399 protein-coding genes, 2 tRNA genes and 1 pseudogene (1 of these 402 running past the window's edge) are annotated in these 461,373 nt (G+C 48.6%); 163 read left to right on the forward strand and 239 right to left on the reverse strand.

What is annotated here, in order from left to right:
• From ACR9Y8_RS15675 to ACR9Y8_RS15715, 9 genes are all read right to left on the reverse strand, one after another.
• Nucleotides 1-826: the 5' portion of a glycoside hydrolase family 2 TIM barrel-domain containing protein gene (locus ACR9Y8_RS15675; protein WP_481214189.1), read on the reverse strand. 374 nt of this gene lie to the left of the window's left edge; only the first 826 of its 1,200 coding nucleotides appear in the window; the start codon lies at nt 824-826; its stop codon lies beyond the left edge, outside the window.
• A 192-nt stretch (nt 827-1,018) separates the two neighbouring features.
• On the reverse strand, nt 1,019-4,819 hold the full coding sequence (locus ACR9Y8_RS15680) for a glycosyltransferase (protein WP_481214190.1): 3,801 nt from the start codon (nt 4,817-4,819) through the stop codon (nt 1,019-1,021).
• Between the two features lie 55 nt (nt 4,820-4,874).
• Nucleotides 4,875-6,086, reverse strand: coding sequence for a glycoside hydrolase family 2 TIM barrel-domain containing protein (locus tag ACR9Y8_RS15685; protein WP_481214191.1), 1,212 nt, complete (start codon nt 6,084-6,086; stop codon nt 4,875-4,877).
• Nucleotides 6,087-6,308: 222 nt separating this feature from the next.
• On the reverse strand, nt 6,309-8,210 hold the full coding sequence (locus tag ACR9Y8_RS15690; protein WP_481214192.1) for an ABC-F family ATP-binding cassette domain-containing protein: 1,902 nt from the start codon (nt 8,208-8,210) through the stop codon (nt 6,309-6,311).
• A 566-nt stretch (nt 8,211-8,776) separates the two neighbouring features.
• Complete coding sequence (gene fcl / locus ACR9Y8_RS15695) at nt 8,777-9,712, reverse strand: GDP-L-fucose synthase (RefSeq protein WP_481214193.1); 936 nt, start codon at nt 9,710-9,712, stop codon at nt 8,777-8,779.
• Between the two features lie 8 nt (nt 9,713-9,720).
• A complete protein-coding gene (gene gmd, locus ACR9Y8_RS15700) occupies nt 9,721-10,833 on the reverse strand; it encodes a GDP-mannose 4,6-dehydratase (RefSeq protein ID WP_481214194.1) in 1,113 nt (370 codons plus the stop codon).
• A 9-nt stretch (nt 10,834-10,842) separates the two neighbouring features.
• On the reverse strand, nt 10,843-12,408 hold the full coding sequence (locus ACR9Y8_RS15705; RefSeq protein WP_481214195.1) for a hypothetical protein: 1,566 nt from the start codon (nt 12,406-12,408) through the stop codon (nt 10,843-10,845).
• 117 nt (nt 12,409-12,525) lie between these two features.
• The gene (locus ACR9Y8_RS15710; protein WP_481214196.1) at nt 12,526-13,857 is read right to left on the reverse strand and encodes a N,N-dimethylformamidase beta subunit family domain-containing protein; all 1,332 of its coding nucleotides are present in this window, start codon (nt 13,855-13,857) and stop codon (nt 12,526-12,528) included.
• An 88-nt stretch (nt 13,858-13,945) separates the two neighbouring features.
• Complete coding sequence (locus tag ACR9Y8_RS15715) at nt 13,946-15,781, reverse strand: cytochrome c peroxidase (protein ID WP_481214197.1); 1,836 nt, start codon at nt 15,779-15,781, stop codon at nt 13,946-13,948.
• 97 nt (nt 15,782-15,878) lie between these two features.
• On the opposite strand from ACR9Y8_RS15715, the gene ACR9Y8_RS15720 reads away from it, so the two are divergent.
• Nucleotides 15,879-16,715: a glycosyltransferase family 2 protein gene (locus ACR9Y8_RS15720; RefSeq protein WP_481214198.1), complete on the forward strand. Its 837-nt coding sequence runs from the start codon at nt 15,879-15,881 to the stop codon at nt 16,713-16,715.
• A 16-nt stretch (nt 16,716-16,731) separates the two neighbouring features.
• On the opposite strand, the gene ACR9Y8_RS15725 is transcribed toward ACR9Y8_RS15720, so the two are convergent.
• The 17 genes from ACR9Y8_RS15725 to ACR9Y8_RS15805 form a co-directional block, all read right to left on the reverse strand.
• Nucleotides 16,732-18,027 (reverse strand): beta-galactosidase, encoded by a 1,296-nt coding sequence (locus ACR9Y8_RS15725; protein WP_481214199.1) that lies wholly within the window; start codon nt 18,025-18,027, stop codon nt 16,732-16,734.
• Between the two features lie 143 nt (nt 18,028-18,170).
• Entirely contained in the window at nt 18,171-18,773 is a 603-nt protein-coding gene (locus ACR9Y8_RS15730; RefSeq protein WP_481214200.1) for an LbetaH domain-containing protein, read from the reverse strand.
• Between the two features lie 12 nt (nt 18,774-18,785).
• Nucleotides 18,786-19,631, reverse strand: a complete 846-nt coding sequence (locus tag ACR9Y8_RS15735; protein ID WP_481214201.1) for a glycosyltransferase family A protein — start codon at nt 19,629-19,631, stop codon at nt 18,786-18,788.
• Between the two features lie 81 nt (nt 19,632-19,712).
• Nucleotides 19,713-20,627 carry a WaaS/CpsH family glycosyltransferase gene (locus ACR9Y8_RS15740; protein WP_481214202.1) on the reverse strand — a complete coding sequence of 305 codons (915 nt, stop codon included), beginning with the start codon at nt 20,625-20,627 and terminating at the stop codon, nt 19,713-19,715.
• Nucleotides 20,624-21,832 (reverse strand): O-antigen polymerase, encoded by a 1,209-nt coding sequence (locus ACR9Y8_RS15745; RefSeq protein ID WP_481214203.1) that lies wholly within the window; start codon nt 21,830-21,832, stop codon nt 20,624-20,626. The genes ACR9Y8_RS15740 and ACR9Y8_RS15745 overlap by 4 nt, the downstream gene beginning before the upstream one ends.
• Nucleotides 21,829-23,394: a hypothetical protein gene (locus ACR9Y8_RS15750; protein WP_481214204.1), complete on the reverse strand. Its 1,566-nt coding sequence runs from the start codon at nt 23,392-23,394 to the stop codon at nt 21,829-21,831. The genes ACR9Y8_RS15745 and ACR9Y8_RS15750 overlap by 4 nt, the downstream gene beginning before the upstream one ends.
• The gene (locus tag ACR9Y8_RS15755) at nt 23,381-24,586 is read right to left on the reverse strand and encodes a hypothetical protein (RefSeq protein WP_481214205.1); all 1,206 of its coding nucleotides are present in this window, start codon (nt 24,584-24,586) and stop codon (nt 23,381-23,383) included. The genes ACR9Y8_RS15750 and ACR9Y8_RS15755 overlap by 14 nt, the downstream gene beginning before the upstream one ends.
• The gene (locus ACR9Y8_RS15760) at nt 24,579-25,343 is read right to left on the reverse strand and encodes an acylneuraminate cytidylyltransferase family protein (protein ID WP_481214206.1); all 765 of its coding nucleotides are present in this window, start codon (nt 25,341-25,343) and stop codon (nt 24,579-24,581) included. Before ACR9Y8_RS15760 ends, ACR9Y8_RS15755 begins: the two co-directional genes overlap by 8 nt.
• Complete coding sequence (locus ACR9Y8_RS15765) at nt 25,294-26,340, reverse strand: nucleotidyltransferase family protein (RefSeq protein WP_481214207.1); 1,047 nt, start codon at nt 26,338-26,340, stop codon at nt 25,294-25,296. Before ACR9Y8_RS15765 ends, ACR9Y8_RS15760 begins: the two co-directional genes overlap by 50 nt.
• On the reverse strand, nt 26,327-27,451 hold the full coding sequence (gene neuC, locus ACR9Y8_RS15770; protein WP_481214208.1) for a UDP-N-acetylglucosamine 2-epimerase: 1,125 nt from the start codon (nt 27,449-27,451) through the stop codon (nt 26,327-26,329). Before neuC ends, ACR9Y8_RS15765 begins: the two co-directional genes overlap by 14 nt.
• A 5-nt stretch (nt 27,452-27,456) precedes the next feature.
• Nucleotides 27,457-28,479, reverse strand: a complete 1,023-nt coding sequence (gene neuB / locus ACR9Y8_RS15775; RefSeq protein ID WP_481214209.1) for an N-acetylneuraminate synthase — start codon at nt 28,477-28,479, stop codon at nt 27,457-27,459.
• A gap of 1 nt (nt 28,480) precedes the next feature.
• Entirely contained in the window at nt 28,481-29,122 is a 642-nt protein-coding gene (locus ACR9Y8_RS15780; protein WP_481214210.1) for a NeuD/PglB/VioB family sugar acetyltransferase, read from the reverse strand.
• A 6-nt stretch (nt 29,123-29,128) separates the two neighbouring features.
• Nucleotides 29,129-30,280 (reverse strand): LegC family aminotransferase, encoded by a 1,152-nt coding sequence (locus ACR9Y8_RS15785; protein ID WP_481214211.1) that lies wholly within the window; start codon nt 30,278-30,280, stop codon nt 29,129-29,131.
• An 11-nt stretch (nt 30,281-30,291) separates the two neighbouring features.
• Nucleotides 30,292-31,290, reverse strand: a complete 999-nt coding sequence (locus ACR9Y8_RS15790; protein ID WP_481214212.1) for an NAD-dependent 4,6-dehydratase LegB — start codon at nt 31,288-31,290, stop codon at nt 30,292-30,294.
• 12 nt (nt 31,291-31,302) lie between these two features.
• Nucleotides 31,303-32,382: a lipopolysaccharide biosynthesis protein gene (locus ACR9Y8_RS15795; protein WP_481214213.1), complete on the reverse strand. Its 1,080-nt coding sequence runs from the start codon at nt 32,380-32,382 to the stop codon at nt 31,303-31,305.
• A gap of 27 nt (nt 32,383-32,409) precedes the next feature.
• Nucleotides 32,410-33,702: a nucleotide sugar dehydrogenase gene (locus ACR9Y8_RS15800; RefSeq protein WP_481214214.1), complete on the reverse strand. Its 1,293-nt coding sequence runs from the start codon at nt 33,700-33,702 to the stop codon at nt 32,410-32,412.
• A gap of 9 nt (nt 33,703-33,711) precedes the next feature.
• On the reverse strand, nt 33,712-36,126 hold the full coding sequence (locus ACR9Y8_RS15805) for an SLBB domain-containing protein (protein ID WP_481214215.1): 2,415 nt from the start codon (nt 36,124-36,126) through the stop codon (nt 33,712-33,714).
• A gap of 306 nt (nt 36,127-36,432) precedes the next feature.
• On the opposite strand from ACR9Y8_RS15805, the gene ACR9Y8_RS15810 reads away from it, so the two are divergent.
• Both ACR9Y8_RS15810 and ACR9Y8_RS15815 read left to right on the forward strand, forming a co-directional pair.
• The gene (locus tag ACR9Y8_RS15810; RefSeq protein WP_481214216.1) at nt 36,433-36,930 is read left to right on the forward strand and encodes an RNA polymerase sigma factor; all 498 of its coding nucleotides are present in this window, start codon (nt 36,433-36,435) and stop codon (nt 36,928-36,930) included.
• 4 nt (nt 36,931-36,934) lie between these two features.
• The gene (locus tag ACR9Y8_RS15815; protein WP_481214217.1) at nt 36,935-38,059 is read left to right on the forward strand and encodes an acyltransferase family protein; all 1,125 of its coding nucleotides are present in this window, start codon (nt 36,935-36,937) and stop codon (nt 38,057-38,059) included.
• An 89-nt stretch (nt 38,060-38,148) separates the two neighbouring features.
• On the opposite strand, the gene ACR9Y8_RS15820 is transcribed toward ACR9Y8_RS15815, so the two are convergent.
• The 6 genes from ACR9Y8_RS15820 to ACR9Y8_RS15845 form a co-directional block, all read right to left on the reverse strand.
• Nucleotides 38,149-39,348 carry a sterol desaturase family protein gene (locus ACR9Y8_RS15820; RefSeq protein ID WP_481214218.1) on the reverse strand — a complete coding sequence of 400 codons (1,200 nt, stop codon included), beginning with the start codon at nt 39,346-39,348 and terminating at the stop codon, nt 38,149-38,151.
• A gap of 125 nt (nt 39,349-39,473) precedes the next feature.
• Nucleotides 39,474-40,868: an RtcB family protein gene (locus ACR9Y8_RS15825; protein ID WP_481214219.1), complete on the reverse strand. Its 1,395-nt coding sequence runs from the start codon at nt 40,866-40,868 to the stop codon at nt 39,474-39,476.
• 710 nt (nt 40,869-41,578) lie between these two features.
• On the reverse strand, nt 41,579-42,145 hold the full coding sequence (locus ACR9Y8_RS15830; protein WP_481214220.1) for a DinB family protein: 567 nt from the start codon (nt 42,143-42,145) through the stop codon (nt 41,579-41,581).
• 920 nt (nt 42,146-43,065) lie between these two features.
• Nucleotides 43,066-44,151, reverse strand: a complete 1,086-nt coding sequence (locus ACR9Y8_RS15835; protein WP_481214221.1) for a PA0069 family radical SAM protein — start codon at nt 44,149-44,151, stop codon at nt 43,066-43,068.
• 226 nt (nt 44,152-44,377) lie between these two features.
• On the reverse strand, nt 44,378-46,156 hold the full coding sequence (locus tag ACR9Y8_RS15840) for a MutS-related protein (protein WP_481214222.1): 1,779 nt from the start codon (nt 46,154-46,156) through the stop codon (nt 44,378-44,380).
• Nucleotides 46,157-46,225: 69 nt separating this feature from the next.
• The gene (locus ACR9Y8_RS15845) at nt 46,226-47,659 is read right to left on the reverse strand and encodes a glycoside hydrolase family 125 protein (RefSeq protein WP_481214223.1); all 1,434 of its coding nucleotides are present in this window, start codon (nt 47,657-47,659) and stop codon (nt 46,226-46,228) included.
• Nucleotides 47,660-47,746: 87 nt separating this feature from the next.
• Between ACR9Y8_RS15845 and ACR9Y8_RS15850 the strand changes: the two genes are divergently transcribed.
• Nucleotides 47,747-49,438: a serine hydrolase domain-containing protein gene (locus ACR9Y8_RS15850; protein ID WP_481214224.1), complete on the forward strand. Its 1,692-nt coding sequence runs from the start codon at nt 47,747-47,749 to the stop codon at nt 49,436-49,438.
• Between the two features lie 2 nt (nt 49,439-49,440).
• Here ACR9Y8_RS15850 and ACR9Y8_RS15855 read toward each other — a convergent pair whose 3' ends face one another.
• Together ACR9Y8_RS15855 and ligA are read right to left on the reverse strand one after the other, a co-directional pair.
• Nucleotides 49,441-49,878 carry a nucleoside deaminase gene (locus ACR9Y8_RS15855; protein ID WP_481214225.1) on the reverse strand — a complete coding sequence of 146 codons (438 nt, stop codon included), beginning with the start codon at nt 49,876-49,878 and terminating at the stop codon, nt 49,441-49,443.
• A 5-nt stretch (nt 49,879-49,883) separates the two neighbouring features.
• Nucleotides 49,884-52,031, reverse strand: a complete 2,148-nt coding sequence (gene ligA / locus ACR9Y8_RS15860; protein ID WP_481214226.1) for an NAD-dependent DNA ligase LigA — start codon at nt 52,029-52,031, stop codon at nt 49,884-49,886.
• 341 nt (nt 52,032-52,372) lie between these two features.
• Here ligA and ACR9Y8_RS15865 point away from each other — a divergent pair.
• The 4 genes and pseudogenes from ACR9Y8_RS15865 (at nt 52,373) to ACR9Y8_RS15880 (ending at nt 59,773) form a co-directional block, all read left to right on the forward strand.
• Nucleotides 52,373-53,895 (forward strand): annotated as a pseudogene (locus ACR9Y8_RS15865) (amidohydrolase).
• A 140-nt stretch (nt 53,896-54,035) separates the two neighbouring features.
• Nucleotides 54,036-54,734: an NUDIX hydrolase gene (locus ACR9Y8_RS15870; RefSeq protein WP_481214227.1), complete on the forward strand. Its 699-nt coding sequence runs from the start codon at nt 54,036-54,038 to the stop codon at nt 54,732-54,734.
• Between the two features lie 365 nt (nt 54,735-55,099).
• Nucleotides 55,100-58,432, forward strand: coding sequence for a VCBS repeat-containing protein (locus tag ACR9Y8_RS15875; protein ID WP_481214228.1), 3,333 nt, complete (start codon nt 55,100-55,102; stop codon nt 58,430-58,432).
• A 9-nt stretch (nt 58,433-58,441) separates the two neighbouring features.
• Nucleotides 58,442-59,773 (forward strand): vanadium-dependent haloperoxidase, encoded by a 1,332-nt coding sequence (locus tag ACR9Y8_RS15880; RefSeq protein WP_481214229.1) that lies wholly within the window; start codon nt 58,442-58,444, stop codon nt 59,771-59,773.
• 88 nt (nt 59,774-59,861) lie between these two features.
• Here ACR9Y8_RS15880 and ACR9Y8_RS15885 read toward each other — a convergent pair whose 3' ends face one another.
• The 3 genes from ACR9Y8_RS15885 to ACR9Y8_RS15895 form a co-directional block, all read right to left on the reverse strand.
• Nucleotides 59,862-60,395: an ORF6N domain-containing protein gene (locus ACR9Y8_RS15885; protein WP_481214230.1), complete on the reverse strand. Its 534-nt coding sequence runs from the start codon at nt 60,393-60,395 to the stop codon at nt 59,862-59,864.
• Nucleotides 60,396-60,450: 55 nt separating this feature from the next.
• A complete protein-coding gene (locus tag ACR9Y8_RS15890) occupies nt 60,451-63,777 on the reverse strand; it encodes a methylmalonyl-CoA mutase family protein (RefSeq protein WP_481214231.1) in 3,327 nt (1,108 codons plus the stop codon).
• Nucleotides 63,778-63,947: 170 nt separating this feature from the next.
• The gene (locus ACR9Y8_RS15895) at nt 63,948-64,328 is read right to left on the reverse strand and encodes a winged helix-turn-helix transcriptional regulator (protein ID WP_481214232.1); all 381 of its coding nucleotides are present in this window, start codon (nt 64,326-64,328) and stop codon (nt 63,948-63,950) included.
• A 142-nt stretch (nt 64,329-64,470) separates the two neighbouring features.
• On the opposite strand from ACR9Y8_RS15895, the gene ACR9Y8_RS15900 reads away from it, so the two are divergent.
• Entirely contained in the window at nt 64,471-65,433 is a 963-nt protein-coding gene (locus tag ACR9Y8_RS15900) for an NADP-dependent oxidoreductase (protein WP_481214233.1), read from the forward strand.
• Nucleotides 65,434-65,802: 369 nt separating this feature from the next.
• On the opposite strand, the gene ACR9Y8_RS15905 is transcribed toward ACR9Y8_RS15900, so the two are convergent.
• Nucleotides 65,803-66,405 (reverse strand): N-acetyltransferase family protein, encoded by a 603-nt coding sequence (locus ACR9Y8_RS15905; RefSeq protein WP_481214234.1) that lies wholly within the window; start codon nt 66,403-66,405, stop codon nt 65,803-65,805.
• Nucleotides 66,406-66,620: 215 nt separating this feature from the next.
• On the opposite strand from ACR9Y8_RS15905, the gene ACR9Y8_RS15910 reads away from it, so the two are divergent.
• Nucleotides 66,621-67,094, forward strand: coding sequence for a hypothetical protein (locus tag ACR9Y8_RS15910; protein WP_481214235.1), 474 nt, complete (start codon nt 66,621-66,623; stop codon nt 67,092-67,094).
• Between the two features lie 13 nt (nt 67,095-67,107).
• A complete protein-coding gene (locus tag ACR9Y8_RS15915) occupies nt 67,108-67,866 on the forward strand; it encodes an SOS response-associated peptidase (protein ID WP_481214236.1) in 759 nt (252 codons plus the stop codon).
• Here the strand turns inward: ACR9Y8_RS15915 and ACR9Y8_RS15920 are convergent.
• The 3 genes from ACR9Y8_RS15920 to ACR9Y8_RS15930 form a co-directional block, all read right to left on the reverse strand.
• Complete coding sequence (locus ACR9Y8_RS15920; RefSeq protein ID WP_481214237.1) at nt 67,852-69,201, reverse strand: serine hydrolase domain-containing protein; 1,350 nt, start codon at nt 69,199-69,201, stop codon at nt 67,852-67,854. The two genes, ACR9Y8_RS15915 and ACR9Y8_RS15920, sit on opposite strands and share 15 nt — an antisense overlap.
• Before the next feature lie 153 nt (nt 69,202-69,354).
• Nucleotides 69,355-70,290 carry an SPFH domain-containing protein gene (locus tag ACR9Y8_RS15925; protein ID WP_481214238.1) on the reverse strand — a complete coding sequence of 312 codons (936 nt, stop codon included), beginning with the start codon at nt 70,288-70,290 and terminating at the stop codon, nt 69,355-69,357.
• Nucleotides 70,291-70,581: 291 nt separating this feature from the next.
• Nucleotides 70,582-71,289, reverse strand: coding sequence for a LuxR C-terminal-related transcriptional regulator (locus ACR9Y8_RS15930; protein WP_481214239.1), 708 nt, complete (start codon nt 71,287-71,289; stop codon nt 70,582-70,584).
• Between the two features lie 348 nt (nt 71,290-71,637).
• Here ACR9Y8_RS15930 and ACR9Y8_RS15935 point away from each other — a divergent pair, with 348 nt between their 5' ends.
• A complete protein-coding gene (locus ACR9Y8_RS15935; RefSeq protein WP_481214240.1) occupies nt 71,638-72,246 on the forward strand; it encodes a superoxide dismutase in 609 nt (202 codons plus the stop codon).
• A 127-nt stretch (nt 72,247-72,373) separates the two neighbouring features.
• On the opposite strand, the gene ACR9Y8_RS15940 is transcribed toward ACR9Y8_RS15935, so the two are convergent.
• The 26 genes from ACR9Y8_RS15940 to ACR9Y8_RS16065 form a co-directional block, all read right to left on the reverse strand.
• Nucleotides 72,374-73,174 carry a 3-keto-disaccharide hydrolase gene (locus ACR9Y8_RS15940; protein WP_481214241.1) on the reverse strand — a complete coding sequence of 267 codons (801 nt, stop codon included), beginning with the start codon at nt 73,172-73,174 and terminating at the stop codon, nt 72,374-72,376.
• 10 nt (nt 73,175-73,184) lie between these two features.
• Nucleotides 73,185-74,570 carry a Gfo/Idh/MocA family protein gene (locus ACR9Y8_RS15945; RefSeq protein WP_481214242.1) on the reverse strand — a complete coding sequence of 462 codons (1,386 nt, stop codon included), beginning with the start codon at nt 74,568-74,570 and terminating at the stop codon, nt 73,185-73,187.
• 129 nt (nt 74,571-74,699) lie between these two features.
• Nucleotides 74,700-75,503: an endonuclease/exonuclease/phosphatase family protein gene (locus tag ACR9Y8_RS15950; RefSeq protein ID WP_481214243.1), complete on the reverse strand. Its 804-nt coding sequence runs from the start codon at nt 75,501-75,503 to the stop codon at nt 74,700-74,702.
• A gap of 124 nt (nt 75,504-75,627) precedes the next feature.
• Nucleotides 75,628-77,322 carry a RagB/SusD family nutrient uptake outer membrane protein gene (locus tag ACR9Y8_RS15955; protein ID WP_481214244.1) on the reverse strand — a complete coding sequence of 565 codons (1,695 nt, stop codon included), beginning with the start codon at nt 77,320-77,322 and terminating at the stop codon, nt 75,628-75,630.
• A gap of 7 nt (nt 77,323-77,329) precedes the next feature.
• The gene (locus ACR9Y8_RS15960; RefSeq protein ID WP_481214245.1) at nt 77,330-80,833 is read right to left on the reverse strand and encodes a SusC/RagA family TonB-linked outer membrane protein; all 3,504 of its coding nucleotides are present in this window, start codon (nt 80,831-80,833) and stop codon (nt 77,330-77,332) included.
• A 15-nt stretch (nt 80,834-80,848) separates the two neighbouring features.
• A complete protein-coding gene (locus tag ACR9Y8_RS15965; RefSeq protein WP_481214246.1) occupies nt 80,849-81,886 on the reverse strand; it encodes a FecR family protein in 1,038 nt (345 codons plus the stop codon).
• A 91-nt stretch (nt 81,887-81,977) separates the two neighbouring features.
• Entirely contained in the window at nt 81,978-82,640 is a 663-nt protein-coding gene (locus ACR9Y8_RS15970) for an RNA polymerase sigma factor (RefSeq protein ID WP_481214247.1), read from the reverse strand.
• Between the two features lie 231 nt (nt 82,641-82,871).
• On the reverse strand, nt 82,872-84,530 hold the full coding sequence (locus ACR9Y8_RS15975; RefSeq protein ID WP_481214248.1) for a S41 family peptidase: 1,659 nt from the start codon (nt 84,528-84,530) through the stop codon (nt 82,872-82,874).
• A gap of 121 nt (nt 84,531-84,651) precedes the next feature.
• Nucleotides 84,652-84,840 carry a membrane protein insertion efficiency factor YidD gene (yidD, locus tag ACR9Y8_RS15980; protein ID WP_481214249.1) on the reverse strand — a complete coding sequence of 63 codons (189 nt, stop codon included), beginning with the start codon at nt 84,838-84,840 and terminating at the stop codon, nt 84,652-84,654.
• A gap of 44 nt (nt 84,841-84,884) precedes the next feature.
• A complete protein-coding gene (locus ACR9Y8_RS15985; RefSeq protein WP_481216229.1) occupies nt 84,885-85,277 on the reverse strand; it encodes a ribonuclease P protein component in 393 nt (130 codons plus the stop codon).
• Nucleotides 85,278-85,289: 12 nt separating this feature from the next.
• Nucleotides 85,290-85,445, reverse strand: a complete 156-nt coding sequence (gene rpmH, locus ACR9Y8_RS15990) for a 50S ribosomal protein L34 (protein ID WP_012788729.1) — start codon at nt 85,443-85,445, stop codon at nt 85,290-85,292.
• Between the two features lie 210 nt (nt 85,446-85,655).
• A complete protein-coding gene (locus ACR9Y8_RS15995) occupies nt 85,656-86,165 on the reverse strand; it encodes an OmpH/Skp family outer membrane protein (protein ID WP_481214250.1) in 510 nt (169 codons plus the stop codon).
• 51 nt (nt 86,166-86,216) lie between these two features.
• Nucleotides 86,217-86,735, reverse strand: coding sequence for an OmpH/Skp family outer membrane protein (locus ACR9Y8_RS16000; protein WP_298740298.1), 519 nt, complete (start codon nt 86,733-86,735; stop codon nt 86,217-86,219).
• A 74-nt stretch (nt 86,736-86,809) separates the two neighbouring features.
• Nucleotides 86,810-89,548 carry a BamA/OMP85 family outer membrane protein gene (locus ACR9Y8_RS16005; RefSeq protein WP_481214251.1) on the reverse strand — a complete coding sequence of 913 codons (2,739 nt, stop codon included), beginning with the start codon at nt 89,546-89,548 and terminating at the stop codon, nt 86,810-86,812.
• Entirely contained in the window at nt 89,529-90,290 is a 762-nt protein-coding gene (locus ACR9Y8_RS16010) for an isoprenyl transferase (RefSeq protein ID WP_481214252.1), read from the reverse strand. The genes ACR9Y8_RS16005 and ACR9Y8_RS16010 overlap by 20 nt, the downstream gene beginning before the upstream one ends.
• A 267-nt stretch (nt 90,291-90,557) precedes the next feature.
• Nucleotides 90,558-91,427, reverse strand: coding sequence for a DUF6089 family protein (locus ACR9Y8_RS16015; RefSeq protein ID WP_481214253.1), 870 nt, complete (start codon nt 91,425-91,427; stop codon nt 90,558-90,560).
• 166 nt (nt 91,428-91,593) lie between these two features.
• Complete coding sequence (locus ACR9Y8_RS16020; protein WP_481214254.1) at nt 91,594-92,484, reverse strand: NAD kinase; 891 nt, start codon at nt 92,482-92,484, stop codon at nt 91,594-91,596.
• 73 nt (nt 92,485-92,557) lie between these two features.
• A complete protein-coding gene (locus ACR9Y8_RS16025) occupies nt 92,558-93,976 on the reverse strand; it encodes a BamA/TamA family outer membrane protein (protein ID WP_481214255.1) in 1,419 nt (472 codons plus the stop codon).
• Between the two features lie 206 nt (nt 93,977-94,182).
• On the reverse strand, nt 94,183-94,845 hold the full coding sequence (locus ACR9Y8_RS16030; protein ID WP_481214256.1) for a CBS domain-containing protein: 663 nt from the start codon (nt 94,843-94,845) through the stop codon (nt 94,183-94,185).
• Nucleotides 94,846-95,043: 198 nt separating this feature from the next.
• Nucleotides 95,044-95,820 (reverse strand): alpha/beta fold hydrolase, encoded by a 777-nt coding sequence (locus ACR9Y8_RS16035; protein ID WP_481214257.1) that lies wholly within the window; start codon nt 95,818-95,820, stop codon nt 95,044-95,046.
• Between the two features lie 69 nt (nt 95,821-95,889).
• Nucleotides 95,890-96,432: a CvpA family protein gene (locus ACR9Y8_RS16040; RefSeq protein WP_481214258.1), complete on the reverse strand. Its 543-nt coding sequence runs from the start codon at nt 96,430-96,432 to the stop codon at nt 95,890-95,892.
• A 7-nt stretch (nt 96,433-96,439) separates the two neighbouring features.
• The gene (locus tag ACR9Y8_RS16045; RefSeq protein ID WP_481214259.1) at nt 96,440-96,892 is read right to left on the reverse strand and encodes a GatB/YqeY domain-containing protein; all 453 of its coding nucleotides are present in this window, start codon (nt 96,890-96,892) and stop codon (nt 96,440-96,442) included.
• 2 nt (nt 96,893-96,894) lie between these two features.
• Nucleotides 96,895-97,239, reverse strand: a complete 345-nt coding sequence (gene gldC / locus ACR9Y8_RS16050) for a gliding motility protein GldC (protein WP_481214260.1) — start codon at nt 97,237-97,239, stop codon at nt 96,895-96,897.
• A 36-nt stretch (nt 97,240-97,275) separates the two neighbouring features.
• Entirely contained in the window at nt 97,276-98,403 is a 1,128-nt protein-coding gene (locus ACR9Y8_RS16055) for a glycosyltransferase (RefSeq protein ID WP_481214261.1), read from the reverse strand.
• Nucleotides 98,404-99,052: 649 nt separating this feature from the next.
• A complete protein-coding gene (locus ACR9Y8_RS16060; protein WP_481214262.1) occupies nt 99,053-99,487 on the reverse strand; it encodes a hypothetical protein in 435 nt (144 codons plus the stop codon).
• An 82-nt stretch (nt 99,488-99,569) separates the two neighbouring features.
• Nucleotides 99,570-100,721, reverse strand: a complete 1,152-nt coding sequence (locus tag ACR9Y8_RS16065) for an ABC transporter permease (RefSeq protein WP_481214263.1) — start codon at nt 100,719-100,721, stop codon at nt 99,570-99,572.
• 117 nt (nt 100,722-100,838) lie between these two features.
• On the opposite strand from ACR9Y8_RS16065, the gene ACR9Y8_RS16070 reads away from it, so the two are divergent.
• Complete coding sequence (locus ACR9Y8_RS16070) at nt 100,839-102,053, forward strand: glycosyltransferase family 87 protein (RefSeq protein WP_481214264.1); 1,215 nt, start codon at nt 100,839-100,841, stop codon at nt 102,051-102,053.
• A gap of 104 nt (nt 102,054-102,157) precedes the next feature.
• Here ACR9Y8_RS16070 and ACR9Y8_RS16075 read toward each other — a convergent pair whose 3' ends face one another.
• Nucleotides 102,158-103,300 (reverse strand): glycosyltransferase, encoded by a 1,143-nt coding sequence (locus ACR9Y8_RS16075; protein ID WP_481214265.1) that lies wholly within the window; start codon nt 103,298-103,300, stop codon nt 102,158-102,160.
• Nucleotides 103,301-103,507: 207 nt separating this feature from the next.
• The gene (locus tag ACR9Y8_RS16080) at nt 103,508-104,308 is read right to left on the reverse strand and encodes an alpha/beta fold hydrolase (RefSeq protein ID WP_481214266.1); all 801 of its coding nucleotides are present in this window, start codon (nt 104,306-104,308) and stop codon (nt 103,508-103,510) included.
• 94 nt (nt 104,309-104,402) lie between these two features.
• Here ACR9Y8_RS16080 and ACR9Y8_RS16085 point away from each other — a divergent pair, with 94 nt between their 5' ends.
• The 4 genes from ACR9Y8_RS16085 (at nt 104,403) to ACR9Y8_RS16100 (ending at nt 109,807) form a co-directional block, all read left to right on the forward strand.
• A complete protein-coding gene (locus ACR9Y8_RS16085; RefSeq protein ID WP_481214267.1) occupies nt 104,403-106,196 on the forward strand; it encodes an acyl-CoA dehydrogenase family protein in 1,794 nt (597 codons plus the stop codon).
• Nucleotides 106,197-106,340: 144 nt separating this feature from the next.
• Nucleotides 106,341-108,086, forward strand: coding sequence for an N-acetylmuramoyl-L-alanine amidase (locus tag ACR9Y8_RS16090; protein WP_481214268.1), 1,746 nt, complete (start codon nt 106,341-106,343; stop codon nt 108,084-108,086).
• A gap of 226 nt (nt 108,087-108,312) precedes the next feature.
• A complete protein-coding gene (locus ACR9Y8_RS16095) occupies nt 108,313-108,660 on the forward strand; it encodes a carboxymuconolactone decarboxylase family protein (protein WP_481214269.1) in 348 nt (115 codons plus the stop codon).
• Nucleotides 108,661-108,772: 112 nt separating this feature from the next.
• Complete coding sequence (locus tag ACR9Y8_RS16100) at nt 108,773-109,807, forward strand: 2-oxoacid:ferredoxin oxidoreductase subunit beta (protein ID WP_481214270.1); 1,035 nt, start codon at nt 108,773-108,775, stop codon at nt 109,805-109,807.
• A gap of 123 nt (nt 109,808-109,930) precedes the next feature.
• Here the strand turns inward: ACR9Y8_RS16100 and ACR9Y8_RS16105 are convergent, their stop codons facing one another.
• Both ACR9Y8_RS16105 and ACR9Y8_RS16110 read right to left on the reverse strand, forming a co-directional pair.
• Entirely contained in the window at nt 109,931-110,572 is a 642-nt protein-coding gene (locus tag ACR9Y8_RS16105) for a LysE family translocator (protein WP_481214271.1), read from the reverse strand.
• Nucleotides 110,573-110,700: 128 nt separating this feature from the next.
• Complete coding sequence (locus ACR9Y8_RS16110; RefSeq protein ID WP_481214272.1) at nt 110,701-112,239, reverse strand: GH3 family acyl-acid amido synthetase; 1,539 nt, start codon at nt 112,237-112,239, stop codon at nt 110,701-110,703.
• Nucleotides 112,240-112,399: 160 nt separating this feature from the next.
• On the opposite strand from ACR9Y8_RS16110, the gene ACR9Y8_RS16115 reads away from it, so the two are divergent.
• Entirely contained in the window at nt 112,400-113,170 is a 771-nt protein-coding gene (locus ACR9Y8_RS16115) for an inositol monophosphatase family protein (RefSeq protein WP_481214273.1), read from the forward strand.
• Nucleotides 113,171-113,183: 13 nt separating this feature from the next.
• Nucleotides 113,184-114,218: a thiamine-phosphate kinase gene (gene thiL, locus ACR9Y8_RS16120; RefSeq protein ID WP_481214274.1), complete on the forward strand. Its 1,035-nt coding sequence runs from the start codon at nt 113,184-113,186 to the stop codon at nt 114,216-114,218.
• A gap of 44 nt (nt 114,219-114,262) precedes the next feature.
• On the opposite strand, the gene ACR9Y8_RS16125 is transcribed toward thiL, so the two are convergent.
• The 15 genes from ACR9Y8_RS16125 to ACR9Y8_RS16195 all read right to left on the reverse strand — a co-directional run bounded on the left by ACR9Y8_RS16125 (nt 114,263) and on the right by ACR9Y8_RS16195 (nt 129,994).
• Nucleotides 114,263-115,945: an ArnT family glycosyltransferase gene (locus tag ACR9Y8_RS16125; RefSeq protein WP_481214275.1), complete on the reverse strand. Its 1,683-nt coding sequence runs from the start codon at nt 115,943-115,945 to the stop codon at nt 114,263-114,265.
• 63 nt (nt 115,946-116,008) lie between these two features.
• On the reverse strand, nt 116,009-117,121 hold the full coding sequence (gene nagA, locus ACR9Y8_RS16130) for an N-acetylglucosamine-6-phosphate deacetylase (protein ID WP_481214276.1): 1,113 nt from the start codon (nt 117,119-117,121) through the stop codon (nt 116,009-116,011).
• A gap of 10 nt (nt 117,122-117,131) precedes the next feature.
• Entirely contained in the window at nt 117,132-117,515 is a 384-nt protein-coding gene (gloA2, locus tag ACR9Y8_RS16135) for an SMU1112c/YaeR family gloxylase I-like metalloprotein (protein ID WP_481214277.1), read from the reverse strand.
• Nucleotides 117,512-118,306 carry an amidohydrolase gene (locus tag ACR9Y8_RS16140; RefSeq protein ID WP_481214278.1) on the reverse strand — a complete coding sequence of 265 codons (795 nt, stop codon included), beginning with the start codon at nt 118,304-118,306 and terminating at the stop codon, nt 117,512-117,514. The genes gloA2 and ACR9Y8_RS16140 overlap by 4 nt, the downstream gene beginning before the upstream one ends.
• Before the next feature lie 67 nt (nt 118,307-118,373).
• Nucleotides 118,374-118,832 (reverse strand): regulatory protein RecX, encoded by a 459-nt coding sequence (locus tag ACR9Y8_RS16145; RefSeq protein WP_481214279.1) that lies wholly within the window; start codon nt 118,830-118,832, stop codon nt 118,374-118,376.
• A gap of 77 nt (nt 118,833-118,909) precedes the next feature.
• Entirely contained in the window at nt 118,910-121,258 is a 2,349-nt protein-coding gene (locus ACR9Y8_RS16150) for an ATP-dependent helicase (protein WP_481214280.1), read from the reverse strand.
• A 50-nt stretch (nt 121,259-121,308) separates the two neighbouring features.
• On the reverse strand, nt 121,309-121,809 hold the full coding sequence (locus ACR9Y8_RS16155) for an RNA polymerase sigma factor (RefSeq protein ID WP_481214281.1): 501 nt from the start codon (nt 121,807-121,809) through the stop codon (nt 121,309-121,311).
• Nucleotides 121,810-122,271: 462 nt separating this feature from the next.
• Nucleotides 122,272-123,855 carry a M28 family peptidase gene (locus ACR9Y8_RS16160; RefSeq protein WP_481214282.1) on the reverse strand — a complete coding sequence of 528 codons (1,584 nt, stop codon included), beginning with the start codon at nt 123,853-123,855 and terminating at the stop codon, nt 122,272-122,274.
• Nucleotides 123,856-123,993: 138 nt separating this feature from the next.
• The gene (gene rpiB / locus ACR9Y8_RS16165) at nt 123,994-124,452 is read right to left on the reverse strand and encodes a ribose 5-phosphate isomerase B (RefSeq protein WP_481214283.1); all 459 of its coding nucleotides are present in this window, start codon (nt 124,450-124,452) and stop codon (nt 123,994-123,996) included.
• 34 nt (nt 124,453-124,486) lie between these two features.
• The gene (tatC, locus tag ACR9Y8_RS16170; protein ID WP_481214284.1) at nt 124,487-125,350 is read right to left on the reverse strand and encodes a twin-arginine translocase subunit TatC; all 864 of its coding nucleotides are present in this window, start codon (nt 125,348-125,350) and stop codon (nt 124,487-124,489) included.
• A 608-nt stretch (nt 125,351-125,958) separates the two neighbouring features.
• Complete coding sequence (locus ACR9Y8_RS16175) at nt 125,959-127,227, reverse strand: hemolysin family protein (protein WP_481214285.1); 1,269 nt, start codon at nt 127,225-127,227, stop codon at nt 125,959-125,961.
• A gap of 108 nt (nt 127,228-127,335) precedes the next feature.
• Nucleotides 127,336-127,902, reverse strand: a complete 567-nt coding sequence (gene gmk / locus ACR9Y8_RS16180) for a guanylate kinase (protein ID WP_481214286.1) — start codon at nt 127,900-127,902, stop codon at nt 127,336-127,338.
• A 70-nt stretch (nt 127,903-127,972) separates the two neighbouring features.
• Nucleotides 127,973-128,095: a hypothetical protein gene (locus tag ACR9Y8_RS16185; RefSeq protein WP_481216230.1), complete on the reverse strand. Its 123-nt coding sequence runs from the start codon at nt 128,093-128,095 to the stop codon at nt 127,973-127,975.
• Entirely contained in the window at nt 128,037-129,284 is a 1,248-nt protein-coding gene (locus ACR9Y8_RS16190) for a UDP-N-acetylglucosamine 1-carboxyvinyltransferase (protein ID WP_481214287.1), read from the reverse strand. Before ACR9Y8_RS16190 ends, ACR9Y8_RS16185 begins: the two co-directional genes overlap by 59 nt.
• Nucleotides 129,281-129,994: a DUF4290 domain-containing protein gene (locus ACR9Y8_RS16195; protein ID WP_481214288.1), complete on the reverse strand. Its 714-nt coding sequence runs from the start codon at nt 129,992-129,994 to the stop codon at nt 129,281-129,283. Before ACR9Y8_RS16195 ends, ACR9Y8_RS16190 begins: the two co-directional genes overlap by 4 nt.
• A gap of 217 nt (nt 129,995-130,211) precedes the next feature.
• On the opposite strand from ACR9Y8_RS16195, the gene ACR9Y8_RS16200 reads away from it, so the two are divergent.
• The gene (locus ACR9Y8_RS16200) at nt 130,212-130,898 is read left to right on the forward strand and encodes an alpha/beta fold hydrolase (RefSeq protein ID WP_481214289.1); all 687 of its coding nucleotides are present in this window, start codon (nt 130,212-130,214) and stop codon (nt 130,896-130,898) included.
• Nucleotides 130,899-131,029: 131 nt separating this feature from the next.
• Here the strand turns inward: ACR9Y8_RS16200 and ACR9Y8_RS16205 are convergent, their stop codons facing one another.
• Nucleotides 131,030-131,497: an Lrp/AsnC ligand binding domain-containing protein gene (locus tag ACR9Y8_RS16205; protein ID WP_029465139.1), complete on the reverse strand. Its 468-nt coding sequence runs from the start codon at nt 131,495-131,497 to the stop codon at nt 131,030-131,032.
• 520 nt (nt 131,498-132,017) lie between these two features.
• Between ACR9Y8_RS16205 and trmB the strand changes: the two genes are divergently transcribed.
• The 8 genes from trmB (at nt 132,018) to ACR9Y8_RS16245 (ending at nt 137,158) form a co-directional block, all read left to right on the forward strand.
• The gene (gene trmB, locus ACR9Y8_RS16210; RefSeq protein ID WP_481214290.1) at nt 132,018-132,725 is read left to right on the forward strand and encodes a tRNA (guanosine(46)-N7)-methyltransferase TrmB; all 708 of its coding nucleotides are present in this window, start codon (nt 132,018-132,020) and stop codon (nt 132,723-132,725) included.
• Complete coding sequence (locus tag ACR9Y8_RS16215) at nt 132,697-132,909, forward strand: C1orf53 family protein (protein WP_481214291.1); 213 nt, start codon at nt 132,697-132,699, stop codon at nt 132,907-132,909. The genes trmB and ACR9Y8_RS16215 overlap by 29 nt, the downstream gene beginning before the upstream one ends.
• Entirely contained in the window at nt 132,827-133,270 is a 444-nt protein-coding gene (locus tag ACR9Y8_RS16220) for an MGMT family protein (protein ID WP_481214292.1), read from the forward strand. Before ACR9Y8_RS16215 ends, ACR9Y8_RS16220 begins: the two co-directional genes overlap by 83 nt.
• Before the next feature lie 11 nt (nt 133,271-133,281).
• Complete coding sequence (locus ACR9Y8_RS16225) at nt 133,282-133,725, forward strand: IPExxxVDY family protein (protein ID WP_481214293.1); 444 nt, start codon at nt 133,282-133,284, stop codon at nt 133,723-133,725.
• A gap of 86 nt (nt 133,726-133,811) precedes the next feature.
• Nucleotides 133,812-134,042, forward strand: a complete 231-nt coding sequence (locus tag ACR9Y8_RS16230) for a 4a-hydroxytetrahydrobiopterin dehydratase (protein ID WP_029465135.1) — start codon at nt 133,812-133,814, stop codon at nt 134,040-134,042.
• Nucleotides 134,043-134,059: 17 nt separating this feature from the next.
• Nucleotides 134,060-136,141, forward strand: a complete 2,082-nt coding sequence (locus tag ACR9Y8_RS16235) for a histidine kinase (protein ID WP_481214294.1) — start codon at nt 134,060-134,062, stop codon at nt 136,139-136,141.
• Nucleotides 136,142-136,176: 35 nt separating this feature from the next.
• Nucleotides 136,177-136,920 (forward strand): LytR/AlgR family response regulator transcription factor, encoded by a 744-nt coding sequence (locus ACR9Y8_RS16240; protein ID WP_481214295.1) that lies wholly within the window; start codon nt 136,177-136,179, stop codon nt 136,918-136,920.
• 55 nt (nt 136,921-136,975) lie between these two features.
• Nucleotides 136,976-137,158, forward strand: a complete 183-nt coding sequence (locus ACR9Y8_RS16245) for a hypothetical protein (protein ID WP_481214296.1) — start codon at nt 136,976-136,978, stop codon at nt 137,156-137,158.
• Nucleotides 137,159-137,226: 68 nt separating this feature from the next.
• On the opposite strand, the gene rho is transcribed toward ACR9Y8_RS16245, so the two are convergent.
• Nucleotides 137,227-138,936, reverse strand: coding sequence for a transcription termination factor Rho (gene rho / locus ACR9Y8_RS16250; protein WP_481216231.1), 1,710 nt, complete (start codon nt 138,934-138,936; stop codon nt 137,227-137,229).
• A gap of 485 nt (nt 138,937-139,421) precedes the next feature.
• On the opposite strand from rho, the gene asnS reads away from it, so the two are divergent.
• From asnS to chrA, 6 genes are all read left to right on the forward strand, one after another.
• Nucleotides 139,422-140,858 carry an asparagine--tRNA ligase gene (asnS, locus tag ACR9Y8_RS16255; protein WP_481214297.1) on the forward strand — a complete coding sequence of 479 codons (1,437 nt, stop codon included), beginning with the start codon at nt 139,422-139,424 and terminating at the stop codon, nt 140,856-140,858.
• 375 nt (nt 140,859-141,233) lie between these two features.
• Entirely contained in the window at nt 141,234-141,758 is a 525-nt protein-coding gene (locus ACR9Y8_RS16260) for an ExbD/TolR family protein (protein WP_481214298.1), read from the forward strand.
• A 195-nt stretch (nt 141,759-141,953) separates the two neighbouring features.
• Nucleotides 141,954-143,372: an FAD-binding oxidoreductase gene (locus tag ACR9Y8_RS16265; protein WP_481214299.1), complete on the forward strand. Its 1,419-nt coding sequence runs from the start codon at nt 141,954-141,956 to the stop codon at nt 143,370-143,372.
• Nucleotides 143,373-143,464: 92 nt separating this feature from the next.
• Nucleotides 143,465-144,766, forward strand: coding sequence for a phosphatase PAP2 family protein (locus tag ACR9Y8_RS16270; protein WP_481214300.1), 1,302 nt, complete (start codon nt 143,465-143,467; stop codon nt 144,764-144,766).
• A gap of 45 nt (nt 144,767-144,811) precedes the next feature.
• Nucleotides 144,812-145,771 carry an isopenicillin N synthase family dioxygenase gene (locus ACR9Y8_RS16275; protein ID WP_481214301.1) on the forward strand — a complete coding sequence of 320 codons (960 nt, stop codon included), beginning with the start codon at nt 144,812-144,814 and terminating at the stop codon, nt 145,769-145,771.
• 99 nt (nt 145,772-145,870) lie between these two features.
• The gene (gene chrA / locus ACR9Y8_RS16280; protein ID WP_481214302.1) at nt 145,871-147,073 is read left to right on the forward strand and encodes a chromate efflux transporter; all 1,203 of its coding nucleotides are present in this window, start codon (nt 145,871-145,873) and stop codon (nt 147,071-147,073) included.
• Here chrA and ACR9Y8_RS16285 read toward each other — a convergent pair.
• The 5 genes from ACR9Y8_RS16285 to ACR9Y8_RS16305 are packed head-to-tail and all read right to left on the reverse strand — an operon-like array spanning nt 147,070 to nt 153,033.
• Entirely contained in the window at nt 147,070-148,413 is a 1,344-nt protein-coding gene (locus ACR9Y8_RS16285) for a sigma-54-dependent transcriptional regulator (protein ID WP_481214303.1), read from the reverse strand. The two genes, chrA and ACR9Y8_RS16285, sit on opposite strands and share 4 nt — an antisense overlap.
• A 48-nt stretch (nt 148,414-148,461) precedes the next feature.
• Nucleotides 148,462-148,941: a hypothetical protein gene (locus ACR9Y8_RS16290; protein WP_481214304.1), complete on the reverse strand. Its 480-nt coding sequence runs from the start codon at nt 148,939-148,941 to the stop codon at nt 148,462-148,464.
• 42 nt (nt 148,942-148,983) lie between these two features.
• Nucleotides 148,984-151,542, reverse strand: a complete 2,559-nt coding sequence (ligD, locus tag ACR9Y8_RS16295) for a DNA ligase D (protein ID WP_481214305.1) — start codon at nt 151,540-151,542, stop codon at nt 148,984-148,986.
• Nucleotides 151,539-152,336 carry a non-homologous end joining protein Ku gene (gene ku / locus ACR9Y8_RS16300; protein WP_481214306.1) on the reverse strand — a complete coding sequence of 266 codons (798 nt, stop codon included), beginning with the start codon at nt 152,334-152,336 and terminating at the stop codon, nt 151,539-151,541. Before ku ends, ligD begins: the two co-directional genes overlap by 4 nt.
• 22 nt (nt 152,337-152,358) lie before the next feature.
• Nucleotides 152,359-153,033 carry a DUF6766 family protein gene (locus ACR9Y8_RS16305; protein WP_481214307.1) on the reverse strand — a complete coding sequence of 225 codons (675 nt, stop codon included), beginning with the start codon at nt 153,031-153,033 and terminating at the stop codon, nt 152,359-152,361.
• Between the two features lie 90 nt (nt 153,034-153,123).
• On the opposite strand from ACR9Y8_RS16305, the gene ACR9Y8_RS16310 reads away from it, so the two are divergent.
• Nucleotides 153,124-153,471 (forward strand): hypothetical protein, encoded by a 348-nt coding sequence (locus ACR9Y8_RS16310; protein WP_481214308.1) that lies wholly within the window; start codon nt 153,124-153,126, stop codon nt 153,469-153,471.
• Nucleotides 153,472-153,576: 105 nt separating this feature from the next.
• Here the strand turns inward: ACR9Y8_RS16310 and ACR9Y8_RS16315 are convergent, their stop codons facing one another.
• The 3 genes from ACR9Y8_RS16315 to ACR9Y8_RS16325 form a co-directional block, all read right to left on the reverse strand.
• Nucleotides 153,577-154,638 (reverse strand): DNA topoisomerase IB, encoded by a 1,062-nt coding sequence (locus ACR9Y8_RS16315; protein ID WP_481214309.1) that lies wholly within the window; start codon nt 154,636-154,638, stop codon nt 153,577-153,579.
• The gene (locus ACR9Y8_RS16320; RefSeq protein ID WP_481214310.1) at nt 154,625-155,107 is read right to left on the reverse strand and encodes a CinA family protein; all 483 of its coding nucleotides are present in this window, start codon (nt 155,105-155,107) and stop codon (nt 154,625-154,627) included. The genes ACR9Y8_RS16315 and ACR9Y8_RS16320 overlap by 14 nt, the downstream gene beginning before the upstream one ends.
• A gap of 85 nt (nt 155,108-155,192) precedes the next feature.
• Nucleotides 155,193-155,660 carry a YciE/YciF ferroxidase family protein gene (locus tag ACR9Y8_RS16325; protein WP_481214311.1) on the reverse strand — a complete coding sequence of 156 codons (468 nt, stop codon included), beginning with the start codon at nt 155,658-155,660 and terminating at the stop codon, nt 155,193-155,195.
• Between ACR9Y8_RS16325 and ACR9Y8_RS16330 the strand changes: the two genes are divergently transcribed.
• Nucleotides 155,659-155,829 carry a hypothetical protein gene (locus ACR9Y8_RS16330; RefSeq protein WP_481214312.1) on the forward strand — a complete coding sequence of 57 codons (171 nt, stop codon included), beginning with the start codon at nt 155,659-155,661 and terminating at the stop codon, nt 155,827-155,829. The genes ACR9Y8_RS16325 and ACR9Y8_RS16330 overlap by 2 nt on opposite strands.
• A gap of 26 nt (nt 155,830-155,855) precedes the next feature.
• Here ACR9Y8_RS16330 and ACR9Y8_RS16335 read toward each other — a convergent pair whose 3' ends face one another.
• Nucleotides 155,856-156,047, reverse strand: coding sequence for a hypothetical protein (locus ACR9Y8_RS16335; RefSeq protein ID WP_481214313.1), 192 nt, complete (start codon nt 156,045-156,047; stop codon nt 155,856-155,858).
• 280 nt (nt 156,048-156,327) lie between these two features.
• Here ACR9Y8_RS16335 and ACR9Y8_RS16340 point away from each other — a divergent pair, with 280 nt between their 5' ends.
• The 3 genes from ACR9Y8_RS16340 to ACR9Y8_RS16350 are packed head-to-tail and all read left to right on the forward strand — an operon-like array spanning nt 156,328 to nt 159,640.
• Complete coding sequence (locus ACR9Y8_RS16340) at nt 156,328-157,746, forward strand: sensor histidine kinase (RefSeq protein ID WP_481214314.1); 1,419 nt, start codon at nt 156,328-156,330, stop codon at nt 157,744-157,746.
• On the forward strand, nt 157,743-158,210 hold the full coding sequence (locus tag ACR9Y8_RS16345) for a response regulator (protein ID WP_481214315.1): 468 nt from the start codon (nt 157,743-157,745) through the stop codon (nt 158,208-158,210). Before ACR9Y8_RS16340 ends, ACR9Y8_RS16345 begins: the two co-directional genes overlap by 4 nt.
• Complete coding sequence (locus tag ACR9Y8_RS16350) at nt 158,207-159,640, forward strand: two-component system sensor histidine kinase NtrB (protein WP_481214316.1); 1,434 nt, start codon at nt 158,207-158,209, stop codon at nt 159,638-159,640. Before ACR9Y8_RS16345 ends, ACR9Y8_RS16350 begins: the two co-directional genes overlap by 4 nt.
• 2 nt (nt 159,641-159,642) lie before the next feature.
• On the opposite strand, the gene ACR9Y8_RS16355 is transcribed toward ACR9Y8_RS16350, so the two are convergent.
• Genes ACR9Y8_RS16355 through ACR9Y8_RS16370 form a run of 4 tightly spaced genes read right to left on the reverse strand, consistent with a single transcriptional unit; the run spans nt 159,643 to nt 164,304 of the window.
• Nucleotides 159,643-160,149, reverse strand: a complete 507-nt coding sequence (locus ACR9Y8_RS16355) for a low affinity iron permease family protein (RefSeq protein ID WP_481214317.1) — start codon at nt 160,147-160,149, stop codon at nt 159,643-159,645.
• An 11-nt stretch (nt 160,150-160,160) separates the two neighbouring features.
• On the reverse strand, nt 160,161-161,594 hold the full coding sequence (locus tag ACR9Y8_RS16360; RefSeq protein ID WP_481214318.1) for a sigma-54-dependent transcriptional regulator: 1,434 nt from the start codon (nt 161,592-161,594) through the stop codon (nt 160,161-160,163).
• Between the two features lie 60 nt (nt 161,595-161,654).
• On the reverse strand, nt 161,655-162,077 hold the full coding sequence (locus tag ACR9Y8_RS16365; RefSeq protein ID WP_481214319.1) for a response regulator: 423 nt from the start codon (nt 162,075-162,077) through the stop codon (nt 161,655-161,657).
• Complete coding sequence (locus tag ACR9Y8_RS16370) at nt 162,022-164,304, reverse strand: glycosyltransferase (RefSeq protein WP_481214320.1); 2,283 nt, start codon at nt 164,302-164,304, stop codon at nt 162,022-162,024. Before ACR9Y8_RS16370 ends, ACR9Y8_RS16365 begins: the two co-directional genes overlap by 56 nt.
• 338 nt (nt 164,305-164,642) lie before the next feature.
• Here ACR9Y8_RS16370 and ACR9Y8_RS16375 point away from each other — a divergent pair, with 338 nt between their 5' ends.
• On the forward strand, nt 164,643-164,882 hold the full coding sequence (locus ACR9Y8_RS16375; RefSeq protein WP_481214321.1) for a hypothetical protein: 240 nt from the start codon (nt 164,643-164,645) through the stop codon (nt 164,880-164,882).
• 133 nt (nt 164,883-165,015) lie between these two features.
• On the opposite strand, the gene ACR9Y8_RS16380 is transcribed toward ACR9Y8_RS16375, so the two are convergent.
• The 8 genes from ACR9Y8_RS16380 to ACR9Y8_RS16415 form a co-directional block, all read right to left on the reverse strand.
• Nucleotides 165,016-166,041, reverse strand: coding sequence for an NAD(P)H-dependent glycerol-3-phosphate dehydrogenase (locus tag ACR9Y8_RS16380; protein ID WP_481214322.1), 1,026 nt, complete (start codon nt 166,039-166,041; stop codon nt 165,016-165,018).
• A 112-nt stretch (nt 166,042-166,153) separates the two neighbouring features.
• The gene (locus tag ACR9Y8_RS16385) at nt 166,154-167,545 is read right to left on the reverse strand and encodes an efflux RND transporter periplasmic adaptor subunit (protein ID WP_481214323.1); all 1,392 of its coding nucleotides are present in this window, start codon (nt 167,543-167,545) and stop codon (nt 166,154-166,156) included.
• Between the two features lie 28 nt (nt 167,546-167,573).
• A complete protein-coding gene (locus ACR9Y8_RS16390; protein WP_481214324.1) occupies nt 167,574-169,025 on the reverse strand; it encodes a TolC family protein in 1,452 nt (483 codons plus the stop codon).
• A gap of 178 nt (nt 169,026-169,203) precedes the next feature.
• On the reverse strand, nt 169,204-169,866 hold the full coding sequence (locus ACR9Y8_RS16395) for an ABC transporter ATP-binding protein (RefSeq protein ID WP_481214325.1): 663 nt from the start codon (nt 169,864-169,866) through the stop codon (nt 169,204-169,206).
• Between the two features lie 14 nt (nt 169,867-169,880).
• Nucleotides 169,881-172,298 carry an ABC transporter permease gene (locus ACR9Y8_RS16400; RefSeq protein WP_481214326.1) on the reverse strand — a complete coding sequence of 806 codons (2,418 nt, stop codon included), beginning with the start codon at nt 172,296-172,298 and terminating at the stop codon, nt 169,881-169,883.
• 14 nt (nt 172,299-172,312) lie between these two features.
• On the reverse strand, nt 172,313-174,676 hold the full coding sequence (locus ACR9Y8_RS16405; protein ID WP_481214327.1) for an ABC transporter permease: 2,364 nt from the start codon (nt 174,674-174,676) through the stop codon (nt 172,313-172,315).
• Nucleotides 174,677-174,826: 150 nt separating this feature from the next.
• On the reverse strand, nt 174,827-175,516 hold the full coding sequence (locus ACR9Y8_RS16410; protein ID WP_481214328.1) for an ABC transporter ATP-binding protein: 690 nt from the start codon (nt 175,514-175,516) through the stop codon (nt 174,827-174,829).
• A gap of 59 nt (nt 175,517-175,575) precedes the next feature.
• Entirely contained in the window at nt 175,576-176,823 is a 1,248-nt protein-coding gene (locus ACR9Y8_RS16415; protein WP_481214329.1) for an efflux RND transporter periplasmic adaptor subunit, read from the reverse strand.
• A 267-nt stretch (nt 176,824-177,090) separates the two neighbouring features.
• On the opposite strand from ACR9Y8_RS16415, the gene ACR9Y8_RS16420 reads away from it, so the two are divergent.
• Genes ACR9Y8_RS16420 through ACR9Y8_RS16440 form a run of 5 tightly spaced genes read left to right on the forward strand, consistent with a single transcriptional unit; the run spans nt 177,091 to nt 182,973 of the window.
• Nucleotides 177,091-178,434, forward strand: coding sequence for a sigma-54-dependent transcriptional regulator (locus ACR9Y8_RS16420; protein ID WP_481214330.1), 1,344 nt, complete (start codon nt 177,091-177,093; stop codon nt 178,432-178,434).
• Nucleotides 178,431-179,768, forward strand: a complete 1,338-nt coding sequence (locus ACR9Y8_RS16425) for a sensor histidine kinase (protein ID WP_481214331.1) — start codon at nt 178,431-178,433, stop codon at nt 179,766-179,768. The genes ACR9Y8_RS16420 and ACR9Y8_RS16425 overlap by 4 nt, the downstream gene beginning before the upstream one ends.
• A gap of 15 nt (nt 179,769-179,783) precedes the next feature.
• Entirely contained in the window at nt 179,784-180,455 is a 672-nt protein-coding gene (locus ACR9Y8_RS16430) for a lysoplasmalogenase (RefSeq protein ID WP_481214332.1), read from the forward strand.
• Between the two features lie 30 nt (nt 180,456-180,485).
• Nucleotides 180,486-182,081 carry an L-aspartate oxidase gene (gene nadB, locus ACR9Y8_RS16435; protein ID WP_481214333.1) on the forward strand — a complete coding sequence of 532 codons (1,596 nt, stop codon included), beginning with the start codon at nt 180,486-180,488 and terminating at the stop codon, nt 182,079-182,081.
• 34 nt (nt 182,082-182,115) lie between these two features.
• Nucleotides 182,116-182,973 (forward strand): lysophospholipid acyltransferase family protein, encoded by an 858-nt coding sequence (locus ACR9Y8_RS16440; RefSeq protein WP_481214334.1) that lies wholly within the window; start codon nt 182,116-182,118, stop codon nt 182,971-182,973.
• Nucleotides 182,974-183,026: 53 nt separating this feature from the next.
• Here ACR9Y8_RS16440 and ACR9Y8_RS16445 read toward each other — a convergent pair whose 3' ends face one another.
• The 6 genes from ACR9Y8_RS16445 to ACR9Y8_RS16470 form a co-directional block, all read right to left on the reverse strand.
• The gene (locus ACR9Y8_RS16445; protein WP_481214335.1) at nt 183,027-183,410 is read right to left on the reverse strand and encodes a LysM peptidoglycan-binding domain-containing protein; all 384 of its coding nucleotides are present in this window, start codon (nt 183,408-183,410) and stop codon (nt 183,027-183,029) included.
• A gap of 18 nt (nt 183,411-183,428) precedes the next feature.
• Nucleotides 183,429-183,917, reverse strand: coding sequence for a BON domain-containing protein (locus tag ACR9Y8_RS16450; protein ID WP_481214336.1), 489 nt, complete (start codon nt 183,915-183,917; stop codon nt 183,429-183,431).
• A 107-nt stretch (nt 183,918-184,024) separates the two neighbouring features.
• Nucleotides 184,025-185,446: an MBL fold metallo-hydrolase gene (locus ACR9Y8_RS16455; RefSeq protein ID WP_481214337.1), complete on the reverse strand. Its 1,422-nt coding sequence runs from the start codon at nt 185,444-185,446 to the stop codon at nt 184,025-184,027.
• 176 nt (nt 185,447-185,622) lie between these two features.
• Nucleotides 185,623-185,874, reverse strand: coding sequence for an ArsR/SmtB family transcription factor (locus ACR9Y8_RS16460; RefSeq protein WP_198315147.1), 252 nt, complete (start codon nt 185,872-185,874; stop codon nt 185,623-185,625).
• Nucleotides 185,875-186,240: 366 nt separating this feature from the next.
• Nucleotides 186,241-186,936, reverse strand: coding sequence for a tRNA (adenosine(37)-N6)-threonylcarbamoyltransferase complex dimerization subunit type 1 TsaB (gene tsaB / locus ACR9Y8_RS16465; RefSeq protein WP_481214338.1), 696 nt, complete (start codon nt 186,934-186,936; stop codon nt 186,241-186,243).
• Nucleotides 186,927-187,604, reverse strand: coding sequence for a 3-hydroxyacyl-CoA dehydrogenase family protein (locus ACR9Y8_RS16470; RefSeq protein ID WP_481214339.1), 678 nt, complete (start codon nt 187,602-187,604; stop codon nt 186,927-186,929). The genes tsaB and ACR9Y8_RS16470 overlap by 10 nt, the downstream gene beginning before the upstream one ends.
• 37 nt (nt 187,605-187,641) lie before the next feature.
• Here ACR9Y8_RS16470 and ACR9Y8_RS16475 point away from each other — a divergent pair, with 37 nt between their 5' ends.
• On the forward strand, nt 187,642-188,022 hold the full coding sequence (locus ACR9Y8_RS16475) for a RidA family protein (protein WP_481214340.1): 381 nt from the start codon (nt 187,642-187,644) through the stop codon (nt 188,020-188,022).
• A 7-nt stretch (nt 188,023-188,029) separates the two neighbouring features.
• Here ACR9Y8_RS16475 and ACR9Y8_RS16480 read toward each other — a convergent pair whose 3' ends face one another.
• On the reverse strand, nt 188,030-189,664 hold the full coding sequence (locus ACR9Y8_RS16480; RefSeq protein WP_481214341.1) for a L,D-transpeptidase family protein: 1,635 nt from the start codon (nt 189,662-189,664) through the stop codon (nt 188,030-188,032).
• 110 nt (nt 189,665-189,774) lie between these two features.
• Between ACR9Y8_RS16480 and ACR9Y8_RS16485 the strand changes: the two genes are divergently transcribed.
• Nucleotides 189,775-190,095: a cupin domain-containing protein gene (locus tag ACR9Y8_RS16485; RefSeq protein ID WP_481214342.1), complete on the forward strand. Its 321-nt coding sequence runs from the start codon at nt 189,775-189,777 to the stop codon at nt 190,093-190,095.
• 96 nt (nt 190,096-190,191) lie between these two features.
• Here ACR9Y8_RS16485 and ACR9Y8_RS16490 read toward each other — a convergent pair whose 3' ends face one another.
• The 3 genes from ACR9Y8_RS16490 to ACR9Y8_RS16500 form a co-directional block, all read right to left on the reverse strand.
• Nucleotides 190,192-191,742 (reverse strand): Rne/Rng family ribonuclease, encoded by a 1,551-nt coding sequence (locus tag ACR9Y8_RS16490; protein WP_029464488.1) that lies wholly within the window; start codon nt 191,740-191,742, stop codon nt 190,192-190,194.
• Nucleotides 191,743-192,226: 484 nt separating this feature from the next.
• Complete coding sequence (locus ACR9Y8_RS16495) at nt 192,227-193,075, reverse strand: tetratricopeptide repeat protein (protein ID WP_481214343.1); 849 nt, start codon at nt 193,073-193,075, stop codon at nt 192,227-192,229.
• A 24-nt stretch (nt 193,076-193,099) separates the two neighbouring features.
• Nucleotides 193,100-193,387, reverse strand: a complete 288-nt coding sequence (locus tag ACR9Y8_RS16500) for an HU family DNA-binding protein (protein WP_029464490.1) — start codon at nt 193,385-193,387, stop codon at nt 193,100-193,102.
• Nucleotides 193,388-193,753: 366 nt separating this feature from the next.
• Here ACR9Y8_RS16500 and mutY point away from each other — a divergent pair, with 366 nt between their 5' ends.
• The 7 genes from mutY (at nt 193,754) to ACR9Y8_RS16535 (ending at nt 199,846) form a co-directional block, all read left to right on the forward strand.
• Complete coding sequence (gene mutY, locus ACR9Y8_RS16505; RefSeq protein ID WP_481214344.1) at nt 193,754-194,818, forward strand: A/G-specific adenine glycosylase; 1,065 nt, start codon at nt 193,754-193,756, stop codon at nt 194,816-194,818.
• 98 nt (nt 194,819-194,916) lie between these two features.
• Nucleotides 194,917-195,369 carry a single-stranded DNA-binding protein gene (locus ACR9Y8_RS16510; RefSeq protein ID WP_481214345.1) on the forward strand — a complete coding sequence of 151 codons (453 nt, stop codon included), beginning with the start codon at nt 194,917-194,919 and terminating at the stop codon, nt 195,367-195,369.
• Between the two features lie 158 nt (nt 195,370-195,527).
• A complete protein-coding gene (gene gldE, locus ACR9Y8_RS16515; RefSeq protein ID WP_481214346.1) occupies nt 195,528-196,883 on the forward strand; it encodes a gliding motility-associated protein GldE in 1,356 nt (451 codons plus the stop codon).
• A gap of 30 nt (nt 196,884-196,913) precedes the next feature.
• On the forward strand, nt 196,914-197,498 hold the full coding sequence (gene gldD, locus ACR9Y8_RS16520) for a gliding motility lipoprotein GldD (protein WP_481214347.1): 585 nt from the start codon (nt 196,914-196,916) through the stop codon (nt 197,496-197,498).
• A 96-nt stretch (nt 197,499-197,594) separates the two neighbouring features.
• Nucleotides 197,595-198,164, forward strand: coding sequence for a DUF3109 family protein (locus ACR9Y8_RS16525; protein ID WP_481214348.1), 570 nt, complete (start codon nt 197,595-197,597; stop codon nt 198,162-198,164).
• A 94-nt stretch (nt 198,165-198,258) separates the two neighbouring features.
• On the forward strand, nt 198,259-199,638 hold the full coding sequence (locus tag ACR9Y8_RS16530; RefSeq protein WP_481214349.1) for a LutB/LldF family L-lactate oxidation iron-sulfur protein: 1,380 nt from the start codon (nt 198,259-198,261) through the stop codon (nt 199,636-199,638).
• A 10-nt stretch (nt 199,639-199,648) separates the two neighbouring features.
• Nucleotides 199,649-199,846 carry a YqaE/Pmp3 family membrane protein gene (locus ACR9Y8_RS16535; RefSeq protein ID WP_481214350.1) on the forward strand — a complete coding sequence of 66 codons (198 nt, stop codon included), beginning with the start codon at nt 199,649-199,651 and terminating at the stop codon, nt 199,844-199,846.
• A gap of 6 nt (nt 199,847-199,852) precedes the next feature.
• Here ACR9Y8_RS16535 and ACR9Y8_RS16540 read toward each other — a convergent pair whose 3' ends face one another.
• The 4 genes from ACR9Y8_RS16540 to ACR9Y8_RS16555 all read right to left on the reverse strand — a co-directional run bounded on the left by ACR9Y8_RS16540 (nt 199,853) and on the right by ACR9Y8_RS16555 (nt 205,913).
• Nucleotides 199,853-201,523, reverse strand: coding sequence for a GDSL-type esterase/lipase family protein (locus ACR9Y8_RS16540; RefSeq protein ID WP_481214351.1), 1,671 nt, complete (start codon nt 201,521-201,523; stop codon nt 199,853-199,855).
• Nucleotides 201,516-202,094 carry an RNA polymerase sigma factor gene (locus tag ACR9Y8_RS16545; protein WP_481214352.1) on the reverse strand — a complete coding sequence of 193 codons (579 nt, stop codon included), beginning with the start codon at nt 202,092-202,094 and terminating at the stop codon, nt 201,516-201,518. Before ACR9Y8_RS16545 ends, ACR9Y8_RS16540 begins: the two co-directional genes overlap by 8 nt.
• 210 nt (nt 202,095-202,304) lie before the next feature.
• Nucleotides 202,305-203,819, reverse strand: a complete 1,515-nt coding sequence (gene purH, locus ACR9Y8_RS16550; RefSeq protein WP_481214353.1) for a bifunctional phosphoribosylaminoimidazolecarboxamide formyltransferase/IMP cyclohydrolase — start codon at nt 203,817-203,819, stop codon at nt 202,305-202,307.
• Between the two features lie 12 nt (nt 203,820-203,831).
• A complete protein-coding gene (locus ACR9Y8_RS16555; RefSeq protein WP_481214354.1) occupies nt 203,832-205,913 on the reverse strand; it encodes a ComEC/Rec2 family competence protein in 2,082 nt (693 codons plus the stop codon).
• 415 nt (nt 205,914-206,328) lie between these two features.
• Here ACR9Y8_RS16555 and ACR9Y8_RS16560 point away from each other — a divergent pair, with 415 nt between their 5' ends.
• On the forward strand, nt 206,329-209,550 hold the full coding sequence (locus tag ACR9Y8_RS16560; protein WP_481214355.1) for a S41 family peptidase: 3,222 nt from the start codon (nt 206,329-206,331) through the stop codon (nt 209,548-209,550).
• Between the two features lie 77 nt (nt 209,551-209,627).
• Here the strand turns inward: ACR9Y8_RS16560 and carB are convergent, their stop codons facing one another.
• Nucleotides 209,628-212,444, reverse strand: coding sequence for a carbamoyl-phosphate synthase large subunit (gene carB / locus ACR9Y8_RS16565; RefSeq protein WP_481214356.1), 2,817 nt, complete (start codon nt 212,442-212,444; stop codon nt 209,628-209,630).
• A gap of 275 nt (nt 212,445-212,719) precedes the next feature.
• On the opposite strand from carB, the gene ACR9Y8_RS16570 reads away from it, so the two are divergent.
• Complete coding sequence (locus tag ACR9Y8_RS16570; protein ID WP_481214357.1) at nt 212,720-213,757, forward strand: hypothetical protein; 1,038 nt, start codon at nt 212,720-212,722, stop codon at nt 213,755-213,757.
• An 87-nt stretch (nt 213,758-213,844) separates the two neighbouring features.
• Here ACR9Y8_RS16570 and ACR9Y8_RS16575 read toward each other — a convergent pair whose 3' ends face one another.
• Together ACR9Y8_RS16575 and ACR9Y8_RS16580 are read right to left on the reverse strand one after the other, a co-directional pair.
• Complete coding sequence (locus ACR9Y8_RS16575) at nt 213,845-215,074, reverse strand: MFS transporter (protein ID WP_481214358.1); 1,230 nt, start codon at nt 215,072-215,074, stop codon at nt 213,845-213,847.
• Between the two features lie 36 nt (nt 215,075-215,110).
• Nucleotides 215,111-215,857 carry a DeoR/GlpR family DNA-binding transcription regulator gene (locus ACR9Y8_RS16580; RefSeq protein WP_481214359.1) on the reverse strand — a complete coding sequence of 249 codons (747 nt, stop codon included), beginning with the start codon at nt 215,855-215,857 and terminating at the stop codon, nt 215,111-215,113.
• 95 nt (nt 215,858-215,952) lie between these two features.
• On the opposite strand from ACR9Y8_RS16580, the gene ACR9Y8_RS16585 reads away from it, so the two are divergent.
• A complete protein-coding gene (locus tag ACR9Y8_RS16585) occupies nt 215,953-216,471 on the forward strand; it encodes a 5' nucleotidase, NT5C type (protein ID WP_481214360.1) in 519 nt (172 codons plus the stop codon).
• Here the strand turns inward: ACR9Y8_RS16585 and ACR9Y8_RS16590 are convergent, their stop codons facing one another.
• Together ACR9Y8_RS16590 and ACR9Y8_RS16595 are read right to left on the reverse strand one after the other, a co-directional pair.
• Nucleotides 216,472-217,002 (reverse strand): hypothetical protein, encoded by a 531-nt coding sequence (locus ACR9Y8_RS16590; RefSeq protein ID WP_481214361.1) that lies wholly within the window; start codon nt 217,000-217,002, stop codon nt 216,472-216,474.
• Nucleotides 217,003-217,233: 231 nt separating this feature from the next.
• Nucleotides 217,234-217,860 carry a helix-turn-helix domain-containing protein gene (locus ACR9Y8_RS16595; protein ID WP_481214362.1) on the reverse strand — a complete coding sequence of 209 codons (627 nt, stop codon included), beginning with the start codon at nt 217,858-217,860 and terminating at the stop codon, nt 217,234-217,236.
• A gap of 415 nt (nt 217,861-218,275) precedes the next feature.
• On the opposite strand from ACR9Y8_RS16595, the gene ACR9Y8_RS16600 reads away from it, so the two are divergent.
• The 6 genes from ACR9Y8_RS16600 to ACR9Y8_RS16625 all read left to right on the forward strand — a co-directional run bounded on the left by ACR9Y8_RS16600 (nt 218,276) and on the right by ACR9Y8_RS16625 (nt 224,502).
• Complete coding sequence (locus ACR9Y8_RS16600) at nt 218,276-218,569, forward strand: hypothetical protein (protein ID WP_481214363.1); 294 nt, start codon at nt 218,276-218,278, stop codon at nt 218,567-218,569.
• A 93-nt stretch (nt 218,570-218,662) separates the two neighbouring features.
• The gene (locus tag ACR9Y8_RS16605; protein WP_481214364.1) at nt 218,663-219,190 is read left to right on the forward strand and encodes a hypothetical protein; all 528 of its coding nucleotides are present in this window, start codon (nt 218,663-218,665) and stop codon (nt 219,188-219,190) included.
• A gap of 128 nt (nt 219,191-219,318) precedes the next feature.
• A complete protein-coding gene (locus ACR9Y8_RS16610; RefSeq protein WP_481214365.1) occupies nt 219,319-220,476 on the forward strand; it encodes a tetratricopeptide repeat protein in 1,158 nt (385 codons plus the stop codon).
• Nucleotides 220,477-220,513: 37 nt separating this feature from the next.
• Complete coding sequence (gene acs / locus ACR9Y8_RS16615) at nt 220,514-222,427, forward strand: acetate--CoA ligase (RefSeq protein ID WP_481214366.1); 1,914 nt, start codon at nt 220,514-220,516, stop codon at nt 222,425-222,427.
• 104 nt (nt 222,428-222,531) lie between these two features.
• Nucleotides 222,532-223,527, forward strand: a complete 996-nt coding sequence (locus tag ACR9Y8_RS16620) for a hypothetical protein (protein ID WP_481214367.1) — start codon at nt 222,532-222,534, stop codon at nt 223,525-223,527.
• Between the two features lie 27 nt (nt 223,528-223,554).
• Nucleotides 223,555-224,502 (forward strand): alpha/beta hydrolase, encoded by a 948-nt coding sequence (locus ACR9Y8_RS16625; protein ID WP_481214368.1) that lies wholly within the window; start codon nt 223,555-223,557, stop codon nt 224,500-224,502.
• Here ACR9Y8_RS16625 and ACR9Y8_RS16630 read toward each other — a convergent pair whose 3' ends face one another.
• The 5 genes from ACR9Y8_RS16630 to ACR9Y8_RS16650 form a co-directional block, all read right to left on the reverse strand.
• A complete protein-coding gene (locus ACR9Y8_RS16630; RefSeq protein WP_481214369.1) occupies nt 224,503-225,066 on the reverse strand; it encodes a L,D-transpeptidase family protein in 564 nt (187 codons plus the stop codon).
• Nucleotides 225,067-225,211: 145 nt separating this feature from the next.
• Nucleotides 225,212-228,157 (reverse strand): M16 family metallopeptidase, encoded by a 2,946-nt coding sequence (locus ACR9Y8_RS16635; protein ID WP_481214370.1) that lies wholly within the window; start codon nt 228,155-228,157, stop codon nt 225,212-225,214.
• A gap of 523 nt (nt 228,158-228,680) precedes the next feature.
• Nucleotides 228,681-229,616 carry an outer membrane beta-barrel protein gene (locus ACR9Y8_RS16640; protein ID WP_481214371.1) on the reverse strand — a complete coding sequence of 312 codons (936 nt, stop codon included), beginning with the start codon at nt 229,614-229,616 and terminating at the stop codon, nt 228,681-228,683.
• Nucleotides 229,617-229,647: 31 nt separating this feature from the next.
• On the reverse strand, nt 229,648-230,970 hold the full coding sequence (locus ACR9Y8_RS16645; RefSeq protein ID WP_481214372.1) for an anti-sigma factor family protein: 1,323 nt from the start codon (nt 230,968-230,970) through the stop codon (nt 229,648-229,650).
• A gap of 2 nt (nt 230,971-230,972) precedes the next feature.
• The gene (locus ACR9Y8_RS16650) at nt 230,973-231,458 is read right to left on the reverse strand and encodes an RNA polymerase sigma factor (protein ID WP_298739490.1); all 486 of its coding nucleotides are present in this window, start codon (nt 231,456-231,458) and stop codon (nt 230,973-230,975) included.
• 314 nt (nt 231,459-231,772) lie between these two features.
• Here ACR9Y8_RS16650 and kbl point away from each other — a divergent pair, with 314 nt between their 5' ends.
• The 5 genes from kbl to ACR9Y8_RS16675 all read left to right on the forward strand — a co-directional run bounded on the left by kbl (nt 231,773) and on the right by ACR9Y8_RS16675 (nt 236,743).
• Entirely contained in the window at nt 231,773-232,972 is a 1,200-nt protein-coding gene (gene kbl, locus ACR9Y8_RS16655) for a glycine C-acetyltransferase (protein WP_481214373.1), read from the forward strand.
• A 385-nt stretch (nt 232,973-233,357) separates the two neighbouring features.
• Nucleotides 233,358-234,167, forward strand: a complete 810-nt coding sequence (gene blaOXA, locus ACR9Y8_RS16660; RefSeq protein ID WP_481214374.1) for a class D beta-lactamase — start codon at nt 233,358-233,360, stop codon at nt 234,165-234,167.
• A gap of 99 nt (nt 234,168-234,266) precedes the next feature.
• Nucleotides 234,267-235,295 (forward strand): VWA domain-containing protein, encoded by a 1,029-nt coding sequence (locus ACR9Y8_RS16665; RefSeq protein WP_481214375.1) that lies wholly within the window; start codon nt 234,267-234,269, stop codon nt 235,293-235,295.
• A gap of 2 nt (nt 235,296-235,297) precedes the next feature.
• Nucleotides 235,298-236,020, forward strand: a complete 723-nt coding sequence (locus ACR9Y8_RS16670; RefSeq protein ID WP_481214376.1) for a tetratricopeptide repeat protein — start codon at nt 235,298-235,300, stop codon at nt 236,018-236,020.
• Between the two features lie 36 nt (nt 236,021-236,056).
• Nucleotides 236,057-236,743 (forward strand): MgtC/SapB family protein, encoded by a 687-nt coding sequence (locus ACR9Y8_RS16675; RefSeq protein ID WP_481214377.1) that lies wholly within the window; start codon nt 236,057-236,059, stop codon nt 236,741-236,743.
• On the opposite strand, the gene ACR9Y8_RS16680 is transcribed toward ACR9Y8_RS16675, so the two are convergent.
• Nucleotides 236,736-237,536 carry a helix-turn-helix transcriptional regulator gene (locus ACR9Y8_RS16680; protein ID WP_481214378.1) on the reverse strand — a complete coding sequence of 267 codons (801 nt, stop codon included), beginning with the start codon at nt 237,534-237,536 and terminating at the stop codon, nt 236,736-236,738. The genes ACR9Y8_RS16675 and ACR9Y8_RS16680 overlap by 8 nt on opposite strands.
• Before the next feature lie 63 nt (nt 237,537-237,599).
• Here ACR9Y8_RS16680 and def point away from each other — a divergent pair, with 63 nt between their 5' ends.
• Genes def through ACR9Y8_RS16695 form a run of 3 tightly spaced genes read left to right on the forward strand, consistent with a single transcriptional unit; the run spans nt 237,600 to nt 238,766 of the window.
• Complete coding sequence (def, locus tag ACR9Y8_RS16685) at nt 237,600-238,133, forward strand: peptide deformylase (protein WP_481214379.1); 534 nt, start codon at nt 237,600-237,602, stop codon at nt 238,131-238,133.
• Between the two features lie 44 nt (nt 238,134-238,177).
• Entirely contained in the window at nt 238,178-238,420 is a 243-nt protein-coding gene (locus tag ACR9Y8_RS16690) for a DUF433 domain-containing protein (protein WP_481214380.1), read from the forward strand.
• Nucleotides 238,410-238,766 (forward strand): DUF5615 family PIN-like protein, encoded by a 357-nt coding sequence (locus tag ACR9Y8_RS16695; RefSeq protein ID WP_481214381.1) that lies wholly within the window; start codon nt 238,410-238,412, stop codon nt 238,764-238,766. Before ACR9Y8_RS16690 ends, ACR9Y8_RS16695 begins: the two co-directional genes overlap by 11 nt.
• A gap of 76 nt (nt 238,767-238,842) precedes the next feature.
• On the opposite strand, the gene ACR9Y8_RS16700 is transcribed toward ACR9Y8_RS16695, so the two are convergent.
• From ACR9Y8_RS16700 to ACR9Y8_RS16715, 4 genes are all read right to left on the reverse strand, one after another.
• Entirely contained in the window at nt 238,843-239,952 is a 1,110-nt protein-coding gene (locus tag ACR9Y8_RS16700; protein ID WP_481214382.1) for an efflux RND transporter periplasmic adaptor subunit, read from the reverse strand.
• Nucleotides 239,953-239,956: 4 nt separating this feature from the next.
• Entirely contained in the window at nt 239,957-243,181 is a 3,225-nt protein-coding gene (locus ACR9Y8_RS16705) for an efflux RND transporter permease subunit (RefSeq protein ID WP_481214383.1), read from the reverse strand.
• Nucleotides 243,178-244,596 carry a TolC family protein gene (locus ACR9Y8_RS16710; RefSeq protein WP_481214384.1) on the reverse strand — a complete coding sequence of 473 codons (1,419 nt, stop codon included), beginning with the start codon at nt 244,594-244,596 and terminating at the stop codon, nt 243,178-243,180. Before ACR9Y8_RS16710 ends, ACR9Y8_RS16705 begins: the two co-directional genes overlap by 4 nt.
• Nucleotides 244,597-244,794: 198 nt before the next feature.
• Nucleotides 244,795-245,655 (reverse strand): helix-turn-helix domain-containing protein, encoded by an 861-nt coding sequence (locus ACR9Y8_RS16715; protein ID WP_481214385.1) that lies wholly within the window; start codon nt 245,653-245,655, stop codon nt 244,795-244,797.
• A gap of 160 nt (nt 245,656-245,815) precedes the next feature.
• Between ACR9Y8_RS16715 and ispG the strand changes: the two genes are divergently transcribed.
• From ispG to ACR9Y8_RS16730, 3 genes are all read left to right on the forward strand, one after another.
• Nucleotides 245,816-247,771 carry a (E)-4-hydroxy-3-methylbut-2-enyl-diphosphate synthase gene (gene ispG / locus ACR9Y8_RS16720; RefSeq protein WP_481214386.1) on the forward strand — a complete coding sequence of 652 codons (1,956 nt, stop codon included), beginning with the start codon at nt 245,816-245,818 and terminating at the stop codon, nt 247,769-247,771.
• Between the two features lie 257 nt (nt 247,772-248,028).
• Nucleotides 248,029-248,289 carry a hypothetical protein gene (locus tag ACR9Y8_RS16725; RefSeq protein WP_481214387.1) on the forward strand — a complete coding sequence of 87 codons (261 nt, stop codon included), beginning with the start codon at nt 248,029-248,031 and terminating at the stop codon, nt 248,287-248,289.
• An 85-nt stretch (nt 248,290-248,374) separates the two neighbouring features.
• On the forward strand, nt 248,375-249,274 hold the full coding sequence (locus tag ACR9Y8_RS16730) for a LysR substrate-binding domain-containing protein (protein WP_481214388.1): 900 nt from the start codon (nt 248,375-248,377) through the stop codon (nt 249,272-249,274).
• Nucleotides 249,275-249,324: 50 nt separating this feature from the next.
• Here ACR9Y8_RS16730 and ACR9Y8_RS16735 read toward each other — a convergent pair whose 3' ends face one another.
• From ACR9Y8_RS16735 to ACR9Y8_RS16760, 6 genes are all read right to left on the reverse strand, one after another.
• Nucleotides 249,325-249,828: a hypothetical protein gene (locus ACR9Y8_RS16735; RefSeq protein ID WP_481214389.1), complete on the reverse strand. Its 504-nt coding sequence runs from the start codon at nt 249,826-249,828 to the stop codon at nt 249,325-249,327.
• Nucleotides 249,829-249,911: 83 nt separating this feature from the next.
• Nucleotides 249,912-250,397 (reverse strand): hypothetical protein, encoded by a 486-nt coding sequence (locus tag ACR9Y8_RS16740; RefSeq protein WP_481214390.1) that lies wholly within the window; start codon nt 250,395-250,397, stop codon nt 249,912-249,914.
• Nucleotides 250,398-250,477: 80 nt separating this feature from the next.
• A complete protein-coding gene (locus tag ACR9Y8_RS16745; protein ID WP_481214391.1) occupies nt 250,478-251,470 on the reverse strand; it encodes an MvdC/MvdD family ATP grasp protein in 993 nt (330 codons plus the stop codon).
• Nucleotides 251,463-252,437 carry an MvdC/MvdD family ATP grasp protein gene (locus ACR9Y8_RS16750; RefSeq protein WP_481214392.1) on the reverse strand — a complete coding sequence of 325 codons (975 nt, stop codon included), beginning with the start codon at nt 252,435-252,437 and terminating at the stop codon, nt 251,463-251,465. Before ACR9Y8_RS16750 ends, ACR9Y8_RS16745 begins: the two co-directional genes overlap by 8 nt.
• 69 nt (nt 252,438-252,506) lie before the next feature.
• The gene (locus tag ACR9Y8_RS16755) at nt 252,507-252,674 is read right to left on the reverse strand and encodes a microviridin/marinostatin family tricyclic proteinase inhibitor (protein WP_481214393.1); all 168 of its coding nucleotides are present in this window, start codon (nt 252,672-252,674) and stop codon (nt 252,507-252,509) included.
• 73 nt (nt 252,675-252,747) lie between these two features.
• The gene (locus ACR9Y8_RS16760) at nt 252,748-252,915 is read right to left on the reverse strand and encodes a microviridin/marinostatin family tricyclic proteinase inhibitor (RefSeq protein WP_298739456.1); all 168 of its coding nucleotides are present in this window, start codon (nt 252,913-252,915) and stop codon (nt 252,748-252,750) included.
• Nucleotides 252,916-253,249: 334 nt separating this feature from the next.
• Between ACR9Y8_RS16760 and ACR9Y8_RS16765 the strand changes: the two genes are divergently transcribed.
• From ACR9Y8_RS16765 to ACR9Y8_RS16815, 11 genes are all read left to right on the forward strand, one after another.
• Nucleotides 253,250-254,242: a lipid A deacylase LpxR family protein gene (locus tag ACR9Y8_RS16765; RefSeq protein ID WP_481214394.1), complete on the forward strand. Its 993-nt coding sequence runs from the start codon at nt 253,250-253,252 to the stop codon at nt 254,240-254,242.
• 62 nt (nt 254,243-254,304) lie between these two features.
• The gene (locus ACR9Y8_RS16770; RefSeq protein ID WP_481214395.1) at nt 254,305-257,475 is read left to right on the forward strand and encodes an ATP-dependent helicase; all 3,171 of its coding nucleotides are present in this window, start codon (nt 254,305-254,307) and stop codon (nt 257,473-257,475) included.
• A 64-nt stretch (nt 257,476-257,539) separates the two neighbouring features.
• Nucleotides 257,540-258,991 (forward strand): Ig-like domain-containing protein, encoded by a 1,452-nt coding sequence (locus ACR9Y8_RS16775; protein ID WP_481214396.1) that lies wholly within the window; start codon nt 257,540-257,542, stop codon nt 258,989-258,991.
• Nucleotides 258,992-259,008: 17 nt separating this feature from the next.
• Complete coding sequence (gene recR / locus ACR9Y8_RS16780; protein WP_481214397.1) at nt 259,009-259,632, forward strand: recombination mediator RecR; 624 nt, start codon at nt 259,009-259,011, stop codon at nt 259,630-259,632.
• A gap of 149 nt (nt 259,633-259,781) precedes the next feature.
• On the forward strand, nt 259,782-259,910 hold the full coding sequence (locus tag ACR9Y8_RS16785; protein ID WP_481214398.1) for a hypothetical protein: 129 nt from the start codon (nt 259,782-259,784) through the stop codon (nt 259,908-259,910).
• Nucleotides 259,911-260,162: 252 nt separating this feature from the next.
• Nucleotides 260,163-261,179 carry a homocysteine S-methyltransferase family protein gene (locus ACR9Y8_RS16790; RefSeq protein ID WP_481214399.1) on the forward strand — a complete coding sequence of 339 codons (1,017 nt, stop codon included), beginning with the start codon at nt 260,163-260,165 and terminating at the stop codon, nt 261,177-261,179.
• Nucleotides 261,180-261,197: 18 nt separating this feature from the next.
• Nucleotides 261,198-263,936 carry a methionine synthase gene (gene metH / locus ACR9Y8_RS16795; protein WP_481214400.1) on the forward strand — a complete coding sequence of 913 codons (2,739 nt, stop codon included), beginning with the start codon at nt 261,198-261,200 and terminating at the stop codon, nt 263,934-263,936.
• A gap of 100 nt (nt 263,937-264,036) precedes the next feature.
• The gene (locus ACR9Y8_RS16800) at nt 264,037-264,810 is read left to right on the forward strand and encodes an exodeoxyribonuclease III (RefSeq protein ID WP_481214401.1); all 774 of its coding nucleotides are present in this window, start codon (nt 264,037-264,039) and stop codon (nt 264,808-264,810) included.
• A complete protein-coding gene (locus tag ACR9Y8_RS16805) occupies nt 264,807-265,109 on the forward strand; it encodes a DUF4286 family protein (RefSeq protein WP_481214402.1) in 303 nt (100 codons plus the stop codon). The genes ACR9Y8_RS16800 and ACR9Y8_RS16805 overlap by 4 nt, the downstream gene beginning before the upstream one ends.
• Before the next feature lie 306 nt (nt 265,110-265,415).
• Nucleotides 265,416-265,685, forward strand: a complete 270-nt coding sequence (locus ACR9Y8_RS16810) for an HU family DNA-binding protein (RefSeq protein WP_029465307.1) — start codon at nt 265,416-265,418, stop codon at nt 265,683-265,685.
• Between the two features lie 193 nt (nt 265,686-265,878).
• Nucleotides 265,879-265,959, forward strand: a complete 81-nt coding sequence (locus ACR9Y8_RS16815) for a hypothetical protein (protein ID WP_481216232.1) — start codon at nt 265,879-265,881, stop codon at nt 265,957-265,959.
• A gap of 95 nt (nt 265,960-266,054) precedes the next feature.
• Here the strand turns inward: ACR9Y8_RS16815 and pdxH are convergent, their stop codons facing one another.
• Nucleotides 266,055-266,702, reverse strand: a complete 648-nt coding sequence (gene pdxH / locus ACR9Y8_RS16820; RefSeq protein ID WP_481214403.1) for a pyridoxamine 5'-phosphate oxidase — start codon at nt 266,700-266,702, stop codon at nt 266,055-266,057.
• 85 nt (nt 266,703-266,787) lie between these two features.
• Here pdxH and ACR9Y8_RS16825 point away from each other — a divergent pair, with 85 nt between their 5' ends.
• Nucleotides 266,788-267,909 carry a DUF3298 and DUF4163 domain-containing protein gene (locus ACR9Y8_RS16825; RefSeq protein ID WP_481214404.1) on the forward strand — a complete coding sequence of 374 codons (1,122 nt, stop codon included), beginning with the start codon at nt 266,788-266,790 and terminating at the stop codon, nt 267,907-267,909.
• Between the two features lie 71 nt (nt 267,910-267,980).
• Here ACR9Y8_RS16825 and pyrH read toward each other — a convergent pair whose 3' ends face one another.
• The 8 genes from pyrH to ACR9Y8_RS16865 all read right to left on the reverse strand — a co-directional run bounded on the left by pyrH (nt 267,981) and on the right by ACR9Y8_RS16865 (nt 277,603).
• Nucleotides 267,981-268,694: a UMP kinase gene (pyrH, locus tag ACR9Y8_RS16830; RefSeq protein ID WP_481214405.1), complete on the reverse strand. Its 714-nt coding sequence runs from the start codon at nt 268,692-268,694 to the stop codon at nt 267,981-267,983.
• A 111-nt stretch (nt 268,695-268,805) separates the two neighbouring features.
• Entirely contained in the window at nt 268,806-269,630 is an 825-nt protein-coding gene (gene tsf / locus ACR9Y8_RS16835; protein ID WP_481214406.1) for a translation elongation factor Ts, read from the reverse strand.
• A gap of 148 nt (nt 269,631-269,778) precedes the next feature.
• Nucleotides 269,779-270,810, reverse strand: coding sequence for a 30S ribosomal protein S2 (gene rpsB, locus ACR9Y8_RS16840; RefSeq protein ID WP_481214407.1), 1,032 nt, complete (start codon nt 270,808-270,810; stop codon nt 269,779-269,781).
• Between the two features lie 109 nt (nt 270,811-270,919).
• Nucleotides 270,920-271,309, reverse strand: coding sequence for a 30S ribosomal protein S9 (rpsI, locus tag ACR9Y8_RS16845; protein ID WP_481214408.1), 390 nt, complete (start codon nt 271,307-271,309; stop codon nt 270,920-270,922).
• Nucleotides 271,310-271,323: 14 nt separating this feature from the next.
• A complete protein-coding gene (rplM, locus tag ACR9Y8_RS16850; RefSeq protein WP_298739412.1) occupies nt 271,324-271,767 on the reverse strand; it encodes a 50S ribosomal protein L13 in 444 nt (147 codons plus the stop codon).
• Nucleotides 271,768-272,147: 380 nt separating this feature from the next.
• Nucleotides 272,148-273,548, reverse strand: coding sequence for a RagB/SusD family nutrient uptake outer membrane protein (locus tag ACR9Y8_RS16855; protein ID WP_481214409.1), 1,401 nt, complete (start codon nt 273,546-273,548; stop codon nt 272,148-272,150).
• 12 nt (nt 273,549-273,560) lie between these two features.
• Nucleotides 273,561-276,629, reverse strand: coding sequence for a SusC/RagA family TonB-linked outer membrane protein (locus ACR9Y8_RS16860; protein ID WP_481214410.1), 3,069 nt, complete (start codon nt 276,627-276,629; stop codon nt 273,561-273,563).
• Between the two features lie 248 nt (nt 276,630-276,877).
• Nucleotides 276,878-277,603, reverse strand: a complete 726-nt coding sequence (locus ACR9Y8_RS16865; protein WP_481214411.1) for a zinc metallopeptidase — start codon at nt 277,601-277,603, stop codon at nt 276,878-276,880.
• A gap of 589 nt (nt 277,604-278,192) precedes the next feature.
• Here ACR9Y8_RS16865 and radA point away from each other — a divergent pair.
• The 6 genes from radA to ACR9Y8_RS16895 all read left to right on the forward strand — a co-directional run bounded on the left by radA (nt 278,193) and on the right by ACR9Y8_RS16895 (nt 284,338).
• Nucleotides 278,193-279,560, forward strand: a complete 1,368-nt coding sequence (gene radA, locus ACR9Y8_RS16870; RefSeq protein WP_481214412.1) for a DNA repair protein RadA — start codon at nt 278,193-278,195, stop codon at nt 279,558-279,560.
• Nucleotides 279,561-279,602: 42 nt separating this feature from the next.
• The gene (locus ACR9Y8_RS16875; RefSeq protein WP_481214413.1) at nt 279,603-280,298 is read left to right on the forward strand and encodes a ComF family protein; all 696 of its coding nucleotides are present in this window, start codon (nt 279,603-279,605) and stop codon (nt 280,296-280,298) included.
• 87 nt (nt 280,299-280,385) lie between these two features.
• Nucleotides 280,386-280,919 carry a glutathione peroxidase gene (locus ACR9Y8_RS16880; protein ID WP_481214414.1) on the forward strand — a complete coding sequence of 178 codons (534 nt, stop codon included), beginning with the start codon at nt 280,386-280,388 and terminating at the stop codon, nt 280,917-280,919.
• Nucleotides 280,920-281,162: 243 nt separating this feature from the next.
• The gene (locus ACR9Y8_RS16885; protein ID WP_481214415.1) at nt 281,163-281,591 is read left to right on the forward strand and encodes a hypothetical protein; all 429 of its coding nucleotides are present in this window, start codon (nt 281,163-281,165) and stop codon (nt 281,589-281,591) included.
• Between the two features lie 20 nt (nt 281,592-281,611).
• Entirely contained in the window at nt 281,612-282,751 is a 1,140-nt protein-coding gene (locus ACR9Y8_RS16890) for a DNA polymerase III subunit (protein WP_481214416.1), read from the forward strand.
• 150 nt (nt 282,752-282,901) lie between these two features.
• A complete protein-coding gene (locus ACR9Y8_RS16895; RefSeq protein WP_481214417.1) occupies nt 282,902-284,338 on the forward strand; it encodes a PSP1 domain-containing protein in 1,437 nt (478 codons plus the stop codon).
• 81 nt (nt 284,339-284,419) lie between these two features.
• Here the strand turns inward: ACR9Y8_RS16895 and ACR9Y8_RS16900 are convergent, their stop codons facing one another.
• A complete protein-coding gene (locus ACR9Y8_RS16900) occupies nt 284,420-285,472 on the reverse strand; it encodes a nucleoid-associated protein (protein WP_481214418.1) in 1,053 nt (350 codons plus the stop codon).
• Between the two features lie 136 nt (nt 285,473-285,608).
• On the opposite strand from ACR9Y8_RS16900, the gene ACR9Y8_RS16905 reads away from it, so the two are divergent.
• Nucleotides 285,609-286,493 carry an SMP-30/gluconolactonase/LRE family protein gene (locus ACR9Y8_RS16905; protein WP_481214419.1) on the forward strand — a complete coding sequence of 295 codons (885 nt, stop codon included), beginning with the start codon at nt 285,609-285,611 and terminating at the stop codon, nt 286,491-286,493.
• Nucleotides 286,494-286,566: 73 nt separating this feature from the next.
• Here ACR9Y8_RS16905 and fabG read toward each other — a convergent pair whose 3' ends face one another.
• The 3 genes from fabG to lptB all read right to left on the reverse strand — a co-directional run bounded on the left by fabG (nt 286,567) and on the right by lptB (nt 289,701).
• Nucleotides 286,567-287,316, reverse strand: coding sequence for a 3-oxoacyl-[acyl-carrier-protein] reductase (gene fabG, locus ACR9Y8_RS16910; RefSeq protein ID WP_481214420.1), 750 nt, complete (start codon nt 287,314-287,316; stop codon nt 286,567-286,569).
• A gap of 46 nt (nt 287,317-287,362) precedes the next feature.
• On the reverse strand, nt 287,363-288,841 hold the full coding sequence (locus ACR9Y8_RS16915; RefSeq protein WP_481214421.1) for a GH3 auxin-responsive promoter family protein: 1,479 nt from the start codon (nt 288,839-288,841) through the stop codon (nt 287,363-287,365).
• Between the two features lie 95 nt (nt 288,842-288,936).
• On the reverse strand, nt 288,937-289,701 hold the full coding sequence (gene lptB, locus ACR9Y8_RS16920; protein ID WP_481214422.1) for an LPS export ABC transporter ATP-binding protein: 765 nt from the start codon (nt 289,699-289,701) through the stop codon (nt 288,937-288,939).
• A gap of 71 nt (nt 289,702-289,772) precedes the next feature.
• On the opposite strand from lptB, the gene metF reads away from it, so the two are divergent.
• Complete coding sequence (gene metF / locus ACR9Y8_RS16925) at nt 289,773-290,726, forward strand: methylenetetrahydrofolate reductase [NAD(P)H] (RefSeq protein WP_481214423.1); 954 nt, start codon at nt 289,773-289,775, stop codon at nt 290,724-290,726.
• Nucleotides 290,727-290,913: 187 nt separating this feature from the next.
• On the opposite strand, the gene ACR9Y8_RS16930 is transcribed toward metF, so the two are convergent.
• The 5 genes from ACR9Y8_RS16930 to ACR9Y8_RS16950 form a co-directional block, all read right to left on the reverse strand.
• Nucleotides 290,914-291,579 (reverse strand): porin family protein, encoded by a 666-nt coding sequence (locus tag ACR9Y8_RS16930; RefSeq protein WP_481214424.1) that lies wholly within the window; start codon nt 291,577-291,579, stop codon nt 290,914-290,916.
• Between the two features lie 197 nt (nt 291,580-291,776).
• Nucleotides 291,777-292,478, reverse strand: a complete 702-nt coding sequence (locus tag ACR9Y8_RS16935; protein ID WP_481214425.1) for a porin family protein — start codon at nt 292,476-292,478, stop codon at nt 291,777-291,779.
• A 217-nt stretch (nt 292,479-292,695) separates the two neighbouring features.
• On the reverse strand, nt 292,696-293,337 hold the full coding sequence (locus ACR9Y8_RS16940; RefSeq protein WP_481214426.1) for a porin family protein: 642 nt from the start codon (nt 293,335-293,337) through the stop codon (nt 292,696-292,698).
• Between the two features lie 140 nt (nt 293,338-293,477).
• Nucleotides 293,478-294,179 carry a porin family protein gene (locus tag ACR9Y8_RS16945; RefSeq protein WP_481214427.1) on the reverse strand — a complete coding sequence of 234 codons (702 nt, stop codon included), beginning with the start codon at nt 294,177-294,179 and terminating at the stop codon, nt 293,478-293,480.
• Nucleotides 294,180-294,305: 126 nt separating this feature from the next.
• Nucleotides 294,306-295,709, reverse strand: a complete 1,404-nt coding sequence (locus ACR9Y8_RS16950; protein WP_481214428.1) for a DUF5106 domain-containing protein — start codon at nt 295,707-295,709, stop codon at nt 294,306-294,308.
• 158 nt (nt 295,710-295,867) lie between these two features.
• Here ACR9Y8_RS16950 and rlmD point away from each other — a divergent pair, with 158 nt between their 5' ends.
• The 8 genes from rlmD to ACR9Y8_RS16990 all read left to right on the forward strand — a co-directional run bounded on the left by rlmD (nt 295,868) and on the right by ACR9Y8_RS16990 (nt 304,725).
• A complete protein-coding gene (rlmD, locus tag ACR9Y8_RS16955; protein WP_481214429.1) occupies nt 295,868-297,280 on the forward strand; it encodes a 23S rRNA (uracil(1939)-C(5))-methyltransferase RlmD in 1,413 nt (470 codons plus the stop codon).
• Between the two features lie 11 nt (nt 297,281-297,291).
• Complete coding sequence (locus tag ACR9Y8_RS16960) at nt 297,292-298,119, forward strand: rhomboid family intramembrane serine protease (protein ID WP_481214430.1); 828 nt, start codon at nt 297,292-297,294, stop codon at nt 298,117-298,119.
• 27 nt (nt 298,120-298,146) lie between these two features.
• A complete protein-coding gene (locus ACR9Y8_RS16965) occupies nt 298,147-299,082 on the forward strand; it encodes a rhomboid family intramembrane serine protease (RefSeq protein WP_481214431.1) in 936 nt (311 codons plus the stop codon).
• A 106-nt stretch (nt 299,083-299,188) separates the two neighbouring features.
• Nucleotides 299,189-300,319: an endonuclease/exonuclease/phosphatase family protein gene (locus ACR9Y8_RS16970; RefSeq protein ID WP_481214432.1), complete on the forward strand. Its 1,131-nt coding sequence runs from the start codon at nt 299,189-299,191 to the stop codon at nt 300,317-300,319.
• Between the two features lie 55 nt (nt 300,320-300,374).
• A complete protein-coding gene (locus ACR9Y8_RS16975; protein ID WP_481214433.1) occupies nt 300,375-301,493 on the forward strand; it encodes an endonuclease/exonuclease/phosphatase family protein in 1,119 nt (372 codons plus the stop codon).
• 47 nt (nt 301,494-301,540) lie between these two features.
• On the forward strand, nt 301,541-303,037 hold the full coding sequence (gene cysS / locus ACR9Y8_RS16980) for a cysteine--tRNA ligase (protein ID WP_481214434.1): 1,497 nt from the start codon (nt 301,541-301,543) through the stop codon (nt 303,035-303,037).
• A gap of 28 nt (nt 303,038-303,065) precedes the next feature.
• Nucleotides 303,066-304,043 carry a M28 family peptidase gene (locus ACR9Y8_RS16985; RefSeq protein ID WP_481214435.1) on the forward strand — a complete coding sequence of 326 codons (978 nt, stop codon included), beginning with the start codon at nt 303,066-303,068 and terminating at the stop codon, nt 304,041-304,043.
• Between the two features lie 46 nt (nt 304,044-304,089).
• The gene (locus ACR9Y8_RS16990) at nt 304,090-304,725 is read left to right on the forward strand and encodes a DNA-3-methyladenine glycosylase family protein (protein WP_481214436.1); all 636 of its coding nucleotides are present in this window, start codon (nt 304,090-304,092) and stop codon (nt 304,723-304,725) included.
• A gap of 7 nt (nt 304,726-304,732) precedes the next feature.
• Here ACR9Y8_RS16990 and ACR9Y8_RS16995 read toward each other — a convergent pair whose 3' ends face one another.
• The 7 genes from ACR9Y8_RS16995 to ACR9Y8_RS17025 form a co-directional block, all read right to left on the reverse strand.
• Complete coding sequence (locus ACR9Y8_RS16995; RefSeq protein WP_481214437.1) at nt 304,733-305,149, reverse strand: hypothetical protein; 417 nt, start codon at nt 305,147-305,149, stop codon at nt 304,733-304,735.
• 12 nt (nt 305,150-305,161) lie between these two features.
• Entirely contained in the window at nt 305,162-305,977 is an 816-nt protein-coding gene (locus tag ACR9Y8_RS17000) for an endonuclease/exonuclease/phosphatase family protein (protein ID WP_481214438.1), read from the reverse strand.
• Between the two features lie 236 nt (nt 305,978-306,213).
• Nucleotides 306,214-307,218, reverse strand: coding sequence for a recombinase RecA (gene recA / locus ACR9Y8_RS17005; RefSeq protein WP_481214439.1), 1,005 nt, complete (start codon nt 307,216-307,218; stop codon nt 306,214-306,216).
• Nucleotides 307,219-307,447: 229 nt separating this feature from the next.
• Nucleotides 307,448-308,140 carry a phosphatase PAP2 family protein gene (locus ACR9Y8_RS17010; protein ID WP_481214440.1) on the reverse strand — a complete coding sequence of 231 codons (693 nt, stop codon included), beginning with the start codon at nt 308,138-308,140 and terminating at the stop codon, nt 307,448-307,450.
• A 9-nt stretch (nt 308,141-308,149) separates the two neighbouring features.
• On the reverse strand, nt 308,150-309,658 hold the full coding sequence (gene rpoN, locus ACR9Y8_RS17015) for an RNA polymerase factor sigma-54 (RefSeq protein ID WP_481214441.1): 1,509 nt from the start codon (nt 309,656-309,658) through the stop codon (nt 308,150-308,152).
• A gap of 126 nt (nt 309,659-309,784) precedes the next feature.
• Nucleotides 309,785-310,396: a ribonuclease HII gene (locus ACR9Y8_RS17020; protein WP_481214442.1), complete on the reverse strand. Its 612-nt coding sequence runs from the start codon at nt 310,394-310,396 to the stop codon at nt 309,785-309,787.
• Nucleotides 310,397-310,449: 53 nt separating this feature from the next.
• A complete protein-coding gene (locus tag ACR9Y8_RS17025; protein ID WP_481214443.1) occupies nt 310,450-310,881 on the reverse strand; it encodes a hypothetical protein in 432 nt (143 codons plus the stop codon).
• Nucleotides 310,882-311,094: 213 nt separating this feature from the next.
• Between ACR9Y8_RS17025 and ACR9Y8_RS17030 the strand changes: the two genes are divergently transcribed.
• Nucleotides 311,095-313,251, forward strand: a complete 2,157-nt coding sequence (locus tag ACR9Y8_RS17030) for a S46 family peptidase (protein WP_481214444.1) — start codon at nt 311,095-311,097, stop codon at nt 313,249-313,251.
• Between the two features lie 169 nt (nt 313,252-313,420).
• The gene (locus ACR9Y8_RS17035; RefSeq protein WP_481214445.1) at nt 313,421-313,777 is read left to right on the forward strand and encodes an IPT/TIG domain-containing protein; all 357 of its coding nucleotides are present in this window, start codon (nt 313,421-313,423) and stop codon (nt 313,775-313,777) included.
• A 51-nt stretch (nt 313,778-313,828) separates the two neighbouring features.
• On the opposite strand, the gene ACR9Y8_RS17040 is transcribed toward ACR9Y8_RS17035, so the two are convergent.
• From ACR9Y8_RS17040 to typA, 5 genes are all read right to left on the reverse strand, one after another.
• A complete protein-coding gene (locus ACR9Y8_RS17040; protein WP_481214446.1) occupies nt 313,829-314,227 on the reverse strand; it encodes a nuclear transport factor 2 family protein in 399 nt (132 codons plus the stop codon).
• A 10-nt stretch (nt 314,228-314,237) separates the two neighbouring features.
• Entirely contained in the window at nt 314,238-314,741 is a 504-nt protein-coding gene (locus ACR9Y8_RS17045) for an META domain-containing protein (RefSeq protein WP_481214447.1), read from the reverse strand.
• Between the two features lie 45 nt (nt 314,742-314,786).
• Nucleotides 314,787-315,656: an SIR2 family protein gene (locus tag ACR9Y8_RS17050; RefSeq protein WP_481214448.1), complete on the reverse strand. Its 870-nt coding sequence runs from the start codon at nt 315,654-315,656 to the stop codon at nt 314,787-314,789.
• Nucleotides 315,657-315,715: 59 nt separating this feature from the next.
• Nucleotides 315,716-316,336: an alpha-ketoglutarate-dependent dioxygenase AlkB family protein gene (locus ACR9Y8_RS17055; protein ID WP_481214449.1), complete on the reverse strand. Its 621-nt coding sequence runs from the start codon at nt 316,334-316,336 to the stop codon at nt 315,716-315,718.
• Between the two features lie 111 nt (nt 316,337-316,447).
• Nucleotides 316,448-318,259 carry a translational GTPase TypA gene (gene typA, locus ACR9Y8_RS17060; protein WP_481214450.1) on the reverse strand — a complete coding sequence of 604 codons (1,812 nt, stop codon included), beginning with the start codon at nt 318,257-318,259 and terminating at the stop codon, nt 316,448-316,450.
• Between the two features lie 426 nt (nt 318,260-318,685).
• On the opposite strand from typA, the gene ACR9Y8_RS17065 reads away from it, so the two are divergent.
• Complete coding sequence (locus ACR9Y8_RS17065) at nt 318,686-319,702, forward strand: alpha/beta fold hydrolase (RefSeq protein ID WP_481214451.1); 1,017 nt, start codon at nt 318,686-318,688, stop codon at nt 319,700-319,702.
• Here ACR9Y8_RS17065 and ACR9Y8_RS17070 read toward each other — a convergent pair.
• On the reverse strand, nt 319,665-321,932 hold the full coding sequence (locus tag ACR9Y8_RS17070; protein WP_481214452.1) for a patatin-like phospholipase family protein: 2,268 nt from the start codon (nt 321,930-321,932) through the stop codon (nt 319,665-319,667). The two genes, ACR9Y8_RS17065 and ACR9Y8_RS17070, sit on opposite strands and share 38 nt — an antisense overlap.
• Before the next feature lie 79 nt (nt 321,933-322,011).
• A complete protein-coding gene (locus tag ACR9Y8_RS17075; RefSeq protein ID WP_481214453.1) occupies nt 322,012-323,079 on the reverse strand; it encodes a COX15/CtaA family protein in 1,068 nt (355 codons plus the stop codon).
• 105 nt (nt 323,080-323,184) lie between these two features.
• Between ACR9Y8_RS17075 and ACR9Y8_RS17080 the strand changes: the two genes are divergently transcribed.
• Together ACR9Y8_RS17080 and ACR9Y8_RS17085 are read left to right on the forward strand one after the other, a co-directional pair.
• Nucleotides 323,185-325,467 (forward strand): patatin-like phospholipase family protein, encoded by a 2,283-nt coding sequence (locus tag ACR9Y8_RS17080; RefSeq protein WP_481214454.1) that lies wholly within the window; start codon nt 323,185-323,187, stop codon nt 325,465-325,467.
• 157 nt (nt 325,468-325,624) lie between these two features.
• Entirely contained in the window at nt 325,625-326,056 is a 432-nt protein-coding gene (locus ACR9Y8_RS17085; RefSeq protein ID WP_481214455.1) for a hypothetical protein, read from the forward strand.
• A 35-nt stretch (nt 326,057-326,091) separates the two neighbouring features.
• Here ACR9Y8_RS17085 and ACR9Y8_RS17090 read toward each other — a convergent pair whose 3' ends face one another.
• Entirely contained in the window at nt 326,092-329,046 is a 2,955-nt protein-coding gene (locus ACR9Y8_RS17090; protein ID WP_481214456.1) for a serine hydrolase domain-containing protein, read from the reverse strand.
• Between the two features lie 259 nt (nt 329,047-329,305).
• Here ACR9Y8_RS17090 and ACR9Y8_RS17095 point away from each other — a divergent pair, with 259 nt between their 5' ends.
• The 3 genes from ACR9Y8_RS17095 to ACR9Y8_RS17105 all read left to right on the forward strand — a co-directional run bounded on the left by ACR9Y8_RS17095 (nt 329,306) and on the right by ACR9Y8_RS17105 (nt 331,585).
• Nucleotides 329,306-329,893, forward strand: a complete 588-nt coding sequence (locus tag ACR9Y8_RS17095) for an adenylate kinase (protein ID WP_481214457.1) — start codon at nt 329,306-329,308, stop codon at nt 329,891-329,893.
• A 95-nt stretch (nt 329,894-329,988) separates the two neighbouring features.
• Entirely contained in the window at nt 329,989-331,032 is a 1,044-nt protein-coding gene (gene obgE / locus ACR9Y8_RS17100) for a GTPase ObgE (RefSeq protein ID WP_481214458.1), read from the forward strand.
• 127 nt (nt 331,033-331,159) lie between these two features.
• Entirely contained in the window at nt 331,160-331,585 is a 426-nt protein-coding gene (locus ACR9Y8_RS17105) for an acyl-CoA thioesterase (RefSeq protein ID WP_481214459.1), read from the forward strand.
• Here ACR9Y8_RS17105 and ACR9Y8_RS17110 read toward each other — a convergent pair.
• On the reverse strand, nt 331,582-332,835 hold the full coding sequence (locus tag ACR9Y8_RS17110) for a multidrug effflux MFS transporter (protein ID WP_481214460.1): 1,254 nt from the start codon (nt 332,833-332,835) through the stop codon (nt 331,582-331,584). The two genes, ACR9Y8_RS17105 and ACR9Y8_RS17110, sit on opposite strands and share 4 nt — an antisense overlap.
• Before the next feature lie 78 nt (nt 332,836-332,913).
• Nucleotides 332,914-333,789 carry an acyl-CoA desaturase gene (locus ACR9Y8_RS17115; protein ID WP_481214461.1) on the reverse strand — a complete coding sequence of 292 codons (876 nt, stop codon included), beginning with the start codon at nt 333,787-333,789 and terminating at the stop codon, nt 332,914-332,916.
• A 186-nt stretch (nt 333,790-333,975) separates the two neighbouring features.
• On the opposite strand from ACR9Y8_RS17115, the gene ACR9Y8_RS17120 reads away from it, so the two are divergent.
• Both ACR9Y8_RS17120 and ACR9Y8_RS17125 read left to right on the forward strand, forming a co-directional pair.
• Nucleotides 333,976-334,728: a hypothetical protein gene (locus tag ACR9Y8_RS17120; protein WP_481214462.1), complete on the forward strand. Its 753-nt coding sequence runs from the start codon at nt 333,976-333,978 to the stop codon at nt 334,726-334,728.
• 8 nt (nt 334,729-334,736) lie between these two features.
• Nucleotides 334,737-335,411 (forward strand): DUF2306 domain-containing protein, encoded by a 675-nt coding sequence (locus ACR9Y8_RS17125; RefSeq protein ID WP_481216233.1) that lies wholly within the window; start codon nt 334,737-334,739, stop codon nt 335,409-335,411.
• Here the strand turns inward: ACR9Y8_RS17125 and ACR9Y8_RS17130 are convergent.
• The 3 genes from ACR9Y8_RS17130 to ACR9Y8_RS17140 form a co-directional block, all read right to left on the reverse strand.
• Nucleotides 335,351-336,466 carry a tetratricopeptide repeat protein gene (locus ACR9Y8_RS17130; protein ID WP_481214463.1) on the reverse strand — a complete coding sequence of 372 codons (1,116 nt, stop codon included), beginning with the start codon at nt 336,464-336,466 and terminating at the stop codon, nt 335,351-335,353. The genes ACR9Y8_RS17125 and ACR9Y8_RS17130 overlap by 61 nt on opposite strands.
• A gap of 14 nt (nt 336,467-336,480) precedes the next feature.
• Nucleotides 336,481-336,553, reverse strand: a tRNA-Thr gene (locus ACR9Y8_RS17135).
• Between the two features lie 75 nt (nt 336,554-336,628).
• Entirely contained in the window at nt 336,629-337,003 is a 375-nt protein-coding gene (locus tag ACR9Y8_RS17140) for a DUF7674 family protein (RefSeq protein WP_481214464.1), read from the reverse strand.
• 221 nt (nt 337,004-337,224) lie between these two features.
• Between ACR9Y8_RS17140 and ACR9Y8_RS17145 the strand changes: the two genes are divergently transcribed.
• Complete coding sequence (locus ACR9Y8_RS17145) at nt 337,225-337,983, forward strand: DUF72 domain-containing protein (RefSeq protein WP_481214465.1); 759 nt, start codon at nt 337,225-337,227, stop codon at nt 337,981-337,983.
• A 5-nt stretch (nt 337,984-337,988) separates the two neighbouring features.
• On the opposite strand, the gene ACR9Y8_RS17150 is transcribed toward ACR9Y8_RS17145, so the two are convergent.
• Nucleotides 337,989-338,294 (reverse strand): YbaB/EbfC family nucleoid-associated protein, encoded by a 306-nt coding sequence (locus ACR9Y8_RS17150; RefSeq protein ID WP_481214466.1) that lies wholly within the window; start codon nt 338,292-338,294, stop codon nt 337,989-337,991.
• Nucleotides 338,295-338,345: 51 nt separating this feature from the next.
• On the opposite strand from ACR9Y8_RS17150, the gene ACR9Y8_RS17155 reads away from it, so the two are divergent.
• The 3 genes from ACR9Y8_RS17155 to ACR9Y8_RS17165 are packed head-to-tail and all read left to right on the forward strand — an operon-like array spanning nt 338,346 to nt 343,329.
• The gene (locus ACR9Y8_RS17155; protein WP_481214467.1) at nt 338,346-339,626 is read left to right on the forward strand and encodes an NAD(P)/FAD-dependent oxidoreductase; all 1,281 of its coding nucleotides are present in this window, start codon (nt 338,346-338,348) and stop codon (nt 339,624-339,626) included.
• Between the two features lie 48 nt (nt 339,627-339,674).
• Nucleotides 339,675-340,742, forward strand: a complete 1,068-nt coding sequence (locus ACR9Y8_RS17160) for a DUF2891 domain-containing protein (protein ID WP_481214468.1) — start codon at nt 339,675-339,677, stop codon at nt 340,740-340,742.
• A gap of 19 nt (nt 340,743-340,761) precedes the next feature.
• Nucleotides 340,762-343,329, forward strand: coding sequence for a DUF3857 domain-containing protein (locus tag ACR9Y8_RS17165; RefSeq protein WP_481214469.1), 2,568 nt, complete (start codon nt 340,762-340,764; stop codon nt 343,327-343,329).
• 57 nt (nt 343,330-343,386) lie between these two features.
• Here ACR9Y8_RS17165 and ACR9Y8_RS17170 read toward each other — a convergent pair whose 3' ends face one another.
• From ACR9Y8_RS17170 to ACR9Y8_RS17190, 5 genes are all read right to left on the reverse strand, one after another.
• Entirely contained in the window at nt 343,387-343,716 is a 330-nt protein-coding gene (locus tag ACR9Y8_RS17170) for a Dabb family protein (RefSeq protein ID WP_481214470.1), read from the reverse strand.
• Nucleotide 343,717: 1 nt separating this feature from the next.
• On the reverse strand, nt 343,718-345,028 hold the full coding sequence (locus ACR9Y8_RS17175) for a metal-dependent hydrolase family protein (RefSeq protein ID WP_481214471.1): 1,311 nt from the start codon (nt 345,026-345,028) through the stop codon (nt 343,718-343,720).
• 39 nt (nt 345,029-345,067) lie between these two features.
• The gene (locus tag ACR9Y8_RS17180) at nt 345,068-346,264 is read right to left on the reverse strand and encodes an FtsX-like permease family protein (RefSeq protein WP_481214472.1); all 1,197 of its coding nucleotides are present in this window, start codon (nt 346,262-346,264) and stop codon (nt 345,068-345,070) included.
• 16 nt (nt 346,265-346,280) lie between these two features.
• A complete protein-coding gene (locus tag ACR9Y8_RS17185) occupies nt 346,281-346,931 on the reverse strand; it encodes an ATP-binding cassette domain-containing protein (RefSeq protein WP_481214473.1) in 651 nt (216 codons plus the stop codon).
• A 72-nt stretch (nt 346,932-347,003) separates the two neighbouring features.
• A complete protein-coding gene (locus ACR9Y8_RS17190) occupies nt 347,004-348,677 on the reverse strand; it encodes a hypothetical protein (protein ID WP_481214474.1) in 1,674 nt (557 codons plus the stop codon).
• A gap of 282 nt (nt 348,678-348,959) precedes the next feature.
• Here ACR9Y8_RS17190 and ACR9Y8_RS17195 point away from each other — a divergent pair, with 282 nt between their 5' ends.
• From ACR9Y8_RS17195 to ACR9Y8_RS17225, 7 genes are all read left to right on the forward strand, one after another.
• Nucleotides 348,960-349,247 carry a YciI family protein gene (locus ACR9Y8_RS17195; RefSeq protein WP_481214475.1) on the forward strand — a complete coding sequence of 96 codons (288 nt, stop codon included), beginning with the start codon at nt 348,960-348,962 and terminating at the stop codon, nt 349,245-349,247.
• Between the two features lie 399 nt (nt 349,248-349,646).
• Complete coding sequence (locus tag ACR9Y8_RS17200; RefSeq protein WP_481214476.1) at nt 349,647-352,892, forward strand: SusC/RagA family TonB-linked outer membrane protein; 3,246 nt, start codon at nt 349,647-349,649, stop codon at nt 352,890-352,892.
• A 17-nt stretch (nt 352,893-352,909) separates the two neighbouring features.
• Nucleotides 352,910-354,616, forward strand: a complete 1,707-nt coding sequence (locus ACR9Y8_RS17205; protein ID WP_481214477.1) for a RagB/SusD family nutrient uptake outer membrane protein — start codon at nt 352,910-352,912, stop codon at nt 354,614-354,616.
• A 254-nt stretch (nt 354,617-354,870) separates the two neighbouring features.
• Nucleotides 354,871-355,296: an SRPBCC family protein gene (locus ACR9Y8_RS17210; RefSeq protein WP_481214478.1), complete on the forward strand. Its 426-nt coding sequence runs from the start codon at nt 354,871-354,873 to the stop codon at nt 355,294-355,296.
• A 207-nt stretch (nt 355,297-355,503) separates the two neighbouring features.
• Entirely contained in the window at nt 355,504-356,568 is a 1,065-nt protein-coding gene (locus tag ACR9Y8_RS17215; protein ID WP_481214479.1) for an efflux RND transporter periplasmic adaptor subunit, read from the forward strand.
• 36 nt (nt 356,569-356,604) lie between these two features.
• Nucleotides 356,605-359,676, forward strand: coding sequence for an efflux RND transporter permease subunit (locus ACR9Y8_RS17220; RefSeq protein WP_481214480.1), 3,072 nt, complete (start codon nt 356,605-356,607; stop codon nt 359,674-359,676).
• A 2-nt stretch (nt 359,677-359,678) separates the two neighbouring features.
• Nucleotides 359,679-360,977 (forward strand): TolC family protein, encoded by a 1,299-nt coding sequence (locus tag ACR9Y8_RS17225; RefSeq protein ID WP_481214481.1) that lies wholly within the window; start codon nt 359,679-359,681, stop codon nt 360,975-360,977.
• 9 nt (nt 360,978-360,986) lie between these two features.
• On the opposite strand, the gene ACR9Y8_RS17230 is transcribed toward ACR9Y8_RS17225, so the two are convergent.
• From ACR9Y8_RS17230 to msrB, 4 genes are all read right to left on the reverse strand, one after another.
• Nucleotides 360,987-361,523: an SRPBCC family protein gene (locus ACR9Y8_RS17230; RefSeq protein WP_481214482.1), complete on the reverse strand. Its 537-nt coding sequence runs from the start codon at nt 361,521-361,523 to the stop codon at nt 360,987-360,989.
• 22 nt (nt 361,524-361,545) lie between these two features.
• Nucleotides 361,546-362,238: a hypothetical protein gene (locus ACR9Y8_RS17235; protein ID WP_481214483.1), complete on the reverse strand. Its 693-nt coding sequence runs from the start codon at nt 362,236-362,238 to the stop codon at nt 361,546-361,548.
• 94 nt (nt 362,239-362,332) lie between these two features.
• Nucleotides 362,333-363,190: a LytTR family DNA-binding domain-containing protein gene (locus ACR9Y8_RS17240; RefSeq protein ID WP_481214484.1), complete on the reverse strand. Its 858-nt coding sequence runs from the start codon at nt 363,188-363,190 to the stop codon at nt 362,333-362,335.
• A gap of 11 nt (nt 363,191-363,201) precedes the next feature.
• The gene (msrB, locus tag ACR9Y8_RS17245; protein WP_481214485.1) at nt 363,202-363,672 is read right to left on the reverse strand and encodes a peptide-methionine (R)-S-oxide reductase MsrB; all 471 of its coding nucleotides are present in this window, start codon (nt 363,670-363,672) and stop codon (nt 363,202-363,204) included.
• Between the two features lie 272 nt (nt 363,673-363,944).
• Here msrB and mutL point away from each other — a divergent pair, with 272 nt between their 5' ends.
• A complete protein-coding gene (gene mutL / locus ACR9Y8_RS17250) occupies nt 363,945-365,828 on the forward strand; it encodes a DNA mismatch repair endonuclease MutL (RefSeq protein ID WP_481214486.1) in 1,884 nt (627 codons plus the stop codon).
• A gap of 107 nt (nt 365,829-365,935) precedes the next feature.
• Here mutL and ACR9Y8_RS17255 read toward each other — a convergent pair whose 3' ends face one another.
• Entirely contained in the window at nt 365,936-367,405 is a 1,470-nt protein-coding gene (locus tag ACR9Y8_RS17255) for a gluconokinase (RefSeq protein WP_481214487.1), read from the reverse strand.
• A 96-nt stretch (nt 367,406-367,501) separates the two neighbouring features.
• Between ACR9Y8_RS17255 and ACR9Y8_RS17260 the strand changes: the two genes are divergently transcribed.
• The 4 genes from ACR9Y8_RS17260 (at nt 367,502) to ACR9Y8_RS17275 (ending at nt 372,376) form a co-directional block, all read left to right on the forward strand.
• Nucleotides 367,502-369,241: a GMC family oxidoreductase gene (locus tag ACR9Y8_RS17260; RefSeq protein ID WP_481214488.1), complete on the forward strand. Its 1,740-nt coding sequence runs from the start codon at nt 367,502-367,504 to the stop codon at nt 369,239-369,241.
• A gap of 117 nt (nt 369,242-369,358) precedes the next feature.
• Entirely contained in the window at nt 369,359-370,045 is a 687-nt protein-coding gene (locus tag ACR9Y8_RS17265) for a gluconate 2-dehydrogenase subunit 3 family protein (protein WP_481214489.1), read from the forward strand.
• Nucleotides 370,046-370,084: 39 nt separating this feature from the next.
• Nucleotides 370,085-371,539: a Gfo/Idh/MocA family protein gene (locus tag ACR9Y8_RS17270; protein WP_481214490.1), complete on the forward strand. Its 1,455-nt coding sequence runs from the start codon at nt 370,085-370,087 to the stop codon at nt 371,537-371,539.
• A gap of 177 nt (nt 371,540-371,716) precedes the next feature.
• Nucleotides 371,717-372,376 carry a hypothetical protein gene (locus ACR9Y8_RS17275; protein ID WP_481214491.1) on the forward strand — a complete coding sequence of 220 codons (660 nt, stop codon included), beginning with the start codon at nt 371,717-371,719 and terminating at the stop codon, nt 372,374-372,376.
• Nucleotides 372,377-372,383: 7 nt separating this feature from the next.
• Here ACR9Y8_RS17275 and ACR9Y8_RS17280 read toward each other — a convergent pair whose 3' ends face one another.
• From ACR9Y8_RS17280 to ACR9Y8_RS17295, 4 genes are all read right to left on the reverse strand, one after another.
• Nucleotides 372,384-373,343, reverse strand: coding sequence for a D-alanyl-D-alanine carboxypeptidase (locus ACR9Y8_RS17280; RefSeq protein ID WP_481214492.1), 960 nt, complete (start codon nt 373,341-373,343; stop codon nt 372,384-372,386).
• Complete coding sequence (locus ACR9Y8_RS17285; protein WP_481214493.1) at nt 373,318-373,710, reverse strand: D-alanyl-D-alanine carboxypeptidase; 393 nt, start codon at nt 373,708-373,710, stop codon at nt 373,318-373,320. The genes ACR9Y8_RS17280 and ACR9Y8_RS17285 overlap by 26 nt, the downstream gene beginning before the upstream one ends.
• Nucleotides 373,711-373,785: 75 nt before the next feature.
• Nucleotides 373,786-375,129 carry a Gfo/Idh/MocA family protein gene (locus ACR9Y8_RS17290; RefSeq protein ID WP_481214494.1) on the reverse strand — a complete coding sequence of 448 codons (1,344 nt, stop codon included), beginning with the start codon at nt 375,127-375,129 and terminating at the stop codon, nt 373,786-373,788.
• Between the two features lie 133 nt (nt 375,130-375,262).
• Nucleotides 375,263-376,240: a formylglycine-generating enzyme family protein gene (locus ACR9Y8_RS17295; RefSeq protein ID WP_481214495.1), complete on the reverse strand. Its 978-nt coding sequence runs from the start codon at nt 376,238-376,240 to the stop codon at nt 375,263-375,265.
• A 135-nt stretch (nt 376,241-376,375) separates the two neighbouring features.
• Here ACR9Y8_RS17295 and ACR9Y8_RS17300 point away from each other — a divergent pair, with 135 nt between their 5' ends.
• Nucleotides 376,376-377,296, forward strand: coding sequence for a hydroxypyruvate isomerase family protein (locus ACR9Y8_RS17300; protein ID WP_481214496.1), 921 nt, complete (start codon nt 376,376-376,378; stop codon nt 377,294-377,296).
• A gap of 90 nt (nt 377,297-377,386) precedes the next feature.
• Here the strand turns inward: ACR9Y8_RS17300 and ACR9Y8_RS17305 are convergent, their stop codons facing one another.
• On the reverse strand, nt 377,387-377,824 hold the full coding sequence (locus tag ACR9Y8_RS17305) for a hypothetical protein (RefSeq protein WP_481214497.1): 438 nt from the start codon (nt 377,822-377,824) through the stop codon (nt 377,387-377,389).
• A gap of 136 nt (nt 377,825-377,960) precedes the next feature.
• Here ACR9Y8_RS17305 and ACR9Y8_RS17310 point away from each other — a divergent pair, with 136 nt between their 5' ends.
• Both ACR9Y8_RS17310 and ACR9Y8_RS17315 read left to right on the forward strand, forming a co-directional pair.
• Nucleotides 377,961-378,305 (forward strand): phage holin family protein, encoded by a 345-nt coding sequence (locus ACR9Y8_RS17310; RefSeq protein ID WP_481214498.1) that lies wholly within the window; start codon nt 377,961-377,963, stop codon nt 378,303-378,305.
• A 14-nt stretch (nt 378,306-378,319) separates the two neighbouring features.
• Nucleotides 378,320-380,305 carry an alpha-ketoacid dehydrogenase subunit alpha/beta gene (locus ACR9Y8_RS17315; RefSeq protein ID WP_481214499.1) on the forward strand — a complete coding sequence of 662 codons (1,986 nt, stop codon included), beginning with the start codon at nt 378,320-378,322 and terminating at the stop codon, nt 380,303-380,305.
• 276 nt (nt 380,306-380,581) lie between these two features.
• Here the strand turns inward: ACR9Y8_RS17315 and ACR9Y8_RS17320 are convergent, their stop codons facing one another.
• The 3 genes from ACR9Y8_RS17320 to ACR9Y8_RS17330 form a co-directional block, all read right to left on the reverse strand.
• On the reverse strand, nt 380,582-381,118 hold the full coding sequence (locus ACR9Y8_RS17320) for an O-acetyl-ADP-ribose deacetylase (RefSeq protein WP_481214500.1): 537 nt from the start codon (nt 381,116-381,118) through the stop codon (nt 380,582-380,584).
• A 6-nt stretch (nt 381,119-381,124) separates the two neighbouring features.
• On the reverse strand, nt 381,125-381,877 hold the full coding sequence (locus ACR9Y8_RS17325) for an NYN domain-containing protein (protein ID WP_481214501.1): 753 nt from the start codon (nt 381,875-381,877) through the stop codon (nt 381,125-381,127).
• Nucleotides 381,878-381,951: 74 nt separating this feature from the next.
• Nucleotides 381,952-382,425, reverse strand: a complete 474-nt coding sequence (locus tag ACR9Y8_RS17330; RefSeq protein ID WP_481214502.1) for a Dps family protein — start codon at nt 382,423-382,425, stop codon at nt 381,952-381,954.
• Between the two features lie 234 nt (nt 382,426-382,659).
• Here ACR9Y8_RS17330 and ACR9Y8_RS17335 point away from each other — a divergent pair, with 234 nt between their 5' ends.
• On the forward strand, nt 382,660-383,883 hold the full coding sequence (locus ACR9Y8_RS17335; RefSeq protein WP_481214503.1) for an MFS transporter: 1,224 nt from the start codon (nt 382,660-382,662) through the stop codon (nt 383,881-383,883).
• 80 nt (nt 383,884-383,963) lie between these two features.
• Here ACR9Y8_RS17335 and ACR9Y8_RS17340 read toward each other — a convergent pair whose 3' ends face one another.
• Genes ACR9Y8_RS17340 through ACR9Y8_RS17350 form a run of 3 tightly spaced genes read right to left on the reverse strand, consistent with a single transcriptional unit; the run spans nt 383,964 to nt 387,015 of the window.
• Nucleotides 383,964-385,040 (reverse strand): iron-containing alcohol dehydrogenase family protein, encoded by a 1,077-nt coding sequence (locus ACR9Y8_RS17340; RefSeq protein WP_481214504.1) that lies wholly within the window; start codon nt 385,038-385,040, stop codon nt 383,964-383,966.
• Nucleotides 385,041-385,080: 40 nt separating this feature from the next.
• Complete coding sequence (gene kdsB / locus ACR9Y8_RS17345) at nt 385,081-385,806, reverse strand: 3-deoxy-manno-octulosonate cytidylyltransferase (protein ID WP_481214505.1); 726 nt, start codon at nt 385,804-385,806, stop codon at nt 385,081-385,083.
• Nucleotides 385,807-385,824: 18 nt separating this feature from the next.
• Complete coding sequence (locus ACR9Y8_RS17350) at nt 385,825-387,015, reverse strand: DegT/DnrJ/EryC1/StrS family aminotransferase (protein WP_481214506.1); 1,191 nt, start codon at nt 387,013-387,015, stop codon at nt 385,825-385,827.
• A 115-nt stretch (nt 387,016-387,130) separates the two neighbouring features.
• Here ACR9Y8_RS17350 and ACR9Y8_RS17355 point away from each other — a divergent pair, with 115 nt between their 5' ends.
• Nucleotides 387,131-387,568 carry a YybH family protein gene (locus tag ACR9Y8_RS17355; protein ID WP_481214507.1) on the forward strand — a complete coding sequence of 146 codons (438 nt, stop codon included), beginning with the start codon at nt 387,131-387,133 and terminating at the stop codon, nt 387,566-387,568.
• Between the two features lie 155 nt (nt 387,569-387,723).
• Here the strand turns inward: ACR9Y8_RS17355 and ACR9Y8_RS17360 are convergent, their stop codons facing one another.
• A complete protein-coding gene (locus ACR9Y8_RS17360) occupies nt 387,724-387,933 on the reverse strand; it encodes a hypothetical protein (RefSeq protein WP_481214508.1) in 210 nt (69 codons plus the stop codon).
• Nucleotides 387,934-388,223: 290 nt separating this feature from the next.
• On the opposite strand from ACR9Y8_RS17360, the gene ACR9Y8_RS17365 reads away from it, so the two are divergent.
• The 3 genes from ACR9Y8_RS17365 to ACR9Y8_RS17375 all read left to right on the forward strand — a co-directional run bounded on the left by ACR9Y8_RS17365 (nt 388,224) and on the right by ACR9Y8_RS17375 (nt 389,666).
• Nucleotides 388,224-388,433, forward strand: coding sequence for a CsbD family protein (locus ACR9Y8_RS17365; RefSeq protein ID WP_481214509.1), 210 nt, complete (start codon nt 388,224-388,226; stop codon nt 388,431-388,433).
• 27 nt (nt 388,434-388,460) lie between these two features.
• Complete coding sequence (locus ACR9Y8_RS17370) at nt 388,461-388,919, forward strand: PA2169 family four-helix-bundle protein (RefSeq protein WP_481214510.1); 459 nt, start codon at nt 388,461-388,463, stop codon at nt 388,917-388,919.
• 303 nt (nt 388,920-389,222) lie between these two features.
• On the forward strand, nt 389,223-389,666 hold the full coding sequence (locus tag ACR9Y8_RS17375) for a CAP domain-containing protein (RefSeq protein ID WP_481214511.1): 444 nt from the start codon (nt 389,223-389,225) through the stop codon (nt 389,664-389,666).
• Nucleotides 389,667-389,668: 2 nt separating this feature from the next.
• On the opposite strand, the gene ACR9Y8_RS17380 is transcribed toward ACR9Y8_RS17375, so the two are convergent.
• Both ACR9Y8_RS17380 and ACR9Y8_RS17385 read right to left on the reverse strand, forming a co-directional pair.
• The gene (locus tag ACR9Y8_RS17380) at nt 389,669-389,926 is read right to left on the reverse strand and encodes a hypothetical protein (RefSeq protein WP_481214512.1); all 258 of its coding nucleotides are present in this window, start codon (nt 389,924-389,926) and stop codon (nt 389,669-389,671) included.
• Between the two features lie 26 nt (nt 389,927-389,952).
• Complete coding sequence (locus ACR9Y8_RS17385) at nt 389,953-390,711, reverse strand: glycoside hydrolase family 25 protein (RefSeq protein ID WP_481214513.1); 759 nt, start codon at nt 390,709-390,711, stop codon at nt 389,953-389,955.
• Nucleotides 390,712-390,880: 169 nt separating this feature from the next.
• Between ACR9Y8_RS17385 and ACR9Y8_RS17390 the strand changes: the two genes are divergently transcribed.
• Nucleotides 390,881-391,906 carry an SPASM domain-containing protein gene (locus ACR9Y8_RS17390; RefSeq protein ID WP_481214514.1) on the forward strand — a complete coding sequence of 342 codons (1,026 nt, stop codon included), beginning with the start codon at nt 390,881-390,883 and terminating at the stop codon, nt 391,904-391,906.
• Here the strand turns inward: ACR9Y8_RS17390 and ACR9Y8_RS17395 are convergent.
• From ACR9Y8_RS17395 to ACR9Y8_RS17405, 3 genes are read right to left on the reverse strand one after another with little or no spacing between them, the layout of a single operon-like run.
• Nucleotides 391,890-392,309, reverse strand: coding sequence for a hypothetical protein (locus ACR9Y8_RS17395; protein WP_481214515.1), 420 nt, complete (start codon nt 392,307-392,309; stop codon nt 391,890-391,892). The two genes, ACR9Y8_RS17390 and ACR9Y8_RS17395, sit on opposite strands and share 17 nt — an antisense overlap.
• A 46-nt stretch (nt 392,310-392,355) precedes the next feature.
• The gene (locus ACR9Y8_RS17400; protein WP_481214516.1) at nt 392,356-392,760 is read right to left on the reverse strand and encodes a hypothetical protein; all 405 of its coding nucleotides are present in this window, start codon (nt 392,758-392,760) and stop codon (nt 392,356-392,358) included.
• A gap of 25 nt (nt 392,761-392,785) precedes the next feature.
• Nucleotides 392,786-392,980, reverse strand: a complete 195-nt coding sequence (locus tag ACR9Y8_RS17405; protein ID WP_481214517.1) for a YtxH domain-containing protein — start codon at nt 392,978-392,980, stop codon at nt 392,786-392,788.
• 159 nt (nt 392,981-393,139) lie between these two features.
• Here ACR9Y8_RS17405 and ACR9Y8_RS17410 point away from each other — a divergent pair, with 159 nt between their 5' ends.
• Complete coding sequence (locus tag ACR9Y8_RS17410) at nt 393,140-394,189, forward strand: AI-2E family transporter (RefSeq protein WP_481214518.1); 1,050 nt, start codon at nt 393,140-393,142, stop codon at nt 394,187-394,189.
• A 19-nt stretch (nt 394,190-394,208) separates the two neighbouring features.
• On the opposite strand, the gene nadD is transcribed toward ACR9Y8_RS17410, so the two are convergent.
• The 5 genes from nadD to paaA are packed head-to-tail and all read right to left on the reverse strand — an operon-like array spanning nt 394,209 to nt 397,485.
• Nucleotides 394,209-394,778 carry a nicotinate (nicotinamide) nucleotide adenylyltransferase gene (gene nadD / locus ACR9Y8_RS17415; RefSeq protein WP_481214519.1) on the reverse strand — a complete coding sequence of 190 codons (570 nt, stop codon included), beginning with the start codon at nt 394,776-394,778 and terminating at the stop codon, nt 394,209-394,211.
• Nucleotides 394,779-394,834: 56 nt separating this feature from the next.
• The gene (gene paaD, locus ACR9Y8_RS17420) at nt 394,835-395,326 is read right to left on the reverse strand and encodes a 1,2-phenylacetyl-CoA epoxidase subunit PaaD (RefSeq protein ID WP_481214520.1); all 492 of its coding nucleotides are present in this window, start codon (nt 395,324-395,326) and stop codon (nt 394,835-394,837) included.
• Between the two features lie 10 nt (nt 395,327-395,336).
• Nucleotides 395,337-396,095: a 1,2-phenylacetyl-CoA epoxidase subunit PaaC gene (gene paaC / locus ACR9Y8_RS17425; RefSeq protein WP_481214521.1), complete on the reverse strand. Its 759-nt coding sequence runs from the start codon at nt 396,093-396,095 to the stop codon at nt 395,337-395,339.
• Nucleotides 396,092-396,466 (reverse strand): hypothetical protein, encoded by a 375-nt coding sequence (locus ACR9Y8_RS17430; protein ID WP_481214522.1) that lies wholly within the window; start codon nt 396,464-396,466, stop codon nt 396,092-396,094. Before ACR9Y8_RS17430 ends, paaC begins: the two co-directional genes overlap by 4 nt.
• A 20-nt stretch (nt 396,467-396,486) precedes the next feature.
• Nucleotides 396,487-397,485: a 1,2-phenylacetyl-CoA epoxidase subunit PaaA gene (gene paaA / locus ACR9Y8_RS17435; protein ID WP_481214523.1), complete on the reverse strand. Its 999-nt coding sequence runs from the start codon at nt 397,483-397,485 to the stop codon at nt 396,487-396,489.
• A 37-nt stretch (nt 397,486-397,522) separates the two neighbouring features.
• Here paaA and ACR9Y8_RS17440 point away from each other — a divergent pair, with 37 nt between their 5' ends.
• A complete protein-coding gene (locus ACR9Y8_RS17440) occupies nt 397,523-398,191 on the forward strand; it encodes a DUF922 domain-containing protein (protein ID WP_481214524.1) in 669 nt (222 codons plus the stop codon).
• A gap of 139 nt (nt 398,192-398,330) precedes the next feature.
• On the forward strand, nt 398,331-399,806 hold the full coding sequence (locus ACR9Y8_RS17445; RefSeq protein ID WP_481214525.1) for a S41 family peptidase: 1,476 nt from the start codon (nt 398,331-398,333) through the stop codon (nt 399,804-399,806).
• 73 nt (nt 399,807-399,879) lie between these two features.
• Here the strand turns inward: ACR9Y8_RS17445 and ACR9Y8_RS17450 are convergent, their stop codons facing one another.
• The 4 genes from ACR9Y8_RS17450 to ACR9Y8_RS17465 form a co-directional block, all read right to left on the reverse strand.
• Nucleotides 399,880-400,824, reverse strand: a complete 945-nt coding sequence (locus ACR9Y8_RS17450) for a M28 family peptidase (protein ID WP_481214526.1) — start codon at nt 400,822-400,824, stop codon at nt 399,880-399,882.
• Nucleotides 400,825-400,877: 53 nt separating this feature from the next.
• A complete protein-coding gene (gene feoB / locus ACR9Y8_RS17455) occupies nt 400,878-403,013 on the reverse strand; it encodes a ferrous iron transport protein B (RefSeq protein WP_481214527.1) in 2,136 nt (711 codons plus the stop codon).
• Nucleotides 403,014-403,167: 154 nt separating this feature from the next.
• Nucleotides 403,168-404,985: a PspC domain-containing protein gene (locus ACR9Y8_RS17460; protein WP_481214528.1), complete on the reverse strand. Its 1,818-nt coding sequence runs from the start codon at nt 404,983-404,985 to the stop codon at nt 403,168-403,170.
• Nucleotides 404,986-405,039: 54 nt separating this feature from the next.
• Entirely contained in the window at nt 405,040-405,387 is a 348-nt protein-coding gene (locus ACR9Y8_RS17465; RefSeq protein WP_481214529.1) for a PadR family transcriptional regulator, read from the reverse strand.
• Between the two features lie 294 nt (nt 405,388-405,681).
• Between ACR9Y8_RS17465 and ACR9Y8_RS17470 the strand changes: the two genes are divergently transcribed.
• The 3 genes from ACR9Y8_RS17470 to ACR9Y8_RS17480 all read left to right on the forward strand — a co-directional run bounded on the left by ACR9Y8_RS17470 (nt 405,682) and on the right by ACR9Y8_RS17480 (nt 408,540).
• Nucleotides 405,682-405,972, forward strand: coding sequence for a hypothetical protein (locus ACR9Y8_RS17470; RefSeq protein ID WP_481214530.1), 291 nt, complete (start codon nt 405,682-405,684; stop codon nt 405,970-405,972).
• A gap of 187 nt (nt 405,973-406,159) precedes the next feature.
• On the forward strand, nt 406,160-407,812 hold the full coding sequence (locus ACR9Y8_RS17475) for a SulP family inorganic anion transporter (protein WP_481214531.1): 1,653 nt from the start codon (nt 406,160-406,162) through the stop codon (nt 407,810-407,812).
• A gap of 47 nt (nt 407,813-407,859) precedes the next feature.
• Nucleotides 407,860-408,540: a carbonic anhydrase gene (locus tag ACR9Y8_RS17480; protein WP_481214532.1), complete on the forward strand. Its 681-nt coding sequence runs from the start codon at nt 407,860-407,862 to the stop codon at nt 408,538-408,540.
• A gap of 86 nt (nt 408,541-408,626) precedes the next feature.
• On the opposite strand, the gene ACR9Y8_RS17485 is transcribed toward ACR9Y8_RS17480, so the two are convergent.
• From ACR9Y8_RS17485 to ACR9Y8_RS17495, 3 genes are read right to left on the reverse strand one after another with little or no spacing between them, the layout of a single operon-like run.
• Nucleotides 408,627-409,763 (reverse strand): methionine aminotransferase, encoded by a 1,137-nt coding sequence (locus ACR9Y8_RS17485; protein WP_481214533.1) that lies wholly within the window; start codon nt 409,761-409,763, stop codon nt 408,627-408,629.
• Complete coding sequence (locus ACR9Y8_RS17490; RefSeq protein WP_481214534.1) at nt 409,763-410,854, reverse strand: mannose-1-phosphate guanylyltransferase; 1,092 nt, start codon at nt 410,852-410,854, stop codon at nt 409,763-409,765. The genes ACR9Y8_RS17485 and ACR9Y8_RS17490 overlap by 1 nt, the downstream gene beginning before the upstream one ends.
• A 5-nt stretch (nt 410,855-410,859) precedes the next feature.
• On the reverse strand, nt 410,860-411,834 hold the full coding sequence (locus tag ACR9Y8_RS17495; protein WP_481214535.1) for a KpsF/GutQ family sugar-phosphate isomerase: 975 nt from the start codon (nt 411,832-411,834) through the stop codon (nt 410,860-410,862).
• 151 nt (nt 411,835-411,985) lie between these two features.
• Here ACR9Y8_RS17495 and recQ point away from each other — a divergent pair, with 151 nt between their 5' ends.
• The 5 genes from recQ to ACR9Y8_RS17520 all read left to right on the forward strand — a co-directional run bounded on the left by recQ (nt 411,986) and on the right by ACR9Y8_RS17520 (nt 417,571).
• Nucleotides 411,986-414,184 (forward strand): DNA helicase RecQ, encoded by a 2,199-nt coding sequence (gene recQ / locus ACR9Y8_RS17500; protein WP_481214536.1) that lies wholly within the window; start codon nt 411,986-411,988, stop codon nt 414,182-414,184.
• Between the two features lie 85 nt (nt 414,185-414,269).
• Nucleotides 414,270-414,342, forward strand: a tRNA-Phe gene (locus ACR9Y8_RS17505).
• A 73-nt stretch (nt 414,343-414,415) separates the two neighbouring features.
• Entirely contained in the window at nt 414,416-415,216 is an 801-nt protein-coding gene (locus tag ACR9Y8_RS17510; protein ID WP_481214537.1) for a helix-turn-helix domain-containing protein, read from the forward strand.
• Between the two features lie 73 nt (nt 415,217-415,289).
• The gene (locus tag ACR9Y8_RS17515; RefSeq protein ID WP_481214538.1) at nt 415,290-415,781 is read left to right on the forward strand and encodes a GNAT family N-acetyltransferase; all 492 of its coding nucleotides are present in this window, start codon (nt 415,290-415,292) and stop codon (nt 415,779-415,781) included.
• A gap of 5 nt (nt 415,782-415,786) precedes the next feature.
• Entirely contained in the window at nt 415,787-417,571 is a 1,785-nt protein-coding gene (locus ACR9Y8_RS17520) for a DUF885 domain-containing protein (protein ID WP_481214539.1), read from the forward strand.
• Between the two features lie 66 nt (nt 417,572-417,637).
• On the opposite strand, the gene ACR9Y8_RS17525 is transcribed toward ACR9Y8_RS17520, so the two are convergent.
• Nucleotides 417,638-418,168, reverse strand: a complete 531-nt coding sequence (locus tag ACR9Y8_RS17525) for an ORF6N domain-containing protein (protein WP_481214540.1) — start codon at nt 418,166-418,168, stop codon at nt 417,638-417,640.
• Between the two features lie 97 nt (nt 418,169-418,265).
• Here ACR9Y8_RS17525 and ACR9Y8_RS17530 point away from each other — a divergent pair, with 97 nt between their 5' ends.
• Complete coding sequence (locus tag ACR9Y8_RS17530) at nt 418,266-418,940, forward strand: VOC family protein (protein WP_481214541.1); 675 nt, start codon at nt 418,266-418,268, stop codon at nt 418,938-418,940.
• Between the two features lie 4 nt (nt 418,941-418,944).
• On the opposite strand, the gene ACR9Y8_RS17535 is transcribed toward ACR9Y8_RS17530, so the two are convergent.
• Both ACR9Y8_RS17535 and rpiA read right to left on the reverse strand, forming a co-directional pair.
• Entirely contained in the window at nt 418,945-420,981 is a 2,037-nt protein-coding gene (locus ACR9Y8_RS17535) for a hypothetical protein (RefSeq protein WP_481214542.1), read from the reverse strand.
• Nucleotides 420,982-421,184: 203 nt separating this feature from the next.
• Nucleotides 421,185-421,916, reverse strand: a complete 732-nt coding sequence (gene rpiA, locus ACR9Y8_RS17540) for a ribose-5-phosphate isomerase RpiA (RefSeq protein WP_481214543.1) — start codon at nt 421,914-421,916, stop codon at nt 421,185-421,187.
• 61 nt (nt 421,917-421,977) lie between these two features.
• On the opposite strand from rpiA, the gene ACR9Y8_RS17545 reads away from it, so the two are divergent.
• Both ACR9Y8_RS17545 and ACR9Y8_RS17550 read left to right on the forward strand, forming a co-directional pair.
• The gene (locus ACR9Y8_RS17545) at nt 421,978-423,279 is read left to right on the forward strand and encodes an MFS transporter (protein WP_481214544.1); all 1,302 of its coding nucleotides are present in this window, start codon (nt 421,978-421,980) and stop codon (nt 423,277-423,279) included.
• 62 nt (nt 423,280-423,341) lie between these two features.
• Nucleotides 423,342-424,334: a carotenoid biosynthesis protein gene (locus ACR9Y8_RS17550; protein ID WP_481214545.1), complete on the forward strand. Its 993-nt coding sequence runs from the start codon at nt 423,342-423,344 to the stop codon at nt 424,332-424,334.
• On the opposite strand, the gene ACR9Y8_RS17555 is transcribed toward ACR9Y8_RS17550, so the two are convergent.
• The gene (locus ACR9Y8_RS17555; RefSeq protein ID WP_481214546.1) at nt 424,331-425,323 is read right to left on the reverse strand and encodes a PDDEXK nuclease domain-containing protein; all 993 of its coding nucleotides are present in this window, start codon (nt 425,321-425,323) and stop codon (nt 424,331-424,333) included. The two genes, ACR9Y8_RS17550 and ACR9Y8_RS17555, sit on opposite strands and share 4 nt — an antisense overlap.
• 137 nt (nt 425,324-425,460) lie before the next feature.
• On the opposite strand from ACR9Y8_RS17555, the gene cls reads away from it, so the two are divergent.
• Nucleotides 425,461-426,939 carry a cardiolipin synthase gene (gene cls / locus ACR9Y8_RS17560; protein WP_481214547.1) on the forward strand — a complete coding sequence of 493 codons (1,479 nt, stop codon included), beginning with the start codon at nt 425,461-425,463 and terminating at the stop codon, nt 426,937-426,939.
• Here cls and ACR9Y8_RS17565 read toward each other — a convergent pair.
• From ACR9Y8_RS17565 to mnmG, 5 genes are all read right to left on the reverse strand, one after another.
• Nucleotides 426,934-427,323 (reverse strand): hypothetical protein, encoded by a 390-nt coding sequence (locus ACR9Y8_RS17565; protein ID WP_481214548.1) that lies wholly within the window; start codon nt 427,321-427,323, stop codon nt 426,934-426,936. The genes cls and ACR9Y8_RS17565 overlap by 6 nt on opposite strands.
• Before the next feature lie 51 nt (nt 427,324-427,374).
• The gene (locus ACR9Y8_RS17570; protein ID WP_481214549.1) at nt 427,375-428,523 is read right to left on the reverse strand and encodes a lactonase family protein; all 1,149 of its coding nucleotides are present in this window, start codon (nt 428,521-428,523) and stop codon (nt 427,375-427,377) included.
• Between the two features lie 47 nt (nt 428,524-428,570).
• The gene (locus ACR9Y8_RS17575; RefSeq protein ID WP_481214550.1) at nt 428,571-429,821 is read right to left on the reverse strand and encodes an outer membrane beta-barrel protein; all 1,251 of its coding nucleotides are present in this window, start codon (nt 429,819-429,821) and stop codon (nt 428,571-428,573) included.
• Between the two features lie 107 nt (nt 429,822-429,928).
• A complete protein-coding gene (locus ACR9Y8_RS17580; RefSeq protein ID WP_481214551.1) occupies nt 429,929-430,480 on the reverse strand; it encodes an RNA polymerase sigma factor in 552 nt (183 codons plus the stop codon).
• A gap of 393 nt (nt 430,481-430,873) precedes the next feature.
• The gene (gene mnmG, locus ACR9Y8_RS17585) at nt 430,874-432,742 is read right to left on the reverse strand and encodes a tRNA uridine-5-carboxymethylaminomethyl(34) synthesis enzyme MnmG (protein WP_481214552.1); all 1,869 of its coding nucleotides are present in this window, start codon (nt 432,740-432,742) and stop codon (nt 430,874-430,876) included.
• Between the two features lie 2,934 nt (nt 432,743-435,676).
• Between mnmG and ACR9Y8_RS17590 the strand changes: the two genes are divergently transcribed.
• Complete coding sequence (locus tag ACR9Y8_RS17590) at nt 435,677-436,438, forward strand: glycosyltransferase family 2 protein (RefSeq protein ID WP_481214553.1); 762 nt, start codon at nt 435,677-435,679, stop codon at nt 436,436-436,438.
• A 43-nt stretch (nt 436,439-436,481) separates the two neighbouring features.
• A complete protein-coding gene (locus ACR9Y8_RS17595) occupies nt 436,482-437,573 on the forward strand; it encodes a glycosyltransferase family 4 protein (RefSeq protein ID WP_481214554.1) in 1,092 nt (363 codons plus the stop codon).
• Here the strand turns inward: ACR9Y8_RS17595 and ybeY are convergent.
• Nucleotides 437,570-438,001 (reverse strand): rRNA maturation RNase YbeY, encoded by a 432-nt coding sequence (gene ybeY, locus ACR9Y8_RS17600; RefSeq protein ID WP_481214555.1) that lies wholly within the window; start codon nt 437,999-438,001, stop codon nt 437,570-437,572. The genes ACR9Y8_RS17595 and ybeY overlap by 4 nt on opposite strands.
• Nucleotides 438,002-438,146: 145 nt before the next feature.
• Here ybeY and ACR9Y8_RS17605 point away from each other — a divergent pair, with 145 nt between their 5' ends.
• Nucleotides 438,147-438,386 (forward strand): FeoA family protein, encoded by a 240-nt coding sequence (locus ACR9Y8_RS17605; protein ID WP_481214556.1) that lies wholly within the window; start codon nt 438,147-438,149, stop codon nt 438,384-438,386.
• Between the two features lie 597 nt (nt 438,387-438,983).
• Here the strand turns inward: ACR9Y8_RS17605 and nadA are convergent.
• A complete protein-coding gene (nadA, locus tag ACR9Y8_RS17610) occupies nt 438,984-439,991 on the reverse strand; it encodes a quinolinate synthase NadA (RefSeq protein WP_481214557.1) in 1,008 nt (335 codons plus the stop codon).
• Between the two features lie 765 nt (nt 439,992-440,756).
• Here nadA and ACR9Y8_RS17615 point away from each other — a divergent pair.
• The 3 genes from ACR9Y8_RS17615 to ACR9Y8_RS17625 all read left to right on the forward strand — a co-directional run bounded on the left by ACR9Y8_RS17615 (nt 440,757) and on the right by ACR9Y8_RS17625 (nt 444,126).
• On the forward strand, nt 440,757-442,847 hold the full coding sequence (locus tag ACR9Y8_RS17615; protein WP_481214558.1) for a peptidylprolyl isomerase: 2,091 nt from the start codon (nt 440,757-440,759) through the stop codon (nt 442,845-442,847).
• A 113-nt stretch (nt 442,848-442,960) separates the two neighbouring features.
• Nucleotides 442,961-443,464 carry a DUF2480 family protein gene (locus ACR9Y8_RS17620; RefSeq protein ID WP_481214559.1) on the forward strand — a complete coding sequence of 168 codons (504 nt, stop codon included), beginning with the start codon at nt 442,961-442,963 and terminating at the stop codon, nt 443,462-443,464.
• Nucleotides 443,465-443,469: 5 nt separating this feature from the next.
• Entirely contained in the window at nt 443,470-444,126 is a 657-nt protein-coding gene (locus tag ACR9Y8_RS17625; RefSeq protein ID WP_481214560.1) for a hypothetical protein, read from the forward strand.
• Here ACR9Y8_RS17625 and corA read toward each other — a convergent pair.
• Nucleotides 444,123-445,217 carry a magnesium/cobalt transporter CorA gene (gene corA / locus ACR9Y8_RS17630; RefSeq protein ID WP_481214561.1) on the reverse strand — a complete coding sequence of 365 codons (1,095 nt, stop codon included), beginning with the start codon at nt 445,215-445,217 and terminating at the stop codon, nt 444,123-444,125. The two genes, ACR9Y8_RS17625 and corA, sit on opposite strands and share 4 nt — an antisense overlap.
• 138 nt (nt 445,218-445,355) lie before the next feature.
• On the opposite strand from corA, the gene ACR9Y8_RS17635 reads away from it, so the two are divergent.
• The 5 genes from ACR9Y8_RS17635 to ACR9Y8_RS17655 all read left to right on the forward strand — a co-directional run bounded on the left by ACR9Y8_RS17635 (nt 445,356) and on the right by ACR9Y8_RS17655 (nt 451,008).
• Nucleotides 445,356-446,825, forward strand: a complete 1,470-nt coding sequence (locus tag ACR9Y8_RS17635; protein ID WP_481214562.1) for a PhoX family protein — start codon at nt 445,356-445,358, stop codon at nt 446,823-446,825.
• A gap of 22 nt (nt 446,826-446,847) precedes the next feature.
• Nucleotides 446,848-447,756 carry a hypothetical protein gene (locus ACR9Y8_RS17640; RefSeq protein WP_481214563.1) on the forward strand — a complete coding sequence of 303 codons (909 nt, stop codon included), beginning with the start codon at nt 446,848-446,850 and terminating at the stop codon, nt 447,754-447,756.
• Nucleotides 447,757-447,773: 17 nt separating this feature from the next.
• Nucleotides 447,774-448,676 (forward strand): cytochrome-c peroxidase, encoded by a 903-nt coding sequence (locus tag ACR9Y8_RS17645; RefSeq protein ID WP_481216234.1) that lies wholly within the window; start codon nt 447,774-447,776, stop codon nt 448,674-448,676.
• Between the two features lie 124 nt (nt 448,677-448,800).
• Entirely contained in the window at nt 448,801-450,417 is a 1,617-nt protein-coding gene (locus ACR9Y8_RS17650; RefSeq protein ID WP_481214564.1) for an FAD-dependent oxidoreductase, read from the forward strand.
• A 39-nt stretch (nt 450,418-450,456) separates the two neighbouring features.
• Nucleotides 450,457-451,008: a type 1 glutamine amidotransferase domain-containing protein gene (locus ACR9Y8_RS17655; protein ID WP_481214565.1), complete on the forward strand. Its 552-nt coding sequence runs from the start codon at nt 450,457-450,459 to the stop codon at nt 451,006-451,008.
• A gap of 60 nt (nt 451,009-451,068) precedes the next feature.
• Here ACR9Y8_RS17655 and ACR9Y8_RS17660 read toward each other — a convergent pair whose 3' ends face one another.
• From ACR9Y8_RS17660 to ACR9Y8_RS17680, 5 genes are all read right to left on the reverse strand, one after another.
• Nucleotides 451,069-451,443, reverse strand: a complete 375-nt coding sequence (locus tag ACR9Y8_RS17660) for a septal ring lytic transglycosylase RlpA family protein (protein ID WP_481214566.1) — start codon at nt 451,441-451,443, stop codon at nt 451,069-451,071.
• Nucleotides 451,444-451,498: 55 nt separating this feature from the next.
• Nucleotides 451,499-453,910, reverse strand: a complete 2,412-nt coding sequence (tamL, locus tag ACR9Y8_RS17665; RefSeq protein ID WP_481214567.1) for a translocation and assembly module lipoprotein TamL — start codon at nt 453,908-453,910, stop codon at nt 451,499-451,501.
• Between the two features lie 3 nt (nt 453,911-453,913).
• Nucleotides 453,914-458,971, reverse strand: coding sequence for a translocation/assembly module TamB domain-containing protein (locus tag ACR9Y8_RS17670; protein WP_481214568.1), 5,058 nt, complete (start codon nt 458,969-458,971; stop codon nt 453,914-453,916).
• 87 nt (nt 458,972-459,058) lie between these two features.
• The gene (locus ACR9Y8_RS17675; RefSeq protein WP_481214569.1) at nt 459,059-459,697 is read right to left on the reverse strand and encodes a hypothetical protein; all 639 of its coding nucleotides are present in this window, start codon (nt 459,695-459,697) and stop codon (nt 459,059-459,061) included.
• Between the two features lie 183 nt (nt 459,698-459,880).
• Nucleotides 459,881-461,356, reverse strand: coding sequence for a glutamate synthase subunit beta (locus tag ACR9Y8_RS17680; RefSeq protein ID WP_481214570.1), 1,476 nt, complete (start codon nt 461,354-461,356; stop codon nt 459,881-459,883).
• Nucleotides 461,357-461,373 lie beyond the last annotated feature (17 nt).

Genomic DNA, 461,373 nt, shown 5'->3' on the forward strand with positions numbered 1-461,373 from the left:
TGCTAACCGCCTCCGTGCTGGCATTCTCTTCATCAAACATGCTGAACCACGTGGGCGTGGTTTCCTGTTTCTGTCCCCAGTAAAAAACCAGCGCCCCCAGGAACCTGGGATTATCCTGCGGCAATTGTTTGTACAACTGCTGGTAGTGCTCCGCTTTTTTGGTGCTGGTGCTTTCAATGGGCGCTTCCCAATTGGTACGCTCAGATTCCCAGGGACCATAAGCGCCCCATTCGGTAATGAGGAAAGGGCCATTCCAGCACCAGGCATATTTCTTCAATTGATCATCCAGCAATTTTAACTTGCCGAAAGTATTGATAGAAACCAGGTCCAGGTTATGCAGCTTCCATTTGATCATCATTATTTGTACTATGTTGAGGTTGGGCATGGTGGAAGTCACCGGGTGATCAGGATCTGTGGTATGGATCATATCCAGCAGCCGGTTATAGGTTTTGTAAAAAGCACCGTAGCCCGGCTTCCAGGTAAAATTCAGCTCATTGCCCAGGCACCACATTAACAAGGCAGGATGATCTTTGTATCGCCGCACGGTCTTTTCAAATGCCCGGTATTGAGCAGCTACTTTGGCGGTGTCTTTATAGAAATAATCCAGGTAAGCGCTGACGGGCATTGATAACCCGACGATCACCGCCAGGTTGTTGCGCTGCGCTTCATCCAGGATAGCGCCCAGGTGAACGGTATCCCAGGTACGGATGGTATTGCCGCCTATTTCCCGCAGTTTTTCAAGATGTGTGTAGCCGGAGGCGCCTTTTACTTTAAAAGGTTGGCCGTTTCGGTAAAGTGCATATCCCCTCCCCTTCCTTAGTGACATAGACGGTTCCATGTTTAATGGATTTTGAGGGGGTGGTATTACAATTCATCAAAAGGAAGGAAAGTACCCAGTAAAGGTGTTTCCGCAGTATCATGGTTCAATAAATTCGATATGGTTGCATTGTCTCCCTTAAGTTAAAAAACAATCTGTTTTTTAACGGTACTTGTTTTAGCACTTTTCGTGCCGGATTTGTTAATGCGGCCTACCATTTTTATATAAAAGCGGAATATTCAGCCGGGAATAAGCGGTAACTACTTCCGTACCCCTTACTGCTATTAGGTATAACCGGTACTGGGCGGGCTTTTGGGGGATGGTTAGCTGCAACGCAGGTCCGCTCCCCGCCCGTTCCATGGTTATGGGGTTCCCCCATTCATCTGTTTTCACCAGGTACCACTCAAACTGAATATCAGTTTTCGGAACAGCGCTGGCCAGTTTCCACTGCTGCTGACCGATGATCGCCTGATAGGTAAGGCGGCTATCCGCCGAAGTAAGGGCAGCGGGGCGTAGTATTTTCACCGGAGGAAGCGTGTGCTGCGGGCGGCCATGGCCCCAGCGCTTTTCTACCAGCGCCCATGTGGGTTTATGACGGCCCCAGTGGTCTTCCAGGCCATCGAAAGTAAGATAATCCCTGTCGTGTATATCCTGCCAGTTCTTGAGGAAAACACGGTTTGAACGGATGTTCATCGTTGCATAGCTCCCGGGCTCCACCTGGCTGATAAACCAGGGTGCGTTGAGACGGCTTGTTTGTGACAGCCCGGTGGTATCTGCTTCGTTGATGATCAGGCCAAAGGCGCTTATACCTGGCAGTTCCTGCTGCAACCTGGACACCACATCGTTTAGGCAGCTATTTACCCTTACATCCATGGTAATAGGGCGCACGCTGTCCAGCGCACGTATCCGCGCAAGCACTCCCCTTAGCCAGGCGGTATAGGCAGCCTGCTGGTAAATCAGCGTAGGTTTATAAAACCGGTCTCCCAGCTGCTGCCAAAGTGTGTCTGAAATATTCCAGGCAATAATGCTGTTGTCGTTCCTTAATTTCTTTACAGTGGCAACGATCTTATCTGCCGCGCGTGACAATTTAGTCTGTTCAGTCATGAGATCTGTAACATCCGGCGCGGCAAAACTGTAATGGATCTTCATATGCAGCTGGTGCGCTACCATCCGGATATTCCTGTCGTATACACCGGGACCGGTACGCTTAATAGTATTAATGCCCAGCGCTTTCATGTCTGTAAAGTCTTTTACCACCGTCCTCCTGGTAAGCGCATGCAGATTCCTGTACCAATGCTTCCCTTTTTCGTAATTCACCCCACAGATCCCATCCGGAAGCGCTTTCCGGGCTACTGCTGCAAAGGCCTGGGACGGTAGTATAGGCATAGACTGGTAGGGAGTAGAGAGGCCATGCCACTTGCGGGCATGGTACCAGGCCATAGCGGTAAAGAAAGTGCCGGGCGTATCTATCTGCCAGTTCAATACCTCCCGCTGCATACCGGCGGGAAGGTTGTGATCTTCTGCCGTGTTAAACAGCACCAGGGCCTTTATCTCTTTAAATTGATTTTCAATGGCCGACAGGGCATTACCTAACCATGCATCCTGGTTGCCTTCTCCCTTCAGTGAACCTGTTTCAGCTACCATCACTGGTATGTCGGCGTTGAAAAGCGGCAGTTGATGAAAGGGCATATATAATTGCTCAAAGGAATATGCCTTACTGCTATCATTCAGCGTTCCGTAATTCAGCCCTGTAACTGCCAGCCAGTCTACATATTGCTTACCGGGGAAGTAAGCATCCGCATTTTCGGCCTTCCAGGGATTCCATACCCATACAGCATTGTACACCTTCTTTTGCTGAAAGAAACGGTGCACATATTGCCATGCGCTTTTGAATGTTTCAGGGGTGTTTTCTCCCCTGGCAGACCATGGATAGAAAGGATTATCCGGTTCATGCGCAAAACGCAGGTATACAGGCCTGTTCAGGTCTTTCACCTGTGCGGCAAATTTTTCCAGGTACGCATCATAGGCACCGCTGGCAATACGGGCAAGCATTTGTTTTTCGCTGCTGAGGGCAGCATCCTTAAAAAGCGCCGCCCATGGCTCCCAGGTGATCATGGGGTAAGAGCCATTGTTGTATATGGAATCTACCAGTGAACGGGGGATCAGGCAACGATCTTCATCCCCCCAGGAAATATAAAGGGAGATGATATTGAAATGACAGTTATACCGTGCCTGGTCATGCTGTATCTGCTGCATGGAAGTAAGACCGTTGTTCCCTGACGGACTGAATATCCCCGAATAAAAAATATCCCGCTTAAAAGCCGGCTTACCGGTACGTGTGGGCAATTTGGAAGCGGCGGCCATAAGCAAGAGGGTAACGGTGAAGATGCAGATCATCAGCGACAGTGCAAACTTCCTGATAGCAGTATAAAGGTTGTGCCTGAAATGCCAGAACCGTAGCTTCAGCTCTATCGCATAATCCACCACAGTGCTGACGGTTTCATAATTATTTTTGAAACGTATAAGGTGGTGCCTGCGGCTGATGATGATATTGAACAGCATGATCAGGCAGTTCACTCCGGCAATGCCCGCCATTACCCAGGCATAGGGGTTCCAGTCTGTATACAGCCCATATACGATAGCGCCCACTGAAGCCAGTGCAATAATCCCATTAGGAATATTCAGGCGCCAGCTATCCGGCTCGCTGTCATCCTTGGGTGTAGGTATGTACGGGATCTGCTTGCGGATAATGGTATACACCAGGCCTAGTATATAGATCCACCAGGTGCCTATTAACAGCAATCCGCCAACGATATGATTGCCCCGTTCATCCTCCCCCATCACCCAATGCTGTACAAAGTGACGTATGCCGAGTGTAGCCGTTAGGAAAGGAAGCGCTATAAACGAGAAAGACAGGATGTCTACCTTTAATGGTATAATGCCCAGCGCCAGTGAAAGTATCGGCACCAGGAAGTTGATCAGGAAGATGACCCCTGAAAAATAATGGAAAGGAATAGTAAAGTAATGCAGCCGTTGGCGCCAGGTAAAATGTCTATACAGTTTAGGGAAAGTAGTAACCAGGAGTTCAAAGGTGCCCCTGGCCCATTTCAGCTGCTGTTTATAATAAGCGCCTAAAGTAGAGGGCACCAGCCCGTAAGTAAGCACGGCAGGCACATATACAGACTTCCATCCTTTGGCGTGCAGCTGCATGGCGGTATGCATATCTTCAGACAAACCGGCCGCATGCCCGCCAATAGAATCCAGCGCTTTTCTGCGGAAAGTACAATTGGCGCCGATAGCCAGTACAGTACCATAGTGATTCATGGTCATCATCATGGGGCCATAGAACTGGAAGGTTTGCTGCGCCGCGCCCCTGGCTATCAGGCTGTCGCCCTGGTTGGAATAAGCCTGTACCACCTGCACAAAACCGATGCGCTCATCTGAAAAGAAGGGAATGATAGGATCCAGGAACTCTGGCACCGGTACATGATCCGGATCCAGCACCACACAAAGCTCACCGTTTGACTGCTTCAGCGCATTGTTGATGTTACCTGCTTTGGCATCCACTTTTACAGTACGCGTTACATGGTGAACTCCCAGGCGGCGGCATACTTCCTTCAGGTACGGATCGTCTGCCTCATCACACAGGTAGGTAGTATGCGGATATCGAATAGCCTGGATAGCTTCCAGGGTTTGCACGATCATGGGGTAAGGCTCGCCTGCGCAGAAGGTGGTAAAGATATCTACCGTGAATGGCTTTGTAAGCGGTGGTTCAGGCGGCACCGTTATATAGAAGTAATGATACCACTCGTGCAATACCCGCAGGCAGCTAAAAATGATCCCGGCCATGAGCAGCCAGTAAAAAGGTGCATAACCTACCTGCAATGGGTTGAGTAGGTAGAAAAGAAAAAACAACATGGATGCTAAGCCGATGAGGATCATCAGCCTGATAGCTAATAAATCCCTCCGGGAAGGAGGAGGAGCTTTCCTGGGTGCGGCCATTCGGTTCTCTTTTTCCTGCGTGGATGTTATATTGTCTTCTGGTAAAACGTTTGAATCACTGTTCCTGTTCAACCACATAAAAAGGTGTATTAGCGGTGGCGTAGCGCCCTATACTGTCAGATACTTTTACATAGATCCTGTAAGGACCTTCCGACAGTGGTGTTCTAAACGCCAGTTTATTACCGGCATTATTGATCACCGTATCAAATATCTTTAACGGCCGGTTGCGCCGTAGCTCGGAAAACCAGTCTTCCTGCCATACTTCCCAGTGCAGCGAGAAGGGCTGCGAAAGGGAATCCTGCATCAGTAATTCAGCGCTCGCGTTATTATCCGGCCGGAGCATGATATTATCTGCCGCGCCCATGTTGTTCAACAGCATGTACTGCACCCGGGGCGCATTAAGGGCAGGTGCGCGGCCTGTCCACCGGCTCCGTATCACGTCTACAGCTTCCGCCGGTGTGCCTTTCTCGTCAAAAAGGCTGAACCAGGTGGGTGTAACTTCCTGTTTCTGCCCCCAGTAAAAGACCAGGGCGCCCAAAAAACGGGGATTATTGACCGGGAGATAGCCGTACAATTGCCCGTATTGCTCCGCCTTTTTAGTACTTGTATTCTCAATGGGGGCACCCCACGTCGTTCTGTTCACCTCCCAGGGGCCATAAGTGCCCCATTCGCTGACCAGGAATGGCCCTTTCCAGAGCCAGGCATATCTATCCAGTTTATTCGAGAGGCGGTTTAGCTCTCCGAATATATTGAAGGAGATAAGGTCGAGCTGATGAATCTTCCACTTTATGAACAGGGCCTGCCATACGCTGAAATTTACCATGGTGGTAGTAACCGGATGATCCGGGTCTGTATCATGGATCATGTCCAGCAGGTGGTTAAACGTTCTGTTGAAGGGACGGTAGCGCGGTTTAAAGGAAAAATCCGGCTCATTGCCCAGGCACCACATCAGCAGGGCGGGATGGCCTTTATAACGCTGTACCACCTGCCTGAAAGCCCGGTAGGCAGCGCCTGTTTTCAGCGTGTCTTTATAAAAATAGTCCAGTGCATCGCTGGAAGGCAGCGGCAGACCGGCTATCACCGCGAGATGATTACGTTGCGCTTCGTCCAGTATAGCGCCCAGGTTAACGGTATCCCATGTACGAATAGTATTGCCGCCGGCTTCGCTCACTTCAGCTAGGTGCGTATAACCAGCTGCACCTTTCACTACAAAAGCTTGTCCGTTACGGTAAAGCGTATATCGTTTACCATCTTTCTGGATAAACACCTTTCGGTGATGTGTATCTGGCGGGGAAGTATTACAGCGGATAAATAGGCAGAAAGCGATAATTGTTAATATAAGAATAGGCCAGTGTTCCCCGCCGGTTCTCTTCCGTAGTCCCATGCAAAAGCCGTGTATGATGTATGACGAATCTTCTCTTAAGTTAAACTATTTATCACTTCTATCAATAACACGTTTGTATAGGTATTACAGCAGAGTGCGGCGGCATCAGCCTTCCATTTCGCTTAGTTCCAGCCAACGCATTCCTTTTTCGTCCAGGAGCTGCATCACCTCTCCTACCCGGCGGGTAAGGGGTTCCAGCTGTTCATAGGGCAGACTGCCGCTGGAAAGCTGCTGATCGATAGATTGCTTTTCTGCTTCCAGTTTTGCTATTTCCTGCTCCAGCTGTTCCAGCTCACGTTTCTCCTTGTACGATAATTTACGTGGCTTATTGGCTTCAGCAGGAACAGGCGCTGCGCTGGCGCTGTTAGCGGCGGTAGTCACGGGTAGTTCTTTGGAGCTACGGCTTTCTTCTTTTTCCCATTCGCGGTATTGGGTATAGTTCCCGGGAAAGTCGCGTACTACGCCATCGCCTTCAAATACAAAAAGGTGGTCTACCAGTTTATCCATGAAGTAGCGGTCGTGGCTCACGATGATAATGCAGCCCTGATAGTCCTGCAGAAAATCTTCCAGGATGCTGAGAGTCGGCAGATCCAGGTCATTGGTAGGTTCATCCAGCACCAGGAAGTTGGGGTTACGGAACAGGATACTGAGCAGGTGCAGCCTTCTTCTTTCACCACCACTCAGCTTGGACACATACGTGTACTGCTTTTCGGGTGGGAACAGGAAGAGCTGCAGGAACTGGGCAGCGCTTACCTTAGTACCGTCTGCCAGGGGGAAGTATTCCGCAATATTCTTTACAAATTCGATAATGCGCATGTCTTCCTTCAGCACCAGGCCCTGCTGGTTATAATTACCGAATACTACGGTATCGCCTATATTAATTTTGCCGGAGTCTGGCTGTTCCTGTCCCAGCAGGATATTCAGGAAGGTGGATTTACCTACGCCGTTCTTACCGACTACCCCTATACGCTCGCCTTTTTTGAAGGTATAGTCAAATCCTTTGAGGATGGTAAGATTGCCATAGGCCTTATATACCTTTTTCAGCTCAATGATCTTGCCGCCGAGGCGGGTCATCTTCACATTCAGTTCCAGCTGCTGCCTTTCAATGCGCACGCTGGCTTTTTCTTTTACATCGTAAAAGGCGTCGATACGCGACTTGGCTTTGGTGGTACGGGCCTTCGGCTGCTTGCGCATCCATTCCAGCTCTTTGCGGTACTGGTTGCGGGCCTTTTCCACGCTGGCCTTCTCGCTTTCTTCACGGGCGGCCTTTTTCTCCAGGTAGTTCTCGTAATCGCCTTTATAGATAAAAAGCTGCTGCTGGTCAAGCTCTATGATCTCATTGCAAACACTGTCCAGGAAATAGCGGTCGTGGGTTACCAGGAGCAGGGTTACATTCTCCTGGTTCAGGAAGCTTTCCAGCCATTCGATCATGGATACATCCAGGTGGTTGGTGGGCTCATCCATGATCAGCAGGGTATGCTTATGCTCAAACCCGATATCGATCAGCACTTTAGCCAGTGCTACCCTTTTCAGCTGACCGCCGGAAAGCGTACCCATTTCCTGGTCCAGGTGGTGAATATTCAGTTTACCCAATATCTGTTTCACCTTGGCGTCGAAGTGCCAGGCGCCCAGTTCATCCATTTTGGCGATGGCGGCTGCAAGCTGGGCAGTATCCGGCTCGCTGTCTTCATCGGTCAGGCGCTCATATTCCTTAATGGCATTCAGCACGGGATGATCCTGGGCAAAAATATTGGCCAGTATGGATTTGTTCAGGTTAAATGCAGACTGCTGCTCCAGCATTACTACGGTCACCTCTTTATGTACCCATACCTTTCCTTCATCGGGCATCTCCTTGCCGCAGAGAATGCGCAGCAGGGTGGATTTACCGGTACCGTTCAAGGCTACCAACGCAATTTTGTCCCCTTCCTCGATATGAAAAGAAATATCCCTGAACAACGGCTTTTCGCCGTAAGATTTTGTAAGCCCTTCTACCGTTACGTAATGCATGGGGCGAAGATAGTAATTCTAGTTGCTTATAATTGGCATATAGCTTGTGATTAACATGAAACGGTAGGTTTTTATTGTATATTATAAAAAAAATTTGTACATTCAACAAGCACCTACCCATACCGTGAGATAAATCTGTAGCCACAGGTTCTGACTGTAGTATAGTAAAGCTCATTAGGGATGAATGTCCTGCCAGCTGCTATACGGAATCGGCCTTAATCCATTTGTTTATCTCTTACTAGCAAAACTGCATGTACCCTGACCCTGAGGGCGTAAAAAAACCCCCCGTTACGTACGGGGGGCCAAGCGCTTTTTGCCGATAATGCTTTTAATGGTATTTCGCCAATAGGGACATAGGACCGGGTTAAGCGGCTTTGTTCTTCCGGAAAAATTTTCCGGGGACTGCGCTTACAATTGTGTACAACGCAGTAATGCCTAGAATAACAAGCAAATGCAGTAGGATGACAGGCATAGATGTACAGTTTAAATTGATGCAATGTATGCTACTAATTTAAAGTAAATTTTAGCCTGCCTGCACTACCATTTCGTGCTATTATTCTGACGCCCTATTGCAAGAGACCCGCTTTCACTACTCCTTTATACACTTCACGGATGCCCTCTTCGAGCGGGATCTGTGCTTTCCAGCCAAGGCCGTGTAATTTGGAGACGTCCATTAATTTTCTCGGCGTACCGTCTGGTTTGGAAGTGTCAAATACCAGCTTCCCTTCGTAACCTACTATCTGTTGTATCAGCCGCGCCAGGTCTGCAATGCTGATATCGTCTCCAATGCCTATATTGATCAAACCCGGCTCATTATAATGCTGCATCAGGAAGAAACAGGCCGCAGCCATATCGTCTGCATGCAGGAATTCCCTTTTCGGCGTGCCGGTGCCCCAGATCACTACTTCCGGAGCGCCTTTCTCCTTTGCCTCATGGAACTTACGCAGGAGGGCAGGCAGCACGTGTGAGTTCTGCAGATCGTAATTATCATTGGGGCCATACAGGTTAGTAGGCATTACAGAAATGAAATTACAGCCGTACTGATCGCGATAAGCATCACACATTTTGATGCCGGCTATTTTAGCGATAGCGTAAGGTTCATTGGTAGGCTCCAGCAGGCCGGTAAGCAGGTATTCCTCTTTCAGCGGCTGTGGGGCCAGTTTGGGATAGATACAGGAAGAGCCCAGGAACATCAGCTTTTGCACACCGTTCACATACGACTGGTGAATGACGTTGCTCTGGATCATCAGGTTATCGTACAGGAACTCTGCACGATAGGTATTATTGGCTACAATGCCGCCTACCTTTGCAGCCGCCAGGAATACATAGTCTGGCTTTTCTTCGGCAAAGAATGCAGCCACCGCATCCTGGTTACGCAGGTCCAGTGCGGAAGAAGTGCTGGTAACAATGTTATGAAAGCCTTCCTGTTGCAGCCTTCTCATGATAGCTGAACCTACCATACCCCGGTGACCGGCCACATATATTTTCTGATGCTGTTGCATGTTCTTTCCTATTCAAATTGATTCAATACTTTATAACCTGCATCACTGAGCAGCTTCTCACGGCGAAACAGCTCAATATCAGCTGCCACCATTTCCTTTACCAAGGCCGCCAGGTCATATTTAGGCTTCCATCCCAGTTTGCTTTGCGCCTTGGCCGGGTCGCCGATCAGGAGATCCACCTCAGTGGGGCGATAATAACGGGGATCAATGGCTACCACTTCCTGGCCGGTGCTCAGGTTAGGAATACCGGCGTCAAAGCTGCTCACAATGGCTTTCTCATTTTCACCGCTGCCTTTGAACTCGATACCGATGCCTGCTTCGGCAAATGCCATACGGATAAACTCCCTTACTGTAGTGGTGATACCGGTGGCGATTACATAATCCTCCGGCTGCTCCTGCTGTAGTATGAGATACATCGCTTCTACATAGTCTTTTGCATGTCCCCAGTCGCGCTGCGCGTCCAGGTTCCCCATGAACAGTTTGTCCTGCATGCCCAGGGCTATTTTAGCCACGGCACGGGTGATCTTGCGGGTAACGAAAGTTTCTCCGCGCAGGGGGCTCTCATGGTTAAAAAGGATCCCATTGCAGGCATACATATTATATGCTTCGCGATAGTTGACGGTGATCCAGTAGGCATACAGCTTGGCCACCCCATAAGGAGAACGCGGGTAAAAAGGCGTTGTTTCCGACTGCGGTACTTCCTGTACCAGGCCATACAGCTCTGAGGTGGAAGCCTGGTAGATCCTGGTCTTTTCAGTCAGTCCCAGTAATCGTATGGCTTCCAGTATCCTGAGGGTACCAATACCATCGGCATTGGCAGTATACTCGGGCGTTTCAAAACTTACCTTTACGTGGCTCATGGCGCCCAGGTTATAGATCTCATCTGGTTGCACTTCCTGGATAATGCGGATCAGGTTAGTAGAATCCGTAAGATCGCCGTAATGGAGCTTAAAATGTACGTTCTGCTCGTGTGGGTCCTGGTACAGGTGATCGATACGGTCTGTGTTAAAAAGGGAGCTGCGGCGTTTGATGCCGTGCACATGGTAACCCTTGTGCAGCAGGAGATCGGCCAAATAGGCGCCGTCCTGACCAGTGATGCCAGTAATAAGTGCTTTTTTCATGAAAGTGCGTTAAAAATCATAATACAATTGCCTGAACGTACTACGTAAACCTACCTGGAATATCAGCTCGCTGGTCCTGCCCAGGTCATTGCTTTCCCTTCTGGCAATCACGGATGCTTCCAGGCGTAAGTTATTCTTCGGGTTCAGGAGAAAGGCAAGAGTACCCTGCAGGTAGAGCAGGTTGGTAGAAAGGCCGTTGCCGATCTTGTTATCAAAGTCCTGGGTACGGGTGTTATAGGATTTGAAGATGTCCTTTCCGAAATTGGTATTGGCAGTATCCAGTCCGTAATGCGCATACATTACCTCGGCGCGGAGGAACCAGCGCTTGTACCGGTAATCAGCAATGTTCACCCATTCCACGAAGTTGGCGCCAAGCGGGTGGGCCAAAGGCTGATTATAGTGACCATAGTTGTTCAGGGTATTACGCTGCGAATAGGTGAACGGCCTGGCGGCATTTACTTCTGTAAGGCCGTTCAGATTGGGAACATTAAAGAGGTTATTGGAGCGGAAGCCCAGCTGACCGCTGAACTTATTACCCCACCAGCCATTGCCTTTGGTAATTTCACTTATTCTGAATTCGTCCAGCAGGAACTGCCCGTAAATAGCACTGTTGCGGGTTGGGGCATACTTCACATTAAGACCCATGATCGCATTATCTGAAGACCCCACGGAAAACTCAACAGGGCGCAGGAATATAATAGGGTTAATATAGCTCATATCAAAGCCGCGTTTACCTGAGGAATCTGAGTCCTGCCAGATCACGCCGCCGAAAAGGCCTGCAGAGAACTTCTTACTAACGTTCCAGTCAAGATAATTGAACACCCCCCATTTTTTTCTATACCCGTTATTATAGGATGCCTTGGGATAGCGCATATCTATAAACTGCGCCCACATGGTGGTATACTGTATACGGCCAACGTTGGCCACTATCTTAAAGTAGGGATAATTGAAGGGAACATCCGAAAGGAGCATAGAACGATAGCCATCGCCAATAAAGTTCTTGTCGTATCCAAGCTGCAGGTCAAAGTGTTTGCCTGCCTTGTAGTTAACGAGGGCGGAAGCATAGGCAAAATCAAAAGCGTCGCTGTTATAATCTTTCCATTCTCCCTGTCCGGGAACTACGTGGTTAACACGGCCAAAATTATCTATATACTCAGGAAATTTTCCCTGGTTTTCATAGAACTCCGTATAAAAAGTAAGGTTATTGCCTATTTTACCACCGGCCACCACTCCACGGGTGTTCAGCCAGTTAGTGCCGTTCCTGCTGCTGTGCCCCACCTGGAAATCAGGCAGGAAGCTGGCATAGAATTCATAGTCATCCCCCTTATACTCCAGCAGGTGCTCCTGGAAGAGCTTCCGGTGCCACCAGCTTCTTTTCCTGGTGGTATCTTCCGGTAGTGCAAATACAGGCTGTACCATGTAATCCCTCATGGAAGAATGGTAACCGCTGCTATCCGACACGGGCTGGTAAAAGCCTAATGAATATTGGCGTCCGGCACTTTGCGCCTGCAGATAATGGGGAACAGCCAGGCAGCAGATCGATAGCAAGGCTAATACAGGGAGTCTTGGAAACATAAGTAGTTATTTGTAAGCGAATGAGCAAAGATATGGATTATATAAAATCTCCAAGTTTTGCTTATTCATACGTTTCCAGGGTGTTCCCCTGCTTATCGTCCATGCCTGGGCCCCATATTAATTCACAAACAGGTCCTGGCCCTTTAACAGCGCATCTATTGCATTCTTCGTAATAGCCGGTATCGTGTTTTTACTAAAACTTTTGACTGTACACCAGTTCGTGGTAGGGAAATTTACTGTAACGCCTGAATGTGCAGTTTTCCTGAAGACGATGGCGGTAGGAACAGTTTTGACTGTTCTGAAACCAAAATCGTAACCGATCAGCTGCACCTTAAAGAACTTCAGGTCATTATTATCAATAATAGGTGTGCCATCCGGTTCAAAGCCGCGCAGCGGAGCGCCGTCATATTCATTACTCGGACAGGAAATGATATCCCCTTTTTTAAGATCCAGACCCGCCAGTAAGGGAGAACGGGGATTTACTACCTTGAATCCTGCCCAACCATCATTCTTAACAGTAGCACTATACCCGCCACGGTCAAAATCACAACCGATACTTTTGGTAATAGGGTACCTCAGCACATTGAATACCCATAGTATACTTCTGAGACTGTCGGGCACTCCCGGTTCTGCGCTTCCCTTATAGCACAGCAGCTGGTTCTGATCTTCATTATATCGTACCTGCCACCACATGGTATTACCTGATAAAACCAGTGCATTCCCGCCTTCACCAACAAACCTGTCAAAGTTTCGCCTGCCTTTCCTGGACCAGTACTCACTATGCCCTATGATCACCACTATTTTGCCTTTCAGGCTGGCATAATTATCTACGTCAATGTCTGCTATTACATTATAGGAGTACTGCTGCTTGTTCACCCATTTTAAAAATCCATCTCCATATAAGGTATAGGGAATGGGTCGTAAAAAAGATACTTTCTGGGCTATCGGCGTTGTATAAAGGCTTCTTCTACCGGACTGGCAATAGGCATTCTCGGTATTAAAGGGATACACTACGGTAAAGTCAACGTTATCTTCCTTTGATTTTACGATAATAGGGATCTGTTTGGCCACCAGGTAAACCCCGCTTTTAATGGCAGGTACCTTAAAGCTTACGGGATCAGTATAACCAAAGCCGTCTTCATATGGGATCTCTCCCTGCGGATCCTGGTGATATACTTTTTCAAAAGGTATTTTAAAAGCCAGGCTGCCGTTGACGTCATATACATTGAGTGATGTATCCTCGTGCACCCTGTCGGCCGATACATACAGTCTGGCGCTATCGCCCGGAAAATAAGACTGCTTATCCAGGTAGCCGTTTATGATAGACTGATCGTCAAACGGCTCCTTTCTTGTAAAGTCGTCTTCATTATTATTTTTCTTGCAGGAAATAAAAAGGATAACCCCGCCTAAAGCTAGGCCGATAAAGGGAAAACAGGACCAGGGTTTCATTATGGGAGCTTGTTAGATTTTAATGTTAACATAGTCGCCAAATATACAACGGGTAAAAAGGGTACCGCAATACCACTTCCGTTCCAATTTACTGTGGCAGGCCTGCATGGGATATGACGGCGGTATCGGTAAGTTTCTTGAGAAATGCAATGATGTCTTGCTGTTCACTGGCGGATAAGTCCAGCTTACGTGCCGATAATGTCTGGTTTGGTAACTGGATTCCCAGCCCGTTGCCGCCGCCTTTATTGTAAAAATCCATTACTTCTTCCAGCGTACGGTATATGCCGTTATGCATGTAAGGAGCGGTTAACGCTATATTACGCAAAGTGGGCGTACGAAAAGCATAGAGGTTAGGCGCAGCCGGTGAGACCATATAACGGCCTTTATCTTCATCAATCCTGCTCTCATTGCCTGCAGCCGGTACCCCTATCACTTCGGTTTCCATTCTGTTAAAATCCGGAGGCAGTACGCCGTTAAACAGCGGTAAAAAATGGCAGGTTGCACATCTGGCCTTTCCCATATACAGATTAAAGCCATTGATCTCTCTGCGGGTTAATTGCGTAGCGTCGCCCCTCATATAACGGTCGAAGGGGGAATTAAGGCTTGTTAGTGAACGGATATAACTGGCAATGACGTTATGCAGATGGTAAGGGGTGACCGGTTCTTTTGATGCGGGAAATGCATCTTTAAAAAGACGGCTATACGATTTGTCTGTTTTGATATAAGCTATCACCTTGCTGACAGACCCGTTCATTTCCTCTTTGTTTGTCAGCACATCGGTTATCTGGTCTTCAAGATAAGTTACTCTTGCATCATAAAAGAAACCGGGCTGAAGGCCGGCATTCAGCAATGTCAGTGTATTGCGCCTGATGGTGCTTTTGCCGTCTATGGTCAGGCTCTTTGGCATGCCGTCTGAAAGGGCCTTTTCTGGCTGGTGACAGCTACCACAGGAACGCATCCCATTGCCCGAAAGTGCAGGGTCAAAAAAAAGACGCCGGCCCAGTACTATTTTACTGCTGTTCAGGTGATCTCCCGGGTCGGCGGTATAAAAGTTTGGGTCAAATGCATCTTTGTCAAACAGGCTTCCGGCAGCCGGTCGCAATGCTGAAGGCCGATCCGTTGGCTCAGGTCCTAAAGCGAGTGCGGCTTTATGTATGCCCTTTGACAAGGGAATGGCATAGGCAGTAATAAAGTGCATACGGTTAAACGTATCAAAATCCCTGTTAACATCCAGGTAATGCAGCCCCTGGTCCAATAACACATCACACTTTCCGTATAGGGAGGGAACCGCACGGTTCAGGGCGCCCCTGTAAAACCGGAGTATATCTTTGACTGCCGTCAATGCAGATTGCGTTTCGGGAATTGAGTGGGTAGCTATATCAGAATCGTAAGCGGTAAGGCCTAATGCAGTAACCCGGAACAGCTCTTTTCGTAAGGCTTCAAAAACCTGGTGGTCCGCCAGGGTATCGTTTTCGGTCAGGCTACGCAAACGGCTAAAGCTGGCCCGTAGGGCGCCGATTTCCCGACGCAATGCTGCTTTATCCTGCTTGTCATACAATGGGAACAACAAGGTTTCTATCACCTGGAACCCTTCAGGTTGAATGATCGTATGCTGGTTATCCTCATCTTCCACTTCCGGTACCGCCGGCCCGTTGATCAGCTTTGCCATTTCCGGCGACCGGTATTCGGCCAGGAACGCTATCCGCTTGTAGGCCAGCCTCGTTCTTTTGAACAGCTGCTGCAAGGTGGCTGTTCCGGCGTCCTTTATGAGCGCGGTATCCAGCTGAGCGGTCAGGCTGTCGGAATACTGCAGGAAATGCAGATAATACGCTTGTACATTTACAGCCCCGGGCGTTTCGACTGTTTTACCAGCACATGCAAATAGGAAAACATTGATAGAGATAAATAAGACGGCCTTATACATACATGTTGAGCTGACTGCAATGATACATTAGCCATGCGAAACAGCAAAAATTTGTATTATTGCACCCTGCCGGGGGGCACCTGGCCAAGGGTTATATATGGAAGAAATGTACGATATTACTTCATCAATTGTTCTTTATAAAAATGACGAACAGGAGTTGGAGGCGGCAATCAGCAGTTTCCTGAATACAACGCTGAATGTCCGGCTGTACCTGATCGATAATTCACCCGGTAATGACCTGGAAAAACTTGCCAGAGACCCCAGGATCAGTTACCGCTTTTTGAACAGGAATATCGGCTTTGGAGCCGCACATAACATTGCCTTGCAGGAAGCGCTGGAAACATCCCGGTACCATCTGGTACTTAACCCCGATATCACCTTTGAGGCCGGAACGCTGGAAAAGATCCATGCCTTTATGGAAAAGAGTCCTGAAGTTGGCCAATTGCTACCTAAAGTATATTATCAAAACGGAGAGCTGCAGAAGTTATGCAAACTGCTCCCAACACCACAGGATCTGATTATCAGGCGATTGCTGGGTAACCTGCCGATATTCACCAAAAGAAAGGAGGCCTACGAGCTGGTAGACTTTGATTACAACCATACGCTGAATATCCCGAATTTATCAGGTTGCTTCATGTTCTTAAGGACGAATGTCCTCCGGAAGGTAGGCTTTTTTGATACCCGGTACTTCATGTACCTGGAGGATGTAGATCTGACCAGAAGGATCCATGCGGTTTCAAACACCGTATTCTTCCCTGCCGTTTCAGTGATCCATGGCTATAAAAAGGAGTCGTATAAAAACAAGACGCTGCTTAATTATCATATCAGCTCAGCCATTAAGTATTTTAATAAATGGGGCTGGGTGCTTGACAGGGAGCGGAAACAAATGAACACAGCCGTACTCCGGCGTATAGCATCTGTGAAAAAAGGATAGATCCTTTTCCTTTATACTACTGCAGCGCCACTATTGTCATTTCTCCCCCGCCCAGGCCATCTATTGAAAAAGTAGAAGTATTCCTCTGCGCATTGTAGGTGGCATTTAGCGGCGTTGTTTTCAAAGTGCCGCTGTAGCTTCCGGAGTCCGGATACTGAACAACCTTTTTTCTACCGGCCACTGAGATCGTTATATCATCGGTATTATCAGCCCCTTTATTAATGATCATCACGTAGTACTTTGCGGTGGAATTATCTTTAAAAATTCCCAGTAAGATACGCGGATCGCTTACAGATTTTACTATTGCCTGGTTTCTTGCCAATAAGGCGCTGGCAGGCAGATCTTCTCCCGTAGGTTCTTCCGAAACATGTAATGCAGCAACATATTGCGACTTCATGATAACGGGCCCCGCCACTTCACTCAGGTATTCATTCATCTTTTTAACAACGGCATATTTGGCGGTAGGCTTCCCGCTCTTATCGATCACTGCATCCCAGTAGTTCAGCTTATAATTATCCGGGATAGATTCATAAGTATAATAAATAACGCCTTTTGCACCATATGCCAGCGGGCAGTAGGTCATAAACCGCATTTGATAAGGCGTGATATCCGGATCTGTTTTTTTGCATGTTGTCTGGGTGTAATACCAGAAGGGAGTATTACCAGCCCGTTCTCTTATTTCGTTCAGATTATAGAAATAGGAGGACATGGTTAGTTTACTGGAAAACGGGTAATGGTCATATGCAATTACTTCAGGCCTGCTTTCTCCCCTGGCTTTTGAGAGATAGGCGTCCAGGTACTGCTCGTACTCCCCTCTTGATTTAAAAGCATAACTGGGTAAAAGGTAGCTGTAAGCCATTTTATCCGGATCATTCGTCTTGAAGAAACCGGTCCAGTAGTTAAGCTGAGCCGCTTTTTTCGATGGGTATTCCCCTGCGAAATAATACCCGGCTATCGCATCCCGCTTCTTTTTATCAACAGACTTAAAGTATTTAATGATATTCATGGCGTCTTCCTGCCTGAAGCTGGAATCAGCTACCCGAAGCTTGCTATCTATCAGCATCAGGCGCATACCAAACTTACTGGCCAGGCTCAGGGTTCGGTCCATGAGTGAAAAATCCCGGGCGCCATTGTAGTATTGCGGACCGCTTAGCAGGTTCACATGTGCCGACTTAGCATACTGAAAGGAAATGGAGTCCTTATAATCATTGTTATCGCGGGATATGCGCGGATCGGCAAATGTGCCTATCACAAACTGGTTTTTATACCATTGCGCATTGGAGAACTGTGGCAGGGCCACAATAAGTACCAAGATTTTTAGCAGGTGTGACACGATTCATGACATTTGCAGAGATTATAACAAAAGTCATACCCGAAAGGTTTAGGGTCAGCGCTTAACGCGCCGGAATAAGCAGTAGTGCGTTTATTTAACAAATAATTATCAGGGAGGCTTTGTTACACTGCCTGCCACTGCCCGGTATCAAAATTAAATTGCTTTATGACCCTGGCAGGACTACCTACTGCAATACTGAATGGAGGGATATCTTTAGTAACGACAGACATACTGCCAACAACGGAACCTTTACCAATAGTAACGTCAGGCATGACTGCCACAAATTCTCCTAGCCATACATTATCCTCGATCACCACCTTACCTATCGATAATGCACGCTGATCAGGCGGTTCTGCCGGACTGCTCTGCGGCACATTGCCCTTATAATAACCATGGTTATGATCGCTGATAAAGACCTTGCTGGCGATCAGCACATTGTTGCCTATTTTAACGCTGTTGATGCCGGTAATATGAACATAGTCATTTACCTGCACATTGTCTCCAAATTCGATGATAGCTCCTGTTCTGCCGGGTACATGCGGTATGTCTACTCTCAGCCCCACTCCCGAGGTAAAGCGCTTACCGAATTTGATCAGCCTTCGTCTCTTGATATAATAGGGATGCCTGATGATCCGGCATCCCGGGAAAAAGATCCTGGTATTAATAACATCCCGCATCAGTCTTATGAAACCACGCAGGCCGTATACTTCCAGTTGTTGCAACATAAAGCTTCCGTTTTAAGATCGCTTAAATTCGTAAAAACCTGCCATCCGCCCGGTTATAGCAAACCTCCTTTTCCTGATCCCCTGCCGGTCCATTGAAACCAGCGCTTTCATCAGAAGAAAGACCTGCATACCGATCGAACCCGCCAGCAACACCACCAATTCAATACATGCATGTTTCTTCAATACAGCTGCATAACCTTTTGCGTACCGGTATACCTTGTCCGCATTCATCGATTGTACGTTCAGCTGCGGATGCCAGACCTCTATAAGAGGAGTATATATTACCGTATATTTTCTCTTAATAGCCGTTATCACATAATCCAGCTCCTCTCCTGAGCCGTAGTAAGCACCTACTCCGAAATGCTCATCGAAGGTAATGTCCTTCTTCCTTGAAAAACAGGTGATAGCAGAGTAGTTGAGATGAAAATTTCTAAGATTAAGTTTTTTATCATGGTTTATCCATTGCCGCATGATATTGTGTCCGGTTTGCCGGTCGTATACTTTACCATAGGCAACATCCGCCTCCGGGTGCTTAGCAAAAAAAAGAAGCGCGTTTGTAATGGTATCGGGGTAAAAACTGCAATCATCATCCGGGAAGGAAAGCAGCTGTCCTCTTGCTGCCGCTATCCCAAGGTTCTTGCTTTTTGACAATCCTTTCTCTGGTACTTTAATATGATTGATGGCATAATACGGCTGGTATTTTGCAACCAGCGGCGCCAGATCTATCTTATCATTCTGATCTGCTATTATTACTTCTATCCGGCCAAGGTCATGCTGCTGGTGGGAAATACTTTCAAGGAACCGCTCCAGTTCCTCGTATCTTCCATATGTTGCAACGATCAGGCTTATATCGATCATATCTTAAAATGCATCTTTTAAATTTAGCAAAATATCTTCGTTAACCAGGCTTCAAGGCTATAGCCGGATATATCAACGGGCTTAAAAGGGAGTATCCCAGAAATCCAGCTTTATCTGGGGATTTTTCCGGTCGATAATAAGAATGTTATTCTCATCGTAAAACTGCTCCTGTTTGATATGCTGGTTCGTTGTTATGAGCTTTTTACCTGCAGCAATTGCATCAATTGCCCGGTATGTGTACCCCGTCTGCCCTTCTGAATGAATATCAAGCACTACCCTTGATTGTCTTAATATTTCAAATACCTGGTGCAGGGGCAGGGTTTGCGTTTTGATCAGGCTGGAACGTTCTCCTTTGAGAATAAACCGCTTAAAATAGGCAGCAGGCGGCATAAAACAGTAATGGTAAAAGCTTTTGTCTTTCATTTGCGGAATGACCTGCTGAATGATGTTCAGCCTGTCATCGTACACCGTTCCAATAAATGAAAGATCATAGCGTACGGTCGTTCCATTATCCTTTGCCTGCACATACTCGGGTAAATAAAAGTTGGGAAGATACTTTAAGCCTGCTATCGCCCGGCAATCAGCAGGATCAAATGAATAAAACTTGTCGAATAAGCCCAGGTAAGCCCTGTAATCATAGTTTGCCAGGGAATCCCATTGATGCATAATAAATACGGCGCCCGGGTTTCTTTTACGCAGTTCGCCGATGAATGAAACCGGCATCTTGTACCCCTTCAGGATAAAGATATAATCCAGTTTCCGGCCTTCAACCGCTTTCAATACTTTCGCATAGTACCTGCGCTGCTGGGCTGCTATCTTTGAATTAAAATAGTTATTTACGATACTGAACCTCATCCCATAATACCGGTCAGTAAAATAGAACACGGTATTGCCCCATTGCTCCAGTTGCTGCCGGATCTTGTTCTGGTATTCGTAAAAAACAGGGGATATAAAAAGTATGTTCTTTCCTGATATTGCTGCGCTCATCTTATTCATATGTTCTTCGCTATTTCACCGGTCCTTTCCGGGATCCTTATTTTAAGATAACCCACCATCGCCTTTCTGATCATGGCATATCCGGTGATCGTCATCATGGTGAGTATAGACGGGAAGAGCACCAGGAACCACATTACCCAATCAAAGAAATATAACAAGTGGTACAAACTGGCGATCAAAGGGAGGAATATGAGTGTTTTATTATAACATCGGCTGCATAGTAAGTAGTAACATACTATAATGAATATAGACATGATCGCGGTAATGTACTCGTTAAAGTACATATACAGATAAACCGGTAGTGTCAGGTTAATGGAAGTATAGGATTCCATTGCAAAATCTTCCGAATACCCAAGAAAAAGCGCACGGTAATACTGGTTAGGCATTACATCGTAGGTAAAAACATTACCTGGTATAAGCGCGTCAATCATCAGCTGCAACTGGTGTGTGAGAGAATACTTCTGGTAGAACAGATCAAGGTTCAGCTCTCCGTTATCCTTATAGTGAATAGGCAGCATGCTGGTTTCCAGGAATGACATGCGGCCTGCAATCTGGTTCAGGATCATTTGCGAATCCACCCCCACATCTGCCTTCCTGATAAGCACGGTGGCGGCAATAAACAATACGGGAGAAATAAGCAGGAATATGATTAAGACCCTCCTAAGCCGCTTCTTGTATAACTCATAGTTCTGGAAAACCGGATAAATGAGAAAGATTACAAAAAGACTGATTGCCCCGGATCTGCTGCCAAGCAGCGTGGTATAAATAAGGAATACAAAAAAAAGCAAGCCCGGCCTGATCTTCTTCTTTTGATAGAAGAGTATAGCCATCAGGATCACATTGCTCTTCAGGAATAAATTCACATAGCTCATAAATGAACCTCCCATGGCGCCGCTGATGGCTCCTTCAAAACCTCCCCTGAGAATATAATAACCAATTGAAAATAAAATCGCGAAGTAGAGCAGCTTTGTGATATCGTAGTATTTGGGCTGTATCTCTTTTTTAGGAGAAGGAAGAAAACTAATAACCGCTATTGATCCCAGGATCATGGCAGAGTTGAGGTAAAACCCCTTCCACGTAGCCGGCCAGTCCGTAATGTCCTGCGCATAAAGGTTAAAATACCCATTTATGAGGAAATAGCCGCCCGGAATAAGGAAGTGCAGCGTATAATAGAATAATAATATGGATATAAAAGCCCGTTTCATTTACTTATTGCAGCTCTGGTCCAGACCTTCGCCAGAATACTATTAACAAATTCCTTAAATACAATAGAAACAAAATAATATATAGCAAGCGAAAAAAGGCATAAGATAGCGCCTGTTCCGATAACCAGCAGTAAATTATATATTCCTTTCGTTAATGGCAAAATTTGCGCACTGAAATACCCTGCCAGGATCAAAAACGCCAGGGAGGGAAGAACAGGGATAATGTACCTTTTTAAAAAATCCAGCAAGCTGATATTCAGGTATTTGAGCGTTATCGCCAGGTAAAACATCCCTATCAATATAAAAGAAAGAAGCTTACACATAGCAAAAATAGTAAACCCGAAAAAGGAGTAGAACAGCGAAATGCCCCCCCAATAAAGGAAAGGCTGTATAAAGCTTACGGTATATAATACTTTTACCTTCTTCTGTGCTATCAGCAAAATACCGCAGGGATAAGAAACAAAGCCAAGAATATTGCTTAGTACCAGCAGCTTCGCAGCCATAACGGCATCGGCAAAGGGCGGGCCAACCCAGCAATAAATGAATGGCTTTGCCAACACGAATACCGTGAGAATCGGGAAAACCACTATGGGAAGCAAAAAGTGAATAACCGACGAATAGAGCCCACGCAGAGAGCTTTCATCAGCCAGGGCTGTGAGGTGATTGAAGCGTGCGTTGAACGGCCCATACACCGCTCCGAAAATAGCCCTGAAGAATGACAGCAGGGTCAGTCCCACAGAATACAGGGCGATGGTCTGCGGATTTGTTATCCGGGCCAGTACATAAGGATCTATCTCATAATAAAGTATCCAGGAAAAGGTAAGAGCAAGGCTGCTCATCGCCAGGCTTTTTGTCTGGTGGAAGATCTCCTTCCGGAACCCCATATGTTTTAGTATGGAGAAAATAGAGACCTGGTACCTTTTCTGCGCCACGATGTTTGCAATGATCAATGCTACAAATGAGCACAGCTGGTAACACACAAAATAACCCACCAGGTCATAATGGCCGTTACGGAAAAAATAAAAAACCGCTAATATCTTGATGATATTCGAGCCGATAATAATACCCTGGAATATGTAGTCTTCCACGCGGATCTGGAAGATAATCTGCAGTGTGCGTTGCAGCACTACCAGCGGCGAAAAAAGCGCCAGGGTCAGCAATAGCTGATGGGCGATACTTCTTTCCTCTGCACCCAGGCCCTTGAACAGGGAATCGGGGTTGAAGGCAATGTAGGAAATGATAATGGCATAGATCAGCACAAATATCGCCAGGATGGTAATGGAGAAACCGATCGTCTTTTTCTCCTGTTCCTTCTCGCCTCTTGCAAAGTGCTCTGCGGCAAACTTTATTCCCGCGTTAATAAAACCCAGGTCCACATAAGACAGAAAGATAGTCAGCGCAATGCAAACACTATAAATACCATACAGTGCTTTATTGGCAGAAATGCTGGGCAACACAACAAACAGCGAGCAGAGGCTCAATAATATTGAAAGGCCCTGCCATATGTAGATCTTAATATATTGGAAAGTATATCTTTTCCCTTCCTGATTATTGTTCATCATAAGAAGCTTTAATCGATCCCAGTAATTCCATTACAACGTCTTCTGTAAAGAGATGCTCGGTTTCAGGAGATGTCAGATATTTATATTTATAATTGTTATAGCTGTCTTTATCCGCTGCCTTTAATTCCCATTCACTACCATCTGCGCTTACATCATAAACTGCTGCATTCAGTACTTTGCCAAAGTGGGAGATAAGCGGCAGATAGGAGTGGCTGTAAATTCTTTTTATCTCACTTTCATAAATGAATACTAAAGGCTTATCAAACAAAACGGCAAAAGAAACAGAAGTGCTATGATGCGCAATCGCAAACTCACAATCCTTTACCAGTTCAGCGGTTTGCGATTTGATCACCGTCCTGCCTTCAAACGGGTTTAAGGTATAATCCGCTTTAGGATGGGCAGCTATCACTACTTTAACATCATATTTCGCCTCTATATCGCCAAAGAACCTGTTTAGCGCAGCATAATACGGTTCGGCACTTACCTGGTCTATCTTCAATATTTTAAAGTCGGGATGATAGGGAAGATATGCATCCAGGAAAACACAATACTTAAAATCAAGCAGCTTTTCCCGGCGATCGCGGATCGACATCATCTTATCATAATCTACGGCATTGATGGGAACAATCTTTCCGTAGGTCAGGTCCATATCCGCCCCTATGCCAACCGTGTTATATCCTTCGCTGCCTGCGGAAAATACTATATCATATACTTTCACCCATTTCAGCTTTTTAGCAACATACGCGATCTTATTGCTGAAATAATTCTTTACATACCTGAAGTTTGTGATCAGCTTAAACTTCTGGCTTAGTTTACGGATAAAGGATTCCCTCAGCAATGGAAAAGGCATCATGCCCCTTGCAAAAAAGGCGATCCTGCGGTCATAAACGGTAAATATCCTTAATAGCCTCAGTATTTTAAATTCGTACGTCATGAAAACAACAAACAAGGTATTGTCTGTGCTTTGCTTCACGGCGGAAGCAACTTTTGCCAGTGTGCTGAACCTTCTTATATATTCCCTGTCCAGGCTTCCATGCATTTTAAGCCCCTTGTTATATATCTCCGTTAAATCCCAGTACTCCACCTGAACACCTTCTTTCTGCAGGCGGGCCAGGTAAAAATCCTGCTCCATCTTAGCAGTCAGTGGCTGATATCCTAAGAGAACCATTGTTCTGCTGCTCTTCTCAGTCATTGGCATTCCTTTTTTTAAGCAGAAATTCAGCAAACTCCCAGTCGAGCGGCGTATCGATATCAACCGAATATTCATCCGGCATTACATATTTCCCAATTTTTTCAAACTGGTTTAATTTCCGTTTCAGAAGAGAGGCGATACTGATCACATAGATCGCCCCGTTATATACATACACCTTAGGGCACTCCTGGCGGCTCGCATATTCACCAGACTTAGACTTCCGGAGAAACCCGTCGGCATCCTCTTCGAATATGTTGTAGTATGGGTTGTCTTTACCCTCCGTCACCGAAACCACCATATCAATACCAGGATTTGATCTGTATATGGCCAATGCCTCCCGTACATGGGCGCCAGACCTGAAGGGAGAAGTGGGTTGCAACAATACCAGTGTATCATAATGCACCTGCTTTTGCCGATAGTGCTCCACCGCATGCAGCAACACTTCATATGAACCGGAACTATCCTGTGCAAGACCCGGAGGCCTTAAAAAGGGAACCTCCAAACCATATTCCTCAACTACCTTTTTTATTTCTTCAGCATCCGTACTTACACAAATGTGCTCATCAGCTACTATTGCTCTGGCAGCATCAATTGAATAATAAATGAGCGGCTTACCTCCAAGTGGCTTAATATTCTTTCCGGGAACACCTTTCGAGCCTCCCCTCGCAGTTATTACAAATAATGTTTGATCCATGGCCGGTGTAATCTCAGAATTTAATATGCTTGATATCTTTTTGGGCCTTTTCAAAATCTTCATGCCTGCCGATATCCAGCCAGTACTCAAGCAAGGGATAGTTTGTCAGGCCTTTCCCTTGTTTGATTACTTCCTGCATCAGGTCTGTTGCGTTATAATGGCAGTTATGCGGAATATATTCCAGCAGTTTTCTGTTCAACAGGTATATTCCCCCGTTAGAATAGTAAGTGTATGTAGGTTTTTCAACAAACGATACGATTGCCTGACCGGTTGTTTCCAATACAGCGTAAGGTATATTTACAGTGTAAGGAATTGCGACAACGCTCATATCAGCATTGTTTGCAAGATGGGACTCATAAAAATCCTCAAAATCGATATTGGTCAGAATATCGGAGTTCATGACCAGCAAATTATCATGCTGCAGTTCCGGCAAATGAGAAAGACAACCGATGGTACCCAATGGTTCATCTTCCCATATATACTGTATATCCAGTCCCTTCGACTCGCCATTTCCAAAGTAATCCACCAGCTGCTGCCCTAAATATTTGACGGAGATAAATATTCTTTGAACACCAAACAGTTTCAGCCTGTCAATATTGTATTCGATAATAGGCTTATCTCCTACTTTCAGCAGCGGTTTAGGTACTTTCTCTGTCAGTGGCCTTAAGCGGTTTCCTTCACCTCCTGCCATAATCACCGCGTCCAGCGGAAGTAAAGAACGCTGTACCCTGAAGTTCAGAATGTCAACGATGCGATGATCCTCATCAACGATCGGAATTATTTTAAGGTTGCGCTGCTTATAGCTATTCAGATCCGTCAGGCTGTATTTACCTTTCTCAATAAAAACGGGTGACTGTTGTAAGAATTCAACCAGGGGCGTATCGAAACCGTAGCCTTTAATAAACCCTCTCCGGATGTCGCCGTCTGTAAGGGAACCTTTCAGCCTGCCACTCTCATCTACTACAAAAAGGATTGCGTCTGACGCCAGCACATTTAGCCTGGTCAAAGCTTCTCTTATATTTTGTTCTTTAGATATGAGATGTTTCTTAAAATCGCTCACGGTAAATCGTGTTTAATGATTGAATGATCAATTCCACAGCTCCTCCCTTATCATAAATATTTCCACCAGTATAGGAAGGTCTTTTTTCTATATCGGCCACGGCATTCAGTATGGCGCTTGTATCAAACGGCACATGCAGCACATTCTCCCCTGCCAGGCGGCCTTTCTGCCTGTCGCCGATATTGATCACGTATTTTCCGAACGAAGCTGCCTCCACAATACCACTGGAGGTATTTCCCAGCAGGAAAGCGGCATGTTGCATACAGGAGAAATATCCCTCGGTACCAAAGTTCTCTATCAGTATGACTTTGTCAGGAACATCCGCCTGCAGTGCCTTGAAGCCATCCCTGAAAACGGATCCCTGCGTATCGGCATTAGGCATCGTGATGATTATCTGGTATGATCTGGACAATGCTTTCAGTGCAGCCAGCGCCTGCTGAAGAAAGCCGTGGTTATCTTTCACATTTACAGTCTCAGGATGAATGGTGACCAATATGGAAGGGATGGCCAGATCGATGTTCCATTTCTCCTTAAACTCACCTATAGTAGCAATCTTGAAGTTCTTCAGGTTATCAAGGCTTAAAGAACCTACTACATAGATGTTTTTGTCTGTCCCGGTTATTTGCGTCAACCGCTCCTTAAACACCTCCGTTGAAACAAAATGAAAACGGGAGGCCAGCGAAATAGAATGCCTGTATATATTATCAATTGCACCCAATGTGGTTTCGCCACCATGTAAATGCGCAAAAGGGATATTAAATGGTATGCCTGCGGTAACGGCCCCAAACATTTCATAACGATCACCCAGGCAGCACACCACATCATAGTGAGCGCCATAAGTTGCCCAGAAATCAGCAAACTTAAGAGATGTCAGCGCTGCCGCAGAGGCGATTGCATTCTCATCGTCGTTGAGCAGTAGAGAATTGATACGGTGCTTTATTTCGAACCCATCCTGTTCTATAATCTTTGCGGTATAACCGTGGTAAGGAGACAGGTGTGTTCCAAAGGCGATGATTTCTGTATCAAATGTTTTATCGTCCTGAAGTCTTTTCAGCAAAGGGCGGTATATACCATAGTCTGCTCTGGAGCTCGTGAGTATTCCAACGCGCATAATTGCTATTTATTAATGTCTTCCCACGTTAACAGGTGTCCTGCGGGCAGGTCGGTCAGCGCTTGCTTCCCTACTACCTTATCCCATTCCATTGGTGAAATACCGGTGCCTGGCCGCAGTGTGGTCAGGTTATCCGGCATTAAAGTATTGCCTGCCTTCACGGCCGTCAATAAATGAATACTTTTCCGTGCTATCGCCTTATTTTTCTGTTCGGAGGGAGAAGCTTTTTTTACGCCGTCGCCACTAATTGCCTTTTCAATATTGCGTATCGCACTCACCATTGCCTTCAGCTCCTGCGGCTCAAGTGAGGCTTTATGATCAGGCCCCTCCATATTGCGGTCCAGCGTAAAATGCTTTTCGATCACCGTAGCTCCTAAGGCAACAGCTGCTATGGGCACCTCCGTGCCCTGGGTATGATCTGAATAGCCAATAGCGGTGCCCATCTCTTCTTTGATAGTAAGCATCGCCCGCAGGTTTACATCTTCCATTGGGGTAGGATATTCAGTATTACAGTGCAGTATGCTGATACGTTCCCGGGATGCTCCCGCCTCAATAAGTACCTCCAGTGCCGCTTTAATTTCTGTCATATCCGCCATGCCGGTGGACACAATCAGATCGGGAAATGTAGCTGCCATTTTTCTCAGGTAGGGGAGGTTCGTAATTTCGCCTGAAGGGATCTTGCCCAATGTAACCCCCAGATCTTTTAAGAGCGTTATGCTTTCAAGATCAAACGGAGTTGACAGAAATTGTATCCCTTTACTGTTGCAATATGTCAGCAGTTCCTGGTGAGCCGCCTCATCCAGCTCCAGTCTGCGGAGCATCTCCAGTTGCGTCTCGGCTGTACTGGTGGTCTTTTGCTGATAAGCCGCTTTCCCCGCTTCCCTGCTGGCGATATTCTTTGCTTTAAATGTCTGGAATTTTACATAATCAGCACCGGCATCCAATGCAGCGTCAACGAGTTTTTTCGCATTCTCCAGGCTGCCATTATGGTTAACGCCAGCTTCTGCAATAACGATGGTATGATTCATATCACTTTACTATTTTACGACATGGATTACCGGTATATACACCGGGCTCCACTAAAGGTTTATTAACAACGGCGCCAGCGCCCACAACCACTCCGGCACCTAATTCTATTCCCTGCAGCAGCACGCTGTTACTTCCAATAAAGCAGCCCTCACCTATCTTAGACCCTCCGTTTAGAACAGCATTAGTAGAAACGTGCACATGATCTGCCAGCATACAATCATGTTCCACATTCGCATTGGTATTGATAATATTATTTACGCCAAGACTACTGGCTGCATTTACTTTTGCCCCATGCATTACAATTGTGCCTTCTCCAACGGTGCTATAAGAGGATACAAGGGCATTAACAGAGATCACCGTGGCTAATTTTTTTCCTGTAGCTTTTAAACCCTCGTATATTTTCTTCCGTAATCCGCCTGGCCCTATCTGGCCCAGCGTTATCAGAAAATAATATTCTTCTGCCGGAAAGCCAGCGATATCGCTGTCGGTTCCAATTATATTATAACTGAATATACTGCTGCCAACTTTCTCCTTTACATCAAGGATACCCACAATATCAAATTGCCTCGTAGATTCGATAACATCGATACAAGATTTACAATGCCCGCCTCCACCTATCAATATTAACTTCTTTTTTTCCATTGGCATTTAGTTTATCCTCACACTACTGGGAAGATTCACTACCCTTTCAGCCAGCCATTCTGCATTAGGCAAGCCGCCACTCTGGCACTTTTCATACATGGGCAGCTTGTTCATCAATTGCCAGATAGGCCTTGTCATTACCTTCCGTTCATTGGTTGCTTTCAGAAACGCCTGCTGGCCCTCATGATCCGGGAAAACAAGGGTATTCAGCCAGTAATTGGCTTTACCGTGATCGATCTCCCTGACAAACTTAACTGCAGATCCTTTGAAGAATCCGGCGTACAGATCCGCCAGTTCCCGCTTGTTCTGAAGAAACACCGGTAATTGCTCCAATTGTGCACAGGCCAGTGCCGCATTGAGATTGGGCATTCGGTAATTATAAGCCACTTCATCATGCACAAACTCCCACTGGTGAGGAATTTTAGCAGTAGTTGAAAGATGCTTGGCCTTTTGAGCAATGGCCGCATCATTGGTTACGATGGCGCCACCACCGCCACAGGTAACTGTTTTATTACCGTTAAAGCTGAAGGTGCCCAGCAAACCGAAAGTGCCTGTATGCTTGTTTTTATAGTAGCTTCCTAATGATTCGGCCGCATCTTCTACAACAGGAATATTGTACTCAGCACAAACAGCTACCACTTCGTCAATCCTTAAGGGAAACCCGAAAGTATGCATCGGTATGCAGGCAGCTATCCGCCTGCCTGTCTTTTTATTGATACATACACCGTCCGCATTAAGCGTTGCAAATTCTTCGAGGAAGGCTTTGAGCGAGGTAGGAGAAAGCCCCATGGTATCCTGGTCAACATCCACAAACACGGGAACGGCTCCTGCATGAGCGATCGCATTTGCAGTAGCTACAAAAGTGAGCGGCTGTGTGATGACCTCCTCATTGTATTTTACGCCTGCTACTATCAGGGCCAGCTGCAGCGCGGTGGTACCGTTTACTGTAGCTACCGCATACCGGGCGCCTGTAATATCAGCCATCATCTCCTCAAACTTTGTTACATACGCGCCTACTGAAGAAACGAAGGTGGAGTCTATTGTATCCAACAGGTACTTTTTTTCGTTCCCGCCAAAATGTGGCACATGTAAGGGAATGAACGCCTCCTGTTGATTAAACGCCTTTCTTATAAATGCAATGATATTATCTGCTGTCATATATAGCCTCACTAAATATTATAAATATCCGCCTTGTACCCTTTCAGGTTCTCCGCCACTTTAAACCAGGCAATTGTTTCCTGCAGGCCTGCATCAAGGCTGAATTGCTGTTTCCAGTCAGTATGGCGACTGATCTTTTCTTTAGATCCGTAGAGACGGAACACCTCACTTTTTTCAGGCCGTATGCGCGCACTATCATGCGTGATCACTGCCGCAGGATTGATCTGTGCAATGATGCGGTTGGCAAGCTCTCCCACGCTTATTTCTGATTCCGTCGCAATGTTGCAGTCCTCTCCTATCAGGCTTTCAGACTTTGCTATTGCTACAAAGCCTTTTACGGTATCCTTTACATACAGCAGGTCGCGGGTAGGAACAATATCTCCCAGGTGAATGGATGTTTTACCACTCAGCAATTGTGTGATAATGGTGGGAATAACCGCCCGGGCAGACTGCCTTGGACCAAAAGTATTGAATGGCCTGACGATGGTCACCGGCAGATCAAAACTGCGGTAAAAAGACTCCGCAATACAATCAGCTCCGATCTTTGAAGCAGAATAGGGCGATTGCGGCTGGCGTGGATGCTTCTCATCAATGGGAATATAAGTAGCGGTACCATATACCTCTGATGTAGATGTTACCAGTATGCGCTCAATATTAAGGTCCCTTGCCGCCTGCACCACATTCAGCGTTCCCTTTATATTGGTATCTATATAGGAGTCCGGCGAATGATAACTAAAAGGTATGGCTATTAATGCTGCAAGATGAAATACCACGTCTACACCTTTCATCGCTGTTCTTACACCATTGGGATCACGTATATCTCCCGCGAAAACTTCGATCCGGGAAAGCGTTTCTTTGGGGAAAGTATCTAACCAGCCCCAGCTATTAAAAGAGTTATAATATACAAATGCCTTTACCTGGCAACCTTCCTGTAAAAGCTGTTCCACCAGATGGCTTCCTATAAAACCATCGGCGCCTGTTACCAATACTTTCTTATTTTTCAGTTCCATTGCTGGTTTAAATTACGCTTGTGCTGTGATGTCACGGTATATCTTCCTGGCTATAAGATAGATGATTGTTAAAAGACCGCCCAGGAAACCGCCCAGTACCAGGCCTTTCAATTTGCCAAACTTTTCCTTCTCCAGGGGCAGGATAGGCGTATCAACGACCTGGACAAGCGGAGTTTCCTGCGCCATGGCCACTTTACTCAGCTCGAGGTTTTTAATAACTTCTGCATACATGGTTTGCAGCACCAGCTTATCCCTGGCCTCCACTTCCATTTTTACGCCCGCCATTTGCCTTGCCGGGTTTTGATTAAGATCCTGGGTAGCTGCCAGGGAAACCGTTTTACGATTTAACAGCAGCTCCAGCGAATCTGCAGCCAACTGCAATTTGTCTATATTTACCTGGGAGCGCATGATCTTGGTATTGACATAAAAATCTGTCGCTTCCTTCACTAAGCGTTCGGTAAATGCCTTTGAGAACGTTTCGCTTAATGACGTACACTTTACAGATATAAAGCTCAGTTTCTTATCAGGCTTTTCTACAGACAGATCTGCTTTGACAATTCTTTCATTCAGCACATTCAGAATACTATCCTGCTGCAGGCTGAATGTTTTTCGGCTTGCACCGGGAGGGAACTGCAGTCCCTTCAGGGAGGGGATCTTAGACCATTTTTCGTCCAGCTCGTTCACCTTCATATATAAGGTTGCCAGCGTCATTGGCTTATTATCTACCTCGATAACGGCCAGGAGTGTTTTCTCTATCAGCAACCTCGACTTTAAAAGCCTTATAATGTTGTCTCCTTCAAATATACCGCTGGAAGATCCGAGCCCCAGGTCTATTCCAAATTGGCTGGCCAGACCCGAATAAGCAGCCAGTGGGCTTGACTTACTGTCTTCCAGCACAAAAGTGAGCTCACCAACATATTTTATCTTTTTCACGAAGGCATAGGTCAGTCCCAGCCCCGCGCCTACCAGGCCCGCTACTACAATGATCAGCCATTTTTTTAACAAGAACCTCCACCATTCCCGAAATTTCAATATCAGGTCTTTGAGCGAAATTTCTTCTTCCTGCGGAGTGCTTTGTTGGTTTACCTCCATATGTTTGTTATGATCTTTTATCAAAATTTATAGCCTGGCATCCACCAGGCTTCTGTTAAGAAATGCTTTAGTATCAAATAGTACCCCATTATGTTCCCGCTTCAACACGGCGTAATTCAGCTCCCTGAACTCGTTGTGCGCCACAGCTAAAATAATAGCGTCATATGTTTGATCCAACTGGTCTTTTAAGACCAGGTTATATTCTTTCTGTACTACAGCGGGTATGGCATGCGGATCATACACATCCACCTTTAGCCCGAACTCCGTCAATTCCCGGTAAATGTCTATCACCTTTGAGTTCCGGATATCCGGGCAGTTTTCCTTAAACGTTATGCCTAATATAAGTACCCTCGCCCCTTCAATTCTGTGCCCCTTCCTGATCATCAGCTTGATCACCTTATTGGCTACAAACATACCCATATTATCATTCACCCTGCGACCGGAAAGTATGACCTGCGGGTGATACCCCAGCGCTTCCGCTTTATGGGCCAGGTAGTAAGGGTCCACACCAATACAATGGCCTCCCACCAGGCCGGGCCTGTATTTCAGAAAATTCCATTTGGTGGCCGCCGCCTCCAGCACATCCATCGTATCGATCCCCATCCTGTCAAAGATCAGCGCCAGTTCATTCACAAAGCTGATATTGATATCCCGCTGGGCGTTCTCTATAGCTTTCGAAGCCTCTGCCACTTTGATACTGGGCGCCTTATAGGTACCAGCGCTGATGATGGTGCTGTAAAGATCGTCTACCCGGTCTGCCACCTGGGGGGTAGAACCGGAAGTTACTTTTTTGATCGTGGTAAGGGTATTCACCTTATCACCGGGATTGATCCGTTCCGGTGAATATCCACAAAAGAAATCTACATTATATTTTAAACCGGACTCCCTTTCCAATACCGGTACACAATCTTCTTCAGTACATCCCGGATACACGGTAGATTCGTAGATCACCAGGTCTCCTTTCTTCAGCACCTGCCCCAGCATAGCGGTTGCCTGCAGCAATGGCTTCAGATCGGGAGATTTAAATTCGTTGAGGGGAGTAGGTACTGTAACGATATAAATAGTACAGGCAAGCAATGCACCGGTATCTGTGGAAAATGACAGTCCTGCGCTTCTCTGTTCTTCCTTCTTTTTTATTACCGCCTCCAGCTCCGCTATGTCTGCTTCCTGTGTGTGATCTTTTCCTGCCTTTAATTCAGTAACGCGCGCTTCGTTAATATCGAAACCCAATACGTCATATACCTTTCCAAACTCAATGGCCAAAGGTAAACCAACATATCCCAAACCAATAATGGCTATTTTAGGCGGCGTGGGTTCCATAGCCGGATACTATTTAATCTTGTCCAATAAGGTTACGACGATCAACGCCACCGATGCCAGTCCGCTTGCCAGCCCAATCGCCTCACCTCCGGTCAATCCTTTACGCTCACGTTTTGTTGGCACATATATTTCCGCTCCTGGCTTTACCTTAGGATAGCTGTTAAAAAATAATACTTTACGGGTGTTCTTTACTTCGCCGTTAGCATAAACAATATAGCTTCTTCTTTTCAGCGCCTGTGTAGTATAACCACCGGCGCCACGGATATAATCCCTGAAGCCGATACCTTTATCAAAACGTACTTTCTTGGGGAAATATATTTCGCCGAAAACCTGCACAGTCTGCAGTTTTTTAGGCACTTTCAGCACATCTCCTTCTTCCAGCAGCAGATCATACTTTGAGCCGGGGTTCCTTAATATCAGGTCAAGATTAATGCCCAGCAACTGCTCTCTGCGCTCCATAGCGCCTTTCAACCTGGCAATATCAGAGCTGTCCTGCATCTTATTATAAAATACTTCCAGCTTATTGGTGAGATAAGCGCTATCGGACTCATTCACAAAGGTTTTGCGCAACAACACCGCTCCTTCAGGATAGGCTTCGGGCCGCAGGCCGCCTGCACGGCGAACTACATCAGAAATACGTTCCTGTTTGGAATTGATAGCATATTGGCCGGGGTATAATACTTCACCGCCTATCTGCATATTGGCCTGTTCCATATAGGAGGGGGCCTTGCGCACCATTACCTCATCAAACGGCTGCAGGCCAAATGCTGCAGCACCGGGATTGCTGCTCAGATCTGCATTGATATCAAATTGCTGGATAATTGCCATACGCGTGTCCGAAGAATCTGCACCGCTGCGTATGCGCCTGGAGATCTCCACATGTTTCAGGGAAGCCGCATCTTTCAGGCCACCGGCTATCAGTATAAGATCTTCCAGCTGCATACTATCTGCATATACATACTGGCCGGGTTGATTGATCTCTCCATTTATCTTCACCTGGTATAATTCGCGAAGGCCCATCTTCGAGTATACGATCACACTGTCTTCCCGCTGTAAGGCCAGGCGCTGGCGACCCGCAACTACATCAGCCACATTAAAGCTGATCATCGATGGCGTAAAATCTGCCTGGAGGCGGCGGATAACACCGCGGGTAAGGGCAGCCTCTTCTTTTACACCGTCCGCCTTACGAATCAGGTCTCCTACTTCCATGCCCTCCTCCAAAGCATAATCGCCCGGGTGGAACACCGCTCCGGAAATCGTAACCCTGTTAGTAAAGCGTGTCAATATGGAGTCTACAAAGAACTGGTCACCCGACTTTAATTTAAAGCTGCCCGTCTGGTCCGCAGGAACATTGACCACCTCGCGTTGGCGGTTATTGATCCTGTTGGCGCGGATGATCTCACGGTAGGCCTTATCTGTAAATCCACCTGCATAATCCAGGATCTGTTGCAGGCTTTCATTTTCCTTTGCTTCAAAAATAGCAGGACGTTTCACCTCACCTACCAGCTCCACCCTTGTTTTGTAGGGGTTCACCTTTACGATGTCCTGGTCCTGCAAAACAATATTATTGGCCAGATCGCCCCTGGAAATAAAGTCGTACAGGTCAAAAGTTGCAGCTACCTGCCCGTTACGGATCACCTGGATATTACGGAAAGAACCATTTTCGCCCGGGCCGCCAGACACATATAATGCATTGGCCACCGTTGCAAGGCTGGGAAGGCTATAGGTACCGGGACGCTCTATCTCACCGATCAGCAACACACGTATGCTGCGTATATTACCCAAAGATATCTGTACAAAAGTGTTGCCCGACTTAATACCGCCATAAATAGTTGACAGCTGTTTGGTTATACGAACGCGGGCCTCTTCCATTGTAAGGCCGTTCACATAAACAGGGCCCAGGTAAGGAACGCGGATGTAACCATCTGGCGTTACTTTCAGCCGGTGCTGCACCTCAGAATATCCATATACGTCTATCAGGAGCTCATCATCTGTTGCTATGCGATAGTTAGCAGGAGTTGGCATGCGCAGGTTAGGCTCAAAAGTCAGGTTCTGATTGTTGAACAGCTCTGCTCCAAAGATCTTTCTGCGGCGCAATTCCTTTTCATAGTCCTCTTTACTATTGATGCGGCGTAGTTTCTGATCCCAGTCATCGGTAGTGTCGTTGTTCTGGCGGGTAGATTCCTGCACCTCTTCACTGCCCGAATCTTTGGCCGCATTATCCGTCAGCTCTTTATCCAGGCCCATGGATTGTATCCGCATTTTCAGCTTGGTCACCTCCACATCCGGTATCCCATTCTGCGCCGCATACTCATCCACCTGGTCAAAAGTGATCTTGTTCTTCTTCATTTCACTTACCAGCTGCCGTATCTGGTCATCAGACAGCTGATCCACCTTTACCTGTTTCAATTGGTCTTTAGACATTGTAGCTGTCGGTACCTGAGCCTGGGCAACTCCTATGAAACCAACCAGTAAACACAGCTGTAACAGTAATATTCTCCTGAGCATGAATTCAAAAATGACTTTCTCGATTAATTAACAAAACCTCCATCAAACTTATTTCACCCTGCGGGGCATGGGCAAATCAGGTGCAAATCTATTAAAAATAACATATTTGCATTAGCGGAATGAAAATCAGCAAAATAATAGTTTCCCATTATATATCAGAAGGCTATTTTAGGATTTCCCACAATTTTTGTTTAAATTAGCTATAAGTAAAATCAGTCAAAGATGTCTTCCCCCGAATTTGCTGACCTGTTGCTGCATCAGTCTGACTTCCTGAAGCCATTTGCAATAGTGCTTACCAGAGATTCGGAAACCGCACGAGACCTCTACCAGGAAACCATGTACCGTGCCCTGGTGCACCAGGAAAAATACATGGAAGGCACCAATATCCGGGCCTGGCTCTTCACCATCATGCGGAATCTTTTCATTAATCATTACCGCCGCAAGGCCAAACAGCAGCTTTTCCAGGATCATGTCGCCAGGGACCTCGCCCGGCTGCAGCATTCCTATGTCAACAATGAAGCGGAAAGCAGTCTGCGGGTTAAAGATATACAATACGCTATTTACCGTCTTCCTATCCTGTTCAAACGTCCTTTTCTGTTGTATTATGAAGGCTTTAAATATTATGAAATCGCCGATATGCTGCACGAGCCTATGGGAACCATCAAAAGCCGTATCCATTTTGCACGGAAAATGCTGAAACGACAGATCACCTCCTATTAATTTAATGAGCCAACCTACACAACGTTTCCTATCGCTGGATGTATTCCGTGGCCTTACTGTGGCCGGGATGATCCTTGTCAACAACCCAGGCAGCTGGTCCTACGTATATACACCGCTGGAACATGCGCACTGGCATGGCTGCACGCCCACCGACCTGGTATTTCCGTTTTTCCTCTTTGCCGTTGGCAATGCCATGAGTTTTTCCCTGAAGAAATACGAAGGGCAAGGCTATAACGTTGCCCTGAGGAAAATATTGAAACGCACGGTACTGATCTTTTTGATCGGCTTGCTCCTTAACTGGTTCCCTTTCTTCAGATGGCAGAACGAACAGCTGGTATTCAAGTCTTTATCCCAGTTACGCATCCTGGGCGTACTGCCCCGTATAGCCCTCTGTTATGGCTTCGCCGCCCTTATTATCCACTTTGCTGGAGAACGCAGGGCTTTTCTCATAGCAGGATGCCTGCTGCTGGTATACTGGTGGTTGTTGCTGGCCTTCGGGCAAGGCGATCCCTACAGCCTGGAAGGTTATGCAGGACTACGGCTGGATAAATGGCTGCTGGGAGAACAGCATATGTACAAAGGCGAAGGAGTGCCTTTTGACCCCGAAGGGATCCTCAGTACCCTCCCGGCAATATGCAATGTGATCTACGGCTACATTGCCGGTTCCTATATCCAGCAAAAAGGCAAAGACTACCCCATGCTCTGCGGCTTGCTGGTCAGCGGTTGTCTCCTGGTGTTCACCGCCCTGTGCTGGAACCTGGTATTCCCCATCAATAAAAAGATCTGGACCAGCTCTTATGTGCTGTATACCGTGGGTATTGCCCTGCTGCTGCTCTCTGTATTAATGTATGCCATAGAATTTCGGGGCTGGAAAAGGGCGGCCGGCTTTTTTGAGGTATTCGGCAAAAACCCGCTCTTCATTTACGTGATGTCGGGGGTATTGGTAAAATTATACCTCCTGGTACGTACTGGTCCAAACCAAAACCTGTACGGCTGGCTGTATGAGCATATCTTCCGGCCCATCGGGGGTAACTACCCCGGCTCATTGCTGTTTGCCCTGTTCCATGTATGTCTCTTCTGGCTACTGGGCTGGTGGATGGACAAACGTAAAATATATATACGTGTTTAGATAAATGCAGGTTACGGACGGATTCAAACCGCCGTGAAGGTTTTGCGGACCTTTACCTCGTCTCTCGGCCACGTAACCTGCGTAGTATTTTAAGCGGGCGCACCGTAAAGCAGGCGCAAATAACGTTGTTCAATAGCTGCCTTAAAATAGAAGATCAGCGGCTGCACGAAGGTAGCTGTCCATAACAAGACGGGGTGCGGCCAGCAATAGTACACGGCGATAAAGACTACCAGCAAACGGGCATACTCCAGGTAGAACACCCATCTTCGCTGCTCCAGTATGGCGCCGCTGTTAACCAGTGTAAGTAAGATCAATACCGTGATACACACCTGTATGAACACAGGCGTCTGCCTCTCCAGCAACAGGAAAAAGAACAACACCGCAATAATGACCGCCGTCTGGTACAGCACATAATGATGCAGCCGCGGAGTAGCGGTCCCGGTGTTATCACGGAAAAGAAAACGCTCCTCCAGCACCGGCCTGATGCCCGGGTCAATATGATCCGGCTTGCCAAATACCACATTCCACTTCTGTCTCCATCCACTCGCCTGGCGGAACGCATACCCGATCTCCAGCAGGAAATGAAAATGCTGCCATAAAAAGCTATGGCTGTTAAGCGGCTTGGTAAGGCCATACTCCGGTTCTTCATCCTCAGGCACGAAAGTGCCAAAGAGCTTATCCCAGATGATCAGCACATCACCGTAGTTCTTGTCAAGATATTTTTCGTTGCTGGCGTGATGCACACGATGATGGGAGGGCGTAACCAGTATATATTCCAGTAGGCCCAGCTTACCAATGGTGCGGGTATGAATAAAGAAAGGATACAGGCCGTGCACCAGCTGCACGCTGATGATCATGGCCGGGGGAAAGCCGATCACCGGTAATACAGACCAGAACATCATCCGTGCGAAAGCCTGGAACACGGTAATACGGGCAGATACGGTGTAATTGAAATCCTCGCTCTGGTGATGCACTACATGAGCGCCCCATAAAATGTTCACCTCATGGGCCAGGCGATGATACCAGTACCAGATAAAATCCGTACAGATGAGCAAGGCGATCCATAACAGTACGCTGGAACGTATGTTAAAGATCCCGAAATGCCGGTGCAGATAATCATAGACAAAGTAAAAGATGCCTACTGTAAAGGTGTCCAGCAGACGTTCGGCAATGCCGACATTCAGATTGGTGATGGAATTACTGAAGGTAAAATACTTCCATCCTTTTTTACGCGCCACCCAGTATTCTATTCCTATAAAGAACAGGAACAGCGGAATGGCCCAGGCCATGTGATTTAAATGCATAGGAACTGAGCAATCAAAAAAGGTGGTGGTAAACGGCTACAATAATAAGGTATTTATTTCAACTACCCTACAGTTTCTGTAGACTTTTAACACGCCTTTTCAGACCACATTTATTCCTCCGCCATCCGCACAATCTTCGGGCGGAAGCTGCCCACCACATCTACCAGGCTGCTCTGGGCAGCCATCACTTCATTGATGTTCTTATACGCCCGCGGCGCCTGGTCTGGCCCGCCGCCGATCAGTGTTACGGCTTGCTCCTCCAGCTGTTTGCTCAGCTCTTCATCAGAAATAGCAGCAGCAGCCTTTGCGCGGGACATACGCCGTCCGGCCCCGTGTGCAGCAGATTGCAGGGAGCGGGCTTCTCCCCTCCCACGTACAATATAGCCGGGATCCGTCATAGAACCGGGAATGATACCCATTACCCCTTTGCCTGCAGGTGTTGCGCCTTTGCGGTGCACGATCAGCTCCTGTCCGTTATGGATCTCTTTCCATGCAAAGTTGTGCGGCGTTTCTATCCTGGCCAGCAGTTGTGCGCCCATTGCTTTTATAAGACGGCCGTGTATAAGATGATGACTGGCGCTGGCATAGTTGCCAGCCAGGTTCATAGCCTGCCAGTATTCTTGTCCCGCTTCAGTATCCAGCTCCAGCCAGGCCAGGTGTTGCGCAGCGGCTGGCAGTGAGCTCAGCTCGCGGGCCAGGCGGGTATAGTAAGTAGCGATCTGTGCCCCCAGGTTACGGGAGCCGGAGTGAGATAACAACCCGATATAAGAACCAGGCGGAAGGTTAAAATCATTGGTACCGCTGATCTGCACAATACCCCAGTCTACAAAGTGGTTACCGTCTCCGGATGTGCCCAGCTGCAGCGCAGCGGTGTTATGTAAGCGGCGCAGCAGGGCCAGCTCACGGAAAAGCGAATGTTCCAGTACCACATCATCAGCGGCTGCTTCCCATTCGCTGCTGCAGCCAAAGCGGGTGTGTTTCATAAGCGCCTGCTCAAAGCGGGGCCCGCGTTTTTCAAGCTGGCTAAGCGGAAGATCCAGTATGCTAAGGCACATCCGGCAACCGATATCCAGCCCCACACCATAAGGTATCACTGCATTACTGGCAGCCAGCACACCGCCGATGGGCAGCCCATAGCCCTGGTGGGCATCGGGCATCAGGGCGCCGGCTACGGCTATTGGCAGCCGCACGGCATTGTTCATTTGTTGGATGGCCCCTGTTTCAATAAAGCCTGCACCATATATTTCATAGGGCACAGGAATCTCTTTAAGCGGAGTGTCTTTATCCTCCGGAGTTTCCATCAGGCGCCCTGCTACTTTTCTGAGGGCATTGTCAGAGAGATAAGATACAGGATCGATTAGTACCTGCTTGAGAATGTGAAGGGCGGCTTCTTCGGTATGGTGTTTGAATTGCTGTTCCATAGCGCTGATCGCCAGGCTTATGACAGGCCCCTCGGGGTACCCGATGCTACGAAGGGCTGTACAGGTGAGTTTCAGTCTTGTCATAACAGTAGCAGATATATTTGTTTACAATTCATGGCGGAAAGAGGCTTCTTCAATTGCTGTATCCAGCTCTTTACCAGTGCTCTCGTAGCCTCATTTGCTACCGGCTCCTGGTAAAGATGAATACTAGACATCAAGCGTTACGGCGCTTTTTAATTGGGATCAATGCAAACAGAGACGAAAAAAATATCTTACAAAAAAACCCTGCTCGTATGCACGGGCAGGGCTCAAATAACGTTTAGGTCTATACTACGTTATTGCATACCTTGCCCTGTTGACCCTGACATTGTCAAGATCAAGCCCGAACCATTTCCATATATTGTCAACTATCCTGATCATACTCCACCTGGTAACAAAAAAGCCCGGCTTTTTATGAAGCCGGGCTTTTCGTTATATACATAAATCACTTTGATCTATCGATGATAATAACATGCCCGGCATCTACGATTGTCCATCTTCCAGGATGGCATCGCTGATTGTATGTTAAAATGAATGTGTCGCATGTTATGATTTCTTTTGTGAATAAATGAACGGAACAAAGATACAGTGAATATAATTGATAGTACAATTTTCAACGCCTTTTTTTTTCTGAAAAGTTACGTGTGTACTTCATGGTAACAGTCCACGATCCACTGTGTACCGTGGACTGTAATAAAATATAAATGAACTCCGAAAGCAGGATTAACAACAATAGATGAGGCTTGGTCGACCGTTTATATCAATTCCATGCTTGTTGCAAACTGCTTCTGCAAGCGGTGCAACTGGCGGATATGCCTTTCAATATGTTTGGTCAGGAAGTAGATATACTGGTAGATATCGAGCTTGCCCAGGTTGTTTACAGACATATTGGTAAACACCAGCAAACCTTCCCCGTTCTGCAGCAGGCTCAGATTATACCAGCACTGTGCAAACTGTTGCTTCAACAACGCCCTTACCTCCTGCATGTCTTTCATACCGGTAGGTTCCATGTGATCGGGGCGGATCCATCCGAAGGACTTACTGCCTATCACATCTATCTGGTCGAACTTGTCGAAATAGTCGCCGGGCAGCACCACGGTGTGGCCGTTTTTCTTACGTTCCAGCGCCCTGCGTGTTGCTTTGTTGATAATCAGCAACAGGAAATAATTGGTAAGGCTAATGTGCTCCAGCACTTCGTGAGCGTTCCACTGATCCGGGCCAGGCTTAAAATCCAGTAAAGCCGGCTCTTTTTCAAACCAGGTGTCCAACTCCCTGAAGTTGGTAAGCAAAGCCTCTCTTACAACTTGAATAACGTTTCTCATGATCTCACTATTTGGGGTTATGCACCTTCCTGATCCTATAGTACGGGCTAGTACATAACTATATGAATATTTAAAAAATAAAAAACCCGGTTCGCTGTACCAACGCACCGGGCTCTTATAGCAAAACAGGGGCCGTTTTGCTATCGCATTCCTGGTTCGTGTGGTTGTTTAGACACAACATCTCCTGTACGTGTTAAATAAATACCCTTTGGCAATATTTTAACACGTTCGACAGTTGCTAGTTGCTTTGATTTGCGCTCAGTCATCATTTACTATCTCTCTAAAGCAAAAAGTCCCGCATTTTCTCTGCGGGACTTCTGTTATATCACTTGATAACTTATTCTGTTAACAATTGGTGCAACACGCCCGCAATCCGTCCCTGACCTGCTTCTTTAGCTTACAGGACACCGCAGAAATTGTATGTTGAGGATTGCGTGACATTTATTTTGTTTTGCTCTAACAAAGATATTTTTATTTTTTTACTACACAAAATTCACCAACGTTTTTTTTGCTGAATTAATAATTTTTTTATAAATGGCGCGTTGCCAACGGTAAATGGCTGACTGTTAATCATAGGTGGCGGAGCAGGCAGCAGCCCCTAATGCCCACTGGCAGCGAGTCGTGGGCTCAGGAACAATGGTCTGCAGTCCACTGGCCACACACCATACCGTTGGTACTCAATGTGCTTGGTCACCACTTTAACCGGTACGGCCTGGAGCCTGTGGTCCGGAGACTGATCATTGTTAGGTGCAGACATTTATGATTGGGTTATGCCTGGGCTGCTTTACCGTGTTCTCTCCGCGTATCCTCCGTATTCCACCCCGCCTTCTCCGCGTTTGCTCCATATGCTTTCCCTGGCCGCTCCGTGTGCCATTCGTCTCTCCTCCGCACGTTATCCCTGCCCTTTCCTGTCAGGTGGATCAAAAGAGCTTTAACTGCGGCGTTGGACGCTGGAACAGCGATGTATTGAATTCAAAACGTTCATTATTAAGACCATGCTTCTTGGTATGTACCTTGAACTGCTGGCGGATCAGATCAGCTATATTACCGTCGCCCCGCATGCGGCGGCCAAATTCACTGTCATTTACCTTCCCTTCGTGCATGCTCTCTATCATATGCCACACTTTGTCGGCCCGGTCGGGGAAATTTTTATATAACCAGTCATTAAAGATGATCTTTACCGCATCATTCAGCCGCACCACCGTGTAGCCTGCAAACTTTGCCCCGTTCTGCGCCGCCATTTCCAGCAGCTGCGGCATCTCATGGTCATTAAGACCGGGTATCATAGGGGCCGTCATCACTCCCACCGGTATTCCTACCTCGCTTAATTCCTTGACTATACGAAAGCGCTGCGCAGCAGTAGTGGTACGCGGCTCCATTTTCTGCCGCAGGTCCTCCTGCAGCGTAGTAATAGATACATATACACATACCAGCTTATCCTGGGCCAGCTTTTGTAAAAGATATTTGTCCCTCAGTACCAGCGAATTCTTGGTAATGATGCCCAGGGGCTGTTTATATTCCAGCGCCACCTCCAGCAGCTGCCGCGTAATGAACATCTTCCGCTCCAGCGGCTGATAACAGTCTGTATTACCGGAAAGGCTGATGGGCTTCGGCACCCAGTTCTTATTATCCAGGAACTTGCGCAGCAGCTCAGGTGCATTGCGCTTGACAACGATCTTCCGTTCAAAATCAAGGCCGGCACTCAGGCCCCAGTATTGATGTGCATTTCGTGCATAGCAATAGATACAACCGTGCTCGCAGCCCTGGTAAGGGTTCATAGAATACCACATACCTACATCGGGACTGTCCACCTTGTTGACAAGGGTCTTGGCATGCTCCTCTATCACCTGTGTAGGTACATCTGCCTGCCACCATTCATCAATTCCCTCCGGGTGCTCCTGTGCATACTCTGTATTGAGAAATTTGTTCTTAGGATTCAGTTGCGCGCCTCTTCCTTTATAATATGGGTTTTCAGGTGCACCACCTTCCACGAAAGGCAATGTCATATACTAATATTTTTAGTAAAACTACTAAATCGATTAGTATTTCGCAAATAAAAGTTCCTGGGTTGAGGTTTGAAGTTTTAGGTCTGAGGTTCGTTGAAGGTTGGAGGTTTGAAACCAGTCGTCCGTGAAATATTATGTGTCTGCAAATCAAATGATTTCTGTTATGCAGACTCCTGCATTGAACTTGCAACCTTCAACGAACCTCAGACCTCAAACCTCAAACATTTCAGATAATGCCCATTTGCTGCATAAGAAAGGTGGCATTCTTATTATGCGCGATGCCTTCGCGGATCCTGTAGTCGAAAAAGAGGTGATTGTCCTGGATAGTGCTTTCAAAGCAATAGTTCTTAAGGCTTTGCGGGTAGCTTTGCTCCAGCTGGCCCAGCTCCAGGTCGTGCGTAGCGATCATGCCCTGGCAGCGATATTCCAGCAGGTGGGTAATGAGCTGCCGGGAACCCGTCAGCTTGTCTGCCGAGTTGGTGCCCTTCAATATCTCATCCAGTAGGATGAAAACCTGCTGTCCTCTTTGCAGCGCCCTCACGATCTGCTGCAGCCGCAGCAGCTCTGCCTGGAAATAAGAGGTATGGCGGGCAATGGAATCCTTGATCCGCATGGAAGTCATAATATGGAGGGGCGCAAATGAAAAAGTTCCCGCACATACCGGGGCGCCGCACATGGCCAGCAGCAGGTTGCTGCCTACGCTCCGCAGGAAAGTGCTCTTTCCGCTCATGTTGGATCCGGTAATGATCAGGAAATGCTGCGGACGACCCACCGTAATATCATTCACCACACATTCCGCCGCCGGAATCAGGGGATGGCCCAGGGAGCTGGCTACCAGTCCCGGCTCCTCGCTGAGCTGCGGATAGATGTACATGGGATGGTTAAAAGCAAAGGTGGCCAGGCTGTTCAGCGCTTCCATACGGGCAATCACCTGCAGCCAGCCGGCTACTTTATCCCGGTACTGCGCTTTCCATTTCTCCAGGCTGAACATGCAATGAATGGAATACAGCAGAATAGAGTTCAGGAAAACAGATACGATCAGGTTGATATTCTGGTCAAGCGCATTGCTGATACGGGCCAGGCGGTGCAGGGCCATATCTGCTACTTTCGCTTCCTCCTGCTGTGCCCTGAGCAGGGTAGCTGCTCCAAAAGGCTCTTTCCTCACCATATGCAGCAGCTGGGCGAACTTACGGAGGATGGGCTCTTTATTGGTAAGATGCGTATGCTGCTCCTTCATGCCTTTGCCATACCTGCCCAATATGATCCAGTTAATGATCAGGAAGATAGCAGCTGGCATATATTTATGTGTATACACAAAGATCACCCCACATGCGATGAGGCAGGCAGGGCTTAACCAGCTGATGATACGCAGCCACCTGTTTTCCAGGAATGTAATAGGTAAGGCCAGCCAGGCCCGCAACGCCGCTCTGTCGCCCGGCGTCTCGCCGGAGAGCATGGCATGAGCCGTGAGCAGCTGACGAAACCCCACTTTGGGCGCCAGCTCTTTCAAAGCCTCCTGCCTGTCTTTTATCATAGACGCGTCCTGCAGGGGAGCCCGCAGGGAATCTGCAAGTTCCTGTCGCCCCATCAGGGTACCGGTACGGTTAATATGCTGAAACAGGGAAGCCGCGCCAAATACATCGAGATCGGAAGAAAACGGATGCTCCTCATCCACCAGCTCATTTCCGCCGTCAAACCGCGACTCATTCGTTTCCAACAAATGCTGTTCCTTTTCATTCAGCGCCGCCAGGGTTTGCAGCAGCTGCAGATGGTCCTTTACCTTTTGGTATCTGGCCAGTGCAATAACAAACACCGCGAGCAGCGCTCCGAAAGGCAGGAGCCATACAGGCGGAAAATTCTTTGCAATGTATTGCCAGCTGCATACCAGCATACCCACAAAACATAGCAGGCGGATGACACTGAGGAGCTGCAGCCTTCCGCGCGCTTTCGTGATCTGCTGCCTCAGCTGGTCTAAACGTTCCGCATATATTTTTCCGGGATGCATACAGGGAGATGGTTAACGGGAGTGAAGATAAAAGCGTGAAGGGCCGTGGCAGCCCTTCACGCGGGGATATTATAAAGTGTATTGACGTTTCAGCAGATCCGGGTACTCCTGGCTCACTTTCATGATCAGCTCTCCGAACAGGGTATTAGCCCAGGCAAACCACTTACGGGTGAATTGCTTCGGATCATCTTTTTGGTAAGACTCATGTATAAAGCCGGTATCGCCATCTGTATTGCGCAGGGTGTGGAGACATGCGGCGATCTCCTCCTTATTATCTGTGGTAAGGGCTTTCATGATAATGCTCATGGGCCATATATAATCCACGCCGGTGTGAGGGCTGCCTACGCCATCCCCGTATTTTCCCTGGTAGAACCAGGGATGGAAGCTGCTCCATACAAAATGGCGGGCGGTCTGATACAGCGGATCGTCTGCCGTAGTATATCCCAGGTAAGGGATAGACAACAAACTGGGCACGTTGGTATCGTCGATGAACAAGCGGTTGCCGAAACCATCTACCTCAAACGCATACATGTGGCCCAGCTGCGGATGTTCTACAACAGCGTAAGCTTTGATCGCCCTGTCAACTTCATCCGCCAGGTCCGTACATTCTTTCGCGAAGGTGCTGTCCTGCCATACCGTTGTGCTGATCTCTGCCAGCTGCCGCAGTGATACTACCGCGAACATGTTGGAAGGGATCAGGAAAGGGAATACCGTAGAATCGTCGGAGGGGCGGAAAGTAGATACGATCAGGCCCACCGGCTGGATCGGCGCGCCATAACCGCCATTGGCCACGGTATCTGATTGTACCGGTGTGGTACGCTGGAACTTGTAGGGGCCTTTGCCATGCTTCCGCTGCTGCTCCTTAAACGTTTTAACAATCAGGGCTGCGGCCTTGCGGTAGTTGTCGTCCAGCACTTTGCTGTCGCCACTGATCTTCCAGTAATTATAGGCCAGGCGTACGGTATAGCAAAGAGAATCTATCTCCCATTTACGCTCATGCAGCTCGGGCTTCATATCGGTGTGGTCCTTTTCCCATTCGCTGCCCGTAGGGCCTTCATTGAAGGCATTGGCATATGGGTCTATCAGGATGCATTTGGTCTGACGGTTGATCACCCCGGCAATCAGCTGCTGCAGGGCAGCTTCCTCTTTTACCAGGGAAAGATAAGGCCATACCTGTGCAGAGGAGTCGCGCAGCCACATGGCATGAATATCGCCGGTGATCACAAAGGTGTCCGGCTTGCCATCCACCATCTTAAAACTAACGGTGGTATCCAGGGTATTCGGGAAGGCATTCTCAAACAGCCAGGCCAGCTTCGGATCGGCGATTTGTTTTTTGATGCCCGCGATGGCCTTTTCTACCGCCTGGCTGGTGAACTTACGCTGCGCCAGCGGAGGGCGTTGTGATACATACCCATCCCAGCCGAGCACCTTTTTGGGGAAGCCCAGGCCTACAGCGCCCGCCAGCAGGCTGCTGTTACGGATAAAATCTCTTCTTGCTACCATAAGATTAATGCTTTACAGATGCACAAGATAGAAAAAAGTTCGAGCTTGGAATTAATCACTAACTTTAGTTACACTATTCATCCACTTATGAACCGTCTATCCATTCCCCTGCTGGCATTATTGCTTGCCCCTCTTATCGTTCATCGCGTTTTTGCCCAGCCTGTACCAGATTCTACGCTTAAAAAACTGGATCAGCTGTTTGCCCAATGGAACCGCCCCAACAGTCCAGGTTGTGCGGTAGGCATCATCCGGAATGATTCGCTGATCTTCAGCAAAGGCTATGGTATGGCCAACCTCGAATACAGCATTCCCAACACGCCTGCCAGCATTTATCACGTAGCCTCCGTATCTAAACAGTTCACCGCCTTTTCTATCGTGCTGCTGGCCCGGCAAGGCAAGCTGCAGCTGGATGACGATGTGCGCAAATACCTGCCCTGGTTCCCTGATCTGAAGGAAAAGATCACCATCCGTCATCTGCTCCACCATACCAGCGGCATCAGGGACCAGTGGCAGCTATTGGCCACTGCAGGCACCCGGCTGGACGATGTGATCACACAAGACCAGATTATCAAAATACTGAGCCGCCAGCGGGCCCTGAATTCCAAACCCGGAGAAAAATTCAACTATTGCAACAGCGGTTATACCATGATGGCAGAAATTGTAAAATCCGTTACGGGGCAAACCTTACGTCAGTTTACAGACTCCGCTATTTTCAAACCCCTGGGCATGCAGGGCACCCATTTTCACGATGATTATACGGAGCTGGTAAAAGACCGCGCTTATTCCTACTACCCGAAAGACAGCGCCAACTATAACAACAGCGTGCTGAGTTATTCCAATGTAGGCGCCACCAGTCTTTTCACCAATATCAGCGACTTCTCCAAGTGGATCATGAATTTCTATACACACAAGGTCGGCGATCAGCAGGATATTGACACCTTAACCAGGAAAGGGCGCCTCAACAACGGCAAGGAGATAGATTATGCGCTGGGCATCAGCAACATGAAGTACCGGGGTTGGCGAGGCTTCTCGCATTCAGGCGCCGATGCAGGCTACCGTACCGCCATGATGGTTTTCCCTGACCTGAAAATGGGCTTTGTCGTATTTGCCAACAGAGGGGATTTTAACCCCGGCCAGCGGGCAACAGATATGGCCGCCCTCTTTATCAGCGATACCACCAAAGCCACTGCTCCCAAAAAGGAGAAGGATAAAAAAGACAGCAGCGGGGTTATCCTGAAGAACACCCTCGCATTGGGAAAATTCATGGGAAACTACATTTCTGATGAAGGTATGCGGATCGGCTTTCGCCTGAAGGATAACAAGCTGTATGCAGAAGCCTATGGTCAGTCCGTATTGTTAAGAGAAGAAAAAGACACCTTTTCCCTGTTTGACGACCCGGAAATCAAATTCGCTTTCAACATTCCACGGGCCGGAGATACGACCGTATTTGCTGCATTGAATCCAGACACCAGGGAAGTGCTTAAAAAATATAATACCGCACCGCTCACCGCTTCCGCGCTGAAGGCCTATACTGGCACCTATTACAGTCCCGAACTGGATTGTAAATACGGCATCGCCCTAAAGGATAATAAGCTGGTGCTTACCAACAGCAAGTACGAGGATGCACCCATCACCCTGGCGGGGCGGGATCAGCTACTCGTTGATAGCTGGTGGATCGGAAACGTGCAGGTGCTGCGTGATACAAAAGGCCAGATCACAGGCTTTGAAGTGAACAGCGGCAGGGTAATGCATTTAAGGTTCGATAAGCTGAAAGAGTAGAATTATCTTCTTTTTTCAAAAAAAGTTTTTACCAGCTGCAGGCTTTCCTCACCGCCAGGGCCTTGTTCCAGCTTGGTTTTAGGATGGAAGGGAGACTGTTCGCCGGTAGACCGCCGGTAGCTGTGCTTATCATCCCGCGCAGCATACACGATGCGTCCGATCTTACTCCAGTACAGCGCCCCGGCGCACATTAAGCAAGGCTCCAGCGTTACAAACAAAGTTGCCTCCATGAGGTATTTACTGCCCAGGTAATTGAACGCAGCAGTGAGCGCCAGCATTTCCGCATGGGCAGTACAATCGTTCAGCCGCTCTACCTGGTTATATCCGCGACCAATTACCTGGTTATTCATCACCACAACGGCGCCGATAGGAACTTCTCCATCATCAAAGGCTTTGCGCGCTTCCTTCAGCGCCTGTTGCATGAAATAATTATCGTCCATTACTGCTATTGAATCATCTTAATAAATTCGTCTTCCGTCAGCACCTTGATGGTATTGATCTTCTTGGCCTTTTCCAGCTTGCTGCCTGCATCCTCTCCTACTACCAGGTAATTCAGCTTGCTGCTTACACCACTGAGGATTTTACCGCCCTGTTGCTCTACCATCTCTTCCGCTTCGCTGCGCTTCAGCTTTGATAGCGTACCTGTGAACAGGAATGTTTGTCCGTCAAGACTACCGCCACCAGATTGTGCCGATTTGGTATTCTGCAGGTTCACGCCCAGCCCTTCCAGCTTTTTAAGCACCTGGATATTATCCTTGTTAGCAAAGAACTGGCGGATAGAGCCCGCTACCTTAGGCCCGATATCTTCCAGTGACAGCAGTTGTTCTTCGTTCCACTCCGTATAGTCAAGCAGGTGATGCACCGCATTGGCCAGGGTTTTGGCAGTGGTCTCTCCTACATAACGGATACCCAGGCCGAATACCAGCCGGTGCAACGGTTGCGTTTTGGAATGCTCTATCGCTTCCTGCAAATTGGTTAACGATTTTTTACCAAAGCCTTCCAGTTGCTCCAGCCTGCCGAAGTCCAGCTCATAAATACCCGGAATGTCTTTCATCAGTCCCAGTGTATAGAACTTGCGCACATTGCTCTCGCCCAGGCTGCGGATGTCCATGGCATCTTTGCTCACGAAATGGATCATACGCTCTATTACCTGCGCCTCGCAATTGATATTGGGACAACGCCACACGCTTTCCCCTTCAGGTTTTTCCAGCTTGCTGTTGCATACCGGGCAGTGTTTGGGAAATACAATATCTTCTTCTGATCCGTCACGCAGATCAGCAACAGATTTAACGATATAGGGGATCACATCTCCGGCCCTTTCTACCAGTACGGTATCGCCTATCTTCAGATCCTTTTCCCTCACCACATCTTCATTGAACAGGGAAACGGAACCTACTGTAACACCGCCGATAGGCACGGGATCTATCTTGGCCACCGGTGTAATGGAACCGGTACGCCCCACCTGGAACTCCACCTTACGCAGCTTGCTGGTAGCCTGCCTTGCTTTGAACTTGTAGGCAATGGCCCAGCGGGGATGATGCGTGGTCATGCCCAGCTTATCCTGCAGCGCATAATCGTTCACCTTGATCACCATACCATCTATTTCATAGGGCAGGTTATCACGTTCCTGTTCAAAGGCATTGCAATAGTCCACCACGGCCTGTATGCCTTTTACTACCCGCTTCTCTTTGGAAGGGCTGCGGAAGCCCAGCGCAGAAAGCAGGTCCAGCGTATTGCTATGGGTAGTGATCTCTTTGGGCTCTGTAGTGCCCTTCTCCATTACATGATAGCTCATGTGATAGAGAAATGCTTCCAGGCCTCTTTTAGCCACTTCTTTAGGATCGATGATGCGCAGGGAGCCGGAGGCGGCATTGCGCGGATTAGCCAGCGGTGGCAGGTTCTCAGCTGCACGCTGGTCATTGAAGGCTTTGAAAGTGTCTTTATTGATCAGCACTTCGCCCCTGATCTCTATGGTATGGATACCGTATTTGCTGAATTTAGCGGAAGCCGGGATGAATTTGATCTGCATTACGTTTTGCGTAATATCTTCCCCTACTACCCCATCACCGCGGGTAAGGCCGCGCACCAGCTTATCATCTTCATACAGCAGGGAGATGCTGGCTCCGTCAAACTTAGGTTCTATACAATATTCGATCTCTGAAAGGCCCGAAAGCTCCCGCGCTTTACGATCCCAGTCTATCAAATCATCCGCATTATAGGAGTTATCGAGGCTCAGCATGGGCACCAGGTGCGGTACGCTGGGAAATGTTTTGGCAGCGCCTTTGGTAGCCTTAGTGGCCCCGGGTGCAGCAGCCGCCAATCCCTGCGCCACCTTCTGGGTAGGCGAATCAGGGCTTACCAGGTGAGGATTCTCCTTTTCTAACTGTTTCAGCCAGGCAAACAGCTGATCGTATTCATAATCGCTCAGCACAGGGTCGCTTTGCACATAATAACGCCAGTCATTATAGATGATCACGCGCTGCAATGCGCCCATTGTTTCTTCGGGGTTGTTCAGCAACTGCTGTTTGGCATGCCTGGCCAACAGGTCTTTGGCCAGTTTGAAAAGATCGATTTCTATTTCCTTCGTGTACATATTATTCAAAACTGTGTGTAAATTTAAGTCATACGTTTCAAGTTTGGAGTTTGAAGTTTGAGGTTTGAGGTTTGAGGTTCGCTGGAAGTTATAGGTTCAATAAAAGTATCTTTCCTGGCTGCGGGCCTCTTGATTGTTCGGCGGATAAGTGGTTTTTAACTTTCAACTTCCAATGAACCTCAAACTTCAAACTTCAAACATTAAACTTTTCTATGCAACGTCTGACCTTCTGCCTTTTTGCTATCCTATGCTGGAGCTGTAACGCCCGCAGGCAAGCCGACCTTATCATTCATCACGCTGTCATTTATACCGTCAACGAACAATTCAGCCAGGCGCAGGCCATGGCAGTGAAAGACGGTAAGATCATCGCCCTGGGCACTGACCGCGAGATCCTGGATCAATATACTGCATCAAACATCCAGGATGCAGGCGGTCATTTTATCTACCCCGGCTTTATTGATGCCCACACCCATTTCCTGGGATACAGCATCGGCCTGCAGCAGGTAGAACTCGTAGGCACCAAAAGCTGGGACGAGGTCATTCAACGTGTCCAGGCCTTTGTAAGCGCCAACCGTCCATCGCAAACCAGCGACTGGCTGCTCGGCCGCGGCTGGGACCAGAACGACTGGGACGATAAAACCTTCCCGGACAAAACAAGGCTGGACAGCCTGTTCCCCATACGCCCGTATTACTGGGCCGGGTAGACGGGCACGCTGCCATTGCCAACCAGGCCGCTTTGGATGCCGCGGGTATAAAAGCCGGACAAACACTTACCGGCGGCGTGATAGAAGTAAAGAACGGTCGCCTTACCGGTATCCTGATCGATAACGCTGTACGCCTGGTACAGGGAAAAGTGCCGCACCCATCTGCCGCCTTTCTGCAAAAAGCGCTGCAGAGCGGCGCCGCCAACTGCTTTGCCGTTGGGCTCACCATGGTGGCAGATTGCGGCCTGATGAAAGATGATGTGCTTTTTATAGATTCCCTGCAACAGCAGCAACAGCTGAAAATGCGCATCTATGTATTGCTGAGCGACAGCGCGGTGAACTATGATTACTACCTGCCCAAAGGCCCTTATCGTACCGACCGCCTGCACGTAGGCGGCTTTAAATGCTATGCAGACGGCGCCCTGGGATCACGCGGGGCCTGCCTCCTGGAGGACTATACAGACAAGCCGGGATGGAAGGGCTTCCTCCTGCGCGACAGCAGCTATTTTGCCGCCAGGGCCGCACAGCTGATCAATACTAAATTCCAGCTTTGCACGCATGCCATTGGTGATTCTACCAACCGGGAGATCCTCCGTATATACGCCTCCGTACTGAAAGGTAAGAACGACCGCCGCTGGCGCATCGAACATGCGCAAGTGGTGAACCCTGCAGACATGCACCTGTTCGGGCAATACAGCATTATCCCTTCCGTACAGCCTACGCATGCCACCTCTGATATGTATTGGGCAGGCGCCCGTTTAGGGCCCGAACGGATCAAACATGCATACCCCTACCAGGAGCTGCTAAAACAGAACGGATGGCTGCCCCTGGGTACCGACTTCCCCGTGGAAGACATCAATCCCTTAAAGACATTCCTCGCCGCCGTAGCACGTACAGATACCAGCGGATATCCCGCAGGCGGCTTCCAGCCGGAGAATGCGCTAACGCGTAAAGAAGCCCTGCAGGGCATGACCATCTGGGCCGCCAAGGGCTGCCTGGAAGAAGAAAGCAGGGGCAGCCTGGAGCCAGGCAAGCTGGCAGACCTGGTAATACTGGACCAGGACCTTTTACAGGTGCCTTTGCAGCAGCTGATGAAAACGCGGGTACTGGCTACCTATAGCGGAGGAGAACAAGTATTTCAGGCAGCGGGTATAAAATAAATATCCGCTGCTGCGTTGTTTTTGCAGAAAAATGTTTAACTTTTAATGCCATTCTTTAATGAAGTAACCGGAATACCCTGAAAGCTGATACAAGAAAAGAGCACGCTTATATTTTAGAATAATTCCACGTTTTATTTGTTATGCAGACAAAGAACATCAACGCGCATCTTACGGAGATAGAGGACTATTTTAAGATGGCTGTTTCAGTAGACTGTGTGATCTTTGGTTTTGATAACGACGAGCTGAAAGTACTGCTGATCAAATCTGACCTGAATGAGTACCAGGACAAATGGTCCCTGCTGGGAGATATTGTACACCCCGATGAAGAGCTGGACCAGGCAGCCTACCGCGTACTAAAAACCCGCACCGGCCTTGACCAGGTTTACATGGAACAGGTACAAACCTTTGGCGGCGTGCACCGCCACCCGGCAGGCAGAGTCATCACGGTGGCCTACTACTCCCTGGTGAACATCGAACAAAATGTATTGAAAAGACATGGCAACGAACTGCACTGGCACACTTTAAAAACAGTGCACGACCTGGCCTTTGATCACAGAGAGATCCTGCAATGCTGCTACGAGCGGCTGAAGCATAAAGTAATCGAACAACCGGTAGGCTTTAACCTGCTGCCTAAAAAGTTCTCTCTCCGCGAACTGCAAAACCTCTATGAAGCGATATTGGATGTGAAGCTGGACCGACGGAATTTCCGCAAAAAATTCCTCTCCATGGACCTGCTGATTGACCTGCATGAAGAAGAAGATGACGTGCCCCACCGCCCTGCCCGATTGTATAAATTTAATTTTGAGAAGTACGATATGAAAAGGAAAAGGTACTTTTAAAAAAAACTTTTTTTTAACAAAAATTTAAGTTAAGATTGCGTAGAGTTTACACATCAGAGCTTGAGCTGATTGGACGCCAATTTAAACTATAACCATTATCTACTGATCGCTTAAATCTTATTTAATTCAGTTTTATTTCATACTGCCATTCCAAGCATTCATTGTTGCCTGATTACCCGATCGTATTTATTATTCAAAACGACAAACCAAAATCAACATACCGCTGATTTTCTAATTCCACGTCGTGAAGACTAGCGTCTATTACGCGAATTGCGTCGAACCTGTTACTTTACTTTCCCCTGTACCCTATGTTTTTGTACAGGGGAAAGTAGTAACTTATGTAGCGGCGCAGTTAAACCACTAAGATGTGCATTCAAAACAGCAAACATTCATGCCCCACCCTTCAACAGTGGCTGGAAATTTTGTTAATACCGGTGTTACTGGCAGCCTGTTCCCCTTCTACCCCGCCTTTATTTGAATCCTTAACTCCTGCCACCACGCATATCAGTTTTGTAAATCACATCGAAGACACAGATACCCTGGGCATACTGGACTACCTTTACTTTTATAACGGCGGCGGCGTGGCCATCGGAGACATTAACAATGACGGCCTCCCGGATCTCTGTTTCACCGCCAACCTCGGAGGGAACCGACTCTACCTGAACACAGGCAATTGCCGCTTTGAAGACATCAGCACCAAAGCCGGAATAGTGGGCCATGCTGGATGGACCACCGGTGTAACCATGGCAGATGTGAACGGCGATGGCTGGCTGGATATCTACGTTTGCACCGTTGGCGACTATAAAGGCCTGCACTCCGTGAACCAGCTCTATATCAATAATCACAACAACACATTTTCTGAACAGGCCGCACAACGGGGCCTTGCACAAACAGGCTTTTGTACCCAGGCCGCTTTCTTTGACTATGATCGCGACGGAGACCTGGACATGTACCTGCTAAAACATTCCGTACACAGCACCGGTACTTACCTGGATACCTCCGTTCGCCGCGTTCATAGCCCTGAAAGCGGAGATCAGCTCTTCCGCAACGACAGCGGATATTTCACCGACGTAACACAACAAAGCGGTATTTACAGCAGCGCCGTAGGCTACGGCCTGGGTATCGCGGTGGCAGACCTCGATAACGACTGCTGGGAAGATCTCTACATTAGCAACGATTTTCATGAGAACGATTACTATTACCACAACAATCATAACGGAACCTTTTCAGAAATAAATAGCAGCGCCTTTGGCCATGAAAGCCGCTTCTCCATGGGCTCCGACATCGCAGACATCAACAACGACGGCTGGCTGGATATCATGACACTCGATATGCTGCCCACCAATGAAGCAGTACTGAAAAGCTCCGGCGGCGATGATCCTTCCGATACCTACGAATACAAGAAAAGCTTCGGTTATCATGATCAGTACTCCCGTAATTGTCTGCAGCTGAACACAGGCGCAGGCTTCCGCTTCAGCGACATTGCCCTGTACAGTGGAGTGGCCGCTACAGACTGGAGCTGGGCGCCCCTCATGGCCGACTTCGACAACGACGGTCGTACAGATATTTTTGTGAGCACCGGCATCCTGCGCCGCCCCAACGATCTTGATTATATCAAATACGTTGTGACCGATGAAGTGCAGCGTATGATGCGCAATTCCACCAGCATGAACAAAACTCTCCTGGAAAAAATGCCTTCCGGCAAATGGCATAACTACCTCTTCCAGGGAACAGATAGCCTGGTGTTTAAAGACCGCTCTGCAGACTGGGGCCTGCAAGCCCCCTCCTTCTCCAATGGCGCCGCCTATGCAGACCTGGATAATGATGGCGACCTTGACCTGGTAGTGAACCGTATTAACGAACCCGCAGCCGTGTACCGTAATCGCGCCTCGGAGCTGAATCATCATCACTACCTGCAATTTCGCTTTAAAGGCCGTCCGCCCAATACGCAGGGCATCGGCGCGAAAGTATGGATCAAAAGCGGAGGACGCCTGCAGTACGCCACTCATCAAACTACCCGTGGTTTCCAGAGTAGCGTAGCGCCGGGATTGCAGTTCGGCCTGGGAAAGGATGATACAGCCGATAGCGTTATTGTAAGCTGGCCCTCCGGCAGATCACAGATCCTTACAAAAGTAAAGAGCGGACAAACCCTGGTATTGGATGAGGAGCATGCCACCGATGGTCTTTCATCCTCTCCATTCCCTGCCCCGCGCCCATTCCTCGATCTCGTCAAGGACAGCCTTGGACTGGACTTTCGCCACCGGGAGAACCGCTTTTTCGATTTCAACCGGCAGCTGTTCATTCCCCATCAGCTGTCTACCGCCGGGCCCAAAATGGCTGTGGGCGACATCAACGGCGACGCACTGGATGACGTCTATATCTGCGGAGCTCAGGGACAGGCGGGAATGCTATACCGTCAGCAGGCAAACGGTAGCTTTAGCCCGGTGGATGAAACGCTGTTCCAGGCAGATGCCGCCTGCGAAGATGTAGACGCCCTCTTAACAGACCTGAACGGCGACCGTGCGCCGGATCTCTACGTAGTGAGCGGCGGCAACGAATTCTACGGACGATCGCCTAAACTGAAAGACCGTCTTTATATCAATGACGGAACAGGGAACTTTCACAGATCCACTACCCTGCCAGCCCTCTATGAAAATAAATCAGCGGTATGCGCCGCAGATCTGGACAAAGACGGAGATATGGACCTGTTCATCGGCAGCCGCGCCAATGCACTGGCATATGGGCTTACGCCGCCCTCTTTTCTGCTCATCAACGACGGCAGGGGAAATTTCTCCAACAGCACGGCCAGCCTGGCGCCTGCCCTGTTGAAGGCGGGCATGATCACCGCCGCTGCCTGGGCCGATATAGACGGAGATACCTGGCCCGACCTCATACTCACTGGCGAATGGATGCCTCCCCGCATATTCCGCAACGTCAAAGGTCATTTGACGGAGATCACCGCCAAAGCAGGCCTCACGCGGTTCCCGGGCCTCTGGCAAAGCATGCTGGTAAGCGACCTGAATAAAGACGGCGCGCCAGATATTGTACTGGGCAACTGGAGCCTCAACTCCAAATTAAAAGCCAGCTCTCAATGGCCCCTGCGCCTTTATATTGCAGATATAGACCAGAACGGCGCGCCCGACCAGGTACTCGCCTATGCAGATAGCGGCAGATACTATACCTTCCTGGGTAAAGAGGAATTCGAAAAACAGCTCCCCGCGCTGATCCGGAAAAAATATCCCAGCTATCATAGTTTTGCAGGGCAAACCGTTGCACAGATCTTCGGCACAGCGCTCGACACCGCCCAACAGCTGCAGGCCAGGGAATTGCGTTCACTGGTATTATGGAACGACGGCAAGGGGCTGTTCACTCCTGCCTACCTGCCTGCCGCAGCACAGTGGTCACCCCTGGTGGCCTTGTTCGCTGCCGACGTCAATATGGACGGCAACATGGATCTCATTACCGGAGGCAACTTCTACGGCGTACAACCTTACGAAGGCCGTTACGACGCCAGCGCAGGTAACGTGATCCTGGGAGACGGGCAAAAAGGCTGGCAGATTCTTCTCCCCTTACAATCAGGCTGGCAGCCGGAGGGCCAGGTACGGGATATAAAAATGTTGCGCACCATTAACGGGCAACAATATTATGTAGTAAGCCGTAATAATGATAACTTGTTGTTGTTTCGAAAGAAAAACTAGGCACACGTTATGTTTAAAAAGTATAGTCTATACCTTCTGGCAGGACTGCTGTTGATAAGCGCCTGCCGTCAGCGGGCAGGAGAAAACGCAAATACCATACATGACCCCCTGCTCTATTCCAGGACGGTAAAGCAATTGACAGATGTGATCGTGCACGACATCTTTTCTCCACCCGTAGCCAGCCGTATCTATGCTTACGCCACCATCGCGGGTTATGAGGTGATCGCCCATTCAGGGAAAGGATACCATTCACTGGCAGGTCAGGTGCACGGTCTGACTGCCACGCCTCCTCCAACAGATACTGCGGCCATTGACTTCCCGCTTGCTTCCCTGGTTGCCATGGCCAGTACCGGAAAGGCACTGATCTTTTCTGAAAATGATATGCAGCTGGTAATCGATTCACTCCAGTTCAGTGCACAACAATCAGGGCTGACGGCCGAAAAGATCGAGCAATCCGTAGCCTACGGGCAACAGGTATCAAAAGCCATCCTGGCCTGGGCCAGGAATGATAATTATGCGCAGACCCGTTCTGCAGTGAAATACACGGTTACCAATGAAGAAGGACGCTGGGCCCCTACCCCGCCCGCTTATATGAGCGCCATAGAACCGCATTGGGATGAAATGCGGCTGATGGTACTGGACAGCGCCAGTGAATTCATGGCCCCCCGTCCACCAGCCTTTAACATGAAAGACAGCAGCAGCGGCTTTTATAAAATGGCGAAAGAAATCTACCTCATAGGAAATAACCTCACAACAGAACAACGGGAAATAGCCGATTTCTGGGATTGTAATCCCTATAAGGTAAACCTCTCCGGCCACGTTTCATTCGCCACTAAAAAGATCACTCCCGGCGGCCACTGGATCAATATCTGCGGCATCGCTGCTCAAAATGCAAAAGCAGATTTTAATAAGACCGTATGCACCTACGCCAAAGTAGCGATCGCATTAATGGACGCCTTTATTGTTTGCTGGGATGAGAAGTTCCGGAGTAACCTGATCCGCCCTGAAACAGTGATCAATAAGTACATGGATGAAGAATGGAAACCTTACCTGCAAACACCTCCCTTCCCTGAATATACCAGCGGGCATAGCGTAGCATCTACTGCATGCGCCACTGTGCTTACACAGCTGTATGGTAATTCATTAGCGTTCAAAGATAGTACGGAGATCGAGTTCGGTTTGCCACCCAGGAGCTTTGCCAGTTTCCTGGCGGCAAGCACAGAAGCGGCTAAGAGCAGGTTGTATGGAGGGATCCATTTTACACCCGCTGTGGTGAATGGAATTGAGCAGGGAAGATTGGTGGGGGAAATGGTGATAAAAAGGTTGAAGATGGAACCGTGAGAGATCTTTTTACGTAGATCCATTACAGATATTGGACCGGGGTGTCCCCGATCGGTACGAAGCCAGGTGTGATGCCTGGCTTCGTGCTTTAAGGCAATTTAAACCCGATACTTATTCTTGGTTCCATTGGAGGATCTAATAGTTGCCTCAGATATTCGAAGATCAATGTTATTTGTTGATCATGGTTGTTTACCTGCTTTTCCATTTGCTCCAACTTTAGAAGAATGTCTTTATTAGTTAGCAACATTTCTCGCATACGTGTAAAAGTCCTCACTATCTGGACATTTACTGCTATTGCATTGTCACTGTTTAGAACGCTTGCTAACATAACGGCTCCATGTTCAGTGAAAGCATAGGGTAAGCTGGTGGAATGCTTGAGGTTTCCGAACCGGTCGCATTTTGCGACCAGTTCATCCTTTTCATCCAATGCTAACTGGAACATAAAATCTTCTGGAAAACGCTTCAGGTTTCGCTTTACCTGCTCGTTCAGTCTTTTAGTTGTTACACCATACAATACAGCGAGGTCTCTATCTATCATAACTTTCTTGCCTCTAACAACTAATATCTTACTCATCACCACCTCATCGGCAGTGACATCGGATATTTTAACCGTTTTACTCATGAGAACAATGGATTTAATTATGTTCTTTGCTTGTTTATTAATGGGGTTATTTCCTTTACATACTCCTCCTATACTGCCCTCCTACCTCATACAACGCATGCGTGATCTGGCCCAGTGAACAATGCTTTACCGTCTCCATCAACTCCGCAAACAGGTTACCGTTCTTCACAGCTACCTGTTGCAATCGCTTCAATGCTTCACTGCTCTTATGCGCATGTCTTTTCTGGAAAGCTTCCACAGATTTGATCTGGAATTCCTTTTCTGCTGTAGTAGAACGGATCACTTCTGCGGGAATAGTAGTGGGAGAACCATTCTTGTTCAGGAAAGTATTTACACCAACGATAGGATACTGTCCTGCATGTTTCAATGATTCATAGTATAAGCTTTCTTCCTGGATCTTATTGCGCTGGTACATTCTTTCCATCGCGCCCAGTACGCCGCCGCGTTCTGTAATACGGTCAAACTCCATGAGCACGGCTTCTTCCACCAGGTCAGTCAATTCTTCAATGAAGAAAGAGCCCTGGATGGGGTTTTCGTTTTTAGCGGTGCCCAGTTCCTGGTTGATGATCAGCTGAATGGCCATGGCGCGGCGCACGCTTTCTTCTGTGGGGGTAGTGATCGCTTCGTCGTAAGCATTTGTGTGGAGCGAGTTACAGTTGTCGTAAATGGCATACAATGCCTGGAGTGTGGTGCGAATATCGTTAAAGTCTATCTCCTGTGCGTGCAGGCTACGTCCGGAAGTCTGTATATGATACTTCAGTTTTTGTGAACGATCGTTCCCTTTGTATTTGTATTTGATCGCCTTGGCCCATATACGGCGGGCAACACGGCCGATAACAGCATACTCAGGATCCATGCCGTTGCTGAAGAAGAAAGAAAGGTTGGGCGCAAAATCATCGATATGCATACCACGGCTCAGGTAATACTCCACATAGGTAAAGCCGTTGGCCAGTGTAAAGGCCAGCTGCGTAATAGGATTAGCGCCTGCTTCCGCGATATGATAACCTGAGATACTTACTGAATAAAAATTGCGTACGGCGTGATCAATAAAGTAAGACTGTACATCTCCCATCAGTTTCAATGCAAATTCTGTAGAGAAGATACAGGTGTTCTGCGCCTGGTCTTCTTTCAGGATGTCTGCCTGTACGGTACCTCTTACTGTATTTAAAGCATGCGCCTTGATCTTTTCATACACATCTTTATCCAGCACTTCATCACCGGCGATGCCCAAAAGCTGTAAGCCTAAACCATTGTTACCGTTGGGCAGATCGCCATTGTAATGCGGCAGGGGATGATCTTTGAATTTCTCTTTAATGCGTGCCTGTACCTGTTCAGTAAGCCCATGCTCAGCAATGTATTTTTCGCATTGCTGATCGATAGCGGCATTCATAAAGAAGGCCAGTATAATAGGCGCAGGACCGTTGATCGTCATAGACACAGAGGTCTTGGGATCACAAAGATCAAAGCCGCTGTACAATTTCTTGGCATCATCTACCGTAGCGATGCTCACACCGGAATTACCCACTTTACCGTAGATATCCGGGCGGTAAGCGGGATCTTCACCGTACAGGGTAACGCTGTCAAAAGCAGTGCTGAGGCGCTTGGCCGGCTGATCCAGCGATACGTAGTGAAAGCGCTTGTTGGTTCTTTCAGGACCGCCCTCCCCTGCAAACATACGGGTGGGATCTTCTCCTTCGCGTTTCAAAGGGAACACACCAGCTGCGTAAGGGAATTCGCCAGGAAGGTTCTCTGTGAGCTGCCAGCGGAGAATGTCACCCCAGTCTTTATATGCTGGTAAACTTATTTTAGGAATGCGTGAATGAGACAGGCTTTCTGCATACAAAGGCAGTTTGATCACTTTTGCCCTTACCTGGAATTCATAGTTATCTGCTTTGTATTTCTGTTGCAGCGCAGGCCACTCCGTGATCAGCTTATAACAGTCGGGATGCAGCTGCTGCTGCAGATGTGTTTTGATATTATTCAGCTCATCCACCGCTTTTAGGTCTTTCATGGCCAGTATGCCTTCTACCTGGTACAGCTGTGTGGCAAGCGCACATTGCTCATTCACCCAGCGGCCATAGTCATGTATGGCTTCTGTGATCTCTGAAAGATAGCGCACCCTGGCGGGTGGAATGATCTGCGATTTGGTGGAGGTATCGTTAGGGCGCTCATGTTTCAGCGGAGCGCCAAAGTGAATGTCTTTCTTCTCTTCGATGATATGCACCAGCTTTTCAAAGAGCTGGTTAATACCGTGATCATTGAACTGGGATGCGATAGAGCCTACCACCGGCAGGTCTTCATCTTTAGCCGTCCACAGGTTGTGATTGCGTTTGTATTGCTTGCGCACATCGTGCAGGGCATCAAGCGCACCGGCTTTATCGAATTTGTTGATGGCAATCACGTCTGCATAGTCCAGCATGTTGATCTTCTCCAGCTGGGAAGCGGCGCCGTATTCTGGCGTCATCACATAGAGAGAAACATCGCAATAGTCAGTGATAGCAGTATCGCTTTGGCCGATGCCGGATGTTTCGAGTATGATCAGGTCAAAGCCTGCCTGTTTGCAGATATCCACTGCTTCCTGGATATGTTCACTGATGGCCTTATCACTTTCGCGGGTGGCCAGTGAACGCATATAGGCGCGGGGATGATGAATGGCGTTCATCCGTATACGATCGCCCAGGAGCGCGCCGCCGGTCTTCTTCTTGGAAGGATCAACAGAGATCACGGCGATGGTCTTATCCTCATAGTTGTTGAGGAAACGGCGTACCAGTTCATCTGTCACACTGCTTTTACCAGCGCCGCCGGTACCGGTGATGCCCAGTACGGCCGTTGGTTTGGGCGCTACCGGCTGCCAGTTCTCCAGCAGATCATTTTCAGCAATGGTAATGGCCTGTGCAATGATCTTGTATTGCGCACGTGTTAATTCCTGCAGCTGACCGTTCAATTTGGCTACTGTCTGGAAATCGCATTGTCTGATCACATCTTCGATCATGCCTTCCAGCCCCATGTGACGGCCATCGTCAGGAGAGTACAGGCGGGTAATGCCATAGGCATGCAGCTCTTCTATTTCTGTTGGCAGGATAGTGCCGCCGCCACCACCGAATATTTTGATATGACCGCAGCCTTTTTCCTGCAGCAGGTCATACATGTATTTAAAGAATTCTACGTGACCACCCTGGTAAGAGGTAACGGCAATGCCCTGGGCATCTTCCTGTATAGCGCAATCTACAATCTCTGCCGCAGAGCGGTTGTGGCCCAGGTGGATCACTTCGGCGCCTTTGGACTGCATAATACGCCGCATGATATTGATGGCGGCATCATGCCCGTCAAATAAAGATGCTGCTGTTACGATCCGTATTTTATGTTGAGGTGTATAAGACATATCAGTTTCTTCCTTTTAAGTAAAGCCGTCGGCTGCAAGTTACGAAAATAGGCACTGCCGCCCTTCCGGGATGAAGGAAGCAACAAAATTAGTGAGTGTTAAAGGGGAATCTGTCCGTATTGGAAAATATTTAACGGCAAAGAGAGTTGATTGATAATCTTCTACAGTGATCACTTCATTACCAGCTGGCCTTCTTCTATCATCTCCTTATGTTTACTGGCCCAGTCGCCCAGCAGGTCCCATACAGGATTGAGCGCTTTGCCCGCACTGGTAAGCGCGTATTCCACCCTTGGCGGTACTTCGGGATATACCGTGCGGCTGATCAGCAAATCTTTTTCCAATTCGCGCAGGCTCAGGCTTAACATCCGTTCTGTGATATTGGGGATCTTATTTTTCAGCTCAGTAAAACGCAGTGGCCCCTGCCTCAGGTAGTAGAAGATAATGAGTTTCCAGCGGGTGCCAATGAGGTTAAGCGCATAGGCAGTCATACACGTAGCATCCAGGGTTTCCCTGTTCTGGTAATTGGTCGAGCTTGTCTTTATTTTACCCATCCTTACATTTTTGTTAGGTCCTTACAAATCGCTCCGTTCTGGTTTACCCGGATGATGCCCGGTACCTTTGTTCTGCAAATTTATGCAACCAATAGTAAAGCGCCGCAGCAGGCTCTTCTAATGAACTTAAACTACTACAGATATGAAAGCGATCGTATTGAAAAAGAACGGAGGCATTGAAAACTTCCAGTACACAACAACAGACAAACCCGCTATCCAGTCGGGTGAAGTGCTGGTAAAAGTAAAAGCCATTGCCATCAACCCGGTAGACGCCTTTGTACGGCAACAGGAATTTGGACTGCAGCATTTTCTGAAACCTCAACCCGGACAAGACACATTTATCCTGGGCTGGGATATTGCAGGCGATGTGGAAGAAGTGGGCGCCGGGGTGACAGCCTTCAAAAAAGGCGATGCCGTATTCGGGATGGTCAACTTCCCCGGACAGGGTAAAGCCTATGCGGAATACGTGGCTGCCCCTGCCGCCCACCTGGCCCTGAAGCCTGGTAATATCCAATACGAAGAAGCCGCGGCAGCCTCACTGGCAGCCTTAACCGCATGGCAGGCCCTGGTAACCTATGCAAAAATAAAGCAGGGCGATAAGGTGCTGATCCATGCAGCTGCAGGCGGCGTAGGGCACTATGCCGTGCAGATAGCCAAACACTTTGGCGCTTATGTGATCGGCACCGCATCGGCCGCTCACAGAGATTTTGTGCTGGGATTAGGCGCCGATGAATTTATTGATTATAAGACCGAAAAGTTTGAGGAGCAGGTACAAAATGCCGATATTGTGCTCGACCCCATTTACGGAGAAGAGCATGTATTACGCTCTTTAACGGCTGTAAAAAGAGGCGGGCGCGTGATCACCCTGCTCACTGCCTTTGAAGGAAAACTGGCCGAAAAAGCGAAGGAAAAGGACCTGTACACGCATCTTTTAAGCGTGGTGTCCAATGGCGCCGACGAAGCCGAGCTGGCCGACCTGTTAAAAGCCGGTAAAGTGAAATCACATATTGCGGGCGCCTATTCCTTTGAGGAATTACCCAAAGCGCATCAGCAACAGGAAACCGGGGCAAAGGGAGGAAAGATCATTGTTTCTCTGCCATCCTGAGCTTTTTAACAAAATCGCCTAGATAACAATATCACAATTCCCAGTGCCCTCCGCCTTACTGGCAGGCAATTTCCGGTACTTATTCGGGCTGCATTGCAGAGCAGTCTTATGTTTGGCGGGAGATATTCCCTTGATACTTCCTTATTAATCCCTTTCAATTCCCATATTATCACCTTTCTTTTTATGCTGGGAATATCTTGGGAAATAATTGGTACTCGAAAGAAATAGGTATCGAAGGTTCGGCAAATGCAACTTCAGCCCTGATGCGATACCCATAGGGAAATAAATAGATCGCCCCCGGTAACGATATGGTCGTTACACGGGGGCGATATTCCTGTAAGTAATAAAGTAAAGGGGATTAAAACGATGCTAGCCTATCGGGCACTCGGCTGCCAGTGCTTCCAGGTCGCTCCAGCCATAAGCCCAGCGGAACTCACCTTTGCCAGAAGGCAGCTTTTCTGCGCCTATCACTTCGTACAGCTCGCGGGAGGCCGCTTCTGCAAACACGATCATGGAGAAGACGCCACGGCTTAAAAAACGGCGTGCCACATACCCCAGCAGCTTACGTTCCAGGCCCATATGCTGGTAAGCACGCAGGAGGCAGAACTTGCCAAGCTGTCCGTCAAAGCCAGGTATCTGGCCGGAATAAAGATCACCCTGGGCAAAGCCTACCAGCTCGTTCTGCCTGTTTTCAATGACATAACAGAACCAGGCATTGTTTGCCTCGCGGAAGGCTTCCTCCCACTGGGATTCCCGCATTTCAAGGCTGGGCTTGTGCCTTACACCGGGATTGTCCTCGTTCCACACCGCCACGTGCAATGCCGCTAACGCGGGAACGTCTTCGGGTGTTGCCTCCCGGAAAGTGAGGGATCTCAGGATCTCGCCACGCCGCATACGGCTCGAGTCATTGCCTGGGTTGTTGCGGCGGCGAAGTAAACGGGTAAATGCATTGAAGAAGTAGATTTTTTCCATACTCAACTGGTTTTCTTAGGTAAACGCTCTCTGACGATGGATGGGGGATGACCGGGCGATCAATACGTTTCCAGATTAGACAGATATATGGCCTGACTCCTATAATTATCTACTGTAAGGTAATTAGCTTTTTTCAATTGTAAATAAAATTAACAAACTAAAGTAATTAGCGTAAATTGCTAATAATATTGGTTTTGGCACCTATGCACAACCCCTTGAAATTACTTATTAAAGACGCGCTGGATGAACTGACGCTACAGGGCCACCTGTATTATGTTCGCCAATCTTACCCACGGGGAAAAACCGCCAAGGTAAAGGAAGCATTCCTCCTCACTCCTTACTGCGATATGGAAGCAGCTTCTGAACATCTGCAGGCGATCGCACACGATCACCGCAAACTGCTCTATAACATGGAAGATCCCCTGCACAAAGAAAAGCTTTATACCGCCGCTACGCAACCGCAGGGATATCATGTTTACCTTAACTACCTGCGGGACCGCGAATGGCAACCAGATGCCGAGCTGGTAGCCCGCATCAAAAAATATATCAACCTTTATACCGGCTGGAAGCCGGGAAGGAACTCCCAGATAGACGTTGAGCTCACATTGCAATTTGGTGAATTGCTTATTAATTTGCAGCATGGAAAAGACACAAGACAGATCTCTCTTAATGACCTTGAAAAAATGTAATCCCTGATCCCCTATGTGCTATCATCTTTCCTTCTCTTCTGACATAGCATCGATCTATGCCCTGTTGCCCGACCTGGGCGATACCCCTATGGACATTGATTTCAGCGCTACCTATCACATGGTTGGACAAGCCTATCCGAAATGGCCGGTGATCACCAATGAAGGCGGACAACTAAAGCTGAAAAAATTTGAATGGGGCGTTATTGCTCCCTACATGAAAGCAGAAAACCTGAAAAAGGATCGCAACTGGATGCTGAATATCCGGAGCGAACGCGTGGTGGGAGACAAGAACTCCTACTGGCACCGCATACGTCAAAACCGCTGCCTGATACCGGCTACCGGTTTCTATGAGTTCAGGGATGTGGGCTGGAAAAAGAAAGTGCCTTATCATATCAAATTAAAAGACCGAAAGGTGTTCCTGCTACCAGGTCTTTTCAACTACTCTCATATACCTAATGCCGACGGTGAGCTGATGGGCACCTTTGCCATCCTGATCCGCGGCGGCAACGAAGTGATGCGGAACATTCACAACTCCGGCGAAAACCCACACCGCATGCCGCTGATGTTGCCACAGGAGCTGGAGAAGGAATGGCTCAACCCTGCACTCAACGATCTTGACATGCAACGGATCTTTGATTACGAAATGCCGTCTGAAGCATTGGAATACTGGCCGGTAAAATCACTGTACAGAACCGATCCTTATGATGAACAGGTGATGGCGCGTGAAAACTATGAAGGCCTTCCGCCACTGATACCTTTACGGCTGTTTTAATTTTTTCATATGCGCTGCTGCATTCGCGTTGGTCTCGCTCACCGCTTCACAGGCTTCGCTTTCACTGCCGTAGCTGTTCCAGCTGAAGGGAAACAACTGTATGTTGAGCTTGAAGATCTCCACCGCTTCTTTCTTTTTGCCCTTGCTCAGCAATGCGTAACCAAGGGCGTTCAGGTCATGTTCTGTTAACTGGTAGCCGGGGTCCTGCTGCTTTTTCTCATTCACTACCGTCATCGCGTTTTCGTAGCCGCGCCGCAACAGTGTACGACGCAGGTCTTTTATCACCAGGGGATATTTATAGCCATAGTTCAGCCACTGTGTTACCCAGGCGGTTTGCGGGCCAAAGAAAAGACGCAGTATATCGGCCGTCATATTAAGGCCGTTGCGGCTATGGGTAAAATATACCAGGCTCTCGCGGCTACCTGGAAAAGCCATATAAAAACATTTATAGTCGTCGTTATCGCCCCAATGCCAGATCGCATTTCCTTTTTCATTCTCCTGGAAGCCGATGCCCAGGCCCCAATCGATATACGCATCTGCAGGTAATTCTTTTTCATTAAAGCGGTTGGCCGTGCTGGCCTTCTCCATCATCATGCGATGCGTGGCAGGCTTCAGTCCTTTACCGTTCAGTAGCGCCTGCAGGAAGATATTGAAATCACGCGCGTTGGTGGTCAGGCTGAATGCGGCATTGGCATCGCCGTGCTTATTCTTGTCGACGCTGGTCAGTCCTTTAGCAGCAGCAGCATCCATGTTCCTGTTCCATACATAAGTGCTGTTTTTCATTCCCAGCGGAATAAATACCTCCTGCTGCATTACATCGTTAAGCGGTTTGCCCATGATCTGCTCTACTGCACGTTGCAGAAACCAATATCCTTCTCCTGAATACAAAAAGCAACTGTCGGGCGTAAACTGCAGGGCCACCCCGCTGTCGCTTCCCCAGTTGGGCAGGCCGCTGGTATGGCGTAAGGCCATCCTTGCGGTTATCCTGGCATAACCGGGATCGGGTTGGGTAAAGCGTTCGTAAGCGCCTCCCAGGTAAGAGAGCAGGGGCGTATCCAGGTTGATCAGGCCACGATCGTACAGGCGGAGTACTGCATAAGCAAATACCGTTTTACTCAGGGAAGCCGCTTCGAAAATAGTAGCGGAGCTGACCTTATGGTGAGCACCCTCTTTCTCCACCCCCATATTGAAAATATGGGATCGATTGCCCTTTGTATACACCAGCTGAATTCCCGGCACATCTGCCTCAGCGATGATAGCAGCCAGCTGCTGCGTTTGGGGGAAGGCAGACCGACAGATGAGCAGCAGCATGAACAGGTAGAGTGCTCTTTTCATGACAATGCCTGGTAGTTAAATAGAACAGTTCACCTAATAAAGACGCTTAAGACGGAAAAAAGTTGCGTTTTACCCAGGAAAGGCTGGAATACGAATGCAAGCGGCCCCAGACTGATAGTAGTCCGGGGCCGCTTTATTATTTAATATGCTTTATTATTTTTTCTGCGGTTCCATCAGTTTGTGCAATCCCATCATCTGCTGCATGGTATGCTCCATTCCTTCTGAAGAACCGTCGAGGAAGATCACGTTGCCTTTGCCATTTTCGGCGAAGTGCTTGATGGCTTCTGTCCACATAGAGAAGAGGATCACAGAAGTATCGAGGTTGGCCTGCTGCATTTCTTTAGCTGCCATGGTCATACCTTTGGCCACTTCTTCACGGAAGAGAGCAACACCCTGACCACGTAATTGGGCTGCCTGACGTTCTGCTTCGGCAGCTATCTTGATGGCGTTACCATCTGCTTCAGCAGCTTTGGTTTTGGTGATCAGCAGGGCCTGTCCTTCGTTCTCAGCGGCGGCTTTCAGGTTATTGGAAGCCACTACCTGCGCCATGGATTTCATGATGGCGTCGTCGAAGGTAATATCGTTCATCTGGAGATCCAGCAGGTGATAGCCCCAGCCTTCCAGGGTTTTATCTATCTGCTCTTTTACGTTCTCGGTGATCTCGCGGCGCAGGCCCAGCACTTCAGACTGGCGCTTGGTAGCTACATAGCCGCGGATAGAACCTTCAATGGTGCGGATCAATGCCTGCATAAAGCTGCGCTCATCCATAAACTTGAAGGCAACATTCTTTACGGTCTCTTCTTCCTGGTTCCACACGGCGTACAGCAGCATGGCCTTGAAATATACGTTGGCCTGGTCTACAGTAATGGCCTGAAATTCCAGCTCTACAGAACGGTTCTGGATGGAAATACGTTTGAAGATCTTTTCAATGACAGGGATCTTGAAATTCAACCCGGGGTAAAGGCTCCGGTTATATTTTCCGAAGATAGTGGTCACCGCAATAGAACCTTGTTGTACGGTAACGAAAGAGGAAAACAGTATCCATATGATCAATACGGTAATGGCTACTGTAACAACTGTACTCTCCATGTTGTGATAGTTTAGGGATTTGGAGAGTAAATATAACCAAAATCCTTTATGGCGATAGGGAAGAGAGGGAAAGACAAACAATGGATGAAAGCTGAGCTAAAAAACAGCGAATGAATCGTACAATAGCTTTAAATATCTTTATATCCTTTGTTTGAGTAATGCTTTTTCCATGGTTGTCATCGTATCTACAGTACTTATTTAAATATCAATTCACTAATTTAGTGGACATTATCCTGCTATAAAATACCCAAGCTTGGGTATTTTTGTGGACTTTCTCCACATAAGTTTAGCCTAATTAAACCCGATCTTCCGGGCCAGCGCGACGAGCTCGGTAGTATTGCGCACCTTCAGTTTCAGGCGTATGTTCTTACGGTGGGTTTCTATAGTATAACGGCTAAGGCTCAACTGGCTGGCGATCTCTTTGTTGTTAAGCCCTCGTACAGCGAGGGTCAGTACATCTATTTCGCGGGCGGTGAGCTTGCTGAGCAAGGCCTCGTTCTGGCGGCGCAGCATCTCGCTCATAGCGTCTGCCAGCTGGCTATGGGTATCCATGGCCAGGGTAAGGTCCATCAGGGCGCAGATTACTTCCTTCACTTCTCCCTGTTCGTTACGGGTAAACGGTATGGCCAGGCCTACCAGCCAGCGCCAATCATTCTCTCCTTTCCTGCGTACACGGGTTACGCCGCCAAAGATGTTCTTATTATCACGGAAAGACTGGCGGGCGATACCCGTCAGCTCAAAGTCGTCGGGATGCATGATATGACGAAAGAATTCCAATCCCAGGTTGTTCATTTCACCGAATGAGAAACCGGTGATCTCTTCCATGCGGTGATTGCACCAGCTAACGGTGCTAAGGTCTGTATCCGCCGTGTAGAGCATGGCCGGAACATGGTGGAGAATATGCTCCAGCTGCCGCACGCGTTCCGTCAGCAAGTGATTTTCCTTTTGCAGGGTTTCGAGGGAAAGGTCTGGGTTCATACCCGGGTTCTCTATCGGCATACATATCAGTTTTAAACAAACAATAGTGAAATATAGCCACGTACCGGTATACACGACAGGTGTGCTCAAAAACCTGTTACAACACTTATCCCGTAAATTTAAAATAAAATCCCATATGACCAAGTTAAATTGTTGAACGAACTCAAGGGTCTGGTCAGTCCATTGTCCATGGTCCATAGTCCATTGCATGGGCTTGCTTATACTTGTCTTCGTACTGGCTAAGAACAATGCGCTATACTATGGACCTTGGACCATCGACTCTGCCACTGTTTGATATTTCCCTTATTAGGCAGTAAATTTGAGACCCGTAATCTTCACATACTATTATTAACAATAAAACACTGAGTTATGGCATTTACACTTCCGAGCTTACCGTATGCTACTGACGCCCTGGAGCCGCATATTGATAAAACTACCATGGAGATCCACCATGGCAAGCACCATCAGGCTTATGTAGATAACCTGAATAAAGCGATCGCAGGCACTGAGCATGAAAATAAATCATTGGAAGAGCTGGTTGCCAACGCTGGTAAAATAAGCCCTGCTGTAAGGAACAACGGCGGCGGTCACTGGAACCACAGCTTCTTCTGGAAGATCCTTGGCCCCAACGCAGGCGGCGAACCTAAAGGCGCACTGGCTGATGCCATTAAAAGCACCTTTGGTTCTTTTGAAGCTTTCCAGGAAAAACTGAACACTGCAGGCGCTACCCGCTTCGGTTCAGGCTGGGCATGGCTGATCGTAAAAGACGGCAAACTGGAGGTTACTTCTACCCCTAACCAGGACAATCCCCTGATGGATGTTGCTGAAGTAAAAGGCACACCCGTACTAGGCGTTGACGTTTGGGAACATGCTTACTACCTGAAATACCAGAACCGTCGTCCGGAGTACCTGAAGGCATTCTGGAATGCACTGAACTGGGATGAAGTGAGCAAGAATTATGAAGCAGCGGTTAAATAAGCCGCTAGCTATTAGTCTTTAGCTGTTAGCTAAAAAATACAAAGGGGACTGTTTTGAAAACAGTCCCCTTTCTTATCTATCCGCTGCATTAGCTAGTAGCTAACCGCTAAAAGCCAACAGCTGATCATTACAGCGTTTTGATCTTAACATTCTTAAACCAGATCTCGCTGCCATGGTCCTGGAAGCAGATGTGGCCTTTCTTCTTAGCTGCGTAGGCAGGCGCGTCTTTCCATTTTCCGGTTTCTTTCAGCTTCTTCCATTCAGGAGAGCCGATCTCGTATTCAGCGGTTTTCTGACCATTGAGCCAGTGCTCCACATGATTGCCGTTTACGATGATGCGGGTATGGTTCCACTCGCCGATAGGTTTGGCTGCTGCTACCAGCGGACCGCCCATGGCGTAGTTGGCGCCGGTTTTCTGCCAGTCTTCCAGCTTCTCAGGGAAGTTGTTATCATCGATCAGCTGGTACTCAGGACCGCTTTTATAGGAGGCTTCCTGGTCTTCGTTCACCATGTACAGGATGCCGCTGTTGCCCTGCGGCGCCAGCTTCCAGTCTGCACTCAGCTCGAAGTTCTCGAACTCGTCTTTGGTGATCAGGTCTGCACGTTTATCGCTCTTGTCTGTTTTGCTGCCCAGGCAGTGGATGGTGCCACTGGCGCTGTCTACGGTCCAGCTATCGGCAGGCTTATTCTTGTAAGTGCGCCAGCCGTCGAGGTTGCGACCATTGAACAACAGTTTCCAGCCGCCGCTTTCTTCTTCGGCAGTCAGGGTATTAGCTGCAGCAGAATCTACCGGTGTGTTCACCGTTGTATTGTCTGGCGCAGTTGCTGAAGAATCGGTAGCCGTTTCTGACGTTGTACCCGAACCACAGGCCATCGCAGCAGTAAGCAGTACGGACAATGCAGGTACGAATAATGTTCTCTTCATCATGGTTGCTTGTTTATTTAAGTTTCAGTTGCTGAGGATCCCATTGAATGATCTTGTTCTGGAAGTAGCTGTCGTTGCACAGCAGGGCCGGAGCCGCGGCACGGAAGCCGAACAGCGCATCTTCAGATACTTTACCACCGGTACGCATTGCATTGAACAGGTTGTAGAAGTGATCGAAGTGAGCGCCTTTGTATCCTTCCTCTGCTACGTATTCCAGCTTTTCAGGAGGCGTCATCTGCTTCCTGTCGTATACATAAGGCTTGCTGCCATCAGGACCGTTCTTGGTCTGCAGTAAAGGATCGTCTGTAGCGGCGTATGCTTTGTTACGATACAGCGTTACCTTATCCCATTCTACCGTCATAGAGCCTTCGCTGCCTACCATGCGCAGGTAGTTGGTACCGCCGGTACCGTCTACAAAGTTCACACGCAGGGAGAGGTTGAAAGCAGGATGCGCTTCTGTAGCAGGATAGTCGAACATACCCAGCATGATATCGGGCACTTCACGGCCGTCTTTCCAGTAGCGGAGGCCACCGGTAGCCATCACCTTATCTGGACCGACAGAACCGGTTACAAAGTGCAGGCTGGAGAACAGGTGCACGAACAGGTCGCCGGAAACACCGGTGCCATAATCGCGATAGTTACGCCAGCGGAAGAAACGCAGCGGATCGAAGTCACGTTTCTTGGTATTGGAAAGATAGGTATCCCAACCTACTGTTTTAGGAGAAGCATCTGCAGGGATCGGGTACTGCCAGGCGCCGAATGGAGACATACGGGCCCAGAAGCCTTCTGCATAGTTTAACTGGCCGATAGCGCCTTCTTTCAGCAGCTGTTTGGCCTTTTCATTACCCAAAGAGCTCATGCCCTGGCTGCCTACCTGGTACACCACTTTGCTGTTCTTCTTCTGCGCATCTACTACTGCGGGGCCTTCGGTGATGTCGTGCACCATGGGCTTTTCGCAGTAAACGGATTTGCCCTTGTTCATGGCGGCCACAGAGATGTCTTTATGCCAGAAATCTGGCGTAGCGATGATCACTGCGTCGATGTCGCTACGCTCCAGGATCTCCCGGTAGTCGCGGGTAGTATAGATGTCGTTGCCCCATTTCTTCTTCGCGTCTGCAAGACGGCCGTCATACAGATCGCAGGCGGCTACCAGCTTAACGCCCGGTACGGTAATCGCGGTATTGGTATCTGCAGTGCCCATACCACCGGCGCCGATCACAGCCAGCTGGATCTGATCATTGGCACTATACTTTTGATCCTGGCGTGATGAGAGCAATTCGATCACGCTGCGTTGCCTGTCGGCAGCCGTAATGATATTCGGCAGCAGGGAGGCGCCTACTACTCCTTTGGCGACCTTACTGATAAAACCCCTGCGCGAGTTCTGATTAGACTTTGGCATGCTTTTCTAAATTATGGAATTAGAGTTCTGGTTACGTGGTGATGATATTAAAACGTCTAAGCTGGTAATTTAAAATTAAAAAGCGGGAAATCATAATTCTTTTGCGGCCAGGGGCCGATTTCCGCCCCCTTATTCCTTTACTATCAGCGTGGCTATGACTGGCAGGTGATCAGAGGCATAGCGCTCGGGGATCACCTCATGCTGCAGCACGCGGAAGGCTTTGGCAGGTGCAAAAGCGATCATGTCTATGGTGCGGTTGGGCTGATCCACCGGGATGGTGAAAGGACAATTGTTACAGGTGCGCGTAAAGGCGCTGTCTAACACCTGTATGGCGGCACTGCCGGGACGGGCGTTAAAGTCGCCGGCTAAGATCACCGGCATACCGGCTGATCCAAGGATACGGCTGATCTCCCGCATCTGCAGCAGGCGGTTGGTATCCGGCTTCAATACATCCAGGTGGGTGCTGGCCATCATTATTTTACGGCCACCAGGTAAGGTGACGGTTACCGTACATAAGGCCCTGGGCTCTCCCTTTAAACCGGGGACAGAAGGTAATTGATAGCCCTTGCTCTCCCGGATGGGATAGCGGGACAATACTGCAATACCGTATTCACCGCCATCATAAGGAATGCCCTTAGTAAAATAGGCATGCATACCCGTGCGGGCGGCCAGGGCCTCCGCCTGGTGCACCTCGCGGCCCGAGCGGCCGGTGTGCACATCTACTTCCTGTAAGGCTACGAAATGAGGCTGTTGCTGGTTGATGACCTTTGCAATTGCATCGAGATCTATCACATCCTTGCGGGATGGAGGATTGGCGTGATGAATATTGTAGGTGAGTACTTTGATGGTGTCTGCATGAGCGGTTTCCGTTCCTGTTGCCGACCTGTTGGTGCTGCAGGCGAACAGGAAGATGAGCAGCGGTAGATATTTCATAAACAAGGTTTGAAGTTTGAAGTTGGAGGTTTGAAGCTGGTTGGAGGTGAAAGGTTCAAAGCATATATACTGAGCATACATGCTTTGAACCTCAACTTCAAACCTCAAACTTCAAACGTTTTATTTATTCCCATCCCGGGTTCTGGCCCAGGTTAGGGTTACGCTGATACTGTGTTAAAGGAATGGGCCAGAGATAATTCTTCGGATCAACGAATCTCCTGCCGGAGTTCACGATCATATATCCCTGCGCATCTACAGGTACGCTGGCCACATACTGCTGCATATAGCTGGGCACAAAAGCTTTCTTCATGCCTTTTACATCAGCAGCCAGCAGGCTGCCCTGCTTCCAGCGCAGGATATCGAAATAGCGCTGCCCTTCCAGGGCCAGCTCGACACGGCGTTCCCGGCGGATCTCATCGCGTACGTTCATACCCCAGGCATTGAGCTCGGTGATCACCATGGGATGCATGTTGGCGCGTTTACGCAGCAGGTTGATGCTCATATCGAGATCTGCCTGTGTTAGCTTGCCCTGCATTTCGCGGGCCTCTGCATAATTGAGCAGCACTTCCGCGTAGCGCATGATATGGATATCGTTTGGATCCTTATTGTAGGTGGCAACAGCCGATACCTGCACGTATTTGGTGAAATAGAAACCGGTGGCGGTTACACAGCCCTTCTTATCCGAGTTGAACTTGGGCAGGTTGAAAGTGTCTGAAGGATTGGCGTCCTTATCACCATCATCCTTACCACCCCATACGCTGCCGGGCGCAAGCACGGTCTGTGACATGCGCGGGTCGCGGTTTTTAAACACATCTCCATAGGCGGTTTGTGCGCCTTCATTGTAGAGCGGTGATTTTTCTATAGGCATGCCATCTGTACAGAGATAGGCATCCATCAGTGATTTGGTAGGATTGAAACGCGCGGTCTGATCGGGCACCTGTGCCTCACGGCTCATGTTATGCATGGATACATCGATGAGATAGAGGCGGGCCAGCATCGTTTCTTTATTAGCGCCAGCGGCCAGTTTACCTTTTTGTGTGAACAGCTCGTTATAACTATTGATACTGTCAGCAGCATAATAGAGACGGTATGCGCCGAGGTCCATCACTGCTTTGGCGGCAGCTTCTGCTACATCATACCTGCCATAGAACAGCGCTACTCTTGATTTCCAGCCCAATGCGGCGCCTTTGGTAATGCGGCCCAGGTCTGCAGCGCCATAGCTAACAGGCAGCTCTGCTGCGGCAGAATCGAGCTGCTGCAGGATAAAGTCTACTACCTGTGCACGGGGTGTACGCGGACCATACACAATATCATCATCGCCAATGCTTATAGTGTTGGTTACAAGCGGCACGTCTCCATAGAAAAAGCTGAGATAGCTATACAGGAAGGCGCGCAGGAAACGGGTTTCGCCTGCATACTGTTTCAGCTTGGCTTCCTGTATGCCTTGTGCTTTCTTATAATTCTCGAGGAAGTGATTGCAACGGCGGATGCCTTTGAACTGGTTTACCCACTCGTTGTTGACCGTTCCTACGGTAAAATCAAAATTACCGGTGGAGATGTTCAGGTAATCAGACATGGGCGGATAAATGGTATTATCCCCCAGGTTCTCCATATCCACCACATTCTTTCCTTTCAGGAAATCGTAGCAGGCATTGGCCGCCAGTTTCAGCTGCTGTTCAGACTTCCAGAACTCTTCGCTTGGAATGGCATCCAGCGCGCTGCGGTCCAGGAAATTCTTTGAACAGCCAGACAGGCCCCATGCGATCAGGCCTCCCCATATGAGGGCACGAATAGAACGGAATATTTGCTTTTGCTGCATGGCTTGATCATTTAAAGTTAATGTTGAGACCAAATACAAATGTTTTCACCTGCGGATATTCACCTCCGCTGCTGGTCACTGTTTCAGGATCATAGGCGTAGAAGAAATCTGTTTTGGTGAACAGGTTGTCTGCAGAGATGTATGCTCTTAAGCGCTGGATACGCAGTTTCTCTGTCCAGCGTGCAGGCAGCGTATAACCCAGCTGAATATTTTTCAGGCGGAGATAAGCGGCGTTCTGCAGCCAGTAATCAGACTGGCGCGCAGTGGTGTTGCGGGTATCGAGGTAAGTGAAGCGCGGGTACCAGGCGTCTGTGTTCTCGGGCGTCCAGTGATCACGGTGCACTTCCTGCGGGTAGGAACCGAAAGCCTGGAAGGTGTGGATGCCGATGCTGCTGATGTAGCCATTGCCTTTACCCACACCCTGCAGGAAGAAGGAGAAATCAAAATTCTTCCAGCCCAGGTTACCTCTCAGTGAATAAGTATAGCGGGGGAAGGCATCGCCTATTACTTCCCGGTCTTTATCAGCCGTTATTTTGCCATCTCCGTTAAGGTCGCGATACTTGATATCACCGGGGGCCACCTTGCCTTTATCAGCGTCAAAAATGGCAAAATTGGGGATGTACTTACCGGAGGCATCTTTGGTGAAGTCGGCTTCCTGTGCCAGGCCGTCTGTTCTGTACCCATAGAAAGCGTTGATAGGATAGCCTACCTGGAGGATCCTGTTATCGAGCACGGGAGGGGCGCCACCAAGATTCACCACTTTGTTGCGCACATCAGAAAGTTGCGCGGTAAAACCGTAGGTAACATCATTGATCTGGTCTGCCCATCCCAGGCTTACTTCCCATCCTTTGTTGGATACTTCGCCAATGTTCTGATCAGGTACCTGCAAACCGAGTATGTCGGGCATGGGCTTTTTCATCTGGATATCCTTGGTGCGCTTGTCGAACCAGTCGCCGGTGAAGGTGAGCCGGTTATTCAGGAAAGCCAGGTCGATACCGAAGTTGAGCATGTTCATCTTCTCCCAGCGGAGCAAGGGGTTCGCCAGTGTGATCTGCGCCACGCCCCTGGTCAGAATGTTGCCGATGGGCATGGTGCCAACACCGGTGAGCACATCCATATAGGGATACCATTCTGCATAAGAGTTATCGGCATCTGCGCCATACTGGTTACCCAGGCTGCCATAGGAAGCGCGCAGCTTACCTTCATTTAACCAGCGGAAAGCGCTGTTGTCCTTAATGAAGCTCTCTCGGCTGAAACGCCAGCCTGCTGAAGCACATGGGAAAGTGCCATAACGCAGGTTTGATGCATACCTGGAGGAACCATCGTAACGCATGTTCAGTTCCAGCAGGTATTTTTCATTATAATCATAGTTGATACGGCCGAACCAGGAACGCAGCGCGTACTGATAAGCATCGCCGGTGGCATTAGGATTATCAGAGCCCAGGTTGAAGATGGGCACATCATCACTCGGGAAATTCTGTTTGCTGGCAGCCCATGATTCGTAGCGATAAGTTTCCTGCTGATAACCTCCCAGCAATTTGATGTTATGCTTTTGCAAAGAGAAAGAATAGTTAAGCACACCGGAGATATTTTGCAGGCGGCTGGTATAGTCGCGCATTTCAAGGCTGTTGCTGGTGGCGTTGGAATACCAGAAATCGCCGCTGTCCGGGTAGTAATAATCTATTTTACGGCTGAAAGTGGAACGGCGTTGGTTAATAACATTAGTGCCGTACTGGCCTGTAAAATCCAGGTTCTTCCAGATGTGCACCTTGGCAGATACGTTGCCTGTTACTTCCTGTGAGCGGAAGTTATTATATCCGCCATCTGTAGCAATGGCCAGCGGGTTGCTGGAACCACCGCCGTAACCCCATTTACCATTGGTAAACTTCACGGGGTTGAGGGGAGACATGGTGAGAGCAGTATAAATAGGCCCCTGGTCGCCGTCTGTACCGCCTGCGGGCTGGTTCTGCATACGGTCTATATATCCCAGGTTGCCATCAATGTCAATGAAATCGAACAAACGGATGGCGTTGAGCCGGGCCCTCACGTTATTTCTCCAGAACTTGTACTGATCACCTTCTACCAGGCCTTCCTGGTCCTGGCGGCCGTAAGACAGGTAATAGGTTACATCCTGTGTACCGCCGCTTACGCTCAGGTTGTGCTCCTGCTGGGGCGCTGTGCTTTTGAATAGGGCTTTGGGCCAGTTGGTGTTAGCGAAGTAATCGGGATCCGTACCGTCTTTTGCTTTCTGAATGTCTTCTGCTGTATAAGTTTCAGGCAGGTTCACGTTACGCTGCGCCTCGTTCAGCATTTCCATATATTCCGCGGAACCAACCATTTTAGGCAATGCGTAGGGTTTCTGAAACCCGTAATAACCATTATAAGAAACGGTAGGTTTTTGGTTTTGCTTACCTCTTTTGGTGGTGACCAATATTACACCGTTGGCAGCGCGGGAACCATAGATAGCGGCGCTGGCGGCATCTTTCAGCACAGACACGCTTTCAATATCCGTTGGGTTGAGGAAGTTGATATCACCGGGGATACCATCTATGAGTATGAATGGATTGGAATTGTTGGTGGTACCTGTACCGCGTACACGCAAAGTGGTTTTGTTATCTCCAGGGAAACCGGTGGCACTGACAGCTGCAAGGCCGGGCAGAAGCCCCTGCAGTGCGGTAGACATAGAAGTAACAGGGCGGCCTGCCAATTCCTTCTCTCCTACCTGAGCTACTGCACCGGTAAGGTTCACTTTCTTTTGCGTACCGAAACCTACTACCACTACCTGGTTGAGCTGGCGGGTGTCTTCGTTCAGCACAACATCCAGCTGCGCCTGGTCGCCCACGGGTATTTCCTTTGAGAGGTAGCCTACATAGGAGAATACCAGTATGGCACTGTTGCCGGGCACATTGATCTCGAAGCGGCCGTCGGCATTGGTAACCGTACCATTGCCGGTGCCTTTTACCGTTACCGTTACACCGGGCAGCAGCTGGTTACCGGCGCCTCTAACAGTGCCGCTTATACGCTGCATGCGGATAGCGCCCCAGTTGCGAACATCAAGCGCAACACCGTTTACCATGCTGATCTGCCGGCCATATGCAGAGAGCGGCTCCATGTTATCGCCGTTTTGGCCCCGGCGCTCCTCTTCTTCCTTCGCAGCAGAGATCGCGAACTGCTGGTCAGTGATCTGCTTAAGGTCAAGGCCATAAGGTTTGATCACTGCCACCAGGGAACGCACGAATGCTTTCTCCCTGAAATCTTCTTTACCGGTGTTGATCTTCATCTCCAGCAATTCTGATCTGCAGATAAAGCTTACATCATGTTGTTTTTCTATCTGCTGCAGTATCTCTCCCAAAGTTTGCAGCTGTTTGGTTTGGGCCTGGTAAGTATACACACTGTTCACCGCCGCGCTCGAGGCAGCGAAATCCTGTGCGTAAAGGGACGACCCTACCAGGCAGGCAGCAAATAGCAATGCGCTTCTGCCTACCGTTTTTGAAGGTACAATTGTCAGCATATTCCCGGAGTTTTATTACTTACGTTTTGGTTGAATCAAAAGTGTATCGGCTTTCTTGTCTATCTGAAGATCAAGCGCAAATGCCAAAGTTTCCAGCAGCAGCTTTTCATCTTTCACACGCAGGCCGCCTGACAGCTTTTCTGCTGCCAGACGGCTGCTGCTGATCTGCACATGGTATCCATAGATGTCTTCTATGTATACCGCGATCTCCTTCAGTGTTACATTTTTCAGTTGCCTTCCTTCCTCTTTCCATACAGCATATAGGTCAGCGTTCACACGCTTCTTAGTGATCTTATTGTTCCGGGCGGAGTATTGTACAAAATCTCCGGGAGCGAGATAGAACGGCTTTTCGGGCAGATCGCTGAAACGCACCTTGATCTTACCGGTGTTCAGCGTAACGTTGGTATATGCCGCTCCTTCTTTTACGTTAAAGGAGGTGCCCAGTACATCAATATCCATATTAGCGCTGTGCACGATGAAAGGATGTGCAGGCGCGTGTTTTACATCAAAGAATGCTTCGCCTTTGAGCCATACTTCACGCTGGCTGCTATGTTTCCAGTCCTGGCTGAACGAAATGGAAGCATTTGCGTTCAGGATCACTTCAGAACTGTCTGGCAGCTGCACGCTGCGTACACCATCAGTAAAGCCAGTGTATGCTACCAGGCGGTCCTGCTTCTTTTGCAGGAACTGGAGCGCTGCCAGTGTTACCAGGCCTGTTACTGCGGCAGCGGCGGCCCAGCGCCATACCCTGCTGACGTTCCTGCGGCGGATAAGCGGTTGCTGCTGCACTTTCTCCAGGCTGTCTATCAGGGCCAGGTTGCGCTCCAGCGCAGCATCTACGGCGGCCGCTGCAGGACGCATTTCTTTAAAGCGGAGGTGCAGGATAAATGCGCGGGCAGCTTCTACCTGTTGCCGCTTGTGCGGATGGGCCGCTATCCAGCGCTGCCAGAAAGCTTCTGTGGCAGCATCGGGAAACTTTACCCATTGCAGGAAATAATCGTCGGCAATAAAGTCTTCAATGTTATAATGCTCGTACTCTTTTTGATGCTCCATTTCGTCTGGTTACAAAAGGAGGAGTCTGGGAAGACGGATTTTACCCCACGGGAGGAAAAAAATTTTTTAGCTGGCAGTTGTCAGTTGTCAGTCAGAGCGAATGGGGAAGTTGCTGGGAGCAGATCATCACAGATAATTGCATGCTGCCCAAAGCCACTGCCAGCGGGGTAACGGTAAGTAATGCCTTCATGAGGGGCTCGGTATGATAGGCATCGCGCAGCATGATAATGGCGCGGGCTACCAGTTTATAGGTGGCTTTTACGGAGATATTAAGGATCCCTGCGATCTCTTCATAGCTCATGTTCTCGTAAAAACGGAAGAACACGGCTTCTTTCTGCCGGGGCGTTAAACGGCGCATGGCGCTTGTCAGCATATGCATTTGCTGCTGCTGTTCTTCAGCGTTCATGCGTTGCTGTTCGGCGGATATTTCCAGCTCAAAGGCGTAATCGTCTGTGCCGGATACATCCACCTGGGTCTTCCTGTATTGTGCAAGTAATTTGAGCAGGTAATGACGGAAGGAAACGAACAGGTAGCTTCTGAGCTCTCTTACGGCGCCCAGCTTTTCGCGGTTGCACCAGAAGCGCACAAAGATCTCCTGTATGCTGTCCTCTACAAGGGCAGCATCCGTAGTAAACTTGCAACCATAATTAAACAGCCCGGGATAGTACAGCTTATAGATATGCGCGTAGGCATTTTTGTCCCCTTCCTTACAGGCCTCCCAGATGGCAAGATCTATGTGTTGATGCTCGTTCATGCTGTGGGCGGAAAGCGTAAAATTATCAATTATGCTACAGCCGTTATGTTATCTTTCAATTAACAGTGGAATTAAGTTGTCAGTTGTCAGTCGTCAGTCGTTAGTCGTAAGTTATCAGTTGTCAGTTGTCAGTGATCTGAGCGAAGATTGTAATTACTTCAATCACTTACGACTTACGACTGACGACTAACGACTAACGACTGACAACTGACAACTGACAACTAGTAACTTTTATTTCAATAACTGCTGGTACTTTGCGGGTGCATGCAGCAGGCTTACTGCTTCAGTCACCTCATTGTCCCATGCTAATGATCTTTCTATACGTCCTTTCTGTAAATAGTAACGGTTTACGATCTCTTCTTCCAGCAGGCGTTTGATCTCTGCTTTATTCTTCAGCAGGTCCTGCTTTTTGTCGTGCTTCATCTTTTGCTGCAGGGCTTCGAATTCTTTGGCTACCGCATCATAGTATTTCTCTTTGCGGGCAGTGGATTCAAAGCTTTCCAGCGCTTCTTCGCTATGTGTTTTATAACTGTAGTCCTTACCGTCGAGGTAGCGCACAAAGTTCTCAAAATCGTCGTCGCTGAGGGAGAAAGCACCTGCAGCAGCTATTGTAGGATGTGCGTAATAATATTCCGTAGCGTAGTCAAAAATGTATTGCCTGCGCAACAGGGTGATGGCCACCTGGCTCAGGAAAACGGGATCTACCTGGGCATCCGGCTCTATGCCGCCGCCATCTTTCACTTTACGGCCGGCTATTGTGTTAAACGAGCGGCGCAGGGAATCAGGCACATAATCCACTTCTCCTTCCTGGTTACGGTGGGAGTAGTCGATAGCCTGTATACAGCGGCCGCTGGGTGTGTAGTATTTGGCGGTGGTTACTTTCAGCTTAGCGTTATAAGGCAGGGGCCGGGTGGTTTGCACCAATCCTTTACCGAAGGAGCGCTGTCCAACCACGAGGCCGCGGTCAAGATCCTGTACGGCGCCGGCCACTATTTCTGAAGCGGAGGCAGAAGAGCGGTTGGTGAGCACCACCAGGGGAATGTTCACATCCACGGCCGGTTGTTCGGTCCGGTATTCACGGTCCCAGTTCTTCACTTTCCCTTTGGTACTTACCACCAGCTTGTTCTTATCTATGAAGATGTTGGATACTGCTACGGCTTCGTCCAGCAGGCCGCCGGGGTTGCCGCGGAGATCCAGTATCACTCCTTTGAGACCGGGATGTTCCTTTTTCAGCTGCTCAAAGGCGATCTGTACCTGGGCGCCGCTGTTCTCCGTAAACTGCACCATCTTGATGTAGCCTACATCCTTGCCTACAAGTCCGGCGTAGCTGACAGGCCTTACGTTTATTTCTTCGCGGGTGATCTTCTTAGTGGTTTGAGCGCCGTTATGGGGGTTTTGCAACACCATATCGAGCGAGGTGCCGGGCACGCCCTTGAGGAGGCGGCTGATCTCTTCCTGGTCCATGCCACGGGTGGGCTTGCCGTCCAGAGAAACGAGGATATCGCCGGGCTTAATGCCGGCTTTGTGCATGGGACTACCTTCGTATACGTCTGTGATCACGGTGGTATCTCCGCTGGTGTTGATGGAGGCGCCTACCCCGCCGTATTTACCGGTGGCCATGAACTTCAGGTCGTCCAGGTTCTCTTCGGGCACAAAATCGGTGTAGGGATCGGTTTCTTCCAGCATGGCTTCAATGCCTTTGTGCATCACTTTCTCCGGTGAGAGATCGTCTACATAGTAGGTGTTCAGCTCGCGGTAGAAGGCGGCGAAAATATCCAGGTTCTTGGCGATCTGGAAGTATTTATCGCTTTCATTGAAGGCATAGATACCAGCGCCCAGCAGGATGGCAGCCAGCAGTAGTTTTATCTTGATATTGCGGATCTTTCGCATAGTAAAGTAAAAAGTAAAAAAGAAAAAAGAAAAAACCAGGAAAAGTACCGGTGTTAAGAGTAAAAGTAGTCAACTATCCGGTGATCCGGTTTCTACTTTCTTACTTTTAACTTTTTATTTGTTAAGGCACCGGATCATAACCGTGGCCGCCCCATGGATGGCAGGAAAGTATCCTTTTTACGGTAAGATAGCCTCCTTTGAAGATGCCGTACTTTTTGAAGGCAGTGATGCCATATTGAGAGCAGGAGGGTGTATAGCGGCATTTAGCACCTAATAAGGGCGAAATAAGCCATTGGTAGATCCTGATCAAGGCTATAAACGGATAACCCAGCCACACTAAAACAGACGGTCTTTTCACTTGAGCTCTTTCAAACGTTCTAAAATTACCGAAATTTTGCGGTGGAGTGTAGGAAAAGGGGCTATTTTTTTGTCGGTATAGATAAGGAAGACGACCATCTGCCGGGATTGCTGGCGGAGATGGTCATAGAGGGTATGCTTCTGGAGGCGCCAGGCTTCGCGGCCCAGGCGTTTTACGCGGTTACGGTCTACGGCACGGGGAAAGTGGCGGGATCCGGCGCTAAAGCCTACCTGCACGGGGTATTTGTCCACAGGCAGCTGTACCGGCATATAGATCACGCGGTATGGAAAAACAGAAAACGCTTTTCCGTCACGAAAAAGCGTTTCAATCAGTTTCCTGCTTTTTAACCTTTCTTCTTTTGTAAAAGAATAAGTCTTTATAGCGCAAATAGTTTTACGATCTTATTTCAGTTTCCGCTCGTCGGATACCGTCAGCTTCTTACGACCCTTTGCCCTGCGGGAAGCCAATACTTTACGGCCGTTAGCAGTTTCCATTCTCTTTCTGAAGCCATGGACGCTCTTTCTGCGCCTGTTATGCGGTTGAAAAGTACGTTTCATTTCTAATTATTTGTTTTACCTGTACTATACTAAATCCGCCATAGACGGATATCCTGTTTTCAAAATGGAAGGCAAAGGTAGTGTTTTTTTAAAAACAATACAAATGTTTGTAAAATGTTTGTAGCCACTGCAAATATTCCCTGGCATTCCCGAAAAGGAAAAAGCCTGTCCGCCGGGTAGATGGACAGGCTTTCCTGGTCTATTTATCAATTATTTAAGGCCCAGTTTGGTTTTAACTGTAGGCAGCAGGTCATCACCAGCAGGAGATACCAGCAGTACGCCAACAGAGCTATCCAGTACATAACCGTAACCTTTTTCTTTGGCTACATCTTCGATGGCTTTACGGGCTTTATCGTAGATGGGTTTCAGTACTTCCTGGCGTTTTGCATCGATCTTCTGATCAGCAGCGCTGCGGTACTCTTCGATACGTTTCTGAATATCCTGGATCTCTTTTCCTTTGATTTCTTTCATGTTGTCAGTCATGCTGGCAGCTTTCTCATCAAATTCCTTCATTTTCTTGGTGTACTCGTCTACCAGTCCTTTACCGTCGGTTTCCAGGGATGCAGCATAGGTCTGCAGGGTGGTCTGAGCGGTCTTGGTTTCGGGCATAGCATCCAGTAATGCCTGCGTGTTGATGTGTGCTATCTTAGATTGTGCCATTGCATTCACGCTAAATAACCCGGAAACAGCCACAAAAGCAATAATTACGAACTTCTTCATGATGTTGTCTGTGTTTAAAAAATATTTAAATCTTATTGGTTAAAAAATGGTTTACTGTTTCTTAACACCCAGCGATGTGAGGATATCCTCGCTTTTATCCAGCTTGGGATCTGAGAAGATCACCGTGATCCCGCCGGATTTATCCAGTACGAAATCATACATTCTGCTGGCAGCGAGTTTCTGCACCGCGTTATAGATCTTGTCTTGTATTGGTTTAATTAACTCCTCTCTTTTCTTGAAAAGGTCTCCCTCATAGCCAAAACGTTTACGCTGCAGTTCTTTCGCCTCTTTCTCTTTATTCACGATCTCTTCTTCTCTTTTCTGTTTCAGCTCTTCGGTGAGCATTACCTGCTCTGCCTGATAAGCTTTATACATCTTATCTATATCCTGGAACTTTGCATCGATCTCCTTCTGCCACTGTTCTGCAATAGCATCCAGTTTCTTCTGCGCATCCTTATAATCGGGGATACTTTCCAGTATATACTTCGTGTCTATCACACAATACCGTTGCGCGTTTACAGCACAGGTAGTAACCAGGATAACAGCTAATGTGATGAATATCTTTTTCATCTTTTATTTTTTAGTTCGCAATTTTACTAAACTGCAATATATAATTTAAATATCTATTTCGTTCGCTTTTAACATCATTCCGGTTCAAAGCCTAACATAAAGGTGAACTTAGCTGCATCCTTTAAACCGTTACCGGGAGTCATCCGGTCAAAACCTATGCCATAGTCAAACCCGAGCAATCCGAACATGGGCAGGTAGAAACGCATACCCAAGCCAGCAGAGCGACGCAGCCTGAAGGGGTTATATTCGTTGAAATCACGATAACCGTTGGCTGCTTCTATGAACGCCAGACCGAAGATGGTAGAGCTGGGGCTGAGACTGAAAGGATAGCGCAGCTCCATCACATATTTGTTGAAGATGGTGAACCCTTCGTAACCCACGGGCTGTCCGCTTTCAGGGTTGATCTTCGGATTGCTGGTATAATATACGGGATAACCACGTTGCGAGATGATATCGCGGTCATAGATAGCAAAGTTGCTCAGACCATCGCCACCCAGCTCGAAGCGTCCGAAGGGCGACAGGGTAGTGCGGTTATTGTAGCGGGTGATATACCCGTACTTGGCGGCCACTTTCAGTACGAAAGATTTGTTATCCGAACCGGTAGGGCGGCTCAGCGGCACATACCATTCTGCGTTGAAGCGGTATTTCTGGTATTCGATGAAGTTGAACTGATCGGAGATCGGCTCTTTAGTATAATCCTTCTCGGGTTTGAACACAGAGTACGGAGGTGTGAACTGGCCGCTGATCAGGAAGTTGGAACCGCTTCTGGGGAAGATCTGCTGATCCACAGAAGATCTTGCCAGCGTGAGTTTGAAGCTGATGTTATTGGAGGTTCCGTTATCAAAACCGGCGATGTTGAAGTAGTTATAGTTCTTCAGCTTGTACTGCTGGTAGTTCAGTGCATAGATGAGGGTGAAATAGTCATCCGGCCATTTCAGCTGCTTACCCAGTGATACGGAAGCGCCCAGTACTTTGAAGTATGCATCGGTACTGGTAGTGGTACCATATATATACTGGTTGTAAGCGCTGGGGTTCTGGTAGCTGCTGTAGAAGCTTACAGAGAACTGGTTCTGCTTCTTGCCACCCAGCCAGGGCTCGGTGAAAGAGAAGTTATAGGAACGATAAGCCTTACCGTTGGAAGACACCCTTACAGACAATTTCTGGCCGTCGCCGCTGGGCAGCGGGTCCCAGGTTTCCTTACGGAAGATGTTACGCAGCGAGAAGTTGTTGAAGGTTACACCCAGGGTACCGGTCAGACCGATATAACCACCCCAGCCGGCTGACAGTTCCAGCTGGTCGTTGGCTTTCTCTTCTACGGTGTAATCAATATCCACGGTACCGTCCTGCACGTTGGGCACCGGGTTCATGCCTATTTTCTCAGGGTTGAAGTAACCCAGGTTCGCAATCTGGCGGTTAGAGCGGATCAGGTCAGCGCGGCTGAACTTTTCACCGGGCAGGGTACGCAGCTCACGGCGGATCACATGCTCGTTGGTTTTGTCGTTACCGGCTATACGCACATCCTTGATGGTAGCCTGCGGGCCTTCGGTGATACGGATCTCGTAGTCGATGGTATCGCCATGGATCCCTGTTTCAACCGGGTCAATGCGGAAAAACAGGTAGCCGTAGTCCATATACAGACCGCTGATATCGCCACCTTCGGGAGACATTTGTTTGCCCAGGCGTTTTTCCAGCAGTTCCAGGTTATATACATCTCCTTTCCTGATGCCCAGCACGCGGGTAAGCAGGGAGTCGTTATAGCGGGTGTTGCCTTTCCAGGTAATGTTACCGAAGTAGTATTTTTTACCTTCTTCGATGTCCAGGTCGATGTTCATGCCGCCTGCCCTTGTTTTATAGGTAGTATCCTTTGTGATCTGGGCGTCGCGGTAACCCTGGGAGTTATAGTAAGCGATGATCTTCTCTTTGTCCTCCAGGTACTTTGTTTCGTTGAACTTGGCAGAAGAGAAGAGCTTAAAGCGGAAGTAAGGATCCAGTTCCTCAATGGTGCGGGAGGGCACCAGGAAGCCGAATGATTTCCAGTAATCAGACTGTTCGTGCGTACTGTCAGGATATACCTGTTCTTTATCAGGATGCAGGGTAAAGCGGGTACGCTCGTGGGTGCCCTTCATTTTCTTCTTCACCTTGGAATCCTTGATATTCTCGTTATTAACAATGTTGATATCGTTGATCTTTACTTTACCGCCTTTGATAATGGTAAAGATCACATCGGCGGCGTTCACCTGGGAGGTATCTACGCGCTCGGTAACGTTAACGGTTACGTTGCGGTAGCCCTTCTCTTCGTAGTTCTTACGCACCACGGCGATCACATTCTGCTTCATGCTTTCTGTTATCACGGCGCCTTTGCGGAGGGAGGCCTTTTTGGCGATATCCTCTGCTTCAGACTTTTTGACGCCGCGGAAGATGAAGTTGGCAAGACGGGGCCTTTCGGTGAGGTTTATTTCCAGCCATATTTTGCCGTCGTCTACTTTGGTAACGTAAATGGCTACGTTAGCAAAAAGGCGCTGGCCCCAGAGGGTCTGGATAGCTTTTGCGAACTGGTCGCCACCGGGATATACCACTTTGTCCCCTACGTTCAGGCCGGAGAGGGAGATAAGCAGGGCTTTATCGAGATATTGGGTACCGGTAACAGTGATCTCGGCAATTTCATATTGCTGGGGATTTCCCAAAGCCGCTGGTATTTCGGGCTGGCTGGTCACAGGCACAGGTATTGTATCTTTCTGTTGAGCGGATACACGAATGCCTGCACTGCAACATAAAGCTATGGCCAGTAGGCTCTTAGGAAATAATTTCTTCATTCTGCTGAATTTGTTCGCTAGTTTTGCCAAAACGCCGTTCTCTGGTTTGAAAATTTAAAATGGCTTCGTACAGATTTTCTCTGCGGAAATCCGGCCAACGGGTGTCGGTGAAGTACAATTCCGCATAAGCCAACTGGTATAATAAGAAGTTACTGATCCTGCATTCCCCGCTGGTCCTTATCATCAGCTCGGGGTCTGGCAGGGCAGCTGTACATAGGTATTGCTGCCATACGTCCTGGGTAATATCTGCCGGGTTAAGTTTTCCCGATTTTGCATCCTCTGCGATCTTCTTTGCTGCATTCACGATCTCCCACCTGGCGCTGTAGCTCAGGGCCATTACCAGGTTAAGGCCTTTATTGCCGCTGGTGATGGCGATAGCTTCGTTCATTTCCCGCTGGGCCTGAGCGGGCAGCATGTCCATATCACCGATCACGTGCAGCCGTATATTATTTTTGGTTAGGGTGTTCACTTCTTTACGGATGGTATTCACCAGCAGTTCCATGATGCCATTCACCTCATAAACCGGGCGGTCCCAGTTTTCAGTTGAGAAAGCATATAAGGTGAGATACCCGATCCCCAGCTCTGCGGTAGCCTCCACGATGTTCCGCACACTTTCTACGCCTTCGTGGTGCCCGTAAAGCCTGTCCTTCCCCTTTTCCTTTGCCCAACGGCCGTTCCCGTCCATAATAATAGCTATATGGCGCGGCAACCGTTGCAAGTCTAGTTTATCCTTCAAACTCATGAGTGTGTCAGGCGTATATTAACAGAATAACAGAGATTTACTAAAAGTGTGCAAAGATACAAAAATAGATATATGCCTCTTGTGGCAAAGTTCGGCAAGGGGTTTTAACGTAGTTTTAACAGCGGAAACGGCTGCCAGCAGGCGATTTGCCGGAACGGACGGGGTTTGGAGGGGCTTGTTCCGCCGGGTATTTTTGAGCGGGCGCCGGATATTTTACCGTAAACGCCCGTTTTCCATCGCTAAAAGTTAATTTTCAAGGGTTAAGCGTTAAAATTTACACCTGTAGGTTGTAAAGAGAATGCTCACAGTAAATTCTACAGTGATGAACTGGTCTTTATCACGGCTGTTACCGCGCTGGCGGCCGGCTACCCCGATCATATCGGTTCCGGTGGCCCAGGAACGGTCCTGGAGCAGGTAGGCCACGGTGTTCTCTCCGTTAGCCTTGGGCGGGAACAGCGCCTGACCCGCGTAGGTGGTGCTTACATCGTCCAGGTAATCGGTACGGGTAAAGCGGTAGAGCACTTCCATGCCTACGTTCACGGAGCGGGAGAGGTTGTATTTAAAGCCACCGCCCAACAGGAAGGTGTAAGACACCAGGCCGTAAGGCTTACGGTCGGGATACTGGGCAGAGCCCTGTCCTTCTGTACGAAGCGGCTGCAGGTCATATCTTTTTCCATCCAGGTAGGCGTAGGGGTTAAAATGGAAGATCCCTGCGCCACCGGTAAGGTAAGGTGAGAAGCGGTAGTCATAACTACCCGGCTCAAAACGGAAGAAGTTGAAGTCTCCCTGGAGGTCCAGCTCCTGCACATTGGTATTGAAGCTCAGGTTACGCCTGCGCTCAAACTCGTTCTTGTTATATACATCGGAGTAGCCCAGCTGGGAAATGCGCAGGTGCGCCCTTAAGCCGATATAATCATTCAGGTATTTGCGGTAAAAGATACCAACGGTAGGCTTAATAGTATTGATCGCGCCCCTGGTATTCAGGTCGCCGAAGTATTGTGCACCGCCTACTGAAAAGCCCAGCTCTCCAACGTACGACAACTCATTCTGCGCCACTGCAGGGCTTGCGCAAAACATTCCCAGCGCAACAAGGGCGGTAGTAACAACACGCTTAGGGTGGAAAAAAGGTTTCTGCATAATTTGTCCTTACTTAAACGCGATAAGCCCTGCTTTTGGTATTATTATTATAAAAATATGAGACAAAAGTAGGGAATAAAGTTGTAAGTCGTTAGTCGTAAGTGGTTAGTTGTTAATAAACTCGTATCGCTTCAATCATTAACGACTAGCGACTAATGACTTACGACTACTTCCATCTATTTCTCGCATCTACCCCCCACAGCAGCTTATGGCGCAGGGTATGCAGGAAATTACTGTCGTCCAGGCGAAGGAGGCTAAGGGTGAAGGTTTCTTTCTTCACGGCCAGCTGCACGGTATTGTCAATTGTTTCCATGCGGCTGTCGAGAGAGCACATGAACAGGTCGCTACGGCCTTCTACCTCAAAAGAAATAATATTATTATCCGGCACGATGATGGGCCTCACGTTCAGGTTATGCGGGGCTACGGGCGTGATTACAAAGCTGGCGGCTTCAGGAAACACCACGGGCCCGCCGCAGCTGAGGGAGTAGCCGGTAGACCCCGTAGGGGTGGCTACAATCAGGCCATCTGCCCAGTAAGTGTTCAGGAACTCGCCGTTCAGGTAAGTGTGGATCTTTACCATAGCGGAAGTATCCTTCTTATGGATCGTGAAATCATTCAGCGCGTAGGGCACATCGCCGAACATGGGAACATTGGCATCCAGGTGAAGCAGGGTCCGTTTATCCACCACGTAGGTGCGGTTGAGCAGTGCCTTTACCGCGGCGTGGATAGCGTCTTTACCGATACTGGCCAGGAACCCGAGCCGGCCGAAATTGATGCCCAGCACGGGAATGTTCTTGTCCCGTACATAACAGACCGTATCCAGCAAGGTACCATCGCCGCCAAGGCTCACCAGGCAGTCTATAGTAAGGCTGTCCAGGTCTTCCGGGCGGGAAAAGGTATCCGGCCGTTCCCTGAACTGCACATGCGGTTGCAGGCTATGGTAAAACGGCTCGTAGATCACCGCGGTGATCTCTTCACGTTGTAATTCATCCAGTAGTAAGCGGATATTGGCCAGATCGTCTGCGACAAATCCACGACTGTAAAGCGCAATGTGCATGGTGACTTAGCTATTAGCCGTTAGCTTTTAGCTTTTAGCTAAATGCTAAGAGCTAGTAGCCAGGAGCTATTGATTACATATCAACTTTAGTGTGTAAAAATAGACCTTTTTGGCCTAACTGGTTTATGCTGTATTCTAAACGGATACAGGTATCGTAAAACGAAACAATATCAAAACCCATACCGCCGGTGTAGAGCATACGATTATTGAGGAAGCTGTTGCCCGGATACTTGCTGTAGGCATAACCCACATCGCTGTAAGCTTTCAGCAGCAGGCGGATGGGAATGGTGTTAAATTTTTGCGGCACCCAGGGCAGGCGGATATCGAAGGTCAGGATCTGGTGACGCACGTTGGATTTAAGGATAAAAAAGCTGGTACCATCCACCACATAATATTCCAAACCGCGCAGGTAGTCTTCCTGGTAACCCATGGCCTTCTGGTTCAGGTAGGGCTGATCTACCGGGAACTTGGCCTGGCCCCTGACGCCCAGCGCGGCATAGGTGCCGGGGATCAGCTGCCAGTATTTGTTGATCCTGGCCCTGAACTTCCAGTGGTCTATATCGCTGAAGGGCGCAAAGCCCATTTTCTCAATTTCGCCCTGCAGCACAATACCTTTCAACGGATAGATCCAGCTGTCTGCCTTGGTATAGGTAACCCGGTAAAGCAGGTCCAGATACTGTACCCGGTCGCGGCCTCCGCCCAGGTAATTGGGCGTATGGCGGGCTACGGTGTCGGCTACCTTTTCGAAATTATAGGTAAGGAACACCTGGTGGCGGGTATTGATGGCACGGCGGTAAGCATAGCTGAGACCGAAGGTATAGAGCTCGCGCAGGAAATTATCCTGGCGGTAGAAGGTTTGTTTGTTAAGGCTGGTGCTGTCGTTGATCTCACGGTTACGGCTATAGGCGAAGGTAAGGCCAATGCCGTGGCGGAAGCCTTTGTCTACATAGGGCAGGCTGTAAGTAAAGGCCAGCTGCTGTGTATAGCCTATCTGGATGATGCCATTGAGGTTATCGTTACGGCCCGTGAGGTTGCTGTGATCTCCCCTCAGGCCCACGTTCACGCGGTTCAGGCTTTTGCCCTGCTCTACCCACCACTGGTTAAAGTTACGGTCGGCCAGCTTGAAGATGGGAAATGCGAGGAGGGGCCAGCGTTCATACACGGCAAATTCCAGATCGGCAGATTCACCTTCCCAGTTCCGTACGTTGGGTATCACGTTCAGGAACAGTGCGGTGTTCATTAACTGGCGGCGGCCTTTTTCGAGTGTGGTAGGGAGGTCTTTGAGGCGGATGGTATCGCCGGGAACAACACCCAGTTCGCGAAGCACGTAACTGCTTCTTGTTCTTTTGTTACCGGTGATCAGCACATGGCGCACAATGAAGTAACTGGTGTCTGTTACCACTGCCAGCGGCTGTTGACCAGGCTCCTGCGCCCGTGAAGGCAACAGGAAACACAGACATAAAATGCCGAGCAGGAAACAGAATTTGAACATGCAGTTTTGACCGTGAAAATGTGAAAACGGCCAAAGGTAAATAAAAGAGTTTGAAGTTTGAGGTTTGAGATCTGAGGTTTGAGGTCTGAGGTTTGAAGTTCGTTAGAAGTTAAATGTCCGGGATAAGTGTATCGTAGCCGATTACAGTTTCCTTACCTGCAACCTTCAACGAACCTCAAACCTCAGACCTCAAACCTCAAACTTTGTTATATGCTGATATAGTTCATGAGGAGCTCGTAGTTCTTCTTGAGGGTATCTTCTTCTTCCTCAGCAGTGATGGTATATTTGATCACGTAGTATTTGAAGCGTTCGAAGGTGGCTACCAGCGACTGCAGCTCCTGGCGGTTGGTTTTGAGCAGCACTTCCAGGCGGCCGGTGTTGGGATTGGTAACTGTATTTACGCTCAGCAGGATCACATCGTTAGACTCTGCTATACGGGCTATTTCACTGAGGCTGTAATCACGGGGCTCTACTTCCAGCGAGAGGATGCCGCCGGGCTCTTTTACGCCGTTGTACTGGGCCAGTACGGCCAGCAGGCAATCACGCGTGAGGATGCCCAGGTATTCATTCTCTTTGGAGATGACCGGTAAAGCTGAGAGCTTCTGGTCATAGAATAATTTCAGGGCTTCGTAAAAGTGAGCTGTTTCGGGTATGGCTGGACGGGTACCGTTGTATTCCATATTCTCCAGCAGCGTATCCGGATCTTCCAGGTCCAGTATATCGTCTTCTTCTACCAGGGCCAGGTATTTATTTTCCAGCACCATGGGCAGCTGCGTGAGATGGTATTCGTTCATGAGGCGTAAGGCCCTGGCTCCCGAATCCATTGGATGCAGCACGGGTACTGTTGTTATTAGGTCTCTCGCCAACATGACTAAATGGTTATTGTTTCACTAATGGTATAACAAAGAATATTCCAATTTCCTCTTCCCCCAATATACCTAACCGTTAGGTCAGGTTGTTATAGCAAAGATACGAGTATTCACGGCGCAGCGATTGCAGGGAGCACAATTTAATTACGAATGGACAATTACTAACCACGAATGGCGGTTTTGTGCCCCCATCATTACTCAGCTTACCTGCCGCTTTTTAAGCTTTTCCAGGAAACCGTGGAGGATCACATTGAATTCGCCGGGTACTTCCATCATGGGTGCATGACCGCACTTATCAATGAAATGCAACTCGGAATTCGGGATCAGGTGGTGAAATTCCTCCCCTACCATTGGCGGCGTAATGGTGTCGTTTTTGCCCCAAACCAGCAGGGTAGGGATTTTAATGTCCCGCAGCTCTTCCCCCAGGTTATGGCGGATAGCTGATTTTGCCAGTGCGATGATCTTGATCACCTTCAGGCGGTTATTGACAATCTCGAACACTTCGTCTACGAGGTCTTTACTGGCGATAGCCGGATCGTAGAATGTGAGCTCGGTCTTTTTACGAATATACTCATAATCCCCGCGTTTGGGATAAGTTTCTCCCATCCCGTTCTCGAACAGGCCGGAGCTACCGGTAAGGGTCAGAGAACTGATGGGCGCTTCGGGATGTTTCAGCAGGTAAACCAGTGCCACGTGCCCTCCGAGGGAGTTGCCGAGCAGGTGTACATTCTGATAGCCGAGGGTTTCAACAAACCGATGTACGTACTTGGCCAGTCCGCTTACGGTTGTTTCGAGGATATTCAAATCAAACAAAGGCAACATCGGGATCACAACTTTGTTGGTTTGCCGGAAATGTTCCAGCAGGTCCCTGAAATTACTCAGCGCACCAAACAATCCATGCAGCAATACCAGTGGCTCTCCCTCCCCTTCCTCGATGTACTTAAACTTCCCCAGTGTTTTGATTTCGTAATCCATTGCCAAAGCTTGAGTCAATTTTGCGCTAAAATAATTCTTTTTATTAATTCAAATAATCTTTGAAGCGAATCAGATAGCCTGTAATTCTTTAGCTGCATGATCGAAAAAAGACTGCAATCCAGCAAACATATCTTTAAACAGCGGGATTATAACACCGATACCATCCATCACTGCCGGGCCTATAGGTGCGATATAAGGATATGATATGGATTGTAGCTTTGTTTCCGGGCTTAACCAATACAGCTGATTAGCGATCCATAGCAGAATGCTATAATTTATTGTAAAGATAATACAGTACAGCAGAATACCGCCCAGGCGGTTTAACCATCCCAACAGGGCCAGTTCCACCAATTTTTGCAGGGCGCTTGCTCCCAGCCTTACCAGCAGTATAACGCCCACAAACAGGATAATAAAACATATTACGGGTAACCATCGCCAATTAATGTGCCAGTGATGCTGGGCATACAATACTGACACGGTGGTGAGCTTCAGTGCGGCCGCCAGTCCGAGTATCACTGCTATAAAGGAGAATACGGCGACGATCAGGCCCCGCGTATAACCTTTATAGACAGCGATCACCAGGATGATGGCAAATAGGATATCTATAACCAAATCAAGGCTATTTACTTAACAATTCCTTAACCAGGGCGGAGATGGCTTTGCCATCGGCCTTACCGGCCAGTTGCTTGGTGGCGGCGCCCATTACCTTACCCATATCTGCGGGGGAGGTAGCGCCGGTTTCGGCGATAATGCGGGTTAATGCTTCGCGTAACTCGCTATCAGACATTTGTTTAGGCAGAAAGCGCTCGATCACTTCCAGTTCTTCCTCTTCTTTCTTTGCCAGGTCTTCGCGGTTTTGCTGACGGAAGATATCCAGGGAGTCTTTTCGCTGCTTGGCTAATTTCTGCAGCATTTTTGTTTCATCTGCTTCCGTCAGGTCGCCGGAACCGCCTTCTGCTGTTTTAGCCAGCAGGATCGCGGCTTTGATAGCGCGCAAAGCACGGAGCTCGGCTTCGCTCTTTGCCAGCATGGCGGCCTTAATGGCGGAGTTAATGGTGAGTTCGAGTGACATAACTATTGTTGATTTTTCAGCTTTTCATTCACTTTTTCGAAGAAGTCCTTTGCGAACTGGCGCATATCTTCGGACTGGTCTTTATAAGGCGTGGCGCGCTGCCAGGTATCTGCCATGGTCATCATGGTCTGGTAGAAGAAATCGGCCATTTCGTCCAGCATCATGTCTTTGGTCCAGAGATCGATACGCAGGGCCGTAGACTCTGCCCTGTCCCAGAAAGCGATCATCATCGCTTTGGCCTTATTCATGCGGTCTGCGGTGGTATCAGATGCGTTCCATTCTATTGTTTCCGGTACTTTGTTGTCATCCAGTCCTACCTGGATCTGGATGGTGGATACTTTACCCATATCAGTTAATTTTCTTTCAGAGGGCAAAAATAGGGTTTAATGCGCTGATGTACTAATCAGCTGATCAAACAGCAGTGCCGCGCTATGATCCCATGATCCGGGAAGCGGAAGCGCTTCCATGTTGTTCAGCAGGCGGGTGCGCAGCTGCTCATCCTTGTAGAGCAGGCCCAGTTTGTCTGCCAGGTCTTCCAGGTTTTGCGGGTCGGCATACAGCACGGCATCCTTTCCGGCTTCCCGGGCTGCCGGGCCGTCTATTGCGATCACGGGTACCTGGCACCGGATGGCGGCGTATACAGGAAGCGCCAGCCCGTCTGTACGGGTAGGGTATACCATGGCGTAGGCAGCCGCGGTAAGCTTAGCCAGGGCAGGCTGACCCAGCTCCTGCAGCCAGAGCACATCCTGGCGGAATTTGTAGCTGCGCAGGCTGTCGGCTATTTCCCGGCCAGCTTCCGTAGGGCTACCTGCCAGCACCAGCTTCATATTGGAACGCAGGCGGCGTTTGAAGGCCGAAAACGCTTTTAACAAAGGCGTGATATTGTTACGGGGATGCAGGGCGGCAGTGACAATGAAATATTCCACCCCATCGGTATATGCTTTCTTTACAGCTTCCCGCTCGTCCCAGGAAAGCGGCTGATAGCTTTCGTGGAGCGCCGCAGGCAGGACATTAAGTTTGGAAGCAACGACAGGAGCGTATTGCAGCAGCTCCTGTTCCAGGCTTGCTGAGGGCACAACCACCTTAGCGGCTTTGGCCAGGTACTTCAGCGTTTGGCGTTGCAGAAAACGCTGCCAGTTAAGCGGCTCACCGCTTATTTCATGCAAAAAGGAGAGGCCCCTGATGAAGAGCAGGTGGGGTATGGAGCTGCGCAGGGACAGGAGGCCGTCCATCGCCAGGAATACATCCAGGCGGGCGCGTTTCATGGCCCGGGGCAACTGCCATTGCAGCCACCATTGCCGACGCCACAGGGAAGCGCCCTTGGGTGGTATTGTTACTGCTGTAGCATTGGCAGGAAGCGTGAGCTGCGGCGGCGCGGGGCGGTCAAAAAAGAAGATAAAAGAGTGTTCAGGATGCTGCAGGCACATCCGCAGTGTCAGTTCCGTACATGCGTTGGCTGTATCGGCGGGCGAATCCAGGCTGATGCCAATGGCGCTTACTCCAATTATCATGGGCGCAAAATTAGTTGTTAGTTGGAAGTTATCAGTTGGGAGTTTGGGAAATGTGGTTTAAAGAGATATTCGGCTTAGACAGGGATAGGATATTGTTTGTAATAAGAAGGGACTAAGCCTGCACTAACCTAGTATTAAATTAACAGGAGGAGGGTAAGCGGAGGAAAAGGCAAGGAAACGGCCAGTAGAACTGAAGGTGAGCCGGATGTGAGGTGGACATGAGCTGGACTTGATGCAGGGTAAAATTGTATTGGAAATGGCGGGGCGAGGGAGGGGGCACAGGCGGGACAGAGGGGCACAGGCGCGGGAGGGTGGCACAGGCGGGGGAGGGTGGCACAGGCGGGGGAGCAACAAACGGGTCTTCAGCCCCGTCATTGCGAGGCACCGCCAGGCCCGGAGGGAGGCCGGGCCGAAGCAATCTTTTAGCTGGTCTTTCGCGGAGGTTGAAAAGATTGCTTCGTCGCTCCACGCACAAAAGGCTTTACTGCGCCTCGCAATGACGCGAAGGGGTATGCGGCAGAGGTATGTAGGAGTGTGTAGGGTATGTGGAAGGTAAGTGGAGGGTATGCGGAGGGTAAGTGAAACATAGCCTGCAAAAAAAATCCATGCCTTCAGCATGGATCTCTATATTGAAAATCAATTTCTTATATTACTGATCTGCCTTATTCGTGATCCAGAACTCCTTAATGATCTTATTATTCGGGTTACTCAGGGAGCTGATGGTCACGGTTACCTTCACAGTACGGATCGGCGGCAGGTCCTTCAGGTTGATAGTAATGTTTTTGCTCTTTACCGGTGAAGGAATAGGATCCTGCGGTATGTTCTGGCCACCGGGGTCAGTCACTACTACCACGGTAACGGATACCCCGCTGGCAGGCAGCTCAGACGTTACGTTAGCGGTAAAAGAATAGGTTGGACCAGGAGCAGCGGTATAGTTGCCTTCCTGTACGCCATCCAGGGATGATGTGAGCTGTACTTCCTGGGGTGGTGGATTATCTCCGCCGGAGCCTTTTTTCTTTTTACAGGCGGTTACGGTGATTAACAACAGGGCACAGCAGGCTAAAAGATATGATCTGATAGGCATAGTCTTTCAAAGGATTTGCATAAAATTAGATTAAATTCTAATACTAAACAAGGGCAATTGCCGGGCTGTGGGGAGGATTGGATCATTGTTTCACATCCATAGCATCTCTCAGGCCATTGCCTAAAAGATTAAAAGCCAGCACCATCAGCATAATAGCTACGCCAGGGGCCAGCGCCAGCAGCGGGTTATGAGTGATGATGAAGTTATAGTTCTCTTTGATCATCAGTCCCCAGGAAGGCTGGGGCGGTTGCACCCCTACCCCCAAAAAACTTAAGCCTGCTTCCACTACGATGGCGGTGGCAAAATTGCCTGCCGCAACTACCATTACCGGGCCCAGGATATTAGGCAGAATATGCTTTACGATGGTGCGTGTGTGGCCATATCCCAGGGCGCGGGCCGCTTCTACAAACTGCAGTTCGCGGAGACTAAGCACTTGTCCGCGGATGATGCGGGCCACCCCTACCCACATGGTAAGCCCTACTGCAATGAACACCTGCCAGAAACCTTTGCCCAAAGCCAGTGTAATGGTAAATACCAGGAGCAGGGTGGGCACAGACCAGATCACGTTGATCAGCCACATCACCAGGTCGTCTACCCAGCCGCGGAAGTAACCTGCCACCGCTCCTAACAGCACGCCGATGCTAAGAGAGATGAGCACCGCGATACAACCCACACTCAGGCTTACGCGTGTACCGATCAGCAGGCGGCTCAGTATATCGCGGCCAAAACGGTCGGTACCCAGCCAGTAAGTTTTTGTAAGGATGCGCTCTTTTATGACCTGTTGCTGTACGGCCTGCAGCGGCGCTTGCAGCGCCTGATCGTGCCCATACCATACCGTGGCCAGGCTGTAGCGTTCGGGGATCGTGGTTTCTTCATCTGCATATTTCTGTACCACGATATCATTTCCTTCAAAGCGATATTGGCGTATAGGAATGTACGTTAGCGTTGCTTCCTTTCCATAGAGCAAACGTTGAAAAAAACCGGTCTTCACAACGGGGCGTTCCTGCCGGATCGCCAGCATCGTGATATGGAAGCCGGGGCGCTGGCCGCTTATTTCCAGCACCATGCGGTTGGCATAAGGCGTGGAGTCCGGCGCTATCCAGTAAGCAGCGATGCTAACCAGGATGGCCAGGGCAATGAGACAGAGACCTGCCATCGCGCCTTTGTTGCGCTGCAGCCGCTTCCAGGCCTGACGGCTGAAAGAAGAGCGGATATTATTTGAGCTGTTAACCATTAACGCTTAGCTATTAGCGAGTGGCTGATAGCCGATCAGAAAATTGAGCATTTAAGTTAAAAAATATATATCATTGCCGGACGGCAAGTTACAAACTATGCGGACATTCATTCTCCTATGAACACACAAACACATTCAGCTACCGGCTTTGAGCGTTTCTTTATTACAGTGGCAAAAAAACTGTCTTCAGTGCCGGCGAAATATCTTTTCGGGTTCTTTATCCTGCTGGCTATCGGCATATCCTGCCATTCCTGGTTCAGTTCACAGGATATGGCACAGTGGACAAGGTATAACAACTATGTGATCTTTAAGCAATCGTTCTTTCACCTGATACATTCGCAGGACCTCTACCCGGAATATCCTGCAGAACATTACGACGTGTATAAATACAGCCCTTCATTTTCCCTGTGGATGGGCATCTTTGCATGGCTGCCAGATCTGCCGGGCCTGATATTCTTTAACCTGGTGAACATCGTGGTGTTCATTATTGCGGTGCGCAAACTGCCGTTCACCAAACCCAGGTTAAGCCTGTTCCTGTTCTTTATACTGATAGAGACGATGATCGCGCTGACCAGCTCACAAACCAATGTGCTGATTGCCGGTCTGCTGATACTGGCCTGGCATTTCATGGAAGAAGATAAGGTGTGGTGGGCAGCCTTAATGGTAATGATCACTATCTACATCAAGATCTTCGGTATTGTGGCGCTGGCGCTGTTCCTGCTATATCCTTCAAGGTGGAAGGCAGCTATTGCTACTATTTTCTGGGCAGTAGTATTGGGATTGATGCCGCTGCTGGTAATAACGCCCGGGCAGCTGCAGTTCCTGTACAAAAGCTGGGGCCATTTGCTGACCATGGATCATGGCGCATCTACGGGTGTATCGTTGTATGGATGGTGGCGCACGTGGTTTGGTTTTAATATGAATAAGCAGGTGTTTGTGCTGATAGGAGCTGTGTTGTTCTGTGTGCCGTTGCTGCGGGTAAAAGACTGGAAGCAGCCGCTATACCGCTTGCATGTATTGGCGTCTGTATTGATATGGGTGGTGATATTTAATCATAAGGGAGAATCTCCGACCTATGTGATTGCGATGGCGGGTGTGGGTATCTGGTATTTTACACAAAAGCAAAAGGGGATTAATTTGGCGTTGTTGCTGCTGGCGTTGGTGTGTACGTCGTTCTCGTCTACTGATCTTATTTTTCCGTATAAACTGGCGAGGACCTATGTGGAGCCGTTTGCGGTGAAGGCGGTGTTTTGTTCGCTGGTGTGGTTTAAGCTGGTGTGGGATTTGACGTTAGGAAAGGGTGAGGCGCAATTGATGGAGGAGTATAATTAATTTAAGAGGAGATTGTGTGAAAAGATTGCTTCGTCGCCCCACGCGCTAATCCGCGCTGCTCCCCGCAATGACGGAGGAGGAAGACCCCGGCATTTTTCTTACACTTAATTCACGCGCCGGCCCTTCCATTGGTAGGAACCGAACTTACCCAGCCAGCCCGCTACAACGATGTAGGGAATGTGAAACAGTTGCCCGGGAATGACCCAGCCCAGGAATGTTGTTTTGCCAAAGAAGCGGGCGATGGGGAACATGAAACATAATTCTATTACGATCTTGAATAAGAGGGAAATCAGCAGCCAGCTCCATACGATAGGAAAGAAAAGCGCGAACACTCCCATGAAGAGCAGCGCAGCATTCCACAAATAAACAATCGCCAGCATCCACGTAAGGCGTTTATCATCGTATTTATCTGCCTTGGACGACCAGCGGATACGCTGATGCATAAATGCGTTGAAAGTATCTACGGGCAGTGTGCGCACGATCGCTTCCTCATTCTTCAGATAACCAATGCTGTCAGGGTATTTGCGGTACACCTTGTACATGAGCAGCATATCATCGCCGGAGGCAATATTGTCAATCCCTTTAAAGCCGCCTACTTCCAGGAAAGTTTCTTTTTCGTACGCCAGGTTGGCGCCATTACACATGGTGCCGATACGCAGCTGGGCCACAGCGCCTGTAATGCCCTGCATGTTCATGAAATCAAGCGACTGCAGGATCTTGAAAAAGTTGGTTTCCTGGTAAAAGCTTACCGGGGCAGCAATGAATTTGGGGCGGCGTGTTTCATAGAACTGTACCAGCATTTCTATCCATCTCGCGCCCATTACACAATCTGCATCCGTGGTAACAATGAGCTGACCGCTGGCCTGGCCTATGGCCATTTCAATGGCTTTCTTTTTGTAAGAGTTCAGGCGCTGCGTGATATCGAGGTGATCACTGAGGCGCAGCAGCTTTATGTTAGGCGCAGGGAAGGAACGTACCACCTGCGCAGTATTATCAGCAGAAAAATCATCTATCACGATCACTTCCAGCAGCTCCGCGGGATAGGTTTGTGATTGTAGGGCCGCCAGGAGCGGCGGCAGGTTGGCTTCTTCGTCCCGCGCGGGGATGATCACGGTAACGCGCGTACGCCCGCTGACAGGTGCTGAAGGGATAAAGGCAGGGAGCTTCTTCCAGCCAAGGGCGTACCAAAGCAGCAGCAGCCCATAGCTTACACCCAGCAACGATATAATAATGAGAAAGATATTCATGTTAATTTCCCGTCAAGCGGCCGTCAAAAGTATATTATTCTCTGTAAATATTAAGCCCCCTGCATGCAAAGCGGTGGAAAGGGGTAAAGAACGTGCAACGTTTGCCTTCTGACAGGCAGCCAGAGACCGTACGAGGGCGAGGGCCGCTATCAGGCGGATGGATTAAGGACTTCCGGCCCTTTCCCCCGATAAAATATAGGAAATACATTATATTTTAGACAGGATAGCCTTACCCAATTGTTCGGATATAAGCTGGTGGCCTTTTTCAAGCACTACTATTTCGCCGGGGAAAGATCCGTCCACCAAACGCTCACCTACTACTGCAGGAATAATACGGTCGTACTTTCCATAGACCAGGAGCGTGCGGATATTGTACTGCGCCAATGCCTTTTTGCATTTTGTAAGATCGGGCAGCATGCGCCGCATGCAGGTCCATACGTTGTACACCAGCAGGCGTTTATCCAGCTTATCCATGCTGTGAAAGGCAAACTTGTACACGCTTTCGTTGAGGGTGCCCAGCTTACGCACCCCGCTGAGCAGCCGGAAGAACAGCTGCGGTTTATAGGTCACATATTTAAACAGGCGGTTGCCAACTGCAGTACGGGTAACAAACATATGCCAGGGATTATTCTTAATACCATCGGGCGCCAGTAAGATCACATGCCGCAGCTGCGGGGCCATCACAGGTATCATGCTGAGGGCCAGCCGTCCGCCCATGCTGTATCCCAGCAGGGAGAAATGATGCTGATGCTGTTCCTGCAGGATCATTCCAATAAGGGTTTGCAGATCATGCGGGGTAAAAGGGCGTTTTTCTTTCCAGGTGGTTTGTCCGTGAAAAGGCAGATCAATTCCTACGATGGTAAAACGGCTACCCATATATTTTGCCAGCGGCACAAAGTGCATGGCGCTTTCGCCAAAGCCGTGCAGGCATATCAATAGTTGAGCGCCTGAACCTTCCCGGATACCGTGAAAGCGGCTACTGGCGTATGGTAAAAAAAAGGACGGCATGATAATCAACGCAATTTTAATCAACTTTTGCCATTTGCCCCAAACTAAGTAAATTACGAAACACCCAAACTTCAAACACTAAAACAGGTTTAAGATGGACACAACAGTTGAAAAGAAGGCTACCCTGAAAGGGGCCGAATACCTGGTAAAGGAAAGCACGCCGGATGATGTGTTTACCCCTGAAGATTTTTCTGAAGAACAGCTCATGATCAAAGAGATGGCGGAGCAATTTGTGGCGAAAGAAGTGACACCGCTGCTGGAGCGCCTCGACAAGCTGGAAGAAGGGCTGATGCCTTCCCTGCTGGATAAGGCAGGCGAACAGGGTTTGCTGGGGGCTTCCTTCCCGGAGGCATACGGCGGCCTTGGAAAAGACTTTGTGACCGCTACCCTGATCAATGAAGCTTTAGGCTCCGGCCACTCTTTCTCTGTTGCCATGGCAGCGCACACTGGTATCGGCTCTCTACCCATCCTGTATTTTGGTACTGAAGAACAGAAACAGAAATATATTCCCAAACTGGCCAGCGGCGAGATGAAAGGCGCTTATGCACTCACAGAGCCCAACTCAGGTTCTGATGCGCTCAGTGCAAAGACCACGGCCAAACTCTCTGAGGATGGTAAATATTACCTGCTGAACGGACAGAAATGCTGGATCACCAACTCGGGCTTTGCGGATGTGTTCACCGTTTTCGCCAAGATAGACGGAGATAAATTCACTGCTTTCATCGTAGATAAAGATACTCCCGGGTTCACGCTGGGCGCAGAAGAGCACAAGATGGGCATCAAAGGCTCCAGCACCCGGCAGATCTATTTCCAGGACGCAAAAGTGCCCGCAGAAAATGTGCTGGGTACCATCGGCAAAGGGCACCTTATCGCTTTCAATATCCTGAACATAGGCCGTCTGAAACTTTGTGCTGCCGCCTTAGGCGCTTGCAAACGCTCTCTGAGCAGCACTATTCAGTATGCCACCACGCGTGAGCAGTTCAAACAGCCTATCGCCAATTTCGGCGCCATCAAACATAAACTGGCAGAGATGGCCATCCGTACCTGGATGTGCGAATCCTCCCTGTACCGCACGGCACAACTGATAGAACTGCAGGAACAGGAATTGCTGGCAGCCGGCAAGCCCTTTAACGAAGCCGTACTGGGCGCAGCGGAAGAATATGCAGTAGAATGCGCCATCCTGAAAGTGAACGGCTCTGAAGTGCTGGACTATGTAGTGGATGAAGGCGTGCAAATACATGGCGGCAATGGCTTCAGCGATGAATACGTGATCTCCAAATCGTACCGCGACGCCAGGATCAACCGCATCTTTGAAGGCACCAATGAGATCAACCGCCTGCTTACACTGGACATGACACTGAAACGCGCCATGAAAGGGAAGCTGGATCTTATGACGCCTGCCATGAACGTTATGAAGGAGCTGATGAGCATTCCCGAATTCGGCAATGATGATGAAACACCTTTTGCCGAAGAGAAAAAAATGATCAGCAACCTGAAGAAAGCGATCCTGCTGGTAGCCGGCGCCGCCGTACAGAAACTGGCCATGAAGCTGGAACAGGAACAGGAAGTGCTCATGAACATCGCAGACATGGCCATAGAAACCTTTACCGCAGAAAGCGGATTGCTGCGCCTCATTAAGCTTACAGAGAAACAAGGCGAAAGCGCAGCCTCCCTGCAGGCCGATGCGGTGCGCACTTACCTGACCGATGCGGCAGACCGTATACACAAATACGGTAAAGATGCCATCAACAGCTTTGCAGAAGGCGATGAACAACGCATGATGCTGCTGGGCCTTAAACGCTATACCAAAACACAGCCATATAACACCAAGGATGCCCGCAGAAGAATAGCGGACAAGCTGATAGCAGAGAACAAATACATTTGGTAATGTTTGAGGTTTGAGGTTAGTTAGAGGTTAGATGTCTAAATAAGTGCCCGGCACTACCTTTCAACATCTAACTTTCAACGAACCTCAAACCTCAAACCTCAAACTTCTAAACTTTTTGCATCTTTGCGGCGTAGTACGGGGATCATGATGAAATCAATGCAACGCCGGCTGTTGGGAGTAGCCGTTCTGTTTTTTGTATACCAGCTGGGTTATGGACAGGCTTTTATACATCTGAGTCAACCAACACGGGAACAAAACAATGTAAGTACTGCTAAACAATACATTTCAGGACGCACCTGCAAAGGTTGCCGCCTGCAGATGAATGGCGATAGCATCCACGTATATTCCACCGGCTCTTTTGCCATCAAGCAGGAGCTGAAGACAGGCAGAACACCGCTGGTGTTAACGGCCACGGATACTACCGGTAAAACCTATACCAGGCAGATTACCTATTACTACCAGCCCGCGCCCCCTCCTACCCCCACCCCTGTTTTCAGGATAGATTATTTTACCATTACACCACAGGGCAACCTGCAGCTAACGGAAGGGGATACCCTGCGCATTAAAATGAAAGCTTTTCCCGGGTGCCGGGCCAGCTGGATCAATAATGCGCCGCTGCAGGAAGTGAGCTCAGAGAACGGCACGCCCGGCTTTTATGAAGGCGCTTACGTGATCAAATCATCAGACAGCCTGCTGAACGGGCGCATCAGGGTGGCCCTGCGCAACAGCAGCGGCGCCACGATCGTTAAGGAAAGCCCGCAGTATTATTCCTACATGCCAAACGAAGGCCTGTTCACCGGCCGTACCATCGACAATATGACCTATCTCACCGTTTCTCCTCATGGCGACCGCCTGGGACCCCAAAAACTGGGTTACCTGGATGAAGGTGTACTGCTGCAGATCAGCGGCCGGGAAGGAGATTACTATAAAGTGAGACTTGCCAACGGGCGTTACGCCTACATACCGGAACCACTTGTAGACACTACCACCCTCCAGGAGCCAGCCCCCGTGAGCATCGTGAACGAGGCCCGGGTTTGGGCCGATGAGAACTATGATTATGTATCCATCCCCCTGGCCGATAAACTGCCCTATCTCTCCACCCAGGAGGTGAGGCCCGGCAAGATCATCGTAGATGTATTTGGCGCCTATGCGGAAGCAGGCCTGCAAACCCAGATAGGCAGCACCCTCGAGATCCGGCAGGTGGCCTGGCAACAGCCCGAGCCGGAAGTATTCCGGATGGTGATCAACCTGCAGCATGCGTTTCCCTGGGGATACAAGACCTTTTACCAGGGCGATACGCTGACCGTACAGGTGAAGCGCACACCCGACAGCCTCCAGCTGCGCCATCTTACCATAGGGCTGGACGCCGGGCATGGCGGCAGCAATGTGGGCGCCCTGGGACCAGCAGGCGTGTATGAAAAGGAGCTCAGTCTTTCCATTGCCATGCTGCTGAAGGCAGCGCTGGAAAAGGAAGGGGCTACCGTGCTGACCACCCGCACCAGGGACCAGTTTGTGGCCAACGAGGAGCGGCTCTCCTTCTTTCGCCGTTCAGACCCCGACCTGATGCTGAGCATACACCTGAATTCTTCCATCAACCCGGTAGATATCCGGGGAACGGCCACCTACTATAAACATCCCTTCTGCGAACCGCTGGCCCGGGCCATTTATAACCGTATGCTGGAAACCGGCCTGTCGGGCTTTGGCTGTAACGGGGATTTTAACTTTGTACTGAACAACCCCACCGAGTTCCCGGATGCACTGATAGAAACGCTGTTCCTCAGCAACCCGGGAGATGAGGAGAAAGTAATGGATCCCGGCTTCCAGGCGGAAATGGTGGAAAAGATCATACAGGGACTGGAAGATTATCTGAAAGCGGCGGGGGAACAATAATTTAAGCCTACAAAGGGTTTTGAACCCTGGACGGGCTTAGGCCTATCTATAACAGGTAGCCCTGCATAATTTAAAGTTATCACCTATAACCTTTTATTATCCCTTGAAGAGGCTCACTAGTCTACCACCACAGTAGATTATTATATATTTGCAGAAAGCTTTAAGCAACAAATAATCACTACCTTGTGTGTTGAATGATTATTTTTGATAATGTAACGTAAGTCATATGTCAGACCAGATCAAGGAATTTAACGATTACAGGGGCAAAATGAACGAGGTGATCCTGGGCAAGCAAAACAAGGTGATCAACCGCCTGTTTAACCTGGATACCAACACCTATATGGAAGGGGCGCTAAGCACCAAGGTAAAAGAGATGCTGGGACTGGTATCATCGATGGTACTGCGCTGCGACGATTGTATCAAATACCACCTGGGTAAATGCCACGAACAGGGCGTTACTACTGAAGAAATGTATGAGATCTTTGCCGTTGCCAATATAGTAGGAGGCACGATTGTGATACCCCATACCAGGAGAGCCGCAGAGTATTGGGAGCTTTTAATTAACAATGAATAATGAACAATGAATAATCTCAGAACAGGTACCAAGCGTAATATTGAATAGCCGGTATTATTAATTATTCATTTTTCATTATTAATTAACTTTGTATACTATTTAATATCAAAAGATGTCAACAACAACTATCGCCCCGCAGGCGTTAACGGCCAAGGATTTTGCAACGGACCAGGAAGTACGCTGGTGCCCTGGCTGCGGGGACTATTCTATATTAAAACAGGTACAGACCATTATGCCCGGGCTGGGTATTCCCCGGGAAAATATTGTGATCGTTTCCGGTATCGGGTGCTCTTCCCGTTTTCCGTACTATATGAACACTTACGGTATGCACTCGATCCACGGGCGCGCTACCGCCATTGCTTCCGGCCTGAAGGCTACCCGCCCCGAGCTGAGCATATGGGTGGTGACCGGCGACGGGGATGGACTGTCTATCGGCGGTAACCATACCATTCACCTGCTGCGCCGTAATTTTGACCTGAACATCATGCTGTTCAATAACCAGATCTACGGCTTAACCAAAGGTCAATACTCTCCTACTTCCGAAGAGAACAAAGTGACCAAATCCACTCCCTTTGGCAGTATAGACCATCCTTTTAACCCGCTGGCACTGGCAATGGGCGCTGACGCTACCTTTATTGCCCGCAGCATGGACCGTGATCCCAAGCACCTGCAGGAGCTGCTGAAACGCAGCCATGCACACAAAGGCGCTTCCTTCCTGGAGATCTACCAGAACTGTAACATATTCAACGACGGCGCTTTTGAAGTATTCACCGAAAAAGGCAGCAAACCGGAAGAAACCCTCTTCCTGGAACAAGGCCAGCCGCTGATCTTTGGCGCGCAAAAGAACAAAGGCATCCGTCTGGATGGCTTCAAGCCCGTGGTAGTGGAGCTGGGCACTGAATACAGCGCCAGCGACCTGTGGGTACATGATGAAGCTGATTTCTATAAAGCGCAGGTGTTAACGCGCATGTTCGATGATCCGCGCATTGAAGGGCATTTACCACGTCCTTTCGGTGTGTTTTACCAAACCAGCCGTCCTACTTATGAAGAAGTGATGGCGCAGCAGATAGCAGATGCCATTGCGAAGAGAGGCCCGGGCAACCTGGATAAGCTGCTGGCGGGGAACGAAACATGGACGATCAGATAAACAGTAAAAAAAGAAAATAAAAAAAGAGCGAGTAGTATTCACCACTCGCTCTTTTTTTATTTTATCCCGCGGTAAAATTAATTTGAAAAGATGATGGTAGGTTACCTTTCTGTAAACCGATTCTCAATGGCTGGCAAGTCCTGCTACATCAAAGAGTACTTTATACAACAGTACGAGGCCAAACAATACCATACAAACGCCGGCTATACGATTCAGCCAAACTACATTGGTAAGGGTGAGCTTATGACGGATCTTATCGCTAACAAACACTTTCAGTATATCCATGGATAATACCAGGCAGAGGCATACGCCGTACATGGTGAAGCGGTGGCTTACCGTGGTGGCGCTGTTGGCCACACATACGCCCAGCCAGAAAATAAGCACTCCGGGATTTAATGTATTCATCAGGAAACCGGCCAGCCATATTTTGAGATAATCATGCGTGCGGAACATTTCAGGCTTTTCTTCACCGGTGCTGATCTTTATTTTTTTGAGGAAGAGGCCATACAGCCCCATGCACACCAGCATGATACCACCTACCACACCAATAGTGCGCTTATAATCTTCCAGGCCTTCAATAAAGGAGGTAGCAAGGTTGCCGATCAGTACAAACATAATATCGCTGAAAGACACGCCCAGCACAAAGCTGATACCCGCCTTAAAACCATTGTTGATACTATATTTAATAATGGCAAATATTACCGGCCCTACCGATACAGATAGAAATATCCCCAGTCCTAATCCTGCTACGATTCCTGCAATCATGGTTAAAAATTCCAAATACCAAATACCAGATTCCAAACGCCAAAGGAAGAAGATGTCAGAAAGAAAAGCAATATGCATTTAATTCAGACACTTGTTTCGCTTGGGATTTGGAATCTGGTATTTGGAATTTATTTACCTACAGTTTTTGTTTCTAGGAAGCTTTCCCAGTCTTTCAGCTTATCACCTTTCATCACCCTGGGGAACTTGTTCATTGCACCTTCTTTGCCTTTGCAACGCAGGTAGTCAATGAATATATCGTTTGGCAGTACTTCCACAAAGATCTCTTTTAATGCGGAAGTTCTTTCTACTGCATAGTCGTCATTTACTTCTGAGAGCGTTTGATCGATGATCTCGCGCACCTTGTTGCTGTCTACCGCCGTGTCATCTGTACCGATGTACCAGCGATGAGCAAACAGGTTCTGATAAGGAAACCCGGCGATGGTAAATTCCTTTACCGTAATACCCAGCTTTTTCTGGACGGTATCGATCGCCTTGTTCATGTTATCGATGCTCATATGTTCGCCGCAGAGGCTTAGGAACTGCTTGGTACGGCCAACAATGATGATCTCATGTTCCTTCACGGAGGTGAACTTTACCACATCGCCAATGAGATAACGCCAGGCGCCTGCGCAGGTGCTCAGCATAACGGCATATTCTACATCCTCCACTACTTCGTGGATCATGTACGATTTAGGGTTAGGCTTTACCTCTCCGTCTGCATCAAAGTTCTCTTCGTTGAAAGGAATGAATTCAAAAAAGATACCGGCATTCAGCACCAGCTTAATGCCCTTGGTGCCCGGACGTGCCTGGAAGCCAAAAGACCCTTCTGAAGCCATGTATGTTTCAATAAAAGTGATGGGCTTGCCCAGCAGCTTTTGGAAACTTTCCCTGTAGGGCTCAAAAGATACGCCCCCATGTATATAAATAGCCAGGTTAGGCCATATTTCATGAATGTTCTTTACGCCGTGATATTTGATGATCTCTTCCAGCACGATCTGGACCCAGGCAGGTACGCCGCATACAGTGCCTACATCCCATTGGCGCGCCTTACGCACGATGAGCTTGATGCGCTGCTCCCAGTTGGGCTTTTTGGAGATACGGCCGCCGGGCTTATAGAAGCGGCGGAACCAGCGCGGAATATTCTTGGCCTGTATACCGCTCATGTCGCCTTCGTAATAGTCGCCTTTTTCGTACAGGGAAGTGGTGCCACCCAGCATCAGGATCCCTTTTTCAAAAGACTTAGGCGGAATATTGAAGTTAACCATTGAATACAGCTGCTTCACCCCTACCTTCTTCACCGTACGCAGCATATCGCGGGTCACGGGGATGTGCTTGCTGGCTGATTCGGAGGTGCCGGAACTGAGGGCAAAGTATTTGATCTTTTCAGGCCAGCTTACATTCTCTACGCCTTCAAGACACTTATACCACCAGTCGTGGTGCATTTTGTTGTAGTTGTGCACAGGGATACGGGCCCGGTATTGGGTCATGAAGTTCGGGCTGTCCAGGATCTCCTGGAATTTATAATGCCGGCCGAATTGCGTGTGTTTAGCCTTCTCTAGCAGCCGGTGCAGTACCTGAAGCTGGTATTGGCGCGGTGTCCCTAACTTAACCGTGAACTTTTTACGGATACGGAGTGACCTGGATATAAGATTACCGATGATGGCCATTAATTTTCCTTCGCATTATTTGAAATGCAAAAATACAGGAAATTAGTCGTTAGTTGTCAGTCGTTAGTCGTTAGTGATTGAGAGAGAATGAAATAATTGCGTCCCAGCTACTTACGACTAATGACTATCGACTAACGACTAAATCTACTACCTTTGCGACATGTTAAAAGCCACATTACTCAAAGCTACGGAAGCCGGTGGAAAAATCTTACAGCAATATTTTAACGGCAGCTTCCAGATAGACAGCAAAAGCACTGTAAATGATTTGGTTACGGAGGCTGACAAACAGGCTGAAACTGCTATCCTGAGCGCTATCCGGGAAACCTTCCCCGACCATTACATCCTCAGCGAGGAAGCCGGGGAGATCAGCACCCCTTCTAACACAAAATGGATCATAGACCCGCTGGACGGAACGGTAAATTTTGCCCACGGCATCCCTTTATGCTGTGTATCCATTGGCGTGGAACAGGACGGTGAAGTGATCATGGGCGCTGTGTATAACCCCTTTATGAACGAATTCTTCTTTGCAGAAAAAGGACAAGGCGCCACCCTGAACGGGCAGCCTATCCGTGTATCTGCCAAACCGGAGTTGGCTAAAGCCTGCCTGGTAACCGGCTTCCCTTATACCTGGGAGGACGAAACGAACGATCCCATCACTGTCTTTGGCCGTTTTGTACGCGAAGGACTACCCCTGCGCCGCCTGGGCTCTGCCGCCATTGATCTTTGCTGGGTAGCTGCAGGACGTTTTGACGGCTTTTATGAACATAAACTGAACGCCTGGGATTCTGCCGCAGGTTTCATCATCGTAGAAGAGGCAGGCGGAAAAGTGACCGACTTCAGCGGCAAGCGCTTCTCCCCCCATCAGAAAAAGATCATCGCCACCAACGGAATCATTCACGACGAACTGCTGGCGGCTGTAAACGGTAAATAAACTTTTAGAGAAAATGAGTGAAGAAAGGACAGAGGTCGGCTCCCTGGGAGAATTCGGCCTGATAGACTATCTGACCAGGAATATAGAGATCCAGCAGGCCAGCACCGTACTTGGCGTAGGCGACGATGCGGCTGTAATAGACCATTTTGGCAAACAAACCGTGATCAGCACGGATATGCTGGTAGAAGGCATTCATTTTGACCTGGCCTATACGCCACTCAAACACCTGGGGTATAAATCAGTGGTGGTGAACCTGTCTGATATCTACGCCATGAACGCCACCCCCACCCACATCACCGTCAGCATTGCTTTCAGCAACCGCTTCTCTGTAGAGGCCCTGAGCGAATTTTACGACGGCGTTTATGCCGCCTGTGAAAGATACGGGGTAGACCTGATAGGCGGAGATACCTCCTCCTCCCAGAAAGGATTTGTGATCAGCGTGACCGCCATCGGGGAAGTAGCGCCAGACCAGTTCGTGAAGCGCTCTACCGCAGAAAAAGGAGACCTGATCTGTGTATCCGGCGACCTGGGCGCAGCCTTCCTGGGGCTTACCCTCCTGGAACGGGAAAAACAGCTGTACCGGGAACACCCTCAACTACAACCCGACCTCGAAGACCAGACCTATATTATCGGCCGGCTGCTGAAACCGGAAGCACGCAAGGATATTATCGAATTCCTGGAAGCAGCGGAGATCAAGCCTACGGCCATGATGGACGTGAGCGACGGCCTCAGCTCAGAAGCGCTGCACATCTGCAAGCAGAGCAACCTGGGTTGTGTGATCTACGAAGACAAACTGCCTGTCCACGACCAGAGCCGCCAACAGGCCCTGAAATTCAGCCTGGACCCTACCGCCTGCGCATTAAGCGGCGGAGAGGATTATGAGCTGCTGTTCACCATTAAACAGTCGGACCATGAAAAGCTGTTACTGAATGAGCAGATCAGCGTGATCGGCTATATGACGGATATCAGCGAAGGAGCTCATATTATTACCAAAGGCGGTAATAAATTCAAGCTGGTAGCCCAGGGATGGAATGCGTTTGAACAGTAGCAGTTAGCTATTGGCTGTTAGCCCTTAGCTACCTGCCTTTATCTTTATTCTACTACATTAATTTTGATGCTTTCACTGTTATGTGTGGGAGGCAGTACCCCTGCGAATACACAGAACTTGAGCTGATATTCGCCAGGTTGTTCGGGCATGGTCACTTCCATCCGGATAATACGGCGCTGCAGGGATCTTACAAGGTTGATATCTGTTCTTACGGCGGGGAGCCCTTCTCTTTTACGCATAAACGCATAGCCCAATACTGCTTCGTGGGCAGTATCCTCTGGCACCGGCTGATTATAGCCGCTGCGCAGCTTGAGCACAAAGGCCATATGCTCTCCCGGCCTTACCTGCAGCTTTTTCATGGCAGGCACCATCCAGATCAGTGAGTAAGAATAATATTGCGGTTGTATATAGTATTCCCAGGCGCCTTTCACGGTGTGTATACTATCGGTAACAGGCATATCTGCTCCCGGTTCAAACGCGATCATGACCGGTTTGCCCCATAACTGCTCTTCGGTGTTCCAGTAATTGTATTGGTTGCGGCGGGCATAACGGCTGTTAATGCTGTAGGCCAGTCCACCGTCGGAATAGAACATGTACTTCGAGGCGATCTGGTAACTGTTCAGGAACACTACCGGTTTGCTGCCAGCTTTCTCCTGCAAAGCTTTTGCCCATTCGCGGTTATGATGGATCTCAGGCCGGATCTTCACACCGGGCAGAAAATCCCAGATCATGTACACCCTGGTGATAAATACCACTACCAGGGTGGCTATGGTAAGATAACGCAGCAATTTCCATGAGCCTTTGCGGCGGATAATAGCCTGGTGCGCCAGTATAACCGCAGGCGTGAATACCATCACTGTCCAGTTGGCCTCTACCCTTCCCTTAAAGGTACTGAACAGGAAAAAGGCCAGCACCCCTATCAGGCACACCTTCAGCGTACGCTCAAAACTGCTCTGGATGGGGCAGATAAAAGCATAATACACGATCAGCCAACCGGCAATGGGACCAAAGATCAGGAGCTGACCGAGTATATAATCCAGCGAATAGGAAATATCGTAACCGGGGGCATTCCGTTCTACCAGGTGGTACTGGATGGAAGGATAGCCGTGGCTGTACTGCCAGTACAGGTGTGGCAGGTATAACAGCACGGTAATGATACACGCGATATAGAACTTGAATACACGCAGGAGATTAGGGGTGGATACCAGCGTAAAGAACACCAGCAATACGCCGTGGTACTTGCTGTAGAACATCAGGGCCATACTAAGGCCCAGCAACAGGGTATTTCTCCAGTTCTGCTGCTCCAGGAAACGGCGGTAGACCCAGAAATATAAGGTGGCAAAAAAGATCAGCGGTACATCCGGCACGGCCAGCATTCCGCCTATCTGCATGGCGCCCATCGCGCCCATCACCAGGTAGAACAGCCGGTTATGTTTCCGGGGGATGAGCTCCCAGGTAAGCCAGAGCGTCAGCACATTGATCACCACCACGAGTAAGCGTACACCCAGCTCATTGTGAAAGAGCGCGTAGCCTCCGCGGATCAGCAGGGCTATCATAGGAGGGTGATCGAAATATCCCCAGTCCAGATGGCGGGAATATACCCAGTAATAGGCCTCATCATCCATTAGCTCTGTAAACCCCGCCTGCAATAATCCCAGCACCAGCCAGCCCAGTAAAAAAGAGTACTTGTAGTGATCTTTGGTAAAAAAACGCGTTAGTGCCGACATACGGATGTTTGCCAGATTAAGAAATTGTTAACCGCGAAGGTAATTAAAACGATCTGATGGTTTTCAGATTTCCCCGTTGCCGAAGGTGTGATGCACCGCTAAGTGTTCGTCAAATGCCACCATGCTATCCCGGTAGCCGGCTGCAATGCGGCCCAGCTCATCACCCTTGCCCGCCAGGGTGGCCGGGTAGGCGCTGCCCATACGCAGGGCTTCGTCTAGCGGGATACCTACCTGCTGCACACAGTTCTTTACCGCCTGCATCATGGTAAGACAGGAACCTGCCAGGGTTCCCTGTGCATTTACGTAGCGGTCGTTCTCACGCACGTAGATATAATCGCCCACGAGGCTTTCAGCTACAGCGTCTGTAATAAGGTACAGGCGCTCTCCCATGATCTTCTTACTGATACGGATAGATGCAAAATCTACATGGATACCATCTGCCACCACGCTGGCGCACACACGGTTGTGGTCATAAATAGCGCCTACCATGCCGGGCGCCCTGCTCTGAAGGGCAGACATGGCATTGAACAGGTGCGTAGCGGCAGGTATGCCGTTTTCAAAAGCAGTATAGGCCTGCTGGTAAGTGGCGTTACTATGCCCCGCGGATATGAGTATGCCCGCCTCCTGCAGCTGTTTTACCAGTTTGGGGTCGCAACACTCAGGGGCCAGCGTCATCATCTTGATAATACCGCTGCCATGTTCCAGCAGGCGGTCAATATCCTGTTGGGAAGGTGTTGTAATATATTGCTGCAGGTGAGCGCCGCGTTTTTCAGGATTCATAAAAGGCCCTTCCAGGTGCAGGCCCAGTACTCCGGCGCCGCCTTGTTCCCAGTATGCTTTTACCGCTTGTATGGCTTTCAGCATTACTTCCCAGGAGCTGGTAGGCACAGTAGGCATGAAATGGGCTGCCCCGCCGCCACGGCAGTACTCATAAGTGGCTTTCAGTGAAGCCGTATCCAGGTCGTATGGAAAAAGTTTATCGTTGCCCCCGTAGATCTGCAGGTCTATCAGGGAAGGGGCCAGGGTAAGGCCGCTTAGTTCCACCCGCTGCGTATCTTCAGGGATCTCTGATGCTGGCAATATGCCGATGATACGTCCTTTGTCTGTTAATACCGCATGGTCTTCCAAAAAGCGGTCTCCGGTGAAAATACGTGCATTAACATAAGTAACTGACATAGCGGTATGATTAGGTTTCGTATAACTCCAGGGGCAACCCGTCAGGGTCTGTAAAGAAGGTAAAGCGTTTACCGGTGTAAGGATCAACACGTATGGGCTCTGTTAGTACGCCCTGCTGCTGCAGTGCCGACACTGTCTGTTCTATATCCTGCACGGTAAAGGCCAGGTGCCTCAGTCCCTGGGCCTCGGGGCGGCTTGGCCTGGGAGGAGGATCAGGAAAAGAGAACAGTTCGATGATATAATGGCCGTTCAGGGCAAGATCCAGCTTCCAGGACCTGCGCTCTTCACGGTATACTTCCCTTACTACCTGCAGGCCTAATACTTTGGTGTAGAAGGCCTTGCTGCGTTCATAATCGGCACAGATAATGGCAATATGGTGTACGGCGGAGATCAAAGCACCTGGAATTTATCTGCATCCTTCAGGAAGGGCAGCTTGGTTCGCACCTCTTCCAGGCGGCTGCGCTGGAGGGTATAGGTGAAGATATCCTCGTCATGATTTTTCTGGTAAATGATCTCTCCCATGGGATCGATAATGCTGCTGTCGCCGCTGTGGTAGATGTCGAGACCGTCGTTGCCTACCCTGTTCAATCCCACCACGTAGCATTGGTTCTCTATAGCGCGGGCCTGCAGCAGGGTTTTCCAGGCAGTATTGCGCCTTTCGGGCCAGTTGGCCACATTGATCATCACATCGTACATGGGAGCGCCGGTATCCTGGGAGATGGCGTTACGCGCCCATACAGGGAAACGAAGATCGTAGCAAATGAGGAGGTTTATTTTCCAGCCCTTTACCTGGGCTATCAGGCGTTTATCACCGGGCTGGTAATGCTCATGCTCACCAGCAAAGGCAAATACGTGACGCTTATCGTAAGTGCCGTATACGCCGTTGGGCTGCATCCAGATCAAACGGTTCAGATAGTGATCACCTTCTTTGATGATAAGGCTGCCGGTGATGATCACATTCTTTTCTGCCGCCTTCTTCTTCATCCATTGCACTGCGCTGCCGTCCATGGTCTCCGCCAGCTTTTCAGGCTGCATGCTGAAACCGGTGCTGAACATTTCAGGCAATACTACCACTTCCGTACGCTCAGGGATGGCATTCACTTTTTCATCGAACATCCGCAGGTTGGCTGCGACATCTTCCCAGTGGAGCTTTGTCTGGATGAGTGTTACTTTCAGATCTGACATAGTCAATAATTCGTAATCAACAAATTTACGTTCTGCGGGGTTAAAAACTATTCAAAATATTGACGTTTTAGCTGGCATCATTTGCAATTCCTTCAAGAACAGCCAGTACCAGCTCCGTTTCAAAGCCTTTCTGGACCAGGTACTGTATGGTTTTCTGCTTCCGCTTCAGGGGATGTTCGCCTTCCAGGGAGGCATATTTCTTTTCGGCCAGCTTCATGAGGGTTTCCCGGTAGTCTGCCTCATCTATCTCCTGCAGGCCTTTTTTTATACAGTAGGGCGATACCTGCCTTTGCTGCAGCTCCACCGTTATTTTGCGGCGGCCCCATTGTTTAACGCGGAACTTGCCGCCGGCGAAGGCTTTGGCAAAGCGTTCCTCGTTCAGGTAATTATCTGCAATAAGGTCTGCAATGGCTGCATCTACAGCATCACCACGCAGGCCCAGCTCGCGGCATTTAGCTGCTACCTCGCTGTGGCAGCGTTCCTGGTAAGCGCAGTAGTGACGGAGTTTTTGGAGGATGGAGTCCATAAGCAGCATTTAGCCATTAGCTGTTAGCTTTTAGCCATATAGGCTATTGCTAACGGCTAATGGCCAACAGCTAGTAGCTATTTTTTCACTATCATTAAACGTGCATAATTCAGCATAATCTTCTTCTCTCCTCCGCCCTGGGGGAATACTACCGTTGCAATACGGTTATTAGGCGCGCCTTCGAGGCTGAGGATAGTGCCGAAGCCAAACTTCTGGTGCTCTACTTCCATACCGGCTTCCATAGTGGCCGGATCATCCGGTGTAAAGCCCGGAGTGGGCACATGTGTGCCAGCAGCCGAAGCAGCCGGCTTGGGGGCAGAGCGGGGCTGCGGGGCAGCCGAAGACGAGCCGGGAGAGGATGGCGATTTCTTCTGCATGCGGTCAAACATGTTGTTGCCGCCGTTATTCCATAAGCCGCCGCCACCACCGCCAAAGGTGTTGCGCATGGCGCCGCCACCGGCATAGCTGCGGTCTATAAATTGTTCCGGCATTTCTTCCAGGAAACGGCTGGGCTCATTCTGTACCAGGCTGCCAAAGCGGTAACGGCTGTTGGCGTAGGTAAGCCACAAACGGGATTTAGCGCGGGTAATGGCCACGTAGAACAGGCGGCGTTCTTCCTCCAGTTCTTCGCGGGTATTGATAGAGAGGGTGCTGGGAAAGAGGTTCTCTTCCAGCCCCACGGAAAACACCACCGGGAATTCCAGGCCTTTAGCGGCGTGAATGGTCATGAGCTTTACCACATCGCTGTTCTCGTCATTTCCCTGGTCGGCATCTGTGAGCAGGGTGATCTGCTGCAGGTAAGAGCCCAGGCTTTTATCCAGCAGTTCTCCGTCTTCTGTAGGCGTTTCGGTAAACTCCTTGATAGAGTTCAGCAGTTCCTGGATGTTCTCATAACGGGCCAGTCCTTCCGTGGTTTTATCGTTGAAAAGCTCTTTTACAAGATTGGTGCTTTTACCCACCTGTACGGCCACGTCGTAGGCATTCTGCTTATCAATGGTTGCCTGGAAGCTGCGGATCATGGTCACGAAAGCTTCTATCGCCTCCAGGGTGCCGCCTTTGAAACCGAATTCACGGGCGCGCTCCAGCACTTCCCAGAACGTGATATTCTGTTCGTTGCTGTACACAATGGCTTTTTCTATAGTTGTTTTACCGATGCCCCTTACCGGGTAGTTGATGATCCGTTTCAGGCTTTCTTCATCACGGGTATTGATGGTGATGCGCAGGTAAGCCAGGAAGTCTTTGATCTCTTTACGCTGGTAGAAGGAAACACCTCCGTAAAGGCGGTAGGGAATCGCCTTGCGCCGCAGGTTTTCTTCAAAAGAGCGGCTTTGGGCATTAGTACGGTACAGGATCACAAAGTCGCGGTTCTCCAGGTGATTGCGGAGTTTCTGCTCTGCAATGGTATCTGCCACGTACTTGCCTTCCTCGTTATCGGTCATGGTACGCACCAGCTTTATTTTCTCGCCCTCCATGTTGTTCGTCCACAGGGCTTTTTCTATCTGGCCTTTGTTATGCGCTATTACTTCGTTGGCAACGTTGAGGATGGATTTGGTACTGCGGTAGTTCTGTTCCAGCTTTACCACTTTTGCATCTTCGTAGTCTTTTTCAAACTGGAGGATGTTCTGGATGGTAGCGCCGCGGAAGGAATAGATACTCTGTGCATCATCGCCCACCACGCAGATGTTCTCATGAACGGCCCCCAGTAGTTTGATGATCTCGTACTGGGCAGGGTTGGTATCCTGGTACTCATCGATCATGATGTATTTGAACTTGTGCTGGTATTTATGCAGCACTTCGGGGAACTGTTTCAGGAGCACATACATTTTGAAGAGCAGGTCGTCAAAATCCATGGCGCCGTTCTTGAAACAGCGTTTGGCGTACATGTCGTATATCTTGCCGATCATGGGGCGGTTACCGCGCATGTCTTCCTGCTGTACATAGTAGTCATGCTGGTATTCCTCCGGGCCCATCAAACTGTTCTTGGCAGCGGAGATACGGTTATATACAAAATTGGGTTTGTAATGTTTATCGTCCAGGTTCTGCTCATTGATGATGGTCTTGAGCACGCTTTTGGCGTCATCTGTGTCGTAGATGGTAAAATCGTTGGGGTAGCCGAGGCGGTGTGCTTCAGCGCGAAGCAGCCTGGCAAATACGGAGTGAAAGGTACCAATGTAGAGATTACGGGCTTCGCTGCCGCCCAGTATCTTCTCCACGCGTTCTTTCATTTCTCTTGCCGCCTTATTGGTAAAGGTGAGTGACAGTATGTTAAAGGAGTCTACCCCGTTCCGCATAAGGTGAGCTATGCGGGTGGTAAGCACTTTTGTTTTCCCGGAACCTGCACCGGCCACTATCATCAGGGGTCCGTTAATATGGAGTACGGCTTCCCGCTGGCGTTCATTCAGTTCGTCTAAATAGTTTGGCTTCATTCACATTTATTGAAAATGTAAAAATACCAAATTTAGACAGACGGACGGGCTTAATAACGGGCAATACGTGATTTTAGCATTTTACGTGCGAAGTGGATCCGGCTCTTCACCGTGCCCAGCGGCTCATTGAGGATGACCGCGATCTCATAATATTTATACCCTTCGTAATATAAAAGGAAAGGTTGTTTGAAAATGGGAGGCAGGTTATAGATGGCCATGTGCACATCTTTTACACGAAGGCCATTTTCTGCGTAATTGCCAATAGCAGGCTGCTGGTGGTGCAGCATGTAATCGCCCATGGCGTTGTCGAGGATGCGGAACTGCCGGTTACCGCGCCGGTAGTTGTTGATAAAAATATTGCGCATGATGGTGTACAGCCAGGCCCTTATATTAGTGCCCGCGAGGTATTTATCCCGGTTGGCCAGCGCGCGGTAAAGTGTTTCCTGGTAGAGGTCTTTAGCAGATTCCGAATCCTTGGTAAGTGTGATTGCGTATGGCCTGAGGAAATCGGCATTTCCCATTAACAAATTGTTGAATTCGGTGGATGACATATTGATACGCTTTTAGGATTAGACAATAGGGTTACGTCCGGGGCCCTGATAGCTATCACGCTAATAAATGAACAGCCAGGGGGTACGTACAGCGGAAGGTGTTCTCATGACGGTAAGGTTTTATGGTTACCAATAAAACGGGGCACAAAAAGCCTGCATTCTACAAAATTAAGATCGCTGATGCCCATCATTAGACTCCATTAATGATTGTATTTCAGCTATTTGCTCTTATTATACGTGGATATTCCAACCTTGCTTGCCTATCGGAAATCACTGCTTACAACAGAAAAAAATGGAAAGTACGTCAGAATCTGCTTAGTGTTTGGTATTAATCATACCTAAGTTATTGAAAAAAAAGGGGAATACCTATTTTTTTTGCGGCTATACGAAAAGAATGTAGAAATATACGATATGCAGATGTGCGGATATGCAGATAAGCAGACATATCCGCACAGTAGCATATTATTTTTCGTGTCTGTCCACCTTCAGCTTTTCATCACGGTTAGCTATTTCCCAGGTGGTATAGAACACAAGCTGGGCGCGGCGCGCCAGCAAGGGGTAGTCAATTTTTTCAACGGTGTCGGTTATACGGTGGTAATCCTCATGGGTACCGTTAAAGTAGAAGATCACCGGGATATTGTTCCGGGCAAACATATAGTGATCGGAGCGATAATAGAAGCGGTTGGGATCTTCAGGATCATTGTATTTATAGTCCAGATGCAGCTTGGTAAAAGTGTCATTGGTTTTTTCGTTGATGGCCCGCAGGGAGGAGCTTAGCTTATCATCGCCAATGATGTATACGTAATTGGTATCCTTTTCGTGCATAGGATCTATACGGCCGATCATGTCAATGTTAAGGTCTACCACGGTTTTGTCCAGGGGATAGATGGGGTTTTCCGTATAGTATTTAGAGCCCAGCAGCCCTTTTTCCTCACCGGATACGGTCATGAATACGATACTGCGGCGCGGCGCATACCCGGCTTTTTTAGCCCTGGCAAAGGCAGACGCTATTTCCAGCACGGCTACGGTGCCGGAGCCGTCATCATCGGCCCCGTAATAGATCTGGCCATCCTGAACACCCAGGTGGTCGTAGTGGGCGGTAACAAATACCACTTCGTCTTTTTTGTCTGTACCTTCAAGGTAGCCCAGCACGTTGCTTGACTTCAGCTCGCGCACCCCTTTCCTGAACTGTATATCTATCTGCCGGTTGATCATGCCCGGCTTCAGTTTATCAGCGTTTTCCTGGTCAAGCAGGGATGCTGCAGATTTTACGCCCAGCAGCTCTGCCGCCATTTCCGGGGAAATAAAGTATACGTTAGGTTTGCTGTTCTCTTCCTGGCTGTTGTTACGTGTATATATGCTGGTTCTCCGCAAGCGGTTGCCACTTACCTGTTCTATGCGGGTGGCCCCTTCGTTTACCACCAGCACTGCGCTGGCTTTACGGTTGGTAGCCTCAGTGAGTTTCTTCCCAAGTCCGCCCCAGGTAGAGGGACGGCGGGCGCCTGTAAGCAGGTAGGCCGTATCATTTTTACGCGGTTCTCCCGGCAGGATCAGCACCACTTTACCTTCGGCATCCAGGTTCTTGTAGTTATCATACTCCGGTGTGCAGATACCGTAGCCTGCAAAGAGGATGCGCGATGCCTGGAGCTCCTGATCTTTACATTCCTTTACGCTGCTGTAGTAGTCCTTGCCGAAAACATAGGAACGGCCATTTATGCGGATGTTACCGCCTGCAAGCGTATCCTGGTAGAGATAAAAATACTGTTCCCATTTGCCTTTAGCGCCGGGCTGGAGGCCCATTTTGCTGAACTGGGAAATAATATAGGAAGCAGCCTTACGTTGACCCTCCGTGGCTGTTTCTCTGCCTTCCATACCGGGGCCTGCAACAACATGCAGCTGGTCTTTAACATCGTCTGCGGTAATGCTCTCCCCAAACCTGGCGGCTACGGCAGGCTGGCCTGCCGGGGTGACTGTACGTCCGTCGTACTGGGCCCAGGCTGGTACGTATAACAGCAGTGAGAAAGTGACGAGTGAAATTAGTCTCATAATAAGCGGTTGAATTGATAAGGATGAAAATAAAAGCCGGGAACTGCATAGAAATCTGCATCCCGGCTTTAAATGTATTATCACAGCCCAGGCAACCCATCATTGATTGCTGGTAATTGTAATGCTTTTAGCGCTGCCTCAGAGGCAGGCGATCTTCCTGACCCTTGTTTCATGACGTCCACCTTCAAAAGGCGTGGTCATAAACACTTCCACCATCTCTTTGGCAACCGCAGTATCCACAAACCTGGCGGGTATGCAGATAATGTTGGCCTCATTATGGCCCCGGGCCAGCCTGGCCAGCTCTTCGCCCCAGCATATGGCCGCTCTTACGCCCTGGTGTTTATTAGCGGTAATGGCTACGCCGTTTGCGCTGCCACATACCAGGATCCCAAAAGCCACTTCTTCTCTTTCTACGGCAGTGGCTACGGGGTGGGCATAATCCGGATAGTCTGCGGAGTCTTTTGAATGGGCTCCAAAGTCTTTTACCTGTATCCCTTTAGCTTCCAGGTAGGATATGATCTCTTCTTTGTAATCAAAGCCGGCGTGATCAGAACCAACCGCTACCGGTAATGACATGTTGAACAGTGTTGCGTGCATGATTGCTAGTGTCTAAAACAGTAATCGGAATTTATCAGGACCACTCGTCATCTACTACTACCGGGTTCCTGTCTTTCTCGTCCATTTCTTTAAGCGCTTTCCGGGATATAAAGATACTGATTTCGTAGAGCAAATACAGCGGCGTGAATACGATCAGCTGATCTATCACGTCAGGAGGCGTAATAACGGCAGCCAGCACCAGGATGACCACAATAGCATGGCGGCGGTAAGAACGCATGAATTCAGGCGTTATAAGCCCTATTTTGGTGAGGAAGAACACCAGTACGGGTAACTCGAACAATATGCCCATACCCAGGATGATCTGCGTCATCAGCGAGAAATAGTCGTCCAGGAAGAACTGGTTTACCGCCTTGTCGGTAATGGTGTACCCCGCCAGGAAGTTGATAGTAAAAGGCGCCATCAGGAAATAACTGAAAGCAACGCCCAGGAAGAACTGGAAGGATACCCAGAAGATAATACCCCTGGCTCCTCTTATCTCTCTCTCCTTTAAGGCGGGTTTAACAAAGCGCCAGAACTCGTAGAAAATATAAGGGAAGGCCACCACTACCCCGATGATGAAGGCCAGCTTGAACTGCAGCATCACCTGTCCGGCCATTTTGAAGTTCTGGAACTGCACCTTTACAGGCGTGATACAGAGCTTCTGTCCCAATCCCAGCCAGTGGCTTATTTTACACATGGCAATATATGAGGGGAAAGTTGGGTTGGTGGGGCCGAATATCACATTGTCGAGGATCTCCTTTGTGTATATAAAGCCAAATACGCTTACCACCGCTATTGCGACCACTGATCTGATGATATGCCAGCGCAGGTCCTCCAGGTGGTCAAAAAAAGACATTTCTGCCTTGTCGCTATTATTCGCAAAAATCTTCTTAAACATTTTCCAATTAGATCAGTGTAGAATGAGTATTCAAGATCACAAATATATAGAAAGGCGAAAAGGAAAACGGAAAAATTAGATAAAGCGGAATTAAGGCGTGGTAAAGGTTTCTGCAGCTGTTAAGAGGGAATTGGGGATGCGGATGGTATAGGTATAAAAAAAGAGCCAGCCCGAGAAGAATCAAGAGCCGGCCTTTCATCCATTGTTTGTTAACCCCAAAAAAGTTGAATTCGAGAATGTCTTCTGCTTCCAGATCTGCTACTTATTCGATTGATGGCAAGCTTTCAAAATAAGTTTTATTTCTGGTTGCGTCTAAATTTCTATCACAAAAATAGAAAGAATTATTTTATTACCAATGTTGTAACAATATTTTTTACAACCCTTTAACAAAAATCAAATAATAGTGTTACATCACCTACAGCAAATGTATAAAATCTGTGTTAAATTCCTACTACTTTTTTTTAAAACGATTTAGCTGTCGGTTTAAATCGATTTAGCAGGCTTTTCCCGCTTTCACAATGCAAATATATTAAAAAAAAGACAACAATGTCAAGCAATCCTCTTTTTACAGATAAAAAACTTTTCCCTGCGACCGGATTGCATCAGCCTCACGCCAGAATTCTCATCTTAACCATCTCAATGCGCGTATCTGTTACGTTCAGCACATCAAACTCATAGTCGTCTATAATAATCCTTTCTTTCAGCTTCGGGATGGTTTCGTGATGATTGATGATGTAACCCGAGAGCGTTTCGCTTTCGTCTTCCGGGAAGTCAAAACCATAGCGCTCATTCAGGTAATCCAGTTCCAGGCGGCCGGAGAAGATGTATTCCTTCTCAGCGATCTGCTTCTCCACGAATTCTTCCACATCGTGCTCGTCTTTGATCTCCCCGAAGATCTCTTCCAGTACATCTTCAATGGTAACGATACCGGCGGTGCCGCCAAACTCGTCTACCACCCAGGCAATGCTCTTACGCTCTTTATTGAACTTGCTCAGCAGGTCGATCGCGCTCATGGTTTCAGGCACCACCATGATAGGATGTATGATAGCAGGAATATCCTGTGGGTTCTTGAACATGTCCAGCTGGTGGATATAGCCCAGGATATTATCTATGGTGCTTTCGTAGATGATGATCTTTGACAATTTGGTTTCCATGAATTTACGCCTGGCCTCGCCAATGGGGCTGCCAATTTCCAGCGCCTCGATCTCCTTGCGCGGGATGAGGCAGCCGCGGATCTTTACATGGGCCAGCGACAGGGCATTCTCGAACAGTTCGGTATTCAGCTCCTGGTTTTCACCAAAGTGCTGTTGCGACTGGCGGATAAAATGTTCCACGTCTACCCTCGCAAAACTAGGCCTGTTCTCCATGATACGCACGTTGAACAGGTATTTGAGGATCCATTCAGATACAGACACCAGCAGGTTGCCGATCACATACAAAGGCTTGGAGATCACGGAAACCGGGAGGGCAAAGAAGCTCAGCAACGCTTCCGGCCGGGAACGGAAAACCGCCCGGGGAATAAAGAAGCCTAATAAAAGAACGATAAAAGTAGCTATCAGCACTTCAACCAGCAATAAGGCCGGCTGATAGGTGATGCTGTCGCCCGGGGGCATTACAGCCTCCCACATAGGCTGAAAAATACCCGCAAACATGATCCCGTAGATCACCAGCACAATAGTTAGGCCCAGCAGGCTGGTAGCCAGGAAACGGCCCGGGCTTTCATTAAAGCTGGCCAGGATCTTACCCGTGGCCCTGCCCTGCTTTTTCTTCAGTTCTATGCTGAGCTTATTAATGTTGGCAAAAGCTGTTTCCAAGCCTGCAAAGAAGCCTGCCAGCAATACCATAAAGATGAGTATCAGAGTAGTGTAACTGTCCATGTATTAACAAATATACCAAAAACCAAATTCCAAATCCCACATTCCAAGTTCCAAATGATCTTCACGTACACCTCCACGGTTTGGAATTTGGATTTGGAATTTACTATTTTACTGAATGAAGTTCAGTACCAGTTCTTTTACCGTAGCATAAGCTTTTTCCAGCTCATCATTCAATACTATACGGTCAAATTCATGTGCAAAGGAAAGTTCGTAGCGGGCTTTGGCAAGACGTTCTTCCAGGGAGTCAGCGGTTTCTGTGCCGCGCTCGCTGAGCCTTGCCCGGAGGGCTTCCAGGGATGGGGGTTGGATAAAGATGGTCAGTGCCGCCTCCTGGTATTTTTCTTTGATAGAAAGCGCGCCTTTTACATCAATGTCTACCATGGGCACCTGCTGATGGCTCCATATACGTTCCAGCTCGCTTTTCAGGGTGCCGTAATATTTGCCTGCATACACCATCTCGTATTCGGCAAAGGCATTCTCTTCTATTTTGTGATGAAAGTCTTCGGTGCTCAGGAAGTAGTAATCCTTTCCGTGCACTTCATTCTCGCGGGGCTTACGGGTACTGGCCGAAATGGAAAAGGCCAGCTGAGGCAGCTCCGATAACAATTTTCTTACAATAGTGGTTTTTCCTGCACCGGAAGGAGCAGTAATGATAATGATCTTTTGTGCTGACATCTGTTTAGCTATTAGCTGTTAGCATTTAGCCATTAGCTAAGAGCTAGCAGCTAAATGCCAATAGCTGTCTTTACACTCTCTTTATATCCGCGCCCAGCCTTCTCAGCCTTTCGTCGATATATTGATAGCCGCGGTCAATCTGTTCTATGTTCTGGATGGTGCTTTTGCCTTCGGCGCTCAGCGCAGCGATCAGCAATGCCACGCCCGCACGTATATCGGGGGATGACATGGTAATGCCTCTCAGCATGTGCTGACGTCCCAGCCCTATCACTACTGCCCTGTGCGGGTCGCACAGCACGATACTGGGCGCCCATATCAATCAGCTTATCCACAAAGAAGAGACGGCTCTCGAACATTTTCTGATGGATCATTACACTGCCTCTGGCCTGAGTGGCTACTACCAGCACAATGCTGAGCAGGTCCGGCGTAAAGCCTGGCCAGGGGTGATCATATACCGTGAGGATGGAACCATCCAGGAAGGTTTGTATCTCGTAGGAGTCCTGTGCAGGAATATAGATGTCATTACCTCTCAGCTCCAGCTGAATACCGAGCTGACGGAATTTTTCAGGGATAATGCCCAGGTGCTCCACACCGGCGTTGCGGATGGTGATCTCGCTCTGGGTCATGGCGGCAAGGCCGATGAAAGAGCCGATCTCGATCATATCCGGCAGCATGCTGTGGCTGCAGCCTTTGAGCGCATTCACTCCTTCGATCGTAATAAGGTTGGAGCCAACGCCCTCGATCTTTGCCCCCATACTGTTCAGCATTTTGCAGAGCTGCTGTATATAGGGCTCGCAGGCGGCGTTGTAAATAGTGGTGGTGCCTTTTGCCATTACAGCCGCCATAACGATGTTGGCGGTACCGGTAACAGAGGGCTCATCCAGCAGCATATAGGTTCCTTTCAGTCCGTCTGCTGCTTCCAGCCGGAAAAAATTATCGTCCGTATCGTATACAAACTTAACGCCCAGCTTTTCAAACCCGATAATGTGGGTATCCAAACGGCGGCGGCCTATCTTGTCGCCTCCCGGTTTGGGGATGTATGCTTTTCCATAGCGGGCCAGTAAAGGGCCTGCGATCATCACAGAGCCTCTGAGCCTGCCGGATTTCTTTTTGAATTCCGGGCTCTGGAGATAAGCCATGTCAATATTTGCGGCTGTAAATTCACAGGTATCACGGCTGATCCGGTTTACCTTTACGCCTATATCGGCTAATAGCTCTATCAGCAGATTCACATCTAATATGTCCGGTATGTTACTGATGGTAACAGTTTCCGGCGTCAACAACACCGCGCTGATAATCTGTAAAGCTTCATTTTTGGCACCTTGGGGCACAATTTCCCCTTTAAGGCGGTTACCGCCTCTTACTTCGAAAGCGCTGCTCACTTATTCCTGTTTTTATTGTATTTATTGCTGTGCTTATTGGTTTTACCGTTACGGTCGCTCTTGTACTTGTTCTGCTGGTAGGATGGTTTGCTGCGCTTCATGCCGCCACTACCGGGACTGCTTACATTCGTGCTGCTGCTGCGGTTAAACTCGCCGCCGCTACCGGCGCTGTAAGTAACCGGGGCTGCGCCGCCTGTATGGTATTCCAGCTGGCCGTCGGTGATGGTAGACAGTTCAGATCTGACAGCGTCGTCATGTACGCTTTCTTTATGCCAGTTGCTGTAGGCCAGCTTCATATAGTTACCGATGGTCTGGGTAAAGCCTTCCTTCTTCTCAGGATTCTCCTCGTGCAGCGCTTTGTCTATCACCATTTCCAGGTTCTTTCCAAAGTGACGCAGCTTGGGATATTTTTTAGGATAAGTGAGACGTTCGGGTTTGTATTTTAAAGTTTCGCGGGTGGGTATAGGATAGGGAGATTCTACATTCAGTTTAAAATCAGAGATCAGGAAAAGGTGATCCCACAGTTTATGCCTGAAATCCTCAACATTCCGCAGGTGGGGGTTCAGGGTGCCCATCAGCTCTATCAGCGCCATGGCGTTGGCCTGCCGCTGATCCCTGTCTTCTATGGTCAGCAAATATTCAATCATCTTTTGAATATTCCTGCCATACTCTTTCATTATTAAATGATTACGTGTGGTATTATATTCCATTATCTTAATTTATGAGATAATTTACCGGATTAATTTAATTAATAAGTCAACTTTACGTGAAGAAACAAAGTAAGGAATAACAATGTACTTTGTACTGTGAAGTAACCGTATGTGCAAACTTAGCAAAAAAACCTCAAATGAAAAACCTAAAACTTGCCCCTGAACCCTTTGCCTCCGGCCGGTTTTTATTTCTACTTTTTTACTTTTAATTTAGCTTATGGACCCCATTTTACTCCTGCATGGCGCGCTTGGCACCAAGGCGCAGTTACAGCCATTCACCTACCTGCTGCGGCAGTATGCCGTACATACCCTTAATTTCAGCGGTCATGGCGATGCAGGCCCTGCAGCGGCAGACCTCAGCATTCCTTTGCTGGCGAAGCAAACTGCTGCCTACCTGCAAGCTCACGCCCTGCCGCCCCTCCCCATATTTGGATATAGCATGGGCGGTTATGTGGCCATGTACCTGGCGCGACATTATCCTGGCCGTGTGAGCCGGGTGATCACCTTAGGCACCAAATACCATTGGGATGCAGCTACAGCTGCCAGGGAGCTTAAAATGCTGGACGCGGGCATCATTGAACAGAAGGTACCCGCCTTTGCAGCAGCCCTGCAGGAGCGGCATGCGCCGCAAGACTGGAAACAGGTATTATCTGCCACCGCCACCCTGATGCAGGGCCTGGGACAGGCGCCCGCCCTCAGCCCGGAAGATTATGCGGCCATCCGCATCCCCTGCCTGGTAATGCTGGGCGACCGTGACCAGATGGTATCATTACAGGAAACCCTGGATGTTTATAAGGCGCTGCCGCAGGCCCAGCTGGCCGTGCTGCCTAATACGCCGCATCCCATTGAAAAAACGGACCTCAGCCTGGTGTCTGTGCTGGTTCAACGTTTCCTCAATGGCTAATCCAGAATGCACTTATGATGCTTTTTCGCTTACGTAGATGTGAAAGTATATAATGTTTACGCTTCCTTTAACTGCTATAGGTTGATTGCTATAGGCTATCAGATAATTTCACAACGCGGATCCGGGGAGCGCTACTCCACCACATTAATAGTACGGTAAAAACTCTCTTCAAGGGATATGAGCGTCTCTGTTCTTTCTATTCCCTTGATCTTCTGCAGCTCATCATGTAATATCCGGCGAAGCTGGGTAATGTCCTTACAAATGATCTCTGCGAACATGCTGTAGCTACCGGTAGTATAATTAAGGCGCACCATCTCAGGTATCTTGCGCAACTCTTTAGCTACGGTATCATACATGGAGCTTTTTTCAAGGTAAATACCTATGAACGCGATGACATCATAGCCGATCATTTTTAAATCTACATGTAATTTTGTACCTTTAACGATACCCAGTTCTTGTAATTTCTTCATTCTAACGTGGATGGTACCGCCGGAAACAAATAGTTTCTTTCCCAGATCGGCGTACGATATCTCCGCATTGTTCATCATCTCGCTGATGATCTGAAGATCAAGTTTGTCAATATTCAAATTGTGGCTCATTTTTACAATTTGTTTTTGATTGTTTTAAACACACTTGCAAATATTTAAAAAATATCGAAATTTCAAAAATTTTTCTTAAAAAATTTGCAAAAAATACCCTTCCTCTTTAGATTTGCATCATTGAAAGTTTGAAATCAGGAACACAGCCCGGGTAAAACAACCCCTGGCGCTTTCAGATAAAGAAGCTTTCAATTATAATGTGGGGTGATGGAATTGGCAGACATGCCCTCTTGTCTCGAGGGTGGGGAGTCCGGGATAAACATAGCATAATGGGTTGACCACTAATCTTATTTGTGCTAAGGCTAACCGCCCCGTGGAGGTTCGAATCCTTCTCCTACAGCTTGGCAAAGGCCGTTTCAGGTAAAACTGGAACGGCCTTTTTGATATTATTTTCGCATTTTCCTCCTTGTCTTCTCCTTGTGTTCACCTTGTCTTCTCCTTGTAATATCCTGGCCCCGGCCATTTAGGTTAAAATAATATCGTTCTGACCGTATGGGTGAAATCTATACTTTTGCATCCCATGGGACAGAAGAAACTGCAACGTTTTGCCGAAATAGAGACTTTTCCTAATGTACTGATCTACCCGGAAGGCATGCCGGGTCAGTGGAAGACCTTCTTTAAGAATGATCATCCGCTTACCCTGGAGCTGGCCTGCGGTAAAGGCGACTATACCCTGGCCCTGGCCCGCCGCTTCCCCGAAAGGAATTTCCTGGGGGTAGACCTGAAAGGCAACCGCATCTGGAGAGGCGCCAAAACCGCGCTCGAAGAACCGCTGCCCAATGCCGCCTTCCTGCGTAGCCAGATCGACAAACTGGACCAGTACTTTGCGCCCGGGGAAATATCCGAGATCTGGATCACCTTCCCCGACCCCTTCCTGCGCAAGTCAAAATCCAAAAAACGGCTCACCCATCCCAAATTCCTGCAGCTGTACCAGCCTTTATTGGCGCCCGGGGCTACCATCAACCTGAAAACAGACTCACCTGAGCTGTATGCTTTTACAAAGGAGGTGACCGCCGCCTGTAACTGTAAAGTGCTGGAAGATATTGCCGACGTATATGCATTACCGGAAGTGCCCGAACTGCTGAAAATCCGCACCTATTACGAAGGGATGCACCTGGCAGACGGCCGTACCATCCGGTTCATTAAATTTGCACTACCGGAAGCCCCCATAGACTGGCGCCGGGTAAAGCTGCCTTCCGATGCAGACACCGCTGAAGGAACATATTGATTTCTACTACAACGAGCAAGGCTATATGGTATTCACTGAAAAATACCACCTGGAAAGAGGCCATTGCTGTGGTAACGGATGCAAACATTGCCCATTTGATTATGAAAACGTACCGGAGCAAAGAAGGGCTGTCCTCCTCGCCGCCCGCAGGCAACAGGAAAACAAGCCCAAAGGATCCAGCTGATACGCCATCCTTCTTTGAAAGGATCTATGAGCTGGTACGGCTGATACCCAAAGGCCGCGTAACCACTTACGGCGCCCTGGCAGAAGCATCGGGCCTTAAGATCACCGCCCGTATGGCAGGCTGGGCCATGTATGCGGCAGACCGCGCCAAACCACCCATTCCGGCGCACCGTGTAGTGAACAGCAGCGGCGTGTTGAGCGGAAAAGACCACTTCACAACGCCCACCCTCATGCAGGAATTACTTGAACAGGAGGGAATTGTTGTAAAGAAGGATAAAATCCAAGACTTTAAAACCGTATTTTGGGACCCAAAGGAAGGGGAAAAGCCGAAGCGTAGAAAAGCCGCCCCCCGCCGCCCCTGAATGTATAGCGTATGTCAGCACTGAAATTAAAACTGGACCAGGATCAGCTCATAGAGGATTTCTTTGACAGCACTCACCTGCTGGGCATTGTTTCCACTGCGCGCGATTACCAGCTTTGCTGGCAGGTTAACAGGCAGCTGCGTTACCAGTTCAGGGTGAACAATTCCCTGGAGATCAACCTCTCCAAACACCAGCGTTCCTTCTACTTTACCGTCTTTGAATTCCAGGAACCTACCAAATCAGTTGCCCATTACTTTTTTAACAACCACTGCAAGGCAGAATTTTTACTGCCTGAGCTGAAACATATAGACTACCTCTGGCTGATCAAAGGAGACTTCTATCAACTGCAGGACGTCAAAAAATTAATAGAGGAATTGCGCCATGTGGAGCTAGTACAATTAGTATCTTTATTGGATCTTAGAGAGATAAAGAATAAGGCCAACCTTATTTTTTAAACCAGGACAGTAACAGTACATCATTTTTTAAGGTCCCCCTTAACCAGCTCCAGGCAATATTATTGTAGGATAGATAAACCTATTTTATGTGGCAGGAAAAAAATAATCAGCTGTACCGTTCTTTCGAGTTCGGCGATTTTAAAGATGCTTTTGCCTTTATGACAAAGGTGGCACTGGTAGCGGAGAAAATGAATCATCATCCGTACTGGATCAACGTGTATAATAAGGTAGAAATTTACCTGAGCACACACGATGCAGGCAATGTGGTGACGGAGAGGGATCACCGTCTGGCGAAAGCCATTGACGGTTTGTTATAAAATTTATATTCATTCCCGTGAGTCGTTTTTGCTTTCTGCTATTGTTTTTATGTTACTCCACCGGCACTTTCGCACTAGCTTCCGCTGAAGATACCACGACGCTTGACCTGGCCGCACTGCCCGTCAGTACAGACATGCGTCCCTATGTCTACAGCCTGGAAGAAAATAACCGGCAGCCTTACGCCCCTTCCACCGTGCGGCAGCTGGATTTTACAGCTAACCTGCACCTGTTTCATAAAGGCAAGCAAAACAACAAACGCGCACATGCCTTCTGGCTGAAACTCTCCGTCAGGAATACCGGCGCCATGGACTCCAGCCTTACCTTTTTTACGGGCTGGCATGATTACATGTACTGGTATGTTGCAAAACCAGGAGGCGCTTTAAGCCTGGTGTCAAAAGCCGGACTAATGCTGGATAAAGGAGATGTGGAAAGATGGGAGCGCTACGGTTTCCCGGTACAGATACCAGCAGGCGAAACCCGCATTTTTTACCTGCACATCATCAATAAATCATTTAACGAGAACGCCTTGATGCCGGTGCTGTATAACGCACTGCAATTTGAGCGCTTCCGTAACAAGCAGCTGATCACTTACCGGGCAGAAGCCGTTGTTATACAGGTGTTACTGGGTATGCTGCTGGTATTCCTCAGCATTGCGATCATCAACTACATACAGCTGCCAGACAGGTCCTATCTCTATTTTGCGGCCTATATACTGGGGCTGATCCTTTTCTTTGCGCTGCGCCTGGAAAGCAAGCCCTATCAGTTGTCTGTCTTCCACAGCTGGCCCATGCTCAAATACTATTGGGATATACCAGCCCTGCTCTTTTGCTTTTACCTGATGTACCTGCTTTTTGGCAATGCCTTTCTAAACCTGAAGGAAAGATACCCGTATATGGAAGGGATCTTCACCGTTGCTGCGGCCTGCACCGGTGGCGTTATCATTATCTGCGTGTATTGCATCGCCCGGGAATCGTACCATTTACCAGGCATTATTTACAGCTACGTATACCTGGCCACGCTCCTGCCCCTGCTGCTGATCTTTGTGGCGCTAGCCAGACGCTCCCGTCACCATCCCCTGGTACGCTTCTTCCTGCTGGGATCTGTTTGTTTTTATGCCGCCTGCCTGGGCTCTTTCCTGATGCAGATCCGGCCATTGGGACTTACCAGTGCCCTGGGAGAGCTGTCGGCCCCCTCCATGCTGATGATCACAGGCGTACTGCTGCAGGCCATGTTCTTCCTGGCCGGACTTAGCTATCGTAATAAACTGGCGCACCACGAGCGGACCAAGACGCAGGAAATGCTCATTAAACAGCTGAACAAGAACAAGGAGCTGCAACGCAAGCTGAATGAACAGCTGGAAGAGCTGGTAAAAGAACAAACCTCCGAAATACTGCGCAAAAAACAGGAGCTGGAAGAACAGCGGCAGATCCAGCTGGATATTGAATACGACAAGAAGCTGACGGAAATAGAGCTGAAGGCCATACGGGCGCAGATCAATCCACATTTCATTTTTAACTGCCTGAATTCCATCCAGTTATTTGTGATGCAACGGGATTACGAGTATGCACAGAAATACCTGTCAGATTTCTCTTACCTGATCCGTAAAACACTCGATTTTTCCAGGCGGAACTTCATTTCACTGGCAGATGAGATCACCTACCTGAATACTTATCTGGGCCTGGAGAAAATGCGCTTTGAGCATAAAATGGAATACGATATCCGGGTAGACCCCGCCATCGCCACCGCTGAACTGGAAATCCCCGCCATGCTGCTGCAGCCTTACGTGGAAAATGCCGTCAAATACGGGATGACCAACCCCAACCAGCCTATCGGACGGCTCACCATCCATTTCCGCCAGCTCCCGGGGGATATGCTGGAATGTATCATAGAAGATAACGGAATAGGGATAAACCGTTCCAAAGAACTCCGTACCTTACCTAAACATCATCAGTCGTCTGGCATGGAAATCAGTTTTAACCGTGCAGAACTGCTGAATAAAATGTATAATAGTGGTATCCACATTGAAGTAATCGATAAATCTAGCCGTAACTTTGCTGAGAGTGGTACTATTGTGAGAATCTTAATACCGCAACTGTAGTGTAGCTAACAACCCCATATATTAATTTATAATAAATGATAAAGGCAATTATTATAGATGACGAGCGTAACAGCCGGGATATTATTGCCCTGATGCTGGGAAAATACTGCCCGCAGATACAGATCGCCGATACCGCATCTGATTGTAACGACGGTATTGATAAAATAAAACAGCACCATCCGCAGCTGGTATTCCTTGACCTTGAAATGCCTGACGGCACCGGGTTTGACGTGTTACAGGGCACACAGGGAGAAGCTTTTGAAGCAGTATTTGTAACTGCCTTCGAAAAAAAATTCCTGCACACCATCCGTTTCAGTGAAGTAGAGATCATCCTTAAGCCGATTGATAAGGAAAGCCTGCTGCAGGCCGTGCAGACCGTTAGCCAGCGCATTCTCTCCCAGGCCAGTAAACATCGCTACAAAGTATTGCTGGATAATTTCAATACAGGCAAACAGGCCTCCTGGAACTTACTCCTGCCACTGATCAACGGAACAGAAACCACCATACGCACCAATGCCATTGAGTACCTCGAATCTTCTACCGATAAATGCACCTTCTACCTGGAAAATGGCGTGGTGCTGCAGGCAGACAGAAGCTTCCGGCATTATGCAGACCTCTTCATCCCACTGCGGTTCTACCAGGTGAACAATACCCAGATGGTACAGCTCTCCCATATAAACCGGGTCATGCAGGACAGCCAGCATATACTGCTGAACAGCGGCGTGCAGCTGGAAATCACGGAAAGACGCAAGAAAGACCTGCTCTCCTTTTATAAATAGTTAATTTTGGCAGCGTTTTAGCTATATACGGCTAACAATGAAACAACCATCAACTATGAAGAAGCGAACTTTCCGCATGATTTGCAGCGTGCTGGCAGCAGGGATATTATTGAGCAGCTGCGTTGTACACAGAGAATCCGGCAATCCACACGGATTACCACCGGGCCAGGCTAAAAAGATCTATGGCACAAAATCGGCAAAACCATTTGCACCGGGGCAACAGAAAAAAAGGTATTGAGACATAATTGTTTCCAATAAAAAAAGTCCAGACTAACGCCTGGACTTTCTCTTTACATCATTATCTGTTCATCCATTCATGGATATCAGGAATTCTTCGTTGTTCTTTGTACCACGCATGTGCTGCAGCATAAAGTTCATAGCTTCTTCTGTATTCATATCTGCCAGGTGGTTGCGCAGGATGTAGATACGTTTGAGCATATCTTTTTCGAGCAGCAATTCATCACGGCGTGTAGACGAAGCAGTAACATCTATAGCAGGGAATATACGCCTGTTGGCCAGCTTACGGTCCAGCTGCAATTCCATGTTACCGGTACCTTTAAATTCTTCGAAGATCACCTCATCCATTTTAGAACCGGTGTCTATCAGGGCTGTAGCCAGTATGGTGAGTGAACCGCCGTTTTCTATTTTACGGGCGGCGCCGAAGAACTGTTTGGGTTTCTGCATGGCATTCGCTTCCACACCACCGCTCAATACCTTACCGGATGCAGGGGCTACGGTGTTGTGCGCCCTGGCCAAACGGGTAATGGAGTCAAGCAGTATTACCACATCATGGCCGCATTCTACAAGGCGTTTAGCTTTCTGCAGTGCGATGGCGGAAACCTTCACGTGTTTTTCTGCAGGCTCGTCGAAGGTAGAGGCAATCACTTCTGCCTTTACGCTGCGCTCCATGTCTGTTACTTCTTCAGGGCGTTCATCTATCAGCACTACCATCAGGTATACTTCCGGGTGGTTAGTAGCGATAGCATTGGCCACTTCTTTCAGCAACATGGTCTTACCAACTTTAGGTTGTGCTACTATCAGACCGCGCTGACCTTTACCGATAGGGGTAAACATGTCCATGATGCGGGTAGAGTAGTTATTGGAAGTAGTAGTAAGCCGTAATTTCTCAAAGGGGAACAGCGGTGTAAGATAATCGAAAGGCACGCGGTCGCGCACTTCTTCGGGCTGTTTACCGTTGATGGTCTCTACTTTCAGCAGTGCAAAGTATTTTTCACCTTCTTTAGGCGGGCGTACGGAACCTTTCACCGTGTCACCTGTTTTAAGGCCGAATAATTTGATCTGGGAAGGAGAAACGTAAATATCGTCCGGGGAGCTGAGGTAATTATAATCAGAAGAGCGAAGGAAACCATAACCATCAGGCATCATTTCAAGTACGCCTTCGCTTACAATAATACCATCAAATTCTATATTGAATACAGGTTCCTTCTTGGTGAAACGCTGTTGCTGGCGGACCGGGGCAACCGGCTCTGCAGGCAGTTCATCCGGTAAAACAAAATCGTCCTCGTCGTCATCATCATCATCATCCGCAACAACGGGTTCTTCCTCTTCTTCCGCTTCATCTTCTGTGAAGGCAGGCAGCACTATATCTTCATCATCATCGAAAGTAAGGGAAGGAATGCTATCAAGGTCTATATCGAAGTCTTTAGCTTTGGATTTGGGTGTTTCTGCTTTAGGCTGGTCTTCTTCGTGTTCTTGTTCGCCTGCTTTCTTTGTACCGGGCTTTCTGCCTCTCTTTGCTGGTTTTTCTTCTACTGCGGCAGGTTCTTCAACAGCGTGTGTTTCTTCTTCGTCTTTTTTTACTGGTTTCCGTTTACGTGTTTTCTTTTCTTCGCCATTGGCCGGGTTACCTTCTGACGCCATTACGGCTTGCTTGTCCAGGATTTTGTAGATAAGGTCCTGTTTGCTGAGTTTCTTTGCGTTAGTTACATCGAGTTTTTCTGCAATATCAAGCAGCTCAGGAACGAGCATGTCGTTCAATTGTAAGATGTCGTACATCATCGTGAGTTGTCTAATTTTAGAAGTGTGTTGAGGCGGGTACCACTACATACCAACATACACCAATTACAAATAATTGTTTTTTTGAGTCCAATAAATTTAATTTGGTTTATTAAATCTGATAGGGATTGCTGAGTTCAGGACTGCTGATGAAGATGGAAACTTAAACTTGATCAGACAGATTGTAACTGCAAGATTAATACAACTTTTACTATTATCCAAAAAAAAGTCCCCCTTCACGCGAGGCAGAAACCATTATCCACGGCAGCGCCCAGGCCTTCTAATCCTGTACAAATCAACGCCATAGCCCATCCAGGCCATTTCAAATTTTTATCATGTTTAATCTCCTGCTATATATCCGGTGTAGATTTAACATTTTTTTGTGCATGCCGCACTGGCAGCCCTTTTGAGGGAACCCGGGTCTCAGGTTATGGACTCTGACCTTTAACCCTTATTTTTGCAATCCTAAAATTAAAAGACAAATTATGAGCCAAAGAACGAAAGTCAAGCAAATCTTGGCAGACGACAAAGTCGATTACGACGTAACGGTAAAAGGTTGGATACGGTCCTTCCGTAATAACCAGTTTATAGCGTTAAATGATGGCTCTACCAATAATAATCTCCAGATCGTAATAGACCCGGCAACAGACCCTGCGGTACTTAAACGTCTTACCACCGGGGCAGCCATCAGCGTGAAAGGCACTGTGATCGCCTCTCTCGGTAAAGGTCAGAAAGTAGAGGTAAAAGCCCTTGAGCTGGAAATACTGGGTGATTGCGATCCCGAAAAATATCCGCTACAGCTGAAAAACAGGCCCAGCCTGGAATACCTGCGGGAGATAGCGCACCTCCGTTTCCGCACCAACACCTTCGGAGCAGTGTTCCGCGTACGCCACGCCCTGGCATTTGCCGTGCATAAATTCTTTAACGACAGAGGATTTGTATACCTGCACACACCCATTGTCACCGCTTCTGATGCTGAAGGCGCCGGAGAAATGTTTCGCGTTACCACACTGAACCTGGACAAACTGCCCCGTAATGTAGACGGCGAAATTGATTTTACCGAAGATTTCTTCGGAAAGGCTACCAACCTTACCGTGTCTGGTCAGCTGGAAGGCGAACTGGGCGCTATGGCCTTCGGCGATATTTATACCTTCGGCCCCACTTTCAGGGCGGAAAATTCCAACACAGCCCGCCACCTGGCAGAGTTCTGGATGATAGAACCGGAAATGGCCTTCTATGACCTGGTAGATAATATGGACCTGGCAGAGGCCTTTATTAAATCTGTGATCGGCTATGTACTGGAGCATAACCGCGAAGACCTGGAATTCCTTGCACAACGACTGGCAGAAGAAGAAAAGCAGAAGCCGCAGCAGGAACGCAGCGAAATGGGCCTGCTGGAAAAGCTGGAGTTTGTGCTGAACAATGAGTTCATGCGCATCACCTATACAGAAGCTATTAATATTTTAAAAGATAGTAAGCCGAACAAGAACAAAAAGTTCCAGTACCTGATAGAAGAATGGGGCGCCGACCTCCAGAGCGAGCACGAACGCTACCTGGTAGAAAAGCATTTCAAGAAACCGGTGATCCTTACAGACTATCCCAAGGCCATTAAAGCGTTTTACATGAAGCAGAACGATGATGGCAAAACCGTAAGGGCCATGGACATTCTCTTCCCCGGTATTGGCGAAATAGTAGGCGGTTCACAGCGTGAAGAGAACTACGACAAGCTGGTACAACGCATGGAAGAATTACACCTGCCCGTGGAAGAACTGTACTGGTACCTGGACACCCGCCGCTACGGCGCCTGTCCTCACGCCGGTTTTGGCCTTGGCTTTGAACGCCTGGTGCTGTTCGTGACCGGTATGAGTAACATACGTGATGTGATACCTTTCCCAAGAACACCGAAGAACGCAGAATTCTAATCAAAACAATAAAGCAAACGAGGGTGTGTCAATACACACCCTCGTTTATTTGAATACTTCCATATCTTCCCTTCAGCAACTCCCATAAATTTCGCCCAACACTTACCTTATCCCCCCGGATATCGTCTAAATAACGTGTAAATAACGTATCGATATAGTATCTCTATAAAGAGTTACTATATCGATACTATATCGTTACTATATCGTTACTATATCCGGCCATTCTTGTGCAAGGTAAGTGCAGGTGTGTAGTCCTGAAAAAGCTATACAGGTGAAGAAATAATCCTGCTACTGGTTATACATATGGAATTCCCTTCCTAACGCATCTCTATACACGAAAGCACATCCATTTTCTCATATATAAACCTTTACTGTATGGCAGAAATAAACACTGCGGCCTCCGGCCGTAACAGGGGAGATACGCGCCGTAAAATCCACTCTACCCGGGTAGACATGACGCCGATGGTAGATCTTGGCTTTTTGCTGATCACCTTCTTCATGCTCACTACCTCCCTGGCGAAGCCGAAGACGATGGACCTGACGATGCCGCGTTCAGACGGCGATTCCATGCAATTGCCAGGTTCCAAAGCGCTCACCATCATGTTGGGGCGCAATAACCAGGTGGCCTATTATGAAGGCATCGGCAACGATCCTTCACAGCCCCCGGAGGTTAAATATACCGGCTTTTCCGCTCACAACGGCATCGGCGATGTGATACGCGCCAAACGCAGACAGGTAATGGAAACATTTGGAAAAAATGAACTGATGGTGTTGATAAAGGCAGATGACAAGGCCAATTACAAGAACGTGGTAGACATTATGGATGAAATGCTGATCAATGATGTGGACCGCTATGCCATGGTGGATATTACGCCTGCAGAACAGGGCTTTTTAAAGTGATTTTGCACATTTACCAGTTTTCATCCATTTCTACCCATTCTTCTGACGAATCGCGTTAACTAGTAACTATTTATTGTTGCTGATGCGGGTGAAACATAGATTAGCGTTTGGCTTTTAGCCTTCGGCCGTTCGGCCCCGCCGGTAGCTGAAAGCTAAGAGCCAATGCTATTTTTTAACTCCCCAAATCATTCCTACATGGCAACATTCGCTCCTCCTGAGATCGCGGCCGGTATAGTGCCCGATGAGCAGATCGCTTCCTTTAGAGCAACACTACGCGGAGAATTATTACAGCCCGGAGACGAACATTATGACACTGCCCGAAAGGTATACAATGGTATGATAGACCGTCATCCCCGATTTATAGTGCGCTGCACCGACGTGGCAGATGTGATCAGCGCCGTTCATTTCTGCCGGGAACACCAGCTGCTGACTGCCGTAAGAAGCGGCGGGCACAATGGCGGAGGCCTGGGCGTATGTGACGGCGGCCTGGTAATAGACCTGTCGCTGATGAAAGGGATATCCGTAGACCCTGACGCAAAAACCGTATGGGTAGCCGCCGGTTGTACCCTCGGAGACGTAGACCATGCCACTCACGCCTTTGGGCTATGTACGCCCAGCGGCATTATTTCTACCACAGGCATAGGCGGCATTACACTGGGCGGCGGCCTGGGACACCTTACCCGCAAATGCGGACTGGCAATTGACAACCTGCTGGCCGCCAATGTGGTACTGGCAGACGGCAGCTTTGTAAAGGCCAGTCCTACTGAGCATCCAGACCTGTTCTGGGCCATTCGTGGCGGTGGCGGCAACTTTGGCGTGGTAACCTCCTTCCTGTTCAAGCTGCACAGCATCAGCCAGGTATATGGTGGCCCCATGCTCTGGGAAATGGACCAAGCCGCAAACATCCTTAAATGGTACCGGTCATTCATCAATATTGCGCCGGAAGAATTGAACGGCTTCTTTGCTTTCCTGACCGTACCTCCCGGCCCGCCCTTCCCCGAACACCTGCATAACCGTAAAATGTGCGGCGTTGTATGGGCTTACACCGGGCAGGCAGACAAAGCCGAAGCCCTGCTGGGATCCTTATGCAGCCAGTTCCCGCCTGCGCTTGACCTCATGGGCTATCTACCGGTGCCTGCGCTGAACAGTATGTTCGATGCCCTGTACCCGCCGGGTTTACAATGGTACTGGAAAGCTGATTTTGTGAATGAAATAAGCGACGAAGCAGTTGCCGAACACGTTAAGTTTGGAGAAGCGCTGCCCAGCATGCACTCTACCATGCACCTCTATCCCATCACCGGGGCGGCCCGCCGTGTTAAAAATTCGGATACCGCCTGGGCTTACCGGGATGCCAACTGGGCACAGGTAATTGTAGGGGTAGACCCCGACCCCGCCAACAAGGACGCTATCACCTCCTGGGCAAAGGACTATTTTGATGCCCTTCACCCCTATTCTGCCGGTGGCGCCTACGTTAACTTCATGATGGATGAAGGAGAAGAACGCGTTAAAGCCACCTACCGGGATAATTACGAGCGCCTGGTAGATGTAAAAAATAAATATGACCCCGGAAACATGTTCTGTGTTAACCAGAATATAAGACCAACTGTTGTTTAAATGCGTCACTTCGCGTATATTTAGTCAAGAGGATCTAAATCCTCTTGACTTTTTTTATTCCCGTTATGCGTCACACTGTCCTTCCGTTTTTTATGGCTGTTTTACTGATGGGATGCCTGACCGGCTGCGACGAGGATATCAACGAAAGAGCCTTACCTACATTTGAACCTACTTCTACAGATGCCAGCGGCGGCACCTGGCGTACCATGGTGCTTGGCAGTCCGGGTGATGTTAGCATCGCGCCGGCCACCACCACCGGCAGTGCTGAATACCTGCAGGAGATCGCACAGATCGTATTGCTGCAACATAACATGGCCGATACCGACCGGGTGCTGATAAACCAGTGGAAAGGCAATGGGGTGATCAGGTGGAATGAAAAGGCCAGGGCACTGGTAGCAAAATATAACCTGCCCCCAGACCCGGGTAGCGACAAAGCCTCGCCCGCGCCCAGCATGGCGGATCCCCATGCCAGCCGTGCCTATTCCTACTTAAGTGTGGCCTTTTACGATGCCCTTGTGGCATGCTGGTATTATAAATTTAAAAACAATCGCCCGCAGCCCGTAGTGGTGAGCAACCTGGTACAGGCGCGGGAGTCTTACCAGATAGACTTGCCCGGCTATCCTTCAGAAGACGCAGTAGTAGCACAGGTAGCCTACCGCGTGCTGAAAGTGCTGTTCCCACAGGACAGTGCAGCGCTGCTGGACATGGCCAGGGCACAGAAAAGGGCCAAACTGCTGTCTGGCATTGCCAGCCCAAGTGATATCAGCGCAGGAGAAAGCATTGCCAACCAGGTAGCCGACAAAGTACTGGCCAGGTTCGATACCGACGGTATGGAAGCAACAGCAGACAGTGTGAAAATGTGGATGCTCACCGCTGCCGCACGCGATTCCCTTCGTCCTCCTCCACCACCTGCCAGCGGCTCACCAGCTTTTAATGCGGCAGTGGAAGAGATGCGCGAATACAGCAGCCATCCCTCTCCCGAACAACGGCGCATCGTCACCTACTGGTCTGATGGTACCGGTACCTGTACCGCCGCCGGCCACTGGAATGCAATAGCCTGCGACTTCATTAACCAGAAAAAGCTGAGCGAATTAAGAACGGCGCGTGCGCTCAGCCTCCTGAATATAGCGTTATGCGATGCAGGGATCTGCTGCAAGGATACTGTATCCTATAAAATATTGAGCACCTCCGCTTTTTCCGGAGCAGCGGCAAGCGTACTGGGATACCTGTTTCCCGAGGAAGCGGAACGTTTCAACGTTATGGCAACAGAAGCTGGTCTTTCCAGGATCTATGCCGGTACCCATTACCGTTTTGATTGTGAAGCCGGATTGCAATACGGAAAGAACATAGGCAACTTTGCTGTGACCCTGGGCAAGGCAGACGGAAGCGAATGACTTTCGTAATTTTACGGTACCTTTAATTCTCTTAAATGATCCATTATGGCAACCATCACCCATTCCATCCCTGTTGTGGACCTCGCCGCCTTTACCTCCGGCGATCCAAAAAGCAAAGCCGAATTTGTACAGGCACTTGGAAAAGCATATGAAGAAGTTGGCTTTGTGGCTGTAAAGAACCATGGCATACCAGACGAGCTGATAGCAGACCTGTACAAATATGTACAAAAGTTCTTCTCGCTGCCGGGCGATACCAAGCACCAGTACGAAATTCCTGAGCTGGCCGGACAGCGTGGATATACCTCATTCGGAAAAGAACATGCAAAGGGATTTGATGCGCCGGATCTGAAAGAGTTCTTCCAGTTCGGACAAACCGTGGAAGATGAAGATCCGATCAAAAAAGAATATCCGCCAAATGTATCAGTAAACGAAATACCCGAATTCAGCCCAACCTTTTATAAAGCTTACCGGGCATTTGAAAAGTCCGGTAAATATCTCCTGCAGGCGATCGCATTATACCTGGGCCTGGAAGAGAATTATTTTGACAGCAAGATCCACAATGGCAACTCCATTCTGCGCGCCATCCACTATCCACCCATTACACAGGAGCCTAAGTCTGCCATCCGTGCAGAACAACATGAGGACATCAACCTCATTACCCTGCTGGTAGGCGCTTCTGCCGATGGTTTGCAGATATTGGACAAACAAAATAACTGGGTGCCGGTTACCTCCCTTCCTGAACAGATTGTTGTGAATGTAGGGGATATGCTGCAGCGCCTCACCAATAACCGGTTGAAATCAACCACTCACCGCGTGGTGAACCCGCCCCGGGAAATGTGGCACACCAGCAGGTACTCCATTCCTTTTTTCCTGCATCCCAAATCAAGTATGCGGCTGGACAGCCTGGATAGTTGCATAGATGAGAAACATCCGCTGGAATATGAGCCTATTACGGCCGGAGAATACCTGGATGAACGTCTGAGAGAAATTGGTTTGAAAAAATAAAAATCCAAATCCCAAATTTCAAATTCCAAAAGCCAAACGCTTCACACGGGTCATTTGGAATTTGGGATTGGATTTTGGAATTTATTTTTAAATTGGGCCGTGTTCTTACGTCACATTCCTTTTTTAAAAGCTGTATTGTTCCATAGCATTACTGCCTATGGCGGCCCCCAGGGCCACCTGGCCATGATGCTGAAAACGTTTGTACAGCAACGTAAAGATGTTACGGAAGAAGAGTTGATGGAATACAACGCTTTCTGCCAGTTGTTGCCCGGCGCTTCTTCCTCGCAGACGCTTACCCTTATCGGCTACAAACGGGGCGGCGTACCGCTGGCCATTGTTACGCTGCTCATCTGGATCACGCCGGCCTGCCTTCTAATGGGCTCCCTTAGTTTCCTGCTCCAGTATTTTGATAAAAAGGCGCTTAATGTAGATATCTTCAAATTCGTACAGCCAATGGCCGTTGGCTTCCTGGCTTACGGAGGCATCAGGGCCTATAATATCAGCATCCGCAATACAGCCACTTTTGGCATCATGCTCGGCGCTATGTTGTCTTCCCTGTTCCTGAAATCTCCCTGGACCTTTCCGGTATTGATCATACTGGGCGGTATTGTATCCAATTTCAGTAATAAACGCATTCCCGGCTCTACAGAGAAGCCCCGTAAGATCCAGTGGACCAACCTCTGGTTGTTTGCATTGCTGTTTGTACTGGCGGGCGTGTTCTCAGAATTGGCCCGTACACATAACTGGATCACCAGGAGGCCCTTTAACCTGTTTGAGAACTTTTACCGTTTCGGCAGCCTCGTATTTGGCGGAGGCGACATCCTGATCGCCATGATACTGGAACAGTATGTAACCCGCGCCAAAACGCAGTTCATGACGGCAGAAGAGCTGCTTACCGGTGCAGGTATTATGCGTGCCCTGCCAGGCCCCACCTTTTCGATGTCGGCTTATGTGGGCGGTATGGTAATGCGTAACCTGGGTATGGGCTACCAGTTCCTGGGATGCATGCTGGCGCCGCTGGCCATTTTCCTTCCCAGCCTGTTACTGGTATTGTTCTTCTTCCCGATATGGCATAACCTGAAAAAATATGTGGTGATATACCGGGCATTGGAAGGGATCAATGCCGTTGTGGTGGGCATTATGTGGGCAGCTACAGTGATGCTGTTCCTTGCCATATTTACCGTTCCTGTTAACTGGTATAACATGGCAGTGATGATCTGTACGCTGCTGCTGCTGTGTAAAACGCGGCTGCCCTCTCCCTTTATCGTACTGGCCTGCCTGTTACTGGGCTGGTTGTTCTAAGTATGGATATTATATTCTTTGATCTTGTTATAAAGCGTGGTAAGGCCTATCTCCATCAATTCTGCCGCCTTTGTTTTATTTCCCTTTGTAAAAGCCAGCACTTTTATGATATGCTGCTTTTCCATCTCTGCCAGGCTTAAGGATGCTTCGTTGCCCTTTTGTGGTGCCCACTGGAAATCCATTGGCAGAATGGCTGCTTCCAGCAGATCTGTTTCTGTTAATATCACGGCGCGTTCTATCACATTGCGCAGTTCCCTGATATTGCCCTTCCAGCTATGTTGTTGCAGCGCCTCCAAAAAACCGGGCGTCATGCCGCTTACCCTTTTGTTCAGCTTGGGGCCTAATTGCTGAATGAACCAGCTGGCCAGCATGGGAATATCGGCCCGGCGTTCATTAAGGGATGGCAGTTGTATCTGGAAAGCCGACAAACGGTAGTAGAGGTCTTCCCTGAAACGGCCGGCGCTGATCTCGGATTCCAGGCGGCGATTAGTAGCAGCAATGATGCGTACATCTGTTTTAGTGGCCACGGCTTCACCAACCCGGTAAAACTCCTGCGTCTCCAGCACGCGCAGCAATTTGGCTTGCAACGCTACCGGCATTTCTCCGATTTCGTCCAGAAAAATAGTACCGCCCTTTGCTTCTTCAAAAAAACCTTTTCTATCTTTTACTGCACCTGTAAAAGCCCCTGTTACATAGCCAAACAGTTCGCTTTCCAGGATGTCTTTTCCGAATGCGCTGCAGTTCACTGCCACAAAAGGATGCTGTTTACGTTTGCTGGCCTGGTGAATGGCCTGGGCAAATACTTCTTTGCCCACACCTGTTTCCCCCAGCAATAAGACGGTGATCTCAGCAGGGGCTGCCTTTTCTGCCAGGCTGATCGCCGCTTTAATCGCGGACGATTCGCCGATAATATTATCAAAGCTGTATTTACTGCCTATTTTTTTCTCAAGATCACGCACCCGCGTTTGCAGCATCGCTTTGTCCATTGCTTTGCTCACCAGCGGCAGGATGCGGTTATTATCGTCTCCCTTTGTAATGTAATCAAATGCCCCATTCTTGATGGCTTGTACACCGTCTGCAATATTGCCGTAGGCGGTAAGCACGATCACTTCTGTTTCGGGGTACTTTGTTTTTATGGTATGAGAGAGGGCTACTCCATTGCCGTCCGGCAGCTTAACATCAGACAATACCACCTGGACCTCTTCCTTTTCCAGCAGCTTCATAGCTGTGCGTGCATTGGGCGCCTCATGAAGCGTATAGCCCTCAAGCGTTAACAAACGGCTTAACAGCTTGCGCAGCTGATCTTCGTCATCAATGATCAGAATATGTCCTTTGGGCATGGTTGTGCAGATAAACTGCACAAAGGTATATAATTACAGGATTGTGTATCAATCCCGGCCAGCGGTCTTCTGATTGCGTTTAAAATAGGCGGCGCCCATTAAGGCAGCCAGTAATCCTATTATTCCATTGGAGAAAAGTACATTGCTGATCAGGAAGATCCAGAAGTTGCGCGGCATATCCACTTCCATAGAGCCCCTGTCACTGGCCATCAGGGTGCCGCCAGGGTTGGCCTGCACGATCAGGTGCAGGATAACGGTAAAGATGGTGAGCACGACGGTTACCACCGCGGTAATGCGAAAGCCTACTAAAAACAGCGTCTTTGCAGATGCCTTTTCACCATGCTGACGGTAGTAATGCCATATTGCGAGCAGTACACCCAGGAAAAGCACGAGGCTTACAAAATACCCGGTCCATAATGCCGCGTACATATTGGTCATGTAAAAGATAAGCGTCAGTATAATAGAGATAACGGAAATGGTTATACTATAAACGAGACCAACTCTAACAGGATGATGTATCGTAGCCATAATGTAACAGTTTTAATGTTCTCCTGTTATGTTTTACAAACTCTATTCCATTTCCGCCTTCGCCAGTTTCTCTATTTGCTGTATCACTTTCTTCAGGTCGTTTTTATCACGCTGCACAGGTTGCCAGAGATCGCCTTTATCCTGTATACGGTCCAGGGTGTTCCGGATATTGTAATCTGCTATACGCAGCCGGTCATTTACTTCTTTCCATTCCAGCGGCGTAGAAACCGTTGCTCCCGGCTTTGGACGTACAGAATAGGGCGCTGCAACAGTTTGGCCACGGCTGTTCTGCAGGAAATCCACATATACCTTTTTTTTGCGCTGTGATTTTGCTCTCACAATACTTGTAATGCCTGGCAATTGCTGATGGGTTTGCCGTGCAATATATTCTGCGAACAGGCGGCAGGTTTCGTACTCATATTTCGCCCCGGTGGGTATGTAGATATGCAGTCCTGATGCCCCGGAGGTTTTACAATAGGCGGATACCTTCATGCTGTCCAGTATCTCCCTGATGCAAAGCGCAGTTTCCACCACGGCATTAAAGCCGATGTCTTCCGGGTCCAGGTCCATTACCACATAATCCGGCTGATCCAGACGACTGGTGCGGGACAACCAGGGATTGACTTCAATACAGCCAAGATTCACCATATACGCCAGCGTAGCCTCGTTATTACATACCAGGTAGTCTACATCCTTACCGGTAGAGGATGCATGCAAAGGAACTGTTTTAATCCACCCAGGTATCGTTTCCACGTCGAGGTCTTTCTGATAAAAGCTGCTGCCTTTTATACCATTGGGAAAACGGTGCAGGCTCAGGGGCCTGTCTTTGAGATAAGGCAGCAAGGTGGGAGCTACGGCCATGTAATAATCGATCAACTCTCCTTTGCTGATCTTCTCATCCGGCCAGTAGATCTTCTGCTGGTTGCTGAGGGGAACATTCTTCCCGTTCAGCTTCAGGGAGCGCTCATTCTCCTGTGCCTTTGTTGTTTTACCTGTAGTAGCCATATCAACTGATTTAGCGGTTTCCTGATGCACTTCTTTTGCCGGTTTATCTTCCCGTAAGCCCAGGAAAATAGGCATCCGCATGATGCCGCCTGCCGTCCAGGCAGAGAATTTTATCTGGCATACCAGCACGGGCTTTACCCAGGTTACCGGCATATTGGTTTTGATCTTTTCTTTAAATACAGGCGTTTCGCGCCGAAGGGGCTGCAGCTTTTCGTACAGCATGTCTATCAGCTGTGTATTGAGGCCTCCTCCGCAATGCCCTACATATTTCAGTGCTCCTTTGTCATCCACCACGCCCAGCACCAGCGCCCCGATCTTCTTACGGCTGCCGCGCGGCGCCGTATAGCCGCAGATAATAACCTCCTGTTGATTGGTTATTTTTATCTTCAGCCAGTTCATGGTACGCCGGTCTTCTTCGTATACACTGTCTGCCTTCTTTGCGATAATCCCTTCCAATCCTTTCTCTGCGGCCTTTTTGAACAGCTTTTCTCCATCTGTCATAACATGACTGGAGTACTGTATGGTTTTATCATCCAGCTGCTTTACCACTTCCTGTAACAGGGCTTTTCTTTCTGTTAAAGCGAGCTGGCGGGTGTCTTCTCCATTCAGGTACAACAGATCAAACACCATATAGGTAAGCTTTCCCTTACCGGTGCTTCTGTAGTTCTGCAGCGCCTGAAAATCTGATACACCTTTGCTGTCCAGCACTACTATCTCTCCGTCCAGCACCACACTGTGCGCAATTTTCTCCACGGCCTTAACTATCTGCGGGTAGTCGTTGTTAAACGAAGTATGCTTGCGCGAGTAGAGGTCTGCCTTACCATCATGCACCTCCGCTATTGCGCGGTAACCATCCCATTTAGGCTCAAACAGCCAATCTTCACGGCTGAACGGTTCATCTACAAGCGTAGCGAGAGCGGGTTTATATTTCTTTGGCGGTACGGCTGCTTTGGCGGTTACGCTTTTTGCCGGCTGGGCTTTTTTTTTAGCTGCAGCTTTTTTAAGGGGCGCCCGGCCAGGCTTTTCCTTTTCTTTAAAACGGATGCCTTGATCTTTTACGCGTTGCGGCGTATAATCTTCGCTGTTATATTCATCTGTTACAGCGTATTTATCTTTATGCTTCAGCAACAGCCAGGAATTTTCCTCCCGTCCTTTCATTTTCACCAGTGCAAACTCTCCTTTTAGTTTCTTACCCTTCAAAATAATTTTAAGGTTACCCTCATTGATCTCTTTCAGGGCAGTTTTATCAAAATCTTTCCCATCGCCGTGCAACAGCTCAAACGTGCCTTTATCCCATATGTACACCGTGCCTGCTCCATAGTTGCCCGCGGGTATTTCTCCTTCAAAATCCTTATAGTCATAAGGGTGATCTTCCACGTGCATGGCCAGGCGCTTATCTCCCGGGTTCAGGGAAGGCCCTTTGGGCACCGCCCAGCTTTTAAGGACACCCGCTACTTCAAGGCGAAAATCATAGTGAATACGTGAAGCGTGATGGCGCTGGATCACGAAAATATGTACACCCTTTTTACCCTTACCACCTTCTGGTTCGGAGGTTTGGGCAAAGTTCCGTTTCTTCTTATACGTCGTAAGGCTCATGATGCGCGTTTTTTAGTACCACCGCGGCCACCGCCACTGCCGAGACTTGCCTTCAGCTGATCGAACAGGTCGTCGCTCTTGGTATGTACCACTTTCATTTTCTTTATGGCAGGTCGTTTACCGGCGGCCTTGGCCTTAATGATCTTCATCAGTTCTTCTGTATACTCATCTTTATACTGGCTGATGTCAAAGGGAGCGCTATATTGCTTCACCAGTTCTTCTGCCATATCCAGTTCCCTTTTACTGATTTTTGTACGCGCGTCTGGCAAAGTAAGATCATCAGGTTTACGCAATTCCTGTTCAAAGCGCAATTGCTGTAAGAGCATATAATTGTCACGGGGCCTTACCACTGCCAGGTGCTCCTTGCTTCGCAGCACAAACCTGCTTAGCCCTGCCTTCTTGGTTTTTTCCAGGGTTTTAAAGAGCAGTTCATATGCTTTAGCGCCGCCTTTGTCTGGTTCGATGAAGTAAGGGGACTCGAAATAGATATCATCAATTTCCTCTTCCTTTACAAAAGATTCAATTTCGATGATCTTGTTCTTTTTGGGACTGGCAGCTTCAAAATCCTCATCTTCCAGGATCACGTATTCATCATTGTACAAATAACCTTTCACGATCTGTTCCCACGGAACTTCTTTACCGGTGTCCTCGCTTACACGCTGGAACCGGATACGGGCATGGCTTTTCTTATCCAGCATGTCCAGGTCCAGGCGGCTGTCCTGCACGGCGCTGTATAGTTTTACTGGTATATTTACCAGTCCAAAACCAATTGCTCCTGACCAAATTGACCTCATAAGTGTAATTATTTAAGGTTAATTATTCACCTGTTTGGCTATGCGGCGCATCCACCGGTTTTGACTGCGGGGATCCTTGTTGCCGCAGATAAACGGAAAGAAATACAATTGCTGCAACAGACATAAATTCACTTTGCCAGTTCTGAAACGACTCAAACCAGAACCGTTTATTGAGCAGATATTCACCTACAGATGCTGAAGGCTTATGCATGGCCTGCTGCTCCACATTATAAGCGCCCCTGCTGCCCTTAAAATGCAACACAAATGATACCATAAATAGGAGCAGGAAAACCAGGGAAAGGGAACGTTTATAGAGAGCAAGTACAAAACCGCCCTTTTTTACAGGCCAGGGGGCATCCGGGTGGGGCTGTGGCTCGCGGTCTACCTCTTCCGGCTTATCAAGATCTTTTGATTCGGCAGAGCCCTGCTGGCGCAGCCATACGGAGAGGCAGACAAAGGAGAACATCTGCAGGAACTCGCTTTCCCAGTTCTCAAAAGTGGCTTCCAGGAAATGATTGCTTACCAGGTATGGCAGGAATGAGAGGGTAGCTGCTCCTCTTTCAGACAATTCCTCATTGTGCTCCAGCCATCCGGTATAAGCCTGCACTCCCAGGGTAAGAATCAATAGCAACAGGAATACCAGCGTTAGCCCGTTACGGTAAAAAAAGCCATGACGTGTACTTTTATCACTGTCCATATGGTTGATTTAAGTTCATTTTAAACTTTGCAAATGAAGTGCCGGTGGCATAACTTTTGGTTTTTACAGGGAGTACTAAATCCTTTTTTTATGCAAGACAAACCAGGTGAAATGACTACGCTTAGCCAGGTAATGGCCAAGATGAAAACCAAGGGTTACGATCATGAGTTCAAAATGAGTGATCACGGAAGGATGCAGTCAGTGGAAGCCCAGAAAGTATATAACCCGGAGGACCTGAAGATCGTAAGGACCTTCCGCTTTGAAGGGGAATCAGATCCCGCCGATTCCAGCATCCTTTACCTGCTGGAAGATAAGGAGGGTGAAAAAGGATATGTGCTGGATGCTTATGGAGCTTACACTGCCCATGAAGAGAGCGGGTTTGATGATTTCATCAAGAAGATCCCCGTAGAGGACCGCGAGGAGCAGGAATTATTCTAATGTGCTGATCTGTCAGCTGGTGGATGCTGATGTGCTGATGAAAAAATGCCGTGAACGCGCCAATTCATTAGCACATCAGCATTTTAGCTTTAGCACATCCCTGCCTTATTTCAGCTTCTTCAGGAATTTCAGCAATATTCTCTCATCATTGTGTAATTCTCCCTTATCAGGTCGATTCCTGCTGTTACGCACCTCCTGCAGGTAGGGTTCCAGCAGATTATTTTCATAGGCGTGCAACAGGCGCGGGTGTACATAATACTTCTTACATACGGCCCTGGTGTTACCCAGCTTAGCAGCTACACTATCGATCACATAAACAATGTTATGCTTGCAGCCTGTTGCTGTTGTAAAGGGCGCCAGGTCTGCCAGCTGGTTAAGGGCATGCACGGTGCCTGCCCATGTACGGAAGTCCTTGCAGGTAAAATCCTCCCCGGTGCATTCTTTCAGAAAATCATTTACATCACCTGAGTCCAGGCTTTTCGTCTCTCCCTGTTCATCATAATACTGAAACAGTTCCTGGCCCGGTATATCCTTCATTTTCTGCAGCAGCCTGGCCAGGCTGCGGTGTTTGATCATGATACGCTGTATCACCCCTTTTTTGCCTTTGAAATGGAAGAAAAGCGTGTTTCCGGCGATCTTTACATGCTGGTTACGGAGGGTAGTAAGTCCATAAGAGCCATACAATTTTTCATAGGCTGCATTGCCCACGCGGATCCAGGTTTCCTGCAGCACACTCAGCGCTATGGCGATCACTTTTTCTCTATCCATGCTCTTTTTCCTGAGCCTGGCTTTTAATGTTTTTCGTATCTGAGGTAGTTTTTCCCCGAAATGTAGCAGGCGATCATATTTGGTTTCATTGCGCACCTGCGTCCAGGTGGTATGGTAGCGGTATTGCTTGCGTCCCATGGCATCAATCCCGGTGGCCTGCAAGTGACCATTGGCCCAGGGGCAGATCCATACCTGCTCCCATGCGGGAGGTAGTACCAGTTTACGGATACGTTCCAGTGTATCCTCATCTGTAATCTTTTTACCGTCCTGATCTGTGTAGTATACATTATCTCCGTTCTTTACACGGGTATAGCCAGGCGTATCTTTTTTCACATATCTGAGCCTGGCAGCCTTAGCCGTAACAACAGGATCGGCCGGTAGCGTCTCAATGTTTATCATATAAACAGCTATAACAAGCGTGAATGATCTGCCGCGCATATTCCTGCATTACCTCCTCAGGCTTATGGGCAGTGGGAGTTATTTTCCGGGAGTCTATGATCTTTCCTTTGCAGGCGATGGCGTAGAAGGCAAACAGCTCGGTGATATTCAGCTCAGGCACCGGCACGGCATACCCGGTTACAGCAATGCCCACATTAGCGTTGAATAGCGGGCATACTCCCAGTGCCATCTCTGTTGCCACCTGTGGCGATACCGCATTGGAAGATTGCGCGTGAATAGGCTCTACTCCAAGATGCTTTACCTTCTGGCCGGTATTGTAGGTGGTAATGCCGCCCTGGAAAAATTGGGTAGCGCCGCTGGCCCTGCTGAAAGAGACCTGCAGATAGCCCGCTGTAACACTTTCCGCAACCGCGATTGTAAGGCCCTGGGCTACGCAGTGATCGCATATATGATCCAGATATTCCTGCATGATATTATTTAAGTGTTAGTACCAGAAAGGCCTCCAACATTAACAATGTAGAGGCCTTTTCGGGTTTCCATCCAACAAATACAGCTTATTCAGCAGCGGCTTCTTCATTTATAGAAGTCTCTGCAATTTCTGTCAGATGCTGATCAGTTTCCTTTTCCTCATTCAGTGTCTGTTCCAGCAGGGAAGCTATTTCGCTTTGGCCCATTTTATTTGCCAGTGCGCAAAGGCTGCCATAGGAAGCTATTTCATAATGTTCTATTTTTTGGGCAGCGATGATCAGGCCAGCGTCGCGTACTGCGCTGTCTTCTTCTGTATCTTCAATCACTGTTTGTCCTTCTGCGATCAGTCCTTCCATTGCTTCGCATTTTTTAGCCATTGCTCTTGCGCCCAGCATTTCAAATACTTGTTCCAGGCGGTTTACATGTTCTTTGGTAACCGCTGTATGTTCTTCTATCGCTCCTGCCAGTTCTTCTGAAGTAGCAGCTTTTTGCATCTTAGGCAATGCTTTTACAAGATGTTTTTCTGCCCAGTAGATGTCTTTCAGTTCATCCATGAACAGGTTATGGAATTTGGATTGCTCTGCTTCGCTTTTATTGCGGGAAGAGGTTCTGGATGAAGTTGAGTTTCTGGATGAAGTTGATGATGATCTGGAGTTTGTCTTTGACCTGGATGGAGTTCTGGAGTTTGTTCTTGTTGTACCAGCCATAAAATATGAATTTTGAAGGTGAAGAAAATTAGTATTGAACAGTTATGCATTTTTACCGTCTTGCGGGTTGGCGGGCGAACGCTTTATTTCCCGTTCCGGAATTTCGTCGGGTATATCCCGTTTATCCGGAGATTCCTGTGAGGGTTGACGTTCCTGTTTTCCCGGCGGATGTTTTATTTCCGGCGGCACTTGCGGGTTACTTTTCTTATCGCCCTTGTCCTGTCTCGGTTTCATGGCTTTAAATTTATTAGTGAAATAATATTCGCAATGAAAAATTGTGCGCAGTACTTTATGAAAACAAAGTTCATTCCATTACAGTCGTATTGGCAGATATTAGGTTTATACAGGGAAGAATGATTTTTACATAATTTTATAAATCCCCGCAAATGCCCGCCAGTGCTGTAGAAATACGTTTTCATACTGTGGAAAATCTTTCCCGTAAAAAAGTTTAATAGCCTATATTTGACAGAGAATCAGTAAATTCGATAGCCTCAGGGTCATCTCTTTAGGAAGCATGCATAATCCGGTACAACGAAAAATACGACTGGGCTTTTTTATAGCCTTCTCCGTTATTATAGCAGCATCGTTTTTCTCTTACCTGGTAACGAAAAACCTGTTGGATAATGCGGGCAGGCTCAACCATGCAATTGAAGTATCCCGTCGCCTCGAAACGATCATTAAACAATTAAAGGACGCGGAATCCGCCGTTCGCGGTTTTAATCTCACAGGCGACAGCTCACTGTTAGGCCCCGGCATGGAAGAAAGGATCACCAGGATAGATGAAGAATATCAGGCCCTGCGCCAGATCACCGCAGAAAACGCATTGCAGCAACGACACCTGGATACACTTAGACAGCTGCTGGATATAAAATATCCCTTACTGCTGAACGCAGCCAGGCTGGATACGCAAAAAGCTGAAAAGCTGAAGGTCAGGGAAGGCGAAATATCAATGGACAAGATTGAACAGAAGGTAGAGGATATGATGCATATTGAAGATGCCCAGACCCACGAAAAGGCAGAACTGCTGCGGTTCTTCTCCGCACTCTGGGTGCCGGTGATCTTCATATCTTCCCTGGTAGCCATCCTGATCGGCATCTATTCCTATATCACACTCACCAAGGAATTTAAGCTGCAGCTGCATATTGAATCCAAACTGAAATCCTATCAACGCGACCTGCAACAGAACATTACCTTGTTGAATAAAAGTAACCAGGAGCTGGAACAGTTTGCCTATGTGGCTTCGCATGACCTGCAGGAGCCCTTGCGCAAGATATCCACCTTCAGCGATCGTTTGCAGATAAAATACCGCGACCAGCTACCGGCTGACGCCTCACAGCTATTAGACCGCATGGTGGTAGCAGTAGCCCGTATGCGGGTGCTCATTAACGACCTGCTCATATTCTCCCGCGCCGGCCGTATTGCTCCCGAAAGCATTACCCCGGTTGATATGAACATGCTGTTGCAAAATGTGCTTAGTGACCTGGAGGTAGGCCTACAGGAAAAAAATGCCGTTGTGCATGCAGCCCAGCTGCCCGTCATTGAAGGGAATGTTACCAATTTTCAACAGTTATTCCAGAACCTGTTGACCAACGCCGTCAAGTTTGCTCACCCCGACAGGCAGTTGGAGATCAATATCACCTACCAGGTGCTGAAAGGGAAGGAGCTCAACGTAGTAAAGGAAAACCGTTGGGATGAAGAATTTTGCCGCATCTCCATCGAAGACAACGGCATCGGGTTCGATCAGGCCTATGCGGAAAGGATATTCCTGATATTCCAGCGCCTCCACGGGGTAAGCGAGTATTCAGGCACCGGTATCGGCCTGGCCATCTGTAAAAAAATTGTAGACAGCCACCATGGATACATCATGGGCTACGGATACCCGCATAAGGGGGCCGCTTTCGTAATTATTTTACCGCTTAAACAGAAAAGATGAGCCAAAGTACAGTCGCCGAAAAGTTTAGCATCTTAATTGCGGATGATGATGCCGATGACCGGGAATTGATCAAAGCGGCATTTGAAGAGAACAATTTCCGCCACAACATTAAATTTGTAGAAGATGGAGAAGAGCTCCTCAAATATCTCAGAAGGAAGGGTAACTATGCCGATGAGGCAAACCATCCGCTCCCTCAGATCATCCTGCTGGACCTCAATATGCCAAAGAAGGATGGCAGGGAAGCCCTGAAAGAGATAAAAACCGATGACTTTTTAAAATATATCCCTGTTATTGTACTGACCACTTCTACGGAAAAGAAGGATGTGGAAAGGATCTATGAGCTGGGCGTAAACAGTTTTGTAATAAAACCCGTCACCTTCCGTCAGCTTGTAGCGTTTACAAACACCCTGGGAAAATACTGGTTTGAATTTGTAGAATTGCCAAATACACGAAGCTTAGCATGACAGAGCAGCCCATACATATTTTGATGATAGACGATGATGAAGATGATTTCTTCCTGGTCAACGAATTGCTGCAGGATATATCCCCCGGGCAGTACCAGCTGGAATGGGCCTCTACTTACCCCCTGGCGCTGAAGGAGATAGAACGGCGGAAGCATGATATTTACCTGGTGGATTATCGCCTGGGACAATATACAGGTATTGATATCCTCCATCATTTTCAGCAACTGGGATACAAGGCCCCTGTTATTATGCTCACCGGTAAGGGGGATTATAATATAGACAAGGAGGCCATGACGGCCGGTGCATCAGATTACCTCGTAAAGGGCGAGATCAGCGCAGACGTGCTGGAACGGTCCATCCGTTATGCACTGGATGAAATGAACCACCTGCGCACACTGGCGGAAAGTGAGAAAAAATACTACGGCATCTTTGAAAAAGCCCATGACCTGATCATACTGGCCGATTGTAACAAGAACGTTATAGACGCCAATCCTGCAGCGCTGAAAACCCTGCAATACGCCAAAGAAGAAATGATCGGCATGAACCTGAGAGACCTCTTTCTTTTCGAGGAGCAGTACCGGCATTTTTTTGAACAGATATGTGGCGACCACGGAACCGTGCAGAGCGAATACAATTTCGTGAATAAGCATCAAAAGAAGCTGGATGTGCTGGTCAATGCCGTTATGCTGGATGAAGCGGCCCAGATCTTTCTTTGTGTAGTACAGGATATTACGGAGAAAAAGAAGGAAGAGCAGGAGAAACAGCAGCAGCAGAAATTTGTGATCACCGGGCGCATTGCCCGCGTTATAGCCCACGAAGTGCGAAACCCGCTGACCAATATATTGCTGGCCGTAAGCCAGTTCAAACAGGAGCCACCCGATTCAGAAGACAGTCAGCTATATACCGATATTATTGAGCGAAACTGCATCCGTATCAACCAGCTGATCACAGAGCTGCTCCACAGCACGAGGATGATAGACCTCCATATACAGCCGCATGGCGTTAATGAGCTTACAGAAAAGGCCCTTGAGCTGGCGCAGGACCGTCTGCAGCTAAATGAGATAAAAGTGGATAAGCGCCTGACGGAGCCGGATGTTATGATACCGGCCGATGCAGAAAAAGTGGAAATAGCCCTGCTCAATATCATCATCAACGCCATCGAGGCGATGGCGCCGGGGAAAGGACAGCTGGGGATCTTCACATCCCGGCATAATGATAAAGCGGTGATACAGATCAGTGATAACGGCGTGGGCATCCCTGAAGAAATGAAGACCAAACTGTTTGATCCTTTCTTTACCAACAAACCTAAGGGAAGTGGCCTGGGGCTTACGAGTACGCAGAATATCATTATCAATCATAAGGGGAACATCCATGTAGACAGCGAGCCGGGAAAAGGCACTACATTCAGCATCACCCTACCCGTAAACTGAGATTATTTTTCTCCGAGCTTTTCGTCTGTTTTCTCTATGGCTTCCTCCACGGAGTGAGACTCCTTCGTATCGATGCGTTTCTTTGTTTCTTCAGCCAGTTTGCAGTAGTATTTGTGCAGCACATCCAGTTCGTCCTCGGTAAGATCTTCTGCAACGATCAAACGGTTACTGGCAGATTTACTGGCTGCAATAAGCTCATTTAACTTCAGCTGTACGGATTTGGAGTCCTTATTCTGCGATTTCTGGATCACGAATACCATCAGGAAGGTAACGATCGTAGTACCGGTATTGATCACCAGCTGCCAGGTATCTGAGAAGCCGAAAACAGGGCCGGTTACGGCCCATATAATGATCACTGCCATGGCGATAATAAAAGCCCATACAGAGCCGGTGGCATATACCACCTGGCTGGCAAAGCGTTCAAAAAAGCCGGACACCCTGGCCTTATTCCCATTAGCATCCCCGCTCCCGTTTTTCGGGTGCTGCTCCTGTTTGGTGTGATTGCTCATAAATGCGCCAATTAGTAGTTTATATTCAGCAGGCGTAGCTTATTGTAGAGAGTTTTACGGTCTATATTAAGTAGTTGAGCTGCTTTCGTCTTGTTGTATTTAACCTCTTTTAATACATTGATGATCTTGTTATACTCTGCCTGTAAGGCCACTGTTTTAAGATCGTTCTCGTTGGCAATGGCTGCAAGCTCCCCTATGTGATCTTCCTCATAGCTTTGGGAGAAAGCCTCCTTCATTTCCAGCGGGAGCGTAGACATGGTAATATCCTGGTGTTCAGGTGTAAGCAGGCATGCGCGCCGTATCACGTTTTTCAGTTCCCGTATGTTTCCCGGCCAGGAGTATTTCTGGAAGCAGGCCCATACTTCAGACGTGATTTTACCGCAATTCTTCTGGAGCTCTTTCTCTACCTGCGATATGAATGCGGTAACAAACAGCGGCAGGTCTTCCTGGCGCTCACGCAGCGGCGGTATATAGATGGTAAATTCGTTAAAGCGGTGGAAAAGGTCTTCCCTGAATTTACCACGTTGCACAGATTCTGACAGCTTTTCGTTGGATGCCACAATGATGCGTACATCAACCGGTATTTCCTTGAGGCTGCCCACCCGCCGTATCACTTTTTCCTGGATCACGCGTAACAGGGCTACCTGAATATCATATGACAGATTCGATACTTCATCGAGGAACAAGGTGCCGCCATGGGCCTGTTCAAAGGCGCCTATTTTGGTATTGATCGCTCCCGTAAAGGATCCTTTTTCATGACCGAACAATTCACTCGCGGCAAGCTCTTTAGACAGGCTACCGCAATCCAGCGCCACAAACGGCTGTGCGCTGCGCTTGCTATGATGGTGGATGAGGTGTGCAACAGATTCCTTACCGGTACCTGTTTCTCCAAAGATGATAACGCTGTAATCCGTAGGGGCTACCAGCTTTATTTGCCTGAACAGCTCCTGGGCGCCGCTGCTTTCCCCGTATACGTATTTATTGGTTTTATCCAGCATTTCTGCTACAGGCGCCTGCCCGTTGCCGGCATCCCCGGTGCGCTGTTCCGGTATGGCCGGCACATTATCCCGCTCGCTTTCTGCGTCAAGATGTGCAAATGCCTTGTGCACCAGGTTCAGTATTTCATCGGGATATAGGGGCTTGGAAAGATAATCGTAAGCACCATTCTTGACCATTTCTACGGCTACTCTCACGTCTGTATACCCGGTAATGATAATGACGATGGTCCGCGGATTAAGCTGACGGATGTCTTGCAGCAACTGCGCGCCGTCTGTATCCTTCAGACGGTAATCACATAATACCAGGTCATAAGGTTTCTCCTTCATCATTTTTAACGCAGACGCGCCGGACATTGTGGTGTCCACCTTAAACCCGTGTTTGCCGAGAAATTTGCTCAACAACGTACAGATATTGATCTCGTCATCTATGATCATTATATTTCTCATAATGGTAATGTGTGATGTTGGCAATAAGCCTTTAAAGTTACGAATTAATTTATAGGAGAACTAACTTTTAACATCCTGTATCAGTTCGTCCAAATTCTTTACACTGAATGGTTTAGCAAGGAAATAACTGGCTCCTGAGCTCAACGCTTTTTGCTTTTCCAGGCCATTATCGTATGCACTGATGGTAATGATCATCAATGCCGGGCATTTCCTTTTTATCACTGGTAGCGCCTCTAAACCTGAGCCATCCGGCAGGTTAATATCCAGGAACAGGATGTCAGGCTGTTGGTGCTGAATATATTGAAGGCCGGCGTGTAGGTTATGCACGTATTTTACATTAAAGCCGTGTTTCACTAAACTCATCTGCAGTAGTCTGCATATATCCGGTTCATCATCAATTATAAGGATAAACGAATCTTTCATCTGCTTAATTGAGACTAAGTCTGACACCGGACTCAATCCCTGTTTTCTGTGTTGTAACATACTTGTGCTTATTCCATTGTTCCATTAATAACCTGGCGATCAGGTAACAAACACTTGATTCTGCGCCCTGATTCTGGTTAACGTTGTTCTTTTCAAGTCCATCGTAACAACCATAGGTAAGCGGGTTATAGATCAGCTGTTTCAGGTGGTTATTGCCCAGATACCAGCTAAAGGCCAGTCGCATTCTTTCCAGGTAGGCAATGTTGCCCGTTGCCAGGTAGAAAGTATGCAGGGCGAGCATGGTATACGCTACTTCAATAGACTGTTCACCTCCTTCACAGCTGGTGTGGTCATAATCGTCATGCTTGTGATACCAGGTTCTGTTATTAATTACCTTCATGTAGTTATCCGTAAATGTTTTCACACACAGGAAGTGCAGGCTTTCCTTTGCTGTTTGCAGCCATGCATGGTTACCTGAGATCTGCCAGGCCATTATCATGGCTTCAGGCAGCACGGCATTACCGTAAGTGAGTGATGGTTCAAACCATTTCCATTGCGGATCGGCTTCCTGCAGATAAGCTTTATGTAAACGGGAAGCCAGCGTGTTGAGTACATCCTCTGCTATGCCACCGGGCCTGTATTGCTGGTAATAATACATTCCTTTTATGGCAAAGGCCATTGCCCTCGGCGCCTTCAGGTTTTCCAGCCAGTTAAAGCATGGCTGCAATACCCGGTGCGCCTGCTGTACCAGCATGGGCGGCAGTTCGCGGTGCAGGTGCAATAAATATCCCAGTGCCCAAACGGCACGGCCGTTGGCATCTTCCAGATCCACGTCATAGTTCATGGGGTCAAAATACCCGCCCACATTCACATAGTTCAGGAAGCTGCCGGAGGGTTGCTGGCAATACTCAATAAAGTCCAGATATTTATGACAGAGGGAGTATACAAAACTGCTTTCTTTTACCGTGGTGGCATACATGCACATGGCAATCAGGGCCCGTGCGTTATCATCCAGTGTGTAACCGGACGCAGGGTCAGGCTGGTCATGACGCGAGAACTGGATCATCCCGAATTCATCGGTCATACGGTCAATATGATCGAGGTACGCCGGAGGCAAACTGGGCATGAGCATTTTCTTCTCTGCCAGTATCTCCCTAAACAAGGACATATGGGCAATGGCTACATTATCCCATATAGCGCTGCGTGTTCTTTCAATGGCATTATTGCTCATCTTTTCCCTTAGTTCGGGATTCTTTAGCAGATGAATAGCGTGCGTGGCCAGCTGTTCATGGTCTCCCATTTCTATCAGGTAACCGCAACATTCGTCCAGCATTTCCTTGGCCTGCGCAAAGGCGGTGCTTACAACCGGACAACCGGCGCTCATGGCATATAAGAAAGTGCCGCTTACGGCCTGGTGTGGGTCTTTGGAAGTGAACAGGTAAATATCTGTAAGGGCAAGATAATCCAGCAGGGCATCCAGGCTAAGGTAGCTGTTCACAAATTTCACGTGTTGCTGAAGGCCCAGTTCCGCTATCAGCTGTTCCAGGCGCCGGCGGTACTGCTCACCTTCCCGGGCCAGCACTACCGGATGGGTTTTTCCCAATACCAGGTATACCGTATCCGGAAACTGCTTTACAATTGACTCCATGGCCCTGATGGCTGTTTCCAATCCTTTATTCTCACTGAGCAGGCCAAAGGTGGTAAGCACCCGTTTGTTCTGCAAGCCGTACTGCTCTTTCAGCGCTTCCGGATCTTCCGTAATCCGCGCATGTACCCCGTGAGGTATATGCACAATCTTGTGGGAAGGTAAATGATATACAGACATTAATATCTCCGCGGAGGTCTGGGTCATCACTATGATCTTGGACGCCAGGGAGCCGATTATGCTGATCACTTTCAGGCACTTAGCATCGGGATAGGGCAGCACTGTATGAAACCGTACGATGAAAGGCTTATCCAGCAGGGAGATCATGGCCAGCATGTTATGCCCATATTCTCCGCCATAGAGCCCAAACTCATGTTCAAAGCAAACCATATCTATATCCTGGTCAGCATTAACCTGGTGCGCAAACGTGATACAGCTGTCAATATCAAACGGATCTACCGTATACTTCACGGGCGGCTGTAACGCTGCCGGGGGCTTCCCGGCTTCTTTCAATGCGCACACACTTATGTTCAGCTTTCCTGAAAATGATTTGTGCAGGGCGTTTACCAGATCCTGCGCAAATGTTGCAATACCGCACTCACGAGGCGGAAAAGATGTAACAAAAAGCAAGGCCTTATTCATGTATTAATGGTTTTACTCCGTTCACAATTCCTGATTTTAGTAGTAAACCTTTTCAAATATCAATCCAACCGCGGCCGCACAATGTTCCTACGGACCTACTGCAGTTTATCTCCTGAATTATGTAGAAAAATTTCCACAGCAGTCTCCAGCGGTCCACAAAAAAAGTTGGCATGACCAGTAAAAAACTATGAACTTTCTTTTGCCCATTAACATAAAATTCACATTTAAGTAAATGGCACCCCCTAGATTTGTAATATGGGCACAGAGGCACTTTCAGCCATATCTATCCTTATTTAAATCACTATTAATCATTTATTGGGACATTAAAAATCTACGTAATGAGAAACCTCGCTTGTACATTTAATGTAAATGGTATCCCGAGGAGGGTTTGTTTGAAAAAGATCGCAAAAGAGAGAAAATTCCGCGTCACTGTAGAGGGCGTACAAATGGAATACTCGCTTACGGATGAGGATACTATTAAACCTGTTAATGAGGGCCGTTTACCGGATAATGCGCTATTACCGCATATTGAATGGATGATCCGGCATTATTTCAACAATACGAAACAGCTCATATAATTACCTACCGATCCTGGTCAGTAGGCTTGATTAACTTCATCTGGTCTAAAAACAACTATCAGACGGCCGGGCCTTGATGCATTCGTCATTGAACCAACCATTAAAATGACTTGCGGCCCGGCCTTTTTAATCACTATACAAAACCCTTTTCGAGAGCAAGGAAAGCTTCCGACGCGTTCAGTTGCTCCCACAACACCGCATATACCGCCTGCGCCACGGGCATATAAGCGCCTATTTCATCATTTATTTCATAGATGCATTTGCTGGCATAATAACCTTCAGCGACCATATTCAATTCCAGCTGCGCCGCTTTTACACTGTAGCCTTTACCGATCATGTTACCAAATGTGCGGTTACGGCTGTGCAGGGAATAGCAGGTTACCAGCAGATCGCCCAGGTAAGCACTGGCATTATAATTATGCTGGGTAACCGGCATATGCGCAGTACCAGCCCAGGCCGTATATTTTTCAAGAAAATGCTGCATTTCCCTGAAACAGTTAGTGATCAAGACGCTCAGGAAATTATCCCCGTATTCAAGACCATGAGCAATACCGGCGCCCATAGCATAAATGTTCTTTAGTACTGCAGCCAGCTGTACGCCGATCACATCGTTGTTGACAATGGTTTGCAGGTAGCTGTTGGTGAACAGGTCTGCCATGGTCTGTGTAACATCCAGCTTTAAACCTGAAAAGGTAAGGTAAGAGAGTTTCTCATTGGCCACTTCCTCTGCATGGCAAGGACCCGTAATTGTAAAGTACTGCTCCAGCGGCAGTGCAAAACAATCATTAAGATATTCATTGATCAGCATGTTGCTGTTGGGCACCAGCCCCTTGATAGCGGAGATCACGCTCTTCTGCCCCAATGCATCCTCCGGTAAAACCTGCAATACATCTTCCAGGAAAGCAGAAGGTACCGCCAGGATCAGTATGTCACTGTCTGTTGCTACCTGTTTAACATTACTGCTCAGTTGAAGCAGGTGAGTATCAAAATATACGGAGGTAAGGTAATGTTTGTTGTGATGGCGTTGCTGCATATGGCGGATGGTGTCTTCATTCCTGATCCACCAATTCACCTGCCGGCCATTGTCTGTTAATATCTTCGCGAGTGCCGTTGCCCAGCTGCCGCTGCCTATAATGCCTACTTTGTTTGCCTTGCTCACGGTTGAATTTTCCGCAAAGTAAATAAAATATAAATGATAAGTCGCCAGCGGTTAGCAAAGAGCGGCAATATCCGCCTGATCACTAACGACTGACGACTTAAAACTTTTATTACTATTTCGTGGCTTCAAAAAGCTGTGCCGCGGGTACCACTTTCACCTTCTTCTTATCTTTCAACTCGCGGGAAACTGCGGCATAAGGTGCACTCACCACCTGGTCGCCAGGCTGGAGCCCGGATACAATCTCAATATTATTATCATCCTGTATACCGGTTTTCACTTCCACCTGCTTTACCGTATTATCTTTTTGCAGCACAAATACAACCTCTTTCGTGTCTTTCTGCTTTTCGCCGCCTGCGTTGTCGCCCTTCGGATCGTCGCCACCGCCGGTTTTCTTCTTGTTGCCACCGGCCTTTGCCACTTCTACTTCCCGGGTAGTTACGGCATTGATCGGAACAGCCAGTGCGCTGTTCTTGCGCCGCGTCTGGATGTCTACGCTGGCGCTCATACCCGGACGGAAGGGAAAGTTCTTGGGACGGCTGGGATCTATCAGATCCTTATAACTATCGTTGAGGATGCGGATGTGTACAATGTAACTGGTTACCTGCTCGGCAGAAGAAGCAGTGGTACCCGTAGAGCCAGCCGTAGCTGCGCCTTTGCTGGAGCTGGCTATCTGGGTTACAATACCTTTAAACTTGCGGTTGCTGTATGCGTCTACTTCGATGATGGCGGTGTCGCCATATTTTACGCGGGGGATATCATTCTCTCCCACGTCCACCTGCACCTCCATTACATTCAGATCAGCGATACGCATGATCTCTGTACCGGTCATCTGCAGGGTACCTACCACGCGTTCACCCTTTTTTACCGGCAGCAGTGACACGATGCCATGCATAGGGGAAACAATGGTAGTACGGCCTAAGTTTTTATTGGCTTCCGTAAGCCCTGCCTGTGCGCTGGCTACGGCATATTTATAACTGTTCACCTGCTCTACTGCAGCATTATAGTCTGCTCGGGCGGCACGGTAGGTGGCCTCCGCGGTCTCAAATTCACTTCTGGATACTACTTTCTGCGCAAACAATTCCTTGCTGCGGTCATAAGCAGCCTGGGCCTGCTCCAGCTTGGCTTTGAAAGCATGGAGCGAAGCAGCGGTATTGGCCATCTGCGCCTGCGACTGGCTAAGGGCGGCCATGGCCTTATCACGCTGGGAGCCGTAGATATCTGCATAGATGCGCACCAGTACCTCACCTTTCTTTACAGAATCACCCTCCTGCACGGGCAGGTCCACAATTTCGCCGGATACGTCTGAGCTCACCTTTACCTCTATCTCCGGGTAGATCTTGCCGGTGGCAGCTACCACTTCAATAATGTCTTTAGGGGCTGTTTTATCAACGGCTACTTTAGTGCCTTCATCCTTACCGATAACGCCGGATGCTTTCAGCACCAACAACAGTATAATGAATGCTACAAGAATACCAACTATCCAAAAAAGTGTCTTTTTCTTCATAGAGCGGTTTATTACAAAGGGACAAATTTTACAGGGTTATTTTCTGGTCCCGGTAAAACTCGAGCAGCTTCATTCTGAATATGTAATCATATTGTGCTGAAACCTTATTTATCTGAGCCTGGAACAGATTATTTTGCGTTGTAATATAATCGATGGTGTTCATTAATCCTAAGTTAAAGCGTTTGGTAGCAAAATCAAAAGCTTTCTGAGAGGCTTCTACCCCTTTGCTGGCAGCATTAAATTTTTGTATCGCGGCAACAGCGTTGGCATGGGCGGTATATATATCCTGCCTTAATTTCTGGTTATCGAGGTCGCGGGTAAGCTGCTGGTTATACAGATCCAGCTTGGCCCTTTTATAATTACTGCGCAGTTGCCATCCGTTCAGGATAGGAATGCTCAGGCTGATGCCTACCTGTTGCTGGAAGTTATTGCTGATCTGGTTACCAAATGACGATTTCTTCTGGCCGATGTCGAACCGTGGTCTTGTTACAACATAGTCTGTCCCATTCACCTTAACGCCGCCAATTGTATCTGTAAAAGGCCCTGATATCTTACTAAGGTCCTGTTCTGTAACATTGTTGGCCCAGTTGGTGCCTATGGCCGCGGAAAGTGATAAGGTAGGGTACATGGCTCCTTTTGCAGCGGCTACCGCCCTCTCCCTGGATTTAATGGACAGGGAGTCTGCTCTTATCAGCGGATTTGTTGCCTGCGAAGCACTATATACCATCTCCGGATCTACCTCATTTAAATTGGGCAAAGGAATACTGCCGATGTTGGCTGGTATCTCCGGCTGGAATGGAACATCAAAACTCAGGTTCAGCAACGCCTTCATCTGCAATATAGATAAAGTCACATTATTCTGTGCCGTAATGAGGTTGGCGCTATCCCTTGCCAATTGGGCTTCCAGGTCGGCCTGGTTACTCTCCGGCACGGACCCCGCTATTACAAGCTTTTCGGTATTGGACAACTGCGCTTTGGTTTGGGCTAGTTGTGTTTCGTTTACATGCACCTGCTCATTATTCTGCAGTATCTGCAAAAAGGCTGAAGCAACGTTAAATGCGACATCGTTCTTCGCCTTTTCCAGTAAAAAACTATAAGATTCGGCCTGATATACGTTGGAAGCGATCGTGTTACGTTTAGAGAACCAGTTGAAAAGCGTGGCGCTGGAGCTTAAGCTGGCATTGGATGAGTAGAAGGTCTGGGTTTCGTAGCTATATGTAGTAAAGTTTACGCTACGGCCCGAGTTCATGTTGCCGCTCACATTGCCACTCAGGTTAGGCACCTGAGACATGCGGCTTTGCGTCAGGGTTAACTCTGCATACCGTTTCTGTACATCCTGTTGCCTGATAGATATATTATTCGCCATCGCATAATCAACACAACGTTTGAGACTCCAGGTATCCTGGGCAGCTACAGTGTTAGCGTTACCAAACAATAAGAAAATACCCAGGAGGGCTCCCGGAAACTGGTATAACTTCATAGCGTAACAAAAATATAGTAATTGTGATGATAGCCTTCGCCACTTCTTTATAAAAGGCAAATTTTTATTAGGTATGGCGGATGGCCACACTAATTTAATGTAAAACATAACATTTTATTTATAGTTTTTTTTGAAATGTCTGTTAAATCGCAGTAAAATGCATGTTTACGAAGGTTTACTACCGGATTTTGCCGTCTTTGATTTCAATTACGCGATGACCGAAGGCTGCGTTTTGCTCGGAGTGTGTAACCTGTACAATAGTGATCTTATCAGTTTCATTCAAATGCTTAAACAATTGCATAATTACCCTGGCCTGGTCTGAATGGAGGTTGCCGGTTGGCTCATCTGCAAAGATCACCCTGGGCTCAGCGACGATGGCCCTGGCTATGCCTACCAGTTGCTGCTGCCCGCCTGACAGCTGATTGGGGAACAGGTCTTTTTTGGCAACTATATTAAAGCGGTCCAGTACATCTGCCACCCTGCTTTTACGCTCAGAGGATGGCACATTTTTATATAAGAGCGGGGTTTCTATATTTTCATAAACGGTCAGCTCGTCTATCAGGTGATAGGCCTGGAATACAAAACCTATGCTGCCCCTGTGCAGCTGTGTGCGTTTCTTTTCACTCATTTTATGCACCGGCTCTCCCTCAAAAAGGTATTCTCCTCCTGAAGGTTCTTCCAGCAACCCGAGAATATGCAACAGGGTTGATTTACCGGAGCCCGAAGGGCCCATAATGGAAACAAACTCTCCCGCATGAATGGTGAGGTCTACATCATTGAGCACATCATTTTTACCGAATCCTACCGGGTAATACTTGGAAATATGTTTTAATTGTATCATACTGATTGTTTTTTTTATTCCGTTCTGATTGATTTAACCGGGTTCATTAAGGCCGCCCGGACTGCCTGCACACTCACCGTTATAATAGCGATCAGCAGCGCCAGAGCGCCGGCCACAATGAACACGCCTATATTAATATGGATACGGTAGGGATAATCCTGCAGCCATTTTTCCATCAGGTACCAGGCTATGGGGCTGGCGATGATCACCGATAACAATACCAGCCTGATAAAATCCCTGGATAATAAGGTCACAATACCGGTAACGCTGGCTCCCAGTACCTTGCGCACCCCGATCTCCCGGGTGCGTTTTGTCATCACCAGCACGGAGATCGTAAACAGCCCCATACAGGAAATAATGATAGCAAGTACGGCGGCGCTCATAAATATACTTGAAAACTGCTGCTCTTTGCGATATTGGCGGTCTGTATTTTCATCCAGGAAAGATGCCTCGGTACGGTGCCCGGGGTAGGCTTCCTCCCAACGCTTTTGTACCATGGCCAGGGAGGCAGGCAGGTTATACGGAGATACTTTTACAAAAATATAGCGGATAGCCTCCGAGGGCTCCATATTCATACTTAGCGGACCAATCTCTTCTCTTAATGATTTGAAGTTAAAGTCCCGCACAATACCTATTACAGTAAATGGATGGGCACTATCGCCTACCGGTAAACGGGCGCCTAACGCTGCCTGGTTACCACCCAATTGAGCAGCCATCTTTTCATTGATCACCAGCGCAGTGGAATCTGTTCCGTAAGCCCGCGAAAAATCCCTGCCGGCCACCAACTGCAGGCCCAGGGTTTTAATATAGTCATAATCTATTCTCAGCCAGTTGCTATGTATGGCATGCTCTTTATAATCAAACGATACCACGGAAGTAGCAGATGAGCCATCTCTGCCCCGCCCCATATTAATATCCGTGCCCGTTATACTTACTATCCCTGTTTGGCCCGAAAGTATATTCCGCATCTGCTGCAGCGCCTTTGTGGGGTTAAGGTTGTCTGGCACCGGTATGCTCACCACCTGCTCTTTATTATAACCCAGGGGTTGCCTGCGCAGATAATCAAGCTGCTGCCACGCAATAAGTGTACAGCAGATCAGCAAAGAGGAGATCACAAACTGGGTGATCATTAAAGTATTACGTACCCTGTTTGACTTACCGGCCTCCAAACTTCCCTTCAATACTTTTAAGGTATTCAAGCGGGCTATTATCCAGGCCGGATAGCCGCCCGCAGCAAGGGTAACCAGCAGAAACGACAGCAACAGGGTCAGTAAAAACAATGGCTGCTTCAACAGCGCGAGGCTGATATGATTTTTAAAGAGCGCATTATATCCCGGCAGGATAAGACAGGTAATCACTATCCCTGCTGCAAGGGCCAGCAGGCAAGCCAATACGGCCTCACCCCAGAGCTGTACCACCAGCTGTCCCTGGAACGCACCCAATATCTTCCGCATCCCTATTTCCCTGGAACGGCCAAAAGCGCCGGCAATGGTAAGGTTCATGAAATTAACACATGCAATGAACAGTATAAAGCCTGCTACCAGTAATAACAGGTAGGGGTAAACCCGGCTCATTTCGCCTCCTGAAGAACTGATGCTGTTAAAATGAATATCCCCGAAGTCCATCAGATGCAGGGCTATAAGCGCCCCATTCTTTGGCGCCCTGGCGCCGTCCCGCTCCAGGTCGCGGAGCTGTGCTGTAAAATATTTATTTACAAAGGCCCTGGCCCGGCGCTCAAACGCTGCTGCGGTGGCATTGGGGCTTAGCTGGAGAAATACTTCATGCGTGCTGCTGTTCCAGCTGTTCTTTTGGCCCTCGTAACCCGGTGCATGCTCAAAACGGCATAGGATATCAAAGTCAATACTCGAGTTATCCGGAACGTTTTTGGCTACCGCACTCACCGTAAAAGTCTGCCAACGGTTATCCATATATATTTCCAGGGGCTTCCCTACCGGCTCCTCTTTACCATATATAGTGCGGGCCATTTTCTCCGTGATCACTATGTTACTTAGATTACTGAGTGGCTGCCTGGCTTCCCCTTTTCCCAGCGGGAAGGAGAACATGGCGAAAAAATCGGGATCCACCGCCCTTACATCAGACTCAAACGTTTTGTCCTGGTAACGTACCGAGCCGCTGGCGCCAATAAAGCGGGTAGCGGCTTTTACCTCCGGAAACTCCTGCCTGATCGCAGGCGTTAAAGGCATTGGCAGATTGGAGCGTTCTTCCAGGCGCTGCGCATGTTGTACGGAGATATATAATTGCTGTAAACCCTGGTTGCGGTGGAACTTATCATAAGAAAGCTCCCGGAAGGCTGTCAGTGCCAGCAATATGCTGACAGCAAATGCAACAGACAAGCCCAGTATATTTACAGACGTAAGCAATCTGGATTTCCAGAGGCTGCGCCAGGCTATTTTAAAATAATTCCGCAACATAGACCATAGGTTTATTATTCTGTTCGTAACGCTTTTGTGGGGTTCATTAATGCGGCTTTTACCGATTGCAGGCTAACCGTGAACAGCGCAATAAGCACCGCAGATATTCCCGCTCCGGCCAGCAGCCACCAGGGAATGGTGATGCGGTACGCAAAATCCTGCAGCCAGCGGTTCATTACCCACCAGGCCAAAGGTCCGCCCAGCAATATGGCAATACCTACCAGCTTCATGATATCTTTTGATAACAGTGTAACGATACTACTGATACTGGCCCCTAATACTTTCCTGATGCCTATCTCCCTGGTGCGCTGTTGCGCAGCCAGTGCCACCAGGGCAAATATGCCTGCGCAGGCAATAAGGATGGTCACCATGGTGAAAATGCTGACCAGGGTAAGTATGCCTTCCGTTCTTTTATATTGCCCGTTGAATACTTCATCAGCAAAGGCATAAGTAAATTCGCGGCGGGATGGTATACCTCCGAAGGTGTTCTTTAACAGGGCAATCACGCTGGATGCTTTTTCGGGTTTAACAGCAATGTTCAGATAGCTGAAGCCATCTTTCAACGCTGTTTTGCCTCCAAAAAAATGTATCAGGGGTTGCACAGTGCCCTCCAGCGAACGGTAATGATAATCGCCCGTAACACCTATCACCCGGTAGGCTTCATTACCTCCTTTAGGGCGCAGGGATTTACCGGTGATGTTCGTCCAGCCCAGCGCTTTCATTGCCGTTTCATTGATCAGCACTGCCTTATCATCTGATGCGATATCCGACGAAAAATTTCTTCCATGCAATAGCCTGATGCCAAAGGTGGGTACAAAACCATCATCTACATAGGTCTGGCGCATACCTACTTCTTTATTCACTTCATCCGCAGGCAGGAAAGTATTATAATTCTCCCAGAATAAGCCCGGTACGCGCTGAGAGGTAGAGACACCGTTTACCGCGGTATGTTGTTTAAGCTGTTGAATGAGGTGATTGATGCCGCTCCTGGCCTGCGCTGTATCCTTAAAATCAAGATCCATATTAACGGTAAGCACCTGCTCCTTATCGAATCCCACATCACCATGTTTCATATACTGCAGCTGCTGCCGCATCACGAGGCTGCCGGTAATGAACAACACTGCTATTACGAATTGCGCCACTATCAGTGCCTGACGGGAAAAAGCCCTTTGAGGGGACCCTTTCAGCTTACCCTGGATCGTGTTCACCAGCTTGAGCGCGCTGATATACCAGGCAGGATAACCGCCTGCAATAACAGTAAGCGCTATTCCTGCCAATATCCACATGGTAATAAAGGGCAGGCTGAATAACATGGGTAGGGTAAGCTGCAAGCCGCTCACCTGGTTGTTCATTACAGGTAATAATACACAGGCGGCGCCCCAGGCCAGTATCAACGCAATACCTACCGTAAGGCCAACCTCTGTAAAGAACTGGAGCAATATAGCCCTGCGCCCGGATCCCATCGCTTTGCGCACACCTACCTCCTGTACCCTTGTAAATGATACGGCCATATTGAGGTTAACCAGGTTAATTGTAACCAACAGCAGGATCAATACGGCAATACAAGCCAATCCATATACATAGAACCCAAAGTTCAGGTTACCATATTTCTTTGCCATCTCGCCATACGGCAACAGCTTCAGCACACGACCTCTTTCGCTCTCGGCAAACCGTGTGGCCACCACTTTTTTTAATTGCGCCTCTACCATCGCCTTATCCTTATCAGACCGCAGCAGTACGTACACGTTGGTGAATGTATTATACCAGTCTGCTAAGGAGGCAAACTCAGGATTATCTGTAAGATGTTTGTTCCAGAGTAATACTGCTGGCCGTATAGATGCATTGGGCGGTATTGGCTTCATCACACCTGATACTATAAATCTTCGTTTATCAGCAAACGATACTTCTTTACCCAATGGGTTTTCACGACCAAACAATTTATTCGCCACTTCAGCTGAAAGCACAATGGACGACTTATCTTTTAAAGCAGTGGCTGTATTTCCATATTTCAGCGGGAAAGTGAATACATTTAAAAAGCCGGTGTCCACATAGGTCACGGTTTCACTGATCTCCTTGTTCTTGTATGCTATCCACGGAGCATCCCAGTTTAAGATCCGCGTTCCGTTCTGGACCTGGGGAAAATCCTGCAACATAGCGTCAAGCAGGGGAAATACATTCTGCTGGACATCATTTGTCTGTACCAGGAATAAACGGGAAAGATGATCATGGAATTTGTCGCGCGACAGCATCTGCTGCACACACAGATAGAGAAATGCTACACAGGTAAGGCCGACCGTCAGGCCCAGTATGTTTACAGCTGCAAAGAGTTTGCGCCTTCCCAGGTTGCGCCAGGCTATTTTTATATAATTCCAGAGCATGACTATGCGACGTTTAGATCTTTAAAAAAAAATGTGGGGGCATGTGAATACATCCCCCGTTCCATTTGACTTGTTATTCTACTCGTAAACATGTACTTACGTAAATCCCTTATACCAGCTTGGGCAAGGAGCACTAATACGGTTTAGGGGTTAAACATGGAATTGCTCCTTAATGTTCTCCGTAACTACCTTGCCGTCAAACAGGTTGATAATACGGTGGGCGAAGCCGGCATCATAGGGGCTGTGTGTTACCATCACCAGCGTGGTGCCCGCATCATTCAGTTCCTGCAACAGTTTCATCACTTCTTCACCGTTTGTACTATCCAGGTTACCGGTGGGCTCATCCGCCAGTATCATCTTTGGCTTGGCCACCACTGCACGCGCTATAGCTACCCTTTGCTGCTGACCGCCAGACAGCTGTTGCGGAAAGTGATTACGGCGGTGCATGATATTCATGCGTTCCAGCACTTCTTCTACCTTTTGCTTTCTTTCACTGGATGGTACCTTGAGATATAAAAGAGGAAGTTCTACATTCTCGAATACGGTCAATTCATCAATCAGGTTAAAGCTCTGGAATACAAAACCAATGGATCCTTTACGCAGTTGTGCACGCTGACGTTCGCTCATGCGCGCCACCTCCTTATCCCAGAAATAATATTCGCCGCCGCTCGGGTTATCCAGCAAGCCCAGGATATTCAGCAAAGTTGATTTGCCGCAACCGGAAGGCCCCATGATGGCTACAAATTCTCCATCCTGTATCTCGATATTAATACCGTTCAATGCGGTAGTTTCCACTTCCTCGGTTGTAAACAGTTTTTGAAGATTGACCGTCTTTATCATTTTTTCTGTTTTAGTATTTGATCAAGTTATAACAATACAATGAATAGAAAGGCCGACGCCTAGAACACCAATACTTCTTTATCTCCGAAATTCTCATAAGAAGAAGTGATCACCTGTTCGCCAGGGTTCAAACCTTCCAGCACTTCAAAGAAAACAGGGTTCTTTTGTCCGAGGGTGATATTGCGCTTTACTGCACGCTTGCCGCTTTTGTCCAGCACATATACCCAGTTGCCGCCGGTATCTGAGAAGAAACCGCCTACCGGCAGCAGGATCGCTTCAGATGATTTACCCAGTTCCAGGCGGATAGGAGACGATTGTCCGCGGCGGATGCCTTCGGGTGTTTCTTTTGTAAAGTTCATATCTACGTTGAACCGGGCGTTGACCACTTCAGGAAATGCCTTGGTAACTGTCAGCTCATAGGTTTTGCCATTGAACTCAAACGATGCTTTCAGTCCGGCAAATACTCTTGAAATATAATGCTCATCCACTTCCGCGCGCATTTTGAAACCGTTCAGGTCATCTATCTGTCCTATGTTCTGGCCGGTAGTGATACTGGAGCCTACTTCCACATTTACAGAAGAGAGCTGGCCCGAAATAGGGGCGCGTACTATCAGGTTATTAAGGTTCTCTCTCATCATCTGCAGGTTACGCTGGGTACGGGCAATAGTGCCTTCCAGCTGCTGTATCTGTAACTTCGCATTTTCCTCCTGGTAGCGCTGGCTTTCTATTTCAATTTCCCGCTGCTTTACCAGCCCTTCATATTCCATTTTGTTTTTGTTGAACTCCTGGCGGGCAACGATCTTTTCGTCCACCAGTTGCTTGTTTCGGTCGTACAGGTCTTTTGCCTGCTCTATCTTATAGTTCAGGTCTGCCAGCGTTTTCTCCATGGTAAAGCGGTTCTGCTTCAGGCTCAGGCGCGTGTTCTGCAGTTCGTTGATCAGGCGGTACATTTCCGTTTCATGGTTCATGAACTCCATTTGCATGCGCTGATTGTCCAGGCGAAGAATGGAATCGCCCTCTTTGACCATGCTGCCACCTTCAAGATATTTGTGGCTTACATACCCGCCCTCAATGGCATCCAGGCGGATGGTTTTTAAAGGTTGTACTACAGCGGTAACTGCTATATATTGGTCGAAAGTTCCTTTAGTAACTGTACTGACAGTGATCTTGTCTTTTTCCACATTCAGCCTTGAACGGTGATCGGCAAATATGAGGTTATATAACAACAACAGCACTACCAGGCTACCGCCGCTGACGATCAGGATGCGTTTCCTGGACCAGAATTTCTTTTCTAATTTTCTATCCATAAAAGATGCAATAATATTTGGCTGGCCTGTAAGTTCAACCTACATGCCAAAGCTATAAAACCTTTACCAGTAAGGGGTTTTGAAAAAAATGACGATTTAAAACGTCCCGTACCGGACAGGCAATGTCCATTTCCGGACACTTTTAAAAGCCGCTGCCAGCAGGCTTTAAAAAGGAAATCTTTGTTTAATATTGCCAGTGGCGGCCAAAGCCATCACCCGAAGTAATAAAGGCATATCGGGAATACTGTTTGCTGAAAAAAAACCATTATGATTACAAACTTACCCGGAAAAATACTGATAGTGGATGATGACATGGACGTGCTGCGGGCAGCGCGCCTGTTATTGAAACGCCATTTCGAACAGGTGGATTTTGAGCGTAACCCCCAGAAGATCCCTTACCTGGTATCCAATTTTGACTACGACGTCATATTGCTGGACATGAACTTCACCCGCGATCTGAGCAGCGGTAAGGAGGGGTTTGAATGGCTGGACCGCATCCTGGACATTAAGCCGGAATCTTCCGTGGTACTCTTCACCGCCTATGGCGATGTAGAAATGGCCGTACGCGCCATCAAAGCCGGGGCTGCCGATTTTGTGCTCAAACCCTGGGAAAATGAAAAGCTGCTGGCCACCATGCAGGCAGCTTACAACAAACGGCAGGCGCTCACACAAAAAGAAAAGCCAGCGCCCGCAGACAGCCAGCTGATCACAGGCAACAGCGCCGCCATGCAACAGGTAATGGATACTGTGACACGCGTAGCTGCTACAGATGCCAACATCCTGATACTGGGCGAGAACGGTACCGGTAAGGATATGCTGGCCCGCCATATTCATCAGCTCTCCCAGCGGAACAAAGCACCATTGGTAAGTGTAGACCTGGGCGCTATCAGCGAAACTCTTTTTGAAAGCGAATTGTTCGGCCATGTAAAAGGAGCATTTACAGACGCCCGGGAAGACCGCCACGGCCGTTTTGAAGAGGCCAGCGGGGGCACTATTTTCCTGGACGAGATCGGGAATATCTCCCTTCCCTTCCAGGCAAAGCTCCTGACAGTGCTGCAAAACCGCTCCATTACCCGGGTAGGGTCCAACAAAGCCGTCCCGGTGGATGTGAGGCTGATATGCGCCACCAACCGGAATATTCAGCAGATGGCCGCCCAGCACCTTTTCCGCCAGGACTTATTATACCGTATTAATACCATAGAGGTACACCTGCCCCCTCTACGCGAGCGGGCAGAAGATATTATTCCGCTGGCAGAGCACTTTTTGCAACTGTACCGCGATAAATACAAAAGGCCTGTGAGCAGCCTGCACGAGTCACTGGTGCAACAGCTGCAACAGTACGACTGGCCGGGCAACATAAGGGAATTGCAACATGCCATGGAAAGAGCCGTCATATTATCGCAGGGTAAAGCCCTGATGCCAAAAGATGTATTCGTAAAAAGCCCCTCGCGGGAGCAAGACCTGGATACCGGCTACAACCTGGAGGAAATGGAACGTAACATTATCACCCAGGCCATGAAGAAATGCAACGGCAACATCACCGAAGCAGCCAGGGAACTGGGGCTGAGCAGGGCCGCCCTGTACAGGAGGCTCGAGAAGTATAATCTATGAACCGTTTCAGCGTAAATATATTTCTGCGTATCCTGCTGCTGACTGCTACCATCACAGCGGGCATCTGGCTATGGTATATCGGCGGGATCATCCCGGGAATGATCATCACCATTCTCATTGCTGTACAGGTATATGGCCTGTACTATTACCTGAACCGGGTGAACCGCAAGCTGACCCTTTTCCTGGAATCCATCCGCTATGAGGATTTCTCTATCCGTTTCAATGCAGATAACAAACTGGGTAGAAGCTTCAGAGCCCTGAACCAGCAATTCAATGAAGTACTGGACGCCTTCCGCCAGACACGGGCAGAAAAAGAGGCCAATCTCAAATACATAGACACCATCGTACAGCATATCAGTATAGGGATGCTGTCTTTCGATGCGGAAGGGAAGATAGAGCTGATCAACCCTTCTGCATTCCGGCTGCTCAATATTTACCGCCTTCGTAATATATCTGAGCTCAAAGCTACCCATCCCGATCTGCCGGAACTACTGCTGCAACTGCGCTCCGGGCACAAGATCCTGTACCGCACCCGCCAGGAACAGCAGCTGTCTATCCATGCGGCCACCATCCGCCTGCAGGGACGCCTGGTAAAGCTGATCAGTTTACAGAACATCCATACCGAACTGCAGGAAAAAGAGCTGGAAGCCTGGCAGAACCTCACCAAGATCCTGCGGCATGAGATCATGAACTCTGTAACCCCCATTGTGTCGCTGATCAGCACCATGCAGGAAATAGTGGAGCTGGATATTGCGCCGCATACGCAGCATACAGAAGCTATCAGCGATCTCCAGGAAGCGCTGCAGACCGTGGAAAGCCGCAGCAAAGGCATAATGAACTTCGTAAATGCCTATCGCGACTATACTACCCTGCCCAAACCCCAGTTCACCAATGTGAACCTGAAAGCGCTCATCACCTCCGTGAGTAACCTGCTGATGCCTGAGCTGAAACAGGCCGGTATCCATTACCAGTACCAGCTGGAAACAGATAATGTAGATATCCACGCGGATATTGCTCAACTCCAGATGGTGCTGATCAACCTTATCAAGAACGCCATGGATGCACTGGAACATACTACCGATCCCCTCATTAACGTAAAGGCCTATATGAACACCCCGCAACAGGTTTGCATTGCTATCATCGACAATGGCCCGGGTATTGATGCGGATGCGCTGAACAAGATCTTCATCCCCTTCTATACCACCAAGAAAAAAGGAAGCGGCATTGGTCTCAGCCTTTCCCAACAGATCATACAGTCGCATGGAGGGCAGCTGCGGGTAAATAGCTCAGGCGGTGGAGGCACCACTTTCCATATAGTGCTCGGAGTGGTATAATCCTTATATTTAGATATGCGAAAACAACCCTGGATTACCCTCTATTTTCTTGTACTGCTGGCAGATCTTGTTGCCATTGCTGCAGACGCGGAAGCGCTCCGGTATATCACCAAGCCGCTTTTAATGCCCCTGCTGGGAGCCGGCCTCCTGGCCGCTATTCACCGCCTGCGGCCGGCTATATTCCGAAATCTGCTGCTGCTGGCGCTTTTGTTTTCCTGGGTGGGAGATATACTGCTGCTCTGGGATCAATACTTCCTGCCCGGCCTTGGTAGCTTTCTGCTGGCCCACCTGGCCTACATTGGTTTTTTCCTGAAAGTACGGTATACCAATTATCCCCTCCCGCTATGCAAATACCCGCTTATCTTCCTTACGGAAGCTGTTGTACTGGCCTTCCTGTTCTTTATGTTCCCCTACCTGGGTAAGCTGACCGTTCCCGTTACTATCTATGCCGTTGCCATATCTTTTACCCTGTTATGTAGTATGCACGCTTTCCGTTTTAAAGAACAGACCATGGGCTGGTACTGCATTGGCGGCGCTATACTGTTCATCTGTTCTGATGCCATGATCGCCATGGCCCGTTTCTACCATCCTTTCCCCGCAGCAGGCATTTGTATTATGCTTACTTACGGGCTCGCACAATGGGCATTGATAAACGGCAGCACCAGGTATTTACTTTCACGCACCTAAAGTGTAACTTTGGTCTTAGTCGTTAGAATTATGCAAACAGATTTCTTAGTGATCGGTTCGGGTATTGCAGGACTTACCTATGCCTTAAAAGTTGCGGAAGCTTGCCCTGACAAGCATATTACGGTCATCACCAAAACACGGGAAGATGAGACCAATACCAAATACGCGCAGGGCGGAGTGGCCGTAGTAAATGACCTGGAAAATGACAGCTTCGAAAAACATATAGAAGACACCCTCATTGCAGGGGACGGGCTGTGTAACGAACGTGTGGTTGAAATAGTGGTAAAGGAAGGACCCGAAAGAGTGAACGAGATCATTGAATGGGGCGCCAATTTTGACAAGAACCCGGATGGCGAATATTCCCTGGGCAGGGAAGGCGGCCACTCCGAATTCAGGGTGATACATCACAAGGACGTTACCGGTAAGGAAATTGAAAGGGCCCTGCTTTCCGCCATTCATAGAAAAAGCAATATTGAGCTTATTACCCACTGCTTTGTGGTTGACCTTATTACCCAGCACCACCTGGGTTACCTGGTTACCAAAAGCACGCCGGATATTGAATGTTACGGAGTGTATGTACTGAACCTGCAGACCAATAAAATTGAGAAGATCTTAAGCCGTATTACCCTGCTGGCCAGCGGCGGTAACGGGCAGGTATACCGCAGCACAACCAATCCCCCTATTGCTACAGGCGATGGCGTAGCCATGGTATACCGTGCCAAAGGCAGGATAGAGAATATGGAATTTATCCAGTTCCACCCTACCGCATTGTACCAGCCCGGCGTAAATAATTCTTTCCTCATCACGGAAGCCGTACGCGGCGACGGTGGTATCCTGCGGAACATACACGGCGAAGAGTTCATGCATAAATACGATCCCCGCCTCTCGCTGGCGCCGCGCGATATTGTGGCCCGCGCCATAGACAGCGAGATGAAGATCACCGGTACCGAGTATGTGTACCTGGATTGCCGGCACATGGATACGGAAAAATTCATCCACCACTTCCCCAACATATACGAAAAATGTCAAAGCATCGGGATCGATATCAAAAAGGATATGATCCCCATAGCGCCTTCTGCCCACTACAGCTGCGGTGGTATCAAGACCAACGAGTGGGGCCGTACCTCCATCAATAACCTGTACGCCTGCGGAGAATGCGCCAGCACCGGCCTTCACGGAGCTAACCGCCTTGCCTCCAATTCCCTGCTGGAAGCCATGGTATTTGCCCATCGCTGTTACCAGGAAGCGGTACAAAGAATAGATACCATTGCCTTCAGGCAGAATGTGCCCGACTGGGATACCACCGGCACTACCGCCCCCCGCGAAATGATCCTCATCACCCAAAGCCTCAAAGAGCTGAAGCAGATCATGAGCGACTACGTGGGCATTGTACGTACCAATGAACGTTTACAGCGCGCCATGCGCCGCCTGGATATGCTGCACGAAGAAACAGAGGCCCTCTACCAGCGTACCGAAGTATCGCCGCAGCTCTGCGAGCTGCGTAACCTGATCACGGTAGGCTACCTGATCGTGAAAGGGGCCGACTTCCGTAAAGAAAGCCGTGGCCTGCATTATAATACAGATTATCCTTATAAGAGCGAACTGGTGCAGAATATAGTCCTGTAACCTTAACTTTGCGCCTTGCAAAGTGTGTGTCCTGATGTATTATGTTCTTCTCATATTCGCTTATGCGGCTTCGCTGCTTCCGCTATGGGTGCTGTACCGTATAAGCGATATAATATACCTGCTGATATACTATGTGGTTGGCTACCGTAAACAGGTAGTGATGGATAACCTGCGCCAGGCCTTCCCGGATGAAAGCCCCGCAGCACTAAAGCGGCTGGCGCGGAAATATTACCGCAACCTTACAGATATGATGGTGGAGACCATCAAGCTGCTGACCATGAGCAAAAAGCAGCTGCAGCGCCGTTTCACCTGTGATCTTACCGTATTGCACCAGCTCTACGCAGAGGGCAAAAGCTGCCAGCTGCACCTGGGCCATAACTTTAACTGGGAATGGGCCAACCTCTTTTGTATGCAGGGCGTACAATACCCTTTCCTGGTAGTATATATGCCCATTACCAGCAAACCGGCAGACCGGCTTTTCCGCCATTTCCGGGAGAAGGCGGGCAGCGTGCTGCTCCCGGCTAATGATATCTCCAACAGCATGGCCCCCTGGCTGAATAAGCAATACCTGGTAGCCCTGGTGGCAGACCAAAACCCAGGCATTGCCCGCCGCTGCTATTGGTTCCCTTTTCTGAACACGATGACGGCCTTCTACAAAGGCCCTGAAATGTCGGCACGCCGCTACGATATCCCGGTGGTGTTTGTTGATATACGTAAGGAAAAACGGGGCTACTATAAAGCGGAGTTAAAGCTGATGTTCGAAGAGCCGGTAAAAGAACCGGAAGGCAGGATCACCGAAGCTTTTGTACAGTACCTGGAAAAGAATATACGGGAACAACCGGAGGTATGGGTATGGAGCCACAAACGCTGGAAACACGAATACAAAGGATAAGATAATTTAGAAATGTGCGGATATGCATATCTGCACATCCGCACATCAGTTCATTAATGAGATGGTATCTTCAGCTTCTGGCCCGGATGGATCATATTTGGGTCTTTGATCTGGTCTCTGTTTGCCTCAAAGATCTGTTGCCAGCTTAAACCGGGATAATTCTTCGCTATTTTACTCAGGCTATCGCCGGATTTTACTTCGTAGATCTGCTCTCCTCCACCCCCACCGGCTACACTGATATCCAGCCTGGCATCGGCAGAACGAAATTCAGGGTCCAGCTTTTCGTAGGTATCCCACAGTTTCTGTTTTACCTCCTCAGAAGGTGCGGCGCCGGTAATGTACAGCACATTATCCTGCTCGGTGATCTGCAGGTTACTGAGACCAGCAGTATTAGCCTGGTCTATCAGTGTTTTATATTTATCCTGTAGTGCGCTCATGATATTGATTTTTGGAGGTTATTGCAATTTGAGGTTATTGTGCACCTTTTTAGGCTTTGCTTCCTGTGCAGTCTGCATGATCTTGCGCAGATCAGCCTTTTTAGCAGTGCCGTTCAGTGTTACTTCTCCGTTCGATACGGTAACGGTTACGCCTGTATACCCCGCTGCGGCAAAAGTGGAGTCCAGCGTTTTTTTCAACATATCGTCCGGATTGACGGCAACAGCAGGAGGCGGCGGAGGCGGGGGCGCCTGTACATTAATGTTGTTAACAACAGACTTAACGCCCTTTACATTTTTAGCGGCATCTTCCGCAGTTTGTTTGGCGGTTTCGTCTGTTACGTCACCACTCAGGGTTACCACACCATTCTGAACAGTAGCAGATACTCCGGGTGTAGTGGTCAGTTTTTCATTTACAGCCTGCTGCAGTTTACTGTCATTGGGTTTGCACCCAAACAAACAGACGCCTGCAAACATAAGACAGGCCAGTAATAAGGATCTGTAGTTCATGGTTAAATGAATTTTTTACAATAACAACCCAGCGGGGAGCTTTGTTTAAAAACAAAAGCGGATGTGCAGGCGCACATCCGCTTTTCTACAAGATGTTATATATGTAATTAGTTTAGTACGTTCTTTTCCTGCACGATCTCTATATCCTTCTCCTCCCTGATCTTCGCAAAACCTCCTGCTACGTTACGCAGGTTATGAATACCTTCTCTTTTAAGCAGTGAGCAGGCTATAATGCTACGATAACCGCCCTGGCAATGTACATACAGGTTATGCAGATCATCAAAATCTGCCATACTGCCGGGATCCGTCATATCACTCAGGCTGAGATTGATAGCGCCTTTAACATGGCCATCCGCAAATTCGGCAGGCTTGCGCACATCCACCACCACCAGGTTCTGGTCATGGGGCAGGTCCATCGCCAGCTCGTCTGCTTCCACGGTAATGATCAGATCTCTTTGTTCCCCCGCGGCTATCCAGGCTTCATAGCCGCCTTCCAGGTAACCGCTCACGTTATCAAAGCCTACGCGGGCCAGGCGCACAATAGTTTCTTCTTCCTTGCCGGGTGCTGTAACCAGTATAATCTCTTCATTAAACGGTAAGAGACTGCCTGCCCATTCTGCAAAACGGCCTTCCAGTCCGATACTTATGGAACCGGGCACAAAGCCTTCTGCAAATTCGCTGGCCGTACGGGTATCCAATATCAGCACCTCTGCTGCCATCTTTTGCTTGAAGGCGGCAATGCTGAGCGGCCGCAGACTTTTTTCCATCACGGCCTGCAAAGCGTCATATCCTTCTTTGTTGATCTTGGCATTTACCGGAAAATAAGAGGGCGGAGCCGTCAGGTCAGTGGTCACCTGTTGTATGAAGGTATCTTTGTCTTCTGCCAGCAGTGCATAGTTCGTACGCTTTTCATCGCCAATGGTGCTGTAGGTGTCCGGTCCCAGGTTCTTGCCACAGGCAGAGCCCGGGCCGTGTGCGGGATATACGGTCACATCATCTGGCAGGGATTTTATTTTTGTGTTCAGTGAATCAAACAGCAAGCCGGCCAATTCTTCTTTGGTAAGGTTGCCGCTGAACAGGTCGGGGCGGCCTACGTCGCCAACAAAAAGCGTATCGCCGGTAAACACGCTGTGCGGTTTCCCGTTCTCATCATACAGTAAATAACAGGATGATTCCAGCGTATGGCCCGGGGTGTGCAATACTTCCAGGGACAGCTCGCCTATCTTGAAGCGCTCACCGTCTGCAGCCAGGTATACGGGAAACTCTGTTTCTGCATTAGGGCCGAATACAATGGGAGCTTTGGTGGCAGCAGACAGGTCCAGGTGGCCTGAAACAAAATCTGCGTGGAAGTGGGTTTCAAAAATGTATTTAATGGTAACGTTGTGCTCTTTGGCCAGGTCAAGATAAACATCAATATCCCTTACCGGGTCTATCACCGCTGCCTCGCCTCCCGATGCAATAAAGTATGCAGCCTCAGAAAGACAATTAGTGTATAACTGCTTAATGAACATGGTTTTTGATTTTCGCAAATCTACGAAGGTTTACCGGTTTACTGAAAATGCATAGTCATTAGTTTATTTTAACATCTGGCCAATTGATGAATGAAAAAATAAACTAATAATCAGTCCGGTACCAATAAAAAAAGTATCCCGCCTGTATGCGGGATACTTCAATATTCTTACTGGTGGGGGCTACTTTTTTACAATTAACCTACCAGCTCTTCCACAAACTTTGCCACTTCAGCGATACGCTGCTTGTTGATAGTATAGTGGATAAATTTACCATCTCTCTCTGTAATTACAATGCCTGCCCTGCGTAGTATCGCCAGGTGCTGAGACGCTACGGACTGCTCCAGACGGAGCTTTACGTAGATCTCAGTTACAGTCATTTTCTTATGATCTTCCAGCAGCTTAATCATCTGCTGGCGCAGCTTATGGTTGATTGCACGCAATACCATAGCCGCCTTTTTAACGGCAATGTAATCCAATTTGATTTGGTCTTTTTCATTGTTACCTCTAGAAATAATAAGAGTATTAGAAGAGGTCGTTAATAATGTTTTTTCCATCGCATAATAGTTTTTTAAAAATGATGAAATGAAAGGGATCAACGGACAGTTTCAAACCCACACCTGTTAGAAAACAGTACCGGGTATCGATTTATACAAAATTATAATATTTGTCACAATAAAAAAAACTTCTATACCTTATTTTTTCATATATAACCGGCCCTATTTGCAAATAAGGCGCAATTTGACAGTTTGATGACAATTTACAACGATAGTAGTAGGGAAATCAGGGATAAATGTGGAAACCGAAGACCAAAATCAACTTTTTTTGTCATTTTTCCCTCGGGCAGGTGTATAGAATGGTTTCAGGTAAAAGGGACTGAAATAAGCAAGATCTTCAAATATATTTTCCCGGAAAGCCGCTTCGGTCAAGGGTATCATATGTTCTGCACTGATACGGTAGGGCACGAAAACAGCGTTGGAATGTGGCCCCAGCAGCTGTTCCCACTTCGTACTACCGTCCCCGAAAAAATACATTTTGCTCTTGTCAAGCCACTCATTAAATGCATCTGGCGTTAATATGAGCGCCCGGGGTTCTATCAGCGGGGTAAGGGCTGCATTGTATATTCCCGTATATACTTCCATACGACGGGCATCCAGTAGCGGGCAATACAGCGCATGCTGGTCCTGCAATGCACTACGGAGGCCCTGCGCCATCATCTGCAGGGTAGAGATCCCTATCAGCGGTTTGTTCCAGGCATAGCACAGTCCTTTGGCAGTGGCCACACCTACGCGTAACCCGGTGTAAGAACCAGGCCCGCCGCTTACTGCAATAGCATCGAGCTGCGCCGGCGTGATATTTTGTGTATTAAAGATTTCCTGAATGAACAAAGTTAAAGTAGCAGCATGATCACGCTCCTTGTCATTTGTCAGCGTTTGTAATACAACGCCATCCTCTGCCAGTGCTACAGAACCGATCGCTGTAGCGGTGTCTATATTTAAAATTAATGCCAACCGTTCGCTGTTTTTTGTGTTTCTTCTTCCAGGAGCGGGCATACACGATAGCGCTCATCTCCTGTTGCTTTATATACCGCAGTTAATACATCAAATACATGTTTAATGCCTATCCTTTGTGCCCACTCAAAAGGCCCGTAAGGATAATTGGTGCCGAGCCGCATGGCGGTATCAATGTCCTCCTTTGAAGCAGTACCCTCCGCCGCGGTGAAGTAGGCTTCATTAATGATCATGCACACCACCCTGGGTGTTACCATACCTACTGCATCCTGCACCAGCGTGTAAGACCAGCTCAGCTGCTGCATCAGGCGCTCAATCCCTTCCTGCTGCGCTTCGTCCAGTATAGCCATTTCCGTAACAGGCCGGTTAATAAAACCAGGCAGCCAGTTGCAGGCTACAATGTTGAAGCCCTGGCTGAAAGCATACTGATGCATCAGCTCTGCCAGCGATGATTTTGCCATGCCTGCCCATACGGGTACAGCCGGCGCTTTGGCATATATAGCGGCGTGAGCGGGCGCGTCGTCCAGTACCAGGTCTATCACCAGGTCAAAATGGCCAGGCAAAGATACTTCATCCGGGCTTTGTACCCAATGCAGCCGGTGGCCTGCCAGCCCTTTCTGCTGCAGCTCTTTGTAACGGTCGGCATCTCCTACTACCAGGATGTTCATAGTTAGAATTTCTGCAAACCTACCTATTTTTGTGCCTATGGAAAAACAGATCATTAATACCAAACAGGCGCCCGCCCCCATCGGCCCCTATAACCAGGCTGTGAAAGCGGGTAATATGTTGTTTATATCCGGACAGATAGCCCTGCATCCTGATACCAATCAACTGGTAAAAGAAGATATCGTTGCTGAAACACACCAGGTGATGCAGAACCTGAAACATATACTGTCTGAAGCCGGAATGGACTTCAATGACGTTGTGAAGACCACCATCTTCATCACAGATATGAATAATTTTTCTCAGATCAATGAGATCTACGGTAAGTATTTCAGCGGCCATTTTCCTGCCCGGGAAACTGTACAGGTATCAGCACTGCCCAAAGCCGTTAATGTTGAGATATCCGCTATTGCCTGCAAATAATTAATAATTAATTCCCGAAAAGCTGTGCGGCCAGCCGTGTGTCGTGGCCGTAAACATCGTCGCGGAAATTCAGCTGACCTTTACTGTTCACAAATGCAGTGAAGTAGCCTATAAACACCGGTACCTGTTCTTTCAGGGAAACAAATTTCTCTTTATCGCCGTTCATGGCTTTTTCTATTTTCTCCGGCGACCAGGCAGGATCGTTCCGCAATAACCATTCTGCCAGGCGCCTGGGTTCTGCTACCCTGATACACCCATGGCTGAAAGAGCGTTTCGTTTCTCCAAACAAACCGCGCGAAGGGGTATCATGCAGATAGATATTGTAATCATTCGGGAACAGGAACTTCACCTTACCCAGGGCATTAGAGCGCCCTGGCTTTTGCCGGATGATATACGGAAAATTGGAGCCGGAATACGCGCTCCAGTTAATGCTGCCTGCAGGAATTTCCTTACCGCTGGCGCCTACCACCTCCATATTCTGCCGTGACAAATAACCCCTGTTGCGTTTCACCGCCGGCAATACTTCATTGGCCAGTATGCCCGGGGGCACGTTCCAGTAAGGACTGAATACTACAAATTTCATGAGCTTCGTAAAAATGACGGTGCTGGCGCCCGGCTTACCTACTACCACATTGCAGCTCCAGGCTAGCTTTCCTCCTTCATATACATGCAGCTTAAATTCAGGAATGTTGACCAGTAAATAGTCATTACCCGGTTCTACCGGTACCCAGCGCATGCGTTCCATATTGAGCAGCACCTGCTGTATACGTTTTTCGAGTGATACATTCAGTGCATTGATTACCGGCTGCTGTATGGTGCCATTAACGGTAAGGCCCATACGCTCCTGGAAATTGCGTAAGGCAGTATCCAGCGCAGGTGTGAACAGGGAACTGGTGTCAGCCACCGGCAGGTCGCCCCAGGCATGCAGCCTGTTCTTTACAGCAGCGATCACACTTGCAGTATCTCCTTTCTTATATATCTTTTTATCCGCGTGAATAGTATCCCAGTGGCCCCTCTTTTCCATGTCGGCGAGCTGCTTCAACGCATTCCTGAGGGTGATATAATACCTGTTCACCGGCTCTTCAAAGGTATTGCCGGGGCGCTGCACCAACGAATCCAGCAAACTTTCCATATCCAGCTTCTTGCGGGGTATGAACCACTCCAGGTCTTTGGCAGTGTCTGCGGTCATACCGCCCCATTCCTTGCTGCCATAATCAAAGAACTGAGCGGTGAGCATTATTTCTATCCTGGCAATATCAGCAGCGGCAATCCTGCCGCTGTCCTGCGTCACTTTATCATACAACTGCTGCAGCGGAGCACGCACAGCATTGCTATCCTGCTGCGTCATGTTCAGAAAATTGCCCGCCTGTTCCGTCAGCCTGCCGTCGCCGGATACCCAGGCATAGTGGTAGCTTCTTTGCCGGTAGAAATTTTTCATCAGGTCGGCATAGCTGCGGTACGCGGTATCCTGCTGTAAAAAGCGGTCCAAAGTGGTACTGTCCAGCACCCGGTCTATATACTCTTCTTTTGTGTAGTGGGTAGTATCCCTTACAAGTGCGGTACGTGCCTTTTGTCCCTGCTGACAGGCAGCACCCATCAACAACAGTAATAACAGCAGAGCGCTTAATTTTCGTAGCTGCATAAACGTAGCGGAGTTTATTATGGTTACAACATGACAGGGCCCGGTGAATTTTGGTAAAATGGCCCCATCCATTTATTTTTAAACAAATTTCACCTTAAATAAGTTTGCCCATGCCACCCAAAGCCCTACACGACATTCCCGGCCGCCTTACTGTCCCAGGCCATACCGGGCGTTTCATACATGGAGAAAAAAGCACGCTGGCCTTCTGGGAGATCACAGCCGGCTCGGTGTCTCCCCTGCATCAGCATGTGCATGAACAGATCACTTACATTGCCGAAGGTATTTTTGAGATGCAGCTGGGAGAAGAAGTGTATACCCTGCACCAGCATGATACGCTGATCATTCCTTCCAACACGCTGCATGGCGGAAAGGCGATCACCGACTGCCGTATCATAGATACTTTCTGCCCGGTTCGGGAAGACTACAGATAAAAAAGTTTGAGGTTTGATGTTTGAAGTTTGAAGTTGGGCTTAGTAACTACCCTGAACTTCAAACTTCAAACATCAAACCTCAAATCAATAAGTATATTATAATTTAATCTCTTCGTCGCTTGCGTCAAAAAAGCGGTACTCTGTAAGATGGTAATTGGTGTCTGCTTTTACCCTGATCCATTTGCGGAACTGGAAATACCATTTCCACTGGCGGCTGGTCAGGAAGCCTTTTGTAAGATAGGCGCTTAAGATGGGGTGTACCCTGATGGTAAGGCCTTTATGCTGATGGTTGATCAGGTAATGAAGGTTCTTTTCTATTTCATCTATGATCAGCACGGAGGCGCCTATTTTGCCAGTGCCTTTGCAGGAGGGGCAATCTTCCGCTACGGAAATAGTCACTTCCGGTTTTACGCGCTGGCGGGTGATCTGCATCAGCCCGAACTTGGAGATAGGCAGAATGGTATGTTTAGCCCGGTCCTGCGCCATGAATTTCTCCATCGCTTCATATACCACCTTCTTGTTCTCGGGCAGCTTCATGTCTATGAAGTCGATAATGATGATACCGCCCAGGTCGCGCAGTCGCAGCTGCCGCGCAATTTCCGCTGCCGCTTCCAGGTTGCTGGCCAGGGCGTTCTGCTCCTGGTTATTGCTGGAGCTTTTATACCCGCTGTTCACATCGATCACATGCAGGGCTTCAGTAGCCTCAATAATGAGGTATACCCCGCTGTCCAGGTTCACCGTTTTACCAAAGGAGGCTTTTACCTGCCGGGTAATACCGTAGTGATCAAAAATGGGAGCGCCGTTGTGGTAATAAGTAACAATATCCTGTTTTTCAGGCGCTATCTTCTGGATATAGGCCCGGGTATCAGAGTAAATGTTCTTATCATTTATAACTATACGGTTAAAGCTCTCGTTCAAAAGGTCGCGGAGAATGCTGGTGGTTTTAGCCTGTTCGCTCAGGATCTTCTGCGGAGGTTGTGCGCTGCGGAGGTTGGTCTGGATATTCTTCCAGGTCTCTACCAGCGTGGTTAGGTCCTCATGCAGTTCTGCCGTTTTCTTGCCTTCTGCTGCGGTACGTACAATAACGCCGAAGTTAGGCGTTTTGATGGCCTCTACTATCTTCTGCAGGCGTTTCCTCTCTTCGGAAGAATGTATCTTTTTTGATACAGCTACAATATCATTAAAGGGTGTTAACACTATAAATCTTCCGGGAAGAGAAATCTCGCAGCTCAGGCGGGGGCCTTTTGAAGAGATGGGCTCTTTTAATATTTGCACCAGGATATTGGGTTTACCACCCAATACATCCGTGATCTTGCCGGTCTTTACAATTTCCGGTTCGTTCTTGAATTTTGTAAAGTCAAATCCTTCGGGGGATTTATCAGAAATAGCAAGCTGGGTGAATTTGAGGATCGACCGGATATAAGGGCTAAGGTCGGTGTAGTGTAAAAAGGCATCTTTTTCAAAGCCAACATCTACAAAAGCTGCATTCAGGCCCGGGATCAGCTTTTTAACTTTTCCCAGGTACAAGTCCCCTACTGCAAAATTGGGATTGCCGCTCTCATGATGCAATTCCACCAACTTCTTGTCCTCCAGCAACGCTATCTCCACACCAGTCGGTGCCGCATTTATAATAAGTTCCTTATTCAAGCGTCCAAAATTTTTACCATTATAACTTCACCTTCATTCATGGGTAATGCGGGCCGCGTAGTTAAAACTACCCACATACCAAAAATCGCTAACTGTACAACACAATCAGCTAATTCGTCACATACGTGATGATGGATTGCTTAAGGGTTTAGTGATCTGCAGGCGATGTCCGGGAAATGCTGATGCGGGATCTGGTGGAAATTACCTGCATGACCTTGGCAATTTAACAAATTGAGAGCAATTCACAATAATAATGATTGCCGGAATCATGCAGGCTATATGAAAATCTTATCTGACCACGCGTAGCAATATACCTGTTTAGTATAAATGGCGGGAAACAGGAGAAATACTTATTTCTTATTTTTCTTATGCCGGTTCTTTCTTAACCTTTTCTTACGCTTATGGGTGGCAATTTTATGTCTTTTTCTTTTCTTACCGCAAGGCATACTTTAATAAGTTTTTAAATGTTTGAAAAAATAAAATATTATTGAATGCTTTTAATATAACCGTCGATTTCTGCCTTGAGTGCCGGATCCTTTAATAGTTCCTTACATTTCTGGAATAAATCCACTGCTTTCTTCACATCACCTTTGCTTCTGTAGGCTTCGGCCAGCACGAAATAGATCTTGGCTTCTTCCGGATGCCTGGGAAGTAACGCTTCCAACCGCTCTATTGCTTTATCATACTGCCCTGATGTAATGGCCAGGTTTGCTAGTGTAACCTGTGCTTCCACGTTGTCAGGATGCTCCGCAACAATTGCCCTTAACTTCTGAACCCCTGTCATGGGCTCGCCGGTGTTCATATACACCAGGGCCTGTCGTATCTTGAGCGAGTCGTTGCCGGGATTGAGTGTGATTGCCTGATCCAGGAGCTCAATAGCCTGTTGAGCCTCCCACTTCATGATCCCGGGCTCCGGTGCATGCTGCAGGTGCTCCAAAAATAAATTGGCTGCAAAGGTGAGGCTTTTTTCGGAATTTTCCAACTTGGCTGCCTGGCCCAGATAATAGGCGGCAACGGGTAACTGGTTGAGGCTGTCCCACGTAGCGTACAATGCCTTATAAGCAGCTATTTGCTGGTTTTTTACATCACCTCTTACCACCTTATTCTCCCACGAGTTGATCAGCAAAAGCTTTTCGGCAGGGATCTTTTTCTTGGCAGATGAGAGCAGGTCTCTGAAGGAAATAGGTTGTACGTCCTGTCCGCTGGACATAGAAGCGGCAGTTGGCATTGCTTTCTTATCCTTATCAGGCCGCGGTATGGTACGACCAAAGGCCAGCAATACAATCAGTAATGCTACAGCAGTACCTACCAGGAGAACTTGCGATTTTTGCATGCCTAAATTTATTAGGCAGCAAAATTAAGAACTTTTGAGCTTCTTTACTTCAGCTACAAATTCTTTAGAAGGTTTGAAAGCAGGAATGTAGTGCTCCGGTATCTCGACAGCTACATTCTTTTTAATGTTACGGCCAATCTTGGCGGCTCTCTTTTTCGTGATGAAACTACCAAAACCCCGGATGTAAATGTGCTCGCCATTTGCCAGCGCTTCTTTCACCTCCTTAAACATGGCCTCGAGTGTTACTAACACATCTACTTTGGGGATGCCGGTTTTTTCAGCAATGTTGTTTATCAAGTCAGCTTTTCTCATAATTGAAGCGGAGGATTACTTATTTCTCAAAAATATTTAAAAAAATTATAATTACTGGTTTTAAGTAAGATAAATTTTATCTTTTTTCCTCATACCACCCTTGCCAATCTTTACAACATGCTTATATTGAATTAGTTTTGTTGTCTCAAATATCATGCAAAGTACCGGCCAGAAAAGGTTTCATACTCATGCCGTAACACCTTTTATGAATGGTTAAGAGTGAAATGGAAAATTTCACAAAACCATTGAGTAACGAATATACAAAAAATAATATTCATATCAGATTATTTTTTTTGTCGCCCCCCTATTATATTATTATCTCCCCCGGTTTTCTCATCAGGCCCCTGCCCCATATATTTGCAGCACATGAAAACGTTTTTTACAGCGCAGCTGCTGGACTGGAACCATCAACACAATAGCCGTACCATGCCCTGGAAAGGGATCAAAGACCCCTACCGTATCTGGCTGTCAGAGATCATTCTGCAGCAAACCCGGGTAGAACAGGGCCTTCCCTATTACGAACGCTTCATTACCACCTACCCTACCATACAAGACCTCGCTGCCGCACCCGATGAGGCTGTATTCCGCCTCTGGCAGGGATTGGGCTATTATGCCCGCTGCAAAAACATGCTGGCGGCCGCCCGGCAGGTAGTACAAACCTATAGCGGCCGCTTCCCGGATACGTACGAACAGATCCAATCATTGAAAGGCATCGGCCCCTATACGGCCGCAGCTATCGCATCTTTCGCCTTTAACAGCCACCATGCGGTATTAGACGGTAACGTGTTCCGCGTGCTCTCCCGCTATTTCGGTATTGACACACCGGTAGACAGTACCGGCGGTAAAAAAGAATTTGCCACATTGGCACAGGAATTATTGCCTGAGGGGCAGTCGGCCGTTTATAATCAAAGCATTATGGATTTTGGAGCAGGCGTATGCAAACCGCAACAACCACTTTGCCATCAATGCCCGCTCGCTAAAAAATGTGTGGCACACCGGCAGCAGATTGTTGCCCTGCTTCCCGTAAAGTCCAAAAAACTCGTCATCCGCAAGCGATATTTCTATTATATAGTATTGGATTACAAAGGCCAGGTGTTCATCCGTAAACGTACGGGCAACGACATATGGCAAAACCTGCATGAGTTCATCCTGCTGGAAGCACCTGCACCCATGACCGCACAGGAACTACAGACCTCCCCCGGTTTTAAAGAATTGCTGCAAAACGTGTCTTACACCGTTCAGGGCATATCCCCCGCTTTTAAACAACAGCTTACCCATCAAACCATACATAGCCAATTCCTGCTGTTATCGGCCTCAAAGAAGCCTGCTATGGCAGATTATATGGCGGTGCCCAGCAGGCAGCTGGACAACTATGCCTTCCCAAAAACAATTACCGATTTCCTTGAAAATAAGTCCCTGGGATTGTTTTAGCGCGATAAATAATTTCTACGCCGATTGTAAAAAAATATTAACTTTAAAGAGGTTGTTTATAAGAAGAACATTTCATCAATAGATTAAATCCTACAACTATGAGAGGTGTTAATAAAGTAATCCTGATTGGCAACTTAGGTAGGGATCCGGATGTACAATTTTTGGAAGGCAATATTGCAGTAGCTAAATTCTCATTGGCGACTACAGAAACATTCAAGGATAGGGCAGGCAAGCTCATTTCCCAAACAGAATGGCATACAGTAGTGCTGTGGCGGGGCCTGGCAGAACTGGCCCAAAAATACCTGCACAAAGGCAGCCTTGTATATATAGAAGGGCGCCTGCGTACCCGTAGCTGGGAAGACAAAGAAGGCAATAAGAAATTTGCCACGGAAGTAGTGGGTGATAACCTGGTAATGCTTGATAAGCGTATGGACCTGAACAATGCAGAACACGCTATCCACCATAGCAATACAGGTAGCTCCACCGGCGAAAATTTCCCCAACGAAATACCTCCTTCCATGAGTGAGCCGGCAGACGACCTGCCTTTTTAAACTGATACAGGCGCAGCTCCATTATCCATGAAAAATTAATAGTATTTTTACTGATAGTCCCAAATTGGGACATTCCCTTATATTTGCATAAGGGAAAGCGATTCGACGATCAAAAGCCAGAATTACTTTCCCCTTATTTTTGATTAAAAGTAAACAACTTGGATATCCATTCGGCAAGCATTTTATCCGGTAAACCATTCCTTCTTCAAGCCGCTGCGCCAATCGCCACGCCAAACGTGGTTATATACCTGCTGGTAATATTTATACTGTTATTATTGGCATTTATAGTATCAGGTGCAGAGGTAGCTTTCTTTACCCTTAATTATAAGGACCTTAACGTGCTCAAAACACGTCAGAATACCAGCGGCAAACTGATTACCAAGCTGCTGGAAAAACCCAAGTCATTACTTGCCTCCCTGCAAATAGCCGGTATCCTCCTGGGCGTGGCCTTTATTATGGTCACCAACTACCTTATTACCCAGATGGAAGACCTGCAGACCCTGCCGGTACTTTCCCTCGTGGTAAGGATCGCCCTTATCAGCTTTATCCTCCTTTTCTTCGGACAGGTACTGCCCAGGGTATGGGCCGCCCAGAATAATATACGCTTTGCCACCTACTTTGCCTGGTTCGTCAGCATCATACATGCTACCCTTGAACCGGTAAGCGATTTCTTTGTAAATCTCAGCAACAGCATAGAAGACCGCCTCTTTCACCGCCAGAGCGGCCATGTGAACTACCAGGAAATTGATCAGGCCATCGAAATGAGCGTAGATCCTACCGCCTCCCAGGAAGAAAAGAACATCCTGAAAGGCATCCTGAAGTTTGGCAACATCACCGTAAAACAGATCATGCGCACCCGCCTCGACGTGTCGGGCCTTGAATACGACAACACCTTTGAACAGGTAGCCAAACAGGTGGCAGACCTCCACTATTCCCGCCTGCCCGTATACAAAGGCAACCTGGATAATATTGTAGGCGTGATCCATACCAAAGACCTGCTGCCCCACCTGGGCAAAGGCAACGCCTTTGACTGGCACGAAGTTATGCGCCAGCCCTTCTTCGTGCACGGCCATAAACTGATCGAAGACCTCCTCACCGAATTCCAGACCCGCCGTATGCACTTCGCCGTGGTGGTAGACGAGTTTGGCGGCACCAGCGGTATCGTTACCCTGGAAGATATTATGGAAGAAGTGATAGGCGATATAAAAGATGAATTTGACGAGGAAGAGTTCAACTATAGCAAAGTTGACAACTTTACCTATGTTTTTGAAGGCAAAACCATGCTGAATGATGTTTGCCGCATCCTCAACGTCCCGCCGGATACTTTCGAGCAGGTAAAAGGCGAAAGCGACTCCATCGGCGGACTTATCCTGGAACTCGCCGGAAAATTTCCGGAAGAGAACAGCGTTATTAACTACGGGAACTTTGACTTCACCGTATTGGAAGTAAGCAAGATGCGCATTCAAAAGGTACAGGTCATTATCCGCCAGGATGAAGGCATCGCCGCCAGCTAAACCTGTTATCTGATTATCTAAAACCGTAAAATGAGGTACTTTCTTTTTCTCTGCATCATATTGGGCGCCGCCGCCTGCGAACAGGCATATACGCCCAAACCCAGGGGGTATTTCAACATCAGCTTCCCTAAAAGAGAATACCGCGTTTTCGATAAGCCCGGCTACCCCTACACATTCGAATACCCGGTATATGCCAACATTACCCAGGATAGCAGCTTCTTTGGCGAAACGCCGGAGAACCCTTACTGGATCAATGTGGAATTTCCTTCGCTGAACGGTAAGATCTACATGAGCTACAAGGAGATCGGTAAGCATAGCAATACCCTGGAGAAGCTCGTGAACGACGCTTTTAAAATGACCTACAAACACACCTACAAAGCTGATTATATAGACGAGAAAGAGATCCATACCCCCAATGGCGTAAGCGGCCTGTTCTACGAAGTAGGCGGTAACGCCGCCAGCGCCAAACAATTCTTTGCCACAGATTCTACCAGCCATTTCCTGCGGGGAGCCCTCTATTTCGATGCTACCCCTAACGCAGACTCCCTGGCGCCGGTGCATAAATTCCTCCAGGAAGATATGCTGCACCTGGTGGAGACCTTAAGATGGAAATAAGCAAAAGCTATCAACGGTGAGCTTTCAGCCATTAGCGATATTTTGTACCTTTGTCCCCAAGCTAACAGCCAAAGGCTAAAAGCTAACTAGCCAGCAATGATTATAATAGACGACAAATACATCAGTGACGAAGTAATTGAGGAGCAATTCGTCTGCAATCTGAGTGCCTGCAAAGGCGCCTGTTGTGTGGCCGGCGACTGCGGCGCCCCGCTTGAAAAACAGGAAGTAAAGACCCTGAAAAAGATCTTCCCAAAAATCAAATCTTACCTGCGCGAAGAAGGCCTGCAGGAGATCGCCACCACCGGTACACATACCATTGATGACGAATACGGCTATGTAACCCCTATCGTCAACAAAGGCATCTGTGCATACGCCGTTATAGACGAACGTGGCGTAGTAGGCTGCGGTATTGAAAAAGCATACAATGATGGCGTGATCGATTTTAAAAAACCGGTCTCCTGTCATCTCTACCCCATCCGCATTAAAAAGTATGAAAGCTTTGAAGCTGTCAATTATGACCGCTGGGATATATGTGCGCCGGCCTGCCGTAATGGTAAAAAGCTGCAGGTGCCTGTATACCGCTTCTTAAAAGATGCGTTGATCCGCAAATACGGTGAGGAATTCTATTCCGTGCTGGATAAGATCGCGAAGAAAGCGAAGCCGTAAAAGCTGGCCGGGTTTTTGACACCTGTCGGCAGTTTTAGCCTATCCGTGAAAGTTGCCTATCTTTTTATTTTGGATCTTGGAATTTTATTTAGATATGCACCAAACAGCATCCACTTTCCTGGAAAAGAGCGAGCAAAAAGCTTCCGATCTGGGTCACCGCCGCACTATCAATTTCAACATTGGTAAATACAATACTGCAGTAAAGGCAGGCAAGCAACAGTTCACCGATCTGCTGATGGCACGCGAGCGCGCCAAGAACATTAAATGGAGAGCCCTGGAGCACCTGGATAAATACCTCGAAGAATTTGAAATGCACTTTACCCAACGCGGAGGGAAAGTGATATGGGCGGAAAACACGCAGCAGGTACAGCAAGAGATCCTCGCCATCTGCCAGGCCAAACAATGCAGGAGCATCGTTAAAAGCAAGTCCATGGCCACGGAAGAAGTACACCTCAACAGCTTCCTGGCGCAGCAGGGCATAGAATGCGTGGAAACAGACCTGGGCGAATATATTCAACAGCTGGACGGAGAACCACCTTACCATATTGTTACGCCGGCTATGCATAAAAGCAAGGAAGACGTAGCGCAGCTCTTCACAGAAAAATTAGGCACCCCTCCCAACCTCACCCCCGAACAACTCACGCAGGTAGCACGCGAGAACCTGCGCCAGAAATACCTGCAGGCAGAAATAGGCATTACCGGCGCTAATTTCATTATCGCCGATACCGGTTCTGTAGCCGTGAGTGAAAATGAAGGCAATGCCCGCCTGAGCACCGCTTTCCCGAAAACGCACATCGTGCTGGTAGGCATCGAGAAAGTACTGCCCTCCATCAATGACCTGGCCCTGTTCTGGCCTCTGCTGGCTACCTATGGTACCGGGCAGCAGGTAACCGTATACAACTCCATCTTCAGCGGCCCCCGCCAGGACGGCGAGGTAGACGGGCCGGAAGAAATGTACGTGATCCTCATGGACAATGGCCGTACCAACATACTGGAAGATACCGAGGCCCGGGAGGCCCTTTACTGCATCCGCTGCGGTTCCTGCCTGAACGCCTGCCCGGTGTACAAGAACATTGGCGGCCACAGCTACGGCACCACCTACAGCGGCCCGATAGGTTCCGTTATTACCCCTTACCTGAGAGACATGAATTCGTACGGCCATCTGAGTTATGCCTCTTCTCTTTGCGGCAATTGCACAGAAGTTTGTCCCGTACGCATCAACCTGCATGAGCTGCTGTTACATAACCGTCACAAAGCAGTGGAAGAAAACTATACTTCCGGCGGAGAAAAGATGGCCTGGTTTGCCTGGAAACAGGCTTCGCTGAGCCGTAGAATGATGAATATGGTGGGCGGCAAAATGAAGAATATCTTTATGAAACGGTTCTTTGCCAAAGCATGGGGGGATGACCGCGAGCTGCCGGTGTTTGCACCAAAATCGTTCAACCAGTTGTGGAAAGAAAGAAAAAACAGCTAATACTTTTTTTATGACCCTTATCGCTATACTGTTACCCTGGCTTTCTTTTCTGTTAAGGGGGAAGATTCTCTCCGGCATTCTCTGCCTGATATTACAGATCACCCTGATTGGCTGGCTGCCCGCTGCTATCTGGGCGGTGGTCTCTCTTAACAACGCCCGGGAAGACCGAAGAAACAGGGCTTTGATCAAAGCCATCCGGGAGAAATAATAATTCCTATTCGATCTTCGCTTTTACGCGTTCAAACATGATGCGGTGGCCCAGCCCGTTCAGGTGCACGCCGTCCCCACTGTCGTACTGAGGTATAATATTACCATCCGGCGTGCTTAGTCCATCCCAGCAATCAATGTAGTTATTCCGGTAGCTGCGGATAATAATATCCCGCATCTGCTGCAGTTTTTTTCGGTTAGCCGCCGTGGTATTACGCGGTTGTGTGGTGGTGATATAAAAGCGGATGCCCTGCTGGCGGATGAGATCCGTCACGGCCTCCAGGTTGGTCCTGAACTCCCCTACTGAAAACCCCTCCGTAACATCATTAGATGGCATGTTAATGATGATGAGATCAGGCTTCAGAGAGAGCGCCTTGTCGATATTATGTTCCGGATCAGGACTTGGTTTGTAGAAAGGCACATCCCCGTCTTCCGGTAGTATCTTGTAGCTGGTAAAACCTCCTACGGCGAGGTTGGTTACCGTCACCGCCGGGTTTTTTAATTGCAGGTAGTTCCGGAGCAGGTTCACCCAGGCGCTGTCAGGCGTTTTAGGCCCGGTGCCTGCGGCTGTTGAAGAGCCCAGCACTACTATGTTCTGTGTATGCTGCTGATATGCTTTGCGGCTACGTTTAGAGCGCACGCCCATACCTACCACCACCACATCATTTAACGTTGCCTTAGAAGGCTCCATTGCTACCGTAACATTATTCTGCTGCCGGTTAAATCGTAACTGCTGGCTGTTATAGCCGATATAAGCCAGTTTCAGCGAGGGCGATTCATTAGTGTCCAGCGGGATGGTAAAAGTCCCTTTACTGTCCGTTATAAACCCTTTATTACCTGCCATTACATTTACACCCGGTAAAGGCTCGCCGCTTTCCCTGTCTACCACTTTCCCGTTAAAAAAGCGTTTGGAAGAAGACGATACGGCCACTCCCGCAAGCTTCCCTTGCAGCGCCTGCTGTATAGTAGAAATGCCGCGGATCCTTATCGCTGGTGGCTGATCGGGTGTAGCTGTGTTAGCTGCTATCTCATTGTCTGTTGCCGCAAGGCCCGCATTGATGGTGTCCGTTTTTCTCAAAGACGCTATTTCTTCCGTTGCGGCTGATAGTGCAGAATCACGCGGTTCAGCTGTCGTCATGGCTACTTCCGGTATCTCCTCCTTCTTTATGTCGCCGGCAGGAGGGGATGGCGGTGCCGCTACGGGAGCAGGCGTTTTTTTGCGGGCCCATGATCCGGCAGGTGTGGCCTTACCAGGAGGAACAAGCGCCTGCTTAGTGGTATCCGTCGGCTTATAAGAGCGCGGCGCAGGCTGGGTCTCTTCCGTTTTAGCGATATTTTTTTGACGCTCAGCGGATTGTTGCCTGTCGATCCATAAAAAGCTCAGGCCGAGGATCACCAGGATGGCAGCAGCGGATGCCCAGCGGTAGTACAGCAGGCGCAGCCTTCCTTTCTCGGCCCGCCCTACCCTTTCTCCCAGTTTTTGCTGCAGCTCTGCCAGGTTTGCAGACTGATCCGGCTCGTGGCCCGCATATCCTTCCAGGGCTTCCGCCAGGAAGGGATCGTCCAGGGCCTGCCGTTCCAGGGCGTGCATAGCTTTGTCATCCAGCTCGCCGGCCAGGTATTGGCGTATAAGCGCTTCGCTTACCGCCGGTTTATTATTTGAATGCTTGTCAGGCATGTTTTTGCTCCATACATATTTTCAGGTTACGCTTGCCGTTCTGTATATAGCTTTTCACTTTCTTCATATCGTATCCTGTCATTTCCGCTACTTCCCGGTAACTTTTTTCCTGCAGGTAGAACAGCTGAACACTTTGCTGCTGCTCAGCCGGCAGGGTTTCCAGGCATTGCTCCATAGCCTGCAGGCGCCCTTCCAGGCTAAACCCGTTTTCATGATGTAATAATTCCTCGCTTTCCATAATGGGCCTGTCCTCTATGGATATCACCCTTCCTTCCTTCGGTTTCATGGCCCGCAGCTTCATGAGGCAATGATTACGGGTCAGCACGTGCAGCCAGCTCTTGAAGTTCTGCACCTCGTGCTGCTGCAGCTTGGGGACCAGCTCTTCAAAGATCTGCATCACGGCATCTTTACTGGCGCTTTCATCAAAATACCGCAGGCACACCCCATACACCAGGTTCATATAGCGCTGATAGAGCGCAGCCAGGAACTCCAACTTGCCGGTAGACTTATACTCCCGGATCAGGTCAGCGTCTGTTGCGTCTTGCATGGTATTGTGGTGCAGGAATGCCATATCTTCTAAGGCAATACTATAAAATTTTTTCCTAATCAGTGAAGGGGAAAGAACAGAGCGATGATATTATTTTACCAAAAAGTGCGGGGGAGTAAGGATAGAGCAAGGATAGAGCAAGGATACTGCAAGGATACCCCAGGGAGAAGGCAGGTAATATAGTACTATAATGAAGCTACCGTGTACCATAATCGGTACACGGTAGTCAAAAACTTAGTGTTTAAAGTGACGCATGCCTGTCATCACCATCACCATATCATTCTGTTTACAGAACTCGATGGAGTCATTGTCCCTCACGGAACCACCTGGCTGGATCACCGAAGTGATCCCTGCCGTATGGGCGATGCGTACACAGTCATCAAAGGGGAAGAAGGCGTCAGAGGCCATGGCGGCGCCTTTCAGGTCAAAATTGAACTGCCGGGCCTTTTCAATGGCATGGCGCAGTGCGTCTACACGGGAGGTCTGGCCGCAACCCTTACCGATCAGCTGCTTGTTCTTTACCAGTGCAATAGCGTTTGATTTCAGGTGCTTGCACACCAGGTTGGCAAACTCCAGGTCGTCCTTTTCGGGCTTGGAAGCAGGCCTGGCGCCTGCCTCGTTCCAGTCTTTATAGTTGCCGGTATCATTGTCCTGCACCAGTACGCCGTTCAATACATTCTTGAACATATAAGGCTGTCCGGCAGGTTTACGCTGTTCCAGCAGTATGCGGTTCTTTTTGGTAGTGAGAATAGCCAGCGCGTCGGCATCAAAACCGGGAGCGATGAGTATTTCGAAGAAGATCTCGTTAATGGATTCCGCAGTGGTTTTGTCTACCACTACATTACAGGCCAGCACGCCGCCAAACGCGCTCTCCTTATCGCCTGCGAGGGCAGCTTCCCAGGCCTCTTTAAGGCTGGAACGGCTGGCAATGCCGCACACGTTGGTATGCTTAATAACGGCAAAAGTAGTTTCCTTAAACTCTGCTACCAGCTGAACGGCGGCATCCACATCCACCAGGTTGTTGTAAGACAGCTCCTTGCCATGGAGCTTATTGAAAAGCTCCTGCAGGTTACCGTAGAACACCCCGCGCTGATGCGGGTTCTCTCCGTAACGCATTACCTGGCCTTCAGGCACAGATACCTGGAAATGCTGGGCGGGCTCATTGTTCAGGAAATATTGGGAAATGGCCACATCATAGTGTGCGCATACTTCAAATGCCTTTGCGGCAAATTTACGGCGTTCTTCAAGGGAGGTATTACCCTTGTTTTCCACCAGTACCTGCTCCAGGTCGGCATACTGCTCTTTGCTGGCAACGATCACTACATCCTTGTAGTTCTTACCGGCCGCACGGATCAGTGATACGCCGCCGATATCTATCTTCTCGATGATCGTTTGTTCATCTGTAGTGCTTTTTACGGTTTCCTCAAAGGGATAAAGATCTACTATCACCAGGTCTATTTCCGGTATTCCGTATTCCTGCAATTGTGCAAGATCCTGCGGGTTGCCACGACGCGCCAGTATACCACCAAACACTTTGGGATGTAAGGTTTTTACCCTTCCGCCCAATATGGAAGGATAGGCTGTCAGGTCTTCAACCGCTACGCATTTCACACCCTGCTCCTCAATGAATTTCTGCGTACCACCGGTCGAATAAATAGTTACACCCTGTTCGCCCAGTTTCTTCACAATGTTCTCCAGGTTATCTTTATAGAAAACGGAGATCAATGCTGATTTAATTTGCTTTTGCATGAATGGAAAACATTAGAAATTAATAAGATAGGCTCCCTGATCCGGAACCGAAAAGCAGCGCAAAGTTAGGGCGCTGCATTCACTTTTCCACTGTTGTATCTGCCATAATGGGTTGGAAGCGTCAAAAATGATCATCTTAAAAACAAACATATCTTTTAATTGCATGATACTCAACTTTGGATGATGAGAGAGCAACAGATAATCCGTATGGAATTTTTTTAGCGGGATGAGAGGTCGCCAGCTACTGTCTACTACCACTAACCTTTTATTACCGGCGGAGATGAATTGTCTCCCAAGCCCTCCAGGGGTTTCGAACCCTTGGAGGCCTCTGCCACCCTTCAGATGATACTGCTGCCTCGAAGGCTGAAGATATCTATCCGCCAAGGACTTATTATAAAGCAAGCCTGTATCCCCTGCAAATTGCAATCGCCGTTCCCTTATAATATCTACTGCCGTATAGCCAGGTACGTTATACACGATCATCATTCTCCTTTCCTGGGCCAGTACAATATCAGCAGCGTACACTCCACTCCAGCAAAGGCCAATTACCAATGTCACCATCATCCCCTCCTTCCATTTACCCAGCCACAAGGCCAGCAAAGCCGCCATCATCATATAGGCGAATACAGTAGCATATAGCGGCATATAAATATGATCGGTCACCGCATAAGGCAGGCTTTCAATAAATGCCGCCAGCTTATTCATCCAGCTGATCATGTATTGTAGCACTATACCGGTATAATGCGCTGCAATGGGAAAAAGCGACAAGAGCAGCAATAAAATAAGGCCGTATAAAATGATGGTGGAAAGCGCCACGATCACCAGGTTAGCCGGCAGGAAAAGATTAGGGAACTGATGAAAGTAATACAGGCATACCGGCAGCGTAAGCGCTTGTGCCGCCAGGGTTACGGCGGCCGCCTGCCATAGCTTATCCAGCCACCACCAGGGGATAGCCCATAACTCATACAAAGGCCGGTAGCATAGCAGGATGCCCAGCACCGCCAGGTATGATAGCTGGAACCCTGCATCCAGCAAGAGCCAGGGATCATAGCACAATAAAAGGAACGCAGATGCCGCCAGGGTGTTATAGCTATTGGTATACCGGCGAAGCAACAACTCTCCCGCAGCGATAACCGTAAACATGACCGCCGCCCGCAAAATAGAAGCGGCCGCGCCAGCCAGCAATGTAAATCCCCATAACAGCGCACAGATAAGCAGCATTTTGACCAGCCCTGCATACCGGTGTGCCGGCCACCATCGCAGTAACCATAACAGGCTGGTATAGATCAGCGCCAGGTGCATGCCCGATATGGCGATAATATGTACCACGCCCGCATTGGTATAAGCCTGGACCATATCTTTATCAAGATCATAACGATAACCGATGAGTAAAGCAGCCGCCAGCCCGGCCTCCGGGCCCTTGCCCAGGTACCTTTGCAGGGTACGGACGCACCAGTTTCTTGCCGGGAGCAGGCAGCGGGCGTTAAGGCCGCCGGCCTGCAATGATGATCTTTTCCAGTAGCCTGTACTGACAAATGCCTGGTGAAAGATCTGCCTGGCAGCGCAATACTGCCGGTAATCAAAAGCACCGGGATTGCCACTGTTAGCAACAGGCCGCAGTTCTGCGCAGATCAATACCATATCGCCACATATTAATTTGACCGCTGCAGTATCCCGCTGAAAGTACAAGAGCAGTTTACCGTTTGCGCGCACCAGCTTTCCATTACGGATAAGCGCATACACCTCCGCCACGGTTTTCAGGCTGCGCGCTTTCTCCTGCAAAGGCTCCTGCAGGTTAACTAATAAGGAGTCCTTACCGTATAAGATCTTTCCAAAATGATTAGGCTGGCGTCTTGCATCTTTCAGCCCTGCTAGCAAGGCGCCGCTGCAGCAAATAAGCAGGTACATGCACGCGCTGCGCAGGCTTCTCAGTACGTACTGCCTGCCTACAGGCAAACGCCGGATCACCATCATACCTGCAAGCGATAGGAACGCTATCCCCGCCATCCAATGCCAGCTAAAGGAAAGCCATAATTGCAAGCCGGTACCAATGCTGAATAGGATGAATAAACGTAAAAAAGGTGTGGTGCTCAATGGATGATGATTTGGATTAACAATGTTTTTGAAAGGCGTGAATGTAAGTAAACAAGCTTCCAAAATATGTTTATCAGGTGTTAATAGGAGCCTGAAAAATTACCGCCGGCGGGTCCGGAAAAACACCAAAAAATGATCGATTCCGTTAAAATCCTGTTAACATATAAGGGAAATACTTATTTTATTTATATTGATTATCAATAATATTTGATTTAAAAAAAATTCAATCTGTTATTGATTAGTTAACATCTTTTTAAATTATAATATTTATAGTAAACTGCATTACCGGTCACGCTATTTTATTCGTAAATAGTCGTGTCTTTAATGGTTATTTTGAGGGAAAAGAAAGAGCCTGATTTTTATCAGGCTCTGATTTTTTTATACACTATATTAGGCCCTCAATCTTCAAAAGCCTATGTATTTACGGTACTGTGCCCTGCTGTTGACAGGGCTCGTCGTTTCCCTAACTTCAGCTGCACAACAGGAAACCCTGTTATTAAGATCGCCATCTGTAAGCCAGGATAAAATTGCTTTTACCTATGCCGGTGACGTGTGGGTAGCAGGCAAAGACGGCGCTGATCCACGCCGCATCACGGTTAACCCTGATGTAGAAGCGGAGCCAATGTTGTCTCCCGATGGGAAGTGGATTGCCTTCAGCGGCAATTACGATGGTAACAATGATGTTTATGTTGTATCTGTGAATGGTGGCATTCCCCGTCGTATTACCTTCCATCCTTACGGTGATATTGTAAGAGGATGGCATGGCAACGATAAGATAGTGTTCTCATCTGCCCGAGAGTCCTATTCTCCACGCTACTACAAATTATTTGAAGCAGACATCAACGGCGGATTACCGCAGGCCCTGAAAATGCCCGAAGCCCACCAGGGCAATATCTCTGCGGATGGTAAATACACGGCTTATATCAAGAATCCTGACCCTACTGAAAGAGCAGGTTTATACAGGCCCTTTAAACACTACCGCGGCGGCAATATGCCAAAGATCTGGATCTTCAACAACCAGACACTGGAAACGGTGGAAGTACCTGCAGCAGGTTCCAACAATACACGTCCGGTATGGATGGGCAACGCCGTTTACTTCCTGAGCGACCGTAACGGCACTACCAATGTTTTTCGCTACCAGCTCTCTGATAAGCAGGTTACACAGATCACCAACCATAAAGACTTTGACGTAAAAACACTGGCGTCTGATGGCAATAGTCTTGTATACGAACAGGCAGGTAAAATCCATCTGTTGGAAAATGGCCGCTCAAAAGATCTGGAGATAGCCCTCCAGGCTGATCTTCCTTACAAACGGCCCCACCTGGCAGGCGATGTCAGCGTACGTAACATGCAAATCTCGCCTACCGGTGTTCGCGCTGTAATAGAAGCCAGGGGCGAGATCCTTACCGTTCCTGCTGAAAAAGGCGATATCCGCAACCTCACCAATACAACGGGTGTGCACGAACGGGATCCATCCTGGTCGCCCGATGGTAAATGGATCGCTTACTTTTCTGATGAAAGTGGCGAGTATACTTTAAAGCTGCGCGATCAGAAAGGAGAGAAACCGGCCATTACCATTTCACTGGGCGAGCCCAATTTCTATTATGATCCGATCTGGTCACCTGATAGTAAGAAAATCATCTATCATGATAAACACCTTCGTTTATACTATATAGATATCGAGGCTAAAAAGCCTGTGCTGATAGATGAAGACACCTATGATCGCCCTGATCAATCCTTCGCCGCCAGCTGGAGCCAGGACTCCCGCTGGATCACCTACCACAAAAGGCTGCCTAACGTTCTGCGTGCTGTATTCATTTATGATGTAGCTGCAGGCAAACCCTACCAGGTCACTGATGGCCGTAGCGAAGCCAGTCAGCCAACTTTTAGCCGCGACGGCAAATACCTCTTCTTTACCGCCAGCACCAACTACGCGCTCAACACCGGCTGGCTGGACATGACCAATTACGAACGCGATGTGCAGAGCAGCATTTACGCCGTAGTACTGGCCAATGAAGCGCCTTCTTTACTGGCGCCGGAAAGTGATGAGGAGACGATAAAAAGCGGAGACGCTCCCGCCAAACCTGCTGCTGCAGACACTTCTAAAGCAGCAAAAGACAAATCAAAGAACATCCGTATTGATCTCCAGCAGATAGATCAGCGCATCGTTGCTTTACCACTCTCCGCCAAAGCATATACACACCTCAACGCGAGTGTAGATGGCAAGCTGTTTTACATAGAAAGCGGCAATCTTTACGCTTATGATATTGCCAAACGTAAAAGCGATGTGGTCATCAATACCATCAACAACTACGTGATCAGCAGCGACGGCAAAAAGCTATTGTACGCCAGCGGCAGTGGCCTGGGCATTGTGGGCACCAGCGGCAAATCCACCAACAACGATGGTAAGCTCAATATTTCCGGCATCCGCATCATGGTAGATCCGGTAGCGGAATGGAAACAGATGTTTAATGAACTGTGGCGCATTGAAAGAGATTTCTTCTATGTAGCCAACATGCATGGGGCCGACTGGAAAGCGGTCAAAAACAAATACGAAAAGTTCCTGCCCTATGTAAGTCACCGCGAAGACCTCAATTATCTTTTGAATGAGATGATGAGCGAGCTGGTAATAGGTCACAACTACATAGGCCTCGGCGATGCGCCTTCGCCTGTAAGTGTGAACGTGGGACTGTTGGGCGCAGACTACAGCATTCAGAACGGTCATTACCGTTTCCGTAAAATATACTCCGGCCTTAACTGGAACCCGCAATTCCAGGCGCCGCTAACCCAGCCCGGCATACAGGTAAAGGAAGGCGATTACCTGTTGGCCATAGACGGCAAGCCGCTGGAAGAAAAAGATAATATTTACAGCCTCTTACAAAACACAGCGGGTAAACAGGTACGCATCCTGGTGAACAGCCAGCCCAATACCACCGGCGCTAAAGAATTTACAGTAGTGCCTGTCAATTCAGAAATTAACCTGCGCAATATGGATTGGGTAGAGGGCAATCGCCGCAGGGTAGATCAGCTTAGTAATGGTCAGCTGGCTTATGTATATATGCCCAATACCGGTAGCGATGGTTACACCTTCTTTAACCGCTATTACTTCTCACAGCTGGATAAAAAAGGCGTAGTGCTGGACGAGCGTTTTAACGGCGGCGGCTCTGCAGCCGATTATGTGATAGACCTCATGAACCGCGAGTTGCTCAACTACTGGGCTACCCGCGACGGCAGGCCGCAAACCACGCCGGGTAACGCCATCTTTGGTCCCAAGATCATGGTCACTAACGGTTATGCAGGCTCCGGCGGCGATCTGATGCCTTTCCTCTTCCGTGAAAAGAAAATGGGCCAGCTGGTTGGCACCACTACCATGGGTATACTGGTAGGCATCTATAGCTATCCCGTACTGATGGATGGCGGCTATGCCACCGCTCCCCGCCTGGGTATCTTTAGCAAAGACGGCAAATGGATCATCGAAAATGAAGGCATAGCGCCTGATGTAGAAGTAGAAATGACACCAGCTGATGTGATTGCAGGTAGAGACCCGCAGCTTGACAAAGCAGTAGAGCTGCTGATGAAAGAAGTGAAGAAAACGACCGATGTAGCAATACCTAAAGCGCCCGTAAGAGCGAAATAAAATAAAAAAGAAAAAATAAAAAAGAAAAAGACGCGAATTAACACCCGCGTCTTTTTTTATTTTCTCTTTTTTACTTTTTACTTGCTCAGATACATACTCTTTTCTTTATACAGCTGCCTGAAGTAAGGATCGCGCAGGTCCTTGATGAACCGGATCGCTTCCCCGGTAGATTTCATCTCAGGGCCCAGCTCTTTGTTCACACCCGGGAACTTATTGAAAGAGAATACGGGTTCCTTAATGGCAAAGCCATCCAGTTTCTTCTCTATCGTAAAGTCCTGCAGTTTGTTGGCGCCCAGCATTACTTTGGTAGCAATGTTCAGGTAAGGCACCTGGTAAGCTTTTGCAATAAAAGGCGTGGTGCGTGAAGCGCGTGGGTTGGCTTCAATCACATATACCTTTCCGTTCTTGATAGCAAACTGTATGTTGATCAGGCCGCGGATATCCAGTGCACGGGCAATTTTCTCTGCATAATACTCCATGGTAGTTACTTCCATGGGGCTCAGGTTGAAGGCAGGTAACACGGCGTTACTGTCGCCGCTGTGAATGCCCGCCGGTTCTATATGCTCCATAACGCCCATCACGTGGAAGTCTTCCCCGTCAAAGATGGCGTCTATCTCGGCCTCCTGGCAGCGGTCCAGGAAGTGGTCAATCAGGATCTTGTTACCGGGCAGGTGCTTTAACAGGCTGATCACCGCCTTTTCCAGCTCTTCCTCGTTGATCACGATACGCATGCGTTGGCCGCCCAGTACATAGCTGGGGCGCACCAGCACAGGGTAGCCTACTTCCTTGGCCACTTCAATGGCTTCATCGGTAGTATAAGCGGTGCCGTAGCTTGGATAAGGAATGTTCAGTTCTTTCAGCAGGTCGGAGAAACGGCCGCGGTCTTCAGCAATGTCCATGTTATCAAAGGAGGTGCCGATGATGCGGATGCCTTTTTCTTCCAGGCGTTTCGCCAGCTTCAGCGCGGTTTGTCCGCCCAGCTGTACGATCACTCCTTCCGGTTTCTCCAGCTCAATGATCTCCCACAGGTGCTCCCAGAATACCGGCTCAAAGTACAGTTTGTTGGCCATGTCAAAATCTGTTGACACAGTTTCCGGGTTACAGTTCACCATGATGGCGTCGTAACCGCATTCCTGTATAGCCTGCAGGCCGTGGGTGCAGCAGTAGTCAAACTCGATACCCTGGCCGATACGGTTAGGACCGGAGCCCAGTACGATCACTTTCTTCCTTTCAGAAGGTATGCTTTCGTTCTGCTGGTCAAAAGCGGAGTAGAAGTAAGGCGTTCTTGCTTCAAACTCTGCGGCGCAGGTATCTACCATTTTATAGGTACGCGTAATGCCCAGGGCTTTACGCTTCTCGTATACTTCTTCTTCTGTAAAGTCGCCAAAGAGGTGCGCCAGCTGTTTGTCTGAGAAGCCCATTTGTTTGGCTTCGCGCAGCAGCTCAGTGGGAACGCTTTGCAGATCGTGCTCCAGCAGCTGTTTTTCCAGGTTCACGATGTCGTTGATCTGGTACAGGAACCAGCGATCTATATGGGTCAGTTGCTGGATGGTCTTTACAGATACACCTTCCATCAATGCGTCCTTGATACGGAAGATACGGTCCCAGGTAGGCGTTTTCAGCCTTTCCAGCAGCTGATCGCTCTTCATGAGTGATTTGCCGTAATAACCCAGGCCGATGGCTTCGTTCTCCAGGCTCTGGCAGGCTTTCTGGATGGCTTCGGGGAAGGTACGCCCGATGGCCATTACCTCGCCTACGGATTTCATCTGCAGGCCCAGTGTTTCGTCTGCGCCTTTGAACTTGTCGAAGTTCCAGCGGGGCACTTTCACGATCACATAGTCCAGTGCAGGCTCAAAGCAGGCAGAAGTATTGCCGGTGATCTGGTTGTTCAGCTCATCCAGTGTATAGCCGATAGCCAGTTTGGCGGCTATCTTGGCGATGGGATAACCGGTGGCTTTAGAAGCCAGCGCAGAAGAGCGGCTTACACGGGGATTTATTTCGATGGCGATGAGCTCTTCGTTCTCAGGGTTCAGTGCGAACTGCACGTTACAGCCCCCGGCAAAGTTGCCCAGGTCGCGCATCATCATCATGGCTTTATTCCGCATGTCCTGGTAAGCGGTATCGCTCAGGGTCATGGCGGGCGCTACGGTGATGGAGTCTCCGGTGTGCACACCCATAGGATCCAGGTTCTCCACCGTACAGATGATCACCACGTTGTCGTTCTTATCGCGCAGCAGCTCCAGCTCAAACTCTTTCCAGCCCAGTACTGCTTTTTCTACCAGTACTTCGTGGATGGGAGATGCCTGCAGGCCGCGGTTCAGTGCTTCATCCAGCTCGTCCTTGCTGTGCACAAAACCACCGCCGGTACCGCCTAATGTAAATGAAGGGCGTATTACCAGCGGAAAGCCTATCTCCTGGGCAAACTCCTTTCCTTCCAGGTAAGAGTTGGCTGTTCTAGCGGGCGCCACAGGAATTTTCAGTTCGATCATCCACTGGCGGAACAATTCACGGTCTTCTGCTTTGTTAATGGCTTTAATGTCTACCCCGATCAGGCGCACATTATACTTTTCCCAGATACCCAGCTCGTCTGCCTCTTTACAAAGATTCAGCGCGGTTTGTCCGCCCATGGTAGGCAGTACAGCATCTATCTGGTTCTCTTCCAGTATCTGCTCTATACTTTCCACCGTAAGGGGCAACAGGTAAACCCTGTCGGCCATCATGGGATCCGTCATGATAGTTGCCGGATTAGAGTTGATCAGTATCACCTTTATCCCTTCTTCCCGTAAAGAACGGGCTGCCTGGGAACCGGAATAGTCAAATTCGCAAGCCTGACCAATAATGATAGGACCAGAACCGATAATGAGAACAGATTTGATAGATGAGTCTTTTGGCATTTGTTATAATCTATTGAAAATGAAAAACCCTGTTGATTTTCATGCCAAGCGATGGACAAAAAAAATCGTGCAAAATTAAGCGTTTCAAAGTATAGTGGGGAAATAAAATTTTTCGGATGGCCCGGAAAACTTCTTTTCCCTAAGCGCTTGATTTAAAACGTACTATTATATGTTGCAGTATTATTCACATTTTCACAACATAAAGCATTAGTATAAATAGCCATGTAAAAGAATATCTTTGCGCGGTAAATTTTATTTAAAACAACCTACTAACTATGAAGAAACTCTTTCTGTTCTTGTTAACCGCCGGTATAGCCCTTTATGCCTGTAAAAAAGACAACGACAATGAGGACAACACCATTAAACAAATTGACCCGGCCAATGCCCAGGAACTAACTGCCGCTGTAAAGGTATTTCATGGCACTAACGTGGCTGGCGCCGCGCCACAGGCCAGCGGAACCGGAGCTCCGGTATTGGCTGCTTCGTCCAACAATCAGTCGGTAATGGCGATCAACGGCCGTTATGCCGTGATCACCCCGGAAGTAGAATCAGGCGACATTTCAGGTTACTATGTAAAAGTAACCGGGGCAGACTCCTACTTCAAGGTAGATTATTCCAAACCTGTCAATGGCCGTAAAAAGCCTGCTTCGCAGTCTGGCCTGTTCAAAATAACAGGCGGCAATGCGGATTCTGCTATTGTTATTGTGCTGCCGGTAAATGTAAAGCCGGGTACTTTCTGTGTAGAGTACGCCGCTTATGACGCTCAGAACCGTATCAGCAACCTGATCAAAGCCTGCGTTACCGTTATTGCTGCCGGAACAGATGAGAGCGGAAAAGCGATCCTGGGCAGCTGGAGACTAAACCGGGAGAAAACGGACGGCGTATGGGAGGATCCTTACAAGGCTGACAGCTCATTCAACCAATATGCCTGCTCCGGGGATACGCTGGTACCTTGCACACCAAACTATACCAATTGCAGAAGCATTGCCTACGTTATCAACCAGGAGGAAACAGATGAAGTGACCTTTACCGATAATGGCAGGTATGAATCCCTGTACGCGGACAAATCAATGTACATTTCGCTGGATCACAGCCCTTGTAACAACCCGAAATATAATACCCATTCTGATAGCGTTACGGACACTGGCGGATGGTCTTACAACGCAACTACTAAAAAGCTGACCCTCATTTATGATTACGATGATGGCGAGCCTAACTACGATGCGATTATCATCTCAATAGTGGAACTGAGCAGCAGCAAACTGGTATTTGAGAACGAACATGACGAGCAGTTCGAATACGTGAGGAAATAAGCAGTAATTGTCAAATACATAAAAAGTCCCGGTAACAACTTACCGGGACTTTCTATTTTATTATATGGCTTGAACTAAACGTTTCCTTTATGCTTTTACCCTGCTACCCATAATGGCGATACAGGTGCCCATTAATGCGATAATGGAGAAAGAAATGCTCAGGCTGGATGCCTGTGCCACAAACCCGATAAGCGGCGGGCCCACCAGGAAGCCCAGGTAACCAATGGTGGATACGGCGGCCAGCGCCATTCCAGCAGACATTGTTTTTGACTTTCCTGCAGCGCTATACACCAGCGGCACTACTGAAGATACGCCTGCCCCTACCAACAGGAACCCGAATATGGCGCTTGCAAAATAGGGTAGCAATACCGCTATTAACAGGCCCGATGCAGTTAACGCACCGCTGAGCTGCAATACTCTCCTGGCGCCTAAACGGGTAGTCAGCCAGTCGGCTATAAAGCGGAAGGATGCCATGGTGCTCATAAAGGCCGCATATCCTACACCAGCCATACCATCCGGCGCCTTTATCACTTTCTTGAAGTATACCCCGCTCCAGTCAAACATAGTGCCTTCGCATATCATAGAGCAGAAAGCGATCACACCCAGTATGATCAGCGGCCATAGCATACGCAGTTTCCTTTTGGCCCAGATATAACGCATCCTGGCCAACACTGCGGGGTGTCTCCATCTGTTCACGAACTTAACGGTACGTCTTATAGCCCGCTCCCATATTGACATCGTCGCCTTTTTCATCTCCACCTCTTTATGAGGTATAATATGTCTTCCGCTTAAGGCTACGATAATAACGCCCATTACAGTGATCAGCAGGAAATGCTGATAAGGCACTATTTCCTGCCCCGCCATCAGCGCGCCGATTGCTGCCCCTGTAAAACCGGCAAGGCTCCACAGGCCATGAAAGGAGGCCATTACCGTTCTGCCGTACATTTCTTCTACTGCTACTGCCTGCGTGTTTACCGCTATGTTGGCCAGGTTTCCTGTAAAACCGAACAACATCAGCACGGCAAACAATTGCCAGGACGCCTGCACCATGCCCAGTACCGGTAGCACAATAGCATACAGCAGTCCGGCAACCAGCACTACCTGCTTGCTGCCAAAACGGCTTACCAGGTAGCCCGCCACGGGCATAGAGATCATTGAGCCAATAGGAAGCGCCAGCAATACACCGCCCAAACCACCTTCGCTGAGGTGCAGCGACTGCTGTATGGCTGGTATACGGGAAGCCCAGCTGGCAAAACACAGTCCCGTCAAAAAAAATAGGGAGCTTACTGCAATACGGGCCACTCTTTTTGAAGACATAGCATTAACCGATAAGGATTGCAACATGTTGTTATTTTATATCACTTTAATACCTAACTTTTGATACGGCGCTATCAATTCCGGCTCTAAACGATCGGTAATAATAGTATCCAGTTCTGTCAGGTCACATACTTTAAATGCTTCTGCGGTGCCCATCTTGTCGCTGGTAGACAGCGCGATGACACGGCTGCCCGCCTGCACCATGGCATATTTCAGTTCAGATTCGCCGAGATCAATGTTCGTTACCCCCGCATCAGGATGCAGGCTGCAGATGCCCAGGAAGCAAATATCAGCTCTTACCCTTTCAAACATCCGGATGGTATCCAGCCCGGAGGTGATCTGTGAGCTTTTGAACACCCGGCCCCCGGTAAGGATCACTTCCACAGTGGGATGCTCTATCAGCTGCATGGCAATGGGCACACTATTGGTGATCACGGTAAGCCGCAGGTTGGGAGGGAACATTTTTACCAGTGTATAGGTAGAAGTGCCGCCGTCCATAATAACGGTCTGCCCGTCGTGCAGGAAAGACAAAGCCTTGCCCGCAATGGTGCGTTTATCATCTTCATGTAAGCCTATACGATCTTTAAAAGAATAAGGATGAGGGGAATGGGGAATAGCGCCGCCCCTGACTTTGATGAGCAAGCCGTTTTGTGCCAGTACTTCCAGGTCGCGGCGTACAGTATCTTCAGAAACGTGCAGATCATTGCTCAATTCCGTCTGTAATACCTTATGATCGGTCTTCAGTTTCTTCAGTATATAATCCAGGCGCTCTTCTTTCAGCATGTTCTTGCTATTTTCTGCAATATTATGTAATTATTTGCAATAATCTACTATGAGGAACGAATTTAAATGCATAATTTCGCACAAAACAGCAAGATATGGCAAGAATTGCAATTGACATGGATGGCGTAATGGCAGACAGTACTCAGCAGTATATAGACTGGTATGCAGCGCGTTATGGCGTTAAAGTAGAGAAAGCAACCCTTTTGGGTAAGCCGGAAACCAGCGGGTTCCCCCTGGAAGGAGTGGTACGCCAGTTCCTTTACACCCCCGGCTTCTTCCGTACCAAACCGGTGATCCCTGGTGCACAGGAAGTAATTAAGGCCCTGCAGGATAAACATGAAGTGTATATCGTTTCCGCGGCCATGGAGTTTCCGCAGTCACTTTCTGAAAAGCTGGCCTGGCTGGAGGAGTATTTCCCCTTTATCAGCTGGCATAATATCGTTTTCTGCGGTTATAAGAATATTGTGGATGCAGATTATATGATCGATGATCATATCAAGAACCTGAGCGTCTTTAAAGGACAGCCCCTCCTGTTTACCGCTCCGCATAACGTGAACGTAGAAGGCTTCAAAAGGGTAAATACCTGGGAAGAGGTAGGCCAGCTGTTATTATGATCAGTCCTGCTGGTCTTCCTCAAAAACAGGCGGTGTATACATCACCCCTGCACGGTTATTGAACCAGGTGTAGGGATAATAATCCGGGTTACTCACAAACCCGGCCTTTACGGGCGCAGTAAGCATCCTTGCTTCAAAGGCCTCGTATTCCTCCCTGGATGCAACGGGCAGGTGCTCGATATTGCGCCACAGCACATCATACCCGTTATTGTGGCGGTTCACAAAACATTCGAACCATTCCTTCCTTTCGTCCTGCTGGTCGGCCCGGAGGCTTTCGCAGAGGTCTATCGCGGTGTCCTTGATAAAATCCTGCATCCACACCGTGAGCGGTACTCTAAAGGGCTGGATCAGCAGCATTACCTGGTCTGGCAACAGTAGATGACTCCTGATGATGATCTGGTGTTCTTCATGCGCTGCGTTCAGGTGACGGGCAATGATGGCAGAATAACGCGGGCGAGTCAACAGGTTAGGCCTTCCCATTACGGCCATGGATATAAACCAGGTTTCTGGAAATTGCGGGGTGCTTGACATAATCAACAGTTTTTGAATCAGGATGAGTGGCCAGATATCAAAAGTATCTTTGGGCTATACAAACCTAAACAAAAATTGTTACTTGTAGCAATTAATGTGTTGTATCAATCTTATTAAGATCAATATCTTTATTGTGTTGGGATAAAAAATCAGGTCATTACATTTTTGTATACAGAATATAAATATTTCAGGGGTGGTTAACTTTCCGGAAGCGTGGTAAAGGTTTAGTGCTTATACTTTTTTGGAACGGCTTTGCTTGCGCAATTGTACAATATCCTTTTTGAAAGTATCCAGAGTCTCCTTTAGCGCATTATGCTGCTTTAACAGCTGGTTGTAGTCTTCCAGCAAGCGGTAATATTTTTCCCGCATTGCCAGCAGCTCATCAGGATCCGCGGTTCGTACATCCTCTACCGTGTTGGGATGCAGGAAAGCAGTCTCTGTGATCTCCAGTGCCTTTGTTACTACTTCCATCTCCCCAGGTTCAAACAATGCTTTTTCGAACAGGTTGTACATGGTTCTCCTGCTCATGTCTAAACGTCTGGCCAGTTTGCTCTTATTCAGGCCTTTCTCCTCTATCAGTTCCGTAAATCGTTGACCGTGATGCGCGACAGTAGTTACCTGTCCCTTGCCACCCTTCACCACTACCATATTGTTCCACTGGTAAAACTCTTCTGCGCTGATCCCTACAAGCGCGCAGAAACGTTCCAGGGTAGATCTTTTCATATCGCTTTTTCTGAGGTGATAGTGCGCTATCTGGTTAGTGAAGCCTGCCATTCTTGCGAAGTCAACAATCTTTATTTTTCTCTGTTTGAGGATTTGCTTTAAGCGCTGGCCCATGTGGATTAACCCGTGCTGCATGGTAAACTAAATTTTTTACACTTTTTGTTTATGTCAGTTTTTCATAGTATATCATTATTACAATATAAATAATTCCTATTTCAATCAGCGAATTAAAATTTCGCAACAATAAGAAAAATATCATTAACGGCAAGGGATACTCTTTGCTAAATCAACCTGCTGCAATATATCGGGCGCTTAAGCTGTTATAAAAATTATCCACAAAACAATCCACATTTCCCGGAGATCAGCCATGAGAGCAGATTAGCAGCGTATTGGCGAAATGATAAAATAATCAGATAAAAATATTATGGTTCAGATCATTATCAATATATTTGCTGATACTAAAGCAGGCAGTTATCTTTTAACATTGATGTATTATTAATTAAACCATCCAGTATTTTATTTGACATCAAACAGCCAAAACCTTGAGACCATGAAGAAGTTAGTACCTCAAACGCCGGTGCCTGTTAATATGCTGCAGGATATCCACTCCAGCCTGATCAATCTTCCTATCCGCTTCCGCGAGAAAGTATGCGAAGAATGTTCCTGGAGCGTGCCCACCTTTTACCGCAAAATGCGCGGGTTCGACAAACCAGCCGAAGCAAGCCGCAAAATGGTGCCCGCCCTCAGCAACGCAGAAAAAGAAAAGATCGTTGCCGTAATGGATGAAGTGTTCCGCGAATTCTGGGAACGCGGCGACAAATACCGTAAAAAGTCCCAGCCCTGATCCTGCAGGCCAAAGAAGGGTTAACACGAAAGATATATGGTATGGTGGCAGGTGAATAATTATCTTGCACCAGTTTTTACAAGAACAATACCTATGAAAAAATTCTTCGGGTTATCCATCTTCGCTGCATTTATTGCGCTATTTACAATGCAGGTAGGCTTCGTTTCCTGCTCAAAAGACAATGACACCATTACCGTACGCGACACTGTAAAGGTGACCGATACCGTTAAAATTGAACCGGTAGACACCACTGTGACCGCACAGATCCTGACAGCCAATGGCTGGAAGATCCAGGAAACAAGAGGTGTTACAGGTAATGCTGTAGTATACTACAAAAGGGGCGGCGCCACCAATACACAGAGCTTTGATAACGAGTACATTACTTTCAAAGCAGATAAAACAGGTACCTACACCGACAACAATGGCGGCCAAAGCGCCCTTACCTGGGATTTTAGTAACGCACAGAATACCACGCTCACCGTTACTGTAAACTTTCCCAACGGTACTGTTGTGCTGACCTGGGACCACCTTTGCTATAAGAATAAGAGTATTAAATACGAAGAATTCTATACCAACAAAGGTGTCAACTCTCACGCATACGTAGTAAGAATACCTAAATAATTTTACGCATCTTCAATAAAAAGAAAGAGGGTACTGGCCAGTACCCTCTTTCTTTCATAATAACTACTATAACTAAATCTTTCGTTTTATTAAACTAAATACTTAGTTTTACGAAAAGATGCTTTACCATGTGCAAACCTATTCTCTTCCTGCTGTTATTGACAAGCTGTTATGACTTGCCCGCCTATGCACAACAGCAGGATACTATAGACAAGTCGCTGGTGGTAACCTGGTTCCAGGACCAACAGTATGAACAGGCCGCCGGCTACCTGCAAAGCCGGGTAAACCCTGCCAATACCCAGCACCTGGCCCTCCTGGGTTATGCGTACTATCAATGGGGCAAATGGCCTGAAACGATTCATACCTACCAGCAGATCCTGCAGGTGGACAGCCAGCATATCTCTGCCCATCAGTACCTCGCGGCTATCTATATGCAGCAGGAAAACCCCTTGCAGGCCATCCCCCACTATCAAAAGCTGATCAGTCTTCGCCCGCAGCAGGCCCTTTATTACCGGCAGCTCAGCTTCGCCTATTTCGCTGCCCGGCTAAGCGATAGTGGCTTTATCTGCCTGCAAAAAGCCTATATCCTTAACCCCTCCGATCCCAAGGTAGTGGCCCGCCTCGCAGAAGAATGGATGGATCAGCAACGCTATGCCGCTGCCGACAGTGTATTGCAAACCTACCTGGCCACCGATTCCCTGCAAACATCCGTCATCATCCCCGCCATTAAAAACGCCTTTTACCGGAAAGACTATGCCCACGCCATTGCACTGGGCCAGCGCCTTATCCGCCTGAAGGTCATCTCCGCTACCGCCTATACCTATGTAGCCGCCGCCTGTTACTATAACAGGCAGTACCAGGAATGCATATACGTAAATGATTTCCTGACTACCCAGCAATTAAACAGCGAAGCTACCATGTACTACGCAGCCATGGCTTATAGCGCATTAAAAGACTATCCCCGCAGCAATGCGCTCCTGCAATTATGTATCGACCTTGCCAAATCAAAAAGCCTGGACGATTATTACACCGCCATGGGCGCCAACTATGAAAACCTGGGATCTTATAAAAAGGCCACCGCCTGCCTGGATACCGCCTACTACCTCTTCCACAGTCCCCTTCGCCAGTATAGCATTGCCCGCATTTATGACCAGCACTTACAGGATCCTGGTGCGGCCAAACGCTATTACCGCCGCTACCTCCTGCTGGCGGGGCCCAAAGAAGAAGACCCTGCAGTTTCCAAATATGTGCAGAGACGGCTGGGAGAAATGGAGAAAAGAAAATAAATTTACTCTCCGTTGTAACCAAAAAACAAAAGCAGCTATGGCCTACCCGTATCAGATCAAGAATTTTGACGACTATCAGCAAGCCTATCACCAAAGCGTAGTGGATCCGGAAGGTTTTTGGGCCAATGTGGCCGAGACCTTTATGTGGCGGCGCAAATGGGATAAGGTGCTGGAATGGAACTTTAAAGAACCAAACATCAAATGGTTCCAGGGCGGAAAACTGAATATTACGGAAAACTGCCTCGATCGTCATCTGGGCTCTTTAGGCAATACTCCTGCTATCATCTGGGAACCCAACGACCCCGAAGAGCGTCACCGCATTCTCACCTATCGTGAACTGTATAACAAGGTATGCCAGTTTGCCAACGTATTGAAGAATAACGGCGTTAAAAAAGGCGATCGCGTCTGTATCTACATGGGCATGATTCCCGAACTGGCCATTGCCGTACTGGCCTGCGCCCGTATCGGGGCCATCCACTCCGTGGTATTCGGCGGCTTCAGCGCACAGTCTATTGCAGACAGGATCCAGGATGCGCAATGCAGCCTGGTGATCACCTGCGATGGCGCTTTCCGCGGCAATAAAGACATTCCGCTCAAATCTGTAATAGACGATGCCCTGATGGCCTGCCCCAGCGTAAAACGGGTGATCGTTTGTACGCGTACCCGCACGCCGGTGAGCATGCTCAAAGGCCGCGACGTGTGGTGGGAAGATGAGATCAAGGCAGTAGAAACCCAGGGCAACCCGCCCTGCTCTGCAGAAGAAATGGATGCGGAAGATATGCTGTTCATTCTCTACACCTCCGGCAGTACCGGCAAACCCAAAGGCGTGGTACACACCTGCGGCGGGTATATGGTATACGCCAATTACACCTTTGTAAACACCTTCCAGTACCAGCCCGGCGAAGTGTACTTCTGTACCGCCGACATCGGCTGGATCACGGGTCATAGCTATATCCTCTACGGGCCGCTGAGCGCAGGCGCCACCACCCTCATGTTTGAAGGCATCCCTACCTGGCCCGACGCCGGCAGGTTATGGGATATTACCGATAAGTTCAGGGTAAACATCCTCTATACCGCGCCTACCGCTATCCGCAGCCTCATGGGCTTTGGCCTGGGCCCCGTGAATCATAAAGACCTCAGCTCTCTCCGTAAACTGGGCAGCGTAGGTGAGCCAATCAACGAAGAAGCATGGCACTGGTTCAAAACACAGATAGGTAAAGATAAATGCCCGATCGTAGATACCTGGTGGCAAACAGAGACGGGCGGTATCATGATCACGCCCATAGCAGGCATTACCAAAGAAAAGCCCGGGTATGCCACCCTGCCTTTGCCGGGCATCCAACCCGTACTGGTAGACGAGAACGGAAAAGAGATCAGCGGCAATGGCGTGAACGGCAACCTCTGTATCAAATTTCCCTGGCCCGGTATGCTGCGCACTACCTATGGCGATCATGAGCGCTGCCGCAAAACATACTTCGCTACCTACGAGAATCTCTACTTCACGGGCGACGGCTGTCTGCGCGATGAAGATGGCTTCTACCGCATTACCGGCCGTGTGGATGATGTACTGAACGTAAGCGGTCACCGTATCGGCACCGCCGAAGTGGAAAACGCTATCAACATGCACGCCGGCGTAGTAGAAAGCGCAGTAGTAGGCTACCCGCACGATATTAAAGGGCAGGGTATCTACGCCTACGTGATCGCGGAAAAGGCCACCCACGATCCTGAGCTGACTAAAAAAGATATCATACAGACCGTGTCCCGCATAATCGGGCCTATTGCCAAACCGGATAAGATCCAGTTTGTAAGCGGGCTTCCGAAAACACGCTCCGGTAAGATCATGCGCCGCATCCTGCGCAAGATAGCAGAAGGCGAGCTGGATAACCTGGGCGATACCTCTACCCTGCTGGATCCGGCAGTGGTAGAAGAGATCAAACGCGGAAAGCTGTAAGGAAGTTGACAGTTGTCAGTTAACAGTTGTCAGTAGTTTTCCTTCGGCATTAGGTAACTGTCGACTGATAACTGTCAACTGTCAGCTTTGATATACCAGCGCCTATGAACAGAAACACCTGGCACTTATTTACCCGTCACTGGGGGCGGCCGTTTGCCATCATGCTGGCGGTACTGGCTGTTGTGTATACCGCTTATTTCTTTTACAGTCACCGTGTTGCTGCCCAGCACCTCTCTTTGCTGCTACTGCTCAAATTACTGCTGCTGGTGCTATTGTATGCCGCCATTGTGTGCCTGAATGCGGCCGTTTTCTTTGCAGCCGGCATTGCAGGCCGGGAATTGGCCAGGGCCTGGTACCAGCAGCCGGTAAGATTGTTCCCCGGCTTTTTGCTCATCCTGTTGCCACTGTCATTGGCAACCTTTCTGCTTGCTGCTTTTGTAAAACCGTCGCTATCATTACAGCAGTCCAGGTTGTTGCCAAAAACCGCTACAGCGCCATCCGATACCTTAGGGCTTTTTTCCTTATACAACGCAACAAAACCGCTGCATAAAGAACTGGCTGCCCCCAGGAAACAACTGATAGACTCGATCAGTAAATACATCTCCCGGGAACAGGCATATGCCCTTACCTGGCTGGATACCCTGGCAGCTGTAGGCATCAGCCCACAGGAAGTGGACTGGCAGCAGTTCAACGGACTTGGCTACTCCTGGTACGGGTTTCACCCGCCAGGCACCTATGCCCTCCTGGAAAATATACACCGCATACAAGGTCAGATCGATCTTATCGTAGAACAGCGCTGGAGATGTTTTCAGCAACCCATCTATCTCCTGCTGTTCTTCTCCCTGGGCCTCTTTTTAGGCGCCTGCTTTCTCAGGTATCCTTTGTGGGCGCTCTTATTTTTCGCGACAGTGGTGTACTTTGTATACCTGCTGATGATCAGCGAGGGGATTGAAAACGCAGCAAAGAAAGACAATTTTGCTTCCTGGCTGGTTTATCTCCTGCCAGTATGCATCGTGCTGGCTGCCTGTGTGATCCTGTATTACTTCATCCGGACTACTTTTAAACCCAGTTCTCCCATCCGGCGCATACGGCTTCGTTAAGCGATCGTCCTTACCTTTGTATTGTTTATGAAATACCTGAAACGTTCACTCCGCATCCTCCTTATACTGTTGATCGTGTTCAACGTGATCCTGGCTTTTCACGCCTGGAAATTCACCCATTTCTATGATGATGCGGGGCATCGCAATAAGCGCCCGGAACAGATGAACACCTGGGAAAAAACACAAACCATCCTGTTTGGCGTGGATCTCTCTAAACCAGTGCTCAGCGCCTTTCCGCAGGTAAGCTATGAAATGGTGTATCTCAAAACCGATAATGGTTTAAGATTGGAAGGCTGGTGGATTCCTGCCGCCCGAAGCGCTAAAGGTACCGTGGTACTATTGCACGGCTATGGCAGCAACAAAGGCGCTAAACTGCCAGAGGCCATGTATTTCCGGGAGCAGGGATATAATACTTTCCTCCTCGATTTCAGGGCCCATGGTAACAGTGATGGCCATACCTGCAGCGTGGGCTATAAGGAAGCGGAAGATGTAAAGCTGGCATATGATTATGTGCGTAAGCGAACCACGCAACCGGTGATACTCTGGGGCATGAGCATGGGCGCCGTTGCTATTTTAAAAGCTGTGCCGCAATATCATCTGCAGCCAGATAAAGTGATCCTGGAAGCGCCTTTCGCCACTTTAACTGATGCCGTAAAAAGCCGCATGTGGGCCGTGCACATGCCCGGCACTCCCTTTGCCCAGCTCATTACTTTCTGGGGCGGTATAGAACAGGGTTTCTGGGCACTTGGCTATAAACCCGCCAGCTACGCCAGGGATCTACATATGCCAGTATTGCTTTGCTGGGGACGGGGGGATATCCGCGTAATGGAACACGAAACCAACAGCATCTTCCACCAGCTGGGCAGTGCAGATAAAAAGCTCGTTGTGTTTGAGCACTCCGGGCACCAGTCTTTTTACAGGAATGAAAAGGAAAAATGGACGGCTGCAGTCAACGCCTTCCTGGATAAGCAATGATCAGCGGCGTATTACCACGGGCGTTCCTATCTTAAGCAGTTCATACAGCTCGTTCACATCTGCATTTTTCATACTTACACAACCCAGTGTCCAGTTAATGCGACTGTCTACATAAGCGTCGCGTATACCGGAGCCATACTCCACGCCATGAATACCGATACCACCGCCGATATCTGCGTTGGGACCAACCAAACCTTGCTGCTGGCGTTGATGGAATTTAGCCCAGGAAGCTTCATTGGGATAATCAAGTAACATGAACCTGCTCCAGCGGCCGTCATAACGTTTGGCCTGGATATGGAACGTGCCTTCGGGCGTCTGGCGGTCGCCCTGTATCAGCTTATCAGCCAGCTCGCGGCTCCCGAACACAACTTTATAGATCTTGCGTAATTTGACATCTTCATAAAGATACAAGCGGTAATCGCTTTTATCTACCAGCAGGAAAACTTTGTCGGCATCAATATCATCCGGCCTCAGTTTTACGGTGTACAACCCGCTCTCATTATTAAACCCGCTTAAGGGTATCAACAATAGCAGCAATAAGCTAAACCAACTACAACGCGGCATCTCACAAGGGCTTTTTAGTATTAGGATAACGAAGGTTTTAACACTTTATTGTGAGGCACAAAAGTAAAAAAGTAAAAATAAAAAAGTAAAAGGGCGCAGAGATCATCCGCGCCCTTTTACTTTTTTATTTTTTAGTTTTTATTTTTTAGTATCCGAAGAGCTCATCGAGGCTTACTTTCTTCACCTCGCCGAATTTCTTAAGATCGTCCATGTTGATATTCTTCTCAGAGCCCAGTATGCAATAAGTATAAGGCTTATGCGCCAGGTTCTCGTCATGGAACTGCTTCACATTATCGAAGTTCAGTTTATTGACAGCAGTGTATACATCTTTACGGTAGTCATTATTCAGGCCCAGCTTCTGTGCTTTGAGATAGCTGAAAATGATGCCGTCCTGGGTGATACGTTCTGTTTCGATATCCTGCTTCAGGCTTTCCTTTGCAGTTTCCAGCAGCTTGTCAGAACGCGGAATATCATTCAGCAGTTCATTCATGCCATTGATAGCGTCGTTCATTTTATCTGCCTGGCTGCCTACGTATGCTACCACGGAGTAACGGTCTTCTTTTTTCTCAGGCGTTACATAGAAAGCATAGGTAGAGTAAGCGAGTGCTTTTGATTCGCGGATGGTCTGGAATACAATAGAACCCATGCCGCCGCCAAAGTAATTGTTGAACAGGTTAACCACAGCAGTGCTGGACGGGCTGAAGCTACCGTTGTTCCTCACCCAGTTCACTTCGGCCTGTACCATATCATAGTCAGCAAACAATACCTGGTTGTTTGCCTGTGTGCTCTTCTCAAATTTCACCGCCTCCGGCGTAGCCTTGAAAGAAGCCGGTAGTATGTGCAGCTTTTTAACAGCGGCTGTTGTTGCGGCCAGCGGTTGCGGGCCGTAGTAAATAACCGTATGCTTATAAGAAGGCAGTGTATGCAGCATCTCTGTCAGCTCTGCAGAAGTAAGGCCATCCAGTTCTTCCTTGCTCAACTGGTTGTTGTACGGGTTCTTAGGGCCATACATACCATACTGTACCAGGCCGCGCATAATAGCCACCTTGCTCAGCTTATTATCAGTACGGGCTTTCAGCAGGCGTCCTTTGAGTGCGGTCAGGGCCGCTTCGTTGGGCTGACAATGTGTAAGCAGGTGCTCAAACAGTTCCACTGCTTTATCAAAATTTTCCTGCAGGCCGGAGATGGTAATCATCGTCGCATCCGTACCTGACATCACGTTAAAGTTACAGGCAATGTTGTAGAACTGCCTGCTGATCTCTTCCGTGGTGTATTTGTCTGTGCCCAGGAATTGCAGGTACTGAGCTGCCAGCGGTAGCTTCTTATTGTTCCAGCTACCCATGTCAAAACGATAGTGCAGGCGGAACAGGTCATTGTCTTTGTTCTGTACATACAGTACTTCTGCAGGACCTATCTTGCTTTTCTGTATATCCCTGTTGTAGTCCAGCCATTGCGGTTGAACCGGTGTAGCAGGGATGGCGGCAATGGATTGCAGGAAGGGAGACTGTGCCTCGCGGTTCACTTCCACCGGCGTAATAGCAGGCTTCAGTACCTTCTGGATGTTCTTGTCTTCTCCTTTACGTTTATATACCAGCACGTAGTTATTGCTGAAGTACTTGTTGGCAAAATCAACGATCTGCTGCTTGGTTACCTTGCTCATGTCGTCTATCATCTTCACATCGCTCAGCCAGTTTTCGCCTCTGTGCTTAATAAAGCCGTCCATGATAGTGTTGGCACGGTTGCCATTGCTTTCCAGGCCCTGTAATTCAGTCAGTTTGGCGTTGTTAACAATGGCCTTTACCAGTGATTCATCAAACTCTCCCTTCTTCAGGATCTCCAGCTGCCCCAGCAACAGGTCTTTTACTTCTTCCAGGGTTTGGCCTTGTTTGGCTTTACCGCTCAATGCAAAAACAGTATAGTCTTTCCATTGCAGCTGGCTAACCCCTGCGTTCAGTACTTTCTGTTGCCTGTTGATGTTAAGGTCCAGCAGGCCGGCTTTACCGTTGTTCAGGATCTGGCTGAGCACCTGGAGCAATACGGTAGACTGCACATCCAGTGAGCCGGGCATACGGAACGCGATGTTCACGTTTTCTGCGTCCGGGCCAAATACTTCTTTTACAATGGGTGCGGTGATCGGCGCTTCAGGAGCAGCTTTGTATTCCTTTACGGGTTTGGGCTGCATGTAAGCAAACTGCTGGTCTATCTTTTTGATCACGTAATCCGGGTCAAAATCACCGGCCATTACAATGGCCATATTGTTAGGCACATAATAAGCTTCGTAGAAATCGCGGATCGCTTTCAGGTTCGGGTTTTTCAGATGCTCTACGGTACCGATGGTAGACTGCTGTCCATAATTATGCGTGGGAAACAGCGCTGCCAGCATGGTCTCGTACATTTTGCGGCCATCATTATCCAGGCCGCGGTTCTTTTCTTCATACACGGCTTCGAGCTCTGTATGGAAAAGGCGGAAGATAGGCTGACGGAAACGCTCTCCCTGCACGGCCAGGTATTTGTCTACGGCATTGGAAGGAATATCTTCTTCGTAGATGGTTTCCTCTACCCAGGTATGCGCATTGGTGCCCTGGGCGCCCATCCCGGTCATCATCTTATCGTATTCATTGGCAATAGCGTATTTGGCTGCCAGCCCGGAAACGCTGTCTATCTTGTGATACACAGCCTTGCGGGCATCATTGCCGGAGGTATGATTGTAGGTATCATACAAGCCTTCGATCTCGCTCAGGTAGGTCTTTTCCTTATTCCAGTCCAGCGAGCCGAATTTATCGGTTCCCTTGAACAGCAGGTGCTCCAGGTAGTGGGCAAGACCGGTGTGGTCTGCCGGATCATTATCGCTACCGGCGCGCACCCCGATCAATGTTTGGATACGGGGTTCTTTTTTGTTAACGCTTAACACAACGGTGAGGCCATTCTTCAGGGTATAGAAACGGGCTTGCATGGGGTCATCCGTTACATACCGGTATGTGTAGCCTCCGGAATTGCCTTCCTTCCATTCATAATTAGCCTGTGCGTTGCTGGTTGAGTGCAAGGTACAGGACAAAAGAAGCAGGAAGATCGCTCTTTTAAGAATTGTCATACGGTGGTTTTTGAAAAATTAGTTAAGTAGCCAAATATATGGAAAAGAGTATACGGGAGAACAGGGAAATTAGGGGGAAAGGTAAAAAATCGTGAAAAAAGAAGCTTCTCAGGGAACATTGGCTATTCCCAGGCATAGGTTTAATAGGCTATATTTATCTAGCTATTATACCGGCTACTGATGTAATACTTGTTGGGGCCTGAAGCGCAGCAGCATAGAATCTGCCTTGTGAGAAAAATAACGCTTGTTGTGCAACAGGGTAACAAGGTAGGATGAAGGCGCGTTATCAATTACTTTCAAAGAAGCAGCTGAAACAAGCTCTCTTACGTATTGGTCCCTCATAGTCTGTTGCCCTTGCCTGGCAACAATTGACTGTTTGGCAACCGGTGATTGTTGTAGGGGGCGTGGTTGTACTCCTATTATTCTTGTATCCCTTGAATGAGCCCATACAATAAATCCCGTACATGCCAGAAAGGTCATAAAAGTACGCATATCAAAGATTAGATCTGGTTACAAAGATATACTAAAACCCATTAAATCGTATACCAACGGAGAATGGATATTGTTCTAAGCCGTAATCATGTAATGGCGTCAATGCAAAATTGCCGTAAAGCTTTACTGGTCCATAGGCCAGCTCGCTCGTCAGCCCGAAACGCCATTGTTTGAGGTTAAAATCATCTGTACGCTTGATCTTGCCCCTTTCTTCACTGATCTGTTTTGTGCGGGATTTTACCAGGTAACCTCCCATCACCCCCATACTGAGTTCAAAAGAGCGGCCGGGCCTGGCAGGGTTAGAGTTGAAGTTCAGCATCAGCGGTACGCTCAGGTATTCTGCAAACAATTTATTTTTAGAAAAGTTGACAGTATCCCGTATGATCTGGGTAGGATAACCGGGTACATAGGTAATATTGCGCGCATAGCGGTAGTTATTCATTTCAACGCCTAATGCGTATATAACATTCAGCTTGTGCTTGTAGATGTTAAGGCGTTGCTGGATGATCCAGATATTAACGTTGATAGACTTACCGGTGATCAGCTTGAACTCATCAGGCGTTAAGGGCTCACTGCCGCCTCGCGGCGCAAAGGTGTTCAGGCCATAAGCGGAATAGTCGTAAGATTTTTCCGCCTGGTATGCAGACAGTGCATTCTGTGCATAGGCGTACCGCACATCTCTTGATAAAACGGTGGCGCCTGCATAATCGCTGCGGTCTATATAGTTATTGAAGCCTACGTCTATTACAAACCATTTGGTATGGAGGTTCTTTTTGAGCTTGTTGCGTGCGTAGGCGGTATCGTTGTAGAATTTATAGGTATTCTTGCCTCTTGCATCCTTGCCTTTGATAATGATCAAACCTTTGATCTGGATGGTATCCGCCGTTGGCGCCGGCGCTGCTGTTTGCGCCTGCACCTCCCTTACTGCCATCATTATCAATATCCAGAGTAGAATTTTATGCTTCATATTTCAACAAAGATTAAAGGAACCTTGCGGCTTATTCTGATTTCTGACGTTTTCTCTTTGAAAAGAATTTAGCCACGCTGGCTACACCGTTCAGCAGCTTGCTTTCGCTGGTGCTGGTAACAGACATGATCAGCTCTCCCTGAACAGCGGGCGCTGCTGCCGGCTGCGCTTCGGGCGCCGGTGTGTGTTGTAGTTTTAAGGTAGAGGCCATTACCGGGCTTGGGTCCGGGTTGGCAGCAGCAACTTCCTGTACCGGCGGCGTAGCTGCCTGTATGGTTTTTTCTATATGCTGTTGCACTACTTCTTCAGAAGTGGTTCTGGGCTGTGGCAACTGGGCCAGTACGGCCGCGCTGTTATTATTATTATTATTGTTCACGCCTGTATTGGTGTTATGCGCCGGCTGATTGGCCGTAGCTACAGGCTGTATTGCCCTGTCTTTTACAGGTCTTGTATTTTTTATTGCTGGTTGTTCATTTGCTGTGCTGGCCGCCGGTGTATGTTGGGCCAGGGCGAGCGTTTCCTTCACCGGTTGATTGTCCAGGGTGGTCTTGATCACGGGCCTGATCGGTGTTGTTTTTTGCATTTGCTGCGCATTGCCCGAAGCAGCCGTTTTGTTAGCCGTAGATGCTAAGGGCGTTGTATTTACGCTTTCGCGCTGCAAAGGCAGCAGCCATACCAGGCAGCCAGCGATGACGGCAGCAGCGGCGCCCCACCACCAGGCGGGTTGTATCCTGCGGCCGCGGTTCCTGTACAATGCCGCTTTACCTGGCATCCGCAGCTGCGGATCTGCCTGTAAACGTGTACGCTCAAACAGCTGCAGCGTTGCCTGTAGCTCAGGATGCTGCTGCAGGAACGCATGCAGTGTTTGTTCTTCAGTAGCACTCAGCTCGCCATCAATATAACTAAGCAGGTATGTTTCGTAATTTTCAGTGGTCAGCGTATCCGCATGGCGGTACAGCATCTCCTTGTTGTCAAACCGCAGCCCTTCACTGGCGGGCAGGCGGGTGGCCTGCCAGGTATCCAGCTCCTGTTGCAGGTGCGGATGTTTTTTCAGGAAGGCGTCCAGCGCTGTTTGTTCGGCGGCATTCAGCTCCCCGTCTATATAGCTCAGGAAGAATGTCTCATAATTCTCTGTAGTGATCACCGTGCTGTGGTACAGCTCCTCCCTGTTGCTGAACACAATAGATTTGTCCGGTTGCAGCACAGCGGCTTTCAACACCTCCAGCTCTTTGGCCTGTTCCGGGTGTTGTTGCAGGAAGGCGGCTACCGCAGCCCGTTCTTCATCGTTCAGCTCTCCGTCAATATAGCTGAGCAGGAACTCCTCATAGTTCGATATGTTGATGTCTACAGACAACTTTATATGACGTTTTCCATTTTAATCAGGTAATTTTTAAGATGGATCCTGGCCCTGTGCAGGTAGACTTTTACCTGGGACGGGTTCAGGCCCATTATATTGCTGATCTCCTCGTAGCTGTACCCCTCGTAATCTTTCAGCAATACCAGGGAGCGTTGTACTTCAGACAGGCGGTTCAGGGCCTGTTCCAGCACATTTTTCGCATTATGTATCCGCTGCTCCGAGATCTTCTCTTCCTCTTTGAACTGATCCACCAGGGTGATACGCTTTACCTTCCTGACGTGATCAATCATATTGTGGTAAGCCACTGTAAAAAGGTATGACTTCGCCTTTTCAAAAGGGACGTCACTACAGTGCTTCCATAATATTTCAAATGCATTCTGTACTACATCTCTCGCGTCTTCAGTGTGTTCAAGGTTTTTAACAATGAAGCGAAAGAGGTTGTCCGCGTACAGGTCCACGCATTTATTGTACTCCTTTTCCGTCATCCGGTTGCTGCGGGATTTTAGTGCTAATGTCCGACAATTACTTGAAAACAAAAACCAGTTCGCATTGGGCAATGTGCAGTTGCAGTCAGTTCTCCGTCTTTTGTTGTCAACCGCTCACAGCCAACTGCCAACTATGGACTTTTCCCGCTCATCTCCCCTTTTCCCATGGTAAATGATAGTATTATGACGGAGAGCTGTCCCGAAATGTTACAACCGGGTCAAAAAATCCGGCCCAAACAGCCATTCGCCCCTGGAAATCAGGATATCATCCTACATTTAAGCCATAACTTTGTTATTCCTTAATTGTAAAGTTTATGAACCAGCAATTTATTACCCGCTTGCAACAGGAACTGGACGAGATCAGAACGGCCGGCCTGTATAAAAATGAACGGATCATTACCTCCGACCAGGGGGCCGAGATACAGGTTGGCGGCAAAACCGTGCTGAACTTCTGCGCCAATAACTACCTGGGCCTGAGCTCCCATCCGGCGGTAATAGCAGCTGCCAAAGAGGCCATCGATACCCACGGCTACGGTATGAGCAGCGTACGCTTTATCTGCGGTACGCAAGACATTCACCGTGAGCTGGAGCAGAAAATAGCCCAATTCCTGGGCACCGAGGATACCATCCTCTACGCTGCCGCCTTTGATGCCAACGGCGGGGTGTTCGAGCCCCTGTTCAACGAACAGGACGCCATTATTTCAGACGCCCTTAACCATGCCTCCATTATTGACGGAGTACGCCTTTGTAAAGCGCAGCGTTTCCGTTACGAACATAATAACATGGCCGACCTGGAAGCAAAACTCCAGGAAGCAGCAGGCGCCCGCAGCCGGATCATCGTTACCGACGGTTCCTTCAGCATGGACGGCACCATTGCCCAGCTGGACAAGATCTGTGACCTGGCCGATAAATATGATGCCATCGTAATGAGCGACGAAAGCCATTCTTCCGGCTTCCTGGGCAAAACGGGTCGCGGCACCCATGAGTACCGTGGCGTAATGGGCCGTATAGACATTATTACCGGCACCCTGGGCAAAGCCCTTGGCGGTGCATCCGGCGGCTTTACCAGCGGCCGTAAGGAAGTGATCGACATGTTGCGTCAGCGCAGCCGCCCTTACCTGTTCTCTAACTCCGTGGCTCCCAGCATTGTAGGCGCCTCCATCGCCGTACTCGATATGCTGAGCGAAACCACCGCCCTGCGCGACAAGCTGGAGTACAATACCAAATACTTCCGTAGCAAAATGACCGAAGCCGGCTTCGATATCAAGCCCGGCGACCACCCGATCGTACCCGTGATGCTATATGATGCCGTACTGGCCCAGCAGTTTGCAGACAAACTCCTGCAGGAAGGCGTCTACGTGATCGGGTTCTTCTTCCCGGTAGTGCCCAAAGGCCAGGCCCGTATCCGGGTACAGCTGAGCGCCGCCCATGAACAGGCTCACCTGGACAAAGCAATAGCCGCCTTTACCAAAATAGGAAAGGAACTGGATGTGATCAAAAAGACCCTGGCATAGGCCATAACATAATTACCAACCAATTAAAACAGGAGCCGGTCAGGCAGCGCAATGCTGTTAACCGGCTTTCTCTTTGCCTTCCAGTATAAGGCGTCTTCAGGTCAACGTTTACGCTTTTTCTGGCTCAAACGCAGGCTGGTCTTATGTATACTGGGAGATATTCCCTATATATTCCCTTATTACTTCCTTTCAATTCCCATATTTTTTCCTTTCTTTTAAGAGTGGGATTATCTATAGTTTAATTTGATACTAATATTATACTGCTATTGAATTACCGGGAAATACACAAAAGGAACTGCCGCGGTGACCAGTAGCTCCCCTCCTAATCTTCTCAAAAACCTATCCCCTGATTTACTACTTTTGCAGCCGATAAAAGACTATACTGATGAAACGTTTCGGCTGGATCTTACTGCTGGCAACCATACTGATCAATGCCTGCGCTCCCAATAATGTGAAAGAGGAAAAGAGCTGGGAGAAGTACTTTACGGAGTATAAGGTAGAGGGCTGCTTTATGCTGTATGACAACGGCAAAGGCCTGTTTAAGGTATACAACCTGGACCGGGCCAAGGAACGCTTCCTCCCGGCATCCACCTTTAAGATCTTTAACTCCCTGGTGGGCCTGGAAACCGGGGTGATCAGGGATACTGCTATGGTGATCAAGTGGGACGGCATTACCCGTGAAGACAAGGAATGGAACCAGGACCTGAGCATGCAGCGCGCTTTTCGCGTATCCGCCGTGCCCTATTTCCAGGAAGTGGCCCGCCGCATCGGTAAAGATACCATGCAGAAATGGCTGGATTCCGTTAAATATGGCAACATGAAGATCAGCCGGGTAGATACTTTCTGGCTGGACAACTCTTTACAGATCTCCCCCGATGAACAATTGGGCTTTGTTAAAAAGCTCTATTTTGACCAGCTGCCTTTCCGCAAAAGCACCATGCAATGGGTACGGGCTATCATGCTGATGGAAAAAACCGGGAAATACGACCTGAGCTATAAGACAGGCTGGGGCATTGCCGGCCGGAAAAAGATCGGCTGGGTAACCGGCTGGGTGGAAGAGAACGGTCATCCCACCTTTTTTGTGCTGAATATAGAGTCGGAAGACCCGAACATTGAAAGCCCGAACCGGGACCTTCGCCTGCATATTCTCAAAAGCATCCTGGAAGAGGAAGGTTATTTTAAAGGCCTGAAATAAGCTGAAACTGCCTGCAGAGGCTAAAATTGCTGTTAAAATTTCCTAAAACCCAGTATATCTGCTCTGTAAAACGTGGCAAAAAATTTATATTTGAGCCATATGTTACGTTTTCAGCATAGTGAATACTTATGGGCGCTCGTATTGCTGCTGGTATTGCAGCTGGCATTTATCAGCGTTTCCTGGTGGAAACGCCGCTCTATCCGTAAACTGGGCGACCCTGTCCTGGTAGAAAAGCTTTTCCTCGGCTATAGCCGCCGCTTATTTGTACTCAAGTTTTTCCTGCTGTTCTTTGCCTTCTTCCTGGGGGTGGTAGGCCTGGCTAACCTGCAGAAAGGCAGCCGTATGGATAAGATCACCCGTAAAGGGGTGGATGTGGTGATCGCCCTGGACGTAAGTAAGAGTATGCTGGCCGGCGATGTGAAACCCGACCGCCTTACCCGCGCCAAGCAGCTTATTACCAAGCTGATGGACAAACTGGATAATGACCGTGTAGGCCTGGTGGTATTTGCGGGTAATGCCTATCTGCAGATGCCGCTCACTATCGACTACTCTGCCGCCAGGATGTACCTCAGCACTGTCAGCCCGGACATGATCCCTACCCAGGGTACGGCCATCTCCCAGGCTATACAGGTAAGCCACGAAGCATTTAACAAGAAGGAACGCAAACATAAAGCCCTCGTCATTATCTCCGACGGGGAAGATCACGACGAAGGTTCCCTGGCCAAAGCAAGGGCCGCCTTTGACGACGGTGTGGTGATCAGCACCATAGGCGTTGGCTCTCCCAACGGCTCGCCCCTACCCGATCCCGAGACCGGCGGTCCTAAAAAAGATAAGGAAGGTAACGTGATTATCTCCAAACTGAACGAGGCGGAACTGAAAGCTGTAGCCTCCGCAGGCAAAGGCGTATATACCCACCTGGATAATAACACCGAAGAAGTGGTAAATACCATCGTCAGCAAGATCGATGGGATGGAGCAGAAAGAATTCGGGGAAAATATCTTTACAGACTATAATAGCTATTTTTATTACTTCCTGGCGGCCTGCCTGATCCTGGTCGTGGCAGAGTTCTTTATCCCGGAAGTGAAACGCAGGAAGGAAGAAGATGTAGTAACCCTCGTTAAAGAATAATCATGCAGAGATCGAATATAACATACCGTATGCTGGCCCTTGGCGCATTCCTGGCTATCACCGCCGGGGCATCTGCACAGAGCGGCAAAAAGTACATACGCAAAGGCAATGAGCTGTATCAGAAGCAGCAATATACCGATGCAGAGGCTAACTATAAAAAGGCCCTGCAACAGAACCAGCAATCGGATGTAGGGCATTATAACCTCGGTAACTCCCTGTACGGTCAGAAGAAGTTTGATGCTGCCCGTGCGCAATACGCCAACAGCGCCAAAATATCAGCCGATAAAACAACCAGGAGCGACGCTAATTACAACATAGGCAATACCTACATGGAGGGCAAGAAATGGGAAGAGAGCATCAAGTCCTATAAACAGGCCCTGAAAATGAACCCTGCCGATGAAGAAGCCCGTTACAACCTGGCCTACGCACAGGCCATGCTGAAGAAACAACAGCAGGGCGGCGGTGGAGACAACAAGGACAAGCAGGAGAAAAAGAAACAGGAGCAGAATAAAGATCAGAACAAAGACAAGCAGAATAAACAGGACCAGCAACAGGATAAAGACAAAGAACAGCAGGACCAGAATAAGCCGCAGTCTCAACCCAGCAAACTGGACAAAGAAGAAGCAGAACGCCTGTTACAGGCCCTGAACCAGGAAGAGAAAAAGCTCCAGGATAAATTGAAAAAGGCCAAAGGCCAGCAGGTTCCTGTAGAGAAAGATTGGTAGCTTATTTGCGATGGTTTATTCATAAACTGATAAACCATGCTAAGCACTTATGAGATCATTCTACGCCTGTTCTTATCTGCCATATTAGGAGGCCTCATAGGGATGGACCGGGAAAAGCTGGAATGGGCGGCCGGTTTACGCACCCATATGCTGGTATGCCTCGGAGCCACGCTGGCCATGATCGTTTCCTCCTTCGGTTTTGATGATATACTTGGACAAGCTGGGGTCACACTTGACCCTTCCCGTGTAGCTTCGCTGGTGATCAGCGGTATCGGTTTCATAGGAGCCGGCACCATTCTGTTCAAGGAGCGTAAGGTGATATATGGCCTTACCACGGCCGCCGGCCTCTGGACCGTTGCAGCCATCGGCCTCGCAGTAGGCGGCGGGATGTACGCAGCTGCTATAGCCACCACCCTCATTACCCTCCTGATACTCATTGTTGTTAAAAAGATCGAAATCAGGCTGTATGGCAACGATAAAAAAGACCACTGCCTCCGCATCCATTTCCAACATGCCGCACTTTCTGTAAAAACTGTTTCCCAATTATTGGAAGAACATGGTGTGCCCCTCGGAGAGATCACCTTAACACAGCATGAAAAAGCCCACGCTGACGACCTGGAGATCGTGCTTGACAAGTCGGCCGATCGTAAAAAGATTATAACGGCTATAGATGAGCTGAGAGCGCTGGAAGGGGTACAGCAGGTAAACTTTGTTACTATTTAAAAGAGGGGGTCTTCCCGGTATGCTTTCTGAATTCCCTGATGAAATGGTTCTGATCATAATACCCGTGTTCCAACGCTACACGTGTAAGGTTCTCTTCCCGCTTACGGGTGCTTAGATAGGCGTGCAGAAAACGGATGGTGCCGATATAGGTTTTAGGCGTAATGCCCAGTTGTTTTCTGAAATTACGTTCCAGCCATTTATAGTTCACCTTTAACTGCAGGCATAGGTCTTGCACACTCAGTTGTCCTTTATGTTCGCGGATATACGCTACTGCTGCCTGTACCAGGTAAGCGGCTTGTTTATAGACCGGCATGCGGGAAAGTAAAAAGGCATCGAGTAGTACGGCCTGCTGTTGTGGCGCTGCTGTATTACGTACCTGCTTTGCCAGCTGTATACCGGCTGCTCCCCAGATGTTGGAAATGGATACCAGGGGTGTTGTTGTTACTGCAGTTAAGGGCTGTTGCAGCAACTGGTACAGGCCGTTGCAGGTAAATTTAACTACCAGGAAACGCATCCCTTTCTTCCATGGCCGGATGTAGGTATGTAAAAGTCCGTAGCAGCAAAAGAAAGCATCTTCTAAAGAAACGGTATTTGCACCGGTGAACTCAATAGTATAGGGCGGGTCCAGCAGGAAGAGTAATGCAGGCTGGCCGTCCAGTGTTGCCCATAGCGTTTGTGCTGTTTCTCCGCAGGTATAGAAATAATATCCTTCCACTACCTCCTGCAGTGCGGCAGCAGGTGCAATAGCGTTTAAACGCTTACGGAAAATATCGGCTAATATCTCTACGGGCATACCCTGCAAAAGTATGTCTAAAATCTACTATTTACGCATGCTGGTTTACGTTTGCTTTGCAGTATGATATTACCGATTATTGGATATGGCACGGCTGTTTTACGCACGCCCGGCCGTGTTGTCACTCCGGAAGAACCTGGTTTGCAAAAGCTCATATGCGATATGTGGCAGACCTTAGAGAATGCCGGTGGCGTGGGCCTGGCAGCACAGCAGGTGAACAAGGCATTGTTGCTTTTCCTGGTGGATAGTACGAATGCGGATGGCGGCGGTATCCGCCAGGTGTTTATAAATGCGCGCATATTGGAGTATAGTAAAGAAACCTGTTCTGATACAGAAGGTTGTTTGAGTATACCGGGTATCTGGGAAGCCGTGACACGCGCGGAAAGGATCACTATAGCATATGAGGATGAACATTTCATCAAACATACGCGTGTGTTTGAAGGTGTTACCGCTCGGATGATACAGCATGAGTATGATCATACGCAGGGCAGATTGTATCTGGATTATTTGAAGCCCTTGCGTAAAAAGTTATTACAGGGGAAGCTGCAGGCGGTGATGAAGGGAAAGGTGGAAAGCGGGTATCCGATGAAGTTTTGAGCCTGTCTCAAAAAAGTGTAACTTTATTTATATTGACCTCAGCAATGGAAGACAAACTAAAAAAACTGCTGGAACGTATCACGCTTAAGCCAGGCTTATTGGGTGGAAAACCAACCATACGTGGCATGCGGTTCCCTGTTGGCGATATCCTCGAAATGCTGGCTAATGGCATGACGGAGGATCAAATTTTGGATCAACATCCTATTCTGGAAAGAGAGGACATCCATGCCGCTTTGTTTTATGCTTCTCAAAGAATAAAAAATACAGCCGTTATCCATGCCGCCTGAACAAGACTGGGAAATCTGGCTGGATACACACATTTCGCCTATCATTGCAAAATGGATGAAGGAATATACGGGATATGAAGTAAAATCTTCCTATTCCCTTTCGCTCCATGAGATGACTGATATAGATATTTATCAGAAGGCGCGCACACAAGGTAAAGTGATCCTGATATCAAAAGATGCTGATTTCCCCGAATTGATAAGCCGGTTAGGAGCTCCTCCCAAACTAATTAACATCAAAATAGGTAATTGCGATAATCGGGCCATGTGGGATTTTCTGAAATCCAGCATTCGCCAAGCCGTAGCCATGCTCGCGACCGATGAAATTGATATAGTTGATCTCGAATAACAAGTATTAAAAAGCCCCGGCTTACGCCAGGGCCTTCCTTTTTGTAAAGCTGCCATCCTTCAATTCTTTTGCTCAACTATTCCTTCACTGCCTGTAAGGGGGTGCCCTCCTTGATCTCGTCGCTGGCGTTTTTTACCAGTACGTCCTGGTCATTGAGCCCACCGAAAATCTCTACCATCCCGTTGTATTCATTGCCACGCGTTACAGGCACCCACTTGGATTGATTGTTAACTATCTTAATGACGAATACTTTTTCCGAATTACTTACGATCACGCTTTTAGGCACTACATATACATCCTTCTTCCCCGGTAATGGCAGCTGTGCTTCTGCATACATACCGGGCAGCAGCTTCTTATCCTTGTTGTTGATATCCATTTCCAGCATCTCTGTTCTCAGTTTGGTATCCAGGCTGCCGGCCACGCGTGCTACACGGGCATTGAAAGTATCGCCGGGCAATGATCTTACGGTAAAGCGCACTTCTCCCGCCTGCTGCAGATCGTCTGTATAGGCTTCGGGTACGGCAACGGCCAAACGTAATTTGGCCTGCTCTTCCAGGCGGAACATGGGCAGCTCAGCACCCCGAGCGCCGGGACCAACATATGTGCCGGGGTGTACATTACGCTGACTGATCACGCCACTGAAAGGAGCACGGATCACCAGGTAGTCCAGCATGCGTTGCACTTCCTGGTAGGCAGAGCGGGCGGCCAGCAGCTCTGCGCTGTCGGCGCTCATTTTAGACAGGGCCATATCCAGGTCATTGGGCGATATGGTGCCGGGCACCTTGCTGGTGCGCAGCAGCCTTTCATAATTAGCCTTGCTGGCCCTGAACACTGCTTCGCGGGTATGTAAACGCGATTGGGCCCCCAGCAGCTGGCTGTTCATCTCGGGCGCTTCCAGCGTGGCCAGCACCTGTCCCTGGCTTACCTGGCTGCCCAGGTCTACCTGTACCTGTTTCACGTAGCTGTTCACTTTAGCGTAGAGGTCTGCAAACTGGAAGGGCTTGATCTCTCCCGGCAGCTTCAGTGCATTCTCCAGCTGGCTCTTTTGCAGCACGAGCGTTTTTACCTGCACGGTGGTCTGTGCCTCCTTCGTTTCGTCTTCAGCGTGAGACCCGTTGCAGGACGCCACCAGCACTAGCAGCGGCGCACTCATTAGCCATAGGTATTTATGAATAGTTTGTTCCATTGTGTTATTGATAATAAAATTGACTGTTCACATCTTCCGGGTCCAGTGATACTGATCTGGTACTGGCTTTCTGTCGTGCCCAGGCAAAAATCAGCGGCAATATGAGCAGGGAAGCAAATGTAGAAGCGATCAGGCCACCTATTACGGCACGGCCCAGCGGCGCGGTCTGATCACCGGCTTCACCCAGACCGCTGGCCATGGGCACCATGCCCACCACCATCGCGATAGTGGTCATCAGGATGGGCCGCAGGCGGATGGATACACTTTCCATGGCCGACTTCAGTGCATCGCCGTTCTCCAGCCGTAGCTTTTCTGCATTGGTTACCAGCAATACGGCATTGGCTACCGATACACCTACAGACATGATCATGCCCATATACGATTGCAGGTTAAGAGTAGAGCCGGTCAGCAGCAACATGATGAGCGATCCTGCCAGTACGGCGGGTATGGCGCTTACTACAACCAATGCAACGCCAAAAGACTGAAAGTTGGCGGCCAGTAAAAGCAATATCACAACAGCTGCCACCAGCAGGCCTGTTTGCAGGCTGTCCAGTGTTTCGTCCAGCAATTGGGTAAGGCCGCGCTTTTCTACTTTGATACCCCTGGGTGGCTTGCCTGCCCGTTTAATAGCAGCATCCACATCATTGCTCGCCTGACCCAGATCCTGCTTGTGCACATTGGCGCCGATGGAGATGATGCGTACTGCCCCTACGCGATCATACTCTCCGGCAACGGTATCCGGCTCCAGGGTTGCTACATCACCCAGCAGCGGACGCGTTCTGTCTTTAGAGATTGGAATAGCGGCCATATCATTCATGCTGCTCATTTCATTTTCAGGTATGCTGATCTGCACAAAATAAGCAGTGGCATTCTTCTCGTCCAGCCAGATGTTCTTTTCAGTAAAGCGGCTGGAGGAAGTGGCGGCCGTCAAGGATTTTGAAATGTCTGTAATACTCACACCCAATTGCCCTGCTCTTTCCCGGTCTATGTTGATACGGATAGCCGGATAGTTCAGTGGCTGCACGATCTGCACGTCCCGCAGGTAGGGTATCTTCTTCATTTCTTCCAGCACTTTCTGTGCAAAGGGCTTGCTTTCGTCCAGGTTCTTTCCCATAATCGCTACTTCTATCGGCGTAGCGGCGCCCTGGCTCATTACTTTATCGGTGAGGTCAATGGGCTCAAAGGTCATCTTCACATCGGGCATCCGCTGGTGAATGCGTTTGCGCAGCCGCTCCTTGAAATCATCCATATTCACTTTATAATCTTCTTCCAGGTTTACCTGCATCACCGCTTCATTGGGCGCTGCCATGAAGAGGTAGATCGGACTGGTTGAATAAGAAGAAGGATGTGTGCCTATAAAGGAGGAAGTGATATCGATGTTCTTTTCTCCGGCCACTTCTTTCAGCACGTCCACGGCATCCAGCAGCATGGTTTCCGTACGTTCAAGGCGGGTGCCTTCCCTGGCTTTCAGCCGCAACTGGAACTGCCCGTTATTGAGTTTAGGAAGAATATCCCGGCCAATGATGCTGATACATAATACCACAATCGCTGCCACACCCACCAGGTAAATGATGGTGGCAGGCTTGCGCCATCGCATCAATTTTTCAAGGCGGCTCATGAAGCGCAGCTTGAACCGTTCAAAGCGCGAGATCTGCTTTACATGGCGCTGTTCATAGCGCAGCTCTTCGTTAATATAGGCATCTGTTTTACTGCCGGTAGCAGCGGTTGCCTTTACATGATGCTGAGCAAACTTTTCCGGTTTCAGGATCCAGTTAGATAATACCGGCACTAAAGTTTGCGACAGTAAATAAGAAGCGATCATGGAAAAGCCGATAGCCAGCGACAGCGGCAGGAACATAGCGCGCGGCACTCCCTTCATGGTAAAGGAAGGCGCAAATACGGCGAGGATACAAAAAAGGATCAGCAGCTTGGGGAAGGCTATTTCCTTACAGGCATCCCATATGGCTTTTGCCTTGGGCTTACCCATTTCCAGGTGCTGATGGATGTTCTCTATGGTAACGGTAGATTCATCCACCAATACACCGATGGCGAGGGCCAGCCCACTCAGCGTCATGATATTAATGGTTTGCCCTGCCAGCTTAAGTCCCATTACCCCGATGATGATGGATACGGGAATAGTGAGTATCACGATCAGCGCACTGCGCCTGTCGCCCAGGAACAGCAGCACCATCAATCCGGTAAGCACGGCGCCGATCACACCTTCGCTGATCAGGCTCTTTACGGCGTTCACTACATATACGCTCTGGTCAAATTCGAAGATCACTTTTACGTCTTGCGGCAGCAGCTCCTGTATGTCTGGCAGGGCGGCTTTCAGGTTCTTTACTACTGTCCAGGTAGAGGCGTCTGCGGTTTTAATCACCGGCAGGTATACGGAGCGTTTGCCATTGATGACGGCATAGCTGGTGGTGATATCAGCGGCGTCTTCCACCCGCGCCACATCGCGCAGGTATACAGAAGGACCGTTGCCCATCAGCAGGGGAATGTTTTCAAAGTCCTTATAATTGCGCACTACGGTATTGGCGGGCGTGAGGTAAGTAACATCGCCGATGCGCACATTACCGGAGGGAGAGATCTGGTTGTTATCTTTTACGGCGGCTACTATCTGATCCGGTGTAAGGTGATGGCTGCGCATCTGGGCAGGATCTACCCTTATCACGATGGCGCGGTTGTTACCACCAAAGGCCGCCGGTGAGGTAAGACCGGCAACGCGGGAGAATGAGGGTCGTACCACCGTCATGGCCAGGTCCTGTAATTCGTTATTGCTACGGGTAGGACTGCTCAGCGCCAACTGCCCAATAGGCAGCGTGGAGGCATCGAAACGGATAATGAACGGTGGTTGAGTGCCATTCGGCATTTGTGAAAATGCACGATTAGCCATCGCCGTTACCTCCGACGCCGCCTGGGACATGTTGGTACCTTCATAGAAGGTGAGCTTAAGCATGGTTAACCCTTGAATATTCTTGGTTTCAATAGCCTTGATACCTGTTACGTACAGGAACAGGTTCTGGTAGTTGGTAGAGATAAACCCTTCCATCTGCTGGGGCGACATCCCGCCGTAAGGCTGCGATACGTAGATCGCAGGCAGGTTCAGATCGGGGAAGATGTCGATCTTGATATCTCGCATGGAGGTGATGCCAAAGAAAAGCAGGCCGATCACGATCACGAGAACGGAAATGGGTTTTTGTAAGGCTATCCTGATCAAGTTCATAGCTGGTTCAAGAAAATGTTCAGATCTCCGGTTACCGCTGCCTTATATAAAAGCGCCTGCCATACACCGTTGTAGGCCAGGTCGCGGTCCGTTTCTGCACGATTGATATTGTATAACGCCTGTGCCAGGTCTGCAATGTTGGAAAGGCCATTCTCATACAGGGTGCTCTTCTGCAGAAAAGCATCTCCTGCGGCTTTCAGGCCCAGGGGTGCTTCCACATACTTGCGCACTGCATTGGACAGCTGTTCATTGGCCAGTTGCAGCTGATGCTGCAGCCGGCTATATACCTGGCTGTATTCATGTTTTAACCCGGCTGCGTTATAGGTTTCCCTGGCCACCTGTGCGTGTGTGCGCAAGAGGTCTGTCACGGTCCAGGAAAGGTTCAGTCCCAGCAGGTAATTGGTACGGGTAGGGTGCACGCCATCCCACCAGCCCTGGCTGTAATGGTCTTTATCTGCGGTAGCTGCCCCGTAATCATAGGCAAAGCCGGAGCCCCGGGTTTGCAATACGCCCATAAAACTGAGCCTGGGCATCACGTTCCTGCTGATCAGGCGGCGATTGCTTTCCGTCAGGAGTATGCGGTGCTGGTATAAACGCAGTAAGGGCTGCTCTTTGAGTACGGAATCTGTAGTGGGCAGGGGCTGCATCATTTCTGGCGGGATGCGGGCCACAAAGAAGGTATCCAGTATAAAAGGCTGCGGCGGCACGTCCATCATCTCCGCCAGCTTATTGCTTTGGGCAGCTTCATAGTTCTCGGCATCTATCAGCGAGAGCCTTGCTTTAGACACTTCTGCGTTGGCAATGCTGCTGTCTACCCCGGCATTCAGCCCGTTCAGGGCGCGTGCCACGATCATGCGCTGCAGGTCTTCTGTACGGCGAAGATTGGCTTCCATGGAACGGCGCAGGCGTTGCGCCGCCAATAAGTTCAGATAAGCGCCTGCTATGCGGGTTTGCTGTTCAAAGCGTTCCTGCTCCAGGTCGGCCGTGTTGGTGGCATGCTGTTCCTTTGCCACGGCTACCTTGGCTTGCTGACGACCAAAGGTCACCAGGTCCCAGGAGATATTGGCCAGGTAAAGGCCTCCGAAGGCGGCGTTCCAGTTCTGTGTGGGTAAAGGCTGACCGGAGGCGCCGGTGGTCCAGCCTTTGTAACCCCAGAAAGGGCCGTTCTGCCCGTTGATGGTGCCGTAGCTGTTCTGGGCGTTCAGGTTCAGGTCTGGCAGGTATTCCCGTTTAACGGCGCTGATATTTTCGGCGGCTGCACGAACATAGCTCTCTTTGGCCTGGATAGATTGATAGCGCTGCAGGCCCGTTTGCAATGCCTGCTGTAGGGTCAATACGGAGCTTTGGGCCCGGGCTGCGGGGACTGCCCCTGCGGCCGCTATCATCAATAAGCAAAAGAGTTTCCCGGTGTTCATACAGTGATACAGTCGTCAGTTGTCAGTCGTTAGTCGTTAGTGATTAACCGGGAGGAATATCTTCGCTTTGATCCTAACGACTAACGACTAACCACTGACGACTCTTTTTGTCAACGCAAAGTTAGCCGCGGCCCTTCACCCTAGGTTGGACAAAACACCCATAAACTTGTACTATTTGAACATGAGAGAAAATACTGCTCAGCTGCTGATGGCGGCTCCGCGGAACTCCTGCGGCCCAACGCCCGTGTGGTTCTTGAAAAAGCGGCTAAAATAGGCCGGGTCTTCAAACCCTAGCTCGTAACTGATCTCTTTGATGCTCTTTTTGCTGAAGGAGAGGCTGCGTTTAGCTTCCAGCACCAGGCGGTCATGCAGCAGGTCTGTAACGGTTTTACCGGTTTTCTCCCGGGTGATCTCGTTCAGGCGTTTGGGGGTAAGCGCGAAGGCGTTGGCGTAAAAGGTAACATGGTGCTGGGCGCGGAAATTCTTTTCCAGCAGCTGGCGCAGGTGCACGATCCTGGCATCGCCCTGCAGGGGGGCAATGGCCTGGGCGGCATTCCGCTTCTTTTCCCTTTCTGCCTGCAGTAAAAAGGCGCTCAGGTAATGTTTTATGATGCTCCGGCTGCCGGAACCGCTCTTTTCCCGGTACATCAGCTCTGCCAGTAGCTGCAGGGAGGGCGCCGTGCGCTGGCTGATGCGGATGGGGGAATAGCCGTCGTAGCAGTCGAACAGGTTAGTAAAATCGTAGATGGTTTCCCGCTCCCGGCGGTTGCTGAAGTAGAACTGTTCTGTAAAGGTGATGGCGTGGCCTTCTTTGCCGCAGTCCAGCAGCTGGTGCACCTGGCCCGGCTGCAACAGGAACAGCATATTGTCCTGCAGCTCGTACGACACAAAATCCACGATATGTTGCCCGCAGGCCTGGGTAAACCAGATCACCTGGTAATGGTCATGGCGGTGAGGGAGTCGGGCCAGCTCATTTTTGAAGCTGCCCAGCTGAAAGATATTGAACTGCCCGGTAAAAGGCAGGTGCTGATAGGGTATGTCAATACCTTTGTGTAACATGTTTCGAATTTACGTCAATAAGGACCATGCTGGTTACCACTCATAACATAGTTGCCGTTTGACAGTTGTCAGTTAACAGTATTTAACACAGTAAATCACTCCGGTTACTGACAACTGACAACTAACCACTGACCACTCTTTTATTTACCTTTGTAGCACTATGCAGCTATATAGCCATTCACTTACAGCGTATAAGCGCTTACCCACACTGGAAGTAAAGGTGGGCGACCTGCTTATCGGGAATTTCAACCCTATCCGTATCCAAACCATGACCACCACCGATACCATGGATACCGCGGGCACTGTTGCCCAGGCCATCCGCTGTATCGAAGCCGGCGCCGAGCTGGTGCGCATCACCGCTCCCAGCAGGAATGAGGCGGAAAACCTGCTCCCTATCAAAAATGAGCTCCGTAAAAGAGGATACCACACCCCCCTGGTAGCGGACATCCATTTCACGCCCAACGCGGCCGAAATTGCCGCCCGTATTGTGGAAAAGGTGCGGGTGAACCCGGGTAACTATGTAGACAAAAAGAAATTCGAGACCATCAATTATACCGACGCGGAATACCTGGCGGAAATAGACCGGATCCGCGAACGCTTCACCCCCCTGGTGAACATCTGTAAGGAATACGGCACCGCCATGCGCATCGGCACCAACCACGGTTCCCTGAGCGACCGGATCATGAGTCGCTACGGGGATACCCCCATGGGCATGGTGGAAAGCGCCATGGAATTTCTCCGCATTGCAGAAGACCTGAATTACCGCAACATTGTGCTGAGCATGAAATCCAGCAACCCGCAGGTAATGGTACAGGCCTACCGCCTGCTGGTGCAAACCATGCAGCAGGAACTGGGGCACTGCTATCCCCTGCACCTGGGTGTAACAGAAGCGGGCGACGGAGAAGACGGCCGTATCAAATCTGCCGTAGGCATCGGCACCCTCCTGGAAGACGGCGTGGGCGATACCATCCGCGTATCCCTGACGGAAGACCCGGAATTTGAGCTGCCCGTATGCCGCGACCTGGTAAAGCGCTATACTAACCGCGAAGGCCATGCCGCCATCACCCCGGTTAACCAGCTGCCTTATTCTCCTTTTGATTACAAACGCCGGGAAACCATTGCGGTAGATAATATAGGGGCTAAACAGGTACCGGTAGTGGTGGCTGATTTCCGGGAACCTTCAACATCCGGGCTCACCCCGAAACAGCTGGAAGCTATCGGTTATCAATATGACGAGCCTTCCGACAAATGGAACATTGCCGACCAGGCAGCGGATTACATCTTCTCTGAGACCATCCTGCCTTTTGCATTACCCGGTACCCTGAAGGTGATCACCAATTACGCTAGCTGGAAACAGGCCAGTGATAAAACCAAGTACTTCCCGTCTCTCCCGCTGGCAGATTACCTGCATGAAGGAGAAAGGTCCGCTGTGTTGAACCTGGTGGAAGTGCACAGCAAAGAGCTGCCTTCAGCAGCGCTACTGCAAAAACTGCAAAATGATCCTACCGCAGTGCTCTGCATTTCGGCGCCAGACAACCAGCATGCTATGCCTGAAGTGCGCCGCTTTATCATGACACTGATGGAGCAGCGTACAGGCACGCCAATCATCCTGCTGTGCAGCAGCAAAACTTCCGATATGGATGAAACACTCCTGCACTATGCCATAGAGACCGGCGCACTGCTGCTGGACGGTATGGGCGATGGTATCTGCCTGACTGCGGGCAGAGAACAGCCTTACTCTGCCGAAAGAATGGCCCGTATCAATACCATTGCTTTTGGTATTCTGCAGGCTACCCGTACCCGTATTTCCAAAACAGAATATATCTCCTGCCCTTCCTGCGGCCGTACCCTGTTTGACCTGCAGGAAACAACTGCTAAGATCCGTGCCGTTACCAACCATCTTAAAGGGGTGAAGATTGCCATCATGGGTTGTATCGTAAACGGTCCCGGTGAAATGGCCGATGCCGACTTTGGTTATGTAGGCAGCGGCGTAGGCAAGATCACGCTATACAGGGGCAAAGAAGTGGTAAAACGCGGCCTTAACAGCGATGTAGCCGTAACAGAGCTGATCAACCTTATCAAGGATAACGGGATGTGGGTAGAGACCAGTAACTGATAAAAAAGAAAGTGTCCGTCTTGGGGCGGGACGGACACGTTAGCAACAATAGGTATTTTTTGAGGTTAACAGGATGTTTGAGAAATGTTTTCACTACACTGCATCAATAGTGGGGTGAAATACCGGGGCTAACTACATTTATTGGACAATACAAAGGTACATCGCGTGTGACCTGCCTTACAAGCGTATTTCTACGTGTTTTTCCGTGGAAAGTACTTTTTATTACGTATCTTACTTTTCTAAAATATCATGTTCTTATGAAAAGGCTACTTACCGGAATACTGATCATGCTTATAAGTGCCTCCGTATCAATGGCACAAACCCCGGCTAAAAAGAAATCTGCTGACAAAAAGGACAAGACCGAGCAAACAACAGCGGCCGACAAACCAGTGAAAAAGGACGGTACACCAGACAAAAGGTATAAGGTGAATAAAACAACCGCCAAAGGCCCGGTAAAAAAAGACGGCACGCCGGACATGCGTTACAAGTCTAATAAAGACGGCGCCAAGAAAAGCTGAAATAAGTAAGGTTTAAAACTGTTATAAGTAAAGAGGGGCTTCTCCGGAAGCTCCTTTTTTATTAATTCTTGATTAACTTCACTTTATGCTTGATTTCAGGTTAAAAGTATTTTATACGGTGGCCAAAAGGCTCAGCTTTACTAAAGCCGCGGAAGAACTGTTTATATCTCAGCCGGCGGTCACCAAACATATTCATGAGCTGGAGCAGCAACTGGGCATTGCCTTGTTTGAACGCATCGGCAACAAGATCACCGTGACGCCTGCAGGCAAGATCGTAATGCGGCATGCAGAAGATATTTTCAGCAGCTACCGCAGCCTGGAATACGAGATCAACCAGCTAAAACATGAAAGGGGCGGCAGGCTGCAGATAGGCGCCAGCACCACCATTGCGCAGTACTTTATTCCACCGCTGCTGGCCCGGTTCAACCAGCGCTATCCCGAGATAAAAACATCCCTTATCAGCGGAAATACGGAACAGATAGAACAGGCACTCCTGGAAAAAAGCATTCAGCTGGGCATCATTGAAGGCAGCTCAAGGAACCCGCAACTGAAATACACGGAGTTTGCAAAAGATGAGATAGTGCTGATCGGCAATGTGCAGTATGACTACGGTAACGGGGATACGCTCAGCGCGCAGGACCTGGCAGCTATTCCGCTGCTGGTAAGAGAGCACGGATCCGGTACCCTGGAAGTGATCATAGAAGAGCTCAAACGCCTGAAGCTGAAACTAACGGACCTGAATATTGCCATGTACATGAGCAGTACGGAAAGCATGAAATCCTACCTGCATTATGCCCCCAGCGCTGCCTTTCTTTCACTGCAGGCAGTGAGCCGCGAACTGGAAGCCGGCGAATTCAAAATATTACCTGTAAAGAACTTTAAGCTGGTGCGTAAATTCCAGTTCACCCACCTGCAGGGACAGCAGGATAAACTGGCCCAGCTCTTTATGCGCTTTGCCGGAAAGGAAGTAAAAAACGAAAGGTGAGGTGCACAACAAGTGTACGCCTCACCTTATGTGAAATTTAAAACCTGACGTTATCTGCTTTTCTGTAAAGTATATACGATATAAGCGTTCTTACCTTCAAAATTTACAGGTGCCCTCCACACCATATTGTTACCATCTGCGGAGCTCAGCTCTACGCGGTAACCTTCTGTTACATTTTTTGCCTTTACCCCTTCAGACAGTTTCTTGAACTGGAACATGGTAGCACCGGCCTGTTTGTATAAAGACCACATGATAGGCTGCGATACGGTGCTACAACCATCTGAAGTGGATGACAGCGTGTAAGAACCTTTACCGTTAGACGGTAATACCCAGTTGCTGCCTTTGAAGCAGCTATAAGAAGCCTCGTCAAATACCGTTACCTTACTGTTGTCCGGTATTCCCTCAAACTGGATATCAGTCACTACCCAGTTGCCGCTCACATTGCCCTTAGAGATAGTAGAGCTGGCAGCCCCCGAAGAGGAAGCGCATGAAACGGCGAACAGGGATGCTACGATAAGGCATAATGTTGCCAGTGTAAGATTTCTCATCTTCATCTGTTATGGTTTAAATTTTAATAGCTGTTTCTTTCTGAGATTTTGCAAAAGCAAGAAATATACCAATTAAACACCCTTGCAGGTTATTTTGTTGAAGCAGGTGATAACTGATTGGAAGGATGCTGCTGTAATACACGCTCTTCCATTTCATGGTATTTCCTGTAAAAATAAATGCTGCTGGCCAGCAAGGCCATTACCAGCATACAAAGGGCTATAAAAGCACAGCGCCACCAGATGCTTACCTTCATATACCTGTTGGATGGGGTTTCCTGCAGGTTGATCACCGTATAGGCAGGCTCATCGCTCCTGCGGCGGTAACGTCGTTGCCGCTGCGCCTCCCGCTCCTCCTTTTGTACTTCGCGGATGATGTTGTCCCATACTTCTCCGGGGGGCTTTATGCCTCCTTCCATGGCAGCTTCCTGCAGCTTGAAAGCCGTAACAGAGATCTCCGACTCCAGCTCGGGATACAAACGCCGCATCTCATGCAGCAGCGCTTCTTCTTCCGCACTGGCCAGACCCAGCAGATAACACTCTACCGCCCCGCTATCTATGTATGTCCTGAGATTCAATGTCTAAACCCGATTGTATGAGATAAGGTAAATGATGACGAAATCCTATGGATAGCAAAAATACATTATTTGAATCAGTTTTATCGCCGGCTGGCCTTTCCTAATAATACATGTGCTATCTGGCGGGAAATGGCATGATCACAAAGCTTGTCCAGCCAGAAAAATTCGCCGGCAGCGTTTACTTCCAGGAAATAGTATTGATTGTCAGGCGACAGGATCAGGTCGATCGCTCCATAGTTCAGCCCATATACGTCCATACAGGCCAGCAGCTTTTGCCGGATCTCCTGCGGCAGCTCATAAGGTTCCCAGCTATTCACTAAGGCGGCGCCGTCTTTACGCCAGTCGGTAGCCGAACGGTCAGACACGGCAGAATTAACGCTAAAGGCAAAGATGGCATGCCCAACTATATTGATGCGTAGCTCCAGCTGCTTTTCTATTCTTTCCTGGAATACCATGGGGCAGTATTGTACATTTTCCAGCTCGTTGAGGTGTGATTCATCTACCGCATTGGTAAATACCACATGTTCCTCGCCTTCGCGGTAAATAGCAAAAGCACTCTGCATTTTGGTGATCACCGGCGCATTTACCGACTGCATGAAACGGCGTATCACGGTTGCGTCATTGCTGATACAAGTGGCAGGTATGTTCAGTCCGCAGGCGGCGGCTATACGCAGCTGTTCTTCTTTACTGTCAAGCCGGCGGTACACACTATACTTTTCGAGCTGGAAAATATCCAGGCCTTCTATCATGCCGAATAAGGTACGCTTACTTTCCAGCAGGGTGGCCGGCAGGAATTCCTTATCGATCAATTTATCCAGTCCTTTACCGATGTTATAGCTGCGACGGTACCAGATGCCTGCGGCATCGTGCAGGGTATGCAGGCCGTTTTCATTTTCGAGGATGATCTCCTGTTTCCCCTGCAGGTAAACGGAGCTGAGCCGGTTATGTAAAGGGTACTGATCTACGTTAAAGCGTATCACTTCTCCACCCGCTTCCTTTACAAAGCGGCTTACGGTATCTACGGATATATTATCTGCTGAATGCGTTAGTATGATCACCTTTTCTTTAGCCATGTTGGATCTTGTTTACAAGTTTTTCTGCGATTGTTTGTGCAATGGGGTAGCCCAGGAATTTCTGCAGCATGCCCCATTCGCCCTGCGGGTTCACTTCCAGGAACACATATTCCCCGTCGGGCCGCCGTATCATATCAATAGCGCCAAAGCAGAGGTCCACCCGCTGCATAAGGGCATATATTTTTTCCTGTATGAATGATGGCAGCTCATAAGGTTGCCAGGGCAGCTGCGCATTGGCAGCCCGCCAGTCTGTTTGCCCGTCTGCGTCCCCGGTAGCATTGATCTTACCGGTATAAAAAGCGCCATCTGCATAGGCGATGCGCAGTTCATAACTTTTGGGCACACACTCCTGGAAGATCATCGGGCAGTAGGCCAGGGTATCCAGCTGTGCAAGGTGATCTGCGGTGATGCGCGTAGTGGGAAAGAAAGCGCCTCCACCGCTCATGCTCCTGCTAAGGGCGCCATGCAATTTCATGATGATGTTGCCCTGGCATTGCTCATAAAAGGCGCGCACATCATCAGCCTGGTTACTGAAGAGTGTGTGCGGTACCGTGAGGCCGCTTTGCTGTGCAGCATCCAGCTGCCATAATTTATTGCTGCAGACGGCATGGTCTGCCGCTATTTTATTGATCCAGGGTTTATGCCGCAATGCGTCCAGGAAAATATGCAGGTTAGTGTTGTATTCTTTGTTAAACACGGGCAGGTAGGCCGTATCAAGTTCAGCAGGCGTGCTCAGCGCCCACAGCTTGCGGTACCATACTCCGCTGATGTCTGCCGCATGAATGCTACGGCCCTGCTGATGCAGGCGCAGCTGCGCAGACCCTTTATCCAGCGTGTAGCGAATGTGGCAGGTAGTGCCGAAGGTATCTGAATTGAAGCGCCAGGAGGGGTATCCCAGTTTTTCCAGGTGTTGCTGCACCAGGTCAATGGTATAATGGTCCTGCGAATGGGTAATACAAAGTATCATGTCTGTATTAATAAAAACAAGCAATAGCACAGCGGCTATTGCTTGTTACTGAAAATAGTCTTACGCGAACTAGGATTCCCATTCTTCGTCGTTATCAGAAGGGAATTTCTGCGTTACATCGCCGGGGCTGTCTATTAATTTACCGGTAATGATGGGCGGAAACTGTTGTTCTCTGTTGGTTTGTGATTCCAGGAATTGGGCGAAGAAAGGCCTTTGCACCTCTTGTTTAGGTTGCATAAATGAAAGTGGTTTAGATTGTTAAAAAAACGCAGCTGTAGCTGCATGCTACAATAAGAATCAGCAAAAACTACTACCAATCCTCTTCGTCCCAGTCAGAAGGGAACTTCAGAGTGGTCTGGCTTTCTGCCTGTTCAGCAGTAAGGCCTGCTTCCTGTTGGGCGGTAGTTACCTTGGCGTTGGCCTGGTTCTCCAGGAACTTCGCAAAGAAGGGTTTCTGTGCTTGGTTGTTGGGTTGCATACCAATTTGGGTTTAATGGTTAAGAAAAAAGAAATGTGTTTATAGGGTATCAGTTTTTCATACGGAAACGATTTGCATATTAAGTAAAAAATATGGGAATGTTAGCGGCATGCTAAAAATTTATAGCGTTATCTTATCTAAATCGTAACTTTAGACCATCGACCGTAGGCATAGTTATTGCGCCCTTTTTTACCTCCTGTCAACTGTGATCCCTGTACACCTGCAACTGTCATGATATTGTACGACCAGCCTGTGCTGAACCTCAGCGCAGACAGTCTGTTTACCTGCCTGCAACTGCGAACGATAAACTGAACCAAATATAAACAGGTTGGTTATGAGAGCATTAATGATTGGCATGACAATCTTATTATTGGCTGTAAGAGCAAGCAGCCAGGTGATCAGCACCTCAGACAGCATTCACAGGATGCTGCGTATTTATGAGGACAACGATTTTATGAACGTTCGCGGTAAAGGCACCGACGAATCTTATACCAATGGCACCCGGCTTGATTACTTTTATCAGCGGCAGAAAGCGCCCCGCTTTGTAGATAAATGGCTGTTGCCACGCACCGGTAAAGATGCCATCAATACCTCGCACTGGAGCCTGATGCATATCATGATCACTCCATCTGATATCAAAGACCCCAAATACCGGCCTAATGATTATTCTTATACGGCAGCGCTGTTCCTGGCCCATGGGCTGGATTCCTATGATCCGGAAAGGAAGTTCAGCCTGCAGTCAGAACTGATCATGGGGGTGATGGGCCCCTGGGCTTTCGGAAAAGAGCTGCAAACCTGGATCCATAATATCGCCGGCTTTGAGCATCCCAGGGGCTGGGATAACCAGCTGCCCAATGCGCCGCTGCTCAACTACAATTTTACGTTTGAGAAAATGATCTGGCAGCCAGGCCCTGCCCTGGAGCTGATCGCAGGCGCATCCGCCTATGCGGGGACCATGCTGGACGGCGCCGCCGTACATAGCACCCTCCGTGTAGGCCATATGAATCCTTATTTCGGTTTCCGTCCAGGCAGCGGGCAGCATGAAAAGCGGTTCCAGGTATACGCATTTCTCCGTCCAACGGTAGAATATACCTGGTACAACGCCTTGCTGGAAGGAGGGCTTTTCAGCTGGCGCAACAGCCGTTTTGAATTCAACAAATCCTTTAAAACGGCTACCCTTAATCCCTGGGTATCCAGGATAGACTACGGCGTTACAGTCGCATTCCGCCGTTTCATCCTAGCCTATACGCAGAAAACACAAAGCGCCTCCCTGAAGGGTACCGGCCAGCACGAAGTAGGGAATATCTCCCTGTATATTCCCCTGTAGTTTTAACTTTTTATGAAATGTATCCGGGGCTGCATAATGTAAAATGGTCGTACTTTTACATAATGTCCCGCGATTCTCAACAATACCATCAAAGGTTCCAGGATGTATACAGCCGGCTGAATGAACGCCAGCGCGAAGCTGTTGACAATACAGAAGGCCCTGTAATGGTGATCGCCGGCCCGGGTACGGGCAAAACACAGATCCTGGCTTCCCGTATAGGCAAGATCCTGCATGATACCGACTTCCTGCCGCAGAATATTCTCTGCCTTACCTATACGGATGCCGGTACGGTGGCCATGCGCAAACGCTTAACAGACTTTATAGGCCCGGATGCCTACCGGGTAAACATACACACCTTTCACTCCTACTGTAATGAAGTGATCCAGGATAATTTGGCGCTGTTCGAGAAGAACGCCCTGGATCCCATCTCTGAACTGGAAAAGATACAGCTGCTTAAAAAACTGATAGACGGGTTCACAAAAGACAACCCGCTTAAACGCTATCGTGGCAACGTATACTTCGATATGAAGAACCTGGCCGTCCTGTTCTCCAGCATGAAACGGGAGGGCTGGACGGTAGACTATATCCGCGCCAGCATCAAGGCTTATCTTGACAGCCTGCCCGACCGGGAGGAATATATCTGTAAACGTGCCACCAAAACCTTCAAAAAAGGAGATGTACGTACAGACAAGATAGAGATCGAAGCAGAAAAGATGGCCCGCCTGCAGGCTGCTGTAGAACAGTTTGATGTGTTCCAGTCCATGATGCAGGCCGCCGGCCGTTATGATTTTGATGATATGATCAATTGGGTGATCCGTGCATTTGAACAGCATCCCCAGTTGCTCGCAGATTATAAAGAACGCTATCAATACATACTGGTAGATGAGTACCAGGATACCAGCGGTACGCAGAACCGCCTGATAGAACTGCTGATACGCGGCGAGGAGCTGCCCAATGTATTTGTAGTGGGCGATGATGACCAGAGCATCTACCGTTTCCAGGGCGCCAACATTGAGAACATGGAACAGTTTGCAGGCAGCTTTGCCGAAACCCTGCGTACCATTGTGCTCACACAAAACTATCGCTCCGTACAGCCTATCCTGGATATCTCCATGTCGCTGATAGACAACAATGGTCAATCCAGGCTGGTGAACCAGCTGCCGGGCCTCAGCAAAGAGCTGGTGGCCAGTAACGGCAATCTTACCGGTTTGTCTATACCGCCGGTGATACAACGTTACAACACCCCCCGCGATGAAATGGCCGGCATCACGCTGGCCGCCACTAAACTGCTGGAGGAAGGTGTGAACCCCGGTAAGATAGCGGTGATCTACCGTGAGAACCGTTATGGTGAAGACCTGGCGCAGTACTTCCGCCTGAAAGGTTTACCCGTTTATTCAAAGCGCAGTATCAATCTCTTTGAAGTGCCCTTTGCCCGCAAGGTGCTGACCTTACTGCGCTATGTGGCCTGCGAACTGGATACTCCCTACAGTGGTGACGATCTGCTCTTCTCTATCCTGCATTATGATTTTTATGACATACCGCCGGTAGAAATAGCCAAAGTAAGTATCCGCGTATCAGAAAAAGGATACGAACAAAAATCTTCCATCCGTCAACACCTGCAGGAATGGTTGAAAACGCGTAACCTTACCCTGTTCACCGAAGCCCCTGCAGAAGCGATGATGCAGGTAGGAAAGATGGTGGAGAAATGGATCAGCGACGCGCATAACATCACGCTGCAGCAGCTGTTCGCCAATATTATCAATGAAGGCGGCGTGCTGGCCTTCGTGATGCAATCGCCCGAAAAGATCTGGCTCATGAAAGTGTTGCAGGCGCTCTTTGATTTTATCAAAGAAGAAACGCGCCGTAACCCGGAAATGACTGTCACCTCTTTCATGGAGATGGTAGACCTGATGGAAAGCAACAGCATTCCGCTGCCGCTGATACAGGTGGCCGGTAACGATAAAGGCATCAATCTCATTACCGCACACGGCTCCAAAGGCCTGGAATTTGAACATGTGTTCCTGGCCAGCGCCAATTCCCATCTCTGGGAAAAGAAAAAGAAGAACAACAGCGGCTTCTCCTTCCCGGATACCGTGTTCGTTACCCAAAGCACTTCTACAGACGAGCAGGAGCTGCGGCGCCTGTTCTATGTAGCCATTACGCGGGCAGAGAAGCACCTGTACATCAGCTATCCGGAGTTTAAACAGGATGGCAAACCGCTGGAGCCCAGCCTCTTCGTTACCGAAATACTGGACCAGCACATCCTGCCCAATGAAAAAATAGAGCTGTCTGAAGACGAGCTGTTTGAATTTGAGCTGCTCAACTATGCAAAAGGCCAGGCCCCGGAAATAGCCCGGGTAGACCAGCAGTTTATCGATACCCTGCTGTCTGGCTTTGTCATGAACGTAACGGCCCTCAACAACTACCTCGACTGTCCCCTGGGCTTCTTCTATAAGAACCTGGTGCGGGTGCCCACGGGCCGTTCTGAGAATACGGAATTCGGCTCTTCTGTGCACTACGCGCTGGAAAAGCTCTTCTTAAAAATGCAGGAGGGCGGGCAGAATACCTTCCCCAGCCGGGAAGAATTCCTGCGCGATTTTACCTGGAGCATGCGGCGCAACCGTGAATCTTTTACCCGGGAAGCTTTTGAGCGCCGGCTGGAATACGGGCGGGACATCCTCTCCCAGTATTACGATACCTATATCAACAGCTGGCCCAAAATTGTGAGCGTGGAGCGTAATATCCGCAACGTAGTGGTGAACGGAGTACCGGTAAAAGGCAAAGTGGACAAGCTGGAATTTGACGGGAACCAGGTGAACGTGGTGGACTACAAAACAGGTGACTACGAGAAGGCTATCAAGGAATACCGGAAATTTGAACGCCCCAATGAACGCAACCCCAACGGGGGCGACTACTGGCGCCAGGCCGTGTTCTATAAGATCCTCCTGGATAATTACCGGGCCAAGAACTGGCAGGTAGTGAGCACGGAATTTGACTTTATTGAACCTAATAAACAGAAGGTATACCATAAAGAGAAAGTGACCATTACCCCCCAGGACCTTGCCACCGTTAGCCAGCAGATTGTCAGCACCTGGACAAAGATCCAGAACAAGGAGTTCTATGTGGGCTGCGGCAAGGAAGATTGTCCCTGGTGCAATTTCGTGAAAGACAACCGCCTCCATGTGGCACTGCACAACCTGCAGGAGGAGGAAGAGGAGATAAGCGGTGAATAGTGAAAAAGTAAAGGCCGAAAGCACTAAGTTTGTAGTTTCGTGTGCCGTAATTAATCAACATACAATGAATCAATGTTTCCGGGGCTGGATCTGCTTCCTGATTGTAATAATATCGCTTTCTCTCACGCGCTGTGCCAATATAGTGCCTCCTGGCGGCGGGCCCCGGGATACGCTGCCACCCTTACTGGTGCAGGTAGATCCTCCGGATTCTTCCCTGCATTTCAACAGCACAAAGGTGCGGTTCTATTTTGACGAATATGTGGAGCTGGATAACATCTTCGACAAGATGATCGTCTCCCCCACCCTGAAACGTGTGCCTACGGTTACTTCCAAACTGCGCACGGTTACCATGGAGATCAAGGATACCCTGGCGCCTAATACCACTTATACCTTTAACTTTTCTGACGCTATCAAGGATGTGAATGAACGCAACCCGATCGCTGACTTTGCCTATGTAGTGTCCACCGGCGATTACCTGGACTCCCTGCAGATAAAAGGCCGTACCATTAACGCCGAGACTGGCAAAATAGACAGTAATGTGGCGGTAATGCTGTACCGTAACCATACGGATTCTGTTGTATCAAAGGAGAAACCGGTGTACTATGCCCGGTCAAAAGGCAATGGCAGCTTCTGGTTTAAGAACCTGGCCCCGGGCGATTATAAGATCTTTGCCATCAAAGAAGAAGACCGCGACCTGCAGTACACCCAGCCTGCCACAGAAGCTATCGCTTTTGTTGACAGTATTATTCACCTCAGGGAAGAAAATATCAATGATGTACCCATGATGCTGTTCATTGAAGAAGACAGCACGCTGAAGAAGCCGGAAGCCCAGGTTCCGCAGGAAGAACCGTCTGAAGATGATAAAAAGAAGAAAAAGCCACGCCTGCAGGTGGGCCCGGTGCTGGATAATAACCAGCAAGACCTGGATACCCCGCTGGTGCTGACCTTTACCATACCCCTCCGCACGCTGGACAGCACCCAGCTGCACCTGGCGGAAGATACGGTGTTCAGGCAGGTGCCTTTTACCAGCCGGCTGGACTCTACCCGCAGCAGATTAACCCTCTACTATAAATGGAAGGAAGGTACGTCCTACCGCCTCATCGTAGATAAAACCGCTGCTACAGATACCCTCAACCAGCAGATGACCAAAGCCGATACGATCAGCTTCTCGTCTAAAAAATTGTCTGATTACGGAAAAGTGCTCTTCAGGCTGAAGCTGAGCGACAGCACTACCACGGCCCTCAAAGGCGACACCAGCGTCCGTTTTGTGATACAGCTGGTGAAAGACAAGGACGTGAAGTATTCGGGAACAGTGGTGAACGGCAGCTGGACAAAAGGCCTGATCATCCCCGGCGAGTATGAGATCCGCGTGCTGCTGGACCAGAACGGCAACGGAAAATGGGATCGCGGCGTATATTACCGCAGCCCGAAACGCCAACCCGAAAGAGTGGTGAGCTTCCCGGAAAAAAAGAACATCAAAGCCAACTGGGGGGTTAAAGAAGACCTGACCCTGTAAATGACTATTTTTGCATTATGATCTTTTCCTCCGCCCTGATTGAAACTGCGGTAAATGAGTTTGCCAGGATGCCGGGTATAGGCAAAAAAACAGCGCTGCGGCTGGTGCTGCACCTGCTGAAACAGGAGCCTGCACAGGTACAACAATTCAGTGAAGCTATTGCCCGTATGCGGCAGCAGATCAAATTCTGCAAGCAATGCCATAATGTTTCAGATGAAGAAATCTGTAGTATCTGCGCCAGCCACTCACGCAACAAAGGCATTGTATGTGTGGTGGAAACCATCCGCGATGTAATGGCCATTGAAAATACCCAGCAGTACAACGGGCTCTATCACATACTGGGCGGCATCATTTCGCCTATTGACGGCATCGGCCCGGATCAGCTGAACATCCATTCCCTGGTGGAAAGGGTGCAGCAGCAGGGCATCAGCGAAGTGATCATGGCGCTCAGCCCTACCATAGAAGGAGACACCACCATTTATTATCTTTCCAAAAAGCTACAGCTGCCGGAGCATCCGGTAAAGATCACCACCATTGCCCGCGGCATTGCCTTTGGCGGCGAGCTGGAGTATGCGGATGAAATGACGCTGGCACGCTCTATTACCAACCGCCTTCCCCTGGAAAATTACATGCAGAGATAACTACCGGTATGGGATAAAAAAATACAGGTGCTTAATAGCACCCGTTTGTGTTTAACCTGTAATTCCACGTTATGAAAAAGATAGCAGGGCTGTTTGCCTGCCAATAATGATATACTTATGGCTGGTTTATTAAACGTCAACAAATAGAAATGATAGCAGTAGCTCATTTGCAACAGCAGGGCATGCATCCCGATGGGCGCCTTGCAGCAGAAAGGGTGTTGGTGGAGATCACCTTAGCAGATGGCAGTCTTTTGTTGTATTCGTATCGCATGATCTAAACAAATAACAGGAGCTTCTCTCCCAATTACCCTACAGATATAGTAGACTAGTTGAACTAAACAAAATTATTTTCCTGTAAACCAGAATTAACAAGCCGTTAACAACTATAGGCCCTGCTGTACACGCGGTATACCAGGCATAGACTATGGACTATTTTTATTAACTTTGCAGACTCCGGAGGGTGGATTTGTTTATTGTTCGACCACCGGAAACCACCTATTTTAAACCGTAACTAATAAACGAACCTTAACATGAAATCTTTGCAACAGTGCGCCGCTGAGCGCATCCTGATTATTGACGGTGCTATGGGCACCATGATCCAGCGCTACAAACTCCAGGAATCCGACTACAGGGGAGAACGTTTTAAGAACCATCATAGTGATGTAAAAGGGAACAACGACCTCCTTAATCTCACCCAGCCTCAGATCATAGCAGCTATTCATAAAGAATACCTGGAAGCAGGCGCCGATATTATTGAAACAAATACCTTCAGCAGCACCTCCATTGCTATGGCGGATTACGATATGCAGCACCTGGCCTATGAGCTGAACGTGGCTGCTGCGCGTATAGCGAAAGCAGCTGCTGCAGAATACACTGCCAAAAACCCGGACAAGCCGCGTTTTGTGGCAGGTGCTATCGGCCCGCTGAATAAGACCTTATCGCTTTCTCCGGATGTGAACAACCCGGGTTACCGCTCCGTTACCTTCGACGAGGTGGCGGAAGCGTATACAGAGCAGATAAAGGGCCTGGTAGCCGGTGGTGTTGATATCCTGCTGATAGAAACCATCTTTGATACGCTGAACTGTAAAGCGGCTATCTACGCCATTAAACAGTTCTTCCGTCAAAGCGGCCAGCCTGAGCTGCCGGTTATGATCTCCGGTACCATTACCGATGCTTCGGGCAGAACCCTGAGCGGCCAGACGCTGGAAGCTTTCTATATTTCGGTAATGCATGCGCAGCCCTTCTCCGTAGGTCTGAACTGCGCACTGGGTGGTCAGCAAATGCGCCCTTATATAGAGGAGCTGTCGCACATAGCAGCCTGCCATGTAAGCTGCTATCCCAACGCAGGCCTGCCCAATGCTTTTGGTGAGTATGATGAGCAGCCGGAAGACACCGCGCATATCATTGAAGACTTTGCCCGCGAAGGCTTTGTAAATATTGTAGGCGGCTGCTGCGGCACTACGCCTGACCATATACGTCATATAGCATCACATGTGAAGGCGCTACAACCCCGCCCCTTACCAAGGCAGGAACCTACGCTCGCCTAAACACAAGCAACGGAAAGAATGAGTACAACAACAACGAATACTGATACCACGAACGGGACACTGGTGATAAAACCTTACCTGCGTCTGAGCGGCCTGGAGCCGCTGGTAGTAAGGCCGGAAACCAATTTTCTTAACATCGGGGAACGTACCAACGTAACCGGGTCCAAGAAGTTTGCCCGCCTGATACGGGAAGGGCAATACGAAGAAGCTTTGTCTGTTGCCCGGCAACAGGTGGAGAACGGCGCCCAGGTGTTGGACGTGAACATGGACGACGCCCTGCTGGACGGGGAAAAGGCCATGACCACCTTTCTCAACCTGCTGGCCGCTGAACCGGATATCTCCAGGATACCTATTATGATAGACTCCAGTAAGTTCAGCATCATAGAGGCAGGCCTGAAATGTATCCAGGGTAAATGTATCGTGAACTCTATCAGTCTGAAGGAAGGTGAAGCCAAGTTCATCGAACAGGCCTATATCTGTAAAAGCTTTGGCGCTGCTGTTGTAGTTATGGCGTTTGATGAATATGGACAGGCAGACACCCTGGAGAAAAAGGTGAGCTTCAGCCACCGTGCCTATAAGATACTGACAGAGCAGGTGGGCTATGACCCGCAGGATATCATATTTGATCCTAACATCTTTGCCATTGCCACCGGCATTGAAGAACATAATAACTACGCGGTAGACTTCATTGAGGCTACCCGCCAGATAAAAGCCCTCATGCCCCTTACCCGGGTAAGCGGCGGCGTAAGTAATATCTCCTTCTCTTTCCGTGGTAACGATGTAGTGCGTGAGGCCATGCATTCCGTATTCCTGTATCATGCTATCAAAGCGGGTATGGACATGGGCATTGTGAACGCCGGTATGGTGCAGATCTATGATGAGATAGAACCGCAGCTGCGCGAGCTGTGTGAAGACGCCATTCTGAACCGCCGGGACGACGCCACTGAAAGGCTGATCGCGTTTGCCGAAACTGTAAAGGCAAAAGGAAAAATTATTGAAAAAGATGAAAGCTGGCGCAACGGTACCGTACAGGAAAGGCTCAGCCATGCACTGGTGAACGGTATTACCGATTATATAGAAGCAGACACCGAGGAAGCCCGCCAGCAATATGCCCGTCCGCTGGATGTGATAGAAGGCCCCCTGATGGATGGCATGAACATCGTAGGCGACCTGTTTGGCAGCGGTAAAATGTTCCTGCCCCAGGTAGTAAAAAGCGCCCGCGTAATGAAGAAGTCAGTGGCCGTGCTTACTCCTTTTATAGAAGAAGAAAAAAAGCAGCTGATCGCACAGAACGGCGGCCAGATGAAATCCGCCGGAAAGATCCTGCTGGCTACCGTGAAAGGTGATGTGCACGACATCGGTAAGAACATTGTAGGCGTGGTGCTGGGCTGTAACGGTTATGATATAATAGACATGGGTGTGATGGTACCTGCAGAAAAGATCCTGCAAACCGCCCGTGAAGAACAGGTGGATATCATCGGCCTCAGTGGCCTTATCACCCCCAGCCTTGATGAGATGGTACATGTGGCCCGCGAGCTCAAACGCCAGCAGTTCGACATTCCCCTGCTGATCGGCGGCGCTACTACTTCCCGTACACACACGGCTGTGAAGATAGCGCCGGAGTATGAGCATGGCGTGGTACACGTACTCGATGCCTCCCGTAGCGTTACCGTTACCGGCAGCCTGCTGAACAAAGCCCTTAAGAAGAACTTCCTGGAAGATGTAAAAACGGAATACGTTAAGCTGAATGACAGCTTCCGGAATAAGAGACCTGTTAAACAGTTCCTTTCTATAGCAGATGCCAGGAAGCTCGCAACGGAGATAGACTGGAAAAACTTTACTCCTGTAAAACCCCGCAAGCTGGGCGTGCAGGTGTTCCGTGATTACAACCTGGCAGATATTGCCCCATATATAGATTGGCAGCCCTTCTTTATTGCATGGGAGTTGCATGGTAAATTCCCGCAGATCCTGCAGGATGAAGTAGTAGGTAAAGAAGCTACCCGCCTGTATAATGATGCACAGGCCATGCTACAGCGCATCATTGATGAAAAGTGGCTGGATGCCAACGCCGTGATAGGCCTGTTCCCCGCCAATGCTACTGGCCCTGACAGCGTACAGATCCAACCGGAAAACGGTGAACCGGTACAGCTGGAATTCCTGCGGCAGCAGATCAAGAAAGCACCGGGGCAACCAAACTTCTGCCTCGCTGATTTTATTGCTCCTGCTTCAAGTGGTATACAGGATTATATGGGCGCCTTTGCCGTTACAACCGGTGGCGGTATTGAAAAGTGGCTGGAAAAGTTCAAAGCTGATCATGATGACTACAGCAGCATTATGTTAAAAGCGCTGGCAGACCGTTTGGTAGAAGGCTTTGCAGAACTGATGCACGAAAGGGTGCGTAAAGAATGGTGGGGATATGCCAGCGAAGAGCATCTCAGCAACGAAGAACTGATCAAAGAAGCTTACTCCGGTATCAGGCCCGCACCAGGCTATCCTGCTTGTCCGGAACACACCGAGAAGTACAAGCTGTTTGACCTGCTGGATGCCACTGCCAATACCGGTATTACCCTTACAGAATCACTGGCCATGTATCCTGCCGCCAGTGTAAGCGGTTGGTACTTTGCCAACCCGGCCAGCAAATACTTCGGTATCGGTAAGATAGAAAAAGACCAGGTGGAAGACTACGCCCGCAGAAAAGGCTGGACAATAGAAGAAGCCGAGAAATGGCTTCGTCCCAACCTGGAATACGACATGTAGTTGGCAGTTAACAGTTATCAGTTGACAGTAATAGAGCGACCAACTGGTAACTAGCCGCTGATAACTGACAACTGATAACTGACAACTCATAACTGATTATATGCGCATCGTTTCCTATAACGTTAACGGCTTACGTTCTGCCATGACCAAAGGCTTTGTTGATTGGCTGAAAACAGACCCGGGAGATGTTATTTGTCTCCAGGAGATTAAAGCTCAGAAAGACAATGTAAACTACCTGCTGTTTGAGGAACTGGGATATGAGCATTACTGGTTCCCTGCCCAGAAAAAGGGTTATAGCGGTGTAGCTGTGCTCACCAAAGTTAAGCCGGACAATGTACAATATGGGAACGGCTTTATGCAAAGCGACGCGGAAGGCCGTGTTATCCGGCTCGACTTTAAAGATATTACCGTCCTCAATACTTATATGCCTTCGGGCACCAGCGGAGACGAACGTCAGACCTATAAATACCAGTGGCTGGATGAGTTCCTTGGTTATGTAGGCATACTCCGCGAAACCAGGCCTAACCTGGTGATCTGCGGCGACTATAACATCTGTCACAAAGCGATCGATATTCATGATCCGGTAGGCAACAAGAAATCATCCGGCTTCCTGCCCGAAGAAAGAGCCTGGTTGGATAGGTTCTTCGAAAGCGGTTTTGTAGACAGCTTCCGTCACTTTAATCCTGATCCTCATCAATACAGCTGGTGGAGCGTCAGAGCCAATTCAAGGGCCAATAACAAGGGTTGGCGCATTGATTATATCAATGTAAGCGCCCCGCTGCAGAACCGCCTCAAACACGCAGAAATATACCAGCAGGTAAAACACTCGGATCATTGTCCGGTATACCTCGAACTCCATCCCGGAATAGTATGATCATTTACAACGTTACCAGCAAGGTTACCAACAACATCCATGAACGCTGGGTGCAATGGATGAAGGAGATACATATCCCCGAAATAATGGCTACCGGCCTGTTTCACGACTATCGTATGTGCCGCTTGCTGGAACAGGATGACCAGGAAGGCCCCACCTTTACCGTTCAATTCTTTACTGACAGCCTGGAGAACTACCATACCTTCATGCACGAACATGCCCCTTTACTCAGACAAAAGGGCTATGAGCAGTTCGGGAACCAGTTTATAGCCTTCAGGACCGTTATGCAGGTGGTATAAGCCTGCAAACTTATCCACAGGAAATCCACTGTTTTCAGGGACTGACCTCTTTATACAATACTTTCGGAAAACAGGCGTTTATTACTTAGTTCAACGGAAATGCCCTATGGGAGCGGGTCTTATAGAAGGCATGGCATAAACCGCCATCTCCCCCAACATGGGTCAATCTGCTGTAACCGTTACCAGTAGCCCCTTACAGCCGATAAAAATTTGAACATTAGTGGGGTAAAAAATTTGGTAATCTGATAAAACGCGCTATATTTGCTCACATCAAACATTTTTTTCACTAGTTAAATCTTACTAACTATGAACAAAGCCGAATTAATCGACAAGCTGGCCAAAGATGCCGCTATCACCAAAACCCAAGCTAACGAAGCTCTGGACTCTTTCACCAAAGCTGTTGCTGATACACTGAAAAAAGGTGGTAAAGTAACCCTGGTAGGTTTCGGTACCTTCTCTGTTTCTAAGCGTGCTGCTCGTAACGGTAGAAACCCGCAGACTGGCCAGATCATCAAGATCAAAGCTAAAAAAGTTGCTAAATTCAAAGCTGGTAAAGCGCTGTCTGACAAGCTCTAATCAGTTAGTACAACTTATTCAAGCAAGGAACAATTATGTTTCTTGCTTTTTTTTTGCCTGTAATACGCGGCTGTTATGAATGCTATGAATTACGTAATTTGCGGCTGATTTCAGGCAGAGCATCATCTGTCAATTGTAAACTGTAAACTATTATCAAAATGGGTAGAGGAGATATCAAAACCAAAAAGGTAAGATCTCTAACGGATCCTTCGGCAAATCAAGACCCGCTAAAGTGCGTAAAACAGCTGCTGCTAAAGCAGAAAAGAAAGGGTAATGAAAAAGCAAAAAGAAAAAGTAAAAAAGTAAAAGCAATGCGATGTACCATACCGCATCAAGTTTTTTTCCTTTTTACTTTTTCTTTTTTATTTTTTACGGCGCTAAACGGTCTATCTGCCAGTTTCCACCTTCCAACAAAGTAAACTGCACCCTGTCATGTAAGCGGTTACTACGCCCCTGCCAGAACTCCATCAGCGTTGGCTTTACAATATATCCGCCCCAGTGTTGCGGCCTTGCCGGTTCTTCCAGCACATACTTTGCAGCAATGATATTCACCTGCTCTTCCAGGAAACTACGATGTGGTATTACCCTGCTCTGCGGAGATGCAATAGCGCCGATACGGCTGCCCAGCGGGCGTGTACGGTAATATTCATCACTGATGGCTGCATCTGTCTTACTCACTGTACCGTCTATACGCACCTGCCTTTCCAGCTCCCGCCAGAAGAACAGCAGGCTTACCTGCGGATTGGCGGCCATCTCCAGGCCTTTGCGGCTTTCGTAATTGGTGAAGAAAATAAAACCATCTGTATCAAAGCTCTTTAATAATACAATCCGCGCAGAAGGCCGGCCTTCCGGTGTACTGGTGGCCAGCGTCATGGCATTGGGCTCATCCAGCTGGCTGCTGATGGCTTCCTGCCACCACTTTTCAAATTGCTTTACAGGGTGTTGCTCCACCTCGCTTTCATCCAAAGCGGCCAGGCGATAGTCTTTACGCAGTGCTGCTACTTGTTGATTCAACATAAGGCCCATATTTATAATTGCAAAGGTATTAACGAAGAGTCAAAATAATTATTTGTAAAATTGCAGCTGTTCAACATATGTGATCATGAACAGAATCCTGTTATCCTTTATATTTATCGCAGCAGGTATGGTGGCCTGTAAGCAGCAGCCTAAGCAACAGCGAACGGAGGCTGAAGCGGATACGGCGGCCGTCGCTTCTCCCTATTTCTATATGCAGCTGAAAGGCACTATCGCCAACCAGCCCGTTACCATGCACCTGCATAAAACAAGCCCGGATGTTTACCGGGGTTATTACAGTTATGACAAGATCGGTGAACCGATAGATATATGGGGTAGTATAGATTCCAGCCAACAGCTAACCCTGTACGAAAACAGCCATACCGACGAAGAGATCACCTTTAAAGGCCACTTTGATCCCGCAGGCAGCATAAAAGGCACCTGGCGGGGCGCAGGCACTTCGCATCCCTTCTCGCTAAAAAAGGATTTTGATAAAGCAATACAGTTTGACGTCTATCGCACGATCGACTCATCGGCCCTTGTGCCTGGCCATCCCTATTCGCCTAAAGCTACTGCAAGTAACAGTATTCTCTGGCCTGCGGAGGGCACAGACAGCAAGACGGCAGACTTTATCAAAAGCGTCATGAGCGGCGGCAAGGCAGGTGTAACACCCCGGCAACTGGCAAAAAAAGAGGTGGATTCCTTTTTGCTCTTTTATAAAGGCAGTGCCATAGACCTGGATACATCAGCATTAAAGAAAGACAGTCTCAGCCCGGTCTGGGACTGGACCTCTGAAAGTGACATGAAGATAATCTGGAACCGCTATCCTCTCCTCGTGCTGGAAAACTTTACATATGATTACACCGGTGGGGCACACGGCAACGGCGGCGCTACTTACCAGGTGCTGGATCTTGCCAAACAAAAGGTACTGACGGTAGATGACGTATTTAAGGGGGATTATAAACCTGTACTTGCCAAAGAACTGGAACAGGCATTCCGTAAGAAATACAAGGTGCCTGAAGATGAACCTGTAAAAGAAATGCTGGTGGTGGATAATATTGAGCCTAACAACAATTTTATACTAACCAATAAGGGGGTGATGTTCAGCTATACACCTTATGAGATCGGCCCTTATGCATTAGGGCAGGTAAACTTATTTGTGCCTTATGACCATATTAAGGACGTACTGAAAGAAGACTATTCAAAGTAGTATTACTACAACCAGCATAAAAAGAGGGGATGCGCCGTGGCACATCCCCTCTTTCATTAATATCGTCCGGATCATCCGGTTACCAGTGTACCCACGTTCTTACCCATGATCACCTGCAGCAGGTTACCGGGTTTATTCATATCAAATACAATGATAGGCAGCTTGTTTTCCTGGCAGAGCGTAAAGGCGGTCATATCCATTACGTTCAATGATTTCTGGTATACTTCCGCAAAGGTGATAGACTCAAAGCGGGTGGCGGTGCTGTCCTTCTCGGGATCTGCAGTGTAGATACCATCTACGCGGGTACCCTTCAGGATCACATCGGCCTGTATTTCGATAGCGCGCAGCGAAGCGGCTGTATCAGTAGTAAAATAAGGATTACCGGTGCCTGCGCCGAAGATCACCACACGGCCCTTTTCCAGGTGCCTGATAGCCCGGCGGCGTATATAAGGCTCTGCGATCTGCTCCATCTTAATGGCAGATTGCAGGCGGGTATACAGGCCTACCTTTTCAAGGCCGCTTTGCATGGCCATTCCGTTTATTACTGTTGCCAGCATGCCCATATAGTCACCCTGAGCCCGTTCAATTCCTGTCTCTGCTTCGTTCATTCCACGGTAGATATTACCGCCACCGATCACGATAGCCACCTGAACGCCCAGGTCCGTAACGGCTTTAATATCATACGCATAATGTGTTATTACTTTAGGATCAATACCATAATTACCATCGCCCATCAGGGACTCACCGCTCAGTTTGAGCAAAATACGCTTATACTTTGGCAACATGACGCTATAATAAAATTGTAGAAGGTAGTTAGTTTAATATGATAAATATACAGGTATATGCACAAAAAAAGGAGAGAATTTCTATTCTCTCCTTTTTCACAGGTTTTATACTTACCCTAATGCAATGCGCTTGAAGGCGGTTACGGTGAGGTCAGCGGCTACTGACTTCAGGTAATCTGCAACAGATTTGTTGCTGTCCTTCACGAAAGCCTGCTGTAACAGGGTGCTTTCTTTAAAGAATTTATTTACTTTACCCATAGCGATCTTCTCTGCCATTTCGGGGGCTTTGCCTTCTGCTTTCACCTGTTCAACAGCGATCTCTTTTTCACGGGCAATGACATCTGCAGGTACGCTGTCAGCATCTACTGCGATGGGGTTCATAGCAGCGATCTGCATTGCTACGTCTTTACCAACTTCTTCTGCAACCGGCTTGGTGAAACCAACCAGTACGCCCATACGATAGTTACCATGGATATAAGCAGTAACAGAAGCAGCTTCTACTCTTTCAAATTTAGCAAGGGTGATCTTCTCACCGATCTTGGCTACCTGGTCGTTTACTTTATCAGCTACAGTTGCGCCATCCAGGGTAGCAGCGCCCAGCTCTTCGATGGATTTGATACCATTTGCCAGGGCCAGGTCAACGATGGACTGAGCAAATTTGATGAAGTCTTCATTCTTGGCCACAAAGTCGGTTTCGCAACCAAGGCCTACGATCACGCCAGCTTTAGCGTCTGCAGTGGTCTTAGCGATGATCACACCCTCTTTGGTTTCGCGGTCAGAACGTAAAGCCGCTACTTTCTGTCCTTTCTTACGCAGGTAATCCACTGCTTTCTCAAAATCGCCGTCACTTTCTACCAGTGCCTTTCTGCAGTCCATCATACCAGCGCCAGTTTGCTGACGCAGTTTGTTTACATCAGCTGCTGTAATTGTTGCCATGACTATAAATAATTTAAAAGTTTACAAAGGTATTATCTTATGCAATTACGAATTATCAATTACAAAGACGAATGTAGGGAATCACGCTGATCGCTACCTCGTAGTTTGTAAATGATAATTCGTAATTAATATATCTGTGTGCTAATGATTAGGGGCGGGGACCGCCACCACCGGGTCTGTTACCACCAGGCCTGTTACCGCCGCCACCAGCTCCAGAAGGACGGCGCTGTCCGCCACCGCCACCACCGGGCCTGTTACCGCCGCCGGGGCCTCTGCCGCCACCGCCACCGGGCCTGTTGCCGCCGCCACCTTGTCTGTTACTACCGCCGCCGCCGGGGCCTCTTCCGCCGCCGCCGCCGGGACCTCTTCCGCCGCCGCCAGGACCGCTTTTACGGCCTCTTTCACGGTCTTCACCGCCTTCCAGTTCAAAGCGGAGTGCTTTGCTGTCTGCTTCTTCTTCTTCCACTACGTCATCTGTTTTCTCAGTAGCCCTTTCAGACAGGCCTTCTGCGATAGCAGCTGCGATATAGTTAGTAACGATAGCGATAGATTTGGTAGCGTCATCGTTGGCAGGGATTGCGAAATCCACTTTGGTAGGATCGGAGTTGGTATCTACCATACCGAAGGTGGAGATGCCGAGGCGACGAGCTTCAGCCAGTGCGATGTGCTCATGGCTGATGTCTACGATGAACAGTGCAGCCGGAACACGGGCCAGCTGAGCGATACCGCCCAGTACCTTTTCCATTTTCTCTTTATCACGGCTCAGTGTCAGGCGCTCTTTCTTGGTGATATTATCGAAAGTACCGTCTGTCAGCATTTTCTCGATGCTCTGCATTTTCTTCACGCTCTTGCGGATAGTAGCAAAGTTGGTCAGCATACCACCCAGCCACCTTTCAGTAACATAGGGCATGTTAACACGCTTAGCAGCTTCTGCTACTATTTCCTTAGCCTGTTTCTTGGTAGCAACGAACATGATCTTCTTACCGCTCTTTGCGATGGATTTCAGCGCAGCGGCTGCTTCCTGCAAACCTTCAACGGTCTTGTTCAGATCGATGATATGAATACCTTTCTTTTCGGCGAAGATATATGGCAGCATCTTCGGGTTCCATTTTTTCTTCAGGTGGCCGAAGTGTACACCTGCCTCCAGTAACTGCTGCTGCAATGAGGTATTATTTTCCATGTGTATTATACTCTGTTAAAAAGGATCAATAAAATATTTAGCTTCTAGCACTTTTAGCTGCTAGCATTTAGCTAATGGGCTAAAGGCTATAGCTAATAGCTCCCATATACTAGCGTTTAGAGAACTGGAAGCTCCTTCTGGCTTTACGTTTACCTGGTTTCTTACGTTCAACCGCTCTCGGGTCGCGGGTAAGCAGGCCAGCTGCTTTCAGAGCGGGACGGAACTCAGGGTTCACTTCGCACAGTGCGCGGGCGATACCTAGTTTCACAGCTTCTGCCTGACCTTTGATACCGCCACCGGCAGCATTCACTTTTACGTCAAATTTGTCCAGCGCGTCAATGGTCTTCAGCGGCGCTTCCACCTGGTTCTGCAGGTAGATCAGCGCGAAGTATGTTTTATAATCCTTGTCGTTCACTGTAATGGCGCCGGTACCCTTGCTGATATAAACGCGGGCAACAGCTTCCTTACGACGACCGATGGTATTTTTTTGCTTTTCCATGTATCAGAGAAGAATTAGAAAGTTAAAGTTTGCGGTTTCTGTGCAGCATGCGGATGCTCAGCGCCAGCATATGCAAATAATTTTTTGTACATCTTGCGGCCCAGGCGGTTCTTAGGCAGCATGCCTTTTACAGCTCTTTCTATCACAACCTCAGGACGACGACGGATCAGGTCCTTAGCCAGCTCTATCTTCTGGCCACCGGGATAACCGGAGAAGGTCTGATACTCTTTCTCGTTCATTTTATTACCGGTCAGGATTACCTTTTCTGCATTGATCACGATTACATAATCACCACAGTCGGTATGAGGCGTGTAGTACGGTTTGTTCTTACCCCTCAGAATGGCCGCAATCTTGGCGCTCATACGTCCAAGCGTCAGGTTGGTAGCATCCACTATGTACCAGTCACGCTTTACAGTAGCCTCATTGGCCGATTTGGTTTTGTAACTTAAGGTGTTCATTTTTATACGATAAAATTTACGTTCAGTAAACAGTTATCCCGTAAAATCGGGAGTGCAAAGCTAAGTAGTTGCTATGGAATAACCATGGATTTCAAGGTCTTTTTTGTAAAGCACCCCTGTAATTCATTGATTTCCAATAAAATTTTTGTCTGAAAGTTTTCAACACAACGGAGATGGGCCACCCGCCAGCGTCCGGAACAAGAGAAAAGCGGCCTTTTTCGGGGAAACATGATATTATTTTAACAAAATACCGGGGGAGTAAGGATAGAGCAAGGATACTGCAAGGATAGCCCAAGGATAAGGCTGTTAATATAGTACAAGCGGTTTAAAAAAAGACTGCCCTAAAGAAAGGCAGTCTCTCCTGATCCATATTTTTAAGCCTAGTTATCGTATCCCGGGTTCTGGGTAAGCCCCTCGTTTACGTCGCGCTCCCGCTGCGGTACCGGCAATACCAGCTTGGGATCATTATAGGCACGGGTACCAATGTTCATTTTCAGTCTTTTTTTCGTCCACAGCCAATCGCCTTCAAAGGCCATTTCCCGGAAACGTTCTTCCACTACCTGGTCTGCCGTAACAGCAGCCAGCGCTACAGCGTGAGAGCGGGTCCTGACCATATTCACATCCTCCAGCGGGGTTTTGCCGCCTATGGCGCTTCCCGCCCGCGCATTGGCTTCCGCCCTGATAAGGTACATCTCTGCCAGCCTTACTACCGGGATAGCCTTATAAAAGTCTTTCCATTTGCGGGTATAGTCGCCTGTGCCGCCTGCAATGCCTGTGCCTTCGTATACATATGCTTTCCGGTCGTCTCCTTCCTGGTAAAGCTTGTAGATGTTAACGTCCACCCGCACATCTCCCCTTCCGGCAATAGGCTTGGCGTCATAGGCAGCATACATAGTGGTGAGGCCGCTGTTGGCCGAGCCGGCGTTACTCTGATCGGTCTGCTGAATGGCAAAAATATCCTCCGTAGAGCTGGAGACGTTGTTAAACGCTTTATCAAACGTAACCGCCAGAGAGAACCCGCCTTTGGTGATCACCTCCGTGGCAGCCGTTGCAGCTTCCGTATATTTGGCCTGCGCCATGTATACTCTTGCAAGGATGGCCTGCGCGGCATATTTTGTTGCCCTGCCGCTATTATCACTATAAGACCCTGGCAGCTTCGCGGCGGCATCTGTAAGATCGCTGATGATCTGTTTATAGACCGCTTCCACTGTTGCCCTGGGCTTCTTATCCTTCTGAGGATCGTATACCTCAGTAGGTTCAAGCACCAGGGGAACCGCTTCATTCGCGGTAATATTACCGGCAGCATAAGGCTGTCCAAAAAGGTTTACCAGCTCATAATAGGTAAGTGCGCGTACAAACTTAGCTTCGCCTTCAATGGCATCTTTTTCTGCTGCATCCAGCAGGCTGAGTTTTTTCAACACCACATTGGCGCCATTCAGGGTGATATAAGAACGCTCCCAGATGCCTTGTGCGATCAGCGATTGCGTTACCTGCGCCTTGTTGAATACATCCCGGTAATCAGTAAAGGTGCCCACAAAAGACAGCTGCCCCGTGCTGCCCAGCAGGTCTGGAATCAATATATAACGTTCGCCGAAAGCGTTAAAATCCTGCATCGATTTGTAGGAGCCGAATAACACCGCCTTTACATCGGCTGCTGTTTGTATCTGGTCCGGAGTAATATGCTGGCCTGGTGTTACATCCAGTTTTTTGTTGCAAGCCATGCCTGTTAACAACATCATGCTGATAACAAATCTCAAAGGTATATGTCGGTTGAGTGTCATGTTGAAGCGCTTTTAGAATTTAACATTTAAACCTACCGCAAAGGTCCTGGCCTGGGGTATGGTGTAAAAATCTGTTCCACCGGCCACATTGCGGTCTGTTTCAGAAGAGCTTCCCAGCGGGGTGGTGTTCACTTCAGGATCACTGATATAGTCTGTTTTTGTCCACAGGTTATAGCCGGAGAGGTACAACCTGGCGCTGCTTATTTTCAGTACGGACAATACCTGCTTGGGCAGGGTGTAGCCCAGCGTAAGCGTCTTTAAACGGATATACGAACCATCGTAGATCCATCTGCTGGATGCCCGCTGCCCGGTGGGATAACTGATGCTTATACGCGGCACATCCGTAATATCGCCTGGCTTTTGCCACCTGCGTAATACTTCCGTCGTCTGGTTATCCAGTCCTCCGCTGAATCCAGCCGACTCGTAAGCCCCGGCCCTGTTATAGATCTCGTTGCCCTGCACAAATGTGAAGAAAGCGCTCAGGTCAAATCCCTTGTAGCTGAAGTTGTTGGTAAAGCCACCGGTATAATCGGGATTCGCATTGCCAGCTACTGTTCTCACTGCCTGGCCATAGTTGCTGGTAGGCTTGCCGTCCTTATCCATGTACAGTGCATCGCCTGTTTCGGGATCTACACCCAGGTATTTCTGCAGGTAAAAAACGCCGATCGCCTCTCCTTCTACTGCACGCTGCTGGCCGCTTTCAATGATCTGTCCCTGCAGGTCTGTTATCTTGTTCCTGTTAAATGCAATGTTAAATGAGGTGGTCCATCTGAAAGCGCCGTCAATATTCACGGAGTTCAGCGTAAGCTCAACTCCCTGGTTGCGCAGTTTCCCAAGGTTTTTTGTGATGACGTCAAAACCTGTGCTGGAAGGGATGTTCACATTCAACAGCAGGTCTGTTGTTCTTTTGTTATAGTAGTCTACTTCACCGGATAAACGATTTCCCAGCAAGCCAAACTCAAGGCCTACATCCGCCTGTGTTGTTTTTTCCCAATGCAGGTCGGGATTGCCCAGCTGCGTGGGAACAAAGCCGGGCAGTGATGGATAGTTGGAGATACCGTAAAGTGAGAGATATTCGTATTCCCCGATCTCGGCGTTACCGGTTAAACCATAGCTGGCCCGCAGCTTCAGGAAGTTCAGTACCCTGGAATTCTTCAGGAAATCTTCCTCTGAAATGATCCAGCCCAGGGATGCCGCGGGAAATGTACCGTATTTCCTATTGGGCCCGAACCTGGAAGAACCGTCTGTTCTTACGCTCAGTCCCGCCAGGTATTTGTCATTAAAACTGTAGTTAGCGCGAAAGAAGTAGGAAAGGAAATCATACCGGTTATTAACAGAACCGGCAAATGTAATAGATGTTGCGCCGCTTAGGTTTTTCACCGCATCTGAAGGATATTGCCGCCCCTGCCCAACCATCTCTTTTGCATCATTCTGCAGGTAGCTCATGCCTATTACGGCAGCGAGTTTATGTTGTGCTCCCAGTGCCGGCGAGATGGTGAAATAGTTGTTGGTATTGAAGCTAACGTTCTGTGAAGAGGATGATTCGCCAAAGCCGATACCGCCGCCATCTGTCGCATCCTTGCCTACAAATCTTTCCTGGTAAAAACTCAGCACATCTGCGCCAAACTCTGTGCGGAAAGAAAGCCAGGGAAGAAAGTTATAATTTGCATAAGCGTTGCCGAAGCTTCTGAAGGTGGTTTGTTTATCGCTGTTGAGGGCCGCGTCCAAAAGCCCGTTAGCATATAAGGTTCGTTTATTGAGTTTTCCTGTTGCCGGATCGATGATGGGCGAAATGGGCAGCTGGGCTACCAGCTGACCTGGGGTGGAATAATTATTATCCTGCGAAACCCTGTCCACCTGCGAGCGGGCAATACTCAGGTTTAAACCTATTGACAGCTTATCTGAAGCGGAATGTTCCAGGTTCAGGCGCCCGCCGTAACGGGTAAATTTGTTTTTGATCACGATGGCATCCTGCACGTTGTAGAAGCCGGAGGTAAAGAAGCGTGTTTTTTCATTTCCTCCGGAGGCCGACAGGTTTACCTGGTTCCCCCTGGCAACGGAGCGGTAGATGGCGTCTTCCCAGTTGGTATTCACCTGCTGGTTATGCCAGTCTGTGCCCAGCGAATATTTATCAAGTATGGAGCTTTCGTAATACGCTTTATAGGCGTCTATTGCTTCCTGTTCTGATCCGAAACCGTTGTAGCCGTTCTTGAAATCTATGCGGCCATCGTTCACAGCGGCTTCTTCTATCAGGTCTACATACTGTTTAGCGTCAAGAAAGCGGCGTTTTTTAGTGGGTTTGCCCCAGCTGCTGCCGAGATCAAGGCTGATCACTGTTTTCTGTCCGGCCCTTCCTTTTTTGGTGGTGATGAGCACTACGCCGTTGGCGGCCCGAGCGCCATAGATAGCGGCAGCAGAAGCGTCTTTCAGCACTTCTATGGACTCAATATCATTGGGGTTAATGTCGGCAACAGGGTTGGTAATCTCGTTATTGACGTCAGATATGCTGCCCGTTTGTACAGGCAGACCGTCAATCACATACAGTGGCTGGCTGCTGGCCGAGATAGAGGAGGTGCCTCTTATCCGGACTTTCAGGCCCTGGCCTACTTTACCGCTGCCTGATTCTATTACCACGCCTGCTGCTTTGCCTTGTATGGCCGATTCGAAGCTGGGCGCGGGGAAATTTTCGATGTCTTTTGACGGCACTTTGGCGATAGCGCCGGTAAGGTCCCGTTTTACCTGGGTGCCGTAACCTACTACCACCACTTCCGACAGTTCTTTATTGCCGGTAGATAGCTGGACGTTCATTTCATGCTGGCCTGCAATATTCACCTCCTGGTCTGCATAGCCAACAAAGGTAAACACGAGCGTTTGTGCAGCGGGAGGCACATTAATGGTGTAAGAGCCGTCAGCACCGGTGACTGCTCCTGCGATGGTCCCTTTGGCCTTCACAGTTACTCCTGGCAGAACAGTACCGTCCCTGGCATCGGTTACCCGGCCCCTCACCGTTCGTTGCTGTGCATAGACAAATTGCAACATGCACAACAGCATGCCCATGAGAACTGAGTAGAATCGTTGCATAAGCAATATTTTGGTTCAATATCTTTCTTGAAGGGGGAAGGCCGGCAGCCCAACCGGAACTTCGTTAAAGCGATAATATAAGGGCAATTTAGCCGCATTTGTCCCTACAGCCTAAAAATATATCTGTAATTAAAGGAAAATTAAACTAAAGCGAATGAATTTAAAAGCTAAATTGAAAAAATCCCATTGCCTTCTGACAAATGGGATTTTTTCCTTATAGATGGTGCAATTTAGGCAAACTTTACTGGTTAGTCCCTGTTACGGGCGCCCAGGTAGATCATTAAATACTGGAAAAGGGTAACGAGAGAAGCCACGGCGGCTACTACATAGGTCATGGCGGCCCACCACAGGGCGTCTTTGGCCTTGGTGTACTCCTGCGGCCTCATAATAGCGGCGCTGTTTAACCAGGCCAGGCCCCTGCGGGAAGCATCAAACTCTACCGGAAGGGTGATCACTGAGAACAGGGTAGTTACTCCAAACAGGATAATACCACCCAACAGCAAAGCAGGGAATACGTTTACCAGCAATATACCGCCCAGCAGTACCCATTGTACCAGGCTGGAGCTTACCTGTACAGCCGGCACCAGTTTAGATCGCATGGCCAGCCAGCGGTAAGAAGTAGCGTGCTGTACGGCGTGGCCGCATTCATGGGCGGCTACGGCGGCGGCTGCAACACTGGCACTGCTATATACTTCAGGACTAAGATTTACGGTCTTATTGGCAGGATTATAGTGATCTGACAGGAATCCGTCCACAGAAACCACCTGCACGTCGTAAATACCGTTATCCCGGAGCATTTTTTCGGCAATCTGCTTACCGGTCATCCCGGATGAGGTAGGCACTTCGCTGTATTCCTTGAATTTGCTTTTAAGACGCCAGCTGACCAGCAGGCTGATGCCGATGAATAACAGGGACAAAAACATTACCCCGGGGGGCATGCCGGGCATTATAAATAACATCATACTTGGTGTCATGCTCAATAGGTTAAAATACGTTGTAAAATTACTAAGGTAAATGATCAAATTTCCATCCAATCGGCGCTGTTCAGCCCATTTTAAGGTTTCATTAAGAAAAGGGGCTTTTGCCTTCGGCGTCTTGTCAGTTTGAAAAATTAATACTGCCATTATGGCGTCACATTAGAAAATACTCCCTATTATATGAGACTATTTGACAGTAATTAAAACCTATATTATTATGATTTTTTCATATGTAAAATAAACGGTTATCACTCCTATTTATCAATATTTTACGACCGGGCAATGCAAGTAATATTAAATTCAAAATGCCCTGAAACGAGCGATGGGAGCCGATCTGTCACATTATGAAAACTTGTCAAAAGTTATTCACATCAATTAAATAAACTTTTTTATTCTGAACCCATTTAGTAATTTAGACCTGAATTTAATGGGTTAGTAAGTAGAAAGAGTCAACGGAATCTTCTGTTGGCTCTTTTTCTTTTTCCTATGTTTGAGGTGAAGATTTAAAGGTTAAAAGTTGGAACGTTTGATAACGTTTTTACCCCCTTTCCAGACTTTCAGATCTTCAAACTTTCAAACATTTTTTATGAGCAAGATAAAGACCGCCTTCTTTTGTCAGCAATGTGGATATGAATCAGCTAAATGGAGCGGAAGGTGTCCGAGCTGCGGACAATGGAACACATTTGTAGAAGAAAAGATACAGAAAGATGTTCCCCTGCGTAACAATAACTGGAAACAGGAAGAGCCTTCCCGTTCTGATAACATCATCAACCTCTCGGAAGTAACAGGCGTTGAAGAAGAACGCCTGCTAACGCCTGATGCAGAGCTTAATCGCGTACTCGGCGGCGGTATTGTACCAGGTTCCCTGGTGCTGGTGGGCGGTGAGCCCGGCATTGGAAAATCAACACTTTTTTTGCAGAACGCGCTGCTGTTGCCGCATATTACCACACTTTATGTGAGTGGAGAAGAAAGTGCACAACAGGTGAAGATGCGTGCAGACCGTCTTGGAATAAAAAATGATCAGTTCTATCTCCTTACGGAAACGTCTACTCAAACTATCTTCCAGGAAATAAAAAAACTGCGCCCGCAACTGGTGATCGTTGATTCTATACAAACCCTGCAATCCCCGTTCATTGAAGCGGCACCAGGCAGCATATCGCAGATCCGGGAAACTGCAGCAGAAATGCAACGCTTTGCCAAAGAAACACATACGCCTGTTTTCCTAATTGGTCACATTACTAAAGACGGCGCTATTGCAGGGCCTAAAATACTGGAACACATGGTGGATACCGTGCTCCAGTTTGAAGGGGACCAGCACTATTCCTATCGCATCCTGCGTACTATCAAAAACAGATTTGGGTCCACCGCAGAACTTGGCATTTACGAAATGACAGGCCAGGGTATGCGGCAGGTGACCAATCCATCTGAAATACTGATCTCTCAACGTGAAGACCAGCTGAGCGGAGTAGCCATTGCCGCTACTATGGAAGGCATGCGGCCTATGCTGGTGGAAGTACAGGCACTGGTAACACAATCTGTGTATGGTACGCCGCAACGTACTGCCACCGGATTTGATCTCCGCCGTCTGCAACTGCTGCTGGCTGTACTGGAAAAGCGTGGCGGTTTTCATTTTGGTGTAAAAGATGTATTTCTCAATATCGCCGGCGGCATCCGCGTAGAAGATCCGGCAATTGATCTTGCCGTACTGTGCGCCCTGCTCTCATCCTATGAAGATACGCCCATCGGCAGCAAGATCTGTTTTGCGGGCGAAGTAGGTCTCAGCGGCGAGATCCGTGCAGTGAACCGCATCGAGCAACGCATTGCGGAGGCAGAAAAGCTGGGCTTTGATAAGATCTTCATCTCCAGGTACAATAAGAAAGGCGGGGGCGGCAAATTTGATATCGAAATTGTGCCGGTAGGCCGGGTGGATGAAGTGTACCAGCAGCTGTTTTGAAAGCTGTAAGTTATTATCTTGCAGCTTTTAATATCCATTGTTATGACCATCATCCGGAACCTGTTTGTTTCCCTGGTACATCTTTTCTACCCGCATGTCTGTAATAACTGCGGAGAAAGCCTCACTCCTGCGGAAAATATACTTTGCCTGCGCTGCCAGCACCGCCTGCCGCTTACCGGCTTTCATTTGTATGCCGATAATACCCTGGAAAAGGTTTTCTGGGGAAGAACCAAAGTGTGCCATGCCATGGCAGCCTATTATTACAACCAGGGCACAATGGTACGCCGCCTGGTTCACCAGTTCAAATATCACCGGCGGCGGGACATTGCCCTGCACCTGGGCCGCCAGATGGGGTTAATGCTGCAGCAAAGCGCGTGGCTAAACGAAATTGACTGCATTGTGCCCGTGCCGCTGCACAAGGCCAGGGTTCGCCGCCGCGGTTACAACCAGTCTGCCCTGCTGGCGGCCGGCCTTGCAGAGATCATCAGGCGGCCGGTGCTGCCGCATGCCTTGCAGCGGCTTCACTATACTGATTCCCAAACGCGTAAGAACCGGGTATCGCGCTGGGAGAATGTGTCTGGCGTTTTTACTGCAAGGGAAACCACCGGCCTGCGGGGCCGCCATGTATTGCTGATTGATGATGTGATCACTACCGGCGCCACCACCGAGGCCTGCTGCCTTGCTCTCAGCAAGGCCGGCGCTGTTGTCAGCGTCTGCGCGCTGGCCTTTACTCACTAATTAATTATTAATTAATTTGACACAGGATATATTAACTTTACAGGCTGAAACGCACCAGCTAACTTTGCCTCACAAAAATGTACTCTTATGCTTAAATCATTGCTCGTATCCATGATGCTGCTATTGTCAGCACCCGGGGCCTTCTATAGCTTTAAAGTAGAATCCATTGACGGCGGAAAGATCAATTTTGCAGACTATAAAGGCAAAAAGATCCTGATCGTTAATACTGCCTCCCAATGCGGTAATACCCCGCAATATGCCGACCTGGAAAAGCTGTATAAAAAGTACCAGGGCAAACTGGTGATAGTTGGTTTCCCGGCTAACAATTTCCATGCGCAGGAACCTGGCACCAACAAAGAGATCCAGGAATTCTGCACCAAAAAATATGCTGTAACTTTCCCTATGGCAGCAAAAATATCTGTAAAGGGAGACGATATACATCCTTTGTACAAATGGCTGTTAGCCGAAAGCAAAGCAAAACACTTTCAACCGGAAGAAGTTACCTGGAACTTCCAGAAATACCTGATTGATGAAAAGGGTAATCTGGTAGCCGTATTTTCTCCCAAAACACAGCCCCTGTCTGAAGAAGTAATAGCTGCGATCGAGAAGCATTACAATTGATGTATCAGATACCCTGCTCCCTCTCATAACTGTTGCCGCCGTACCGTGTAATGTGCTGAGCACCTGTCCCGCAGCAAGCTGCGGGACAGGTGGATAGCCAACTGAATAGAAACTATTCAACCGTTTAAAATAAATATGCAAAGACAACTACTGTCCTTATTAACAGTGGCTGTACTTTGGGGAACCTGGTGTGCCTGTGAGAGCAGTAATAATTCCCCTTCGTACAGCTGTTCTGGCTATACCATGCACCTGTCATTTCAGGACAGCAGCGGCATTAGCCTCGATGTAACGAATAATACCCTATTCCGCACCACCGCAGATACCGGTAGCTATAAGCACCTGGCCACAGAGGCCCTGGTAGACTCCTTTAAACTCATTATTAACCTGTTGGACGGACCTTATCATAACGATAAGGTGTGGGATGACAGCCTTCCGGAAAAAGCCTATAATTACAGCAAGAATAACCCGGGGTTAAAGTACGGGCTGGTGTTAGCCGGCACCAGGGAGGGTACCGGTGTAAAATACTTTGAAACAGATACCTCCAGCGTTATACTCACCAAATGGGACATCAGAAAACTGACCATGTCTGGCAGTTACTATTTTGAAGCTAATAACCACACCGTAAAAGGCGCGGGCACTTTTACCAATGTCTGTTTTGTTTCACTGAAATAGTGTGTTAGATTTGCTCCTTCATGCTTTTCTCAAACATCATAGGACAGGAAAATATCCGGCAACAGCTGGTGCAGGCAGTACAACAGAACCGGCTTAGCCATGCAATGCTGCTGCTGGCTCCAGAAGGGGCGGGCGGTTTACCCCTGGCGCTGGCCTTTACTCAATACCTGGTATGCGAGAACAAACAGGAAAATGATGCCTGCGGGCAATGTCCGGCCTGTGTTAAAGCCTCGCAGTATATCCATCCGGACATTCACTTTTCCTATCCTGTTATTCCGCGCAAACCTGGTGACAAACCGGTCAGCACCGAGTATGTGGCCGAGTGGCGTGAGTTTATCGCCACTCATCCGTATGGCAATGCTTACGACTGGCTGCAGTTTATCGGCGCAGAGAACAAGCAGGGTAATATTACTGCCAATGAATGCCATGATATTATCCGCAAGCTCAGTCTTAAAAGTTTCGAAAGCCAGTATAAGATCTTGCTGATGTGGATGCCTGAATACCTGGGTAACGAAGGCAACCGTTTACTGAAATTGATAGAAGAGCCGCCAGCCAATACCCTGTTTATCCTGGTGGCGGAAAACCAGGAGCAGATACTGGCCACCATCCTTTCACGCACACATCTCATCAGGGTCAACCCGCTTCCCAAAGAAGTGCTGGTGGATGCGCTGATCAACCGGGCCAAGGCGGCCCCGGCCAAAGCCAGGCAGGCCGCTACCATCGCTATGGGTAATTACCGGGAGGCAATGACCCTCCTGCAGAACGCAGAAGATGATTACCATGAACTGCTGCGTAACTGGCTGAACTATATATTTACCGGTAACCGTCCTGCCCTCCAGGCATGGATAGAACAGATGGCCAGCACCAAAACAGGCCGCGAGAATCAAAAGCAATTCCTCCGCTATTTTATCAATCTCCTGGAACATAGCCTTCGCCTCCAGTTCCTGGACAGGCAGCAACTGGCCTTCTCTGAAGAAGAAATGGACTTTGCCGCCAAGCTGAACAAGCTGGCCAACCTCCATCAAATGGAGGATATCATGGAGCTGCTGGACAATGCCTGCTACTATATTGAACGTAATGCCAATGCCAAGCTGCTGTTCCATGCGCTATCCATCCGCCTGCAGTACATTTTCCGGAATAAAGCCCTGCCGGTGCTCTAAAATTGGCGCCCCCCCTCAACCTTTCCCCGATTTTAGCTACCTTTGTGCCCACCGTCCTTTGAATCCTATAAAATAATATGTATTTTGAAGGAGATCAGAGGATCAGGATAGGAATTGATATTTGGTAAAATTTAAATTAAACTGAACAATATGGCTTGTGCCGGATGTGGTACGGGTGCGGATGGGAAGCCAGCAGGATGCAAAAGCAACGGAGGATGCAGTAGCGGAGGATGTAACAGGCTTAATGTATTTGATTGGCTGGCCAATATTCCCTTGGGTGATAGCTTAGCACCATTTGATATTATAGAGGTTAGCTTTAATAACGGTAGTCGTAAAGATTTTTTCCGCAATGTTACCAGGCAGCTGTTTGAAAAAGGTGAAATGGTAACTGTGGAAGGCATTAGCGGTTTCGACATAGGGACCGTGAGTCTTACCGGCGAGTTAGTAAAGCTGCAAATGAAAAAAAGACGGGCAGAAGATACCCCAGAGGTAAAAAAAGTGTTGCGCCGCCCTACGGCCGACGATCTGCACCGCTTGAACGAGAACAAGGCCCGTGAAAGGGAAGCGCTGATAAAAGCAAGAGCTTTAGCCCGCAACCTGGGACTTGAAATGAAGCTTACAGAAGTGGAAATACAGGCCGATGGCCGTAAAGCCACCTTCTTCTATACGGCTGATGACCGCGTGGATTTCCGTGAGCTGATCAAAGTATATGCGTCTGAATTCCGGGTAAAGGTGGAAATGCGTCAGATAGGCGCCCGCCAGGAAGCCGGTAAGGTAGGCGGTATCGGGAGCTGCGGACGTGAGCTTTGCTGCTCTACCTGGCTGTCTGACTTCAAAAGCGTCAACACCACTGCTGCCAGGTACCAGAACCTTTCCATTAACCAGGCAAAACTCTCCGGACAATGCGGCCGCCTCAAATGCTGCCTTAACTACGAGCTGGATACCTACCTGGATGCGCTGAAAGACTTCCCCGAAGACGCGGATACTATAGAAACAGCAGCCGGAGTAGCCAGCCTGCAGAAAAGAGATATCTTCAAGAATCTCATGTGGTACAGCTACGACAGCAGCAGCAACAAACAATATCCGCTCACTATCTCCCGTGTTAAAGAGATCCGCCAGCTGAACAAGCAGGGTGTAAAACCCGAGGAGCTGAAAGCTGTTGAAGTGGTGGTGGCCAAACCTAAGGAAACAGACCTGGGCTTTGCCGACGTAGTAGGCCAGATCAGCCTCCGCTCACTGGAAAAAACTTCTCATAAACGTAAGCAGAAGGATAAGGAGAAACAGAAGCAACAACACCATCAGAAGCAACAGGCGCAGCAGGGGCCAAAACAACCCCAGCCGCAGCCACAACAGCAACAGCAGCCTAAGAAAGGTGGTGGAGACAACAGGCAGGAGCAAAAACAGCAGCACAGACCAGAACAGAAGCACCGGGAGCAGAAGCAACAACATCCGCAGCAGCAACAGCAACAAAAGCAGCGGCATGAGCCAAAGCATGGCCCCCGCCAGGATAACAGCAATAACCGCCAGGAACAGAGAGGGCCCAGGGATCAGAAGCCGCGTCCTCCCAGGCCTAAGGGCAAAGAATAATTAACATTATGCACCATAAAAAAAGTGGGTATCTGCCAGCTGGCGGATACCCACTTTTTATTTATCCATAGCTGCGCAGGCTCAGGTCTCCTGCTGAAAATGCAGCTTGTAATAATACATATTGGTGCCCTCGTCAAAACCACGTTCTATCAGATCGCGGTCGCCATGGATATACACGTGGAAGTTGCGATCCAGCTTTAATACGCTCTTGAATACCTTTTGCTGTTTCTTTACAGCCGGTGCAGAAATATCAAATTCATCGGGTATCTCCTGGCGGAACTCCTGCTGGAAGTGCTCGCGGTATTCCTTGAAAGAGGCAATGGCATCCGGATGGCCTAATACCTCCTGCGCAAAATCATCCAGCTGGAACTGCTCCTTTTCTTTAAAATAGGCGGCAGATTTGTTAAGCAGATCTACCTGGTCTACCCGGTTCATCTCGTATTCGTTAGGCAGCTTATCTTGTATGAAGAGTTTACACATGTTCACCGCGGTCTCCGTCTGGAGGTAATTGTCTTCCCGGCGTTGTACCTGTAAGAAAGCGTCTTTCCAGTACACGGCTTCATTCTGCTTGCTGATGCTGTCTATCACACTTACCTTGTAACCGTTCTCCTCTTCTATATTGAATATCAGGCAGCCCTTGTCCAGTTTATTGATATTGATACCGTCCTCGTAATTTACCTGATAATTGTCGTTGGAAAGAAATACCTTGAGGTAGGTATCGCGGTTCTCTGATTTAAAGATCCCGATCGCCTCCGCTTCTTCACCGTCTGTAAGGCATTTGCTGAAATAGGCGATATACAGCTCGCCTCCCTTTATCTTGGGGTGGGTAGAATGTTTGTAGAGATGCCTGGCAATATTCACAGACTGCTCATAAAAGTTGTCTCTGTCTGCAAAGACGCGTTTGCAGTATTGGAAAACTTCATTTAACTGAAGGTCGGCCTCATGATAAAAACGGAAATATTCCGCGTTATTATTGAAAGGCTGTATAAAATAGGTAAGCAGCAGCTGGCTGATGGCTTCATCCTGTAAATCCAGTGGCGCCTGTGAACAGATCAAAGGTTCATCCTGTGATGAATTGCCTACTTTATGGATAGCCAGATGCGCTAAATCCTGGAATGCTGAAACATGGATCATGGGTGCGAAAATAGTAAAAAAGTAGGCCTCCCATCACTGAGCCGGATAGATATACAGGTTGCTTTCACTGATAAATTTATATAGCTTCGCAAAGCCGCAGGCAAAGGCCTGCACACCATATTCAATTTGAACTAACATGCAAAGATCTATCGGTTTTTTGGCAGCTTTCATTATCATTTCAAGCACTGTTACAGCACAGAAAAAGAAAGGATTGTATGAAGCGACTGACCTTACCCAGGAGAACATGTTCTCCCAGAACATTGAGGGACCTAATTTTGACAAGGACGGCAACCTGTATGTGGTAAACTTCCAGCAGGACGGCACCATTGGCAAGATCAACACCAACGACGGCACCGGGGAAATATTCGTGACCCTGCCCGAAGGCAGCATTGCCAACAGCATCGTATTTAACAGCGAAGGCAATATGCTGCTCGCCGATTTCAAAGGTCATAACGTACTGCAGGTGGATATGCAGACAAAAAAGATCAGTGTATATGTGAATACCAAACAGTTCAACCAACCTAATGACTTTTGCATCAACAGCAAAGGTCAGCTGTTTGCCTCTGATCCCAACTGGAAAGAACAGAACGGGCAACTGTGGCGTATTGACGAAGGAGGCCACCCGGTATTAGTAGAACATCACATGGGCACCACCAACGGGATTGCCCTGAGCCCTGATGAAAAGATCCTTTATGTGAATGAAAGCATCCAACGCAAGATCTGGAAATACGATGTGGACGAGAGAGGCAACCTCTCCAATAAAAGTCTGTTCGCCGAATTTCCTGACTTCGGGTTTGATGGTATGAAATGTGATAAAAAGGGTAACCTGTATGTATGCCGCCATGGCAAAGGCGTGATCGCCGTGCTTTCTCCCAAGGGTCAGCTGATCCGCGAAGTAGCGCTTAAAGGCAAACTATGCAGCAACCTGGTATTTGGTGGTAAGGATAAGAAAACCGTGTATGTAACTTTGCAGGACAGGAAATGCATTGAGACTTTCAGGGTGGCCACCGCAGGGAAATAATACTACGGCATAAGGCCATATATAGATGGTCGATAGTCCACAGCAAGCTTCGGACTATCGACCATTTTTCTTTTTAGATATTTAATCCACCGCAGGCGCTGATCACCTGTCCGGTCAGGTAATTGCCCATGTCTGATGCCAGGAACAGGCATACATTGGCAATATCTTCCGGTTTGCCGAAACGTCCCAGCGGGATCTTCTCTATATAAGCTTTGGCGCCCTCACCATCTTTCAGGTAATGCGTCATATCTGTTTCAATAAAACCGGGAGCAACCGCATTGCAACGGATGTTACGGCTGCCCAGTTCCTGTGCTATAGATTTGGTGAACCCAATGATACCTGCCTTGGAGGCTGCATAGCTGCTTTGACCTGCATTGCCTTTGATACCGATGATAGAGCTCATGTTAATGATAACGCCGTTCTTGGCTTTCATCATAGGGCGTATCACATGTTTGGTCATGTTGTATACACTCTTCAGGTTAATATCCATCACATCATCCCACTGGTCAGGGCTCATGCGCAGCAGCAGGTTATCCTTTGAAATACCGGCGTTATTCACACAAATGTCTACCTGGCCAAAATCTTTCAGTACATCATTCACCAGTGCTTCGCAATCTTCAAACAAGCCTGCGTTAGACTTATATGCCTTTGCCTTTACACCTTTGGACTGCAGCTTTTGTTCCAGGGCCCGGGCTTTTTCATCAGAGCTCAAATATGTAAAGGCTACATGAGCTCCCTGATCTGCAAATTTTTCTGCGATCGCTTCCCCGATTCCGCGGCTGGCACCTGTTACAATAGCAACTTTGTTCTCCAGTAATTTCATGTTGTCAGTTGATCTATTAAGTAATTAAGAATGAGTAATGGATTTTCTATAAGGCGCCGGCAAATTTCAGGATCTCTTCCACATAATGCCTTTCATTATTCAGGCGGGGTACCTTATGCTGCCCACCCAGTTTGCCTTTGCTTTTCAGCCATTCGGTAAAGGTACCTTTTGTCAGCACATGTATCACCGGCATATGCAGTGCAATATCTTTGTGGCGTTTGGCCTCATAGTCAGAGTTAACGGATTTCAGCTTGGCATCCAGCGCCTGCGTGAACTGTTGCAGGTCTGCAGGCGGTACTTCAAACTCTATCAGCCATTCATGTCCGCCGTTGCCCTGGTCACTGAAGTAAATAGGCGCTGCCGTATAATCATTGACGATAGCGCAGGTCACTTCGCAGGCATGGGCAATGGCTTTGTCAGAGTTCTCCACGATCAGCTCTTCGCCGAAAGCATTAATAAAGGATTTTGTACGGCCGCTTACCTTGATGCGGTAAGGCGCCAGCGATACAAACTGTATCGTATCTCCGACCAGGTAACGCCATAGTCCGCCGTTGGTGCTGATGATCAGGGCGTAGTTTTTGCCCAGCTCCACATCCTGCAGCTGCAGTGTGCGGGGCTGTTCTTTCCCGTATTCTTCCATGGGCATAAACTCATAGAAGATACCATGGTTCAGGAACAATAGTAATCCTTCCTGGCCTATAATATCCTGGGCGGCAAAGAAGCCCTCGGACGCATTATAGGTTTCCTGGTAATACATATCGGGTTTGCGGATCAGCTTCCTGAACTGGTCGCGGTAAGGCGTAAAGCTTACGCCCCCGTGCATATACAATTCTATATTAGGCCATACATCTGCCAGGTTATCAGTGCCGGTGAGCTCAAAAATCCGCTTGATCAGCACCAGCGTCCAGGTAGGTACGCCTGCTATAGAAGTTACATTTTCATGGATAACGGCATTGGCCATACGCTCTATCTTTTCTTCCCATTCATCCATCAGGGCAATGGAAAGATCAGGCGTGCGGATCATGTTGCCGTAGAAAGGCATGTTCTGTAGCATAACAGCGCTCAAGTCTCCGTAGTACGAGTCGCTGTCGGCCGAGAGCTTGTTTACCTGGTGACTGCCACCTATCACCAGCGATTTGCCGGTGAGCAGGTCTGAATCAGGAAAGTTGTTATAGAATAAGGAGAGTACATCCCTGCCGGAACGGTAGTGACATTCGTCCAGGCTTTCTACAGAAACAGGTATGAACTTGCTTTTATCTGCAGTGGTACCGCTTGATTTGGCAAACCATTTTATTGGCGTGTTCCACAAAACATTCTGCTGTCCTTCCATCACCCTTTGTATATAGGGTTTAATGGAGTCATAGTTATGTACAGGTACCCGTTGCTTAAACTCTTCTATTTTAAAGATGCTGGAAAAACCGTATTGCTTGCCGAATTCAGTATACTGGGCAGCACTGATCAAACTTTGGAATACCTGCTGCTGCACTTGTAGGGGATACTGCATAAAATACTCTATGCGTCCCATACGCAATCGCGCCAATTGAGATATTGCAGGACTTAAAATTCTCATAATAGGAAAGGTTCAATTGAAGTTTTGAGGGCTGGCCCCAATAATGTTATTTATTGTTGTTTAGCAGCTTCATCCAGGTAGTTCTTACGGCGCAGAATGAAATTTTGTCCAAGATACACTTTTCTTACCTGTTCGTCTGCCGCCAGTTCTTCGGCAGTACCGGCCTTCAATATTTTACCTTCAAACAATAAATATGCCCTGTCTGTAATAGACAGTGTTTCCTGTACATTATGGTCTGTGATGAGAATACCGATATTCTTGTATTTCAGCCTTGCAACAATGGATTGTATGTCTTCCACGGCAATGGGGTCTATCCCCGCAAAGGGCTCGTCCAGCAGGATAAACTTGGGGTCTACGGCCAGGGCTCTCGCTATCTCTGTACGGCGGCGCTCTCCACCGCTCAGTACATCACCGGGGCTTTTCCGCACGTGCTGCAGCCTGAATTCGCTGAGCAGCGCTTCCAGCTTTTCTTTCTGCTCCGCCTTTTTCAGATTGGTCATCTCCAATACAGCTGAAATATTATCCTCTACGCTCAGTTTGCGGAATACGGAAGCCTCCTGGGGCAGATAGCCAATGCCCATTTGCGCCCTTTTAAACATGGGCAGCTTGGTAATGTTCACATCATCCAGGAACACTTCTCCCTCGTCAGGCTTGATCAGCCCTACCACCATATAAAAGGTGGTGGTCTTGCCTGCCCCGTTAGGGCCCAGCAGCCCTACAATCTCACCCTGCGATACTTCTACAGATACATGGTTTACCACTGTTCTGTTACGGTAGCGCTTAACTAACTGATCTGTATGAATTTTTAATACCATATGTTCAAACTTAGCAAAAATAACCATTTAACCAAGATTATATTATTTTTGCCCCTCATAAAAATAACGGGATGAAAGTAACCGAACATATAGCTCAGGCGAAGGATACCCTGATCTCATTTGAAATATTACCACCCCTGAAAGGCAAAAGCATAGAGTCTATATATGACCATTTAGACCCCCTGATGGAATTTAAGCCTTCATTTATCAATGTTACTTACCATCGCAGTGAGCATATGTTCAAAAAGAGGGGGGATGGGAGTTTCGAGAAAGTAGAGATCCGTAAACGCCCCGGGACTGTGGGTATTTGTGCCGCCATTATGAACCACTATAATGTAGACGCAGTACCTCACCTGATCTGCGGAGGCTTTAGCCGGGAAGAAACCGAGAATGCGCTGATTGACCTTAACTTTTTGGGCGTGGATAATGTGCTGGTACTGCGTGGCGACGCCCCCAAGAATGAAACCTTCTTTGAACCCAACCCCGACGGGCACCGTTACGCTATTGAACTGCTGCAGCAGGTAGTGCACATGAACAATGGTATTTACCTGGAAGAAGACCTGCAGGGTGGTGTAAAAACCAAGTTCTGTATAGGCGTAGCCGGATACCCGGAGAAACATTTTGAGGCGCCTAACCTGCAGACAGATCTGACACACCTGAAAAGGAAGGTAGAGAACGGAGCCGATTATATCATTACCCAGATGTTCTTCGACAACCGGAAATTCTTTGATTTTGTGGCAAAATGCCGCGAAATGGGCATAACCGTCCCGATCATTCCAGGTCTTAAACCACTTACTACCAAGAAACAGCTTACTGTGCTGCCGCGTACTTTCCATGTAGACATTCCTGACGATCTGGCGAACGAGGTGTTGAAATGCAAATCAGACAAAGAGGTGGAAGAGGCAGGCACCCAGTGGCTGATACAGCAGTCAAAAGAGCTGAAAGACTTCGGCGTGCCTGTACTGCATTATTATACCCTGGGCAAACCAAAGGTGATCAAAAAAGTAGTAGAGGAGATCGTATAAAGAAAAATGCCAGTACGTAGAAACGCAATGGCATGTACGAATAACTGTCACACTTTTTGTTTTTTTGTCCTATGTCGATATCATTAAGACGGAAAACATAAGTTTTCCCCCTAAATAAAGCAGTAAAAAAACGTCCCGGCAAATGCCGGGACGTTTTAGCTTTAGTTGTACTATATTTCTATTATGGTTATTTCTTCTTTGTTTTGAACAGGTAACCAACGCTGACACCAAAGTAGTTATTCTTTGATTTGGAGCCATCAGGATCCAGGTTAGTTAAACCCAGGCTGTAGTTAACGCCGAACAGCAGACCGTTCTTCAGCTCATAGCCAGCCAGGAAGTTAGCACCAGCGTCCAGGCGTTTCAGGTGTATCGCAGCGTCGTCATTAGCGTCTATTTCGCTGCCTTTTTTACCATCAAATTTAACGTCAGCATCTTCGTCACCAGCTTTTACCTTACCGCTTAAACCGAAGCCAATGTAAGGGCCAGCGCCAACAAAAATGCTACCAGCGCCAACTTCGTGTTTGTACAGGAAGTTTACAGGCAGTTCCAGGTAATTAAAGGTCAGTTTTTGGGCCGGGAATTCTATCTCAGTACCGCCAACAGTTTCTTTAAAAGCTTCTGATTTCGCTCCCTTAGTGATGAAGAGCAGCTGGGGCTGTAACGAGAAGTTTTCGGCCAGGGAGATGTCAGCTATACCACCAACATGAAATCCGGAAAGCCTTTTGGTGAATTCGCTGCCTTCGCCGCTAACACCGGAGTTGTTGTAACCGGCTTTAATACCAAAAGAAACTTGGGCATAGGTAGATAGGGTTCCTACAAGGGCCAACAGTACTAGTACTACTTGTTTTTTCATTTGTGAAAACTTGTTTGGTTTAATAATCGCCGCAAAGATACATCATATATTTAATTTTAATAATTTATTTATCATAAATATTCGTTTATTTTGAGCGGAAGAGATTTCGGCCTACATATTTATATATGATTAAAAAATAAAAAGTCCTGTCCAATTAATTTATGGACAGGACTTTATCAAGTTATTTTTGGTTACGGTCAGTAGTCTTCGCGGTTCAGCAAAACACCCAGGCTAATGCCCAGATATCTGTTTTTGAGCGTACTGCTGGCCGCTCTGTCAATATCTGTCATTCCAATGCTGTAATTGGCGCCCAGTACAACAAGGCTGTTAAACTCCAGCCCCAGCATAAAGTTGGCGCCCGCGTCCCAACGTCTTAACTGGGAATTGGTAGATATAATATTAGTGCGGTCATTGAATCTGATTTCCTGGTGGGTATTTTCCACCTCGCTGCCATTATAGCGAATAGCCAGGTCATATCTGCCATTCAGCGCATAACCGGCGTAGGGTCCTGCTCCCACTGCCAGCTTTCCAAAGGACAAGGGGATCTTATATACGATATTCAGCGGTAGCTCCAGGTAGTGCAGCCTGATTTCTTTGGCTGAAGGCATAAATACTCCTGCAGGTGCAGACACCGGCGGTTCAAAGTGCGCGCCCACAGTATTGTAACGGAGCAGCGGCTGAATATAAAATCCGTCCTTTATTGGCACATTTACCATAAAGTCCACATGCCAGCTGTTTAAGCGGGTGGGGGTACCAAGACCATTGTATTTATAACTAATGGTCGCGTCCTTATAGCGCAGGTCTGCCATGGTATAGCCGCCGCGGAGTCCTATACTTGTCTGCGCATGTAGGGGTAATCCGGCTATGATAGCCAGGAATAGATATGTAAAATTCTTCATGCATCTGTCCTGTTTAGATGAAAAACCTTTTGAAAAAACCGTTCTTTAAAAAATATTGTCCTTTTTTTCTTGTTTATCAGGGGCACACAAACGTCTCTTGCTTGCACAGGGCACTAAAGTACAAATTATAATATAATGAGATGGCTTGTTAACATAAAAAAAACGGTCCTGAGTGACTCAGGACCGTTTTGCAGCTTTGCGTGCGGTTACAGTTTTCTTACTTGCCACCGAATTTATAACCTACGGAAACACCAAAAGAGGTGTTCTTCCAGGAATAATCCACATTATTGATCGTCTTTTCGCTTACTGCATTGACAAGACCAAGATCGGTATTCAGGCCAAAATAAAGGCCCTGCGGCATTTCATACCCTACCTGGATACCAGCACCGGCGTCAAAACGCTTCAGCTTAAAATCTCCCGCCTCATCGTCAAAGGCTTTAACTTCCCCGGTGGCGGTACCAATAGTACCTTTCAGCTTGCCACCAATACCATAAGCGATGTATGGGCCTACACCCAACACCAGATTACCGGTACCTACCTGGGGTTTGTAAGTGAACAGGATAGGCAGTTGCAGGTAAGATAAGTTAGCCTTGAAACTTGCCACAGAATTGTTGTCCTTGTCTTTACCGCCCTTTCCGGCATACAACAAGCCTGTGCCGATAAAAAATTCATCTGCCAGCGGAAGGTCTGCCGTAATACCGGCCCTTACGCTGGTTTTCAGACCACTTGTTTCTTTATCACTTCCTTCTTTACTAGTATAGCTGGAGAAGTTAGGGCCCGCTACTACACCCCATTTTACCTGTCCGAAAGAAAATCCGGCGATCAACATGCCAACGGCGAACAATAATACTTTTTTCATTTGTGAATGTTTTGTTTGGAAAGGCACCTGCAGGCCGGTGCTATCTCCCTTTTTTGCTTGCATGCTTGTTAAAGGATGCGGCCTGCGCGCATCAGGATCAAAAAACTATCCTTTATATACAAAAGTTGAGGGTCAATTGTTTAGAACATGAAACCGGCAGATATACTGAATACCCGGTTCTTGTTCTTATTGTCGCTACTACTCTCTTCGCCGGAGTTGATCTTGTTAAAGCCAAGTCCGTATTGGGCAGAAAGCAGGAAACGTGATATTTCCGCACCTACCATCACGTTGCCACCCCAGTCAAAACGCCTGTACTTATTCCTTCCCTGGTTGGGGTCATCATTATTGAACGGGGTATCATCGTCCCATACAATACTGGATTTACCGGTGGTATTAACTACCCCATTATTAAACTCATACTTGTTTTTACCTGCCACACCAAAGGCGAAATATGGACCGATACCAGCAAAGAGCCTGCAATCTGTCCCGATCGGAATCTTACCCACAAAATTTAAAGGAACCTCAATGTACTGGGGGTTGGTGGTATACTTGGAATACGGGTCAGTTACTGTTGGAGTGCCCTTATTGCCTGACTCCAGTTTAGCCCCTTTACTTGTGTAAAATACCCCCGGCTGAAAGGACAACACGTTTTTGATCAACGGCATGTCACTAATTACACCTATATGATAGGACGGTAAGGTCTTTTTGTTGTCAACAGTCCCGTCATTACCCGTTGAAATGTTTGCCAGGTTAAGGCCACCTTTAATCCCCACCCGGACCTGAGATACGGCCGCGAACGAAATCGTCAGGGCAGCAACGCATAGGATGATTCTCTTGGTCATAATCTAAAGGTTTAGTTCAATGTCACTAAACCAAAGACTATGCCAATTGCTTTTTTTTTACTTTTATCTAGTTGATTGTAAATCGATTACAATGGAGATCGTCAGCAAACCCGTCAGCAAAAGGCATCATTTTGTTATTGCCGCAGTGTCATTTTCCAGCCTTTCCAGGAAGCCGTTGAGTTGTTCCACTCCCAAACGTTTGGCCAGGATCTTCTTCTTTTCGTCCAGCAGGTATACCACAGGGGTGCTGTATACATCGTACAGGCGGCGGTAATTGCTTTGCGACTGGGGATCCCAGGCGTGTATCCAACCGCTTAACTGGTGCTGTTTAATAAATTGCAGCCATTCTTCGCGGGTACCGTCGGTGCGTACACCCAGCATGACTACTCCCTTACGTTGCCAACTGGCTTTAAAAGCAGAATCCAGCCTCGGAACCTCTGTTTTACAGTGGCCACAGGTGGGGTCCCAGAAAACCAGTACGGTATACTTGGCCTTTGTGCTGTAGAGAGACAACGGTTTGGCGGAAGAGTCCTGCATTTCCAGCGGTGGGGCCTGTTGCCCTATGAGATTAGGCGCGATAGCATAGGCCCTTGAGATAATCTTATTCTGTTGTTCTGTGCTTAGCCAGTAAGCGTCGCCAGGCACGTAATATTTCTCTACCAGGTGAACAAATACCGCGTCCATCCCCATATACTGGGAGGTTTCGTAATGGTAGGTGAGCCACCACAAGGTATATTTGAACATTTCCTTATCCTTTCTGGCCTTGGCCAGCAGCTGGTCGCATTCTATTTTTGCCGAATCGGGATCTAAAGCCACCAGTTGGGTAAAGTATTTCTGCAGCTTGCCTTCCAGTATAGGCGTACGCACCAGCCTTCCATCGTTCAGGTTCACCTCGTCCCAGTAATGCGCTTTAAAATAACGGTAAGCAAAGGTGGAATCTGCATCAGCCGGTTTTGCCGGTATCTCAGGCTCTTTCATAGCCCTGAAAATACTGGTCAGCAGAGATTCGGGATGTTTCGCGATGAAGTCATAGCGGTAGTCCTGGATCTTCTTGTTCAAAGCCAGCTGAAGCGGTTTTGCTTTGGCGCTGTCTGCTGCCGTTCTGGCGGCCAGCAATTGCTGCATTTCATTGGACTGCTGGCCCAGGGAGGCCAGGAAACGATTATAGCCCAGGAAAAGGTCGTTTTCAGGGGAATTTTTATAAACTGTTTTGCCTACCAGATCGCTGGTGTCTGCGTCAATAGAGAAATGTTGCTTTTGATCCAGCAACATCTCAAAATAACGCGTCTTACCCGGGAAAACCACCAGGTAGATCCCCCCTGGCAGCGCTTCTTTACCTTTCAACACGGCGGTGCCGTCTGCCCCGATCATCGCAGAATCGGCCAGGTAAGTGCCTTTGCCCATATAATGAGCCAGGAACATCTTTCCACCGGTATAGTTCTTAAAATGTATAGTAAGCTCATAGCCTTGTGCCTGCAATTGCAGGTGGCTGTAAAGAAGGATCGCGAAAATGAATAAAAGTTTACGCATAGGATTAGGATGTGTAAATGTAAAATGATAAACGCAAAATGTGAAATATATGTTATGAGCTGTAAACCGCAAGCTACAAGGTGTCAGCAGCTAATATATATGGCAAATCTTGCAGTTTCTGGCGCATAGCTTATGCCTAATTAACTACCTTTGCATCCGTGAGGAAAAAAAATGTAGTACTGGAAAAAGTACCGGTAAGCGCTTATGCCGCAGAAGGCAAAGCCCTGGCCCGTAAAGATGGAAAAGTTATATTCATTGAAGGGGGTGTAGTGCCCGGCGATGTGGTGGATATCAGGCTCAGTAAGAATAAAAAAGACTGGGCAGAAGGCAAGGCCATTCACATCCACTCCTATTCCAGCCTGCGCGTAACGCCCTTTTGCGAACATTTTGGCATTTGCGGCGGCTGTAAATGGCAGATGCTGCCCTACTCCCTTCAGCTGGAATACAAACAGCAGCAGGTGGAAGACCATCTGCGCCGCATCGGGAAGCTGCAGCTGCCCCAGATAGATCCTATTATGGGCGGTCAGCACAGCACCCGGTATCGTAATAAGCTGGAATTCACCTTTAGTAACAAAGCTTACCTTACGGACGAAGAAATTGCCCGGGAAGGCGCCATTACCCGGAGGAACGCGTTAGGCTTTCATATACCGCGCCTCTTCGATAAGGTGCTGGATATCCATACCTGTCACCTGCAGGAAGAGCCGGTGAACCAGATACGCAACACCGTCCGAGAATATGCCCTTGCAAATGACCTGTCTTTCTACGACATCAGGGCGCAACAGGGATGGCTGCGCAACCTGGTAGTACGGATCTGTACCACCGGCGAGGTAATGGTGAACCTGGTGATCAGCTATGAGGATGAACCGGCCCGCAAAGGCCTGCTTGACCACCTCCTGGCCGCCGTGCCGGGCATTACCACCATCGTTTATACCATCAATCCTAAAAAGAATGATAGTATATTTGACTTGGAACCCCGGGTATATTACGGAAAAGGCTACGTTGAAGAGCAGCTCGAAGAATTTGTTTTTAAAATAGGCCCCAAGTCTTTTTTCCAGACCAATACTTACCAGGGCACCGTCCTTTACCAGGTAACAAGGGACTTTGCCGGCCTGACAGGAACAGAAATTGTGTATGACCTATACTGTGGTACCGGTAGCATTGGTATTTTTGTATCCCGCAAAGCCGCCAAAGTGGTTGGCATAGAACTGGTTAAAGAGGCGATAGACGATGCGAGGGAAAATGCAGCCCGCAATAAGGTAAACAACGCAACATTCTTTGCAGGCGATGTAGTGGACATCTGTGATGATAACTTTTTTGCGCAGCACGGCCAGCCCGATGTAGTGATTACCGACCCTCCACGGGCAGGTATGCACGAAAAGCTGGTAAGCAAGCTGTTACAGATAGCAGCACCTAAAATAGTATATGTAAGCTGTAACCCGGCTACACAAGCCAGAGACCTGGCGCTGTTAAGCGAGTTATATACTGTTACAAAAGTTCAGCCCGTAGATATGTTCCCACATACCCATCATATTGAGAACGTAGTACTGCTGGAGAAAAAAACCCATAGTTAAAAAAAGATACAATGAACGAATTCAGGCCCGGCAGATTTGAGATTCTTCCTATGGTGATCAAAAACCTATTGATCATCAACGGATTGGTATACCTGGCACAAGTAACCCTCCAACCTATGATGGGTGAGAAGCTTACGGACATGTTTGCCCTTCACTATTGGGGTTCCGATATGTTCCGCCCTCACCAGATCATTACTCACCTGTTCATGCACGGTTCCTTCGGCCATCTTTTCATGAACATGTTCACGCTCTGGATGTTTGGCAGCACCCTTGAAAATGTATGGGGGCCTAAACGCTTCCTTATATTCTATATCATATGTGGTATTGGCGCCGCCCTTTGCCATATGGGTGTGCTTACTTATGATAACATTCACCTTACCCGTGATGCCGAAGCATTCCTGAGTGATCCTACCTACTCCAATTTCGCGCTGCTGGATCGCCACTACGATCTTGGCTCAGGCGCATTCAGGATCGAAGGTCTTAAAGAAGCGCTGGCGCAAAACCCGAACGATCCGCAGCTGATCCAGGATGCAAGGGTATATGTGCAGACCTTTGTGGCCAGCTATCGTAATACCGCCACACTGGGCGCCTCCGGCGCAGTATATGGTATCTTGTTTGCCTTTGGTTACCTGTTCCCGAACGCCCTAATTTATTTGTACTTTTTATTTCCAATCAAAGCAAAATACGTTGTTGGCATGCTGATTGTAGCGGAACTTGTTTCTGGAATTCAAAATTCAGCAGGTGATAATGTGGCGCATTTTGCGCATTTGGGCGGTGTGTTAATCAGCTTCATTTTGTTGAAGATCTGGAACAAGAATAATCGGCGGCATTTCTATTAGTCGTAAATTTGTAACAAAGCGATCAGCATGCGTACAGTGGAAAAAGAAAGGATTCCCAGCCTTACTTTGGGAGAGGAAAGAAACATCGTTACCCAGATCCTGGTTGTAAATCTGACAATATTTATTTTGCTGCTGTTCACCAGGGTAATTTATAATATGGAAGGTTATGGTACCGAACGGTTTAACCAGGAGATCCTTTCCTGGGCAAGCCTTCCCGCCAACCCTGCCCGCCTGCTTACGCGTCCCTGGACGCTGATCACCGCCATGTTCTCCCATATCAGCTTCTGGCAGGTATTCAGCAACATGTTATGGCTCTGGTGCTTCGGCTCCCTGCTGCAAAACCTGGCCGGCCACCAGCGTATCCTGCCGCTGTACCTCTTTGGCGGCATTTGCGGCGCCATCTTTTATGTGATGGGCATGCACGCCATTCCGGCTTTTGAATCACTGCTGCCGCAGGCATCCCTGATAGGCGCCGGCGCCAGCGTAATGGCCCTGGCCATCGGTGTTACCACCATCGCTCCCAATTATCGCATCTTCCCGCTATTAGGCGGCGGTATTCCTCTATGGATCATCACCCTCGTTTTCGTAGCATCACATATCAGTGCACATCTTTTCTCCGGTAGTGATAACTCTCACACCTATTTTCCCTCCCTGATAGGCGGCGGCCTTACCGGCTTTCTCTACATGCTGCAGTGGAAAAAAGGCAGAGACTGGGGCGCGGGCTTTAACCGCCTTACCTACAAAGCTACCCATGTATTCCACCCCGCAGAACAGGAACATCCTGATGTTGCCATCATCAAGAAAAAGCTGACCGCTTCCGGTAGCAATAACCCCTATCGCAGAGTGGGCAATGTACCGGAGCAACGTCTCAACGAGATACTGGACAAGATCAACGAACAGGGAATGAACGCCCTCACGCCCGAAGAAAAAGAAACCCTGGTACGGGCCAGCAAACAGGAATAGCTCCTTTAACATATCATAAATTCCTCTGCACCATTTGGAAATTGACAAGTGGATCAGTAAATTTATTCCCTATTACGCACCACATTAACATAAGAACCCCATTTACGTGAAATTATTGCAAGTATTGCTACCCCGCCTGTTGCTTTGCTGCAATTGCCTGCTAATAGCCGCATTGCTGACATCTGTATGGCTGCCTTACCTCAGTCCCCAGCTGTGGTGGCCCAGTGGTTTTGCAGGCCTGCTGTTCCCCGTATTACTTTTCCTGAACCTGTTATTTATACCAGTTTGGTTACTATACAGGAAAAAATATTACTGGTTCCCTATTGCGGCCGTCCTGCTGTCGTTCAAGGCTGTATTGGTCAGCTTTTCCCTTCGGCTGCCACAGGAGCCGGCTACAGGACTGCTGCCCGCCTCCCAGTTCACGGTGATGACCTTCAATACCAGCAGCATGGGAGTAAAAGGCTATAAGTTGGATAAAGAGCTGCATGCCTCCATTATCCATACCTTAAAGGAAGCCAGCCCGGACCTGCTTTGCCTGCAGGAGTTCTACACCAATGACGATCCCAAACTGACCAATAACATTGCGGCCATCCGGCAAAACCTGGGCTATTCGCACTACTATTTTACTGCGGACAAAACACACTGGGATACCTGGCATTACGGCATCATTCTCTTTTCCCGCTACCCTGTAATACATACACGCAAAATACCCTGCGGCTACAGCGAGGCTGGCAGCGGCAGCAGTATACTGGAAGCAGATATGCTGATCAACAGCGATACCGTGAGGATCTACACCGCCCAGCTACGGTCGTATATGTTTAACCCCGCCGAGCTTTCGCAGATCAATGCTATTAAAAGCCTGGACGGCAGTAATACACAGCTGCCGGCGGCCCGTGCCCTTGCTTCCAAGATGCGGCACACCTTTACTACGAGGGCCCGGCAGGCGCAGTTGCTGCATGAACTGGCTACAGAAAGCCCCTACCCCGTTATTGTCTGCGGCGATATGAACGATACCCCGGTTTCTTACACCTATTATACCGTGAGCCGGCAACTGCAGGATGCCTTCCTCGAAAAAGGCAGCGGTATTGGCCGTACGCTTTCTTTCCTGTCGCCCACTTTACGTATAGATTACATACTGGCGCATAGTCAGTTTAATATCCATGGCTACCGTACATTTACGAACGCTTCCTTTGAACATTTTCCCGTAATGGCCAGTTTTTCACTCAAAAGGAAGTAAAGACCAAGGGTATTTAATATTCCCTATCTTTAAACAAAAAAGAGTCGGGTTACAGGTGAGATTCATCAGATTATTCGCGAAAAGTATTTTGCTGGCAGTAAACCTCGGGGTAGTATTCCTATTCCTACTGGCGTGTTTAGCGCCCTGGGCGTCCCCCCAACGCTGGTGGCCTGTTAGTTTCATTACCCTCATATTCCCTTACCTGCTTGTATTGCTGGTATTATTTGCCTGCGCCTGGCTCGTGCTCAATATAAAGTACTGCCTTATTTCAATTCTTGCCTTGCTGATCGGCTGGAAATCCATCAATGCATATATCGCCTTCAACTGGCCCTCTGCAGAAAAACAGTTTGCCGCTCCGGACAACAGTATTAATGTAATGAGCTACAATGTGGGCCTGTTTGGTCTTTACCGCGAGAAAGACAGTAAGTACAACCGGCAGGCAATGTTTGCATTGATCAAGAAACAGGCGCCGGATATTGCCTGCTTCCAGGATTTCTATACCTCCGAAAAACAACACGATTTCAACAACCGGGAAGATATCTCCAGGGAAATGCAATTGCCTTACCGCTATTTTTCAAGCGACTTTAACCGCGATGGTATGCAGCACTGGGGTACTATTATATTTTCCCGCTATCCCATCATACAATCAGAAAAGGTAAAATTGTCACCCGGCCCGCTTGGCGAAAGCCTGATATATGCAGATGTGGTTCGGAAAAGCGATACCTTCCGTATTATCAACATGCACCTGGAATCCTATCGCTTTAACGAAAAAGATTACCGCTCCATCGAAAAGATCAAAAAACAGGAAGATACCGGCCTTATTGCCACCAAAGGCATTATGCAGAAGATGAAAGAGGCCTTTCAGCGCCGGGGCAGGCAGGCTGATATCGTGGCAGACTTTATCCGCAAAAGCCCTTATCCGGTAGTGGTTTGCGGCGACTTTAACGATACACCGGCCTCATATACTTATTTTACCATTAAAGGTGGGCTGCAGGACGCCTTCCTGGAAAAAGGCACCGGTATAGGGCGCACTTTTACGGGCCTGGCCCCCACCCTGCGTATAGACTACATCCTGCCGGGGCGGTCCTTTACCGTAAATAGCTTCCGGAAGATCAATTCAGACCTCAGCGACCACTATCCTGTTATTGCCAATCTCACCCCAAGCGTTCGCTAAGGACTAAGCACTAATTATTATCTTTGCAATCCCGGAAATAAACAAATATGTCAGAATTTAAAATATACAATTCGTTAAAACGCGAAAAGGAAGTATTCATCCCCTTATATCCCGGCCTCGTGGGTATGTATGTCTGCGGGCCTACTGTATCCGGAGAATCCCACCTGGGTCATGCGCGTCCCTATATCACTTTCGATGTATTGTACCGCTACCTGAAATTCCTTGGCTATAAGGTACGCTATGTACGCAATATTACCGATGCCGGCCACTTTGAGGAAGAAGGCAGGGCGGCAGAAGATAAAATATCCAAGGTAGCCCAGCTGGAAAAGCAGGAACCCATGGAGATCGTACAGAAGTACACCAATCTTTATCACTGGGCCATGCACCAGTTCAACTGCCAGGATCCCAGCATAGAGCCCACTGCCACCGGCCATATCCTGGAACAGATAGAAATGATCAAAAAGATCATGGAAAAGGGATATGCCTACGAAGTGAACGGCTCTGTTTATTTTGATGTAAGGAAATACGCGGAAACGTACGACTACGGCAGGCTGAGTGGCCGTGTGCTGGAAGATATGCTGGAAACCACCCGCGAACTGGAAGGACAGGAAGAAAAACGCAATAAGGTAGATTTTGCGCTCTGGAAGAAAGCTCCGCCAGAGCACCTCATGCGCTGGAACAGCCCCTGGGGGGAAGGTTTTCCTGGCTGGCACATTGAGTGCTCCGCCATGAGCGGCAAGTACCTTGGCCAGCAGTTTGATATTCACGGCGGCGGTATGGATCTCCAGTTCCCTCATCATGAATGCGAAATAGCACAAAGCGAAATCGCCAACGGCGAGCTCATGGCCCGTTACTGGATGCATAATAACATGATCACCATTAACGGCCGCAAAATGGGCAAGGCGTATAATAACACCATCAAGCTGACGGAACTCTTTGCCGGTACACACCCGCTCCTGGAGAAGCCGTATAGCCCGATGACCATCCGCTTCTTTGTACTGCAAACCCATTACCGCAGCACGCTGGATTTCTCTAACGAAGCCCTCCAGGCTGCAGAGAAAGGCCTGCAACGCTTATGGGCAGCCTACGATGTGCTGCAGAAACTGGAATACAGCAGCAACGGCAGCCCGGTAAATGAAGAACTGGATAAACAGGTACAGCAATGGTGCCGCGAATGCACCGAGTTCATTAACGATGACCTCAACACCGCCAAAGTGCTGGCCAACCTGTTCGAACTTGTTCCCGTGATCAACTCTCTCAAGGGCGGTCAGATAAAAATGCACGAGATCAGTGAAGATACTTTCGCGCTCCTGCAAAAAACCTGGCAAACCTTCCTGATCGACATTCTGGGACTGCAGCCTGAAACGCTGGTAACAGACAATTCAATGCTGGACGGTACATTGCAACTCCTGATAGATATGAGGAAAGAGGCCAAGCTCCGGAAAGACTACGCCACTTCAGATAAAATACGTAACCAGCTGCTGGCCATCGGCATTCAGCTAAAAGATGAAAAAGACGGTAGCGTTAGCTACAGCATTTTATAAAATCACCTGATCCAGGAATTGGTTGAACATGCGCAAACTTTGGACGATCATTACAGGCATGGCCCTATGCGCCAGCGCCTGCCAGCCTTCTACAAAAGAAAAGGGCAACGATAACACAACAACAGACAACACCGTTTCTACGGTTAAAGTACCGGCTTTCAGCGCAGATACCGCTTATGCCTATACGGAAAAACAGGTGAGTTTCGGCCCGCGTATCCCTAATACACCGGCGCAAAAAAAATGTGCCGACTGGCTGATACAAACACTGAAGCCGCTGGCAGATACGGTATACGTACAAAGCACCACGGTTAACGGGCCTAAGAATACGCCCCTGCCCTGCACAAACATCGTCGGCGTGTTTAATCCCGCAGCTACACAGCGTGTACTGGTGCTGGCCCACTGGGACACCCGTCCGCATGCAGACCAGGACGCCTTTGATAAAACCAAGGCATTTGACGGGGCCGACGATGGCGCCAGCGGCGCCGCCGTACTGCTGGAGCTGGCCAGACAATTCCATCAGCAAAAACCAAATATCGGCGTAGATCTCCTGCTCACCGATGTGGAAGATTACGGTGTAAGTGAAGAAGAGAACAGCTACTGCCTGGGCACTCAATACTGGGCCAGGCATCCGCATATACCCGGCTACAAAGCCAACTATGGTATCCTGCTTGACATGGTGGGAGGCCGCAATACGCAGTTCTTTATGGAAGCCACTTCGCAACAGTATGCACTAGGCCCCATGAAAGCGCTGTGGGATGTAGCCAACAAACTGGGGTATTCTGACTACTTCCGGTATGAAGGCAATGGCGCCGCCATTACAGACGATCACGTATACGTAAATACCATCGCTAACATACCTACATTTGATATCATTGCCATGCAGCCCAACGGCAACTTTGCCCCCCACTGGCATACGCCGAACGATAATATGAGTGTGATAGACAAGCGTACGCTGCAGGCTGTAGGACAAACGCTGATGCAGGTAATATATGCGCAACCATTTTGATAAGAAGGGGCAGCTGTAGCTGCCTCTTATCTTTAAACTGAATGTTATGCCCAAAGCCACCGCACCGTTATACCACCAGCATCTCTGCAAGGATAAAAAGCTGCTCAGCATCATGAATGGGCCGCTACCAGCCGTGCCTCCGCGAAAGAATATTACCCTGCGCCTCATTGGCGCCATCATGAGCCAACAGCTGTCTACCAGGGTAGCCGAGGTGATCTATCAACGCTTCCTGGATCTGTATGGCGGCAAAGAACCCAGCCCACAACAGGTGCTGGATACACCCGCTTCCGTGCTGCGGGGTATTGGCCTCAGCAACGCCAAGGTAAGCTATGTACATAATGTGGCGCGCTTTACGGTAGAAGAAAAGCTGACCGATAAGAAGCTGCATAAAATGGAGAACGATGAAGTGATCGCTTACCTGACACAGATAAAAGGAGTAGGCCGTTGGACGGTTGAAATGTTACTGATGTTCTACCTGGGGCGTGAAGATGTCTTTGCTATTGATGATCTGGGGTTGCAGCAAAGTATGATCAAGTTATACCGGCTGGATACGGCTGATAAAAAAGCATTGCGTCAGCGCTTGTTGGATATATCTGCTAAATGGGCTCCTTACCGTACTTATGCCTGCCGGTATCTATGGGCCTGGAAGGATACGAAGCCGGTGGCCGGCAATGAGCAGTAGGCCTTACTCATACCTGTGACATGATGTAACTGATTGCATTCCTCGTTTTCTCGAAAGAGAAGATCTTCGCCAGTACATTCTTAAAGTGCTCTTCGTCCTGGATATCATAAAAGGTTTCTTCCAATATAGAGTAAAGCTGAAAGGGATAGACCTGTATGCTGCCGTGTATGATCCATAATAACGGGAACTGGTAATTGCCCAGTGCAGGGACTTTGATGATAAACTCGTGCCTCAATCCATTTGCCGTAAGTGTGTCTTTATTTTCAGTGCTTATCAGTGCGGGCGATGTTTTTATTTCAACTGTCAGAATGTTGTTACTCATTTTTGACAGATAGTTAGCCTGATCCAGTAAAATGCTTTTAGGCAGTGTGATCTTTTTCTCTAAAATATCCTCCGGCCATAGATTGGGAGCTGCTTCACTCATATTTCATGTATTTTATAAGTTAAAACAAAACTTTATCGGCAAGTGATCCGAGAAATGTCTCGAATCAATTAAACCGGCCTCTGTCAGAAGGCTGGTTCCCTTTATCTCCGTAACAATATCCAAATACCCGTCATCAAAGTAATCAATCAGCCCAGGCCGCATGATCACCTGATCAAACAGGTTCCAATGATAGTTAATCGGTTTTGCCGGACTGTAATAATGCGTTCCCGACACTTTTCCCTTCCCCAGATCTCCCAGAAAGCCCCACATTGGGTTGTAAAAGAAATCATATTCTACCCCATCCACCTTTCTCACCAGCCTTCGGGCTATTGCCCTTTCGAAAGTGGTATGAAAGCCTCCGCTTTGCACTAACCCATGCTCAAAGGGATGCATGTTAAAATCGCCAAACACGACAGTTTGCTTATGTCCAACTAAACTTTCTACACTATCAATAAAAGATTTTACACCCAACAAATATGCTGCCTGGTCGTCCCCTGTCCAGTGAAGCTTGCTTGGAAGATGTAAACACAACAAAGTTATGTTATTGTTCAAAACCGGAGAATACAAATATCTGGCCGTCATTCTCCTTGTTTCGGACAATAGCCCCAATAACGAATCTTTAAATTTTGTATATATCTGGATCTTATCGCATGTAATACCGGCGCAAAAGTAAAAGGCGTTGGTGTCTCTGTTTAGTTTCCTTAGTACGTCTGCGGGTTTCAGGTTACATTCCGCCAGAAATATGAGATCAATTTCTTGTTCATCTACCAGGTCATACAACAAATCGGCTAGGTCGTGGTTATTGAGGTTCCAGAAGCAATAGTTCATCGGCTAATAGGTAATGCGGCTAATAAGTCTAATATAAAAAATTAACCCAATAAATCATAGCACTATTACCTATAAAAAAACTCCCCACCCAAAAATGAGCGGGGATTGTTAATTACTAACTAACCCAATGCTTATAACTAAAACAAACTGTAATAAATTGATTCTCCCTGCCCGCATTTTGCTGCAATGCGATATAACTGCGGGGCCCGTGCATCACTGAGACTTTTCTGCTTCACTTATTGCTGTTGTTCAGCAATCTTTGCCTTAATCTTTGTCTCTACTTCAGCGGCCACTTCAGGATTGTCTAACAATAATTGTTTAACGGCATCACGTCCCTGACCCAGCTTATTACCTTCATAGCTGAACCAGCTGCCGCTTTTCTGTATCACACCATACTCCACGCCCATATCAATGATCTCTCCCATTTTGGAGATGCCTTCTCCGAACACGATATCAAACTCGGCCTGGCGGAAAGGAGGCGCAACTTTATTCTTTACTACTTTTACTTTCACCCTGTTACCTACTGCAGTATCCCCGTCTTTAATCTGCGTCATACGACGGATGTCCAGGCGTACGGAAGCGTAGAACTTCAAGGCGTTACCACCAGTAGTGGTTTCGGGGTTACCGAACATTACGCCTATTTTCTCACGTAGCTGGTTAATAAATATGCAGCAGCAGTTGGTTTTGGAAATAGTAGCTGTCAGCTTACGTAAAGCCTGTGACATCAGGCGGGCCTGCAAGCCCATTTTGCTGTCTCCCATTTCACCTTCCAGTTCTCCCTTGGGCACCAGGGCAGCTACAGAGTCGATCACCACCACATCTACCGCTCCGGATAAGATCAGGCGGTCTGCTATTTCCAGCGCCTGCTCACCGTGATCCGGCTGAGAGATCAGCAGCGCATCCACATCCACGCCCAGTCGCTGAGCATAAGAGCTGTCAAACGCGTGCTCCGCATCTATGATGGCGCAGATGCCACCCTTTTTCTGGGCTTCTGCAATAGTATGTATAGCAACTGTTGTTTTACCGGAAGATTCAGGACCGTATATTTCTATGATCCTGCCTTTGGGGAAGCCTCCAATACCCAGCGCAATATCCAGGCCCAGCGAGCCGGTTGATATTACCTCCATGGGCTCTGATCCTTTCTCTCCCATCATCATTACGGATCCCTTACCAAAATCTTTCTCGATTTTATCCATGGTAAGGCGGAGCGCCTTTAATTTATCTGCATTGGCTGTAGACATATTAGTAAGTGTTTTTTACAAATTTAATGGTGTGCTAAGTTATGATCTAATTTTTGATTTTCCCAAAAAATTTAGCATTTATCCCTAAATACTAAATACAGTAGCAAATAACCTGTTGCTAGTCATTGACCTTTGATCCTTTCGATACCATTATTCACAACTGCCCTACAAAGATGCAACGCCCTTACGCAATGAATATGCGCAGTCAAAAAATAAATGTTTAATGTGCTTAACCTATCACCGCGTAGGCTAATAATTGGGAGAATATACCTACCAGTAAACCGGCATAAACATCCGCCGGGCTATGGGCAGACAAGACCATGCGTGCAGTGGCCACCAGCGCTGCCACAAAAACAGTGATCACCAGTGCTATGGTTACATTCATATGCATCCCGAACATCAGGGCCAGCAAAAAGCCGATAACGCCGCCCCAACCCGTAGTATGCATGCTGATCTTCACAAAGATGTTGGAAATAAAAGAAATGATCACCGCCAGGAACACGCCCAGGAAAAAGGCATTGAAAAAGCCCGGCGCCACGCCCTGCCGTTTAAAGGAATAGAAGGCCCAGAAATAATAAATAATAGAGGCAACATAGGGTATGATGCGGTCCTGCTGGGAGCGCAGGTAAATAGAGTCTATAAAACGAAGCGCCTTTGCCAGCAATACGGTCAGCAAAGGAAAAAATACGCTTATCATGATCACCCTGAAATAAAGGGTATCATATGCAAAACGGAGGCTGGCCTGTTTGAAATTCACAAAGTATTCCGGTAAGGCCTGCACCGTCAGGAAGGTAACAATGACTGGTATGAACAGTGGATGCAGCAGGTAAGAGATCACTTGCGCCACCGCGCGCAGGGCAGGTGAGAATACCGGCAACTCTTCCCTGGCGCCATTCACATGCAGTACTGTTTCTTTATCCATTTATCTTTATTATAGTTCTTTTCTTAACCTGGCCACCGGGATGTTCAGCTGCTCCCTGTATTTGGCTACTGTACGGCGGGCAATGTTATAGCCCTTGTCCTGCAGCATCTTGGTCAGGTTCTCGTCGCTCAGCGGCTTCCGTTTGTTCTCGCCTTCAATAAGGTCAGAGAGTATTTTTTTTACCTCGCGGGTGGATACTTCCTCTCCGCTGTCTGTAGACAGGGATTCGCTGAAGAAGAATTTAAGCTTGAAGGTGCCGAATTCTGTCTGTACATACTTGCTGTTAGCCACGCGGCTTACAGTTGATATATCCAGCTGTGTTATATCTGCAATGTCCTTCAGGATCATTGGCTTCATGGTGGTCTCATCTCCCGTCAGGAAAAACTCCCGCTGGTAGTCCATGATAGATTCCATGGTAGACAACAGCGTGTGCTGCCGCTGCTTAATGGCATCTATGAACCATTTGGCCGCATCTATTTTTTGTTTGATGAACAACACGGCCTCTTTTTGCCGCCGGTCTTTCTTATCTCCCCTGTCATATTCTTTCAGCATCTCGCGGTATCCTTCAGAGATACGGAGGTCCGGCGCATTCTTGGAGTTCAGGGTCAGCTCCAGCTTGCCGTTATTGTTAAAGATAAAGAAGTCGGGCACCACATAGCTTTCCGCTTTATTAATGGTAGCGTAGTTCCCTCCCGGCTTGGGCGTTAAGCGAATGATCTGGTTAATGGCCTCTTTCAGCGCTTCATCGCTCAGGTTAAGTCCTTTCTGTATCTTTTCGTAATGCTTCTTGGTGAATTCATCAAAATAGCTGTCCAGTATCTGGTAGGCGGTCTGCACACCGGGATCATCCTGGGGTTTCCGCTTCAGCTGCAGTAACAGGCATTCTTTCAGGTCTGTACAGCATACTCCCGGCGGATCGAACTCCTGTATCTTTTTGATCAGCAGTTTTATTTCCTCTTCATCTGTGGAGACATTCTGCGAAAATGAAAGATCGTCTACAATAGCGCTTACTTCCCTGCGCAGGTAACCATCATCATCAATGCTGCCAATGATCTGTTCTGCTATACGTTGCTGGCGATCATCCAGCTCCAGCATTCCCAGCTGGCTGAGTAAATGCTCATGGAACGAGGTTTCTACCCTTACAGGTATGGTTTTGTTCTCGTCGGGGTCCGGGTAGTTGTCATCACGCAGGCGGTAATCCGCTATATCATCATCTCCCTCGTTTACATATTCTGATATGTCGATATTATCGTATTCATTCTCGCTGCCATCCGGCTCAAACTCCTCCTCATCTCCATCTTCAGTGGTAGAAGAAGGCGCTAATTCCTCCTGTACTTCTTTACTGGGATCTTCGTCGTGCGCCTCATCCTCTCCGTATTCCAATGCAGGATTCTCCTCCAGCTCTTCCTTGATACGCTCTTCCAGGTTGGCAGTAGGCACCTGCAGCAATTTCATGAGCTGAATTTGCTGAGGTGATAGTTTCTGCAATAATTTTTGCTGTTGTGTCTGCTTTAACATAAGTCTGCTCCCTCTTCAGGACAAAAATAATAACAATACAATACAAGTGACGATTTAAAGCGCCTACACTATTTTCATTTAACAATTGCCTAATATGTACCAGCGGCCACAGTTTATTTCTTTCTTTTACTGGTCCATATCGAGGTCCAACTCCAGCTGTTCTGGCAATAGCCGGAACGATTTTCGGTGGTAGGGGGTTTCACCGTGTTCCCGGATGGCGTTACGGTGTTGGAGCGTTGGATATCCTTTGTTATCGCTCCAGCCAAAATGTGGGAATTCCCCATGCAACTGTTGCATGTATTCATCCCGATACGTTTTGGCCAGTATGGAGGCCGCCGCAATAGAGGCATAAATTCCGTCGCCCTGCACTATACAGGCATGCGGCACTTTTCCATAGGGTGTAAAGCGATTACCATCTACCAGTATGAAACCCGGCTGACAGACAAGCTGCTCTAAGGCCAGGTGCATGGCCCGGAAAGAGGCCTGCAGTATGTTAATACGATCTATTTCTATATTGTCCACACTAGCCACCGCATAACAAACCGCCTTTTTCTCGATCACATACCGCAACTTTTCCCGCTCAGCGGGTTTCAGTTGTTTAGAATCGTTCAGCAACGGGTGCCGGAACTTCTTCGGTAATATAACTGCCGCCGCAAACACTGGCCCAGCCAGGCACCCGCGACCTGCTTCATCACAACCAGCCTCCGGCTCTATATGTTGATGATAAGATAGTAGCAAATCAATAAATTGATACCGGTAAAGTTATAAAACTATTTTGTGCCGCAATAATTTTACTGGAACAGCTCCTTGAAGTCCTTCTTGAACTCCGTCCATTCCTTGTCCGATTTCTTTAATAAGGTATCAATTTTTAATTGTGTGCTATCCCAGGTGGCGGCGCTTGCCCCTTTCAGGTCTTGCAGCTTTCTGTTGATATCGTTCCGCAATCCGGTTAGTTTCTTACGCGCCTGCGTCCCCCTTCCGGTACTGTCGTACCTCAACGTCTCGATCTTCTGGTCAATTTCCTTGCGCCGCTCCTCCAGGTCATCTGCTACTTTCTTTTTCTGTTCAGACAAATAATCAGCTGCGGCATCCGCCGTTTCTTTCATATCCTGTCGGATCTTTTCCAGGCCCGCTTTCACCTCCTCCTTTTTCTCCTCCTGGGGCTTGTTCTCCCGGCAGGCTAAAAAGGTCATTAATACTAATCCTGTCAATAGCTTATTCATCTTCAGCATTTCGATTAACCAGATACAAATAGCTCCCCCGGCAAGCCGGGGTAACAATTTTCACCCTATCAAAAGGCGTTCCATTTTTTGCGTTCCCTCTGCCAGGCCCACATTTATATCGCCAAAATATCTATGTGATGGCCGGTTCCGTGTATTGTTTTATCAAAAAAAAAGTTAGGTTTGAAGTCCTTATTACAAAATCGACACGCTTATATGAAGAGAGGTTTATTGATCTTTTTCCTCCTGCTTACTATCCAATTGGCCAAGGCAGATGAGGGTATGTGGCTGCCCTATTTACTGGGACAGCAGGTTTATAACGACATGGTAAAGAAAGGCCTGAAACTTACCAAAGAACAGTTATACAGCATTAATAAAGCATCCGTAAAAGATGCCATCATCATTTTTGGCGGAGGCTGCACCGGGGAGATCGTAAGCAACCAGGGACTGATCTTCACCAACCACCATTGCGGCTATGATGCCATTGCCAGCGCCAGCTCGGTAACGCACAATTACCTGAAAAACGGCTTCTATGCACAGAACATGCAACAGGAGATCCCTGCTGCCAAACTTTCTGTACAATTCCTGGTAAGGGTGGAAGATGTGACCAAACAGGTAACAGACACGCTGCAGTCCCTCAAAGGCCAGGAACGCATGCAGGCGCAACAACAGGTATTTGCAGGTATTATCGCTAAAGCAACGGAGGGCACGGGCTATGAGGGCAGAATACTTCCCATGTTCAAAGGCAACCAGTATCTTCTGTTTGTATATGAGCGCTATAAGGACATCAGGTTGGTAGCCGCCCCACCTGAAAGTGTAGGCAAATATGGCGGCGATACGGATAACTGGGAATGGCCACGCCATACCGGCGACTTCTCCGTTTTCCGGGTATATGCCGATAAAAGCGGCAAACCGGCAGAATATGCTGCTTCCAACGTGCCCTTAAAACCTAAGTATTTCCTGCCCATTTCCCTGAAAGGCGTAAAAGAAAACGATTACGCCATGATCTTTGGCTACCCGGGCGGCACCAACCGTTACGAAACCTCTTACGGCGTAAAACTGAAAGACGAAGTGGAAAACCCGGCCATCGTGAACCTGCGCGACATCCGCCTAAAGTTCATGTTTGAGCAGATGAAAAAAGACCCGGCCATCAAACTGAAGCTGTCTCCGTCCTACGCCCATATCGCGAACTACTGGAAATTCTTCGACGGAGAGACCAAACAACTGTTAAAGTACCATGTACTCGAAGAGAAGCAGGAACGTGAAGCTGCTTTCGAAAAATGGGCCCAGGGCAAACCCGAATACCAGTCTGTTCTTAAAGACTATGCACAGGCCTACAAAGAATGGTCTCCTTATACCAAACATCGTATTTATATTAATGAAGGCATCCTGGGCTCTCCGCTGGCAGCTTTTGCCGCGAGCCTGCAGGCAGTAGAGAAGGCCCTCACCCAGTCGGGCACCGCCCCTGATGTGATCCAAAAAAGCCTGGAGGCTGCCGATAAGGCCCGCAGTGCTTTCCTGGCAGAAGAAGATAAGCCAAGCGACCAGAAAATACTGGCTGCCATCTGCCGCCGGTTCTATACTGATATTCCACCGGCGCAACACCCCATCGGGTTCTATGATGCGGTAAAAGCCAAATTCGGCAACCTGGATGATGACAATACCTACCGCCTCTGGTCTGCCGCCATCATGAACGGCACCATTATCTTCAAGGATGATAAATGGAAAGAGTTCCTGGCCCACCCTGATGCAGTGACCTTGCAAACAGATCCTGCTTTTGCCTACGCCAGCAATTTTACAAAGAATTATGCCGGTAAGTATCTACCGCTCTACAACCAGTTCATGCTGAAGAACAATGATCTGGGCCGCATTTACCTGAAAGGCCTGATGGAAATGGAGCCGGCCAGGAAATGGTACCCCGACGCCAATTTCTCGATGCGCCTCAGCTACGGGCAGGTAAAACCTTACAACCCGCGTGACGGTATGCATTACGATTATGTGTGTACGATGAATGGCGTAATGGAAAAATATAAGCCGGGCGATTACGAATTTGACCTGCCTGAAAAATACATTGAGCTTTATAAGAAGAAAGATTTCGGCCAGTACAAAGACCTCAAGCGTAACGACATAGTAGTGTGCTTTATCACCACCAATGATATTACCGGCGGCAACTCCGGCTCTCCTGTGCTGAATGGCGCCGGCGAACTGATTGGCCTCGCCTTTGACGGTAACTACGAAGCGTTGAGCCATAAGATCCAGTTTGACCAGGCCTATAACCGTACTATCTGCGTGGACATCCGCTATGTACTCTGGTGTATAGACAAACTGGGGGGCGCATCCAACATTATTAACGAATTGAAGATCATTAAGTAAGCTGCAGCCTGCATACAATAAAAAGCCCCCTGGCCATTAATCGCCAGGGGGCTTTTTATTTGCGTACTTATACGTAATTATTAAAGTCCAGGGTTACTACGCATATCCATTTCGTAGCGGCACAGTAGCTTTGCATTCGTTTCAATCACCCCAAAAAAAATTAAAGTGTATGAAAGGTAGAGTAGTGATGGCCGTAATGGCCGCGATGTCGTGCTGGTTGTGCAGTTGTCATGTTAAACCCCAGCCTGATCAAATGACCGTAACAGTTATACCCCATGGCACAACCAGCACCTTTTTAGCTATTAGTGGCAAAGGCTTCAGCCCTAGCACATCTGAGAACCAGGTAACCATCGGCAGTACGGAAGTACGCGTGGTTAGCGCAAACGCCCACCGGTTGATCGTAAAGGTTCCCGGGCACCTGAAAGGCACCGTTCCCGTAACTGTAAAAGTAAAGGAGCAGTCTTCCAACGTAGCGTTTCTGCGTTACCCCTCCACCGGTACCCTGGCAGACGCTGTAAGACCTTAAAAAGTGGACAAAAGAAAAATGCATCCGTCGGCTGGCGGATGCATTTTCTTTTTAAGAAGGTTTTGTATTCGCTCCCTTTCCCGGCCCCTCGGCACTTCTGATGCCGCGGTAATAGAACTGTTGCTTCACAATTCTGCCATTCTCCCAGTGCTGAACAAAAGCCTCTTTCAGAAAACGCAGGCCGCCGGTTTTATGGTAAAAAGTGACCATCATCTCACCCATCACCACTTGCTGTGCTTCATCCACAACAAGTGTCGGGATCCGGAAGATGAGCTCATTTACCTTTTCAAGGCTTTGCCTTTCCAGCTCCAGCAGGCGTTGTTTGCCTACAATGGTCTCCTCGTCATTTTCCAGCTGGTAAATGTTGTCGTCATAGAAGCGTTCTATCACGGCAATGGTATCGCCCTGTTCAAGCAGTTGTTTATATTGATCTACCAGTTCGCGTAACATAGAAAGGCTTTTATTTTGCCGCTTGTGTTGAGGCAGCCGGTTTGTCCTGCATGCCGAACATCAGCACTATTTTACCGCTGTCATACAGGTTCAGGGTTTGGTCTGCAATATCAAAAGTATAAGTATGATCGTTCAACAGGCGCAGAAAATTGCTTTCGCGCTCATTTGCAGTATCGTCTAAACATGCCATGCGGGTGCTGATCACTTCTTTGAATTGTATCTGTACACTGTCTGCCTCGTAGTTGCCTCCCAGCCGGTTACAGCCGCCGTTTCCGCTAAAGCGCTTCTGTGCAGTATCAAACTCCAGCCAGATGGGAGACTGCGTTAGTGTAGTGCCATTCAGTTGTATCAGGTTCCATCTTTTCTTTGCAATGAATGCCCAGGGATCGGGCCTGTCAGTGGCTGCCTGTTCAGCAGCTACCGGTTCCTTTTCTGCTGTTGTGTTGCCCTGGCGGTTACAGGTATTCGCCAGTAATACTACTGTTGTTGCTGTCAGTATCAGTTTTGTGAACATATAGGTGTTTTTTCTTTGAACATGAACATCAGTAAAGTACAAAAATTAAGCCTTCTTTATCCGGTCCAGCACCGCCTTATAATAGGCCAGCTTGCTTTTAGCGCTGATGCTGACTACCTCCACACCATTGGCGGTCAGCATATCCAGTTTAAAGCCCGACGCCTTCACAAACTCAGCAGGAATATAATAGTACAGTTTATTAGGCACCTGTATGGTATTGTGCTGAAATTTCTGACGGGCGCGGTAAGTAAGCAGCCACCACAGGTCTGTTTCCACAAAATCGAGCGAGAGGCCGAAAATGTGAATATCCCTTGTAAAGAACAGATCCAGCCAGGAATGCTCTTTAAGAGGCCCTTGTTTGAGCCGTCTTAACAGGGGCAGTTTAGGTGCGTATTTCGTGGTATAAGTAGTGCCGGATACCACGTAATTGCGCATTTGCTGCAATTGCCCGCCATAATGCTCAAAGCCCAGGTTGATGCTCATGGGGTTCTGACAATCTCCGTGAATATGCCAGAAATTTGTGCCATTCTGGGTATAGCGCCTGAAAATGCTGAAAGACCGCTCTGATACCAGGCTACTACGTTGTGCCGGCGCTCCTCCTTCCAGCGTATATTCATAATTGGTGGTCAGTATATGTTCGGGCTGCAGGTCGCGTATCAGGCCATGCAGTTCATTGGGTGCAATGGCGCCTACTTTTGAAGCGATAAATGCCTTCAGCTCTTTTTCCCTGATATTGGACTGACGGATAGCTGTCAGAAATATCTCTTCATACAATAAGGGGAAGGGTTTCTTATCATCCAGCTGCACGCATTCTGTACCGCAAAACGTGAGTATTTCCTGCAGCAGGTCTTTCCAGCTCTGCCCTTTGGAAATGTTATTGATGTCGTTGCCTACGAGTAAAATGGGGTGTTGCATAGGTGATTAGGTTTTATGCTGATTTGAAGTTACTCGTTCTCATTGCAGGGTATTTGCGTTCAGGCCCTTATTACCCGAAAGGTAAGATTAATTCTTGAAGGCAGCGTCAGGGTGGTTTTAGGCACCTGGTGCTGCCAGTAATGCTGTAATGCGCCCTTCATGATCAGAAGAGAACCATGCTGCAGTTCCAGCTCGTATTTCAGCCGGTGATCACTTTTATAACGTAACATAAACCGGCGGGTTGCACCGAGGTTCACGGATGCGATCATGGGATTAGCGCCCAGTTCAGGTTCATCATCCGCGTGCCAGCCCATCGCGTCTTTGCCGTTGCGGTACAGGTTCAACAGCACGCTGTTAAAGTGCACGCCTGCCACCGGCTCAATGCGCTGTTTGATGTCCAGTAAACGCGCGGTCCAGGGTTGCGGGTGATAAGCATTGCCAGAAAAAGCATAGGTGCTCCCGGCATCTCCATGCCACGCCATTAGGCGGGGGAACAACACCTTTTTACCATACATGTTCATGGATTCCTGTTTCCAGTCTATCTCCCTTAACAATTGCTGCAACAAAGCGTCTGCTACAGGAGCGGGGAAGAAATGCGGGTGGTATTCCAGCACACCGTCTTTTAAAATGATCTCGTGCGGGGAGGCATCTTCCGGGAATACAAACAGCTGCTGGTTCATACAACAAATCTAGGTTGAAAATCCAAATGCGGATTCCCAATTTCCAGATCAAAAAAAAATCCCAAATTCCGTGTTGGAATTTGGGATTTGGATATTGGGATTCGGATGTTATCATCCTACTTCCTCTGTCTTCATTGATTTCTGGTAACGCTTTCTTTCTTCTTCGTCCAGTATGGTCTTACGCATGCGGATGAAATTGGGCGTTACTTCGATGCACTCGTCATGCTGGATGTATTCCATACATTCTTCCAGTGTCATCAGTATTTTAGGCGCAATGCTGGTGGCTGCATCGCTACCGCTTGCACGCATGTTGGTCAATTTCTTACCTTCATTAGGGTTCACTACCAGGTCACCGGGTTTGTTATTCTCACCGATGATCATGCCTTTATAAACCTCTTCTCCGGGATCTACAAAGAAAGAACCCCTGTCCTGCAGCTTATCCAGTGAATAACCGGTAGTGGTACCGGCTTCCTTAGCGATCAGCACACCGTTGTTACGGCCGGGGATCGGGCCTTTCCAGGGTTTGTAGTCGTTGAAGCGGTGCGCCATCACAGCTTCACCTGCAGTTGAGGTGAGCATTTGTGTACGCAAACCGATCAAACCGCGGGAAGGAATTTCGAACTCGAGGTGCTGCATGTCACCTTTGGTTTCCATGATGTGCATCTCACCTTTACGGCGGGTAACCAGGTCGATCACCTTGCTGGCAAATTCCTGCGGAACATCTACCACCAGGGTTTCATATGGCTCATGCTTTTTACCGTCGATCATTTTTACGATTACCTGCGGCTGTCCAACGGTCAGCTCGTAACCCTCACGGCGCATGGTCTCGATCAGTACACCCAGATGCAATATACCGCGGCCATATACCATGAAGCTATCAGCGCTGTCTGTATCAACAACACGCAGCGCGAGGTTCTTTTCTGTTTCCTTTACCAGGCGGTCGCGCAGGTGACGGCTGGTAACGAACTTACCATCCTTACCGAAGAAAGGAGAGTTGTTGATGCCGAACAGCATGTTCATGGTAGGCTCGTCCACGCTGATCACCGGTAATGCTTCCGGGTTTTCAAAGTCGGCAATGGTATCGCCGATGTTGAAATCTTCCACACCAACTACCGCACAAATATCACCGGCTATTACTTCTGTTACTTTCTTTTTACCCAGGGCTTCAAATATATAAAGCTCTCTCACACGGCCTTTTTTCACGCCGTCTGCCTGTACCAGTGTAAAAGGCTGGTTTTCCTTAATGCTGCCCCTGGTTACTTTACCTACGGCGATACGGCCCAGGAAAGAAGAGTAATCCAAAGAGGTGATCTGCAGCTGCAGGGTACCTTCAGATACTTTAGGCTCAGGAACATATTTCAGGATACCATCCAGCAGGGGGGTGATATCTTCACATTGTGTCAGGGAGTCGTTGAACCAACCGTTCTTGCCGGATCCGTAGAAAGTGGGGAAGTTCAGCTGTTCTTCGGTAGCGTCCAGGTTAAAGAACAGTTCGAAAACAGCGTCATGTACTTCATCCGGACGGCAGTTGGGCTTGTCTACTTTATTGATCACCACAATGGGCTTCAGATTCAGCTGCAGCGCTTTCTGCAACACGAAACGGGTTTGTGGCATGGGCCCTTCAAAGGCGTCCACCAGCAGGATAACCCCGTCTGCCATTTTCAGTACACGCTCTACCTCACCGCCAAAGTCGGCGTGGCCCGGAGTGTCGATCACGTTGATCTTCACACCTTTGTACTCTACAGATGCGTTCTTGCTGAAAATAGTGATACCACGTTCCCTTTCCAGGTCGTTACTATCCATGATCAGATCGCCGGTTTCCTGGTTGGCCCGGAAAACATTGGTCTGATGAAGGATCTTGTCTACCAGGGTGGTCTTACCGTGGTCTACGTGCGCAATGATAGCTATGTTACGAATGTTCATATATACAATTCAGATGTCCAGCTTGTAGCCGTCAGCATTTCCTGACCGCACAAAAGAAGGCGCAAAGGTACGAAAAGACTGCGAAAAAACCGGGAAACAAGTTTAAATTAGTGTGATCATTCGTGTTACACGAGAAACAAACTGGATTTCAACAAGTTAGGCGGCTTGTTGCAGGGCCTGCTGGCGAAATTCCACCTTCACTAAAGTGCGCTAAGGTTAATTAAGCTTGCCAGGAACTGACTAAGGTTCACTAAGCTTGCACTAAGCTTCCACCAAGAGTCGACTAAGGCTTCATGAAGACTGAACGAGGATTCCACGAGGAAAACACGAAGGTGTGACGAGGAAAACACGAGGAGTGCACGCCGCTCATACGAGCATCGGGCATTACTTTTGCCCTTAAAGCCGGGTATCTCAAAATCTGTAACCATGCTATCCATATTGCTGCAGCGAAAAGGCCTGATTCCGGCATTGCTGGCCGTTCTTTCCTATCATTTTGTGAACGCCCAAACCATCTCTCCCCAAGATTCCATCCTTTCGGGGTTCCAATATCCCTACCCCGTACACTATATTTCGCTGAACATCCAGGGTCAATCTTTGAAAATGGCCTATATGGACGTACAAGCCTCCCATCCCAACGGCAAAACAGTTATGCTGCTACACGGCAAGAACTTCTGCGCAGCCTATTGGGACAGCACCGCCGCTGATCTGAGCCGCAACGGCTACCGGGTGGTGATACCGGACCAGGTGGGTTTTGGAAAATCATCCAAACCGAAACAGCTGCAGTACAGTTTCCAGCTGCTGGCGCAGAACACAAAAGCCATCCTGGATAGCCTGCATATTACCAAAACCGCCGTACTGGGGCATTCTATGGGCGGCATGCTGGCTGTTCGCTTTGCCCTGATGTACCCTGGCATTACAGAAAAGCTGATCCTGGAGAACCCCATCGGGCTGGAAGACTGGAAGGTGAAAGTGCCTTATCAACCTGTAGACAAATGGTACCAATCCGAACTGCAACAGGACTATGAAAAAATTAAAAAGTACCAGATGGACAGTTACTATGCCGGGCAGTGGAACACCGCCTACGATAAATGGGCGCAACTACTGGCCAGCTGGACCAAAGGCCCCGATTACCCCTTAATAGCCTGGAACGCCGCCCTTACCTATGATATGATCTTTACCCAGCCGGTATATTATGAGTTTGAGCTCATCCAGGCTCCTACCCTGCTCATTATCGGGCAGCGCGACCGTACCGCCCTTGGCAAGGCGTTTGTCTCTGAAGATGTACGTAAAACCCTGGGCAATTATCCGGAACTGGGTAAACGTGCTGCGCAAAGAATCCCGCACGCCAAACTGGCGCCTATAGCAGGTGTTGGTCATCTGCCGCATATTGAGGCTTACCAGCCTTTTATTCACTCTTTGCTGAACTTCCTGAAGCAGGATTAACTGTTCTCATTAAGCGAAGAATATAGTCAAATCCGGCCTGGTTGCCAGGGTTGTTCACCGCGCCGGCGATATCCATCTTTTCGCGGGAGGTGAGATGCCAGCTGAGCGCCGCCGCCTTGTCTTCCTTCTGCGGTACATACTGGAAGATGACCCGGTGGAATTTGTCCGGGAAATACCCTTCCATGTAATTCACCTGGTTATCCTGCTCAAAATCCTGCATGGCGCTCCAGTGCTGCTGCATGGTGAACAGCGGCTCGAAGAGCAGATCGCCGAGATCTTTCTGCTTTTTGATGGGTTGGATATCGTTCTTTCGGGTGTCGCGAACCTGTATGTACACCACCCCGCTGGTATTTTCGTTGATCCAGTGCCGGAAATTGTAGAGAAAGCGCAGGGTGGTTTCCTGTCCGAAATTATCCCGGATACCGGCATCCATGACATCCACAATAGGATCGCTGGGCAGGAACACGTTTGGCAGCACATATGGAAAAGTGGCGCACATGCGGATGGCGCTGCTGATGCGCAGGTCCATGGCTTGCTGCGACGCAAAATACTGACCAAAATCAACCGCGTCCACGTCCCGTATCGGTCGGGTGGGGTACAGGTATTCCGGCGCGCACAGATAACTGATCGGTTGCGGGGAGATCATCAGGCGACGGCCATCCGCATTAATGGTGGAATTCCAGATCAGCATGGGGATCAGCGCCTGCTGCTCAGGATCCCTGTAATCTTTCAACGTTTTCTGCAGCACATGATCTGTATTTTCATTCAGCTGTTTCTCAAAGTAATAGCCCCTGTCTTTCCCGTAATGATTGGAGCCTATACGGAACTCCCTGAATGGCGTGATAAAATCGTTTACCGCCATGGCAGAAAAAACCGAGTTGAGCAGATCGCGCGAAATACGTTCCGTGTAGATACTGTCGTAAATATTGATGCCGGCGCCCTGCAGTTTCCGGTAATACAGCTCGCGGTAATAGGATGCGCCGATCATACCGCCGGAGGCCCCGGTCATCAACATCGTATGTTTCATTAACTGCCCGTTCATCATAGAATCCAGGCGCTGCAGCACATTCATGGACCAGGTAGCAGACCGGACGCCGCCGCCGCTGAAGTTCATCACCACCAGTTTAGGCTTGTGCTCATGAGGGAACCGGGATCTCCACCGTTCCAGGATCTGCAGGGTTTGTTCCCGGTCTTTCCGGGCCAGTTCGGCCGAAAAGAACTGCTGTAAGGATGCTACATTGTATTCCGGTCTTTCTTTCTTCTCACGATAGTTAAGCCCGTAAGCCTTATTGCGGTTATCAATCCAGTCATTTACCGTCATCCAGTTAAGGAGGAACATCATGACCAGCAAAACAGGGATGGCCCAGGTTTGCAACAAATAGGCATAGGCGCCGGCTACCCCGATCAGGAACGCAAAGAACACCATTACACTGGCGCCCGCCGGGATACGGCAAACGTTGTAATCCATCAGGAAGGCCAGTATTACCAGGAACACAAGGGCGGCGCCCACGGTGATCATGGATGCGAAATGGTGCTGTTTCAGGATGCTGTCCAGGTAATGCTTGTTATAGTGATCCACATTACGGGCGCGGCGTATCCTGAAGGGAGAAGAAAAATAGTTGTGCACCGGCAGGGCGTTTTCATCATGTTCCTGCGTGGGTTTCAGCACCATCCGCAGAAAGTTGCGGGGGCTGCCGAACTTACGCTCCAGGCGCCGGCTGATGTTTTTATCTGCGTTGAAGAAGTAAAAGAACGAGAAAAAGATCACGAACAGTAAACCACAGATAAATCCTTCCGCCAGCAACAGGATCTCCGGCACTGTGTTCAGCTGCTGGTAGCGCTGGTACTCCCAGCCACGGAACAGCAGGCATAGTACAAATGTGAGCGGTATGATGGAATTGTTAAGACTATACCTGAAGAACGGCTGTGAAGTGGTAGCCAGGAATTTAAATCGCCCCGTATGCAGGATGAAGGTGGTGATATTCCAGCTCATGGTGAAGAACCCGGTGGCCAGCCCCAGTATGGTGGTGCTGTAAAAATTTACCTTTCCCAGGTATTCCGGGGCCAGGTACAAGGCATCGCCTCCAAACACTTTGGCAAAGCCTCCGTTGATGGTACTGAAAAGAATAGCCCAGAATATGAGCAACACCTGGTATTTACGGAAATGTAACAGCAGGAGCTGGATAGGGAAAGAATAGTAAGTTTTTACCAGCAGTAATTTCACTTTCACGTGCAAGATAGTTTGTGCCGGATGGATGATCATCCAAAAGGCAATTACTGATAAACTTACGAAAAATAGTCGTAAGTTATCAGGCAGCTATCTTAGCCGCGGCTGTGGCTTTTCCGTTACTTAAAAACAGTGTCCACACCAGCGCCAGCAAGAGAAGCATGCCGGTAAACTGGTGCAAAATAGCCAGCAGCATGGGGATCTTCACCTGGCTGCTCATAACGGTGAGCACGCCCAGTAATACCTGCAGCAGCACCAGCAGCAAAGGCAGGTAACGGATACGGTGCAAACGGCTATATACCGGCGTTTGGGCGGCTTTCCACCACCATATGGCCACAAGGATGCTAATCAGGTATGCCAGCCCGCGGTGGATAAATTGTATGGTGATCTGATTATGAACAATATCTGCGAAAAAACCACCCTGGCGGAAGATGCCCGCCGGCCACCACATGCCGTTAATATCAGGCCAGGTACTGGCGGCCAGTGCAGCGTGCAGGCCGGCCATAAAAGCACCGTATACCAGTTGAATGGTTAAAAGTACCAGCAGCCATGTATTCAGTTTACGCAGCGAGGGCGTGTAAAGCATTTCTTTTACAGGAGTGCTTAGCTTGAGGGCAAACCACAGCACGTAGCAAAGCAAGAGCAGGGCCGCAATAAAATGTATGGCCAGGCGTATATGGCTTACATACAGGTTCTCTTCATTCAGGCCGCTCTTTACCATGATCCAGCCGATGGCGCCCTGCAATGCTCCCAGCAGGAACAGGATCAGCATAGGCTGTACCATAGAACGGTCTATCTTCTTTTTTGCTACAAAATAGATGAAGGGCAAGGCAAATACGAGTCCCATCAAACGGGCCCAGTCACGGTGGAGCCACTCCCAGAAATAAATGGACTTGAAATCAGACAACGTAAAATGACTATTCACATATTTGAACTGCGCGATCTCTTTGTATTTGTCAAAAGCAGCCTGCCAGGCCTGCGCTGTCATGGGCGGTAATGCACCCAGTATAGGCTGCCACTCTGTAATAGAAAGGCCGGAGCCGGTGAGCCTGGTAATGCCCCCTAATAGTACCTGTATGATGATCATCCCAACACCTGTAAAAAGCCAGATGGCTACAGGACGATGTTGTTGCAGTGCATTTCTTTCCATAAACGCTGCAAAATTAGGGAAGTTTGCAATTGGAAGTGCTCTGTTTCGCCTGAGTCTTATCATCAAAAATCCGGAATTGTTTCGTTAAATTTCAGGCTCAGTACCATGAGTATGCTCCCTCCGGGAAAATTGATCATACGCCTGCTGCTACAGCTATCCGTTTATCTGCGCATCTTTATTGTATTTGCGGCTGCTATTGTGCTGCTGATACTGGCCGCCTGGTGTTTCTGGTGGTTACCCCAGGGGATAGACATGATCCTGAAAGCCACTGAAACCCGCTGGAGCGGTATTATATTACTGCTGATGCTATTCTTCTGGGCATATGTGAACTGGTATTCCGGCCGCATCCTGGCATTCAGAAAAAATCAGCGTTTTAACTGGTATCCGGTGGGATGGGAGCCGGTATTTCTTAAACACCTGCCCAGCCTGTTAGGTTTCCTTTGTTTTACCGTAATAGGATTAGCCATACTGCAGGCTCCCTCCGGCATTGGGAAACGGCCCGGCGTGCTATTACCGGTAATAACGCTGCTTCATATTGTTTTGTACGTATCCGCATCTCAGCTGATGAAGGTATGGGGCGACCGGCTGGCCGTCCGGAACCAACTGTTGCAGGTCTGTACCTGGCTGCTGGTGTCTGTATTTGGCGCTATACTGCTCTGTGGATGGATCAATACGCCATCTTCACTCGTAACAGGTATCTGCTGGATGCAGTATGCCTGCCTCTTCCTGATAAATAACCGTACCAAACTTAATCTGCTGAATACGAAATGGCTGAAGTCACCCTTCTTTGCACGTTTCCTGGAGAAAGTATGGAATGATGCCAACAGTGCCCAAACGCGCAGACCGGAAGAGGCCCTGCTCTTTGCCATCTTTAACGGCATCAGCCTAACGGCTGCTATCTGTTATTTCACGGCCATCTTTTATTTGCCGTTTGCCAATAGCATTGGCAGCTTTTCATTTGCCCTGCTGGGGTTAGGCGTGCTATTGGGCTTTGCCAATATTATATCGCTGCTTTCCATACTGTCTGGCATTAACTATACGGTAGTGTATATTGTATTGGTGGTAATAATAGGCTACTTGTTTGAACCGCATAATGTGCGCATTTATAAAAGCCGCAACAGCACCGCAAAAGTGTTTGACGAACGCCAGCACCTGGAAGAGTTCTTTGTGAACTGGCTGCAACAGCGGGAGGCAGAGATCCGGCGGGACAGCATCTATCCTGTTTTCTTTGTACTGGCGGATGGCGGCGCATCCCGCTCCGGGTACTGGACAGCAGCCGTGCTTACCCGGCTGGAAGAAGGATCCGCCAGGCGTTTCTCCAGGCACCTGTTATGCCTTTCCGGCGCATCGGGCGGCAGCATGGGAAACAGCGCATTCTTCTGCCTGCTGCAGCGGCGCGATAGCATTTACAGGGCCGGGCATACCCTTCAGCAGGAAGCAAGAGATTATCTGAAAAGCGATTTTCTCACTTATACCCTGGCCCGGATGATGGGCCCCGATATGTTCCGGCCGGTATTCCCCTTCCCTTTTATATATGACCGTGCAGCGGCCCTGGAGTACGCAACAGAACATGCGGCGCCCGACTCTGTTATTATTGGCCGCTCTTTCAGGCAAATGGTTTCCGGGCTGATTGCGCGCCGCGGCGACAGCGCCTACAAGCTGCCTATATTATACCTGAATACTACCCGCATGCAGGATGGTACACCAGGCCTGGTCAGCAATATCCTGATCGACTCTGCGATCTTTGGTAAAAGGATAGATGTACTGAACCTGCTGGAACCAGGCCAGGATCTGCGATTAAGCACCGCCGTGATATTGGGTGCGCGCTTCCCCTACGTAAGCCCGGCAGGGCGTATCGGGAATAACTACTTTGTAGATGGCGGATATTTTGATAATTCAGGCGCAGGAGCGGTACACGAAATGATCCTACAATTACATCAATGGTCGCACGATAGCAGCTGGTTCAGCCAGTATCCCCGCCTTCGCACATTGCAGCTGGCCAGTAAATTACGCTGGTATGTGATCCATATTACCAATGGCAGCCAGGATCCGCTTGCGTTGAAGAAAGTACACCCGGTGGTGAACGATCTTCTATCTCCCGTGCAAACGCTGATAGGCTCTTACAATACACAAACGGTGGTGAACAATCTCCGCCTCATCCGGTACCTGGGAGAGCTGAACAAGGATACCACCTATTTCCCCATCTCATTATATGAAAAGAACGATAGCAGCGTATACCCTATGAACTGGGCCATATCAGACACTACGCTACGCAGGATGAATAATCGCCTGGATCACTATCCCCGCCTCGACTCCCTGGTAAAATGGATCCGCAATAATTTTAACCTGCCGGCAGGCGATGTCTCTGAACTGGGCAAGGGCATGTAAAACATTCCTAATAAGATTTTCACTTTCTCTTAACGATCACGTAATATTCAGTTAACGCAGATGGTTGATCTTTGCGGCGACAAAACGAAGGCATTAGGTATTAGCTAATATACTGCCCCAATCATTTAAACTTTAAAAGCTTAATGTCATGTATAACATGTCCAAGACTATTACTATTGCAGCTGCTGCAATGCTGCTGACCGCCGCTGGCGCTGTTGCCCAGAACAATGTTTTTGCTTACAATATGCCGGCTAAGCACAGTGCCGCTTCACACGTTGTAGTGGAAGAAGCGCCTGCTGGTTTCAAAGTAAAACTGACCCAGTCAAGTAAAGATTCACTGGTGTTTCGCCTGAGCCTTGAAAACGCTACCGCAGAAAGAGTTGTATTGATGATCAAAGACAAGAACGCCAATGTGCTGCATCGCGAAGTGATCCCTGCTACTCCCGTATATATCGGCCGTTACAACCTGCAGGGCCTGGAAGATGGTAATTACACTTTCGAGTTAAGGAATGGCAGAGACAAGATTGCACAGAAGACGATCGAGATCAGAACTGAACTGGCTGTAAACAGGATAGGATCTGTACAGTAATCGTACAGCCCTACCCTGTCTTATGATGATGTTGATTATTTGATGATGGCTTTGTAAAGCACTTCCATCACATTCTCTCGAACATGCATGGTGCTTAGTTTGAGATTTGTACCGCCACTTGGGCATACCCGGTTACTCAGGAAAATAAACACAAGTTTATACTGCGGGTCCACCCAGATACAGGTTCCTGTAAACCCGGTATGCCCGAAAGTAAGGGGAGATGCGCTGGCAGAAGGATAGTGATCCTTTCTCTTCGCATTATCCCGCTCGGGTTTATCAAAGCCCAATCCCCGCCGGCTGTGCGGGCTGCCATAGGAGGTAAAGAGCTGGATAGTTTCCGGTTTGATAAATTGAATATCGTTGTACCGTCCTCCGTTCAACAACATCTGCATGATCACCGCAAGGTCATGAGCATTCGAAAATAATCCTGCATGGCCCGCTACCCCGCCAAACATTGCTGCTCCGGGGTCATGTACATCTCCACGTAATAACTGCATACGGAAGATCTGCTCACGTTCTGTGGGTACAATCCGTTGCAAAGGGAAACGCTCTCTGGGAAGGAACCCTGTGGTACCTAGGCCCAGCGGATCGTAAAAGGTTTCTTTTACGTACTGGTTCAGCTTTTTACCGGTAAGTTGTTCTACAATCTTTCCGAGGAAGATGAAATCCAGGTCGCTGTATACGTATCCCTGACGTGGATTAAGCTTGCTGTCCAGGATTTTTTTGAAGATCATCGCCTCGTAGGTGCTGTCCATATACATGTTGTCTGCCACACGTACGGTGTGAATGGAATCTGCATTCTTATGATACAGCACCGTATCGGGCGTACCATCGGTATTCAGTGTTTCGCGGTAGAAAGGAATGTAGGGCACCAAACCTGCCTGGTGCAGCAATATATCGCGTACGCGCAGATCTGCTTTGTTGGTGTTCTTTACCATAGGCAGATAATCGCCGAGTGTTGCATCCAGGCTTAGCTTTCCTTCATCGTACAAACGCATGATGGAAATGGTGGTAGCGCATACCTTGGTAACAGAAGCCAGGTCATAAATAGATTCCGGTGTTACTTCCTCCCAGCGGTTATAATCGTAGTAACCGAAACATTTATTATACACGATCCTGCCGTCTTTCATAGCCAGTATCTGGCCGCCGGGGGCCGCTGCGTTATCCATCATTCCCTTTGCCAGCCCGTCTATCTGGGTCAGCATCAGAGAACGCATACCAACATCCTCCGGTTCTACCTTAGGCAGATTTGTAAAGGAAGGCAGTGAATACGTGATACCGGAACCGGAAGGGAAATTGTTGCATACTGTTACCGGCAGCTTGCCCTTGGGGCCTAATTTTCCAAATAACAGATCGGCAGCTGCCTGCTGGGTAATATCATCATCTTCATACGCCGCCACAACGGTAGGCGCTTCGCAGAAATACTGTATGGCATACGGGTTGCCAAAGGCAACTGTTACGGTAGGCATCTCTTTTTGCAGTTGTCCTATCAGCACTTTTTCTGCTACAGAAATACCAAAGCTGTTAGCCGGGCGCCGGTTATAATTATGCAGTCCGATGATCACCGCCTTATAGTCGCGTTGCAGGCGGTTCATCAGCGGCGCCACATCATGTATGGTTTGCCGGCTGGTAAATACAAACACATCTGCATCGGGCCGGTATTGTTTAACCGCCTGCAGGAAAGTGTTGCTGGCATCTGCGCCAACAGCTATCACCGCAAGCTTCTGTTTACGGAGGGGAAACGGCTGGAAAGGTATCAGTCGGTTATCGTTCTTTAACAGCGTAATGGCCTGCTGCGAAATGTGGCGGCGTAAGCTGTCAGACTGAGCGTTCAGATCATTGGTCAGGTTCACGGTATCGATCACCTGCGGATTATTCAGTCCCAGGTTGTATTTTGCCATGAGCACTTTCTTCACACGGCGGTTCACTTCGTCCCAGGATATCTGTCCTCTTTTAATGCCCCGCATGATAGCTTGTATACTGCCTGCTGCAGTAGAGGGTAATATCATGAGATCATTACCTGCCAGCAATGACCGTAAGGATTCCTCACCATTTGTATAGAACTTGGCAATGCCCTTCATCTCGAGGGCATCCGTCACTACCAGGCCTTTAAAGCCCATTTGTTCCTTGAGCAGATCGGTAACCGCGTTGCTGGAAATGGAGGTGGGCGTATTGGGCTTCTTGTCTATAGCCGGCACATACAGATGAGCTACCATAATGGAACCTACACCCGCCGCAATGGCTTCCCGGAAAGGGTAAAGCTCCAGCGAGTCCAGGCCGCCGCGGGATTTACCGATGACCGGCAGGTCCAGGTGTGAGTCTACGTCAGTATCTCCGTGCCCGGGGAAGTGTTTGGAGCAGGCCATAATGCCGGCATCCTGCATGCCCTTGATCATGGCCACGCCCATACGGGCCACCTGGTATTTATTTTCACCGAAAGAGCGATCGTTGATCACCGGGTTGTTCGGGTTATTATTAACGTCCATGTCCGGCGCAAAATCAGTGTGTATGCCCAGGCGGCGGCACTGGTTACCCATCAAACGGCCGGCCTCATAGGCCAGGGTGCTATCTTGCAGCGCGCCTATCATCAGGTTGCGGGGCAGGCTGATCACGCTGTCCAGCCGCATGCCCAGGCCCCATTCGCCGTCTATAGCAACCAGCAATGGTACTTTTGAGATGGATTGATAGTAATTGGTTAGTGTTGCCTGTCTCACCGGCCCGCCCTGGAAAAAGATGACGCCGCCTACCTTGTTGTCGCGTATATCGCTTACAACCTTGTCTATGTGCTCCTGTCCCAGGTTAGAATGCGCCCTGATCATGATCAGCTGCGCGATGCGTTCTTCCGGCGTAAGGGTATTAAAAACACTGTCTGCCCATTGTACTGCCTTGTTTTGTAACGTGTTGTCTTTTGGTTGTTGGAGCCCGTTTTGTGCTTGTCCCGTCTTGAATATAGGTATGAGCCCCAGTAGTAATAAATACTTCCTGATCATTTTATAAACTTACAAATATTTATATGAGGTTCAACGAATTAATAATATTATTTATATAATTGTCTAACCCTCATAAAATAAATACGTTGCGAAAAATCATATTTCAATAAATTTTATGTTTTTGGGCGAATTTTTAAATTGTGTTCACTATTACCGACAAATATTTCATATTATTTAATCAACCGTAATTTTATTACCAATACATTCAATTGTTTGTTATATTTGCAGTCTTGCTATTAAAGTATTTTTAATTAGAATCATGGTCAATATTATTTTATTTGGCCCTCCCGGCAGCGGCAAGGGCACACAAAGTGCTAACCTGATCAAGAAGTACGGTCTCATTCACCTGAGCACCGGCGATCTGCTGCGGAGCGAAATAGGAGCCCAGACCCCTCTTGGCCTGGAAGCTAAAAAATTCATGGATGCCGGTCAACTGGTGCCAGACGAAGTTGTGATCGGCATGATCAGTTCCAAATTGGATGCCAACCCGGATACCCGGGGCTTTATATTTGACGGCTTTCCCCGTACTACTGCCCAGGCAGAAGCGCTGGACAAGCTGCTCACCCTGAAGAAAACTTCCATTTCTGCTGTATTGAGCCTGGAAGTACCTGAAGATGAGCTGATCAAACGCCTGCTGAACCGTGGCCTTACTTCCGGCCGCAGCGACGATGCTAATGAAGATGTTGTGAAAGCCCGTATCGTGGAATATCATAACAAAACCGCTCCCGTAGCTGATCATTATGCCAAATACGGCAAGTTCAAGAAGATCAAAGGCAACGGCAGCATAGACGAGATCTTCGGGCTGTTAAGCAAGGAGATAGACGAGCTGGTAGTGGAAAGAGTATAAGAACCCGCAACAGTAGCGGATCTTCCATAAAAACTTATTGCACGCAAAGATCGAAAGTGACGTGGTTCCTGAAAATCACGTAAACTTCCCGATCTTTGCGTTTTTATTTATTGCAGGCCTGGCCTGCCAATGTAAATGCTAAAGCTTTGGAAAAGGGCAACTTTGTAGATTATATCCGTGTATTTTGTAAATCCGGCAAGGGCGGCGCCGGCAGTAGTCATTTCATGCGCACCAAGTTTAACCCCATGGCTGGCCCCGATGGGGGCGACGGTGGCCGTGGCGGGCATATTATCCTGAAAGGCAATGCGCAGCTATGGACCCTGCTTCACCTCCGCTGGCACAAGAACGTGATAGCTACAGATGGCGGGAACGGCAGCCGTAACAACTGTACCGGCGCCGATGGAGAAGATGTGATCATAGAAGTGCCCCTGGGTACGCAGGTATATGACGAGGAATCCGGCGAGCTGGTGGCGGAGATCCTGAACGATGGACAGGAAACCATTCTCCTGCCCGGCGGACAAGGCGGCCGCGGTAATGCCTACTTTAAAACGGCTACCAACCAGGCCCCTGAATACTCCCAACCCGGCGAACCAGGGCAGGAAGGCTGGAAGCTCCTTGAGCTGAAAGTATTGGCGGATGTGGGGCTGGTAGGATTTCCCAATGCCGGTAAATCTACCCTGCTTTCTACCATCACCGCTGCCAAACCTAAAGTGGCAGATTACGCATTTACCACCCTTTCCCCTCAACTGGGTATCGTTTCCTACCACGACGATAAATCTTTCTGTATCGCCGATCTCCCCGGTATCATAGAAGGCGCACATGAAGGCCGCGGCCTGGGGCACCGCTTCCTGCGGCATATTGAGCGCAACTCCGTACTGCTCTTCCTCATCCCTGCAGACAGCAAGGATCACCGCCAGGAATTCGATATCCTCGTAAATGAACTGGAACAGTACAATCCTGAGTTGCTGGACAAACAGTTCCTGCTGGCCATCAGTAAAAGCGATATGCTGGATGAAGAACTCCAGAAGGCCATTGAAGCAGAATTACCGGAGGATGTGCCGCATGTGTTCATTTCATCTGTTACCCAGCAAGGGCTGACAGAGCTGAAAGACATGCTGTGGCAGGCGCTGAACGACTAATAGGCCGCCTTTATACCCGCATAAATAATTTCACTTTGGGAAGCGTTCGTTTCTTTCGGAACTTTGCACCGTCATTCAATGCAAAGAACCCCGCCCTATCCGATAACTTTCTAAAAAGGAGATGTTTATGCACGCACAGCCTGAGTTGAAGTTCCGCACCCGCAGATGGGTAAAGCCGGAAGACCTGAATCCCAATCATACCTTATTTGGCGGCAGCCTGCTGAAATGGATCGATGAAGAAGCCGTGATCTATGCCATTCTACAGCTGAACAACCCGAAAGTGGTCACCAAGTTCATATCAGAGATCAACTTCATCAGCGCCCCGCGTTTGGGCGATATCATTGAACTGGGTATCGTGGCCACCCATTTTGGCCGCACGTCTATCACCTTGAAATGCGAGGTAAGGAATAAGATCACCCAGCACCCCGTACTGGCCATAGAAAAAATGGTATTTGTGAATGTAGACGATGACGGCAAACCCGTTCCACACGGTAAAACCGCCATCACTTTCGCAAAAGACCGCATGAAATATGATCCTGCCACATTAAATTAGGCAGCAGCATCATTGAGTTGCCTTGCTTCCTGCGCCATTTTTTTTGCAGCGCTGTGCCGGATGAACCGGCTACCGGCAAAAAGTATACATAAGGCAAGCAGGGAGCAACCCGCCATCACGCCTGTCATAGGAAAAGTCGTATGATCGTTCTTGCTCAACAGGCTTACCGCCACAGAGGCCAGCGCGCCCAGGCCCATTTGTAAAGCGCCCATCAGCGCCGATGCGCTGCCCGCGTGCTGCGCAAAGGGCGCCATAGAAAGCGCTGACGCATTAGGAAAGATAAACCCTGCACAGGAGAGGAAAATAAAAATAGTGACCAATGTGCCTGGCAAACCCAGCCAACCATTACCGGCCCCGGTAACCAGCACGATACCTGTAATGGCCTGGACAGCGAGGGCTACTATGATGATCTGTTCACTTTTATATCTCTTCAGTAAGGCGCTGTTCACCTGTCCCGAACCAATCAGGCCCGCGGCCAGCACGGCAAAGATCAGGCTATACTGGGTGCCGGATACTTTGAAGATCTCCAGGAAAACATACGGCGATCCGGCTACATAAGAAAGCAAACCGGCAAACACGATGGCCCCGCCTACCGCATAGGTAGTGAAGCGCGGCTCTTTTATCACAAACAGGAAACTGCGGATGATAGGTGCGGGCATCAGTGAATAATGGGGATCCGGCTGATAGCTCTCTGGCAATTTCCAGTAAGAAGCCGCCAGGATCGCCGCCGCCAGGGCCGTTAATATGATAAAAATGTAGTGCCAGCCCAGGTATTCACTTACGTAGCCGCCAATAGCCGGCGCCAGCATGGGCGAAGCGCCTACTACCAACAGCAGCATTGAAAATACTTTGGCATTCTCTTCTACCGGGAACAGATCACGTACCATGGCAGTAGCAGCCACTGTACAGGCGCAGCATCCCAAGGCCTGCAGAAAACGCAAGGCGATGAGGGCATCCACAGAAGTTACAAATACGCAGCCCAGGGAAGCGAGCAGGTATACAAGCAGGCCAATGTGCAAGGGACGTTTTCTGCCAAAACGATCCAGCAGCGGACCGTATAACAGCTGCCCAAAAGAAACGCCTATAAAAAAGCTGGATAAAGAAAGAGAAACTTCTGCTATGCTGGAGTGCAGATCTTTTGCAATGGCCGGGAAACCCGGCAGGTACATGTCAATAGAAAAAGGCGCCAGTGCAGTCAAGGCGCCTAAGATCAGTATCAGTAAAAAATGTTTGCGCTTATCGTTGGTCATAATATCCGGAATATGGTCATGCAAAGCTACCTTACCTATCGGTCACTTGCATGTACCAAATCCCGGTATTCATTGTACTTATGAAGGGTTGATCTTATTGCTTTCTTTCACTTTCACCGGAACCGGGCGGATATCCCATACAATTCCAAAAAATCCCAGCGTGCGGATAATATAGTAGGTGATATCGATCTCCCACCAGTAAAAACCCTGCCGGGCTGCGCTTTGATAATAATGATGATTATTGTGCCAACCCTCGCCCAGCGTGATCAATGCCAGTATCAGGCTGTTACGGGACTGATCGCCGGTTTTGTAACGCTGGTTGCCGATCTTGTGCATCAGCGAATTAATGGTGAAAGTACCATGATAGAGCAGGATCGTGCTCAGGAAAAAACCAATGAACAGCGTAGAGAGGCCCGCGCTCCAGTCAAAGAAACCGGCGCCATTCACTTTATTGCCTATCAGGTACACGGCCAGCGCCAATACTACCGGCGGTACAAAGTGATATTTATTCAGCCAGTACAGCTCCCTGTGTTTCATATCCTTGATCAGGTCATAGCGGGTGGGCTTGTACTCGGGTCCCATGATCCAGCCGATATGGGCATACCAGAAGCCATACAGGTTAGCAGAGTGCGGATCCTCGGGCGTATCGCTATGCTTGTGATGGATGCGGTGATTGGCAGCCCACCACAGCACGCCTTTCTGAAAACTGCTCTGCGCACCAAAAGCCAGTATGAACTGGAAGAAACGCGAGGTTTTAAAAGCACGGTGCGAGAAATACCGGTGATAGCCGCCGGTTACAAAAAACATGCGCGCTATGTAGAGCACGACGCATACGATCCAGTCAAATGCATGCACAGTGGTAAAGAATGCCAGCAAAGGTACCATGTGTATGCCTATAAAATCAAGCTCATGTAGCCAGTCAGGTTGTTTCCGTATTTGTTTTGCGGTGTTCATTTGTCAAAGATAGGTGGATTAAGTTTCGCAGTCAATGATATAAATCATTCCGGACTGATCGGGCAATCTTTATGCCCATCTCAATAGGATGACAAAAATATAAGGTAAAGTTAATGCTTCACCTCCGGCTAATACATTTATATATTTATTATGTTGGAATGAAGTATTTTACATCAAATCTTACCTGTGAAATATTACATCCCCTTGATTGTGTGCGCCGTAACATACGGTGCCTGCGTATCACCCAACACAAAGCCTGCAGCTGCAGCTGACAGCTCTGCCATTGTAACAGCCATGCTGGAAGCAAGTGCCAGTGGTACTTATAAAGGCGATTTTGGTGGCAGCCCTATTTTTATCACGGTTAATTATGCCGGTAATAATCACATAGCAGGCTACGACATACATAAAGGCCTCCGTCGTAACCTGAGCGGAAAGTTCAGGCAGGAAGGAGACGGATGGACAGTACAACTCAATGAGCCCGGAGATCACCCTTATGACGGCAGCTTTCAGCTGGTGTTTGATAAAACCTTCACCACTGCACGTGGCAAATGGACGCCTCTGAACACACCTGCCTTACAGGAGAAACAGCTTACCCTAACCCGTTTGACCACGAGCGATGCGTCGAAATCAGATGGGAACGATTTCATGGGCTCTCCTTTATCCGGTGAACATTGCGATATCGCTTTTGATGCCGATGGAAGCTGCGAATTGAACTACTACGAGAAAATAAATGACTCTACCTATGCCCCACAAATGAACACCGTAAGGGGCACCTGGGAAAAGACCGGGGAGGAGATCCATGTGAACTGGCAGCCCAACGAACAATTTGGCAAACGTACCAGCACTTTTAAGTTGCTCTTCTACGAAGACCCTGATAGCAAGCAGCGCTATTTAAACGGAATATCCGGTGAAGGCTTTGAGTTCAGTATGGCCGGATGATGCTAAAGGTGTTGAGACATACGCTATTTGCAATACTGGCGGCGCTTATACTATCCGGCGCCTGGCTCATGTTGCGCCTCAGTTTGCCTTATGCTTCCTTTAACCGTTATACCGATTTCCTGATGACCAAGCAGCTGGTGTACCATATACGCCACTGGCGCATCAGCTTTTATGTACATGTGTTTGTCAGCACTATTGTGCTCGTCGCAGGCCTTCTGCAGAGCAGTATGTACCTGTTAAGGCGGTATCCTCGCCTTCACCGGTATGCAGGAAAGATCTATGTAGTTACAGTGCTATGCTTCAGTGGCCCGGCAGGCCTGGTGATGTCGTTCTATGCGAACGGGGGTCTGCCTGCACGGATCAGCTTCGTGCTGCTGTCTTTATCGTGGCTGGGCATTACGTATGCGGGATGGCGTTATGCGCTGCAGGGCCGCTGGAAGGACCACGGCCGGATGATGCTGCGAAGCTATGCACTGGCGCTTTCCGCGCTTACATTGAGGCTCTATGCCTATCTCATCGCAGCATTGCATATTCCACTGCACCCGGTGGCAGCTTATATTTCTATTTCCTGGCTCAGCTGGACCCTGAATCTTCTCGTGGTAGAAGTATTGATCCGCAACAACTATCTCATTCCAAGCAAGGCAGACTCCTTTACAAAATGTCCGTCATCTGACAGGCTGTAAAATTCCTTTTCCAGCTCTTTGCTGTCAAGCAACCTGTTGTCGTAAAGCCCATGCTCTTCGGGGTCTTTTTCGTATACTAACTGGAACAGCGTTACCTGTATATTCCCGTTCTTCTGTACGGTAGGCACTTTAAACGGATCCTTCAATATCTTATGCCCGCCTATTTGTAATTTATCTATCAGTTTTCCTTGCGGGTTATAAGTGACCATGTAATATACAGGCGGTATATTTTCATCGCTCACCACATCTCTTTCTGCATATATCACCGCTTTAACACTATCGGTAGCTCTTACTACTCCTACATAATAGTACTCGCTGCCTACATCACGTGAAAATGATGCGTCCCGCATTTCTGCTACGTATCGCTCATAGTCATAGGAGATGAGATTTCCCAGCTTGTCTCCATACTGCATATCGAGCACCAAAGGCAGCTCCAATGGTTTGAATTCATGATAGAACAGGTTCCACTCCAGCTTTTCAGGATCGGTAGCCCCGCTGAAGGCTTTGGTAATAGCCGCGTCAAATTTCCACTTACTCTCCTGCCTTACATTTTCCAGGTCGGGGTCCTTGTAAATATTCTTGTAATTGCTGTACCCAAACTCTATGGCAGATGTTAGATAATACAGCGCCTTATCCCCATGTCCCAGCCGGGAATAGGCACAGGCCTGGTTAAACATCACTTTGTAAAGCGGGGAGTAATCCATCAACTCTGCAATGGTATATGCATTGGTAGCTTCCAGGTATTCTTTCTGATCCATCAGGGCATTCCCCAGCTCGTAGTACGCCTTTCCGCTTGGTTGCAGCAGGATAGCTTTTTTAAAGAGCGCAACACCGCCTGCAGGATTCTTCTTGTTTCGATAGGTGTCAATTGCCTCGAGGAACAGCTTGTCAGCATCTTTGTTCTTTCCGTTTGTTTGTTTAAGCACCAGCAATACCGTATCCTTGTTATACAGGGAAGAAAGCTGTAATGCTATTTTCTTAGGCTTTTCTGCCGTGTTGCGGGAATGACATGCAAACAGGCAAATACTTGCGAGCAATAGGGATAAATAACGCATAACCGTTTTTTTCGAGCCAACCATGGGATTCGAACCCACGACCTACAATTTACGAAACTGTTGCTCTACCAGCTGAGCTAGGTTGGCTTGGCCTGTACAAATTTAACAATCCCAGCGTTACCAAAAACAGCAGTAGAAAAAATTCTCGTGAGCTTTCCGTTTCTATTGTTTATTGATCTGAGGGGCGTCCCCTATTTGCTGCTGTATAAACATCGTATACAGCGAAGCTGGTACAAGTGAGTATAGTTTTATACGGTAAATAGCATCAGTGATCGGCAGGCAGGACAATGCAGGCAAAAAGTGTTCTTCTATCGCGCCTTTTACTACCTGGTTGCCGCGCTCATACAGGCGGCCGGCCACCCTTAGACATTTGCCTGCAATGCTGTAGTTATGATCTTGCAGCTGTTTGCGGGTATAGTTGCTCAGGCAGGTAACGGTTTCGTATACATGAAAGACTGCGGGAAATTGGTGCAGTGGTTTTCTTAATTCCGGGATTGCATCTTCAATCAATGCCGGTACTTCATATTGGTTGATCATAGTGCTGAATATTTAATGTTCCAGAACCTTCACCATCAATTGTGCCAGTATGCCAATATTGGGGAACACATGCGTAAAGCATTCATGAACAAATACTTTAACTATATACCAGCCATAGGCAGTCGCCCTTATTCCAGTTACAGCTTTTTCAGTCTTTTGCGTACTTATTTTCATATTCTGAAAAACAGGTACCAATGTTGTGCTCTCATCAAAAAAGCCGTATGAAAAGATCACGTGTAGCCTGGCATATAGGCACCTCCGGTTGGAGCTATAAACACTGGAAAGGATTGTATTATCCGGAAAAGATGAAACCAACGGATTACCTGGAGTACTACAGCCAGGAATTCGGCTGTACGGAGATTAATACCAGTTTCTATCACCTGCCTAAAGAAAAGACAGTATTGGACTGGGTGAAAAAAGTGCCTCCTGCCTTTGTCTTCTGCCCCAAGCTTAGTCGCTACATTTCTCATTTAAAAAAGCTGCGTGATCCGGTGCCAGGCATGCAGGTCTATTTCAGTGTATTTGATGTGATAAAAGAACGGCTGGGGCCTGTATTAGTACAGCTGCCCGAGCGCCTGACCTTTGATGCAGGCGTGGCAAAAGAGTTTTACAGCCTCCTGGCAACTACGTATAAAGCGTATGATTTCTCCTTTGAAGCGCGGCATACCAGCTGGTTCAGCCGGCAAAGCCTGTCGCTAATGGAGGAATATGGGGTTGGTCTTGTAATAGCCCATTCAGGCAAGCGCTTTCCCTATAAGGAAGCCGTGACCGCTCCGCACATCTACCTGCGTTTTCATGGTCCTGCCGATCTCTACGCATCCAACTACGCTACTGTCTCATTACGGGCATACGCCCGCAAGTGTAATCGTTGGATGACAGAAGGCCACAATCTATGGATCTTTTTCAACAACGATGTGCATGGCTATGCACTGGAAAATGCACGAAAACTGAAGGAGCTGATCCTTTCTACACCGGCGTAAGCAGCTCAAAGCCCGAGCCCGCCCAACATGCCGCCGGCTACACCCTTCATTTCAGATTCCCAGGCGTTCTCCGCATTCTTCAGGGCGCGGTTAAGGGCAGTGATCAACAGGTCTTCCAGCTCTTCTTTATTGTCCGGGCTTAACAGATGCTCCTTTATTGCAATGGCTTTTACCTCGCGGTTACCGTTTACAGTCACCTTTACATCACCGTCACCGGCATCCCCGTCTACCGTGATGTTAGCCAGCCTTGCTTTTCCTTCCTGCATTTTCTGCTGCGCTTCCTGCAGCTTTCCAAAGAGATCTCCGAACATATAAGATGTTTTAACCCCACAAAGATATAGCATGTCGTGTTATATGCTTATATGTCTCAATTCCTTATCTTTCCGGCTAATTTCATGACTGGCATGATCGAAACAAAGGTTTGTATTATCGGCGCCGGACCGGGTGGGGCTACTGCTGCCCTGCAGCTGGTACAGCTGGGCATTGACTGTGTAGTGGTGGACAAGGCGGTTTTTCCGAGGGACAAAGTCTGCGGGGACGGATTAAGCGGAAAAGTGCTCACGGCCCTTGAAGCGATCGATAAGGACGTGGCAGAACGCCTGCGCCAATATGCGCAGAAACTGGGCAGCTGGGGCGTGACCTTTGTATCTCCCGGCAGGGTGGCCATGGAAGTGGCCTACAAGCCTAATTATAACCGCCAGGTAGATGAACCGGCCGGCTTTGTATGTAAACGTATCCACTTTGATAATTTCCTGGTAGATGAATTGAAACGCAGGCCGGAAATACAGCTCTTTGAAGGCGTCACTATTGATAAATATGCACTTCAGGAGGATGGCTACCTGGTAACAGATACCACCGGCAATTTTTCCGTAAAGGCGCAATTGCTGATCGTAGCCAACGGAGCACACTCCTCTTTCACTAAAGAAGTAGCCAACATCCGGATGGAGCCGGCTTATTATGCCGCCGGCGTAAGGGCTTACTACAAAAATGTAACAGGTACCCACCCCGATAATTTCATTGAGCTGCACTTCCTGAAGCCCTTGCTGCCTGGTTACCTCTGGATCTTCCCCTTACCTAACGGCGAGGCCAACGTAGGCATGGATATGATCAGTGAAGCGGTGCGCAGCAGGAAAGTGAACCTGAAAAAACTGCTGACAGAAACCCTTGAGAACGACCCTGTTTTTAAGGAACGTTTCCGAAATGCAGAAATGACCAGCAACATAGAAGGCTACGGCCTGCCGCTGGGCAGCAAAAAAAGGAAATTATCCGGTGACCGTTATATGCTGGTAGGCGATGCTGCCTACCTCGTAGATCCCTTTACCGGCGAAGGTATCGGCAATGCCTTATACGCCGGCAGACTGGCCGCTCAGCAGGCCGCTGCCGCGCTCAGGGCCAATGACCTGTCTGCAGCAGGCCTTGCCGCTTACGATGAAAATGTTTACCGCGTACTGGGCCCAGAACTGCAGCTGAGCCACCGGCTGCAAAAGCTGGTAAAATACCCCTGGCTGTTTAACCTGCTCATGAAAATGGGCACGCGTAACAAACAATTGAAAGAGCTGATCTCCTGTATGTTCTATGAGGTAGACCTGCGTAAAAAGCTGGCCCGGCCTTCTTTCTATATCAAACTGTTATTAAACAAATAGCTACCTGTGAAGAAGCGTTTATTCCTATCAATCTGCACAACTGTGTTTATGGCAGCCAACAGCAATGCCCAGCAAGGGCTCTATATCCACGATGAGGCGGGCCACCTGCAGCTTACCATGGCCGGTGCATCACATCTTGCCGCCCTTCCCCTCAAATGCATGCAGCAGGAATTTCCCTATAAAACAGGTGTGGTATTTACAGACAGCTCACTGGTGAAGAACCCGCGGGGCTATCATCCGGCCTTTTACGGCTGTTACGACTGGCATAGCAGTGTACACGGCCACTGGATGCTGGTAAAGCTGTTGAAATCATTCCGCGACATGCCACAGGCTGCGCAGATCCGTGCTAAGCTGGCCGAAAACCTTACGGCAGATAATATCCATATTGAGCAACGCATCTATCACGAAAAAGAAAATAAAGGCTTTGAGCGCATTTACGGCTGGAGCTGGCTGTTGCAGCTGCAAAGAGAGCTGCTTAGCTGGCAGGACCCGCTGGGTGTAGAACTGAGCAAAAATGTGCAGCCATTGGCTACACAATTTTCCAGGGCCTACATCGCCTTCCTGGACAAGCTGGTATATCCCATCCGCGTAGGCGAACATACCAACCTCGCCTTCGGCCTGCGCCTTGCCTGGGACTATGCCGCCATTGCAAAAGATACCGCGCTGCAGACCGCCATCACCAAAGCCGCCCTTCGCTTCTACGCAAAAGACAAAGGCTGTCCCATTAGCTGGGAACCGGGAGGCTACGATTTTCTCTCCCCCTGCCTGGAAGAGGCAGACCTAATGTGGCGGATCATGCCCGCAGCACAATACAATACATGGGTGCAGGAGTTTTTACCGGGACTATTTACCTCTCCTGTCAACATCCTTACTATTGCACAAGTGAAAGACCGCACAGATGGCAAACTGGTGCACCTGGACGGACTTAACCTCAGCAGGGCCTGGTGCCTGTACGGCATCGCCCGTCATGTAACACAAAACCGTGCTGCTATCCGCGAGCTGGCCCGCCAGCACCTGGAAGCCGCGCTGCCGCACGTGGCTAGTGGGGACTATGCCGGCGAGCATTGGTTAGGCTCCTTCGCTGTTTATGCATTAACAGTGGAGAATAATGAATGATCAGTTTTAAAATATAGTCATGTACCGCCTTTTTTATCCCTGTATGCTGGCACTGCTGGCAGTGTCGTTCTGTTTTCCCATGCGTACAAGTGCGCAGCACAAGAATTTCAGTATCAGCCCCGCACCTCAGTGGCTGGTACCGTATAAGCCCGATCTGCAAAAAACGCCCGATCTGCGTGAAATCAGCAATGGCTATTACATCCGTTTATTTGAAGAACAGTATCATGCCGAGCGTAAAAGCCAATACCGCCATGTGCTGCGGCAGATCATATCAGAAGCGGGCGTACAGAATGGCGCTGAGATCTCAGTAGACTATGATCCTGCCTATGAACAATTGAAATTCCACCAGTTGGTGGTGCGCCGTAACGGCACTGTGATCAACCAGCTGAGCGCCGGTAAGTTCCGTTTTCTGCAGCAGGAAAAAGAGCTCTCCCGTTTCATCTACAGTGGCTTATACACCGCTTATTTCATCGTTGACGACGTTCGCAAAGGCGACCAGATAGAATATGCCTACACGCTGGAGGGACATAACCCCATCTTCGAGGATAAATATTTCAATACCTTTTATTTTGGCGCTGGCGAGCCGGTGATGAACTTCTATAAAGCACTGATAGCAGCTCCCTCACGCCAGCTGCAATTCAAAGCATTCAATAAAGCGCCGCAACCGCTTAAAAAAACTTTCCAGGGCATGGCCCTGTACGAATGGAACCTGATGCAGATCACCAACCGGCGGGAAGAGAACTATACTACACCCTCCTGGTACAGCACCTATCCTTCCGTGCAGGTCAGCGAATATAGCCGCTGGAACGAAATTGTGAGCTGGGCGGTACAGGTTAATACCATTCAGAACGCCATGACACCCGCCTTACAAAGCAAAGTGGATGCCTGGCTGAAACAAGGCGCCGGCAACAAAACGGCCTACCTGCAAAGCGCTGTAAGATTTGTGCAGGACGATATCCGCTATATGGGCATTGAAATGGGCGAGTACTCGCACCGTCCCAGCCAGCCCGGCAAGATCCTTACACAACGTTTCGGGGATTGCAAGGATAAGTCCCTGCTGCTATGCACACTCCTGAAGGCGGGCGGCATTGATGCAAATGTGGCGTATGTGAATACTGATGCCAAAGGGTCTATAACGGATTACCTGCCCTCTCCTGTTATGTTTGATCATGTCATCGTAAACGTCAACCTCGATGGCAAAAGCTATTGGATAGACCCCACGATCAATTACCAGCGCGGCCTTGTTACCAGCATCACCATACCTGATTATCAGAAAGCATTGGTGATCAAACCGGGGAATGGCGCATTCAGCGAGATCCCGCAAAATGGCACCGGCACTACCAGGATCACAGAAACCTTCACCCTGCCGGCTGACAACAAGCAAGCCGGCAAGCTGGAAGTATTTTCCAGCTACTCCGGTCAATACGCCGATGATATCAGGGCCGATTTTGCTGAATCCAGCCTGAAAGATCTGCAGCAATCCTACCTGAATTATTACAAGGATATCTATGGCAACGTAACAACGGATTCCGCCGTTCAGTTCTATGATCTGGACAATGGCCCCGATGTTGTGGAAATAGCGGAGCGATATGCGCTACATGAGCCCTGGACAATAGACAGCACCGACAGGAACAAACAAATGTTCTACGTCAGGGCCAAAATGCTGACAGACCTGCTTCCTATACTGGATACAGACACCTTTGACGCTCCGCTGGCGCTTAGATATCCCTATTCGCTCGACTATACATTGACATTCGATATGCCGGAAGATTGGTCTTTCGACGACTCCAAACTGCACCTGAAAAATAAATACTACCGACTTGATTTTACCTCTTCCGTTTATGGGCACACGGTAAAGCTGCACTATCAATACACCTCTTACCAGGACCATATTCCCGCAGAAGACCTGGCCGCCTATCGTAACGACCGGAAAGAGATCTCTGAGAACGCCTCATTTACATTCACCTGGAATAAAGGATTAAGTACATCAAAACCCAGTGGAGGCAACTCCGGGGGGATTAGCCTGATTTTATTGGTGCTGGCCATGCTGTTCACAGGTATTTTCAGTTACATCGCAGCAAAGTTCTACGAAAGGTCAGTACTGCCTGTAAAATACAGCCCTGATCCCTGGAATATCGGCGGATGGCTCTTCCTATTGAGTATTGGTATCGTGTGCTCTCCGCTGGTAATACTGATACAAACTATCAACGGAGGTTATCTGGCAAGTGCTACCTGGGAGGCTTACATTCGTGCGGAAAATAGTCAGCCGAAGGTGCTGTTACTCATTGCTGAACTGGCAGCTAATGCATTTTTATGGGTGTATTCTGTCTTGCTGCTTATTCTTTTCGTAAAACGGAGAGATACTTTTCCGGCTGCCTGTATTGTTTATTATGGGGCTACGCTGATTATCCAGGTATTAGATGCTTCGGCAATCATTACTTTAAACCCCTCCTTTAAATGGAGCGGTGAATCAATGTCCACCATAGGGCGTACAGCTATTGCTGCTGCCATCTGGATACCTTATCTGCTAAAATCTGAACGTGTAAGGAACACCTTTGTAGTACCTCACGCTTCAGCCGTGCAATAATTACTTCAAAACAGCGGTAAGCTGTTAGTATACAAGCTTACAGCTTACCGCTGATTCCTAATAATCTATTGTCTCAGAATCAAATATCACCACCTTATCCCACAGGTGTTTACAGTTCTCTACAAATGCCTTGTGTATAGGATGTTCCTGGTAAATGTCATGATCTTCTATGCTATTGAACACTGTCAGCTCACAGTAGCTATAGCTTTTGTCGATCACCGGGCGATCTGTGCTGGCGGGCTTGCCCAGGTTAAACACCTGGATCGCCTCTATAGCGCCTAAAGAGCTGACGCCATCCTCAAACTTTTTAATGTCTTCAGCAGAAAGTCCTGGCTTCAGGTAAAAGTTTACCACGTGTACAAATTTCTTATCCTTTGGTTTAAGCATATCAATCATTTTTTGCGGTTCCCAAGTTAGCCGTTGTATTTTTAAAAACCAACCCGTCTTTCATTACAAAGCTTACACGGCCCATGCTTTGAATATCCTGTAAAGGGTCTCCGTCCACTGCAACAATATCTGCCAGCTTGCCGGCTGTAATGCTACCCAGCTTGTCTTTCATGCCCAGCAGGTCTGCAGCCTGTATGGTAGCCGCTTTAATGGCTTCCATGGCCGGCATGCCGGCTTCCACCATATACGTGAACTCCAGCCAGTTCTTGCCATGCATATATACGCCGGCGTCTGTTCCAAAAGCAATCTTTACGCCGGCTTTGTAGGCCTTCGCAAAGGTGCCCTGTAACCGGGGCCCGATGGAGGCTGCTTTGGGCTGTACCAGGGGAGGATAGTACCCTGGTATCCTGGAAGAATCAGCAGTAGATTTTCCAGCGATGATAGTAGGTACATACCAGGTACCGTATTGCCTGGCCAGGGCCATGGTTTCATCATCCATAAAAGTGCCGTGCTCTATGGAGGTAACGCCTGCGCGTATAGCCCGTTTCATGCCTTCTACCCCATGTGCATGGGCGGCCACGGCAAAGCCATAGTCTTTGGCCGTTTCCACAATGGCCTTCAGCTCTTCTTCTGTAAATTGCGGGCTGCTGCCATCTTTGGCAACGCTCAGCACACCGCCTGTAGCGGTGATCTTGATCAGATCGGCGCCGTTCTTATAGGCCTGGCGCACGGCTTTACGGCATTCGTCCGGACCGTTCACTACTCCTGATTCGGGCCCCGGGTCTCCCATCAGGTCTGCGCGATAACCGTTGGTAGGATCTGCATGTCCGCCGGTGGTAGCGATGGCCTTACCGGCGGTAAATATCCTTGGGCCTTTTATAAGGCCTTTATTGATCGCATTACGTAATGAGATGTTTACGCCGCTGCCGCCAAGATCGCGTACCGTAGTGAAGCCTGCCATCAAAGTACGTTCTGCAAACACCACGCTTTGGAAAGCATAATCTGCAGGGTTCATGGTAAACTTTTCCGAATAGGCATTCTTGTTAGTCTCTGTCTCCATATGCACGTGCATATCCATCCAGCCGGGCGTGACCGTTTGTTTGCTCAGGTCAATGACCTTGTCCTGGGCGCTGCCTTTTACAAATCCGTCTTTTACATCACTGATCTTATTACCAGTGATAATAACGGACACATTCTTACGGGGTGCATTGCCGATGCCGTCTATCAGCGAACCGCAATGCAGGATGGTGCTCTGGGCATAGGCGCTGCCAAGCCCGAGGGCCAGTAGTACGGTCAGTAAGTTGGTCTTCATACAACAGATACTGGATTTAATGGTTGACAAAATGAGTAACTAGCTATGTTGTGCTATGTATTTACGAACGTTGCGCAGGTTCACCGCATATACCAGCAGCAATACCAATATGGCCGCTGCCACGGTACCAGGGCCAGGCCAGGCCGATATAAACATGGAATGTGCTGCCAGCTGGCGTGCAGCCACCCATTGCAGCAATGCGACCAACAGCAGGGCAATAATGCCGGTAACCAGATATAGAGGCGCAAACTGCCGCATGAGGTAACGCCGCAACTGCCCGGGCGCCGTGCCCAATATCACTAACAACTGTATCTCCTTTTTGCAGGAGGCGATTACCAGCTGAATGAACATGCTGAACACCAGCAATGCAAACAGCAATAAGACCACGCCAAAGAACCCGATCACCGATACAATGGTTTGTACGATCAGTTTTGTCTTGCTGTACTTTACCTTATCCTGGTTGGTGCTATATCCTTTCTCTTGGAGGAAGCTTACCAGCGCAGGGTTGGCGGGATCACGGGTTTTGATCACCACTCTTGACGGAGCGGTGGCCATCCCGCTCCCAAAGCGCCGGTTGGCCCATTCCATAAACGATGCAGGCACCAGGAAGGAAGAGATCCGGTCAGAGAATCCGACGATCCTTCCGGTGAACTGTTCTGACAGGAGCCCTTTTGAGATAGTGATCTTTACCGGCAGGTTCTTTACCGTCTCCTGCGATACCTGTGGAAGGTTTTGGCTCAGTGCAAATCCGAAATTGTAGAGGTTCAGAAAATCATTGGGGAGAATAATGGGGATATTGTGCTCTCCCTCCTGCCACTGCCATTCATCATTTTTTACATCGATAAACGAATCAGGAACTGATTCAAAGAACATGTCTGTATAAAACTGCAGATCTCCGGGTGCGGCCGCCGTTACCTTGAACTGGCTGGATGTAATGAACCCTGCTGCCTCCACAAAAGGCTGCTGTTTTATCTGCGCCATTTCTTCGGGAGTGAACATGCTTTTCTCCGGCTGTCCCATCATGGCGTTGGTGATCTTTTTATTGATCACCAGGAAGTCTGCGCTCTCGTTCTGGTTTTGCCGCCCGTACAGCAACTGGTTAAAGTTAGTATGAGCCTGTATGGCGATCAGCAGGAGCACCATGGCAATACCCAGGCCCGCAGTGGCCATCACCAGCCGCGCTTTACCTACGCCGGTTTGTATGATCTTCTTTAATAGCGTAAAAAATGGGAACATGTGATCGGCTTTTAGCTCATAAATTCATCTTCACGTCATAAGGGAAGCGGGCATCGCTGTCCAGGTCTGTCAGTATAAATCCTGCCTGCCGTGCCCTGCACTCCTCTGCTATCAGCGCTGCGGCCCGCTGAGCATTCTCTTCGTCAAGATGGCTGAAAGGCTCGTCCATCAGCAGCCATTTGAAAGGCTGCACCAGGGCCCGTATAATGGCGATACGCTGCCGCTCTCCGTAAGACAGGGTACGGCCGCTCTGTTGCAGCACATGGCTTACCTGCAGCTTTGCCGCCATCTCTTCCACCTTTTCACGGGTACAATAGGGCTGCGGCAACATCACCCGTTTCAGTTCAATGTTCTCCAGGGCGGATAGCTGCTCAAACAGCCGCAGGTCCTGGAAAATAATGCTGACCTCCTGCTGCCGCATGGCAGCCAGGGCCTCCTTATCATATTCCTGCCATAACTTTCCGTTTATCAACACCTTTCCCGCATAGTCGTAACGTACGTGGTACAGGTAATGTATAAGGGTGGTTTTACCGGTGCCGGATGGCGCCTTGACCTTCACAAACTGGCCCGGCGGGAACTGAACGTCTTTATTCCAGATATCCGAATCCCTTTGTTCCAGCTTCTCGCGCAGGGGCAAAGGTATCAGGTGATGCAATTGGATCAGCATATACTCAATAAACCTAAAATGTGAAACGAGCGCCATCAGCTGATAGCGCTCGTTTTTGTTCTGTTTAATATCTTATTGTCCTGATGCTGCCGACACGCTGTCTGCCTTAATAGCATCTGCAACGGCTTCTTCACCGGAAGCTGCCTCTTTCTGCTGGTGCTCTCTGTAATACTTAGCAACAGCGGTGCTCAGGTTCACCAATTGTACCAGGCTGTTTTCCTGTTCGTTTCTGAAAGTCAGTATCACCTGTGATTCCTGTAGTTTGCCATTAAAGGGCTGGCTCACTGCTTTCAGGTCTTTCAGGAGGCTCTTTACCTGCAGGGCCAGCGGTTTGCCGTCCTCCGGTATTTCTTCTTCAGGAATATTTTTTACCAGCTTCTCAATGTTCACATAAGCGCCCATCGGGTTACCTTTTATTTTACCTGCAATGTCGCTGTCAATCTTGGCTTTGTTTTTACCCGCCAGGTATTGCTGCAGCACTACGCTGTCGGAGGCTGCCGTTACAAACTTATCTGTGATAGACAAGGCAGGCATATTAGGCATTTGCTGTTCCATTACATAGCGGTCGCCTTCTTTATGGAAGATGTTGCTCACCAGCGGAGAGTTCATCAGCTTTTCAAAAGCAGCCTTATCTCCCACTTTCATGGCAAATACCCATTTGCTGTCTGCACTGGTAGTGCTGTCTTCGGGGAAATACGGCAGGGGTTTCTTCTTTACTGAAAAATCAGAAGCGGCAAATATCATCTGGCCTTTAAAGGCATTCAGTACGTCATCCAGCGTAAGACCGGATTTTCCCATCATCATATTCACAATACCATCTGTACCGGTGCTTTTAATAATGTCGCCTATCATGCGCAGGTCAAAGCCATACGCTAAGAAAGCGTCAATGGAGTCACCAGGGTATTTTTCCAGCATGTCCAGGTCCAGGGTATTATTGCCGTACTTTTTGTAGATGTCAGACATCTCCTTACCGGCATAAGACTTACCGTTCATTACTACCTGGCCTTTATCAAAGCTCACGGAACCTGCATAATAGCAGTCTTCGAGCAGTTTCTTGAAATTGGCGGGCAGCATGGTAACCTGGTTGTTATAGATCACTTCCGGGTGGATAAAGAAGGTCATATCGGCGCTTTCCTTCAGCAGGCCTTTGAAAGCCTCTATGGAACCTGCTGTTTCGCTATCTTTCAGATGGAAGAGGTTGTCCAGCACCCCGGCCCATTGTTCTTCTGTTCCGGCATCAACCGTAACAAAGGCAGCGGGCGCGGCAACTGCAGAGTCAACGGCTTCACTGCCTTCTTCCTCCATATTGTCCTGATCGCCTGCGCCGGGTATGCCCGGAACTGATTTTTTGCCTTTGTTCTTCAGCTCATCCAGGTCAAAGGGCTTCAGGAAGATCACAGTTGTCTTGGTCCATCCTACAATGGAATTGGCGTCTGCCAGCCAGGCATAGGTGAAATCTTTCCTGGTCTTAGAACTGAAGCTGGCGCTGTTTTCTTTCAGGAAGGCCTCAAATTTGCCGGCATCCTTCAGGCTGCCGGTAAGGCTGGCGTAAGACTGCTTTTCCGGTCCGAACACTACAGTGGCAAAGAAGTTACTGTTCAGGTCCACACCGGAATTCTCAACATTTTTCAGGGCTTTTGCTGCCTCGCTGCTGGTATCTTTACCCTGCAGGGCGGCAAAGAGTTTGTCCACTGTTATCCCGTTGGTAATCAGCTTTTGTACGATCTGCTTGCTGTTAACCCCCACAACGATCCCTGCAGATTTTGGGATGTGTTTGCTTTCCTCAGGTATTTTGGAACAACTGCTGAACACAATTGCCGCAGTAAGCGCGGTTAACAGAACCCGGGAAATTGTACTGTGCTTGAAATGCATAAGAAGGGATTCAAAAGATTTAGAATATGATGAATACGTGAAATTACAGAAAAATCCTCCCTTCCACGCACAATAAGGCAAATGCTGCAATTGTTTTCTACCTTTGCAGAACGGGTTTTAACTATTCCTATTAACTAGAACACTAAGAGCGCCAACATGTTCCTCATTTTGTTGCAATATATCCGGCCGTTAACGGCTATCGAGCACTATCTGGATGCCCATAGAGCATTTCTTGAAAAGTACTATCAAAGCGGACAGTTTATCTTGTCTGGCCGCAGAAAACCAAGATCAGGCGGTTTGATCCTGTGCAAAGCCGCCAGCCGCAGGGAAGTAGAGCAGATCATAGCAGAAGATCCCTTCGATAAATACCAGCTGGCATTATACGAGATCATTGAATTTGAGCCTACCACTTACGTTAACGAGCTGCAGTCCTACTTCTCCTGACCGATGATGTTCAAGTAGCCTATACCTCGTATCCCTTTATTGCTTGTAATCCGCATCTATAGTTTCCTTCCGGGAGCATGGGGATTTCTTTTTCTTGAAAAAAGGTTGCAATCGAGTGTAAAAGTTTGTACCTTAATCCCACCGGGAAAGTCCCGGGCATTTTCACGTTATAAAAACAAGCGTTATGTTATCTTCCTATTGTAGCATGATGTTGACTGTAGTGTAGTGTAGATATAATTCCGCTTTATTGCCGAAACCAGATATTGTGAGCTTCCACGTTGCTCAAGGGGGAAAAGGTGTGTCCACGCATACCTGCACCAATTCCATGCCCACGCCACACGCAGAAGTCCGTAATATATAATCTATCAACCATCCTTCTACACTTAAAACCAGCGACTCATGAATGTTCACGTTAATTTACGTCTGCCACGACGCGCAGCACTATGGCTGCTCCTGTTGCTGGGCGCCGCCCCTGCTTTTGCCCAGCAGAAGAAGATCACCGGTACCGTTACCGATGAAAAAACACAAACCCCGCTGCCCGGCGTTACAGTAGTGATCAAGGGCACCAACCGGGGTACTGCCACCACTCCAACCGGCACTTTCTCCATTGACGCCAAAAAAGGCGAAACCCTTGTATTTTCTTTTGTGGGGTATACTCCCAAAGAAGTGTCCGTAGGTGAAAACGCTACCATGAACGTTGCCATTTCCGAAAACATCGGCAACCTCAACGAAGTGGTAGTAACCGGCTATGGCAGCCAGTCTAAAAAGGATATCACCGGCGCGGTAGCCACGGTAGATGTCAAAAAACTGCTGTCCACACCCGCCTCCAACATCGGCCAGGCGCTCCAGGGCCGTGTTGCCGGCGTTACCATTGGCACAGATAACAGTCCCGGAGGTAATGTGATGGTACGTATCCGCGGTTTCGGCACCATTAATGACAACTCGCCGCTTTACATTATTGACGGCGTGCCTACCAAAGGCAACCTCAATACGCTCAACCTGGGCGATATAGAATCCACGCAGATCCTGAAGGACGCCTCCGCGGCCTCTATCTATGGTTCCCGCGCCGGCAACGGGGTGGTGATCATTACCACTGTCAAAGGCAAGCTGGGAAAACCTAAAGTGAGCTATGACTTTTATTACGGCACCCAGCGCCCCGGCAAGTTCCTCGATCTGCTCAATACCGAGGAATATGCCAACCTGCTCTGGGAATCCCGCAAGAATGCCGGTAACGTTGGGGCCAACGGCAATCCCACCCATGCCCAGTTTGGCAACGGGGCCACTCCCCGCATACCCGACTATATTTTCCCGGAAGGAGCCATGGAAGGCGATCCCCGTGTAAATCCGGCCAACTATACCACGGATATCGAGAGCCCGGACTTCAGGAAAAGCAAATGGCTCATTACCCGTGCCAATAAAACCGGTACCAACTGGATGGACGAAATCTTTGATCCGGCTCCCATCCAGAACCACCAGCTGAAAGTATCCGGTGGCAGCGAGACCGGCCGCTATGCCATGTCGCTCAACTACTTTAACCAGGACGGTATCCTGATCTATACCGGCTATAAACGCTATTCTGTCCGCGCCAATACGGAGTTCAATGTCTCCAAATCCATCCGCGCGGGCGAGAACTTCCAGGTAGCCTATGGCGAAAGGATCGGCCAGCCTGCCGGTAACCAGAACGAAGGCAACCCGATCTCCTTTGCCTATCGTATGCAGCCCATCATTCCCGTATACGATATCATGGGCAATTTTGCCGGTACCAAAGGCGGCGATCTTGACAACGCCAAGAACCCGGTAGCCGCCCTGTACCGCAATAAAGACAACTTATCAAAAGAGCTGCGCCTCTTCGGTAATGCCTGGGCAGAGGTAGACATCCTCAAGAACCTCACCGTTCGTACCAGCTTCGGTATAGATTTCAACTGGCTTAACTATAAGAACTTCGTGATCCGCGATATAGAATCCAGCGAATCTGCCAGCGTGAACAGCCTTACCATCAATTCCAACTATGGTAATACCTGGACCTGGTACAACACGCTTACCTATCGCTTTGACCTGGGCACTAAGCACCACTTCAACATCCTTGGTGGTACAGAAGCCATTTCCAGCATGTTTGACCCGCTCACCGCGGGCCGTCAGCGCTTCTTCCTGGACGACCTGGATAACCGATACCTGGATGCCGGTAACGGTAGTACCGCCACCAACAGCGGTGTCTATAACAACTGGAGACTGGCCTCTGAATTCGGTAAGATCAACTATGGGTACAATGATAAATACCTGGTTGACTTCACCCTGCGCCGCGACCGTTCTTCCCGTTTTGCCAAAAGCAATAACGTGGCGCTGTTCCCGGCAGCCAGCGCCGGATGGCGTATCTCTGAAGAACCGTTCATGAAATCAGTTACCGCCGTGAACGACCTTAAGCTGCGCGTAGGCTGGGGTAAAACCGGTAACCAGGAAATAGGAAACTATACGCCCTATACAACCTTCTCTACCAACCCGACCAACTCCTTTTATGACCTGAACGGCTCCAAGACCTCCTCCCTGCAGGGCTATGAACTGAGCCAGTTCGGCAACCCGAATGCGAAGTGGGAAACCACCACCAGCACCAACATCGGTATAGACGCTACCTTGCTGAGAGGAAAGCTGGGTTTTACCGTGGACCTGTATCAGCGTAAAACCAGCGACATGCTCTTCCCGGTAGAGATCCAGTATACACAGGGCCAGGCCACCAACCCCTTCCGCAATATCGCCACCATGGTGAATAAAGGGATTGAGCTGGGCCTGAACTACTACGGCGACGCACTTAAAGGCGACTTCACCTACGATCTGAGCGTAAATTTCAGCGCCTATAAGAACGAAGTGCAAAAGACCGACGGTAATCCCAACACCCGCTTCTTTGGCTTTACCACCCGCCTCCCGGCTATGACCGTTACCCAGGCAGGTCATCCCATTTCGTCCTTCTTTGGGTATGTAATTGACGGTATCTTCCAGACAGATGACGAAGCCGCCAAAGCACCGTTGCAGTTCAGCAATACACTGGGCGCCAATAACAAAGCAGGGCAATTCCGCTTCCGCGATGTGAACGGCGATAATAAGATCGACGCTAATGACCGTACCATCATCGGCAGTCCTCACCCGGATTTCACTTACGGTTTCAATGCGGAATTTAAATACAAACAGTTCGGTCTTACCCTCTTTGCACAGGGCGTACAGGGCAACCAGCTGTTTAACTATGTGAGGTACTGGACAGACTTCCCCACTTTCGCGGGCAATCGTAGCCGCCGCATGCTGGAAGACTCCTGGCGTCCGGGCAAAACAGATGCAAAACTGCCCCAGCTCCGGTCTAATGACGTGATCAGCAGCAACCCCTCTACTTACTACCTGGAGAACGGTTCCTACCTGCGCGTTAAGAACATCATGCTTTCCTACAACCTGCCGGAAAGCCTGCTGAAGAGAGTGGGTATCAGCTCATTGAAAGTATATGTACAAGGCCAGAACCTGCTCACTTTTACAGGCTATACAGGTCTTGATCCCGAGATCAACCTGCGCAACTACGATCCTAATAACGACCGTCATATGGGCGTGGATGAAGGCGCTTATCCGATGTCTAAAGTGTACCTGGTAGGAGCTAACCTTACTTTCTAAACACTAAACTATCTGTTATGAATATACGCAAACTACTATATACCGCGATTTTACTGGCGCTGTCTACAGCCTGCAGTAACAGCTTCCTGGATCTCAAGCCCAAAGGTGTGTTGCTACCCGAGCAATTGAATACTCCCAACGGCGTAAATGCGCTGCTTATTTCCGCCTATTCTCTTTTAGATGGCGTAGGCGCGGGGAACACTGTTTATCACAGTTCTGCCGACAACTGGGTGTACGGCAGCGTAGCATCAGACGATGCCTATAAGGGAACCACCGCTGGCGACCAGCCCGCTATCAGCTTCATAGAGGTGTACAAGATCCTGCCGGATAACGACTACTTCCGCGGTAAATGGCGTGCCGTTTATGATGGTATTGCCCGCACCAACGACGTGCTGCAAACATTGGCCAAGACAGACGCGATCGGCGATGAAGACCGTACCCGCATCACAGCAGAGTGCCGCTTTCTGCGCGCCCACTATCATTTCGAAGCCAAGAAAATGTGGAACAAGGTGCCATACATAGATGAGAAAACCTATAATCCGGAAGATCCGGAAAGCACCAAGGTGCCAAACACAGAGGATATCTGGCCCAAGATCGTGGAAGACCTGCAATTTGCCTATCAGAACCTGCCCCATCGCCAGTCTCAGCCCGGCCGCGCAACCAAATGGGCTGCTGCTGCGCTCCTGGCCAAGGCATACCTCTTCCAGCGCAAATTTACAGAGGCTAAAACCCTGCTTGACCTGATCATGACCCAGGGCGGTTACCGGCTGGTAGACCGCTACGCCGACAATTTCCGCGCCGCCACCAATAACAACCCAGAATCTATCCTGGAGGTTCAGCACTCCGTAAACGACGGTGCTCCCGGTGGCCAGAACGGTAATGAAGGCGTTACGCTCAACTATCCCTATGGCGGTCCTACTAACTGCTGTGGCTTCTTCCAGCCCTCGCAGAACCTGGTGAATGCCTTTAAGACAAACAACGGCCTTCCCATGCTGGACAATTTCAATGATGCGGATGTTACCAATGACCAGGGCATTGAATCCAACGCCCCCTTTACGCCTTATGCCGGTACCCTGGATCCACGTCTTGACTGGACCATTGGCCGCCGTGGTATTCCCTACCTTGATCACGGCCTGCACCCCGGTAAGGCCTGGATCCGCGATCAGGCATATGCGGGCCCATATTCGCCCAAGAAACATATGTTCTATAAGTCTGATCTTGGTAACGCCACCTCTACCAACAACCCACGGCAGAATGCCAACAACTACCGCATGATCCGTTATTCTCACGTGATCCTCTGGCTGGCAGAATGCGAAGCAGAAATTGGTTCGCTGGAACGCGCCCGCGAACTGGTGAACATGATCCGGCAACGCGCCGCCAACCCAGACGGCTTTGTGAAAATGCCCGACGGTACCAACGCTGCCAATTACAGCATCAGCCTGTATACTACGCCCTGGGCCGATAAAGCCACTGCGCTCAAAGCCATCCGCTTCGAAGATCGCCTGGAATTCGCCATGGAAGGCCACCGCTTTTTCGACCTGGTACGCTGGGGTATCGCTAAAGATGTGTTAAATGCCTACGTTGCCAAGGAGAAACTGAAACGCACTTATTATAACGAAGCCGTTTTCGGCGACAATAACATCTATTATCCAATCCCGCTGCAGGAGATCGTAAATAGTTCAAAAAATGGACAACCCACGCTTACGCAGAACCCGGGGTATTAGTGAAAGTATTATTAAATATAGGGACCGTCCGCCGTTGGCGGGCGGTCTTTTTTATTTCTGATTGTTAAGAGCGTCTAGCCCTAAAATAGCTATACAGGTGAAGAAATAATCCTGCTACTGGTTATACTAACATAAGTGTTTGATGTCGCATAACACCCTTAATAAGTCCCATTCTGCCATTTTCACTTCCTTATTTCCTGCCTATGTTTGCATCATCGAACAAAACGATTCTAAAACCTAAAAAAATCATCATCATGGAAACAACAGCAAACAAATCAATCACCGTTCAAAGCACTGTTAATGCTCCTGTAGAAAAAGTATGGAAATACTGGTCTGAGCCCGCTCATATTACCCAATGGTGCCAGGCTTCTGATGATTGGCATGCCCCTAACGCCGAGAATGACTTACGCACCGGTGGTAAATTCAGCACCACAATGGCTGCTAAAGATGGAAGCTTCAGCTTTGATTTCGGTGGCATTTATGACAATGTACAAGAGCATAAACTGATCGAATACACTATGGGCGACGGCAGAAAGGTATCCGTTGTTTTCACAGCAAAGGGCAATCAAACTGAAGTAGTAGAAACTTTTGACATGGAAAACACCCACTCAGAAGAAATGCAGAGAGGCGGCTGGCAGGCTATACTGGACAATTTTAAGAAGTATACTGAAGCGAATTAATGTTCCTTCTTGTCATCCCCTGAAGATATTTGGACCAGCCGGGCCGCATTCTTAGAGAATATGCATGCGGCCCGGCAAAGAGCGAACACCCACCACTGTTAACTACTGTTAATACCTTTCAACGCCCTATCCACCCTGCCCACCGATACTAATTGCCCATTGACCGACACCCCTCCCCCTCCCTCCCCTTATCTCTAGTTTTGTTGCATGGCAAAACTGATTACCGGAATATTAGGAACATGCGTGCTCATTGCCGGATGCAACGGAAAAGCGGAAACACCGCACTCGGCGCCCAGACCCAATCCACCCGCTATTGTGGACGTGATTGTGGCGACCACCAGCCCGGTGAACAATACTATAGAAGCCAGCGGCACTATCGTGGCCAATGAATATGCAGAACTGCATCCCGAGATAAGCGGCCGCATCACCTACCTGGATGTGCCCGAAGGTACCCAGATAGCAAAAGGGACACTCATTGCACGTATCAATGATGCTGACCTCCAGGCACAATTGCAGAAATCCAAAGTACAGCTGGACCTCTACCAGAAAACGGAAGAACGCGATCGCAAACTGCTGGCCATTAATGGCATCAACCAGGCCGATTATGACCTGGCCCTGAATAACGTGAACAGCACAAAAGCAGATATCGACTACACCCAGGCCCAGATAGATAAAACAATCATCCGCGCGCCCTTTAACGGAATCATCGGCCTGCGCCAGGTAAGCATCGGCGCTTATGTAAGCCCCACCAATGTCATTGCTACCATACAGCAGCTGGATAAGATCAAAGTAGATTTCACCCTGCCGGAGCAATACGGTTATGTAGTGAAGAAAGGAGGAACCGTAGATGTTGTAATAGACGTAGCAGGCAACATTCACCGCAAAGCGCAGATCATCGCTACCGAGCCACAGATCACCGCCACGAGCCGCAACGTAAAGGTACGGGCGCTGCTGGAGGAAGGCAAAGGCCGTCCGGGCGCCTTTGCAAAAGTATATATCAACGCCGGAGCTGATGCAAAGTCCATCCTCGTACCTACCAATGCCATCATCCCCAATGATAAAAACAACCAGGTGATACTGGTAAAAGATGGCAAGGCCACTTTTACAGATGTACGCACCGGCGTAAGAGAAGCTAACAATATTGAAATAACAGACGGTGTAAACCCCGGCGACACAGTAGTGGTCACCGGTGTGCTGTTTGCCAGACCGGATGCAACGCTGAAGGTGCGCGGTGTGAAAACACTGGCCCAGCTGGCCGCAGAACAGCAATAAGATCGTTAGACGGAAACCAGACTTAAGACAGTAGCCATGAATATTTCTGAACTGTCACTGAAGCGCCCTGTGCTGGCTACAGTGATGAACCTGTTGATCATTTTGTTCGGGGTAATTGGATACAGCTTTCTCGCTGTAAGGGATTACCCTGCCATAGACCCGCCGGTGATCACCGTGAGCACTAACTATACCGGCGCCAATCCCGATGTGATCGAAAGCCAGATTTCGGAACCGCTCGAAAAACAGATCAACGGCATCCCCGGTATCCGTACCATCACCTCCACCAGCTCGCTGGGAAACAGCTCCATCACCGTAGAGTTTAACCTGGGCGTAGATCTGGAAGCGGCCGCCAGTGATGTGCGCGACAAAGTAAGCCAGGCCACCCGCTCCCTCCCGCTGGATATTGACGCGCCTCCGGTGGTTACCAAGGCAGACGCCAACAGCGACCCTATCCTCATCCTGGCCGTGCAAAGCCATACCAAAAGCCTCATGGAGCTGAGCGACTATACTGACAATGTGCTGCAGCAGCAACTACAGACCATTGACCAGGTGAGCTCCGTAAACGTATTCGGCGACAAAAGCTATTCCATGCGCATCTGGCTGGACCAGGCCAAAATGAACGCTTACAATATCGCCTTCAATGATATCAGCACCGCCCTTAATAATGAGAATGTACAGCTGCCCGCCGGTAAGGTATACGGCAACAATACGGAACTTACCATCAATACCCTGGGCCGCCTCACTACGGAGAAAGACTTCCGTGATCTCATTCTTCGCGAAGACAGCAGCGGCATTATTCGCCTGAGCGATGTATCCCGTGTGGAGCTGGGCCCGCAGATAGAAGAGCAAAGCTGGAAATACAATGGCGTAAATGCCATCGGTCTGGCCATCATTCCCCAGCCTGGCGCCAACAATATCCTGATCGCAGATGAATTCAACAAACGGCTGGAACAGATCAGGAAGGGAAATAAATCTGACGTAGAATTCCATGTACTCATAGACAATACGCGCATCATCCGCCAGTCGCTGGCTGAAGTGCAGGAAACATTGCTCATTGCCTTTGCGCTGGTAGTGCTTGTGATCTTTTTCTTCTTCCGCAACTGGCTCATCGCCATTCGCCCCCTGATAGATATACCCATCTCGCTCATTGCTACTTTCTTTGTAGTATATGTGGCCGGCTTCTCTATCAATATCCTCACCCTGCTGGGCATTGTACTGGCTACGGGACTCGTGGTGGATGATGGTATCGTAGTAACGGAAAATATCTTCCGCAAGCTGGAACAGGGAATGCCTATTCACAAAGCAGCGCTCGAAGGCAGTAAAGAGATCTTTTTTGCCGTGATCTCCACTTCCATTACGCTGGCGGTGGTGTTTATGCCCGTGCTTTTCCTGCAGGGCTTTGTAGGCCGGCTGTTCCGCGAGTTCGGCGTGGTGCTGGCCACCGCAGTGCTGATATCGGCCTTCGTATCCCTCACCATTACACCGGTATTGAATGTATACCTGAACAGGAAGAAGCCCGGGCACGGCTGGTTGTACGACAAAACAGAACCATTCTTCACCGGCATCGAAGACGGTTATAAGCGGATACTCCAGGGTTTTATGAAAATGCGCTGGTTGGCATGGGTGATCATAGCCGTTTGCGGTGTCATTATCTGGCTCATCTTCCGTAGCATACAGAGCGAGATCGCCCCACTGGAAGACCGCAGCAGCATCCGCTTCTCCGTTACATTGCCCGAAGGTTCCAGCTTTAACTATACTCAACAGGTAACCGATCGTATCACCAATTACCTGTACGATTCTATTCCGGAACGGGACTTCGTGTTTGCCAGAACACCCGGCGGCAATGGCACTGTTATGAATACGTCCCAGCCACGCATAGGCCTGGTGAGCCCGCGTGAGCGCACCCGCAGCCAGAACGATATCACCAACGACCTGCAGCAGAAGCTACGCCGCTTCAACGACGCCCGCATCTTTGCCATCCAGGAGCAGACAATCGCGGTAGGCTCCGGCTCCAAGACCAGCCTGCCCATACAGTTTGTGCTGCAAAACCAGGACCTTAATAAACTGAAAGAGGTAATCCCGAAATTCCTCGATGAGGCGCGTAAGGATAAAACTTTCTCTAATGTGGATGTGGATCTGAAATTCAATAAACCCGGCGTAGAGATCAGCTTTGACAGGATCAAGATCAAAGACCTGGGCCTTTCTACCAACGATGTTGCCACTGCCCTGCAGTCGGCCTTCAGTGGTGGCAGGCTGGCTTACTTTATCATGAACGGCTACCAGTATTATGTGATCGCACAAATGGAAAGAGGAGAAAGAAATACGCCCGCAGACATCAGCAATATTTATGTGCGCAATAAGAACGGAGACAATATCCCGCTCTCTTCCGTAGTGCACATCAATACCAATATCAGCCCGTCTACGCTCTATCACTTTAACCGCTACAAGGATGCTACCATTTCTGCATCCCTGGCGCCTGGCAAAACCATTGGCGATGGTATAAAAGCCATGCAGGCAATCTCCAGCCGCCTCCTGGATCCGGGCTTCCATACTTCGCTGGCAGGGGCTTCCCGCGACTATGCAGAAAGCTCTTCCAACATCGTGTTTGCTTTTATGTTAGCGCTCATCCTGATCTACCTGGTACTGGCTGCGCAGTTCGAAAGCTTTATCGATCCGCTTACCATTATGCTCACCGTGCCGCTGGCATTAGCGGGTGCGCTGCTAAGCCTGTGGATCTTCCATCAAACACTGAACATCTTTTCAGAGATAGGTATGATCATGCTGATTGGCCTGGTTACTAAAAATGGTATCCTGATCGTAGAGTTCACCAACCAGAAACGGGAGATCGGCATGTCTAAAACAGCGGCGGTGATAGAAGCAGCCTCGCAACGTTTGCGCCCTATCCTGATGACCAGCCTTGCTACCTCTCTTGGCGCCCTGCCCATTGCGCTCAGCCTGGGCGCAGCATCCACCAGCAGGATCCCCCTGGGCATTGTGGTAGTAGGCGGTATTTTATTCTCACTGGTGCTCACGCTCTTTGTGATCCCTGCCGTATACACCTACGTTTCCGGTAAGCACAAAGCGCATGTTCCCGTCATAAATGATTAAGCATGAACAAATGGATTTTATATATCGCCATCCTACTTTCACCGGCAGCGCTGCAGGCACAGCAACTTACACTGCGCGACGCGGTGGAGACTGCGCTGAGAAACAACCTGGGTATACAAGTGGCCCGGAACAATGCCACCGCCGCCGGGATCAATAACAGCTATGGCATAGCAGGTGGCCTGCCCCAGGTTAGCGCCACCGGTTCTAATGTAGAACAGGTAACCAGCATTAAGCAGGAATATGCCAACCCGGCCAATAACAAGACCAGCAATAATGCCTCTTCCAATAACCTCAGCGCATCGCTCAACGCGTCTATGCTGCTCTATAATGGCAACAGGGTACAGAACGCACATCACCGGCTGGGCCTTATTGAATCGCAGAGCAAACAGCAGCTCAATTCCAGGGCGCTCACGCTGGTATACAATGTAATGCTGCGCTATTACGATATCATCCGCCAGCAAAGCTATGCCCGCACACTCAGCGCGTCTATAGATGTTTCGCGTGAAAAGCTGGAGATCGTCAAGGCGCAGCAAAGCGCTGGTGTGGCCAACAATGCAGACCTGTTCCAGGCGCAGGTAGATCTCAATACCCAGGTACAGAATCTGCAGGCGCAACAGCTGGTGATAGAACAGGCTAAAACAGACCTGCTTACACTGCTTACGCTCAAGCCTGATTCTGCCATCAATATCTCAGATACCATCCTGGTAGACAGGTCGGTAGAGCTGGGCCCTGTGATCAGCGCCATCCAGTCCAACCCCGACATCTCCATGGCAGATCAGCAGATCTCTATTAACGAATACATTGAAAAAGAAACGGCTGCGCAGCGTTATCCATCACTCAGCGCCAATGCGGGATATAATTTCAGCCATACAAAGAATGCCGCCGGTTTCTCACTCCTTAACCAGAGCTACGGTCCTTTTGCAGGCGTGGGGGTAAGCATCCCCATTTTCAATGGCAGCATTTATAGGAAGCAAACGGAAATAGCGGATATCAACGTGAAGAATGCGCAGTTGCTGAAGGATACCCTGGTGCTGAATTATACCTCGAACGCGGTGAAGAACTGGCAGGCTTATAATAATAACCTGCAACAGCTGGAAACGGCCAAAGCTAACTATGAGCTTTCCGGTAAATTGCTGGACCTGGTTTTACAACGCTTCCAGCTGAAGCAGGCAACAATTGTAGATCTAAAGAATGCGCAGGATAGTTTTGAAAATGCAGGCTACCTGCTGGTGAATGTCAGTTTCTCTGCAAAAGCCGCAGAGCTGCGGCTGAAGTACTACGCCAACCAGCTGCAGTACTGATGCCGCGCTTTAGTGCGCCGCTTCTGCTTCTGCTATACGCTTAAGCTCCTGCAGACCGTTATCGTAATCTTTTTTCAGGGAACCTTCCATAAACAGGCCCATGATATTCTGCGGACGGCGAAATTCGCTGTCAAATCCCCAGGCCACAGAGGTTTTACCCTCCGCCTCATTCAGCTTGAAATAGCAGCTGGCCACTGATTCCCAGGGCTTGATGAAAGACAGTTTTTGCTGCACATTAGTGTACGGCTCCAGCGAAACATTTTCCAGTTTGCCCTCTCCTATCTTCTCGCCCTTCCATGCGCTGGCGGCGCCTACCGTGCCGTCTTCCCCGCTAAGGGTATGTTGTGCGGCAGGGTCCATTTTATACCAGGGGTTCCATTTATTAAATTCCTCGAACTTCACAAGATGTGGCCATACAGTGCTGGCCGGCGCATTGATCACCACAGAGCGTTCAATGTGCATTTTGGTGGGGGCGGTAAATAACAGGATAAGGAAGACCACAGCCAGGATGCCGATGATCCAGAGCAGTACTTTTACTACTTTCATGACAGTTGAAGGTTTAGTTCAACTAAATATACGTGATTTCCTGCTGCAAAGACGACGCAGGGCGCGTTTCTTCCTTCTTCCGGTATCGCCTGATAGCCATGGTGATCAGGCTCAATCCTATCACTGCAGGTGCCGTCCATACCACCAGGCCGGGTAAGAAATGTACATTCACTACCATAAAGGCAGTTACCGCTGCGATGTAGGCCCCTCCCATACCTCCGATGTGCGTATACAACCATTGCTTTTTATCTGTTGGAGGAATAAATAAGCGCTTCACATCCGATGCCGCCATACTGATCCCCAGCAAGCCGAAAAAGACAGCTACGATATGAATATAGTTTCCACGGGATAGCAGATGACTGACACCCCAGATCAACAGCCCGGTATTAAAGAGGATGCCAACACCGTTGATCAATACATCCGGCAGCGCGAGCTTCAGTCCCTGGTGCTGCCGCTTCAGATAAAGCGCCCGGTAACCGCGCAGCAGCATATGATAACTGAAAAAAGCTACCATCAGCAGGAATGTAAGCCCTTTAATGACCGACATGATCAGGGCGCTGACAAATACCAGGGTCATGGCAGCAAAGAATGTTTTTCCGCCTGCCCGGTGCAGACGCCCTCCTTTGCGGGTAACGATAGCCAGCAGACCGCTGAGCAGTGAAAGTGTGCCGCCGGCAATGTGAAAGATCAAGGTTGCAGAGAATAACTTTTCCATAAAAAAACCGTTTCTGCAAAATTGAAACACTCCGCCGCAGGGATAAAATGCAAGGGGCAGATGGGAAGGTTAATGGGGTGAACGGGAAGGCAAACTATAGTTTCTGCCGGATCTCATCATGCAAACTGCGGGATACCGGGAGCCATTCATCTGTATGCGCCAGCTGCAATTTATAACCCTGTGCATTGCCGTTGATACCGGTTACATGGTCCAGGTTCACCAGGAAGGTACGGTGACAGCGGAAAAACTGTGGATGATCTGCCAGGCTGGCGGCTGCTTTCTTCAGGGTACTGCGCAGCAGGGTTTGTTTTACCTGTCCCTGTTCCAGGTGATATACTTTTATGTAATTATCCGCGGCAGCGATAAATAATAGTTGAAAAGGGGCCAGTTGCAAACCACCCTCCGCGTTTTCGGCGCCAATGCATATCAGTCCCCCGGCTTTTTCCTCCTCATGCTGTTTGCGCTCCTGTACCTGGGCATCCATCATCCTGGCCTCTGCCGCATATTTTTTCTGCAGCCGGATCTGTGAATACATTACATACATGGTGATGGGCAGCACGCCTACGGCCACCGTAATGCCCTGAAACCAGATAATGGCGTGGAAGGAAAGGGAAGTGTTTAAGTACCAGGCTGTAAACAGCAGGTTGCCCAGCCCGATGAAGAACACGTCTAACAGGATAATAAAGATATGCCGCCCTACGGTCCAGTGTGATTCTGCAAAATAAGCCGGGAAAAGCAGGGGCCAGGTCCACATCTCAAAAAATATCACCAGGGCTGTTACCAGGCCATACCCGGCTACGCCCCAGGCAAGCCGGCGCAGCGGCAGTTCAGAAAGACCAAATGGTTGAAATACCAACAGGAAAAGACTGATAAATACACCGAAAACAAGCGGCGTGAATATCTTGCTGCGCATGGAAGCGCTGGGATAAGGCTGCTGTAAGAATGCTAACATCAGGGAGGTGTCTACTCCTTCTTGTCTTTGTATGATTTCTCTGCCTCTTTGGCTTTCTCAAAATCAAGTATGACAGAATTGATGCAGTAGCGCAGGCCTGTAGGAGGAGGTCCGTCGTCAAACACATGGCCCAGGTGGGCTTTGCAACGGCCGCACATTACCTCCGTGCGCTGCATACCGTGCGTATTGTCGGGCGCATAAATAACGCTCGTTTTTGTAAGGGGCTGGAAAAAGCTGGGCCAGCCGCAGCTGCTTTCAAACTTGGCGTCTGATACAAACAGCGGGTTACCGCAGGCAGCGCAGTAATAGGTACCCTTCTCCTTGCTATTCCAGTATTTACCTGTAAAGGCCCATTCCGTTCCCTTCTCTCTCGCTATATTATACACATCTGATGGTAAGATCTTTTTCCATTCCGCATTATCCAGGTTTACTTTAGTGCTATCGCTGCGGGAATAAACTTCATTTTTTTTTCCTTCTTGCATGGTTGGACTTTTTTGATCCACGTTTTGTTGTGAGTAAGAACAGTTACTGAAAAGAAAGGCCAGCCCCAAAATTACCAGACATCGTACACGCATATACTTTAAAGTTAGTACTGTTAAACTACGAGTTAACAGTTTTTATTATATAAAGATATTCCTTTTTTCGTCATTTAAGTTACGAAGACCGCTGCACATTGGCTTGTACAGATATGTTAAAATTCTCCCTTTCTGGCATGGCATTATAATTCCTAACTTTACGCCAAAAGGTGTTTTAAGTGGCGGATATCATAAATTTATTACCCGATAATATAGCCAATCAGATTGCTGCCGGTGAAGTGATCCAGCGACCCGCCTCTGCGGTGAAAGAGCTCCTGGAGAATGCGGTGGATGCAGGTGCAACAGAAATACAGCTCATTATTCGCGACGCAGGCAAAGAATTGGTGCAGGTGATAGACAATGGCTCGGGTATGAGTGAAACAGATGCCCGCATGTGCTTTGAGCGCCATGCTACCTCCAAGATCCGCACCATTGACGATCTCTTTGGCATCCGTACCATGGGTTTCCGCGGCGAGGCGCTGGCCTCTATTGCGGCGGTAGCCCAAGTAGAACTGAAAAGCCGCCGGCGCGACTCTCCCATTGGCACTTACATAGAAATAGACAACAGCGTGGTACGCAAACAGGAGCCCTGCCAAACGGCTGAAGGCACCAGCTTTGCCATGAAGAACCTCTTCTTCAACGTACCCGCCCGCCGTAACTTCCTGAAAAGCAATGCTGCAGAAATGCGGCACATTGTAGATGAGTTCATCCGGGTGGCCATGGCCTTCCCCCAGCTGCAATTCACGTTCACCAGTAATGGGCAGCAAATGTTCTACCTGGAAAAAGGCTCCCTCAAACAAAGGGTGATCGCCATCCTGGGGCAACATTACAACGCACGCCTGGTAACCGTAAAGGAAAGTACCGATTACGTGAACATACACGGCTTTGTGGGCAAGCCTGAAACGGCGAAAAAAACACGGGGCGATCAGTTCTTCTTTGTGAATAACCGCTTCATCAAAAGCCCGTACCTGCATCACGCCATTATGAGCGCCTTCTCGGAAATGATCCCGGCCGACAGCTTCCCGCTGTACGTCCTTTTCATTGACCTCGATCCCGCACATGTGGACATTAACGTGCACCCCACCAAACAGGAAATAAAGTTTGACGATGAGAAGATCCTGTACGCCTTTGTACAATCTGCCGTTAAACATGCACTGGCCCAGTTCAACGTTACGCCTACTTTAGACTTTGACCTGGATCCCGGCATTCAGCAGCTCGATGCGGTGAGTAAACCCTTTACGGAGCAGGAACAGCAACGCTCTGCCAGCGGTTCCCTGTATAAAACCTTCACCCAGGCCAACCAGGCCCACGTGATAGATAAAAGCAGCGGCAGCAATCTTAAGCACTGGAAAGACATTTATGAGATCGGCAAGTCTGATTTCAGCCGCCCCGCTGCAGACATGCCTGCTGCCGATGGTAATGACAGTGAATTTGTAAACCGGCCTTCCACCGCCTCTGTTATAGACGAGCGCTGGCAGGAGGCTGCCACCGATACCAAGGTGCCCGTACAAGTGCACCAGCAATATATCCTCTCCCAGATAAAGTCAGGCTTCATCCTGATAGACCAACAGGCCGCGCATGAAAGGATCCTCTACGAAAGATACCAGCGCGCCCTCCAGGAAAAGCCAATGCCCACGCAGCAAAGCCTTTTCCCGCAAACGCTGCAGCTGCTTCCTGCAGATGCTGCCCTTATCAGCGAGATGCTGCCCGATCTGCAGGTGCTGGGTTACGATATGGAACCCTTTGGCAACCATACCTTTGTAGTGCGGGGCACCCCTGCTGATATACAGAGCGGAAACGAACAGGCCAGCATCGAAGGGCTCCTGGAACAGTTTAAACACTTCAGCGCCGAGCTGAAAGTGAACAAACGCGAACAGCTCACCCGGTCCATGGCGCGGAACAACTCCATCCCGGCCGGTAAAGTGCTCAGCGCCCGCGAGATGCAGAATATTATAGACGAACTGTTTGCCTGCAGTATGCCCAATGTATCGCCGGGCGGCAAGTACATCTACGTTTCTTTCAAGCTGGCAGACATTACCCGGATGTTCGAAAAGGGGAATTAAGAGGATGGTAGTATTTTACCTGGGAGATCCCTGGGCAATCCTTGCAGTATCCTTGCTCTATCCTTGCTGTATCCTTGCTCCCTGGCTATTTCGTTAATATAGTATCATTACAGCAAGCCTTTTAACCGCTGGTACAGTTCCAGGTACAGGTGATAATGCTCGCGGTACACGGCTTTGCCTTCCTCCCGGGGCATGAATACTTCCTCTTCCATCGCTGCCGGACTGGTATAAGGCAATCCTAATGCCTGGTACCCCACAATAGCTGCACCAATCGCGGAAGCATCATGCTCCTGTCCGAGGTACATGGGCTGCTGGAAGATATCCGCCATCAATTGTATCCAGCCTGGCGAGTGGGTAAAGCCGCCGCTCACAGAGATCTTACGGATAGGTTCCGCTGCTTCCTGCAAGGCCTGTGCGATGCTTAAGAGCCCGAAGGCGACTCCTTCCAGCATGGCGCGCATGAAATGCAGCGCGGTATGTTGGGGCTGTATACCGATGAAGGCCCCGCGTGCATGTGGGTCCCATACCGGGGCGCGCTCACCCAGCAGGTAGGGCAAACATATCACCCCTTCTGCGCCGGGCGGTATCTCCAGCGCCTGTTGAATGGCGGTATTCAGGTCTGCCGGCTCCTTCTTTTGCAGAAAATCCCTTACAAACCATTGCAAAGCTACGCCTCCATTATTCACAGGGCCGCCGGTTACGTAATGCTGGTGATCTAATATATAGTTGAATAATCGCTGCTGGGGATCATTTACCGGTGCGGGTACCGTCATCCGCATGGCGCCGCTGGTGGCAATGGTGAGTGTGGCATGACCAGGGGCCAGGGCTCCGCTACCCAGTTGGGCCAGGCAGCCGTCGCTGGCGCCCATCACCAGCGGAGTGTCCGCGGGTATTCCTAATTCAGCCGCCACCGCTCCGCGTAGTCCAGATAATATATGATGTGCCGGAACCGGTTCCGGTAACTGTGCGGCAGTAATACCTGCAAAGGCCAATGCTTCGGTGCTCCACTGGCGTTGCCGTATATCGAACATGCCGGTGGCCGAGGCGATGGAATGATCTATCACATAAGCTCCTGAAAAACAGTGCAGGATGTACTCTTTAATGCCGATGAACATGGCGGCCTGCTGAAAGAGTTCCGGCGCTACCTCCCGTAGCCAGGCTATTTTGCACAGCGGCGACATAGGGTGTATGGGTACGCCGGTTTGTCTATACAGGGCCTTGCCTTCTTCCGTGGGCTGCAGGGCCGTGGCAATATCCTGGCTGCGGTTATCCGCCCAGATGATCAGCGGGGTCAAAGGCTGCTGCTGCGCATTCATGGCCATCACGCTGTGCATAGCACTGCTGAACGAGATGGCCGCCGGCGGCGCCCCCATCTGCCGCACCACCTCCCTGATTCCCTGTTTGACCGCCTGTAAAATATCTTCCGGGTTTTGTTCGCTATATCCCGCCTGGGATAAATGGGTGGTATATCCTTGTTGCTGAACGGCCTGCACACTACCGTCGGGCAATAAGGCGATCACTTTGGTGCTTCCTGTGCCGATGTCGGCACCGATCATGTAAATTAAAGGGCTGCTCATACCTTAAAAGGTTCTCAAAATAAAAAACACCTTTCATTTTCTACGTTTAATTTATAGATTTAAAGCCTTTTATGAGTCAAAACATATCCACGTATTATGGCATTTGAAATAAAGCAACAAGGCAAGGTCTATGATGTCTGTATTGTAGGTTCAGGAGCCGGCGGCGGTATGGCCGCCAAGATTTTATCAGACGCAGGGCTGAAAGTGGCTTTACTGGAAGCAGGGCCTAAATACGACCCGGCAGATCCGGAACAGGCTACCCAACTAAAGTGGCCCTGGCAGTCTCCCCGTCGTGGCGCAACTACTACCCGCCCTTTCGGCGATTTTGATGCAGCTTATGGCGGCTGGGAAATTGAAGGCGAACCTTATACTACAAAAAACGGCACTCAATTCGACTGGTTCCGCTCACGCATGCTGGGCGGACGTACCAATCACTGGGGACGTATATCATTGCGCTTCGGCCCCCGTGACTTCAAACACAAAAGTTATGATGGCCATGGCGATGACTGGCCTATCTCTTACGAAGACGTAAAACCTTACTACGACAGGGTAGATAAGATGATCGGCGTATTCGGCACCAAAGAAGGCATGCCAAATGAGCCGGATGGTTATTTCCTTCCTCCGCCCAAACCACGCCTGCACGAGCTGATGATCAAAGGCGCCGGAGATCGTTTAGGCATCCCGGTAATAACCGCCCGTATGTCTATGTTAACACGCTCCGTAAATAAGGATCGCGGCGCCTGTTTCTTCTGCAGCCAGTGTAACCGCGGTTGTACGGTGTACGCAGACTTCTCCTCCTCTTCCTGCCTGGTAAAACCAGCCATGAAGTCGGGCCATGTAGACCTGTATACCAACGCAATGGCCCGCGAAGTAATAACAGACGAAAAAGGGAAGGCTACCGCTGTTTCCTATGTTGATAAAACAGACCTCCAGGAATACCAGGTAAAGGCAAGAGTGATCGTACTGGCGGCCAGCGCCTGCGAATCTGCCCGCCTGCTGCTCAACTCTAAGTCTGCTAACTTCCCCAACGGCCTGGCTAACGGCAGCGGCGTTGTGGGTAAATACCTCCACGACTCTACCGGTTCTTCCCGTGGAGCATTCCTCCCCCAGCTGATGGATCGCAAACGGTATAACGAAGATGGCGTGGGTGGCATGCACGTGTACATTCCCTGGTGGCTGGATAATAAGAAACTCGACTTTGCCCGCGGATACCATGTTGAATTGGGTGGCGGCATGCATATGCCGATGTACGGTTTCGGTTCTGGTATTGAGCGCTTCAACGGCAAGTACGGCGTTCCCGCCGGACAAACCAAACAGGCCGGTGGTTACGGTGCATCCCTGAAAAACGATTATCGCCGCTTCTACGGCGCCACCATCGGTTTTGCAGGCCGCGGTGAGTGTATTGCACGCGAAGACAACTACTGCGAGATCGATCCGAATGTGGTAGACAAGTTTGGCATACCCGTACTGCGCTTCAACTACACCTGGAGTGAGCACGAGATCAAACAGGCAAAGCACATGCAGGATACTTTCGAACAGCTGATCCACGAGCTGGGCGGCGTAGCCCTGGGAGATAAGCCCGGCGCCGATAGCATGTACGGCCTCGAAACACCCGGCCGTATCATCCATGAAGTAGGCACCACCCGTATGGGCGACGATCCCAAACGCTCTGTGCTCAATAAATACAACCAGGCCCACGAGGTGAAGAACCTCTTTGTGGTAGACGGAGGCTCCTTTGTGTCCCAGGCGGATAAAAATCCTACCTGGACCATCCTGGCCCTCTCCATGCGTGCGTCTGAGTATATTATCGATGAGCTGAAAAAGCAGAACCTGTAAATGAGTTGACAGTTATCAGTTGACAGTTGTCAGTGATTAATTGTTCGCTAATTTTATAAACTGTCAACTGTCAACTTATAACAGTCAACTGATAACTTAAAATAAAAAGCATCATATATGGATAGAAGAGAGTCCCTCAAAGCCCTGGCTATCGGGTCTTTTTCTGTTAGCACTTTCCTCGCCGCCTGTAAGGACAATAAAACAACCGTCAAGGAAGCAAAGGATGGCGCAGGCGCCGACGTTTACGGACGCACCGCCGAAGAAAAGGAAAGGGATGCCAAACTGATGGGCGACAAGTTCTTTACCAATGCCGAGATGAAAACCATCACGGCGCTTACCGCCCTGATCATCCCGGCAGACGAGCACTCAGGCAGTGCCGTAGATGCCGGTGTGCCCGATTTTATTGAGTTCATGGCAAAAGACCAGCCCCGCTACCAGGTGCCTCTGCGTGGTGGCCTTCGCTGGCTGGATGTATTTTGCCTCAGGCATCATAAAAAGATCTTCACAGAATGCAGCGCTCAGCAGCAAACCGCCGTGCTGGATGTTATCGCTTACCCGGAAAAGGCCACTCCTGAAACAAGCCAGGGGGTCATGTTCTTCAGCACCCTTCGTAACCTGACCGCGAGTGGTTTCTTTACCAGCAAGATCGGCATCAAAGACCTGGGCTACGTTGGCAACACGCCGAATGAATGGAACGGGGTGCCCGATGATGTATTGAAACAGTACGGGCTGGCCTACGACCAGAAACTGCTGCCACTTTACCTCAAGATGGAGGACAGAGGCAAACTTATGACATGGGACTAAACCCGTTTTTAATTATATTATCCAAAATTTTTGTTACTCATGGTCCAGGAAAAGAATAACCAGGGAAATTCCAATTCCGTTTCCCGCAGATCATTCCTAAAGAACGGCGCGTTAACCGCCGCCAGCTTTATGATCATTCCACGTCATGTACTGGGAGGTAAAGGATATATAGCGCCCAGCGACCGTCTTCGTATTGCCGGTATAGGCGTTGGCGGTAAAGGTCAAAGCGACATTGCCGAATTTGCCAAAGGCCCGGTAGATATCGCATTCCTCTGCGATGTGGACGAGCGCCGCGCTGCCAATTCCGTGAAAGCCTTCCCGAAAGCGAAATTCTACAAAGATTTCAGGGAGATGCTGGAAAAAGAGCACAAGAACATCGACGCCGTGTCTGTTTCCACACCCGATCACACACATGCCGTAGCTGCGATGGCTGCCATGCAGCTGGGCAAGCACGTGTATGTGCAGAAACCGCTTACCCACGACATCTATGAAGCACGTATGCTTACCAAAGCCGCTGACCGCTATAAGGTGGTAACCCAGATGGGTAACCAGGGTTCTTCCGGCGATGGTGTACGACAGCTCATGGAGTGGCATAACGCCGGTCTGGTAGGTGATGTGCACACTGTTTATTGCTGGACAGACCGTCCCGTATGGCCGCAGGGTATTCCCTGGCCCCAGGCAAAGGCTGAAGTGCCTAAAGAACTGGATTGGGATCTGTGGCTGGGCACTGCTCCCTATAAAGACTATATCGACAAGCTGGTGCCCTTTAACTGGCGCGGCTGGTGGGATTACGGTACCGGCGCCATCGGCGACATGGGCTGTCATATCATTGAACCGCCCTTCCGTGTGCTGGACCTGGGCTACCCTACTGCCGTAGAGTGCAGCGTGGGCAGCGTATACGTAGACGAGTTCAAACGCGGCTATTTCCCGGAAAGCTGTCCGCCTTCTTCTCACGTTACCCTTAAATTCAAGGGCAAGAACGGTAAAGAAGTGACCATGCACTGGATGGATGGTGGCATTCAACCTGAGCGCCCCGAAGAGCTGGGACCCAACGAAAGAATGGGTGACGGCGGTAACGGCGCCCTGTTCATAGGCGACAAAGGCAAAATGATGTGCGGAACCTATGGTATGTTCCCAAGCTTACTGCCTACTTCGCGCAACCAGCAGGCAAATGTGCCGCAAACCATCGCCCGCGTACCAGAAGGGCACTATCAGCAATGGGTAAATGCTGCTATCGCTGGTTATAACAGCCCGAAAGCAAAAGCCCTCAGCTCTCCCTTCTCCATCGCAGGCCCGCTTACTGAAACGGTGCTGATGAGCAACCTGGCCATCCGCAGCTTCGATATCAAGAAGGAAGTGAACGGCAAATCTACCTTCCCCGGCCGCTATATCAAACTGCTGTGGGATGGTGACGCCATGAAGATCACCAACTTCGATGAGGCGAACCAGTTTGTGAAGCGCCAATACCGCGACGGCTGGAGCCTTGGTGTGTAATTAATTGATCCATATACAGATGTGCGGATATGCAGCTGGCAGATAAGGCCATCTGCATTTATCCGCACATTCTTTTTAAGGGTCCTGTGAATTATCATATTAAAATATTCCTGGTGTGATTTTCGTTTAGTACAATACGAATGCTATTTTTACACAGCCAAACCATATCCCAGTTATATGCGGAGAAAACACTTTTGGCCGCTTGCCTTGATGATAGGCGGTCTGATCTTATGGGCCTGTAAAAAGGAGGTGAGCCGTGAAGGTGAGCCACCCGGAACAATTCCCAGTACCTGCGGGTATGCCCCTTATACCAATGGCTCTACTTATAATTATGAGACCGTTCATGGTGCTACCACAGATACTAACTTCTTTACCGTAACCGTGACCGGGGATAGCACCATTAACGGACAGTCATATAAAAAACTTTCTTCCGATACCGCCACTACTTACGATCGTTGTGATAACGGCACCTACCACCAGATGGTGAAAGGGCTTTCGTATATGGGATATTCGATAGACAGCGTTATGTCTGTTTACCTGAAGGACTTTGTGCCGGCTGGCAGCAGCTGGTCAGACACCGTCACTGTAAAGGATGGCGGGATTAACGTGAACGTATATCTCACGTATACCATTACGCAGAAAGGGATCAATAAACGTGTATACGACCTGGACTATACAGAAGTGATCGCCGTAAGGCTGACGGCTGCCGCCAAAGTGCTGGGGCAAACCATCCCGCTGGGCACCCTGGCCACCAACTATTATGCGAAGGATATCGGCCTTATCCAGGTAGACCAGGCAGACGATACCACCCGTCTAAGAAGTTATAATATCGAATAGGGATCTGTCAATACTGATCCCGGACAGCTGTCAGGAACTTTTCCACCACCCTTCTTACAACCGCAGAAGAATTGTTGGTATGATTATTTACCAGCACACTGAATACCAGTGTTTTACCTTTCCTGGTAACCAGGTAGCCGCTCAGCGCTACACAACCGTTAAGAGTACCTGTCTTAGCATGCACAAACTGCCCCTGGTAGTAATTGCGTAAGGTGCCTTTGCCGCCGGTAGGGAATATGTCCCACAACCTGGCTTCCGGCACCTGTTGCCGCATCTTTGTCAGCACGCTTACAAAATCTCTCGGAGTGAAGAGATTATACCGGGATAATCCCGAACCATCCACCCATTTAGGTGAATCCGGCAGGAACTGCAGGTAGTCCTTTTGCATATAACCAATCGTTCTTGCTGTACTGATCGTATCCCATTGTCTGGCCGCGCACATCATCAGGATCTGCTCAGCAAAAAAATTATCACTGCGATGCATCATCGGGGTAAATAAGCTATCCACCGGTTGGCTGTATAATGTTTTAAAGGCAGCTCCATTCAGCTGCGGCCATGCAATAGCCACATCCACCGGTTTATGCAGGGTGTCTTGCAGGCGTTTGGCAATATCCTGCAGGCCGCCGGTGATAAAAGGTACTTCCGCCACTAAAGGTGCGGTATCATTGCCTGCGAACTGCAGAGAAAAGCGGTTGCTGCGTTCATCCCTGTCCGTAAGCGCCTCTTCCAGGGTATCATTTCGCCGCCAGCTGAAATGCTCCCGATCGCTGAACTCAGTGGGCGTTATGCTGATAGTATCCCGGTGATGTTTGATGCGGGCCACGTTGCCGTAAATGGGCCATTCATTCAGCTCGGGCTGGTAATAGTCTGCATAATCACTCCAGCCCCATCCGGGGCCAAAACGTTTGTTGGTGTTAACGGCAGGCAGCAGCACGATACGTTTATTCGTTTGCGTAAGCAGCTGCATCGCTGGTTGTGTAATAAAATCCGGATGCAGGGAAGGAAGGATCGCCGGTGCCTTTTATGTATAGCACAGTATCCGTTTCCAGGTATCGCATGGCGGGCAGGCTGTCGCCCAGCAGCTGAAGGCCGGTAAACAGGGTAAAGATCTTGGTATTGGAAGCAGGTGAGAAGTATCTGTCTGCCTGGTATTGGTACCAGTAATTTTCTTTTGCGGGGTCATAGATGCAGATGCCTATATGGGCCTGCCGTATTGCCGGGTTGTTCAGCAATTCCTGCGCCCATTTGCGAACGCCGGGCTGCTGCGCCTGTAGCGCTGTTCCACTTAATAACAGGATAAACAGGAATAACGCTTGCGTAAGCTTGTTGTTCATTTGCTATGTTTAAAGAAAAGCTCCGGGCGTTGGTGGCATCCCGGAGCATAAGGCTTTCTGGTAGTATAATAATATTTAGCTGAAATATTTGGTGATGCCTGGTTTTGCGTAGGCATAGAAACCTTCGCTGTCTGGCATTACCGGCGGCTTGGCGTCAAATGCATAAGTGTCCGGCTGCAGGTTAATGCCTGAGTTCAGGGCTTTATCCCAGGGAATGATCTGCCCGGAATAGGTAGCCATACGGCCAATGATGGCAGACAGGGTGGTTTGTGCGCCACGCTCTGCATCCCAGAATTTGTACTCCCCTTTGGCAATAGCTGCAAACAGCTCATCGTGTTCCGTCTGGTAGGGATTGTTCTCCTGCTTTTTATCAAACTGGTACAGCACTTTTCCTTTGTGGTCCTGTATCAGGCCTTTATCGCAGATAATGCGGCCTTTAGTGCCTACTATCTCTTCATCTACCCGGCTGGCGCTGTCTTTCCAGTGGCGGCACTGGCTGTTCATCACCACGCCATCGGCATAACGGTATTCTACATAGTGGTGGTCAAAGATTTCGCCGGTGTCTTTACCGGTACGTACGGCACGGCCGCCCATACCCACGGCAGAAGCAGGGGTTGCGCCTTTGAACCAGTTGCCCACATCGATGTTGTGAATGTGCTGCTCTACGATATGATCGCCACACAGCCAGTTAAAGTAATACCAGTTACGCATCTGGTATTCCATCTCCGTATATTCCGGTTTACGGGGCCTGATCCATAAAGCGCCCTGGTTCCACCACACCTGCATAGAGAGGATATCGCCTACCATACCATCCTGTACCCGTTTGTACAGTTCGCGGTAGGAGTTCTGGTAACGGCGTTGCAGGCCCACTACTACATTCAGCTTTTTAGCCTTTGCCTGTTCTGCTGCTTCCAGTACTTTCTTGATACCGGCAGGATCTGTGGCCACGGGCTTTTCCATGAACACGTGTTTATTCTGCCTGATGGCCTCTTCAAAGTGAATAGGACGGAAACCCGGAGGGGTAGCCAGCACCACTACATCTGCCAGGGCGATCGCTTTCTTGTAAGCGTCAAAACCAACAAACTTATTCTCTTCCTTCACCTTCAGGCGGTCGGCCTTTCCTTTTTCTTCCAGGGCTTCCTTGATATTGTTATAGCTATCGTTCAGGCGGTCTGCAAAGGCGTCTGCCATTGCCACCAGCTCTACATTCTCTTTTGTGCTTAATGCTTGTGTGGCTGCGCCTGTGCCACGGCCACCGCAGCCTATCAGGGCAATCTTAATCGTGTCTTTGGCGCCGGAGAAGTAATTGGCGTGGGTCAGTACAGGCATGGCGAGGAGGCCGCCGGCCAGCAGGGTGGATTGCTTCATGAATTCCCTGCGGCTTTGATCGTGGGATGTTTGTTTTTTTTCGTTTTCCATATGTGAGTTTTTGTAGTGGTAAAAGAGTATGAATTAATAATTAAGAATGAATAATTAATAATACCCGAATGTGGGAAAGGCTAGTACAGTATAGGCTATCCATTATTAATTCTTAATTGTTCGTTGTTAATTATTATCTGGCGCCTACATATTTGTCCAGCACTTCTGCAAAGAACTGTTCTGCTTCTTCCTTTGTAGGTTGCTTTACCGGCCGCACGATCCTGAAGCCGATAAATGGAGCATCTGCATTCCACCATTTGCTTTTAGGTATTTGCGGATCACGGCGGTTCCAGTCCGGATCAGATTTTAACCTGGCGGCGCTGCGTACTTTGGCGGCATCGTCCTGGTAATTGCCGCCCTTAATGGTACGGGGTGTTTTGGCGCTGGGCTTATTCCAGGGGTCTGTACCGGCGGCATGCTCCAGGAATTGGGCATCATACTGGTCCAGCGTCCATTCTGCCACATTGCCCATCATATCGTACAGGCCCCAGGCATTAGGCTTCAGCTGTCCTACCTTGTGATATTTGCCATCGCTGTTGCCGGCGAACCAGGCATAGTCTTTCAGCTGCCCGTCTTCATTACCGAAAGGGTATGCTGTAGCGGCGCCGGCGCGGCAGGCATATTCCCATTCTGCTTCTGTGGGCAGGCGGTAGAATATCCCGGTTTTTACGTACAGCCAGCGACAATAAGACAGCGCTCCGTACTGGCTCATGCTGTTGGCGGGATATCCGCCGGTTTTACCCATTCCAAGGGTAAGATCTATATAGGGAGGGCTGGGCCTTGTCATGCCATCGGGAATGGGGGTCTTGTCTTTTTCAGCATCCGCATATATATCGTATTCATCAAAGGTTACTTCGCAGGCGCCCATCCAGAAAGGGGCGATGGTCACCTTCTTTTGCGGCCCTTCATCAGCGCCGCGACCTTTCTCACCGGCGGGGCTGCCAAAGGTAAAAGCGCCGCCTGTAATGGGCACCATTTTGAATGAGACGTCTGTTCCGGGTATTTTCTCTTCATACGTGGTAAAGGCTGTGTTACCGTTACCGCCCTGTTGTGCCAGAACGGTTTGGGTTAACAGCAAGCCTAATGCTATTGCTGTCAGTTTTTCCATCATGTAGCTGAAAAAGATGAGCAGGTAATTTATTAAATCTGAGGCTGGAATGCAATATTATTTTGATGAGATAGAATATGATGGGATGAATTATTAAATTTAATGCCTGTATCATCTACATTTAACCGGTTAAACGTTATGGAAAGAAGAACATTCCTGCAACAAGGCACCCTGGCGGGCATCTCTGCCCTGGCTTTTGGCGGCGTACAGGCGGCCGCAGGCCCCGCAGCAGCAAAGGCGGAAAAGACCTTTAACATGAACTATGCACCGCACGACGGCATGTTCAAGAACAGCGCCGGCGCTGATTTCCTTGACCAGATCCGCTTTATGCACGATCAGGGTTTCCGCGCCATTGAAGATAATGGCATGCTGAAGAGAGATACCGCCATGCAGGAAAAGATCGGCAACCTGCTGGCAAAACTGGGTATGACCATGGGTGTGTTTGTAATAGACAGTGGCGATAACTGGAAAGTTTCTCTCACCACCGGCAAACAGGAATTCAAGGATACCTTTTTAAAGACCTGCCGTACTGCCGTAGAAACGGCCAAACGTGTGAACGCTAAATGGGCAACGGTGGTGCCGGGCTTTTTTGAACGCAAATTACCTATCGGTGTGCAGACCGGTAATGTGATAGACGCCCTGCGGGCCGGCGCCGAGATACTGGAGCCCAGTGGCCTGGTAATGGTGCTGGAGCCACTCAGCGACACACCGGACCTGTTCCTCCGCACGGCAGACCAGACCTACGAGATCTGCCGCGCCGTAAACAGCCCATCCTGCAAGATCCTGTATGATATTTACCATATGCAGCGCAATACCGGTCATCTCATTCCCATGATAGATATGTGCTGGAGTGAAATTGCGTATATACAGATCGGTGATAATCCAGGCCGTAAAGAACCCGGTACCGGCGAGATCAACTACAAGAACATCTTCAAACACCTGCACGAAAAAGGCTATAAGGGCGTACTGGGTATGGAGCATGGCAACTTCCACGAGGGCAGGGAAGGAGAAATGGCCCTGATCAAAGCTTACCGCGAATGTGATAACTTCCTGGCCTGAGCAACGGCAATTCTGACTTTGGTTTAAAATAAAAAGGATGAGGTGTATGCCTCATCCTTTCTTTTTGTTGGTATGTAAAAAGACGGTGATCTACTTTTTAAAGTACAGGTACTCCTTACTGTAATTGCCGTTGCCATAAGCAGTATCCGTGATCACAAAAACAAGCAGGTTGCTGGTCAGCGTAAGGATAGGCAGGTAGTCTGATACCCCGCTCTGGTTCTTTACTTCCAGTGTCTGCGCATCCCTGAAACGATACGTGCCTGACCCCACCTCATCCAGGGAGGTTTCTGCCTGGCCATTCTCCTGGAAAGTGAGATGAATATCGTCTTTACCTTTGGTATCAACGGTATCTGCTGAGAGCAGCTGGTTTTGTTTGTTCCATAAACTGTCCAGGCCCACCACATATTCCCAACGGCCATATATCAGCGGATTTGTATAAGGTGCAGGATCATCCTTTTTGCTTTTGCAGGAAACCAGTATGCCGGAAGTTAGCAGTAAAGTCAGCAATAGGAAGTATGGTTTTCGCATGTCAGATATGATTTAAAATGTGAAACAAAAATAAAAAATAATCCTCATATTTCCGGGGCGCAAACTTTATGCCCTTACCTTTACGGCCATGTTTTCTAATGCTATTTTCTTATCTTAACTCTATAAATAACTTCTTATGAATTTTCTGATCCGCTTGTTGGTAAGCGCATTGGCTGCTATGTTAACCGCCTACCTGTTACCGGGTGTTAAAATAGATAACTTTATAACGGCTTTGATACTCGCTTTAGTACTGGCAATACTGAACCTGTTGGTAAAGCCGGTGCTCATTATACTTACCCTTCCGGTCACCATTGTTACCCTGGGATTGTTCCTGCTGGTGATCAATGCCATTATTATCCTGTTAGCATCCAAACTGGTATCGGGCTTCAGGGTAGATGGCTTCTGGTGGGCCTTGTTATTCAGTATTGTTATGACCATTATCAATAGCTTCATGCATGGCCTCGCCACCAGTGAAGATTAATTTTTCATTTTGATATGTACTTTAACCGCTCCCATATCAGCGACGAGCAATTGCTGTCTTTCTACCGTGCTTTGATGCTGCCACGGCTGATAGAGGAGAAAATGTTATTACTGCTGCGGCAGGGCAAGGTCAGCAAATGGTTCTCCGGCATTGGCCAGGAAGCCGTTGCCGTGGGCGCCACCCTGGCCCTGCAACCCGATGAATGGATATTGCCCCTGCACCGCAACCTGGGGGTTTTTACCACCCGTAATATGCCGCTGCAGCAGCTGTTTCTCCAATGGCAGGGAAGCCCGCATGGTTATAGTAAAGGCAGGGAACGCTCTTTCCACTTCGGCAGCCGCGAGCATCATATTTGTGGGATGATCTCTCATCTGGGTCCGCAGCTGTCCATTGCAGACGGCATTGCACTGGCGCATTCCCTCCGCAAAGAAAACATGGTAACGCTAGCTTTTACAGGCGAGGGCGGCACCAGCGAAGGCGAATTCCATGAAGCCCTGAACGTAGCTGCTGTTTGGGATCTTCCCGTTATCTTCCTGATAGAGAACAATGGCTACGGCCTGAGCACACCGGTAGAAGAACAGTACCGCTGCACTCAGCTTACCGACAGGGCCAAGGGTTATGGCATGCATAGCATGCGGATAGATGGCAATAACCTGCTGGAAGTGTACCACGCCGTTTCTAACGCCAAAGCCTATGCGTTGCAGGAACAAAAACCGGTGCTGATAGAAGCCCTCACCTTCCGGATGCGGGGCCATGAAGAGGCCAGTGGCACTAAATACGTACCCCCGGCCCTGTTAGAAGAATGGGCGCAGAAAGATCCGATACAGCATTACGAAGCATTCCTGCAATTTATCGGGCTGCTCACTCAGGAAAGCGCCAGCGCTATACACCATGAGCTGAAGCAACAGATAGATGCGGATATAGCAACTGCGCTGGCAGACAGTTCCGAACAGGTAGCAGATACCGCCATAGAACTGGCCGATATCTACGCCTCCGCAGATCCTGCGTTGACTATCCCCACCCCTTCTTTTCCGGCAGAAGAAAAACGCTTTATCAATGCTATTTCCGATGGATTAAGAACTGCCATGGAACAGTTTCCCAACCTGGTGCTAATGGGCCAGGATATTGCGGAATACGGCGGAGCTTTCAAGATCACAGAAGGATTGGTAGAAACATTCGGCAGAGCGAGGGTGCGCAATACTCCTCTTTGCGAAAGTGCCATCATAGGCGCGGCCCTCGGCCTCTCCCTGATGGGATATAAAAGCATGGTGGAAATGCAATTTGCCGACTTTGTGACGGTAGGGTTCAACCAAATTGTAAATAACCTGGCCAAGATCCATTACCGCTGGGGCCAGGCGGCGGATGTGGTGATCCGGATGCCCGCCGGCGCAGGTGTAGGTGCAGGTCCCTTCCATTCCCAGAGTAACGAGGCCTGGTTTACACACACTCCCGGCCTTAAAGTGGTATATCCTTCCACCCCGGCAGATGCCAAGGGCCTGCTGCTGGCAGCCCTGGCAGACCCTAACCCGGTCATGTATTTTGAGCATAAAGCACTATATCGCAGTATCAGCGGGCCAGTACCAGAAGGCTGGTATACGGTGGAAATAGGAAAGGCGAACGTCACTCAAAGCGGCACAGATATCAGCATCATCACTTATGGCAGCGGGGTACACTGGGCCCTGGAATACGCGCAGCAGCACCCAGATCTGTCCCTTTATATACTGGATCTGCGCACGCTTTTGCCGCTGGATTACGCCGCCATTAAGGAGGCAGTTGCTCAAACCGGTAAAGTGCTGGTACTGCATGAGGACACCCTTACAGGCGGCTTCGGCGGCGAGATCAGCGCCTGGATAGCTGAACACTGTTTTCACCTGCTGGACGCACCCGTTCTCCGTTGCGCCAGCCTGGATACACCAGTGCCTTTTTCTGCTGCACTGGAAAAAAATTTCCTGGCAAAAGCGCGGCTGGATCAATGTATCCGTCAACTGGCCGCCTATTGAGGTATTAAGCGGGTTGGGATTTTTGACGGGAATACCCTAACTTGCGGGCAATTCTTTAAATACACACTACTATGTTGCTGACACTCTTACAGGATAATGTAAAAACTACGGAGTTTTATAGAGCTTTTGATAAGGTTGGTCATACGCTGGCTTATGTTGTTATTATAGTGTTCGCCTTAATGCTGTTGTACGCTACTGTAAAGTACGTAAAACGCTAAGCGTAAAATTCAGATAATACAAATCATTATATACAACCCCGGTATATCCGGGGTTTTCTTATTGTAGCTGCTGTAAAGCCTCCTTTGTATAGAACAGGTTCTCGTCATCAAAACAAACCAGCATTACCTCGCTGATCCCTTCATGTTCCGCTAAAAAATCACGGATAGTTGTTACCGCAATACGGGCTGCCTCCTCTTTTGGAAAACGGTATATCCCTGTACTGATATTGGGAAACGCGATGGTATTCAGCTGATGATCTATTGCCAGCTGTAGGGAATTCCGGTAACAGGCAGCCAGCTTTTCTGCTTCCTTTTTATGTCCGCCATTCCAAACCGGCCCTACGGTATGGATCACATTCTTGGCTGGTAGGCGGCCTGCCGTAGTGACCACTGCCTCACCGGTGGTACATCCGCCCTGCCGGGCAACGATCTTCCGGCAGTCTTCCAGGATGGCCGGCCCTCCTGCACGGTGTATGGCGCCGTCTACTCCGCCTCCGCCCATTAAGGAGGAATTGGCGGCATTAACAATAGCATCGGCGGCTACTTTTGTGATGTCGCCCTGCAGCACCCTTATCCTTTCTATCGCGTTCATCATATCTGTTTATTTTACACGCACGTATACCAGTTTCCCGGTTTTCTTGCCTGTTTCCCGTATGTCTATCTCAAAACTATCAAAGCTTTTGATCAGTTGCAGTAGTTTGTTGTAACCGTAGTTGCGGGAATCAAAGTCCGGCTGCTTCTTGATCAGAAGGTTTCCCAGATCTCCGAGGTAAGCCCAGCCGTCTTCATCAGCGGTATCATTAATGCTGGATTTCAGCAGGTTAAACAGTTCGCGGTTGGTTTTGCTAATGGCTTTCCGTTTACTTTGAGAGGTTTTTCGCTTGGCAGGCGCCTGTTCTTCGCTGCTTTCCTCTTGCAGGATCTCCAGGTAGATGAATTTGTCGCATGCGGCGCGGAAAGCGGCCGGTGTTTTCATCTCACCCAGGCCAAATACCCGCATACCTGCTTCCCGCAGGCGGGTGGCCAGCCGGGTAAAGTCGCTATCGCTGCTTACCAGGCAAAACCCGTCCACACGGCCGGTATACAAGATATCCATGGCATCTATTATCATGGCAGAGTCGGTGGCATTCTTGCCGGAGGTATAGCTGTATTGCTGCACGGGATTGATGGCGTGCTCCAGGAGTACTGCCTTCCAGGAGCTCAGTTGTGGTTTGGTCCAGTCTCCATAGATCCGTTTAAAGGTGGGTATGCCGTATTTGGCCACTTCTTCCAGCATGGGCCTCACGTGGCTGTGGGGTATGTTGTCAGCGTCTATAAGCACGGCAAGCCGCAGGTCTCTTGTATTATTATCCATAAGCCTTCTGGTGGGGGTTTAGTACATAATATTACAAAAGATCTGCGAGCCGGGCTATCAAATCACGTAGAGGATCATTTCTTGAGATAAGAACGGATCATCCAGGCCATTTTCTCGTGCTGCCTTAATAATCCGGTCACAAAATCGCTGGAGCCAATATCCTTGTATTTGTCAGCAAACTCGTCTACCAGTCTGCGCAGGTTCCGGATGATGGTTTCATGGTCGTCCAGCAGGTTGCCAAGCTGTGTACGCTCATCATTGGTGTACTCCTGCTCTACCAGGCTGGTTTGTTTAATAAAGTCAGACAGACGGCCTTGTGCATAATGGCCAAGGGCGCGGATACGTTCTGCTGTTTCGTCAATTGCTTCTTCCAGTTCGCCGTACTGCTCTTCATAGAACTTGTGCAGTTCGATGAAATCGGGGCCTTCAACATTCCAGTGATAATTGCGTGTTTTAGTGTACAGCACCATCAGGTCGGCTAAAGCCTTGTTCAGTTCTAAGGCTACTGCCTTCAGATTTTCTTCAGAAATTCCAATGTTTGCTTTCATATGTACGTATTTGATCTTTAGTCAGTACTTATGTTCTGCAGGATATTCGGTGAGCAGGTTGTTCCCGTTTTCACATGAACCTGATAGGGTGGCGGGGTCCGCTTCCGGCGCGGCCGGTACCAGTGCTTCTTTAATCCCGGGTGGTCCTTATCATGTGTTAAAAATCCTACAAAGATAGTAGATTTGATGTTGGTTCTTTTGCTATTATTGTGCCATACTTCCTAATTTTGTGGTATGGAACAGTCGTCGGGGAGAATCTATAGTGTGCATTTTATATTGCTTTGCCTTAGTAATGCTGTATTCTCCGCCAGTTACAATATGTTGATCCCTGAGCTGCCCGCGTATCTCAGTAGCATGGGTGGCGCAGATTATAAAGGCTACATTCTGGCACTTTTTACCTTAATGGCAGGTTTGTCACGCCCTTTTAGCGGCAAATTGACAGATACCGTTGGCCGGGTACCGGTGATGATATTTGGCTCTGTAGTATGCGTAATATGCAGCCTTTTATATCCGCTGGTTAGTTCTGTAGGCGCTTTCCTCTTACTTCGTTTCTTTCACGGTTTTTCCACTGGCTTTAAACCTACTGGCACCACCGCCTATATCTCCGATCTGGTGCCTTATCACAGGCGTGCGGAAGCAATGGGCATGGTAGGTCTTTTCAGCACCATCGGGCTGGCTATAGGCCCTGCCATAGGCGGCTTTATTGCGGCCAAATGGAATATCTATGTAATGTTCCAGGTATCTGCCGTATTTGCATTGTTATCTGTGGTGATACTGATCGGCGGCCTGAAGGAAACCCTTCCCAACCGTCAGCGCTTCAGCCCTTCCCTGCTGAAGATCTCCCGCAACGAGATCTTTGAGCCGCTGGTAGTAGGCCCGGTGATAGTTACCTTCCTGACATTCCTGAGCTATGGTGCGCTGCTCACAATCATACCTGATTTCAGCAATCACCTGGGCATTCACAATAAAGGGCTCTTCTTTACTTTCTTTACCGTGGCCTCGATAGGTATACGCCTGCTGGCCGGTAAAATGTCTGACAAGCATGGCCGTGTGCCGATGCTGAAGATCTCCGCTTCCATGATGGCTGTTTCATTGTTCATGCTTGCATTTACTACTACGCCGTTTATGATGATGGCTGCTGCTGTTATTTACGGCGTTTCAGTAGGCGTTTGCTCGCCTGCCGTTACCGCCTGGACAGTAGACCTGGGCTTACCCGAATACCGCGGCCGCGCGCTGGCCACTATGTACATTGCCATGGAAGCCGGTATTGGCCTGGGAGCCTATCTTTCCGCCTATATTTATCACAATAATGCGTCCTATTTCCCGCTTACCTTTGGTGTAATGGGCATTGCCGCCCTGGTAGCCACACTTTACCTGATAGCTATTTACGATAACCGCCGGCTGAAAGTAATGTGGCGGCTGGTGCATATGAAGACGCATTTCCGCAGATGGTTGTAACCAACGTGTTATAGTACATAAAAAAACGCTTAATGCCTGATAGCATTAAGCGTTTTTGGTTTTTAGATATATATACAGCTTTACAATCTTTCGTACAAAGCGCGCAGGCGTTCTCTCGTCATTTGTTGCTGCCAGTTTTTGCCCAGGGCGTTTTCCCACAGTGGCGCCAGGCCCAGGGATACGTCTATCATCGTGTTGAACTGCTCGTCGCTGAGCCCCTTGGTAATATGCTGCGGTATGGTAATATGGTGCTTGTCCACCATCTCTTTGAACTCCTCAACACCCTGCGGGTAGAACTCTTCCAGTTTGTCAAACACAATACAGTTGCCCACACCATGATGGGTGCCCAGCAGATAGCTGAGGCCATAGCTTACGGCGTGTGCCACCCCTACCTGTGAGTAGGCAATACTCATACCACCCGCGTAAGAAGCCATCATCAGTTTTTCGTCTGCCTCATCATCCCAGTGCTGCTTTGTGAGGAATATCTCCTGGCACAAAGCCAGGGCCTTTTCGCCATAAGAGCGGCTGAACGCGTTCAGGTAAGTGCCCTCCAGCGATTCAACACAGTGAATGTAACAATCCATGGCGGTATAGAAACGCTGGTTCACCGGTGCGTCTTTGACCAGCTCAGGGTCCAGCACTATCTGGTCAAATGGTGTAAAATCGGAGTTTAAGCCCAATTTTTTCGTAGGTCCGGTAAGCACGGTGGTGCGGCTTACCTCCGCTCCCGTGCCCGAAAGCGTAGGGATACCTGCTTTATATACGCCGGGATATTTTAAAAGGTCCCAACCCTGGTAATCAGCGGAAGAACCGGGGTTGGTCATCATCAGTGATACCGCCTTGGCCATATCCATGGTTGAGCCTCCGCCGATGCCGATGATACCGGATACCTGGCCGAATTCCGCTTTCAGCTCATCCCGCAGCTGGTCTACATAGCCGGTCTTAGGCTCATGCGTTACGTCAATGTACACAATTTTGTCCTTGCCACGCAGGGGTATACGGCTGGTGAAAGCGCCCTTATCCTGGAAAAAGTGATCCACAAAAAATATCATGGGGGCATCTCCCTTACGCTGGGGCGCCAGTATCTCATCCAGCTGGTTAAAGGCCCCGCGGCCAAATATGACGTAACCTACCAGTTTAAAATTTCTGAATTTCATCCGCTCCTTGAATTATTAATGATTAATGCTTCATTGTTAGTTAGAGCAGCTGCGCTGCTTTCTGAAGATCTTCGGGAGTATCTATTTCCACGCCCATATATTCCGTTACCACCATTTTCATGGGAATACCGTTCTCCAGGTAACGCAGACATTCTATTTTCTCTGCATTCTCCAGCGGGCTTACAGGCAGCCGGGTAAACTCCAGCAATGTCTGTTTGCGAAAGGCATAGATGCCAATATGTTCGTAGTAAATACTGCTCGCCTCTTTGTTACGGGGATAAGGTATTACGGAACGGGAAAAGAATAAAGCATTGAACTGCTTATCCACTGCCACCTTAACGTAGTTAGGGTCTTCTATCGATTTCCAGTCTTTCAGCTCCTGCATCAGGGAGGCTACCTGCACCTGTTTACCAGCCTCTCCCTCAAACACCCCGAGCAATTTCTCCAGGGGAGCTTTCTGGGTAAAGGGCTCGTCGCCCTGCACATTCACTACGATGTCCACATCCATATCCGCTACCGCTTCTGCGATACGATCCGTGCCGCATTCATGCTCTTTCTGGCTCATCACGGCCTTTCCACCATTCTGAACAATTTCCTGGTAAATGATATCACTATCACAAACCACTATTACTTCATCAAACACGCCGGTATTTACCGTAGACTCATAAGTACGGAGTATCACGGATTTACCCCCCAGCTTGGCCATGAGTTTTCCCGGGAAACGGGTGGCTCCGTAACGGGCAGGTATTAAGGCTATCTTCTTCATAATGTTGTTGTTCTGTGCTTATAACACGCTCTTAACCCCGTTCACCAGCTTTTCAGCTCTTTCCTTCACTTCCTGCTCACTCCAGGCGAGGTTGATCGGTGTACAGATGCAGCGGTTCATGATCGCGTCTGATACAGGGAACTGCCTGATCTTGTAAAGCTCCATTGCCTGCTGTAAACCAGGTGCAAAATGATTCAGGGTAGCGCTTTGCTTAAAGTGCTCCCAGTTGCGGATATAATGCCAGTTATTGTCATACCAGTAAAAAGCTGCTAACCCTGCAGCCTTCATAGCGGCAGCAGCAGCCCGTGCCTGGTTCTCTTCCGGGAGGAAAAAGCCCAGGAAGGTAGCGCTATCGCCCTCCGGATCGGGCAGGCGACGGAAGCTCACTTCCGGTATGGCCGCCAGGGCATCCTTAAAGATCTTTTTGGTATTGCGCTGGATGGCCAGGAAGTGGTCCAGCTTGCGTATCTGGGCCAGCCCCACAGCTGCATGCAGCTCAGAGATACGGAAATTATAACCCATGAAGGGGTGCTTATCCGCTCCGCGGTCAACGCCCAGATGGTCGTGCCCGTGGTCAGAGTAAGCGTCGCACTTGATATACAGGTCCTTGTCGTTGGTAACCACTGCGCCGCCTTCGGCACAGGTGATGGTCTTTACAAAGTCGAATGAAAATGCGCCGGCATGCCCGATGGTGCCCAGGGCTTTGCCTTTATAGCTGGCGCCGAACGACTGGCAGGCGTCTTCCAGCAATATCAGGTTGTGTTTTTCGCAGATAGCTTTCAGTGCATCCAGGTCTGCCATGGCGCCGCACATGTGAACCGGCATTACCACCTTTGTACGGGGGGTAATGGCGGCTTCCACTGCCCGGGGATCCAGGGTAAGGGTATCGTCTATATCAACCAGTACGGGAGTAGCTCCCACGGAGAATATACTTTCAAAGCTGGCCACAAAAGTGAAGGTAGGCATGATCACTTCGTCGCCTGCGCCTACACCCAGGGCTGCCAGTGCCGTAGTAAGGGCGGTAGTGCCGCTGGAGGTAAGCTGTGTGTAGGGTACGTTCAGTTTGCTGCTGATGGCTTCTTCCAGTTCCCGGGCTTTCCAGACGCCTTTACGGGGGCCGTCAAAGCCATAACGCATGAAAATCCCGGTTTCCAATACGTCATTCACTTCTTTTCTTTCTTCAGCACCAAATAGTTCATATCCAGGCATAAGCTATTGATTTTAATTATTGATAAAGCTTCCTTTTTTTATGTTGTTTGCAAAGGTAGTATAATCAAATTTGCCTCACAGCTAAAAACTATTTAACTTTTGCTAAAATTTCCACATGCGTTTCCTCCTGTATACTACCCTTTTGGCGCTTATGTTGGCCGCACCAAGATTTGCAGCCCGGGCTCAGCAATCTCCTGAGCATGCGATCCGCCAGTTGATGCAGCAGCAAACGGAAGCCTGGAACCAGGGGAACATCCGTGCATTTATGGATACCTACTGGCAGTCAGATTCGCTGCTCTTCATTGGTAAAAACGGGATTACCTACGGCTGGCAGGCTACACTCGACCGCTATAAAAAGTCGTATCCCGATACCGCTGCGATGGGTCAGCTGCAATTTAAGCTGTTGGAATTTAAACAGTTAGCCCCTGACATTTATTTTCTGGTTGGTAAATTCTATCTGCAGCGCAGTATGGGCGATCTGCAGGGACATTTTACCCTGCTGATCAGGAAGGTGAACGGCGCCTGGAAGATCATTGCAGATCACAGTAGTTAGGAACCCCCTTAAAAAAGAAAACCATCCCAGGAATGGGACGGCCTGCTATACACCACAACATTAAAGAAGAACTATGACTAAACACTGTTCCCTGAATTACATAATGGTTAATGTTAATGTTGACGAGAGTTTCAAGTAATCGATATGGTGAGTCGTTAAGTTTGATGTTCATCCCTATCACTCTTATTCTCCCGCACTGTTTTATTTTCTTTCTCCGGCTTTTCAGACAGGTCAGCCCGCAATGGGTTTGTAAAGTTGCTGGCTTTTCGGGTCTTTAATATTTCGGCAGGCTTTTTCTTCTTGTCTACCTTCGTTTCCCCGGTCCCCTTCTTATCGCTGGATGTTTTTTTATGTTGACTAGGCATATTGCTCCTTTTTGGGCGATCATACGCGTTGAATTATACTTTACAAAGTTTGTTCCAGTGCTCTAAGCCAGGCTGGCAGTGGATAAAGCGTGTATTGTGACGCGGGAATTCCACAACCTGTACTCCCCCATTTCCCCAAACAGGGAGAGGAAACGATTGGTCAAACAGGCTGACACTCGATTGCAGTGTACTCTTGGGCCTTGATTGTCAAGCCGGAAGAGCGGGCACAAAAATTGAATATGCTTTTTCGTTCCCCCGTTCATCAATCACCCTTAAATTTTGGATTGTTTATGAAAATGCAGTTACGTGACTGGTGGGTGCTCAAAAAAGTTTTGAGGCAGCGCTACCCCCAGCTATCCGACGAAGACCTCGAAGTGACCTATGGTAAAGAACAGGAACTGATCGCCTGCTTACAACAAAGGACCGGGAAGTCGAAAGAAGAAGCAAAAAGGATCATTAAAAGTATTCAGGTAGCATATTTGCAGCCATCCTTACTGTAGGTATGCAAACCTTAAAATTCTTTTATTATGATCATGCACACAGATCTTATCAATACCCTGCAAGACCTTGTACGTGTCAATAACGACCGATCGGCGGGGTATGATAATGCCGTTACAGAAGTAGATGATCCGGGCTTGCAGCATATTTTCCAGTCTATGGCAGATCAAAGCAGGGAATATGCTTTTGAGCTCAACAGGTTCATAAAAACAGGCGGCGGAAAGGAAGAGCCTGATACCAGCATGGCTGGCGATCTGTATCGCACCTGGATGGACCTGAAAGCCGATTTCACCAACAGCGATTCCAGCGTGCTGGCATCCTGTGAATACGGCGAAGATGTAACATTACGGGTATACAACATGGCCCTTAACAATGAAATTGAGATTCCCGGTGATATCCTGGATGTGATCACCCGGCAGCACGGAGAGCTCAGGCTCTCACACGACCGGATCAGGAAATACCGGGACCTGGAGAAAGAAAGTAAATGAGTTATCTATTGAATATCAAAGGCTGCCACATGCTATGGCAGCCTTTGATGTTTCCATTAACATCCGCTTTACAAAAAACCTGCGCAATTTTCGTTCTGCCGTACTATCTTTGGTTCTTCCGATTTTAACCCTGCCTCTGAACAACTCAACCGAATTTTAACCCAATTCTATCTCAAACCGGTGTTCATTTAATCCTTTACAACTTAACTGGTAATAATGACCGGCATTTTCAGATTTACGGCACTCCCGTGCGTGATCCTTTGCTTTATCTGCTGTACTAAAGACACAACTGTAACTCCCGTTGTGACCGATACTACGGCCCCTGTAACTGACTCTTTCCCCGAAAACAAGGTAGACCGTACTGCCCTGCTGCGCCTGGTGAACGGCCTGCGCAGCCGCGGTTGTAACTGCGGTGATACCAAAATGCCTCCCGTACCTTCTGTAAGCTGGAACGGCACCCTGGAAAAAGCAGCCTGGCTGCATAGTAAAGACATGTCCGAGCAAAAGTATTTTGAGCATATTGCTCCCAACGGATCTAACCCGGGTGAGCGCCTGGATGCCGCCGGCTACCACTGGCTCCGGTATGGGGAGAACATCGCTAAAGGTTTTACAGAAGAGCAGGCGGCCGTGTTGGGCTGGCTCTCCAGTCCCAAGCACTGCATGAATATGATGGACCCGCACTTTACCGAAATGGGTGTAGGCCGATACGAAAAATTATGGACGATGGAATTAGGTAACCGGAAGTAGTTTCATGGCGGCGGCAATTTCTTCCTCCACCATCGCCATACCACATAAAGGTAGGCAGCAAGGGTAAGCACCAGCCAGGAGTAAAAGAATATCATGCGGCCGGTCGTTGATTCGTCCGGCACACCCATCCCCAGGAAAAGCCCGAGGAATACATTTATCAGCATCCAGAAAAACCCCAGGAACATCGTGCGCACAATCTTCACAAAGAACTGCACCATCACCGAGTTAAAAGGGTCTTTCTGTTCTTCTTCGGGTTGCATAAACGGGCTTATTAAATGGTTACCGCCTAGGGCAGGCACAATTTCATTAACGCCGCACTGTCGCCCCTGAATACATTAAAGTCTACAATTGTTTTTATACCGTTCACCCTGCCTATATCACTGTGCTGCCAGAAAAGCCACTCCCGGTTCACCCGGGGCCGTTCTTTCTGGTAGTAATGGGCAATCCATAGCGGATACTCATTAAACTCATCTCCCAGGTAGGTATTATAGAACTTCAGGTTGGTATAGATAATGGGCTTTACCCCGTAAGCTTTCTCCATCTCTTCCAGCCAGATCTTTGCCGTGCCCCTGATCACAGCGGCAGGTTGATTATTATGCATTTCTATATCCAGCACCGGTGGCAGATCGCCAGACTCCAGTTGCACTACATTGCGGAAATTGATCGCCTGTTTGATAGGATCGCGGGTAGAATAAAAGAAGTGATAGGCGCCACGCACCAGCCCTGCTTTTCCGGCCTTTTGCCAGTTGCGTTTGAAGGCCGCATCCTGCCGGGTGATGCCCTCTGTGGCTTTAATAAAGGTAAAGGATATACGTATTTTCTCCACCTGCATCTGTTTCACCGCCTCCCAGTTTATTTCCCGCTGGAATTTCGACACATCTATACCATGGATAGAATAATTCACCGGCATATCAATTCCGAATTCCTCGTATCGAACAAAGTTCAGCGCTTCCTGCCGCTGCTGCCACCATATCCACGCCGCCGCAGCCGCGGTCACCATCACCATAAGTACAAGCAATAAACGTCCCGGTTTTTTCTTCCTCATTAAGTTAGTTAGTTGACAGTTGCAGGTATCAGTTATTGGTTATAAGCAGCTTCAATCGCTGACAACTGACAACTAATAACTTACAACTTTAGCAGCTACAAGTATAGCGTAATATTTTTTACTATTACATCTATAGTTGTCTTAATTTTACACACAAAGTACCTGATCAATGCCAGATTTTAACCTGAACGACACCTTGAACCTTCTCTCCAAGTTCACCCTTCGCCGGGGGTGGAACGCAGGCAAAGTACTGGCCAGCTATTTTATAAGTAAATGGAGCGGCAAGCCGGTTCAATGGGGTTATCCTATCTCCATCTCTTTTGAGCCCACTACCTCCTGCAACCTGCGCTGTCCCGAATGCCCCAGCGGCCTCCGCGCTTTTACGCGCCCTACCGGCATGCTGCAGCAGGACTTTTTCCGGAAGACCATCGACGAGATCTCTAAAGACCTGCTGTATCTTATATTCTATTTCCAGGGCGAGCCCTACCTGAATCCGGGCTTTCTGGACATGGTAAAATATGCCGGTGAAAAAGGCCTTTATACCGCGACCTCTACCAATGCACACTACCTTACAGATGCCAATGCCCGTAAAACAGTGGAAAGCGGTCTGGACAGGCTGATCATATCGATCGATGGAACCACGCAGGATGTATATACCCAATACCGGGTAGGCGGTCATCTCGAAAAGGTAATTCAGGGCGCAAAGAACATCGTGAAGTGGAAGAAGGAACTGAACTCAAAAAAGCCCTTTGTGTTCTTTCAGTTCCTGGTGGTAAAGCCAAACGAGCACCAGATTGAGGACATTAAGCAACTGGCTAAAGAGATCGGTGTGGATGAAGTTCGCTTCAAGACCGCCCAGGTATATGATTATGAAGAGGGCAACCGCCTTATTCCTACCATTGACAAATACAGCCGCTATCACCGTAATGAAGATGGCACTTATAGCATTAAGAATAAATTAGGCAATCATTGCTGGCGTTTGTGGCATTCCCCGGTAATCACGTGGGATGGGCTGGTGGCGCCCTGCTGTTTTGATAAGGATGCACAGCATAAACTGGGAGATCTGAAACAGCAATCTTTCCGCGAACTGTGGTTTAATGAACAGTATGTCCGTTTCCGTACCCAAATCATGGAAGGCCGTAAGAATATAGATATTTGTGCTAACTGTAGCGAGGGCACTAAAGTGTGGGGCTAACGGTGCCGGATATATTAATATTCCTCCTGTGAACCGGAAGTAGCTGCACGTTCTGCTTTTTTACGTGTTCTCTTTTTCTCCGGTGTTGCTGGTATTTGTGGAAGAGGTTGATGCCAAGGCGTACGCCAACAAATTCAAGTACGGTCATTAAAGCCCCTGTGGCAAATGTTTTGAACTTCCCGCTTTGCCAGGCAATTCCGGCTATGCGTGAGACCAGCCCAAAAGTTCCTTTATGCTTGCCCAGCCCGGGTACCACGGAGTTAAAGGCCATCTTCCCATAGTTATCCTTAAAAAAGTCTACCCGGCCTGCCAGGTCCATTTCCAGTTTGCGGCTGCGTTTCTTCAACCGCGCAACTTCCAGCTCCAGTGTTTCAAAATTGGTGATCTTCTTCACCTTTTGCATGGTGTAGTCATTTAATCATTAAAAAAGGAATTTTTTAGGAACTTATCTATGCCACCGGTTCATGCTCGGGCTCATGCTCCTCTTCTTCCTCCGGCTCGTCTACCATTCCGTCGAGCATCTCTGCTACGAGCATATTAGCCAGGGGTCGTTGGATAAGGCTTTTACGGAATATCAGGAGAATTGCCAGCAGTACAATAAAAAGCCCCGCTGCGCAAGAGAAGCCGATGGTATAACTACCGGTCATTTCGCCGATCCAGAAGCCTACCACCATGCCCAGGAAGACAACCACAAAAAAGAACAACAGGAAAGCCATCATGATGGAAAAGAATAGTCCCAAAGCCTTTGATAGCTTTCCTGCTGCCTGGAGCTTGATGAGGTCCATCCGGGTTTCCAGGTATTCCCTGGCCACTTTCCCGGTTTGGTTAAAATAATTGCTGAAATTTTCTTCCATGCAAATGAATTTAGTGCGAAGGGGGTTATGCCAGTTCGTTTTCAATGGCATCCTCAAAATGCTCCTTTTTCTTCCTGAAGCGATCTTTCAGCTTATCTGACTGGTATTTTAACTTCTCTACCAGCTCATCTTTTTTGTCTGAATTCAGAAAGTAACCAACGGCCACCCCTACAGCGGCGCCAACAATGAAAGAAACAACGGCTTTTGAACTGTTACTCATGGTTATTATTTTTTAAATGAAACATTGATTTTTTAATCAGGGTAATTTACCGGGTACAAACATTATTCCACAATTCGCTATTCCCTTTCAAAAATACCGCTTTTTGCTATTCGTGGAAAATCATGTAGGTTTGAGCGAGACCTTCACCATATACTGTATATGAGCTACATCGACAATGAACGCCTGAAACAGATCTTCTTCCTGCTGATCATAGTGCTCTGGGGCGTACTGCTCTTTTCGGAGCTATACGGCCTTTTCCCCGGCTGTCTGGGTGCGGTAACGCTCTACATTTTGTGTCGCAAATGGATGCTGAAGCTTGTAGAAGAGCGCAAGTGGAAAAAAAGTGTGGCGGCCGCCACACTGATGATCCTTTCCTTTATTATTATCCTGCTGCCCTTTGGCCTGCTTATAAATATGCTGACTGCTAAAGTAAGTTATGCCATCAGCCATTCGTCTGCGCTGATCCAGGGCTTTGAGACGGTCAACCAACGATTGCAGGAGGCTACTGGTATTAACTTCCTCTCTGAAACCGGTCTGCAGCGCATCCAGGAAAACCTTACCAACTTCCTCCCCACTTTCCTGGGCGCCACTTTCAATACACTTACCGCAATAGCGATCATGTACTTTGTGCTGTATTTTATGCTCACCTGTGCCCGCGAAATGGAAGCGGGGCTTGCCGACTATATTCCTTTAAGGGATGAAAATGTGGTCCGTCTGGGCAGCGAACTGAAAAAGATGGTAGTCTCCAATGGCATCGGTATTCCCCTTATTGCCGTTATCCAGGGCGTTGTGGCCCTGATCGGCTACTTTATCTTTAAAGTGCCGCAACCTGTTTTCTGGTTTGTGGTGACCTGTTTTACCGCTATGCTGCCTATTATCGGGGCAGCGGCAGTGTACGTACCCATGGGCATCTTCCTGATTGCAGACGGCCATACCTGGAACGGAGTGGGGGTTTTGATCTACGGTTTTGCCGTAGTGGGCTCGTCTGATAACATATTCCGCTTCCTGCTGGCCAAAAAGATTGGCGACGTGCACCCGCTCATTACCGTGTTTGGCGTTATCGTAGGCGTCAGCCTCTTCGGCTTTATTGGGCTCATCTTTGGCCCCCTCCTTATCTCAATGTTTATCCTCCTGGTGCAGATCTATTCCAACGAATTCCTCTCCAGAAAACGGCAGGTGAAGGTGGTAAAAACAGAAAAAGCTCCTTAATCAGTGACCGGGACAACAGTTATCTGTAGTAATTATTCTGCTGTATATAAGCTCCTACGTTATCCGGTACCAGGTAGCGGATGGATTTACCTTCCTGTATCCATTTCCGGATATTGGTGGAGGATATTTCCAGTAAAGGGGCGTCCAGTATCTCCACTTTGGCCCCGTAGGTATCTTTTACCTCGTGTCCTGGCCGCTTGTAGATATAGATAGGGTAGTGTTTTACTATCTGCTCGTAATTCTTCCAGCGTTGTATGTTCTGAAAACTGTCGCTGCCCATGATCACTGTAAATTCCTGCGTGGGAAACTTCTCAGACAGGTAAGTGAGGGTATCGATTGTAAAAGATGGCCGCGGTAGCGAAAATTCGATATTACTGGCCCTCAGTCTGGGCTCTCCCTGTACAGCCAGCTCTGCCAGGTGAAAGCGGTGATGCTCATTAAGTAAAGAGGAAGAAGGCTTCAGGGGATTTTGTGGGGATACTACCAGCCATACCTTATCAAGATCCGTATTATAGGCTACATAGTTAGCAATTATAAGGTGCCCGGTGTGTATAGGATTAAAGGACCCGAAATACAAGCCAATCTTCATGCGCAGCTTTTATAGAGCTAATATATAAATTCCTCATAACAAGTTTATCCGGAATTTTACTGCACAGGCTTGAATTGCTCGAACACCATCCCGCAGTCTTTGCAATAATGGATGGCGCGGCAAAGCGTGGAACCAAAGGGGGAACGCAGGTAGGTGTTCTTACTACTGCAATGTGGGCAGGGTGTGTTCAGCATGATTTCCGCATGCAACTCTCCTTCATGTATCTGGGGCGCTGCAATACCAAAATTGCGAAGCTTCTCTTTAGCGGCATCAGATAATCGATTGCTGTGCCAGTGCACCTCTTTATCAATACTTACTTTAACCGGCAGGTTGGTTTCGCGGCCCACGATTTCCCTGATCCGCTCCTGTATGAAGCTTACGGCAGGGCAGGCAGCAAATGTGGGGATCATTTTTATCTCTACTGTGTTATCAAGTACAGCTACATCCGTGATCATGCCCAGGTCCAGCACGTTCAATACCGGTATTTCCGGATCCATTACCTGCGCCAGCGCGTTGTAAACATTTGCTATGGTATCTTCAGCAGTCATGATGTATTTATTACCAGCGAGCGCTGGGGTCTAAACGGAATACTTCACCCATTTCCTGCAACAAAGGCTGCAGATGTGGCGTGTGTTTCCCATTGCGGCCACCATATTGTGGCTTTACCATCGCTGGATCAGGCATATTCAGTGAGGCTTTTACCAGCACCGGGTAGATACTGTTCAGCCATCTTTCATACAGCTCCCGCTCTCCCGGGTAGATAACGCCGTCTATAAGCTCCTGTTCGGCAGGGCCGGGCTCAAAAATGCCCGCGGCCAGCGGGAAACACTCTTCCAGGGCGGCCTGCATACGTTCGTAGCTCTCTCCTCCTGCTTTACAGAGCTGTAATATCCAGGCATCGGCATGCAAAGTATGGTATTTAAGCTCTCCCTTTAGTTTCCTGCTCAGCTGTTGCAGGGGTTCAAAGCTGCTCTGCTGCAGACTATCGTACCGTACCGCCTCCGCGTGGTCAAACAGGAAATGCCGCATCAGGCTAAAATCATAGGTGCCGATGGGCAACTCCACCAGGTGACAACATTTAAAATCTTTCTCCTCCCGCATAAATGCAAATTGGTCAGGATCCTCTCCGTTTAGCTGCTCCTGCAGTATACGGTATAATGCCCAGGCATGGCCTATCTTGTCCTGCGCCATGGAAGAAAAAGCAATATCCTCTTCCATGACAGGCCCCAGGCCGGTCCATTCTGAATTGCGGTGGCCCAGGATCAGTTCATCATCGGCCATTTTGGTGATCAGTTCTGCTATTGCGTTTTTCATCATGGTGCTTTACTGCCTTTTACCTTATTGATCTTTTCCATTACCTTGAACCCACTGGCATCCCTATACGTTTTCTCCTGGTTGTTGGCAAACATGTCTTCATCTTCCAGATCAAACGCAAGAATATCCGCACTGCGCACTACCCATAGGTTGACGCATTTCTTACGCCTGCCAAACTGTTCTTTTGCAAATACCAGCGCCATTTGTGGGTCCGGTGCATGTACACAACCTACATGCTCGTGATGCGCGCCTCTTTTTTCCTGGTGAAATACTTCGTAAATGTTCCAGTTTTCACCTTCTTCCACTTTTATCGTTTCGTCCGCAGTTCCCAGTGTTAACCGGTTCACGCGGGGGTCAAATGATTGGTTGTTCATTGTGAGCTTTTAGCATTAGTTTACGCTACCGGCATTGCCTTTCTTTCAGAAACGTTCATCAGGGCCTTTCTTACCCAGCGGCCTTCGGCCTCAGCCCATTTACGTACCTGCAGTCTTTCTTTATTACAAGGGCCGTCGCCGTTGATCACTTTAAAGAACAGGTCCCAGTCGGGGTCTGTATATTCCCAACGGCCGGTCTCCGTGTTTTTATGCAGCAGCGGATCTGGCAGGCTAAGGCCCAGTTCCCAGATCTTGGGCACATAAGTGTCAAGAAACTGGTTACGCATATCATCGTTGCTGGCCATTTTCACTTTCCACTGCATCAGCTTTTCGGAATGGCTCGACACCTTGTCAGGAGGACCAAAGAAATGCATGATGGGTTGCCACCAGCGGTTCAACGCATCCTGCAACATCGCTTTCTGCATAGGAGTACCGGTAGCCAGTTCCAGCAATGCGTCATGCCCCTGCTTCAGGTGAAAGCTTTCTTCATAGCAAATGCGTTCCAACGCCCGGCAATAGGGACCATAAGAGCCCTTTGAATTGGCAACCTGGTTCACGATGGCAGCAGCGTCTATCAAAAAGCCAATCACCGTTACATCTGCCCAGGTCATGGCTGGATAATTGAAAACGTTCGAATACTTGGATTTACCACTCAGCAGGTCATTGATCATGGCTTCCCTGCTTTTCCCAAGGGTTTCCGCGGCGTTATAGAGTAGCTGCCCATGCCCTACTTCATCCTGTACTTTGGCGATAAGGGCCAGCTTGCGCTTAAACCCGGGTGCACGGGTGATCCAGGTGCCTTCCGGCAAAGCCCCGATCACTTCAGAATGTGCATGCTGTTCTATTAACCGTATCAGCTGCCGGCGATACTCTGCAGGCATCCAGTCGCCGGGCTCAATCTTTTCTCCCCGGGTAATACGATCTTCGAAGGCGGCCAGTTTTTCAGGGTCGTCATGCAATTGCTCATCCCGCAATTGCTTTTTATTGGGTTCGTCGAATATGTATCCGCCACCGTACATAGCGAGATTGTTTTGGTTAATCGTAAATTACGATTTTTTGGGCGTACCACGGAAAATCCTTTATCTTACCTTTAGCCGTGAATTCCTGACGATGTTACCCGCTGCCTGGAGTATATTATCTGTTCTGTTATCTGTTACAGGGATCTGCAAAGGAGCGCCAGCCAACAAGCAAAGCCCACCTGTGGTAAAGGTGGTGTTTGTAATGGATAAGCGTCCGGACGATCCTGCATCGGACACCTTATTTTATCCTGTTCGCAGGCTCAACTGGTCTGATTTCAGGGGCACTCCTTCCCGCGGCGGGCCGAGCGCCGCAGTGGCGTTTACCAGCTTTTCCTATGAGGGCAGCAGCCTTTTACGGAAAGATACCCTGCAAATTACCCTGCATCTGCAGGTTTTCTTTATCAGGAGCGCCTCCTGGGTCAGGCCGGGTAATATGGACAGTTACAGCCTGGCCCATGAGCAGCTGCACTTTGACATCACCTACCTGGTTGCCAGGCGCTTTATGAATAAAGTACGGGAATTACCCCTTACCAAAGAGGACTTCGACAGCATGATCCAGTACGAATACCTGGAATCTTTCAGGGAAATGAACCGCCGGCAGGAGGATTTTGACGGGGAAACGCGTCATGGCACCGTCATATCGGCCCAGCTGGAATGGAACAAAAAAGTAGCCCGCGAGCTGGAAGAGGTCAACACAAGTCCCTGACCGGCAGACAACTTAGCCCGGTTTGCCGACACGATCCAGCTATCTGCCCATGCCATATAACTTTTGGTGTCGGATACACGTATTTTAAGAACGAAAACGTTTATTTATAGTTAAATTTAGCGTCTTTAAACCGTCTATTATGTTTACTATCTGTCGTAAAACAGCGTGGATTGCTGTAATATCCCTGTTTGTGCTGGGCGCCTGTAAAAAGGATCATGGCGAGCCCGTAAAACCCGCTACGGATGGCGGTGATGGCGTAGCCGTCTCCTCCAAGGATTCCATGTACTTTATTTTTAAGGATGAATATTTATGGAATGATGTGATACCTGATTCGGCTACTTTCAAGCCTAATAGCTACAGCAACGCGAACACCATGTTCACCGCGTTGAAGTCCTACAAAAAAGATAACGGCAATAACCTGGATCACTATAGTTTCCTGGACGATGGCACTGTAGCAGGCGAAATCGGCGAGGGTATTGCCGGCGATTTTGGGCTGGAGATCGACTATAACACCGCTACAGACCTGCGCATCATTTACGTATATGCTAACTCTCCGGCCTATAATGCAGGTGTGCGTCGTACCTGGCAGATCACGGCGATCAACGGTAATTCCAATGTACAATATGACGGCAGCAACGGCCCCAACGTGCAAAGGATCGTACAAGCCATTTATAACAGTAATAATGTTAGCATCACTTTCAAAAAACCCGATAATACCACAACGACCCTTACATTGAATACGGCCCAGTATAACATTAACCCGGTGTTATACAGCAGCGTGATCAACCTGGGCGGTAAAAAGATCGGATACCTGGTGTTTAACCAGTTCATTTCCCTGGATAAGGTCAAAGCAAACATTAATGCGGCGTTCACAAGCTTCGGCACAGGTATTACCGACCTGGTGGTAGATCTCCGTTACAATGGGGGTGGCTCAGTGGAAACAGCACAATACCTGGCCAACCTGATAGCTCCTGCTTCCGTAGGCACCAGTAATAAAACCCTCATGTATAAAGAGTACTTCAATGCCTCCCTTACGGGCCATCAATACAGCAGATTCCTTGGTAACAAAAAAGTGCCAGGCGCCAATTATACATGGGGACAGGTGTTTGACGACTGGGTGAACAACCCCAGCTTCTATTTCGAAAAGGAGGGAAACCTGGACATCCACAATGTAGTTTTCATTGGCACAGGCTCTACTGCCTCTGCCAGCGAGTTGTTGATCAATGTTCTGAAACCTTATATGGATGTTAAGCTGGTAGGCGATACCACCTACGGCAAACCAGTAGGTTTTGTTGCTATCAACGTTGCCGGATACGACATGTACGCAGTATCCCTTTGGTCCAAGAATTCACAAGGGCAAGGTGATTATTTCCATGGCATGTTTCCCACAGACGCGCCTGTATCTGCTGATGAAGAATACGAGGATTATTCAAAGGACTGGGGCAGCACCAGCGAGATTTACCTGCGCAGGGCGCTTAAGCAGCTGGGCATCACAGATGCTGAACTGGGACGCAAAGCTCCCGCAACAGAAAGCCTTCGCAAGCTGATGTTGAACAACCCGATGCCCGATAAACGCTTCAAAGGCATGATAGAAACAAGGATCAAACTCAGATAAACAGTTTGCTATAAATGATGAAGGGCTGGTCAATATTACTTTGATCAGCCCTTCATCATTATAATAAAACAACCTATTGTTTATAGAGCACCTTTGACCGCATCTGTTCCCCGGCCGACATGCCATCTGCAACATCTATCGCTGTTTTTACCGTTTGCACTGCCTGGTAATAAAACCGCGGATCTATCCGTTCAAACTCATCACTCGCCCGGTGATAATCTGCATGGTCCTCTACCCCAAAATACAGGAAGGGTATGCCTTTTCTATGAAACTCATAATGGTCGCTCTGGTTGGTCCAGTCATTGCTGCCCTCTTCCGGTTTGTCATGCCCCATCAGCACTTTAAGCGCGCTGCTGTCTGCCACCCTGCTTACATACTGTTTCAGCGCCGGGTAAAGATTGGTGCCACATACATACAATTCCCCCTTTTCATTACGGCTTACCATATCCATGTTAATATTAAGCCTGATGCGCTCTAAAGGTACCGGAGGCTGCTGCAGAAACGCTTTGGCGCCCTGCAGGCCTTCTTCCTCCCCGTCCAGCGCCGCAAATATCAGCGTATGCTTCGGTGGGTGCTGCTGATAGTATTTAATCAGCGAGAGCAAAGCGGCCGAACCGGATGCGTTATCATCTGCACCGTTATAAATACTATCTGTCTGGCCCTCCCGCTGCCGGATGCCGAGGTGGTCATAATGTCCGGTGATCACAATCACATCTTCGGTCTTGCCGGGAATATATCCGTAAAGGTTAGTGCCCATTATACGCTTCTCTCCCTCCATGAAATAAAAAGGGTATTCATAAGTGCCATGAAATGCCTGCAGGCCGGCCTGCTTGAACCGGTCCAGTATATAGAACTGCGCCAGCCGGTTTCCTTTGGTGCCGGTTCTACGGCCCTCGAACTTGTTGGCGCTGAGTGTGCGGATGTCTTTTATTAATTGCAGGGAATCTATACCGCGTTGTTGGGCAGCGGCACTTACTACGGTCAACAGACAAATGCTGGCAAGATATAGCCTCTTCATATAATTCGGATTGTGAATTACGAATTTAACGAATCGCTACTATCCCGACTATATTATTTCAGAAGCTGAAAGGCTATAAAACTGCAGATATATGCGAGAGCGGTCATATACACCAGTTGTATGGCGGGCATTTTCCAGGATTTTGTTTCCCTTTTTACAATGGCCAGGGTACTCATGCACTGCATGGCAAAGGCATAGAACAACATCAGGGAAAAACCGGTGGCCATGGTGTATACCGGACTGCCGTCTACCCGCACTGCGGCAGACATTTTCTCGCGCAGGGTAGCGTCATTATCTTCCGGGCTTTCTCCTACGCTATAGAGGGTGGCCATCGTGCCTACAAAAACTTCCCTTGCGGCAAAGGAGGTAATAAGGGCGATACCGATCTTCCAGTCAAAACCCAGCGGGCGGATTACCGGTTCTATGCTATGCCCCAGGATACCAGCATAAGAGTTAGCCAGTTTTTCTGATTGATAGGCTTTATCCAGTTCTTCCTTTTGACCTGGATTAGCGGCCATCAGTTGTTCATATTTGGCATGTACGGGCTCCATCCTGCCGCTGGGCCCATAAGAAGCGAGGAACCAGAGAATGATGGAGATCACCATGATCACCTTGCCCGCATCCATCACAAATATCTTAGCCTTCTCCAGCATGGTGGTACCAACATTCTTCCAGCGGGGCGCCCGGTAAACGGGCAATTCCATGATGAAATAGCTTTTTTCCCTGATGGCCACAAACCACTTCAGGATGGCGGAGATAACCAGGGCCATAAAGAAACCCAGCAGATAAAGGCCCATCATCACCAATCCCTGGAGGCTTAAAAAGCCCAGCACCTTATGGTCAGGCACTACCAGGGCAATCATAACAGTATAGATAGGCAGCCGCGCCGAACAGCTCATCAGCGGGGTTACCAGTATAGTGATCAGTCTTTCTTTCCGGTTCTCAATGCTGCGCGTGGCCATAATAGCCGGCACCGCACAAGCCACCCCACTGATCAGCGGCATGACGGATTTACCATTCAATCCAACCTGCCGCATCAGCCGGTCTGTTAAAAAGCTGATCCGGGCCATATAGCCGGTATCTTCCAATACCGTAATCAATCCGAACAGGATCATGATCTGCGGTATGAAAACAGCGATCCCGCTGATACCAGCCAGTATCCCGTTAATCAGTATGTCGCTCAGCTTATTGTCAGGCAGCACATCGCTCAGCCAGCCACTCAGGGCTCCGAAGGCCGCTTCTATACCATCCATCGGGTAAGAGGCCAGCCAGAAAATGCTTTGAAATAGCAGAAACAGCACTACCAGCAATATCACATATCCCCAGAAGCGGTGCAGCAGGATATTATCCAGCTTTTCGGTCTGCAGCTGCTTTTCCAGCGGATCTGCTTCCACAACCGCCGCTTTCATGATATGCTTGATGCGGGCATACCGCTGCATAATCTCTTCTGCCTGTACCTTGGTTTTATTGAAACGGTGTTCCTGCAGTATATTTTTAACGGCCAGCTTTTGTCCGCCGTTCAGGAAATGCAGTTCATTACTGTTCACAGCTATATGCAGGGCCGCATAGTCGCTGCGAACCTGAACATGTTTCTTGATCTCGTCTACCACCTCCGGCGCCATGGCGTGGCTGTCCACAAAATCGCGGGCGGGCAGCCGGAAATTCTCCCGGGCAACGAGGTCAATATTCTTCTTTAATTCAGAAATACCTTTGTTCTTGCGGGGGTTGATGGCCACTACCGGTACTCCCAGTTCCCTTTCCAGCCCCGCAAGGTCAATTTCCACACCTTTTTTACGGGCAATGTCCATCATGGTGAGGGCAATGATCACCGGTATCTTCAGGTCTATGATCTGGGAACAAAAGAGCAGGTTGCGTTTCAGGTTGGAGGCATCGGCTATGATGAGGATCATGTCCGGCCGGTCGTCCCCTTTGGGGTTCACCAGCACGTCGTAGGTCACAAACTCGTCAGCGCTTTTAGGATACAGGCTGTAGGTGCCGGGGAGATCTATAATATTGGCATGTAATGCAGCTGAGATGCCGCTGGTTCCGGTTTTTTTGTCAACAGTTACCCCGGGGAAATTACTAACCTTCTGATTTAAACCCGTTAATGCATTAAAGAGCGAGCTTTTTCCACTATTCGGATTTCCTACCAGCGCAATATTTATAGATGCCTTAATCGTTGCCTGCATTCCTTATCCTTGTCATCGAAAGTTTGAAAATGCAAAGCTATACAATTAAAGGTCAGGGTAATGATCGAATCCGGAAAAAAGAAAAACCACGGTGGAGACCGTGGTATTCATTTCATCTCGTTAACTATTGAACTTATTGTTGATGATTGAAAACTTATTTTAACATGTTGTAAACGCTGTAAAGGATCATAGAAGCGCTTTCTATAGCCGGGGTATTCACCTGGGCGGTAGCCGAGGCATCCGCGCTTATTGTAGCCGCTTCCTTTTTATTGGAAGGGGTATCGCTCTTCTCCTGTTTGTCCTCCTGGCGGTAGCGGTAGTTATCTCGCAGCGAGTCGTTTGCCGGGCGTGTACCTTCATGATCGCGGTTTGTATCCTTGTGTATTTTCTCGATGCTTATATTATCCAGGCCGTCTATCGTCATTTTCAGCTCTACCGGGCCATCATGATCCCATTCGTCGTCCCATTCGTCCCACCAGTCGCCTTTCCATCCGCGGCCGAAATGGAAACGACGGTAAGCTTCCCGGTCAACATCTATATGTTTACCAACCGGCACCTTCACTACAATAGTAACCTGCTGGTCGCGAAAACGGGAGTCCCGGGGTATGCTGAGCCCTGCGGGCAGGTAGAGCAGGGAGTCCTGCTGGTTCAGCTGGAACTGTATCTCATTAGCGAGCCCTTTCGCCTGGGCCACCGTTCTGCCAGCTGAGCTGCGGATCACCTCCACCTGAAAGCTGTCTGTAGTGCTTTTTTCTATATCCACCCGGATGTTGTTAATGATAGCCGTATCCTCCGTCACTCTTACTCCCCCGCCAAAAAGATGAATCTCATCCATCTCAACCACGTCCTCTAATCGCTTAATGATCAGCTTTCCGTTACTCGGCTGCTGCAGAGCATAGTAGCTCTTTTCACGATAGCTTGTCCTGAAGTCTTTGCCCACGGAAACGGCCAGCGAGATCCCGCATATAACGCCGATTACCCAGAGAATGGTAAGCGTATATCCTACGTAAGGGCTGGTTTGCTTTACCCCAGTGAGCTTGCGTACCAGGAATATGACCAACGCCACAACAGGAATACCTATTACGAGGATGACAGCTGGCCAGAACAACACACTCTGTACAGGACTGGCCAGCAACAGACTTTTAAGCGGGAAAAGGGCCGCGGAAAACGTAGCAAGCAGACCACCTACCACCAGCAGGCAAATCAGTATTACTATCGCAAGGAAAACAAGGAATCCCTTCGTAACGAACAACAGCACTTTTCCTAAACCGATGATGAAACGGCGGAAGAACCGCTCAATATCACTACCGACCTGCCTTCCGCGGCCCTGCGAAAAATTTCGCACATCCTCCCCTACATTCCTGAACTGTCCTTTCAATGAATTGATCTCGTCCTGAACAGTAGCGCGGATATTGTTAAGGTCTACTCTTTCTCCTCTCATTTCCAGCTTTTCTGCAGCGGTGTTGGCTTCAGGGGTGGCAATCCAAAGGATGAAATAAACAAGTATGCCGGAACCGAAACCGCCAATGGCCAGCAGGGCAAATATGATACGGAATACAACAGGGTCTACATTGAGATAAGCGCCCAGACCGCTACATACACCGCCCAATACCTTATTCTCAGGGTCGCGGTACAGGCGTTTACGCGGACGGCCGGTGAGCGCTTCCTGCTGCTGGGCCTGTCCCGACTGCGCATTTTCGGTGCTTACAGTCTCTTCAAACTGCTCAGGCGTACCCATGGAAGCCTTGATAGCCTCCACATCTTCATCCGTAATACAATGAGCGCCCTTTTTCAGCTTCTCCTGGAACAGCTCGGCAACGCGGCTTTCTATATCGCTGACGATCTCATCGGCCCCGGCCTCCCTGGCGAAATATCGCTTCAAACTTTCCAGGTATTGCCTTAATATCTCATAGGCACTATCCTCTATGGGTATCAGGCGGCTGGCGAGGTTTATGTTAATAATCTTTTTCATCTTACGTACGGTTTTGATTTTCAACAGCGGGGGCTGTTTCTTTCTGGTTTAGGTTTATAGATCTTGGATGGAGTTGTTGGTTTGTGTTAACTGATGGACCGCATTGGCCAGCTCGTTCCAGGTTGTTTCCAGTTCCTTGTAAAAAGTGTCGCCTTTCTCGGTCAGGGTAAAATACTTGCGCGGTGGCCCGGAACTACTTTCTACCCAACGATAAGTAAGCAGTTCCGCATTCTTCAAGCGTGTTAGTAAGGGATACAGAGTGCCCTCCAGGATGTCCAGCTTCGCCTCTTTCATTTTTTCAATAATGTCTGAAGGATAAGCTTCTCCTTGCTTGATGATGGAGAGGATGCAAAATTCCAGCACCCCCTTCCGCATCTGTGATTGTGTGTTATCTATGTTCATGGCAAGTGAGCTTTTTAACTTTACAATACAAAAATAGGTAAAATTTACTACTATGCAATACATAATACCATGGAAGGCAAAATAACTTGTTTAGAACATTACCAGAAAAATTTTGTAAATAGGCCATAGTGGCTGATCTAGCTATTTCGTAGCCAAAAATTGACGGGATGATATTGTGATGAGCGGCGCTATAAAGGGATGAGATTTCGTCAAATTCCTTTTAACATTTTTTTAATTATCGTATTTTCAAAGTACAAACTTGGTTAATTACTTTTGTTGCCGGGTCAACCGACAATGAGGAAGATTATCAGCATATTACTCCTGGTGCTCATGGGCACACAACTTCTCCCGATAAAGGAGATGGGTAAGTTGCTGTTTAATAACCAGATCGTTGAAGAGCACCCCGTCGATGGCTGCGGCGGTGATACGGTAAAACTGGCCAAAGAGCTCAAATATTATAATCACGACGATGCCACCCTTAAATTTGCCCCGGCACTGTACCTGAATATTGTACAGTACCAGCTGTTTGAGGACATTCCCAGCGGCCCGGCCCGTGAAATACATGCTCCCCCACCCAACTGTTAAGCACATCTCTGTTTTAATGTTACGCATCCTGTAACATTTATTTCCTTTTCCATCTATCGTTTCCCGATTGAGTTATTCTGCTGTTCCGCGGAAATACCGTATGCTGCTGCATACCCGTATTTACTGTCCCATGGAACGCCGGATAAGTCCTGTGAACATCTCTTAACAGACTTAAATCCTTTGGATTATGAGCAAGCAAACGTCTTTATTCTCGAACCTGAAAGGAGATCTTTCTGCCGGGTTAGTAGTTTTCCTGATAGCAGTTCCGCTGTGCCTGGGTATTGCCCTGGCTTCCGGAGCGCCTTTATTTGCCGGTATGATCTCCGGTATCCTCGGTGGCCTGGTAATAGGCTCCTTAAGTGGCTCTCAGCTAAGCGTGAGTGGTCCGGCAGCAGGCCTTACCGCCGTAGTGCTGACCGCTATCACAAAATTGGGCGCCTTTGATGTGTTCTTGCTGGCAGTAATGATCGGCGGCGTTATACAGCTGCTGCTGGGTCTCATAAAAGCGGGTACCGTTGCCAACTATTTCCCTTCTAATGTGATCAAGGGGATGCTTACCGCTATCGGTATCATTATTATCTTAAAACAGATACCGCATGCCTTTGGGTACGATAAAAACTCTGAAGGCGACTTCACATTCATCCAGGTAGACGGTGACAACAGCTTTACCGCTTTACTTTCTACTCTTAACCACATCCATCTGGGCGCTACGCTCATTACATTGATCTCTATACTGATCATTCTGTATTGGAGCAAAATACCTAAACTGAACGCTGTACCGGCCCCCCTTGTGGCCGTTATAACCGGCGCGCTGCTGAATATCCTGTTCGTGAATATGGACAGCAGCCTGGCCCTGGCTCAGAGCCACCTCGTAAGCCTGCCTGTGGCAGAAAGCTTTGGGGATTTCATTGGGCAGTTCACAATGCCCAACTTCAGTGCTATTACCAACAAGGAAGTATGGGTGGTAGCAGGCACCATCGCCATTGTGGCTTCTGTAGAAACCCTGCTGAATGTGGAAGCCACCGAAAAGCTGGATCCGCTGAGACGCAACGTCTCTCCCAATCGCGAACTGCGTGCCCAAGGTATTGGTAATATGATCAGCGGCCTGATTGGCGGTCTGCCCATTACCTCGGTAATTGTGCGTTCTTCCGCCAACATTAACGCCGGCGGCCGCACCAGGCTTGCTACCATCACCCATGGCGCCCTGTTACTGCTCTGTACCGCGATGATACCCGCACTGCTGAACCAAATTCCGCTGGCTACCCTGGCTGCTGTGCTGCTGGTAACCGGTTACAAACTGTGTAAGGTTTCTATCTTCAAGGAAATGTTCAGCAATGGTAAATACCAGTGGATCCCCTTCCTGGTAACCGTAGTAGCCATCGTATTTACCGACCTGCTGATAGGTATTGCACTGGGTATGGCGGTAAGCGTGGTGTTTATCCTGAGGGGTAACATGAAAAGCCCTTACTTCTTCCGCAAAGAGCAATATCACAGCGGCGATACTATCCGCCTGGAGCTGGCGCAGGAAGTATCCTTCCTTAACAAGGCCAGCATACTGCTGACACTGGACCACATGCCTGAGAACAGCTCCGTGGTAATAGACGCCAGCAAAACCGCGTACATAGATCATGATGTTTTGGAGATCATGCGCGAATTCAAGGATGTGAAAGCCCCGGAAAAGAAAATCAACGTAGTATTCACCGGTTTTAAAGAGGTATACAGGATACCTAACACCAAAAAGGAAGACGCTACAGAACACCCGGCGCTAAATGACACGCATGTGCGTGTAATTGCTTCAGGAGATCACCAACAGCTCATGAAAGAGCTGCAGTTTAACTAAACACGAATTGTAAGAATTATTTGAGAACGGGTTAAAACAACAACATCATGAAAACATTGAATAAAATATCACAAGCTAATATAACACCTAAACAGGCCCTCGAATTACTGAAAGCAGGTAACGCACGTTTTCTGGATAACCTGCGCATCAACCGCAACCTGCTGCAGCAGATGAATGACACCTCTGACGGACAGTGGCCGATGGCAGCTATCGTAAGCTGCATGGACTCCCGCACATCTGCAGAACTGATATTTGATCAGGGCCTGGGCGACATATTCAGTATCCGTCTAGCTGGCGCCGTTATTACAGACGAGGTGCTTGGTAGCCTGGAATATGCCTGCAAAGCGGCCGGTTCAAAATTTATAGTTGTCCTGGGCCATTCTAAATGCGGTGCTATTAAGGGCGCCTGCGATCACGTCGAGCTGGGCAACCTCAGCGCCCTGCTTGGCAAGATCACCCCGGCGGTATTTGCAGAAAAGACCATTCGCAATAACAGGACTTCCAGCAACCATTCGTTTGTAGAAGCTGTTACCAGGATCCATACAGAGCGCTCTGTTCTGGCCGTGCTGGAACAAAGCGTAATCCTCCGCGATATGATATTCAAAGGAGAAGTAGGTATCATCGGCGCCGTGTATGACGTAGAATCCGGTGTGGTTACATTCCTCGATGATACACTGGTAATTGGCTCAGAAAGTCTGCATACACAAGAGGTGGCTGTAGAAGGCTGATCCGCCATGATTTTTCAACAGTAGCTATCGTACTGCTCGTAATAACAAAGGAGAGCCGTCTTCATTTTTGGAGATGGCTTTTTCTTTTATATACTACACAGCAGCGCTGCCGCCTGCTCCAGCGTTTCCCGCTTTTTGGCGAAGCAGAAACGCACCACATGATCGTCATGCCCATCCTGGTAAAAAGCAGATACGGGTATGCAGGCTACTCCGGCGGTTTTGGTGATCCGTATAGAAAAATCCATATCTCCTTCGTCAGAGATCTGGTCATAGCGCATCAGCTGGAAATAACTGCCGTTACAAGGTAACGGGGAGAACCGGCTGCCGGCCATCAGCTGCAGAAAGAGATCTCTCTTCTCCTGGTAAAAGGCGGGCAGGGAAAGATAATGCTCCGGTGTTTCCAGGAATTTTGCCAACCCGTATTGCATGGGCGTGTTCACGGAAAAACAAAGGTATTGATGCACTTTGCGGTACTCCTTCATCAGGTGGGCTGGAGCAACGCAATAGCCCATTTTCCAACCGGTATTGTGAAATACTTTTCCAAAGGAAAAGGTCACAAAACTGCGGCTCAGTAAAGCCGGATACCGCAATATGCTCTGGTGCTTCCTGCCGTCGTATACCAGGTGCTCATACACTTCATCGCTCAAAACCAGCAGGTTATGGGTATCTACCAGCTGTTCCAGCACCTGCATATCCGTTTCAGAAAGGATACTGCCCGTTGGGTTATGCGGTGTATTGAGCATGATCATGCGTGTACGCGGCGTTATTTTGCTACGCACCAGCTCCCAGTTAATATGATAATCCGGAAAAGTAAGCGGTATCAGCACGGGTGTGCCGCCGTTTACCAGTACGTTTGGAATATAGCTATCGTAAGCTGGCTCAAATATGATGACCTCATCGCCGGGCCGTATGCAGGTAGCAATGGCGGTAAAGATGGCATAGGTGCCACCGGGTGTAACGGTGATCTCCGTGTCCGGGTTCACGCGGGTACCATAGCTGCGGGCGATCTTGGTTGCAATCGCTTCGCGTAAGGGCATAATGCCGGGCATGGGTGCATATTGGTTATGCGCCTGCTGCATGGCAGCATTCACCAGCTGTTTCAGCTCTTCGTTACAGTCAAAATCCGGAAATCCCTGTGAAAGGTTAATGGCGCCATGTTCCGCTGCCAGGGCAGACATTACCGTGAAAATAGTGGTGCCTACATGAGGAAGCTTGGATTGCATCAAAGAAACTTTTCTCCTTTATTACGCTTTACTTCTGCAACATATTCCTTGATCTGCTGTTCGTTTTCCTTCTTACAGATCAGCAGTACATCCTGGGTGTCGACTACTATGAAATCATCCAGGCCTTGCAACACCAGCAGCTTTTCATGCGGCGCTTTTACCATACATTTGGTGGCATCTATTACTACCACGTTTTTTCCCTGTACGGCGTTACCCAGGTAATCCTTCTCCAGATTCTCGTAGGCCGATGCCCAGGTTCCCAGATCGCTCCAGCCAAAATTGGCGGGAATAACATACACATTATCTGCCTTTTCCATGATGCCGTAATCAATGGAAATATTAGTGCATTGCGGGTAGATGGAGTCTATCAGCTCCCGTTCACCTGGCGTATTAAGGGCCTGGCGGCCCTGTTCAAACAGCTCGTCTATCTCGGGCAGGTACTTCTTGAACGCGGCCATGATGGTCTTGATATTCCATACAAATATGCCCGCATTCCACAGAAAATCACCGCTCTGCAGGAAGGTCTTGGCAAGTTCCAGGTTCGGCTTTTCTGTAAAGGTCTTTACCTGGTAAACATTGTCCGCCACCTGTTGTGTTTCATATTGTATATACCCGTAACCTGTATCAGGGCGGGTGGGTTTAATACCCAGGGTAACCAGAGCATTGTGCTTCTCTACAAACAGCAACGCATTCAGGCAGGTAGCCGTAAAAGCCGTTCCGTCCATGATGAGGTGATCCGCCGGCGCACAGATAATGTTCGCTTTTGGATCCTGGTGGTGAATTTTATGGGAGATATAAGCAATACAGGGCGCCGTGTTTTTCCGCGAAGGTTCACAAACCACGTTGTCGCCGGGCAATTCGGGCAGCTGCTCTTTTACCTTACTCTCGTAATGAGTATGGGTCACTACAAAGATATTCTCCTTCGGAATAAACTGGGCAAAGCGCTCATAGGTCCATTGCAGTAGCGTTTTTCCCGTATTGAGGATATCCAGGAACTGCTTGGGGTAATCTGTTCGGCTGTAAGGCCAGAAACGGCTCCCTATCCCTCCGGCCATAATGGCCACATAAAAATGCCTGTTCATTTGTGTCATCGCTGTCAAATAATTCCCTCCCTGATAAGGTCATGTAAATGAATGATGCCAATATAGCGTTTATCTTCCAGAACCAGTAATTGGGTAATATCGTGCTGACGCATTTTTTCCAACGCATTAACGGCCAGCTCATCTTTCTGTATCATCTTCGGATGTTCTGACATAATGTCTTTGGCGGTAATGGTTGCAATGGAAATGCTCTTTTCAAGCATACGCCGCAGATCACCGTCAGTGATAATACCTCTTAACTCGTCCTGTTCATCCATTACGGCAGTAACACCCAGCATCTTGGAGGAGATCTCCATGATCACCTCCCGCAGCGAGGCATTCAACCCCACCTTGGGAACCTGGTGTTGCCTGCTCAGATCTCCTACTTTCAGGTAAAGCTTTTTACCGAGCGTGCCGCCCGGATGAAACTTGGCAAAGTCCGCAGCAGTAAAACCGTGCCATTCTATTAGGCAAACTGCCAACGCGTCCCCCATTGCCATTTGGGCAGTAGTGCTGGTGGTGGGCGCCAGGTTATTAGGACAAGCCTCCTGGCTGACGGTAGTATTCAGCACCAGGTCTGCGTGCTGGGCAAGGTAAGAGCCTGTATTGCCAACCATGGCGATCAGCGGGCTTCCGAAACCTTTGACCAGTGGTACCAGGACCTTTATTTCAGGAGAATTTCCGCTTTTGGAGATACAAAGCACCACATCGTTCTGCTGTATCATGCCCAGGTCGCCATGGATGGCGTCTGCGGCGTGCATAAACAGGGCCGGTGTGCCGGTAGAATTGAGGGTGGCCACTATTTTCTGGCCTATAATGGCGCTTTTGCCTATCCCGGTCACCACCAGGCGACCCGCACAGCAGGCAATTAACTCCACCGCCTTCTCAAAATCGCTATTGATAAACAACTGCAGATTGTCGATGGCTGCCGCTTCTACCTGAAGGGTCCGTTTCGCGATCTCAGTAATGTTAATGGCTGTTGTCTTTTTCATGCTGGAGCCACAAATTTACCTCAGTTTATATAATTATATTGTATTTCAGCGGTTTTTTAAGTAACTTCGTGTCCCCTAAAAATCATATAATAGATAACCGTAATCTGTTAGTTCTTTAGAGTATAGTATTATAAGTTAAATCTTGAATGCAATGGCTGTTGTAAAGGTAAGTTTGTTAGATGCATTACACGAACACTTTGGGTTCGATTCCTTTAAAGGGAACCAGGAGATTATAATAAAAAGCATTCTCTCGGGGAAAGATACTTTTGTAATTATGCCAACCGGGGGAGGTAAATCCCTTTGCTATCAGTTACCTGCCCTTATCAGTCCCGGATGTGCCCTTATTGTTTCTCCCCTTATTGCCTTGATGAAAAACCAGGTAGACCTGGTACGCTCCTATAGCAGTAAGGACAATGTGGCACACTTTTTAAATTCCACCTTATCTAAAGCACAAATAAAAAAAGTACGTACCGACCTGCTCAGCGGTAAAACAAAATTGCTGTACGTTGCGCCGGAAACGCTTACCAAACAGGAGAACCTGGATTTTTTCAGGGATCTCGAGATCTCCTTCATCGCAGTGGATGAAGCGCACTGTATTTCCGAATGGGGACACGACTTCCGTCCGGAATACCGCCGTTTAAAGGAAATGATTGAGCAGATCAGTACCAACCTGCCTATCATCGCCCTTACCGCCACCGCCACACCCAAAGTACAAAGTGATATCGTAAAGAACCTGGGATTAAAAGATCCGCAGATATTCCTCTCCTCCTTTAATCGGCCTAACCTCTACTATGAGATCAGGCCCAAACGGAAGAAGGAGCAAACCATCCGCGAAATTGTAAAGTTCATTCACCTGCATAAAGGCAAGAGCGGGATCATTTATACCCTCAACCGCAAAACCACCGAGGAACTGGCAGACATGCTGGTAGCCAACAATATCAAAGCTGTTGCCTACCACGCCGGACTTGATGCCAATACCCGCGCGCAGCGCCAGGATATGTTCCTGCTTGAAGAGGTAGAGGTGATCGTGGCCACCATCGCCTTCGGAATGGGGATAGACAAACCCGACGTAAGGTTTGTGATCCACTACAACATTCCGAAAAGCCTGGAGAACTATTACCAGGAAACAGGGCGCGCCGGCCGTGATGGACTGGAAGGGATCTGCGTATGCTTCTACAGTCATAAGGACGTACAGAAACTGGAACATCTCATGCGCGATAAGCCGCTGAGTGAACGCGAAATGGGCGCCCAGCTCATTAACGAAACCGTTGCTTATGCTGAAAGCTCTGTTTGCCGCCGTAAGGTGATCCTGCACTATTTCGGAGAACAGTTCGATAAAGAAAATTGTGGAAGCTGCGATAACTGCCGCAACCCGAAAGAAAAAATAGAAGTAAAGAACCGTGTGGTGATCGTGCTGAAAACCATTAAAGCGCTGGAAGAACGCTTCGGTGCTGAATATGTGGTGAACATCATTACCGGTAAAACCAACCCGCAAATTACTACCTACCGCCATAACCAACTGGACGTATTCGGGGAAGGAAAAGAGTTTGACGCTCATTTCTGGAATTCCCTTATCCGCCAGATGATGCTGGAAGGCTTGATAGAAAAGGATATCGAAGAATACGGCCTCCTGAAAGTACAGGACAAAGGCAACAAGTTCCTCAAAAAGCCTTACTCCATCATGGTGTCCCTCAACCACCAGTTCGATGAAGAAGGCGGCGACGATGAGGAAGTGGCTGCAGAAGCCCAGGCATCTGCTGATCCCGTGCTGTTTGAAATGCTGAAAGAACTGCGTAAAAAAGTATCCAAGGAAAAGAATCTGCCTCCCTTTGTTATTTTCCTGGAAACTTCCCTGGAAGACATGGCCACCCAATACCCTACCACTACCCAGGAGCTGGAAAAGATCCAGGGTGTGAGCAAAGGGAAGGCTATCCGCTACGGAAAGCAGTTCGTAGAAGTGATCTCTAAATATGTTCAGGAAAATGATATCGTAAAGCCCGACGACTTCGTTATGAAAAGCGTGGTGAACAAGAGTGGCTTGAAAGTGTTCATCATCCAGAACATTGATAAAAAAATGCCGCTGGAAACCATCGCAAAGAACAAGGAACTAAGCATTGCTGAGCTCCTGGATGAGATGGAAACCATCGTTGCCAGCGGCACCAAGCTAAACCTGGATTATTGTATTGACGAGGAGCTGGACGATTACGCCCAGGATGAGATCATCGAATATTTCAAAGGTTGCGAAACCTCCAGCCTGGCACTGGCCCGCGAAGAGCTCATCGAAAGCGACTATACCATAGAGCAGCTGAAGCTGATGCGGATCAAGTTCCTGGTAGAGTACGGAAACTAGCTCCGTAACAATTTGGTCCAATAATATTTGGAAATATGAATTGAAAAATATTATCTTTGCACTCCCTTCGCAAGAAGGAAAGGATGGTGCGGTAGCTCAGTCGGTAGAGCAAAGGACTGAAAATCCTTGTGTCGGCGGTTCGATCCCGCCCCACACCACAGAACAGATAAGGGTTTGACGTGTAAACGTCGAACCCTTTTTCTTTTGATAACAACGTTGTAATTTACACGCATGCCAGATGCTGTAGTACTTTCCAAAGGCTGCTATGTCGGATCAAAAGTGAGAGAAAGGACCATCGGGTACATCACCACCAGCGAAACCGTCTTCCCGGAAAATTATACTTCCGACTGGCATTGCCATCAGCACCCACATTTCTCTCATATCCTTTCCGGCGGCAGCCAGGAAATAAGAGAAAAGAAGGTTGATCAGCAAGCAGCAGGTACTGGTTTGTATTATTATCCGGGTGTTATCCATCAGAATGTTCATTACCGCCCGGGCACCCGTATATTCAATCTTGAAATAGACGAAGCTTTCTTTAAAGCATATAACCTGGCCATTCCCCCTGAATCGCTCATGCATGAAAGCAATACAGCGCTCAATGCCGGCGGCCTGGTACGGATATTAAAAGAACATTACTACAATGATGACTGCAGCAGGCTTTCCATGGATCAATTGTGCATCAGCTTAATTGATACCAACCCCGTTGCAGAAAAAAATTATCCCACATGGGCTAAACAGATCCCGGCGGTGCTGAACGATCTCTGGGATCAACCCCTCTCCCTCTCTGAGTTTGCCGCCCAGGTGGGTGTACATCCTGTAACGCTTTCAAAATATTTCAGCCGCTATTTCTCTTGCACCCTGGGAGAATATTTCAGGAAGATCAAAATTGAACGGGCCCTGGTCCTGATCCGCTCAAACCAATGCTCTTTAACCGAAATAGCCTACAAGTGCGGCTTTTCAGACCAGGCACATTTTACCAGAACCTTTCAGCAATTGATCGGCATGCTGCCCAGGCAATACAAAAAGATCTAATCAGCATCCGCGCTAATACTATACAATTTTGCCCCTACGCTGCTATTTACCTTTGCTTTCACAAGGGTAAAATATGCAAGCTGTTCAATTAAGACCAATCGGCCAGCAGGATAATGGTCCGCTCGCGGGCATTGTTCGCAATACACTGCTTTCCTTTAACGCCGCAGTACCGGGAACCGCTTTCTATGACCCGGGACTGGATACGCTTTTTGAAGCCTTTCAGGTCCCGGGATCGTATTACTGGGTAGCCGGACAAGACACCGCCGTTGCAGGTGGGGCGGGCATTTACCCTACCCAGGGGTTGCCGCCTGGTTATTGCGAGCTGGTTAAGCTTTACCTGGAACCTGAAGCCAGGGGAAAAGGTATAGGAAAAATGCTGATCACTGCCTGCCTCGAAACGGCTGCGCAATTTGGTTATACACATGTTTACCTGGAAACAATGCCGCAGCTGCACATGGCCATACCACTATACGAGAAAATGGGGTTTGTCCGCCTTGAGCAACCTATTGGCAATACCCAACATTTTGGATGCTCCATCTGGATGGTTAAATCGCTTTTACATTAAATGTTATGAGACAATCTTCGCTTAAGATCCTCAGCCTTCTTTTTGCTTGTTGTTGCTGCGCTATAAAGCCTGCTTATACGCAGCCGCGCAATCAGCAATTGCATCGTCTTTTTGAAGCTTACTACCAGGAAAGCCTGCAGCTCGATCCCATCAGTGCGACGTTTAGCGGGGATCACCGTTATGATGACCAGCTCGCCAATGATGGCGCTGCAGCTTATTTAAAACAGAAATGTCAATTTGATAAAAAATACCTGGGCCTGCTGTCCGGATATAACAGAGAATCATTGAACACGGCAGACCGCATCTCTTTTGATGTGCTGAAAAATATTCTTGAAATGGACCTTGAGAAGATGAGGTATCATCCGGAATACCTGCCAATTAACCAATTCTCCTCCCTTCCGCTGCTCGTCGGACAGCTGGGCTCAGGCAATTCAGCGCAACCTTTTGAAACAGTAAAGGACTATAACAACTGGATCAAACGTATTGCTGCATTCTCTGCATGGACAGATACCACTATCAGCAATATGAGAAAAGGCGTGGCTATCGGTATGGTGTTGCCCAAAATGCTGGTGCTGAAAATGATCCCTCAGATGGAGGACCTTGCGGGAAAAGATACCGCGAAGAATATATTATTCCGGCCGCTTAATAAAATCCCTGCATCCATTTCCGGCTCAGCACGGGAACAGGTAAAACATGCTTTGCAGCTGGCTTTGACGACGCAGTTGCTCCCGGCTTATCAACGTCTTGCAGACTACCTGAAGAACAAGTATCTCCCTCATGCCACTGATGCCGCCGGGCTATCTGCTGTTACCAATGGCGCGGACCTGTACAAATATTATGTACGATACTTCACTACCACCTGGCGCTCACCGGAAGAGATCTATGAAACAGGTTTAAAGGAAGTAGCCCGCATCAGCGCAGCCATGGTGGTACAAAAAGAGCAAAGCGGTTTTAAAGGCAGCCTGCAGGAATTCTTTGTTTTCCTTAGAACGGATCCCCGGTTCATGCCTTTTAAAACGCCGGAACAGGTATTGCAGGCATATCAGCAGATCTATGCTAAAATAAAACCACGCCTGCACACATTGCTCACCCTTACGCCCAAATCAAGATTTGAGATCCGCCGCGTGGAAGCCTTCCGGGAAGCCTCGCAGAATGGTCCTTCCTACACCATAGGCGCCATAGACGGTAGCCGTCCCGGCATATTCTACGTTCCTATTCCTGATGCCACTAAGATCAATGTGACCTTCCTGGGCATGGAAGCCACTTTTTTGCACGAGGCTATCCCCGGCCATCACTACCAGATCTCCCTGCAGCAGGAAAATACAACACTACCCACCTTCAGACGGCAGATCAACTTCAGCGCGTTCACTGAAGGATGGGCCCTGTATGTCGAATCCCTTGGCAAAGAACTGGGATGCTATACCGATATGGCCCAGCAGATGGGCGCCTTGAACAATGAAATTCACCGTGCCATAAGGCTGGTGTTGGATGTCGGTATCCACACCGGCAAAATGACAAGGGAAGAAGCCATTACCTATATGCTGAACCACGAATCTATCAGCGAAGAAGAAGCGGTTACTTCTGTAGAGCGCTACATGGCAATGCCCGGACAGGCCCTCTCTTACAAAACCGGACAATTGGAAATCTTCCGGCTGCGCGACAAATACAAAAAACAATTAGGGCCTCATTTCAACATCGTCAAATTCCACGATGCTTTGCTGGCGCAGGGAGATATGCCGCTGAACGTGCTTGAACATTATCTTGATGATTGGGCGGCCAGCCAACAATAATGACAAAGCCGGACCTTAACAATAAGGCCCGGCTTTTTTATGATACCGTCAAAAGATAAATTGTAATTACTTCTTAAGTTTTTTAAACCCTATCGGCTCCCTGTTTTTTTGTTCTTCCTCCCCATTCCTTTCTTCCAGCAACAGGCTCAGGGCCTGGTAAACATCGCCGAATTGCTTGTTATATTTCTTTTCCAGCTCTTCTATCTTCTGCGCCAGCTCTTTATAATGCATAGCCATTTCACGCAGCGCAATGAATGCACGCACAATGGCAATATTCATCTTAACCGCCTTTTCGCTGCGCAATATACTGGCCACCATGGTCACGCCATGCTCCGTAAACGCATAAGGTAGATAGGCGCTGCTCCTGTGCTTCAGGGTACCGGTCACAAATTGTGATGAGTTCCCGCTCAGCAAAGTATCCCACTCTTTTTTTGTCAGCTGAAACATAAAATCAGCCGGGAAACGCTCTATATTACGTTTAACAGCCTGGTTAAATACTCTCGTTTCTACCTCGTAAAGTTCTGCCAGGTCAAAATCCAGCATTACCTTCTGCCCCCTCACCTCAAAGATCTTGTTCTGAATAGTAACTAGTTCCATTTTTATTGGATTTGATATAAATAACTCATTATTACCGCCTTCCGGCACTTGTTTTGAAGTATTTCACGGAAATTCCAGTACTCAATTTAACTGATCTATGCGTTTCAAAAAAGTACACCTGCTCTGCAATAATGCTGCCAATCAGCAGGCCTTTTATGCCGGACTGCTTGGCATGCCGCTTATCAACAGTTATGAAACCGGGTTCTGTGTACAGGCGGGTCAAACCTTGCTTGAATTCTCGCAAACCCATGAAGTAAAAGATACCCCCTACCATATTGCCTTTAATATCACTCCCCAGCTGCTGCCAGCGGTAGTACCCTTCCTTTCCGGAAAAGACATTGCGCTGATCCCTAAGGATGGCGCCGCGGTGATCGATTTTCCGAACTGGAATGCCCGCTCTGTTTACTTCTATGATGCAGAACAAAATATAATGGAATGTATTGCCAGGTACAATCTCCAACAGGACACTCCTGATACTGTTTTCAGCGCAGAGCATATCCTGGGTGTCAGCGAAATAGGCGTCCCGGTAGAAGATACGGCCGCTTTCATCAAAACCCTGCAATCCAATGCCCTTGTTAACGTATGGAAAGATTACGGCGACCAGTTCAAGGCTGTTGGCGATGAAGAAGGCCTGATGATTGTAGTGACGGAAGGCCGTCACTGGTTCCCAACTATTCATCCCAACAGCATCCTTCCCATCCGTTTAGAGATTGCCCAGGAAGGACGCTTATTCCATTATAACGGTCACAGGTATACTTTTAGTTTTGCGTGAAGAACTACAATTGCACAAGCGCTGTTTCGCCCTCCTTTATCGCATATACTTTTGTGCCACCGGCACTTAGGCTCTTTATTTGTAAACGCCCCTTATTCAGACGGCTGATCTCCAGGCTGAATACCTGCCCGAAAGCGTGGATATTGCGAAGCGTCATAAAGTTCCATGCGGCGGGTAGCCTTGGCGTGCAGTTAAATCGGTTTAGGCCCGCTGGTCTCATTCCGAAAAGGCCCTCTGTATAAATCCTGCAGTATAAGCCGCTTTCGGCGGATAAATGCCGCTGATTGCCCTCGGGGTAAGCTTCTACAGGGTAAGGCACATGCTCTCCCAACAATCTTCTCTGAGAATAATAGCGCAAATAATCCAGTGCCTTTGCTGGCTCTCCCGCAGCCAACACACCTCTTAGTGCATAAAGGGTAGACCGGTCCCAGAAAGTGCTGTCGCCTGCCTGTGACGCCAGGCCATCCTCCGTCCAGAGGCGTGGAGAAAACAAGGCCGCAACAGTACCGGCTTTCCTGTCAAAGAGATCTACTGTCAATGGTGTTGCGATCCAGGCACGCAGCACGGTATTGCCAGCGTAATAGCGGTAGGTATTAAAACCCTCTACACTGGCGCCAAAAAAACGATCTATGTTTTTCCTTAATTCAGCGGCCTGCTGCTCATATTTTTGCAGCAGGGTGGCTGGCGCCTTAAGATCCCTTCCCAGCATCACAGCGGAGCGTAATGCATCATAATACAATGAGCTGGTATTTAAATTGGCATCGCCTGCCGGGAAGCGGCCCTCCAGCTCATCACTGTCTGAATGCACTACTCCTGCTGCATTCACATTACGTTGCAGGTACTCCAGGCACCAGGTAATTAAAGGCCATAATACTTTGGCAGAATCTGCATTACCATAAGCCAGTGCATAACGACCCGCTCCATAAGCAATCATCGCCATATCACCACGGTCCCTTTTGCCATGCCAGGTGCCCTCGCCTTCAGCAATAATAGAGCTGGGGATAGGCTTATAATCGGGGTTCATGAACTTTGCAAACCAGCGGTAGGCATTCATCGCAGATTGGTTGCCGATGCTATCACCCAGGAATGCAAAGAACGGGTTCACGTACTCCGCCTGGTCATTGGCCCATATAGCGGCATAGTAACGGAGCCCGCCCGGTCCATGCATATAGCCTCCCTTTGTAAGAAAAATACTTTCTGTAGCGCGTATCTTGGCAAAAGCAAATGCAGTATTCAATAAAGTATCCGGCGTTTCCAGCTGTAGCAGCGATAAAATACCGGCTACCCGGTCTTTACGGCCCTGTTCCTCTGCCGCAAGAGAAGGTACTTCCATTGTACCGGCGCCTCTTATTGCGGCGTAAAAAAGCCCGAATACTACAGAGTCGCCTGGCGCTACCATCTTCTCCCCCGCTCCTACAGCGCCTGTTACAAAACGCAGCGGACCATTCACCACCCGGCTGGCGGCAGGCTGTTGTTCCTTATACAGCTCCTCCATTTCTATTTTCACCGGCTTGTCTCCGGTATTAATAAAAACCAGTTTCTCCAAGGCCATGGCCTTGTTATCTGAAGGAAACAGGGAACGTTTTAATTGCAGGTCAACATGCTGCGAAAGCAAACGACTGCTTGTTTCCATGATCCCTTTGTGACGTATGCTGATCACCTTCTCCGGCAGGTCACTCACCGGCACTCCGTAATAAATGTCTGCCTTCATAGGCCTGCCATTTATTAAAATGCGGGGAAGATCACAATCCTCCACATTATACATCATGCTGGCGTGCGTATTATTTGGCAGCAGCCGAAAAGATGGAAAAACAATGGTACGCGACAAATGCAGTGCGCTGGCGGTATCGGCTTCATACTGCACCCACAGCGAAACCTGCCGGCCGCTCATCTCTATGTGATCGGCATGGGGTAATTGTTTGTTTACCGTCCACTCAATACCACCATCTGGCAATATATGCCAGCGGGTCTGCGTACTTGCTGCACCGCCGATCAGGCAGCATATTGTAAAGGAAAAGATCGATCTTATGCAAAGGCGCATTACAACAATTTTTTAGCGGTGTTATTGATCTGTGTATCTTTTATTCCCTTGGCTCAGCCAATTTATATAATCGTTTGCTACCAGGGAAGAAATAATGCTGATTTAGGGAATAAAAACAAATATGCCGGAGCAAGTCCGGCATACCAGGAAATATTTTGCCTGCTTCATTTTCGAACAAGCATTACCGTTATAATGTGTTTGCTTTATCGTCGCAATATTTTTGTGCTGCCATCCTCGTATCCCAATACCACGGTATGCGCCATTTGTACAAACAGCCCGGTTTCTACTACGCCGGGTATATTATCAATCGCTATATTGGTTGCAGCCGGGTCCTTTATCACTTCAAATGAACAATCAATGATATAGTTCCCGTTATCTGTTATAAAGATCTTATCATCTTTCTTTCTTAGTTGCGGTTTACATCCCAGGCTTTGTAATTTCACGTTGGTGATTTCCCAGCCAAAGGGGATCACCTCCACGGCCAGCGGAAATTTTCCCAGTACAGGCACATACTTATGCTCATCTGCTATGATCACCAGTTGCCGGCTATGATAAGCTACTATTTTTTCACGCAGCAGGGCGCCGCCGCCGCCTTTAATAACATCCAGCTTTTCACTGATTTCATCTGCACCGTCAATATCCATATCAATGTGCTGCGTTTCAGCAAAGGTAGTAAGTGGGATTCCCAACTCACGGGCTAGCTGTGCCGATGCTTCAGAAGTAGCAATGGCCCTGATCTCCAGTCCCTGCTTTACCATGGACCCTATTTTCTGAATGGCCCAGTATGCGGTAGAACCGGTTCCGAGACCAACCACCATTCCCGGACGGATCAGCTCCGCGGCCTTCTCTCCTGCCACTTTTTTGGCAATTGTAATGGTATCCTGCATAGTATAAATGATAATGATCTGTTGCGAAGATACAAGAACAGGGCACACCGTAATAATTTATATAAAAAGCGTTTATTTTTGACCGTTCCTCCGGGTTCAATAATATTCCATGACAAACACCGCACAGCCCACACAACACAATACCGCATGGCGACTGAAAGCCATCATCACCGGTTCAGCAGGCAACCTGGTTGAATGGTACGATTGGTATGCCTATGCTGCCTTTGCCCTGTACTTTGCACCCGCTTTCTTCCCGGAAGGGAATGAAACGGTACAGCTACTGAATACTGCAGCTATTTTTGCCGTGGGTTTCTTAATGCGGCCCATTGGCGGCTGGCTGTTCGGGCGTATTGCCGACCGTAAAGGCCGCAAGGCAGCCATGACGCTGTCTGTGCTGTTAATGTCCCTGGGGTCACTGATGATTGCCCTTACGCCCGGCTATAAAACCATTGGTATCCTCGCTCCTGTTTTATTATTGCTGGCTCGTTTGTTACAAGGCTTGAGCGTTGGCGGCGAGTACGGCACCTCCGCCACTTACCTGAGCGAGATTGCTACCCCGGAAAAACGGGGTTTCTTTTCCAGTTTCCAGTATGTTACCCTTATCGGCGGACAACTCATCGCCCTCGGTATCCAGCTGTTGTTGCAAAAAGTATTTCTGGCGCCTGCTCAGCTGAACAACTGGGGATGGCGCATTCCTTTCTTTATAGGAGCGATGCTGGCCCTGGTAGTACTCTATATGCGCCGTAATATGCAGGAATCTGTTAAGCTCGATGAGCAAAAGCCTGAACGGGGTTCCCTGGGCGTACTGATCAAACAGCATCCCCGCGCGGTGCTTACGGTAATAGGTCTTACGTTGGGCGGTACCCTGGCGTTCTATACCTACACTACCTACATGCAGAAATTCCTGGTAAATACCGTGCATCTCAGCAAAGAGCAATCCACACTGATTGTTTTTATACTAATGCTCATCTATGCCTGCCTGCAGCCTTTGTTCGGCATGCTTTCGGACAAGTATGGGCGTAAACCTTTGCTGATCGGCTTCGGCATACTGGGCACATTGTTCACCGTTCCTATACTAACAACACTCAGTCATACCACTTCCGCCCTCAGCGCATTTTTCCTGATCCTGGCGGCATTGCTGATCGTAAGCGGCTACACTGCCATCAACGCTGTGGTAAAGGCGGAGCTGTTCCCCTCAGAAGTAAGGGCCCTGGGCGTGGGTTTACCTTATGCGCTCACGGTGGCCATATTCGGTGGCACCGCCGAATATATCGCCCTGTATTTTAAACACATCGGCTATGAGTCCTGGTACTACTGGTACATTACCTTATGCATTTTCATCTCCCTGATCGTATATGTGTTGATAAGAGATACCAAGCACACCTCCTATATAGACAAGGATACCAAATAGCACATGCGGTTCTCTGCTGGTGCAAGTATTGAAAAAGTTTTAACTTGCTTAAAACGTCACATATGCTGCCCTATCCCGGTATGCCGTATAACTACCCTCCCGGTATTTGTTACCCTTTAACAGAATGCTGCATGTACCTGCTTTTTTTACTGTGCTGTATACATGCATATAAAAAAGGCATGGGCAATTTCATGTACCTGCTGGGCGGGCTCGGCTTCGGTCTACTGCTGGAGTATGTGAACGTAGCCACCAGTGCGGGCTATCGCTACGGGCAATTCTGGATCATGTTCGGCGTAGCGCCAAACAATATTCCACTATGCATCGGCACCGGCTGGGCCATTATTATATATACTTCCCGGCTGATATCGGATGCCCTGGGTATGTCTTTATGGACAGCCGCCGCTCTTGACGCACTGCTTGCTATCAACATTGACCTGAGCATGGATGTAGTGGCTTATCGTCTGCATATGTGGCACTGGGATTGGGAATCCCGCGGTCCCCAATATAACCTGCTCACTTCGCAATGGTTCGGTGTTCCCTACGGCAATTTCTATGGATGGTTGTGCGTGGTATTTTTCTATTCTTCATTCGCACGCTTACTGGAAAAAGTGCAAATGAAAAAAGCTATTGCTGCCCGCTGGTGGAAAACCGCTATCCCCTTTTTGTCTATTATCATTTCACAGGTAACACTCTATATATCACTTTTCCCTTTAGCCGACTTTCTGAGGCTGTTTGGTATTAATAGCGCCCACCGTTTTGTAGCCTTATTGATCCTCTTTACCATTATGACCATAAGAGGATGCTCAAAACGCACGAACATAACCCATTCCTATGCTCCGCTTCCTATGATTACCTGGTTAGTACCCACATGGTTTCATCTGTACTTTTTCGCCTGGTTATTCATAGGCGGCTTTTCCGGTGAAAACCCCTGGATGACGGCCTGCTCTGTTATCAGCTTATTGATCGGCATCGCCGTGCATTGGCTATTGCCCACCCGCTTTAAGAGAACAGCTGCACCTATGGCTTCACAAACACAGCCGGTCTCATCGCTTTAAAATCTTTCCATCTCTTTTTCCATAGTAGCAATGAGCTGCTCTTCTGTCGGCATGTACAGCTGATACTTGCTGGCCACGATCGTTTTATTTTCTTCGGGTAATGTGAACTTCACTACCGCATTATTCTTTTCTGCACACAACAGCACGCCAATAGTGCGATTTTCAAATGACTGTTTCTCTATTCTGTCAAAGTAATTCACATACATCTGCAGCTGGCCAAGATCCTGGTGCGTTAACTTTCCTGTTTTTATTTCAAACAATACAAAGCATTGCAGTAAGCGGTTATAACAGACAAGGTCTACAAAAAAATCATCTCCATCCAGGTGGATCCTTTTCTGCCTGGCAATAAAAGAGAACCCGTTGCCCAGCTCCAGCAAAAACTCCTGCAGATTGCTAATGATAGCGCCTTCCAAGTCTTTTTCGTAATAGGATGCTTCTTTCTTTAACCCAAGGAATTCCAGCACAAGCGGATCCTTGATAACAGATTTTGCGTCCGGAGGAGATTGTTCTCCTTTCACAACGGCGAGGACACTTTCTTTATCGCTGCTTAATAGCAACCGTTCGTATAGACTACTATTAATCTGCCTTTCCAGTTGGCGGACAACCCAGTTGTTCTTAATGGTTTCTGTAATATAAAAATCTCTTTTGTATTGATTATCAATCCTTACAAGTAGTCTGTAGTGGCTCCATCCCAATTGTGCGCACAATGTGTGCACAATTGGAAATGTTCTATAGAATTGCCTGAACAATGAAAGCTGTCGTCTGGAAAACCCGCTACCAAATTCCGGTTGCAATTTTTCTGACAGGTATTTAATAATGTACTCTCCATAATCGGCTCTATCCTTTCCTTGTTGCTCTTCTTCAAATATCTTTCTCCCGATATTCCAATACATCAACACTCTTTCATGATCTACAGCCCGGATGGCCTTTTCTTTTGCGTGGGTAATGATTGCTTTAATCTCTGCGAGAAGGGGGTCAATTAAAAACATGGTTTGCTAATTTGTTTAGCAATTTAACGGCTTTCTATTTACTGGAAAAATTTTTGTTGGTATTTCTTCAATTGCGAACGCAGTGCATTCGCAATTGAGATTAGCTTTATCTTTATTCACATAATATCTTTCAATCCGTGTTTACCATTCTCAGCTTACTGAAGGAAACCAACTGGCATTTGGTAATAAAGATCATCAGTTTTGTACTGGTGTTGCTATCCTTCATTGGTGTAGTAGGCACCATCCTGTTAGAGAACCGCAATCCTATCAAGGCAATGGCCTACCTCCTGCTGCTGATCTTTGTTCCACTGTTAGGCCTGATCGTTTACTATTACCTGGGCCGCGACCTGCGTAAAAGAAAACGCTTCACACTAAAGGGTACACGCGATGAAACATTGATGCTGCGGTACTGGGAAAACAAACGCCCGGAGATCGAAGAGATGCAGGTAGAGCTACGCCAGCTCGTGGCCAGCAAGCAGGAAGTATCTGCCATGCTGCTGAACACTATGCACTCACTGCTCACCAAAAACAATCGTGCAAAAGTACTGATCAACGGAGAGCAAAAATTTCCTGCCGTAATGGAAGCCCTACGCAGTGCAACCCATCATATTCACATGGAGTATTACATTTTTGCAGTAGACAGTATTGGCAATGAGGTTATAGATATATTGATCGAAAAGCTGAAAGCCGGTGTAGAAGTACGGTTTATTTATGATGATCTTGGTTGCGATCACATGGGCCCATTCTCTAAACGCCTTAAAGAGCACGGCGCAGAAGTATATGCTTTTGCCCCGGTGCTGGTTGATTTTTACCTCAACGCCAATTATCGTAATCACCGCAAGATCATTGTAATTGATGGAAAGATAGGTTTCACCGGCGGTATCAACATGGATGAGCGCTACATCAACAATGGTCACAATGAAATATACTGGAGAGACACACATCTGCAGCTGGAAGGCGATGTAGTGAACCAGTTGCAGCTGCAATTCATGATGAGCTATCGTTACTGCAGCAAAGAAACTTTTCCTTTTGCCTTTCCTTACTTTCGTCGTGCAGAATTTACTGCAAACTGCTTTACCGATATAGTTGCCAGCGGGCCAGACTCACAATGGCCCATGGCGATGCAAAGCATACTGATGGCTATCAACGTGGCGAGGCGGCGCATACGCATCAGTAATCCCTACTTCATTCCCAATGAACAATTGTTAAGCGCGCTGCAAATGGCCGCCCTGGCTGGTAAAGATGTAGAGCTCTTACTCCCCAAACGTGGCGACTCCTTTTTTGTACAGCATGCCGCACAATCATTCATAAAACCCATGCTGGACGCTGGTGTAAAGATCTACTTTTATGAAAAGGGATTTATACATGCGAAGACCATGATCATAGATGATAACCTGGCGATTGTTGGTACCGTGAATCTTGACAACCGCAGTTTCTATCTCAATTTTGAAATTGCTATTATCATGTATGATCGCTTAATAGTAAAGGATCTGCTGGATGCCTTCGAGAAAGATCTCGAAGATGCAACACTCATTACCCGCCGGTCCTGGAAGAACCGGTCGTTGTTTGAAAAATTTATAGACGCCCTGTGCAGGTTACTAACACCCTTGTTATGACGGATCTTCTTCCAGGTCCTCGTGCCGGTCTCCGCCCAGGCTATAGAAATTGTTTTCCTCATCTTCGTTCCCGATCTCTTCATCGCTGTTATCCAGTTCTGCACCGGGAACGTCCAGGCCCTCCTCTTCATCCGGGGGAGTTTGACGCTTTTGCAGCTCCTGCTTATTTCCTTTCCCCCTGTCGCTTCGTGTAAGGTTTTCCACATCCAGGTCTTCTTTCTCTCCCCGGTTCATGATATCCTCATCCGGCGGATAAACGGGGTAGCCAGGAAAGGTCTTATCTCTCTTCTGCTCCTGCTCCTCCATCCTGGGTGCCTGTGGTTTGTCTGTTTGTTCCTTTTCACGTGGAACCTGTTTGTCAGGTTTCGGTTGCTTACTTTTCATAACAGCATTTTTTAGCTAATTACCTGAAAAAGCTATGCCATAAATCCCGCGCTATTTCTGTGCTGGCACCATTTTCAAACATACCGGCATAGAAATATTGATCTCTACCCCTGTTGGTTTGAATGAGCCGTTCACCTTGTTACGTTTAAAGACCACTACATTGTCTGTATCCTGGTTGGCTGCCAGCAGAAAATTGCCAGACGGGTCTATCATGAAATTACGCGGCGTTTTGCCTTTGGTTGACTGTTGCCCTTTTCTTTGCAGCTTCCCCGTTTTTGCATCTATGGCGTAGTATACAATGTTGTTCAGGGTTCCCCGGTTAGAGGCGTAGAGAAATTTTCCGTCCGGAGATACATGGATGTCTGCGCCGGATATTGTTCCCTTAAATGCCTCTGGTAACGTGGAAACGGTTTGTACTGGCGTCAGCTTGCCGCTGTCATAATGAAAGACCGTTACCTTTCCATCCAGTTCATGTATCAGGTAGGCCCACTTACCATTGGGATGGAAAGTGATATGCCGCGGCCCCGAGCCGGGCGGCAGCGCTATATAAGAAGGGTTTGCCTCCTGCAACAGCAAGGGAGAGGAAGGATCATATTTATAGACAGCTACCTTATCAATGCCCAGATCAGGCACGTACAGGAACTGGTGATCCGGCGAAAATTCCACACAATGCACATGCGGTTTTTCCTGCCGCTCTTTATTTATGCTGGAACCCGTGTGCTGTATAGTTTGCAGCGGTGCGCCCACTTTTCCGTCAGCCTGCACAGGAAGTACAGACAAACTTCCGCTGGCATAATTGCCCACCAGCACATGCGAACCATCCCCATCCATGTTAATATAGCAGGGTCCCTCTCCGCCAGACGGCTGTTTATTCACGGACATAAGCTGCCCTGTATTACGATCCAGCTCAAAAGCGCTTACGCCTCCGGTTCTTTCAGTCCCGGTTTCATTTACTGAATACACATGTTTTTCATCAGGAGCAATCACTAGATAGGAAGGGTTATCCACACCTTTGGCAGTACTCACATGATTCAATTCGCCACTTTGGGTATTGAACGTATACACATAGATCCCTTCACTTTGCTTTTTTGTATAGGTTCCTATAAGCAGGTATTGCATACTATCCTGTTTAACGGAATTTTGTGCAAGCAGTATGCCGGGGAGGAGCAAGACACTGACAGTGAGGAGTAGTTGACGCATAGATCATAACGTTTCTATACTAATATAGAAAAAATATGCCTGCGAACCTACCGCTTATGTCTTGCACTGTTAAAATTCAGCTGTAGCATAACCCCTGTTGAATAGAGTTTCACCTCGCCGTAGCCAACCCGGCGAAGGGGTATCTTGGTAAAGGGCTGTATGCCCAGCGACATGTTTTTATTTAAGGGGAACTGGTAAGTAAATGCGAGATTTAATACTGCCAGATAATGTTGATTAGCGTTTGTGAGCTCTTTATCGCTATCCCAACCGGTCTGGTATTTATAAGTATACTTTTCTTTCAGCATAAAATAGCTGGACAAGCCTGCCGTTGCACTCAAGGTATAATTGGGCCTGTTCATAAAAGCATAATTAATATTAACAGGAACATCCAGCACGCCACAATTTGCATCTATCTTCCTGATCACATGATACGGATCGGTCGGAGACCAGTTTTTAAGTACACCGTAATCTCTCCAGGTTCCTCCGTAAGGTTTCTGACTGTATATAGCACCGCTGGTAAACGACCAGTGGTTGTTCACATGATAGCTCAGCAATAATCCTCCATCTATACCGAAGCGGCCGTACTCCAGGGATGGAGCAACATTATACACCGGACCGCCGGTCAGTGTTAAACTGAAGCCTTTCCTGGAAGGTACCTCTTTTTTCTCCTTTGTTTTTTCATCAGCTGGTTTCGGTGCCTGTTTAACAGGAATACGACCACTGCCTTTAATATTTGCAGGGATCTGCTCCTCTTTCGGATAAAGCGTTGCGAGCAGTTCTAAGATATTGTTCTGCTTAGTGTTCTTATTGGCTGCTCCGGTTTCCTCCACTCCCGCATTTGCAGGCTGTTCCTTTTCTTTTACAGGGTAAGATAAAACCGGTACTGCAGGCTGTTTAGTGCGGTCAACAAGTGGCGATGGCACGCGATTCTTTTGGCCGGCAGATTTTTCGGCAGGAGCAACAGTATTTTTACCTGTCTTATCAGCCGTTGCTTCGGAAACAGCAGGAGTGCCTGCTCGCTGCTTTTTGTCCGGGGTGGTGGCTAGATCTTGTGTATTATTATTTGAATTATCTGTCTTTACTTTTTCTTCTGTGGCGCCACCTTGCGTTTGCTGTTGCGGTACAGTACTTTTATTATTGGATGAAGTCGCTGATGGCGGATTGTTGGCAGGTGTGGAACTACGCCACCAGAAAAAGGCGCCCGTTCCCAGCAGCAATAACAATAAAGGAGCCAACCACCTCCAGAATGATTTTCTAGAAGAGCCATCATCATTGAGCGCATCCAGCTTTTTTTCCATCTTTTTCCATGCGTCCGCATCAAATGGAATATCACCTTCACTCAACTTTTCACGAAACTTTTTATCAAACGCGTCACTCATTTTAGTCGCAGACCTTCTGCAGGTCTTCAGGTTTTTAGCGTATTCTTGTAACTACTTGCTTTTTCTATTTTCTCTTTTAATAATTTTTTTGCTTTGAATAAATTGGACTTGGACGTTCCTTCAGATATACCCAATTGATCAGCTATTTCCTGGTGCTGATATCCCTCCATCACATAGAGGTTAAAAACGGTACGGTAAGCAGGTGGTAAAGATTGTACCAGGACCAGCAGCTCGTCATACGAGAGTTTGTCCATGGCAGTGTCATCCATACCAAGATCATATACTTTTTCGATGTCTTCAGTGAAGGAAATTTTCTTCTTGCTGCGCAGATGGTCAATAGCTGTGTTTACCATTATCTTGGCCAGCCAGCTCTTGAAGGGACGATTAGTATCAAATTCTTTAATGTGTTGAAATATTTTCAGAAACCCATCATTTAAAATTTCTACAGCTTCTTCTTTATTCTGTGCATAACGCAAAGCAATACTCATGGCATATCCATAGAATTGCCGGTACAATAATTCCTGGCTGTTCCGGTTCCATTCCCGGCAGCCTTCAATAAGGTAGTTCAGTTCGTGCACGAATAGTCTGTTACCTGATTATAATGCTGACCCCCTCAAAGTACAACTCCCCTTCATTGTTCACGAATATAAAGGTATATCCGTTTTATCATAATCAGGTATAATATTTACGCAAGGATATTCCAAAACGTTGCTTTTTTCCACACTTTTTTCTGAAAAAAGCTGCCGCTTCCCGAAAACGCATTTTAAGCCTATTATTGTTGAAGCACCCCTGTTTTGATATAAATACCTTACGTCAATTGAGATCGTCGAAATTTGAGGAGATAATGACGTTGATATTTTTCTATATAAAACACTGAACTACAGGTACTTAGTAAAACTGGCGAATTTTTGAATGAAAAAGGGAAGGTTTGACGTAAACCTTCCCTTTTTTCTATTGCGAAACTAAATTTACTATCTACCCATATACACCATGAGGATCTGTACATCGCTTGGGTTGACTCCGCTGATCCGGCTGGCTTGTCCTAAGGTACGTGGCCGGATCTTGTTAAATTTCTGACGTGCTTCCGAGCTCAGGGAAACCAGTTTGCTATAATCAAAACTGTCTGGAATAACCAGGTCTTCCAGCTGACTCATTTTTTTGACCAGCTCATTTTCCTTTTCTATATATACTTCATACTTGATCTGGATTTCTGCCTGCTCCAGTACTTCTCTTGAAAAATTATTCAGCGCCTGTTGAACTTTGCTTACTTTCTCCTTCATTGAAAAAATGTCCATCGCCGGGCGCAACAATATTTGCATCGCTTTTTGACGTTGGGTAAGTGGCGCCGAATTTTTTTCTATCAACAGGTGATTAATATCTTCCGGATCGAGCGGCATTTCTTTCAGGATAGCTTTCACTTTTTCCACACCCTCTCTTTTGGTTTGTACTTTTTCCATTCTCTCCTGTGAGGCGAGACCCAGGCGATAGCTTCTTTCAGTCAGGCGAAGATCAGCGTTATCCTGGCGAAGCAGAGTTCTGAACTCTGCCCTGGAAGTAAACATCCTGTAAGGTTCTTCGGTTCCTTTGTTAATCAGGTCGTCTATCAGTACTCCGATATATGCTTCACTCCTTTTCAACACAAAGGGCTCCTGTTTATGTGCTTTCAGGTGAGCATTCATACCCGCGATCAATCCCTGGCAGGCAGCCTCTTCGTAACCGGTAGTACCATTTATTTGACCCGCAAAAAACAGGTTTTCCATCTGTTTTGTTTCCAGCGAAAACTGCAATTGGGTAGGTGGAAAATAATCATACTCGATGGCATAGCCCGGGCGGAACATTCTGCAGTTCTCAAAACCGGGTACCATTTGCAAAGCTTTATATTGTACATCTTCCGGAAGAGAAGTTGAGAAACCGTTCACATATATTTCCACGGTACTCCATCCTTCGGGCTCAACAAATAGCTGGTGTCTTTCTCTTTCAGCAAAACGGTTGATCTTATCTTCAATACTCGGACAATACCTGGGACCTACCCCCTGGATCCTTCCCTGGAACATCGGGGATCTATCAAACCCCGTCTTCAGTGCGTCATGCACTTCTGCACTGGTATATGTGATCCAACAGCTGCGTTGTTGTTGCGGAGTAATTTTTTCTACATCCATATAGGAGAACCCAATGATCTCTTCGTCTCCCTTTTGTTCTTCCATTTTTGAATAGTCGAGGCTGCGGCCATCAATCCGGGGAGGCGTACCTGTTTTCAGTCGATCGCTTTCAAAACCCAGGGAAACCAATTGTTCGGTAATACCAGTGGCCGCTTTTTCTGCCACCCTACCTCCGCCAAACTGTTTATCCCCGATATGCATAACACCGTTAAGGAAAGTACCATTGGTCAGTACTACAGATTTAGCTTTGATCTCATGCCCCAGTCCGGTAATCACCCCGTAACATTTCCCATCTTTCACAAGGAGGCCCTTCACCATGTCCTGGTAGAAATCTACATTCGCGGTTTGCTCTAATGCTTCCCTCCATTTTGCGGCAAACAACATGCGGTCATTTTGAGCACGCGGGCTCCACATAGCGGGTCCCTTGGAACGGTTCAACATTCTGAACTGGATCATAGACTGATCCGTAACAATACCGGAGTACCCACCGAGTGCATCTATTTCACGGACTATCTGTCCTTTTGCAATACCGCCCATGGCAGGGTTACAACTCATTTGGGCAATGGTCTGCATATTCATGGTAACCAGCAGTACCCTGGATCCCATATTGGAAGCCGCAGCTGCAGCTTCGCAACCTGCGTGCCCGGCACCTACCACAATTACATCGTAAGAAGGAAACATATTTATTTATGATCTAAGAAGATGCAAAATTACATATAAGCGGGGATACTGACGGTATTTATTGTATGTTCCACGTGGAACATTAGGAAGACGAAGGATGGTAAAGATAAGTATCTATTAGTTGATTGCGTTTCCGTCACCTTCCATCTGGATCTGCAATATTTATTGCTCCGTCTGGTAAAGAGCCCTCACATCAATCCCTCATCCGCCTCCAATGCCGGACTACCTCATTACCATTATAGCGAAAGAACGAACTTCTAAATCTTAATAGGTATACCATCCTCTTCCGTATGCGGCCAAGTCACTCCCCTTTAGAGAAGACCCCACTCTCTCAAATAACTCCCTGGCGGCTCCCTTTAGAAATGCTCCCTGGATTTAACTTTGCTCCAAACTCGTCAGCGCGCAGAAACTTTGCGCCTGGCTGTAGGTTAAGGGGCATCAGCTAGATTGTTAATAGAACTTCTAATCTAAGAGTCCCCCTTTCTCCAGCCCTGCCGTTTCCAAGGATATCTACAAAAGGGCAGCCTCGCTCCATCCATATCTGAGAATTAACTCACTTTGCACTATACCCTTAGGCTCTCAAACACGTACCCTCCTACAGCTAAAGACCTTTACCGTGCAATAAGGGAATAATTTTGGAACGGGTTTCAAGTTCAACCAAACCTAAAGAGTAAGCTCTCTGACCAATGATTATCCTATAAGAGCATAGAACGAAGGACCAAAAAAGAATACATGCGAGGAATCCGATTCCAGGTTCCGAGTACCCAAGACTAACCCTTATGGTATCATTCAATCCCCAAGTACACGGTAGGAGCATAAAAGTTCAACACTTTATAGAACAACAATGATGGACTATCTAGCTCCGGCTACAAGCTTCTCCCATTCTAAGACTAAAATATTCTTCTGTTATCCTATCTAGTAAAAGGCCATCAATAGCCCAAACATCCTTGTTGAAATAACCTCGCCCTGCCCGTCGCTTCCAGGTTCCGAGTACTCCAGAGCAACTCTTCTGGTATCACTTAATTCCCAAATACAAGAACTCAACGCTTGACAGTCACAAACAATGATGGACTGCCTGGGTTTGGTTACCAGCTCCTTGAATCCTAAGACAAAAATATTCTTCTTTTTATCCTGTCTAGTAAAAGGCCATCAATAGTGAAACATCCTTCAGAAAATAACCCGGCCCTCCCTCCGCCTCTTAAATGAATACCGCAAGTCTGGTGTTGATCTACATCGAGGCCTGTAATCCCGTCCATTCTTCATCTCCTTTTACCGCCATATCCCAGACCAAACCCCACAAAACCTTACTCTTACTAATAGCTAAGGAGGATAGTTTTACCTAGAATGTCGTTCTGCCCGGACAATCCCCTTGCCCACTTCCCCTAAATAGCCTGCATCCTCCATCATCTGACCCACCAGTAAGTTAAAAAACGGGACACCACAATGGGGTGGACTAGCCTATAATACAGGTAAGAGATTTACATTCTTAAAGGGAAGGTCCCTCTGAACCACCAGGCATCCCTATAGCATCCCGTCTTTAAACACTATGCCAAGTGATAATTATCCCAGCATATAAATCTACGGGGTGACTTAATACTGTACGAGAAAGATCTCCTTTCACACGCCCAGCTGCCCCACCGAAGGATAATTAAACCACGAAGCTAAAGGAATTCACGAGCTCCCCTTACAAACAGGTACTTATATAACAAACCAATGGGCAGCGCACAATTAAGCTCCAGCTTCACGGTGTATTCGTATTACCTAGCATCAATCCATTTTCTCCCACCCAGGACGCCCAGGAACCTGAGAAAATGAACACTTCCCTTGAAACTATGGCTTCTCACTCCCGGGTAGACCTACCCATAACGCCTAAGTAATGCCCTTGCTTCCTAAGGCACCCGCCCTTGTGGGTACTACCCAAGGTATCCAGTCACTTGATTGCATCTGTTACCTACCTCTTTGGAGGAATGTCCCTTTACCTATCAGCCGCTTAAAGCATACTCCTATACCCAAACTGAAGCAACAGCACCCCTCCTGCAGTAGGAGTTTCTAAGTCATTTCTCACGATCTTATATCTTCCCCGCCATTGTATCAAGCCTCCTTTACACATAAATTATTGGCAAAACCGGCCGACAGCGATCCTGGAAAAACATTATATCGAGGACCTATCCTCTTCAACACGTTGGAAAGTACCGCGGCGACCACAGCCTCCTTTCTGAAAGCCTTCTAATATCCTCAATAAACTTAGCCTATACCCCATCGAAATAGTATCAAACCATATTGCTTTCAAGTGCCGCATTCCTAGTTCCAAAATACTTCCTCTCCCAACCTGGTTCTTTAAACTGCTCTTTGCTTAAACATCTTCTTGTGAAAATGTGGATGTTCCACGTGGAACATTTGCGTTTATGTTCCACTGTTAAAAGTTCTATTAAAAGATTGAACTATTAACAAACACAGATTGTAAAAAACCATACAATGGAGCTAATGAAGCAACCATCCTAAACCAGGACTACTATCCAGCACCATAGATCCGTTACCGATAATAGTGTGCTTAAAGGAAACAATACCGTAACATTCATATATACTTTCCTCCGGTAACATTCTTCCCCTCTCCTTCGTTTATGTATGGGCACAAGTTACCAGCATGGAAGAGTGAAGATCTTTACACGGCATGGAGGATACTAAAGAATGGTTTAAAAGAAGCAAATCAGAAGCAAAACTGCTATCCCCGGAAAGCATCCCGGGATCCTGCCGGCTGCTCAACCCATCAATCCTTCTATGTCAAACCGTAAATTCAGGTGGGATTGAGATTATAGTTATCAGTGGTAGAAAGCAAAGCCAACTCAATTCTACCAACCATAATAACACCATGCTATACATTATTATTCTTTGTAACTTGGCGGGCTCAAAAAGACCAGCTAGAAATTTTGTACTATGATAGAAGGTGGAAACCGTAAACTATTCCAACAATCTCCTACACCCGATGGTCCGCTCATTTCTGTAATAACAGTTACCAGGAATGCAGCAGACTGTATAGAAAAAGCCATTCAAAGCGTACTCGCACAATCCTATCCGAACGTGGAGCATATTATCTTAGACGGAGCCAGCACCGATAACACCGTTGAGATTCTTAAAAAGTATAATGATAAGATTGCCTATTGGAGAAGCGAGCCAGATAAAGGAGTGTATCATGCGATGAATAATGCCGTGGCGTTCGCCCGGGGCGACTGGTTCTTATTCCTGGGAGCTGATGACGAATTATACCCAGGCTTCAGTCAGATGATCGAAGAGAACATGATCGACAAAAATTGTATCTACCACGGATGCACCCTGTGGAAGAACATGGTAATGGGACAAGGTTATAACGGCTACAAACTGGCAAAAGAGAACTTCTCTCACCAGGCCATGTTCTATCCAAGAGAGATCTTTGAAAAATATCGCTATGAGGAAAAGTACGTAGTGCGGGCAGACTATGTACTCAACATGCAGATCTGGGCAGATAAAAACTTCCGTTTTGAATTCCATCCCCTGCTGATTGCACGCTATGCTGCCGGCGGCATGTCAGGAAAAGTGGAAGACCTTGCATTCAAAAAAGACAGGATCCGCCTGATAGGCAAATACCTTGGATACAAGAACATGATCCGGTATATCATCAAACGCTATAAATACAAGAGGAAAAACTTTATAGAATACTAAACCTGACACTTCTAAATTTGCAGTCCTATACTAACCAATAATAATGAAAGTATATTTCGATCACCAGATATTTTCGATGCAGCGTTTCGGCGGGATTTCAAGATACTTCGCTAATATTCACAGCTACCTGAACAGCCATGGGCATCCCGATTGCAAGTTGTTGGTTTTGTATAGCAGAAATCATTACATCCAGGATCTGAAACTGCCCCTACCCCCATTCTGGGGGGAGACCTTCCTGAAGAAACAACATAAGCTGGAGCGCTGGAATAAGAAGTACTCCCGCCACATGATCAAGAAGAATGATTTCGACCTTCTTCATCCTACTTATTATCACCCTTACTTTCTGACAAAGCTGAAAAAGCCCTTTGTCCTGACGGTGCATGATATGATCCACGAGCTGTTCCCGGAGTACTTCTCCCCTCACGATCATTTTGTTCCGTTCAAAAGAGCAACCATTACAAAAGCAGATCATATCATTGCCATCTCGCAGTCTACCAAAAATGATCTTCAGCAGATCTTCAATATACCTGATCATAAGATCACGGTAGTCTACCACGGATACATGGAAAACCACTCCGGGGAAGATGCGACCTTTGCTCCACCTTTCCAGGATTATATTCTCTATGTAGGAGACCGTGGCACCGGCTACAAAAACTTCAGCAGGTTTATCCGCGCGGTGCAACCAATAATGGACCGCTATAATATTAACCTGGTCTGTACCGGTGGAGGAGACTGGGGATCCGCCGAGCGCGAGCTACTGCTCAGAGCAGGTATCCAGGAGAGAACAAAACAAATTGCCGCCACAGAAGCACAACTAAATACGCTTTATCAAAAAGCAATCGCATTTGTATTCCCTTCCCTTTATGAAGGTTTCGGATTTCCCATCCTGGAAGCATTTAAAAACAACTGCCCGGTAATCAGCAGTAATACCAGCTGCTTTAAAGAAGTAGGGGGCGACGCCGCAGCTTACTTTGATCCTTACCAGCAGGAAGAGATGACGCAAGTAATTGAATCTGTAATCAATAGCAGCGATAAAGCTACTCAACTCAGAAACCGGGGCATTCAGCAATTGTCTAAGTTCTCTATGGAACAATGTATGCGAGGCACTTTAGAGGTATATAAAAAATTGATCTAAGCGGGATGAGTGAAATATTGCGCCAGGCATTCATCTTCTTTCTGCCGCATCAATGCTGCTTCTTTTTTAGACTTATCCTTATAGCCGCATAAGTGCAATGCTCCGTGGAAGATCACCCGGTGTAATTCCTGTTCTTCACTCACACCGAATTTTTGTGCATTCTCTCTTACCCGGTCTATACTGATATAAATCTCTCCTTCCGTTTCATCGGGATCTTCACTTAACTCAAAAGTGATGATATCGGTATAGGTGTCGTGCTGCAAAAATTGCTGGTTCATCTCCAGCAGATAAGCGTCACTGCAAAAAACATACTGCAGGCCCAGGAGCCCCTGCCCTTCCTTTTGGAAGAGGGATTTGAGAAACGCCTTCAGTTTTGTCTTGTTCCTGATCTGTACCTTTACTTCGTGCGCGGTAAATTGAATCGCCATATTAAATTTCTGATCCCTATGAAAAACAGATGTAAAAGTATAGTGAAATTTCTGATTCGCCCGCCCCTCTTTTTGCCGATTGGCTTTCGGGAGGTACCTTTGTCTATCGTGAAATACTTGAATGTTCTAACAAAGTGGTTTTGAAATGAGTAAACGTCAGATAAAGTTATCTTCCCTGGCAATTGGCAGAAGTGCAATAATTACAGCATTTGAAAAAGATGACCTTCATATCAAATTAATGGAAATGGGTTGTGTGCCTGGTGAAACGGTAAAAGTAGAAAAGATCGCTCCCCTGGGAGACCCCATTTCAATCATGGTAGCCGGCTACAATTTATCGCTCCGCAAAACAGAAGCTGATTTTATCTGGGTAGAAGAGATCAGCTGAACCACTTAATTACTTTATCCCCAATTTTTCTTTCCTGTACGCCTGTCCCGAAGCGGACGGAAGATTTGTTTGCCCATTTTCCTCACATTTTTCCAATAGCTTCGTGGAATCGATCCCGGTATTCCTAATTGTTCTTCTGTTTTCCATCCACATAATACCAGCCTGACTTTCGGCACTTTTCCTGGCTGAAATGCAGTCTAGTCCTACGTCTAATAGGAGATATTCCCTATATAAGCCCTTGTTACTCCCTATATTATCCATAATTATTCCGTTCTCTTAAAGGAAGGGAATATATAGGAAATAATATTGGAATTGATATTTGATGGATATGGGTAAATAAAAAGTTTCGCGTGCTCTGGCAAGCAATACAGGATAATTTTGACGAAAGATTTAGGAAGGGCTTCAGAGCGGGCTATACGGTACATAGTCCGGTGAACCAAAGAAATACGCGATTCTCAGGCCACTACCATAGCGTTGAGAATCGCGTATAAAGAAGATGCCCCGAGGATGTACCAGGATAGCACATTCTCAGGGCGCTTATTTTCAGGAAATAATATTACATTAAGTAATAAGTGTAATTAACTGGATATTAATTATTTATAAGCCATATTGTGCGCTGATTGCCAACATTCGGTCTATAGGCTTCTTTGCAGCTATCCTCAATTGCTCATCCATGGTGATTTCGGGTTCTTCATACTCCATGCACAGGTATAGTTTCTCCAGCGTATTCAGCTTCATATGCGGGCAATCATTGCAGGCACAGGCATTATTGGGCGGCGCCGGGATGAAAGTCTTATTGGGATTCGCTTTTTCCATCTGGTGCAGGATACCTGTCTCGGTCACCACGATATATTCCTGTGCATCATCCTTTTGGGTAAACTTCAGCAAACCGGTGGTGGATCCTATGTAATCTGCGATCTCCAGTACTGCAGCTTCACATTCCGGGTGAGCAATCACCTTGGCTTTGGGGTGCCGCACCTTCAAACGGGTGATCTTCTCCAGGGAGAAAATTTGGTGTACCATACAGGCGCCATTCCAGAGGATCATATCGCGACCCGTTTTACGGCTCAAATAGCTGCCTAAATTCCGGTCGGGTGCAAAAATGATGGGTTGGTCAGCCGGGACGCTTTCGATGATTTTTTCGGCATTAGAAGACGTACAGATGATATCGCTGAGCGCTTTGATCCCTGCAGAACAATTTATGTAGGAAATCACCAGGTGATTGGGGTACTTTTCCTTAAACTTCCTGAACAGCTCCGGAGGGGCACTATCTGCCAGCGAACAACCGGCCTTCAGGTCTGGCAGCAGCACTTTTTTCTGCGGGCTCAATATTTTGGCGGTCTCAGCCATAAAGTGCACCCCGGCAAACACGATGATGTCTGCATCGGTCTTGGCGGCCTGCTGGCTCAGCCCCAGGCTGTCGCCGATGTAATCAGCCACATCCTGGATATCGGGCTCCTGGTAATAATGCGCGAGTACGATGGCATTCTTTTCTTTCTTCAGCCTTTCTATTTCGGCAAACAGATCCAGGTTCACGTTAACGGGCACATCCAAAAATCCGTTGCGCTGCAAATTTTTTTTCGCTTCGGCTAGCTCCCTAATCATAACTATATACTTTAATTATTTATTTAAAAAAGAAAAACCCACTACTATTAGGGGGGTGAATATGTGGAAATCAAATTTTCCGGTTAAATACAAAGGTAGTTGTTATTCTTTTTTACTTAGCTATCCACAGGAAATTAACAGGCCTTTTCCGCTACCAGACTGGATTTAACCTACTTCATCCACACCCGTGGATATCGTTTTTGGTGAACATCTTCCGGGCGCGTGCTATATTAAGAAAGTGTTAACAGCAGCCTCATAATTTTCCCGCTTATCCCCTTTTCACCCCCGGGAACATTTCCTTCAGATTAACAAAATTAGTTTTCCCTGTGTGCAGGGGTCGGTTTTCCCACATAATCACCGTCTTCTGCCGTGGTTTTTCACAATAGCTGTGGATAAATACTCACCCAAAACTGCAAGCGGGAAAAATCTGCCGCAACCTTTTTATTGTCAGCTTTATACACATTTTTATGTGAATAAGGGATATCCGTCCTTCAAATTGTGGATAACCGCTGCGGTAAACCGGGCGCTTCCGCAACTACAAGATCTATGCTGGTGGCTTGTTTACAAATGCTTACCGGGTATCCACATGGTACTTAAAAACAACAGGAAGTGTGGATAACCTGTGAATGAGGAATGATCAAAACAGGAGGGAAAAAGCCCTGAAATCCTTTACTGTATTGAATTTAGACCCAAAAAATACTCTTTTGCAGTTACAACTATTTTATTCTATTTTTGCTTTCCCTAAAATTTTATAGTATATAATATATGTCAGTTATTCAGAAGATCAGGGACAAATATGCTGTAGTGATCGTAGTTGTGATCTGCGTGGCCATAGTTAGTTTCCTGTTGCAGGATGCCTTTTTTGGCAGGAATTCCCTATTCCGTCGTTCCACTACTGTAGGTAAAGTAAATGGTGAAGAGCTGGATGTTGCAGAATACCAGCGGCTCATCCAGGAACAAGAAAGCAATTACCGCCAGGGCGGCAGCGTTGACGAGCAAACCCGTCAGAGCATCCGCGAGCAGGTTTGGAACGAGTTTCTCAATGATAAGATCATGGAGGAAGAGTACAGCAAACTGGGCATCGATGTTACTGAAGCTGAGATAGTAGACCAATTCAATGGAAAAAATCCTAACCCCGTGGTGGTGCAGAATTTTACCAATCCTCAGACTGGTGAATTCAACCGCGAAACCATGATGCAGATCCTGCGCAACGTTAACCAGGATCCTAGCGGCCAGACCCGTGAAGGTCTCCGGAAGCTGGAAGCTGCCGTTGGAAAATACCAGAAAACACAGAAATATGGTGCGCTCATCACCCAGGCCGTTTATTATCCTAAATGGATGGCCGCACAACAGCAGACGGATAACAGCCAGAACGCTACTGTGTCTTATGTGAACGTGCCTTACGCCACTATCCCGGATTCTACCATCCAGGTGAGCGATAACGAGCTGAATAAATATATACAGGATCACAAATCCCTGTTCAAAACAGAAGAAGCCCGTAAAGTGGAATACGTATCCTTTGACGCGCTGCCTTCCAAGGCAGATACTGCAGCCGCCCTGCAACAGCTGGCTGAGCTGAAAACAGAAATGGATACCACCCATGATATTGAAGGTTTCATCAACCGCAACTCCGAAATAAAATATTATGACGGGTATGTAGCAAAGAGCGCTGTGATGGTGCCCAATAAAGACAGCATTACCAATCTGCCGGTGGGCAGCATCTATGGTCCCTATGTTGACAACAACTACCTGGTGCTGGCCAAAATGGTAGACCGTAAGAATATGTACGACACCGTGAAAGTGCGTCATATATTAATAGGTACACAAACCGGCCTGCCCGATTCTATCGCCAAAAACCGTATCGACAGCATCGAAAGAGCGATAAGAGGCGGCGCCGACTTTAAAGCCATGGTGGCGCAGTATTCTGACGACCCGGGTAGCAAAAATAACGGAGGTGAATACGAGGTTACCCCGGCTACTTCTTTTGTGAAAGAGTTCAAAGACTTCGCATTCGAAGGATCCAAAGGTCAGATGAAAGTGGTAAAAACCCAGTTCGGCTATCACCTGATAGAAATAATGGACCAGAAGAACCTGGGCCCTGCCCTGAAAGTGGCTTACCTGAGCAAACCCGTTGAGGCCAGCAAGGAAACAGACAGCAAAGCTTATGCTGCTGCCAACGAATTCGCCAGCCAGAACCGCGATCAGAAATCTTTCGATAAGAATGTTCAGACCAAAGGATACAATAAACGTATTGCTGACAACCTCCGCCCGATGGATCACGTGATCCCCGGTATTGGACAGGCCCGTGAACTGGTTCGCTGGGCATACGAAGCCAAGAAAGGAGATGCCAGCCAGGTATTCACCTTTGAAGATAAATACGTAGTGGCTGTACTGACAGGTATCCGCGCAGAAGGCACTACACCGCTGGAAGAAGTAAGGCCGCAGGTAGAAGCTGAAGTAAAGAAGCATAAGAAAGCAGATCAGCTGATCGCTAAACTGCAGAACCCTTCATCACTGGACGCAGCCGGTAAAGCTTCTAACCAACCCGTGCAGAAAGCGGAAGGTATCAGCTTCGGTACCCCCTTTGTACCCTCTCTCGGTTTCGAGCCTAAAGTGGTAGGCGCTTCCTTTAACAAAAGCTGGGGCACTGCCAAAGTATCTGCACCTATAGAAGGTAACGCCGGTGTTTACGTGATCAAGGTGGATAGCTATCAGCCTAGTGGTCAGCCTGTACAAGACCTGAACAACATACGCCTTGCCTATGAGCAAAGCATGAAAGGTATGCTGGGTCAGCAGCTGTTCGAGGTGCTGAAAAAGCAGAGCAAGATCCAGGACAACCGCGCCAAATTCTTCTAAACAAATAACTGACTGCATATAGAGGCCCTGTCCGGTACCCGGACAGGGCTTTTTTGTGCTCCGGCCCGAAGCCTAATATTTAGTAAATTTGCAAAGGAAAAATAAGTACAGACATGGACGAAATTGTTAATAAAGTAGCGCAGAGCGGATTGATCTCATTAGACCTGGAGGATTATTATCCTAAAGAGGAAACTGTAGTATTCGATATAAAGAACTACCTGTTCATGGAAATGATCCTGAAGGAAAAGGATTTTCGTGCCGCCCTGCAGGCGCATGACTGGGAACAGTACCGGGGTAAAAATGTTGCCCTTACCTGTACGGCAGATGCAGTAGTGCCGATGTGGGCCTATATGCTTGTGATGACCTACCTGCAACCGGTAGCGCACTATGCGGCATTTGGCGATGCGGAATCTGTGAACAGGGCCGTATTCCTGCAAAGGCTGCGGAATATTGATCTCAGTGAATATGCGGATAAACGTGTTGTTGTAAAAGGCTGTGGCGACAAAGGCGCCGGAGAGGCTGCCTATGCGGAGATAACCCGCCTGCTGCTGCCGCTGGTAAAAAGCATTATGTACGGAGAGCCCTGCTCTACAGTGCCCATCTATAAGAAAAAATAAAGCGCGTGCAGCATCAACGTAACCATGCATTTTATATAACGGCAATGTTGTTTGTTGCCTGGATGTTGCAGGGATGTAATGGTTGTTACAGCAGCAGATCAAAAGATACACAACAGCTGCGGGAAGACAGCGTCAGGGAAACTCCCCACACTCCTACTGCAAAAGATACATTGGCCACATGGACGGAGCAACGCCTGATACAATGGAAAGGTTGGATAGACAGCAGCACTGCAGGCCAGTTGGGGACAAACAACCTGGAACGTACCACCGTAGATACCATTGCTGCTGCTGACAGCATCCCTATGGAAGAAGATCGCTTTGAGCAATTCAAACCATTTTTTGTATATAGTCCTGACAGCAGCCAGGTAGTAGATATGGTAAGCTATGGTAGTTTCCTGCACCAGGGAAGGAACGGCAAAGTAGTGCTGGAAGCGGGAGAACCGGATACGGAAGTGGCTATCGTAAACGTACAAACGAAAATGCGCGAACGCATTTTATTTGCAGGCCCTTCTACCGTTGTAAAGCAAGCGGTGTGGATAGATGATCATACTGTTTTAATAGCGGGCGGTACTTATGATGAGCAGAACAGGTTGCTGCCTGTTATCTGGAGATACGATACGGTAAGTAAACAGCTGGAGAACTGGCAAGCAGAGATGCCTTAGAACCATCCCCTTTTTTTGAATGCAATGATCATTACGATCAGGATAACCACCATAACTCCTATGGTGAAAAAGTAGCCGTTGCGCGAGTGCAGCTCCGGCATATTATCGAAGTTCATTCCGTAAATACCTGCAATCACGGTGAGTGGCGCCATCAGCGTAGTTACCACTGCCAGCACTTTCATTACCTCGTTCATTTTAAGGTTGAGCTGCGTGTGATAATGTTCCTGCAGGTTCAGCACCATATCACGGTAGTTATCTGTGAGGTCGTTAGCGTGTACAATGTGATCGTATACATCCTTGTAATATTTGAATGTGCGCTCATCGATCAGAGGGCTTTCTGTTTTGAGGAAGCCGTTCACTAATTCGCGCACAGGCATAATGGCCCTGCGAAACAACAGCAGCTCGCGGCGCAGCAGATTGATGCGGGCCAGGGCGCGGGTGTTAGGCTGATGCTGCACCACGTCTTCCATCAGCTCTATACGCTCGCCCAGTTTGTCAAGAATAATATAGTAGCTGTCTACTATCACATCCAGCAACGCATAACATAAATAATCCGCACCGGCTACACGCAGGCGGGAACCGCTCATGCGCAGCTTATCCCGTATGGGATCAAATACATCTTTCTTAGGATCTTCCTGGAAAGAGATCACGAAATTTTTTCCAAGTACAATGCTCACCTGCTCCTGTTCTATGGTGCAGGCATGTGCATTAAAATAGATCATGGGCAGCACACCAAAAAGCTCATCTCCCATTTCATCCATTTTAGCGCGCTGGCCTACGTTCAGAATATCTTCTTCTATCAGGTAATGGATGCCGTAACGCACACAGATAGCATGTACTTCTTCTTTGCGGATACCGTCTATGTTGATCCAGCTGACACCCGGCGTATCCATGTATTTGAATACGTCTTCTATCTTCTCTACCACTACTTCATCACAATGACTGGTAGTATAATCGAATACGGTGATCTTCACTTCATCCGCAGCTTTCCGGGAAGCGCTGCCCGTTGCAGGATTATAGTTCAAGATGCGCTGTTTCCTTTCCTTAAAAGGGTTCAGCACACCCGGGATCGGTATAATACGTTTGCCCATGATAGTTAGTTAAAATAACAATGGCATTTAAAAAAAGGGCTGTTGTCCACCTTTTCAAAATTCAAATTAAGTTAAAATACCCGTAACGCAAGCATAACATTGGACCATTAATTTCAGAAAAATTTTAACCTGAACTATATGCGCATCGTTAACTTTAGCAAAGCTATACCGGGCACGAGCCTGCTGGCAGGTATCCTGCTGCTGGCCTACTGTAAAAAGGATGACCATGGAAGCTCCCATAACCCTCCCAACAAGCAGATAGAATGGAAGGACCATTCATCTACGCCGGCCTTCATCAAAAAACTCAGCGGATTTGAAAACCTGGGTGTTTACACCCTGATCAGCAGTGACGACACGCTGCCGCAAAGCCCCCAATATATATTTGGTGGCTCCGCAGACGGCGCCGGGCTGATAAAACAGGGAGATAACTATGTGATGCTGGTGAACCAGGAGGACAACTATTCCGTATCCCGTATTACGCTGGACAAAACCTTTAGACCAGTGAAAGGGGAATACCTGTTGAACTCTGACGGGGGTCAGTGGCGCCTTTGTTCCGCCACGATGGCCACACCTGCTGAGCATGGTTTTGGCCCGCTGTACCTCACCTGCGGCGAAAGCAACGTGGAAGGTAATGTGCACGGTCTCGATCCGCTTGCTCCCGCTGGTAATCCTTCCGTAGGTCATGAGCTGAAAGCCCTTGGTTACAGAAGCGCTGAAAATGCGGTGCCGCTCCCTAAAAAAACATACCCCGGCAAAACCGCCATCGTTATCGGGGAAGATGCTGAAGATGCATCCGGCGGACAAGTATTCCTGTATCTCGCCAACAGCACGGGCGATCTGCAGAATGGTAACCAGTACATGCTGCGCCGCACAGACGGCAACCAGCGTGAAACAGATATGACGGTAGGCGCTACCTATGACGTTGAATTTACCCCATACGACAAGACCCTGACTGGCCAACAGGTGGCCAATCTCACTGATGCGCTGAAAGCGATCAAGTTTGGCCGCGTAGAAGACGTCGACTATCGTAAAGGATCTGCTGATAATGGCCGCGAGGTCTATTTCACTGTTACCGGTCAGGACAAAAGTGGTGTAAATGCAGATGGTTCACGTACCATGTACGGCCGTGTATACCGCTTACGCCTTGACGCCAACAATCCCCTGAAAGGTAAACTGGAAGTAATACTGGATGGCGACGATAATAAAGGGATTGCCGCTGCTTTTCAGAACCCGGATAATATCTGTGTAACAGAAAATTATGTGTACGTTCAGGAAGATTCTAACGGTTACGGCACAGAAGATCACGATGCTTATGTTTACCAGTATACCATCTCCAGCAAACAGCTGAAACCAGTGTTTGAGCTGAACCATTTCCGCGATACGCCTAACGGTACCCGTTACGGCGGTACCGGCTCCAAGTTTGGCAGCTGGGAGTATGGCGCGCTGGTAGATATTTCTGATGTAATCGGGGTGCCTGACGCATTTACCTTATGCATTCAGCCGCATACCTGGAGAGGCGATCGCTATAAAGGAGTGGACGGAGGAGCCAAACGCTCCAGCGAGAACCAGGCAAGTGAAGTAGTATATATCAAAGGCCTGCCCAGATAAAGGGCGGGCCGCCTACAACAATATGCGTATAGGCATTATAGCTGCAACTGTTACACTGATGGCCATATTGGCCTATAGTATCTTTGACCTGAGGGACGATAATGCGCCTGCACGGGAAACACATTATTGGTTCACCCACCAGACCGGGATACTGCAAAACCGGGTGGATGATCTTTGTGCAGCCATCGCCACACATCAACCTGAAGACAAGCTGCAGGATGCCTTTCGCAAAGCAAGGCTGGCTTACAAACCGCTGGAGCTACTGATCACCTATTACATGCCTTATACAGACCGGTTCATCAACGGGCCTAATCTCCAGGAGACAGAACCGGATGAAAAGGATGTGATCATTGATCCGGAAGGTTTCCAGGTAGTGGAAGCACTGCTGTTTCCGTCTCTCGCAGCAGCGGATACCGCCGAATTAAGAAAAGAGGCCCTGCGCCTGCGAGCCAGCCTGCACCGTTTACATACGCGCGCCGATCAGCAATCATTCACCGACGCCCAGTTGTTTGATGCAATGCGGCAGGAACTGCTGCGTATTTCTTCACTGGGCCTCAGCGGCTTTGATTCTCCGGAAGCCCTGCATAGCTTGCCGGAGGCAGAAGCAGCATTGCATGGGGTGGAAACCATCTGGCATTTTTATGCAGCACGCGTGCAACTCATTAATCCTGTATTGGCAGCATATACAGAAGACTTATTAACAGCAGCCAGACAGCGGTTGAAAATAAGCATTGATTTTAATTCACTGGACCGCCTCCAGTTTATCAGTAAATACCTGAATCCATTAACCGTTAATCTGAAGCTGGCAAGGGAAGCCCTGGATATTCCCTACGCCGCCATCCCTCATTTTCTGGATCCGGCTGCTTCCAATGCATTTGCAAAAGGGGCGCTGGATCCGGTTTTTTTGCGCCCAACCAGGCGCAAACCCTGACCGGTGAACAAATAGCACTGGGCCGTCGTCTTTTCTATGATCCGGTATTATCTTATAATGGGCAACGCTCCTGCGCCAGCTGCCATCAACCACAACGTGCATTTACAGATGGATTAAAAACGCCTGCATCACTGCCCGGCGAAGCGCCGGTGATACGCAATACTCCCACCATATTGAATGCCGCGCTGCAACCAGGCCAGTTCTATGATATGCGCGTGGCCTACCTGGAAGACCAGGTGAATATGGTAGTACATAACAAAGCTGAAATGCATGGCGACCTGGAAGGAGCTGCCATCAAGCTGCAAAAGGAATCCGCTTATCAGCAGCTTTTTAAAGATGCGTTTCATATAACAGCACAGGAAATTAACAGCTATCGTATACAAGAGGCCATTGCGGCTTACATCCGTTCGCTGACACGGTTGAACAGTCCATTTGATGCTTTCATGCGCGGAGATAGCACACAACTTACCCGTGCTGCCAAACGCGGGTTCAATCTTTTCATGGGCAAGGCAAAATGCGGCACCTGTCATTTTATGCCTTTGTTCAATGGGGTAGCGCCGCCGGATTTTACCAGGGCCGAAGCGGAGATCCTGGGTGTGCCTGCAATAAAGGACAAAGCCATACTGGATACTGACAGCGGAAAATATAATGTGCATAAAATAGCGCTATACCGTTTCGCATTTAAAACCCCTACCCTGCGTAACATAGCGTTGACAGCCCCCTATATGCACAATGGCGTGTTCAATACCCTGGAAGAAGTAATGAACTTTTATAACAACGGCGGTGGCGCGGGGATGGGCATACAGCTGGAGTCGCAGACATTGCCAGCGGATTCTCTCGGCCTCACACAAAATGAACAGCAGGATGTCATCGCGTTTATGCATGCATTAACGGATACTACTTTACCACGGATTGAGTAAAAAAATGCACAACCTTTAGTCAGCCTTTTTCTTTCCCAATACTGCCGCTATTGGCGGGCCTTTACGGATACAATTAAAGGGAACCGTTTTTGTTGTTGATAAGATGACCTTAAACGGAGTGATTATGGAGCAAGCGCAGCAGAACGAACAAAAAGGAATTCAAAGCAGTCTTACATCCGGCGTACACAACAGTTATTGGATGGATGGCTTACCTGCTTTACAATATGTGCCCTTAAGAGAGCACCTCAAAACAGATGTGGTGGTTATTGGTGGAGGTATGGCAGGCGTAAGCATTGCCTACCGGCTTACCAAGCTGGGTAAGCAAGTGGTGCTCGTGGAAGACGGCAATATTGGCAGCGGAGAGTCCGGCCGTACCACTGCACACCTGGCCAGCGCACTGGACGACCGTTATTATGAACTGGAACGCATCTTTGGAAAAGAAGGCGCCCGCTATGCGGCTGAAAGTCACCAGGCCGCGATCGATTTCATCGAGCAGACGGTACAGGAAGAAAATATTGACTGTGATTTTCAAAGGCTATCCGGCTATCTTTTTCTCCATCCTTCTGATAAGGAGGAGTCACTGGTAAAGGAGTATCACGCCGCCAGAGAAGCCGGACTCGATGTAGCCCTGATTGATGATATCCCCGGTCTGACCGCTGCCAAGGGCCCCGGTCTGGTGTTTGCGCGGCAGGGACAATTTCATCCTTTAAAATACCTGCAGGGGCTCTGCGAGGCTATCCTCAGCGGTGGGGGCAAATTGTTCACTTCCACTAAAGCAGTGGAAATTGATCATACTGGTATTGTAACAGACCAGGGCTTCCGCGTGGATGCGCAGCATGTGGTGGTAGCCACCAATACGCCGGTGAACGACAAGTATGCTATGCACTTTAAGCAATTTGCCTACCGCACCTACGTGATAGGCGGCCTGATAAAGAAAGACAGCAAGCCGTTTGCACTCTGGTGGGATACCGGTGATGCGCGCGCCAATTCTTCCATTCCTCCCTATCATTACTGCCGCTTACAGGCATACAATGAAACACATGATCTGCTGATCTGCGGCGGAGAAGACCATGCCACAGGGCTGGCCTTTTCACAACAGATAGCCGAGGAGGAACGCTACCGTCAGCTGGAATGCTGGGCAAGGGAACATTTTGGTATAACGGAAGTGATCTACCGCTGGTCTGGCCAGGTGATGGAACCCATGGATTCACTGGCCTATATAGGGCGCAATCCCGGGGACGAGGATAATGTGTTCATTGTTACGGGAGACTCCGGCAATGGCATGACGCACGGTACTATAGCAGCATTGCTGATACCGGACCTGATCGTAGGAAATGTGAATAAGTGGAAAAAGATCTATGATCCGCAGCGGGTGAAATTTTTCCGCTCCGGTAAAACCTGGCTGAAAGAATTTGTGGGCGGCCTGTTGCGGTATATGAAGGAGTATCCTTATGATGCGGATGTGGTACAAATATCTTCCATTAAACAGGGAGAAGGAAAAATAGTAGAGCTGGGCAATAACAAGTATGGTGTATACCGTGATGAAGATGATGACCTGCATGTGGTATCTGCCATGTGTACCCACCTGCATTGTATTGTGCAATGGAACAATGACGAAAAAAGCTGGGACTGCCCTTGTCACGGCAGCCGCTTTACTTACAAAGGAAAGGTGATCAACGGACCGGCGAATAAAGACCTTTTTTATTACCGCGAAAAAGCATCCCTGGGGCAGCTCAGGTAAATCCTATTTTATAACAAGCAGCATAAAACAAGAAGTGTTATGGAAAAGCAACTCAGCAACAAAAAAGTGGCTATCCTGGTAGCAGACGGGTTTGAGGAATCTGAATTCACCAAACCCCTGGAAGCCCTCAAGGAAGCATCTGCACAGGTGGAAGTAATATCCCTGCACGATGGTAAAGTACGCGCCTGGAATGAAAAAGACTGGGGCGGAGAATATCCTGTGGATAAAACTATTGACCAGGCAAATTCTAAAGACTATGATGCCCTGGTATTACCTGGCGGCGTATTGAACCCTGATCAATTACGTATGAACGCCGACGCTGTGGCTTTTGTAGGCGGATTTTTTGACGATAGCAAACCAATCGCCGCTATCTGCCATGGTCCATGGACGTTAATAGAAACGGGTGAACTGGCAGGCAGGCAAATAACTTCTTATCCCAGTTTGAAAACAGATCTCACCAATGCAGGCGCTCAATGGGTAGATAAAGAAGTGGTGGTGGATAATGGACTGGTTACCAGCCGTAATCCCAATGATCTGCCGGCGTTCTGTAAGAAAATGGTAGAAGAAATTGCAGAGGGTATACACGCTTAGTTTATATCATAGTCGATGGTCCATAGTCCATAGCATGTAGTGCAGTAAATGGGCTATGGACTATTTTTTCTTCTTATACTGTATCTCCACAGGTGCAACGCCGGTGCTGATAATGCCCAGCTTACGGGCGGCTTTTTTGGACACGTCAATGACACGGCCCTGTGCGTAGGGCCCACGGTCGTTTATGCGCACTTTTACAGAGCGGCCGTTGGCCAGGTTGATCACCTTTACTTTGGTGCCGAAGGGAAGGGTACGGTGCGCACCAGTCATAGCGTTTTGATGAAAGGTTTCGCCGCTGGCCGTACGGCGGCCTTCAAATTTATCTGCATAATAGGAGCCTTTGCCGCTTTCAGTAAGTTTACGGGCACAGGAGCTAAAGCCAAACAGACAGCCTGCCAGCAGAAATATATGGAGGATATGCTTAACAGCGCGCATGCATCAGGTTGTTATACAAATATAGTCCTTTTTAATATGTTTGTTAGTCTATAAATCAGAAGGGATACCCGATAGCGATATTCAGTATAAGGTTTTCTCTACGCCAGTCGGGGTCACCGAAGCGGACATCTTTTATCACCCATTTTTCATTGTCCGGTAGCCAGGGCTTACGTAGCGGAAACGCAAGGTCCAATCGCACCACTACTATAGAAGCGTCTATGCGCAGCCCCACTCCTGCATCTACTGCTACATCTTTCAGGAAATGGCTGCTGAATTGTCCGCCTGGCCTGCTGGTATCGCTCTTCTGCAGCCAGATATTGCCTGCATCAATGAAGACGGCGGCATTGAGCATGCTAACCAGGTGCACACGCAATTCTGAGTTGAATTCCAGTTTTACGTCGCCTGCTTCGTTGGCCAGGAAGCGGCTGGTGGTATCGTGATAAGAGCCGGGGCCGAGTGTTCTGGCCCTGAAGCCCCGCAGGCTGCTGCTACCACCGGTAAAGTATTGTTTGATAAAGGGCAGCGTACGCGAGTTGCCATAGGGAATGCCGTAGCCAAAGAACAGGCGGTTCACCCAGGTCATGCCTCTGGTATACTGCCAGTAATGCCTGAAATCGGCACCCAGCCTAACGTATTGTGCAAACGGGTTGCTGAAGATGTTCTTGGTGCTGTCGCCTTTCGGTATGATGAGGCCTGCTATGTTGCCGGAGACGTCTACATCTCCGCTGAAGTAGATGCTGTGCACACGGTTAGGCGCCTGGTTATTGTATGTGATGGTATAGAACCCGCCCAGGATAAACTGCTTTTCTATAGCCCTGCGCTGCACGGGATCTACCTTCAGGATGCTGTCATAAGCAAGTGTAGTGTTGGTAGGCCTTACAAAAGTAACAGACAGGGGCGCCCAGGCATGTTCCAGGTACCGTGTTTGCCGCCACAGGTATTGCCATTGCGCCGTATAGGCGGTCAGGTTATAAAGGTTCTGGCGGCTGAATAATTCATAGCTCAAACTGATACGAGTGCGGGGTACATAAGGCGTACGGATGTTAAAAGCACGGAAGGGTATCAGGAACTTTGGCAGCGTAAGTGCCACCTCTCCTTTAAGGCTATACGAATTACCGCTGACCAGGTTGCCGCCGGTTTGCCATTCCATACCCCCGGAGGCAGAGATTTCCAGCAGGTTGGCAGCCCGTTTCCAGTTACGGTTACGTTGTGTGACCTTCACTTCGGATCCCACAAAGCCATTGGATTTGGAAGTGCCGCGCAGCTCGGCCTGCAGCGAGTATTGCGGGTAAGGCGTCAGGTAAAAACTGGCGTCCAGCCGTCCGGTATCTGATGCCACGCCGGTGGTGTCTGTATAAAGGCGCCTGCGTGCAGCGGCTGTAGTGGAATCAATCAGCAGCCGGCTGGAATCGATCACCATGGCAATCCTGCCTGTATCCGAACGGGAACGTGCGGGCCGGGTGGTATCACGGCCAAAAGTGGGGCGGAACTGGCCTTTTACGAATTTAAATACGCCCAGGTTAATGAGGCGTTGTAGTGTGATGTCATGATTGCTAAGGCGGTACAGGCTATCTGGCCGCAGGAATACGGAGCGCCTGAAGATCCGCGGGCGGAATTTCTTTTCCGGGTCTACCACGCCGAAGTTCCGGTACAATGTTACCTCCTGTCCTACACGGGAAGAAGAATCCGCATCCAGCGAGTAGGTAGGATACAGGGTGACCTTCCTGATAAAATATGGCCTGCGGGCAAGGGGGCTGATGTCTTTCTTGACCGTTATAAAGATATGCACCTTTCCATTATGGGTACTGTCTACTTCTGCCAGTAGATTGTCGGCAGTAAAGTAATAGTAGCCCTTGTCTTTCAGATAGCGATGAATGCGTTCACGTTCGGCCTTTATACTATCCAGGCGATAGGGTTCCATATACATCAGGCTTACATCTTTTTTGATGCCGGCGATCGTTCTGCCCAGTTGCGAACTATCTGTTTCATAGGTTACCTGTTCGATGAGATAACGCAGGTTGGGCGTGGCGGTATAAACAGCGGATGCTTTTTTCCGGCCTTTGTTTTTAATAGCAGAGACAAGGTCAGCCTGGAAGTAACCGTTATCCACGAGGTATCCCCGTAATACTTCTGAGGTATAGTCACGTTTCACCTGGCTAAGCAGCACAGGGGGTTCACCCCATTTTCTGCGGAGCAGGTAATTCAGACCCTTGCCTTTAGGCTCATTGCCCAGGTTATACAACCAGAGGCGGATAGGCATGCCGAGGAACTTGCGGTTAGGCTTGGGCCTTACGCTGGCAGCCAGGGCTGCTTTCAGGGTACCGTAGTCTTTGGGTTTTTTGCCCTCCCATTTCACATCGGCGCCGGTGTACAGGCGGTCACCTTTGGGCACCGTGCGGGTAGTGCTGCAGGCGCATAAGCATAAGCTGGCCAGGAGGGTGATGATATGTAAGCTGGTTTGTCGCAATATTTAAGATTTCTTATCGGATTTTTTCTTACGGAGCCTTTCCTTTCTGGTTTCCTTTTTGGATTTACCCAGTATTTCGCGGAACTGGTCGTAATCCATTACTATCATAAATGCAGCGCCGGTTTCCACTACCTGGCCCTGCACAATGGTTTCGTTCGCGTTCCGCTGGTAGACCCTTACACGATAACGGCCATCCCGGGTAAGTTTGTATTCTACAGAAACATCGCCCACCAGCGCGCCGGTGTTATTGCCGGCGGATTTATCGCCTTCAAGATATACATTGGAGCCAACGGCTACGGTTAAACGGTCATTGAACAGGTTCTTGGACACTCCTACATTCAGCGTGGTACTTTCTCTTGCGCTGCCACTGGAATAGTCTTCGTTCTGTTGAACGTCAAAGTTGATGTCTACCCCTTTGATAAGATTGCCTGCCAGGTTGTTCAGCTGTTGTGAGAGGATCTTACTTACACTTTTGCGGGCTTCACGGCCAACATCCACACCGCCGTCGCCACCAGCTGCAGAGGGATCATCCGGGATGAAGGAGTTCAGCACCAGCAGGCCCATTACCTGTTTATTCAGTTCAGAAGTGATCTGGTTGATCTGCTTGATCCGGTTATATACACTGCCTGCAAAAGCATTACGCTCTGCTTCGGGCATATCCAGCCGGAAGGTAATATCAGGTTTCATCAACTCCCCTTTTATTTCCATATATACTTCAAAGGGCAGGCGTTGCCTGTACTGGTTGCGCTCCAGGTCAGATTTACCGCTCAGCTGGTCGGCCACCAGGCCGGCTGCGGAAGTGTATACAGTGTATTTTGCGGTAATATCAAGGTCGGCATTCATAGCGTCGCCGTTAAAGGAGATAAAGCTGCCTTTTTCAATGGCGAAAGAACGCTTGATCACTTCATAGAGCGACATCTGGTATTTACCTTCCTGGATCTCATAGCGGCCGGTAAGGCTCAGTTTACTACTCGGGTCCAGTGTGGCATTAAGGTTGGCGGTGCCTTTGGCTTCTACATAATCGCCGTTCTGCTGGTCAATAATGATCTTAATGATAGACTCGGGTGTGATCTCGGCATTGCCACTGAACATCATGCCTTTGAGGCGGGGGTTCTCGTAGCGGGCGCTATCCTGGGCGGCCAGTACGGCTGAATCTACAGGGGCGTCCTTGTCTACAAACTCCATGATCCCTTCCCTGTTAGCTACACCAGGCTCCTCTTGCGGGATGGTAATGGTAACGCTGGATTTATCGCGCAGTTTCAGGTAGGCATCTATGCGGGGCAGGTCCATATTGCCCCGCAGGCGGATGCGGCTGTCTACAAATGCGGGGCCATAGTACAATTGGTCTGGGTTCTGTTGTTTGCCCAGCACCATGAAGTTCTCTGCATTCACATCCAGGTTAAAGCGGTAGTTGGTAAAATCGGTGGTATTCACGCGCCCATTCACAACGAGCTCGTTTTGCATGCTGTCTGCAATGACAAAGTTGTTGAACAGGATGCCATTCTCGTCCAGCACAATAGTTTCATCCGGTAATGTCAGCGAGGTGCCTACATAAGTGATGGTACCGCCGGCATCGTTGAAATGTATATTGCCCGTCACCTTGGGTTTATCTGTTGTGCCGGTGATGTTGAATTGCCCGTTTGCTGAGCCGTGCATGCGGGTAACATTCCCAAAGGTAAACGGCTCTGCAGCGGCTACATTGAACTGATTGATATTTATGGTGGCATTGATGGCAGTATCGTACACGGCCTGTACCTGCAGGTCATTACCGTTGCCCGTAAGGGCCGCCTTGATGTGGTAGGCCTGAGGATGCGGTGTTTGCAGATCTGCCGTAAGGGTACCCAGGGGGGTGTTACGGAAAGTAAGGCTGTCTATCTGAAGGGAGCTGGCTATCAGGGGCGACTGATCCAGGTTACGGATCACCGCTTTTCCATTCAGGGAGCCGGTGGCCAGCATGGTATCTGCCGCGAGCAGACCGGTGATGGTTGTCAGCTGAAAATCTTTGATATCTGCCTGCAGGGCGGGCATCCGGCTGCTGCTATCCGGCACAGTGTTGAGGCGGATGGACTCTTCGCGGTAAGACAGCTGCAGGGCTGCAGAATCAGGAAGTCCTTTATGGAGGCGCACGATATTATCAGATCCTGCCGTCCATTGCTGTTTATTCAGCAGCAGGTCTGGTTTGAGGGAAAACGCGATCACACTGTCAGGCAGAAATTGCACCAGTCCGCCAACCTGATACTTCGGATTTTGTGCTGCATCGTTGAGGTTCAGGTCCCAGTTCAACCTACCGGCGCTTGCATTGACCAATAGCTCGGTATGATGGAGGGGCGCTACCGGGTGGCGGAGTGAAGCCAGGGATACGATGGCTTTCAGCGAGGTGTCCTGGATGCGGGCATCCAGCATAAGACTGTCGATGTGAATAGAATCATAGCTCACCCTGGGCAGTGAAGCATTCATTATCAGCAGGCTGCTGTCTGAATTGAGGCGGCCTTTGATATCCAGCGGATTATTCATGCGCAGGGTTGGCATCAATGCCTGGAGGCTGCGGGGCCAGCGAAGAGAGGCGGTCCATTGTAGCAGCTGGCCAGAAAGCAATGTATCAACTACTGCACCACCCGGTGTTCGCAGTGGTTTGTTGATCAAGCTGCTGAAAGTGCTGCCCAGCTTCGTATAATCTACCGTACCATTGGCGTTTATAAAACCAAAGGGCCCGGTAAGCGCAAGATATTGCTGATCCTGGTAATTGGCCCGCAGGGCAATGGTATCCAGTGTGAAGGCATTTCCACCCGTGACGATCTGCCAGCCGGTAAAGAAGGCATTACCTTCCAGCCTGCTGGGGCTAAGGCTACTGAAATCTGCGATGACGGCGCCTTTCATCAGGAATGGATCAGCATACCAATGGGTGGTATACAGGTCGGCTTTTTCCAGTTTTATGTCTGCCTGCAGGTTTTGCAGGGTAGTGTCTTTCAGCAGGCCGGTAATATCAAAGACAGCGGTGAAGGCAGTATCTGCGCTTTGGCCGGAAAGCTGGAACTGTCCCTGTGCGATGTTTGCCTTTGCATTAATATCCTGGTAGGTATAGTGGTTATAAGTGGCGTTGTTCAGCTGCAATTCGGCATTGGCCGACATCGTATTGAGATCGTAGCCCCTACCTTCTGCCTGGAGGCGGCCGTTCACCCAACCCATGGTGGTGTCATACAACATGACGCCGGGATGTACCTGGAAGGAAGGAATGTTTACTGAATACCGGCTATGCAGGCTATCAGTAATATTTACCAGGTGGGCAGTGAGGCTTGCATTGGCGATGTCGCTTTTCAGCTGGAGCTGCGTTTGCAGATCTGCCATACCGCCGGTAAAAGAGCCGGTGATCAGCATGTGTTCAGGCAGCCGCGGTGTATCTGGCAGGGTGCCGGCCGGCAGCCAGGAACGCAGTGCACGGTTCCCGCTTTGCAGCATAATGGAAGGCAGGTTGGCCCTGATGCTGTCTGTATTGGCGGCATAAAAAATCTGACCCTGTGTTTGCAGCGTATTACCCACGTTATCCCTGATATATAAGTGCTGGATATCTAAGCGGTTGAGCGGGCCTTTTAAAACGGCCGATACGGTTAGCTGTTTATCCCACAGCGGTTTCATATAGGGATTGGAGCGTGAATCAGGTACAAAGGCCAGCCATTCTCCCAGCGCTATGTGGGAGGAGTCGATATTGGCCCGGATCTGCAATTGCTCGAGGTGATCTGCCACCGTTTCCCAGGAAGGAACGGTAACGACTATATGTTTGCGCAGAATACTCCGGGTGGTTTCCACCAGCAGGTCTTGCAGGGAGAGGCTTTGCGGCGTAAATGTAAAGTTCATGTGCGCGCGCTTTACGGCAAAGCCTGATTTATCGCGCAGGCTAAGGTTATGCAGGAGCGCGCTCACGGTATCCGGCCGGTAGTTGATATCGCTTACGCGGGTGTTGAAATCCCTCAGCAGCAGGTGATTATAGTCCGGATTACTACCGGCGCCACGGGGTGCGGGGCCTGTATTGTTATCATATTTCAAGGTGATCTGCTCCAGCAGGGCCTGGCTGGTAAGCACACGCCAGGTGTTGGGCGCCGGCGCTGCAGGAGCGGGTGTAGTATCTTTAGCCGCAGACATGGTGAGTATACCCCTTGTATGGCTGATACGGATATCCTGGGCCTGAATGCGGGTAGAGTCCTGGTCTATGTTAGCATTGTTCAGCAGCAGGCTGCCTATGTTCCAGATAGTGGATATACCTATATCTTCGCTTTCATATAAAAAAGTGCTGTTGCGGATCTTTAGCTGTTTAAGCAGGAGGTGGAAAGGAGCTGCGGCCGTGTCTGTTGCCGGAGGAGGCGGGGAAGCTGTCACGGCTGTTTTCTGCCGGTAGGATTGGCGGAAAAAGCCGCTAAGGCCATCGAGTGCAATACCTCTGAAAGCGTAAACGCCGTTGTTGACCAGCAACTCATCCGGATCTATTACCAGTGAATCAAAGCGCAGCACGGCATGCAAGCCTTCGAGCCTATCCAGGTAGCTGATCCTCACACGGCGCAGCTTTACATCGCGAATGTGGAACTGTAAGGTAGTGCCGCTTTCCGGCGCCAATGTATCCGGCGTAGCATCCGGGCTCACAAAGGCATCCACCATAAACTGGAAATTAAATGCACTGTCGTTGGTATGACGATATGCGTTCACCAGGAGGCTGTCCCACTCCAGCTTATTGACACGCAGCTCATTATTCAGAATGGCCAGCAGGTTATAATGCACTTTGAGAGAACCGGAATAAAGCAGGGCGGCGTTGCTGGTATCTGATACCACCACATTTCGCAGTTCCAGGTAGCGCCAGCCCCTTGCCCGGAGGTAGCCGATCTTGACTTTTGTATGCAGTTTATTCTGGAGATATAATTCCCCCTGCCGGCGGAGGTAGTCCTGCACGGGAGTAAGTTGCAGCAGCAGTACGGCCATTACGGGCAAAAGGAGAATTGCTACAATGATCCATACAAGCCAGCGCCACCATGGGCGGGCACGACGTTTTTCACCGTTGGTAGCAGGTTCTGTCACTATGAATGATTACTATGGTAATATACTGAAAATAAATGCTTTGGCACACTATAGCACAAAATGTGAAATCAGCAAAATTTATACCCGTTACAATACCGGGGCGTTGCGCTCATTGAACCGATGGATATAATACTCCATCCGGTCGCGCTTTTGTGCGTCAGTATTAAACATTTCCAGTAGTTCCCTGTCCTGGGGGAGAATATATTTTCTCAGATTGTAGAGGGTTAGGTCAAATACGTGACCGGTGAGAATATTAAATACTTTTTTCTTCTGGTTGGGCGGGGGCGCATTATTAACCGTTATGGCGTTGGGGTTAGCCACCGGGGTGGGCGCGATCACATGAATTTCATAGAGGCAGTAATAGCCGATCTCCTGTAATTTATTGAGGCCATTGTCTTTTATGTACACAGCGTTACCGTCGGAAAATCCCCAGTAATCCTTCATTTTCTTTTCTTGTCCCGTGCTGTCTACAATATGCAGCTCATTCCGGCTGGCCAGCAGGTAGATCTGGGCGGCCGAGCTGCGGCTTTTTACCACGATATTGCCATGTTCTGAAGGGTTGTTGAGCTGAAATTCTTTGAAAGACCTGTAAATGCCTTTTTTATAAGCAGTTGTATTAAAAATGAAATCAGCCGCAGAGGAAAAGTCGGCCGTGTCCTGCGCGGAAGCAGGAGCTGTGGAAGAGACCAGTGTGTAAATCAGCAACAATGAGAACAGGCGCCACATGGCATCAAAAATAGCAGGCGGCGTAGGAAAAGTGATGGTTAATAGGCGAACAGGCTAATTGTGCCTGCTAAAGGAAGCTTTATGCCGTTATTTGAAAAAAGAAAGGGCCGGGTAAAAACCCAGCCCGGCTGAAGGTTACAACAAAATCTAAACCTGCTTATGAGAAAACTTTTAATCAAGTTGTCAAATAGCCATTGCCTGTAAGGAGTGATCCTTGCTTTCCAGCTGGGATACACCCATCAGGAACTCGTCTACTTTACGTGCGCATTCACGGCCTTCGCTGATCGCCCATACCACCAGTGACTGTCCTCGACGCATATCGCCGGCGGCAAACACTTTGGGGATAGAGGTCTGATAGGCCTTTTCCGTTGCTTTCACATTTCCGCGCTCGTCTTTCTCCACACCCAGATCATCCAGCATACCCGTGTGCTGCGGATGCACAAAGCCCATTGCCAATAAGGCCAGCTCACAGGGTACTTCTCTTTCGGAGCCAGGTACTTCGGTAAAGCCGCCTGGTCTTCCGTCCTGACCCAGTGACCATTGCAGGTCTACCAGTTTCAGGGCTTTTAAATTGCCGTTGCCATCTCCTACAAATTCCTTAGTAGCGATTGCCCACTGGCGGGCGGCTCCTTCTTCGTGTGAAGAAGATGTTTTCAGTACCATGGGGTAGGAAGGCCAGGGCATATACGGCGTGCGCTCGCCCGGAGGTTTTGGTAACAGCTCCAGCTGCGTAACGCTTTTTGCACCGTGGCGGTTGGATGTGCCCACACAGTCTGAACCGGTGTCTCCGCCGCCTATTACTACTACATTCTTATCAGTTGCCCAGATATCCTCGCCTTCTACGGGGCGGTTACCCACTCTTTTATTCTGCTGCTTCAGGAAATCCATTGCATAATGAACACCTTTCAGTTCACGGCCGGGGATATTCAGATCGCGGGGGATGGTGGATCCACCAGCCAGCACGATCGCGTTGTATTCACGCAGGAGATCGTTCACACTTACATTCACACCTACATTGGCGTTGCACTGGAAGCTCACGCCTTCTTCTTCCATCAGCTTGATACGGCGTTCTACCACCCATTTTTCAAGTTTGAAATCGGGGATACCATAGCGAAGCAGGCCGCCGGGTGCATCGTCTCTTTCAAATACGGTCACCTGGTGACCGGCATAGTTGAGCTGCGCTGCTGCTGCCAGTCCGGCGGGGCCGGAACCGATCACTGCCACCTTTTTACCGGTGCGTACGCGTGGCGTTTTAGCCTGTACGAGGCCTTTATCAAAAGCTATCTCAATAATGTGACGCTCAATTTCTTCGATGGCTACCGGGGGCTGGTTGATACCCAGCACGCAGGCGCTTTCGCAGGGAGCCGGACAGATGCGGCCAGTGAACTCCGGAAAGTTGTTGGTGCTGGTAAGAATGTCATAGGCCTCCTGCCAGTCTTTTTTGTATACGGCATCGTTAAATTCCGGGATCACGTTGCCCAGCGGACATCCGCTGTGGCAGAACGGTACACCGCAGTTCATACAACGGGCGGCCTGCGTATTCAGTTTTGGCTCGCTGTAGCGCTCCACGAACTCGTTATAATGCTGCGTTCTTTGCTTGGGATCTGCTTTGCCCGGCAATTCACGTGTAAATTCCAAAAATCCTGTTGGTTTACCCATCTTCTTCTGATCTTTTA

The sequence above is a fragment of the Chitinophaga sp. SVR4-12A genome, from assembly GCF_056754765.1.

Excerpts from the sequence above, each read along its gene's own strand:
- ACR9Y8_RS15680 (WP_481214190.1), bottom strand. The coding sequence starts at position 4,819 with ATGGCCGCACCCAGGAAAGCTCCTCCTCCTTCCCGGAGGGATTTATTA.
- ACR9Y8_RS15690 (WP_481214192.1), bottom strand. The coding sequence starts at position 8,210 with ATGCATTACGTAACGGTAGAAGGGCTTACAAAATCTTACGGCGAAAAG.
- fcl (WP_481214193.1), bottom strand. The coding sequence starts at position 9,712 with ATGCAACAGCATCAGAAAATATATGTGGCCGGTCACCGGGGTATGGTA.
- gmd (WP_481214194.1), bottom strand. The coding sequence starts at position 10,833 with ATGAAAAAAGCACTTATTACTGGCATCACTGGTCAGGACGGCGCCTAT.
- ACR9Y8_RS15705 (WP_481214195.1), bottom strand. The coding sequence starts at position 12,408 with ATGTTTCCAAGACTCCCTGTATTAGCCTTGCTATCGATCTGCTGCCTG.
- ACR9Y8_RS15710 (WP_481214196.1), bottom strand. The coding sequence starts at position 13,857 with ATGAAACCCTGGTCCTGTTTTCCCTTTATCGGCCTAGCTTTAGGCGGG.
- ACR9Y8_RS15715 (WP_481214197.1), bottom strand. The coding sequence starts at position 15,781 with ATGTATAAGGCCGTCTTATTTATCTCTATCAATGTTTTCCTATTTGCA.
- ACR9Y8_RS15720 (WP_481214198.1), top strand. The coding sequence starts at position 15,879 with ATGGAAGAAATGTACGATATTACTTCATCAATTGTTCTTTATAAAAAT.
- ACR9Y8_RS15730 (WP_481214200.1), bottom strand. The coding sequence starts at position 18,773 with ATGTTGCAACAACTGGAAGTATACGGCCTGCGTGGTTTCATAAGACTG.
- ACR9Y8_RS15735 (WP_481214201.1), bottom strand. The coding sequence starts at position 19,631 with ATGATCGATATAAGCCTGATCGTTGCAACATATGGAAGATACGAGGAA.
- ACR9Y8_RS15740 (WP_481214202.1), bottom strand. The coding sequence starts at position 20,627 with ATGAATAAGATGAGCGCAGCAATATCAGGAAAGAACATACTTTTTATA.
- ACR9Y8_RS15745 (WP_481214203.1), bottom strand. The coding sequence starts at position 21,832 with ATGAAACGGGCTTTTATATCCATATTATTATTCTATTATACGCTGCAC.
- ACR9Y8_RS15750 (WP_481214204.1), bottom strand. The coding sequence starts at position 23,394 with ATGATGAACAATAATCAGGAAGGGAAAAGATATACTTTCCAATATATT.
- ACR9Y8_RS15755 (WP_481214205.1), bottom strand. The coding sequence starts at position 24,586 with ATGACTGAGAAGAGCAGCAGAACAATGGTTCTCTTAGGATATCAGCCA.
- ACR9Y8_RS15760 (WP_481214206.1), bottom strand. The coding sequence starts at position 25,343 with ATGAAGATTTTGAAAAGGCCCAAAAAGATATCAAGCATATTAAATTCT.
- neuC (WP_481214208.1), bottom strand. The coding sequence starts at position 27,451 with ATGCGCGTTGGAATACTCACGAGCTCCAGAGCAGACTATGGTATATAC.
- neuB (WP_481214209.1), bottom strand. The coding sequence starts at position 28,479 with ATGAATCATACCATCGTTATTGCAGAAGCTGGCGTTAACCATAATGGC.
- ACR9Y8_RS15780 (WP_481214210.1), bottom strand. The coding sequence starts at position 29,122 with ATGGAAAAAAAGAAGTTAATATTGATAGGTGGAGGCGGGCATTGTAAA.
- ACR9Y8_RS15785 (WP_481214211.1), bottom strand. The coding sequence starts at position 30,280 with ATGACAGCAGATAATATCATTGCATTTATAAGAAAGGCGTTTAATCAA.
- ACR9Y8_RS15790 (WP_481214212.1), bottom strand. The coding sequence starts at position 31,290 with ATGGAACTGAAAAATAAGAAAGTATTGGTAACAGGCGCCGATGGTTTT.
- ACR9Y8_RS15795 (WP_481214213.1), bottom strand. The coding sequence starts at position 32,382 with ATGGAGGTAAACCAACAAAGCACTCCGCAGGAAGAAGAAATTTCGCTC.
- ACR9Y8_RS15800 (WP_481214214.1), bottom strand. The coding sequence starts at position 33,702 with ATGGAACCCACGCCGCCTAAAATAGCCATTATTGGTTTGGGATATGTT.
- ACR9Y8_RS15805 (WP_481214215.1), bottom strand. The coding sequence starts at position 36,126 with ATGTCTAAAGACCAATTGAAACAGGTAAAGGTGGATCAGCTGTCTGAT.
- ACR9Y8_RS15810 (WP_481214216.1), top strand. The coding sequence starts at position 36,433 with ATGTCTTCCCCCGAATTTGCTGACCTGTTGCTGCATCAGTCTGACTTC.
- ACR9Y8_RS15815 (WP_481214217.1), top strand. The coding sequence starts at position 36,935 with ATGAGCCAACCTACACAACGTTTCCTATCGCTGGATGTATTCCGTGGC.
- ACR9Y8_RS15820 (WP_481214218.1), bottom strand. The coding sequence starts at position 39,348 with ATGGCCTGGGCCATTCCGCTGTTCCTGTTCTTTATAGGAATAGAATAC.
- ACR9Y8_RS15825 (WP_481214219.1), bottom strand. The coding sequence starts at position 40,868 with ATGACAAGACTGAAACTCACCTGTACAGCCCTTCGTAGCATCGGGTAC.
- ACR9Y8_RS15830 (WP_481214220.1), bottom strand. The coding sequence starts at position 42,145 with ATGAGAAACGTTATTCAAGTTGTAAGAGAGGCTTTGCTTACCAACTTC.
- ACR9Y8_RS15835 (WP_481214221.1), bottom strand. The coding sequence starts at position 44,151 with ATGACATTGCCTTTCGTGGAAGGTGGTGCACCTGAAAACCCATATTAT.
- ACR9Y8_RS15840 (WP_481214222.1), bottom strand. The coding sequence starts at position 46,156 with ATGCATCCCGGAAAAATATATGCGGAACGTTTAGACCAGCTGAGGCAG.
- ACR9Y8_RS15845 (WP_481214223.1), bottom strand. The coding sequence starts at position 47,659 with ATGGTAGCAAGAAGAGATTTTATCCGTAACAGCAGCCTGCTGGCGGGC.
- ACR9Y8_RS15850 (WP_481214224.1), top strand. The coding sequence starts at position 47,747 with ATGAACCGTCTATCCATTCCCCTGCTGGCATTATTGCTTGCCCCTCTT.
- ACR9Y8_RS15855 (WP_481214225.1), bottom strand. The coding sequence starts at position 49,878 with ATGGACGATAATTATTTCATGCAACAGGCGCTGAAGGAAGCGCGCAAA.
- ligA (WP_481214226.1), bottom strand. The coding sequence starts at position 52,031 with ATGTACACGAAGGAAATAGAAATCGATCTTTTCAAACTGGCCAAAGAC.
- ACR9Y8_RS15870 (WP_481214227.1), top strand. The coding sequence starts at position 54,036 with ATGCAGACAAAGAACATCAACGCGCATCTTACGGAGATAGAGGACTAT.
- ACR9Y8_RS15875 (WP_481214228.1), top strand. The coding sequence starts at position 55,100 with ATGTGCATTCAAAACAGCAAACATTCATGCCCCACCCTTCAACAGTGG.
- ACR9Y8_RS15880 (WP_481214229.1), top strand. The coding sequence starts at position 58,442 with ATGTTTAAAAAGTATAGTCTATACCTTCTGGCAGGACTGCTGTTGATA.
- ACR9Y8_RS15885 (WP_481214230.1), bottom strand. The coding sequence starts at position 60,395 with ATGAGTAAAACGGTTAAAATATCCGATGTCACTGCCGATGAGGTGGTG.
- ACR9Y8_RS15890 (WP_481214231.1), bottom strand. The coding sequence starts at position 63,777 with ATGTCTTATACACCTCAACATAAAATACGGATCGTAACAGCAGCATCT.
- ACR9Y8_RS15895 (WP_481214232.1), bottom strand. The coding sequence starts at position 64,328 with ATGGGTAAAATAAAGACAAGCTCGACCAATTACCAGAACAGGGAAACC.
- ACR9Y8_RS15900 (WP_481214233.1), top strand. The coding sequence starts at position 64,471 with ATGAAAGCGATCGTATTGAAAAAGAACGGAGGCATTGAAAACTTCCAG.
- ACR9Y8_RS15905 (WP_481214234.1), bottom strand. The coding sequence starts at position 66,405 with ATGGAAAAAATCTACTTCTTCAATGCATTTACCCGTTTACTTCGCCGC.
- ACR9Y8_RS15915 (WP_481214236.1), top strand. The coding sequence starts at position 67,108 with ATGTGCTATCATCTTTCCTTCTCTTCTGACATAGCATCGATCTATGCC.
- ACR9Y8_RS15920 (WP_481214237.1), bottom strand. The coding sequence starts at position 69,201 with ATGAAAAGAGCACTCTACCTGTTCATGCTGCTGCTCATCTGTCGGTCT.
- ACR9Y8_RS15925 (WP_481214238.1), bottom strand. The coding sequence starts at position 70,290 with ATGGAGAGTACAGTTGTTACAGTAGCCATTACCGTATTGATCATATGG.
- ACR9Y8_RS15930 (WP_481214239.1), bottom strand. The coding sequence starts at position 71,289 with ATGCCGATAGAGAACCCGGGTATGAACCCAGACCTTTCCCTCGAAACC.
- ACR9Y8_RS15935 (WP_481214240.1), top strand. The coding sequence starts at position 71,638 with ATGGCATTTACACTTCCGAGCTTACCGTATGCTACTGACGCCCTGGAG.
- ACR9Y8_RS15940 (WP_481214241.1), bottom strand. The coding sequence starts at position 73,174 with ATGATGAAGAGAACATTATTCGTACCTGCATTGTCCGTACTGCTTACT.
- ACR9Y8_RS15945 (WP_481214242.1), bottom strand. The coding sequence starts at position 74,570 with ATGCCAAAGTCTAATCAGAACTCGCGCAGGGGTTTTATCAGTAAGGTC.
- ACR9Y8_RS15950 (WP_481214243.1), bottom strand. The coding sequence starts at position 75,503 with ATGAAATATCTACCGCTGCTCATCTTCCTGTTCGCCTGCAGCACCAAC.
- ACR9Y8_RS15955 (WP_481214244.1), bottom strand. The coding sequence starts at position 77,322 with ATGCAGCAAAAGCAAATATTCCGTTCTATTCGTGCCCTCATATGGGGA.
- ACR9Y8_RS15960 (WP_481214245.1), bottom strand. The coding sequence starts at position 80,833 with ATGCTGACAATTGTACCTTCAAAAACGGTAGGCAGAAGCGCATTGCTA.
- ACR9Y8_RS15965 (WP_481214246.1), bottom strand. The coding sequence starts at position 81,886 with ATGGAGCATCAAAAAGAGTACGAGCATTATAACATTGAAGACTTTATT.
- ACR9Y8_RS15970 (WP_481214247.1), bottom strand. The coding sequence starts at position 82,640 with ATGAACGAGCATCAACACATAGATCTTGCCATCTGGGAGGCCTGTAAG.
- ACR9Y8_RS15975 (WP_481214248.1), bottom strand. The coding sequence starts at position 84,530 with ATGCGAAAGATCCGCAATATCAAGATAAAACTACTGCTGGCTGCCATC.
- rpmH (WP_012788729.1), bottom strand. The coding sequence starts at position 85,445 with ATGAAACGTACTTTTCAACCGCATAACAGGCGCAGAAAGAGCGTCCAT.
- ACR9Y8_RS15995 (WP_481214250.1), bottom strand. The coding sequence starts at position 86,165 with ATGAAGAAGTTCGTAATTATTGCTTTTGTGGCTGTTTCCGGGTTATTT.
- ACR9Y8_RS16000 (WP_298740298.1), bottom strand. The coding sequence starts at position 86,735 with ATGAAAAAGATATTCATCACATTAGCTGTTATCCTGGTTACTACCTGT.
- ACR9Y8_RS16005 (WP_481214251.1), bottom strand. The coding sequence starts at position 89,548 with ATGAAGAAATTATTTCCTAAGAGCCTACTGGCCATAGCTTTATGTTGC.
- ACR9Y8_RS16010 (WP_481214252.1), bottom strand. The coding sequence starts at position 90,290 with ATGAGTTTGAAGGATAAACTAGACTTGCAACGGTTGCCGCGCCATATA.
- ACR9Y8_RS16015 (WP_481214253.1), bottom strand. The coding sequence starts at position 91,427 with ATGCAGAAACCTTTTTTCCACCCTAAGCGTGTTGTTACTACCGCCCTT.
- ACR9Y8_RS16020 (WP_481214254.1), bottom strand. The coding sequence starts at position 92,484 with ATGCACATTGCGCTTTACAGTCGTGGATTTGTCGCAGACGATCTGGCC.
- ACR9Y8_RS16025 (WP_481214255.1), bottom strand. The coding sequence starts at position 93,976 with ATGTTCAAATTCTGTTTCCTGCTCGGCATTTTATGTCTGTGTTTCCTG.
- ACR9Y8_RS16030 (WP_481214256.1), bottom strand. The coding sequence starts at position 94,845 with ATGTTGGCGAGAGACCTAATAACAACAGTACCCGTGCTGCATCCAATG.
- ACR9Y8_RS16035 (WP_481214257.1), bottom strand. The coding sequence starts at position 95,820 with ATGGATTACGAAATCAAAACACTGGGGAAGTTTAAGTACATCGAGGAA.
- ACR9Y8_RS16045 (WP_481214259.1), bottom strand. The coding sequence starts at position 96,892 with ATGTCACTCGAACTCACCATTAACTCCGCCATTAAGGCCGCCATGCTG.
- gldC (WP_481214260.1), bottom strand. The coding sequence starts at position 97,239 with ATGGGTAAAGTATCCACCATCCAGATCCAGGTAGGACTGGATGACAAC.
- ACR9Y8_RS16055 (WP_481214261.1), bottom strand. The coding sequence starts at position 98,403 with ATGATAATTGGAGTAAGCGCCATTGGCATCAGCCTGGATTCGCCCGCC.
- ACR9Y8_RS16060 (WP_481214262.1), bottom strand. The coding sequence starts at position 99,487 with ATGCCTATCAGATCATATCTTTTAGCCTGCTGTGCCCTGTTGTTAATC.
- ACR9Y8_RS16065 (WP_481214263.1), bottom strand. The coding sequence starts at position 100,721 with ATGGTTAACAGCTCAAATAATATCCGCTCTTCTTTCAGCCGTCAGGCC.
- ACR9Y8_RS16070 (WP_481214264.1), top strand. The coding sequence starts at position 100,839 with ATGAACACACAAACACATTCAGCTACCGGCTTTGAGCGTTTCTTTATT.
- ACR9Y8_RS16075 (WP_481214265.1), bottom strand. The coding sequence starts at position 103,300 with ATGAATATCTTTCTCATTATTATATCGTTGCTGGGTGTAAGCTATGGG.
- ACR9Y8_RS16080 (WP_481214266.1), bottom strand. The coding sequence starts at position 104,308 with ATGCCGTCCTTTTTTTTACCATACGCCAGTAGCCGCTTTCACGGTATC.
- ACR9Y8_RS16085 (WP_481214267.1), top strand. The coding sequence starts at position 104,403 with ATGGACACAACAGTTGAAAAGAAGGCTACCCTGAAAGGGGCCGAATAC.
- ACR9Y8_RS16090 (WP_481214268.1), top strand. The coding sequence starts at position 106,341 with ATGATGAAATCAATGCAACGCCGGCTGTTGGGAGTAGCCGTTCTGTTT.
- ACR9Y8_RS16095 (WP_481214269.1), top strand. The coding sequence starts at position 108,313 with ATGTCAGACCAGATCAAGGAATTTAACGATTACAGGGGCAAAATGAAC.
- ACR9Y8_RS16100 (WP_481214270.1), top strand. The coding sequence starts at position 108,773 with ATGTCAACAACAACTATCGCCCCGCAGGCGTTAACGGCCAAGGATTTT.
- ACR9Y8_RS16105 (WP_481214271.1), bottom strand. The coding sequence starts at position 110,572 with ATGATTGCAGGAATCGTAGCAGGATTAGGACTGGGGATATTTCTATCT.
- ACR9Y8_RS16110 (WP_481214272.1), bottom strand. The coding sequence starts at position 112,239 with ATGGCCATCATCGGTAATCTTATATCCAGGTCACTCCGTATCCGTAAA.
- ACR9Y8_RS16115 (WP_481214273.1), top strand. The coding sequence starts at position 112,400 with ATGTTAAAAGCCACATTACTCAAAGCTACGGAAGCCGGTGGAAAAATC.
- thiL (WP_481214274.1), top strand. The coding sequence starts at position 113,184 with ATGAGTGAAGAAAGGACAGAGGTCGGCTCCCTGGGAGAATTCGGCCTG.
- ACR9Y8_RS16125 (WP_481214275.1), bottom strand. The coding sequence starts at position 115,945 with ATGTCGGCACTAACGCGTTTTTTTACCAAAGATCACTACAAGTACTCT.
- nagA (WP_481214276.1), bottom strand. The coding sequence starts at position 117,121 with ATGTCAGTTACTTATGTTAATGCACGTATTTTCACCGGAGACCGCTTT.
- ACR9Y8_RS16140 (WP_481214278.1), bottom strand. The coding sequence starts at position 118,306 with ATGTCAGATCTGAAAGTAACACTCATCCAGACAAAGCTCCACTGGGAA.
- ACR9Y8_RS16145 (WP_481214279.1), bottom strand. The coding sequence starts at position 118,832 with ATGGACTCCATCCTCCAAAAACTCCGTCACTACTGCGCTTACCAGGAA.
- ACR9Y8_RS16150 (WP_481214280.1), bottom strand. The coding sequence starts at position 121,258 with ATGAAGCCAAACTATTTAGACGAACTGAATGAACGCCAGCGGGAAGCC.
- ACR9Y8_RS16155 (WP_481214281.1), bottom strand. The coding sequence starts at position 121,809 with ATGTCATCCACCGAATTCAACAATTTGTTAATGGGAAATGCCGATTTC.
- ACR9Y8_RS16160 (WP_481214282.1), bottom strand. The coding sequence starts at position 123,855 with ATGAGACTAATTTCACTCGTCACTTTCTCACTGCTGTTATACGTACCA.
- rpiB (WP_481214283.1), bottom strand. The coding sequence starts at position 124,452 with ATGCACGCAACACTGTTCAACATGTCATTACCGGTAGCGGTTGGTTCT.
- tatC (WP_481214284.1), bottom strand. The coding sequence starts at position 125,350 with ATGTTTAAGAAGATTTTTGCGAATAATAGCGACAAGGCAGAAATGTCT.
- ACR9Y8_RS16175 (WP_481214285.1), bottom strand. The coding sequence starts at position 127,227 with ATGGACAGTTACACTACTCTGATACTCATCTTTATGGTATTGCTGGCA.
- gmk (WP_481214286.1), bottom strand. The coding sequence starts at position 127,902 with ATGTCAGCACAAAAGATCATTATCATTACTGCTCCTTCCGGTGCAGGA.
- ACR9Y8_RS16195 (WP_481214288.1), bottom strand. The coding sequence starts at position 129,994 with ATGGAATATAATACCACACGTAATCATTTAATAATGAAAGAGTATGGC.
- ACR9Y8_RS16200 (WP_481214289.1), top strand. The coding sequence starts at position 130,212 with ATGGACCCCATTTTACTCCTGCATGGCGCGCTTGGCACCAAGGCGCAG.
- ACR9Y8_RS16205 (WP_029465139.1), bottom strand. The coding sequence starts at position 131,497 with ATGAGCCACAATTTGAATATTGACAAACTTGATCTTCAGATCATCAGC.
- trmB (WP_481214290.1), top strand. The coding sequence starts at position 132,018 with ATGGGACAGAAGAAACTGCAACGTTTTGCCGAAATAGAGACTTTTCCT.
- ACR9Y8_RS16215 (WP_481214291.1), top strand. The coding sequence starts at position 132,697 with ATGCAGACACCGCTGAAGGAACATATTGATTTCTACTACAACGAGCAA.
- ACR9Y8_RS16220 (WP_481214292.1), top strand. The coding sequence starts at position 132,827 with ATGAAAACGTACCGGAGCAAAGAAGGGCTGTCCTCCTCGCCGCCCGCA.
- ACR9Y8_RS16225 (WP_481214293.1), top strand. The coding sequence starts at position 133,282 with ATGTCAGCACTGAAATTAAAACTGGACCAGGATCAGCTCATAGAGGAT.
- ACR9Y8_RS16230 (WP_029465135.1), top strand. The coding sequence starts at position 133,812 with ATGTGGCAGGAAAAAAATAATCAGCTGTACCGTTCTTTCGAGTTCGGC.
- ACR9Y8_RS16240 (WP_481214295.1), top strand. The coding sequence starts at position 136,177 with ATGATAAAGGCAATTATTATAGATGACGAGCGTAACAGCCGGGATATT.
- ACR9Y8_RS16245 (WP_481214296.1), top strand. The coding sequence starts at position 136,976 with ATGAAGAAGCGAACTTTCCGCATGATTTGCAGCGTGCTGGCAGCAGGG.
- rho (WP_481216231.1), bottom strand. The coding sequence starts at position 138,936 with ATGTACGACATCTTACAATTGAACGACATGCTCGTTCCTGAGCTGCTT.
- asnS (WP_481214297.1), top strand. The coding sequence starts at position 139,422 with ATGAGCCAAAGAACGAAAGTCAAGCAAATCTTGGCAGACGACAAAGTC.
- ACR9Y8_RS16260 (WP_481214298.1), top strand. The coding sequence starts at position 141,234 with ATGGCAGAAATAAACACTGCGGCCTCCGGCCGTAACAGGGGAGATACG.
- ACR9Y8_RS16265 (WP_481214299.1), top strand. The coding sequence starts at position 141,954 with ATGGCAACATTCGCTCCTCCTGAGATCGCGGCCGGTATAGTGCCCGAT.
- ACR9Y8_RS16270 (WP_481214300.1), top strand. The coding sequence starts at position 143,465 with ATGGCTGTTTTACTGATGGGATGCCTGACCGGCTGCGACGAGGATATC.
- ACR9Y8_RS16275 (WP_481214301.1), top strand. The coding sequence starts at position 144,812 with ATGGCAACCATCACCCATTCCATCCCTGTTGTGGACCTCGCCGCCTTT.
- ACR9Y8_RS16285 (WP_481214303.1), bottom strand. The coding sequence starts at position 148,413 with ATGCCCAAAGGACATATTCTGATCATTGATGACGAAGATCAGCTGCGC.
- ACR9Y8_RS16290 (WP_481214304.1), bottom strand. The coding sequence starts at position 148,941 with ATGGCTACGATACATCATCCTGTTAGAGTTGGTCTCGTTTATAGTATA.
- ligD (WP_481214305.1), bottom strand. The coding sequence starts at position 151,542 with ATGAGCCTTACGACGTATAAGAAGAAACGGAACTTTGCCCAAACCTCC.
- ku (WP_481214306.1), bottom strand. The coding sequence starts at position 152,336 with ATGAGGTCAATTTGGTCAGGAGCAATTGGTTTTGGACTGGTAAATATA.
- ACR9Y8_RS16305 (WP_481214307.1), bottom strand. The coding sequence starts at position 153,033 with ATGGACAGTGATAAAAGTACACGTCATGGCTTTTTTTACCGTAACGGG.
- ACR9Y8_RS16310 (WP_481214308.1), top strand. The coding sequence starts at position 153,124 with ATGCAAGACAAACCAGGTGAAATGACTACGCTTAGCCAGGTAATGGCC.
- ACR9Y8_RS16315 (WP_481214309.1), bottom strand. The coding sequence starts at position 154,638 with ATGATAAACATTGAGACGCTACCGGCCGATCCTGTTGTTACGGCTAAG.
- ACR9Y8_RS16320 (WP_481214310.1), bottom strand. The coding sequence starts at position 155,107 with ATGCAGGAATATCTGGATCATATATGCGATCACTGCGTAGCCCAGGGC.
- ACR9Y8_RS16330 (WP_481214312.1), top strand. The coding sequence starts at position 155,659 with ATGAACAGGTTATGGAATTTGGATTGCTCTGCTTCGCTTTTATTGCGG.
- ACR9Y8_RS16325 (WP_481214311.1), bottom strand. The coding sequence starts at position 155,660 with ATGGATGAACTGAAAGACATCTACTGGGCAGAAAAACATCTTGTAAAA.
- ACR9Y8_RS16335 (WP_481214313.1), bottom strand. The coding sequence starts at position 156,047 with ATGAAACCGAGACAGGACAAGGGCGATAAGAAAAGTAACCCGCAAGTG.
- ACR9Y8_RS16340 (WP_481214314.1), top strand. The coding sequence starts at position 156,328 with ATGCATAATCCGGTACAACGAAAAATACGACTGGGCTTTTTTATAGCC.
- ACR9Y8_RS16345 (WP_481214315.1), top strand. The coding sequence starts at position 157,743 with ATGAGCCAAAGTACAGTCGCCGAAAAGTTTAGCATCTTAATTGCGGAT.
- ACR9Y8_RS16350 (WP_481214316.1), top strand. The coding sequence starts at position 158,207 with ATGACAGAGCAGCCCATACATATTTTGATGATAGACGATGATGAAGAT.
- ACR9Y8_RS16355 (WP_481214317.1), bottom strand. The coding sequence starts at position 160,149 with ATGAGCAATCACACCAAACAGGAGCAGCACCCGAAAAACGGGAGCGGG.
- ACR9Y8_RS16360 (WP_481214318.1), bottom strand. The coding sequence starts at position 161,594 with ATGAGAAATATAATGATCATAGATGACGAGATCAATATCTGTACGTTG.
- ACR9Y8_RS16365 (WP_481214319.1), bottom strand. The coding sequence starts at position 162,077 with ATGTTACAACACAGAAAACAGGGATTGAGTCCGGTGTCAGACTTAGTC.
- ACR9Y8_RS16370 (WP_481214320.1), bottom strand. The coding sequence starts at position 164,304 with ATGAATAAGGCCTTGCTTTTTGTTACATCTTTTCCGCCTCGTGAGTGC.
- ACR9Y8_RS16375 (WP_481214321.1), top strand. The coding sequence starts at position 164,643 with ATGAGAAACCTCGCTTGTACATTTAATGTAAATGGTATCCCGAGGAGG.
- ACR9Y8_RS16385 (WP_481214323.1), bottom strand. The coding sequence starts at position 167,545 with ATGAAGAAAAAGACACTTTTTTGGATAGTTGGTATTCTTGTAGCATTC.
- ACR9Y8_RS16390 (WP_481214324.1), bottom strand. The coding sequence starts at position 169,025 with ATGAAGTTATACCAGTTTCCGGGAGCCCTCCTGGGTATTTTCTTATTG.
- ACR9Y8_RS16395 (WP_481214325.1), bottom strand. The coding sequence starts at position 169,866 with ATGATACAATTAAAACATATTTCCAAGTATTACCCGGTAGGATTCGGT.
- ACR9Y8_RS16400 (WP_481214326.1), bottom strand. The coding sequence starts at position 172,298 with ATGTTGCGGAATTATTTTAAAATAGCCTGGCGCAGCCTCTGGAAATCC.
- ACR9Y8_RS16405 (WP_481214327.1), bottom strand. The coding sequence starts at position 174,676 with ATGCTCTGGAATTATATAAAAATAGCCTGGCGCAACCTGGGAAGGCGC.
- ACR9Y8_RS16410 (WP_481214328.1), bottom strand. The coding sequence starts at position 175,516 with ATGATAAAGACGGTCAATCTTCAAAAACTGTTTACAACCGAGGAAGTG.
- ACR9Y8_RS16415 (WP_481214329.1), bottom strand. The coding sequence starts at position 176,823 with ATGGATAGAAAATTAGAAAAGAAATTCTGGTCCAGGAAACGCATCCTG.
- ACR9Y8_RS16420 (WP_481214330.1), top strand. The coding sequence starts at position 177,091 with ATGATTACAAACTTACCCGGAAAAATACTGATAGTGGATGATGACATG.
- ACR9Y8_RS16425 (WP_481214331.1), top strand. The coding sequence starts at position 178,431 with ATGAACCGTTTCAGCGTAAATATATTTCTGCGTATCCTGCTGCTGACT.
- ACR9Y8_RS16430 (WP_481214332.1), top strand. The coding sequence starts at position 179,784 with ATGCGAAAACAACCCTGGATTACCCTCTATTTTCTTGTACTGCTGGCA.
- nadB (WP_481214333.1), top strand. The coding sequence starts at position 180,486 with ATGCAAACAGATTTCTTAGTGATCGGTTCGGGTATTGCAGGACTTACC.
- ACR9Y8_RS16440 (WP_481214334.1), top strand. The coding sequence starts at position 182,116 with ATGTATTATGTTCTTCTCATATTCGCTTATGCGGCTTCGCTGCTTCCG.
- ACR9Y8_RS16445 (WP_481214335.1), bottom strand. The coding sequence starts at position 183,410 with ATGAGCGCACTACAGGATAAATATAAAACACTGATAGACCAGGCTAAT.
- ACR9Y8_RS16450 (WP_481214336.1), bottom strand. The coding sequence starts at position 183,917 with ATGAACTACAGATCCTTATTACTGGCCTGTCTTATGTTTGCAGGCGTC.
- ACR9Y8_RS16460 (WP_198315147.1), bottom strand. The coding sequence starts at position 185,874 with ATGGTATTGCGTGCAATCAACCATAAGCTGCGCCAGCAGATGATTAAG.
- ACR9Y8_RS16470 (WP_481214339.1), bottom strand. The coding sequence starts at position 187,604 with ATGAACATCCTGGTAGTAGGAGATGCCGACCGTTACAAAGAGCTGCAG.
- ACR9Y8_RS16475 (WP_481214340.1), top strand. The coding sequence starts at position 187,642 with ATGGAAAAACAGATCATTAATACCAAACAGGCGCCCGCCCCCATCGGC.
- ACR9Y8_RS16480 (WP_481214341.1), bottom strand. The coding sequence starts at position 189,664 with ATGCAGCTACGAAAATTAAGCGCTCTGCTGTTATTACTGTTGTTGATG.
- ACR9Y8_RS16485 (WP_481214342.1), top strand. The coding sequence starts at position 189,775 with ATGCCACCCAAAGCCCTACACGACATTCCCGGCCGCCTTACTGTCCCA.
- ACR9Y8_RS16495 (WP_481214343.1), bottom strand. The coding sequence starts at position 193,075 with ATGCAAAAATCGCAAGTTCTCCTGGTAGGTACTGCTGTAGCATTACTG.
- ACR9Y8_RS16500 (WP_029464490.1), bottom strand. The coding sequence starts at position 193,387 with ATGAGAAAAGCTGACTTGATAAACAACATTGCTGAAAAAACCGGCATC.
- mutY (WP_481214344.1), top strand. The coding sequence starts at position 193,754 with ATGAAAACGTTTTTTACAGCGCAGCTGCTGGACTGGAACCATCAACAC.
- ACR9Y8_RS16510 (WP_481214345.1), top strand. The coding sequence starts at position 194,917 with ATGAGAGGTGTTAATAAAGTAATCCTGATTGGCAACTTAGGTAGGGAT.
- gldD (WP_481214347.1), top strand. The coding sequence starts at position 196,914 with ATGAGGTACTTTCTTTTTCTCTGCATCATATTGGGCGCCGCCGCCTGC.
- ACR9Y8_RS16525 (WP_481214348.1), top strand. The coding sequence starts at position 197,595 with ATGATTATAATAGACGACAAATACATCAGTGACGAAGTAATTGAGGAG.
- ACR9Y8_RS16530 (WP_481214349.1), top strand. The coding sequence starts at position 198,259 with ATGCACCAAACAGCATCCACTTTCCTGGAAAAGAGCGAGCAAAAAGCT.
- ACR9Y8_RS16535 (WP_481214350.1), top strand. The coding sequence starts at position 199,649 with ATGACCCTTATCGCTATACTGTTACCCTGGCTTTCTTTTCTGTTAAGG.
- ACR9Y8_RS16540 (WP_481214351.1), bottom strand. The coding sequence starts at position 201,523 with ATGCCTGACAAGCATTCAAATAATAAACCGGCGGTAAGCGAAGCGCTT.
- ACR9Y8_RS16545 (WP_481214352.1), bottom strand. The coding sequence starts at position 202,094 with ATGGCATTCCTGCACCACAATACCATGCAAGACGCAACAGACGCTGAC.
- purH (WP_481214353.1), bottom strand. The coding sequence starts at position 203,819 with ATGCAAAAGCAAATTAAATCAGCATTGATCTCCGTTTTCTATAAAGAT.
- ACR9Y8_RS16560 (WP_481214355.1), top strand. The coding sequence starts at position 206,329 with ATGTATTTACGGTACTGTGCCCTGCTGTTGACAGGGCTCGTCGTTTCC.
- carB (WP_481214356.1), bottom strand. The coding sequence starts at position 212,444 with ATGCCAAAAGACTCATCTATCAAATCTGTTCTCATTATCGGTTCTGGT.
- ACR9Y8_RS16570 (WP_481214357.1), top strand. The coding sequence starts at position 212,720 with ATGAAGAAACTCTTTCTGTTCTTGTTAACCGCCGGTATAGCCCTTTAT.
- ACR9Y8_RS16575 (WP_481214358.1), bottom strand. The coding sequence starts at position 215,074 with ATGTCTTCAAAAAGAGTGGCCCGTATTGCAGTAAGCTCCCTATTTTTT.
- ACR9Y8_RS16580 (WP_481214359.1), bottom strand. The coding sequence starts at position 215,857 with ATGCTGAAAGAAGAGCGCCTGGATTATATACTGAAGAAACTGAAGACC.
- ACR9Y8_RS16585 (WP_481214360.1), top strand. The coding sequence starts at position 215,953 with ATGGCAAGAATTGCAATTGACATGGATGGCGTAATGGCAGACAGTACT.
- ACR9Y8_RS16590 (WP_481214361.1), bottom strand. The coding sequence starts at position 217,002 with ATGTCAAGCACCCCGCAATTTCCAGAAACCTGGTTTATATCCATGGCC.
- ACR9Y8_RS16595 (WP_481214362.1), bottom strand. The coding sequence starts at position 217,860 with ATGCAGCACGGGTTAATCCACATGGGCCAGCGCTTAAAGCAAATCCTC.
- ACR9Y8_RS16600 (WP_481214363.1), top strand. The coding sequence starts at position 218,276 with ATGAAGAAGTTAGTACCTCAAACGCCGGTGCCTGTTAATATGCTGCAG.
- ACR9Y8_RS16605 (WP_481214364.1), top strand. The coding sequence starts at position 218,663 with ATGAAAAAATTCTTCGGGTTATCCATCTTCGCTGCATTTATTGCGCTA.
- ACR9Y8_RS16610 (WP_481214365.1), top strand. The coding sequence starts at position 219,319 with ATGTGCAAACCTATTCTCTTCCTGCTGTTATTGACAAGCTGTTATGAC.
- acs (WP_481214366.1), top strand. The coding sequence starts at position 220,514 with ATGGCCTACCCGTATCAGATCAAGAATTTTGACGACTATCAGCAAGCC.
- ACR9Y8_RS16620 (WP_481214367.1), top strand. The coding sequence starts at position 222,532 with ATGAACAGAAACACCTGGCACTTATTTACCCGTCACTGGGGGCGGCCG.
- ACR9Y8_RS16625 (WP_481214368.1), top strand. The coding sequence starts at position 223,555 with ATGAAATACCTGAAACGTTCACTCCGCATCCTCCTTATACTGTTGATC.
- ACR9Y8_RS16630 (WP_481214369.1), bottom strand. The coding sequence starts at position 225,066 with ATGCCGCGTTGTAGTTGGTTTAGCTTATTGCTGCTATTGTTGATACCC.
- ACR9Y8_RS16635 (WP_481214370.1), bottom strand. The coding sequence starts at position 228,157 with ATGACAATTCTTAAAAGAGCGATCTTCCTGCTTCTTTTGTCCTGTACC.
- ACR9Y8_RS16640 (WP_481214371.1), bottom strand. The coding sequence starts at position 229,616 with ATGAAGCATAAAATTCTACTCTGGATATTGATAATGATGGCAGTAAGG.
- ACR9Y8_RS16650 (WP_298739490.1), bottom strand. The coding sequence starts at position 231,458 with ATGACGGAAAAGGAGTACAATAAATGCGTGGACCTGTACGCGGACAAC.
- kbl (WP_481214373.1), top strand. The coding sequence starts at position 231,773 with ATGAACCAGCAATTTATTACCCGCTTGCAACAGGAACTGGACGAGATC.
- blaOXA (WP_481214374.1), top strand. The coding sequence starts at position 233,358 with ATGAAACGTTTCGGCTGGATCTTACTGCTGGCAACCATACTGATCAAT.
- ACR9Y8_RS16665 (WP_481214375.1), top strand. The coding sequence starts at position 234,267 with ATGTTACGTTTTCAGCATAGTGAATACTTATGGGCGCTCGTATTGCTG.
- ACR9Y8_RS16670 (WP_481214376.1), top strand. The coding sequence starts at position 235,298 with ATGCAGAGATCGAATATAACATACCGTATGCTGGCCCTTGGCGCATTC.
- ACR9Y8_RS16675 (WP_481214377.1), top strand. The coding sequence starts at position 236,057 with ATGCTAAGCACTTATGAGATCATTCTACGCCTGTTCTTATCTGCCATA.
- ACR9Y8_RS16680 (WP_481214378.1), bottom strand. The coding sequence starts at position 237,536 with ATGCCCGTAGAGATATTAGCCGATATTTTCCGTAAGCGTTTAAACGCT.
- def (WP_481214379.1), top strand. The coding sequence starts at position 237,600 with ATGATATTACCGATTATTGGATATGGCACGGCTGTTTTACGCACGCCC.
- ACR9Y8_RS16690 (WP_481214380.1), top strand. The coding sequence starts at position 238,178 with ATGGAAGACAAACTAAAAAAACTGCTGGAACGTATCACGCTTAAGCCA.
- ACR9Y8_RS16695 (WP_481214381.1), top strand. The coding sequence starts at position 238,410 with ATGCCGCCTGAACAAGACTGGGAAATCTGGCTGGATACACACATTTCG.
- ACR9Y8_RS16700 (WP_481214382.1), bottom strand. The coding sequence starts at position 239,952 with ATGGAACAAACTATTCATAAATACCTATGGCTAATGAGTGCGCCGCTG.
- ACR9Y8_RS16705 (WP_481214383.1), bottom strand. The coding sequence starts at position 243,181 with ATGAACTTGATCAGGATAGCCTTACAAAAACCCATTTCCGTTCTCGTG.
- ACR9Y8_RS16710 (WP_481214384.1), bottom strand. The coding sequence starts at position 244,596 with ATGAACACCGGGAAACTCTTTTGCTTATTGATGATAGCGGCCGCAGGG.
- ACR9Y8_RS16715 (WP_481214385.1), bottom strand. The coding sequence starts at position 245,655 with ATGTTACACAAAGGTATTGACATACCCTATCAGCACCTGCCTTTTACC.
- ispG (WP_481214386.1), top strand. The coding sequence starts at position 245,816 with ATGCAGCTATATAGCCATTCACTTACAGCGTATAAGCGCTTACCCACA.
- ACR9Y8_RS16725 (WP_481214387.1), top strand. The coding sequence starts at position 248,029 with ATGAAAAGGCTACTTACCGGAATACTGATCATGCTTATAAGTGCCTCC.
- ACR9Y8_RS16730 (WP_481214388.1), top strand. The coding sequence starts at position 248,375 with ATGCTTGATTTCAGGTTAAAAGTATTTTATACGGTGGCCAAAAGGCTC.
- ACR9Y8_RS16735 (WP_481214389.1), bottom strand. The coding sequence starts at position 249,828 with ATGAAGATGAGAAATCTTACACTGGCAACATTATGCCTTATCGTAGCA.
- ACR9Y8_RS16745 (WP_481214391.1), bottom strand. The coding sequence starts at position 251,470 with ATGGCTAAAGAAAAGGTGATCATACTAACGCATTCAGCAGATAATATA.
- ACR9Y8_RS16750 (WP_481214392.1), bottom strand. The coding sequence starts at position 252,437 with ATGATACTTTGTATTACCCATTCGCAGGACCATTATACCATTGACCTG.
- ACR9Y8_RS16755 (WP_481214393.1), bottom strand. The coding sequence starts at position 252,674 with ATGCAACCTAAACAAGAGGTGCAAAGGCCTTTCTTCGCCCAATTCCTG.
- ACR9Y8_RS16760 (WP_298739456.1), bottom strand. The coding sequence starts at position 252,915 with ATGCAACCCAACAACCAAGCACAGAAACCCTTCTTTGCGAAGTTCCTG.
- ACR9Y8_RS16765 (WP_481214394.1), top strand. The coding sequence starts at position 253,250 with ATGAGAGCATTAATGATTGGCATGACAATCTTATTATTGGCTGTAAGA.
- ACR9Y8_RS16770 (WP_481214395.1), top strand. The coding sequence starts at position 254,305 with ATGTCCCGCGATTCTCAACAATACCATCAAAGGTTCCAGGATGTATAC.
- ACR9Y8_RS16775 (WP_481214396.1), top strand. The coding sequence starts at position 257,540 with ATGAATCAATGTTTCCGGGGCTGGATCTGCTTCCTGATTGTAATAATA.
- recR (WP_481214397.1), top strand. The coding sequence starts at position 259,009 with ATGATCTTTTCCTCCGCCCTGATTGAAACTGCGGTAAATGAGTTTGCC.
- ACR9Y8_RS16785 (WP_481214398.1), top strand. The coding sequence starts at position 259,782 with ATGATAGCAGTAGCTCATTTGCAACAGCAGGGCATGCATCCCGATGGG.
- ACR9Y8_RS16790 (WP_481214399.1), top strand. The coding sequence starts at position 260,163 with ATGAAATCTTTGCAACAGTGCGCCGCTGAGCGCATCCTGATTATTGAC.
- metH (WP_481214400.1), top strand. The coding sequence starts at position 261,198 with ATGAGTACAACAACAACGAATACTGATACCACGAACGGGACACTGGTG.
- ACR9Y8_RS16800 (WP_481214401.1), top strand. The coding sequence starts at position 264,037 with ATGCGCATCGTTTCCTATAACGTTAACGGCTTACGTTCTGCCATGACC.
- ACR9Y8_RS16805 (WP_481214402.1), top strand. The coding sequence starts at position 264,807 with ATGATCATTTACAACGTTACCAGCAAGGTTACCAACAACATCCATGAA.
- ACR9Y8_RS16810 (WP_029465307.1), top strand. The coding sequence starts at position 265,416 with ATGAACAAAGCCGAATTAATCGACAAGCTGGCCAAAGATGCCGCTATC.
- pdxH (WP_481214403.1), bottom strand. The coding sequence starts at position 266,702 with ATGTTGAATCAACAAGTAGCAGCACTGCGTAAAGACTATCGCCTGGCC.
- ACR9Y8_RS16825 (WP_481214404.1), top strand. The coding sequence starts at position 266,788 with ATGAACAGAATCCTGTTATCCTTTATATTTATCGCAGCAGGTATGGTG.
- pyrH (WP_481214405.1), bottom strand. The coding sequence starts at position 268,694 with ATGTTGCCAAAGTATAAGCGTATTTTGCTCAAACTGAGCGGTGAGTCC.
- tsf (WP_481214406.1), bottom strand. The coding sequence starts at position 269,630 with ATGGCAACAATTACAGCAGCTGATGTAAACAAACTGCGTCAGCAAACT.
- rpsB (WP_481214407.1), bottom strand. The coding sequence starts at position 270,810 with ATGGAAAATAATACCTCATTGCAGCAGCAGTTACTGGAGGCAGGTGTA.
- rpsI (WP_481214408.1), bottom strand. The coding sequence starts at position 271,309 with ATGGAAAAGCAAAAAAATACCATCGGTCGTCGTAAGGAAGCTGTTGCC.
- rplM (WP_298739412.1), bottom strand. The coding sequence starts at position 271,767 with ATGAACACCTTAAGTTACAAAACCAAATCGGCCAATGAGGCTACTGTA.
- ACR9Y8_RS16855 (WP_481214409.1), bottom strand. The coding sequence starts at position 273,548 with ATGACACTCAACCGACATATACCTTTGAGATTTGTTATCAGCATGATG.
- ACR9Y8_RS16860 (WP_481214410.1), bottom strand. The coding sequence starts at position 276,629 with ATGCAACGATTCTACTCAGTTCTCATGGGCATGCTGTTGTGCATGTTG.
- ACR9Y8_RS16865 (WP_481214411.1), bottom strand. The coding sequence starts at position 277,603 with ATGACACCAAGTATGATGTTATTTATAATGCCCGGCATGCCCCCCGGG.
- radA (WP_481214412.1), top strand. The coding sequence starts at position 278,193 with ATGAGCAAGATAAAGACCGCCTTCTTTTGTCAGCAATGTGGATATGAA.
- ACR9Y8_RS16875 (WP_481214413.1), top strand. The coding sequence starts at position 279,603 with ATGACCATCATCCGGAACCTGTTTGTTTCCCTGGTACATCTTTTCTAC.
- ACR9Y8_RS16880 (WP_481214414.1), top strand. The coding sequence starts at position 280,386 with ATGCTTAAATCATTGCTCGTATCCATGATGCTGCTATTGTCAGCACCC.
- ACR9Y8_RS16885 (WP_481214415.1), top strand. The coding sequence starts at position 281,163 with ATGCACCTGTCATTTCAGGACAGCAGCGGCATTAGCCTCGATGTAACG.
- ACR9Y8_RS16890 (WP_481214416.1), top strand. The coding sequence starts at position 281,612 with ATGCTTTTCTCAAACATCATAGGACAGGAAAATATCCGGCAACAGCTG.
- ACR9Y8_RS16895 (WP_481214417.1), top strand. The coding sequence starts at position 282,902 with ATGGCTTGTGCCGGATGTGGTACGGGTGCGGATGGGAAGCCAGCAGGA.
- ACR9Y8_RS16900 (WP_481214418.1), bottom strand. The coding sequence starts at position 285,472 with ATGATCCATGTTTCAGCATTCCAGGATTTAGCGCATCTGGCTATCCAT.
- ACR9Y8_RS16905 (WP_481214419.1), top strand. The coding sequence starts at position 285,609 with ATGCAAAGATCTATCGGTTTTTTGGCAGCTTTCATTATCATTTCAAGC.
- fabG (WP_481214420.1), bottom strand. The coding sequence starts at position 287,316 with ATGAAATTACTGGAGAACAAAGTTGCTATTGTAACAGGTGCCAGCCGC.
- ACR9Y8_RS16915 (WP_481214421.1), bottom strand. The coding sequence starts at position 288,841 with ATGGGACGCATAGAGTATTTTATGCAGTATCCCCTACAAGTGCAGCAG.
- lptB (WP_481214422.1), bottom strand. The coding sequence starts at position 289,701 with ATGGTATTAAAAATTCATACAGATCAGTTAGTTAAGCGCTACCGTAAC.
- metF (WP_481214423.1), top strand. The coding sequence starts at position 289,773 with ATGAAAGTAACCGAACATATAGCTCAGGCGAAGGATACCCTGATCTCA.
- ACR9Y8_RS16930 (WP_481214424.1), bottom strand. The coding sequence starts at position 291,579 with ATGAAAAAACAAGTAGTACTAGTACTGTTGGCCCTTGTAGGAACCCTA.
- ACR9Y8_RS16935 (WP_481214425.1), bottom strand. The coding sequence starts at position 292,478 with ATGAAGAATTTTACATATCTATTCCTGGCTATCATAGCCGGATTACCC.
- ACR9Y8_RS16940 (WP_481214426.1), bottom strand. The coding sequence starts at position 293,337 with ATGAAAAAAGTATTATTGTTCGCCGTTGGCATGTTGATCGCCGGATTT.
- ACR9Y8_RS16945 (WP_481214427.1), bottom strand. The coding sequence starts at position 294,179 with ATGACCAAGAGAATCATCCTATGCGTTGCTGCCCTGACGATTTCGTTC.
- ACR9Y8_RS16950 (WP_481214428.1), bottom strand. The coding sequence starts at position 295,709 with ATGCGTAAACTTTTATTCATTTTCGCGATCCTTCTTTACAGCCACCTG.
- ACR9Y8_RS16960 (WP_481214430.1), top strand. The coding sequence starts at position 297,292 with ATGAACGAATTCAGGCCCGGCAGATTTGAGATTCTTCCTATGGTGATC.
- ACR9Y8_RS16965 (WP_481214431.1), top strand. The coding sequence starts at position 298,147 with ATGCGTACAGTGGAAAAAGAAAGGATTCCCAGCCTTACTTTGGGAGAG.
- cysS (WP_481214434.1), top strand. The coding sequence starts at position 301,541 with ATGTCAGAATTTAAAATATACAATTCGTTAAAACGCGAAAAGGAAGTA.
- ACR9Y8_RS16985 (WP_481214435.1), top strand. The coding sequence starts at position 303,066 with ATGCGCAAACTTTGGACGATCATTACAGGCATGGCCCTATGCGCCAGC.
- ACR9Y8_RS16990 (WP_481214436.1), top strand. The coding sequence starts at position 304,090 with ATGCCCAAAGCCACCGCACCGTTATACCACCAGCATCTCTGCAAGGAT.
- ACR9Y8_RS16995 (WP_481214437.1), bottom strand. The coding sequence starts at position 305,149 with ATGAGTGAAGCAGCTCCCAATCTATGGCCGGAGGATATTTTAGAGAAA.
- ACR9Y8_RS17000 (WP_481214438.1), bottom strand. The coding sequence starts at position 305,977 with ATGAACTATTGCTTCTGGAACCTCAATAACCACGACCTAGCCGATTTG.
- recA (WP_481214439.1), bottom strand. The coding sequence starts at position 307,218 with ATGTCTACAGCCAATGCAGATAAATTAAAGGCGCTCCGCCTTACCATG.
- ACR9Y8_RS17010 (WP_481214440.1), bottom strand. The coding sequence starts at position 308,140 with ATGGATAAAGAAACAGTACTGCATGTGAATGGCGCCAGGGAAGAGTTG.
- rpoN (WP_481214441.1), bottom strand. The coding sequence starts at position 309,658 with ATGTTAAAGCAGACACAACAGCAAAAATTATTGCAGAAACTATCACCT.
- ACR9Y8_RS17025 (WP_481214443.1), bottom strand. The coding sequence starts at position 310,881 with ATGAATAAGCTATTGACAGGATTAGTATTAATGACCTTTTTAGCCTGC.
- ACR9Y8_RS17030 (WP_481214444.1), top strand. The coding sequence starts at position 311,095 with ATGAAGAGAGGTTTATTGATCTTTTTCCTCCTGCTTACTATCCAATTG.
- ACR9Y8_RS17035 (WP_481214445.1), top strand. The coding sequence starts at position 313,421 with ATGAAAGGTAGAGTAGTGATGGCCGTAATGGCCGCGATGTCGTGCTGG.
- ACR9Y8_RS17040 (WP_481214446.1), bottom strand. The coding sequence starts at position 314,227 with ATGTTACGCGAACTGGTAGATCAATATAAACAACTGCTTGAACAGGGC.
- ACR9Y8_RS17045 (WP_481214447.1), bottom strand. The coding sequence starts at position 314,741 with ATGTTCACAAAACTGATACTGACAGCAACAACAGTAGTATTACTGGCG.
- ACR9Y8_RS17050 (WP_481214448.1), bottom strand. The coding sequence starts at position 315,656 with ATGCAACACCCCATTTTACTCGTAGGCAACGACATCAATAACATTTCC.
- ACR9Y8_RS17055 (WP_481214449.1), bottom strand. The coding sequence starts at position 316,336 with ATGAACCAGCAGCTGTTTGTATTCCCGGAAGATGCCTCCCCGCACGAG.
- typA (WP_481214450.1), bottom strand. The coding sequence starts at position 318,259 with ATGAACATTCGTAACATAGCTATCATTGCGCACGTAGACCACGGTAAG.
- ACR9Y8_RS17065 (WP_481214451.1), top strand. The coding sequence starts at position 318,686 with ATGCTATCCATATTGCTGCAGCGAAAAGGCCTGATTCCGGCATTGCTG.
- ACR9Y8_RS17075 (WP_481214453.1), bottom strand. The coding sequence starts at position 323,079 with ATGGAAAGAAATGCACTGCAACAACATCGTCCTGTAGCCATCTGGCTT.
- ACR9Y8_RS17080 (WP_481214454.1), top strand. The coding sequence starts at position 323,185 with ATGAGTATGCTCCCTCCGGGAAAATTGATCATACGCCTGCTGCTACAG.
- ACR9Y8_RS17085 (WP_481214455.1), top strand. The coding sequence starts at position 325,625 with ATGTCCAAGACTATTACTATTGCAGCTGCTGCAATGCTGCTGACCGCC.
- ACR9Y8_RS17090 (WP_481214456.1), bottom strand. The coding sequence starts at position 329,046 with ATGATCAGGAAGTATTTATTACTACTGGGGCTCATACCTATATTCAAG.
- ACR9Y8_RS17095 (WP_481214457.1), top strand. The coding sequence starts at position 329,306 with ATGGTCAATATTATTTTATTTGGCCCTCCCGGCAGCGGCAAGGGCACA.
- ACR9Y8_RS17105 (WP_481214459.1), top strand. The coding sequence starts at position 331,160 with ATGCACGCACAGCCTGAGTTGAAGTTCCGCACCCGCAGATGGGTAAAG.
- ACR9Y8_RS17110 (WP_481214460.1), bottom strand. The coding sequence starts at position 332,835 with ATGACCAACGATAAGCGCAAACATTTTTTACTGATACTGATCTTAGGC.
- ACR9Y8_RS17115 (WP_481214461.1), bottom strand. The coding sequence starts at position 333,789 with ATGAACACCGCAAAACAAATACGGAAACAACCTGACTGGCTACATGAG.
- ACR9Y8_RS17130 (WP_481214463.1), bottom strand. The coding sequence starts at position 336,466 with ATGCGTTATTTATCCCTATTGCTCGCAAGTATTTGCCTGTTTGCATGT.
- ACR9Y8_RS17140 (WP_481214464.1), bottom strand. The coding sequence starts at position 337,003 with ATGATCAACCAATATGAAGTACCGGCATTGATTGAAGATGCAATCCCG.
- ACR9Y8_RS17145 (WP_481214465.1), top strand. The coding sequence starts at position 337,225 with ATGAAAAGATCACGTGTAGCCTGGCATATAGGCACCTCCGGTTGGAGC.
- ACR9Y8_RS17150 (WP_481214466.1), bottom strand. The coding sequence starts at position 338,294 with ATGTTCGGAGATCTCTTTGGAAAGCTGCAGGAAGCGCAGCAGAAAATG.
- ACR9Y8_RS17155 (WP_481214467.1), top strand. The coding sequence starts at position 338,346 with ATGTCTCAATTCCTTATCTTTCCGGCTAATTTCATGACTGGCATGATC.
- ACR9Y8_RS17160 (WP_481214468.1), top strand. The coding sequence starts at position 339,675 with ATGGCAGCCAACAGCAATGCCCAGCAAGGGCTCTATATCCACGATGAG.
- ACR9Y8_RS17165 (WP_481214469.1), top strand. The coding sequence starts at position 340,762 with ATGTACCGCCTTTTTTATCCCTGTATGCTGGCACTGCTGGCAGTGTCG.
- ACR9Y8_RS17170 (WP_481214470.1), bottom strand. The coding sequence starts at position 343,716 with ATGCTTAAACCAAAGGATAAGAAATTTGTACACGTGGTAAACTTTTAC.
- ACR9Y8_RS17175 (WP_481214471.1), bottom strand. The coding sequence starts at position 345,028 with ATGAAGACCAACTTACTGACCGTACTACTGGCCCTCGGGCTTGGCAGC.
- ACR9Y8_RS17180 (WP_481214472.1), bottom strand. The coding sequence starts at position 346,264 with ATGTTCCCATTTTTTACGCTATTAAAGAAGATCATACAAACCGGCGTA.
- ACR9Y8_RS17185 (WP_481214473.1), bottom strand. The coding sequence starts at position 346,931 with ATGCTGATCCAATTGCATCACCTGATACCTTTGCCCCTGCGCGAGAAG.
- ACR9Y8_RS17195 (WP_481214475.1), top strand. The coding sequence starts at position 348,960 with ATGTTCCTCATTTTGTTGCAATATATCCGGCCGTTAACGGCTATCGAG.
- ACR9Y8_RS17200 (WP_481214476.1), top strand. The coding sequence starts at position 349,647 with ATGAATGTTCACGTTAATTTACGTCTGCCACGACGCGCAGCACTATGG.
- ACR9Y8_RS17205 (WP_481214477.1), top strand. The coding sequence starts at position 352,910 with ATGAATATACGCAAACTACTATATACCGCGATTTTACTGGCGCTGTCT.
- ACR9Y8_RS17210 (WP_481214478.1), top strand. The coding sequence starts at position 354,871 with ATGGAAACAACAGCAAACAAATCAATCACCGTTCAAAGCACTGTTAAT.
- ACR9Y8_RS17215 (WP_481214479.1), top strand. The coding sequence starts at position 355,504 with ATGGCAAAACTGATTACCGGAATATTAGGAACATGCGTGCTCATTGCC.
- ACR9Y8_RS17220 (WP_481214480.1), top strand. The coding sequence starts at position 356,605 with ATGAATATTTCTGAACTGTCACTGAAGCGCCCTGTGCTGGCTACAGTG.
- ACR9Y8_RS17225 (WP_481214481.1), top strand. The coding sequence starts at position 359,679 with ATGAACAAATGGATTTTATATATCGCCATCCTACTTTCACCGGCAGCG.
- ACR9Y8_RS17230 (WP_481214482.1), bottom strand. The coding sequence starts at position 361,523 with ATGAAAGTAGTAAAAGTACTGCTCTGGATCATCGGCATCCTGGCTGTG.
- ACR9Y8_RS17235 (WP_481214483.1), bottom strand. The coding sequence starts at position 362,238 with ATGGAAAAGTTATTCTCTGCAACCTTGATCTTTCACATTGCCGGCGGC.
- ACR9Y8_RS17240 (WP_481214484.1), bottom strand. The coding sequence starts at position 363,190 with ATGTTAGCATTCTTACAGCAGCCTTATCCCAGCGCTTCCATGCGCAGC.
- msrB (WP_481214485.1), bottom strand. The coding sequence starts at position 363,672 with ATGCAAGAAGGAAAAAAAAATGAAGTTTATTCCCGCAGCGATAGCACT.
- ACR9Y8_RS17255 (WP_481214487.1), bottom strand. The coding sequence starts at position 367,405 with ATGAGCAGCCCTTTAATTTACATGATCGGTGCCGACATCGGCACAGGA.
- ACR9Y8_RS17260 (WP_481214488.1), top strand. The coding sequence starts at position 367,502 with ATGGCATTTGAAATAAAGCAACAAGGCAAGGTCTATGATGTCTGTATT.
- ACR9Y8_RS17265 (WP_481214489.1), top strand. The coding sequence starts at position 369,359 with ATGGATAGAAGAGAGTCCCTCAAAGCCCTGGCTATCGGGTCTTTTTCT.
- ACR9Y8_RS17270 (WP_481214490.1), top strand. The coding sequence starts at position 370,085 with ATGGTCCAGGAAAAGAATAACCAGGGAAATTCCAATTCCGTTTCCCGC.
- ACR9Y8_RS17275 (WP_481214491.1), top strand. The coding sequence starts at position 371,717 with ATGCGGAGAAAACACTTTTGGCCGCTTGCCTTGATGATAGGCGGTCTG.
- ACR9Y8_RS17280 (WP_481214492.1), bottom strand. The coding sequence starts at position 373,343 with ATGCAGCTGCTTACGCAAACGAATAAACGTATCGTGCTGCTGCCTGCC.
- ACR9Y8_RS17285 (WP_481214493.1), bottom strand. The coding sequence starts at position 373,710 with ATGAACAACAAGCTTACGCAAGCGTTATTCCTGTTTATCCTGTTATTA.
- ACR9Y8_RS17290 (WP_481214494.1), bottom strand. The coding sequence starts at position 375,129 with ATGGAAAACGAAAAAAAACAAACATCCCACGATCAAAGCCGCAGGGAA.
- ACR9Y8_RS17295 (WP_481214495.1), bottom strand. The coding sequence starts at position 376,240 with ATGATGGAAAAACTGACAGCAATAGCATTAGGCTTGCTGTTAACCCAA.
- ACR9Y8_RS17300 (WP_481214496.1), top strand. The coding sequence starts at position 376,376 with ATGGAAAGAAGAACATTCCTGCAACAAGGCACCCTGGCGGGCATCTCT.
- ACR9Y8_RS17305 (WP_481214497.1), bottom strand. The coding sequence starts at position 377,824 with ATGCGAAAACCATACTTCCTATTGCTGACTTTACTGCTAACTTCCGGC.
- ACR9Y8_RS17310 (WP_481214498.1), top strand. The coding sequence starts at position 377,961 with ATGAATTTTCTGATCCGCTTGTTGGTAAGCGCATTGGCTGCTATGTTA.
- ACR9Y8_RS17315 (WP_481214499.1), top strand. The coding sequence starts at position 378,320 with ATGTACTTTAACCGCTCCCATATCAGCGACGAGCAATTGCTGTCTTTC.
- ACR9Y8_RS17320 (WP_481214500.1), bottom strand. The coding sequence starts at position 381,118 with ATGATGAACGCGATAGAAAGGATAAGGGTGCTGCAGGGCGACATCACA.
- ACR9Y8_RS17325 (WP_481214501.1), bottom strand. The coding sequence starts at position 381,877 with ATGGATAATAATACAAGAGACCTGCGGCTTGCCGTGCTTATAGACGCT.
- ACR9Y8_RS17330 (WP_481214502.1), bottom strand. The coding sequence starts at position 382,425 with ATGAAAGCAAACATTGGAATTTCTGAAGAAAATCTGAAGGCAGTAGCC.
- ACR9Y8_RS17335 (WP_481214503.1), top strand. The coding sequence starts at position 382,660 with ATGGAACAGTCGTCGGGGAGAATCTATAGTGTGCATTTTATATTGCTT.
- ACR9Y8_RS17340 (WP_481214504.1), bottom strand. The coding sequence starts at position 385,040 with ATGAAATTCAGAAATTTTAAACTGGTAGGTTACGTCATATTTGGCCGC.
- kdsB (WP_481214505.1), bottom strand. The coding sequence starts at position 385,806 with ATGAAGAAGATAGCCTTAATACCTGCCCGTTACGGAGCCACCCGTTTC.
- ACR9Y8_RS17350 (WP_481214506.1), bottom strand. The coding sequence starts at position 387,015 with ATGCCTGGATATGAACTATTTGGTGCTGAAGAAAGAAAAGAAGTGAAT.
- ACR9Y8_RS17355 (WP_481214507.1), top strand. The coding sequence starts at position 387,131 with ATGCGTTTCCTCCTGTATACTACCCTTTTGGCGCTTATGTTGGCCGCA.
- ACR9Y8_RS17360 (WP_481214508.1), bottom strand. The coding sequence starts at position 387,933 with ATGCCTAGTCAACATAAAAAAACATCCAGCGATAAGAAGGGGACCGGG.
- ACR9Y8_RS17365 (WP_481214509.1), top strand. The coding sequence starts at position 388,224 with ATGAAAATGCAGTTACGTGACTGGTGGGTGCTCAAAAAAGTTTTGAGG.
- ACR9Y8_RS17370 (WP_481214510.1), top strand. The coding sequence starts at position 388,461 with ATGATCATGCACACAGATCTTATCAATACCCTGCAAGACCTTGTACGT.
- ACR9Y8_RS17380 (WP_481214512.1), bottom strand. The coding sequence starts at position 389,926 with ATGCAACCCGAAGAAGAACAGAAAGACCCTTTTAACTCGGTGATGGTG.
- ACR9Y8_RS17385 (WP_481214513.1), bottom strand. The coding sequence starts at position 390,711 with ATGAGGAAGAAAAAACCGGGACGTTTATTGCTTGTACTTATGGTGATG.
- ACR9Y8_RS17390 (WP_481214514.1), top strand. The coding sequence starts at position 390,881 with ATGCCAGATTTTAACCTGAACGACACCTTGAACCTTCTCTCCAAGTTC.
- ACR9Y8_RS17395 (WP_481214515.1), bottom strand. The coding sequence starts at position 392,309 with ATGCAAAAGGTGAAGAAGATCACCAATTTTGAAACACTGGAGCTGGAA.
- ACR9Y8_RS17400 (WP_481214516.1), bottom strand. The coding sequence starts at position 392,760 with ATGGAAGAAAATTTCAGCAATTATTTTAACCAAACCGGGAAAGTGGCC.
- ACR9Y8_RS17405 (WP_481214517.1), bottom strand. The coding sequence starts at position 392,980 with ATGAGTAACAGTTCAAAAGCCGTTGTTTCTTTCATTGTTGGCGCCGCT.
- ACR9Y8_RS17410 (WP_481214518.1), top strand. The coding sequence starts at position 393,140 with ATGAGCTACATCGACAATGAACGCCTGAAACAGATCTTCTTCCTGCTG.
- nadD (WP_481214519.1), bottom strand. The coding sequence starts at position 394,778 with ATGAAGATTGGCTTGTATTTCGGGTCCTTTAATCCTATACACACCGGG.
- paaD (WP_481214520.1), bottom strand. The coding sequence starts at position 395,326 with ATGACTGCTGAAGATACCATAGCAAATGTTTACAACGCGCTGGCGCAG.
- paaC (WP_481214521.1), bottom strand. The coding sequence starts at position 396,095 with ATGATGAAAAACGCAATAGCAGAACTGATCACCAAAATGGCCGATGAT.
- ACR9Y8_RS17430 (WP_481214522.1), bottom strand. The coding sequence starts at position 396,466 with ATGAACAACCAATCATTTGACCCCCGCGTGAACCGGTTAACACTGGGA.
- paaA (WP_481214523.1), bottom strand. The coding sequence starts at position 397,485 with ATGTACGGTGGCGGATACATATTCGACGAACCCAATAAAAAGCAATTG.
- ACR9Y8_RS17445 (WP_481214525.1), top strand. The coding sequence starts at position 398,331 with ATGTTTACTATCTGTCGTAAAACAGCGTGGATTGCTGTAATATCCCTG.
- ACR9Y8_RS17450 (WP_481214526.1), bottom strand. The coding sequence starts at position 400,824 with ATGAAGAGGCTATATCTTGCCAGCATTTGTCTGTTGACCGTAGTAAGT.
- feoB (WP_481214527.1), bottom strand. The coding sequence starts at position 403,013 with ATGCAGGCAACGATTAAGGCATCTATAAATATTGCGCTGGTAGGAAAT.
- ACR9Y8_RS17460 (WP_481214528.1), bottom strand. The coding sequence starts at position 404,985 with ATGAAAAAGATTATTAACATAAACCTCGCCAGCCGCCTGATACCCATA.
- ACR9Y8_RS17465 (WP_481214529.1), bottom strand. The coding sequence starts at position 405,387 with ATGAACATAGATAACACACAATCACAGATGCGGAAGGGGGTGCTGGAA.
- ACR9Y8_RS17470 (WP_481214530.1), top strand. The coding sequence starts at position 405,682 with ATGAGGAAGATTATCAGCATATTACTCCTGGTGCTCATGGGCACACAA.
- ACR9Y8_RS17475 (WP_481214531.1), top strand. The coding sequence starts at position 406,160 with ATGAGCAAGCAAACGTCTTTATTCTCGAACCTGAAAGGAGATCTTTCT.
- ACR9Y8_RS17480 (WP_481214532.1), top strand. The coding sequence starts at position 407,860 with ATGAAAACATTGAATAAAATATCACAAGCTAATATAACACCTAAACAG.
- ACR9Y8_RS17485 (WP_481214533.1), bottom strand. The coding sequence starts at position 409,763 with ATGCAATCCAAGCTTCCTCATGTAGGCACCACTATTTTCACGGTAATG.
- ACR9Y8_RS17490 (WP_481214534.1), bottom strand. The coding sequence starts at position 410,854 with ATGACACAAATGAACAGGCATTTTTATGTGGCCATTATGGCCGGAGGG.
- ACR9Y8_RS17495 (WP_481214535.1), bottom strand. The coding sequence starts at position 411,834 with ATGAAAAAGACAACAGCCATTAACATTACTGAGATCGCGAAACGGACC.
- recQ (WP_481214536.1), top strand. The coding sequence starts at position 411,986 with ATGGCTGTTGTAAAGGTAAGTTTGTTAGATGCATTACACGAACACTTT.
- ACR9Y8_RS17510 (WP_481214537.1), top strand. The coding sequence starts at position 414,416 with ATGCCAGATGCTGTAGTACTTTCCAAAGGCTGCTATGTCGGATCAAAA.
- ACR9Y8_RS17515 (WP_481214538.1), top strand. The coding sequence starts at position 415,290 with ATGCAAGCTGTTCAATTAAGACCAATCGGCCAGCAGGATAATGGTCCG.
- ACR9Y8_RS17520 (WP_481214539.1), top strand. The coding sequence starts at position 415,787 with ATGAGACAATCTTCGCTTAAGATCCTCAGCCTTCTTTTTGCTTGTTGT.
- ACR9Y8_RS17525 (WP_481214540.1), bottom strand. The coding sequence starts at position 418,168 with ATGGAACTAGTTACTATTCAGAACAAGATCTTTGAGGTGAGGGGGCAG.
- ACR9Y8_RS17530 (WP_481214541.1), top strand. The coding sequence starts at position 418,266 with ATGCGTTTCAAAAAAGTACACCTGCTCTGCAATAATGCTGCCAATCAG.
- ACR9Y8_RS17535 (WP_481214542.1), bottom strand. The coding sequence starts at position 420,981 with ATGCGCCTTTGCATAAGATCGATCTTTTCCTTTACAATATGCTGCCTG.
- ACR9Y8_RS17545 (WP_481214544.1), top strand. The coding sequence starts at position 421,978 with ATGACAAACACCGCACAGCCCACACAACACAATACCGCATGGCGACTG.
- ACR9Y8_RS17550 (WP_481214545.1), top strand. The coding sequence starts at position 423,342 with ATGCTGCCCTATCCCGGTATGCCGTATAACTACCCTCCCGGTATTTGT.
- ACR9Y8_RS17555 (WP_481214546.1), bottom strand. The coding sequence starts at position 425,323 with ATGTTTTTAATTGACCCCCTTCTCGCAGAGATTAAAGCAATCATTACC.
- ACR9Y8_RS17565 (WP_481214548.1), bottom strand. The coding sequence starts at position 427,323 with ATGAAAAGTAAGCAACCGAAACCTGACAAACAGGTTCCACGTGAAAAG.
- ACR9Y8_RS17570 (WP_481214549.1), bottom strand. The coding sequence starts at position 428,523 with ATGCGTCAACTACTCCTCACTGTCAGTGTCTTGCTCCTCCCCGGCATA.
- ACR9Y8_RS17575 (WP_481214550.1), bottom strand. The coding sequence starts at position 429,821 with ATGGAAAAAAAGCTGGATGCGCTCAATGATGATGGCTCTTCTAGAAAA.
- mnmG (WP_481214552.1), bottom strand. The coding sequence starts at position 432,742 with ATGTTTCCTTCTTACGATGTAATTGTGGTAGGTGCCGGGCACGCAGGT.
- ACR9Y8_RS17590 (WP_481214553.1), top strand. The coding sequence starts at position 435,677 with ATGATAGAAGGTGGAAACCGTAAACTATTCCAACAATCTCCTACACCC.
- ACR9Y8_RS17595 (WP_481214554.1), top strand. The coding sequence starts at position 436,482 with ATGAAAGTATATTTCGATCACCAGATATTTTCGATGCAGCGTTTCGGC.
- ybeY (WP_481214555.1), bottom strand. The coding sequence starts at position 438,001 with ATGGCGATTCAATTTACCGCGCACGAAGTAAAGGTACAGATCAGGAAC.
- ACR9Y8_RS17605 (WP_481214556.1), top strand. The coding sequence starts at position 438,147 with ATGAGTAAACGTCAGATAAAGTTATCTTCCCTGGCAATTGGCAGAAGT.
- nadA (WP_481214557.1), bottom strand. The coding sequence starts at position 439,991 with ATGATTAGGGAGCTAGCCGAAGCGAAAAAAAATTTGCAGCGCAACGGA.
- ACR9Y8_RS17615 (WP_481214558.1), top strand. The coding sequence starts at position 440,757 with ATGTCAGTTATTCAGAAGATCAGGGACAAATATGCTGTAGTGATCGTA.
- ACR9Y8_RS17620 (WP_481214559.1), top strand. The coding sequence starts at position 442,961 with ATGGACGAAATTGTTAATAAAGTAGCGCAGAGCGGATTGATCTCATTA.
- corA (WP_481214561.1), bottom strand. The coding sequence starts at position 445,217 with ATGGGCAAACGTATTATACCGATCCCGGGTGTGCTGAACCCTTTTAAG.
- ACR9Y8_RS17635 (WP_481214562.1), top strand. The coding sequence starts at position 445,356 with ATGCGCATCGTTAACTTTAGCAAAGCTATACCGGGCACGAGCCTGCTG.
- ACR9Y8_RS17640 (WP_481214563.1), top strand. The coding sequence starts at position 446,848 with ATGCGTATAGGCATTATAGCTGCAACTGTTACACTGATGGCCATATTG.
- ACR9Y8_RS17650 (WP_481214564.1), top strand. The coding sequence starts at position 448,801 with ATGGAGCAAGCGCAGCAGAACGAACAAAAAGGAATTCAAAGCAGTCTT.
- ACR9Y8_RS17655 (WP_481214565.1), top strand. The coding sequence starts at position 450,457 with ATGGAAAAGCAACTCAGCAACAAAAAAGTGGCTATCCTGGTAGCAGAC.
- ACR9Y8_RS17660 (WP_481214566.1), bottom strand. The coding sequence starts at position 451,443 with ATGCGCGCTGTTAAGCATATCCTCCATATATTTCTGCTGGCAGGCTGT.
- ACR9Y8_RS17675 (WP_481214569.1), bottom strand. The coding sequence starts at position 459,697 with ATGTGGCGCCTGTTCTCATTGTTGCTGATTTACACACTGGTCTCTTCC.
- ACR9Y8_RS17680 (WP_481214570.1), bottom strand. The coding sequence starts at position 461,356 with ATGGGTAAACCAACAGGATTTTTGGAATTTACACGTGAATTGCCGGGC.